This window comes from Candidatus Tisiphia endosymbiont of Ceraclea dissimilis, assembly GCF_964030735.1.
In the GTDB taxonomy this organism is placed as follows: domain Bacteria; phylum Pseudomonadota; class Alphaproteobacteria; order Rickettsiales; family Rickettsiaceae; genus Tisiphia.
The window spans coordinates 115,343-576,715 of sequence record NZ_OZ034917.1 but is presented as its reverse complement, the minus strand read 5'-3'; the positions used below and the strand labels follow the sequence as shown (position 1 = coordinate 576,715).

The 461,373-nt window shown below is 33.0% G+C and carries 422 protein-coding genes, 11 tRNA genes, 1 rRNA gene, 1 other RNA gene and 25 pseudogenes (2 of these 460 only partly in view); 258 read left to right on the top strand and 202 right to left on the bottom strand.

What is annotated here, in order from left to right:
• The 8 genes from ACQH1V_RS02810 to ACQH1V_RS02775 all read right to left on the bottom strand — a co-directional run.
• On the bottom strand, positions 1–1,216 hold the 5' portion of the coding sequence (locus ACQH1V_RS02810; protein ID WP_425360716.1) for a UDP-N-acetylmuramoyl-L-alanyl-D-glutamate--2,6-diaminopimelate ligase. It extends 269 nt beyond the left edge of the window; only the first 1,216 of its 1,485 coding nucleotides appear in the window; its start codon is at positions 1,214–1,216; the stop codon falls past the left edge of the window.
• A 227-nt stretch (positions 1,217–1,443) separates the two neighbouring features.
• A complete protein-coding gene (locus tag ACQH1V_RS02805) occupies positions 1,444–1,779 on the bottom strand; it encodes a YraN family protein (protein ID WP_425360715.1) in 336 nt (111 codons plus the stop codon).
• On the bottom strand, positions 1,776–3,233 hold the full coding sequence (locus tag ACQH1V_RS02800) for an NAD-dependent succinate-semialdehyde dehydrogenase (protein WP_341759908.1): 1,458 nt from the start codon (positions 3,231–3,233) through the stop codon (positions 1,776–1,778). Before ACQH1V_RS02800 ends, ACQH1V_RS02805 begins: the two co-directional genes overlap by 4 nt.
• A gap of 1 nt (position 3,234) precedes the next feature.
• Entirely contained in the window at positions 3,235–3,567 is a 333-nt protein-coding gene (locus ACQH1V_RS02795; RefSeq protein WP_094649772.1) for a HesB/IscA family protein, read from the bottom strand.
• A gap of 8 nt (positions 3,568–3,575) precedes the next feature.
• Complete coding sequence (gene iscU / locus ACQH1V_RS02790; protein WP_094649773.1) at positions 3,576–3,956, bottom strand: Fe-S cluster assembly scaffold IscU; 381 nt, start codon at positions 3,954–3,956, stop codon at positions 3,576–3,578.
• 355 nt (positions 3,957–4,311) lie between these two features.
• A complete protein-coding gene (locus ACQH1V_RS02785) occupies positions 4,312–4,896 on the bottom strand; it encodes an Rpn family recombination-promoting nuclease/putative transposase (RefSeq protein WP_425360867.1) in 585 nt (194 codons plus the stop codon).
• Between the two features lie 154 nt (positions 4,897–5,050).
• Entirely contained in the window at positions 5,051–5,683 is a 633-nt protein-coding gene (locus ACQH1V_RS02780) for an Rpn family recombination-promoting nuclease/putative transposase (RefSeq protein WP_425360866.1), read from the bottom strand.
• A gap of 154 nt (positions 5,684–5,837) precedes the next feature.
• A complete protein-coding gene (locus ACQH1V_RS02775; protein WP_425360714.1) occupies positions 5,838–6,830 on the bottom strand; it encodes an Rpn family recombination-promoting nuclease/putative transposase in 993 nt (330 codons plus the stop codon).
• 54 nt (positions 6,831–6,884) lie between these two features.
• Between ACQH1V_RS02775 and ACQH1V_RS02770 the strand changes: the two genes are divergently transcribed.
• Entirely contained in the window at positions 6,885–7,112 is a 228-nt protein-coding gene (locus ACQH1V_RS02770) for a palindromic element RPE1 domain-containing protein (RefSeq protein WP_425360713.1), read from the top strand.
• On the opposite strand, the gene ACQH1V_RS02765 is transcribed toward ACQH1V_RS02770, so the two are convergent.
• The 3 genes from ACQH1V_RS02765 to ACQH1V_RS02755 all read right to left on the bottom strand — a co-directional run bounded on the left by ACQH1V_RS02765 (position 7,083) and on the right by ACQH1V_RS02755 (position 9,924).
• Positions 7,083–8,339, bottom strand: coding sequence for an IscS subfamily cysteine desulfurase (locus ACQH1V_RS02765; RefSeq protein WP_425360712.1), 1,257 nt, complete (start codon positions 8,337–8,339; stop codon positions 7,083–7,085). The genes ACQH1V_RS02770 and ACQH1V_RS02765 overlap by 30 nt on opposite strands.
• Positions 8,332–9,447, bottom strand: coding sequence for a cysteine desulfurase family protein (locus ACQH1V_RS02760; protein WP_425360711.1), 1,116 nt, complete (start codon positions 9,445–9,447; stop codon positions 8,332–8,334). The genes ACQH1V_RS02765 and ACQH1V_RS02760 overlap by 8 nt, the downstream gene beginning before the upstream one ends.
• 75 nt (positions 9,448–9,522) lie before the next feature.
• Complete coding sequence (locus ACQH1V_RS02755) at positions 9,523–9,924, bottom strand: Rrf2 family transcriptional regulator (RefSeq protein ID WP_341748629.1); 402 nt, start codon at positions 9,922–9,924, stop codon at positions 9,523–9,525.
• A gap of 186 nt (positions 9,925–10,110) precedes the next feature.
• Here ACQH1V_RS02755 and ACQH1V_RS02750 point away from each other — a divergent pair, with 186 nt between their 5' ends.
• The gene (locus ACQH1V_RS02750; RefSeq protein WP_425360710.1) at positions 10,111–11,385 is read left to right on the top strand and encodes a hypothetical protein; all 1,275 of its coding nucleotides are present in this window, start codon (positions 10,111–10,113) and stop codon (positions 11,383–11,385) included.
• Between the two features lie 260 nt (positions 11,386–11,645).
• Here ACQH1V_RS02750 and ileS read toward each other — a convergent pair whose 3' ends face one another.
• Together ileS and ACQH1V_RS02740 are read right to left on the bottom strand one after the other, a co-directional pair.
• Positions 11,646–14,867 (bottom strand): isoleucine--tRNA ligase, encoded by a 3,222-nt coding sequence (ileS, locus tag ACQH1V_RS02745; protein WP_425360709.1) that lies wholly within the window; start codon positions 14,865–14,867, stop codon positions 11,646–11,648.
• Between the two features lie 25 nt (positions 14,868–14,892).
• Positions 14,893–15,522, bottom strand: a complete 630-nt coding sequence (locus ACQH1V_RS02740; RefSeq protein WP_375330167.1) for a COQ9 family protein — start codon at positions 15,520–15,522, stop codon at positions 14,893–14,895.
• Positions 15,523–15,629: 107 nt separating this feature from the next.
• Between ACQH1V_RS02740 and rpsU the strand changes: the two genes are divergently transcribed.
• The 3 genes from rpsU to ACQH1V_RS02725 all read left to right on the top strand — a co-directional run bounded on the left by rpsU (position 15,630) and on the right by ACQH1V_RS02725 (position 18,966).
• Positions 15,630–15,830: a 30S ribosomal protein S21 gene (gene rpsU / locus ACQH1V_RS02735; RefSeq protein ID WP_094649364.1), complete on the top strand. Its 201-nt coding sequence runs from the start codon at positions 15,630–15,632 to the stop codon at positions 15,828–15,830.
• Between the two features lie 326 nt (positions 15,831–16,156).
• Positions 16,157–17,347: a hypothetical protein gene (locus ACQH1V_RS02730; protein WP_425360708.1), complete on the top strand. Its 1,191-nt coding sequence runs from the start codon at positions 16,157–16,159 to the stop codon at positions 17,345–17,347.
• A 398-nt stretch (positions 17,348–17,745) separates the two neighbouring features.
• The gene (locus tag ACQH1V_RS02725; RefSeq protein ID WP_425360707.1) at positions 17,746–18,966 is read left to right on the top strand and encodes an aspartate kinase; all 1,221 of its coding nucleotides are present in this window, start codon (positions 17,746–17,748) and stop codon (positions 18,964–18,966) included.
• Between the two features lie 422 nt (positions 18,967–19,388).
• On the opposite strand, the gene ruvX is transcribed toward ACQH1V_RS02725, so the two are convergent.
• Positions 19,389–19,856 carry a Holliday junction resolvase RuvX gene (gene ruvX / locus ACQH1V_RS02720; RefSeq protein ID WP_094649362.1) on the bottom strand — a complete coding sequence of 156 codons (468 nt, stop codon included), beginning with the start codon at positions 19,854–19,856 and terminating at the stop codon, positions 19,389–19,391.
• Between the two features lie 39 nt (positions 19,857–19,895).
• Here ruvX and ACQH1V_RS02715 point away from each other — a divergent pair, with 39 nt between their 5' ends.
• Together ACQH1V_RS02715 and lpxB are read left to right on the top strand one after the other, a co-directional pair.
• On the top strand, positions 19,896–21,473 hold the full coding sequence (locus ACQH1V_RS02715) for a phosphoethanolamine transferase (RefSeq protein WP_425360706.1): 1,578 nt from the start codon (positions 19,896–19,898) through the stop codon (positions 21,471–21,473).
• Positions 21,466–22,737 carry a lipid-A-disaccharide synthase gene (gene lpxB, locus ACQH1V_RS02710; RefSeq protein ID WP_425360705.1) on the top strand — a complete coding sequence of 424 codons (1,272 nt, stop codon included), beginning with the start codon at positions 21,466–21,468 and terminating at the stop codon, positions 22,735–22,737. The genes ACQH1V_RS02715 and lpxB overlap by 8 nt, the downstream gene beginning before the upstream one ends.
• Positions 22,738–23,447: 710 nt before the next feature.
• Here lpxB and ACQH1V_RS02705 read toward each other — a convergent pair.
• Complete coding sequence (locus ACQH1V_RS02705) at positions 23,448–24,239, bottom strand: enoyl-ACP reductase FabI (protein ID WP_341749216.1); 792 nt, start codon at positions 24,237–24,239, stop codon at positions 23,448–23,450.
• Positions 24,240–24,351: 112 nt separating this feature from the next.
• On the opposite strand from ACQH1V_RS02705, the gene lnt reads away from it, so the two are divergent.
• On the top strand, positions 24,352–25,851 hold the full coding sequence (gene lnt / locus ACQH1V_RS02700; RefSeq protein ID WP_425360704.1) for an apolipoprotein N-acyltransferase: 1,500 nt from the start codon (positions 24,352–24,354) through the stop codon (positions 25,849–25,851).
• 220 nt (positions 25,852–26,071) lie between these two features.
• Entirely contained in the window at positions 26,072–26,959 is an 888-nt protein-coding gene (locus ACQH1V_RS02695) for an Rpn family recombination-promoting nuclease/putative transposase (RefSeq protein ID WP_425360703.1), read from the top strand.
• Between the two features lie 95 nt (positions 26,960–27,054).
• Here ACQH1V_RS02695 and ACQH1V_RS02690 read toward each other — a convergent pair whose 3' ends face one another.
• On the bottom strand, positions 27,055–27,741 hold the full coding sequence (locus ACQH1V_RS02690) for a methyltransferase domain-containing protein (RefSeq protein WP_425360865.1): 687 nt from the start codon (positions 27,739–27,741) through the stop codon (positions 27,055–27,057).
• Between the two features lie 123 nt (positions 27,742–27,864).
• On the bottom strand, positions 27,865–28,560 hold the full coding sequence (locus ACQH1V_RS02685) for a lytic transglycosylase domain-containing protein (protein WP_410520904.1): 696 nt from the start codon (positions 28,558–28,560) through the stop codon (positions 27,865–27,867).
• A 151-nt stretch (positions 28,561–28,711) separates the two neighbouring features.
• Between ACQH1V_RS02685 and ACQH1V_RS02680 the strand changes: the two genes are divergently transcribed.
• From ACQH1V_RS02680 to ACQH1V_RS02670, 3 genes are all read left to right on the top strand, one after another.
• Complete coding sequence (locus tag ACQH1V_RS02680; protein ID WP_094649346.1) at positions 28,712–28,963, top strand: type II toxin-antitoxin system Phd/YefM family antitoxin; 252 nt, start codon at positions 28,712–28,714, stop codon at positions 28,961–28,963.
• A 386-nt stretch (positions 28,964–29,349) separates the two neighbouring features.
• Positions 29,350–29,886: an invasion associated locus B family protein gene (locus ACQH1V_RS02675; RefSeq protein ID WP_157905674.1), complete on the top strand. Its 537-nt coding sequence runs from the start codon at positions 29,350–29,352 to the stop codon at positions 29,884–29,886.
• Positions 29,887–30,228: 342 nt separating this feature from the next.
• Positions 30,229–30,927 carry a M15 family metallopeptidase gene (locus ACQH1V_RS02670; protein ID WP_094649348.1) on the top strand — a complete coding sequence of 233 codons (699 nt, stop codon included), beginning with the start codon at positions 30,229–30,231 and terminating at the stop codon, positions 30,925–30,927.
• Between the two features lie 564 nt (positions 30,928–31,491).
• On the opposite strand, the gene ACQH1V_RS02665 is transcribed toward ACQH1V_RS02670, so the two are convergent.
• Both ACQH1V_RS02665 and ACQH1V_RS02660 read right to left on the bottom strand, forming a co-directional pair.
• Entirely contained in the window at positions 31,492–32,322 is an 831-nt protein-coding gene (locus tag ACQH1V_RS02665) for an SDR family oxidoreductase (RefSeq protein ID WP_341749208.1), read from the bottom strand.
• Between the two features lie 427 nt (positions 32,323–32,749).
• Entirely contained in the window at positions 32,750–33,754 is a 1,005-nt protein-coding gene (locus ACQH1V_RS02660; RefSeq protein WP_425360702.1) for a hypothetical protein, read from the bottom strand.
• A gap of 556 nt (positions 33,755–34,310) precedes the next feature.
• Between ACQH1V_RS02660 and ssrA the strand changes: the two genes are divergently transcribed.
• The 3 genes and pseudogenes from ssrA to ACQH1V_RS02645 all read left to right on the top strand — a co-directional run bounded on the left by ssrA (position 34,311) and on the right by ACQH1V_RS02645 (position 36,218).
• Positions 34,311–34,652: a transfer-messenger RNA gene (ssrA, locus tag ACQH1V_RS02655) on the top strand.
• Between the two features lie 128 nt (positions 34,653–34,780).
• Positions 34,781–35,263 carry a ClpXP protease specificity-enhancing factor SspB gene (locus tag ACQH1V_RS02650; protein WP_094648880.1) on the top strand — a complete coding sequence of 161 codons (483 nt, stop codon included), beginning with the start codon at positions 34,781–34,783 and terminating at the stop codon, positions 35,261–35,263.
• Between the two features lie 200 nt (positions 35,264–35,463).
• Positions 35,464–36,218 (top strand): annotated as a pseudogene (locus ACQH1V_RS02645) (IS5 family transposase).
• Positions 36,219–36,337: 119 nt separating this feature from the next.
• Here the strand turns inward: ACQH1V_RS02645 and ACQH1V_RS02640 are convergent.
• Together ACQH1V_RS02640 and ACQH1V_RS02635 are read right to left on the bottom strand one after the other, a co-directional pair.
• Complete coding sequence (locus ACQH1V_RS02640) at positions 36,338–36,856, bottom strand: IS630 family transposase (protein ID WP_425360021.1); 519 nt, start codon at positions 36,854–36,856, stop codon at positions 36,338–36,340.
• Positions 36,841–37,191, bottom strand: coding sequence for an IS630 transposase-related protein (locus ACQH1V_RS02635; protein WP_425360020.1), 351 nt, complete (start codon positions 37,189–37,191; stop codon positions 36,841–36,843). Before ACQH1V_RS02635 ends, ACQH1V_RS02640 begins: the two co-directional genes overlap by 16 nt.
• Before the next feature lie 93 nt (positions 37,192–37,284).
• Between ACQH1V_RS02635 and ACQH1V_RS02630 the strand changes: the two are divergent.
• Positions 37,285–37,386, top strand: a pseudogene (locus tag ACQH1V_RS02630) (IS5/IS1182 family transposase); the annotation flags it as partial.
• Between the two features lie 396 nt (positions 37,387–37,782).
• On the opposite strand, the gene ACQH1V_RS02625 reads toward ACQH1V_RS02630, so the two are convergent.
• Positions 37,783–37,859: transfer RNA gene (locus tag ACQH1V_RS02625), tRNA-Arg, on the bottom strand.
• Positions 37,860–38,054: 195 nt separating this feature from the next.
• Positions 38,055–38,177 carry a hypothetical protein gene (locus ACQH1V_RS02620; RefSeq protein ID WP_425360701.1) on the bottom strand — a complete coding sequence of 41 codons (123 nt, stop codon included), beginning with the start codon at positions 38,175–38,177 and terminating at the stop codon, positions 38,055–38,057.
• 191 nt (positions 38,178–38,368) lie between these two features.
• On the opposite strand from ACQH1V_RS02620, the gene ACQH1V_RS02615 reads away from it, so the two are divergent.
• Positions 38,369–38,454 (top strand) — tRNA-Leu (locus ACQH1V_RS02615).
• Between the two features lie 26 nt (positions 38,455–38,480).
• Positions 38,481–39,053 carry a NifU family protein gene (locus ACQH1V_RS02610; protein WP_425360700.1) on the top strand — a complete coding sequence of 191 codons (573 nt, stop codon included), beginning with the start codon at positions 38,481–38,483 and terminating at the stop codon, positions 39,051–39,053.
• A 312-nt stretch (positions 39,054–39,365) separates the two neighbouring features.
• Here ACQH1V_RS02610 and rlmB read toward each other — a convergent pair whose 3' ends face one another.
• Complete coding sequence (gene rlmB / locus ACQH1V_RS02605) at positions 39,366–40,097, bottom strand: 23S rRNA (guanosine(2251)-2'-O)-methyltransferase RlmB (protein WP_094648883.1); 732 nt, start codon at positions 40,095–40,097, stop codon at positions 39,366–39,368.
• A 285-nt stretch (positions 40,098–40,382) separates the two neighbouring features.
• On the opposite strand from rlmB, the gene ACQH1V_RS02600 reads away from it, so the two are divergent.
• The 14 genes from ACQH1V_RS02600 to rpsQ all read left to right on the top strand — a co-directional run bounded on the left by ACQH1V_RS02600 (position 40,383) and on the right by rpsQ (position 46,900).
• Positions 40,383–40,468, top strand: a tRNA-Tyr gene (locus tag ACQH1V_RS02600).
• Positions 40,469–40,489: 21 nt separating this feature from the next.
• Positions 40,490–40,563, top strand: a tRNA-Gly gene (locus ACQH1V_RS02595).
• A gap of 85 nt (positions 40,564–40,648) precedes the next feature.
• On the top strand, positions 40,649–41,833 hold the full coding sequence (tuf, locus tag ACQH1V_RS02590) for an elongation factor Tu (protein ID WP_341749203.1): 1,185 nt from the start codon (positions 40,649–40,651) through the stop codon (positions 41,831–41,833).
• Positions 41,834–42,001: 168 nt separating this feature from the next.
• Positions 42,002–42,325 carry a 30S ribosomal protein S10 gene (gene rpsJ, locus ACQH1V_RS02585; protein WP_094648885.1) on the top strand — a complete coding sequence of 108 codons (324 nt, stop codon included), beginning with the start codon at positions 42,002–42,004 and terminating at the stop codon, positions 42,323–42,325.
• The gene (gene rplC, locus ACQH1V_RS02580; protein ID WP_341749202.1) at positions 42,325–42,975 is read left to right on the top strand and encodes a 50S ribosomal protein L3; all 651 of its coding nucleotides are present in this window, start codon (positions 42,325–42,327) and stop codon (positions 42,973–42,975) included. The genes rpsJ and rplC overlap by 1 nt, the downstream gene beginning before the upstream one ends.
• 5 nt (positions 42,976–42,980) lie before the next feature.
• A complete protein-coding gene (rplD, locus tag ACQH1V_RS02575) occupies positions 42,981–43,604 on the top strand; it encodes a 50S ribosomal protein L4 (RefSeq protein ID WP_425360699.1) in 624 nt (207 codons plus the stop codon).
• Entirely contained in the window at positions 43,601–43,897 is a 297-nt protein-coding gene (locus tag ACQH1V_RS02570; RefSeq protein WP_425360698.1) for a 50S ribosomal protein L23, read from the top strand. Before rplD ends, ACQH1V_RS02570 begins: the two co-directional genes overlap by 4 nt.
• Position 43,898: 1 nt before the next feature.
• Positions 43,899–44,720 (top strand): 50S ribosomal protein L2, encoded by an 822-nt coding sequence (rplB, locus tag ACQH1V_RS02565; protein ID WP_094648889.1) that lies wholly within the window; start codon positions 43,899–43,901, stop codon positions 44,718–44,720.
• A 13-nt stretch (positions 44,721–44,733) separates the two neighbouring features.
• Entirely contained in the window at positions 44,734–45,012 is a 279-nt protein-coding gene (gene rpsS / locus ACQH1V_RS02560; protein WP_094648890.1) for a 30S ribosomal protein S19, read from the top strand.
• Positions 45,013–45,014: 2 nt separating this feature from the next.
• Positions 45,015–45,374, top strand: coding sequence for a 50S ribosomal protein L22 (gene rplV / locus ACQH1V_RS02555; protein ID WP_094648891.1), 360 nt, complete (start codon positions 45,015–45,017; stop codon positions 45,372–45,374).
• A gap of 3 nt (positions 45,375–45,377) precedes the next feature.
• Positions 45,378–46,034, top strand: coding sequence for a 30S ribosomal protein S3 (gene rpsC / locus ACQH1V_RS02550; RefSeq protein WP_094648892.1), 657 nt, complete (start codon positions 45,378–45,380; stop codon positions 46,032–46,034).
• A gap of 15 nt (positions 46,035–46,049) precedes the next feature.
• Positions 46,050–46,460: a 50S ribosomal protein L16 gene (rplP, locus tag ACQH1V_RS02545; RefSeq protein WP_094648893.1), complete on the top strand. Its 411-nt coding sequence runs from the start codon at positions 46,050–46,052 to the stop codon at positions 46,458–46,460.
• Positions 46,453–46,665, top strand: a complete 213-nt coding sequence (gene rpmC / locus ACQH1V_RS02540) for a 50S ribosomal protein L29 (protein WP_094648894.1) — start codon at positions 46,453–46,455, stop codon at positions 46,663–46,665. Before rplP ends, rpmC begins: the two co-directional genes overlap by 8 nt.
• A 4-nt stretch (positions 46,666–46,669) precedes the next feature.
• Positions 46,670–46,900, top strand: coding sequence for a 30S ribosomal protein S17 (gene rpsQ / locus ACQH1V_RS02535; RefSeq protein ID WP_094648895.1), 231 nt, complete (start codon positions 46,670–46,672; stop codon positions 46,898–46,900).
• A gap of 37 nt (positions 46,901–46,937) precedes the next feature.
• Here the strand turns inward: rpsQ and ACQH1V_RS02530 are convergent, their stop codons facing one another.
• Positions 46,938–47,141, bottom strand: a complete 204-nt coding sequence (locus tag ACQH1V_RS02530) for a hypothetical protein (protein WP_133062920.1) — start codon at positions 47,139–47,141, stop codon at positions 46,938–46,940.
• Between the two features lie 27 nt (positions 47,142–47,168).
• On the opposite strand from ACQH1V_RS02530, the gene rplN reads away from it, so the two are divergent.
• The 20 genes from rplN to ACQH1V_RS02430 all read left to right on the top strand — a co-directional run bounded on the left by rplN (position 47,169) and on the right by ACQH1V_RS02430 (position 59,534).
• Positions 47,169–47,537, top strand: coding sequence for a 50S ribosomal protein L14 (gene rplN / locus ACQH1V_RS02525; protein WP_094648896.1), 369 nt, complete (start codon positions 47,169–47,171; stop codon positions 47,535–47,537).
• Positions 47,537–47,866 carry a 50S ribosomal protein L24 gene (gene rplX, locus ACQH1V_RS02520; protein ID WP_094648897.1) on the top strand — a complete coding sequence of 110 codons (330 nt, stop codon included), beginning with the start codon at positions 47,537–47,539 and terminating at the stop codon, positions 47,864–47,866. Before rplN ends, rplX begins: the two co-directional genes overlap by 1 nt.
• Entirely contained in the window at positions 47,866–48,408 is a 543-nt protein-coding gene (gene rplE, locus ACQH1V_RS02515) for a 50S ribosomal protein L5 (protein ID WP_425360697.1), read from the top strand. The genes rplX and rplE overlap by 1 nt, the downstream gene beginning before the upstream one ends.
• 16 nt (positions 48,409–48,424) lie before the next feature.
• Positions 48,425–48,730, top strand: coding sequence for a 30S ribosomal protein S14 (rpsN, locus tag ACQH1V_RS02510; RefSeq protein WP_341759454.1), 306 nt, complete (start codon positions 48,425–48,427; stop codon positions 48,728–48,730).
• Positions 48,731–48,746: 16 nt separating this feature from the next.
• Positions 48,747–49,145, top strand: a complete 399-nt coding sequence (gene rpsH / locus ACQH1V_RS02505) for a 30S ribosomal protein S8 (protein WP_094648899.1) — start codon at positions 48,747–48,749, stop codon at positions 49,143–49,145.
• Positions 49,146–49,154: 9 nt separating this feature from the next.
• Positions 49,155–49,688, top strand: coding sequence for a 50S ribosomal protein L6 (gene rplF / locus ACQH1V_RS02500; RefSeq protein WP_341749199.1), 534 nt, complete (start codon positions 49,155–49,157; stop codon positions 49,686–49,688).
• Between the two features lie 23 nt (positions 49,689–49,711).
• Positions 49,712–50,068 carry a 50S ribosomal protein L18 gene (gene rplR / locus ACQH1V_RS02495; protein WP_425360696.1) on the top strand — a complete coding sequence of 119 codons (357 nt, stop codon included), beginning with the start codon at positions 49,712–49,714 and terminating at the stop codon, positions 50,066–50,068.
• Between the two features lie 15 nt (positions 50,069–50,083).
• Positions 50,084–50,626, top strand: coding sequence for a 30S ribosomal protein S5 (gene rpsE, locus ACQH1V_RS02490; RefSeq protein WP_094648902.1), 543 nt, complete (start codon positions 50,084–50,086; stop codon positions 50,624–50,626).
• Positions 50,627–50,939: 313 nt separating this feature from the next.
• Positions 50,940–51,128, top strand: coding sequence for a 50S ribosomal protein L30 (rpmD, locus tag ACQH1V_RS02485; protein ID WP_375330537.1), 189 nt, complete (start codon positions 50,940–50,942; stop codon positions 51,126–51,128).
• A gap of 10 nt (positions 51,129–51,138) precedes the next feature.
• Complete coding sequence (gene rplO / locus ACQH1V_RS02480; protein WP_425360695.1) at positions 51,139–51,594, top strand: 50S ribosomal protein L15; 456 nt, start codon at positions 51,139–51,141, stop codon at positions 51,592–51,594.
• A 3-nt stretch (positions 51,595–51,597) separates the two neighbouring features.
• The gene (gene secY / locus ACQH1V_RS02475) at positions 51,598–52,899 is read left to right on the top strand and encodes a preprotein translocase subunit SecY (RefSeq protein ID WP_425360694.1); all 1,302 of its coding nucleotides are present in this window, start codon (positions 51,598–51,600) and stop codon (positions 52,897–52,899) included.
• Between the two features lie 170 nt (positions 52,900–53,069).
• Positions 53,070–54,116: an IS110 family transposase gene (locus ACQH1V_RS02470; protein ID WP_425360001.1), complete on the top strand. Its 1,047-nt coding sequence runs from the start codon at positions 53,070–53,072 to the stop codon at positions 54,114–54,116.
• Positions 54,117–54,696: 580 nt separating this feature from the next.
• A complete protein-coding gene (locus tag ACQH1V_RS02465; RefSeq protein ID WP_094648906.1) occupies positions 54,697–55,335 on the top strand; it encodes an adenylate kinase in 639 nt (212 codons plus the stop codon).
• A 60-nt stretch (positions 55,336–55,395) separates the two neighbouring features.
• The gene (gene rpsM, locus ACQH1V_RS02460; protein ID WP_341749194.1) at positions 55,396–55,773 is read left to right on the top strand and encodes a 30S ribosomal protein S13; all 378 of its coding nucleotides are present in this window, start codon (positions 55,396–55,398) and stop codon (positions 55,771–55,773) included.
• A 12-nt stretch (positions 55,774–55,785) separates the two neighbouring features.
• Entirely contained in the window at positions 55,786–56,172 is a 387-nt protein-coding gene (gene rpsK / locus ACQH1V_RS02455) for a 30S ribosomal protein S11 (protein ID WP_094648908.1), read from the top strand.
• Positions 56,173–56,186: 14 nt separating this feature from the next.
• On the top strand, positions 56,187–57,203 hold the full coding sequence (locus tag ACQH1V_RS02450; protein ID WP_425360693.1) for a DNA-directed RNA polymerase subunit alpha: 1,017 nt from the start codon (positions 56,187–56,189) through the stop codon (positions 57,201–57,203).
• A 14-nt stretch (positions 57,204–57,217) separates the two neighbouring features.
• Positions 57,218–57,637: a 50S ribosomal protein L17 gene (rplQ, locus tag ACQH1V_RS02445; protein WP_094648910.1), complete on the top strand. Its 420-nt coding sequence runs from the start codon at positions 57,218–57,220 to the stop codon at positions 57,635–57,637.
• Between the two features lie 24 nt (positions 57,638–57,661).
• Positions 57,662–57,925, top strand: coding sequence for a 30S ribosomal protein S20 (rpsT, locus tag ACQH1V_RS02440; RefSeq protein ID WP_250310928.1), 264 nt, complete (start codon positions 57,662–57,664; stop codon positions 57,923–57,925).
• Between the two features lie 102 nt (positions 57,926–58,027).
• Positions 58,028–58,852, top strand: coding sequence for a glycosyltransferase family 2 protein (locus ACQH1V_RS02435; protein ID WP_425360692.1), 825 nt, complete (start codon positions 58,028–58,030; stop codon positions 58,850–58,852).
• Between the two features lie 106 nt (positions 58,853–58,958).
• Positions 58,959–59,534: an ankyrin repeat domain-containing protein gene (locus ACQH1V_RS02430; protein WP_425360691.1), complete on the top strand. Its 576-nt coding sequence runs from the start codon at positions 58,959–58,961 to the stop codon at positions 59,532–59,534.
• A gap of 586 nt (positions 59,535–60,120) precedes the next feature.
• Here the strand turns inward: ACQH1V_RS02430 and ACQH1V_RS02425 are convergent.
• Together ACQH1V_RS02425 and ACQH1V_RS02420 are read right to left on the bottom strand one after the other, a co-directional pair.
• Entirely contained in the window at positions 60,121–62,256 is a 2,136-nt protein-coding gene (locus ACQH1V_RS02425; RefSeq protein WP_425360690.1) for a recombinase family protein, read from the bottom strand.
• The gene (locus ACQH1V_RS02420; protein ID WP_425360492.1) at positions 62,253–62,468 is read right to left on the bottom strand and encodes a hypothetical protein; all 216 of its coding nucleotides are present in this window, start codon (positions 62,466–62,468) and stop codon (positions 62,253–62,255) included. The genes ACQH1V_RS02425 and ACQH1V_RS02420 overlap by 4 nt, the downstream gene beginning before the upstream one ends.
• A 74-nt stretch (positions 62,469–62,542) precedes the next feature.
• Between ACQH1V_RS02420 and ACQH1V_RS02415 the strand changes: the two genes are divergently transcribed.
• Positions 62,543–62,806, top strand: a complete 264-nt coding sequence (locus tag ACQH1V_RS02415; protein ID WP_425360689.1) for a hypothetical protein — start codon at positions 62,543–62,545, stop codon at positions 62,804–62,806.
• Between the two features lie 130 nt (positions 62,807–62,936).
• Here the strand turns inward: ACQH1V_RS02415 and ACQH1V_RS02410 are convergent, their stop codons facing one another.
• On the bottom strand, positions 62,937–63,188 hold the full coding sequence (locus ACQH1V_RS02410; RefSeq protein ID WP_094648915.1) for a hypothetical protein: 252 nt from the start codon (positions 63,186–63,188) through the stop codon (positions 62,937–62,939).
• Between the two features lie 380 nt (positions 63,189–63,568).
• Between ACQH1V_RS02410 and ACQH1V_RS02405 the strand changes: the two genes are divergently transcribed.
• On the top strand, positions 63,569–64,231 hold the full coding sequence (locus ACQH1V_RS02405) for a helix-turn-helix domain-containing protein (RefSeq protein ID WP_094648916.1): 663 nt from the start codon (positions 63,569–63,571) through the stop codon (positions 64,229–64,231).
• A gap of 28 nt (positions 64,232–64,259) precedes the next feature.
• Complete coding sequence (locus ACQH1V_RS02400; RefSeq protein WP_425360688.1) at positions 64,260–65,990, top strand: M24 family metallopeptidase; 1,731 nt, start codon at positions 64,260–64,262, stop codon at positions 65,988–65,990.
• A gap of 143 nt (positions 65,991–66,133) precedes the next feature.
• Here ACQH1V_RS02400 and ACQH1V_RS02395 read toward each other — a convergent pair whose 3' ends face one another.
• Positions 66,134–67,699 carry a SurA N-terminal domain-containing protein gene (locus tag ACQH1V_RS02395; RefSeq protein ID WP_425360687.1) on the bottom strand — a complete coding sequence of 522 codons (1,566 nt, stop codon included), beginning with the start codon at positions 67,697–67,699 and terminating at the stop codon, positions 66,134–66,136.
• A gap of 77 nt (positions 67,700–67,776) precedes the next feature.
• Here ACQH1V_RS02395 and ACQH1V_RS02390 point away from each other — a divergent pair, with 77 nt between their 5' ends.
• From ACQH1V_RS02390 to kdsA, 3 genes are read left to right on the top strand one after another with little or no spacing between them, the layout of a single operon-like run.
• Positions 67,777–68,511 carry a triose-phosphate isomerase gene (locus ACQH1V_RS02390; protein ID WP_094648919.1) on the top strand — a complete coding sequence of 245 codons (735 nt, stop codon included), beginning with the start codon at positions 67,777–67,779 and terminating at the stop codon, positions 68,509–68,511.
• The gene (gene secG, locus ACQH1V_RS02385; protein ID WP_094648920.1) at positions 68,508–68,813 is read left to right on the top strand and encodes a preprotein translocase subunit SecG; all 306 of its coding nucleotides are present in this window, start codon (positions 68,508–68,510) and stop codon (positions 68,811–68,813) included. Before ACQH1V_RS02390 ends, secG begins: the two co-directional genes overlap by 4 nt.
• Positions 68,814–68,835: 22 nt before the next feature.
• Entirely contained in the window at positions 68,836–69,666 is an 831-nt protein-coding gene (gene kdsA, locus ACQH1V_RS02380) for a 3-deoxy-8-phosphooctulonate synthase (protein WP_425360686.1), read from the top strand.
• 399 nt (positions 69,667–70,065) lie between these two features.
• Here the strand turns inward: kdsA and ACQH1V_RS02375 are convergent, their stop codons facing one another.
• The 5 genes from ACQH1V_RS02375 to grpE form a co-directional block, all read right to left on the bottom strand.
• Positions 70,066–71,925, bottom strand: a complete 1,860-nt coding sequence (locus tag ACQH1V_RS02375; protein WP_425360685.1) for an AAA family ATPase — start codon at positions 71,923–71,925, stop codon at positions 70,066–70,068.
• A gap of 192 nt (positions 71,926–72,117) precedes the next feature.
• Positions 72,118–72,780 carry an HdaA/DnaA family protein gene (locus tag ACQH1V_RS02370; RefSeq protein WP_425360684.1) on the bottom strand — a complete coding sequence of 221 codons (663 nt, stop codon included), beginning with the start codon at positions 72,778–72,780 and terminating at the stop codon, positions 72,118–72,120.
• 16 nt (positions 72,781–72,796) lie between these two features.
• Complete coding sequence (locus ACQH1V_RS02365; protein WP_425360683.1) at positions 72,797–73,843, bottom strand: AI-2E family transporter; 1,047 nt, start codon at positions 73,841–73,843, stop codon at positions 72,797–72,799.
• 191 nt (positions 73,844–74,034) lie between these two features.
• The gene (locus ACQH1V_RS02360) at positions 74,035–74,931 is read right to left on the bottom strand and encodes an Rpn family recombination-promoting nuclease/putative transposase (protein WP_425360682.1); all 897 of its coding nucleotides are present in this window, start codon (positions 74,929–74,931) and stop codon (positions 74,035–74,037) included.
• Positions 74,932–75,184: 253 nt separating this feature from the next.
• A complete protein-coding gene (gene grpE, locus ACQH1V_RS02355) occupies positions 75,185–75,766 on the bottom strand; it encodes a nucleotide exchange factor GrpE (protein WP_425360681.1) in 582 nt (193 codons plus the stop codon).
• A 92-nt stretch (positions 75,767–75,858) separates the two neighbouring features.
• On the opposite strand from grpE, the gene rph reads away from it, so the two are divergent.
• The 3 genes and pseudogenes from rph to ACQH1V_RS02340 all read left to right on the top strand — a co-directional run bounded on the left by rph (position 75,859) and on the right by ACQH1V_RS02340 (position 79,016).
• Positions 75,859–76,575 (top strand): ribonuclease PH, encoded by a 717-nt coding sequence (gene rph / locus ACQH1V_RS02350; protein ID WP_425360680.1) that lies wholly within the window; start codon positions 75,859–75,861, stop codon positions 76,573–76,575.
• 134 nt (positions 76,576–76,709) lie between these two features.
• Positions 76,710–77,123 (top strand): helix-turn-helix domain-containing protein, encoded by a 414-nt coding sequence (locus ACQH1V_RS02345; RefSeq protein ID WP_094648768.1) that lies wholly within the window; start codon positions 76,710–76,712, stop codon positions 77,121–77,123.
• Between the two features lie 223 nt (positions 77,124–77,346).
• Positions 77,347–79,016: pseudogene (locus ACQH1V_RS02340) on the top strand (IS1634 family transposase).
• A gap of 437 nt (positions 79,017–79,453) precedes the next feature.
• On the opposite strand, the gene trpS reads toward ACQH1V_RS02340, so the two are convergent.
• Positions 79,454–80,443: a tryptophan--tRNA ligase gene (gene trpS, locus ACQH1V_RS02335; RefSeq protein WP_094649477.1), complete on the bottom strand. Its 990-nt coding sequence runs from the start codon at positions 80,441–80,443 to the stop codon at positions 79,454–79,456.
• A gap of 113 nt (positions 80,444–80,556) precedes the next feature.
• Here trpS and ACQH1V_RS02330 point away from each other — a divergent pair, with 113 nt between their 5' ends.
• The 5 genes from ACQH1V_RS02330 to ACQH1V_RS02310 all read left to right on the top strand — a co-directional run bounded on the left by ACQH1V_RS02330 (position 80,557) and on the right by ACQH1V_RS02310 (position 84,851).
• Positions 80,557–81,303 carry a lysophospholipid acyltransferase family protein gene (locus tag ACQH1V_RS02330; RefSeq protein ID WP_425360679.1) on the top strand — a complete coding sequence of 249 codons (747 nt, stop codon included), beginning with the start codon at positions 80,557–80,559 and terminating at the stop codon, positions 81,301–81,303.
• An 80-nt stretch (positions 81,304–81,383) separates the two neighbouring features.
• Positions 81,384–81,770: a succinate dehydrogenase, cytochrome b556 subunit gene (gene sdhC, locus ACQH1V_RS02325; RefSeq protein ID WP_425360864.1), complete on the top strand. Its 387-nt coding sequence runs from the start codon at positions 81,384–81,386 to the stop codon at positions 81,768–81,770.
• A 23-nt stretch (positions 81,771–81,793) separates the two neighbouring features.
• Positions 81,794–82,174 (top strand): succinate dehydrogenase, hydrophobic membrane anchor protein, encoded by a 381-nt coding sequence (gene sdhD, locus ACQH1V_RS02320; RefSeq protein WP_094649480.1) that lies wholly within the window; start codon positions 81,794–81,796, stop codon positions 82,172–82,174.
• A gap of 218 nt (positions 82,175–82,392) precedes the next feature.
• Positions 82,393–84,186, top strand: coding sequence for a succinate dehydrogenase flavoprotein subunit (gene sdhA / locus ACQH1V_RS02315; protein ID WP_425360678.1), 1,794 nt, complete (start codon positions 82,393–82,395; stop codon positions 84,184–84,186).
• A gap of 11 nt (positions 84,187–84,197) precedes the next feature.
• The gene (locus ACQH1V_RS02310) at positions 84,198–84,851 is read left to right on the top strand and encodes a histidine phosphotransferase family protein (protein WP_425360677.1); all 654 of its coding nucleotides are present in this window, start codon (positions 84,198–84,200) and stop codon (positions 84,849–84,851) included.
• Here the strand turns inward: ACQH1V_RS02310 and ACQH1V_RS02305 are convergent.
• Positions 84,848–85,405 (bottom strand): phosphatidylglycerophosphatase A family protein, encoded by a 558-nt coding sequence (locus ACQH1V_RS02305; protein ID WP_094649483.1) that lies wholly within the window; start codon positions 85,403–85,405, stop codon positions 84,848–84,850. The two genes, ACQH1V_RS02310 and ACQH1V_RS02305, sit on opposite strands and share 4 nt — an antisense overlap.
• Before the next feature lie 609 nt (positions 85,406–86,014).
• Here ACQH1V_RS02305 and ACQH1V_RS02300 point away from each other — a divergent pair.
• Positions 86,015–86,482: a helix-turn-helix domain-containing protein gene (locus ACQH1V_RS02300; RefSeq protein ID WP_341749175.1), complete on the top strand. Its 468-nt coding sequence runs from the start codon at positions 86,015–86,017 to the stop codon at positions 86,480–86,482.
• Here ACQH1V_RS02300 and ACQH1V_RS02295 read toward each other — a convergent pair.
• Positions 86,461–86,679 (bottom strand): palindromic element RPE2 domain-containing protein, encoded by a 219-nt coding sequence (locus ACQH1V_RS02295; protein ID WP_341749174.1) that lies wholly within the window; start codon positions 86,677–86,679, stop codon positions 86,461–86,463. The two genes, ACQH1V_RS02300 and ACQH1V_RS02295, sit on opposite strands and share 22 nt — an antisense overlap.
• 241 nt (positions 86,680–86,920) lie before the next feature.
• On the opposite strand from ACQH1V_RS02295, the gene ACQH1V_RS02290 reads away from it, so the two are divergent.
• Positions 86,921–88,735 (top strand): AAA family ATPase, encoded by a 1,815-nt coding sequence (locus ACQH1V_RS02290; protein WP_425360676.1) that lies wholly within the window; start codon positions 86,921–86,923, stop codon positions 88,733–88,735.
• 301 nt (positions 88,736–89,036) lie between these two features.
• On the opposite strand, the gene gltX is transcribed toward ACQH1V_RS02290, so the two are convergent.
• The 4 genes from gltX to ACQH1V_RS02270 all read right to left on the bottom strand — a co-directional run bounded on the left by gltX (position 89,037) and on the right by ACQH1V_RS02270 (position 94,947).
• On the bottom strand, positions 89,037–90,371 hold the full coding sequence (gene gltX / locus ACQH1V_RS02285; protein WP_425360675.1) for a glutamate--tRNA ligase: 1,335 nt from the start codon (positions 90,369–90,371) through the stop codon (positions 89,037–89,039).
• A gap of 14 nt (positions 90,372–90,385) precedes the next feature.
• Positions 90,386–92,815 (bottom strand): type I DNA topoisomerase, encoded by a 2,430-nt coding sequence (gene topA, locus ACQH1V_RS02280; RefSeq protein WP_425360674.1) that lies wholly within the window; start codon positions 92,813–92,815, stop codon positions 90,386–90,388.
• 2 nt (positions 92,816–92,817) lie between these two features.
• Positions 92,818–93,957, bottom strand: coding sequence for a DNA-processing protein DprA (gene dprA, locus ACQH1V_RS02275; RefSeq protein WP_341749170.1), 1,140 nt, complete (start codon positions 93,955–93,957; stop codon positions 92,818–92,820).
• 387 nt (positions 93,958–94,344) lie between these two features.
• Positions 94,345–94,947 carry a peroxiredoxin gene (locus tag ACQH1V_RS02270; protein WP_425360673.1) on the bottom strand — a complete coding sequence of 201 codons (603 nt, stop codon included), beginning with the start codon at positions 94,945–94,947 and terminating at the stop codon, positions 94,345–94,347.
• Between the two features lie 740 nt (positions 94,948–95,687).
• On the opposite strand from ACQH1V_RS02270, the gene ACQH1V_RS02265 reads away from it, so the two are divergent.
• Entirely contained in the window at positions 95,688–100,445 is a 4,758-nt protein-coding gene (locus ACQH1V_RS02265) for an autotransporter domain-containing protein (protein ID WP_425360672.1), read from the top strand.
• A gap of 584 nt (positions 100,446–101,029) precedes the next feature.
• Here the strand turns inward: ACQH1V_RS02265 and rpe are convergent.
• The 5 genes from rpe to prfB all read right to left on the bottom strand — a co-directional run bounded on the left by rpe (position 101,030) and on the right by prfB (position 105,363).
• Positions 101,030–101,680, bottom strand: coding sequence for a ribulose-phosphate 3-epimerase (gene rpe / locus ACQH1V_RS02260; RefSeq protein ID WP_425360671.1), 651 nt, complete (start codon positions 101,678–101,680; stop codon positions 101,030–101,032).
• 344 nt (positions 101,681–102,024) lie between these two features.
• The gene (locus tag ACQH1V_RS02255) at positions 102,025–103,257 is read right to left on the bottom strand and encodes a DEAD/DEAH box helicase (protein WP_341759322.1); all 1,233 of its coding nucleotides are present in this window, start codon (positions 103,255–103,257) and stop codon (positions 102,025–102,027) included.
• A gap of 426 nt (positions 103,258–103,683) precedes the next feature.
• Complete coding sequence (locus ACQH1V_RS02250; RefSeq protein WP_094648631.1) at positions 103,684–103,893, bottom strand: cold-shock protein; 210 nt, start codon at positions 103,891–103,893, stop codon at positions 103,684–103,686.
• Positions 103,894–104,149: 256 nt separating this feature from the next.
• Positions 104,150–104,272 (bottom strand): palindromic element RPE2 domain-containing protein, encoded by a 123-nt coding sequence (locus ACQH1V_RS02245; protein ID WP_425360670.1) that lies wholly within the window; start codon positions 104,270–104,272, stop codon positions 104,150–104,152.
• Positions 104,253–105,363, bottom strand: a protein-coding gene (gene prfB / locus ACQH1V_RS02240) for a peptide chain release factor 2 (RefSeq protein ID WP_425360669.1) whose coding sequence is annotated in 2 segments (ribosomal slippage) — positions 104,253–105,293 and positions 105,295–105,363 — 1,110 coding nt in all. Because the reading frame shifts where the segments join, the coding sequence is not laid out codon by codon here. Before prfB ends, ACQH1V_RS02245 begins: the two co-directional genes overlap by 20 nt.
• A 372-nt stretch (positions 105,364–105,735) precedes the next feature.
• On the opposite strand from prfB, the gene lepA reads away from it, so the two are divergent.
• The 17 genes from lepA (at position 105,736) to ACQH1V_RS02155 (ending at position 124,968) form a co-directional block, all read left to right on the top strand.
• Positions 105,736–107,538, top strand: coding sequence for a translation elongation factor 4 (gene lepA, locus ACQH1V_RS02235; protein ID WP_094648628.1), 1,803 nt, complete (start codon positions 105,736–105,738; stop codon positions 107,536–107,538).
• Positions 107,539–107,626: 88 nt separating this feature from the next.
• A complete protein-coding gene (locus ACQH1V_RS02230) occupies positions 107,627–108,286 on the top strand; it encodes a DUF2278 family protein (protein WP_425360668.1) in 660 nt (219 codons plus the stop codon).
• Between the two features lie 293 nt (positions 108,287–108,579).
• A complete protein-coding gene (gene fumC, locus ACQH1V_RS02225) occupies positions 108,580–109,962 on the top strand; it encodes a class II fumarate hydratase (protein ID WP_341749162.1) in 1,383 nt (460 codons plus the stop codon).
• Between the two features lie 98 nt (positions 109,963–110,060).
• A complete protein-coding gene (gene ftsZ / locus ACQH1V_RS02220) occupies positions 110,061–111,428 on the top strand; it encodes a cell division protein FtsZ (RefSeq protein ID WP_425360667.1) in 1,368 nt (455 codons plus the stop codon).
• A gap of 139 nt (positions 111,429–111,567) precedes the next feature.
• Positions 111,568–112,290 (top strand): alpha/beta hydrolase, encoded by a 723-nt coding sequence (locus ACQH1V_RS02215; RefSeq protein ID WP_094648623.1) that lies wholly within the window; start codon positions 111,568–111,570, stop codon positions 112,288–112,290.
• Between the two features lie 281 nt (positions 112,291–112,571).
• A complete protein-coding gene (gene lpdA / locus ACQH1V_RS02210; RefSeq protein ID WP_425360666.1) occupies positions 112,572–113,960 on the top strand; it encodes a dihydrolipoyl dehydrogenase in 1,389 nt (462 codons plus the stop codon).
• A 332-nt stretch (positions 113,961–114,292) separates the two neighbouring features.
• Positions 114,293–114,928, top strand: coding sequence for an ATP synthase F1 subunit delta (gene atpH / locus ACQH1V_RS02205; protein WP_425360665.1), 636 nt, complete (start codon positions 114,293–114,295; stop codon positions 114,926–114,928).
• A 212-nt stretch (positions 114,929–115,140) separates the two neighbouring features.
• Positions 115,141–116,700, top strand: coding sequence for a F0F1 ATP synthase subunit alpha (atpA, locus tag ACQH1V_RS02200; RefSeq protein WP_094648620.1), 1,560 nt, complete (start codon positions 115,141–115,143; stop codon positions 116,698–116,700).
• A gap of 2 nt (positions 116,701–116,702) precedes the next feature.
• On the top strand, positions 116,703–117,590 hold the full coding sequence (gene atpG / locus ACQH1V_RS02195; RefSeq protein WP_425360664.1) for an ATP synthase F1 subunit gamma: 888 nt from the start codon (positions 116,703–116,705) through the stop codon (positions 117,588–117,590).
• Between the two features lie 246 nt (positions 117,591–117,836).
• Positions 117,837–119,270 carry a F0F1 ATP synthase subunit beta gene (gene atpD / locus ACQH1V_RS02190; RefSeq protein ID WP_425360863.1) on the top strand — a complete coding sequence of 478 codons (1,434 nt, stop codon included), beginning with the start codon at positions 117,837–117,839 and terminating at the stop codon, positions 119,268–119,270.
• Positions 119,271–119,283: 13 nt separating this feature from the next.
• Positions 119,284–119,682, top strand: coding sequence for an ATP synthase F1 subunit epsilon (gene atpC / locus ACQH1V_RS02185; protein WP_094648618.1), 399 nt, complete (start codon positions 119,284–119,286; stop codon positions 119,680–119,682).
• 290 nt (positions 119,683–119,972) lie between these two features.
• Entirely contained in the window at positions 119,973–120,380 is a 408-nt protein-coding gene (gene yajC, locus ACQH1V_RS02180) for a preprotein translocase subunit YajC (protein ID WP_094648617.1), read from the top strand.
• A 2-nt stretch (positions 120,381–120,382) separates the two neighbouring features.
• On the top strand, positions 120,383–121,936 hold the full coding sequence (gene secD, locus ACQH1V_RS02175) for a protein translocase subunit SecD (protein ID WP_425360663.1): 1,554 nt from the start codon (positions 120,383–120,385) through the stop codon (positions 121,934–121,936).
• Between the two features lie 168 nt (positions 121,937–122,104).
• Positions 122,105–123,220: a hypothetical protein gene (locus tag ACQH1V_RS02170; protein ID WP_425360662.1), complete on the top strand. Its 1,116-nt coding sequence runs from the start codon at positions 122,105–122,107 to the stop codon at positions 123,218–123,220.
• The gene (locus ACQH1V_RS02165; RefSeq protein WP_425360661.1) at positions 123,195–123,638 is read left to right on the top strand and encodes a hypothetical protein; all 444 of its coding nucleotides are present in this window, start codon (positions 123,195–123,197) and stop codon (positions 123,636–123,638) included. Before ACQH1V_RS02170 ends, ACQH1V_RS02165 begins: the two co-directional genes overlap by 26 nt.
• Before the next feature lie 749 nt (positions 123,639–124,387).
• The gene (locus ACQH1V_RS02160; RefSeq protein WP_425360660.1) at positions 124,388–124,654 is read left to right on the top strand and encodes a type II toxin-antitoxin system RelE/ParE family toxin; all 267 of its coding nucleotides are present in this window, start codon (positions 124,388–124,390) and stop codon (positions 124,652–124,654) included.
• A 23-nt stretch (positions 124,655–124,677) separates the two neighbouring features.
• Positions 124,678–124,968: a HigA family addiction module antitoxin gene (locus ACQH1V_RS02155; RefSeq protein ID WP_094649612.1), complete on the top strand. Its 291-nt coding sequence runs from the start codon at positions 124,678–124,680 to the stop codon at positions 124,966–124,968.
• A gap of 79 nt (positions 124,969–125,047) precedes the next feature.
• On the opposite strand, the pseudogene ACQH1V_RS02150 reads toward ACQH1V_RS02155, so the two are convergent.
• Positions 125,048–125,242: pseudogene (locus ACQH1V_RS02150) on the bottom strand (IS5-like element ISSoc13 family transposase); the annotation flags it as partial.
• 147 nt (positions 125,243–125,389) lie between these two features.
• Positions 125,390–128,026, bottom strand: coding sequence for a DNA polymerase I (gene polA, locus ACQH1V_RS02145; RefSeq protein ID WP_425360659.1), 2,637 nt, complete (start codon positions 128,024–128,026; stop codon positions 125,390–125,392).
• Between the two features lie 328 nt (positions 128,027–128,354).
• Here polA and ACQH1V_RS02140 point away from each other — a divergent pair, with 328 nt between their 5' ends.
• The 4 genes from ACQH1V_RS02140 to ACQH1V_RS02125 all read left to right on the top strand — a co-directional run bounded on the left by ACQH1V_RS02140 (position 128,355) and on the right by ACQH1V_RS02125 (position 130,004).
• Positions 128,355–128,633, top strand: a complete 279-nt coding sequence (locus ACQH1V_RS02140) for a CopG family ribbon-helix-helix protein (RefSeq protein ID WP_425360658.1) — start codon at positions 128,355–128,357, stop codon at positions 128,631–128,633.
• A complete protein-coding gene (locus ACQH1V_RS02135) occupies positions 128,633–128,923 on the top strand; it encodes a type II toxin-antitoxin system RelE/ParE family toxin (RefSeq protein ID WP_425360657.1) in 291 nt (96 codons plus the stop codon). The genes ACQH1V_RS02140 and ACQH1V_RS02135 overlap by 1 nt, the downstream gene beginning before the upstream one ends.
• A 421-nt stretch (positions 128,924–129,344) precedes the next feature.
• Positions 129,345–129,689, top strand: coding sequence for a type II toxin-antitoxin system RelE/ParE family toxin (locus ACQH1V_RS02130; protein ID WP_425360656.1), 345 nt, complete (start codon positions 129,345–129,347; stop codon positions 129,687–129,689).
• A 9-nt stretch (positions 129,690–129,698) separates the two neighbouring features.
• Positions 129,699–130,004 carry a helix-turn-helix domain-containing protein gene (locus tag ACQH1V_RS02125; protein ID WP_239832795.1) on the top strand — a complete coding sequence of 102 codons (306 nt, stop codon included), beginning with the start codon at positions 129,699–129,701 and terminating at the stop codon, positions 130,002–130,004.
• A 62-nt stretch (positions 130,005–130,066) separates the two neighbouring features.
• Here the strand turns inward: ACQH1V_RS02125 and ACQH1V_RS02120 are convergent, their stop codons facing one another.
• Positions 130,067–131,344, bottom strand: a complete 1,278-nt coding sequence (locus tag ACQH1V_RS02120; RefSeq protein WP_375333304.1) for an MFS transporter — start codon at positions 131,342–131,344, stop codon at positions 130,067–130,069.
• Between the two features lie 130 nt (positions 131,345–131,474).
• On the opposite strand from ACQH1V_RS02120, the gene ACQH1V_RS02115 reads away from it, so the two are divergent.
• The 3 genes from ACQH1V_RS02115 to ACQH1V_RS02105 all read left to right on the top strand — a co-directional run bounded on the left by ACQH1V_RS02115 (position 131,475) and on the right by ACQH1V_RS02105 (position 133,539).
• Positions 131,475–132,419, top strand: a complete 945-nt coding sequence (locus ACQH1V_RS02115) for an Rpn family recombination-promoting nuclease/putative transposase (protein WP_425360655.1) — start codon at positions 131,475–131,477, stop codon at positions 132,417–132,419.
• A gap of 205 nt (positions 132,420–132,624) precedes the next feature.
• Positions 132,625–133,038 (top strand): YqaA family protein, encoded by a 414-nt coding sequence (locus tag ACQH1V_RS02110; protein ID WP_425360654.1) that lies wholly within the window; start codon positions 132,625–132,627, stop codon positions 133,036–133,038.
• A gap of 102 nt (positions 133,039–133,140) precedes the next feature.
• Entirely contained in the window at positions 133,141–133,539 is a 399-nt protein-coding gene (locus tag ACQH1V_RS02105; protein ID WP_425360653.1) for an MliC family protein, read from the top strand.
• 11 nt (positions 133,540–133,550) lie between these two features.
• Here the strand turns inward: ACQH1V_RS02105 and ACQH1V_RS02100 are convergent, their stop codons facing one another.
• The 4 genes from ACQH1V_RS02100 to ssb form a co-directional block, all read right to left on the bottom strand.
• Positions 133,551–134,828: an MFS transporter gene (locus ACQH1V_RS02100; RefSeq protein WP_425360652.1), complete on the bottom strand. Its 1,278-nt coding sequence runs from the start codon at positions 134,826–134,828 to the stop codon at positions 133,551–133,553.
• A gap of 12 nt (positions 134,829–134,840) precedes the next feature.
• The gene (aspS, locus tag ACQH1V_RS02095) at positions 134,841–136,655 is read right to left on the bottom strand and encodes an aspartate--tRNA ligase (protein WP_425360651.1); all 1,815 of its coding nucleotides are present in this window, start codon (positions 136,653–136,655) and stop codon (positions 134,841–134,843) included.
• A 910-nt stretch (positions 136,656–137,565) separates the two neighbouring features.
• Positions 137,566–138,402, bottom strand: coding sequence for an alpha/beta hydrolase (locus tag ACQH1V_RS02090; protein ID WP_425360862.1), 837 nt, complete (start codon positions 138,400–138,402; stop codon positions 137,566–137,568).
• Entirely contained in the window at positions 138,386–138,829 is a 444-nt protein-coding gene (ssb, locus tag ACQH1V_RS02085) for a single-stranded DNA-binding protein (RefSeq protein ID WP_094649241.1), read from the bottom strand. Before ssb ends, ACQH1V_RS02090 begins: the two co-directional genes overlap by 17 nt.
• 106 nt (positions 138,830–138,935) lie before the next feature.
• Between ssb and uvrA the strand changes: the two genes are divergently transcribed.
• The 3 genes from uvrA to ACQH1V_RS02070 all read left to right on the top strand — a co-directional run bounded on the left by uvrA (position 138,936) and on the right by ACQH1V_RS02070 (position 143,483).
• On the top strand, positions 138,936–141,794 hold the full coding sequence (uvrA, locus tag ACQH1V_RS02080; RefSeq protein ID WP_425360861.1) for an excinuclease ABC subunit UvrA: 2,859 nt from the start codon (positions 138,936–138,938) through the stop codon (positions 141,792–141,794).
• 291 nt (positions 141,795–142,085) lie between these two features.
• Positions 142,086–142,919 carry a 7-cyano-7-deazaguanine synthase gene (locus ACQH1V_RS02075; RefSeq protein ID WP_425360650.1) on the top strand — a complete coding sequence of 278 codons (834 nt, stop codon included), beginning with the start codon at positions 142,086–142,088 and terminating at the stop codon, positions 142,917–142,919.
• Between the two features lie 15 nt (positions 142,920–142,934).
• Positions 142,935–143,483: a GNAT family N-acetyltransferase gene (locus ACQH1V_RS02070; RefSeq protein WP_425360649.1), complete on the top strand. Its 549-nt coding sequence runs from the start codon at positions 142,935–142,937 to the stop codon at positions 143,481–143,483.
• Between the two features lie 357 nt (positions 143,484–143,840).
• On the opposite strand, the gene ACQH1V_RS02065 is transcribed toward ACQH1V_RS02070, so the two are convergent.
• The 4 genes from ACQH1V_RS02065 to ACQH1V_RS02050 all read right to left on the bottom strand — a co-directional run bounded on the left by ACQH1V_RS02065 (position 143,841) and on the right by ACQH1V_RS02050 (position 146,235).
• Positions 143,841–144,149, bottom strand: a complete 309-nt coding sequence (locus ACQH1V_RS02065) for a hypothetical protein (protein ID WP_425360648.1) — start codon at positions 144,147–144,149, stop codon at positions 143,841–143,843.
• Positions 144,150–144,161: 12 nt separating this feature from the next.
• Entirely contained in the window at positions 144,162–144,650 is a 489-nt protein-coding gene (locus ACQH1V_RS02060; RefSeq protein WP_425360605.1) for a transposase, read from the bottom strand.
• A 112-nt stretch (positions 144,651–144,762) separates the two neighbouring features.
• Positions 144,763–145,305 carry a helix-turn-helix domain-containing protein gene (locus ACQH1V_RS02055; protein ID WP_425360100.1) on the bottom strand — a complete coding sequence of 181 codons (543 nt, stop codon included), beginning with the start codon at positions 145,303–145,305 and terminating at the stop codon, positions 144,763–144,765.
• Positions 145,306–145,347: 42 nt separating this feature from the next.
• Positions 145,348–146,235, bottom strand: coding sequence for a patatin-like phospholipase family protein (locus ACQH1V_RS02050; RefSeq protein WP_425360860.1), 888 nt, complete (start codon positions 146,233–146,235; stop codon positions 145,348–145,350).
• Between ACQH1V_RS02050 and ACQH1V_RS02045 the strand changes: the two genes are divergently transcribed.
• The 6 genes and pseudogenes from ACQH1V_RS02045 to ACQH1V_RS02020 form a co-directional block, all read left to right on the top strand.
• Complete coding sequence (locus ACQH1V_RS02045) at positions 146,201–146,335, top strand: hypothetical protein (protein ID WP_425360647.1); 135 nt, start codon at positions 146,201–146,203, stop codon at positions 146,333–146,335. The two genes, ACQH1V_RS02050 and ACQH1V_RS02045, sit on opposite strands and share 35 nt — an antisense overlap.
• 16 nt (positions 146,336–146,351) lie before the next feature.
• Positions 146,352–146,894: a helix-turn-helix domain-containing protein gene (locus ACQH1V_RS02040; RefSeq protein WP_425360100.1), complete on the top strand. Its 543-nt coding sequence runs from the start codon at positions 146,352–146,354 to the stop codon at positions 146,892–146,894.
• Positions 146,846–147,403 (top strand): IS630 family transposase, encoded by a 558-nt coding sequence (locus ACQH1V_RS02035; RefSeq protein WP_425360524.1) that lies wholly within the window; start codon positions 146,846–146,848, stop codon positions 147,401–147,403. The genes ACQH1V_RS02040 and ACQH1V_RS02035 overlap by 49 nt, the downstream gene beginning before the upstream one ends.
• Positions 147,404–147,663: 260 nt before the next feature.
• A complete protein-coding gene (locus tag ACQH1V_RS02030) occupies positions 147,664–147,885 on the top strand; it encodes a palindromic element RPE2 domain-containing protein (RefSeq protein ID WP_425360646.1) in 222 nt (73 codons plus the stop codon).
• Positions 147,886–148,545, top strand: a complete 660-nt coding sequence (locus ACQH1V_RS02025; RefSeq protein WP_425360645.1) for an amino acid ABC transporter permease — start codon at positions 147,886–147,888, stop codon at positions 148,543–148,545.
• Between the two features lie 11 nt (positions 148,546–148,556).
• A pseudogene (locus tag ACQH1V_RS02020) lies at positions 148,557–150,905 on the top strand (efflux RND transporter permease subunit); the annotation flags it as partial.
• A 207-nt stretch (positions 150,906–151,112) separates the two neighbouring features.
• Here ACQH1V_RS02020 and ACQH1V_RS02015 read toward each other — a convergent pair.
• Positions 151,113–151,307, bottom strand: a pseudogene (locus tag ACQH1V_RS02015) (IS481 family transposase); the annotation flags it as partial.
• A gap of 81 nt (positions 151,308–151,388) precedes the next feature.
• Here ACQH1V_RS02015 and ACQH1V_RS02010 point away from each other — a divergent pair.
• Positions 151,389–151,910: pseudogene (locus ACQH1V_RS02010) on the top strand (transposase); the annotation flags it as partial.
• Between the two features lie 18 nt (positions 151,911–151,928).
• On the opposite strand, the gene ACQH1V_RS02005 reads toward ACQH1V_RS02010, so the two are convergent.
• Positions 151,929–152,417, bottom strand: coding sequence for a transposase (locus ACQH1V_RS02005; protein WP_425360605.1), 489 nt, complete (start codon positions 152,415–152,417; stop codon positions 151,929–151,931).
• A gap of 112 nt (positions 152,418–152,529) precedes the next feature.
• The gene (locus ACQH1V_RS02000) at positions 152,530–153,072 is read right to left on the bottom strand and encodes a helix-turn-helix domain-containing protein (RefSeq protein WP_425360100.1); all 543 of its coding nucleotides are present in this window, start codon (positions 153,070–153,072) and stop codon (positions 152,530–152,532) included.
• A 69-nt stretch (positions 153,073–153,141) separates the two neighbouring features.
• On the opposite strand from ACQH1V_RS02000, the pseudogene ACQH1V_RS01995 reads away from it, so the two are divergent.
• Positions 153,142–153,851, top strand: a pseudogene (locus tag ACQH1V_RS01995) (IS256 family transposase); the annotation flags it as partial.
• A gap of 46 nt (positions 153,852–153,897) precedes the next feature.
• On the opposite strand, the pseudogene ACQH1V_RS01990 reads toward ACQH1V_RS01995, so the two are convergent.
• The 8 genes and pseudogenes from ACQH1V_RS01990 to ACQH1V_RS01955 all read right to left on the bottom strand — a co-directional run.
• A pseudogene (locus ACQH1V_RS01990) lies at positions 153,898–154,062 on the bottom strand (integrase core domain-containing protein); the annotation flags it as partial.
• Positions 154,063–154,084: 22 nt separating this feature from the next.
• A complete protein-coding gene (locus ACQH1V_RS01985) occupies positions 154,085–154,465 on the bottom strand; it encodes a transposase domain-containing protein (RefSeq protein WP_425360644.1) in 381 nt (126 codons plus the stop codon).
• A 37-nt stretch (positions 154,466–154,502) separates the two neighbouring features.
• Positions 154,503–154,853, bottom strand: coding sequence for an IS66 family insertion sequence element accessory protein TnpB (gene tnpB / locus ACQH1V_RS01980; protein WP_250311006.1), 351 nt, complete (start codon positions 154,851–154,853; stop codon positions 154,503–154,505).
• On the bottom strand, positions 154,847–155,200 hold the full coding sequence (locus ACQH1V_RS01975; protein ID WP_250311719.1) for a transposase: 354 nt from the start codon (positions 155,198–155,200) through the stop codon (positions 154,847–154,849). Before ACQH1V_RS01975 ends, tnpB begins: the two co-directional genes overlap by 7 nt.
• Before the next feature lie 79 nt (positions 155,201–155,279).
• Positions 155,280–155,768 (bottom strand): hypothetical protein, encoded by a 489-nt coding sequence (locus ACQH1V_RS01970; RefSeq protein ID WP_425360643.1) that lies wholly within the window; start codon positions 155,766–155,768, stop codon positions 155,280–155,282.
• A gap of 40 nt (positions 155,769–155,808) precedes the next feature.
• A complete protein-coding gene (locus ACQH1V_RS01965; protein WP_425360642.1) occupies positions 155,809–159,636 on the bottom strand; it encodes a hypothetical protein in 3,828 nt (1,275 codons plus the stop codon).
• 953 nt (positions 159,637–160,589) lie between these two features.
• Complete coding sequence (locus ACQH1V_RS01960; RefSeq protein ID WP_425360641.1) at positions 160,590–161,282, bottom strand: HEPN domain-containing protein; 693 nt, start codon at positions 161,280–161,282, stop codon at positions 160,590–160,592.
• A 5-nt stretch (positions 161,283–161,287) separates the two neighbouring features.
• Positions 161,288–161,476 (bottom strand): hypothetical protein, encoded by a 189-nt coding sequence (locus ACQH1V_RS01955; protein WP_425360640.1) that lies wholly within the window; start codon positions 161,474–161,476, stop codon positions 161,288–161,290.
• Between the two features lie 155 nt (positions 161,477–161,631).
• Here ACQH1V_RS01955 and ACQH1V_RS01950 point away from each other — a divergent pair, with 155 nt between their 5' ends.
• Positions 161,632–162,612, top strand: coding sequence for an IS5 family transposase (locus ACQH1V_RS01950; RefSeq protein ID WP_094649552.1), 981 nt, complete (start codon positions 161,632–161,634; stop codon positions 162,610–162,612).
• 38 nt (positions 162,613–162,650) lie between these two features.
• Here ACQH1V_RS01950 and ACQH1V_RS01945 read toward each other — a convergent pair whose 3' ends face one another.
• The 4 genes and pseudogenes from ACQH1V_RS01945 to ACQH1V_RS01930 all read right to left on the bottom strand — a co-directional run.
• Entirely contained in the window at positions 162,651–162,836 is a 186-nt protein-coding gene (locus ACQH1V_RS01945) for a hypothetical protein (RefSeq protein WP_425360639.1), read from the bottom strand.
• A gap of 479 nt (positions 162,837–163,315) precedes the next feature.
• Positions 163,316–164,479 carry an ATP-binding protein gene (locus ACQH1V_RS01940; protein WP_425360638.1) on the bottom strand — a complete coding sequence of 388 codons (1,164 nt, stop codon included), beginning with the start codon at positions 164,477–164,479 and terminating at the stop codon, positions 163,316–163,318.
• A 343-nt stretch (positions 164,480–164,822) separates the two neighbouring features.
• A complete protein-coding gene (locus tag ACQH1V_RS01935) occupies positions 164,823–165,074 on the bottom strand; it encodes a hypothetical protein (RefSeq protein ID WP_425360637.1) in 252 nt (83 codons plus the stop codon).
• A 276-nt stretch (positions 165,075–165,350) separates the two neighbouring features.
• Positions 165,351–165,477: pseudogene (locus tag ACQH1V_RS01930) on the bottom strand (IS5/IS1182 family transposase); the annotation flags it as partial.
• Positions 165,478–165,579: 102 nt separating this feature from the next.
• On the opposite strand from ACQH1V_RS01930, the pseudogene ACQH1V_RS01925 reads away from it, so the two are divergent.
• The 3 genes and pseudogenes from ACQH1V_RS01925 to ACQH1V_RS01915 all read left to right on the top strand — a co-directional run bounded on the left by ACQH1V_RS01925 (position 165,580) and on the right by ACQH1V_RS01915 (position 168,420).
• A pseudogene (locus ACQH1V_RS01925) lies at positions 165,580–166,290 on the top strand (IS6 family transposase).
• 690 nt (positions 166,291–166,980) lie between these two features.
• Entirely contained in the window at positions 166,981–167,241 is a 261-nt protein-coding gene (locus ACQH1V_RS01920; RefSeq protein ID WP_425360636.1) for a hypothetical protein, read from the top strand.
• Positions 167,242–167,250: 9 nt separating this feature from the next.
• Entirely contained in the window at positions 167,251–168,420 is a 1,170-nt protein-coding gene (locus ACQH1V_RS01915; protein ID WP_425360635.1) for a hypothetical protein, read from the top strand.
• 85 nt (positions 168,421–168,505) lie between these two features.
• Here the strand turns inward: ACQH1V_RS01915 and ACQH1V_RS01910 are convergent, their stop codons facing one another.
• Positions 168,506–168,790: a hypothetical protein gene (locus ACQH1V_RS01910; protein ID WP_425360634.1), complete on the bottom strand. Its 285-nt coding sequence runs from the start codon at positions 168,788–168,790 to the stop codon at positions 168,506–168,508.
• 555 nt (positions 168,791–169,345) lie between these two features.
• Here ACQH1V_RS01910 and ACQH1V_RS01905 point away from each other — a divergent pair.
• A pseudogene (locus ACQH1V_RS01905) lies at positions 169,346–169,761 on the top strand (IS5 family transposase); the annotation flags it as partial.
• Positions 169,762–169,789: 28 nt separating this feature from the next.
• Here ACQH1V_RS01905 and ACQH1V_RS01900 read toward each other — a convergent pair.
• The 4 genes from ACQH1V_RS01900 to ACQH1V_RS01885 all read right to left on the bottom strand — a co-directional run bounded on the left by ACQH1V_RS01900 (position 169,790) and on the right by ACQH1V_RS01885 (position 172,942).
• Entirely contained in the window at positions 169,790–171,061 is a 1,272-nt protein-coding gene (locus ACQH1V_RS01900) for an IS256 family transposase (protein WP_425360633.1), read from the bottom strand.
• 100 nt (positions 171,062–171,161) lie between these two features.
• Positions 171,162–171,452 carry a hypothetical protein gene (locus tag ACQH1V_RS01895; protein ID WP_425360632.1) on the bottom strand — a complete coding sequence of 97 codons (291 nt, stop codon included), beginning with the start codon at positions 171,450–171,452 and terminating at the stop codon, positions 171,162–171,164.
• 104 nt (positions 171,453–171,556) lie between these two features.
• Positions 171,557–172,366 carry a hypothetical protein gene (locus tag ACQH1V_RS01890; protein ID WP_425360631.1) on the bottom strand — a complete coding sequence of 270 codons (810 nt, stop codon included), beginning with the start codon at positions 172,364–172,366 and terminating at the stop codon, positions 171,557–171,559.
• Between the two features lie 147 nt (positions 172,367–172,513).
• Positions 172,514–172,942, bottom strand: a complete 429-nt coding sequence (locus ACQH1V_RS01885; RefSeq protein ID WP_425360630.1) for a transposase — start codon at positions 172,940–172,942, stop codon at positions 172,514–172,516.
• Positions 172,943–173,043: 101 nt separating this feature from the next.
• Here ACQH1V_RS01885 and ACQH1V_RS01880 point away from each other — a divergent pair, with 101 nt between their 5' ends.
• From ACQH1V_RS01880 to ACQH1V_RS01855, 6 genes are all read left to right on the top strand, one after another.
• A complete protein-coding gene (locus tag ACQH1V_RS01880) occupies positions 173,044–173,214 on the top strand; it encodes a hypothetical protein (RefSeq protein WP_425360629.1) in 171 nt (56 codons plus the stop codon).
• 209 nt (positions 173,215–173,423) lie between these two features.
• On the top strand, positions 173,424–173,987 hold the full coding sequence (locus ACQH1V_RS01875) for a recombinase family protein (RefSeq protein ID WP_425360598.1): 564 nt from the start codon (positions 173,424–173,426) through the stop codon (positions 173,985–173,987).
• A 26-nt stretch (positions 173,988–174,013) separates the two neighbouring features.
• Positions 174,014–174,889 carry an Rpn family recombination-promoting nuclease/putative transposase gene (locus ACQH1V_RS01870; RefSeq protein WP_094649551.1) on the top strand — a complete coding sequence of 292 codons (876 nt, stop codon included), beginning with the start codon at positions 174,014–174,016 and terminating at the stop codon, positions 174,887–174,889.
• A gap of 328 nt (positions 174,890–175,217) precedes the next feature.
• Positions 175,218–176,657, top strand: coding sequence for a hypothetical protein (locus ACQH1V_RS01865; RefSeq protein ID WP_425360628.1), 1,440 nt, complete (start codon positions 175,218–175,220; stop codon positions 176,655–176,657).
• On the top strand, positions 176,639–176,950 hold the full coding sequence (locus ACQH1V_RS01860; RefSeq protein ID WP_425360627.1) for a hypothetical protein: 312 nt from the start codon (positions 176,639–176,641) through the stop codon (positions 176,948–176,950). Before ACQH1V_RS01865 ends, ACQH1V_RS01860 begins: the two co-directional genes overlap by 19 nt.
• A gap of 68 nt (positions 176,951–177,018) precedes the next feature.
• Positions 177,019–177,552, top strand: coding sequence for a hypothetical protein (locus ACQH1V_RS01855; RefSeq protein ID WP_425360626.1), 534 nt, complete (start codon positions 177,019–177,021; stop codon positions 177,550–177,552).
• Between the two features lie 416 nt (positions 177,553–177,968).
• Here the strand turns inward: ACQH1V_RS01855 and ACQH1V_RS01850 are convergent.
• Positions 177,969–178,217, bottom strand: a pseudogene (locus ACQH1V_RS01850) (transposase); the annotation flags it as partial.
• Between the two features lie 77 nt (positions 178,218–178,294).
• Between ACQH1V_RS01850 and ACQH1V_RS01845 the strand changes: the two are divergent.
• The 3 genes from ACQH1V_RS01845 (at position 178,295) to ACQH1V_RS01835 (ending at position 180,270) form a co-directional block, all read left to right on the top strand.
• Complete coding sequence (locus ACQH1V_RS01845; protein WP_425360625.1) at positions 178,295–178,426, top strand: transposase; 132 nt, start codon at positions 178,295–178,297, stop codon at positions 178,424–178,426.
• A gap of 175 nt (positions 178,427–178,601) precedes the next feature.
• Positions 178,602–179,435 (top strand): IS3 family transposase, encoded by an 834-nt coding sequence (locus ACQH1V_RS01840; RefSeq protein ID WP_425360624.1) that lies wholly within the window; start codon positions 178,602–178,604, stop codon positions 179,433–179,435.
• A 145-nt stretch (positions 179,436–179,580) separates the two neighbouring features.
• A complete protein-coding gene (locus ACQH1V_RS01835) occupies positions 179,581–180,270 on the top strand; it encodes an HD domain-containing protein (RefSeq protein WP_425360623.1) in 690 nt (229 codons plus the stop codon).
• 35 nt (positions 180,271–180,305) lie between these two features.
• On the opposite strand, the gene ACQH1V_RS01830 is transcribed toward ACQH1V_RS01835, so the two are convergent.
• Both ACQH1V_RS01830 and ACQH1V_RS01825 read right to left on the bottom strand, forming a co-directional pair.
• Positions 180,306–181,415: an exo-alpha-sialidase gene (locus ACQH1V_RS01830; protein WP_425360622.1), complete on the bottom strand. Its 1,110-nt coding sequence runs from the start codon at positions 181,413–181,415 to the stop codon at positions 180,306–180,308.
• 150 nt (positions 181,416–181,565) lie between these two features.
• A complete protein-coding gene (locus tag ACQH1V_RS01825; protein ID WP_094649552.1) occupies positions 181,566–182,546 on the bottom strand; it encodes an IS5 family transposase in 981 nt (326 codons plus the stop codon).
• Between the two features lie 455 nt (positions 182,547–183,001).
• Here ACQH1V_RS01825 and ACQH1V_RS01820 point away from each other — a divergent pair, with 455 nt between their 5' ends.
• The 4 genes from ACQH1V_RS01820 to ACQH1V_RS01805 all read left to right on the top strand — a co-directional run bounded on the left by ACQH1V_RS01820 (position 183,002) and on the right by ACQH1V_RS01805 (position 186,544).
• Complete coding sequence (locus ACQH1V_RS01820; RefSeq protein ID WP_425360621.1) at positions 183,002–183,199, top strand: integrase core domain-containing protein; 198 nt, start codon at positions 183,002–183,004, stop codon at positions 183,197–183,199.
• 95 nt (positions 183,200–183,294) lie between these two features.
• Entirely contained in the window at positions 183,295–185,088 is a 1,794-nt protein-coding gene (locus ACQH1V_RS01815) for a hypothetical protein (protein ID WP_425360620.1), read from the top strand.
• 68 nt (positions 185,089–185,156) lie between these two features.
• Positions 185,157–185,690, top strand: a complete 534-nt coding sequence (locus tag ACQH1V_RS01810; protein WP_094649555.1) for a hypothetical protein — start codon at positions 185,157–185,159, stop codon at positions 185,688–185,690.
• A gap of 377 nt (positions 185,691–186,067) precedes the next feature.
• The gene (locus ACQH1V_RS01805) at positions 186,068–186,544 is read left to right on the top strand and encodes a transposase (RefSeq protein ID WP_425360619.1); all 477 of its coding nucleotides are present in this window, start codon (positions 186,068–186,070) and stop codon (positions 186,542–186,544) included.
• On the opposite strand, the gene ACQH1V_RS01800 is transcribed toward ACQH1V_RS01805, so the two are convergent.
• From ACQH1V_RS01800 to ACQH1V_RS01785, 4 genes are all read right to left on the bottom strand, one after another.
• Positions 186,487–187,758 carry an IS256 family transposase gene (locus ACQH1V_RS01800; protein ID WP_094649589.1) on the bottom strand — a complete coding sequence of 424 codons (1,272 nt, stop codon included), beginning with the start codon at positions 187,756–187,758 and terminating at the stop codon, positions 186,487–186,489. The genes ACQH1V_RS01805 and ACQH1V_RS01800 overlap by 58 nt on opposite strands.
• Before the next feature lie 351 nt (positions 187,759–188,109).
• A complete protein-coding gene (locus ACQH1V_RS01795) occupies positions 188,110–188,643 on the bottom strand; it encodes a hypothetical protein (protein WP_094649590.1) in 534 nt (177 codons plus the stop codon).
• A gap of 73 nt (positions 188,644–188,716) precedes the next feature.
• Positions 188,717–190,336: a hypothetical protein gene (locus ACQH1V_RS01790; RefSeq protein WP_425360618.1), complete on the bottom strand. Its 1,620-nt coding sequence runs from the start codon at positions 190,334–190,336 to the stop codon at positions 188,717–188,719.
• 539 nt (positions 190,337–190,875) lie between these two features.
• Positions 190,876–192,462, bottom strand: a complete 1,587-nt coding sequence (locus ACQH1V_RS01785) for a type IV secretion system DNA-binding domain-containing protein (RefSeq protein WP_094649679.1) — start codon at positions 192,460–192,462, stop codon at positions 190,876–190,878.
• Between the two features lie 89 nt (positions 192,463–192,551).
• Here ACQH1V_RS01785 and ACQH1V_RS01780 point away from each other — a divergent pair, with 89 nt between their 5' ends.
• Positions 192,552–195,620, top strand: coding sequence for an ankyrin repeat domain-containing protein (locus tag ACQH1V_RS01780; protein WP_425360617.1), 3,069 nt, complete (start codon positions 192,552–192,554; stop codon positions 195,618–195,620).
• Between the two features lie 141 nt (positions 195,621–195,761).
• Positions 195,762–196,163, top strand: a pseudogene (locus tag ACQH1V_RS01775) (helix-turn-helix domain-containing protein); the annotation flags it as partial.
• Between the two features lie 104 nt (positions 196,164–196,267).
• Here ACQH1V_RS01775 and ACQH1V_RS01770 read toward each other — a convergent pair.
• The 5 genes from ACQH1V_RS01770 to ACQH1V_RS01750 form a co-directional block, all read right to left on the bottom strand.
• Positions 196,268–196,399: a hypothetical protein gene (locus ACQH1V_RS01770; protein WP_425360616.1), complete on the bottom strand. Its 132-nt coding sequence runs from the start codon at positions 196,397–196,399 to the stop codon at positions 196,268–196,270.
• Between the two features lie 486 nt (positions 196,400–196,885).
• On the bottom strand, positions 196,886–197,848 hold the full coding sequence (locus ACQH1V_RS01765) for an Rpn family recombination-promoting nuclease/putative transposase (RefSeq protein WP_425360615.1): 963 nt from the start codon (positions 197,846–197,848) through the stop codon (positions 196,886–196,888).
• A gap of 454 nt (positions 197,849–198,302) precedes the next feature.
• Entirely contained in the window at positions 198,303–199,214 is a 912-nt protein-coding gene (locus ACQH1V_RS01760; protein WP_425360859.1) for a Tn3 family transposase, read from the bottom strand.
• A 110-nt stretch (positions 199,215–199,324) separates the two neighbouring features.
• Positions 199,325–200,143, bottom strand: a complete 819-nt coding sequence (locus ACQH1V_RS01755) for an IS3 family transposase (RefSeq protein WP_425360332.1) — start codon at positions 200,141–200,143, stop codon at positions 199,325–199,327.
• Between the two features lie 7 nt (positions 200,144–200,150).
• Positions 200,151–200,450 carry a transposase gene (locus tag ACQH1V_RS01750; protein WP_425360333.1) on the bottom strand — a complete coding sequence of 100 codons (300 nt, stop codon included), beginning with the start codon at positions 200,448–200,450 and terminating at the stop codon, positions 200,151–200,153.
• Between the two features lie 90 nt (positions 200,451–200,540).
• On the opposite strand from ACQH1V_RS01750, the gene ACQH1V_RS01745 reads away from it, so the two are divergent.
• Positions 200,541–201,566 carry an IS4 family transposase gene (locus tag ACQH1V_RS01745; protein ID WP_425360614.1) on the top strand — a complete coding sequence of 342 codons (1,026 nt, stop codon included), beginning with the start codon at positions 200,541–200,543 and terminating at the stop codon, positions 201,564–201,566.
• Between the two features lie 4 nt (positions 201,567–201,570).
• On the opposite strand, the gene ACQH1V_RS01740 is transcribed toward ACQH1V_RS01745, so the two are convergent.
• Together ACQH1V_RS01740 and ACQH1V_RS01735 are read right to left on the bottom strand one after the other, a co-directional pair.
• The gene (locus ACQH1V_RS01740) at positions 201,571–201,750 is read right to left on the bottom strand and encodes a Tn3 family transposase (protein WP_425360613.1); all 180 of its coding nucleotides are present in this window, start codon (positions 201,748–201,750) and stop codon (positions 201,571–201,573) included.
• Positions 201,747–202,088: a hypothetical protein gene (locus ACQH1V_RS01735; RefSeq protein WP_425360612.1), complete on the bottom strand. Its 342-nt coding sequence runs from the start codon at positions 202,086–202,088 to the stop codon at positions 201,747–201,749. Before ACQH1V_RS01735 ends, ACQH1V_RS01740 begins: the two co-directional genes overlap by 4 nt.
• A gap of 204 nt (positions 202,089–202,292) precedes the next feature.
• Between ACQH1V_RS01735 and ACQH1V_RS01730 the strand changes: the two genes are divergently transcribed.
• Together ACQH1V_RS01730 and ACQH1V_RS01725 are read left to right on the top strand one after the other, a co-directional pair.
• Positions 202,293–203,930, top strand: coding sequence for a hypothetical protein (locus ACQH1V_RS01730; protein WP_094649705.1), 1,638 nt, complete (start codon positions 202,293–202,295; stop codon positions 203,928–203,930).
• A gap of 39 nt (positions 203,931–203,969) precedes the next feature.
• Positions 203,970–204,473: a hypothetical protein gene (locus ACQH1V_RS01725; protein ID WP_094649706.1), complete on the top strand. Its 504-nt coding sequence runs from the start codon at positions 203,970–203,972 to the stop codon at positions 204,471–204,473.
• Positions 204,474–205,151: 678 nt separating this feature from the next.
• Here ACQH1V_RS01725 and ACQH1V_RS01720 read toward each other — a convergent pair.
• The 4 genes from ACQH1V_RS01720 to ACQH1V_RS01705 are packed head-to-tail and all read right to left on the bottom strand — an operon-like array spanning position 205,152 to position 206,174.
• Positions 205,152–205,250: a helix-turn-helix domain-containing protein gene (locus tag ACQH1V_RS01720; RefSeq protein ID WP_410525748.1), complete on the bottom strand. Its 99-nt coding sequence runs from the start codon at positions 205,248–205,250 to the stop codon at positions 205,152–205,154.
• Between the two features lie 35 nt (positions 205,251–205,285).
• Positions 205,286–205,555, bottom strand: a complete 270-nt coding sequence (locus ACQH1V_RS01715) for a recombinase family protein (protein ID WP_338050570.1) — start codon at positions 205,553–205,555, stop codon at positions 205,286–205,288.
• The gene (locus tag ACQH1V_RS01710) at positions 205,521–205,976 is read right to left on the bottom strand and encodes a recombinase family protein (RefSeq protein WP_239832740.1); all 456 of its coding nucleotides are present in this window, start codon (positions 205,974–205,976) and stop codon (positions 205,521–205,523) included. The genes ACQH1V_RS01715 and ACQH1V_RS01710 overlap by 35 nt, the downstream gene beginning before the upstream one ends.
• 18 nt (positions 205,977–205,994) lie before the next feature.
• The gene (locus ACQH1V_RS01705) at positions 205,995–206,174 is read right to left on the bottom strand and encodes a hypothetical protein (protein ID WP_425360610.1); all 180 of its coding nucleotides are present in this window, start codon (positions 206,172–206,174) and stop codon (positions 205,995–205,997) included.
• A 325-nt stretch (positions 206,175–206,499) separates the two neighbouring features.
• Between ACQH1V_RS01705 and ACQH1V_RS01700 the strand changes: the two genes are divergently transcribed.
• The 8 genes from ACQH1V_RS01700 (at position 206,500) to ACQH1V_RS01665 (ending at position 212,849) form a co-directional block, all read left to right on the top strand.
• Entirely contained in the window at positions 206,500–207,546 is a 1,047-nt protein-coding gene (locus ACQH1V_RS01700) for an IS110 family transposase (protein WP_425360611.1), read from the top strand.
• Between the two features lie 459 nt (positions 207,547–208,005).
• Positions 208,006–208,185 carry a hypothetical protein gene (locus tag ACQH1V_RS01695; protein WP_425360610.1) on the top strand — a complete coding sequence of 60 codons (180 nt, stop codon included), beginning with the start codon at positions 208,006–208,008 and terminating at the stop codon, positions 208,183–208,185.
• A gap of 811 nt (positions 208,186–208,996) precedes the next feature.
• Positions 208,997–209,794: a hypothetical protein gene (locus ACQH1V_RS01690; protein WP_094649587.1), complete on the top strand. Its 798-nt coding sequence runs from the start codon at positions 208,997–208,999 to the stop codon at positions 209,792–209,794.
• 22 nt (positions 209,795–209,816) lie between these two features.
• The gene (locus tag ACQH1V_RS01685; RefSeq protein ID WP_425360609.1) at positions 209,817–210,539 is read left to right on the top strand and encodes a hypothetical protein; all 723 of its coding nucleotides are present in this window, start codon (positions 209,817–209,819) and stop codon (positions 210,537–210,539) included.
• An 8-nt stretch (positions 210,540–210,547) separates the two neighbouring features.
• Positions 210,548–210,898: an IS630 transposase-related protein gene (locus ACQH1V_RS01680; RefSeq protein ID WP_425360020.1), complete on the top strand. Its 351-nt coding sequence runs from the start codon at positions 210,548–210,550 to the stop codon at positions 210,896–210,898.
• On the top strand, positions 210,883–211,401 hold the full coding sequence (locus tag ACQH1V_RS01675; protein WP_425360021.1) for an IS630 family transposase: 519 nt from the start codon (positions 210,883–210,885) through the stop codon (positions 211,399–211,401). Before ACQH1V_RS01680 ends, ACQH1V_RS01675 begins: the two co-directional genes overlap by 16 nt.
• A gap of 201 nt (positions 211,402–211,602) precedes the next feature.
• Positions 211,603–211,995 carry a hypothetical protein gene (locus tag ACQH1V_RS01670; protein ID WP_425360608.1) on the top strand — a complete coding sequence of 131 codons (393 nt, stop codon included), beginning with the start codon at positions 211,603–211,605 and terminating at the stop codon, positions 211,993–211,995.
• Between the two features lie 110 nt (positions 211,996–212,105).
• Positions 212,106–212,849: a hypothetical protein gene (locus tag ACQH1V_RS01665; RefSeq protein WP_425360607.1), complete on the top strand. Its 744-nt coding sequence runs from the start codon at positions 212,106–212,108 to the stop codon at positions 212,847–212,849.
• 302 nt (positions 212,850–213,151) lie between these two features.
• Here ACQH1V_RS01665 and ACQH1V_RS01660 read toward each other — a convergent pair whose 3' ends face one another.
• The 6 genes from ACQH1V_RS01660 to ACQH1V_RS01635 all read right to left on the bottom strand — a co-directional run bounded on the left by ACQH1V_RS01660 (position 213,152) and on the right by ACQH1V_RS01635 (position 217,740).
• Positions 213,152–214,423, bottom strand: coding sequence for an IS256 family transposase (locus ACQH1V_RS01660; RefSeq protein WP_094649589.1), 1,272 nt, complete (start codon positions 214,421–214,423; stop codon positions 213,152–213,154).
• Positions 214,424–214,540: 117 nt separating this feature from the next.
• Positions 214,541–215,488, bottom strand: a complete 948-nt coding sequence (locus ACQH1V_RS01655) for an Rpn family recombination-promoting nuclease/putative transposase (RefSeq protein ID WP_341748921.1) — start codon at positions 215,486–215,488, stop codon at positions 214,541–214,543.
• Positions 215,489–215,518: 30 nt separating this feature from the next.
• On the bottom strand, positions 215,519–216,112 hold the full coding sequence (locus ACQH1V_RS01650) for a recombinase family protein (protein ID WP_094648749.1): 594 nt from the start codon (positions 216,110–216,112) through the stop codon (positions 215,519–215,521).
• 158 nt (positions 216,113–216,270) lie between these two features.
• Positions 216,271–216,810: an Hsp20/alpha crystallin family protein gene (locus ACQH1V_RS01645; protein WP_094648748.1), complete on the bottom strand. Its 540-nt coding sequence runs from the start codon at positions 216,808–216,810 to the stop codon at positions 216,271–216,273.
• 40 nt (positions 216,811–216,850) lie between these two features.
• The gene (locus tag ACQH1V_RS01640; RefSeq protein ID WP_094648747.1) at positions 216,851–217,066 is read right to left on the bottom strand and encodes a hypothetical protein; all 216 of its coding nucleotides are present in this window, start codon (positions 217,064–217,066) and stop codon (positions 216,851–216,853) included.
• Between the two features lie 80 nt (positions 217,067–217,146).
• On the bottom strand, positions 217,147–217,740 hold the full coding sequence (locus ACQH1V_RS01635) for a type IV secretion system DNA-binding domain-containing protein (RefSeq protein WP_425360606.1): 594 nt from the start codon (positions 217,738–217,740) through the stop codon (positions 217,147–217,149).
• Between the two features lie 101 nt (positions 217,741–217,841).
• On the opposite strand from ACQH1V_RS01635, the gene ACQH1V_RS01630 reads away from it, so the two are divergent.
• Together ACQH1V_RS01630 and ACQH1V_RS01625 are read left to right on the top strand one after the other, a co-directional pair.
• The gene (locus ACQH1V_RS01630; protein ID WP_425360100.1) at positions 217,842–218,384 is read left to right on the top strand and encodes a helix-turn-helix domain-containing protein; all 543 of its coding nucleotides are present in this window, start codon (positions 217,842–217,844) and stop codon (positions 218,382–218,384) included.
• A gap of 112 nt (positions 218,385–218,496) precedes the next feature.
• Complete coding sequence (locus ACQH1V_RS01625; protein WP_425360605.1) at positions 218,497–218,985, top strand: transposase; 489 nt, start codon at positions 218,497–218,499, stop codon at positions 218,983–218,985.
• Here ACQH1V_RS01625 and ACQH1V_RS01620 read toward each other — a convergent pair.
• A complete protein-coding gene (locus ACQH1V_RS01620; protein ID WP_425360604.1) occupies positions 218,951–219,730 on the bottom strand; it encodes a type IV secretion system DNA-binding domain-containing protein in 780 nt (259 codons plus the stop codon). The genes ACQH1V_RS01625 and ACQH1V_RS01620 overlap by 35 nt on opposite strands.
• Between ACQH1V_RS01620 and ACQH1V_RS01615 the strand changes: the two genes are divergently transcribed.
• Positions 219,702–221,120: a type IV secretion system DNA-binding domain-containing protein gene (locus tag ACQH1V_RS01615; protein WP_425360603.1), complete on the top strand. Its 1,419-nt coding sequence runs from the start codon at positions 219,702–219,704 to the stop codon at positions 221,118–221,120. The two genes, ACQH1V_RS01620 and ACQH1V_RS01615, sit on opposite strands and share 29 nt — an antisense overlap.
• 235 nt (positions 221,121–221,355) lie before the next feature.
• Here the strand turns inward: ACQH1V_RS01615 and ACQH1V_RS01610 are convergent.
• Positions 221,356–221,469, bottom strand: a pseudogene (locus ACQH1V_RS01610) (Rpn family recombination-promoting nuclease/putative transposase); the annotation flags it as partial.
• A 151-nt stretch (positions 221,470–221,620) separates the two neighbouring features.
• Between ACQH1V_RS01610 and ACQH1V_RS01605 the strand changes: the two are divergent.
• The 3 genes from ACQH1V_RS01605 to ACQH1V_RS01595 are packed head-to-tail and all read left to right on the top strand — an operon-like array spanning position 221,621 to position 226,517.
• A complete protein-coding gene (locus ACQH1V_RS01605) occupies positions 221,621–223,885 on the top strand; it encodes an OTU domain-containing protein (RefSeq protein ID WP_425360602.1) in 2,265 nt (754 codons plus the stop codon).
• A gap of 50 nt (positions 223,886–223,935) precedes the next feature.
• Entirely contained in the window at positions 223,936–225,969 is a 2,034-nt protein-coding gene (locus tag ACQH1V_RS01600) for a hypothetical protein (RefSeq protein WP_425360601.1), read from the top strand.
• Positions 225,970–225,989: 20 nt separating this feature from the next.
• Positions 225,990–226,517, top strand: coding sequence for a hypothetical protein (locus ACQH1V_RS01595; RefSeq protein WP_425360600.1), 528 nt, complete (start codon positions 225,990–225,992; stop codon positions 226,515–226,517).
• 340 nt (positions 226,518–226,857) lie between these two features.
• Here ACQH1V_RS01595 and ACQH1V_RS01590 read toward each other — a convergent pair.
• The 4 genes and pseudogenes from ACQH1V_RS01590 to ACQH1V_RS01575 all read right to left on the bottom strand — a co-directional run bounded on the left by ACQH1V_RS01590 (position 226,858) and on the right by ACQH1V_RS01575 (position 234,813).
• A pseudogene (locus tag ACQH1V_RS01590) lies at positions 226,858–227,954 on the bottom strand (IS481 family transposase).
• Between the two features lie 210 nt (positions 227,955–228,164).
• The gene (locus ACQH1V_RS01585) at positions 228,165–229,139 is read right to left on the bottom strand and encodes an Rpn family recombination-promoting nuclease/putative transposase (protein WP_425360599.1); all 975 of its coding nucleotides are present in this window, start codon (positions 229,137–229,139) and stop codon (positions 228,165–228,167) included.
• A 26-nt stretch (positions 229,140–229,165) separates the two neighbouring features.
• Positions 229,166–229,729 carry a recombinase family protein gene (locus ACQH1V_RS01580; protein WP_425360598.1) on the bottom strand — a complete coding sequence of 188 codons (564 nt, stop codon included), beginning with the start codon at positions 229,727–229,729 and terminating at the stop codon, positions 229,166–229,168.
• 209 nt (positions 229,730–229,938) lie between these two features.
• The gene (locus tag ACQH1V_RS01575; protein WP_425360597.1) at positions 229,939–234,813 is read right to left on the bottom strand and encodes an AAA family ATPase; all 4,875 of its coding nucleotides are present in this window, start codon (positions 234,811–234,813) and stop codon (positions 229,939–229,941) included.
• A gap of 442 nt (positions 234,814–235,255) precedes the next feature.
• Here ACQH1V_RS01575 and ACQH1V_RS01570 point away from each other — a divergent pair, with 442 nt between their 5' ends.
• From ACQH1V_RS01570 to ACQH1V_RS01550, 5 genes are all read left to right on the top strand, one after another.
• On the top strand, positions 235,256–235,720 hold the full coding sequence (locus tag ACQH1V_RS01570; protein WP_425360596.1) for a conjugal transfer protein TraD: 465 nt from the start codon (positions 235,256–235,258) through the stop codon (positions 235,718–235,720).
• Between the two features lie 56 nt (positions 235,721–235,776).
• Positions 235,777–236,427, top strand: a complete 651-nt coding sequence (locus ACQH1V_RS01565; RefSeq protein WP_094649763.1) for a ParA family protein — start codon at positions 235,777–235,779, stop codon at positions 236,425–236,427.
• A gap of 62 nt (positions 236,428–236,489) precedes the next feature.
• The gene (locus ACQH1V_RS01560; protein ID WP_133062963.1) at positions 236,490–236,834 is read left to right on the top strand and encodes a hypothetical protein; all 345 of its coding nucleotides are present in this window, start codon (positions 236,490–236,492) and stop codon (positions 236,832–236,834) included.
• Between the two features lie 50 nt (positions 236,835–236,884).
• A complete protein-coding gene (locus tag ACQH1V_RS01555) occupies positions 236,885–237,391 on the top strand; it encodes a hypothetical protein (RefSeq protein WP_425360595.1) in 507 nt (168 codons plus the stop codon).
• Positions 237,392–237,605: 214 nt separating this feature from the next.
• The gene (locus ACQH1V_RS01550) at positions 237,606–240,881 is read left to right on the top strand and encodes an efflux RND transporter permease subunit (protein WP_425360594.1); all 3,276 of its coding nucleotides are present in this window, start codon (positions 237,606–237,608) and stop codon (positions 240,879–240,881) included.
• 283 nt (positions 240,882–241,164) lie between these two features.
• Here ACQH1V_RS01550 and ACQH1V_RS01545 read toward each other — a convergent pair whose 3' ends face one another.
• Together ACQH1V_RS01545 and ACQH1V_RS01540 are read right to left on the bottom strand one after the other, a co-directional pair.
• Positions 241,165–241,341: a hypothetical protein gene (locus tag ACQH1V_RS01545; protein WP_425360593.1), complete on the bottom strand. Its 177-nt coding sequence runs from the start codon at positions 241,339–241,341 to the stop codon at positions 241,165–241,167.
• A gap of 90 nt (positions 241,342–241,431) precedes the next feature.
• Positions 241,432–242,712 (bottom strand): glycosyltransferase family 4 protein, encoded by a 1,281-nt coding sequence (locus ACQH1V_RS01540; protein WP_341749135.1) that lies wholly within the window; start codon positions 242,710–242,712, stop codon positions 241,432–241,434.
• Between the two features lie 161 nt (positions 242,713–242,873).
• Here ACQH1V_RS01540 and ACQH1V_RS01535 point away from each other — a divergent pair, with 161 nt between their 5' ends.
• From ACQH1V_RS01535 to ACQH1V_RS01505, 7 genes and pseudogenes are all read left to right on the top strand, one after another.
• Complete coding sequence (locus ACQH1V_RS01535; protein ID WP_094649404.1) at positions 242,874–243,788, top strand: NAD-dependent epimerase/dehydratase family protein; 915 nt, start codon at positions 242,874–242,876, stop codon at positions 243,786–243,788.
• Positions 243,785–244,660, top strand: a pseudogene (locus ACQH1V_RS01530) (glycosyltransferase); the annotation flags it as partial. The gene ACQH1V_RS01535 and the pseudogene ACQH1V_RS01530, both read left to right, overlap by 4 nt.
• A gap of 408 nt (positions 244,661–245,068) precedes the next feature.
• A pseudogene (locus ACQH1V_RS01525) lies at positions 245,069–245,222 on the top strand (palindromic element RPE1 domain-containing protein); the annotation flags it as partial.
• A gap of 1,380 nt (positions 245,223–246,602) precedes the next feature.
• Positions 246,603–247,421, top strand: coding sequence for a YihY/virulence factor BrkB family protein (locus tag ACQH1V_RS01520; protein ID WP_341749132.1), 819 nt, complete (start codon positions 246,603–246,605; stop codon positions 247,419–247,421).
• 371 nt (positions 247,422–247,792) lie between these two features.
• Positions 247,793–248,350, top strand: coding sequence for a hypothetical protein (locus tag ACQH1V_RS01515; RefSeq protein WP_425360592.1), 558 nt, complete (start codon positions 247,793–247,795; stop codon positions 248,348–248,350).
• 95 nt (positions 248,351–248,445) lie between these two features.
• Positions 248,446–249,078, top strand: a complete 633-nt coding sequence (locus tag ACQH1V_RS01510) for a hypothetical protein (RefSeq protein ID WP_425360591.1) — start codon at positions 248,446–248,448, stop codon at positions 249,076–249,078.
• Between the two features lie 397 nt (positions 249,079–249,475).
• Positions 249,476–250,114 (top strand): queuosine precursor transporter, encoded by a 639-nt coding sequence (locus tag ACQH1V_RS01505; protein ID WP_425360590.1) that lies wholly within the window; start codon positions 249,476–249,478, stop codon positions 250,112–250,114.
• On the opposite strand, the gene ACQH1V_RS01500 is transcribed toward ACQH1V_RS01505, so the two are convergent.
• Positions 250,111–254,442, bottom strand: coding sequence for an autotransporter domain-containing protein (locus ACQH1V_RS01500; RefSeq protein ID WP_425360589.1), 4,332 nt, complete (start codon positions 254,440–254,442; stop codon positions 250,111–250,113). The genes ACQH1V_RS01505 and ACQH1V_RS01500 overlap by 4 nt on opposite strands.
• Positions 254,443–255,342: 900 nt before the next feature.
• Between ACQH1V_RS01500 and ACQH1V_RS01495 the strand changes: the two genes are divergently transcribed.
• Positions 255,343–256,332, top strand: a complete 990-nt coding sequence (locus ACQH1V_RS01495) for an IS110 family transposase (protein ID WP_425360588.1) — start codon at positions 255,343–255,345, stop codon at positions 256,330–256,332.
• A 585-nt stretch (positions 256,333–256,917) separates the two neighbouring features.
• Here ACQH1V_RS01495 and ACQH1V_RS01490 read toward each other — a convergent pair.
• Entirely contained in the window at positions 256,918–257,250 is a 333-nt protein-coding gene (locus ACQH1V_RS01490; protein ID WP_425360587.1) for a palindromic element RPE2 domain-containing protein, read from the bottom strand.
• 13 nt (positions 257,251–257,263) lie between these two features.
• On the opposite strand from ACQH1V_RS01490, the gene ACQH1V_RS01485 reads away from it, so the two are divergent.
• Positions 257,264–258,601, top strand: coding sequence for an MFS transporter (locus ACQH1V_RS01485; RefSeq protein WP_094649027.1), 1,338 nt, complete (start codon positions 257,264–257,266; stop codon positions 258,599–258,601).
• On the opposite strand, the gene ACQH1V_RS01480 is transcribed toward ACQH1V_RS01485, so the two are convergent.
• The 5 genes from ACQH1V_RS01480 to lepB all read right to left on the bottom strand — a co-directional run bounded on the left by ACQH1V_RS01480 (position 258,516) and on the right by lepB (position 262,517).
• Complete coding sequence (locus ACQH1V_RS01480) at positions 258,516–259,259, bottom strand: HD domain-containing protein (protein WP_341748717.1); 744 nt, start codon at positions 259,257–259,259, stop codon at positions 258,516–258,518. The two genes, ACQH1V_RS01485 and ACQH1V_RS01480, sit on opposite strands and share 86 nt — an antisense overlap.
• Before the next feature lie 118 nt (positions 259,260–259,377).
• Complete coding sequence (recO, locus tag ACQH1V_RS01475; protein WP_094649025.1) at positions 259,378–260,106, bottom strand: DNA repair protein RecO; 729 nt, start codon at positions 260,104–260,106, stop codon at positions 259,378–259,380.
• Between the two features lie 2 nt (positions 260,107–260,108).
• Entirely contained in the window at positions 260,109–261,002 is an 894-nt protein-coding gene (gene era / locus ACQH1V_RS01470; protein WP_425360586.1) for a GTPase Era, read from the bottom strand.
• A 16-nt stretch (positions 261,003–261,018) separates the two neighbouring features.
• A complete protein-coding gene (gene rnc, locus ACQH1V_RS01465) occupies positions 261,019–261,726 on the bottom strand; it encodes a ribonuclease III (RefSeq protein WP_094649023.1) in 708 nt (235 codons plus the stop codon).
• A complete protein-coding gene (lepB, locus tag ACQH1V_RS01460; RefSeq protein WP_425360585.1) occupies positions 261,723–262,517 on the bottom strand; it encodes a signal peptidase I in 795 nt (264 codons plus the stop codon). Before lepB ends, rnc begins: the two co-directional genes overlap by 4 nt.
• Positions 262,518–262,748: 231 nt before the next feature.
• Between lepB and ACQH1V_RS01455 the strand changes: the two genes are divergently transcribed.
• The 8 genes and pseudogenes from ACQH1V_RS01455 (at position 262,749) to ACQH1V_RS01420 (ending at position 267,017) form a co-directional block, all read left to right on the top strand.
• Positions 262,749–263,309 carry an OmpH family outer membrane protein gene (locus ACQH1V_RS01455; RefSeq protein WP_094649021.1) on the top strand — a complete coding sequence of 187 codons (561 nt, stop codon included), beginning with the start codon at positions 262,749–262,751 and terminating at the stop codon, positions 263,307–263,309.
• A gap of 13 nt (positions 263,310–263,322) precedes the next feature.
• A complete protein-coding gene (locus ACQH1V_RS01450; RefSeq protein WP_425360584.1) occupies positions 263,323–264,780 on the top strand; it encodes an NADP-dependent isocitrate dehydrogenase in 1,458 nt (485 codons plus the stop codon).
• A gap of 49 nt (positions 264,781–264,829) precedes the next feature.
• The gene (locus tag ACQH1V_RS01445) at positions 264,830–265,126 is read left to right on the top strand and encodes a Na+/H+ antiporter subunit G (RefSeq protein WP_094649016.1); all 297 of its coding nucleotides are present in this window, start codon (positions 264,830–264,832) and stop codon (positions 265,124–265,126) included.
• Positions 265,123–265,380, top strand: a pseudogene (locus ACQH1V_RS01440) (hydrogenase subunit MbhD domain-containing protein); the annotation flags it as partial. The gene ACQH1V_RS01445 and the pseudogene ACQH1V_RS01440, both read left to right, overlap by 4 nt.
• 135 nt (positions 265,381–265,515) lie before the next feature.
• Positions 265,516–265,854, top strand: coding sequence for a hydrogen gas-evolving membrane-bound hydrogenase subunit E (gene mbhE, locus ACQH1V_RS01435; protein WP_410521668.1), 339 nt, complete (start codon positions 265,516–265,518; stop codon positions 265,852–265,854).
• Positions 265,847–266,305: a Na(+)/H(+) antiporter subunit B gene (locus tag ACQH1V_RS01430; protein ID WP_425360583.1), complete on the top strand. Its 459-nt coding sequence runs from the start codon at positions 265,847–265,849 to the stop codon at positions 266,303–266,305. The genes mbhE and ACQH1V_RS01430 overlap by 8 nt, the downstream gene beginning before the upstream one ends.
• Before the next feature lie 77 nt (positions 266,306–266,382).
• Positions 266,383–266,700, top strand: coding sequence for a type II toxin-antitoxin system RelE/ParE family toxin (locus ACQH1V_RS01425; RefSeq protein WP_425360582.1), 318 nt, complete (start codon positions 266,383–266,385; stop codon positions 266,698–266,700).
• 11 nt (positions 266,701–266,711) lie between these two features.
• Positions 266,712–267,017, top strand: coding sequence for a DNA-binding protein (locus ACQH1V_RS01420; protein ID WP_341759690.1), 306 nt, complete (start codon positions 266,712–266,714; stop codon positions 267,015–267,017).
• Positions 267,018–267,162: 145 nt separating this feature from the next.
• On the opposite strand, the gene ACQH1V_RS01415 is transcribed toward ACQH1V_RS01420, so the two are convergent.
• Positions 267,163–267,465: a hypothetical protein gene (locus ACQH1V_RS01415; RefSeq protein ID WP_425360581.1), complete on the bottom strand. Its 303-nt coding sequence runs from the start codon at positions 267,463–267,465 to the stop codon at positions 267,163–267,165.
• A 240-nt stretch (positions 267,466–267,705) separates the two neighbouring features.
• On the opposite strand from ACQH1V_RS01415, the gene ACQH1V_RS01410 reads away from it, so the two are divergent.
• The 5 genes from ACQH1V_RS01410 (at position 267,706) to ACQH1V_RS01390 (ending at position 272,584) form a co-directional block, all read left to right on the top strand.
• Positions 267,706–268,353, top strand: coding sequence for a heme exporter protein CcmB (locus ACQH1V_RS01410; RefSeq protein WP_341748707.1), 648 nt, complete (start codon positions 267,706–267,708; stop codon positions 268,351–268,353).
• Positions 268,354–268,465: 112 nt separating this feature from the next.
• The gene (locus ACQH1V_RS01405) at positions 268,466–268,909 is read left to right on the top strand and encodes a DUF2670 domain-containing protein (protein ID WP_425360580.1); all 444 of its coding nucleotides are present in this window, start codon (positions 268,466–268,468) and stop codon (positions 268,907–268,909) included.
• Between the two features lie 42 nt (positions 268,910–268,951).
• Positions 268,952–271,495 carry an N-6 DNA methylase gene (locus ACQH1V_RS01400; protein ID WP_425360579.1) on the top strand — a complete coding sequence of 848 codons (2,544 nt, stop codon included), beginning with the start codon at positions 268,952–268,954 and terminating at the stop codon, positions 271,493–271,495.
• A gap of 129 nt (positions 271,496–271,624) precedes the next feature.
• Positions 271,625–271,777, top strand: a complete 153-nt coding sequence (locus ACQH1V_RS01395) for a hypothetical protein (protein WP_425360578.1) — start codon at positions 271,625–271,627, stop codon at positions 271,775–271,777.
• Between the two features lie 36 nt (positions 271,778–271,813).
• On the top strand, positions 271,814–272,584 hold the full coding sequence (locus ACQH1V_RS01390; RefSeq protein ID WP_425360577.1) for a metal ABC transporter permease: 771 nt from the start codon (positions 271,814–271,816) through the stop codon (positions 272,582–272,584).
• A 25-nt stretch (positions 272,585–272,609) separates the two neighbouring features.
• Here the strand turns inward: ACQH1V_RS01390 and ACQH1V_RS01385 are convergent, their stop codons facing one another.
• The 14 genes and pseudogenes from ACQH1V_RS01385 to ACQH1V_RS01320 all read right to left on the bottom strand — a co-directional run bounded on the left by ACQH1V_RS01385 (position 272,610) and on the right by ACQH1V_RS01320 (position 286,543).
• Positions 272,610–273,536 (bottom strand): S49 family peptidase, encoded by a 927-nt coding sequence (locus ACQH1V_RS01385; protein WP_425360576.1) that lies wholly within the window; start codon positions 273,534–273,536, stop codon positions 272,610–272,612.
• A gap of 3 nt (positions 273,537–273,539) precedes the next feature.
• A complete protein-coding gene (locus ACQH1V_RS01380; RefSeq protein WP_425360858.1) occupies positions 273,540–274,274 on the bottom strand; it encodes a TlpA disulfide reductase family protein in 735 nt (244 codons plus the stop codon).
• Positions 274,275–274,397: 123 nt separating this feature from the next.
• Positions 274,398–275,024 carry a dioxygenase gene (locus ACQH1V_RS01375; RefSeq protein WP_425360575.1) on the bottom strand — a complete coding sequence of 209 codons (627 nt, stop codon included), beginning with the start codon at positions 275,022–275,024 and terminating at the stop codon, positions 274,398–274,400.
• Positions 275,025–275,250: 226 nt separating this feature from the next.
• Positions 275,251–276,468 carry a type IV secretory system conjugative DNA transfer family protein gene (locus ACQH1V_RS01370; RefSeq protein WP_425360574.1) on the bottom strand — a complete coding sequence of 406 codons (1,218 nt, stop codon included), beginning with the start codon at positions 276,466–276,468 and terminating at the stop codon, positions 275,251–275,253.
• A 119-nt stretch (positions 276,469–276,587) separates the two neighbouring features.
• A complete protein-coding gene (locus ACQH1V_RS01365; protein ID WP_425360573.1) occupies positions 276,588–277,217 on the bottom strand; it encodes a hypothetical protein in 630 nt (209 codons plus the stop codon).
• Positions 277,207–278,250, bottom strand: coding sequence for a hypothetical protein (locus ACQH1V_RS01360; RefSeq protein ID WP_425360572.1), 1,044 nt, complete (start codon positions 278,248–278,250; stop codon positions 277,207–277,209). Before ACQH1V_RS01360 ends, ACQH1V_RS01365 begins: the two co-directional genes overlap by 11 nt.
• Positions 278,251–278,547: 297 nt before the next feature.
• Positions 278,548–279,111 carry a phospholipase D family protein gene (locus ACQH1V_RS01355; protein WP_425360571.1) on the bottom strand — a complete coding sequence of 188 codons (564 nt, stop codon included), beginning with the start codon at positions 279,109–279,111 and terminating at the stop codon, positions 278,548–278,550.
• 39 nt (positions 279,112–279,150) lie between these two features.
• Positions 279,151–280,059 carry a lipoyl synthase gene (lipA, locus tag ACQH1V_RS01350; RefSeq protein WP_341759364.1) on the bottom strand — a complete coding sequence of 303 codons (909 nt, stop codon included), beginning with the start codon at positions 280,057–280,059 and terminating at the stop codon, positions 279,151–279,153.
• A gap of 13 nt (positions 280,060–280,072) precedes the next feature.
• On the bottom strand, positions 280,073–281,068 hold the full coding sequence (locus tag ACQH1V_RS01345) for an Mrp/NBP35 family ATP-binding protein (RefSeq protein WP_341759363.1): 996 nt from the start codon (positions 281,066–281,068) through the stop codon (positions 280,073–280,075).
• 403 nt (positions 281,069–281,471) lie between these two features.
• Positions 281,472–282,005: a hypothetical protein gene (locus ACQH1V_RS01340; RefSeq protein WP_425360570.1), complete on the bottom strand. Its 534-nt coding sequence runs from the start codon at positions 282,003–282,005 to the stop codon at positions 281,472–281,474.
• A gap of 131 nt (positions 282,006–282,136) precedes the next feature.
• Positions 282,137–283,161: pseudogene (locus ACQH1V_RS01335) on the bottom strand (Rpn family recombination-promoting nuclease/putative transposase).
• Positions 283,162–283,201: 40 nt separating this feature from the next.
• Entirely contained in the window at positions 283,202–284,158 is a 957-nt protein-coding gene (locus ACQH1V_RS01330; RefSeq protein ID WP_425360569.1) for an Rpn family recombination-promoting nuclease/putative transposase, read from the bottom strand.
• A gap of 40 nt (positions 284,159–284,198) precedes the next feature.
• Positions 284,199–285,143: an Rpn family recombination-promoting nuclease/putative transposase gene (locus ACQH1V_RS01325; RefSeq protein ID WP_425360568.1), complete on the bottom strand. Its 945-nt coding sequence runs from the start codon at positions 285,141–285,143 to the stop codon at positions 284,199–284,201.
• 35 nt (positions 285,144–285,178) lie between these two features.
• The gene (locus ACQH1V_RS01320) at positions 285,179–286,543 is read right to left on the bottom strand and encodes a peptidoglycan DD-metalloendopeptidase family protein (protein WP_425360567.1); all 1,365 of its coding nucleotides are present in this window, start codon (positions 286,541–286,543) and stop codon (positions 285,179–285,181) included.
• Positions 286,544–286,835: 292 nt separating this feature from the next.
• Here ACQH1V_RS01320 and ACQH1V_RS01315 point away from each other — a divergent pair, with 292 nt between their 5' ends.
• From ACQH1V_RS01315 to cyoE, 7 genes are all read left to right on the top strand, one after another.
• The gene (locus ACQH1V_RS01315; protein WP_425360566.1) at positions 286,836–287,360 is read left to right on the top strand and encodes a DUF2155 domain-containing protein; all 525 of its coding nucleotides are present in this window, start codon (positions 286,836–286,838) and stop codon (positions 287,358–287,360) included.
• 12 nt (positions 287,361–287,372) lie between these two features.
• The gene (locus ACQH1V_RS01310) at positions 287,373–288,668 is read left to right on the top strand and encodes an O-antigen ligase family protein (protein ID WP_425360565.1); all 1,296 of its coding nucleotides are present in this window, start codon (positions 287,373–287,375) and stop codon (positions 288,666–288,668) included.
• 116 nt (positions 288,669–288,784) lie between these two features.
• Positions 288,785–289,603: a bifunctional DNA-formamidopyrimidine glycosylase/DNA-(apurinic or apyrimidinic site) lyase gene (mutM, locus tag ACQH1V_RS01305; protein WP_425360564.1), complete on the top strand. Its 819-nt coding sequence runs from the start codon at positions 288,785–288,787 to the stop codon at positions 289,601–289,603.
• Between the two features lie 148 nt (positions 289,604–289,751).
• Complete coding sequence (rpoZ, locus tag ACQH1V_RS01300) at positions 289,752–290,144, top strand: DNA-directed RNA polymerase subunit omega (protein WP_094649542.1); 393 nt, start codon at positions 289,752–289,754, stop codon at positions 290,142–290,144.
• Positions 290,141–290,542, top strand: a complete 402-nt coding sequence (gene acpS / locus ACQH1V_RS01295; RefSeq protein WP_250310675.1) for a holo-ACP synthase — start codon at positions 290,141–290,143, stop codon at positions 290,540–290,542. Before rpoZ ends, acpS begins: the two co-directional genes overlap by 4 nt.
• A gap of 58 nt (positions 290,543–290,600) precedes the next feature.
• On the top strand, positions 290,601–291,053 hold the full coding sequence (locus tag ACQH1V_RS01290; protein ID WP_094649544.1) for a DUF1772 domain-containing protein: 453 nt from the start codon (positions 290,601–290,603) through the stop codon (positions 291,051–291,053).
• Positions 291,054–291,465: 412 nt separating this feature from the next.
• Positions 291,466–292,362, top strand: a complete 897-nt coding sequence (cyoE, locus tag ACQH1V_RS01285; protein WP_425360563.1) for a heme o synthase — start codon at positions 291,466–291,468, stop codon at positions 292,360–292,362.
• Positions 292,363–292,595: 233 nt separating this feature from the next.
• Here the strand turns inward: cyoE and ACQH1V_RS01280 are convergent, their stop codons facing one another.
• Positions 292,596–292,889: a hypothetical protein gene (locus ACQH1V_RS01280; protein WP_375333475.1), complete on the bottom strand. Its 294-nt coding sequence runs from the start codon at positions 292,887–292,889 to the stop codon at positions 292,596–292,598.
• A gap of 232 nt (positions 292,890–293,121) precedes the next feature.
• Here ACQH1V_RS01280 and tolB point away from each other — a divergent pair, with 232 nt between their 5' ends.
• The 6 genes from tolB (at position 293,122) to ACQH1V_RS01250 (ending at position 299,224) form a co-directional block, all read left to right on the top strand.
• Positions 293,122–294,444 (top strand): Tol-Pal system beta propeller repeat protein TolB, encoded by a 1,323-nt coding sequence (gene tolB / locus ACQH1V_RS01275; protein WP_425360857.1) that lies wholly within the window; start codon positions 293,122–293,124, stop codon positions 294,442–294,444.
• Between the two features lie 20 nt (positions 294,445–294,464).
• Positions 294,465–294,540, top strand: a tRNA-Thr gene (locus ACQH1V_RS01270).
• 433 nt (positions 294,541–294,973) lie between these two features.
• A complete protein-coding gene (locus ACQH1V_RS01265; RefSeq protein WP_425360562.1) occupies positions 294,974–295,234 on the top strand; it encodes a monovalent cation/H+ antiporter complex subunit F in 261 nt (86 codons plus the stop codon).
• Entirely contained in the window at positions 295,234–296,397 is a 1,164-nt protein-coding gene (locus tag ACQH1V_RS01260; protein ID WP_425360561.1) for an FAD-dependent monooxygenase, read from the top strand. The genes ACQH1V_RS01265 and ACQH1V_RS01260 overlap by 1 nt, the downstream gene beginning before the upstream one ends.
• Before the next feature lie 207 nt (positions 296,398–296,604).
• Positions 296,605–298,107 (top strand): 16S ribosomal RNA (locus ACQH1V_RS01255).
• A gap of 337 nt (positions 298,108–298,444) precedes the next feature.
• Positions 298,445–299,224: a transposase gene (locus ACQH1V_RS01250; RefSeq protein ID WP_425360495.1), complete on the top strand. Its 780-nt coding sequence runs from the start codon at positions 298,445–298,447 to the stop codon at positions 299,222–299,224.
• 25 nt (positions 299,225–299,249) lie between these two features.
• On the opposite strand, the gene ACQH1V_RS01245 is transcribed toward ACQH1V_RS01250, so the two are convergent.
• Positions 299,250–300,926, bottom strand: a complete 1,677-nt coding sequence (locus tag ACQH1V_RS01245; RefSeq protein ID WP_425360494.1) for a recombinase family protein — start codon at positions 300,924–300,926, stop codon at positions 299,250–299,252.
• A gap of 208 nt (positions 300,927–301,134) precedes the next feature.
• Between ACQH1V_RS01245 and ACQH1V_RS01240 the strand changes: the two genes are divergently transcribed.
• On the top strand, positions 301,135–301,887 hold the full coding sequence (locus ACQH1V_RS01240; protein WP_425360879.1) for an IS5 family transposase: 753 nt from the start codon (positions 301,135–301,137) through the stop codon (positions 301,885–301,887).
• Here ACQH1V_RS01240 and ACQH1V_RS01235 read toward each other — a convergent pair.
• Both ACQH1V_RS01235 and ACQH1V_RS01230 read right to left on the bottom strand, forming a co-directional pair.
• Positions 301,814–302,266: a recombinase family protein gene (locus ACQH1V_RS01235; protein ID WP_425360493.1), complete on the bottom strand. Its 453-nt coding sequence runs from the start codon at positions 302,264–302,266 to the stop codon at positions 301,814–301,816. The two genes, ACQH1V_RS01240 and ACQH1V_RS01235, sit on opposite strands and share 74 nt — an antisense overlap.
• The gene (locus ACQH1V_RS01230) at positions 302,263–302,478 is read right to left on the bottom strand and encodes a hypothetical protein (RefSeq protein WP_425360492.1); all 216 of its coding nucleotides are present in this window, start codon (positions 302,476–302,478) and stop codon (positions 302,263–302,265) included. The genes ACQH1V_RS01235 and ACQH1V_RS01230 overlap by 4 nt, the downstream gene beginning before the upstream one ends.
• A 41-nt stretch (positions 302,479–302,519) precedes the next feature.
• Here ACQH1V_RS01230 and ACQH1V_RS01225 point away from each other — a divergent pair, with 41 nt between their 5' ends.
• On the top strand, positions 302,520–302,855 hold the full coding sequence (locus ACQH1V_RS01225; RefSeq protein WP_133062908.1) for a hypothetical protein: 336 nt from the start codon (positions 302,520–302,522) through the stop codon (positions 302,853–302,855).
• Positions 302,856–302,941: 86 nt separating this feature from the next.
• Positions 302,942–303,067: pseudogene (locus ACQH1V_RS01220) on the top strand (transposase); the annotation flags it as partial.
• 77 nt (positions 303,068–303,144) lie between these two features.
• Here the strand turns inward: ACQH1V_RS01220 and ACQH1V_RS01215 are convergent.
• A complete protein-coding gene (locus tag ACQH1V_RS01215) occupies positions 303,145–305,688 on the bottom strand; it encodes a hypothetical protein (RefSeq protein WP_425360560.1) in 2,544 nt (847 codons plus the stop codon).
• Between the two features lie 198 nt (positions 305,689–305,886).
• Between ACQH1V_RS01215 and ACQH1V_RS01210 the strand changes: the two genes are divergently transcribed.
• Complete coding sequence (locus tag ACQH1V_RS01210; protein ID WP_425360559.1) at positions 305,887–306,159, top strand: palindromic element RPE2 domain-containing protein; 273 nt, start codon at positions 305,887–305,889, stop codon at positions 306,157–306,159.
• Here the strand turns inward: ACQH1V_RS01210 and ACQH1V_RS01205 are convergent.
• The 3 genes from ACQH1V_RS01205 to ACQH1V_RS01195 all read right to left on the bottom strand — a co-directional run bounded on the left by ACQH1V_RS01205 (position 306,147) and on the right by ACQH1V_RS01195 (position 313,341).
• Positions 306,147–307,106: a hypothetical protein gene (locus ACQH1V_RS01205; protein WP_425360558.1), complete on the bottom strand. Its 960-nt coding sequence runs from the start codon at positions 307,104–307,106 to the stop codon at positions 306,147–306,149. The two genes, ACQH1V_RS01210 and ACQH1V_RS01205, sit on opposite strands and share 13 nt — an antisense overlap.
• Positions 307,107–307,142: 36 nt before the next feature.
• Complete coding sequence (locus tag ACQH1V_RS01200; RefSeq protein ID WP_425360557.1) at positions 307,143–311,114, bottom strand: PEP/pyruvate-binding domain-containing protein; 3,972 nt, start codon at positions 311,112–311,114, stop codon at positions 307,143–307,145.
• 403 nt (positions 311,115–311,517) lie between these two features.
• Entirely contained in the window at positions 311,518–313,341 is a 1,824-nt protein-coding gene (locus ACQH1V_RS01195) for an AAA family ATPase (protein WP_425360556.1), read from the bottom strand.
• A gap of 240 nt (positions 313,342–313,581) precedes the next feature.
• On the opposite strand from ACQH1V_RS01195, the gene ACQH1V_RS01190 reads away from it, so the two are divergent.
• The 6 genes from ACQH1V_RS01190 (at position 313,582) to ACQH1V_RS01165 (ending at position 324,611) form a co-directional block, all read left to right on the top strand.
• Entirely contained in the window at positions 313,582–313,710 is a 129-nt protein-coding gene (locus ACQH1V_RS01190) for a hypothetical protein (protein WP_425360555.1), read from the top strand.
• 224 nt (positions 313,711–313,934) lie between these two features.
• Positions 313,935–314,087: a hypothetical protein gene (locus ACQH1V_RS01185; protein ID WP_157905714.1), complete on the top strand. Its 153-nt coding sequence runs from the start codon at positions 313,935–313,937 to the stop codon at positions 314,085–314,087.
• Positions 314,088–314,772: 685 nt separating this feature from the next.
• Positions 314,773–315,867, top strand: coding sequence for an efflux RND transporter periplasmic adaptor subunit (locus ACQH1V_RS01180; protein WP_341749121.1), 1,095 nt, complete (start codon positions 314,773–314,775; stop codon positions 315,865–315,867).
• Between the two features lie 128 nt (positions 315,868–315,995).
• Positions 315,996–321,377 carry a hypothetical protein gene (locus tag ACQH1V_RS01175; protein WP_425360554.1) on the top strand — a complete coding sequence of 1,794 codons (5,382 nt, stop codon included), beginning with the start codon at positions 315,996–315,998 and terminating at the stop codon, positions 321,375–321,377.
• Between the two features lie 8 nt (positions 321,378–321,385).
• Positions 321,386–324,397, top strand: a complete 3,012-nt coding sequence (locus ACQH1V_RS01170; protein WP_425360553.1) for an efflux RND transporter permease subunit — start codon at positions 321,386–321,388, stop codon at positions 324,395–324,397.
• Positions 324,398–324,521: 124 nt separating this feature from the next.
• Positions 324,522–324,611: transfer RNA gene (locus tag ACQH1V_RS01165), tRNA-Ser, on the top strand.
• Between the two features lie 474 nt (positions 324,612–325,085).
• On the opposite strand, the gene ACQH1V_RS01160 is transcribed toward ACQH1V_RS01165, so the two are convergent.
• The 4 genes from ACQH1V_RS01160 to ACQH1V_RS01145 form a co-directional block, all read right to left on the bottom strand.
• Entirely contained in the window at positions 325,086–325,919 is an 834-nt protein-coding gene (locus ACQH1V_RS01160) for a recombinase family protein (protein WP_425360552.1), read from the bottom strand.
• Positions 325,920–325,928: 9 nt separating this feature from the next.
• Positions 325,929–326,108, bottom strand: a complete 180-nt coding sequence (locus ACQH1V_RS01155; protein ID WP_425360551.1) for a recombinase family protein — start codon at positions 326,106–326,108, stop codon at positions 325,929–325,931.
• 201 nt (positions 326,109–326,309) lie between these two features.
• Entirely contained in the window at positions 326,310–326,525 is a 216-nt protein-coding gene (locus tag ACQH1V_RS01150; protein ID WP_425360550.1) for a hypothetical protein, read from the bottom strand.
• Positions 326,526–326,927: 402 nt separating this feature from the next.
• The gene (locus tag ACQH1V_RS01145) at positions 326,928–327,158 is read right to left on the bottom strand and encodes a hypothetical protein (protein ID WP_425360549.1); all 231 of its coding nucleotides are present in this window, start codon (positions 327,156–327,158) and stop codon (positions 326,928–326,930) included.
• Positions 327,159–327,711: 553 nt separating this feature from the next.
• Between ACQH1V_RS01145 and ACQH1V_RS01140 the strand changes: the two genes are divergently transcribed.
• From ACQH1V_RS01140 to ACQH1V_RS01120, 5 genes are all read left to right on the top strand, one after another.
• The gene (locus ACQH1V_RS01140) at positions 327,712–329,958 is read left to right on the top strand and encodes an AAA family ATPase (RefSeq protein ID WP_425360548.1); all 2,247 of its coding nucleotides are present in this window, start codon (positions 327,712–327,714) and stop codon (positions 329,956–329,958) included.
• 381 nt (positions 329,959–330,339) lie between these two features.
• A complete protein-coding gene (locus ACQH1V_RS01135; protein ID WP_425360547.1) occupies positions 330,340–331,086 on the top strand; it encodes a M48 family metallopeptidase in 747 nt (248 codons plus the stop codon).
• A 1,168-nt stretch (positions 331,087–332,254) separates the two neighbouring features.
• On the top strand, positions 332,255–332,860 hold the full coding sequence (locus tag ACQH1V_RS01130) for a hypothetical protein (protein WP_425360546.1): 606 nt from the start codon (positions 332,255–332,257) through the stop codon (positions 332,858–332,860).
• A 13-nt stretch (positions 332,861–332,873) separates the two neighbouring features.
• Positions 332,874–333,158: a helix-turn-helix transcriptional regulator gene (locus ACQH1V_RS01125; RefSeq protein WP_425360545.1), complete on the top strand. Its 285-nt coding sequence runs from the start codon at positions 332,874–332,876 to the stop codon at positions 333,156–333,158.
• A gap of 135 nt (positions 333,159–333,293) precedes the next feature.
• Entirely contained in the window at positions 333,294–334,163 is an 870-nt protein-coding gene (locus ACQH1V_RS01120) for a DNA adenine methylase (protein ID WP_425360544.1), read from the top strand.
• Positions 334,164–334,350: 187 nt separating this feature from the next.
• On the opposite strand, the gene ACQH1V_RS01115 is transcribed toward ACQH1V_RS01120, so the two are convergent.
• A complete protein-coding gene (locus ACQH1V_RS01115) occupies positions 334,351–335,331 on the bottom strand; it encodes a transposase (RefSeq protein WP_425360537.1) in 981 nt (326 codons plus the stop codon).
• Positions 335,332–335,455: 124 nt separating this feature from the next.
• Here ACQH1V_RS01115 and ACQH1V_RS01110 point away from each other — a divergent pair, with 124 nt between their 5' ends.
• From ACQH1V_RS01110 to ACQH1V_RS01070, 9 genes are all read left to right on the top strand, one after another.
• A complete protein-coding gene (locus ACQH1V_RS01110) occupies positions 335,456–335,818 on the top strand; it encodes a hypothetical protein (RefSeq protein ID WP_341759821.1) in 363 nt (120 codons plus the stop codon).
• Positions 335,819–336,213: 395 nt separating this feature from the next.
• Positions 336,214–336,825, top strand: a complete 612-nt coding sequence (locus tag ACQH1V_RS01105; RefSeq protein WP_425360543.1) for a TraE/TraK family type IV conjugative transfer system protein — start codon at positions 336,214–336,216, stop codon at positions 336,823–336,825.
• 24 nt (positions 336,826–336,849) lie between these two features.
• Positions 336,850–337,053 carry a hypothetical protein gene (locus ACQH1V_RS01100; RefSeq protein ID WP_425360542.1) on the top strand — a complete coding sequence of 68 codons (204 nt, stop codon included), beginning with the start codon at positions 336,850–336,852 and terminating at the stop codon, positions 337,051–337,053.
• Between the two features lie 22 nt (positions 337,054–337,075).
• Positions 337,076–338,056, top strand: coding sequence for a transposase (locus ACQH1V_RS01095; protein ID WP_425360537.1), 981 nt, complete (start codon positions 337,076–337,078; stop codon positions 338,054–338,056).
• Positions 338,057–338,257: 201 nt separating this feature from the next.
• A complete protein-coding gene (locus ACQH1V_RS01090) occupies positions 338,258–338,773 on the top strand; it encodes a hypothetical protein (RefSeq protein ID WP_425360541.1) in 516 nt (171 codons plus the stop codon).
• Positions 338,763–340,085, top strand: coding sequence for a TraB/VirB10 family protein (locus ACQH1V_RS01085; RefSeq protein WP_425360540.1), 1,323 nt, complete (start codon positions 338,763–338,765; stop codon positions 340,083–340,085). Before ACQH1V_RS01090 ends, ACQH1V_RS01085 begins: the two co-directional genes overlap by 11 nt.
• 16 nt (positions 340,086–340,101) lie before the next feature.
• Positions 340,102–340,476, top strand: coding sequence for a hypothetical protein (locus ACQH1V_RS01080; RefSeq protein ID WP_425360539.1), 375 nt, complete (start codon positions 340,102–340,104; stop codon positions 340,474–340,476).
• A gap of 49 nt (positions 340,477–340,525) precedes the next feature.
• A complete protein-coding gene (locus ACQH1V_RS01075; protein ID WP_425360538.1) occupies positions 340,526–342,460 on the top strand; it encodes a TraC family protein in 1,935 nt (644 codons plus the stop codon).
• Positions 342,460–343,440 (top strand): transposase, encoded by a 981-nt coding sequence (locus ACQH1V_RS01070; RefSeq protein ID WP_425360537.1) that lies wholly within the window; start codon positions 342,460–342,462, stop codon positions 343,438–343,440. Before ACQH1V_RS01075 ends, ACQH1V_RS01070 begins: the two co-directional genes overlap by 1 nt.
• 153 nt (positions 343,441–343,593) lie before the next feature.
• On the opposite strand, the pseudogene ACQH1V_RS01065 reads toward ACQH1V_RS01070, so the two are convergent.
• Positions 343,594–343,728, bottom strand: a pseudogene (locus ACQH1V_RS01065) (transposase); the annotation flags it as partial.
• A 16-nt stretch (positions 343,729–343,744) separates the two neighbouring features.
• A pseudogene (locus ACQH1V_RS01060) lies at positions 343,745–344,191 on the bottom strand (IS982 family transposase); the annotation flags it as partial.
• 304 nt (positions 344,192–344,495) lie between these two features.
• Between ACQH1V_RS01060 and ACQH1V_RS01055 the strand changes: the two are divergent.
• Positions 344,496–345,299 carry a hypothetical protein gene (locus ACQH1V_RS01055; RefSeq protein ID WP_425360536.1) on the top strand — a complete coding sequence of 268 codons (804 nt, stop codon included), beginning with the start codon at positions 344,496–344,498 and terminating at the stop codon, positions 345,297–345,299.
• A 26-nt stretch (positions 345,300–345,325) separates the two neighbouring features.
• Positions 345,326–347,527, top strand: a complete 2,202-nt coding sequence (locus tag ACQH1V_RS01050) for a hypothetical protein (RefSeq protein WP_425360535.1) — start codon at positions 345,326–345,328, stop codon at positions 347,525–347,527.
• Between the two features lie 226 nt (positions 347,528–347,753).
• Here ACQH1V_RS01050 and ACQH1V_RS01045 read toward each other — a convergent pair whose 3' ends face one another.
• Positions 347,754–349,091: an IS4 family transposase gene (locus ACQH1V_RS01045; RefSeq protein WP_425360534.1), complete on the bottom strand. Its 1,338-nt coding sequence runs from the start codon at positions 349,089–349,091 to the stop codon at positions 347,754–347,756.
• A gap of 202 nt (positions 349,092–349,293) precedes the next feature.
• Between ACQH1V_RS01045 and ACQH1V_RS01040 the strand changes: the two genes are divergently transcribed.
• From ACQH1V_RS01040 to ACQH1V_RS01005, 8 genes are all read left to right on the top strand, one after another.
• Positions 349,294–349,419: a hypothetical protein gene (locus tag ACQH1V_RS01040; RefSeq protein ID WP_425360533.1), complete on the top strand. Its 126-nt coding sequence runs from the start codon at positions 349,294–349,296 to the stop codon at positions 349,417–349,419.
• Between the two features lie 23 nt (positions 349,420–349,442).
• Positions 349,443–349,808: a transposase gene (locus ACQH1V_RS01035; protein WP_425360532.1), complete on the top strand. Its 366-nt coding sequence runs from the start codon at positions 349,443–349,445 to the stop codon at positions 349,806–349,808.
• Positions 349,775–350,197, top strand: coding sequence for a hypothetical protein (locus ACQH1V_RS01030; protein ID WP_425360531.1), 423 nt, complete (start codon positions 349,775–349,777; stop codon positions 350,195–350,197). Before ACQH1V_RS01035 ends, ACQH1V_RS01030 begins: the two co-directional genes overlap by 34 nt.
• Positions 350,198–350,261: 64 nt before the next feature.
• Positions 350,262–350,435 (top strand): hypothetical protein, encoded by a 174-nt coding sequence (locus ACQH1V_RS01025; RefSeq protein ID WP_425360530.1) that lies wholly within the window; start codon positions 350,262–350,264, stop codon positions 350,433–350,435.
• Positions 350,436–350,470: 35 nt separating this feature from the next.
• Positions 350,471–351,127, top strand: coding sequence for an IS630 transposase-related protein (locus ACQH1V_RS01020; protein WP_425360529.1), 657 nt, complete (start codon positions 350,471–350,473; stop codon positions 351,125–351,127).
• A 48-nt stretch (positions 351,128–351,175) separates the two neighbouring features.
• Positions 351,176–351,442 (top strand): transposase, encoded by a 267-nt coding sequence (locus ACQH1V_RS01015; RefSeq protein ID WP_425360921.1) that lies wholly within the window; start codon positions 351,176–351,178, stop codon positions 351,440–351,442.
• 114 nt (positions 351,443–351,556) lie between these two features.
• Positions 351,557–353,374, top strand: coding sequence for an AAA family ATPase (locus tag ACQH1V_RS01010; RefSeq protein ID WP_425360528.1), 1,818 nt, complete (start codon positions 351,557–351,559; stop codon positions 353,372–353,374).
• Between the two features lie 631 nt (positions 353,375–354,005).
• Entirely contained in the window at positions 354,006–355,832 is a 1,827-nt protein-coding gene (locus ACQH1V_RS01005; protein ID WP_425360527.1) for an AAA family ATPase, read from the top strand.
• Between the two features lie 624 nt (positions 355,833–356,456).
• On the opposite strand, the gene ACQH1V_RS01000 is transcribed toward ACQH1V_RS01005, so the two are convergent.
• The 4 genes from ACQH1V_RS01000 to ACQH1V_RS00985 form a co-directional block, all read right to left on the bottom strand.
• Entirely contained in the window at positions 356,457–356,660 is a 204-nt protein-coding gene (locus tag ACQH1V_RS01000; protein ID WP_425360526.1) for a hypothetical protein, read from the bottom strand.
• Positions 356,657–356,905 (bottom strand): hypothetical protein, encoded by a 249-nt coding sequence (locus ACQH1V_RS00995; RefSeq protein WP_425360525.1) that lies wholly within the window; start codon positions 356,903–356,905, stop codon positions 356,657–356,659. The genes ACQH1V_RS01000 and ACQH1V_RS00995 overlap by 4 nt, the downstream gene beginning before the upstream one ends.
• 422 nt (positions 356,906–357,327) lie before the next feature.
• Complete coding sequence (locus ACQH1V_RS00990; RefSeq protein ID WP_425360524.1) at positions 357,328–357,885, bottom strand: IS630 family transposase; 558 nt, start codon at positions 357,883–357,885, stop codon at positions 357,328–357,330.
• A complete protein-coding gene (locus ACQH1V_RS00985) occupies positions 357,837–358,379 on the bottom strand; it encodes a helix-turn-helix domain-containing protein (RefSeq protein ID WP_425360100.1) in 543 nt (180 codons plus the stop codon). The genes ACQH1V_RS00990 and ACQH1V_RS00985 overlap by 49 nt, the downstream gene beginning before the upstream one ends.
• A 173-nt stretch (positions 358,380–358,552) precedes the next feature.
• Between ACQH1V_RS00985 and ACQH1V_RS00980 the strand changes: the two genes are divergently transcribed.
• Together ACQH1V_RS00980 and ACQH1V_RS00975 are read left to right on the top strand one after the other, a co-directional pair.
• Positions 358,553–358,840, top strand: coding sequence for an HD domain-containing protein (locus tag ACQH1V_RS00980; RefSeq protein WP_425360523.1), 288 nt, complete (start codon positions 358,553–358,555; stop codon positions 358,838–358,840).
• 7 nt (positions 358,841–358,847) lie between these two features.
• Positions 358,848–359,060, top strand: a complete 213-nt coding sequence (locus tag ACQH1V_RS00975; protein WP_425360522.1) for a hypothetical protein — start codon at positions 358,848–358,850, stop codon at positions 359,058–359,060.
• A gap of 4 nt (positions 359,061–359,064) precedes the next feature.
• Here ACQH1V_RS00975 and ACQH1V_RS00970 read toward each other — a convergent pair whose 3' ends face one another.
• Entirely contained in the window at positions 359,065–360,393 is a 1,329-nt protein-coding gene (locus tag ACQH1V_RS00970; RefSeq protein WP_425360521.1) for an MFS transporter, read from the bottom strand.
• A gap of 535 nt (positions 360,394–360,928) precedes the next feature.
• On the opposite strand from ACQH1V_RS00970, the gene ACQH1V_RS00965 reads away from it, so the two are divergent.
• Entirely contained in the window at positions 360,929–361,204 is a 276-nt protein-coding gene (locus ACQH1V_RS00965; protein WP_341749116.1) for an RC1041 family protein, read from the top strand.
• A gap of 445 nt (positions 361,205–361,649) precedes the next feature.
• Entirely contained in the window at positions 361,650–362,336 is a 687-nt protein-coding gene (locus ACQH1V_RS00960; protein WP_425360520.1) for an HD domain-containing protein, read from the top strand.
• On the opposite strand, the gene ACQH1V_RS00955 is transcribed toward ACQH1V_RS00960, so the two are convergent.
• From ACQH1V_RS00955 to ACQH1V_RS00935, 5 genes are all read right to left on the bottom strand, one after another.
• Positions 362,297–363,628: an MFS transporter gene (locus ACQH1V_RS00955; RefSeq protein ID WP_425360519.1), complete on the bottom strand. Its 1,332-nt coding sequence runs from the start codon at positions 363,626–363,628 to the stop codon at positions 362,297–362,299. The genes ACQH1V_RS00960 and ACQH1V_RS00955 overlap by 40 nt on opposite strands.
• An 8-nt stretch (positions 363,629–363,636) precedes the next feature.
• Positions 363,637–365,016 (bottom strand): MFS transporter, encoded by a 1,380-nt coding sequence (locus ACQH1V_RS00950; RefSeq protein ID WP_425360518.1) that lies wholly within the window; start codon positions 365,014–365,016, stop codon positions 363,637–363,639.
• Between the two features lie 425 nt (positions 365,017–365,441).
• Positions 365,442–366,488, bottom strand: coding sequence for an IS110 family transposase (locus ACQH1V_RS00945; protein WP_425360517.1), 1,047 nt, complete (start codon positions 366,486–366,488; stop codon positions 365,442–365,444).
• 386 nt (positions 366,489–366,874) lie between these two features.
• A complete protein-coding gene (locus ACQH1V_RS00940) occupies positions 366,875–366,934 on the bottom strand; it encodes a hypothetical protein (RefSeq protein WP_425360920.1) in 60 nt (19 codons plus the stop codon).
• A gap of 93 nt (positions 366,935–367,027) precedes the next feature.
• Positions 367,028–367,534 carry a DNA-3-methyladenine glycosylase gene (locus ACQH1V_RS00935; protein ID WP_425360516.1) on the bottom strand — a complete coding sequence of 169 codons (507 nt, stop codon included), beginning with the start codon at positions 367,532–367,534 and terminating at the stop codon, positions 367,028–367,030.
• Between the two features lie 83 nt (positions 367,535–367,617).
• Between ACQH1V_RS00935 and truA the strand changes: the two genes are divergently transcribed.
• Positions 367,618–368,454 (top strand): tRNA pseudouridine(38-40) synthase TruA, encoded by an 837-nt coding sequence (truA, locus tag ACQH1V_RS00930; RefSeq protein WP_425360515.1) that lies wholly within the window; start codon positions 367,618–367,620, stop codon positions 368,452–368,454.
• Between the two features lie 33 nt (positions 368,455–368,487).
• On the opposite strand, the gene ACQH1V_RS00925 is transcribed toward truA, so the two are convergent.
• On the bottom strand, positions 368,488–369,015 hold the full coding sequence (locus ACQH1V_RS00925) for a copper chaperone PCu(A)C (protein WP_425360514.1): 528 nt from the start codon (positions 369,013–369,015) through the stop codon (positions 368,488–368,490).
• A 197-nt stretch (positions 369,016–369,212) separates the two neighbouring features.
• A complete protein-coding gene (locus tag ACQH1V_RS00920) occupies positions 369,213–369,470 on the bottom strand; it encodes a DUF2671 domain-containing protein (RefSeq protein ID WP_250311591.1) in 258 nt (85 codons plus the stop codon).
• Between the two features lie 115 nt (positions 369,471–369,585).
• On the opposite strand from ACQH1V_RS00920, the gene ACQH1V_RS00915 reads away from it, so the two are divergent.
• Positions 369,586–371,355: an ABC transporter ATP-binding protein gene (locus tag ACQH1V_RS00915; protein WP_425360513.1), complete on the top strand. Its 1,770-nt coding sequence runs from the start codon at positions 369,586–369,588 to the stop codon at positions 371,353–371,355.
• Positions 371,356–371,571: 216 nt separating this feature from the next.
• Here ACQH1V_RS00915 and ACQH1V_RS00910 read toward each other — a convergent pair whose 3' ends face one another.
• From ACQH1V_RS00910 to ACQH1V_RS00900, 3 genes are all read right to left on the bottom strand, one after another.
• On the bottom strand, positions 371,572–372,888 hold the full coding sequence (locus ACQH1V_RS00910; RefSeq protein ID WP_425360512.1) for an NAD(P)-dependent oxidoreductase: 1,317 nt from the start codon (positions 372,886–372,888) through the stop codon (positions 371,572–371,574).
• 6 nt (positions 372,889–372,894) lie between these two features.
• On the bottom strand, positions 372,895–374,238 hold the full coding sequence (locus ACQH1V_RS00905; RefSeq protein WP_425360511.1) for a hypothetical protein: 1,344 nt from the start codon (positions 374,236–374,238) through the stop codon (positions 372,895–372,897).
• 62 nt (positions 374,239–374,300) lie between these two features.
• Entirely contained in the window at positions 374,301–375,056 is a 756-nt protein-coding gene (locus ACQH1V_RS00900; RefSeq protein ID WP_425360510.1) for a class I SAM-dependent methyltransferase, read from the bottom strand.
• A 196-nt stretch (positions 375,057–375,252) separates the two neighbouring features.
• Between ACQH1V_RS00900 and ACQH1V_RS00895 the strand changes: the two genes are divergently transcribed.
• Positions 375,253–375,876: an HD domain-containing protein gene (locus ACQH1V_RS00895; RefSeq protein WP_425360509.1), complete on the top strand. Its 624-nt coding sequence runs from the start codon at positions 375,253–375,255 to the stop codon at positions 375,874–375,876.
• Positions 375,877–376,084: 208 nt separating this feature from the next.
• On the opposite strand, the gene ACQH1V_RS00890 is transcribed toward ACQH1V_RS00895, so the two are convergent.
• The 18 genes from ACQH1V_RS00890 to ACQH1V_RS00805 all read right to left on the bottom strand — a co-directional run bounded on the left by ACQH1V_RS00890 (position 376,085) and on the right by ACQH1V_RS00805 (position 392,150).
• Positions 376,085–377,698, bottom strand: coding sequence for a glycosyltransferase family 8 protein (locus ACQH1V_RS00890; RefSeq protein ID WP_425360508.1), 1,614 nt, complete (start codon positions 377,696–377,698; stop codon positions 376,085–376,087).
• An 18-nt stretch (positions 377,699–377,716) separates the two neighbouring features.
• Positions 377,717–378,520: a phosphotransferase enzyme family protein gene (locus ACQH1V_RS00885; protein WP_425360507.1), complete on the bottom strand. Its 804-nt coding sequence runs from the start codon at positions 378,518–378,520 to the stop codon at positions 377,717–377,719.
• Positions 378,521–378,592: 72 nt separating this feature from the next.
• Complete coding sequence (gene rplT, locus ACQH1V_RS00880; RefSeq protein ID WP_094648657.1) at positions 378,593–378,946, bottom strand: 50S ribosomal protein L20; 354 nt, start codon at positions 378,944–378,946, stop codon at positions 378,593–378,595.
• Positions 378,947–378,973: 27 nt separating this feature from the next.
• Positions 378,974–379,177, bottom strand: a complete 204-nt coding sequence (gene rpmI / locus ACQH1V_RS00875; RefSeq protein ID WP_094648668.1) for a 50S ribosomal protein L35 — start codon at positions 379,175–379,177, stop codon at positions 378,974–378,976.
• Between the two features lie 361 nt (positions 379,178–379,538).
• Positions 379,539–379,934, bottom strand: coding sequence for an HI0074 family nucleotidyltransferase substrate-binding subunit (locus ACQH1V_RS00870; RefSeq protein ID WP_425360506.1), 396 nt, complete (start codon positions 379,932–379,934; stop codon positions 379,539–379,541).
• On the bottom strand, positions 379,921–380,208 hold the full coding sequence (locus ACQH1V_RS00865; protein WP_239832523.1) for a nucleotidyltransferase domain-containing protein: 288 nt from the start codon (positions 380,206–380,208) through the stop codon (positions 379,921–379,923). Before ACQH1V_RS00865 ends, ACQH1V_RS00870 begins: the two co-directional genes overlap by 14 nt.
• 124 nt (positions 380,209–380,332) lie before the next feature.
• Positions 380,333–382,162 carry an ATP-binding protein gene (locus ACQH1V_RS00860; protein WP_425360505.1) on the bottom strand — a complete coding sequence of 610 codons (1,830 nt, stop codon included), beginning with the start codon at positions 382,160–382,162 and terminating at the stop codon, positions 380,333–380,335.
• 7 nt (positions 382,163–382,169) lie between these two features.
• Positions 382,170–384,167: an acetyl-CoA carboxylase biotin carboxylase subunit gene (locus ACQH1V_RS00855; RefSeq protein ID WP_425360504.1), complete on the bottom strand. Its 1,998-nt coding sequence runs from the start codon at positions 384,165–384,167 to the stop codon at positions 382,170–382,172.
• Between the two features lie 876 nt (positions 384,168–385,043).
• Positions 385,044–385,120 (bottom strand) — tRNA-Met (locus tag ACQH1V_RS00850).
• A gap of 324 nt (positions 385,121–385,444) precedes the next feature.
• Positions 385,445–385,672 carry a 50S ribosomal protein L31 gene (rpmE, locus tag ACQH1V_RS00845; protein ID WP_425360503.1) on the bottom strand — a complete coding sequence of 76 codons (228 nt, stop codon included), beginning with the start codon at positions 385,670–385,672 and terminating at the stop codon, positions 385,445–385,447.
• Positions 385,669–385,962 (bottom strand): 50S ribosomal protein L28, encoded by a 294-nt coding sequence (gene rpmB, locus ACQH1V_RS00840; protein ID WP_341759675.1) that lies wholly within the window; start codon positions 385,960–385,962, stop codon positions 385,669–385,671. The genes rpmE and rpmB overlap by 4 nt, the downstream gene beginning before the upstream one ends.
• Positions 385,963–386,063: 101 nt before the next feature.
• Positions 386,064–386,810, bottom strand: coding sequence for a 4-hydroxy-tetrahydrodipicolinate reductase (gene dapB, locus ACQH1V_RS00835; protein WP_425360502.1), 747 nt, complete (start codon positions 386,808–386,810; stop codon positions 386,064–386,066).
• Positions 386,807–387,289: a flavin reductase family protein gene (locus tag ACQH1V_RS00830; protein ID WP_375330185.1), complete on the bottom strand. Its 483-nt coding sequence runs from the start codon at positions 387,287–387,289 to the stop codon at positions 386,807–386,809. Before ACQH1V_RS00830 ends, dapB begins: the two co-directional genes overlap by 4 nt.
• Entirely contained in the window at positions 387,277–388,008 is a 732-nt protein-coding gene (locus ACQH1V_RS00825) for an ABC transporter substrate-binding protein (RefSeq protein WP_094648650.1), read from the bottom strand. Before ACQH1V_RS00825 ends, ACQH1V_RS00830 begins: the two co-directional genes overlap by 13 nt.
• Positions 388,009–388,096: 88 nt before the next feature.
• Positions 388,097–389,467, bottom strand: a complete 1,371-nt coding sequence (mgtE, locus tag ACQH1V_RS00820) for a magnesium transporter (RefSeq protein ID WP_094648649.1) — start codon at positions 389,465–389,467, stop codon at positions 388,097–388,099.
• Between the two features lie 126 nt (positions 389,468–389,593).
• Positions 389,594–389,678, bottom strand: a tRNA-Leu gene (locus ACQH1V_RS00815).
• A gap of 361 nt (positions 389,679–390,039) precedes the next feature.
• Positions 390,040–390,627 carry a PD-(D/E)XK nuclease family protein gene (locus ACQH1V_RS00810; protein WP_341749096.1) on the bottom strand — a complete coding sequence of 196 codons (588 nt, stop codon included), beginning with the start codon at positions 390,625–390,627 and terminating at the stop codon, positions 390,040–390,042.
• A 140-nt stretch (positions 390,628–390,767) separates the two neighbouring features.
• Positions 390,768–392,150 (bottom strand): cytochrome ubiquinol oxidase subunit I, encoded by a 1,383-nt coding sequence (locus ACQH1V_RS00805; protein ID WP_425360501.1) that lies wholly within the window; start codon positions 392,148–392,150, stop codon positions 390,768–390,770.
• Between the two features lie 868 nt (positions 392,151–393,018).
• Here ACQH1V_RS00805 and gyrB point away from each other — a divergent pair.
• The 4 genes from gyrB (at position 393,019) to ACQH1V_RS00785 (ending at position 398,633) form a co-directional block, all read left to right on the top strand.
• The gene (gene gyrB, locus ACQH1V_RS00800) at positions 393,019–395,448 is read left to right on the top strand and encodes a DNA topoisomerase (ATP-hydrolyzing) subunit B (protein WP_425360500.1); all 2,430 of its coding nucleotides are present in this window, start codon (positions 393,019–393,021) and stop codon (positions 395,446–395,448) included.
• Between the two features lie 162 nt (positions 395,449–395,610).
• Positions 395,611–397,458, top strand: a complete 1,848-nt coding sequence (locus ACQH1V_RS00795; protein ID WP_425360499.1) for an AAA family ATPase — start codon at positions 395,611–395,613, stop codon at positions 397,456–397,458.
• Between the two features lie 139 nt (positions 397,459–397,597).
• Positions 397,598–397,672 (top strand) — tRNA-Cys (locus tag ACQH1V_RS00790).
• Positions 397,673–397,691: 19 nt separating this feature from the next.
• On the top strand, positions 397,692–398,633 hold the full coding sequence (locus ACQH1V_RS00785; RefSeq protein WP_094649209.1) for a site-specific tyrosine recombinase XerD: 942 nt from the start codon (positions 397,692–397,694) through the stop codon (positions 398,631–398,633).
• Positions 398,634–398,721: 88 nt separating this feature from the next.
• Here the strand turns inward: ACQH1V_RS00785 and ACQH1V_RS00780 are convergent, their stop codons facing one another.
• Positions 398,722–399,177: a hypothetical protein gene (locus tag ACQH1V_RS00780; protein ID WP_425360498.1), complete on the bottom strand. Its 456-nt coding sequence runs from the start codon at positions 399,175–399,177 to the stop codon at positions 398,722–398,724.
• Between the two features lie 401 nt (positions 399,178–399,578).
• Between ACQH1V_RS00780 and petA the strand changes: the two genes are divergently transcribed.
• The 5 genes from petA to ACQH1V_RS00755 all read left to right on the top strand — a co-directional run bounded on the left by petA (position 399,579) and on the right by ACQH1V_RS00755 (position 403,586).
• Positions 399,579–400,106 carry a ubiquinol-cytochrome c reductase iron-sulfur subunit gene (petA, locus tag ACQH1V_RS00775; RefSeq protein ID WP_094649207.1) on the top strand — a complete coding sequence of 176 codons (528 nt, stop codon included), beginning with the start codon at positions 399,579–399,581 and terminating at the stop codon, positions 400,104–400,106.
• 6 nt (positions 400,107–400,112) lie between these two features.
• Positions 400,113–401,324 (top strand): cytochrome b, encoded by a 1,212-nt coding sequence (locus tag ACQH1V_RS00770; RefSeq protein ID WP_341759693.1) that lies wholly within the window; start codon positions 400,113–400,115, stop codon positions 401,322–401,324.
• Positions 401,321–402,094: a cytochrome c1 gene (locus ACQH1V_RS00765; protein WP_425360497.1), complete on the top strand. Its 774-nt coding sequence runs from the start codon at positions 401,321–401,323 to the stop codon at positions 402,092–402,094. The genes ACQH1V_RS00770 and ACQH1V_RS00765 overlap by 4 nt, the downstream gene beginning before the upstream one ends.
• 150 nt (positions 402,095–402,244) lie before the next feature.
• Positions 402,245–402,655, top strand: a complete 411-nt coding sequence (locus ACQH1V_RS00760; protein ID WP_425360496.1) for a DNA cytosine methyltransferase — start codon at positions 402,245–402,247, stop codon at positions 402,653–402,655.
• A 151-nt stretch (positions 402,656–402,806) separates the two neighbouring features.
• Positions 402,807–403,586, top strand: a complete 780-nt coding sequence (locus ACQH1V_RS00755) for a transposase (RefSeq protein ID WP_425360495.1) — start codon at positions 402,807–402,809, stop codon at positions 403,584–403,586.
• A gap of 25 nt (positions 403,587–403,611) precedes the next feature.
• Here the strand turns inward: ACQH1V_RS00755 and ACQH1V_RS00750 are convergent, their stop codons facing one another.
• The gene (locus ACQH1V_RS00750) at positions 403,612–405,288 is read right to left on the bottom strand and encodes a recombinase family protein (RefSeq protein WP_425360494.1); all 1,677 of its coding nucleotides are present in this window, start codon (positions 405,286–405,288) and stop codon (positions 403,612–403,614) included.
• A gap of 208 nt (positions 405,289–405,496) precedes the next feature.
• On the opposite strand from ACQH1V_RS00750, the gene ACQH1V_RS00745 reads away from it, so the two are divergent.
• On the top strand, positions 405,497–406,249 hold the full coding sequence (locus ACQH1V_RS00745) for an IS5 family transposase (protein ID WP_425360912.1): 753 nt from the start codon (positions 405,497–405,499) through the stop codon (positions 406,247–406,249).
• On the opposite strand, the gene ACQH1V_RS00740 is transcribed toward ACQH1V_RS00745, so the two are convergent.
• Together ACQH1V_RS00740 and ACQH1V_RS00735 are read right to left on the bottom strand one after the other, a co-directional pair.
• The gene (locus tag ACQH1V_RS00740) at positions 406,176–406,628 is read right to left on the bottom strand and encodes a recombinase family protein (protein ID WP_425360493.1); all 453 of its coding nucleotides are present in this window, start codon (positions 406,626–406,628) and stop codon (positions 406,176–406,178) included. The genes ACQH1V_RS00745 and ACQH1V_RS00740 overlap by 74 nt on opposite strands.
• A complete protein-coding gene (locus ACQH1V_RS00735) occupies positions 406,625–406,840 on the bottom strand; it encodes a hypothetical protein (RefSeq protein ID WP_425360492.1) in 216 nt (71 codons plus the stop codon). The genes ACQH1V_RS00740 and ACQH1V_RS00735 overlap by 4 nt, the downstream gene beginning before the upstream one ends.
• A 41-nt stretch (positions 406,841–406,881) precedes the next feature.
• Between ACQH1V_RS00735 and ACQH1V_RS00730 the strand changes: the two genes are divergently transcribed.
• The 4 genes and pseudogenes from ACQH1V_RS00730 (at position 406,882) to ACQH1V_RS00715 (ending at position 409,604) form a co-directional block, all read left to right on the top strand.
• Positions 406,882–407,217, top strand: a complete 336-nt coding sequence (locus tag ACQH1V_RS00730) for a hypothetical protein (RefSeq protein WP_133062908.1) — start codon at positions 406,882–406,884, stop codon at positions 407,215–407,217.
• 46 nt (positions 407,218–407,263) lie between these two features.
• Positions 407,264–407,509 (top strand): hypothetical protein, encoded by a 246-nt coding sequence (locus ACQH1V_RS00725; RefSeq protein WP_425360919.1) that lies wholly within the window; start codon positions 407,264–407,266, stop codon positions 407,507–407,509.
• Between the two features lie 61 nt (positions 407,510–407,570).
• A pseudogene (locus tag ACQH1V_RS00720) lies at positions 407,571–407,714 on the top strand (transposase); the annotation flags it as partial.
• Between the two features lie 507 nt (positions 407,715–408,221).
• On the top strand, positions 408,222–409,604 hold the full coding sequence (locus ACQH1V_RS00715) for an MFS transporter (protein WP_425360491.1): 1,383 nt from the start codon (positions 408,222–408,224) through the stop codon (positions 409,602–409,604).
• 26 nt (positions 409,605–409,630) lie between these two features.
• Here ACQH1V_RS00715 and ACQH1V_RS00710 read toward each other — a convergent pair whose 3' ends face one another.
• Complete coding sequence (locus ACQH1V_RS00710) at positions 409,631–410,347, bottom strand: HD domain-containing protein (protein WP_425360918.1); 717 nt, start codon at positions 410,345–410,347, stop codon at positions 409,631–409,633.
• A 121-nt stretch (positions 410,348–410,468) separates the two neighbouring features.
• A pseudogene (locus ACQH1V_RS00705) lies at positions 410,469–411,096 on the bottom strand (IS5 family transposase); the annotation flags it as partial.
• Positions 411,097–411,424: 328 nt separating this feature from the next.
• Between ACQH1V_RS00705 and ACQH1V_RS00700 the strand changes: the two are divergent.
• Together ACQH1V_RS00700 and ACQH1V_RS00695 are read left to right on the top strand one after the other, a co-directional pair.
• The gene (locus ACQH1V_RS00700; protein WP_425360490.1) at positions 411,425–411,556 is read left to right on the top strand and encodes a hypothetical protein; all 132 of its coding nucleotides are present in this window, start codon (positions 411,425–411,427) and stop codon (positions 411,554–411,556) included.
• Positions 411,557–411,636: 80 nt separating this feature from the next.
• Positions 411,637–414,525, top strand: coding sequence for a hypothetical protein (locus ACQH1V_RS00695; protein ID WP_425360489.1), 2,889 nt, complete (start codon positions 411,637–411,639; stop codon positions 414,523–414,525).
• Positions 414,526–414,556: 31 nt separating this feature from the next.
• Here the strand turns inward: ACQH1V_RS00695 and ACQH1V_RS00690 are convergent, their stop codons facing one another.
• Both ACQH1V_RS00690 and ACQH1V_RS00685 read right to left on the bottom strand, forming a co-directional pair.
• On the bottom strand, positions 414,557–416,365 hold the full coding sequence (locus ACQH1V_RS00690) for an AAA family ATPase (RefSeq protein WP_425360488.1): 1,809 nt from the start codon (positions 416,363–416,365) through the stop codon (positions 414,557–414,559).
• A 451-nt stretch (positions 416,366–416,816) separates the two neighbouring features.
• Positions 416,817–418,496 carry a hypothetical protein gene (locus ACQH1V_RS00685; protein WP_425360487.1) on the bottom strand — a complete coding sequence of 560 codons (1,680 nt, stop codon included), beginning with the start codon at positions 418,494–418,496 and terminating at the stop codon, positions 416,817–416,819.
• A gap of 245 nt (positions 418,497–418,741) precedes the next feature.
• On the opposite strand from ACQH1V_RS00685, the gene ACQH1V_RS00680 reads away from it, so the two are divergent.
• From ACQH1V_RS00680 to ACQH1V_RS00670, 3 genes are all read left to right on the top strand, one after another.
• Positions 418,742–419,341 (top strand): bifunctional (p)ppGpp synthetase/guanosine-3',5'-bis(diphosphate) 3'-pyrophosphohydrolase, encoded by a 600-nt coding sequence (locus tag ACQH1V_RS00680; RefSeq protein ID WP_425360486.1) that lies wholly within the window; start codon positions 418,742–418,744, stop codon positions 419,339–419,341.
• Positions 419,342–419,571: 230 nt separating this feature from the next.
• The gene (locus ACQH1V_RS00675) at positions 419,572–420,618 is read left to right on the top strand and encodes an IS110 family transposase (RefSeq protein WP_425360001.1); all 1,047 of its coding nucleotides are present in this window, start codon (positions 419,572–419,574) and stop codon (positions 420,616–420,618) included.
• A 420-nt stretch (positions 420,619–421,038) separates the two neighbouring features.
• The gene (locus ACQH1V_RS00670) at positions 421,039–421,683 is read left to right on the top strand and encodes an HD domain-containing protein (RefSeq protein WP_425360485.1); all 645 of its coding nucleotides are present in this window, start codon (positions 421,039–421,041) and stop codon (positions 421,681–421,683) included.
• On the opposite strand, the gene ACQH1V_RS00665 is transcribed toward ACQH1V_RS00670, so the two are convergent.
• On the bottom strand, positions 421,660–423,015 hold the full coding sequence (locus ACQH1V_RS00665; RefSeq protein WP_425360484.1) for an MFS transporter: 1,356 nt from the start codon (positions 423,013–423,015) through the stop codon (positions 421,660–421,662). The two genes, ACQH1V_RS00670 and ACQH1V_RS00665, sit on opposite strands and share 24 nt — an antisense overlap.
• A 697-nt stretch (positions 423,016–423,712) precedes the next feature.
• Between ACQH1V_RS00665 and ACQH1V_RS00660 the strand changes: the two genes are divergently transcribed.
• Positions 423,713–426,610, top strand: a complete 2,898-nt coding sequence (locus ACQH1V_RS00660; protein ID WP_425360483.1) for a PD-(D/E)XK nuclease family protein — start codon at positions 423,713–423,715, stop codon at positions 426,608–426,610.
• Positions 426,611–426,672: 62 nt separating this feature from the next.
• On the opposite strand, the gene hemF is transcribed toward ACQH1V_RS00660, so the two are convergent.
• The 7 genes from hemF to ACQH1V_RS00625 all read right to left on the bottom strand — a co-directional run bounded on the left by hemF (position 426,673) and on the right by ACQH1V_RS00625 (position 436,273).
• A complete protein-coding gene (gene hemF, locus ACQH1V_RS00655) occupies positions 426,673–427,506 on the bottom strand; it encodes an oxygen-dependent coproporphyrinogen oxidase (RefSeq protein ID WP_410525752.1) in 834 nt (277 codons plus the stop codon).
• Positions 427,507–427,723: 217 nt separating this feature from the next.
• A complete protein-coding gene (locus ACQH1V_RS00650; protein ID WP_425360482.1) occupies positions 427,724–429,001 on the bottom strand; it encodes an MFS transporter in 1,278 nt (425 codons plus the stop codon).
• A gap of 442 nt (positions 429,002–429,443) precedes the next feature.
• Complete coding sequence (gene ligA, locus ACQH1V_RS00645) at positions 429,444–431,534, bottom strand: NAD-dependent DNA ligase LigA (protein WP_425360481.1); 2,091 nt, start codon at positions 431,532–431,534, stop codon at positions 429,444–429,446.
• A 315-nt stretch (positions 431,535–431,849) separates the two neighbouring features.
• On the bottom strand, positions 431,850–432,554 hold the full coding sequence (locus ACQH1V_RS00640; RefSeq protein ID WP_425360480.1) for a TraX family protein: 705 nt from the start codon (positions 432,552–432,554) through the stop codon (positions 431,850–431,852).
• Positions 432,541–434,085 carry a murein biosynthesis integral membrane protein MurJ gene (gene murJ, locus ACQH1V_RS00635; protein ID WP_425360479.1) on the bottom strand — a complete coding sequence of 515 codons (1,545 nt, stop codon included), beginning with the start codon at positions 434,083–434,085 and terminating at the stop codon, positions 432,541–432,543. The genes ACQH1V_RS00640 and murJ overlap by 14 nt, the downstream gene beginning before the upstream one ends.
• A 39-nt stretch (positions 434,086–434,124) precedes the next feature.
• The gene (gene ppa, locus ACQH1V_RS00630; RefSeq protein WP_341748730.1) at positions 434,125–434,652 is read right to left on the bottom strand and encodes an inorganic diphosphatase; all 528 of its coding nucleotides are present in this window, start codon (positions 434,650–434,652) and stop codon (positions 434,125–434,127) included.
• 4 nt (positions 434,653–434,656) lie between these two features.
• Entirely contained in the window at positions 434,657–436,273 is a 1,617-nt protein-coding gene (locus ACQH1V_RS00625) for a methyltransferase regulatory domain-containing protein (protein WP_425360478.1), read from the bottom strand.
• Positions 436,274–436,579: 306 nt separating this feature from the next.
• Between ACQH1V_RS00625 and ACQH1V_RS00620 the strand changes: the two genes are divergently transcribed.
• A tRNA-Gly gene (locus ACQH1V_RS00620) sits at positions 436,580–436,654 on the top strand.
• Between the two features lie 59 nt (positions 436,655–436,713).
• Entirely contained in the window at positions 436,714–437,241 is a 528-nt protein-coding gene (locus ACQH1V_RS00615) for a c-type cytochrome (protein ID WP_094648966.1), read from the top strand.
• A gap of 109 nt (positions 437,242–437,350) precedes the next feature.
• Here the strand turns inward: ACQH1V_RS00615 and ACQH1V_RS00610 are convergent, their stop codons facing one another.
• From ACQH1V_RS00610 to ACQH1V_RS00595, 4 genes are all read right to left on the bottom strand, one after another.
• Positions 437,351–437,776 (bottom strand): hypothetical protein, encoded by a 426-nt coding sequence (locus ACQH1V_RS00610; RefSeq protein ID WP_425360477.1) that lies wholly within the window; start codon positions 437,774–437,776, stop codon positions 437,351–437,353.
• A 32-nt stretch (positions 437,777–437,808) separates the two neighbouring features.
• Positions 437,809–439,074, bottom strand: coding sequence for an ATP-dependent Clp protease ATP-binding subunit ClpX (clpX, locus tag ACQH1V_RS00605; protein ID WP_094648964.1), 1,266 nt, complete (start codon positions 439,072–439,074; stop codon positions 437,809–437,811).
• Between the two features lie 208 nt (positions 439,075–439,282).
• On the bottom strand, positions 439,283–440,692 hold the full coding sequence (gene dnaA / locus ACQH1V_RS00600; RefSeq protein ID WP_341748734.1) for a chromosomal replication initiator protein DnaA: 1,410 nt from the start codon (positions 440,690–440,692) through the stop codon (positions 439,283–439,285).
• Positions 440,677–441,060 (bottom strand): rhodanese-like domain-containing protein, encoded by a 384-nt coding sequence (locus ACQH1V_RS00595; protein ID WP_094648962.1) that lies wholly within the window; start codon positions 441,058–441,060, stop codon positions 440,677–440,679. The genes dnaA and ACQH1V_RS00595 overlap by 16 nt, the downstream gene beginning before the upstream one ends.
• A 358-nt stretch (positions 441,061–441,418) precedes the next feature.
• On the opposite strand from ACQH1V_RS00595, the gene ACQH1V_RS00590 reads away from it, so the two are divergent.
• The 11 genes from ACQH1V_RS00590 (at position 441,419) to ACQH1V_RS00540 (ending at position 452,930) form a co-directional block, all read left to right on the top strand.
• Positions 441,419–441,694, top strand: coding sequence for a succinate dehydrogenase assembly factor 2 (locus tag ACQH1V_RS00590; RefSeq protein ID WP_425360476.1), 276 nt, complete (start codon positions 441,419–441,421; stop codon positions 441,692–441,694).
• Between the two features lie 6 nt (positions 441,695–441,700).
• On the top strand, positions 441,701–445,093 hold the full coding sequence (mfd, locus tag ACQH1V_RS00585; protein ID WP_425360475.1) for a transcription-repair coupling factor: 3,393 nt from the start codon (positions 441,701–441,703) through the stop codon (positions 445,091–445,093).
• A complete protein-coding gene (gene radA, locus ACQH1V_RS00580) occupies positions 445,090–446,424 on the top strand; it encodes a DNA repair protein RadA (RefSeq protein WP_094648959.1) in 1,335 nt (444 codons plus the stop codon). Before mfd ends, radA begins: the two co-directional genes overlap by 4 nt.
• Positions 446,425–447,145: 721 nt before the next feature.
• Complete coding sequence (locus ACQH1V_RS00575) at positions 447,146–448,192, top strand: IS110 family transposase (protein ID WP_425360001.1); 1,047 nt, start codon at positions 447,146–447,148, stop codon at positions 448,190–448,192.
• A gap of 634 nt (positions 448,193–448,826) precedes the next feature.
• A complete protein-coding gene (gene ybgF, locus ACQH1V_RS00570) occupies positions 448,827–449,582 on the top strand; it encodes a tol-pal system protein YbgF (protein ID WP_425360474.1) in 756 nt (251 codons plus the stop codon).
• Between the two features lie 29 nt (positions 449,583–449,611).
• Positions 449,612–450,265 carry a DUF2659 family protein gene (locus tag ACQH1V_RS00565; protein WP_094649571.1) on the top strand — a complete coding sequence of 218 codons (654 nt, stop codon included), beginning with the start codon at positions 449,612–449,614 and terminating at the stop codon, positions 450,263–450,265.
• Between the two features lie 14 nt (positions 450,266–450,279).
• Entirely contained in the window at positions 450,280–451,551 is a 1,272-nt protein-coding gene (locus ACQH1V_RS00560) for a PQQ-binding-like beta-propeller repeat protein (RefSeq protein WP_410520896.1), read from the top strand.
• A gap of 151 nt (positions 451,552–451,702) precedes the next feature.
• Positions 451,703–452,170 carry a 50S ribosomal protein L13 gene (gene rplM, locus ACQH1V_RS00555; RefSeq protein ID WP_094649573.1) on the top strand — a complete coding sequence of 156 codons (468 nt, stop codon included), beginning with the start codon at positions 451,703–451,705 and terminating at the stop codon, positions 452,168–452,170.
• Between the two features lie 6 nt (positions 452,171–452,176).
• Positions 452,177–452,653 (top strand): 30S ribosomal protein S9, encoded by a 477-nt coding sequence (rpsI, locus tag ACQH1V_RS00550; RefSeq protein ID WP_425360473.1) that lies wholly within the window; start codon positions 452,177–452,179, stop codon positions 452,651–452,653.
• A complete protein-coding gene (locus ACQH1V_RS00545; protein WP_425360922.1) occupies positions 452,607–452,780 on the top strand; it encodes a palindromic element RPE2 domain-containing protein in 174 nt (57 codons plus the stop codon). Before rpsI ends, ACQH1V_RS00545 begins: the two co-directional genes overlap by 47 nt.
• A gap of 73 nt (positions 452,781–452,853) precedes the next feature.
• Positions 452,854–452,930: transfer RNA gene (locus tag ACQH1V_RS00540), tRNA-Met, on the top strand.
• Positions 452,931–453,172: 242 nt separating this feature from the next.
• Here the strand turns inward: ACQH1V_RS00540 and ACQH1V_RS00535 are convergent.
• Both ACQH1V_RS00535 and ACQH1V_RS00530 read right to left on the bottom strand, forming a co-directional pair.
• Positions 453,173–453,406, bottom strand: coding sequence for a hypothetical protein (locus tag ACQH1V_RS00535; RefSeq protein ID WP_425360472.1), 234 nt, complete (start codon positions 453,404–453,406; stop codon positions 453,173–453,175).
• Between the two features lie 872 nt (positions 453,407–454,278).
• The gene (locus ACQH1V_RS00530) at positions 454,279–456,843 is read right to left on the bottom strand and encodes a tetratricopeptide repeat protein (protein WP_425360471.1); all 2,565 of its coding nucleotides are present in this window, start codon (positions 456,841–456,843) and stop codon (positions 454,279–454,281) included.
• A gap of 880 nt (positions 456,844–457,723) precedes the next feature.
• Here ACQH1V_RS00530 and gatB point away from each other — a divergent pair.
• The 3 genes from gatB to ACQH1V_RS00515 form a co-directional block, all read left to right on the top strand.
• Positions 457,724–459,172: an Asp-tRNA(Asn)/Glu-tRNA(Gln) amidotransferase subunit GatB gene (gatB, locus tag ACQH1V_RS00525; RefSeq protein ID WP_341748743.1), complete on the top strand. Its 1,449-nt coding sequence runs from the start codon at positions 457,724–457,726 to the stop codon at positions 459,170–459,172.
• Positions 459,169–460,203 (top strand): tRNA (adenosine(37)-N6)-threonylcarbamoyltransferase complex transferase subunit TsaD, encoded by a 1,035-nt coding sequence (tsaD, locus tag ACQH1V_RS00520; RefSeq protein ID WP_425360917.1) that lies wholly within the window; start codon positions 459,169–459,171, stop codon positions 460,201–460,203. The genes gatB and tsaD overlap by 4 nt, the downstream gene beginning before the upstream one ends.
• A gap of 624 nt (positions 460,204–460,827) precedes the next feature.
• On the top strand, positions 460,828–461,373 hold the 5' portion of the coding sequence (locus tag ACQH1V_RS00515; RefSeq protein ID WP_425360470.1) for an IS110 family transposase. Its footprint extends 501 nt past the window's final position; the window shows 546 of its 1,047 coding nt (coding positions 1–546); it begins with the start codon at positions 460,828–460,830; its stop codon lies beyond the right edge, outside the window.

Sequence of the window (461,373 nt, the reverse complement as noted above, 5' to 3'; positions counted from 1 at the left end):
TCTCATCAGCAATTTTCGCCGCAACTTGCCCCATTAATGGTCTTTTACTGCTATCTCTATCACCACCACAGCCAAAAATTACTTTTAATAACCCCTTATCTGATTTTATTTTTCTTAACTCCAGTAAACTTTTTTCCAAAGCATCTGGGGTATGAGCATAGTCGATAAACACATTACTATTACCTACTCTCTCTAAACGCCCTTTAACTGCTTTAACTTGCGATAACTTCGATATAACTTGTTCCAAAGGAAAGCCAGTCAAATGCACCATCATAACGGCAATCAGTAAGTTACTAGCTTGAAAACTACCAACTATATCAGTAGTAAAATTATATTTTTGCCCTTTATAGTCACAAACCTTATGTCCAGGAACCTTATGTCCAGGAATTGTACTGTCGATAATTTTCAGATCGCCATTCATACCCACTGTTAAAAACTTTATATTACGTTGTTGTAAATAATGTTTAATATAATCTAATTGTGCTATTTCTGAGTTTAACACAGCCGTTCCTGTTGGCAATAAATTATCTGTAAATAATTTTAGTTTGGCTAAAAGATAATTAGCCATATTTTGGTGATAATCAAGGTGATCTTGACTAAAACTAGTAAAGCAAGCAGCATTTACTTTTACACCACATAATCTTTGTTGATCTAAACCATGGCTAGAAGCCTCAAAAGCTACATATTTTGTGTTATTCTCAGCTAGCTTATGTAAAATATGTCTAAAAGTTATAGGGTCAAGAGTAGTGAGAGCCGGGGATTTGTCTAAAATGTCTTGAACACTTAAATCCAAACCACTGGCACATTCTACGCCAATAGTCCCAATAGAACAACTTGGTACTCCTAATAATGTATATAGTTGCCTACAATATGATACTACCGAGGTTTTACCGTTAGTACCAGTAGCAGCTATCATATATGATGGTAATAATGGGTAGAGAATATTAGCAGCTTGACTCAGTGCCAACCGTGCATCACTCACAAGATTTATATGTACATCATTGGTGGTAATATTGGGGTTGTTTAAGCTCTCAGCATCATCTGTAATAATGAATTTCACCCCTTTATTTATTACATCATCGATAAATTTATTACCATCAGAGCTTGCTCCTTTAATCGCAAAGAATATATCGCCAGCTTTAGCTAGTCTAGAGTCACAGCACAAACTGCAAGAATTCATCTGAGAGATAATTTTATTATCAAATAGTTTTTGCATAATTTCTACAATTTAAGTATAGCCTAGGAGGCTGCATCCTAGATGCCTACTTTCGCAGAGATGACAATTTACAACTCAGTGTCACCCCTGCGTAGGTAGAGGGGTTTAGATTCCCGCCTACGCGGGAATGACAAAAAACTTGATTGCCTCGTTGGCTTATACTTTCTCGCAATGACGTCTGTTAATTAGGCATCATACTAACCGGGTTAGCTATATATTTATCTCAATTACCAAGCATTCTCAATAATAATGGGTATACTGTAAGGTTTAATAATTATTAGATCAAATCTAACCTGATAATTTTGGTATTTAGGGTTAGAGCTTAAAAACATACTGGTAGCTCTTTTTATTCTCATCTGTTGATGAGTTGATAATATTCTATCATCAACGTCAGAACATCTTGCTTTTACTTCTATAAAAACAAGTTGTTTACCACGCAGAGCAATAATATCAATTTCGCCAACATAATATCTTTTACGATGATATAGAATTTGATAAAATTTAATTTTGTAAATAATAATAGCTACATACTCAGCTATTAAACCAAGGGTAATCTTTCTCATAATAAAGTTAATTGACTTGAATCTGCATAATTATGCAAGTTTACAAATTTACTATTTAAATACTCAAATATTCCCTCATCTGAACCTTCCACTCCAAACCCTGAATTTTTTCGCCCAGCAAATGCTGCCTTGCAATTAGCAGGCAGCGAATCATTAATTGATACCATACCAAAATCAAGTTTTGTTGCCATTATTTGAGCTATGGCTATATTATTGCAATATATATAAGCTTGCAAACCATATTCCGTATTATTAGCTCTATTTATAACTTCTTGTATACTGCCAAATTTATAACATGCAAGAACGGGACCAAATATTTCTGTGCTAAAAATCTCCATATTATCCTGACAATTACTAATAATTGTTGGCTCAAAAAAATTACCATGAGCTTTACCTCCACATAAGATTTCTCCACCTTTATTTTTAGCATCTTCAATCAATTTTAAAATCTTATCTATAGCTGCTTTATTAATCAACGGTCCTATAACTGATTCAGAATCAAAACCATCCCCTATTTTCAGATTAGCAAATTTTGTAGTAAGAATTTGTAAAAATTCATCATAAATTGCTTCTTCAATTAATATTCTGTTGGGCGAAGTGCAAGATTGTCCACTATTCCTTATCTTTCCTAATATAAGCTCACTGGCAGTCTTATCTAAATCAACACCACTTAATATAATAAATGGAGCATTACCGCCAAGTTCTAGAGATAAACGCTTAATAGTAGCACTAGAATTCTGATATAACATCTTTCCTACCCTCGTAGAACCAGTAAATGATAATTTACGAATTCTAAAATCATTACAAAATATTTGTCCAATATTATTGGCATCACCGGTGATAATATTTAGTACTCCAGCTGGTATCCCAGCATCATTTGCCAATTTAGCCAAAACCAATGCAGAAAAAGGTGTGAATTCCGATGGTTTAAGTATAACGCTACAACCAGCAGCTAATGCTGGAGCAACCTTTCTTGTTACCATGGCATTTGGAAAATTCCATGGAGTAATTGAACAAACCGTACCAATTGGCTCAAATTCGGTGATAATCTTGTGAGTTATTGATTTTCCAGGCTTTATTTTACCTTGAATGTTATGAATGTTACTAGCAAACCAATCAATAAAAGACGCACCATATAATACCTCAAGCTTTGCACCTTCTAATATTTTCCCCTGTTCTAAGGTAATTATATAGGCTAGTTGATCAATATTCTCTAATATTAAAGAATGCCATTTTCTTAATATAGTTATTCTTTGTTCAAAAGAAGTTTGTGACCAAATTTTAAAAGCTCTAACAGAACTGTCAATAGCACTAATAATTAAATCATTAGGCAAATTTGGTATCGACCCAACCACTTTATCATTGGCAGGATTATAAACTGATAACTGTTCTTGGCAATCTAGCCAATTTCCATCTATATAGTTTTTTTTATTAACAAAATCTAGTAATTGCATATTAAACATTAAACGACTTCCCACATCCACAACTACCTTTTTCATTCGGATTGTTAAAAGTAAAGCCAGATTTAAACTTACCTTCTACATAATCCATTTCACTTGCTAAAAGATACATTAGAGCTTTTGGGTCAATTAATATTCGTACACCTTTATCTTCTACCACCTCATCAAACTTATTTTTGATATCAGCATATTCTACATAATAAGATAGACCGGAACAACCACCAGATTTCACACCAATCCTAATACCAAAAGATGGTTTATCACGCCTGTCTATCAATCTCTTTATTTGTTGAGCTGCTGCCTCAGTCAATGACATAACATTTTTCATAATAATTACTATGAGTTTTTAGTTTTATAATCAAGTATTGCTGCTTTTATGGCATCTTCTGCCAATAAAGAACAATGGAGTTTTACTGGTGGCAAAGATAATTCCTTGGCTATCTCTGTATTTTTTATACTACCAGCCTCGTCAAGAGATTTACCCTTAACCCATTCCGTTACTAAAGAACTTGAAGCAATAGCAGAACCACAACCAAATGTTTTAAATTTTGCATCTGTAATAATTCCCTCTGCACTAACTTTAATTTGTAGCTTCATTACATCACCACAGGCAGGGGCTCCCACAAGACCTGTCCCAACATATGCATCATTTTTGTCTAATGATCCAACGTTACGCGGATTTTCGTAATGATCCAGTACTTTTAAACTATAACCCATGTTATTCCTATATTAATAATTATTCTACCTTAATACGTCTATACTCTCCTGCTTTGAAAGATTGTTTTTTTGAAAATATCAGGGACTCGCATACTAACATACGCTGCCATAGTCTAGGAGCCTGCCTCCTAGCCCATTATTTTCAAATTCAATTCTCCAAATCATTTGAGTATATATCTATAAATATAACAGATTTTTTTGACCCACTAATAGTTATTTGCATTATTTTTGCAATATTGCTTATTTTTTTATACCCTACAATTTTTTTATTATTATGAAAATAACAAAAATTTTAAGGTATTATGCTATACATAGGTGTTATTACTAAAGTAACGCCTTGCTAATAAGCACCAGTTTACTGTACTTTCAATAGTTCATTGATTCTTGTAATAGATAATCTAGTCATTCTTGCTACTTCCTCAATAGAGTTACCATTGTTTATCATCATTTTTATTAATTTAGCTTCACCCTCGGCTCTACCTTTGGCTTCTCCGATTTTAATACCATCCTGTAGCCCTATCTCTATACCTTCTTCTTTCCATACTTGAGCTATACTAGGCATAAGTTCTTCTCCTTTTTCTTTAGTTAAACTATTTTTTAATATTTTTTCTAACTCTATTTTATCACTTTGCTCAATAAAGGTCAAAGTATAGCTCAATAGATTTCTTATATGGTCATGACCTATTGTTATTTTACTCAATTTAGGCAAGAGATAAGAAATTTCTTGCCATCTTTTCAGTAATTGACGTTCGTGGATGTGTTTGAGGAAAAATAACAAAATCCCAGACCATACTTTTTCCTTAAGTTCTTCATCAGGAATATCATGTACGTTAATAAGCTGACAATCATTTGTCCAAAAGCCTCTGGCTAAATCTGGATGGCTAAATAAATTCCATATATTGAGCGATGCGTTATATTTCTTCTTGCCATTATAAAGTATTAAGGGATAAATTAATGGAAGGCTTTTATAGTCAATTGATGAGAAGTTGGGGACGTCGTCACTCGTCGCTCGCCTATTACTTATAGGCGTCGCTCCATCGTTCCTAGCCCCAAATTCTCCTGAATTGACTATAGCTAATTTAATAATTCGTTATTTACTGTACTTTCAGTAATTCATTGATTTTAGTAATAGATAGTCCAGTAATTCTTGCTACTTCTTCAATAGAGCTACCATTGTTTATCATCATTTTTATTAATTTAGCTTCACCCTCGGCTCTACCTCTAGCTTCTCCTCTAGCTTCTCCTATGGTTTCTCCTCTAGCTTTACCTCTGGCCTCTCCGATTTTGATACCATCTTGTAGTCCGATTTGAATCCCTTCTTCTTTCCATACTTGAGCTATACTAGGCATAAGTTCTTCTCCTTTTTCTTTAGTTAAACTATTTTTTAATATTTTTTCTAACTCTATTTTATCATTTTGCTCAATAAAGGTCAAAGTATAGCTCAATAGATTTCTTATGTGGTCATGACCTATTGTTATTTTACTCAATTTAGGCAAGAGATAAGAGATTTCTTGCCATCTTTTCAGTAATTGACGTTCGTGGATGTGCTTAAGGAAAAATAACAAAATCCCAGACCATATTTTTTTCTTGAGTTCTTCATCGGGGATGTCATGTACGTTAATAAGCTGACAATCATTTGTCCAAAAGCCTCTGGCTAAATCTGGATGGCTAAATAAATTCCATATATTAAGAGGTGCGTTATATTTCTTCTTGCCATTATAAAGTATTAAGGGATAAATTAATGGAAGGCTTTTATAGTCAATTGATGAGAAGTTGGTGACGTCGTCACTCGTCGCTCGCCTATTACTTATAGGCGTCGCTCCATCGCTCCTAGCACCAAATCCTCCTGAATTGACTATAGCTAATTTAATAATTCGTTATTTACTGTACTTTCAGTAATTCATTGATTTTAGTAATAGATAGTCCAGTAATTCTCGCTACTTCTTCAATAGAGCTACCATTGTTTATCATCATTTTTATTAATTTAGCTTCACCCTCGGCTCTACCTCTAGCTTCTCCTCTAGCTTCTCCTATGGCTTCTCCTCTAGCTTTACCTCTGGCCTCTCCGATTTTGATACCATCTTGGAGTCCGATTTGAATCCCTTCTTCTTTCCATACTTGAGCTATACTAGGCATAAGTTCTTCTCCTTTTTCTTTAGTTAAACTATTTTTTAATATTTTTTCTAACTCTATTTTATCATTTTGCTCAATAAAGGTCAAAGTATAGCTCAATAGATTTCTTATATGGTCATGACCTATTGTTATTTTACTCAATTTAGGCAAGAGATGAGAGATTTCTTGCCATCTTTTCAGTAATTGACGTTCGTGGATGTGCTTAAGGAAAAATAACAAAATTCCAGACCATATTTTTTTCTTGAGTTCTTCATCGGGAATGTCATGTACGTTAATAAGCTGACAATCATTTGTCCAAAAGCCTCTGGCTAAATCTGGATGGCTAAATAAATTCCATATATTGAGCGATGCGTTATATTTCTTCTTGCCATTATAAATTATTAGGGGATAAATTACTGGAAGGCTTTTAGCTTTAGGATTAGTAGTTAAATATAGATCACAAATATTAATCATATATTTAAATAACCTAAATGCCATCATTTTATCAACAGTACTTTGATGTTCCAATAGCAAAAAAATATAGCCATCCTGATCATTAAACTTAACAGAAAATAATACATCTGAAATAGTTTCAGAAAGGTCTGGCTCAATAAAACTATCTTTTTCTAATTTTAAAGATGTACTATCGATTAAAGCCAACACATCCTTCGGCAAATGAGTTGCCAAAAATTCTTTAGCAACTATGGGATTCTCCATAGATTTGCGAAAGATTTCATCATGTTTTGGCTTGTCTAGAGTCATAATAAAATTTACTTATATATTCACCTTACCCACATCTATTAGCGAGAACACGTAGTGGTCGTGGCAATCCAAAAAATCATTACTTTAGTTATTAGACCTCTTTCAAAACTCGCTTATGCTGAGGAGTTTGAAGGAGACGCGGAACGCAGAACCGCAGCGTACTCTAGCGTACGTGAGGATTCGAGTACCGCATCGACGTACAAATTACCAGCAGATTGCAGACAGCCTCCTAGATTGCCTTATGCAGGGAGTCTAGTGTATTGCCCACTTAATTTGCTTTAAATTAACACCTTCTTGAACCATCTCCCAAAGAGGACTCAGTTCTCTTAACTTGTTAATTTTTGACTTTATTAACTCTACAGCATAATCTATTTCTTCTTTAGTGGTAAATCTACCAATACCAAACCTAATCGATGTATGTGCCATTTCTTCGTCAACCCCCATAGCTCTTAACACATATGATGGCTCCAGTGAAGATGAGGTACAAGCTGAACCAGATGAAACGGCTAAATCCTTAATAGCCAATATCATTGACTCCCCTTCGACATAAGCAAAACTTAAATTTAAATTTCCCTTATATCTCTTATGCATATCACCGTTTAAATAGACATCAGCAATTTGTTTAGTAATATTATTATAAAATCTATCAAAAAGCTCTTCTACTAGTTTAGAATCTTGCGACATTTCCGATAGAGCTAATTCAGCTGCTGCCCCGAGTCCAACAATTAAAGGAGTTGGGAGAGTTCCAGAACGCATACCTCTTTCCTGTCCACCACCATTTAAAATTGGCACTAATCGTACCCTAGGTTTTTTTCTTACATATAAAGCTCCAATACCTTTGGGACCATAAATTTTATGCCCAGAAATACTTGCCAAATCAATGTTACAATCATTAACATCTATGGGGATTTTACCATATCCTTGGGCAATATCTGAGTGAAAGAATACGCCTAATTCCCGACAAATTTTGCCAATTTCTTTAATTGGCTGAATAACACCGATTTCATTATTTACCGCCATCACCGATACCAGCATAGTTTGGTCGGTTATGGCATTTCTTAATTGCTGTAAATCAATCAAGCCATTTGCCTGAATTGGCAAATATGTTACCTTAAATCCTTCATTTTCTAAATGCCGACAAGCATCTAAAACGCATTTATGTTCACTTATCACTGTTATTATGTGATTTTTCTTACTACCATAGAATTTAGCAATACCTTTTATCGCTAAATTGTTAGATTCAGTAGCACCAGAAGTAAAAACAATTTCTTTAGAATCAGCACCAATAAGCCTTGCCACTTTCTCTCTTGACATTTCTACAGCTTCTTCAGCTTCCCAACCAAAGGAATGACTCCTAGAGTGCGGATTACCAAATTTAGTAGTAAAATACGGCAACATACATTCTAGAACCCTTGGATCCATAGGGGTTGTTGATTGATAATCCATATAAATTGGTAGCGATTTACCAGTTAATTTTACTTGTTGTCTTAATTTTTCTAATTTATCCATTTGAGTATACTTCTTCAAACGCTTTAATAAATGTCACAACATCTTCAATAGTTTGTTGATAATCGAAACTGATTCTAATCGAAGACCTAGCATCTTCCTCACTAACCCCCATAGAAGATAACACATGTGACTTGCCAACTTTTCCTGATGAACAGGCAGAGCCGGAACTCACCGCTATACCCCTTAAATCAAAAGCTATCAACTTAGTTTGTGCATCAGTTTCTGGCACAATCATCAAGGTAGTATTAGGTAGTCTTTCAACATTCTTTGACACTATTTTAACATTTTTATAGTTAAGTAAATTCTGCTCCAAATATGTTTGTAATTTCTTCATTTTATTATATCTATCTGCTAGCTCATTAGTAACTATTGATGATGCAAGCCCGAACGAGGCAATTGCCAGCACATTTTCTGTACCTGAGCGAATATTCCTCTCTTGCCCTCCGCCAATCATCATCGCTTTAAGCGTATTTCCTGCCTTAACAATCAACGCACTACTACCCTGCATTCCTCCTAATTTGTGAGCTGATATAGTAGCAAAATCAACAGCTAGTTCTTTAATATTGACCGGTATTTTGCCAACTGCTTGCACGCAATCACTATGAAATACCGCTCCATATTTTTGGGCAATTTTAACTAGCTGCTGTATGTTTTGTACAACACCACTTTCATTATTAGCCAACATCACAGAGACTAGCTTTTTACTAGCTTGACTAGTTGATAATAATTGCTCTAAATGTTCAATATCAACAATGCCATCACTATCAACGCGGATAATTTTAATATTATCCCGATATTTAGTGTGATCAAAGATCGATAAATGCTCTATACTAGAAACAAAAATTTCTCCATCATAATAATTATTCATCAGCAAATTATTACTCTCTGTACCAGAGGAAGTAAAAATTACCTGATATTCCCTAGAATTTATATCAGCTCCAACAGATTTCGCAACCTGCTGCCTAGCTATTTCTACTAAACTTCGAGCATAATGCCCCTTTGTATGAATAGAAGACGGATTATAATAGGTCTCTATCATCAAATTCTCCATCAGCTCTTTAACCTTAGGATGAATGTTAGTAGTAGCATTATGATCTAAATATAACATAAATTTTCAGCCCACTAATACAAAAGTTGTAAAAAAATAATTTTTATATTAGTTAATATAGGAAGTCAAGTATACCTAAAGCATATCAGCTATCGAAATAGTATCAAAATAATCCCTTATATGCCGACTTAAACCCAACCATAAATGATGGGCGTTACATTGCACTTTATTAGGTACACAACTATTTCCAGATTTCCCTAAACATCTGGTCATTTCGATATTCTCATCTACCGCATCAATAATATTAGTAATCCTGATTTTATCTAATTTTTCATTAATGATATAACCACCTTTTCGACCTTTAGCTGATCTAACTATGTTAGCTTTCTTCAGTTTTGCAAAAATTTGCTCCAAATAATTAACCGGTATATGTTGTTTTGCTGAAATTTCAGCCAAGGTAACAGGCGTATCCGACATTTGTGATGCAATTTCTAAGATTGCCATCACCGCATATCGCCCTTTTGTAGTTAATTGCATACAAACGACTCCACCATTATAACATATATCTTATAATATCCTACTAATTTAGTCAAGTATTCTATTAACAAAAAAATCCAATTGACAGTAGCGAAATTGGTAACTAAACTTTACTTATTAGGAGGTTGTTTGCGATAATTAATAAATCAATAATCATATTATAAATTTTAAAATGGAGAGTAACCCATGTCTAAGAATCAAGATAATGCTTCTTTAATAAGTGATGAAACAACAGAAGCAGAAAGAAAAAAACATGAAGAATTTTTAGCATATTTAGAAAATGTCCGAGCAGAATTTGAGGAAAAGTCAGTAGAGGAAATCAAAGAATCTAGCATATTAGAGTTGGCTAAGTATTTTTGTAATGATTATTTGCTTATCATAAAACATCAAAAACAGAGCGAGAAATTTTCTGATCCCCAAAGCAGTGAGGAAGAACAACAGAAAGCTTATAGCTATCTAGACGAACACACTGAATCTAACATAGACAAGTTCATAACAGCTTTTGGTGAACTCAAAATTAAGACTTTAAAATTGTTAACATCATATGAAACTGCTCCTAGCGTCCCATTTACTTATTGGGCAGAAGATATAAAAAGTAGTCTGAATTCCTTACAGTCAGAAACACTTTTATCTTCCTTTGAAAAAATATCAGATGTTAATTCTTCAATTGGAGACAAGCTGTTTACTGCTGTTCTTCGTTATGAGCAATTATTAAAGTCTCCTGATTACCAAGCAATTTTGGAAAAAATTATCAACACAGAAGCAGAAACACAAAAATGCGAGGAATTTTTAGCCCCTTTAGAAGATATCCGAGCAAAGTTTGAGAAAAAGTCAGTAGAGGAAATCAAAAAATCTAGCGTATTGGAGTTGGCTCAGTATTTTTGTGCTGCTTATCAGCTGATCGAACAGTATCAAATACAGAGCAAAAATCTTTCTGGTTCCAGCAACAACAGGGAGGAGACAAAACACGCAGCGTATATATATCTACAACAACACAGCAAACCTGATACAGACAAGTTTATAACAGCCTTTGATGCACTGAAAACTAAACTCCAAGTAGTACTAAACAGTAATTATGGTAATTCTGATATTAATGAGTCTTTCAAAACTTGGATAGCAGCAACTAAAGGGTGTCTGAATAATGTACAGAAAGAAGATTTTAATGCTTTTTTTAGCGAAATACCAGAAACAGACAAATCTTCAATTGAAGAAGAAGTGTTATTTACTTTCCTTGGTTTTAAGCAATTCGTAGAACATCCTATTTACCAAGAATCTATGGAAAAGATTATCATAACAGATATTCCGAGAAAACAAGAATCTACTATTGAGATATGCGATAAAGAATTACCAGAAGAAAAAGCTGTATCTAATATAACCGAGCAGATATTGCAAATTTTGGATAATACTTTGGATATTGTACCTATAACTGGTTCTAATTTGGATGACAATGATTTAGCTTAACTGGTTAAAGAGTGGATTGCTTCGACCATTACATGGTCTCGCAATGACGTATATGCACCCCAAATGTCATTGCGAGGAGACCGTAAGGTCGACGAAGCAATCCATTTCTAATCAACTTTTACTCGATAATCAAGTTTTTTGCAGATTTGAATAAAATATAGGACAATGGTTGTCATCCCTAAGAAGGCAGGGAACTAAAAATGCCATGAGGTATAATAGATTCCGCACCGAAGCAGGAATGACAGATTCTCCGTTTAAAGTTAGCTTATGTGCTTAGAAACTCTTGACACTCTTATGCTTATCGTATTTGAATCTAATTCAATATCGGTCATATAGTCTGGCGTAAAATTGCTAGCAAATTCACTTAAGGTTTGTTCGAGAATGAATTTACTATGTTGCTGGACTATTAGCATAAAATCTGGCTTACCAATAATCTCTAGGAAAATTCTGTCATTTATAGCAAAATTAGCATCTTTTCTCGCTTGTTGAATAAAGCGTATTAAATCTCTCGCTATACCTTCTTCGTATAATTCCTGTGTTATTTCCAAATCTAGCAATATTAGCCCCTGATTATTAGCTAAAGATTTTGTACCTTTAGCATTTTTAGGTTGTAAGGCTAGAGAGAATTCATCATTATTCAGCTTCTCTCCGGCTATTATTAGATGCTCAGGAGTAAGTTGCCACTGATTCTTTTTAGAAGCTACTATGATATCTTTGACCTTATGAGGTAGACGCTTACCTAAATTAGGAAAGTTAATCGATAATTTATGATCGGCATAATTTTCTACATCATCTTTATAAATTACCTTTTTAACATTGATTTCATCTTTAATCAATTCTTCAAATTTTATTAATAGCTCATTATTGCTGCTAATGATTGTTAAGCTGCTCAATGGTTGTCTAGTCCGAATATTCTCGCTACTTCTAATGAATAAAGCATTACTACAAATATCTAATATTTGATCCATGGTGCTAACCAAATCATCATCCACTTCTATCTTATCTAGTGTAGGAAAATCTGTCAAATGAACACTAGACTTCCCACAAAACTCTTTTGCAGGAAGTCTACTCTCACCTTTCGGTTCTATCCCGGTGAGTCCCAAATAAATCTCCTCAGAAATTAATGGCAATAAACTAGATTGAGCGGACGACATTATTTTAATACAACTATATAAGGTATTATAAGCATTTTTCTTATCTTGATCTTTCTCACTTTTCCAAAAACGATTTCTACTTCTTCTAATATACCAATTATTTAATACTTCAAAAAAATCGGCAATGTTACTATAGGCTATTTGACTGTCAAAATTATCTAACCCATGCTGAATTTTTTGTACTGATATTTTTAGTTTTGATAAAATATAACGATCTAGCACATTTTGAGAATTAAAGTCTAGTTCAGCTTTGATTTGGTCAGCATTAGCATACATAGTAAAGAAATGGTAGGCATTCCAAATAGGCTTAATAAATAAACGTAAGCTCTCAAAAACCATTTTTCCGTCTTTATCGATCAATAATTCCTGACCTTTAACTATGTTTGTAGAAAGCATAGTGACTCTTAGAGCATCAGAACCATATTTATCAAATAATTCTAATGGATCAGCATAATTATTAAGACGCTTTGATAATTTTTGTCCGGTACTATCTAATATAACTCCATGGCAAATACAATTTAAAAAAGGTGGTTGGTCAAATAAGGCAGTTGACAATACCATTAAAGTATAGAACCAACCACGTGTTTGTGCTGAATATTCCACTATAAAATCAGCAGGAAAATGCTTTTCAAACCAATCTTTATTTTCAAATGGATAATGTACTTGTCCATAAGGCATAGAGCCGCTTTCAAACCAACAATCAAATACATCTTCTATTCGACGCATCATTGACTTACCGGTTGGATCGTCTGGATTTTTTCTAGTTAGCTGATCAATAAAAGGTCGATGCAAATCAACGATTGTTACCCCAAAATCTTTCTCTAGCTCTTCTATTGAACCATACACATCAATTCTAGGATAAGCCGGATCATCCGACTTCCAGACTGGGAGAGGCGTCCCCCAAAATCTATTACGGCTAATTGACCAATCTCTAGCATTTTCTAACCATTTTCCAAATAGATTATCCCTAATATGCAAGGGTATCCAGTTAATTTGCTGATTTAATTCAACCATTCTGTCTTTAAATTCGGTAACTTTCACATACCAAGAAGGAACTGCTTTGTATATAAGAGGGGTATCAGTACGCCAGCAATGCGGATAATTATGAATATATTGCTCAGTTTTAAACCAATTTCCCTGATTTTTTAGCTTAATAATAATTTGATCATTAGCATCAAATATTTGCAAACCGACAAAATCATAAATTTCTTTGGTAAATTTCCCAGCATTATCTACAGGACAAACGAGTTCTATTCCTTGCGATTGACAAAGAATTTGATCTTCCTCACCAAAACCGGGAGCCATATGTACGATACCGGTACCGTCTCCTTCGACGACAAAATCTCCAGAAAGTACTTTGAAACTACCTGGATGATTGGAAAAATAATCGAATAATGGTTGGTAAGTAAGATTCATGTTTAATAAGCACTTACCTTCAATTATATCATAATTTGTGTCAGCACTAAGCCCTAATTCTTTGTGATATTTTTCTAAAGCAAATTTTGCCAAAATATAACAAACCTGACCATTTGGCACTAAAGCATATTCAATATTTGCTCCAATGGCTAATGCCAAATTAGCCGGCAAAGTCCATGGCGTCGTAGTCCATGCCAGCATTCTATACTCATTATACTGCACAGAACCTGGCAATTTCTCATTAAGTACAAAACTTACCGTAACCGCCTTATCAGTTCTCTCTCTATATGAGTTGTCTAGCCTAGTTTCAAAATTGGATAAAGGCGTTTCACATGCCCAAGAATAAGGCATTACCCTCATTGATTCATAAAGAAGCCCTTTATTGTATAATTCTTTAAAAGCCCATAAAACAGATTCCATAAAGGCTTTATCCATAGTTTTATAGGAATTGTCAAAATCCACCCATCTTGCTTGCCTATTAACATATTTCTGCCACTGATCAGCATATTTCATCACCGATGATTGACAATGCTCGTTAAATTTATCAATACCAAAATTGATAATGGCAGTTCTACCAGAAATACCCAACTCCTTTTCTGCTTGCATCTCGGCAGGTAGTCCATGACAATCCCAACCAAAGCGTCGCTCAACTCTTTTGCCTCTACTGGTTTGATAACGTGCATAAACATCCTTGATGAACCCAGTTAGCAAATGTCCATAATGTGGGAGTCCATTGGCAAAAGGGGGTCCATCATAAAATATAAATTCGTTATTCTTATCATTTTTTACTGATGGTCTAGCATCTATAGTTTTTTGAAAAATATTATGCTTTTGCCAATAAGCTAAAATCTTTCTCTCAATTGTTGGAAAATCAACATTAGATTGAATATCTGGGTAGTGTTTTTTAGTCATTATAGTCTCGATTACAGAAAGTATATTATAAAAATAGTCGAATAATTGGTATATCGACAGGGTTTGGTAGCTTTAACATATTCTTACATTTAGAGGATATAGTTATGATATTGGATAAAGATTTAGTAATATATTTATCAGTATCTATATTATCTTCTGACTCATCTTGAATGTAATAGAGTATTGAAGTTATATAAACACTGAGTAACAGACCTCTCTTAGTATAATAATTATAATCTATAGACTTATCGCCTGCATAACGCCAAATTAAGTCACAAGTACGAAAGGCTGTTTTTGTTGCGAATATGCTGTTTGATGGTACGGCAAAATAACTACGATTCCTCAAATGTACAAGTTTAGCTATACCATCTTTTATTCTGATTTTTAAGGCTAAATCAATTCTATCCCTTATTTTAATCGGAGTTTCCTGCTGAGATAATAACTCCAGCATTTTCTGGTCTTGCCAGCTTTCAAAAAAATCAACTATTTCCCTTATCCCCTCAGGAAAAATTATATGGCAATATCCTTTAACAAAACCACATTCTGTTTCCGTATCTGCTAATAATTTATCATTCCACTCGTTAAAAACTAGCAGTTTTGCTAAAGTCTGTACAAATTGTACTTTTAAACTATGATATTTCTCTTCAATAGTCATAAATGCATCTTTTAATATTGACATATATCTTGACATATACATTTAGTATATAGATAATGTTCATATCATTCAACAATCTAATTTGCACGAAAAGGGGGTAATTAAAAGTGATACTAGTAAATGTTCATGCTGGGAATGGTGAGCAAGCAATTAAAAATTTGAAAAGAAAAATGCAAAGAGAGCTTGTTTTTCGTTCAATGAAAATGTCTCGTTTCTATGAACCTCCTTCAGTAAAACGTGTCCGTAAGGATCAAGAAACAGAAAGAAGGAAGAGAAAAGTTGCTCGTAAACAAATGATGGAAGGTTAAGCGAGCTTAATGTTCTTGGATTGCTTCGTTAGCTACGCCTCCTCGCAATGACTGTTTTTATCTCTCAACGTCACGTCATTGCGAGATCACATAGTGGTCGTGGCAATCCAAACATTAGATAAATCTGGATTGCTTCGTCGACCTAAGGTCTGGTCTCCTTGCAATGAAGCTTATATGCTTCAGTGTGGAATCTATATCCCGTACTGAAGCATGAATGACATTTTTTCTTTCTTATAAGCAAATCTAAGGTTAATATTTGAGATATTATGATTATTAGAACATATTCTTGCTACATTTTTTTTATAGGTTTAATAATATCATCTTTTATGCTCCACACCCACGCAGCTGAAACAAAGAAAGCTAATTTGTATATCATAAGCGATAAAGCTTTTGTTGGGGATCGTAGTCAATTACTAGGAGTAGCAAGAGAAAGTGAGAAGTACTTTAAAAGTAGGTCTATTACCCTAAATGTTGAGGAGTACGATAAATCGCAATTAGAAACCGTTAAGGATCAAATTAGCAATAACAAAAATCTTACTATTATAGTTTCAGTTGGTTATTACGGCATAGAATTAATAACTAAATTAAAGTCATATCCTGAACTGGCAAAGAAGATTATCGCAGTACATCTTTCTCACCAACTATTAGATAATGGTACTTTATCACACAAGCAACTTGTCCAAGAAAAACGTGATGATTTCTTTGGTGCAGACATAATAGCCTTACCTAGCCATGCATTAGATAAGCAAAATACTAAGCTTACTGGTGTGAACACTATACTCCTTAATACTAATGGGGTAGCACACAATATGCAACTATCTGATATTGAATCAGAATATGCTGCATTTAAATCTATGTTCTCTTCCTTCGATAAGCCCTCTGATAAATTTTTAGCAGTGATTTTAGCAGGGGATGTACCAGAAAATGGTACATATCATTGCTATACAGGTAAAGAAGCAAAGAAGTTAGCTGAATATGTTAGTAATCTTGTACTAAAAAACAATTATTTTGTATTAGTATCTAATGGACCACGTACAGGAAAATATGATTGTCAACATAATAAAGAACTTAGTGTACATGAAAAAGATAGTATAATGGATGTGGTAACGTCAAGTTTCCAAGAAATTCTACAAAAAAATCGTGTGCCATTTAAATTATTTGACTTCAAGAAAGGGCAACCAAGTATGTATAAGGCTATTCTTGGAGCTGTTTTATACAACAAGCATAGCTTGATTATAGTACCAGGTGAATCTACTTCTATGGTCTCAGAAACCGTAGATATGTTACCTGCTAAAACTGTTACAGTGTATTATAACTCTACAATGAATGAAACCCATAAAAGACACATAAAAAACGAGTTTAATGAAGGAAGAGTATCAATTATTGATGAGAATATGCATCTTCATTTACCTAATAATACACGAGCTAAGTATTATTCTGCTAGCGAGAATATAGCTAAGGGTATATATACTTTATGGCATACTCGTACAGTTGCTATCCCAAAGGTTATTAAATAGACCTGTCTGCTCAAATGATTTAAAGAATGGGATTTGAAAATGATGAATAAGAATCTGTTCGCCAAGCGTCTATTAGCGAGGAGTCGCTTTGCAGTGATGCGGCAATCTAAGTCTATACTAACTTGTCGATTGATTCGTTGGCTACACCTTCTTGCAATGACTGTTTTTATCTTTCAACGTCACGTCATTGCGAGATCGCATAGTGGTCGTGACAATCCAAACATTAGAATAAATCTGGATTGCTTCGTCGCCACTAAAGTGGCTTCTCGCAATGACGAAAATATTTTGCCAAACGTCATTGCGAGACCACATAGTGGTCGTGGCAATCCATATTTGTTAGATTACTTCTTTGATTCACGCCTTTTTGCAATGACCTTTTAACAACATCTCTTCAATTTATGTCCATAATAGTTCAAAAATTTGGCGGAACTTCTGTTGCTAACATTGCAAGAATAAAAGAAATTATTCCCATTATTAAGCTTGAAAAGCAGCATGGTAATCAAGTAATAATTGTAGTTTCAGCTATGGCTGGTGTTACCAATCAACTAGTTACTTTATGCAATGAGGTTTCTAGTCTTAAGACTAGTTCACAACTGGCAGAATATGATGCTGCCCTTTGTAGTGGAGAGATGGTAACAGCCTCCTTACTTGCCCTTGAGCTACAACAACAAGGCATAGATGCAAGGTCTGTGCTAGCATGGCAATTACCAATCTTAACCAATGATAATTATAGCAAAGCTTTGGTTGAGCAAATCTCTACTAGTTTATTAACAGAATGTATTAAACAAGACATCATCCCGGTAGTTGCTGGATTTCAGGGTATCAGTAATAATAATAGGTTAGCAACGCTTGGTCGAGGAGGATCCGATACTACTGCCTCGTTAATTGCAGCTGCTATGCAAGCTGATAGATGTGATATATACACTGATGTAGAAGGGGTTTTTACTGCTGATCCACGAATTGTTCCTGGAGCAAAGAAATTATCACAGATTAGTTTTGAGGAAATGCTGGAATTTGCATCTTGTGGAGCGAAAGTGTTGCATCCACGCTCCTTAGAAGCGGCTATTAGATATAACGTACCCATACGCGTTTTATCGTCGTTCTCACTACCATTATACCATGAAGATAGTGGTACACTAATAACATCTAGAGAAAAAATTATGGAAAATAAAAAAATTACCGGCATTACTTCCAACAAAAATTTATTAAAATTAGTAGTAAATTCCACTCAATTAAATTTTTCTAAGATATGCAACCTGATCACTAACCATAATATTCACCTAGAATTAATGGAAAATATCGAGGAATATCGACAATATAGCTTTATTATCCAATTATCCGATAAAAATAAATTACAGCATTTGCTAGATGATCTAAAGAATGCTAATCAGATAAATAATTTTATTATCGATAGCCAAATTTCTATAGTATCGATTATTGGTCACGGCATTAAAAATGACCATAATTTTCTTGATATGGTATTAACTGAACTGGAAAAACAAAATATATCAGTGAAAATGATACAAATTTCAGAAATTAAAATTTCTCTGCTAATAAAAGACCTTGACACTGAAAAAACTATACGTTGCTTGCATCAACTATTTGAACTAGATAAATAGTTTTAGGTAGATTTTTGTCATTGCAAGACCATGTATAGTCAATTGATGAGAAGTTGGTGACGTCGTCACTCAATGCTCGCCTATTATAGTGAATTAACTTGAATTGGCAACGGTATAAATCCGATTAGTATTTTAGCATCAGCGTCATTGCGAGGAGCTACTTTAGTAGCGACGAAGCAATCCAAAAAACGATTAAAATGGATTGCCACAACCTACTTGCGTGGTCTCGCAATGACGTATATGTACTCCATTAGTACCAACTTCTCATCAATATACTATTAGAGCTCTTGCATAACCTAAAGATAATTGAGGAATTTTTAGGAAAAACGAAGTCGAGTACCGCAGCGTACTAAGATGTACGTGAGGAACGGAGACGAGTTTTGACAACAAAATTACCAATTAGATTAGGTTATGCAAGAGGTCTATTGAAGTTTCTTAATAGAATCTAAAGTAGTCTCTAAAATCATACTTGCTGCAATTGAGTCATCTTTTTGGTTACGTTCTCGTCTTTTAACTCCTAACGATTTTAATAAGTTATTGGCAGCAAGGGAAGTAAGCCTTTCATCTTGTAGATATATAGGAAGATTTGTTGCAGAACTTAATGTTGCACTGAATTTTAATACAATTATAGTTTGCTCACTAGAGTTACCATTCATACTAATAGGCAAACCTATGACTATACCACAAATAGAATAAGTTGCGACTAAATCTAATATTGACTTAATCTTTTTTTCTTCTATCGTTTCATAAATAGTTTTTAGTGGCATAGCAATAGTCTGTTCTTGATTTGAAATAGCGATGCCTGTTTTCCGTATTCCATAATCTATGGCAATAATTGGTCTATTAGCTTGTAGAAGCTGAAAAAATTCTTGCAATACTGCTATTATCATGATACCTAAATTACAATTTATACAAAGTACGTGTTTATTATGTCAGAACTAATTCAAAAACACCTAGATAGTAAATTAATAAAACTATCTTTAGTTTTTGCCCTTATTTATTTCATATTTTTTAATTCAGTAGTTTCTTGTTACAAATTCAGCTACTACAAGATAACTTTTTTGAAAGCGATATTGGAGTTGAGTAAAGACTTTTTATATATTTACTTTACTTGCTTTATCATTTTTTTTGGTTTAACTATCCATCGGCTTGTTTTTATAATTGGAGCGATATTTTTATTTATAACAGGGGCAATTGCTAGTTATTACCTATATTTCTTTAAAATTTCTCCTACAAAAGAAATGATGGGTAGTTTTTTCTCCACTGACTTGAATGAACTATACGAAATAATCAGCATCAGGCTGATTGTATGGTTAATTTTTAGTTTGTTTAGCTGTATTTATACAATGAAACACTTCTCTATTTTAGATAGTAAACTATTTGTCACAAAATTACTATCAGCAATTTGTCTTTTAATTTCTGTTAATAATATTATTGCTCCGAAATTCAAGTTGCTAAATAGTTATTTTCCTATTCAATATCTACATAATACATATTTATACTTATCCAATAGTAACAACAAAAGCAGCATGCGTGAGAATATAAGAGAAAAATTTTCTTTTATCGATCAATCTGATCAAAATATTGTAGCTGTAGTTGTTATAGGAGAATCGGCACGATTTGATCATTTTGGTATTAATGGTTATTCCAGGGACACTACACCATATTTAAGCACTGTTGAAAATCTTTTTTCATTTAAAGCACAATCTTCATCTAATCATACATGTATCTCAGTTCCATCTCTTATGTCCCGCCATCCTGCTAAGGATATAGACAAAATTACAGGAGATACAAGTTTTTTATCAATTTTTACCATGCTTGACTTTAATACTAATTGGATTGGTACTCAAAGTTTGGTGCAATATTTTAAAAGTAAAGACCCATATACAATTTATGATCAGGCTAAGTTTAGTATGCTCCCTGGTGGTTCGGTTCTATTAACAAGGCTGGATCATGATGAGAAAATGTTACCTTATATTAAAAATATTGTAGATTCTTCTGCTACTAAAGATGTCTTAATTGTTCATACAAGTGGTAGTCATTGGAAATATTCTGCTAGATATCCTAAAGAATTCGAAAAATTTACTCCTAAATGTAATTCTACTACTATGGTAGATCAAAGCACTTGTGATCCTATACAGTTAGTTAATGATTACGATAATACTATTTTATATACTGATTTTTTTTTATATAGCGTGATAGATTTATTAAAAAATAGCAACGCTATTTTAATGTATGTTTCTGATCACGCTGAATCTTTAGGCGAGCATGGTTATTATGGTCACGGTGGTCCGATGATTCCAGAACAAACTACTGTGCCTTTCTTAGTTTGGGTATCAGATGAATTTAAAAAAAAACATCCTGACTTAGTGAATTCTATAGCCAGTCATTTAGATACTGAGATTAGTCATGACTATGTATTTCATTCGATTCTTGATTGTGTTGGTATCCGTTCGGCAGTGATTAAAAAGAACTTAAGTCTATGTAGTAAGAAGTCAAATGGTTAAGATTTATCTAATTGCTGGCGAAATATCAGGAGATTTTATAGGGAGTCGTTTGATGCAAAGCCTAAAAAATCTCTATAAATTGGAGGAAATGCAATTAGAGTTCGTTGGTATTGGCGGCGATAAGATGCAACAAGCGGGATTGCACCATAGCCTTTTCCCGATTAGTCAAATAAATCTTATGGGCTTCGTCGAAATTATACCACATATTTTTAGGCTCACTAAGTTAATTCAACAAACTATTGACGATATTATTCAACATAATCCAGATTTATTAATTACCATAGACTCACCAGGCTTTACTTATAGGGTGGCAAAGAAGGTTCGAGAAATTAGACCTAACTTAAAGATCATGCATATTGTTGCCCCATCAGTCTGGGCATACAAACCTTCTCGAGCTATGAAATACGCTAAAATTTACGATTGTTTGTTAGCTTTGCTGCCATTTGAGCCGCCATATTTCCAAAAAGTTGGGCTAGATTGTCGGTATATTGGTCATCCAATATTAGAACAGTATTTTTATGATGATAAAGATAAACAACAGTTAAAGCAGAAATTACAAATACCTATTCATTCAAAATTATTATGTGTTACTTGCGGTAGTCGTAAAGGTGAGATAATAAGGCATGCCCCTATCTTTATAGAAGCAATTAATTTATTAGCAAAGCAGTTCCCTAATATTCAAGTGATATTTGTCCTGGCCGATCCTAGTCATCAGTCTTTAATTAAAGCGTTTTTATCAGATGCAGCATTCAATTACCAGTTCTCAAGTGATCGGCTTAAGATTTTTGCTGCCTCTGACCTTGCTTTAGCAAAATCTGGTACTAATACTTTAGAAATTGCTGCTTGTAATACGCCAATGGTTGTTGCATATAAATTAAATATCGTAAGTTTTTTTCTAATAAAATTATTAATAAAAATACCTTACATTTCTTTGATTAATATTGTTGCTAATAAGGAAATTTTACCAGAATTAATTCAATTTAACTGTACTAAATCAAATATAGCAGCAAGGCTTACATCATTATTAGTTGATGAAAAAAAAACAGATGAACAACTAAGAGAAAGCCAAAAAATCTTAAGGGAGTTAGGCTTTCAAGGTTCTATAGTCAATTCAGGGGAATTGGGTAGCAGGAACGATGGAGCGATGCCTATAAGTAATAGACGAGCATTGAGCGACGACGTCACCAACTTTTCATCAATTGACTCTAATAGTTCTTCAAATGTGGCAGCCCATATTATCAAGTTAGAGTGTTTAACTCGATAATAGACCTCTTGCATAACCTAATCTAATTGGTAATTTTGTTGTCAAAACTCGTCTCCGTTCCTCACGTACATCTCAGTACGCTGCGGTACTCGACTTCGTTTTTCTTAAAAATTCCTCAATTATCTTTGGGTTATGCAAGAGGTCTAATCAAGTTTTTTGCAGAGCTTATAAATAGTAGGTTGTTCGAAGGAAATTTGAATATATCCGAGTCACAACATCTATTTTTAAACGCAAAATTTGTTATTCCCGCGTAGGCGGGAATCTAGACCCCTGCTTTCGCAGGGGTGACACTAAGTTAAGCAGGGATGACAATTTATAACGTGGAAATTACAACTCTTTTGTTTATAGTCAATTTACCTGAATTAGTGCCGAATAAGCACCCATCATGCTGTCATTGCGAGACCATTTAATGGTCGAAGTAATCCATTTTGGTTACTTTTGTGGATTGCTTCGTCGGTCTGGCGACCACAACTGTTGAAAGTTAGAAGAGGAAGAGGTTTTAGACCGAATAGTTTAAAAGTCGTATGTGGTCAACGTCATTGCGAGAAAGACCGCAGGTCGACGAAGCAATCCATAAAAGTAACCAAAGATGGATTGCCACGACCACTACGTGGTCTCGCAATGACAGAAAACCTATCTAAAACCCTCTTTACCTTCTAACTTTCAACAGTTGTGGTCTGGCGACCTCCTCGCAATGACGAAGCAATGAGTTACTCGGCTAATACAGTTCCTATTATAGTGTTAAACCCACAATCTACATAATGTATCTCACCGGTAACTCCCGATGATAAGCTACTTAGCAGGTATAAAGCAGACCCTGCAACATCACTAGGCGAAATATTTCTGCGTAACGGTGAAGTAGCCTCATGGGAAGCGAGCATAGTTTTAAAATCACTAATACCGCTAGATGCTAGAGTTTTAATAGGTCCAGCTGATATGGCATTCACTCGGATGTTATTTGACCCCATATCAGTTGCAAGATATCTTACACTGCATTCTAATGCAGCTTTAGCAAGTCCCATCACATTATAATTACGAACCACCTTTTGGGAGCCATAATAAGTTAGAGTCAGGATACTCCCTCCATCTTTCATCAAAGGTTCTGCACGCTTTGCCATAGCAGTTAGAGAATAACATGATATATTCATACTATTAAGAAAATTAGGTAATGTGGTATCTATATATCTACCTTTTAATTCATTTCGATCAGAAAAAGCTATAGAATGAACTAAAAAATCAAGCTTTCCCCATTTTTGTTCAATAAGTTTAAATAAATTATCAAGTGACTGTTCATCGGTTACGTCACATGGAGCAACAAAATTACAACCAATTTCCTCAGCAAGGGGCTTAACGCGTTTTTCAAGCATTTCTCCTTGATAGGTAAGGGCTAAGTCTGCACCATGTTCTTTGGTCATTTGAGCAATAGCCCAAGATATTGACAAATTATTAGCGACGCCTGTAATTAGTCCTTTTTTACCATCAAGTAAACCCACAATTTGCATATATTCTCCATACTTTATAATTAGACCTTGCTCAAACAATAGCATTATGTATATTTTTGTAAATAACTTTTAAAATATAACCAAAGTATAACACTAATAATAGATAGCACTAATGTTTTTATCCAAAATATTTCTACTTATTTCAGGTATGGTTAGCGGTTTAGTTTTTGCTCCAACTTTCTTCGTACCTGGGTTATTTTTCTTGGCACTACTATGTTATCAAGTACAAATTGCTAATAGTTGGCAAGAAGCCTCTATATTAGGCTTTATATTTGGTTTTGGGCATTTTTTAGTCAATATGTACTGGATTAGTATAGGGGTCACTGTTTATATTGATGAATTTTGGTGGGCGATACCATTGGCGTTATTTGGTTTACCAGTTATTCTTGCTTGTTTCATCGCTATAACCTGCGGTTTAGGGTTTTTAGCGAAGAATAATAATTTATATCAGTTTATATTTTGCCTTTATTGGGTATTTTTTGAATGGGTAAGATCATGGATATTTACCGGATTGCCGTGGAATTTACTTGGATACGCTTTTTCATTTTCCGATACTCTCATCCAGTCTTCTAGTATTATAGGAATATATGGTTTAAGTTTTATTGTAATATATATATCAACTAGTTTTTATCACCTATTTACTAAACAATATAATCTATTAAAAATATTATTAGTGAATTCATTAATAATATTTTCTCTAATAACTTCCTACGGTTTATTAAGGCTACATAACAATCCTAGCGATTTCTCAAATATAAAAGTTCGATTAGTTCAGCCAACTATTCCACAAATTGCTAAATGGGACGTTGAAGAATTTTGGAAAAATTTAAATCTTCATATTGCATTGTCTGAAAAACCAGGTGACGTAGACCTAATTATATGGTCGGAAGCTGCTATGGTAGTACCATATGACTATAAACCAATCAAAAAGAAAATATTAAAGATGCTAGAAAATAAAAAGACCATTTTAATTACTGGTGGTATAACAAATAATGGTAAACAGGGAGATGATTTTGAAATTTATACAAGTTTATACGCTTTAACAAAAGAAGGGGACAAATTATTTGAATATCATAAATCTCATTTAGTGCCATTTGGTGAGTATATGCCTCTTAAATGGATATTACCATTGAAGAAATTAACCCCTGGGTTATTAGATTATACTGAAGGAAGCAAACAATTGGTTAGTATTGACCAACCTGCTATAACCATAAAACCTCTTATTTGTTATGAAGCAATCTTTCCAAATCTCGTTCAAACGAGTAATAAACTTTCAGATGTGATTATTAACGTCACTAATGATACATGGTATGGAAACTCTTCTGGTCCATACCAACATTTACAAATTAGTCGTATGCGTAGTATAGAAAACGGTCTTCCTATGCTTAGAACAGCTAATAATGGTATATCGGCTGTAATAGACCCGGTAGGTAGAATTATTCAACAACGAACTCTCAATGAAGTAGGTTATATAGATAGTTTATTACCAAATAAGCTGAAATATGAAACTTTATACTCCCAATATGGCGATATATGTGCTTTATTAGCAATAATATTTATCCTAGTTAGCTATAGTCAATTGATGAGAAGTTGGGGACGTCGTCACTCGTAGCTCGCCTATTACTTATAGGCGTCGCTCCATCGTTCCTAGCCTCAAATTCCCCTGAATTGACTATAAATGCTCAGTACCCGACAAAAAGATTAAGGAGAGGAAAAAAGAGTGGATAACGCCTAACCAATTGTCTATTTTTCACATTATATTACTTAGTGCTTTATAGTTTTTGTGCTATACTGTTTCTTAGGTACTAATAACTACTAATAGCAGCATATATATGGATAAAATAACTCCTCGCGTGGATTTAGCTTTCAAAAAGATCTTTGGTGTAGAAGAGAATAAGGATTTGCTGATATCCTTGATTAATTCTATCGTTGGACAAGAGGATCAAGTGGCAGAGGTAACTTTGCTTAATCCATATAACCCTAAAAATTTTAAGAATGATAAACTGTCAATATTAGACGTTAAAGCCAAATCTGTTGATGGCAAAAGGTTCAATATTGAGATTCAAATTAGCGACGAAGCTGATTATGATAAGCGAGCTTTATATTACTGGGCTAAATTATATACTGAGCAATTAAAGGTAGCTCAGGACTATTCGACCTTAAGCAAAGCCATTGGTATTCATATACTTAATTTTACTTCTATTCCTAAAGTAGATAAATATCACAATGTTTTCCATATAGTCGAAAAAGATAGTGGCTTGTTATATTTCAAGGACCTCGAATTACATACTATTGAGCTTAATAAGTTTACTGATAATTCTCATGAGGAATTAGCGGATATACTGAAAAAAGTAAAAGACTCTCTAGATATGTGGTTAGCTTTTTTAACAAGACATGACCTACTTAACAAAGATAATTTGCCTAAAGAACTGGACAACATTGCCTTAAAAAAAGCTCTAACAGTGCTAAATGTTATGAACTTTACTGATGAAGAAAGAGAGGCTTATGAAGGCCATCTCAAATGGCTGCGTATCGAAGCTAATACTATCAAGAAATTTGAGGATAAAGGTAGAGCGGAAGGTAAAGAGGAAGGTAGAGAAGAAGGTAGAGCGGAAGAAAGAATATCTATGGCAAAAGAAATGCTATTAAACAATGAGTCGATGGAAAAAATTATTAAATACACTAAGTTAAGTAAATCTCAAATAGAAAATCTAAAATGACTTACGATCTTCAAACTGTTACTGCTCTAAAAATCGACAATTGGTTAGACGTTATCCTCTCCTTAATCTTCTTGTCGTGTACTGAGCTATAAATGTCAATTTAGGAGGTAACAAGTTTTTATGCTATTCTTAGTCGGAGAGGCAATGAAACTAATTATATTAATTTGTTCGGTGAAAGTCGACTTAGTATTACTTAGAATAGAAAGCATTTGCTTTGATATTAGGTTATGAGGGTTTTGCCGTAATGCCCCAGATTCTCCAATATTCTTTAGCTTTCTAATGAAATCTAAAGGACTATTATAGCTTAACTGAATATTTTCATAATCAACGATAATGTCTGTAAATCCTGCCTGTTGTAACAAAGGTGTGACGTGATCAAAATGTATAAAAGGGGAAACATGTTGGAAGTGAGGGCGATTTGTTGCTATTTCAGCTTCGATAAATTTCATTCGTAGTTCCTTTAGGCTGTTACCACCGATAAAATTAGCAATAAATAGACCATCTGGTTTTAAAATACGTTTTATTTGTGACAGAAAATTTTGTACATCATTGATCCAATGTAAACCTAGGGAAAAAGTTACTAGATCAAAACTAGCTGTTTCAAGAGGTAAATTTTCTTCATCAAGCAGCAATTTTGGATTATGCTCAAAGGATTGTAACATAGTATTAGATGCATTAGTCACTACAATTATAGCATAGTTATAGTTCTGCACTAATAGTTTTGTTAATTGACCAGTACGCCCCCCTAAATCTAGAATATGGGGAAATTTTTTATCAATAATACTCAAACGTTCAATAATATCTTCTGCTGCATGTTGAAAAAACCAACATTTAGCGATATTATGAATAACTTTTTCACGGTTAAATTTTAACTTATCACGATCAAATATAATTGTTACCTAAATCTAGCCAGCTCGTGGTAGTGCTACCATAATACCACTCTTATATTTTCTAATATTACTTACAAATGAAGATCTTCGTTTATTTGTTGAGGTCGTTGTAGCTATATTATTAGGGTAATTCCCACTATACATATTAACAGAATTTTTATACAAGTCCATATTGTTAGCAATCTTGATAACATCTTGTTTATATTTATAGCCAAGATCATGAGTAGCTGAATGGTAATAGGCGATGGCTTTGTGCCAACTACCTAACTGATCATATTTAGCTTTGAGAAATTTAGCACCATAAGCAACGTTTTGCTCAGGATCAAAAGCTTGATTTAAGGAGTTAAAAGCATCTGGATGGTGTCTTAGGTTAATTTGCATACATCCTACATCCATCTTTTCTTTGCCTTGAATAATTTGATTTTTTACAAAAGCTATCGCGTCTTTTTTAGTATTAAAATGATACCCTTTCCCCTCAACATTGACAGTCCAAGGCCAAACCACCATGATTTTATGTACAGTATGTTTTTTACCAGATTCTTTTAAAGCTATTGAGTGTAGGATATCAGGAGGAATTTGGTATATTTTTTCGAAGTAAGGAAACATCTTTGAACATTTATGTGATTCAGCAATTTCCGCATCCATATTAGCATATGAATATAAAGGAAAAAGGCAAAACAAATATAGGGCTAATATCAACCTAATGGACATAGTGTTATAAATACGTAATTTTACTTTGTCTTTGTAGCATATTAAAAATCTTTCTACAATACAAGTTATGCTTTAATACATAATATTGTCAGTTTGACTTAATATACGTAATATAGTGTACTTTTTTAGTATAAATTAATGAGAATATATTATGGCTATTTACACTAGTACTCAAGCACGAGCAAAACTATTTACCCTGATCAAAGAGACAAACGAAACACATGAACCAATCTACATAAAAGGAAAACATAACAATGCAGTCATCATATCAGAAGAAGACTACGAAGGATTACAAGAAACTCTGGCTATTTATTCTGTACCTAAATTAGTGGAATCAATACTTGAATCTAGTAACGAACCACTAGAAGAATGTATTAGCCATGAAGAATTTTGGAAGTCATGAGTTATATAGTCAATTTAGAAGAAGTTGATGCTAGGAGCGATGGAGTGACGCATAAACGTCAGTTTAAGAAAATGCGTAAGCAGGGGTCTAGATTCCCGCCTACGCGGGAATTACAACCTATGGATTGCTTCGTCGACCTTACGGTCTCCTTGCAATGACAGTTTCTCAATTGTTGTTTTTTTAAACTGACGCTTATGTGGAACAACGCCTATAAGTGATAGGTGAACATTGAGCGACGACGTCGCCAACTTCTCATCAATTGACTATAGAATTTGAAAGCATGAAATATACCCCCTTATCGACATTTTTTATCACGGATGATTGACAAACATATTAAATTCAGATATATTTTGCTCTTAAATACCAATAATAAATTAGTAAAATTTATGACAAAATGTGTTAAAAAATCATTATTTGTTACAGCCGGTCTTGCTGTAATAGGTTTAGGGTTATTTTTTGGTAATCCTATCAGAGTTGAAGCTGCGGTTAAAGAAGGGCAAGCCTTTTCAGATTGGGTAGTTAAATGCACCACAAGTGCTGATAAAAAACGGATTTGTTTTTTAAATCAGGCTCTTAATTCTACTAAAGATGATAAACAACAGGTGTTGGCTATATATCAAATAGGCTATTTTGGTAGCGGTAAGGAAAGAAATTTAAAAATGATACAAATAATTCCTCCTGACGTTTCTGTTGCTCCAGGTACGTCTATTATCAGTTCCAAAAAATTAGTTGCTCCAGGTAAGTACGTTAATTGCACAAAAGATTCTTGCCAGGCTGTTGCTGATATATCAGACACTGATCTTAAAACCATTTTATCAAGCGATGGTAATCCTATTGTAGGTTTTATGAATTCAGCCGGTCAACAGGTAAATTTGCCATTTTCCACGAAAGGTCTTGAAGAAGGTTTAAAAGCTTTAAAATAGTAATTATCTTGAAGCAATCCAAAAAAGTTATTAAAAGATTACTTCGGAGGCTCTTACGTCCCTCGCAATGACGTTATCTGTCATTGCGAGACCACATAGTGGTCGTGGCAATCCATTTTGGGTCACTTTTTAGATTGCTTCGGAGACTTACACCCCCTCGCAATGATGTTTTTATAAAAAAGATAACTGCTATGGACAACGTCACCAACTTCTCATCAATTGACTATAGCTCAAAATATAATTAATTAGTTATTGCAGGTAGACTCCTAGGACAAAAACAGCAAAAAAAAATCGTCCATTAAAGAGAAATATTTACAAAGCCGTTAATTGAGAAATATACCGATGTTAAACAAAACAACTAATTTGCCTGAAGGCTTTGAGTATCTGGATCAAATAGACCCGACTATAATACAACATATGATGTATTATAGTAATAATAATTTTATAGGAGAACAGATCAGGGGCTATAAAGCTCCTAGAGCTGTGCTAACTAAGGAAGCAGCAATTGCCCTAAAGAATGTTCAGCAAGATATAAAAAATGATAATTACTCTTTGGTAATTTATGATGCTTATAGACCCAAAAAAGCTGTGCAACATTTCGTTAGTTGGGGAGAGGATCATGTTGATCAAAAAATGAAAGAGTATTATTATCCGTATATCAATAAAACTGAAATTTTTCTGTTAGGTTATGTTGCTAAGCAATCACCTCATAGTCGTGGAAGTACGGTAGATTTAACTATTATTGAGCTTGGGAAACAATTACATACCAAGCCTAAAATGAGAAAAAGAATCACAAATGATGGTCGCTCTATACCTTATTTTGATGATAATACGGTTGACATGTATAGTTCTGTAGACCTTATGGATTCAGTATCTTGTCATGATAGTGACCTAATTGATCCACGTTACTTACAAAATCGTAATTATTTACGGGCAAAAATGAAAAAGCATAATTTTGAGGAATATTCTCCTGAATGGTGGCATTATACTTTACAAGACGAGCCTTATAAAGATCAGTATTTTGATTTTGACGTTGAATAATCAGCCCATCAATCAGCGTCATTACGCATAAACCCCATGACAATTTAAAAATTCCAGAAAAGTATAAAACGCTATTAGCGAGACCACTAAGTGGTCGTGGCAATCCACATTCATTAGATTGCTTCGTCGCTACTAAAGTAGCTCCTCGCAATGACGCTTAGCAATCAGCTTTTTTACTCATCATAAGGAAATAAATAAAAAATTGTAGGGTATGCACCTTAGGTGGCGTGGCAATCCATAAATTGTTATTTCTGTGCTTTCTTGTTATCCTTGCTCAACTTAGTGTCATCCCTTGCGAAAGAGATGTCACCCCTGCGTAAGCAGGGGTCTAGATTCCCGCCTACGCGGGAATGATAACCTATGGATTGCTTCGTGACCTTACGGTCTCCTAGTAATGACGATTTTTCAATTATTACCTTCTTAAACTGCCACTTATGAGTGACAACGTCCTCAACTTCTCATCAATTGACTATAGCTCAAAATATAATTAATTAGTTATCCTAGGTAGCCTCCTAGAATCGCAAAAGAACCAGGAAATATTATCACTAAAAATATTTACTATCCCTAATAAGCAGTAGATTCACCCCCATCAAGTAGAATATTTGAGCCATTTAGGTGTACAGACTTATCTGAAATTAAAAAAGATATTAAATTGGCTACATCGTCGGTATGCCCATATGATCTAAGAGGTATAGCCGCTGTGTCCAAAGATAGCTGTGCTTGAAAAGTGGTATTATTCAACTTAGCTTTTTCCTCAATTCTCTTTTTGTGATACTCAGTTAAAATTATACCTGGAGAGACTGCATTAACACGAATTTTACGAACAGCAAAGAATTGTACAAGGTTTTTTACTTCACCTATCCAAGCAAGCCGTAATACATTAGTATTCTGATAATTAGGCAAATAATTTTTAGAACTACTACCTGATATTATAACAATACTACCATTATTTTCGATCTTCTCTCCAAATATACGCACTACTTCAAGTGGAGCAATAAAAGTTTTTTGAAATTCTTCAGACCATTCTTGTGTACTTGGAAAACCATTTTTACGTAATGATGGTCTTGGACCAATCAGCACAACTGCTTTGAGTGATACTCCGTCTGTTTTATTTGCTGCAGCTTTAATAGTTTTAAAATCAGAAAAATCTATTTTTAGTGTTTCAACTTTTGTACTTGGATATTTTGTTTGTAACTTATTTTTGAGAGATTTTAATTTTTTCTCATTTCTGCCAGTGATTAATAAATTATATCCTTCTGATGCCAGAGATAAGCAAATTGCCTCTCCAAATGCACCAGTTGATCCAGTAACTAGCACTGCACTACTTGAACTATCAGCAATAGTATAAGTTGAAAAACAAAATATTAATGTAAAAATAGTAATAAAAATTCTCATATAGCTATTAATTATTCCTTATTAAAGGAAAAAATATACTACAAAGTAATTATGAATCAATAATTTTTCCTGGTTTTGTCGCATCTATAAAAAATGACTAAATTTCTCCTTGAAAACCGCATGGCTTCGTTATCATTTTCTATGATTTTTCATTAGCAACCTATAGGGAATTTATTTTAGCAATGGTATATTATTACGAAGTCAACTATTTACAAAGTAAATTACCTATTATAAAGGCAAATATAGTCAATTCAGGAGAATTGGGTAGCAGGAGAGACGCCTATAAGTAATAGGCAAGCGATGAGTGACGACGTCACCAACTTTTCATCAATTGACTATATAACAAATACAAAAACCTGAAGAATAAAAATTACCATAATATTTCTTCAGGTTTTTGTAATATATGGAAATTTTACTTAAAAAATTCTTACATGTTTAATGTTGCTGAATAATCTTCATCACCAAGAAACGGTACCTCAGTATGATCATTGGCAACCTTTAATTCTAAATTATATTTTTCTGCTTGTAATTCTTCTATGGCTTGTAATTCGTGTTTCTTTAATAGTTCATTTATATCCTGTAATAATTTATTGCTTATCTGATTGTGCTCCAATTTTAGTTCTTGCAAAGTGTTATTGATCTGTAAGGCTTCTGCTAGTTTCTTGGCTCCCTTATCACCTATCTGGTTGCAAAGCAAGTCTATTTTTACCACAGTTTTGTTATTTCTTAAGAAGTCTGCTAGTGCTTTCGCTCCCTTATTGCCTATCTGATTGCAGCCCAATTTTAGTTCTTTCACAGTGCTATTGTTATTTAAGGATTCCACTAGTGTCTTTATTTCCTCATCACCTATATAGCTGTGTATCAAATGTATTTCCGGCACAGTGTTAATTTGCTCTAAGGCTTTATTTAGCCATTTCTTTCCCATTTCACTTCTAGATATCTGGTTTCTAGCCAAATCTATTATCACTGCAGTCTTATCGTTCTTTAAGGCTTGAGATACTTTTAACTTTTCTTCATGGTATGAGTATTCATGCCAAAATACTTCCGTTACATCATGACTGTTCTGTAAGACTTTTATTAGTTCATTCGCCCCCTCATAGCCTATCTGGTTGTGAGACAAATATACTTCTGTCACAGCACTATTGTTCTTTAAGGCTTTTGCTAGTGCCTCAACTCCATCATTACCTATATTGTTGTGAGACAAATCTATTTCTCTTACAGCACTCTTCGGTAAGACTTTTGCTAATGCATATACTCCTTTATTACCTATGCCGGTTGACATCAAATCTATTTTTTTCACAGTGGTATTGTTCTGTAAGGCTTCTGCTAGTTCCTCGGCTCCCTTATCACCTATAACTCTGTAAAACAAATTTATTTCACTAATTTGCTCTCCGTTTTTCAAATCTTGGATAATTTTTTCAAGTGTAGCCATAATTATTTACCTCATAAATTAAAAAATGTTTAATTATTCTAAATAGTTTTTAGTAATTTAATCCAGTTTTTATCCTGGATATAATTGCTAACCTTATAGTGATATTTTATGATTTCAAAGATAAATAAAAATTAATCTTTACAGATAAACTGTATACCAAAGAGTTGAAAAATACAATATATTAAAAATCTATGCTACAGCAAAAATCCTGCCAAATTATAAGGGTAGTGAATGAAATGTAACCTTGACATCTATAGTCAATTGATGAGAAGTTGGAGGCGTTGTTGCTCAATGCCCGCCTATTACTTTATAGGAGTTGCTCCATCGCATAAGCGTCAGCAAGAAAATGAAAGTAGAAAAATAGTCATTGTGAGCCACCTTAGGTAGCGTGGCAATCCATTTTTAATCACTTTTTTGAATTGCTTCGTTGACCTAAGGTCTCTTCACAATAATGGTTTTTCAATTATTATTTTCTTAAACTAACGCCTATATACTCCATCGCTCCTAGCCCCAAATTTTCGTGAATTGACTATATCAGATAGCCCTGGTTGAAATTAGCCTTTACACTCCGTTATAATTGATGTATCATAGAATTGCTGCTTTTGCAGATATGGTAATAAACGTGATTTAGAATAGAGGTTGCGGACCCGGGGGCGGTACCCGGCGCTTCCACCAGAAAGTTGTGGTATATTTGTGAACAATGCTTTATGGGGGCGAAATAGGATCGACGTGCTTAATAAAAAAATTATTTTTACTCGGTATAATTCCGCCGGACCTTGTGTCATTGGGTTAAAAAAAAGAAACGCAAATGATAATGAACGTTTCGTAGGAAATCAAGCACTAGCTGCTTAATCCTACGCGGTTGGGGGCTTAACCGGGCAACAGAAAAAGCCCCGCTTAGTAATTTAATTAGATTAGATTGAGTATTGGCAAACCATCCTGAACTTAGTTTTAGGATGTTCAAAAATATTGAAAATCTAATTCAATAGATTTTACTATTAGTTTTATTTTATTTATTTTATAACTATGAATATCTCATATCAACAATTTCTTAACGAATGCATGTTTGAGTTTGTAAAAAAGATTCTTGCAAGAATTCGTACAGATAAGTTGCAGATGAATCAACTCTTGTATATCTCTTATAGAACTGACAATCCTGCCGTAGTATTATCTTCTAGGATAAAAGAACGTTATCCAGAAGAAATAACTATAGTAATGCAATATCAATTTGAGGATTTAACTGTAGGGGATAATGGCTTTTCCGTAACAGTTAGTTTTGATGGCATCAAAGAAACGATTAATGTACCATTTGATTCTCTGATCAGTTTTATTGATCCTAATAGTGGTTATAGCCTAAAATTTAAGCCAGAAATAATCAAATCTAATCAATTATCAGACGCAAAAAAAAGAGAAATAATTAAGAGAACTGTTGATTCTAGAAGTAAATCTAATTCAGTAGATAATATAATAGTTTTGGATAAATTTCGAAAACCTCGTAAACCCGTGTAGAATTTATGAATGTCAACGAAGCTTCTGTTTGCCTTACACCCGTTCGATTTAATATCATTCCTGCTTAACTTGGTGTTATGCTTGCTCAACTTAGTGTCATACCTGCTTTGATGCGGTATCTAGGGCGTGTCATCAATTAAGTTGACATAAATATTAGGATGAGACCAATTAGATATTGGTAAAAAATAAGAAGGTGACCAATGCGCAGATATGCTTTAAGAGATGATCAATGGGAAAGGATAAAGGATATTTTACCTGGAAAAGAAGGAGACGTAGGAGGCAAGTGCCAAAGATAATAGATTATTCGTAGAAGCTGTATTATATAGATATCGTGCTGGTATACCGTGGAGAGACTTACCAGAAAGATTTGGAGATTTTAGAGTAATTCATACAAGACATACACGTTGGAGCCAAAAAGAGGTATGGAAGAAGGTTTTTGAACTACTTGCACAAGATGCAGATAATGAATATAGTATGATTGATTCAACGATTGTTAGAGTACATCAACATAGTGCCGGAGCTAAAAAAACATAGTAGATGACCAAGCAATAGGTCGTAGTAAAGGCGGTTTATCAACTAAAATTCATGCAACTGTTGATGCTTTAGGAAATCCGACAGCTTTTCATTTAACCCCTGGTCAGTCGCATGATTTACAAGGTTCTGATGCTTTAATGGAAACTTTGACAAAAGCGGATACCGTAATTGCAGATAAGGCTTATGATGCTGAAGCAAGAATGAGGAATAAGATAAGAATTGCACTCCTGTAATTCCATCCAAGAAGAATCGTAAATTTCCTATAGAATATGATATAGAGCTTTATAAGTATCGTCATTTAATTGAAAATTTTTTTGCAAAACTTAAACAATCTCGAGGCATTGCTACGCGTTATGATAAACTAGCTCAGAATTTTCTGGGAGCAATTTATTTGGCTTCTTCTGTAATATTACTTAATTGATGACACGCCCTAGCTGAGCAAAAAATTATTAGTCAATCAGGCTATTCTTATTTATGGTAATATCTTGAGTCCATTGCCTTAATAGGGCGCGATGTGGTTCTATAGTTAAACCCATAAAATTAGGTGACAAAGAACATAGTAATAATTTCAAATAATTTGCTGGTTTCTGTTACCTTATTTTTAATCCATCGTTTCATATTAGCCCAAAACTTCTCTATGGGATTTAAGTCTGGTGAATATGGCGGTAAAAAAATAAGCTTGCAACCAACTGATTCTATTAATTCCTTTGTTTTCTTTGATTTATGGAAACTAGCATTATCCATCACTACAACTTGTCCTGCTTTTAACTCTTTAATTAAAAACTTCTCAACCCAATTATTAAATAACTCTGTATTGCACGTTCCATTAAAAACAAAAGGAGCTATTGATTGATTGTTTACCAAGCCAGCTATGATATTAGTTCTTTGATAGTGTTTCCCACTCTTCTTTCCAATCAGTAATTCTCCTGTTTTACTCCAGCCTCTATCTTGGCAAATACCTGTATCTATACCGCTTTCATCAATATGCACTATTTGCCCTTTATCATATTTATTGATCTCTTCTAAATATTCAGCTCGTCTGTCTACACTTGACTCCATGTAGGTAAAGGTTTTTTTTTATAACTAAAACCTAGCTGTTTTAATATCCTTCCAGTTTGAGACCTCGCAATTCCAAACTCTTTACCAATATCTTGTAATCTCATATTTGGATTATTTCTTACAAAATTTGCTAACTTTTGCTTATCAACTTTACTTTTAAAACCTACTCTAGCTTTTGCTAATATCGTTCCTTCCTTTCTCTTCCTTACGTTCCAGCGACTAATTGTATTTTTATGTATATCGAATATCTTGGCAGCCGCTCTTTGACTATTACCTTTTTCTATATAACTTATTACTTTTTTTCTTAAATCTTTACTATATGGGCTTGTTGACATTTTTTCTCTTATTTATACCATATAATGTCATCTAATTCAACGGGTTTAACTATAACGAGGGGCGTAATAGGTGACTATTAAGTCTACTCCCCTAAAATCAAACATTTTAGGCGTATATTTTCTAGGTTTGATAAAGCCCCAGCCACCTTTTTAGCCTTTCTAAATTTTGTTGGAGCTTTAATATGGTTACGTTAAAAATTTTGTCAACAGAACCTAACTCTTTTTCGAAAAAATGATAGCCTTCTTGTAATTCTTCTGATAGTTTATCTTTTTGATAAATCTGTAGGCGAGAAACTATTAAAGATAGAAGTTGACGAGAAGTTTTACTTAATTGCTTACCACAATTATTAGTAAGGTTTCGCCATTCAGGTGGGACGAAATTACCGACTATATTATAAAAGATAGTATCGGAATTTTCAGCTAAACCGCCGGAAAAAATTAACGATTCTGTCATATTCCCTCCCCGTGAAAAACGGTCAAAAACAGACTGTTTTGTAGGTTAAGTATGGGGAGTTTTGGTGGGAAACCAAAATAAAACCAAAATAAAAATGCTTTTGAGAAATTGAAAAATCCTGTAAGCCTTGAGAAGTCTGGCGCACCCGGAGGGAGTCGAACCCCCAACCTTATGATCCGTAGTCATATACTCTATCCAATTGAGCTACGGGTGCCTTATATCATGCCTTGTGCTGGAGTTTGGATGACATTATTGTGCTTATTTTTATAAGTGTCTAAAAAGTGAAATCTTTAAGAAAGACCACAATATATCCTTAAACTTCTATTATGTCAATATCATATAGTACTTAACACATAGGTTCGTACATTAATTTTAACATTCTGTACTTGTCTAATATGTTATTAGATGCTTATTGATCTAAATTAACATCTGTTAAGTTAATATTATAGTCAATTGATGAGAAGTTGTGGGCGTCGTTTCTCATCGCTCGCCTATTACTTATAGGCGTCGCTCCATCGTTCCTGCTACCCAATTCCCCTGAATTGACTATACTGCATTTTACATTTTGAATTTATAATTCTGGTAATTTATAAAAACACTTGCTTTTTAATGTTTTTTTTATTAGTCTGTGCAATCCTAGCATAATCTACATGAATTTGGAATAGCAAGTTACTCCAATATGTATTAGTTGTGTAAGCAATTAGGATTGAACTAACTTACCTTGCCCGCGTGATGGAATGGTAGACATAACGGACTTAAAATCCGTGGGGTGCAAGCCCTTGCCAGTTCAAGTCTGGCCGCGGGTACCATTTATTTTTTATCAAGGAAGATGTATATGTTTATTCAAACTGAAATTACTCCTAATCCTAATGCGATAAAATTTTTTCCTAATATACCCATTAGCCCTAATCAACCTTTTCATTTTAGTAATCTTGATGAGGCAAAAGGTAAAAGCAGTTTGGTAGTTCAATTATTCGGTGTAAATAACATAAAATCGGTGTTTCTTGGTAGTGACTTTATTACTATTACTAAGGAAGAAGAAAGTGATTGGCTGGTTTTAAAACCTGAAATTTTGATGATTATGATGGATCATTTTACTTCTGGTTTTACTGTGTTTGATGTGCAAAATAATATATCTATTGACAAATCTAGTGTAAATAATTTGGACGAGATGTCTGAAATCGAACAGCAGATTATAGAAATTATTGAAACACGTGTACGTCCTTCGGTTGCCATGGATGGAGGTGATATAATATATCGAGGATTTGAAAATGGGGTGGTAAAATTAGAGCTTCGCGGAGCTTGCCATGGCTGTCCTAGTTCGAGTATTACTTTAAAAAATGGTATTGAGTCAATGCTTAAGCACTTTATTCCTGAGGTGGCATCGGTTGAAGCTGTAGAAGATTAAGATATTAGTTATGCAGTATAGAGATAAGTAATTAATCAGTTATAGTCAATTGATGAGAAGTTGGTGACGTCGTCGCTCAATGCTCGTCTATTACTTATAGGCGTAGCTCCATCGTTCCTAGCACCAAATTTTCCTGAATTAACTATATCGCAGGCAGTTTCCTAGCGTCATGGCGAAAAGGCTTAAGCCAAGAAGCAATCCATTCCTGGTCATTCTTTGGATTGCTTCGTCGACCTTACGATCTCCTCGCAATGACGCTTGGTGACAAGATTTTTTATTCATCATAAAAAATAGTAGAAAAAATGTAGGGTACTATCTTATTAATGAAGTCAAGTAAAACAATATTGCCGCAGCATTTGAAACATTTAGGCTTTCTACCTTACTGGAAATTGGGATTTTAACCAGATAATCGCATTGTTCTTTAACTAGCCGCCTTATTCCTTTATCTTCAGACCCAAGTATTATTGCCATTTTATCTGAAAATATTTTATTATCTAAGGATTGGGTTGCTTTGCCATCCAGACCAATAATCCAAAACCCATGTTTCTTTAGATATTCTATTGACCGCCTTAAATTAGTTACCTTAACCATTTGTACTAGTTCCAAAGCTCCAGAAGCTGTTTTTGCTATAGTGGCATTTTCATCTGGGGCATTATCGGCGGGTAATATTATGGCTGTGATACCAAAAGAAGCCGCACTACGAATAATAGCGCCAATATTTTGTGGATCGGTTACTTGATCTAAAATAGCTACTTTACAATTGGCAGTAGTTATGTCAATATCTTCAATATGATTAGAGAAAATGCTTTTAACGTTAGCGGCTATTCCTTGATGATTATGATTTGCACCAAGAAGACGGGTTAGGGAATCTGTATTGGTAATCTCATATTGATGGTTAGATATTAAATTTTTGTTCAAATTAAAAATATCTTCTGTACAGAAAACTCTTTGAATATAACGCTTGGGGTTACTTAAAGCTGCAAGTACTGGATGTTTCCCATATAGGTAGTAGAAATCTTTGGAAATATTAGATTTATTTATCATCTTATTAGAACCTATAGTAATTTATTCTTGACACAAACTACTATTTATTATAGAAAGTTACAACTAGATAAACGTTCTAAGTTGTTGTAAATTTTAATAGAAACTATTTGTATAGGTTTTTATCTATACTTTTATTATTTATTGATTTGCATCAAATATATAAGTTTAATATTAGCTTATCTAAAAGGCTCAAGAAAATGGCAAAGAAGATTTGTTGGCACTTACAGTAAATTTATGTTGTGCTTTACTTTTAATTAGGCTATTTAATGCTTGCGTAAATTCTTTGGAGGAATGGTCGAGTGGTCAATGGCAGCGGACTGTAAATCCGCCCGCGTGAGCGTACGAAGGTTCGAATCCTTCTTCCTCCACCACAGATTGGTTAGGTGAAATACGCGGGTGTAGCTCAATGGTAGAGCTCCAGCCTTCCAAGCTGGCCACGTGGGTTCGATTCCCATCACCCGCTCCAAAATATTGGTGTTAATTGGAAATTGGATAAATTTGTTGTTTTTATTGTTAAATTTGTATAAATCTTAAATTGTGGAGAATGAATTATGGCAAAGGTAAAATTTGAGAGGGATCTGCCCCATTGTAATGTAGGTACTATAGGACACGTAGATCATGGGAAAACTTCTTTAACAGCTGCAATAACTTTAGTATTGTCAAAAGAAGGTGGTGCTAAGGCTACTAACTATGATGAAATTGATGCTGCTCCGGAAGAAAAAGAAAGGGGTATAACTATTGCTACTGCTCACGTTGAGTATAAAACTAAAAAAAGGCATTATGCTCATATTGACTGTCCTGGACACGCAGACTTTATAAAGAATATGATTAGTGGTGCAGCCCAAATGGATGCTGGAATATTGGTAGTATCTGCTTGTGATGGTCCAATGCCTCAAACAAGGGAGCATATATTGCTTGCTAAGCAAGTAGGTGTGCCTACAATGGTTGTCTTCTTGAATAAAGTTGATATGGTTGATGATCCAGAATTAGTTGATTTAGTAGAAATGGAAGTCAGAGAGCTTCTGTCAATGTATGGTTTTCCTGGAGATGATATACCAGTTATCAGGGGTTCAGCTTTGCAGGCTTTAGAAGGAAAGCCTGAAGGAGAAGCTGCAATTAAAGAATTGATGAATGCTATTGATGAATATATACCACAACCAAAGAGAGATACAGATAAACCATTCTTAATGCCAATAGAAGATGTCTTTTCTATTTCTGGAAGAGGTACAGTTGTTACTGGTAAAATTGAGAAAGGTGTAGTAAAAGTTGGTGAAGAGGTAGAAATTGTTGGTATAAGAGATACTCAAAAAACTACTTGTACTGGTGTGGAAATGTTTAAGAAACTATTGGATCAAGGTGAAGCTGGTGATAATGTTGGTATATTGCTACGTGGAACTAAAAGAGAAGATGTGTGTAGAGGACAAGTATTAGCTAAGCCTGGTAGTATAACTCCGCATACTGAATTTGAAGCTGAGGTTTATGTGCTTACCACTAAAGAAGGTGGTCGTCATACAGCGTTTACCGATAAGTATCGTCCACAGTTTTATTTTAGAACTACTGACGTGACTGGGGAGATTGCTTTAAAAGATGGTAAAACGATGGTTATGCCAGGTGATAATGCGAATCTAAATATTACCCTGATTTCTCCAATAGCTATGGAAGAAGGTGTCCGTTTTGCTATACGTGAAGGTGGTAAGACAGTAGGAGCTGGTGTAGTATCAAAGATTATAAAATAACAGAGGAGTAATCATCTTAAAATAATTTAAGATGATTACTTTTTTTTAATGGCTAGGCAAAATACGTTTAATTGAACTTGCCTCAAGTTATGTTTACAAAAAATTTGAGCAAGTCTGTTAAAGAAGCGTATTTTGGATGGTCGGGCTGTTTATAAAAAGGTTTAGTTAATGAAAAATAATCAAAAAATTAAAATTCGTCTAAAGTCATTTGATCACCGTTCGCTTGAGCAAGGTACTAGAGAGATAGTAGGGGCTGTTAAAAGAACTGGTGCAGATATAATTGGTCCAATTCCGCTTCCAAGGACAATTGAAAGATTTACCGTTAATAGGTCTCCACATGTCAATAAAAAATCAAGGGAGCAATTTGAGATTAGAATTCAGAAAAGGCTTTTAATAATAAGTTATCCAACCCCTCAGACTGTTGATGCTTTAAAGAAAGTTGATTTGCCTGCTGGTGTTGATGTTGAGATTAAGTTAGAGAGTATTGAGTGATGAGAACCGGTTTAATCGCTAAAAAAATTGGCATGAGTTCAATTTTTAATGAAAAGGGAGAGAGAACTACCGTTACTTTTCTGCAAGTTGAAGATTGTCAAGTAGTGGGACAAAAGACCCAAGAAAGGGATGGTTATAACGCCTTGGTTGTTGGGGTAAAGGATAAGAAATTATCTAAAGTAACAAAGCCAATGAGGCAAGTATTTGCTAATGCTAACGTTGCACCAAAACAAAAATTGAAGGAATTCAGAATTTCTGCTTCTTTTTTCATTGATATAGGTTCTACATTGCGAGTTGATCATTTTGTTGTTGGGCAGTTTGTAGATGTTGTAGGTACTACTATTGGTAAAGGTTTTGCTGGTAGTATGAAGAGGCACAATTTTAGAGGGCTTGAAGCTTCACATGGTGTATCTGTGTCTCATCGTTCACATGGTTCTACTGGTGGTAGACAAGACCCTGGTAAGGTATTTAAGAATAAGAAAATGGCCGGACACATGGGGAGTACAAGAGTTACTATTCAGAACTTGAAGATAGTTGATACTAATATAGAAAAAGGTATAATCATAGTTAGTGGTAATGTCCCAGGCTCGAAAGGATCTTATGTCTACATTAAGGATGCTATTAAGAAAACCATTACAGCTGCAGGATAAACTATATGAAAGCTAAATTATTAAATCTTGAAAATGAAGTTGTTGGTGAGGTTGATTTAGATCATGAAGTATTTGCCATAGACTTTGTTAGACAAGATATTATCAAGCTTGTTGTTGATTGGCAAAGAGCGAAAGCTATGGCTGGTACACATCAAACGAAGACAGTATCGCAAGTATCTGGTACTACAAAGAAACCTTTTAAGCAAAAAGGTACCGGTAATGCAAGGCAGGGGTCTTTAAGATCTGTACAAATGAGGGGCGGTGGGGTTTCTCACGGTTCAGTAGTAAGGAGTCATGCTACAAAATTACCAAAGAAAGTTAGAAAACTTGGTTTAAAACATGCATTGTCAGAAAAATTGACAGAAGGGAAATTGTTAATATTAGATTCTTTAAAATTAGATGAATCAAAAACTTCTAATCTTGCAAAATTATTAAATAATTTTCATGGTAAGAGTTATTTTATTGTTAGTGGTAATGAAGTTGATACTAATTTTTCTTTGGCAGTACAAAATATTCCTAATACTATTTCGGTACCACAAATTGGTACAAATGTTTATGATATAATACGCCATGATTATGTTTTGTTATCAAGAGAAGCTGTAGATGCTTTAGAAAAGAGGTTGAAGTGAAATCTTATAAACATTATGATCTTATTAGGAATCCTGTGATCACTGAGAAGAGCAATATTTTATCTGAACAAAATAAGTTTACTTTTCATGTTGCTGATAGTGCTGAAAAGGCTTCTATCAAGACAGCTATTGAGAAAATTTTTGAGGTTAAGGTTAAAAAAGTTAACATCATGAATGTAAAAGGTAAGAAAAAGAGATTCAAAGGTGTTAACGGTAGACAATCAGATAAAAAGAAAGCTATCGTGACACTAGAAAAAGATTATACTATTGATTTTACTGGGGGTATTAAATAAAATGGCTTTAAAAAAGTTTAATCCAGTTACTCCATCTCTTAGAGAATTAATACAGGTTGATAAATCTGATCTTTGGAAAGGTAAACCTCATAAACCTTTGACTAAAGGTTTATGTAAGACTGGTGGTAGAAATAATCTTGGTAGAACCACTTCTTGGCATAGAGGAGGGGGGCATAAAAGGCTTTATCGTATAATTGATTTTAAAAGAAATAAGCAAGATATATTCGCTACAGTTGAAAGAATAGAGTATGATCCTAATAGAACTTCTTTCATTGCTTTGATTAAATTTGATGATGGTGAGTATTCTTATATTATAGCACCACAAAAGCTTGTTGTAGGCGATAGAATAGTGTCAAGCGATAATGCTGACATAAAAGTTGGAAATTGTTTATCTTTGAAATCTATCCCTATTGGGACTACTTTGCATAATGTGGAAATGAAAATTGGCAAAGGTGGTCAGATTGCAAGATCGGCGGGGACTTCGGTTAATTTAGTAGGTAAGGATTCGGGTTATGCTCAGATCAAACTTCGGTCTGGAGAATTTAGGTTGGTGCCGTTAGATTGTAAAGCTACGGTGGGTGTTGTCTCAAATCCCGATCAAAAAAATACAAATTTGGGTAAGGCTGGAAGAAATAGATGGTTAGGTTGGAGACCGCATGTTCGTGGTGTTGCAATGAACCCAGTTGATCACCCACATGGTGGTGGAGAGGGAAAAACTTCTGGTGGTCGTCATCCGGTGACTCCATGGGGCTTCCCAACTAAGGGTAAGAAAACCCGTAAGAATAAGTCTACATCAAAGTTTATTATTAAGAGAAGAAAATAATTAGGTAGTAATTATGGCACGTTCAGTTTGGAAGGGACCTTTTGTAGATGGTTATCTGATAAAAAAAGTACAAAAATTGATTGAGTCCGGTAAATCAGAAATGATTCAGACTTGGTCTAGGAGGTCAACAATTTTACCATTTTTTGTTGGAGTAACATTTGCTGTGCATAATGGAAATAAATTTATACCTGTCACTGTTAGTGAAGAAATGGTTGGTAAAAAATTAGGTGAATTTTCTCCAACTAGAACTTTCCATGGTCATGGGGCAGATAAAAAAGTTAAGAGAAAATAAATATGGTAAAGGTGAATAAAGGTTCGACTACAGCAATTGCTAAGTCTCTTAGAGTGAGTCCAAGAAAATTGAATTTGGTTGCAACTTCTATTAGGAATATGAAAGTATCGGAAGCTATGGTTCAGCTTACCTTTTCCCCGAAAAGAATTGCTAAAGATGTAAAAAAATGTTTACAGTCTGCTGTTGCTAATGCTGAGAATAACTTTGGTTTAGATATTGATGCGTTGTTTGTTACTTCTGCAACGGTAGGTAAGGCATTGGTAATGAAAAGAATTATGCCAAGAGCTAAAGGAAGAGCAACAAGGATTAATAAATTTTTTAGTAATTTATATATTACAGTTACTGAAGTTGAGGGGAAGTAAAATATGGGGCAAAAAGTTAATCCGCATGGCTTTAGAGTTGGTCCAACATTAATTAAAGGTTGGGACTCGGTGTTATATGCTGAAAAGCAGTATAAAGTTCTTTTTATTCAAGATTTAGAGGTTAGAAATCTGATTAATAAAAACTATATGCAAGCACAAGTTAGTAGAGTGTTAATAGAAAGACCTTCTAATAAAAGTGTTATAATTAATATTTTTGCTAAAAAGCCTGGTGTTATTATAGGTAAAAGTGGTAACGACATTGATAAATTAAAAAAACATGTCCAAAAAATTACCTGTTTAGAAGAAATATATATTAACATACATGAAGTAAAGAAACCTAATATAGACGCTACTATTATTGCTCAAACGATTGCTGTACAGCTTGAAAAAAGAGTGTCTTTTAGAAAAGCTATGAAAACTGCTATCCAAGCTTGCTTTAAGCAAGGAGGGTTAGGTATAAAAGTGGCTTGTTCTGGACGTTTGGCTGGAGCTGAAATAGCGAGAACAGAGTGGTATAGAGAAGGTAGAGTGCCTTTGCATACTTTGAGAGCTGATATTGACTATGCGACTGCTGAAGCTATGACAACTTATGGAGTTATAGGTATAAAGATTTGGGTCTATAGGGGTGATCATGTGGAAAATAGAAAGAAACATAATTAATTTTGAAGTAAGATAATGTTAGCTCCAAAAAAACAAAAATTTAGAAAAGCACATAAAGGAAGAGTTTCCTCAAAGGCAAAATCTGGTACTATGCTAGCTTTTGGTTCTTTTGGCTTGAAGTCATTGGATGGCTTAAGGGTTACTGCAAGGCAAATAGAGGCTGCAAGAAAGGCAGCTGTTCGTTGTATGAAAAGGCAGGGTAGGTTATGGATTAAGATTTTTCCTGATTTGCCTGTGTCAAAGAAGCCGGCGGAAGTTAGAATGGGTAAAGGAAAAGGCTCTACTGAATTTTTTGCAGTAAGGGTATCACCTGGCAGAATTATGTTTGAAATTGAAGGGGTTACAGATGATGTAGCTACCAGGGCACTTGAGCTTGCTAGTGCCAAATTGCCTGTAAGAACAAGGATAGTGAGGCGTTATGAGTAAATTGGGGTTATCACCAAAGGAGTTGGTTGGACAAACCATGGAGGAACTCCACGAAAAAAGAATTTTGTTTAAAAAAGAGCTTTTTAATCTAAGGTTTCAAAAAACTTTAGGTGAATTAGAAAATACTAGTAGGTTTTCTTTTGTAAAAAAAACAATAGCTCGTATTAATACAGAATTAACCACAAGATCAAAAACTGGAGAATAGAGAAATGCCGAAAAGAGTGTTGCAGGGCGTTGTTGTAAGTTCAAAAACAGATAAAACTATTACGGTTAAAGTGGAGCGTAGGTTTAAGCATCCTATGTATAAAAAAATTGTAAAAGTTTCTAAGAAATACGCTGCTCATGATCCAGAAAATACGTATAAGGATGGTGATAAGGTTAGTATAGTTGAAAGTCGCCCTATATCTAAGACTAAGTCTTGGGTGGTATTAGGGGTATAAATATACCTCTTTAATGCTAGGAGGTTGCCTGCGATAATTAATTAGTTATCGCGGGCAGCCTCTTAGGGTTAGTTATTATTTTGTTGGTAAATCTGTTTTCGTATGTATTTCCGTACGTTACGGTTCTTTGCTTATGGTAATGTTTATAAATATGCTTATTAGAAAAATATTCTAGAAAATCTAAAAGAAAGGTAGTTTTTATCCTTTGACTTTGTTGTTTAGATTGTTTATCTTGTGGCATTATTAAATTCTCAAGTGGGAGTAAGTTATGATTCAGATGCAGAGCATCTTAGATGTTGCTGATAATTCTGGTGCTAAAAAAGTTATGTGTATTAAAGTGCTTGGTGGTTCACACCGCATGATAGCATACCTTGCAGATTTCTTTGTGGTCTCTGTAAAAGAAGCGTCACCAAATGGCAAAGTAAAGAAAGGTGAGATATATATGGCGTTGCTTGTTAGATCAAAGAAGGGTGTTAGAAGAGCAGATGGTAGTACAATTAAATTTGATTCCAATGCAGTAGTACTTTTGAATAAACAGGGAGAGCCGATAGGTACGAGGGTTTTTGGTCCTGTAACTAGAGAATTAAGGGCAAAAAAATTCGTTAAGATTATGTCGCTGGCAGAAGAGGTATTGTAATGGTTAAGTTAAAAATCAAGAAAGGTGATGAAGTTATTGTTATCACCGGAAAAAATAAGGGAAAAAAGGGTAAAGTGTTAAAAGTTTTCCCAGAACAGAATAGAGCCATTGTTTCAGGGGTAAATATTGCACGCAAGCATGTTAAGCCAAGTAAAGCAAGTGAAGGTGGCATAGTTTCAAAGGAATTATCAATACATATATCCAATGTTGCTCATGTAGACCCTAAGACAGGTACTGGTACAAAAATTGCTTTTAAATTTCTAGATGATGGTTCTAAAGTAAGAGTAGCTAAGAAGTCTGGTGAAATTATCAGTAAGGAAGGTAAGTAATGTTGTTCAGGTTTAAAGATTTATACGGTAAAGAGATTGTCCCAAGCTTACAAAAAAAGTTTGCTTATGATAATAAACATCAGATACCTAAGGTTATAAAAATTGTTGTTAATATGGGAGTTGGTGAAACGGTTGCTGATTCTAAAATAATTAATCATGCTGTTAATGATCTAACTTTAATTTCAGGGCAAAAGCCTTTGGTAACTGAGGCAAAGAAGTCTATTGCTACTTTTAAACTTCGTGAAGGTATGAAAGTTGGTTGCAAAGTTACTTTGCGTAAAGATAGAATGTATGATTTTCTTGAAAGGCTAGTACTTGTTGCTCTACCACGTATAAAAGAGTTTAGAGGCTTTTCAAGTAAAAGTTTTGATGGTAGAGGTAATTTTACTTTTGGGATAAAAGAGCAAATTGTTTTTCCAGAGATTAATTACGATAAGATAGATGTAATTCGTGGTATGGATATTACGATTGTTACAAGTGCTACAAATAATGAAGAGGGTAAATCATTACTTTCAGGCTTTAATTTGCCTTTTTATAATTAATTTTTGAAGAAAGAAGATGGCTAAAGTAAGTTCTATAAAAAAGAATAATAGAAGAAGAAAGATGGCACAAAGTTTGTATAATAAGCGTGCTAAGTTAAGAGACAAGATTTACGACAAAAACTTATCTTTAGAAGAGAGATTTTCGCTAGTGATGGTTCTGGCTAAGTTACCTAGGAATTCAGCTATGAATAGAGTTAGAAATAGGTGTGAACTTACTGGGCGTCCAAGAGGAGTGTACAGTAAATTTGGTTTATCACGAAATAAGCTGAGAGAGCTTGGTAGTAAGGGATTGGTTCCTGGTTTAGTTAAAGCAAGTTGGTAAAAAGTAGGTTTATCGTATGTCAATGACAGATAATATAGCAGATATGTTGACTAGAATTAGAAATGGTCAAAAAAGTAAATTGATGAGTATATCTCTACCTTCTTCAAAAATAAAATGTGCCATTTTGGATGTTTTAAAAAAGGAAGGTTATATCAAAGAGTATGTAGTTGTTAAGAATGATAATATAAGTCACATTGAGGTGGATTTAAAATATTCTGTTAATGGAAAACCTGCTATACGTGAAATAAATAGAGTTTCAAAACCAGGTAAGAGGATTTATTCTTCCATTGATAAATTAAAAGGATATTATAACAATATGGGTATTTATATTCTTTCTACTTCTAGAGGCGTGTTATCTGATAGAGAAGCACATAGCCAAAAGATTGGCGGTGAAGTAATTTGTAAAGTGTTTTAAGGTATAAAAATGTCACGTGTTGGAAAATTGCCAGTCCCTGTACCTGAAGGGGTAAAAGTTGAGCTTGATGGGTTGAAAGTCAATGTTGTCGGTCCTAAGGGAGAATTATCAAAGACTTTTGCCGGTAATATAGCAATTTCATTGCAAGATAATCAGCTTGTTGTTAAACCATTAGCAGAGACTAAAAGTGCTAGGTCGATGTGGGGTACGGCACGAAGTATAATAAATGGTATGATGAAAGGTGTTAGTGAAGGTTTTACAGAGGAGCTTGAAATAAATGGTGTTGGTTATAAGGCTTTGGTGAAAGATAAATATTTAAACTTAATGCTCGCTAAAAGTCATAATACTAAAATCGAGATACCTCAGAATATAAAAGTTACCGCTCCTAAACAGAATCAGATTATATTGCAAAGTGTTGATAAAGAAAAACTGGGTCAGTTTATATCAATTATTATAAAGCAGAGACCGCCTGAGCCATATAAGGGTAAAGGTATTAAACGTAAGGGGCAGTATGTTCAAAGAAAAGAAGGTAAGAAAAACTAAAATTTAAGGGTTAAAAGTTAAGTATGCGTAGTTCAAAGTTAAGATTTGAGACAAGAAAGGCTAGAGTACGGTCTAAGATATCAAGGGTATCAAACAGAATCAGATTGTCTATTTTTAAATCTGGAAAGCATATATATGCACAAGTTATAGATGACAAACAGTCAATTACTATTGCTTCTGCTTCAACCTTGGATAAAGAAATTAGACAGTTAAAAAAATCTAGCTGTAATGTTGGTACAGCTACAAAAGTAGGTGAGTTGATAGGAGAAAGAGCATCGCTTAAAGGAGTGCAAGAGGTTGTATTTGATAAGGGTGGTTATAAATATCACGGTGTTGTTAAGGCATTGGCTGATGCAGCAAGAAAGAAAATAAATTTCTAATTTTAGGTTTAAGAAATGGCTAAAGCTAAAAAAAATATGGGTGAAGCATTAACCGAAACTTTGGTGGATGTAAACAGAGTTACTAAAGTAGTAAAAGGTGGAAGAAAATTCTCTTTTTCTGCTTGTATTGTAGCTGGTGACAAATCTGGTAAGGTTGGTTATGGTCATGGTAAGGCGAAAGAGGTAACAGAGGCTAGAGCTAAGGCTACCCAAGAAGCAAGGAAAGATATGATTAGGGTTCCTCTTTATCAGAGTAGAACCATTCACCATGATGTTATTGGTAAAAGTGGAGCAGCAAAGGTCATTTTAAGAAGAGCTAAGGCGGGTACTGGTGTTATTGCTGGTGGTGCTATGAGGGCTATTTTTGATTCTTTAGGGGTTCATGATATTGTTGCTAAATCTTTAGGGTCTAGTAATGTATATGCAATGATTGCTGCGACTTTTGATGCGTTATCTCAACTTTCTTCTCCAAAGAATATTGCTGAAAGGAGAGGGAAGAACTTAAATGAGATATCGACTCAGTCTATAAAAGGGCAACAAGAAGTAATATCAGAATAATTTGAGCTATATTCTTTAGGGGGCTGATAAAAAGATATCGCAATTGTGGAAGACCAGTGAAATCTGGGATGAGGCGAATCAAACTGGGCTATTATTGAGCAGTCACTTAGAGTGAGTTATTTTAGTGACAGGAAGCATTATAGTTAATTCAGAAGGAGTTGGTGCTAGGAGCGATGCCTATAAGTAATAGGCGAGCGGTGAGTGATGACGTCACCAACTTTTCATCAATTGACTATAGCTATAGTTTCTTGTTAAAGTAATGTTATAAGTAATAATTGGGTTGTAGAAATCTATGAATAGTGATAAAGAAAAAATGAATGATGCAAAAGTTAAAGTTACCCAAATTGGTAGTACTATAGGTCGTAAATATGATCAAGAAGAAACCTTGATAGGCTTGGGTTTAAATAAAATGCATAAATCTGTTATTTTAAAAGATACAAGCTCTATTAGAGGGATGATCAGAAAGGTACAACATTTATTAAAAGTAGAAAATATAAATTAGAGTTTATAAAATGAAGTTAAATGAGTTATCTAACAATTTTGGTGCCAAGAGAGATAAAAAAAGGGTAGGACGCGGTATTGGGTGCGGTAAAGGCAAAACATGCGGTAGAGGTGTTAAGGGTCAAAAATCTAGATCTGGTGTAGCTATCAAGGGTTTTGAAGGCGGGCAGATGCCAATGATTAAAAGATTACCAAAGAGAGGGTTTAATTGTCCTAGTTCTAAGAAATATAATGTAGTGAATATTGCCGATATAGAATTTTTAATATCAGAAAGTTGTTTGAATTCAACGGAAGTTATCACAAAAGATAAGTTAGTTGAAGTAGGGTTAATTAAGAATAGTAAGTTGTTGGTTAAATTATTATCTGTTAGCAGCGGTGAATTTAATAGTCCCTTATCGTTTCAATTAGATGCTTATTCGGCATCTGCTAAAAAGATAATTGAGCAAGTTGGTGGTCAAATATTGTAATTTATGAGCTTAAAATCCACACAAAAATCTAATAAAGACTTAGCTAATAGAGTTATTTTTACTATTCTAGCTCTTATAATATGTAGATTTGGTTCATTTATTCCTATAGCGGGTATTGATTCGGTTGCGTTGAGCAGTGTGGCTGAACAAAACCAATCTGGTTTACTTGGTATGTTTAACATGCTATCTGGTGGTTCTCTAGGTAGGATGTCTATTTTTGCTTTAGCAATTATGCCATATATAACTGCATCAATTATTATTCAATTGATGTCAATAGCCTACAAGCCGTTAGAGAATTTAAAAAAAGAAGGCGAGGCTGGTAAAAGAAAAATCAATCAGTTATCTAGATATTTAACTGTTTTATTAGCTTCTTTTCAGGCGTATGGTGTGGCAATAAGTTTGGAACATGTTGTAACTAATGTTGGACCTGTAGTGATTATACCTGGGCTTTTTTTCAAGGTTACTACTGTTATTACCTTAGTTGTAGGTACCATGTTCTTAATGTGGCTTGGTGAACAGATTACTGGTAGAGGTATTGGTAATGGATCCTCATTGATTATATTTATAGGTATAGTATCTGGAGTACCAAGTGCTATTATAAGTATGTTTGAGTTGTCAAGAAGTGGAGGATTGTCTCCTATCGTGGTGATGGCTATTTGTTTAGGAGTTATTTTGATTATAGCCATGATAATTTTCTTTGAGAAGGCTCAAAGGAAAGTTTTGGTACAATATCCAAAAAGACAGGTTGGTAATAAGATTTATGGTGGTGATTCAACTCATATGCCTCTTAAGCTTAACACTGCTGGGGTAATACCACCAATATTTGCTAGTGCAATTTTATTGTTTCCGGTAACAATAGCTAATTTTTCTAGCAATAATTCGGAAATTATGAATTTAGTAACTTTCCATTTAGGGCATGGAAAACCTCTATATATTTTGTTGTATGTTGCGTTGATAATGTTTTTTAGCTTTTTTTATACAGCAATAGTTTTTAATTCAGAAGAAACAGCAAATAATTTGAGGAAATATGGGGCATATATTCCTGGAAAAAGACCTGGTAAAAATACTTCGGAATATTTTGATTATTTGCTAACTAGATTAACTGTCATAGGTGGTATATATCTAAGTTTTATATGTATAGTTCCTGAAATGTTAATGAATAAATATTCTGTATCTTTTGCTTTAGGGGGAACAAGTTTTTTAATTGTTGTTAATGTTGTTTTAGATACATTTGCCCAAATTCAAACTCATTTATTTAGCAATAGATATGAGGGGTTAATAAAAAAAATGAAATTAAAAAACTAAAACTTGATTTAGTGTCATATCTGCGTAAGCAGGTATCTAGATTTCGCACTGAAGCGGGAATGATGGTATGGACGAGTGAAGCGAAATATGCTTTACTTGTACGGAGTCAGCTGAAAAATAGTTTTCAGCTGCTCCAAATTAAATAATAATTTAATTAATAGGTCCATACCATGATAAATAATAGCATAAAAAATACTATAATAGGAATAGATTTAGCAAAAAATAGTATGCACTTGGTGCAAGTCGATCAAAATGGCAAAAAAATAGGTTACCAAAAAGTTACAAGAGATGAGTTAATAGCCTATTTAAGCAATCTCGATAAAAGTTCATTGGTAGCTATGGAGGCATGTGGAGGAGCTAATTATTGGTCACAGGAAATTGCTAAGCTTGGTTTGCAAGTCAAACTAATGAAAACAAAAGATGTAAAAGTTTATGCTACATCGAAACAGAAAAATGATTATAACGATGCGTTAGCAATATGCAAAGCGGCTCGTGATCCAGAATTAAAAACTGTGCTACTAAAAAGCAAGGAGGAACAAGATATAAAATTCTTGCATAAAATTAGAAGTAATACGATCAGAGATCGTGTGCAAAAAACTAATTCTACAATATCAAGTTTATGTGAATATGGCTATAATACAAAATTAAGTAAAAATAAATTTTGCAAATCATGTAGGCTGGAGGTAGAGTTAGCGTATAGTAAAGGTTATATAAATTCTGGGGTAAGGTCAATTTTACTTTTAGAATGTAAAGAAATTGAGGATTTATGTGACAAAGAAAAAACTTTAGAAAAGCTGATTATCAGCAATAATAAGCAAAGTGAGAAAGCTACTAGGTTGCAGACAATTTTTGGCATTGGAGCAATCAATGCTAGTTGTTTGAGTGTAGCCCCAATGGAAAGTTATCCAACCCCGAGGGATTTTGCTGCTTCGCTTGGTTTGGTACCAAAGCAACATAGCTCAGGAGATAAGATAGTTTTAGGAGGGATTACCAAACAAGGAGATAGATATGCCAGAACTATGTTGATTCAAGCCGCAAGGACAATAGCAATAAGAGCAAAAAGTGATAAGGAATCAAAAGATAAACTAGTGCAGTGGGCAGTGAAGAAATTTGCTGAAAATAAATCATATAATATTATATGTGTTGGTTTAGCAAATAAGTTAGCAAGGATTGCTTATGCAGTAGTCACCAATGGTAGCGAATATGTTGCAAATTAGTTTAGTTGGAAAAAAAGAAGAAACTATGTCAACTAAATAAAAATTGGTAATTGATAAATATTGTGAGTAAAGAATAGTAACAATAAAGAGAACGAAAGTTAAAGAGTTAATGAATAAGTATTCTGAATAAAATCCGTAATTATGTCGAGGCTCTAGAAGCCGTGGGAATGAGAGGTCACTCAAGGATATTTATAAGAATGCAGAAACCATTATGGCACTTGATGCCGAATATATGACCGCTTCCTTTGTGGCTCTATTTTTTTATTTTCTTTGTTGACAAATTCACTCGTCCATATATGACAATAGTAGCCTGGAATGATAAATTTTGCGTTTAAAGATAGATGTTGTGACTCGGATATATTCAAATTTTCAAATTTCCTTCGAACAACCTACTATTTATAAGCTTTGCAAAAAATTTGATTATTGAGTAATAGACTCTTTGGGTTTGTAGACTGTTTTTTGCGATTTTTAAATTGCTTTGTGAATATTTTAGAGTTTTTGTAGCTAATTCTTAAAATAATGTACTTTTATACTTAGTGGTAAGTATATATTATGTTATATATCTAAAGATGGGTTTAAAGTGATTATAGTGCTTATAGGATCTCCTGGCTCAGGGAAGGGAACTCAAGGGCAGTTATTGGCAGGAAAGTTAAATTTACCTCATGTGTCTACAGGCGATATATTTAGACAAATGGTAAAGGTCAATAATGAAGAGGGGTTGTTAATTCAACAGTATATGGCACAAGGAAAACTTGTCCCTCATCAATTGGTAAATAATGTAGTTAAAAAGTTTTTAACTCAGGATATATATAAAAATGGTTATGTTCTAGATGGTTATCCTCGTAATCTAGAGCAAGCTAGCTTTCTTAGAGAATTTGCTAGTCAAAAGATTAAAGTGGTGTTTTTTGAGATAGACGATCAAGTAATTATTAAGAGGATTTTGGGTAGATTTAGTTGTGCAAATTGTAAACAAATTTATAATAGTTACTTTATTAAGCCTAAGATTGATAATGTTTGTGATGTTTGTGGATCGGATAAGTTCATTCATCGACAAGATGATGATGAACAGACTATTAAACATAGAATAGAAGAATATAAGATAGAAACTTATCCGTTACTTAGCTATTATAGAGATAATAGTGAATTCTATGTTGTTGATGCAAGTAAGGATAAGCAAGAAGTAGAAGATGTTTTAGATAAAATGTTAGAAATTATTTGACTTTAAGGGATATTTTTATATTATTCCCTTTTGGTTGTTATCAAAATTTGGAGATTATTTGTGGCAAGAATAGCGAGTGTTAACATTCCAGCAAACAAAAGATTAGTAGTGAGTTTAACATATATTTATGGACTCGGCTCTTCTGCTGCAGGAAAAATTTGTCAGAAGACTGGGATATCTGAGAGTAAAAGGGTTAAAGACTTAACTGATCAAGAACTTATTGTTTTACGTAGTGTTATTGAAAAAGAATATAAAGTAGAAGGTGATTTAAGAAGAGAAGTAACTCTTAACATCAAGAAGAAAAAAGATATTAGAAGTTACCAAGGTCTCAGGCATATAAGAAAACTGCCTGTGCGAGGACAAAATACTCATTCTAATGCTAGAACAAGAAAAGGCAAAGCTATTGCAATTGCCGGTAAGAAAAAAGTTACAAAGTAATATGGTATAATAATGAGTCAGGCTAATACTAAGATCAAGAAAAAAAGAAAAAATATCACTCTTGGTGTTGTTCATATAAAAACAACTTTTAATAATACTATTGTGACTTTTACAGATGTGCAAGGTAATGCTATAGCGTTCTCAACAGCCGGTACACATGGTTTTAAAGGGGCTAGAAAAGCTACTCCTTATGCTGCTCAAATAACTGTTGATAAAGCCTCAGAAGCAGCAAAAGAGCATGGTCTTAAAACTGTTTCAATTAGAGTGCAAGGGGCAGGGGCGCAAAGAGAATCGGCTATGCGGGCAGTGTTTAGTCAAAATTTTATAGTTACCTCAATTTTGGATGTTTCCGCCGTTGCTCATAACGGTGTTAGATCGCCAAAGAGAAGAAGAGTATAGATAGGTAGTAAATAATGTTATTATTAAATAAAAACTGGAACTCACTGATCAAGCCGAAGATCGTGTATGACAGTCCTGATAAGAATGCTAATATAGTAAAGGTTGTAGTTGAGCCTTTAGAGAGAGGGTTTGGGCTAACAATAGGTAATGCTATGAGGAGAATTTTGCTTTCTTCTCTTCAGGGTGCTGCAATAACTTCGATAAAAATACCAGGGGTGGTGCATGAATTTTCTGCTATACCTGGTGTTAAAGAAGATTTAGTTGATGTAGTTTTAAATCTTAAGTCCTTAGTCATTAAGATGCATTCTTCCGAAAAGAAGGTTGTAAGATTAAGTGCTACTGGACCTTGTGTGGTGACTGCCGGTATGATTGGGGCAGGTCATGATGTGGAGATATTAACTCCTAATCATATGATTTGTACCTTGGCAAAAGGAGCCCAGCTTGAAATGGAACTAGTGTGTGAGACAGGAAAAGGTTATGTTCCTGCTGTGAGTAATGTTGATTCAGAAGCTGCTATTGGGGTAATCCCAATAGATGCGTTATTTAGTCCTGTAAGGAAGGTTACTTATAAAGTTGATAATACACGTGTTGGTCAGGTTACAGATTATGACAAGCTAACTATGATCGTTGAAACTAATGGTAGTATTTCTCCTGAAATGTCTATAGCCATTGCTTCTAGAATTTTGCAGGATCAGTTGCAATTATTTATTACATTTGAAGAACAAATGGAAGATAAGCAGGATAAATTAGAAGAATTATCATTTAATCCAGCCTTGTTGAAAAAAGTTGAGGAATTAGAATTATCTGTCAGATCTCAAAATTGTTTGAAAAATGATAATATAATTTATATAGGAGATCTTGTTATCAAAACGGAAGGAGAAATGCTGAGAACTCAAAATTTTGGTAGAAAATCTCTTAATGAGATCAAAGATATATTAGCCACTTTTGGCTTGAAATTTGGTATGGACGTAGCAGGCTGGCCTCCTGAAAATATTCAGGATTTATCTAAGCGTTACGAAGATCCATATTAATTTAAGGTAACAATATGCGACATAAAATTAAGGGTAGAAAACTCAACAGAACAAGTAGTCATAGGCAGGCGATGTTTGCTAATATGGCTGTGGCACTTGTGATGAATGAGCAAATAAAAACAACTTTACCTAAAGCTAAAGAGCTTAGACCTTATATTGAGGTGCTAGTAACTAAGGCTAAGAAGTCTGATTTAGCCACTAGAAGAATGGTGCTTGCTAAAATCAAAGATAAAGTGGCAACTGAAAAACTTATTAGCGTTTTAGGTAAAAGATATAGTGAACGTCCAGGTGGATATACTAGGATAATAAAGGCTGGTTCTCGCTATGGCGATATGGCTCCACTGGCTTATATTGAGTTCGTTGATAGAGATGTAAATAGTAAAGGTTGTATGACTCCACAAGCAGAAAGTCATAATCATGAAGAACAAAATTAATGAATCTGTAGGAAAATAATAAATATGGCTAATCATTCATCAGCAAAAAAGGCAATAAGACAAACAATTAAAAAAACTTTAATAAATAAGAATAGAGCGAGTAGAATTAAAACCTATTTAAAAAAAGTTTTGCAAGAAGTTGCTAGCGGTTCAAAAGAATCGGCCAGATTAGCGTTGATTGTTGCACAATCTGAAATAATGAAAGGCGTAACAAAGAATATTATCAAGTTAAATACCGCCTCACGTAAAATCAGTAAATTATCTCAAAAAATTAAAAACATGAACTAGTCTTTACCTTTACAGTTAAGTAGATTGTTATAGTCAATTCAGAAGAATTGACTATAGTTATAAGCTCTGCAAAAAACTTGATTATCGAGTATAAGGGGTCATATGCTAAAGATTTCAGCTTTTATTATCACAAAAAATGAAGCCGCTAGAGTGACAAGAGCTATCAACAGTGTTAAGGGCATTGTCGATGAGATTATTGTTGTTGATAGTGGTAGCACTGATAATACAGTACAAATTGCTAGAGATTTAGGAACCAAAGTAATTTTTAACGAATGGGGTGGTTATGTTAAACAAAAAGCTTTTGGTGAGAGTTTATGTCAGAATGATTGGATATTAAATATTGATGCTGATGAAGAGTTGTCAAAAGAATTACAGGATGAAATAGAATTTATATTTGCTTCAAATATTCAAGATAATTATTTAGCTTATCGTACTAAAAATGTTATATTGCACCGTAACGATCATAAAGTTCGTCGCTTTGCTCCTTATCATAAATTCATCAGATTATATAACCGTAAATATAGTAGTTTTTCTAATAATATGAGTACTACTACTCATGATTCGGTGTTATTTAACCCAGATATTAACCCACAAGACAAAATCTATGAGTTAAATGGTATAATTTATCATAGGTCTGGCATGTCAATTGAGCAAATGGTAGCTAAGGCAAATTTTTATTCTTCCGAGCAGGCAGAAGATTTCGTCAAACTAGGTAGGAATCCATCAAAAATAAGAATTGCTACAGAAATTATTTTTTATTTTCTAAAATCATTCTTTATAAGACGATATTGGGTATTTGGTTTTGATGGTTTTGTTGACTCTATGATTCTTGCTTTTGGACGATTTATAAGACTCGCTAAAGCAAGAGAGATTTTAAATAATAAAGAATACGCTAAAAACCAAAAAAATATAGAATTATTAAAATAAGTGCTTGCATAAGGTGAAAAACTATTGTATAACACCAATAAATAACCGTATTAAACGGTTGTTTTGGTAGAATAAAAAAGCAATCATTAATAATTAAGAGGTAAATATGCAATTATTGAAACAATTTTTTTATAAAGGATATTACGGTGGTGTATCAGCGTTATTTAAAAAGCAGGGCTTATTTCACGCTGTAAAAACAGGTAATATAGATTTAACAAATCATTTACTTACTAAAGCTAATGTAAATAATCAGGATGAAAATGGCAATACTGCATTACACTATGCTATAAAAAATAATTATTCTGGTATAGCTGAAATGTTATTAGGATGGGAGGCAAACCCAAATGTAACTAATAATAATGGTATGACACCATTAAATATGGCCTCTGCAGACAACCATCATAATTGTAGAAAAACACTGTTAGATAATGGTGCCAAAATAACAAACACAGATTTATGGTATGTACTGCGGAATAATGAGATAGGCACTATGCACGATCTATTAGCCAATAAACAAGTGCATTTGTCACCTAAGATAAGTAGTAATTTAAAAGAATTCACTAAAAATGCAGGCTCCTTACTTGAAGTAATAAAGGATTACTTGAGTGATATTACTATTGATAATTCTTTATGCGACAATGTGCATAATAATGATGTAACATTATTAGCTGATGACATATAGTCAATTCAGGGGAATTGGGTAGCAGGAACGATGGAGCGACGCCTATAAGTAATAGGCGAGCATTGAGCGACGACGTCACCAACTTCCCATCAATTGACTATAGTGAATTAACTTGAATTGGCAACGTTATAAATCCGATTAGTATTTAGCCTTAACGTCATAGTTCAGAGCCACTTTAGTAGCGACTAATACTACAGTTGTAGATTGAATGTGAGTGTTCACGGAAAAAAGGTTAAAGTATAAGATGTCATTGCGAGGAGGTTGCCAGACCGACGAAGCAATCCAGGAAAGTGATTAGAAATGGATTGCTTCGTTGACCTGACGGTCTCCTCGCAATGATTCTTGGTGATCAGGTTTTTTTATTCATCACAAAAAAATCGTGAATGCTCACATCTAAACTACAACTGTAGTACTAGAAACACAGTTTTATTCCATATCAATAAAATTAGCTCATATCAAATTAGAGAGCGGAGAATATTTATCGGTAGTATATAGAGAAATATGAGCAACGGGGCTAAAATATATCGACGAAGATGGGATATCGAAGTTTGCCAGTCATAATGCCTCTGTAATAGTTATTTGTTTATTATTCTACCTTTTTTACCCTGGAATGGTAAATCCACTGTTTCGGTTGTTCTCTTAATGAGATCAACCTTTTAATCTCTTGCTCATCGGCTGTAATTAGCCAAATCCAACGTTGTGATGAGTTGTAAACTTTCCTGACTTTTAATTGCTCTCTTTGCATCCATCTATATAAAGTTGGTTCTGGTATATTGATTTTTTGCGATAATTCACGAAAAGTAAATTCATTTTGCCTACGATTAATTTCTCCTGATAATGTTCTTTTGTTAGTAGCTGTTACACCACTACGTATAAGTAGGCTACTAACCGTGTTCTCATTAAAAATATTTAACAGCTTTGCTGGACGCCACCCTTCTTGTTGATTTAAAATATCAGCAATTTGCTGTAATGTCATATCTTGGCTTTTGAGACTGGCTACTAGTTCAAGCAGTTTACCATAATAACTAAGTTGCTCCAATTTTGCCACAGGACGAACAAGATTAGTATTAGTTTTATATCCACCAGCCCAATGTATTTCTACCAAGACTTTCTCTGTTACACCTTCTATTTTTACAACAACACATTCTATTAGTAAACGTAAAATTTCTTTGCGTTCTTCTACCGTAGTAGTTGACGATGACCATAAAGCAGGAATATCAGAAGCTAATTTATATATAGTTTGACGCTCAACATCAGACAGAATTTTTGATTGTTCAGCTAAGAATTTGGCATATTCCTGTTTTAACTTTTCTTCTGCAGATAATGATTCTTCCCACTTTTTCTCAAGAGTTCTTGTGACAAGACGATTCTCAGGTTCTGAAGAATTATATTGCCGATATGCCCTCTCAACTTCATATCGTCCTCTCTCTAATTGTTTTTGCCAATATTTTTGTAAATTATTATGTTCGGTTTCAAGGTCTGTTGCCACTCGTAAACTAACTTCCAAAGCTTCTGGCTTTAACACTTCTAATGCCTGCTTAGCAATTAGTTCATCCAAAACATTGCCAACCAATGATTGGCAAACATCTTCACCATAATCTACAGACATTCTGCTACAACTATAACGCAATTTATTACCATTATTTGTATAGCAAGTTGCCATTCGTAAACCACAGCGACCACAAACAACAAGTCCGGCTAATAGTGCATTACCATGCCTTGCTACACCAATTCCTTGTATGGAGTTAGATAATAATTGTCTGCCATTACGTTCATATTGTTGCCAACTAATATAAGCAGGAACTTTGTCTTTTAACAATACTTGCCAATCTGACATTTTAGCAACAATACGCCCCGTAGATCGTCTGCCAGGTTTTTTTCTATGTGCCTCTGTTGGTCTGCGTCCATATACATAAGCACCTGCATATATGGGATTATGTAATAGATTTCCTAAAGTATTCCTATTAGGACGATGCCAGGTTAGTTCACCTTTTTGCAAACCGCTACGCTCTCTATAAGGCATTTTTATTTTATGACTGACTAAGTATTTTAATACTGCATTAATTGTAGAAAATTTTTCAAATAACTCAAATACCATCTGAATAGTTGCCTGTGCTTGCTCATCTGGATCTTTAACAATTTCGCCAGATGGTCGTCTAACATATCCCATAGCAACTTGCATGCCTAACTCACCTCGACGTGCTTTTGCTTTCTTCCCTTGTAGCATGCGTTGCTTAATTATATGTAACTCTGCTTCAGACATTGTACCTTTAAGACCTAATAATAGTCGATCATTATAGGATACCGGATCATAAATACCATCAGTATCAGCAATAATGGTTCTAAAAAGTGCACATACTTCTAGTAATTGGTACCAATCTTTGCATGATCGTGCTAACCTCGATACTTCTATTCCTAGTACTATACCAACATGGTCTAATCCAACTTCAGCAACTAAACGCTGAAATCCAGGACGACCTTCAGCAGTTGCACCAGACCGCCCCAAATCATCATCTATTATAAGTACTTTATCAGCACTCCAGCCTAGAGCATAAGCTCTCTCTACTAAATTATACTGCAATTTAGTAGATTCACTATGCCGTTCTACTTGTTGCAGCGTTGACTGCCTTATATACACTATCGCCAGACGATCGTGGTGATAGGCTTGAATCTTGCCACTTGATAATATTCTCTGAGTTGATTGTTTCTCCTTGTCTATCATTTGCCTTCTCCATATTTATTATCGATTTTGGCAATTTTTTCAATGATAATGTTGCTAATAGAGTTATTAGGCGATGACGATTCTCTTTGGGGATTCTCTCCCATTTCATTGGTTCCAATATAGGAATGCCTTGCATGATATTTTCTTACCCAATCAACCAAGTTTAGCAATACTGATTTGTTAAGTGTCGGGGATTGTTCTAAATTTGTCAAATTAAAACTTATAGATGTTTTAATAATGGAAGATAGAGACGGCATTTAAAGGATGCAAGAGTAATGGGTTTCGAATGGAGGATAGCCATATAAAGGACAAAGTGAGATTTGAAAGTTTTATTAAATGCATATTTATAGCTTATGCGATAATTATAAAAATAGGGTCAATTGAAGAACTAAAACAACCAGTCAAAATGAAGAAAGCATTAGGGTGCAGGGCTTATTCCGTACTTCAATTAGGAATAAAATTAATTAAACAATCTTATAGTTGTTTTAAATATTCTCTTGATTCAGTTATTATAAAGCTGCTTAAATTATATGATTTGCAATCAATTTAGCATTTTTGTCCAGTAGTGTGATAAGTAATAGGCGAGCATTGAGCGATGACGTCACCAACTTCTCATCAATTGACTATATAGGCATCCTCATCGCTCCTGCTACCCAATTCCCCTAAATTGACTATATTAGCTAAAAGTTTTTTTGCAAAAAAAGTACAACTAAAAACCATATAGTAATCAAACATATCCAAAGTCCACCTCTAATGTCATACGTACGTCTGACTAGAATCTTTAGAGTAGCCTCAGTCTTTCTGGCTTCTTTTAGACAATCTGATCTCATAGCAATTATGTAACCTGATATAGCTATAATCTTACTATATAGTTGTTTTAGATCTTTGTCATATTTTGCATCGAATGTTTTTTCGTCAAGATCATTTTGCACAAAACCCCCTGATTATGATAATAGGAAAAATATTCCTATTAATTGTTGAGTAAAATAATAAATTAGGTTGCATTTTTAATAAAAAAGTTGCTAAATAAGCAATAATATATTTGATTATCAGATAAATATTGTATATATTCATAAAGCATTTCCTTTTATGATTGGGTTTTTTAGGGTTAGTAACATTTTTCTTATATTCAACTTATACATATTGACAAGTGGTTGAATTTATATATAAAATGGTTACGATTCCTAAAGTTTATCTTACTAAAAGAATTTATTAAATTTATTTGGTAAGACAAACAACTTTACTATAAGGTTTTTTTTCTGTCAAGAAAAAAACCGTTTTTCACGGATAAATTTATAAAAGATTATGTTTAATGGGTTGGTTTGAAAATATAAAGGATTTCCTTAATAAAAAAATGAAGGAGGAAGGGCTAAAGGTAGGTCAACTAGCTGAGGCTTCAGATGTTCCTGAAACTACTATGAGGAAGATGCTAGATAATCGGCGTCCTGAGATAAAAAACATACTCAAACTAGCTGATTATTTTAAATGCTCTGTCAATGAATTGTTGGGTAGAGAGGAATTTGACTCTGGAGAAAAACAACAATATGCTAAACTATCTCCTGAAGAATTAAGTGCTAATTTAAGGAGTTTTATCAATAAGGAGCTAAGCAAAAACGATTTAACTCAGTCTGAGTTAGGGAAAAAACTTGGTCTTAGTGAAGATGCATTACGTCCTTTTTTAAAAGAAGATGATACTCAAAAAATGCTATCTAGTGTTACATTGGTACTTCTTGCCGATTTTTTTAAAGTGTCTGTTGATGGGATGATTGGTAGAACTCCGAATCTCGCAAGAGAACAGCAGATAGAAAAACCTTTAGATAACATAAAAAACCTAAGTCCTGAAGTTCTAAAAGCTGCTCAACTTATCGGCAAATCTATCAAAAATGATATATCTAAGGTTCCGGCTGATGAAAAAGCTGCACCCCGCCATGTTAGCTCTGTAACTAAGAAACCGCATAGTGAAAGAAGCAGATAATTCTTTTGGGTAAATAGTAGGTTGTTTGATGCAAGAACGTAACCGTAATATTAGAGGACTATTTGCTAAGTATAAAATAGATGGCTATATAGTACCATGTAACGATCAATATCTTAATGAGTATGTTCATCAAAGTGCTAAGCGACTGCAATATATAACTAACTTTAGCGGATCAAATGGTATTGCGGTGATCTGCAAAGGTAAGGCGGTATTTTTTACAGATGGTCGTTATCTAGAACAAAGTAAACATGAACTAGATCAAGAAATTTTTAAGATTTTTGATATTAAAGATTTAGCACATTTTCCTTGGGATGACTATTTAGGTAATGATGGTATATTGGGATATGATTCGAAACTCTTTACTAATGTTAAGTTACAAACATTTGCTAAAATAAGATCCCGTTTACAGAAGATATCTGATAATTTGATAGACCAAATTTGGTATGATAAACCTGATCAGCCATCATCAAAAATATATATTCATGATGATAAATTTTCTGGTCAATCATATAGTAATAAAATTGCCATATGCCGCAATCTACTAACTAAATATTCCGCCGATGCGATGATTGTTACTTCAACAGATTCAATATGCTGGCTATTAAATCTCAGAGCAAGTGACACTCCATATTCACCATTGATGCTCGCTATAGTTCTAATCACTCAAGACCAACTATATTTATTTACTAACCCGAATAGAGCTAATCAAGAAATTATGATTGCTCGCCCTGACATAACTATTTTATCGGAAGAAAGATTTGCCGGTATATTGGGTCAGGCTAATAAGGTTCTCGTTGATGAAAATTTTGCCTCAAGTTACATTATGGATTTGCTCAATAATAAACTAGTAGAAAAAATTAACGACCCTTGTCAACTATCGAAAGCAATTAAGAATGATATTGAGATTAAACACGCAGTTAATTTTCATATTAATGACGCGGTGGCACTATGTGAATTCTTGGCATATTTGTTTGAGCTACCAAATTTACAAGATCAAACTGAGTATGATTTAGGAGAAATATTAACCGAATTTAGATCTAAGCAAGATCAATATGTTACGAATAGTTTCCCAACTATATGTGGTTTTAAGGAAAATGGTGCGATAATTCATTACCGAGCAACAAGCCATCAAGCAAAAAAAATCTTAGGTAAAGGTATATTATTAATTGATTCTGGTGGACAATATAAAGGCTGTACTACTGATGTAACCAGAACCTTTGCTATAGGTGACCCTACCGAGGAGCAAAAATTACGTTATACTCAAGTTCTTAAGGGACATATTGCTCTATCGATGATTAAGTTTCCGGTCAATATTACTACAGGAAGCCATTTAGATGTATTAGCTCGACAATTTTTGTGGAGGGATGGGCAAGATTATCCGCATGGTACAGGTCATGGGGTTGGTAGCTTTTTAAATGTCCATGAAGGACCACAAAATATTAATTTACGTAGTAACGTGATTTTACAACCAGGTATGATTGTGTCTAATGAGCCTGGTTACTATAAAATCAACGAATTTGGTATTAGAATAGAAAATTTGATGTATATCAGAAATAGCTTACAGGATGTAAATTATTTAGAGTTTGATACTCTTACCATGGTTCCTTATGCAAAGGAGTTAATAGATTATAAAATGCTAAATGAAGATGAAATACGTTATATAAAACAATATTATCAAAAAATTAAACAACAAGTTTATCCCCTACTGTCAATTAGAGGACAGCAATGGTTAGGCAATCAATTATTTTCATATATATAGTAAATTCAGCAAAAATTGGGGCTAGGAGGCTGCCTACGATAACTAATTAATTAGTTATTGCAGGCAGCCTTCTAGTGGTAAATAGAACAGTTAAAATATGTTTTTTACCTAAGCAAAAATATCTATCTTCATTATTGCATAGTTCACGACCCCATTTGTTTCATTTTGTTTTTCTTGATAGCATAGCTAATCATCTCATCAATAACATTGTTTTGTATGGTTCTTGCAATATCCTTCTCATTTTTTTTCTGAATTTCCTGGTTTTTTTTCTTATCAATTTTCCTTGATTTTATATAAGCAAAATACGCCTTATCTTTTGACTGAAAAACTGGAGTATTGGAGCCAATATTAGTCCGGAAAATTGCTGATAATAATTCTGCTGGTAGCTGATGATTATTATGAATTTCCGACCTAGAAAAAGCTGTAGATTGGCTAGTAATAATTTTCAAAAATTCTTTATTCTTAGTTGGGGTGTACTCTTTAGCAATAGTTTCTATGGTTTTTAAATTTAGACCTTTTAAATATTGGTCATCCCATAGTTTTTGCACTTGCTCTTTAACTACCGAGAATTCTTGCACTTTGCTTGGTTGAATAGACTTAATCTCAACCAATATAAAAGCTCCTTTTTCAGTTAATTCTATTGGATATGATAATTCCCCTTCTGCAAGATCGAAAATACTGTCTGCATTTTGGGCAATATCAATTTTATTAACCGCTAAATCCCGATAACTTATAGACTCTAAATTTTGTATGGGTAATTCATATTTCCCAGCAATTTCTGTTAAACTTGAGCCAGATGCAACGTCATCTTCTAGATTTTTAATCATTAATAGTTTCAATTCTTCTGCTTTTTGTTGTTGCAGTAATTCATTAACTTGTTTTTTGACCTCGCTAAACTTTTTATTAGCAAATTCTTCTTTGTTGTCCTGATAAAAATTTAATAACTCCTTATCATTATTATGAATTTTTTGGCATAACATTTCACTTGATATTTTTACATAAGACAAATTACGTTTTTCCGGTACTTCAAACAATGTTAGGTTGTTTTGGTATAAATCTTCTAACTGCGATATGGTTGGAGGAGTTATTACTAAGTCTTTAGATTGACGTCGTAGATCAATTTGTACAAGTTCTACATCTCTTGTTTCAGCTATGTAATCTACAATATTTTTGACCATTATCTTTGGTGTAGGAAATGATTCTATAAAAATACTAATTAGAAGATTCTTTAAAGTATGTTCTTTAATGTCAGACAAATAATCTTCTTCATTAATGTAAGAATTTTTTAAAAAACCTTTAAATCGCTCTATGTCAAATAGACCTTGTTCATTCTTAAAATTAGGATTTTCCTTAATTAACTCGATCACAGTATCATCAGTTAAATCTAAATTATAATAGCTAACTAAATAGTTGATAATACGGTTATTGATAAGTTTTTTAATAATAAAATTATCAATATTTAACTGTTTTATATCTTCTTCACTAAGATTTGTGCCACTTTGTCTTTGAATAGCCCGAATTTGTTCGGCTTTTTCTTTTAGAAAATCTTCTTGGCTAATATTATTTGCATCAGAAAAGGTAATCAAATCAAAATTATTGCTAGTATGTAATACATCTTTAATTCCCCATCCAACAAAGGCGAAGGCAATTACGCCAAGTAGAATACGCATTACAAAACTATCAGCAGCGTTTCTAATATTATTTAACATAAATATAAAATTTTTCTTCTTTAAGTGTTTATAATACACTAAAATAGTTCGTCCACTAATATCTGCAAGTAATTTTTATGAAAAAACTTATTATTGTTAATTGGAAAATGCATATGAGCTTAGATGAGGCATTTAAATTTTGTACTAAGCTTACAGAACAACAGTATAATAATCAGCTTATTATAGCTCCTCCTGTTCCTTATCTTGCTTATCTATCTGACAAATTCAAATTTTTAGAGTTTTGTGGACAAAATGTCAGTCGATTTGTAGGGCAGGGGAGTTACACTGGAGAATATTCTAGCTTACTATTAAAACTGAGTAAAATTAATTATTCTATTGTTGGTCATAGTGAACGAAGAAATTTCTTACAAGAATCTAATGCATTAATAAGACAAAAAGCAGAAAATTGTTTGGAGTCTCAAGTCACCCCTATTATTTGTATTGGAGAGGATTTAGCTATACGACAAAACAATAATTATAAAGATTTTTTATTAAAGCAGTTAGAGGAATCTTTACCAAATATAGTAGGTGAACAAAATTTAATAGTAGCATATGAACCAATTTGGGCTATAGGAACAGGAATTACTCCTGGACAAGAACAATTAACAGAAATATTTGATGCTCTTAATTATTATCTCAAGCAAAGGCAAGTTGCAAATAATATCAGCTTAGTATATGGTGGATCTGTAAATTTAGATAATATAGAAAAGATATTAAGTATACAGAATATTGATGGGGTTATGGTTGGCAAATCCTCACTTGATTATCAAATGCTAGTTCAAATGTTAAATTATAGGGTTTTTAAAAAATGATAAATATATTACTTTTTGTTCATATTGTGATAGCAATATTGCTAATTATTGTAATTTTGATGCAAAAGACTGGTAGTGATGGATTAAGTGGTATTGGTGGTGGTAATGGGACTATGGGTGTTGTTGCAGGTCGGACGGTGGTTAATTTCTTGACTAGAACTACGGTAGTACTTGCCACGTTATTTATGATTAACGCTGTTATTCTGGCTAATCTGTCTTCTAAGAAGAATTCGGGAATAATTAAGAAAATAGAGCAAGTTGATGATAAGCAACAAGAATCTAGCTTGCCTATTGCGAAATAGAATTTAAGGAGCCAATGTACTTATGCAAAAAATAATTGACTTACATAATATCAAAATTGGCAATGCTCTACCATTTATTTTGATTGCTGGCCCATGCCAAATAGAAACTCTAGATCATGCACTATTTATGGCAGACAAGCTTGTGACTCTTACGGCTAAACTTAACATACCATTTATTTACAAATCATCATTTGACAAAGCAAATAGAACTTCAATTAATGGTCTTCGTGGTAGTGGACTTGACAAAGGGCTAGAAATTTTGTATAAGGTAAAATCAACCTTTAATTGTCACATTCTTACCGATGTTCATACAGAGGGTCAATGTGCTAGGGTTGCTGAAATTGTTGATATAATCCAAATTCCCGCTTTTTTATGTAGACAAACAGATTTATTGCGGGTTGCCGCACTGACCAATAAGGTGGTTAATGTGAAAAAAGGACAATTTCTTGCTCCTTGGGATATGAAGAATGTCCATGCTAAGCTGGAAAGCTTTGGGGCTAAGAATATCATGCTTACCGAGCGGGGAGTATGTTTTGGTTACAACACATTAGTATCAGATATGCGTAGTTTGCCAATTATGGCAGAAACTGGGGCTCCAGTAATTTTCGATGCAACCCATTCGGTTCAGCAGCCAGGTGGTATAGGCAATAGTAGTAGTGGCGAGAGGAAATATGTTGAAATACTGGCAAGAGCAGCTGTTAGCGTTGGAGTCGCTGGTGTTTTTATGGAAGTTCATCAAGAGCCAGATAATGCTCCAAGTGATGGACCTTGTATGATTAAGCTGTCTGATTTAGAACCTATATTATCTAGATTGAAGAGATATGATGATATAACTAAAAATTTTACATTATAGTATAGTCAATTCAGGGGAATTGGGTAGCAGGAACGATGGAGCGACGCCTATAAGTAATCACACTACTGGACAAAAATGTATCAAGGGTTGAAAAGGCTAGCAAATAGAATATTTTAGAGAGAGCAAAATCATTTAGGGATATCTTTAGTATATGTCAAACACTATGATTCCAACGCTGAAAGCGGTGGCTTATCATTTGGGATAGTTATTATAAAATTGCTTAAATTATATGATTTACAATCAACTTAGCATTTTTGTCCAGTAGTGTGATAAGTAATAGGCGAGTATTGAGCGACGACGTCACCAACTTCTCCTCAATTGACTATACTATGCAATAATACAGCGATAAGTAAAGGTTTTTGCGTTGGGTGATTGGTCTATAAGACATTAAACTAAGCTTTAAGCAATCGTATCTATCTGATATTCTAGTGCCACTTCCTTGCCGCAAAAAGCCATAGCAATTTTGATAATTTTCTGAACATGAGAGTGTTCTTTTATTTTAGCCTCATATTTTTTTCTCACGATTTGATCTAACCCTTCTTTGGCAACAGATTCTAAAATATCAGGAGATTTACATATTTTATATTCAATAATAATAGCATTGTCACCTTTACCTATCTTGGGTAGTAGCACAATATCCGCCCTACCGCTACCGGTTTCTCTTTCACTGTCTATTATATAGCCAAGAGATAACGTGTTAATTAAACCTAGCATAAAGCCACTATAAAATAGCTCGGCTTTTTTCTCGCCAGTTTGATGAAAACTAGTAGCGTTTAGTAATAATTCTTGCAGCCTTTCTTTAAATTCTTCTATTTTACCTGCCGGCAGCAAACTAGCAAATGAATAATATAAAGAACTATCCATTTGTAACTTGTTGCTCACCCACTGCAATAATCTTGCATTATATATGTGTTTTACCTCTTTATTAGGAGCAGATAATTGATAAATATCCTCTTCTGACTCGATTACCATTGGGTTTAAATAACCACTAAATAGTAATAGACTAAATAGCCCTGACCGTGTGTTAATATCACTGAAACTAATTTGTCTGGTAATAGGGGAGATAATATTTTTGCCACTAGCGAGTAGCTGAATATCTTGTTGCATTCCATCTGACAATAATGCTTTATCAACAAGAGCCGTCCCCCCACTATCAAGCCAATAATGATCAAGCTTGCCTTTATGAGCCAAACATTGCATAATCGACCATGGATTATAAATGATCTCCCCACCAAAACTATAGCCATTATACCAAGCTTTAATTTTTTCAGGATTAGTTGCTGTTGGTACTTTGGTTAATAACTCATCAACTTCTGCTTGAGTAAAACCATAGAACTTAGAATATTTTTCATCAAGCAAGCTATACTCACTAACATTATTCAAATCCGAAAATAAATTAGCTTTAGCAACCCGTAATATGCCAGTTATTACGCCTTTTTCTAAATAAGGATTAGTTTTTAAACTACTGCCAAACATCCCACGGAATATTTTTAGTACATCATCAAATTCTTTTAATTTATCACCAAATTCAATGTATGAACTATTGATCGGTGTGTCATATTCATCAATTAATATGTAAACTTTTTGACCAAAATGTTTGTACAATACTTCACTCAAAACCCGTAAACTATCTTTTAAGTCTTCCTTATCAAGCTTTCCTGTAAAATATCGATTTAACTTTTCCTTTTGTGCCTCATCTAGTAATTTTTCATCTGTTGTTATATAACGCTTTAAATATCGATGGTTTGTAAACAAATTAGTTACTTGATTTTTTATTCCATTCTCAATTTCCTGGTAGTTACTGCCTTTAACATCTTTAAAATTTATAGAGATGACTGGAAATTGACCTTGATGCTCAGATATTACATCTGAGTACTGAGCTATTTTCAACTTCTTAAGTAACTTCTTTCTACCTGTTACTAGTCCTAAATCTACTTCACCCCCGATAAATAGCTTACTATTTACTCTATCCTCTTCAGGTAAAGGCTTACCTCTCTCATCCACCTCTATTTCAAAGAATTTATGGAGCATGTTCATATTCAAGCTCTTACCCCACCGCCTTGGTCTGGTGATCAATATAACCTTACCACTATCTTCCAATAATTCTTTGATCATTAAGCTTTTATCAACAAAGACATCACTATTAACTAGCAGGTCATAGAATTCATCGGTACCTACCCTCATTCTTGGTGGCTTATTGTTATCTTTAACAATATTAGTTTCTTTGGTTGATATATTATCAAAAAATTCTACTGTCATATTAAGAATATATTATAAACTTTATTAAGTAAATCATAACACAAACAAGCTAGCCTAGCTAATAAATTTACATATTCATATAATCAACAAACAACCTTTAGTATTTTCACAAAATTGTATAGTGCTATGGTATGCGAGTCCCTGATATTTTCAAAAAAACAATTCTTTAAATCATTTGAGTACCCCAACTTCCTATTTAAGTACATGTTTGATGAGAGAGATGGTAACAGCTTGCTTACGAACTAATGCATAGTGCATTATTACATCCAATAATTTGATTATTTGATCAAATTGTCGTGGTAAATTAATTAATAAATATTCAATTACACAGTCAGATACCTTAACCGACTGATCGGAAAAATATTTAAAGATTAATTTGCTCATCAATTCATCATCTGGCTGATTTATTTCTAACCTTAGAACAGAATTGATTCTTGATGATAAATCCTGTAATGCAAAATTATTAGCTAAACTTCCTGTAGTCATCAACAAATATTTACGACACTCACTTATTAAATTAAAACAATGGAGGATATTTCTTTCCTGCCAAAATTCTATATCTTCCATAATAAAAGCATTATACTTCATAACATGCTCTGCACTAAGTATATCTGAATCTTTTTTTATAAAAAATGCATTCGACAAATTTTGCCATATTTTACTAAGATATGTTTTACCAGAGGAAGGAGGTCCATAAAGCAAAATTGTAAACTCATAGGGTTTACTGCCCCAAATTCTCGACCAATTTTTTATTGAATTGTATGCGATTTGATTAGAAGGTGAATTAATAAAATTATCTAGAATATATCGATCATTACCAAATAATGGTAATATATATTGCTGGGAATCTCGCATAATTAATAGATAATCTTTAACTCTTATAAAACTTACTAGATTTATAAAAATCGATAGCAGCTAAAAACAAAACTTTTATTATACTGGCAATTGGTATAGCAAATAATATACCCAAGAAACCAAATATATTACCTAATGCAAGAACTGCAAATATTATCCAAAGGGGATGTAGACCGATCTTATCACCTATAATTTTCGGTGATAAAATATATCCTTCAACTATTGTGCCAACCAAATAAATAATGATTATATAAAATAATGTACTGACCATACCAAAAGCAAAATAACTAACAATCATGGTAAGCGAAAAGGATATTAAGATGCCAACAAATGGTATAATTATTGAAAAACCAGACAAAACCCCTAACAATAATCCTAAATCTACACCAAGAATCGACAAAGAAGCTCCGTAATATATTGATAATAATAAACAAACATTTAGCTGTCCCCTTATATAAGCAGACAGGGAAGTATTAATGGCTGATAATATTTTTAGAATTTTCTTTTTACCTTTCAAAGGTAGTAAAAGGTTTATATTTTCTGACATTGTTAACCAATCTCGTAAAAAATAAAATAATATAAGTGGTATTAATAAAATCAATACAAATAAATTGATTGTTACCATAGTAACATGCCAAATATTATTAGCAAGCCCTGTGATCAACAAAAATATACCATTAACAAAGTTACTAATAGAATTTTTTATATTATCAGCAATATCTGGAGCTATTGAATAAAATTTTGCCGTAATAACAGGTATTAATTCAGTTTGTAAATAATCTTTATAAGCTGGAATTTTACTAATTAGCAAAGTTGTTTGTTGATATATGATAGGCAGCAACACTACCATTACTATAGCAAAAATGCTAAAAAATAGAAAGGAAATTACTGAAACCACTATAGTTCTAGATAATTTATATCGTAACGACAGATTATCAATTATAGGCTGTAATATATATGATATTATTCCAGCTATAAAAAATGGCATCAATATATTAGAGATCAGAGTCAAAGTTACTATAATAGTGCCAACAACAATAACCCAAAAAATAGTTTTATCCAAGATGGTTCCTTTTCTTTTATCAATTACTGCAAATTATAGCTTTTCCTTATATCATAGTCAATTGATGAGAAATTAGTGACGTTGTTACTCGTTGCTCGCATATTACATATAGGCTTTGCTCCATCACTCCTAGGAGATTGTCTACATCAAAGATTTTTTTGAAGGCTAACTCATATTTATTTAATTAGTAATCATAACTTATCTGATAGTCCGCCATTTAGGGTTTGCAGTAGTTCAGTGATCTTAGCGACAGATAGTTTGGTTATTTTCGCTACTTCCTCAATAGAACTGCCATTTTCTATCATCATTTTTATTAATTCAGCTTTACCTTCTACTCTACCTTCTTCTTTGCCTTCCCTTCGTGCTTTCTTGAGAGTGTTAGCTTCAATACATAGCCATTTCAGGTGTTCTTCATATGAATCACGTTCTTCTTTAGTGAAATTCATCACATCCAGAACTGTCAGGGCTTTTTTTAGGCTAGCATCATTTAACTCTTTAGGTAAATTATCTTTGTTCAGCAAATCATGTCTAGTTAAAAAAGTACTCCATCTATCAAGAGAGGTTTTTACCTTCTTTACTATGTCCGTCAGCTGTTCCTTCGGATTATTAGTAAACTTATTTAGCTCAATAGTATGCAATTCTAAATCTTTAAAATATAACAAACCACTATCTTTTTCTACTATATGAAACACATTATGATATTTATTTTCATGTAAAATAGAGGTAAAGTTTAATATGTAAATACCAATGGCTTTCGATAAAGTAGCATAATCCTCTGCATTCTTTAATTGCTCAGTATATAACTTTGCCCAATAATATAGAGCTCTTTTGTCATAATCATCCGCATCAGTAATTTGCATTTCGATATTAAATCTTTTGCCATCTTTTCCTTGAGCTTTAATATCTAAAATTGACAATTTATCGCTCTTGAAATTTTTTGGATTATATGGATTGAGAAGTTGTACTTCTGTTACTTGGTCTTCTCTAGATACAATCGAATTGATCAGCGAAATAAGCAAATCCTTATTCTCTTCAACTCCGAAGATTTTTTTAAAGGCAATATCAACCCTAGGACTAATATTTGACATAAATCTAACTCTATATTTATTTTTTACAAATGGTTATATCTATAAATATAGCAGATTTTTATGCTCCACTAATAGCTGTTTTCATTATTTTTGCGATATTTTATTTTTTTATTTCCTGATTCGGTACCTTACTTTACGTATGGCATTAAAAGTCACAGGAAAAACAACCTGACACTATTAGCGAGGAACCACTTTAGTGGCGCCGAAGCAATCCAATGAATGCGTAAAGTGAGTATAGTAGCAACAAAGCAAATCACCCATTTTTCGATACTTGTACTATAGCAGGTCTAAGTAACCTATCTTTTATCTTATATCCTGATTGCATAACCGCTATGACACTATCCTGATCATATTCCTCTGATACTATCTGTGAAATTGCATGATGTATATTGTAATCAAACTTTTCCCCTAATAATGGTTCTATTGATTCTAAACCGTGTTTTTGTAGTATACTAGTCAGCTCCCCCTTAGTCATCTCTACTCCAGTAATAATATTAGCTATATCCCCTTCCATATTTTGTGGCTTATGCTCCAAAGCTCTAGAAAGATTATCATTAACACTGAGCAAATCTTTAGCAAAAGAAAAAATTGCATAATCTCTTGCCTCTTCAATTGATTTTTCTAGGCGTTTCCTAGTATTATCAGATTCGGCTATTGTCCTTAGCAACTTATCCTGCAAAATCTCAATTTGGTTTTTTAAACTAGCAATCTCTTGCAAACTATCTTGTAACATTATGGTATCATCGGAAAGCTGGTTTTCTACTTCATTTATTAGTTTCTCATCAGTGTCAGCACCAATTTCCTGATTATTATTGTTCTCTTGTTGTTTTTCCATATTTACAGCCTTTTTTCTTGCAAAAATCTACTTTCTTAACATATAGTGTAAATCTTTGTATTTTCAAGTCAATTTTAACTAAGTAATAACCTATGAGAGCTTTTGATAGAAAAAATAATCAATTACGTAACATTTCAATTGAACCTTCAGTTCTGCTTAGTGCTGATGGTTCGTGTCTTGTTAAGTTTGGCAATACCCATGTAATATGTAGTGCAACCTATGAAACAAATGTTCCGCCATTTCTACGAGGGCAAAATCAAGGTTGGATAAGTGCTGAATATGGTATGTTACCACGTTCAACTCACCAGCGTATGAAGCGTGAATCAACGCAAGGAAAGCAGTCAGGTAGGACTCAGGAGATTCAAAGGCTAATTGGCAGATCGATGCGTACGGCAATTGATCTAAAAGCCTTGGGAGAAAAACAAATCATCCTTGATTGTGATGTAATTAATGCTGATGGCGGAACTAGAACAGCAGCAATTACTGGTAGCTATATTGCACTTCATTTAGCAATTAGAGCATTAATTGCTAGGAAGATTATTAAAACTAACCCTTTAATTAGCCAAGTAGCAGCCATTTCATGTGGTATATATAAAGGGCAGCCAATAGTTGATCTTGATTATCTAGAAGATAGTAATGCTGAGGTAGATGCCAATTTTGTTTTTGCCGACAATGGAAATATAATAGAAATTCAAAGTACAGCTGAAAAAACCCCCTTTTCTGAAGAACAATTTTATGCTATGCTACAATTGGCAAGAAGTGCAACCTCTGATCTATTCAAGTTGCAAAATCAAATATTATTGAAGTAGCAAAAATTAATCTATCTAGATAAACAAAAGTTTACTATAGATAAATACTAATCGGATTAATTATTAGTTGTTTACTTTTTTATAAAAATACCTTAATATTTAGAAACATTAATTTTATAAAAAAAGCTTTATTTATGGTAAACTTACAAACCAAACTTAACTCATTAATGACTCAAAAAAATATCAATGCTATAGAGATAGAGAAAAAAACTGGATTAAGCAGAAATACTGTTTATAGCATTTTATATGGTAGTTCAAAAAATCCTAGTGCTACTAATTTACAATTAATTGCCAAAGCCTTAGATATTAATTTGGCAGCTCTTGTTGTTGATAGCGAAGTAAGCACTGAGGTGCTAACTGTTGATCAGATGAAAATTTTTAGCAAATCCACTAATTTAACCATTAATATGTTAGTTGAGAAGAATTTAAACTTTTCATTTGCTAATCTTACGGCTCTAATCAAAGAAGTATACGAATATGCTCTAAAAAAGCAGTCTGTTGATAATACATTTATAGATTGGATGATTGAGAAATATCACAAACCTTGATTTTTTCTTTGCCGATAAATTTTATCAACGATTGGTGATTATACAGCCTCCCGACTTCCGCAAAAAAATGTTGAAAGATGGGAAGAGAGGATATGGAGGAGCCATAGAGCTGAGAAATGATTTTTTCAGGCGGTCTGTTGTGCCTAGCGAGTAATTTATTGCTGACTTTGGTTTTTGTTATGATATAAATATATTATTACATATTAATTCTACAATTATCTACATGTACATACGTCGTAAAAAACACCAAATAGTCCAAGGCAATCAATACAAGTGGTTGAAGGATACCGAGATAGCAAAGGTAATGTCAAACAACGTATTGTCCGACATTTAGGGGTATTCTTCGATGATGCAGAAGAAGCCAAATTAGTTGCATTAGCAGAGGATTTAATTGTAAAGATTAAAGCTGAACGGTCAGCAGCTTCCGGTCATGGTAGCTTCTTTGCTGATGATTGCTTAGCTAACAAAAAAGGTTGCCCAGTCAAAAAGCAACTATCGGATATTATCCCTGTTAATCAAGTTAAATTAGACGAAATAGTTGAGACTGCTCGGCTTGTAGAAGGGGTGCATGAGGTAGGCGGATATGTTTACGATCAAATGGATTTCAACCAACTAATGCAACGTAAACGTGATTCTGAGATGCTTCGTGATTTGGTATTAGCCTGTATGGTAAAGCCGGATAGCAAGCGTGGTCTAGCACAATATTTAAGCGAACAATTTGACAAAAACCATGATTTAGACGCCATATATCGCATGATGGATAAATTGCAGGAGCAGATACCTAAAATTAAAGAATTATGCTTTAAAAATACCTTGGCTCTAATCCCCAACAAGCAGGTGAGTTTAGTGTTTTTTGATGTTACAACATTATATTTTGAATCAACAGAAGTCGATGAACTCCGGGCGTTTGGTTATAGTAAAGACCATCGCTTTAATACTACTCAATTAGTGCTGGCTCTTGCGACTAATGAAGATGGATTACCGCTTGGCTATGAGCTATTTAGTGGTAATACCGCCGAAGTTAAGACCCTATTGCAAGCTATTAATAGTTGGCAAAGTTTTTTAAAAGTTAAGGATGTATGCTTTATAGCTGACCGAGCAATGTTTAGTAAAGCTAATCTACAGGCTCTTGATGAGTCTGGTTATCGTTATATTGTAGCAGCAAAGTTAAAGTCACTAAAGAACGAGTTAAAGGAAAAGATTTTAGCGGAAGATAATTATGTACCTACTGTATTAGGCAATGATTTTGCATGGATTGCTGAATTTGAGCATGAGGGCAAACGTTTGATCACTAGCTATAAAGCCAAGAGAGCGAGGAATGATGCAAAAGAAAGGCAAAATATTTTGGATAAAATCAAAAAAACTATAGGAGAATCTGGAAGTACTAAAAAGCTTATTTCTAATAGTGGAGTTAAAAAATATACTTCAAGTGAGAATAATAAAAGTTATCTTGATGAAGATAAAATCCAACAAGATAGTGAATGGGATGGTTTACATGGAATAATCACCAACGATAAAAGCATTAATGCCAAAGAAGCGATTGGCAAATATGGCAGATTATGGGTAATTGAAGAACAATTTAGAATCAATAAGCATAATTTGCAAATGCGACCAATTTTTCATTGGACAAGTAAGAGAATTGAAGCACATATTGGTATGTGCTATATGAGTTTTGCTGTGCTTAAACAAATAGAATATAAAGTAGCACTTACCCAAAAAATCAGTATAACTAATATAGTTGAGTTGTTAATGGGAGTACAATCTTCAATTTTAAGGCATACAACAACAGGAGATTTGTATAGGCTACCAGGCAACATGAAAAATGATGCGAGGAAGATTTATAAAACCTTCAATCTTAAACGCTCAGATGCGGTAGAAATATATCTAAAATAAGCAAATAATGTTGTGCCTAAAAATCTACAACCCTTACAAACTAAGGTCTGCACGACTTTCTCTTAATAAAAACTGCGGAAGTAGGGGGCTTCCAGCATATAAAGTTACAAAACCTCCAGTGACTCCTAGAGTCCTATCTGTTACAAAGAAGCTAGCTCATAATAAGAATGAGAGGACTCGTTAAGTTTATGTATAGCTAACGTGTTTTTAATAAAATATAGGGCAATGGTTGTTATCCTTACGAAAGTAGGTATCTGAAAATGCCCTGAAGTATTATAGATTCCCGCCTACGCGGGAATGACAAATTTTGCGTTTAAAGATAGCTCTGCAAAAAACTTGATTATCGAGTATAAGTAATAGGCCTCGCTCCATCGCTCCTAACACCAAATCCTCCTGAATTTACTATATATAGAAATTAGTAGATCATAATTGGTTTTTTACACAACAAAGCCCATTAATTTCTTGAGTTCAATCAGAGTTTTAGCAGCGGTCATTCTAGCTTTATCCGCTCCGTTATATAATGTAGTTATCAAATAATCTTGGTTTTTCATTAACTCTGTATATTTACCATGAATGGGAGTTAGAGTCGTGATGATAATATCAGCTAGCTCCTCCTTAAATTTGGCAAAACCGGCATTTTGGTACTGATCAACTATTTTGTCAACATTAGTACCAGATAAACTGCAATAAATGTCAATTAAATTGCTAATTTCTGGTCTATTTTGAGGATCATAACTGATTTCCGCTAAATGATCTGTTTTAGCTTTTTTAATTTTTTGGTAAATTTGATCTGGGCTATCATTTAAATTAATACGAGATAAATCAGATGGATCAGATTTACTCATTTTTTTACGACCGTCTTTTAAGCTCATTATTCTTGATGAGCCTTGAATTAATGGTTCAGGTAATTTTAGGACATCCTGATTGAATTTCCTATTGATAATAGCCGCAATATCTCTGGTAAGTTCCAAATGCTGTTTTTGATCATCACCAACAGGTACTATGTCAGCATTATATAATAATATATCAGCTGCCATCAATACTGGATAAGACAATAATCCTAAGCCAGCATTTTCCTGGTCTTTTCCTGCTTTGTCTTTAAACTGAGTCATACGTTTAAGCCAACCAAGTGGGGTAACGCAATTTAATATCCAAGCAAGTTCCGTATGTTCCTTCACCATACTTTGTGCGAATATGGTAGTTTTCTCTGGCACAAGCCCTGTTGCTATATATATGGCAACAGTTTGTAATATAGAAGAGTTTAGTTCTATGGGTGAGCGATCTATAGTAATAGCATGTAAATCGGCTAAAAAGAACAAGCAATTATACTCATCCTGAATCTTAGACCAATTAACAATTGCTCCGAGATAGTTCCCTAAATGTAGATCCCCAGTCACTTGACATCCGGATAGAGCTGTTTTTTTCATTGAATTTCTCCGAATAGTTACTAATTATAGCTATGTAAAAGTAATCTTATACTATATATTTATTATATATCTGTTATATATCTATTCATTATTAACAAATGAGTTAACCAACTATGTTTTGGCGTCTAAGAGTATTAACATTTTATGCACTACTTGCTATATTTACCATTACATTCTTCCTTATATGTTACATACCCGTAACATTTTTCAATGTCAACTATTATATACGATACAGGATAGGGTTTATTTTTTCTCATGTATTTATTTGGCTGGTTAAAATCTTTTGTGGTTTAAAATACCAAGTTGTTGGTCTAGACAAATTACCTTCATCTCCTTCCATAGTATTGTCTAATCACCAATCATGCTGGGAACAAATATTTGTACAATTAATTATACCTGAACATTCTTGGGTATTAAAAAAAGAGTTATTTAATATCCCGTTATTCGGCTGGGGGTTGAAAATGGTTGAGCCAATTGCTGTAGACCGTAACGCTAATATCTCGGTTGGTCAAATTTTAAGAGAAGGACAGGAAAAGATAAAAAGTGGTTTATGGTTGGTTATCTTTCCTGAATCTACCAGATTTAAACCAGAACAAAACGCTAAATTTAAACCTAGTGCAGTAAAATTAGCTTCATTGGCAAAAGTACCGATAGTGATGATGGCACACAATGCAGGGGTATATTGGCCAAGGGGCTTTTGGGTTAAGAAACCAGGGATAATTCAAGTAAAGATAATTGATGTTATCTCGGTAGAGGAAATAGAACAATCTGATGTTAGAGACCTTACTGAAAAGATAGAACAGGTGATTAATACCGAAAAGCAAATATTATTTGAACAAACTCATAAAAATAAATTATAAGAGTATTTATCATCTATTCCTATTATGTTATATTCCATTTTAGGTCTCTCTAATATAAAATGTAATTTATGACAAAATATATGACAAAAACAAAGCAGGAAATTTATAATAGCAGACCAACTTCTCCTCATTTAACGATATATAAAAAACAGATAAGCTCTGTTTTGTCTATTTTGCATCGTATGACGGGGATAGGATTATTTTTTGCACTATCAGTATTGATATGGTGTTTTATTTTATTGTCTTTTAGCAAATTTAATCCTGAATATTTACAGTTCTTTAAATGTAGTTTATTTAAAATCCCTCTAATATTTATAAGTTTTGCCTGGTTTTACCATTTATGTAATGGGGTGCGTCACTTAATTTGGGATAGTGGGCGTTGCTTTTCAATAAGAGCTATTAACTTCACAGGCTGGTTTGTTGTAATAGCCTCAATAGTTATGACGTTAGCTTTTTGGTTGTTATAGTCAATTTAATTTATGGTCTCTATATGAATACTAATTTAAGGACAGATTTAGCAAAAGCTAAAGGAGTTGGTTCGGCAAAAAGTGGCTCTAGTCACTGGTTACATCAAAGAATCACTGCTATTATTTTGGCAATTTGCTCTATTTGGCTAATAGTTTTTATTAAATGTAATATTGGCAAGGACTTAACTCATTTTGTTGGTACTTTACAGAAACCTTACAATATTGTGCCTTTGGGCATATTGATTATTACCACCTTCTATCATGCCATGCTTGGTATGCGAGTGGTAATTGAGGATTATATTAGTTGTATCAAGCTTCGTATTGGGTTAATTATATTTTTGCAAATATTTTGTATTATAACGATTGCATTCTTAGTGGTAGCATTATTTTATGCTATACTATAGCTAAATGGATTGCTTCGTCGGCTTTCGTCTCCTCGCAATGACGCTTGGGTTTATAAATCGTCATTGCGAGGAGCCACTTTAGTGGCGACGCGGCAATCCATGAAAGTAATTGCTTAATCGTGTTTCGCTACTCCTTGCTAATAGACTGAATAATATTAGCCGGATTAGCTATAGGTTAGAATTATTTGAGTATTATTTGGAATAAAAGGAATTTATGAATGTCTACTAAATCTTATAATATTGTCCACCATCAATTTGATGTAGTGGTAGTTGGAGCTGGAGGAGCTGGTCTTAGGGCAACTTTTGGTATGGCAAAAGAGGGGTTGAGTACTGCTTGTATTAGCAAGGTTTTTCCCACTAGAAGCCATACTGTAGCGGCACAAGGTGGTATCAGTGCCTCTCTTGGTAATATGGGGCAAGATGATTGGCGTTGGCATATGTATGATACCGTAAAGGGTTCGGATTGGTTAGGTGATCAAGACGCGATTGAGTATATGTGTAAACATGCAGCTGCCGCGGTACTAGAGCTTGAACATTATGGGGTACCTTTTTCACGAACAGAAGAAGGTAAAATTTATCAGCGTCCTTTTGGTGGTATGACGACAAATTATGGCAAGGGGCAAGCTGCCCAAAGAACTTGTGCTGCAGCAGATCGTACGGGTCATGCCATATTACATACTTTATACCAACAGGCTTTAAAAAATAAAGCTCAATTTTTTATTGAATATTTTGCCATTGATTTGTTAATGAATAATGGAGAATGTGTAGGGGTAGTTGCTTGGAATCTTGATGACGGGACAATACATTGTTTTCATTCTCACTTAGTAGTATTAGCTACTGGCGGATATGGTAGAGCTTATTTTTCTGCCACAAGTGCTCATACTTGTACCGGTGATGGAGGGGGAATGGTGGCAAGAAGCTCCATTGCCTTGCAGGATATGGAATTCGTTCAATTCCATCCAACTGGTATATATGGGTCTGGCTGCTTAATTACAGAAGGTGCTAGGGGAGAAGGTGGTTATTTAGTAAATGCCAATGGTGAAAGATTTATGGAACGATATGCTCCAGCCGCTAAAGACCTTGCTTCAAGAGATGTGGTTTCAAGAGCTATTACCATGGAAATCAGAGAAAATAGAGGCGTAGGTGAGCATAAAGATCATGTATTCCTACATTTAGATCATTTGTCGCCGGAAATTCTTCACGAACGTTTACCGGGTATTTCCGAAACAGCAAAGATTTTTGCTGGGGTTAATGTTAACACCCAGCCAATACCGGTATTACCAACAGTACATTATAATATGGGGGGAATACCAACAAATTACCATGGGCAAGTTATTGATAAAGATCAGGATAATCATCATAAAATTATTCCTGGATTAATGTCGATTGGTGAGGCTGCCTGCGTTTCAGTACATGGAGCTAATCGATTAGGATCGAACTCTTTGCTTGATTTAGTGGTATTTGGTAGGGCGGCAGCAAAAAAAGCTGCTGAAATTGTTAAAGTGGGTCAACCACATAAGGTTCTACCTCAATCAATATTGGATAAAATAATTAGCAGATTTGACGGTATACGTCATGCTAAAGGAGAAATACCAGTAGCTGATCTAAGACTCAAAATGCAAAAAATTATGCAAAATCACGCAGCAGTATTCAGAACTCAAGAAGTTCTAGATCAAGGGATAGAGCTGATTGATCAGGCACGAAAGGAATATGCTGATATTCAGATCAATGATAAATCATTAATATGGAATAGTGATTTAGTTGAAGCATTAGAATTAGCTAATTTATTAGACCAAGCAGTAATTACTATGCATTCTGCTGCCAATAGAAAGGAAAGCAGAGGAGTACATTCTAGAGAAGATTATTTAGAACGTAACGACGAGGAGTGGATGAAACATACACTGGCTTGGATTGACGAACAAGGTAATGTCAAACTAGATTATAAACCGGTAACTCTTACAACCTTAACAGACGAAGTAGCGGCAATTCCGCCAGCTAAACGAGTTTATTAAAAATACAGTTTATGTTAAATTCAATAAGCCCAAGTTTAATAAGGCTGAGCCAAGCTTTAAATGAAAAAATATGTCACGATTTTGCAGGAACAATAGGTGCTATAGATAATAGTATTGGCTTAATAAAAACTATAGCTTATAAAAAAAAGGCTATTAAACTGATTCAGGATAGTACCGATAGACTTATAAGCTATTTACAGTTTTATCGTTATTTATATTCTCTGCCTTCTGAGGGTAACAAAATTTCTATTGCAGAAATTAATAGATTAGCTACTGATTTTTTAAAATCAAAAAATCATAATATTGAACTAATATTTACAAGGTTATATAGCATAGATATCAATGACCATATAGCCCAGATTATCATCTGTTTAATTGTTGTAGCATCTAATAATCTATCCAAAAATGCTATTATTAAAGTTGAGCTGGAGATACAACATGATAAATTTATTGGTATGAAAATTGTAGTAATAGCCACAAATCTCAAATTTGATCAGAATAAAACAGATATTTTGCTTGGAACAGGAGCCAACTCTTCAGATCATTCCAGTATAACTATAGAAAATGTTCACGAATATTACACTTACTACTTAATTACAGAGTATGGCTATAAGTTATTGGTCACTCCATTAATCGATTCAGTGGAGTATACTCTTATGCTTTAACCAAACCAATCTATTAGACTAAAAGTGATAGCATAATGCATAACTGAAGCAAAAACTGCTGCAGCAATATCATCTACCATAACGCCAATACCACCTTTAATATTGGCATCAAGCCAATTTATTGGCCATGGTTTGATAATATCAAAGAACCTGAACAGAGCAAAAGGTAAAGCCAATAAAAAGATAAAATTTAGTACAGGTGAACTTAAATATTTTGTAAGTCCTGAATAATTCATAAAAAAAACGGAAGGAAAGCTTAATATTAATGTTAGCATTTGACCCACTACCTCATCAATCACCACTTCTCTTGGATCCTCTCGCTTACTATAGTGTATGTATATTGAGGAAAAATATGTGCCTAATATAAATAGTAACAGGCAAATCAAAAAAGCGATAATAAAGATACTAATAAGTTCTACTTGCATGGAAAGATATAATATCCAGTAGCACAAAGGGAAAGCAGCCAGAGAGCCAAATGTACCAGGACAATATTTTATTTTACCTATATAGAAAAAAGTTACAATAAATTCTGCAAATTTGTATCTATTAAACATAATAACCCTACTTAATTTAATAGACCTCTTGCCTAACCTAAAGATAATTGAGGAATTTTTAGGAAAAACGAAGTCGAGTACCGCAGCGTACTAAGATGTACGTGAGGAACGGAGACGAGTTTTGACAACAAAATTACCAATTAGATTAGGTTATGCAACAGGTCTAATCAGTATATAGCTAATCTGATTAGTTATCCATAACAAACTTGCGTCATTGCGAAGATGCGTAATCCGACAAAGTAATCCTGTTTTGTGTCATCCCTGCGTAGGTAGGGATATATACTAGATTCCCGCCTACTCGGGAATGACAATTTACTTTTTTATGTCACCCCTGCGTAAGCAGGTATCCAGATTCCCACTTAAGCGGGAATTACAATGACTTTTGTGAATTTGGCGTAATGCTATTTGGATTAGCTATACTTGATATTTCCTTTCTCCCTTTTTTCCTTGCTTAAATTACACAACTAAAAGAGTTGTATTGTAATGCTATTGCAACTATTTTTGCCAATTATTCAAATTTATTAATATAGATGAAAAATTACTTGATTAAGCTAAGACACTAGATTATTATTAGTTGAAATAAATAGTGAAAATTAAATTATTATAACAATGAATAAATCTAATAAATCAAAAGAAAGAATAAACCTGATTATAGGTATGCGTTTAAAACAGCGTCGTATAATGATGGGTATAAGCCAACAAGAATTAAGTACAGCTATTAATCTTAGTGTAAAGCAGATACAAAGATATGAAGATGCTACTACCCCAATAGCTAGTAGTATATTGTATTTTTTTGCAAAATTATTAAATGTATCTATTGAGTATTTTCTTGATACAACTGAAATTACTGATGCATCAGATGGTTACTTATTTGAGATACAAGACAATCATAAGTTTTTGAATGATATTATTGCGGAAGATAGAGCAGAATATTTAGCCCCTTTAAAATACGATGCAGAAGAGGAAGTATCCTATCTTGTTAGAGTATTTAGCAAAATTCAAAATCCGCAAATTAGACAAAAAATAGTTGAGCTTATTGGGTCAATAGTAGCATCTCAAGGCACGAATGCAGGGTAAAAATAGATGAAATAGTAATACTCCATAATCAAGTTTTTTATAGAGCTTATAAATAGTAGGTTGTTCAAAAGAAATTTGAATATATAGTCAATTGATGGGAAGTTGGTGACGTCGTCACTCGTCGCTCGCCTATTACTTATAGGCGTCGCTCCATCGCTCCTAGCCCCAAATTCTCCTGAATTGACTATAAATTTCATTTGGGCGGAAAGATTTTTATACCGAGCCAGGTGGATAAAGCGGAGTTGCACATAACAACTACCAACGGCACTGAAATTATAACATTTTCTAAGGCTGCATAATTATATCGTACTGGGTGTTAATTCAGGTTAATTCACTATAAAAAAACAAAAAATTATAAAAATTTTGCTAATTAGCTATTAGTGGAGAATAAAAAAGTAGTATAATGGATATTATAGTTGGAAGGAATACGTGGAAACAATGATAGAAGGAAAAAATAATGTTGATGATCAACCAACCATGTTAGTTGGTACTGATGATTTTAAGAAATTATTGCTTAATAGCAACGTATTTGTTGATAAAAGCTTAATGATTAAAGAGTTATTGGCAGATAGTGGAGATGTCATCCTAATCACCAGACCAAGGCGGTGGGGTAAAAGTTTGAATATGAACATGCTACAGAAATTTTTTGAGATAGAGGTGGATGAGAGAGGTAAGCCTTTACCTGAAGAGGATAGAGTAAATAACAAGCTATTTACCGGTGGTACAGTAGATTTAGGATTTGACGAAACTAAAGAGCTAAAACCTTTGAAAATTGTGAGTGATGCAAGTAGCATGAAACGTCAAGGTCAATTTCCGGTGATTTTGCTCAATCTTAAAGATGTTAAAGGTAGTAGTTATCAGGAAATAGAACTAGGTATAAAGGATCAAATTATAGAATTATTTGCAAGTCATCATTACTTAAATCATCATGTAACAGAAGATACAGGACTATTAAATAATGCCCAAAAAGAAAAACTAAGGAGATATTTTGATGGGAAACTTGAGAGAAATGACTTAAAAGATAGTTTACGGGTTTTGAGTGAAGTATTGTACAAACATTTTGGTCAAAAAGTTTATATATTGATCGATGAATACGATACGCCGATCAATAGTTCATACATTAAGTTTGGTAACAAACCAGAAGAGTTTGAACAGGTACTTGAAATGTTTCGCGGGATGTTTGGCAGTAGTTTAAAAACTAATCCTTATTTAGAAAAAGGGGTAATAACCGGCATATTAAGGGTTGCTAAGGCTAATTTATTTTCGGATTTGAATAATGTTCGTGAATATACTCTGCTAGATGAAAAATTTGCTAAGTTTTATGGTTTCACTCAAGCAGAGGTTGATGAGTTATTAACCAAAGTACCACTTGACACAAGTCCTGAACAAATTAAAGCTTGGTATAATGGCTATAGTTTTGGCGGAGAAATCATCTATAATCCATGGTCAATTATGTTATGCCTAGATACTAGAGGTAAGCTTGATCATTATTGGCTTGATAGCGGTGGCACTGGGCTTGTTGATAAAGCATTGTTATCAGATGAAATACAAATTGATATCCAACAATTAGCTAGCGGTAAAAGTATCATCGCACCTATTACCAAACAAATCAGTTTCAGCGATATTAATACACGAAGTGGGTTATTTAGTTTGTTATTATTTAGTGGTTATTTAAACCCAACAGCTGTTGAACCTGCAAAAGATATCTACGAATTATCAGTGCCTAATAAGGAAGTAGAGTATATATATGAAACCAGGCTATTACAATGGGTGAGTAGCAAGTTACAAATGGATAGTTCTTTATATTATTCTTTTGCTAGTTTGCTGCCGGCAGGTAAAATAGAAGAATTTAAAGAGAAATTACAAGAGTTATTACTAAATGCTACTAGTTTTCATCAAACTGGCGAGAAAAAAGCCGAGTTATTTTATAGCGGCTTTATGCTAGGTTTAATTAACACTTTATCTCCTGGCTATGTCATAGATAGTGAGAGAGAAACAGGCAGTGGTAGAGCTGATATTATATTGCTACCTAAGGCTGGGAAGCAGAATAATGCTATTATTATTGAATATAAAATATGCAAATCTCCTGATACTCTAGAATCTATCGCAAAAGATGGGCTAGATCAAATCATGAGAAAAAAATATGAGACTAAAATAAAAGAACACTCTCATGTTCAGAAAATTATCAAAATTGCTATGGCTTTTTGTGGTAAAGAAGTGGCTCTAGAATACCAAATAGCTCAGGTATCTTAGGCACAATTGTTGAAAATTAGAAGAGCTATAGTCAATTGATGAGAAGTTGGAGACGTTGTTGCTCAATGCTCGCCTATTACTTATAGGCGTTAATTTAAGAAAATAAAGTAGAAAAGTCGTTTATTAGCGAGCCACCGTAAGTGGCGTGGCAATCCATTTTTAATCACTTTTCTGGATTGCTTCGTCAACCTTAAGGTTTCCTCGCAATGACGGTTTTTCAATTATTATTTTTTAAACTGACGCTTATGCACTCCATCGCTCCTAGCCCCAAATTCTTCTGAATTGACTATATTTGCATAAATCAACTTGTTAATCTTTTTATAATTTCATCTTTGCTGAGCAGAGGTAATATTACTGACATTTCTGGTCCAGATGTCATTCCTGTTATAGCAAGTCTTAAAGGTAGGAATACTTCTTTACCTTTTTTACCAGTTATTTCCATAATTCGTTTAGTCCATATGCTCCAACTATCGATGGTTATTGGTTCGTCTATTAATAAGGTAGCTGCTTGTTTTAAAAACTCTTTATCTAATCCTTCAACTTTAGAGGGGGAATAACAAATATTCCACCAATCTTTTATTTCATATAATTTTTGTAAATTACCTCTAACTGCCAACCAAAATTGCTCATTTATTTGTTCAGCTTTAATCTCTTTTAAGCGATCTTTTACTTCATCAAAACTCAAGCTAATTAGTAATTTATGATTTAAACGCTCTAGCTCTTCTGGTAAATAAGTTGTTGGACTTTTAGAAAAATTATTAATGTCAAACTCTTTTATTAGCCCAGCTAAATTTTTAAATGGTATAATAGGCGATGATGAGCCAAGCAAACTAAAGAAACTATTAATTGCCATTGGTTCTAATCCAATTTTATCCCTTAGAGCAGCAATCTCAAATCCCCCTGTTCTTTTAGATATTTTTTCATCCCGACTGATAACTAGACTAAGATGAGCAAAATTTGGTACCTTTGCCCCTAGAGTTTCAAACATTTGCACATGAATGGCAGTGTTAGTTACGTGATCCTCGCCCCGAACAATATCGGTAATGCCATAATCAATATCATCAACAACCGAACAAAGCATATAAGTCATACTGTTATCTTCTCTGATAACTATCGGATCACCAATATTCTTGCCTTCATATTTAACTTCACCCTTAATCATATCTTGCCAAATAATTGGAGTATGCGATACCAAGAATCGATAATGCGGTTTTCTTCCTTGACTAATATAGTCATTTATTTGTTGTTCAGTAAGGTTCAAAGCCGCACGATCATATATCGGAGGAAGCCCTCTAGATAGTTGTAACTTACGCTTTAATTCCAGCTCTTCCTGGGTCTCAAAACAAGGATATAATTTATTTTTTTGTAATAATAATGCTTTTATTGCTTCATACTTATCAAATCTATCAGATTGGCAAAAAGTTTGATCCCAGTTAAGTCCTAAAAATTTAAAATCCTCTTCAATGGCATGTTTATATTGTTGTTTGCTACGTTCAAGATCAGTATCATCAAACCTTAAAATAAATATGCCATTATGCTTTCTAGCATATAACCAATTTATCAGAGCTGTCCTAGTATTACCTATATGCAACATACCAGTTGGTGAGGGAGCAAATCTTGTGATAACTTTTCTCATAATTTTCTAACTGCTTATTTTGCTTTTTTCTTTTTTGTTACTTTTTTTGCAGCACCAGTCCTTGTCCTAATATTCTTTTTAGGAATTGTTGTTACCACTACTCCTGGCTTATCAGTATCTTTCTCCGGTTTATTCTTCAGCCTATTATTACTAGCCTCAATTATTTCCACAGCAGTTTCTAATGTGATGGTAAAAGGATCGTATCTTTTAGGTATTGAAATAAACCGATCAAGATATTTAAGATACGGACCATATCTACCTATACCCAGTATAATCTCTTGATGAGATTCAGGGTGCAGGCATAACTTAACCGGTAACTCAAGAAGCCTTAGAGCCAAACTAAGAGTCACGTCATTTTGTGCTACTGACGGTGGCAATGACACACGCTTTGGTTTTTCCCCCTTGGCAACTGGTTTGCTAGTCTGTACATAAAAACCATATGGACCTTTCTTTAATAAAACATCATGACCCTCTTTATCTACTCCTAATAATTTGTTCTCTTCAGCCATATCAACAATATCACTATTCTTCGAAGTAATTTGTTTTTTGAAAGTACATTCAGGATAGTTACTGCAAGCTAAAAATGCTCCAAACTTACCAAGCTTTAACCCTAATTGCCCTGTAGAACAGGATGGGCAATTTTTCGAATTGTTACTTTCTGATTTTTCTCCAAATAGGTGATAATCTAATGCTTGTTCAACATAAAGGATTATATCAGATATTTTCTTATCACTAACTATTTCTACGTTATTATTAAACCCATCCCAGAATTTTTTTAGTAAATTTTTCCATTCTATTTTACCTTCTGCCACTTCATCTAAATCATTCTCCAGATCAGCTGTAAAATCATATTCAACATATTTTTTGAAAAACCCTGTCAGAAATGTTGTCACTAAACGCCCTAATTCCTCTGGAAAGAAACGTTTTTTTTCAACAACCACATAGTTCCTATCTTGCAATACTGATATAATAGAAGCATAAGTAGAAGGACGACCAATTCCAAGTTCTTCAAGCTTCTTGACGAGACTGGCTTCAGAATATCTTGGTGGTGGTTCGGTGAAATGCTGTGCTGGATTCACTGAAGTTGTAGTTAATTTTTCTCCTTCTTGTAGTAATGGTAGAAGCCTATTTTCTTCTTCCGTTTCATCATCTAGACCCTCACGATAAATTTTGTAAAAACCATCAAAGGCAATAATTGAACCAGTTGCCCTGGCGGTGAATTCTTTATTTGCTGTATCAAGCTGAGCGACCACCAAATCAATAATAACATTTTCCATTTGGCAGGCTATCGTCCTTTTCCAAATCAAGTCATAAAGCCTATAATAATCTTTATCTAGTGTATCCTTTAATTTTTCTGGTAATAGAGTAACATCAGTTGGTCTAATAGCTTCATGAGCTTCTTGAGCATTCTTGGCTCTAGATTTATAAACTCGCTGGCTAGCTGGTAGATATTTATCACCAAAATTCTTATGTATCAACTGACGTATTTGTTCAACAGCCTCACTAGCAAGGGTAGTACCATCAGTTCTCATATAGGTGATCAAACCTATCGTTTCATTACCTATATCCATGCCTTCGTAAAGTTTTTGGGCAATTTGCATAGTTTTTTTAGCAGTAAACCCTAATTTTCGAGCTGCTTCTTGCTGTAACGAAGAAGTAATGAAAGGCGGTTGAGGCTGACGTTTTTGCTGCTTTTTTTCTAAAGATGCAATATGAAAATTCTTTGATTTTATTTCTTTGACTAGATCATTAGCTGCCGATTGATTAATAATTGAGAATTTCTCTAATTTATTACCATTGACATGAGTTAATCTCGCTAAAAACGGCTCGTTATTACTATTCAGAACATTAAGGGTAATATCCCAATATTCTTGCGATTTAAAACGTTCAATTTCATCTTCTCGCTCACAAATAAGTCGGAGTGCTACAGACTGAACTCTACCTGCTGATCTACATCCCGGTAATTTACGCCATAATATCGGTGATAAAGTAAATCCTACCAAATAATCCAATGCTCTCCTTGCTTGTTGAGCATTAACCAAATCAATATCAATATTTCTTGGGTTGTCCATTGCATGTAAAATAGCTTTTTTGGTAATCTCATCAAATGCTACTCTCTTAAAGAAATCATTAGATTTAATCAAGTTTTTTTCTTTTATTATTTCTGCAACATGCCAGGCAATTGCTTCTCCCTCTCGGTCTCGATCTGTTGCTAGATAAACCATTTCAGCTTTGGCAGCATCCTTAGTTATTGCTTCAACATATTTTTCTGCTTTATCTGATATAACATATTTCATAGAAAAATCTTCATTTGGCAGAACTGAACCATTTTTAGATGGTAAATCTCTAATATGTCCAAACGAAGCAATAACCTTAAAATCACTATCCAGATACTTATTTATCGTTTTCGCCTTTGCCGGCGATTCTACTATTACTAATTTCATATTTATTTATAAATTAAAGATATCTTGTTGCCAGGATATCTGGTTATTTTTCCAGCCAATTCTAGCTCTAATATTATCATATATATAGCCGGCAAAGGTAGCTGTGTTTGATGTAAACAATCAAAATCTATAGGAGTTGAAGATAAAAGCTCCTTAACCCTCATACGCATATCATTGGTAATTACATTATCATATTTGATATCTAACGTTCTAAACTGATTATTTTCGATTGAATCATTTGCTACATCCTTAGATTTACTGATAATTTTGCTAAAAGGTGGTAAATTAGTCTCTATGTCCTCAGTAGATTCCACCATATGAGCTCCTTCCTTGATAAGTTTATTAGTACCTTGACACCTAGGATCCAGCGGAAATCCTGGTACAGCAAATACTTCTCTATTCTGTTCTAAAGCAAACCGGGCTGTTATTAACGATCCAGATTTTAGACTTGCTTCAATCACTACTGTTCCAAGAGATATACCAGAAATTAATCGATTACGCTGTGGAAAATGTTGCCCAAGTGGTTTTGAACCTACTGGTAATTCAGCAATTATCAAGCCATTTTGTTGGATTTGCTCAAATAATCTAACATTCTCTGGGGGGTAAACATAATCAATTCCTCCAGCTATAACTCCTATTGTTTTAGAGGTATTTACTTGATGCACTGCTGTATCAACACCTCTGGCAAGTCCAGAAACCACTATATAATTTGCATCAGTCAATTCCTTAGCAATTTTAGCAGCAAAGGCACGACCATTTACTGAAGCATTTCTTGCTCCAACAATTGCTAAACATCTTTCGTGTGCTAATAACCCAATATTGCCCTTATAACTTAATATTGGCGGGCAATCAAAAATCTCTAACAATAACCTTGAATATCCTGGAGATTTATAGGTAATAATCTGAGCATTATGCTTTTGCAACAATTCAAGTTCTTTACTTGCATCGCTCTGAGAAAATACCCTTACGGGCTTAGAACGCCCACCCCTCAGAGAAAATTCTTGTATTTTGTCAATTGCAGCACTGCTATTACCAAATAGCTTTATTAAGCTCCAAAAAGTTCTTGAGCCAACATTTTCACTCCTAATCAATCTTAGGATGTCAATAGTTTCTTTTGTGTAAGATACTGGTTTAGTATCCAAAAATAGCTCCTTCAGCATCAATTGACTATATATTAGTGAATTAACTTTAATTGGCAACGTTATAAATCCGGTTAGTATTTAGCATCAGCGTCATTGCACATAAGCGTCATTGCGAGGAGCCACTTTAGTGGCAACGAAGCAATCCAAAAAAGCGATTAAAATGGATTGCTTCGTCGACCTTACGGTCTCCTCGCAATGACGGTTTCTCAATAACTGACACCTATGCGTCATTGCGAGCCACCGTAGGTGGCGTGGCAATCCATAAAAGAGTGGATTGCTTCGAAGGCTTACGCCTTCTCGCAATGACACATAGGCGTCAACTGACACTTATGCACAATTACAGCACGATGGGTGCCTATTCGGCACTAGTTCAGCAATTGACTACAGCTATAACTTTTCTGCATTAGAAGCTAAGTAATGTGACACTCCTTTATGTGAGGGAGTAATACCTTCATCACCTTTATGCCAGCCAGCTGGACATACTTCGCCATGTTTGGTGTTATAGTCTATAGCATCGATCACTCTTATTACTTCATCAATATTTCTACCAATTGGCAAATCGTTAACTAGCAAATGCCGTACTATAAATGCTTCATCAATAACAAAAGTACCACGCAGCGATATTCCTTCATCATGTAGTACATTATAACTATGTGACGCACTCTTTTTAATATCTGACACCATAGGAATCTGGATATTACCAACCCCACCTTTATTGTAAGGGGTATTTTTCCAAGCTAAATGAGAAAAATGCGAGTCAACACTTATTGCTACTAATTTTGTATTTCTCTCAGTAAATTCTCCTAACCTATTATTAAAAGCTATAATTTCTGATGGACAAACAAAAGTAAAATCAAGCGGGTAAAAAAATAATACCACTTTATGATTTTTAGCATAATTTCTAAGATTAAATTCAGATTCTATACTATTATCAGGCATAATAGCTTTAGCTGTAAAATCCGGAGCAGCTTTTCCAACGAACACTTGCATTAAAATTCTCCAATTAATAATGATTAAAAACATTTATTATGATACACAAAATTATAACCTATTACAATACCAAATCTCTAATAAGTCAACTAATAATTTAAAATACCTTGTAATATTGATATTATTCCTAGGAGCTGTAGGTATATTCATATGACAAGTCTGATGGATTGCCACGCTCACATACGTTTGCTCGCAATGACGAGTGGTAAGCTTATGTTTTCTCGCAGTGACGAGAGGTTTATACGTCATTACGAGGAGGCGTAAGCCGACTAAGCAATCCATTTTTGATTGCTTTTACAACCTATCTAAATTAGTACTGTTTCAAATATAACACAATAGATAAGGATTTATCAAAAAAAATAGTCTAAGTAGCTTGTAATTAATTAGTTTTGCATATATAGTATTCTGCGTGCTAGATATTCTAAAAGGTTTTATATAGAATAGGTATGTCATTCCTGTAAAAGGCTGTCATCTACACGAAAAATGCGTCATTTCCACAAAAATGATGTCATTCCTGGCAACGGTATGGAGCTAAAAAACCTTAGATTCCACATCGAAGCGGCAATGACATAAGATGAGGAAAAATGACCAAAGACTCGGGTAGGAAGGGTGTGATTAGAACACAAGAATGGCATAAGGTTTTGTGTCATCCCTGCGAAGGTAGGGGGTCTTGGATTCCCGTCTACGCGGGAATGACATAAAAACCGATTTAAAAAATTAACTTAAATTAGGAAAAATTTATGAATAAAGAAAGAAAAAAAAGCAATTTTTTAAGAAGTTTGCTGACTACTGCTTCTGTTGCTTCGGTAATAGTTGGGGCAAGTAGTTCAGCGTTTGGTGTTGCTAATAGACGGGTAACAGGTGATGCTGTTCTTAGTACCGGGGCAGGTTTACATCGGATGGGCGGTGCCGCCGATGTTCCATTTGTCTCAGGTTCAACTCTCCAGTATGATCATGCTGCTGCACATACACTTTTCGTTGACATGGATAATGTAACCATTAAGGTAATTGATGTTAATATGACGTCTGATCCTGCTGCGCCTGGTAATGCTCCTGGTACATTAAGGGTTGGACAAAGGGCAAATATTGGTTCTATCATTGCAACTAATAGAGATGGTGGTTCTGCTAATCATGTTCTTGAAATAGCGATGGACGATGGTGCAACTTTGAATTTAACCGGTACTGGGGGTACTGTTAAGAATCATCTTGATGTTGGTGTTAATGTTCTTAAGAACGATTATAGTCGCTTAGGTAAAATTGATTTTGCGGCAGGTGCAGCTACTGTGCATATTAATCTTACTAGTCCAAACGATATCGTTTTTGCTAAATTTGTAATAAATAATGGTCAAAATGCGACATTGGATATTACTAATACTGGGTATGTTACAACATTTAACAAAGCATCAGTTGCCACAGCTAAGACAATCAATATTAATGATGGCAGTACTCTTCAATTTGATTCTGAGTCTATGGCTGTTGGTAATATTGTATTACAGCTCCAACAACAAGGTGAGGATGTTATCAATTTTGGTGATAATGGTACAGGTAGATTATTACTTACCTCTAAGGCTGGGGGTAATGGTAGTGCTGCTAGCTTTCAAGTTGTGAATGGTTCACTTGGTGGTGCTATTGACGATTATGGTGTAATCCATTTTAACACTACATTAGAACCTGGTACTCTTAGTGCAGTTAATAAAACCGTGATAGGTCGTGATGAAAATAATAGAGCCAAGAAATTCAAAGTTACCGCTACTGCTGGTCGGGCTGCAACAATTCAAGGTAAAGTATATACTAAGGAGCTTGAATTAAACGGTGGAGCAAGTACTTTTACCGATGCAGTTTATGTTGGTAATGATGGAATCACGAATTTTACTGCTGCATCAACAGTAACTTTTGATGATGATGCTAATCTTGGTAAAGTAGACTTCCAGAATAAGGCTAATAGTACAATTACCGTGGGAGCTGGCAAAAATCTTTCTGGGAATTTTTATGGTGATGCTAATAAAAGACTCAAAAACAAAATCGGAACACTGAGTTTTAGCGGTAATAGTGAATTCGATGGTACTGTAACTGACTTGGCTTTGATTGATCATACGGCGGCTGGTACTTTGAAATTCACAAAAGCTGGTGCTAATATTGTCACTAAAATACAGGGAGCAGCTGGTGGTGGTGGTAGCATATTTGAGTTTGTTAACGATTATAAATTAATTGGTAATATTGAACGTGCTCAAACCTTAAATTTCGAAAACGCTGAAGTTGCTGGTAATATTATAAATGTTAATGAGATTAATATTGCACAGGATAAAACATTAATGGTAGGCGGTACTCATATTCAGGCTAATACTATAGTATTTGGTAATGCGAAAGGAACATTGGCTCTTAATTCAGCAGGTAACGTAACCATTGAGTCCGTGCAAATCGGTACATTTGGTGGTAATATTGATGCAACTAAAATGGCAGATAAGAAAACTTTAACGATTATTGGTAATATAGGGACTGATCCTGCTATCGATGATAGTATGCCTTTAGATAAAATATTACTGAGTGGACAAAATCTTAATTTACAGCCTGCAAATGGAAAATCGGTTAATATTGTTGGAATGGAATTTAATGAAAAAGCTTCAACAATTGGTTTAAAAACTGCTGGTGTTGATTATGCTTTGGGAGAATTAAAGAAGGCGAATAAAGCGAAAATTGAAATTTCTGAAGATGTCTCATTACTTAATACCAAAACAACCGGTGACGATAAGCTAGAGGAAATTAATTTTAAAGGAGATAAGACTTTAACTCTTAAAGGGGGTATGGATATTACTGTTGGCTCTATAACAACTCACAAGGATAATCAAGGTAAGATAGTTTTTGCTGAAACTGGTGCTTTGAAAGGAAATATAGGAACATATAGTAAGATTTTTAACACGCTTCAAGTAAATGATAGTGTTGAAGCAACTACATCTGGTAAAGCCTACGTCACAAATATAGCCTTGGGGGATAGTTCTGTATTAGTTGTAGATAATGACTATAAGGTTAAAAACTTTGCTGTTAAAACTGATGGTAGTGGAATACTAAGATTTACCAATAATGGTGCAGCAACATTCGAAACAAAGACTATTACTGCTCCTGCTGGTCGTGTTCGTACTCCTGTTGGTGTTAAGGCACTAGCGGCATTAGAGTTACAGGGTGGTAATGTTACATTAAAAGGTAATGGTTTTAAATTCAAAAAAATTGCTTTTAGCAAGGATTCAACCTTAATTTTACCTAATGATATGAAACTTAGTGGGATAGAGGTTGAAAGTACTGCAGAAAAAAGACCTACAATTCGGTTAGCAAGTGCAATAAATCAAGATGAAATTATCTCAGGTCAAAATATTGGGAGTGATGCTCATCCTGTTAATTTAGAATTTACTGCAGATACTATTTTAGATGTTAAGAGTCAAAAAGCCTTTATTGGTGTAACTACTGGAGTTAAAGAGAAAGGTACTGTTAACTATGATTTGGGTAAAGGAGTTGATGGTGTTGTTTATGGTTTCGGTAGTAAGAATTACAACTTAAAACTAGTAAATTTAAAATCAAAAGTCACAAACTATGGCGATACCTTTGCTAATAATGTTGTTGTTCATGATAATGTATATTATGCAGCTGGTGGAACAGTAGACGGGGCAATACAGCTTGGTCATACTGAAACTGACGCTGGTGGTGTTGCTTCTGTTGAATTCAGAGATAATGTTATTCTGAAAGCTGATATGACCAGTGTGGGAGCTAAAAATACCATCGCCTTTGCAGGTAATGCTGAAATTAGTAGCAAGACTTTTGGTACAGCTAAAAATGCCTTTGAGACGATTAACTTTACTGGTGATGAAACACATACTGCAACTTTGAAATCTTCTGATTTGCATGCGAAAAATATTAACTTTGGTAATGAAAATATTAAAATTGCTGCTAGCAAGGTAGCACTTCATGGTATTTCACAGAATAATGCAAATATTGATCTAGAATCTAATCAGTTGAGCTTTGAAAAATCTGGAACTTGGGGAGAAAAAACTAGTATTCATACTGACTTAACTGAAGAAGGTTCATTTGGTAATATAGTTCTTAAGGACAAAGTTACTGTTAATAGCGGTTTGGGAATTGTTGTTAGAATTTCTGACAAAGCTGACTTAGACAAGTTTAGTAACAAGAAATTTGTACTTATAGATGGTACTAATAACTTAGTTCTAGAGGGTGGTGCAGTCAATCTAGTAAAAGACGGATTAATAAAAGATCGGGCATATATAGATTGGATTATTAAAACTGAAGGTGACAAATTAGTGTTTGAGCGTAAGGTTGATATAAAAGCTGGTATTACAGAGGACATGAAAAAGGCTGGTGCTAGTGATAAATATTTAGCAAATATTGATAACTTTGTTAAGGCGAAAAAGTTTATGAATGACATAAGCTTTATTTATCCAGACCAAGAGGATCAGGATGACGAGGAAAAGCAATCAGAATGCCAGAAGAAACGTTTTGCTGCAATGGAAAAAATGGAATCAAATGACAATTCTAAAGTAACTGGTCAAGTTGCAAAGGTTGGTGAAATGTTTGGTGCTGCTCTTCGTAACAGAATGCTTAAAGCTAATGCTGCTGCAGTTTCTGCTGGTTCTGATGATACTTTAATGGGTGCATGGGCTATGCCATATTATAGTCAAGCTACTCAAAAGAAGAGCGGTGATGATGCTGGGTATGGAGTAAAATCTTTTGGTGGAGTCGTTGGTTTTGATACTTTAGTCAATGATGATCTAACAATTGGTGCTGCTGTTAGCTTTGTTAAGAGTGACATGAAGTACAAAGGTGATTACGCTGGAAAAACTGAAATAGGTACTTTCATGGGTTCTATTTATGCAGCACAATCACTTCCTCAAAATTTCTTTGTACAAGCTGTGGCTTCTTTGGGTTCAAGTAAAATTAAAGGTACTGATCCTAGAATAGTTTCTACTAAGACTCATTCTAGTGGTCAGGAAACTGCTAAAGCTGATTATGGCACTATGTCTTACGGCGGAGAGGTGTTATTTGGTTACAACGCTAAAATAGCTGACTCAGCATTACTAACTCCGATGGCTGGAGTTCGTTATACAAGGTTTAACGATGAAAGTTATAAGGAAACTGGTACAACAAATCAAAATAAGATTGTTGGTGAGAGAGGCATTAATAACATTGAGGCTATAATTGGTGCTAAAGTTTCAACCTCTATAGATACTGATGGTGTTGTAGTGACTCCTGAATTACATGCTTTTGTTTCACAAAAGTTAGGTGGTGATAAATCAGGGAAAGTTGATGTTAGATTAGAGGGTATGACTGATTCCTTTATTACTAAGTCTGAAAAAGCTGCAAAAACATCATTTAATGTTGGTTTAGGCGTTATTGCTAAAGCTGGTGTTATGGAGTATGGAGCTGGTTATGACGCAAATTTAGCTAAGAACTATGTTGCTCATCAAGGTACTTTAAAAGTTCGTGTAAACTTCTAAACTAATCATTTAAGTTTACTTATCTATTACTACAAAAAGGGCTTCCTTCTCCAAGAGGAAGCCTTTTTTGTTTATATTATTGTTCTTTATAGTTAATCAACATAAAGTTGAGCAAGTTGTTATTCCCGCCTAGGCGGGAGTCTAGTATAGATCCCTGCCTTCGCAGGGATGACACTGAGTTGAGTAGGGATGACAATTTATGGATTGCTTCGTCGACCTGCGGTCTTTCTCGCAATGACGGTTTCTCAATTATTGTTTTCTTAATTGCTGACGCTTATGCGTCATTGCGAGACCACGTAGTGGTCGTGGCAATCCATCTTTGGTTACTTTTATGGATTGCTTCGTCGACCTACGGTCTTCCTCGCAATGACGTTGACCACATATGACTTTAAACTACCTGGTCTAAAACTGCTTCCTCTTCCAACTTTCAATAGTTGTGGCGTCATTGCCAGACCACATAGTGGTCGTCGTGGCAATCCATGTTGGTCGCTTTCTGGATTGCTTCAATGCTAATAAAGTAGCTCCTTGCTAATAGACGTCTTGCAATTTTTAAATTATTCTGGGTTATGCGTAAGGTGAGATAGTTAATGTCTTAGTAAATCTATTTGTTTTTGATAATTTTTTGATTGAAAAATAAAATTACCTGATACTAAAATATCAGCTCCTGCGTTGATGCAATTTTTACCGGTAATATTATTTATTCCTCCATCTACAGAAAGTAATATAGTTTTGTTGGAATTTTTGATTTTTTCTGAAATAATTTTGATTTTCTCTAACTGATTCTCTATAAATTTTTGACCAGAAAACCCGGGATTTACAGTCATTACTAAAATCAAATCTACTTTATCAATAATATAATCTATAGAAATTGGGTTGGTGGAAGGAAGCAGTGCCACTCCGACTTTTACTCCTAAATTTTGAATAATGTCTAAAGTTCGGTCAAGATGAATAGTTGTTTCAGGATGGATAGTGATAATATCTGCCCCACTACTAGCATATTCTTTAATCGAATATTCTGGGTTATTAATCATTAAATGTATATCAAACGGCAAGGTAGTATGAGATTTTAAGGCTTTTATTATAGGAGGTCCAAATGTTAAGTTAGGTACAAAATGACCATCCATAACGTCTATATGGATCATATCAGCCCCCGCTTCTTCCAAAGAATTGATTTCTTTTTGTAAATTAGCAAAATCGGCTGATAGCAATGAAGGTGCGATCTTAATTACTTTCACTGTATTTTTATCCTTAAATAATAGACCTTATATCACATTTTCAAGATATAAGGTCTAATGAATTTTTTGATTTTTCCTTTTATAGTTATTTAGCTATAGTAAGTTTGTTATAGTCAATTAACCTGAATTAGTGCCGAACAAGCACCCATCGTGCTGTCTATTAGCGAGGAGGCGTAAACCTTCGAAGCAATTGTAAGTTGTCATTCCCGCGTAGGCGGGAATCTGGATACCTGCCTACGCAGGTATGACACAAACAGGATTGCTTCGTCGCCCACTAAAGTGGCTCTGAGCCATGACGCTGATGCTAAATACTAATCGGGTATAACATAACTGCTTTTACTAAATTAGGACGCTTGGCTATTTCTAGAGCGACCAGAATAAGGCTTTTTATCGTTATTATTACGAGGAAAATAACTTTTTCTACCATTATTGTTATTGTTGCTATTATTACCATTAAATGGTCTTCTACGATTCTTATTTCCGGTCATTTCTTCTCTTGAAGTACTCTCACCTTGGTTCATTAGGCGATCAATAGCTTTCCACCTAATATTATCTTCTGGCGAAATGAAGGATAATGCACAACCTGAAAGTCCTGCTCTACCAGTTCTACCTATTCTATGTAAATAATCTTCTGGAGACATTGGCAAATCATAATTGATAACATGCTGTGTATGTGGTATGTCTAAGCCACGAGCCGCAACATCTGTTGCCACCATAATTCTGTGACGAGAAGAGCGAAACGATGCAATTACGTGATCCCTTCTACCTTGTGTTAAATCACCATGGATAGCTTCAGCTTTGTGATCTTCAAATTTTAACATTTTTGCCAACTGATCGGCACCACGCTTAGTTTTCACAAAAATAATTATAGAACCATCACGTTGTTTTAATTGCTTTATAAGCTCAGGGAATTTCTCTTTATCAGAAACTCGCAAAGTTTCTTGTTTTATTTGAGAAGCAGCCTGAGTAGTTGAGCCAATAGTAATGCGTTTAGGGTTAATCACATATTTTTGCGATAGTGCAATAATATGTTTTGGCATAGTAGCTGAAAACATTAAAACCTGTCTTTTTTCAGGTATATATTTATTTATTTCTTCCAACTGTTCTTTCATGCCCATATCAAGCATCCTATCCATCTCATCAAGTACCACTAATTGTACTGTGTTTAATTTTAAGGTACCACGTAGTAAATGATCTATAATACGACCAGGGGTTCCAATCACCACTTTAGGATTTGCCTTTAGCTGCGTAAATTGTTTATGCATTGGTTCACCACCTATTAAAACCGCACTAGGAAGCTTAATTTGAGTAGTTACATTGGTTAAAGTAGTGCGTACTTGGCTAGCTAATTCCCGAGTTGGTACAAGTACCAAAGCCATTGATTTTGTCTGTATAAAAGAATTGACGATTGGTAGTAAATAGGCAAGGGTTTTACCTGAACCAGTTTGACTAGAAGCAAGAATATCACTACCTTGCATCGCAATCGGTATAGCCTCTCTTTGAATTTCTGTAGGAGAGGTGATGTTCATCTGTTCAAGTGATATAATCACTTCGTTTGGTAAATTAAAATTTTTCATTATTAAATCCAATGTTATTTATCGTAAATTAAAAATACTCAAATGCTTTAAGGAATTGAAAGGTTAAATGCAATTAAACTCCAAATCTTCAAAGCATTTGAGCAAACATATATTCTATACCTTAAAAAATAAATTTATGATTAAGTTCTTATGTTATAAAGCGGGTTATTAATTGTTGTATAGTAAAAGCGGTTGTAATTATAAATACAATCCTATCATAGATACTCTTTTGCTTTGAAAATCCATTTCCCCAAATCATTCGAGTATACTTAAAATAGTCCAATAAAATTACAGCTTTACTTACAGTGAACACTGAATTATAAAAGATAATGCACAGAGTGTATAAAAAGATGATACTACCCAAAATTCACTAGTTTAATAACCACTCATAAATTTTGAGTAGTTGCTTGTAGTTTTAAATAAATATTATTTTATTTGCAGATTAACAGCAGAAATTTTTCCCTTATTGTCTTCTAGATCAAAGCCTACACTTTGACCTCCATTAAGATTACGGATCCCGGCACGCTCTACAGCTGAGATGTGAACAAAAACGTCGCTCCCACCATCGTCTGGTTGAATAAAACCAAAACCTTTGGTTGTATTAAACCATTTGACCTTACCTACTTTAGTAGTCATAAAAACCTTTTAGTATAGAGTTACTTATCTGAACTTAATTCGAACTCTCCCGTAGAAATTAAACCCAATAACTGACAGGCAGAAATAAGGCTTTCATGCTATTAAAGAGTTAATTATTAAACCCAAAAAACATGGTACTCCTTTTTTTGATAATTGTCAACAAAGGATAAGAAAATATCCATAGATTTTATATTTCTCTTTGAAATATAGACATTTTAGCACGTTTCTTAATTATATATAGCCAATCTATCCTAAATTAACTATAGTCAATTGATGAGAAGTTGGTGACGTCGTCGCTCAATGCTCGCCTATTACTTATAGGCGTCGCTCCATCGTTCCTAGCACCAAATTCTCCTGAATTAACTATATATATTACCAACACTAATTGATAGGCTAGCTGAAACAAATTTTTCTAAATCTCCGTCAAGTACACCTTTAGTATCAGAAGTCTCATGATTGGTACGTAAATCCTTAACCATTTGATAAGGTTGCAATACATAAGATCTTATTTGATGTCCCCAGCCATTCTCAGTTTTTGATGCATTCTGTTCTTGAATATCCTCAGTACGTTTTTTTAACTCTAGTTCATAAAGCCTTGCTTTAAGCATTTTCATAGCCTGTGCTTTGTTCTTATGCTGTGATCTATCATTTTGGCACTGTGTTACGATATTAGTAGGTAAGTGGGTAATCCTTACGGCAGAATCAGTAGTGTTTACGTGTTGTCCCCCAGCTCCGGAAGAACGGTAAGTATCAATTCTAAGGTCTTTTTCATCTATTACAATTGCAATACTATCATCAATTTCTGGATATACCCAACTACTAGCAAAGCTAGTCATCCTTTTGCCCGCTGCATTAAAAGGCGATATCCGTACTAAACGGTGCACTCCTGATTCTGTTCGAAACCAACCATATGCTTGGTAGCCATTAATTTTAATAGTACATGATTTTATTCCTGCTTCTTCACCGTTAATAAGATGAATAACTTCGCTTTTAAAACCCTGCCTTTCCGCGAAACGCAAATACATACGCATCATAATTGATGCCCAATCATGACTCTCCGTACCGCCAGCTCCAGCATTGATTTCAAGAAAACAATTATTACTGTCAAATTCCCCAGAAAATAAGCATTCAGTCTCAAATTTTCCGGCAATAATAGATAGTTTTCTTAAATCTTCTTGAACTTGTTCTAGAACTTGTTGGTCATTTTCGACAAACGCCAATTCCTCAAGTTCTAAACATTCCGTAAGATTAGATTGAAGTTGTTTAAACGAATTAAGTTTAGTCTCTAGAAGTCTTTTTTCTTTCAGAATATTTTGAGCCTTTTCCTGATTATCCCACAAAGTTGGATCTTCTGATATATTTTCCAGCTCTACAAGCCTTTTGGTTGCGTTATCAAAATCAAAGTGACCTCCTGAGCAGCTCTAAAGACTGTTCGATTTTTTTTACATAATGTTCAATTTCAGCACGCACTATTATTTCCTACTATAAAATGGAATTTTACTATATAAAGATAAGATAAACCGACGTCATTGTGCATAAGTGTTAGTTTAAGAAGCCAATAATTGAGAAACTGTCATTGCGAGGAGACCGTAAGGTCAACGAAGCAATCCAAAAAAGTGATTAAAAATGGATTGCCACGCCACCTACGGTGGCTCGCTAATAGACGACTTTTTTACTTTATTTTCTTAAACTGATGCCTATGCGTCATTGCGAGATCACGTAAGTTAGGTCGTGGCAATCCACTATTTATTAAATTGGATCGTTTCGTTCGAGCTTTGCTACTTTTTGCAATGACCAGTCGGGTTAGCATTTTTCTAATTTTAACATTATATCGCATATACAATGAATAATCAAAAGTTTATCAGAAATTTTTCAATCATCGCTCATATTGATCATGGTAAGTCTACTTTAGCAGACAGGTTAATTGAATATTGTGGAGGATTGGTAGCTCGAGAAATGAGTCAGCAGGTACTTGACTCAATGGACATAGAAAAAGAACGGGGAATTACTATCAAAGCACAGACTGTTAGATTAGTTTATAAAGCCAAAGATGGTAATACCTATTATCTAAACCTAATGGATACTCCTGGTCATGTGGATTTTTCTTATGAGGTTAGTAGGTCACTCGCTGCTTGTGAAGGCTCGTTATTAGTGGTAGATAGTAGCCAGGGTGTTGAGGCACAAACTCTCGCAAATGTTTATCAAGCGATTGATAATAAGCATGAAATTGTTCCTGTACTCAATAAAATTGATCTACCAGCCGCTGATCCTGATAAAGTCAAACAACAAATAGAGGACGTAATTGGTATAGATGCAAGCGATGCATTATTGATTTCGGCAAAGAGTGGTATAGGAATAGAAGAAGTACTTGAAGCAATTGTTAATAGACTACCCTGTCCTGCAACTAATCAAACAGATATTTTAAAGGCATTATTGGTTGATAGTTGGTACGATTCTTACCTAGGAGTAGTAATTTTGGTTAGAGTTATCGATGGAACTTTACGCAAAAATATGCGTATTAGAATGATGGCTAGCAATTGTAGTTATAATGTTGAGAATGTTGGGTATTTTACTCCTAAGAAACATATATCAGATATTTTATATTCAGGAGAAATAGGGTTTTTTACTGCTTCAATCAAGCAAGTTGTTGACTGTAAAGTTGGTGACACAATAACTGATGAAAAAAGACCTTGTAAGGAGCCTTTGCCTGGTTTTAAGCCACATTTACCGGTAGTATTTTGTGGATTATATCCTTCAGACGCTTCACAATTTGAGCATCTAAAAGATTCTTTAGCTAAATTAAGGCTTAACGATGCTAGCTTTGAATTTGAAGCAGAAAGTTCAACTGCCTTAGGATTAGGATTTCGCTGCGGTTTCTTGGGGTTACTACATCTTGAAATAGTGCAAGAAAGACTGGAGCGTGAATTTGATCTTGATATGATAACTACTGCTCCTAGTGTGGTTTATAAGATTAATATGCGTGATGGACATCAATTAGAAATACATAATCCGGCTGACTTACCTGTTACTCAAAATATAGAATCAATGTTAGAGCCTTGGGTTAAGGCAACAATATTAGTGCCAGATGAGTTTTTAGGTAATGTTTTATCTTTGTGTACTGATAAAAGAGGAGTACAAATTGAATTAACTTATGTCGGTGGTAGGGCTATGGTAATTTACCGATTACCGTTAAATGAGATAGTATTTGATTTTTACGATAAGTTAAAAAGTTACACAAAAGGCTATGCTAGCTTTGATTGGGAAATGGATGGTTATGAGGAAAGTGATTTGGTAAAATTATCTATTTTGGTTAATAGCGAGCCAGTTGATGCTCTATCTACTATAGTACATCGATCACGATCAGAATATCGTGGTCGAGAATTGTGTAAACGCCTTAGCGATTTAATCCCAAGGCAATTATTTCAGATCGCTATTCAAGCTGCTATTGGTAGCAGAATAATCGCTAGAGAAACCGTTAAAGCAATGCGTAAAGATGTTTTATCTAAATGCTATGGTGGAGATATAACTCGTAAACGTAAATTATTGGAAAAGCAAAAAGCTGGCAAAAAACGTATGCGTAATATTGGTAATGTTGAAATTCCGCAATCGGCTTTTATAGCTGCTCTTAGAATAGGAGATGAGTGATATAGCTACCCTGATTGACTATAGTTATAAAAAGATTGACTCACCAACAAGTTAATATAATATAAATTAAAGCTTATGAGGTATTATTATGCTAAAAAACTATACATGTGTAAAAGGTACTGTGTTAGAGGATTTAGAAGATAGTACAAAACACACAATGACTCACCATAATTTTATAGTGCAAGCTAACCAACTAGACTATCAAGTAAATATAGATATTCAGTCTGATTCTAGAGCTAATGTTAAACTATACTATGTCGATCAGTTGAATAATAATGAATTGTTAACTAATTTAGCTAAACTAGGAAATGAGGGATTATTTCGCTTAGATAAGTTAAATCAAGCCTATAGACTTGATTATTTTCGCAGTGGAATTTTGCCAGTAGATTATTTAAAGAATAGTTTAGCAAAATCATGGCAAGAAATTTCATCTTTGCTAGACATGCATATTATCCGTGGTACAAAGATATGTATTTTAGGTGAGTCTTATGATGATACTGAAACAAGGGAAGTAGTACCTTATGGATTACAGCTAAAACAACAACATTCTCAACTTCCTCCTAGAGGTATACATGATATACATCTGAATCAGGGGAACTATAACCCACACAGTAAAGATAATGGCATTTATCAAGATGGGGCTATATTCATAGAAACCCCTAATAATAGTATTAAAGCCTTTTTCTTCATGTTTGATGAACAATCTTTGAATACTGATGATTCAGGTAACCCTGTTGATGATGAGTGAATTGACTAACCCGACTTGTCATTGCGAGAAGACCTTACGTTCTCAAGCCGTCATTGCGAGGAGGCGTAAACCGATGAAGCAATCCAATAATGTGTGGATTGCCGCGACCACTATGTGGTCTCGCAATGACGTATACTTCTATAACTTGTCATTGCGAGGAGCCGCTAAAAGCGGCGACGCGGCAATCCAAGAAAAAGTGAATAGAAATGGGTTGCTTCGTCGGTCTGGCGACCTCCTCGCAATGACAGTCGGATTAGTTATAAATATAATAAAAGCGAAAAAGAAAAATTTATATGAAAAATTATAGAATTGAAACCGATTCATTTGGAGAAATCAAAGTAGACGATCAATTTTACTGGGGGGCGGGAACTCAAAGGTCTCTTGAGAATTTTAAGATAGGCGAGCAAAAAATGCCTATTCAGTTGATTAAGGCACTAGCAATTTTAAAAAAATGTGCAGCAAAGGTCAATAAAGAATTAGGCGATCTTAAGCCTGAGATATCAGAAGCAATAGATCAAGCTACCTCTAGAATATTAAAAGGGGAATTTGATGATCAATTTCCTTTAGTAGTATGGCAGACTGGCTCTGGTACTCAGACTAATATGAATATCAATGAGGTAATAGCCTCTATTGGTAATGAACAATTAGTAGGCAAGAAGGGTGGTAAATCGCCAATTCATCCAAATGATCATGTAAATATGGCACAATCATCCAACGACTCGTTTCCAACTGCTATGCATATCGCAACCATACTCGCTAGTAAACAACAATTAATTCCAGCATTAACCAGCCTACATTCGGCGTTAAATACCAAAGCTACAGCTTGGAATAATATAGTTAAGATAGGACGCACTCATTTGCAGGACGCTACGCCAATAACGCTTGGGCAAGAATTTTCTGGTTATGTAACGCAAATAGCCTATGCCATAGAACGAGTTGAGGAGTCACTAAAAAGAGTATATTTTTTAGCCCAAGGTGGAACTGCAGTGGGGACTGGTATTAATTGTCGTAAAGAATTTGCTGTAAGATTCTCTGATCAAGTTGCTGCATATACCAACTATCCTTTCAAAAGTGCTGCTAATAAATTTGAAGCATTAGCTACTCATGATGCATTAGTAGAATTTTCTGGTACTCTAAATACCATAGCAGGAAGTTTAATGAAAATGGCTAATGACATTAGGCTATTAGGATCGGGACCAAGATGTGGTTTTGGTGAATTACATTTACCGGAAAATGAGCCTGGTTCTTCAATTATGCCAGGTAAGGTTAATCCAACACAAATTGAAGCATTGACTATGGTTTGCGTGCAGGTTATGGGCAATAATCTTGCAGTAGCTATAGCCGGATCAAACGGTCATCTTGAATTAAATACCTTTAAGCCGGTTATAATATATAATATTTTGCAGTCAATAGAGTTGATTTCTGCTAGCATCAATAGTTTTGTTACGCATTGTATTGAAGGTTTAGAGCCGAATATAGAACGTATTAATAAGCTGAGAGAGCAATCGCTGATGTTAGTGACAGCCTTAAATCCGCATATAGGTTATGATAATGCGGCAAAAGTTGCAAAAAAAGCCTATCAAGAAGGTATAACTTTAAGAGAAGCTGCTATAAAATTAAATTTTTTATCAGGTGAGGAGTTTGATCGCTTAGTGGTAGCAAAAAATATGGTATAATTAGACTGATGCTCTTTATGAAATATATTTTATGGTAGAAATTTTCAGATTCTTTATTATACTAAAAACAATTTATATTTAACAGGTAAAATATTATTATGGCTTTACATCTCAAAGCACCAGAAAATGTAATTCTTAAACCAATTATCACAGTATTTGGTGTTGGAGGAGCTGGTGGTAATGCAATAAATAATATGCTACTTGCCAAATTGCAAGGAGCAAACTTTGTTGTTGCCAATACTGATGCCCAATCACTCGAACATTCCTTATGCGACAACAAAATACAGTTAGGTGTTGCGATTACTAAAGGTCTTGGAGCTGGTGCGTCTCCAGAAATCGGGGCTTTAGCAGCTGAAGAATCAGCTGACGAGATTAAGGGGCATTTAGAAGGTAGCAATATGGTGTTTATCACTGCCGGTATGGGTGGAGGTACTGGTACAGGTGCTTCTCCGGTTGTGGCAAAGATTGCTAAGGAGCTAGGAATTCTTACTGTGGGGGTAGTTACTAAACCTTTTCATTTTGAAGGAAAGCATAGAATTAAAACTGCTGAACAAGGTTTACTAGAACTACAAAGATTTGTTGATACTTTGATAGTAATACCGAATCAAAATTTATTTCGTATAGCAAATGAAAATACTACCTTTGCCGATGCCTTTAAAATGGCAGATGATGTATTACATGCCGGAGTCAGAGGGGTTACTGATTTGATGATCATGCCAGGTCTGATTAACCTAGACTTTGCTGACATTAGAACAGTGATGAGCGAAATGGGTAAAGCTATGATGGGTACGGGAGAAGCATCTGGTGAGGATAGGGCGGTTAAGGCAGCTGAAGCGGCTATCTCTAATCCACTATTAGATCATAACTCAATGCGTGGTGCTAGAGGGGTGTTAATTAACATTACTGGTGGTGCGGATATGACCTTATTTGAGGTTGATAGTGCGGCTAATAGAATTAGAGAAGAAGTAGGGGATAGCGATGCTAATATTATTTTTGGTTCGACGTTTAATCAAGAATTAAATGGCGTTATTCGGGTATCGGTAGTTGCTACTGGTATTGATGCTGATCAAGTTATAAGCAACAAACCCCAACCTATTGAATCAGTAACTAGTAGTCCTACAAGTTGTGAACAAGTAGCTAATAACCATGATTTAATAGAGACAACAGTTTTAGAAGAAATTCCAGATTTTGCCCAATATACTGGTGAAAAAGCTAGTTTAGTAGATTCTGGAGTACAGCCTTTAAACTTAAACGTTCAGGCGACATCAATTAATATACCAAATCAGCCAACTATAAGTAGCAATGATGCCAAAGCATCTTTACTCAGTAGAATGTGGAATTCACTAAAATCCAATACTAATCAAAATCAAGAGCAAATCAAAAACCATATTCCTCCAATTTCTCAAAAGAGCGATGTAGACGTTGATATCCATGATATTCCAGCTTTTTTAAGGAAACCAAAATAATAGAATACATTAGTTATCTTGAAATATATCAAGTAGCGTGCTATAATTCTCACTTATTGTTCTTAGGCTATGTAACAAAATTTAAATTATTCATATAGCTTAGCGATCGATATAAATTAATATATGATAGTGTATAATTATGGCTGAAGTTTTTTTTAATGGTCCTGCTGGTCGGATTGAAGGGCTGTATACTAAATCTAGCGATTCTAAGGCTCCACTTGCTTTGGTATTACATCCACATCCACTTCACGGTGGCACTATGAATAACAAAGTGGTTTATAATGTATATAGAACACTAGTATCGAATGGATTCACAGTACTCAGAATTAATTTCCGAGGAGTTGGACGCTCTCAAGGAGAGTTTGATAATGGTATTGGGGAAATGACTGATGCGGCGACGGCACTTGATTGGTTGCAGCTTAACAATCCTACAGGTAGTATAAATTTAATAGCAGGCTTTTCTTTTGGAGCCTGGATAGCCATGCAACTTATCATGAGAAGACCAGAGATTAATAATTTTATTATGGTATCCCCACCAGTAAATAAATATGATTTTTCCTTCTTGTCTCAATGCCCTATTTCCGGTTTTGTAATACAAGGGGACAATGATAGTATTGTGTCAGAAGAATCAGTACTTGAACTGGTAGGAAAGCTGTCTAAGCAGAAACATATAACTGTCGACTATAAGCTCATCCATGGAGCCGATCATTTTTTTCGGAACAAAATTGGTGAATTTACCCAGGCAATTAGTGATTACTTACAATTAAGGTTATTAAATAATAAAGTTACTCATTTAAATAAGGACTTTCTTACTGAAGGAAAATTAGCAAAAAAATCTCTTCAAAAGGTTTTCTTAGATTAACTGCAATTAGCCACTGGTTATAAGTTATAGTCAATTAACCTGAATTAGTGCCGAATAAGCACCCATCATACTGTCATTGCGAGGAGGCATAAGCCTCCGAAGCAATCCATTTTAATAGTTTTTTGGATTGCTTCGTCGCCACTAAAGTGGCTTCTCGCAATGACGCTGAAGCTAAATACTAATAGGATTTATAACGTTGCTAATTCAAGTTAATTCACTATAATCTGGTTGGAGTAAATAAAGCATTAAAAATAGCAATGAATGAATAAGTGGAAATATTAATGGAAAATTATGATATAGCAATTATTGGCGGTGGGCCTGGTGGTTATGTTGCGGCAATTAGGGCGGCACAACTAAATAAAAAAGTTGTGTTGATTGAGAGAGAGCATTTAGGAGGGGTTTGTTTAAATTGGGGATGTATACCAACAAAAGCACTACTTAAATCAGCTGAATTATTTCAGAAAATTAAGCATGCTCAAGATTATGGTATTATAGTCAATGAACCAAGCTTTGACTTAAAAAAAATAGTACAGCGTTCTAGAGATATATCGACGCAGTTAACATCTGGCATTAAGTCCTTACTAAAGAAAAATAAGGTTACGGTAATTGATGGCACTGCTGTACTTGGAGATGGCAAAGTGGTAAATATTGATAGTAACGGTCAAAAAATTTCAATTAAAGCACAAGATATAATAATTGCTACAGGTGCAAGAGCTAGGATTTTAGATGGATTTAAACCAGATGGTAAGCAAATTATTACTTCTAAGGAGGCTATGATTTTGGATAAATTACCAAAATCTATGATTATAGTTGGATCAGGAGCGATTGGTATAGAATTTGCTTCATTTTATAACTCTTTAGGAACAAACGTCACCATAATTGAAGTACAAAATAGGATTTTACAAGCTGAAGATGAAGAAATTTCTTTAATGGCACGAAAAATTTTTGAGAAAAAGGGTATAAAAATTCATACTAATAGTAAGTTGTTAAATCATAGCCAAACACAAGATCATGTTATGATTGAAGTTGAGATAGAAGGTAAGAACCACAAAATACAAGCTGAAACTTTGCTTATGGCAGTTGGTATAGTTGGCAATACGGAAAATCTTAATTTAGAAAAAACTAATATAAAAATAGATAGAGGTCATATTGTTACCAATCAGTTTATGCAAACTGATGAACAAGGAATTTATGCAATAGGTGATGTCACATCTCCCCCGTGGCTTGCACACAAGGCAATTCATGAAGGTATTATTGCTGTAGAAACTATTGCCGGTCTTAAAGCTCATCCTCTAGAAAATCGTAATATTCCAGGTTGTACTTATTCCTCACCGCAGATTGCTAGTGTAGGGCTTACTGAAGAACAAGCGAAAAAAGCTGGTTACCAAGTGAAAATTGGCAAATTCCCATCTATCGCTAATGGGAAAGCCCTGGTTGATGGGTGTACTGAAGGGATGATTAAAACAATATTTGATACAAAAACTGGGGAATTGCTAGGGGCGCACTTGATAGGCGAAGAGGTTACCGAGCTAATTCAAGGTTATGTAATTGCTAGAACTATGGAAGGTACAGAGCTTGATTTAATCAATACCATTTTCCCTCACCCAACTTTATCGGAAATGATGAGTGAGTCAGTATTGCAGGCCTATGGTAGAGCCATTCATATTTGATTTATTTTTTTCTAAATATACTTAGTGGTAAGGATAGATTGTGTTATAAGTACTATTTGTTACTCCCGCGAAGGTTTTGTGTCATTCCCGCGTAGGCGGGAATCTAGCCCCCTGCTTACGCAGGGGTGACAAGAGAGGCGGATGACAAGAGAGCAAGAATAACAACTTGCAATTAAATTTAAATATGAGGTACAGGCAATGAGTAAGATGAATGCTGAGGATTATGAAACTTTTCCACGAAAGCGGCGAATAAATATCGTTATGCGGCATGGTGTATCATTTGGCTCGGCATTGGCTATGGCTATTTCATTTAACATCAACCACTCTGTGTTATGGGCAGTCTTACATGGTTTGTTTTCATGGCTTTATGTGGTTTATTATTGCTTGGCTTATTAGAGTTTTATGGATGTAACAGTATAATGATCAATAATAAATTAGTACAAAATTATACTTCTGCGTTATTTAATAATGCACTAGCTAATGCTTTGGAAGATAAAATATTTGAGCAGATTAAGATTATTGATCAGCTTATCAATGATAATGCACAAATCAAGGAGGCGATATTTTCTCCTATAGTGAAAAATATTGATAAATGTAAAATAATTGAATTAATTGCAAAAAACTTTAATGTTGAATCTACAGTTAAGCAGTTATTATTAATATTACTAAAACATTCACGTATGCCTATTTTATCCAATATAGTTGTATTGTACCAACAATTACTTAATAAAAGTAGAAATATTAAGATGGTAACAATCACTTCTGCTAAAATTTTGCATAGTGAAGAAAAACAATGGTTAACAAAACATTTAGAAACTGATTTTCAGCAGAAAGTTGCGATAAAATTTAGTCAGAATCAGTCAATTATTGGTGGTATTATTATACAATATGATAGCGTAGTTAGGGATTACTCTATTGATGGAATGTTAAAAAAGATAATAAAAACCTTAAAAACTACAAAGATTTAGGTTATATAGATAGTTAGAAATGGATTGCCACGACCACTATATGGTCTCGCAATGACGTTTGGTAAAATCTTTTCGTCATTGCGAGAAGCCACTTTAGTGGCGACGAAGCAATCTAGGAAAGTGATTAGAAATGGATTGCCACGACCACTATATGGTTTCGCAATGACGTTTGGATTAAAAATTATTAAATAAGATTTACGAGGTAAATAATTATGGGTTCTTCCCAAAAATTAAAGGCTGTTGAACTTGCTGAAGTACTAAAAAAAGAAATTGCTAATATTGAACAATTTAGCGATTTACAAGAAGTAGGGCAAGTTATAACAGTTGGAGATGGTATAGCTAGAGTATACGGTATCGATAATGTAGGAGCTGGTGAGGTAGTTGAGTTTGCCTCGGGGGTGAAAGGTCTTGCTCTTAATCTTGAAACAGACTCGGTAAATATCATATTGATTGGTGACGATCGCGAAGTAAAGCAAGGAGATTCGGTCAAAAGAACTGGTAAGATTATACAAGTACCAGTCGGTAAAGCATTGCTTGGTAGGGTCGTTGATGGTATGGCAAGTCCTATTGACGGTAAAGGTGAAATTATAACTGATAGCTACAGGAATATAGAAGAAAAGGCTCCGGGGATCATTTCTAGACAAAGTGTTAAAGACCCGGTGCAAACGGGTATCAAAGTGATTGATTCCCTAATTCCTATTGGTAGAGGTCAGCGGGAGTTAATTATTGGTGACAGGCAAGTAGGAAAAACGGCTATTGCCATCGATACGATTATTAACCAAAGACAAGCTCATCTTGATGGCGATGAAAAAAATAAGATTTATTGTATTTACGTAGCTATTGGTCAAAAAAGGTCGACTGTCGCACAGGTAGTAAAAAAATTGGAAGATTCAGGGGCTATGGAATATACAGTAGTTGTTGCAGCCACCGCCTCTGATCCTGTTGCGTTGCAATATGTGGCACCTTACACTGGCTGTAGTATTGGTGAGTATTTTCGTGATAATGGCATGCATGCATTAGTTATTTACGATGATTTGAGTAAACATGCTGTTGCCTATAGACAAATCTCTCTATTGCTCAGAAGACCACCAGGGCGTGAAGCATATCCGGGAGATATATTTTACCTACATTCTAGGTTACTGGAACGAGCAGCAAATATGTCGGATAAAGATGGTGGGGGTTCTCTTACGGCTTTGCCGATTATTGAGACCCAGGCAGGTGATGTTTCTGCATATATTCCAACCAATGTTATATCAATTACTGATGGACAGATTTTTTTAGAGAATGAACTATTTTATAAAGGTATCAGACCGGCGGTAAATATTGGTATATCAGTGAGTAGGGTAGGATCAGCCGCTCAAGTAAAATCTATGAAACAAGTAGCAGGAAGTGTCAAACTTGAATTAGCCCAATTTAGGGAATTAGCCGCTTTTGCTCAGTTTAGTTCAGATTTAGACAGCTCAACTAAGCAGCTTATCTCACATGGTACAAGGTTAAGTGAGATATTGAAGCAGGATCAATATGCTCCCTTCTCTGTTGAAGAACAGGTAGTAAGTCTTTATGCTGGGGTGAAAAATTATCTCGATAATATTCCTGTTGAGTTAGTAAAAGAATTTGAGCTTAAATTACTCCAAGAAATAAAGCTTAAAGAAAACGATATTTTATTATCCATTAAAAATCAGGGGCAAATCATTAAAGAAACGGAAGAAAAGTTAAAATTTTTCTTAGAAAAATTTGTACAGAACTTTCTTACTGACAATAAAGTTGGGTAGCTATGTCAGGTTTAAAACAATTAAGATCTCGTATTAAAAGTGTTAAATCAACGCAAAAAATTACTAAGGCTATGCAAATAGTCTCGGCTACCAAATTTACCAAAGCCAAAAGCCAAATTAAGGACTCAGAAGATTATATTGAGATTTTGCGGAATACAATGTCTAATGTAGCATCTAGGAATAATTTGCAAAATATGACTGAAGAAGAAAAAAAATTCTTTTCAAGTGATGTGAATATAAATAAGCCTCATTTATTGGTAGTAGTTACCTCGGAACGCGGTTTATGTGGTTCTTTCAATTTTGCAGTGTTCAAACAGGTGAAATTTGATATTGCAAATTTGGAAAATGCTGGTAAACAAGTAAGGCTTATTATTATTGGTAAAAAAGGCTACGATCTATTCAAATGGCAATATTCCCATTATATTGACAATTATTATGATTTTCCCAAATATCATAATAATAATTTGCCATTTCAGATTAAAGATAAAATAACGGAGATGGTGGATAGTGGTAAAATTAGCAGTTGTCAGATATATTTTAATAAATGTAAAAATGCTATAACCCAGATTGCCACTAAACAGCAAATATTACCAATTGAACAGCAGCTATCTTCAAGTGAGCAATACTCAAGTGAGCAGTATTTAAGCTATGAATATGAAGGCGAGGGGCTTGTTTTGAATATGATTAATCTTTATGTAACCGCACAAATTAATTATGCTCTACTACAAAGTAGAGTTAGTGAAGAAGGAGCTAGAATGACAGCGATGGATAATGCCACAAAAAATGCTGATGAGCTTATTAATAAGTTAACATTAACGCTGAATAGGTCTAGACAAGATATAATTACTCGGGATTTAATTGAAATTATTGCAGGAGCAGAAGCTATATAAATTAATTAGGTTGCTGGATGCTCATTGTGAGCGAATGGATTGCTTCGTCGGCTCACGCCTCCTCGCAATGACGTTTGGTAAATCAGTTCCGTCATTGCGAGCGAACGTATGTGAGCGTGGCAATCCATAAAGGTAATTAGAAATGGATTGCTTTGTTGTTACTAAAGTAGCTTCTCGTAATGACAATTAGGGTCTAATTTACTATAGATAGACAAATATAATGTAAGGTAAAATATGACAAAAATTATTGGCAAGACTATTGGTAAGATTGTGCAAATTATCTCAGCTGTGGTTGATGTACAGTTTATTAATGATGGTAAATTGCCGAAAATTCTTAATGCACTTGAATGCTATAATAATGGAGAAAAGGTGATATTAGAAGTATCGCAACATATCGGAGATGATATTGTTAGATGCATATCTATGAATCCAACAGAGGGGTTAGTAAGAGGTCAAGAGGTGGTAGATACAGGAGATACCATTAAGGTACCTGTTGGCACGGCAACACTTGGGCGTATAATGAACGTAATTGGTATGCCGATTGATGGAAGAGGTAACATTACTTCAACTAAATCTGCTTCAATTTACCACTCAGCTCCCAGTTTTGTTGATCAATCAACGGAAAAAAACATTTTGGTTACAGGAATTAAAGTCATTGATCTGTTAGCTCCTTATTCAAAAGGAGGAAAGATTGGGTTATTTGGTGGTGCTGGGGTAGGAAAAACAGTATTAATTATGGAGCTTATTAATAATATCGCCAAAGCTCATGGAGGATATACGGTTTTTGCTGGAGTTGGAGAAAGGACTAGAGAAGGCAATGATTTGTATCATGAAATGATTGATTCCAATGTAATTGATCTAGAAAATCCAGAAAAATCTAAAGTAGCTCTGGTTTATGGGCAAATGAACGAACCGCCCGGTGCAAGGGCTAGAGTTGCTTTAACTGGACTCACTATAGCCGAAAGTTTCAGGGATTTAGATGGCGGACAGGATGTCTTGTTTTTTGTCGATAATATTTTCCGATTCACTCAGGCTGGTTCTGAGGTATCAGTCCTTTTAGGTAGAATACCTTCGGCAGTGGGCTATCAACCAACATTAGCAACTGATATGGGTGAGTTGCAAGAACGTATTACTTCAACAAAGTTTGGATCAATTACTTCGGTACAGGCTATTTATGTGCCAGCCGATGATCTAACTGATCCTGCTCCTGCTGCCTCTTTTACTCATTTGGATGCAACGACTGTACTTAGTCGACAAATTGCTGAGCTTGGTATTTATCCGGCAGTAGATCCACTCGATAGCGGTTCACAATTGCTAAGTCCAGCAATTGTTGGAGAAAAACATTACTCAGTGGCTCGAGAGGTACAAAAAGTTTTACAGACCTATAAGTCGCTGCAAGATATAATTGCCATTTTAGGAATGGATGAGTTGTCGGAAGCAGATAAATTAACTGTTACCAGAGCCAGGAAAATACAACGATTTTTATCGCAACCTTTCCATGTTGCCGAAGTATTTACAGGTATGTCTGGAAAGTTTGTCAGTTTAGCTGATACTATTGAAGGGTTTCAAGGTTTGGTTTCTGGCAAATATGATCATTTACCAGAAGCAGCTTTTTATATGATAGGTAGTATTGATGAAGCAGTAGAGAAAGCTGAAATGCTTAAAGAGAAAATTGCATAAATGGATTGCATAAATGAACAAAATAATTAGGGTTAAAATTGTAACACCTACAAGTATTGTATTTGACCAGGAAGCTCAAGAAGTAACAATGCATGGAGAATTAGGAGAATTTGGTGTTTTACCTGGTCATGAGTTACTGATTTCTAGTTTAAAAGCTGGTTTAACAAAAATAACAGTAGGTAATTCTGTATTAAAGTATTTTGTTTATTCGGGATTAGCTGAAGTTACTAAGACCAACGTTAATATAGTAACTGAATTTGCTGTTGATACCAACAACTTACAAACCCATGAAATAGCTGAAAAGATAGTATTGTTAAAAAAAGAAATAAGCGAAGAAAAGGGTGAGACAAAGAATGATATTATAAAATTAGATATAGCTAGATACGAATCTTTACTAGCTTGTTTTGAGTAAGTATGTCATTATATAGCTAACATTACCGTCATTGCGAGGAGGGGTAAAGCCCGAAGCAATCCAAATTTATCGTTTCCCTGGATTGCTTCGTTGCCGTAAAGCGGCTCTTCGCAATGAGGTTTGGGTAAGGCGCTTCTGTCATTGCGAGCGAACGTACGTGAGCGTGGCAATCCATGAAGCTTATCATATGGATTGCTTCGTCGTGTTTACACACTCCTCGCAATGACGTAGTTTGCTAGTTAACACAACTACTTTTACTACAGTAAAAGATAAACATCAGGAGATATATTATGTTTATAGAAAATGCCTATGCAGATGACGATACAATATCAATCAAAGAAACTGTAGAAGTAGTTCCAGCAGCACCTGAATCATCTATGCAGTCAGTATTAACAAGCATGGTGCCGATGGTATTAATTTTCATTGTATTTTATTTTTTCCTAATTAGACCGCAAGAAAAACGTCGTAAGGAGAAAGAAAGTGTGGTGAGTAGCGTAAAAAAGGGCGAAGAGGTAGTAACTAATAGCGGAATCTTTGGTATAGTCAGCAAGATTAACGATACTGACAACACAATAGACCTTGAAATATCTGAAAATATACGAATCAAAGTTTTAAAATCTGCAATACTCGATATTACAAGTCGTCATAAAAAAGAAGCTATAGCTGTTAATAAAAGTAAAAAAGACAAAGGAAAATAGCTGTGCATAATATTGCTAAATGGAAAATATTCTTGTCTATTTTATGTACAATAGGAGCATTTATTTGTGCTTTACCTAATTTTACAACTATAGATTCAAAAATATTACCCAATTATAGGGTAAATCTTGGTCTTGATTTAAGAGGTGGTGCTCATCTATTGCTAGATGTCGATTTTGACGCCTATTTAAATGATGTAATGGAAGGTTTGACTGACCATTTACGAAAATATTTACGGGAAGATAAGGTAGGCTATAAAAATCTTATTGCTAAAAATCACATGGTACAGTTTGAATTAAGAAACCCAGAAGATTACAAAACAATAAAAAAGATTTTAGGTAAAATTGACCGAGAAATTACTGTAGAACAAGATAATTCTAATATTAAGCTTAGCTATGGTGACTCTAAACTTGCCGAATTAAGGCAAAAAGTAATTGCTCAATCAATCGAAATAATTAGAATGAGAGTGGATAGTACAGGTACCAAAGAGCCTAACATACAGAGGCAAGGCGATAAACATATATTGCTCCAGGTACCAGGTGAGGAAAACCCACAACAACTGAAAAATATTCTTGGTAAAACTGCAAAATTAACCTTCCATTTAGTTGACGAAAATGCCAACATACAAGAAGCAATAAATGGGCGTTTACCCTCTGGCTCAATCTTAGTTAAAGGAGAAAATTCAGATAAAAAAGAATATTATGTAGTTGTTAAGAAAAAAGTTATTGTTAGTGGTGAGCAGCTAATAACTGCTCAAGCTTCTTTTAACCAAAATACTCAACCAGCCGTTGCTTTTTCCTTTAATAATCTTGGTAGCAAATTATTTGCGGAAATAACCAAAAATAATTCTGGTAAAAGGCTTGCGATCGTGCTTGATAATAAATTATTAAGTGCTCCAGTAATTAATGAACCAATTCTTGGAGGAAGCGGTATAATTTCAGGTAATTTTACTGTTGAATCAGCCAATGAATTAGCCTTATTACTTAGAGCTGGTTCGTTACCAGCTCCTTTAAAGATAATAGAGGAACGAACCATAGGGCCAAATCTTGGGGCAGACTCAATAGAGGCAGGTAAGAAAGCAGGGATGATTGGTTTTGCCAGTGTGGTGATATTTATGATTTGGTCGTACGGAATTCTTGGAATTTTTGCCAATATAGCATTAAGTCTAGCCCTACTCTATATTCTAGCTTTATTGTCACTTTTCCAAGCGACATTAACTCTACCGGGAATTGCTGGTATAATATTAACGATTGGCATGGCGGTTGATGCCAATGTACTCATTTATGAGAGAATAAGGGAAGAGCTTAAAAAGGGTGCATCTAACCTGTATGCTATAAGGACAGGGTTTGAATCAGCTTTTGCGACAATTCTTGACTCAAACGTGACAACTTTGATAGCGGCATTTTTACTTTTTATGTTTGGTGTTGGTGCTATAAAAGGCTTCGCGGTAACACTAACTATTGGTATAATATCATCGATGTTTTCTGCGATTATTATTACTAAATTGTTAATTGATATTTGGATTAAATACCAAAATCCAAAAAATCTGGGATTGTAGTAATAACCGTCCATACATGACACCTGACTTTTTGTCATTGCCGCGTAGGCGGGAATCTAGATACCTGCTTACGCAGGTATGACAAGAGAGTAGGTATGACAAGATGAGTAGTGGTGACATATAGTATTAGTATGGATAACACAATAATTAAACTACAGGATTTACAATATGTCTAAAGCTAAACTCTTACAAAAAATGATGCTACCTATTATAGTAACAGGGATGTTTACTGGGGTAACATATGAAGGTTATAAACGCTCGTCAGAACTTTCTAAATTTGAGATAGCTGCTAAGGGATTAGGTTTCACTTCCCCAACTCAGCAAGACAGTTTGTTAAAGATTCTTCATCTAGCCGGATATTTACAACCAGAAAAATTATGGCGTGATCTAGCATGTTTTGATAAAACTGGTAATTCAGAAAAAATATTTGCTTCAATTTCTAGAAGTTTAATTAAATCTCGAGCTACTCAAGATGCTCCTGATCAATTCGATGCTAAATTATTGCGTAAAAATTTATTTAAAGCTACTAATGAATTGAGTGTACGAGATGTTGAAGATTGGTTACTATATGTTGCTCAGAATGCATTTAATCGTAAAGTTGGTCAGGAACGTAATGAACTAACCAATGAAAATTGGATGATTAAATATGCCTCTCAATATATTGATGCTGCCAAACAATTGGGGCTTATTGATGAAATACCACCCCAACATCAGGAATATGCTGAAAGCTGGATTGCTGGAGCCTCTAGAATTGGCTTATTGGCACGGATAATTTACTATAATAAAATAATAGAACAAATTAAAATTAATGGATCAGTATTAGTATTAGCCGGAGCAAGACCATTATGGGCTAATATTGATGGTATTAACCCAGAGACATACGATAAATTACTAAAAATATGGCAAGATAAGGGGGATATCAATAAATTAGATGCTTCTTTATTAGTTGGAGAAGATTCAGCTCGTACAGAGGAAGGGAAGGAATATATGGGGTCACTTGCTAAAAGTTATAATATTGTTTTAGAACTAACACAACCCTTCATTCAATATACCACAAAAGAAGAATGTCCTGCAGGTTTCTTTCCTGGAAGAGTCTATCCTAATTATGCAACTACAGATGAAACAAAGCTCACAGAAAGCCTGATGAGTGAGGATTTATTAAATAACTTCCTTAATAAGGAGCAGAGAAGCTCAGCTGAAGTAATAAATACCGAACTGGGCAACAATAACTCAAGACCTAATACCGCTACTACTGCTTATGATGCCTGCAGTTACTCTTGTTGATAAGATTTTGAGTGGGGGGCTTGGTGAGCAAAAAGATTATGTTATTTTATTTATCAGCAATAACCCTTACATTCAACGCCAAACAATTGCTACTCAAAGAGAAGTTGATAAAATATTACAAAAATATGGATTAGATAAAAAAGGTTATCATATTGAAGTCGAAGGAGTAGGTTTTAGTTCCAAACAGGATGTCCCAACTATTCATTCTGAACTGGCGTGCTTGATAGCAGAGCTATGGAAAAATCATAATCTACTAGTTTCTAATGAAGCGGGGCATTCTATCGAGCAATTATTGTTTCAAACTCGTCAAGACCTTGCAATAATACCGCCAATGCCAGAAGTCAAAGAAGAGAATGTAGGGATAATTGGTCAAATGGTTTTATGGACTCAGGATGTATGGGATCATTTATCGTACTAAATAACGCCAAAATGATAAAAGAGAGCTAGGTTCTGTTGACAAAATTTTATGTTAAGTTATCAGAGGAGAATAAATAAGTTGCAACAGTAAGAAGGAATGGTAGTTTTTAGCTGTCGAAACCAAAGAGCTACCAATATGAAGTATTACATAAAAAACCAAGCATGAGAAGCAATTTTATCATTTTTTAAGAAAAAAAGCTATACACAAGAAGAATGAGGAAAAAATAAGACAGTTTATTAGACCTCTTGCATAACCTAAAGATAATTGAGGAATTTTTAGGAAAAACGAAGTCGAGTACCGCAGCTTATTAAGATGCATATCTTTACCCATAAGTTGCAAGAGGTGGAAAAATAGTTTAATAATATCAATTAAGGAAATCATAAAGTTGGTATTGATATGAATAAATGGGTAGAAAGTGAACTAGAATATGTAGATTTGGGAGATGAGACTCGATAATCAAGTTTTTTGCAGAGCTTATAAATAGTAGAAGTAAATTGTCATTCCCGCGTAGGCGGGAATCTATAATACCTCAGAGCATTTTTAGATACCTGCCTACGCGGGAATGACAAATTTTGCGTTTAAAGATAGATGTCGTGATTCGGATATATTCAAATTTCCTTCAAACAACCTACTATTTATAAGCTCTGCAAAAAACTTGATTATTGAGTGAGAGATTAACCAGACGATAATTATCTTGATAACTATAACGTTATATGTTACAATTATGATAAGGCAATATTATTTATGATATGGTCAAAACTTTCAGCCATAAAGGTCTAAGCAATTTCTTTAATTATGGTGATACTACAAAAATACAAAGTGATCATATAAAAAAACTCAGATTGTTATTGGCTAACTTAAATGCTGCAACTAAGGTAGAAAACATGAATTTACCAGGACTCGGACTGCACAAGCTGCAAGGCAATATGAAAGACTTCTGGTCAGTTAAAATTAATGGTAATTGGCGTCTGATATTTCATTTTAGTAATGGAGATGCCTATGACGTTGATATTTAGATTATCATTAAAGCAAGGTATATATGTTCAATCCTCCACACCCAGGTAGTATATTAAAAGAGTTGTATTTAGAACCTTTAAATTTAACTGTCACTGAAGCATCTATATCGCTTGGAGTTACCCGTAAAACTTTATCATTCCTGATCAACGAAAAATCTAGTATCAGTTCTTCTATGGCTATTCGTTTATCTGCCGCATTTCCAAACACAAGCCCTGAATACTGGCTTAATCTTCAACAACAGTATGATATTTGGAATGCCAAAAAAAATATTGATGTTTCTCATATTAAAATATTACTTCACATGTCTGCTTAAATTAAAAGTAGTGAAGGAAAAGATTTGTTTGGAAAGGATTAATAAGAAATTATTTTACTAGGTTCTGTTGACAAAATTTTTAACGTAACCATATTAAAGCTCCAACAAAATTTAGAAAGGCTAAAAAGGTGGCTGGGGCTTTATCAAACCTAGAAAAAAATATACGCCTAAAATGTTTGATTTTCCCAAAGAAACATTCAATTAAATGGCGTTCTTTATAAATATGTTTATCATATTCACGTTGTACTTTACGATTAGATTTTGGTGGTATAATAACCTATCTACATCTACTTTAACATGATCCATTAAAGCTTTCCATATGCCTTTGTCAACCCATCTCTTAAATCTGAGAATTAGTATAGATACATCAAGACTATATGGATTGCTTCGTAGGCTTATGCCTCCTAGCTAATAGACAGAATTAATTGACTATAGTATGCATATTTATCCAATTATCTCCTACCTTGGTTTCGACAATGAGCGGAACCATTAATTTAGATGAATTTTCCATAGTAGTTTTAATTAGTTGTGTCGCTAATTCTACTTCATCAATGGGCGATTCAAAAAGTAATTCATCGTGGATTTGTAAGATTAGCTTGGTTTTCAATTTTAGTTGTTGAATTTTACGGTCAAGATCAATCATCGCTATTTTGATTATGTCGGCACTAGTCCCTTGGATTGGAGCGTTGATTGCTGCCCTTTCGGCAAATTGCTGTAAAGAATGTTTTTTATCATAAATTAAGGGAATAAAGCACTTTCGCCCGAAGAGATTCAGGACATAACCATGCTCTCTGGCGTAGTTTTTTGTATATTCCATATATTTTTGAATTTCTGGATATTCTTCAAAATATTTCTTTATATATTCAGCTGCTTGTGTAGAGCTAATATGTAACTGCTTTGCTAGTCCAAAAGCACTAATACCATAGATAATGCCAAAATTTATAGCTTTTGCTTTATGCCGATGTTCGGAAGTTAACTGCTCTTTAGTAATTTTAAATATATTACAAGCGGTTTTACTATGAATATCCTCACCATTAACAAAAGCTTGTTTTAAAGAAGGTATATCTGCCATGCTACTTAATATTCGCAGTTCAATCTGTGAATAGTCTGCTGAAATTAATTTATGCTTATCTTCTGCAATAAAAGCTGCTCTGATTTTATTACCTTCTTTCGAGCGAATTGGTACATTTTGTAAATTGGGTTCTTGAGAACTAAGCCTACCAGTACTAGTTGAAGTTTGTAAAAATGTTGTATGCACCCTATGAGTTATCGGATTTACTTGCATAGGTAAACTATCCGTATAGGTATTTTTTAATTTAGTAAAGTGACGCCATTTTAGCAATAAATCAGCAATAGCAAAGCCACTTTCGCTAATTTTTTCAAGAATTTCTGCACTAGTAGAATAAGATTTTGCTTTTGATGACAATTTGCCAAAGGGTAATTGCATTTTTTCAAATAAAATTTCCCCCAGTTGCTTTGGTGAAGCGATGTTAAACTTTGTTCCGGTAATAGCAAAAATATTATGTTCTAATTGAGTAATTTCACTGCCAAATTCATCCGATAATTGTTTAAGATATGGTGAATTGACCTTAACCCCAATTTTTTCCATTTTATCTATTATATAACATAAAGGTAAATCAATATCTCGATATAGTGTTAAGGCATGGTTATCTTTTAGTTCTAGCAACAGTTTTTGGTAATTATCACTAAAGCCAGTAACTACTCTCGCTAAATTGTCTAAACTATCCTGCTGTATTCCATCAAATGGATTCTTCTGAGGCTTGCCAGCAGAAATTAGATATTGCATTAGTTCAAGATCTTCACATGAATATACTTCATTATCGATAAAGAATTTTAATAATGATTTAACCTTATAGGTGATTTTCTTAATAGATTTATTCTTTAGCAATTGAAGAATATCAGCCATAAACCATTGTTCCAGGTAATTTTGACGAAAATCGTAAGCAAGTAAATCAGACATATTGCCAGAAATTTTAGCAATAAACTTAATATTGTAGCATTTACCATCAATTGATAAAATTATAGAAGGAGTTTGCCCAGGGTAATCGGATAAATGAATATTGACAATCCCATATTCTTCTGCCTTAGTTAGCATAGCATCAAGCTGTTGTTGAGAAGCAACTTCTTGAATTATAATTTGCTTAGTAGGTAAAGATTCGTTGGTAATTTGTATTTGGAATAAGTTCTCCACTCTTTTATTTAGAGATTTAAAACCATATTCTACCAGAAAATCAGATATTTGTTTGCTATCAGGTTGGGTATACTGCAATAAACTAAAATCTAAATCGATATCAACATTATAATCTAGACTAAATAATTGCCAGGAAATTAAGGCTAAATCTTTTGAGGAGCTGATGATTGCTCTCTGGCGATCGTTAGTGATTTGATCGAGTGAATTTAATAGCTCTGCTAATGAACCAAATTGTTTAATAAGTGTTGCTGCAGTTTTAGGACCAATGCTTGGCACGCCTGGTATATTATCAGACTTATCGCCGATCAACGCCATTACTTCCCTGATTTTACTTGGTTCTACACCAAATTTCTCTATCACGTCATCTTCGGAAATATATTTTGCTTTTATTGGGTCATACATTTTAGTATGCGAATTAATTAATTGCATTAAATCTTTATCAGAAGAAATAATGATAGTATTTTGTTGTAATGCAGAAGCTTTATGGGCTAAAGTGGCAATTATATCATCTGCTTCATAACCAGCTTTCTCAATCATTGGAAAATTTAGGCTATTTGCTGCAAGGCGAATAAGTGGTAATTGACTCTTTAAATCCTCTGGTATAGGGGGTCTATTTGCTTTATATTGCTGATAAATTTGATGACGAAAATTCTTACCACCAGAATCAAAAACTACAATAGCATGTTCTGGCTTAAAATCATTCAATAGCTTTAACAACATTGAAGTAAAACCATAAAGTGCTCCAACAGCTAAGCCACTCGGAGAAGTTAATGGTGGCTGAACATGGTAGGCTCTAAAGATAAATCCGTAGCCATCAATTATTAATAAAGTATTTTTATTAGTCATTTTGTTATTAGGTCAAATTGTTATATTTATGTATACTCAAATGATTTGAAGAATTGGCTCCGTAAAACTTCGGGGTATTCGCGTGCTCACGTACTTCATGTACGCTCCGCTCGCTCACCCCTTGTTTTACGTTCCAATTCTCCAAATCATTTGAGTATAGTATACAACAATTATAATCTGCACTAAGCTTTATTAGTAATAATTTTATAAATAATGAGAAGTTGGTAACGTTGTCTCTCATCGATTGACTATAACATGGATTGCAAACACAAAACAAGTAATGTATAGTATTACCTATAAATACTTAATACTATAAAGGAGAATTCGTATGAAAAGAGCTGATGAGAATATTGTAGTAAGCGTTAAAATTGCCCCGCAAATTAAGAAGAGGTTGCAAGTACTTGGTAAAATTAAGCAACGTTCAACACACTGGCTGATGAAGGAGGCAATTACTAATTATCTTAAATTAGAGGAACATGAGGAACAATTAAAACAAGAGACTATAAAGCGTTGGCAAGAAATGCAAGAAGGTAAATTTTTAGGAAATGACAAAATAACTGAGTGGCTTGATAGATGGGGAAGTGATAAAGAAGAGGAAAGACCTTAATGGAAAGATTAGTATGGTTGGAATCGGCAATTACAGATTTGGTACGGCTAAGAAAATTCATTGATAAAAATAATCCTAATGCTGCAAAGAGAGTGGCAGAAGTAATAAAGAAAGCAGTTATCGAACTTATAGAATTTCCTTTAATAGGTAAACCTGTGACTAATCTAATAGATTATAGGGATTTATATATTCGATTTGGCTTATCAGGTTACATACTACGATATCGAATATATGATGATACTATTTATGTAGTTCATATCAGACATGCTAAGGAAATAGAATTTAAATAATAAAAAAGAAATACCAATGTTCGACAGTTGTGCCATTCTAGGAAGCTACCTACGATTTATAGTCAATTGATGAGAAGTTGGTGACGTCGTCACTCTAATGCTCGCCTATTACTTATAGGCGTCAGCAAGAAAATAAAGTAGAAAAGTCGTCTATTAGCGAGCCACCGTAGGTGGCGTGGCAATCGATTTCTAATCACTTTTCTTGATTGCTTCGTGACCTTACGGTCTCCTCGCAATGACGGTTTCTCAATTATTGTTTTCTTAATTGCTGACGCTTATGCGTGTTCGTACAGATTACGCCGATGAGGCTATACCCACATAGATATTAAAATACAGCCTTGTGCGAAATCTTTGCAGAAATATTTACAGTTCCCTTACTTAGCTCTTGACATAAGTATGCCAATGGCATATCGTGTATTTTATGGATACAAAACTTATTTCAATTGTTGAACTTCCAGAATTTCAAAAATTTGCTAAGGATTACTTGAGTGAAAAAGAATGTATGGAAATTATTAACTATATAGCAGCGAATCCTAATCAGGGAAATATAATAAGAGGTACTGGTGGTATTAGAAAATTAAGATTTGCTCTAACTAACAATAAAGGTAAAATTGGAGGAATGAGAATAATTTATTTTTATCATAATGAAAATATGCCGGTCTTTTTAATAACTGGTTTTATAAAAAGCAAAATGGAGAATATTAGTCAGGATACTTGTAACGAATTAAAAAACCTGAGTAAGACTTTAATAAAATTATATAATTAGGAAAAAAATATGAGTACAAAAGAATTTAATCGAACTGAAAAAAGTATTCTAGCTGGAATGCAAGAAGCGATCCTATATTCTAAAGGTCGGCTAAAAGCAAAAAAACACAATATTTCATTACCAAATATTGATGTATATGAGGCAAGAGATCACCTCAAACTAACTCAGAAACAATTTGCTGCAGCATTTGGAATTAGCATTGCAACACTACGTAATTGGGAACAAGGGCGTAGATCACCAACTGGGGCAGCAAAGGTACTTCTTAAGATTATTCAAAAGGAACCTGAAATTGTAAAACAAGTTTTAAGAGGTTAAATTATTTGTACTAATTTCCTGGATCAACTTCGTCGGCTTGTGCCTCTTCGCAATGACGTTTGTTAGGCTGAAACAGGTTCTTCCACAAATCCCTTGATTGATATTTTATTTGACTTTTTAGACAAACAGCAAAAGCCGATAATTCCGATAAGACAACAAATGGGAACTATAGAAATTGCCACAATAAAATCATAGTGACTATAAATAGGAGTGCCAGATTCACTCAGTAAGCCGTCCCAATTATAAGAGATTAAATAACTCATAATTTTGTGAAAGAAATGCCCAAAAGACATGTTGATACAGTTGACTATCGCAACGGCAAGTCCAATAGATTTCTCCGTAACAAGGTTACTGACAATGGTAAAGATTAGAACCTGATAACAACAAAAAATTCCTAATAAAAACATTAAAGAACTACTAGTAAAGAAATTTAATGAAGGACAATATAATAGAATGATAAAAATTACTATTGTCAGTAATCCAGTGATAGTTATTATAGCATCAGATGATTTTACTAAATTAGCAATAAGAGCAAGTATTGGACCGCCAAGACACATCCCTATATAAACAAATGAGGTAGCTAAGTTACTATCCATATCATTCATTTGATAAATTTGTTTGAAAAATGGAATAGCCCATACATCAGCAAAACCTTCCAATGCTCCTACCATTAAACCACCAAAAATCCCGATTAACAGAATAGTAGGGTTTAATAAGAGTTTCAATATCGATAATTCGGAATCTAGAGTAGTAGTAGAATTGCTACTTACATCATCATTTTTTATCAATAAAATCATTAGTCCAATAATAAATCCGATGGCAGCTAAACTATTAAAAGTTACGTCATAACCAAAATGGGTGAATAATAGTTTCATTGGAGTAATAGCAAATACTGCTCCAATTAAGCCAAAAGTAAAAGAAAGCCCTAGCATTACGGAGTGGTATTTAGCTGGAAAACAGCTTCTAGTAATTTTAGCTACTGATAAAAACCCAACAGCAGAACCAGCTCCAATCATAAATCTACCAATGAGTAAATAATTGAAATTTTCGCTGGCAACAAAAGTTAAAGTACCAAGAGAAGTAACCAAGATAGATATGAATGTAACAATTCTAAAGTTAAATTTATCGAGCATTATGCCAATTGGTATTTGCATCCCTGCATAACCTAAATAATAATATCCAGCAACTGTACCAAATGCTATGGTATCAATGGCAAATTTTTGCATAATTTCTTCTCTAAGAATTCCAGTCGAAAGTCTTAATATAAATTGAAAGGCAAAAAACATGCTGGCAAGAGACCATAATAAAAATGGTTTTTTCAAGGATAGAGCTGTATTCATAAAAAATTTAAATTATAATAACGTTGTATTTTAAGGTGTTAAATTATAGTATTAAATAGTATTTTGTCAAACCTTTATAAACTAGGAGGTTGTAGGAAATAACTAAAGTAATTAATAGGGAAATGGTATTATGACTCCAGACAAACCAAAGCATGACGAAATTTTTCGCAAATCTATGGAGAATCCAATAGTTGCTAAAGAATTTTTGGCAACTCATTTGCCGAAGGATGTGTTGGCTTTAATCGATAATACATCTTTAAAATTAGAAAAAGATAGTTTTATTGAACCAGACCTTTCTGAAACTATTTCAGATGTATTATTTTCTGTTAAGTTTAATGATCAGGATGGCTATATTTTTTTGCTATTGGAACATCAAAGTACTGTTGATAAAATGATGGCGTTTAGGTTATTTAAATATATGATTAATATTTGTGATCGATATTTAACTACTAATCCTAAAGCTAAACGTCTTCCATTAATTTATCCCCTAATACTTTATAATGGCAAGAAGAAATATAACGCATCGCTCAATATATGGAATTTATTTAGCCATCCAGATTTAGCCAGAGGCTTTTGGACAAATGATTGTCAGCTTATTAACGTACATGATATCCCCGATGAGGAGCTAAAGAAAAAAGTATGGTCTGGGATTTTGTTATTTTTCCTCAAACACATCCACGAACGTCAATTACTGAAAAGATGGCAGGAAATTTCTCATCTCTTGCCTAAATTGAGTAAAATAACAATAGGTCATGACCACATAAGAAATCTATTGAGCTATACTTTGACCTTTATTGAGCAAAGTGATAAAATAGAGTTAGAAAAAATATTAAAAAATAGTTTAACTAAAGAAAAAGGAGAAGAACTTATGCCTAGTATAGCTCAAGTATGGAAAGAAGAAGGGATTCAAATCGGAGTGCAAGATGGTATTAAAATCGGAGTACAGGATGGTATTAGAATCGGAGAAGCTAAATTAATAAAAATGATGATAAATAATGGTAGCTCTATTGAAGAAATAGCGAGAATTACTGGACTATCTATTACTAAAATCAATGAATTACTGAAAGTACAGTAAACTGGCACTTATTAGCAAGGCATTACTTTAGTAGCGACTGAAGCCAAAGGTAGAGTCGAAGGTAAAACCGAAGCAATGAAAGCTATAGCAAAAACTATGCTACTTAAACATAAGGCAGAGCAAATCGAGAGAGTAAAATGACTGACCCTCGAATTGTTAGGCTCTGTCATTTTTGAATTTATAATTGCTGAGACTAGTTTGAATTATGGAGCAGTTTGAAGCCTATTCGTTATTATTTACCGATAGTTTAGTAGGTAATTTAGTTATAAGTTTAGATAGTGAACTAATTGTTCATTCTATGAAAATGTTTGGTGTTTATAATAATTTAATAATAGTGGTGGTAGCAACTATTGCTTCATTAGTTGCTACTAGTATAAATTATTTTTTTGGTATAATGTTATGGAGAATTTTTTATTTTTCTAAAAATACCCAGATTCATACTAACCAGCAATTATTATCTCAGTTTTTTTTTAAATATAACATATTGATATTATCGCTTATATTCATACCATTATGGGGAAAATTCATTCCTTTAATTGCCGGCTTTACTAAAATAAATTTTATAAGGGTTTTAGCTATTAGTGGTGTTATAAAATTATGTTATTATATAGTCAGTTGATGAGAAGTTGGTGACGTTATAAATCCGATTAGTATTTAGCCTCAGTTATAAGCTCTGCAAAAAACTTGATTATCGAGTATAACAGAAAAACAAGGTAAAATTATGAAAATAAATAAAACTAGTTTAGAACTATTTCAAAATAATCTGATAATAATTACTATTTTTTTAGTAATTATATTTATAATTCTTGTTTCTTGCAAAAGTTATAAAGATCAAGAAAATTTAATTATTCCTGGGAATGGGAATTTACAAGTTGAGAATGTAAATTATAGCTGTATAGATGGAAGGAAAATAAATATACGGTATTTGAATAAGGGAGCTAATACTTTAGCGATTATTCCAATTGCAGAAGAAAATCAAATTTTAATTTTTACTGGTAGGGTATCAGCTAGTGGAGTACTATATGGGGCAAATCAATATGAATGGCATACAAAAAATAAAACAGCTATACTCCGTAATATAAACACTGATAGTACAGTATTTTGTGATGAAATAGAATAATATAACTGAGTTTATAGCTGTATGCTAATATCAGGCTGTAATTTGATTTTTCTTTTATAATCTTTCTCAAAACGCTTTACCATCAAATAGGCTAATATCACAAAGAAAATAAGATATATCATGGGGAATAATTTAAAGTTTAGATATCTCATTAATACTAGACATACATAATTTGCACTGCCAGACATCAACATTGCCCCCATAGTATGACCAAGACTTATTGCCCGGTAGCGATCATTAACAGCAAAAGCTTTTATCATAGTACCATGGGCAAGAGCATTGAAAGGGGCAACAAAACATGCAAGCATTAAACAAGAACCTAAAGCCAAATTAACCATTTGATAATTAACCGAAATAATAAATAATAAACTAGCTACAAGTGTACCAAATAGACTGATCTTAAACACTATCATTTGATTAAATCGATCAGCAAATAAGCCAGAAATAGGCATAGCAATTGCAAAACACACAGTTATCAGAACTGAAAAAACACTCATAATGAAACTAGTTTGTGGTAGAATCATAGGCAAATATTGTTTCATAAACATAATGGATAGTTGATAAGTCACACCAAATCCACCAGCAAGAAATACTACCATCAAAATAATCCGCCACTGTTTGTTAACTAAAGTAGCTAGGCTTTGAACCCTTATTCCATTTGCTTGATTTTTCTTAAATTCCGGTGTTTCATCTAATTTACGACGGAAATATAGAGTAACTAAAGCTAAAGGTAAACTAATTAAGAAAGGAATACGCCAACCCCAATCTGGAAAAATATGGGAACTAAAAAAATTGCTTGCCCCAATTCCTAGTAATAAGCCTAAAACTCCAGTACAACGAGTTATCGCCGAAGCGGTATATCGATATTTCTCTCCTAAATGTTCGATAACGTAAATAGCTGCTCCGTCATATTCTCCAGCTACAAAAATACCTTGTATAATACGACACAAAACCAGAATTACCGTACTCCAAACCCCAATAGACGAGTAGTCTGGCAAACATCCTATAATCATAGTAGGTATCACAATTCCTATTATAGTAATAGTTAACGCCGTCTTACGCCCATAAATATCCCCTATACGTCCAAAAATTAGCGAACCAATAGGTTTTGAGAGATATGCCATCGCATAAACAGCAAAAGTATTTATTAGACTAGTTATATAATCAGTATTTGGAAAAAATTTAACAGCAATAATTCCAGCAGAAAAACCGTATAAACTATAGTCGTAATATTCAACGATTGTTCCTAGGAATGCTCCTATAATTTTATTTTTTGTTTTTTCTTTCACTTCTCATCTTATTTAAGCTCCTTCAGCTAGTAATTTATTTCTGACTGAAGGTGATAAGTTAATATTAAGCTCCTTTAAAGCTTTTTCATCAATATAATCAGGAGCATTCATCAATAAATCTTCCGCCTGTTGATTTAGTGGGAAAGCTATCACCTCTCTAATATTGGTTGAATCGGTTAATAACATAACGATTCTATCTATGCCAGGGGCTATTCCACCATGTGGCGGAGCACCAAATTTAAACGCTCTGATCATTCCGCCAAATCTTTTATCAACAATTTCTGGAGGGTATCCAGCAATCTCAAAAGCTTTATACATTATTTCCGGTTTATGATTTCTAATTGCTCCACTAGATAATTCAATACCATTACAAACAATATCATATTGATATGCTTTAATGGCAAGTAGATCATCTACTGTTTTAGCTGACTCTAATATCTCCATACCACCTTGGGGCATAGAAAATGGATTATGGCTAAAATCTATTTTTTTAGTTTGGTCATTTAATTCATAAAATGGAAAATCTATTATCCAACAAAACTCAAAACAATCTTTTTTAAGTAAAGCTAAATCATCGCCTAATTTAGTTCGAATCTTACCAGCAAGTTTAGAGGCTTTATCAACTTTATCACAGGTAAAGAAGACAGTGTCACCATTTTGTAGATTTGCTAAAGACTTTAAATTTAATAGTTGCTCCTCTGTTAAAAATTTAACAATAGGTCCTTTAACTTGTCCATCTTCTAGAAACTGGATGTAACCAAGCCCACTTGCCCCCTCGGAAATTGCAAATTCTGCCATTTTGTCAAAGAAGCTTCTCGGTAAAGTAGAAGTTTTAGGAGCTGGTACCGCTCTTACAACATAGCCATTTTTTATATTTTCTTTAAAGATAGTAAAATTAGACTCTCTAAATAATTCGGTAACATCGGCAATGATTAGCGGATTTCTAAGGTCTGGCTTATCAGTACCATATTTTAACATTGCTTCTTCATATGGAATCTGGACAAAAGGGGTATTTGATACTGTCTTATCAGAAAATTTGCTAAATATTTCATACATCACCGGTTCAATAGTATTAAATATATCTTCCTGCGTAACAAAAGACATTTCTATATCCAATTGATAAAATTCACCTGGCGATCTATCAGCTCTTGCATCCTCATCTCTAAAACAAGGAGCTATCTGAAAATAACGATCAAATCCTGATACCATAAGCAATTGTTTGAATTGCTGAGGAGCTTGCGGTAAAGCATAAAATTTCCCAGGGTGTAATCGGCTGGGTACTAAGAAGTCCCTAGCCCCTTCTGGTGAACTGGCAGTTAAGATTGGTGTTTGAAATTCAGTAAAACCACCCTGCGTCATAATCTGACGTAGATGAGCAATAATTTGCGATCTTAGCATAATGTTATTATGCAACTTTTCACGCCTAAGATCTAGGAAACGATATTTTAGCCTAGTTTCTTCGGGAGAAATTTGTTCAGAATTCACCAATAATGGTAAAGCTTCGGCATTAGACTCAATTATAAACTCACTTACCAATATTTCAATTTTACCGGTCGTTAATGAATCATTTATTGTGTCATCAAGCCTTGCTACTACTTCACCAACAATAGTTATAACCGATTCATACCTTAACCGACTAGCAGCATCCATTAAACTTGGGTCTTGATCAGTAAATACTAATTGGCTGATACCAAAATGATCCCTAAGATCAATAAATACCAAATTACCATGATCCCTTCTTCTATGTACCCAGCCAGATAATTTTACTCTTTTTCCGACATCACTCAATCGCAATTCATTACAATTATGCGTTCTATATTTATGCATTTTACTCAACATATTTATTCTGTTTCTATACCCAAGCGATCTAAGTATATAGATATATAAAATATATCCACATTAGGCAATAGGCTTTTTATTAAATTCCATCCTTCCTATATAATAATATATCATAAAAATCAACTACACTAATACTTGAAATCAAGTTTTTTTTGCAAAATGGGCTGGAATGACAAATTACAACTTAGTGTCACCCCTGCTTTGGTGCGGGGTCTAGATTCCCGCCTACTCACATAAGCGTTAGTTTAAGAAAACAATAATTGAAAAACCGTCATTGCGAGCTGATATATCCCCACGAAATTAAGCATGACAAAGCTCCGTCTTTATAATAGATGCAAGGGGTTCTACCAATGGTTTTATGGCATGCAAATAATTAAATTCAATAATAAATTTCCCAAGAGTACAATGCGAAATCATTTAATACTGTTTTTACATCCATAACCTACTATCTCCATCATCATTAAATAATGATGATATTCTATCAATTCTTGCTATTTTGCAACAATTTCGTGGGGATATATCAGATTGCGAGGAGACCTTAGGTCGACGAAGCAATCCACAAAAGTAACCAAAGATGGATTGCCACGCCACCTACGGTGGCTCGTAATGACGACTTATTTTCTTAAGCTGACGCCTATGTACCACAACTGTTGAAAGTTAGAAGAGGAAGCGGTTTTAGACCGGATAGTTTAAAAATCGTATGTGGTCAACGTCTATTAGCGAGAAAGACCTTAGGTCGACGAAGCAATCCATAAAAGTAACCAAAGATGGATTGCCACGACCTACTTGCGTGGTCTCGCAATGACAGAAAACCTATCTAAAACCCGCTTTACCTTCTAACTTTCAACAGTTGTGGCCTATGTACCTACGCGGGAATGACAAATTTTGCGTTTATAAGCTATGCAAGAGGTCTATTATATTTGCAGGTAAGATTAATTTTCAGCACATTCTGCCACACCTTATCCCAACCTTTGGTATGAGTAATATTAGGAAAAATCTTTTGCTGTATACAATTTGAAGAACTAGCTTTTATATAGCCATGCATAATACTGCTAGGTACTATTTTATCCTTGCTTCCTGAAATATGTAATTGTGGGATATTATTGATTTTTATGGCATAATCTATGGGATTTAATGATTTCTTTAATGCATATACTCTATGATGTTCACTAAAATTTTTAATATCAAGATTACCGGCTACAGTTATTATATCCTTAATATGTTTATTTCTTGCTGCCACCAAGATAGCAACACCTCCCCCACCAGAGAAACCAACTAAACTAGCTGGCTTATCATTATTTATACTATTTATTACTATGTTTGTTGATTCTATAACCTCTTCAGCCATTCTTTTGTCTGTCCAATAGACTTGATTACAATTAGGATTAAGCTCTACTGGTGTATATTGGCATGGACGAGCTATATAAACTACATTAGGTCTAGTATCAAGAGTAGCAAGCTTAAACAACATAATCTTGGAAGGAGTTGGGTTGCTAGCGACGGCATAACGTCCAATACTTCCATCACCCTCAATATAAAATACATAAGGGCTATCTTTATCCGAGATATGTTGGTAAGTTGTAATGACAAAATCCCCAGCCTTAACAAGTTTTTTCTCAAACCTGTTTATTGATGCTAGTTTTTCTGCTTCCTCAACCCTTGTTTCTATAGACGAAACACAAGAAGAAAGAGCCAGAGATAAAGAAACTATCGCAACTCTAGAAAGGTATTTCATCATCTAGATCGCTATGGTCAAAGTTAGTAACCGTATTTTTGGGTACAACAGTATCTGATGTTTGAATGCCAACACCTTTAGAATCTAACAATATAAATTGTGAGTTAAAATTCTGCAGCACTATTTCTGTCGTATATTTTTCATGCCCAAGGTTATCTACCCATTTTCTAGTTTGTAAAATACCTTCTAAGTAAACTCTAGTTCCTTTTTTGGCATAATTCTTTACAACAGATACCAAACCTTCACTAAATACTACTACTCTATGCCATTCGGTTTTTTCTTTCTTCTCTCCAGTAGTACGATCTTTCCATGTCTCAGAAGTAGCAACACTAAAACTTGCTATCTCTTTACCGTCAGCCGTATGCCTAATTTCTGGATCACGTCCTAAATTACCTATTAATATTGCTTTATTTAAACTACCAGCCACAAATCATTACCTAATTTATTTAAAAATTTATTATTGCAATAGTAATCCAAAACGACCTATAATGCTACAAGTTTTTTGAAAGTTCCTTAAAAATTTATAACAAATTATTATGCAAGAATATATTAAAGTTCGTGGTGCTAAGGAGCATAATTTAAAAAATATAAATGTTGATATTCCTAGAAATAAGTTTGTGGTAATTACTGGGCTTAGTGGTTCTGGTAAGTCTTCATTAGCCTTTGATACTATTTATGCTGAAGGGCAACGTAGATATGTTGAAAGCCTGTCTTCTTATGCTAGACAATTCTTACATCTTCAGGATAAGCCTGATGTTGAGTCAGTCTCTGGTTTGTCGCCGGCAATAGCTATTGATCAAAAAACTACATCTAAAAATCCACGCTCTACAGTGGGTACGATAACTGAGATTTATGATTATTTGAGATTACTATATGCAAGAGTAGGAGTCCCATATTCTCCAGCAACAGGTCTACCTATCAAGAATCAGACTATATCAGAGATGATAGATGCCATTCTTGCCTTTCCTAAAGCAAGTAAATTATACATTTTAGCTCCGATTGTCCGAGGACAGAAGGGTGAGTTTAGACGTGAAATTCTTGATCTTAGAAAACAGGGTTTTGGCAGATTGGTAATTAACAATGAAATTTATGAGATTGATAATCTGCCAAAATTTGACAAAAATAAAAAACATAATATTGAAGTAATTGTTGATAGGATTTCTCTAGAAGGTGATTTAGGCAATAGACTTGCAGATAGTTTGGAAATAGCTCTTAAATTGGCAGATGGTATAGTATATGTCGAGATTGTTGATTTACCAAACGGAGTAGATACCACCCTTACTAAAGGCTCGAGAATCATTTTTTCAGAAAAATATTCTTGTCCAGTTTCTGGTTTCCAGATTACTGAGATAGAACCAAGAATTTTTTCCTTTAATAGCCCATTTGGTGCTTGTCCTAAATGTGAAGGTCTTGGCAAAGAATTATTTCTTGATAAAGACTTAATTATTCCCGATAGCAGAGTTAGTATTAAGGATGGAGCTATAGCCCCCTGGGGTAAAATATCCTCAAAGTTCTTTTTAGAAACATTAAAAGCCTTAGCAACTCATTACAAATTTTCATTAGACACGCCCTTTACAGAATTATCAAATACGATACAGCAAATATTGCTCCATGGGTCTGGTGATGAAGTTATAGATTTTCAATATCATGATGGTTCTAAATCTCAGATTATTCAGCAGCCTTTTGCCGGAATAATACCTAGCTTACAAGAAAAAGAGCGTAAGACTGATTCCTCTTTAGTAAAAGAAGAATTATTAAAATACAAAGCAGAACACAAATGTACAGCTTGTGAAGGTTATAGATTAAAGACAGAGTCTCTTTGTATTAAAATTGCTGATATGCATATAGGACAAGTATCTGCCTTGAGTATTTTACAACTACAAAAATGGTTTAATCAATTAGACCAACAGCTTAATAAAAGACAAGTAGCTATTGCCGAGCGTATATTAAAGGAAATCAAGGAAAGGTTACAATTTCTTATGAATGTTGGTCTTGAATATCTTGCTTTGTCTAGAGGGTCAGGTACTTTATCTGGTGGAGAAAGCCAGCGTATTCGTTTAGCGTCACAAATTGGTTCAGGACTTAGTGGGGTGTTATATGTACTTGACGAGCCGTCAATTGGTTTACATCAGCGTGATAATGCTCGCTTAATAGAAACTCTCAAAAATCTTCGAGACCTTGGTAATACAGTGCTGGTTGTTGAGCATGATGAAGAAACAATGTATGAATCGGATCACATTATTGATGTTGGACCAGGTGCCGGTATTCATGGTGGACATATAGTAGCCCGAGGAACAATTGAGGAAATTAAACAATGTGCAAATAGCATAACTGGCAGCTATTTAAGTGGTAAACAATTTATTGAAGTACCAGCAAATACTCGAATACCCTCTTCCGGTAAGGTAATAGCCTTAACTGGAGCTGTGTCTAATAATTTACAAAATGTTAATATTACGATCCCTTTGGGTAGTTTTACAGCAATAACCGGTGTATCCGGTGGAGGAAAATCAAGCTTAATAATTCATACTTTATATAAAGCCGCTTTAAAGTTTTTAGAACCATCTTCAAAAGTCTTTCCGGGAGAATATAAATCAATTACTGGTCTTGAATATATTGATAAGGTTATTGATATCAATCAGTCGCCAATAGGTCGTACACCAAGATCAAACCCAGCAACTTATACAGGGGCATTTACCCATATTAGAGACTGGTTTGCTGAATTACCAACTGCAAAAACTCGGGGTTATAAAGTTGGTAGGTTTTCATTCAATGTTAAAGGTGGAAGATGCGAATCATGTCAAGGTGATGGTCTGATTAAAATAGAAATGCATTTTTTACCTGATATTTATGTAAAATGTGATGTGTGTAATGGCGATAGATATAACAGAGAGACTCTTGAAATTAAATATAAGGATAAGTCTATATCTGATGTTCTTAGGATGACAGTTGAAGATGCTATGAGCTTTTTTGAGAAAGTACCATTAATTTACGAAAAACTGGTTACTTTAAATGAGGTAGGACTTGGTTATATAAAAATTGGTCAATCGGCTACTACTTTGTCTGGGGGTGAAGCACAAAGGATAAAATTAGCTAAGGAATTATCAAAACGCTCAACTGGTAAAACTTTATACATACTTGATGAACCAACAACAGGTTTACACATAGATGATATTAATAAATTGCTTAAAGTATTACATAAATTAGTTGACATGGGTAATACGGTGGTAGTTATTGAGCATAACCTAGATGTTGTAAAAACAGCGGATTACGTTATAGATGTTGGTCCTGAGGGAGGGGATAAAGGTGGTAGCATAGTAGTTACTGGAACTCCGAAGGATATTGCGGCTTGCAGTGAGAGCCATACTGGAAAATATTTAAAAAATTATCTATAATTAGCTTAGTGGAAAAAAATTTTGCTATATACTCAAAGATATAGAAGTCCAATAGGTCATTACGAGAAGCCACTTAGTAGCGATGAAGCAATGCTGTTTTGTCATACCTGCGTAGGCAGGTATCCAGATTCCTGCCTACGCGGGAATGACAATGGGAAGCGGGAAGGGCAAAGGGAAGTGGGAATGATAACTTGCAAGTGCTTAGTCGAGTGATACTACGGCTCGCTAATAGGCAGAGTAGTGCTAATCGGATTAGCTATATATATTAATGATAAACGGATGCAGATTATTATGAAAAAGGCAGTAGCTTTAGTTAGTGGTGGTGCAGATTCAGCTACCGTACTAGCCATGATGGAAAAAATGAATTACGAAATTTATGCCATAAGTTTCAACTATTCTCAACGCAATAATGTTGAACTGGAGAAGGTTAAGCAATTAGTTAACAACTATAACATCAAACAGCATAAAATTGTAAATATTGATTTACGTAACTTTGGCGGATCAGCTCTTACTGACAATGCCATAGACGTACCAAAATATAAAGATCATAGTGAATTACAGAATGATCTATACTCAAAGCAGCAGATTATATACTCAAATGATTTGGAGAATTGGAACGTAAAACAAGGGGTGAGCGAGCGGAGCGTACACTTAGTACGTGAGTACGCGAATACCCCGAAGTTTTGCGAAACCAATTCTTCAAAGCAGAAGAGTATACCAGTTACTTATGTACCAGCACGTAACACCATATTTTTAAGTTATGCTTTAGGATTTAGTGAAATAATAGGAGCTTTTGATATTTTTATAGGGATGCATGCAACTGATTCCGCTAATTATCCAGATTGCCGTCTGGAATATTTAGCAGCTTTTAATAATCTGGCAAATCTGGCAACTGCTGTAGGAGTTTCAGGTAAACAAATTACCATTCATGCTCCCTTAATAAATATGTCAAAGGGAGAAATTATCAAGGCCGGTCTAGAATTAGGGGTAGATTATTCCAAAACGATTTCTTGTTATGATCCATCAGATGATGGGCTATCTTGTGGCACATGTCTTTCATGCTTAACTAGACTTAAAGCCTTTGAAGAGAATAACGTAACTGACCCCACTAATTATAAAAAATAAATTATTTTTTAACATATGCTGAACCACTCTATATATCATCAATTTCCTGTATTAGACCTAGGTAATATAGTGCTTAGGGAATTAACTAGTGATGATTCCGAAAACTATTTTACCTATATGAATAAGCCAGAAATGCTACCATTCCTGACCGAACAAAATTGTCCATCGGACACGGCTCAAGCTACTGATGAGATAAGATATTGGTTCAGCTTATTTCATAATCATCGGGGATTTTACTGGGCTATTTCCCTCAAAGATACTAATAAACTTATAGGGACTGTTGGGTTTAATAGTGTTTCTGCAATGCATCTCAAAGCAGAAATAAGTTACGATCTTGATCCGGAATTTTGGGGTAAAGGAATTATGCTGAAATCTATCAAAGCTATTTTAAGGTTTATCGAATATGCTGGAATTGTTCGCACCCAAGCAACTGTTATAACTGACAATACTCGCTCAATTAAGGTTTTGGAACGATGTAATTTTGTTAAAGAGGGATTGCTCAAAAAATATGAGATTGTGCAAGGAATACATAGAGATTATTATATTTATGCTATAGTCAATTGATGAGAAGTTGGGGCGTTGTCACTTGTCGCTCGCCTATTACTTATAGGCGTTGCTCCATCGTTCCTAGTACTACAGTTGTAGATTGAATGTGAGTGTTCACGGAAAAAAGGTTAAAGTATAAGATGTCATTGCGAGGAGGTTGCCAGACCGACGAAGCAATCAAGGAAAGTGATTAGAAATGGATTGCTTCGTTGACCTTACGGTCTCCTCGCAATGACGCTTGGTGATCAGTTTTTTTTATTCATCACAAAAAAATAGCAAAAAAATCGTGAATGCTCACATCTAAACTACAACTGTAGTACTAGCCCCAAATTCTCCTGAATTGACTATAAAATAGCTTAATGCATAACTATCAGATTAATGTTGGGAGATATAGTCGGTCTCTACCCCTTCAAGTTCCATCATTTCTTGAGCATAGGGAAATGAGATATAGTCAATTGATGAAAAGTTGCTGACGTTGGCACTCGTCGCTCCATCGTTCCTAGCCCCAAATTCCCCTGAATTGACTATAGCACCACTTCCATATCCTTCGTCATTAATTTTATCATCTACCATTGCGTTTGAATCTGCATTTAAACCTTCATCCTCTTCAAGATTAGCTTTGTAATTAGCCACTAATCTGTCACATAGATCTTGCATCAATTTAGAATTATTTGCTAATACCAAATCACTATCTAATTAACAAGATACTATCCAATTCCAAGCACATATAGATTTGACAATTGCAGGATTATTTTCATAATAATTACATGCTGTGATTAGTTGATTTTCTATAGCATTCATTGAATCAAAAGCTAGGTTATAAAAGAATTTTTCCCTCATATCATCCCATATATTTTCTTGTGGGTTTAATTGTGGGCTATATGGTGGCAAGTAAGCTAGTTTAATATTATTAGGTAATAATTCTTTATCGAGTTTATGTGCAGCAGCTCCATCGCATACTACTAAAAGAAAATTATCCTTATAACGCTTTGCCATTTCTTGTAGCATTAACATCATCCAATCTTGGTTCATTAAAGGCAAAATAAGGAAACAACTAGCACCGTCAAATGGACAAATTGCCCCATAAGTATAAGTATATTCACGAATAATTTGTTTCTTAAGTAAAGGCCTGATTCCAGCCGGAACCCAGCAACGCCTTATACCAAACCACCATCTAATTAACAATATAACTGCTCGATATCCTTTTAAGTTATACTAGTAATATTATTGGTTTGATGCTAAATTGGTATTAATGAATCTATACGACCAAAACGTGCCTCATCTTGGAAGAATATCTTTAATTCCTTGCCTTCAGTTGCTGCTGATACTCTTGCTTCTTTAACCATATCAGGCCACTTTTTTTAAAAGTTTCTACCGCATCCTTCTTTTGTTTAGGATGGTATGGTCTTGGTGCAATTTTACGCCACCCATGCCTATGAAGCAGCCTATAAGCTGTGTAACGTGCTATTTTACTACCAACCGTTTCCTCAAAAATCTTATGCACCTTGCTAATTTCTACTATCCCACCATTAACGGCATTCTGTTCTATCTTTTTAAGCATCTCACGTTCTTGCTCTTGAGTTAGATAACTTCTGTATCTCCCACCTTTCTTCCTGCTACATAGTGCCTTTAAGCCTTTTTTCCGACATTGACTATGGGTTCTGTGAACATGACTTTCTGATAATCCTGTAACTTTAGCAATCAATGATGTCGGCATTTTTTCACTCACTCTTAGATAGATTGATTGATAACGTCTAAATTCTTCTTTAGTCTTTGCTTCATTCATTAATTGTTTCACTTCTTCTACATTAACTTCTAATACCTTATACCCTCTAGACATCTTAATTAACACTATACTATCTTAAATAACACACTATAGCATCTATATTATTAAATAGATAGTGATTTGGTATAAATATTGTTCAGCGATTAGCTTTAATTTTGTTATATTACTTTCACTAGCATCATCTAAATTTTTACATTCTTTGGTAATAGGCAGCATTATTTCTGTATTTTGCCCTTCACCTGTTAAATCTAACCTAACCTCAGTTGCATCACCTTCTTCATCATTTTTCATAATCATATCAACTAAGCCATTAAGCAACCACCCTAATACTCCATCAAAATTAGCTGACGGTATCTGAGCTTTTACCTTGTCATCTACAACAAAATTGATAGAACAAATTGTGGTACGCTGTAAAATATCTGCTTGTTCATGATAAGTATGACCTTCTTTAAGTATCTGTAGCACTATAGCAGCTGGGCGATTAGCCCCAAGACCACCATCAGCCAAAGCATAAGGCGTGCCAGCAGCGTAGTCATAATCGCGTACAGCTTCACTATTAGCAACTACTGGAAAATAGGTCGGTGCTGCAGTAGTTGCAAGAAGTACATACTTTGTTCTAACATGTGTGCTATGCTTATCCTTGCTATCAAAGACCTTGATACTATCTCTTCCCTCGTTCAAATCAGCAACTGGTATAATAAGACGACAGAGAGTATCGATTAATCTATTGTCCCCTAAATGTTTTTCCAACATTTCTTCCAAAGGTTCGGGGCTATATTTGTGTTTTATTATTCCACAGTTAAAGCAACTTTTAGGGAAGATTTCAGCAGCACTATTCTCAAATAATTCTAACGCTTCTTTGGCTGAATAACGAGGCTCTTTCGACCCTTGTTCTTTAGGGAGCGTTAACAACGCAGCAATTAACCCACCAACGCTAGTACCAGAAATAATGTTAAATAATTTAGATATAGGTAGCCCTGTAATCTCTTCTATTTTTGCAAGGATAACTAATGCAGCTATTCCTTTTATACCAAATCACTATCTATTTAATAATATAGATGCTATAGTGTGTTATTTAAGATAGTATAGTGTTAATTAAGATGTCTAGAGGGTATAAGGTATTAGAAGTTAATGTAGAAGAAGTGAAACAATTAATGAATGAAGCAAAGACTAAAGAAGAATTTAGACGTTATCAATCAATCTATCTAAGAGTGAGTGAAAAAATGCCGACATCATTGATTGCTAAAGTTACAGGATTATCAGAAAGTCATGTTCACAGAACCCATAGTCAATGTCGGAAAAAAGGCTTAAAGGCACTATGTAGCAGGAAGAAAGGTGGGAGATACAGAAGTTATCTAACTCAAGAGCAAGAACGTGAGATGCTTAAAAAGATAGAACAGAATGCCGTTAATGGTGGGATAGTAGAAATTAGCAAGGTGCATAAGATTTTTGAGGAAACGGTTGGTAGTAAAATAGCACGTTACACAGCTTATAGGCTGCTTCATAGGCATGGGTGGCGTAAAATTGCACCAAGACCATACCATCCTAAACAAAAGAAGGATGCGGTAGAAACTTTTAAAAAAAGTGGCCTGATATGGTTAAAGAAGCAAGAGTATCAGCAGCAACTGAAGGCAAGGAATTAAAGATATTCTTCCAAGATGAGGCACGTTTTGGTCGTATAGATTCATTAAGGCGTTGCTGGGTTCCGGCTGGAATCAGGCCTTTACTTAAGAAACAAATTATTCGTGAATATACTTATACTTATGGGGCAGTTTGTCCATTTGACGGTGCTAGTTGTTTCCTTATTTTGCCTTTAATGAACCAAGATTGGATGATGTTAATGCTACAAGAAATGGCAAAGCGTTATAAGGATAATTTTCTTTTAGTAGTATGCGATGGAGCTGCTGCACATAAACTCGATAAAGAATTATTACCTAATAATATTAAACTAGCTTACTTGCCACCATATAGCCCACAATTAAACCCACAAGAAAATATATGGGATGATATGAGGGAAAAATTCTTTTATAACCTAGCTTTTGATTCAATGAATGCTATAGAAAATCAACTAATCACAGCATGTAATTATTATGAAAATAATCCTGCAATTGTCAAATCTATATGTGCTTGGAATTGGATAGTATCTTGTTAATTAGATAGTGATTTGGTATTACTCCACCACCTGAAATACAAAGAATTGTATTTTTTTCGTTTAATCTTTTACTCATCGTAATCTCTATAGCTTAATTTAAAATTTTTCACTAATTTTAAATTATTATAAAGTTTACATTATAGCAAATGAATTTATAATGATAAATAAAACAAATTGACAAAACTCTGCAAAAAATTTGATTATCGAGTTACAAATGTGGTACAATTAAATAATAATAATAAATAAATTGGAGTGATCTTGTGGTAGCTAAACGATTATTAGTGTCTTTAGATGAGAAAATATTAGCTATAGTCAATTCAAGAGAATTGGGTAGCAGGAGCGATGGAGCGACGTCTATAAGTAATAGACGAGCGACGAGTGACGACGTCACCAACTTCTCATCAATTGACTATAAATTAGCAGATGAACGGATAGGTAATACTAAGGAATGGATTAGTTGTACCGACAGTTGGAAATATTAGATGTTTGAGCAATTACTTGATTTCTCTTCTATATTATATATTATAGAAGGGATGGTAGTAACACTGAAATATAGCTTAGTTTCAGTGTTATTTGGATTGATTATCGGTACTTTACTAGCAATTTGTAAGGTAAGCAAAAGTCATGCCTTAAGGTTATTTGCTAATTTTTATACATCAATTTTTCGTGGTACACCACTACTTATCCAACTTAGCATAATTTATTTTGGTTTGCCTGGGGTAATTGGTATTAAGCTTGGAGTATTCGCTGCAGGTACCATAGCTTTCTCATTAAATTCAGGGGCGTATGTTTCGGAAATAATTAGAGCTGGAATGAATGCTGTTGACAAGGGGCAGATTGAAGCGGCTAAGGCGTTAGGCATACCTGAAAGATTAATGATCAAAGATATCATCTTACCGCAAGCTATAAGAAATATTTTACCTTCACTGGTTAATGAGCTTATTAACCTCATCAAAGAATCATCGATTATATCAATGATCGGTGGAATGGATTTAATGCGGAGAGCTCAGCTAGTATCACAGGAACATTATACTTATTTTACGCCTTTGTTAATAGCAGGGCTTTGTTATTATGTTATGGTAATAATTATTAGTAACTTAGCCAAAATTCTTGAGAAAAAATTAACAATTGGTATTGAATAAGATTTGTTTATATGTATTTAAGTGAAATATGCATCAAGCGTCCAGTATTTGCAACAGTTCTGAGCCTAGTAATTGTTATTTTAGGAGCTGTATTTTTTACTAAACTGCAAATTAGGGGGATTCCCGATATCTCTTTTCCTGTAATAACAGTACATGCAGATTATCCTGGGGCGGATGCTCTTTATATGGAAAAAGAAATTACCACTCGTATTGAAAAAGTTCTAAAAACTATAAAAAATCTTGATTCTATCACTTCCCAAAGTGCGACAGGTAGTAGCTATATCTTTTTAACATTTTTATCATCGGCTAATATCGAAGTATCCTTAAACGATGTTCGGTCTAAAATTGCTGCGATAAGTCGTATATTGCCAAAAGATATGCAAGCACCTCGTGTTAGTAAGCAAGATGGAAATAAGTTTGTTGATTTGATCTTAACTGTTAGTAGTGATGTATATAGTGATTTACAATTAACTAAAATTGTTCAAGAGAGTGTGAAAAGCGTTTTAGATAAGCTTGAAACAATAGGTGAAGTTAAAGTACATGGTAAAGATTATTCTATGCGGATAGAGCCAGATCCGGTAAAATTATATCAGCATAAAATGTCGGTGTTGGAAATTGAAAATGCTATAAAAAAACAAACTATTTCTTATCCGGCGGGAACTATTAAAACCGCCAGTCGTGATTTTGATATAAGATTAGATGGTTCTTTAAGTAAACCGGAACAGTTTGAACAAATTATATTAAAAGTGAACGATACTAGTATATTAAGGTTACAAGATATTGCTAAAATATATTTAGCTTCTCTAGAAGATGATGTAACTTTTAGATATAACGGCAAAAGCTCGGTAGCACTTACAGTAAAAAAACAATCAAAGGCAAACTTTCTTGATTTATCTAAAGAAGTTAGGTCGTCACTAGATAAAATTAAAAATAATCTACCTAAAAATATAACAATTGATATAGCTTATGATGCGTCAATTCCAGTTAATGCCTCAGTCAAATCAGTATTCTTCACGATCTTTGAAGCATTAATTTTAGTTATAATAGTAGTATATTTATTCCTGGCATCAGCAAAAATCACTTTGATACCACTTGTAACTATTCCTGTATCGTTGATTGGTACATTTATTTTCATGTATTATTTAGGGTTTTCTATTAACATATTTACCCTTTTAGCAATGATATTGGCTATTGGTTTGGTGGTAGATGATGCAATAGTAATGTTGGAAAATATTTTTAGATACAATGAGATGGGGCATTCTGCTATGGAATCTGCCACTCTGGCATCTAAGGAAATTGGTTTTGCTATTATAGCAATGACTATAACACTTGCCTCAGTAAACAAATTATCTAGCAGGGAGTTTAGTAGCAACTTTGCCAACCAGTTGTTACTAAAGCTCTATATTCGTGATCCTAATAAAACATTTGCCAGTACAAATCATATGATTGCTTATATGAGCAAAGCTTTTCGTTATGAGAAACACCAAGCACCGATGGTTAATCATGAAACTTTTAGATTTACTGCCAATGTTTCAAATCCTGAATCTGTAGAGATGCGACAAAAAGAAAAATACTTAAGCGAAGTAGAGTATAGCATGGATACCAGCTATAGCTCACAATTAAGAAAAAAAATAGCTGGTATGTTTGAGACAAAACTAGCTTATCAAATACTTACAGAAGGAGAATTTGATTATCATGCAACCAACGATCAAGAAATTAGTCAAGAATTAGAAATAAAAAATGATGCTTACCAAAATCTTGAATTATCTGAAGAAAACAACATAACTCAATTTGACCACATTGCAGATTATTTTACTTTTTTTGTTGATAGTTCATTAAGTTTAGATTCAAAGCATGATGTTGACCATATTGATAAATATGATGATCAATTAAGTATTAATTTTACTGAAAATAACCAAATAAAATCTGGTTTAGTGATGAGTGAAAATGATGATATCAATGATAAGATTCTAACTAGAGAATTGTCTGAATTATCATTGCAAGCTTTATCTGATGGACAATTTGCACGTATTACTTTAGCTAATACTTGTACTGTCAAATTACCAAGAGATTTGATTTTAACTAACCATCAACAGCAAAATTTAGAAAAATCTATTGTTGCAGTTTATGGTTATGTTAAAATTGTTTACCATCAATTACCAGCTACTTATACAAAATTAGGTTCATCAAGATTATCAGATGAAATCTTTTTAACAGAATTAGATCAAAATTCTGTTTGGTACAAAATAAGAAAAAAGTTAATTGCTAATTTTGGTGAACATATTGATAAAGCTTGGTTTTCTAAACTCAGAGCAGAGGAAGATGCTATCACACAAAAGCTGACTTTAATTGCTCCTACTAACTTTCTGAGGGATTGGATTAATAATAAATATGGATATGTTATTAAAGACATTGCCAAAACACTACATTACCAGTTTGTTGAACTGGTAACTAAACAATCTTTGTGCAATGTTGCATGAGAACTCAATTTGTTTATAGGATGATAGTAACTGCTATAAGTTATTTAAATTGTAGAAGTCAAGATTTGATCTTACAGACACCATAAATTAACTTATTAGATTGTCAGATAAATTTTGACTGTCAGATAAGTGTTCAAGATACAATATCTCATTATTTTTTTCAAACGCTAATTTTTTACTATCTTTAAAGGTTTGCATAGGCGTTTTACCATAACAATACTTACCAGAATGAGGACGTTCGTTATTATAATAACGTAACCAGGTATCAAGATCTTTTTGCAATTTAAAAAGTGGCTCTGTCCAAAAAACTGTGTAAATTTCAAAATAGGTTATATATAAAAATATAACAAAAAAGGAAATTACATGAATAAAAAAACTAGTGAATCAATAAATCAAGCAGTAGATTTATTAATAGATAATAATACAGATGTAAGCACGATAATAAAAGAAGGAGGTTTATTAAAAGAATTGACCAAACGCTTAATAGAGAAGGCACTACAGTCAGAAATGAATAATCATTTAGGCTATGATAAATACAGTCGTGCAGATAATGATAATGCTCGTAATGGTATCACTAGCAAGAAACTAATCTCCGAACATGGGGTTGTTGAGATAGAAGTACCAAGAGATAGGCATTGTACCTTTGAGCCAGCAATACTACCGAAAAGACAGAAACGTTTTGATGGTTTTAATGACAAAGTACTATCATTATATGCTAAAGGTATGAGTGTATCTGATATTAAGATTCAATTACAAGAATTGTACAATGTTGAAGTAAGTGAGAGTTTAATCAGTCAGGTTACCGATGATGTAATGGATGATGTAAAAGCTTGGCAAAGTAGACCATTAGAAGAGATATATCCGATAGTATTTTTTGATTGCTTATACCAAATCACTATCTAATTAACAAGATACTATCCAATTCCAAGCACATATAGATTTGACAATTGCAGGATTATTTTCATAATAATTACATGCTGTGATTAGTTGATTTTCTATAGCATTCATTGAATCAAAAGCTAGGTTATAAAAGAATTTTTCCCTCATATCATCCCATATATTTTCTTGTGGGTTTAATTGTGGGCTATATGGTGGCAAGTAAGCTAGTTTAATATTATTAGGTAATAATTCTTTATCGAGTTTATGTGCAGCAGCTCCATCGCATACTACTAAAAGAAAATTATCCTTATAACGCTTTGCCATTTCTTGTAGCATTAACATCATCCAATCTTGGTTCATTAAAGGCAAAATAAGGAAACAACTAGCACCGTCAAATGGACAAATTGCCCCATAAGTATAAGTATATTCACGAATAATTTGTTTCTTAAGTAAAGGCCTGATTCCAGCCGGAACCCAGCAACGCCTTATACCAAACCACCATCTAATTAACAATATAACTGCTCGATATCCTTTTAAGTTATACTAGTAATATTATTGGTTTGATGCTAAATTGGTATTAATGAATCTATACGACCAAAACGTGCCTCATCTTGGAAGAATATCTTTAATTCCTTGCCTTCAGTTGCTGCTGATACTCTTGCTTCTTTAACCATATCAGGCCACTTTTTTTAAAAGTTTCTACCGCATCCTTCTTTTGTTTAGGATGGTATGGTCTTGGTGCAATTTTACGCCACCCATGCCTATGAAGCAGCCTATAAGCTGTGTAACGTGCTATTTTACTACCAACCGTTTCCTCAAAAATCTTATGCACCTTGCTAATTTCTACTATCCCACCATTAACGGCATTCTGTTCTATCTTTTTAAGCATCTCACGTTCTTGCTCTTGAGTTAGATAACTTCTGTATCTCCCACCTTTCTTCCTGCTACATAGTGCCTTTAAGCCTTTTTTCCGACATTGACTATGGGTTCTGTGAACATGACTTTCTGATAATCCTGTAACTTTAGCAATCAATGATGTCGGCATTTTTTCACTCACTCTTAGATAGATTGATTGATAACGTCTAAATTCTTCTTTAGTCTTTGCTTCATTCATTAATTGTTTCACTTCTTCTACATTAACTTCTAATACCTTATACCCTCTAGACATCTTTAACACTATACTATCTTAAATAACACACTATAGCATCTATATTATTAAATAGATAGTGATTTGGTATTAGTAGTAAAAGTCAGGCAAGACAAAAGGATAATCAACAAGGCAGTATATGTTGCGTTAGGAATTGATTTATCTGGTAGAAAAGATATATTGGGGTTATGGCTTAGTGAAAATGAGGGAGCAAAATTTTGGCTTGGTAATTTTACTGAGATGAAGAATAGAGGACTAAAAGATATACTGATTGCCTGTAGTGATAATCTTACTGGTATGTCTGAGGCGATAGAAGCAGTTTATCCAAAAACTGAACATCAATTATGTATTGTACATCAGATTAGAAATAGTTTAAAATATGTATCGTATAAAGATAGGAAGCAATTAGCTGGTGATTTAAAGCCGATATATACGGCAGTAACGGAAGAACAAGCCCATTTGGCGTTAGTATCGTTTGAAGAAAAATGGAATAAACAATATCCACAAATTGCCAAATCTTGGTATAATAACTGGAATAATTTAATGATTTTTCTAGGGTATCCAGAGGCAATTAGAAAGGTAATTTATACCACTAATTCAGTTGAATCTGTTAAGTTAATAGTCAATTGCGTAAAGTAACAAATAATAAGCGTGTTTTTCCTAGTGATAATGCTGTGTTTAAAAGTTTATATTTGGCAATTGACTATATGACCAAAAAATGGACTATGCCTATCCAAAATTGGAACGAAGCTATGGCTCATTTGATGATTAAATTTGAGGATAGAATTAATAAAATTTAATGACCTAATTTTGGAATTTTACACAGTTTTTTGGACAGAGCCTAAAAAGTAAATTGTAAATCTTTTTACGCATTGCAGTATCATAAAACTCATTTTTCATGGTTTTATGAAACCTCTCACATATCCCGTTAGTTTTAGGGGAATATGCTTTTGTAACGGTGTGTTCTATTCCTTCAATACTTAAAAACAATTCAAAGGCATGATGTTCTATATTTTAAGGTGGTCCCCTTTGTCTAGACAAAGGGGACCACCTTACATTGATCAACAGGTTTTAATACCACAGCTTCTCTTGGTAAATGCTCCGGTAATTTTTGTCGTTTTGGCTTCTGCTTACTATCATCGACAGTAGCTATACTCTTATCAGAATTAACATTATCTCGCTCAGTTTTAAATCCTAAAATAAGCTCATTTTCTTCTATTTTAAGCTCTATCTCCTCTATTTGTTTATCTAGCTTTTCTGATGATTTCCCATAACGCTTTGCTTTTATTAATGCCAGCTGTTCTCTTAATGATTGATTCTCTGTAATTAGTGACTGTATATTATTATTTAATGCCGCAAGCATCTTATGCAACACTGGTATATCACTAGGTAAATTGTTTAAATCAAAAACCATAACTGTTATATATAATATATACTTTTACATCAAATTTTTATCCAGCATATTGAGGTCTATTAAACCATTTTGGATTTCGCCAGTCAATAGCTTCTATCAACATTGATAGCTGGGCTTTGGTAATTCCAACAGATTGCTTCTCGTCAACTTTAGGCCATATAAATTTACCGCTGTCAAGACATTTGTAATATAAACAAAAACCTTGTCCGTCCCACCACAATATTTTTATCCGGTCAGCCTTTTTACCCCTAAATACAAATAAGGCACTCTTGTGAAATTGATCTGACAATATTGATTGTGCTAGTATTGATAAACCGTTAATCCCCTTACGCATGTCAGTACATCCGGTACAAAGATATATCTTGCTATCATACCCTATATCTAGCATGATCTATCCAATATTTTAACTATCTCTAATAATTTACTACTACTAACATTACCTTCAATTGATAAAGAAAAATCATTAAATGTCAATTCAGCTTTTTTTAATATTATACATTTTGTCTCCTGTAATGTTGTTTTCTGTATTGATAATTCTACGAATTTGTTGCCTGAATTATTTACTGCTGCCTCTTCACCTCTTATTCTCCTTTCCCTACTACGCCATCCGTATAATGTCTCCTTTGAAATTCCATAAGACTGAGCAACTTGTGATATAACACACCCGGACACATATGACTCTGAAATTATTTGCCTCTTTTGTTCAGATGTAATATCCCTCCTACTCTTATTCATACTATTATTCCTTTGTTATTTCTACTACAGAACAATACTTCAATCTTCCTTCTTTTATAAGACCACCTTTACCATACGCTTACACATAACCTTTATTAAAGCTGTATGTAAGTTCATTTAGCTTCCTTAGTGCGTCATGGGCATTTAGTCCTGGACGAAATCCATATGAGCATTTTAAGAATATTGGCTCAAACACTGAGTTTAATATCTTACTTATTGCTGATTTGATTAACTTATCCTCAAAACAAGATATTACCAAGGGTCTCTTACTTCCATCTTCTTTTGGAATCATGGTAATTCTTGCTGGTTTAGCATTGTACTTACCCAAATGAATTTTGGTTAGTAGCGAACTTAAGTTTGCCCTTAACTCCTTGCCATATTCTTCTTTGGTAATACCGTCTATTCCTACAGCTTTTTTACCACTCTGTTCCTTATATTGTTCTTCTAGCATCTCTAAATCAATAATATGTCCAAGATTATTAAACTTTATTTGTTGATTTTGTGATGCTAACAACTTTATACGTTCAAGTTTTGTTAACCATGTATTTCTGTCTCTGAGTACAGTCATTGCACCTTTTCTTGGTACACACACAATCGTTATGGCAGACTCAAAATAAAAATAGATGATTACAACTCATCTCTCCTAATAATTCACTCTTTTCATCCACTAACCTTTTTTGATAATCATAATTCGGTGAATAGCAAATTTTATCCACTACTTGAGATACAGGGGAGCTGTTATCTTTTATTCTGTCTTGCAACGGATATGTAATATTTTGTAGTTTAGGAAAATTCCCAGGATAAAAATCCCCAGGATAAATAGTATTTTGATCATCAAAATCAATTTGACAATCTATTGACTTTTGATCAGTCACTATATCTTTATCTTCTATATAGTTATGCTTAAGCTCAAGCTTTGTAAGCCTAGTATTATTTAATGTATTAATAAGTCTTTTTGCTCCTTTAGTTGTTATTTCATTATCATTAAGATTTAAGTGTGTAATATTAGTTTTTGGTAATATAGCAACAAGTGCCTCAATATCTAAATCATCTATGCAATTGTTTTGAAGATCAAGATGTTTAACCTCAGTATCCTTTAATATATTAGCAAGTTGAATCATACCATTGTCATTTCCTATACGGTTGCATGCTAGATTAAGATGTTCAACTTCAATATACTTGAGTATAGAAGTAAGACCTCTAATATCAAAACTATCTCCTGCATTATTTTCTAGATCAAGATATTTAATTCTAATTCTAGTACTTTTTAATCTAGACTCACATTCTTCAACAGAATGAAGCTTCTGTTCGACGAATGCATTGATGTAGTTGTGTTTCATATCTATGTGGGTACTAATACTATCTTTTAGTATAGGAACAAGTGTCTCTATATCTGAACCTTTTATTTCCAAGTTTTGAAGATTATACATTTCATCCTCTATATCCTCTTCATACGTACTATATCCACTATCATATGTCTCTTTCTTCTGTTCTTTAAAAGTAATGATAATTTTAGTATTTTTTTGTATAGAAATAAGTTTCTTAATTCCTGTATCCTTTATAAGGTTATCGTCAAGAATAAGCTCTGTAATTTTAGTATCTTTTAATATAGAAGCTAACTCTATCGCTCCTAAATTTCTTATATAGTTGTTTGCAAGATTAAGCTTTATAATTTTAGTGTCTTTTAATACAGAAGCAAGTTCTATCGCTCCTGAATCTCCTATATGGTTGTTTGCAAGATTAAGATCTATAATTTGAGTGTTTTTTAGTATAGAGGCGAGCGTCTTAATTTCTTCATCACCCATATAGTTATATCCAAGATCAAGATATTTAATTTTAGTATCTTGTGGTAAAGTAAGTGTATCATTTTCAATACTTGGGATAATAGTATCTCCTATATCATTACATGATAGATTAAGATCTATAATTTGAGTATCTTTTAATATGGAAATAAGTGTTTTAGCACAATCTTCTGCTATTTGGTTGCCTTGTAGATTAAGGTGCGTAATTTTAGTGTCTCTAAGTTTAGAAAATATCTCAATCTTTGTACCCCGTATATAGTTACGTTCAAGGTTAAGGTGTGTAATATTAGTATCTTTGAGTATAGAAGCAAGCATCTCAAATTCTTCGTCATATATGTCGTTATATCCAAGATTAAGGTGTGTAATATTAATATCTTTTAGTAGAGAAATAAATGCCTCAAATATCTTATAAGATTGAATATTAGTATTAAGAGTTAAATGTGTATTATGCTCTTTCAGTAGAGAAATAAGTGTTTCAATGTCTAAATCCTTTATTTTCTTGTCTCGAAGATCAATAGTAATGGGAGCTTTTTGTAGTACAGAGGCAACTGTTTTAATTGGAATGCTCCATGAGTCTTTATTAAGATCATGAATATTTTGGTCGCCAAACAATACAGCTGTGTTGATGTAGTTCGACGTGTTATCTGATTTAATATAATCCCTGCAAGACTCTAGTTCTGCTGGTAATTTGGACAATAATGGGGTACTCGAATCCTCACATACACTAGAGTACACTGCAGTTTGAGGTGAATAGTCTCTTTCAAATCCTTGCACATAAGCAACTTTTGCAGGAAGTCTAATAGATATCTTTGGTAAATCTATTGCTGCTGACAATTTTGTCTTTGAGTCGGAGCATAAATCCTCAGCTACATCTATGTATGTTGTAATTTTACGTTCCGTATCTCCTGCCAACTCCCTAGCAGAAGTAATTTGCAAAAACTCTTCAATGCTTATTGGCACACTGCAATCATTCTGTGCATTTATACAGCTTGTCTTAGATTCTAATGATATTAACTCTGAATACCAGTCAATATCTTGATAGTGGGTGGTTACTGTTACTGTCTCTTGAGATGGCTCTGGGGGCAATAGCTTTTCTAATAGTTCTATTGATGGGTCTGGTATTATTGTTGCATTATTCTTTATTACCTCTAAGGTATTTGATTTCTTAGCGTTTTGGACACTCTGATTAACCCTATAATTATTATCCATAATATTATCAAGTGGTAGATCGGTAAGTAAGATTTCAGCATATTGTTGATTATGAGCTTGATAGTTAGTTCGTATATTTGCTAAATATTGTTCTTGAATTTGTGACGTCCTAACAGCATCTATATCTATCCTGTCATCAATATTAACTAACTGTCGAGATAATTGATTTACTTCAATGGTATTAACTGTTATAACTTCAGCAACATAATATGCAGCATGTTCTTGGTAGGAAAATCGGTAATGCAACTGTGATACCTCAATATCTTGTGTTATTAACCATGTCACCTCTGATCTTAGAGCAACTGACTCATTAGCTATTCTAACATCATTCTGTCTGATGTTGATAGTAAACGGGTTTAATATATCTAATATATATTTATTTAATAGATCATAAACACTATGTAGAGTAGCGTTAGTTCTTATTGATGGCATTTTATATTGCAAATGTGATGCACTACCAAATAGTGCAATGTGATGCATCCTTTTAGTACGTATTTGTACTTCTATCTTCTGGGAATCTTTAACTATTACCGTATGTAATGATTGATAACCACTTTTCTTAGGAAACTTAATAAAATCCTTACATCGTTTTGGAATATGTTTATAATTATTATAAATAGTATCCAATATTTTATAACATTGACCTTCTTCCTCTACTATTACTCTAATACCAATAATGTCAAATAATTCTGTTACTTTACTAGACTTCTGTACCATCTTCTTAGCAATAGAATAACAAGATTTAACTCTCCCAGATATGGTATATGCTATGTCTACAACAGATAAAATATCATGCAATGTATTAATAGTGCTAATAACTAACTGTTGTTGATTGGGATATTGTTCTGTTAAACTAGTGACTATCAATTCTTGTAACTGTGGCTGTAATATTGTTAAACAATCATCTTGTAATGCAGTTTTAATGTTCTCTATTGTTACTTCTTGAAATAATGGTACATATATCTTACTTATTTCATTGCTAATTAAATAATATTCAATATCTGATACTTTTGAGTCAAATATTATTTGATTCAGTAAATATGCAAATCTGATTAATAATATCCTTATTCCTATATTAGGTTCTAATGATAATAATAACTTGATAGTCTCCTGTATTGTATTATGGCGATATGTGTTGTGAATTTGAAAAAGCTTAGTTAATGCATTAAATATCTTAGATATTTCAGTATTAAAATGTTGAATTTTAGATGCCTTTAAGTTAGCTTTTGCAAAACTAAAGAACAGTAATGCTGCAATAGTAGAACTGGTATCAGAATATACTGAGGTAATGGTTTTTGCTATTTCTATGAATTGGTGATTATTATCTCTGTAATGCTTTATGGCAAAATTAAGTGCCTCCTTAACTTTGACTTCATCAAAATTAGGGTCATTTCTTAATGCTGCAATAATATCTTGATAGTTCATAATTTAAGTTTAAGTAACTATGAGCCTAAGAATCTGTCGGAAAATAGAAAATATCTTAAAAAATAAGAAAATTTACCGTACCCTCCTATGGCTTGTTTTATTAAATTGATCATTAATTAGGGTAAATTCGCTATTCTCCGACAGGCTCCTAGCACAAAAAAGGCATAAAATTGTAGAAATATATTTAGAGAAAACCAATCTAACATAAATCACTTGTTTCATTTCTAAAATCCACTTCATAATAGGTGCAAATTTTTTAGTTGGTTAAATAATTTAATTGTTTCATAATGATCGAAAAACAAGTAATACCAAATCACTATCTAATTAGCAACATAACTGCTCTCAGATACTTTTAAGCTTTGCTAGTTGTAAATATTATTGGTTTGATGCTGAATTGGTACAAGCATTTGCTTCAGTATTTTTAGATACTTTTATTAGACTATTATGATTCTACCATAAATCCAGTGGAAAAAGTGTGTAAATTTCAAAATAGATTATATATAAAAATACGTAATAAACATACATAAGTACCTCACACTTTGGTTATAAGATATATAGTGAAACACATTAAATTAAGTAATTAAAGAACATAGCAATAATTTCAAATAATTTGCTACTGTTAACAAAGATATAATTTAATAGCAGCAAGAACGATAAAAGAGAGGAAGAAAAGAGCATCTTTTTCATGCCAGACAGCAAGCCTCCGATTTTCTTTTATTTTCCCAAGAATTAAATAATGTGGTTTCAAAATTGCCATCTTTTAAAAACCTCATAGTTAATGATTTTTTTTGTAATTTTTTAGACAAAAGCTTTTCTTTTTCTGATAGACCCTAATAATTCAACATCGCAAAGATTGTTATAATCATTCATAACAACGAAACTACTACATGTCCCAATACCTTAAACTTATAGGTTATTGCATTTATAGACTTACTTTGTCTATTTTAAGGAACTTAAATTATCTCTTTATTAATTCTCTCCAAGCAAATTTTCTCCGTCACTGTTTTTAATTTTTTAACCCTATCAATAAGGTAAAGTAGCTGTTCTTTAGTTATTCTATAATCTTTGTTATAGCGAGCTTCAATATAACCCTGTTCAAGTAATCTAAAACATTGCCTTTGCTCAACGCTAGAATGAGGAAATATTTGCCATAATTCTTCATTGTAATTTCCAGCTATACTCCCTAACTTTCTGATATCATGTAACTTTGGCTTATAACCGGAAAAAACTAATAATATAGCATTATAAAAACTTTCAGTAGCTTGGTGAAGGTAAAAAGCTGATAAAGCATAATTTCCTCTTTTCAATGGGTATTTACAATCTATAAAAAATTCTTTCCCACTTGTATACCAGTACTCATAATCTTTTCCAGCTATTTGCCTTCTTTTTTCCCAGGGTAAGTTTTTAGCTTCTGCCAGCTGAAATTCACCACTATCATATAAAAGAATTCCTTCTTTTTTAATATCAGAAAAGAAATAATGCCCCTTCTCCAACTGACTATTTACCGTCTTGATTGATTCAATCACTAAAGTTACCCATAGATCAAAAGGACTTCTTAATGATTTTCTCTCCAAACTTTTTTCTATTTTATCTTCTATTGATAACCCAGCAAAACCTTTATATTTACCTTTCTTCATGACTAACATAATATCTAGATCACTTTGATAGCTGTAGGTAATGTGACCTTTTTATACTCATCTTGTACCCAATCGCCTCTGGCATACGAGCCAAATATAATAATCATCGCAACCTTTTTTTCTGACACATGTAGAATTTCTTTGACAATACTATCAAGTCTTTCTTGAATGATCAGGGAGCGTTCAGGTAAAACAGTTTTCATATATTTGTAATGTGGATATCTACAACGCAGATTACTACAATCGGCTTTGTTGCATGAATCGGAATTTGGAGTAAATCGAGTTTTTGAATAAATAAAAAAAGCAGTGGAAATAGTAAAGTTAAGGAGTTAAGATATCCTCTTTTTTTAAGGTAAATATGCCGAACAAACACCAATATCCTTATCGTCATAAATTTGCCCGAGCTAAATACAAAATCAGTAATTCACGTGAGTACGATCAATCATTAAAAAATCGTGGTAGTCTAATAATTTGGTTTTCAGGGGAAGCGGTAGCAAAATGGAATAATCCCGTATCCGTACATAAGAAGCGGGGCGGTCAAGCGATCTATTCCGATCTTGCTATTGAGACATGCGTGAGGCTTGGATTAGTATACAAACAGCATTTACGGCAAACCGAAGGTTTTGTAGAATCGATTATAAAACTGCTGAATCTCGAGCTCAAAACGCCTGATTATACTACTATTTCAAGAAGAACAAAAAAACTTAAAGTGTCACGGCACCGTAGGGCAAATCGTGATCCCGTAACGCTTTGCGTCGATAGTACCGGTATAAAGATTTACGGCGAGCAGGAGTGGCAGGAAGAAAAATACGCACTGAAAGCAAGGAAATCGTGGAGAAAGCTTCATATCGCTGTTGATGAAAACGGATATATTGCAAGCTCTGAATTAACGACTCACAATATTAGTGATTGTGCTACGATAGGCACATTACTTGAGGAAATTGATAGTCCAATAGATACCGTACTAGCTGACGGAGCATATGACCAACCCTCTACATACAAAGCATTAATCGCCCATCAGAATCAACATGGTAATGAAATTCCTATAAAAGCAGTAGTACCGCCAAACTTAGGGTTCAGAGCAGAAATGCCCGATGACTCTAAATTAAGATTAGACAATATTCGTCTTATGGAACAAGGACGAAAGCGATGGCAAAAACATACCAACTACGGCAGGCGAGCCAAAGCAGAAAACGCTATCTACCGTTACAAATCAATTATAGGAAACAAATTAAAATCTAGAACTTTTTTAAACCAAAAAACCGAAAGTAAAGTAGCTGCTAATATTCTTAATATCATGACAAAACTCGGCATGCCGGATACCAAAAAATTTGCCTGATTTTTGACAAAAATTAAACAACACTTTCAAAATCTGATTCATGCAACAAAGCCCTTCTTATGTACGGATACGGGATTATTCCATTTTGCTACCGCTTCCCCTGAAAACCAAATTATTAGACTACCACGATTTTTTAATGATTGATCGTACTCACGTGAATTACTGATTTTGTATTTAGCTCGGGCAAATTTATGACGATAAGGATATTGGTGTTTGTTCGGCATATTTACCTTAAAAAAAGAGGATATCTTAACTCCTTAACTTTACTATTTCCACTGCTTTTTTTATTTATTCAAAAACTCGATTTACTCCAAATTCCGATTCATGCAACAAAGCCATTTAATAGAGGAGAGAGCCAGATAAGAAAATTAGTTAAATTCATGTAAAACCTCAAGTTTAATGTGTTAATAATTTAAAACCGTATTAAACGGTTTTAAATTGCTGGGGTAATATACACTAAGTTTTCTTCTTAGGCAAGCAATTATTTTGTCATTGTCAATAACATTCTAAAATGTCCGCGTTTTGTAACATTTGAATATTTTCAAAAACGCGAGGAATATAAGAGAGTATCACCCCTTGTACACAGTAGTAACCGGGTCTACCAAGGCCTTATAGATGCTTGAGCGCAGTACTTGGAAACTGGTACGCTGCGTTCTTAGGAGAGTAGAGCTCAGTAATGGGTTCTGCTTATCCGACATTCTGGTTAAAATAAGCTATTTGACCATAAAGATTCAAGAAATTCTTGTACTGGCCAAATTGTTACACTTTGGGTTCCAAAAGTTTCTATTCTTTTTTTATCAACAGTACATATGACATTAAGTTTTGCTCTATAATCTTTCCCAAATAAAAGAAGTCCCCTTATATCTTTGGATGTTATATTTTGTCTAGTTTTAACTTCAAAAGCTTGATCCCTGAATATAAAGTCTACTTCATGCCCTTCTGAATCTCGGTAATAAAATAACTCATCTCTAGTTTCACTCATGGTTTGGTATGCTTTGAGTTCAAGAAAAATATAATGCTCAAAAGCTTTCCCAGAATCAGATGTATGAAATCCACTGAAAGTATATTTAGATAAATAGTTGGCAACTCCAGTATCAAACAAATAAAATTTTGGTATTTGTGTTACAATTTGCCTGTTTTTACGTTTGGTATAAGGGTGCAAAAAATATCCTATATACATGTCTTCTAAAATCTCGAAGTAACTTTTTACTGTTGCTTTATTAACTCCGCAATCTCTAGCAATATTAGTAAAATTAATCATCTCAGTATGGCTTAAGGTAAGTACATCCAAAAATCTAATAAACGGTTCACGTTTTCGAATGTTTGCCTCTAATTGCACTTCATTAATTAAATAGTCATATACATAAGCAGACAGTGATTTTAAGGCAAATTCGGAACCATAATGTTCTGGTATTAACCCTCTATTAAAAATCCTATTCCAATTTAATTCTTTAAGTTCTGGGTAACAAAAAGGAAACATTTGATATCTCCATGCTCTCCCTCCAAGCAAATTAGCTCCAGATGATTTTAGTTTTCTTGAGCTAGAACCACAAAGTATAAAACTTATTCCCTTTATGTTTTCTATCATCCAATGAATTTCATTAAGTACTTGAGGTATTTTTTGCACTTCATCGATGACAAAAATCATACCATTCCTTTTGTCTTCTGGAATTGCAAGAATCTCTGAGCGAATATAGTGTGGATTCAATGAATATTTAGCAAAAACTTCGCTTTGTAAAAAATCAATAAAAATTGCATTTGGAAATCTTTGATGCAAAAATGTTGTTTTGCCAGTTTTTCTTGCCCCCCAAAGGAAAGCTGATTGGTCTTGAGGTAAACTTAGGTTTAATAACCTTTTTACAGACATAATGCTATCTATATATGGAATATTTAGCTATTATAATACCTGTTTATAGATTATGTCAAGTAATAGATCCAACGATGGCCCCCTATAGGTAGAATTTTAAATTTTAGTAGTGTTATTATTCTCAAATGGATTAGAACATTTGGAAAGCAACTCTTGAAAGTTAAAACAGATGTATATTGCTTTTCGTGTAGCTAAGAGTAATTATTACTATATAAAGGATTAGTATACTAAATTTAACAATTAACGTTATCTATTAGCAAATATCCTCTGGACTTGTGCCTCTTTTTAATTGCTTTGTTGCATGAATCAGATTTTGAAAGTGTTGTTTAATTTTTGTCAAAAATCAGGCAAATTTTTTGGTATCCGGCATGCCGAGTTTTGTCATGATATTAAGAATATTAGCAGCTACTTTACTTTCGGTTTTTTGGTTTAAAAAAGTTCTAGATTTTAATTTGTTTCCTATAATTGATTTGTAACGGTAGATAGCGTTTTCTGCTTTGGCTCGCCTGCCGTAGTTGGTATGTTTTTGCCATCGCTTTCGTCCTTGTTCCATAAGACGAATATTGTCTAATCTTAATTTAGAGTCATCGGGCATTTCTGCTCTGAACCCTAACCTGGATATTGCATGAGGGTGGTATTTAAAAAAATAAAATGGCAATATCGCTTATAAGTGGTCATGGATATGTTAATTTTCACTTAAATTATGTCTAAATATGCAATTTTTCTGATTTAAGATAGAATCCTCCCTTACCCCCATTTTTTATTGTACCGGGGACAGTACCATATTAGCTTATTCTATAGCTAATTTTTTCATAACACTATCCCATATATGTTGGTAAGGATAAGATGAAGACAACAAGAATTTAATGCTCCTAGTAAGATTTTCAGCCTGAGTGATATCATTTCTTTGCCCAGCAGTTAGTGTAAACTTCAGTGGGTTACCCAATGTCAACGAGGGCATGAATTTTAGTACTAAAACCACCTTTGCTTCTACCTAACCTGGATATTGCATGATAGATAATAAGCCAATTGTTCTAGGTTCTGTCGCATCTATTGCCAGTGATCTTTAAAGCTGCTATAAAGGCTTAAAAAATATTTGAATGCCGCTTTATATTTCTCCGAAATTACTCAAGTACTTTAAAGGATTTTGTTCATCTCCCGAGATAATAATGCTCTTTGTCTATATGAAATGTAGGTTTTCTCTAAGCTACCGAGATTTAGAAGAAATGGCTAGCATTAGAGGGGCTAAAATAGATCATGCTACTCTGCAAAGATGGGTAATAAAGTTTGTGCCGCTGATAGATACGGCTATAAGGAAACGTAAAAAGCCTGTGGGTAATAGCTGGAGGATGGATGAAACATATATCAAAATAAACGGTGCTTAGGTCTATTTATATAGAGCCGTTGATTTACTAGGTAATACCATAGAGTTTTTGCTTAGGAAACACAGAGATGCTGTGGCTGCTAAAGCATTCTTCCGTAAGGCTTTTAAATATAACGGTCATCCGGAGAAGGTAACTATCGATAAAAGCGGTAGTAATATTTCTGCTCTCAAAGCCGCCAACAAAGAGCTTGCTAAAGATAAGCAAATTGAGGTACGACAAGTCAAATATCTCAATAATATTGTTGAGCAGGATCATAGATTTATTAAGAAACGAACGAAGCCAATGCTAGGCTTTAAGAGCTTTCGTTCAGCAAAAATTACTATTACCGGTATTGAAAATATTCGCATAATTCAAAAAGGACAATTAATCGGATCTAATGACAATCTTTCTACTTTCGAAAATTTTAAAATGTTAATGGCTGCATAACGTCCAAAATCTCAGTTTTGTTGCTTCAAGCAAATCTTCAATTATAGATGCGACAGAACCAGTGTATAAGCCTCTAGTACCAACTTAACTATGGTAGATTATATGAATGAGAAAAATATTTACTTATTATTACACGATTAGATATACCAAAATATAAATGCGTAAAACATGATCATCCTGCAGGGATAAAGCATTTGAGTAAGATAAATTATTGCAGGATATTTTTCTATAACAGAGAAGAAATTAACAGCAATTCCGACTCCTAGTTCGCTTTTGCCCCGTTTCTGTAATTTAACCCACAGTTAGCCAAAAGAATTATAGTTTAACCTACTATGCTGAACATGAAAAGAAATGTAGCCATGATGTGTAAAACTCTACAGGTTCTGTTGAAAAAAGTCATGATACATTTAACTCAAGTTTTGACAAAAAGATAGTAGGGCTTGTAATTTATGATATAAATGTGATTAAATAAAAAAGAGGTCATGAGTGTGTATGGTTCAAGAAATATTACAAGAGGTAATCTTAATGTTCGTTGATGGTAATGCTAATATTTGTTCATCATATCCTAAGCGTTATAAGAAAATATTGACACAGTAATTTTAAAATGATAACGTATGCTAATGCTCAAAATGAAGCTAAAAACTGAAATCTTTTATTCAGGTTATATAAATTAATTAAGAAGGTTATCTTATGAACGCACAAAAAGCAGAGGAAGTTAAAAACTATTTAGTGAATTCTATTAAAAATACTCAAACAAAAGGGCAGGTTGAGAATATGTTGGAAGGAAAGCTAGATGATATTAGAGAGATTCACAAAAAATATGGTCCAGCAAGTGAATACTTACTTGCTGCATATGATGTTGAGCATCTTGAAAGACCTGCAATAGCTTTAGCATACCAAGAATACTTGGAGGCAAAAGTAGCTGGAGATGTTTTATTTTTAGATGAGTAATACTAAATAATGTTCCCAACAAAAGACCATTCATGCTTAAATTACACAGGTAGAGTAGTTTACAATCATTATGTTCCGCAACGAACGTATTCTGTACCATATGAAGTTCATAAGAGACTGCATTGTGTAAAAACTAGTGATAAGAGAATAGATATTCAACTTGGATATGAACATAATGTTTTTAGAGTAAGTGATTACAGTGGGTTACATGGTAATGCTGATAGGTCATTCTCAATTCGAGTTCCAAAAATCTCTGATATAATAATTGCAAAAAGGTGGGTAGATAAATCTATTCTTAAGGAGATGGAGTTATTAGGTGACAATATTAGTTGTGTTACATATTCTAATACTTTTGGTTTAGGGGCTATAGCTACTTCAAATATTGAGAATCATTATTTTTCTAAAGGCAAATGCCATATTGCCTATATTCCGTCTCTACAGTCATACTCATCGATGGATTTTACTTGTTTTGACTCAATAAATAACGCTTCTCTTCAAGAGATTTTAACTGTGAAGAATAAGAATATTGATGGTATTGTTTCTTTACAGTTATCACAGATAATAAGTTTATTTTTTTGCGAAACTAGTAGAAATCCTTCAGCTTTTTTAACATTTCCTATGTGTTTAGAATTGGCTGAAAAAATATATTCCTTCTTAAGATATCATGATGAACAAAGAGCAAAAGATGCTCTTAATGAGATACATAATGCCAGTGCAAATTATCAAAGATTATCAGCAGAAGCAGGAGGAACATTACTATTTGTAGATACAACTAACTCATTAGCCTCAATATTAAAATCTGCGATTGTTAAAGATGTAATATTAAGTTTATTTTCTCTTGCTATGCAAAACGCTGTGCAAGCAAGTAGAGAAATTAGTATACATATTAATGCAATATTTCAGCAAAGAGACGTGGCAAATATAGATGAATTAAATCATAAATATGATACAAGAATAAGGGGCAGTCTTGCTGATGCTAAAAAATTTTTAAAATTAGAAAATACCCTAATCGAGCAGTATAAAAAACATGTATTACAAAATCAAGATCCAGATCAAAATATTAATTACAACATGATAGTAAAAAATTGGTTTGATATTGACATTAATATTTCTGGTGAATGTGATGTATTAGTAACTGGATTGGTTAATCCAGAACATGCTTTAGCGGATATGAGCTAATTAGTGATCTCTATTGAATTGATCATACGCATCAAGTGAAGACAAGAAAGTATGTTATACTGGTATTACGGTAGTAAATTATGAATTACAAAGGAGCTAATATATGGTATAAATTTTGCAATATTAACAAGTCCGTCCACCAGTGTGCCAAGCAAAGTGCGTAAGGAACAGTTGCTGAAAATTCAGCTGTCCAATAGCTAGAAACACCGCAAGATTCTATGCCTATCAGGCACTTTGGTACGTTAGCCATAAAAGTTAGAACCTGCTCTCTCATTAATTTTTTCTTTAATATTGTCTTACCATTTTTATCTACACCGTGAATTTGAAAAATTCTTTTTGCAATATCTATACCAATTGTGGTAACTTCCATATGGGCCTCCTTATTGTTGTTTAGGATTCATTTCCTATCCTAGAAGATTAGCATTTGCTTCTCATTCTGTATATAGGGTAGGTCCATTCCATTATCTTTAGTTTTCTTTTTAAATACGAATATAGCTCTTAAAGGGACTTTAAGGGTGTCTATAGAAGATATATATTTTTTACTTTTACTCAAACATAAAACACAAATACATGTGTTGTACAAGCCTATAATCGCGAAAATTGATGGTTTGCAAATAAATCTATTTGTAGTGGCTCGCTTTCGAAACGACATTGGCTTGCTTTCGTTGTAAAAACCGGCTCAAATTAAATGACTTTTAAAATTCAATCTGGCTCACATTATTTGACATTATAATTTTTTTTGTAATGTCATTGTAAGTTTTAGTAATAGATTGTGTGTTATAAATGATAATCCAGACTCTAAGTTTAGTTATAAGTATATTTTACACATTACACTTCATTTACCTAGGGCGTGTCATCAATTAAGTTGACATAAATATTAGGATGAGGCAAATTAGATATTGGTAAAAAAATAAGAAGGTGACCAATGCGCAGATATGCTTTAAGAGATGATCAATGGGAAAGGATAAAGGATATTTTACCTGGAAAAGAAGGAGACGTAGGAGCAAGTGCCAAAGATAATAGATTATTCGTAGAAGCTGTATTATATAGATATCGTGCTGGTATACCGTGGAGAGACTTACCAGAAAGATTTGGAGATTTTAGAGTAATTCATACAAGACATACACGTTGGAGCCAAAAAGATGTATGGAAGAAGGTTTTTGAACTACTTGCACAAGATGCAGATAATGAATATAGTATGATTGATTCAACGATTGTTAGAGTACATCAACATAGTGCCGGAGCTAAAAAAAAGTCATAGTAGATGACCAAGCAATAGGTCGTAGTAAAGGTGGTTTATCAACTAAAATTCATGCAACTGTTGATGCTTTAGGAAATCCGAGAGTCAATCATTTATTTTGTGTAAGTTCTATTTTTTACATTCCAATAAATCATATTTAAAATCACCACAAAGTATTTCAAATTGATTCAAAGCTAATGACCAATCTTTTATGGGCATAGTCCATTTTTTAGATGCATTTTGCAGAGCTAAAAATATTATTTTCTGAATTGATTTATCATCTGGAAACACCCCCTTATTTTTGATGATTTTTCTAATTTGACGGTTGACAGATTCAATGGTATTTGTTGTATAAATTACCTTTCTTATTTCCTCAGGAAAAGCAAAAAATGGGATTATCCCAGACCAATTACGTTGCCAAATATCAGAAATTACTGGATATTTTTTGTCCCATTTTGAACTAAATTGTTGAAGTTTTAGACTTGCCATTTCTTCATTATTTGCTGTATAAATTTGCTTCAAATCTGTGGTCACCTCCTTTAAATCCTTATATGAGACATACTTCACTGAATTGCGAACCATATGAACTATACATAACTGTACTATAGTCGCAGAAAATATGCTACTTATCGCTTCCGGAAAACCTTTTAGACCATCAACACAAGCAACATAAATTTGTTCTACTCCTCGATTTTTTAACTCAGTAACTACTTGCATCCAGAATTTAGTACCTTCATTTTTTCCTACCCAAATACCCAGCAACTCCTTCTTTCCTTCTATATTAACAGCAATCGCTAAATATACTGCTTTATTTATCACTACCTGGTTATCCCTAGACTTAACATGAATACAGTCTAAGTATAATATTGGATAAACCTTATCTAAACCTCGATTTTGCCACCTAGTTACTTCGTCTATTACTCCATCGGTTATTGTCGATATTAAATCACCGGAAACCTCAGTTTGATATATTTCTTCCAAATGACCTCGAATTTCACTGACTGTCATTCCTCGACCATAAAGTGAGATAACTTTATCGTCAAATCCACTGAATCTTCTCAGCCCTTTAGGTATTAATTTGGGAACAAACTCTCCTTCTCGATCTCTTGGTACTTCCAGAGTAACCTTCCTACCATCATCATCAATTATTGTCTTTTCATAGCTACCATTACGACGATTATTATCTACTTTCGGCATTTTACTATGCTTTGAATAACCTAATTCATGCTCTAGTTCACTTTCTAATATTTTTTCAACTATTTGCTTTTTTAGTTGTTGAAATAATCCTTCTTTGCCAAACAACTTAGATGGATCGGCTTTTGATAATAATTCTTCTACTAAATTATTACTTATATTATTATCTTTTAGTTCTAGTATCTTCTTTTTTATTTTTTCTGACATATTTTACCTTGTTATAAGTTGTTTTCTTACAGTACTTCTTACTGCTTACTTTTGCAACTTACACAAAGTATATTATAGACTCCGTTTCTGTAATTTAACCCTATTTATTACAAGTTTTAATGATTTTATCCATTTTATTCATTAACTCTACGCTTTCTCTTTGACTTAACAATGCATCATATTTCTTATATATTATTGAGGGATTGCCTATATTATAGGTAGTATGTGTACTAGTGCGACCACTCATTTGCTGAGAAAATAAAGTAATGGCATAATTTTCTGTACCAACTCTATGAAATGTCAAGGTATCATTTATCGTTAAATCATTTTTTATGTCACGTGAACCAGGTAAAAAATAGTGATCACCATATTTATATAAGTGACTGGACATAATACCTACTTTTACATTAGTTTGAAAAAATGAAACTTTTGTTTGTTCTTCCCTAGGTCCAGTAAAACTCGTGCGAGTTAATAAATATAAGCCAAAGTTAGCATCTAATGCGTATTTTGCTGGGATAACGGCATATGTTGGTTCACAAGTGATCCTGCTAACAAACTGCTAGCAGAAGAGCCGTAATGATTATGAGGAAACTCATCATGTTTTTGTATACTTGGCATAATTTTATGTATTCTAATTCTTCTTTGACTATCTTGATATAGACAAAATGATATGAAATTAGCAGCACTACTCTTCTTAGCTTGTGGCAAAAGATCTTTCTCTATAAAATAAAGGTCATTATATATTACTTTCACTACATCCTGTTTTTTTAAGCTCACTTTATCAAGAGCATCATATGATGATAATGCTAAAACCCTTGATAATAGTTTTTGTTCTAAATTTTTAATCTTTATGTTTCGTAAGAATTCAAGACTTGTTTGCACATTATAACTTTTTTTAAAACCTAATATATCTTCGATTAAAGTACTTTGCACTCTATTAATCAGCTTCACTTGTTGTCCTGAATTAATAAGTTTAGCACTATTTAACAATCTTACTTTTAACTCATCATAAGATATTACTTCTCTTGCCCAATTATATCTGTCAGCAATTTCCCCTTGAGGTCCAAAATCTTCACCATTAAATTGTGCAAGCTCTATATTAGCAGTAAATGGTCGATATTTATTTAAATCTTTACCCCAGACAAAATTAAAGTCTTCATTATGCACTAATGTCTTATAATCATGACTATAATTATTTGCTAATATTGAAGTTACTTGACAAAGTATTAAACAAATAATTATTAACAAATAATTAAGTTTATAGACTTTTTTATATTGCAAGTACCATGGTGTAGCTTTAATCATTATAACCCCCTAGTGTTTTATAGTCACCTTTTTGGTTAAAACCCCCAGCTTCAGCTGGGAAAGACTTCAGTCCTTGTTCTAATATTTCGAATTGCTGCAACAGATGCGACAGAACCAGGTCAAAGGGCTTACCCCTTTGACAAAGAACTAGGATTTAAGCAGATTGTTGATCTCCTGAATAGATAAACCGGTAATACGAGAGATTTCAGGGATAGAGTAATTATTTGAGAACATATTTTTTGCTACTTCATATTTCCCTTTAGCTTCTCCGATCTGCATGCCTCTAGCTTCACCTATTTGGATACCCCTAAACTCACCTTCTTCGATATATTTCTGTGCTATAGTTCTCATAATATTAACTTGTTCTTCTTCTGATAAATATTTGGCTAGTACTTGCTCTAATTCTAATTGCTGTTCTTCTTGCAACTTAGCGTCAGTATACCATAAAAACGATTCTAAGTAAATATAACCATTCTCTTTATCTATTAACACTTCTAGCTTAAACCTTCTTAAAAACTCCTCCCACAATTTAAGCATATCTCGTTGATGTATATGCTTCATGACATAGCTCATCATTAGATAGTGCTAGTGCGTTACAAAGTTTAACGCATCAATATCATATCCATGTAATTGATAGGCTAAAGCAACATTTAAATGATATTCACTCAGGCAAAGAGATGATAATAGACGGGAGATCATTTACATGTCAGTTAAAGTTACTAGATTATGCATTAAAGGTGCATGAGAATAATGAGTTTTTTCCTAGAGAACATATACAGCAAGGTCGAGATAAATTTGCTGCCCAGCAAAGAGTAATATCCAAGGAGTTCGAAGGTCCTTCTCTATAGTATAGAGTTGTTTACTAAAAGTAGTGTATTTACAGGATTTAGGTCTAGTGATGCAAGTTATTTTTTGATATCTATTTGATGTGTACTAATTTATAAGTTAGAAGATAATAGAAAAAGTACTAAATATACTGTAGATTAAATTGTAAATTGGCATATAATAGACAAGATAGTAAACGAATTGATTTAATATACGTATTTGGATAGATAAAATGAGATTATTTGGTTATGCAAGAGTATCAACTTCCGATCAATCATTAGAAATACAAAAACAGGCTCTCAAAAAAGCTGGGGTTATCGAGTCAAGAATATTTTCTGACAAAACAACAGGTAGTAATCTTGAACGAGAAGGGCTAAAATCATTAATGGTGAAAGTTGAGGAAGGTGATGCAGTGTTAATTACTAAACTGGATAGATTAGGTAGGGATACAGCAGATATGATCAGCCTGATTAATCACTTTGATAAAATGAATGTAGGGGTACGTTTCTTAGATGATGGTATTAACACGGAAGGAGCTGCTGGTAAAATGGTAGTAACCATTTTATCAGCAGTAGCACAAGCAGAACGTCTGAGGATTTTAGAGCGTACCAATGAGGGGCGACTTGAAGCAAAGCTCAAAGGCATAAAATTTGGAGCTAAACGCAGGATTGATAGAAAGCAATTGCTGCAATATCATGAACAAGGTATTATTGGAACTAGTTTAGCTAAAAAAATGAGTATCAGTAGAGCTGCTGTGTATAAGATACTCAAAGAAGAGCGATCAAATGTTGGCTAAATGATAGATAACAAGTAAGTAGCAAAATGCCAAAAAAACCTAAACATGACCAGCTTTTTAAAAGAATTATGGGCAATGAAATAGCTGCACAAGAATTTTTAGAGTATTATCTACCGAGTAATTTTAAAGAACAGTTAGATTTATCAAAAATTAAAGTAGAGAAAGAAAGTTATATTGAAGAGAGCTTGAGAAGAAAATATAGTGATATAGTTTATGCTGTAAGCACTAAAAATAAGGAGAGTGCTTTTATCTACATTTTATTAGACCATCAGTCAACAAGTGATTATTGGATGGCACTAAGGCTTTGGAAATATACGTTACTATTATGCGAAAGACATAAAAAGAATAATGATAAGCTACCACTAATCTACCCAATGATTATGTATAACGGTGTAGAGGAATATAGTGCACCAAGAAACATATGGGAATTGTTTACTGACCCTATGCAAGCTAAAGAGTTAATGGTGTCAGATTATCAATTAGTAGATTTACAGAGTATGTCGGATGATGAGATAGTTCAGCAGAAGCATTTAGGAATGATGAGCTATGTCATGAAGCATATACATCAACGAGATATGCTTAAATTGTGGGAGGAGTTTTTAAGAAGGTTTAAGCTAGAAGTGTTAATAGATAAAGAGAATGGTTATATTTACTTAGAATCGTTTTTATGGTATACTGACGCTAAGTTGCAAGAAGAACAGCAATTAGAATTAGAGCAAGTACTAGCCAAATATTTATCGGAAGAAGAACAAGGTAACATTATGCGAACTATTGCACAAAAGTATATTGATGAAGGCAAAGCTGAGATAGTTAAAAATTTACTAAAGGCTGGTTTATCTGTTGACTTTATTACTCAATCTACCGGCTTGAGTCGGTCGCAAATTGAGTCTTTGTCCAAGTAAGTGTGGAAAATTTTGAGTCTTAAGTGGATAGTATTTAAAACCAGAGGAAAAGCTTATGCAGTTTTACTGCAAGTATACGATTGATAACCGCTATCCTCTCAGAAATTAATGATGATTGGATTACTGATAAACCTTATTTACATATTAATACATAAAAAAATGAACGATAAAATGTGAATTTACAGAATTAATGTTGCTTTATCTAAATATAAATAAAATTGTAAAGTTTATTGTTTTCTAAAACTAGAAATGATAGCATGACGCTTTGAGTCTTTTTTAACATTTTTATATTGAAAGGGCAAAAACTTTAAATAATACATGTAAAATTATGGATAAAAAAAGTAAAAGGGAATCAAGTAGTATTATAAGTCAGCAGAGTATTATCTCCACTCAATCTTCAGGCTCATCGATAAATCTGCCTAGCGGCAGCAGTGCTGAAGTATTACACTCTACGCCTACAGCTTCTTCGCATATTACAAAAAAACATAAATCATATGTTTACAAGTTTTTAGAACATCTCTTTAAAATAAATATGAGTCAAGATGCTTTAGTAGATATCATAATTAATGAGGATATAAACGATAATCAAATCTTAATAGTGGGACGTCCTAAACTATTAGGAAGTGCAACAAAACAAATGCGCCATGTAACTCCGTATGCCTTCATAGAAAAAGCTATTAAAGAGAAAATTGCCACAACAAAAAACCCAGAAGAATATAAATCTTATATAAATGATATACTAGAAACTGTTAAACCTATAATAAAAAGCAAAGATGGAATATGTCTGACCCATGATCAATACTCAAAACTAGTTGCTAACGCCACATTACAAACTGAAGAACAAGAAGTATTTAAATTATCTACTACTAGCAGAGAATATTATTTAATACATGACGATATCCTTATAACACTATTTAAAAATCATAATGATTTTTCTCAAAATGAAAAAGATAAAGCCAAGTCAGATTTTAGCTCTAAATTTAGTAAGTATATTACTTATGGCATGGCATATCTTATTGAAGAAATATTAAATCCAAATGATCATAATACTATAACAATGACCTGTGAAGGAATTGCAAGAATAATACTCACTTTATTTAATCAGGATAAGTATGCTGCTTTTCCTGAAGAAGGCAATTCTTTATTAGAAGAGATTCGTGTATATGATAATAAAGATGATGCAAAAAAAGCAGCAACATTAAAATTAGAACAGCAGAAATATACTATAAAAAATCATGCTGAAATTACCAAAGGTCCTGCTCTAGATATTAAAACGAAATATGATGCATGTATTAGAATTGTTAACAATGAGGGGGCAATAGTAAAAAGAGCAGCAAAAGCATTAGATATTATAAATTCTTTAATATCTAGCAAGCGAGATACTGACGATTTAACTGAAGAAATACGCAAACAACAAGATCAGTATAACACTAAGTATGATTTTAATATTAAAATAGGAAGTGTAAAACTTACTAAATATAATACAAAAATTGATTTTAATAATAACTTACATGATATTTTCCAATTTCACGTTGCAAAGCATCTATATTCAGTGTTTGATTTTAAACCATTAGAAATAAAAATATTGACCCCTAGACAAAAAGGTGACGCTCATAATACTATTGCATATATCCTTCTGCCAGCGGAACAACAACAGCACAGTATTCAGTACAAGAAGGAAAAATATATAGAGAATTACAATATAATGCTCGAAAAGGTTATAACGATAATGCAATATTTCGTTCAAACATGGATAACAATACTATAAAAGATATATTACAAAAAAAAGTTATTAATCATATAACAATTTCTCTAATACCTTTTAAAGAATTAAAAGTAGGATGTACGATAAATGACAGTCAAGAAGGAATGAAAGAAATATTTAATACATTTCTAACATTGGTACAAAATGATTATAAAGACTCTAAAGATTGTAATGGGAAAACAATAATGTTAGATAAGCAGTGGAAAGAACAAATTGCTAATGAATATGTAAAATATAATGAATCTATTAACATAACTGGTGCATCTGAACCTATAATAGATAATTATGAGATATAATATTTAAATATATACTTAAACTCACAGTTAGTAACTTATTATTAAAAAATATTTCAGGAGAGTATTGTATGCCTAAAAGTAATTTACAAATGGTTTTAGAAGGAAGTCATTCAAGATTTCTAACCCGTAGTATTTATAACGCCCCTGAAACTATTACTAAATGGGTAGAGGAAAATCTAATTCAGGATAACCCCAATACAAATTCTCAATCAAAAATTGCATTTTATGAAGCAGAAAAATCCTTAATAACTGGATATATTATGACAAATAATTTCCAAACATTAAAAAACCTTATTAATGCCATAGATCATGAACAATTCAATAATAATCAAAAATTAAAGATAAATGAATGCAGAGTTTTAGCAAATGCCATAATAGAGGCACAAAAATACAGATGTGTACAGGAAGGTGGAAGTGCTATGCATAGTGATCTTAATAAGTTACTACGTACTAAATATCAAGAGTTAACAGACGAAACTTATAAATCTAAAATATCAGGAATAGTAAAGCAAGCCTTATCAATTGTCTGTCATGAACCATCAACAGAAGTTACTACTATAGGAGATGATGGACCAAGTGGCAGCATGGTAGATACTTTATAACATCACAACAACAGATACCTATACGGATTACAATTGTTTTTATATTATTAATAATAACGGATAAAAAACTAAAAAAATAACTTTAATTATCCGCTTTAAATTTTGTACTATTGACCATTAAGTGTAGAGGCTTGATTTCGAAAAGACATTGACTGTATCTTTTTACGTGTCCAGAAGAAATTTAACTAACAACACCTTTTTATTGCATATAATTCGCTTTAAAGATGCAAAAATCACATCCTTGGGTTGAAAATGATAAATAAAAAGTTATCTTGTTAATTGAAGATGTTGTGATTACGTCTGAACTATCACGTTTAGGACAACCAATTAAAGAAACATTAAACATTGTTGAAGAAATTACTCTTTAATGACCTAATTTTGGGAGAACGTTCGCTGAGCTGTGTCAGTATAGAATATCATAGTTTAAAATTCAACCTATCAGGGAAGAAAATATCTAGCTGGGAAACGGTTACCGCCCAATTTGGGATTGGCATATTCCACTTTGCTGTAATCTGTTTTATAGCACAAAAAACCAATTTGAACAAGGCATTTTCACTTGTAAAAGCACCTTTAGTTTTAGTATATTTTCTGACCTGACGGTGAAAACCCTCAATCGGATTGGTAGTATAAATTAGCTTTCTTACCTCAGATGAATACTTAAAATATATAATGGTCCCCATATTTTGGACACAAAAATAAGAGAAATGAGATAGAATTCTCTAGCAAACAGGGAGAGCTAGAGATGAAAAAACAAGTAAGGCAATATAGTGCTGAGGAGAAAGCCAAAATTGTCATAGAAGCAATTAAGGGAGAGTTAACAATAGCCCAGATAACCAGTAAGTATGGTGTTCATGCAACACAGATAAGTAACTAGAAAAAACAAGGACTTGAACTGTTAGTACAAGGTTTTAAGAATAAAACACAGAGTGCTGATCCAAATCAGCAGGGGTTAATCAAGAATCTATATGAGCAAATTGGTCAGTTAAGTGTTGAGTGTGACTGGCTCAAAAAAAAATCTGCATTGTTTGGAATTAAAGGTTAGGTCTAATATGATAGAGCCTAATCATAATAAGTTAACAATTGTACAACAGTGTAAGTTATTGGATATTAGTAGGTCAACCTATTACTATCAACCTGCTGGTATTAGTGAAGCTGGTATTAGTGAACAAGAGATCAAGATTATGGCAATAATTGATGAAACCTATACTACGCATCCATATTATGGTATGCGGCGGATGGCTAAATATTTACAAGCCCAAGGTTTTTCGGTAGGTCGTAAAGCTGTTAGACGTTACTACCAGATAATGGGTCTTGAAGCTGTTTATCCTAAAATAAATTTAAGCAAGAGGAATCAGGTACATAAAATATATCCTTATTTACTAAAAGGATTAGACATAGTATTGCCAAATCAGGTTTGGAGTGCAGATATAACGTATATAAGACTGAGCCAAGGGTTCGTATATTTAGTAGCTATTATTGACTGGTATAGTCGTTATATTCTAAGTTGGCGAATCTCCATTAGTTTGGAAAGTGAATTTTGTGTGACAGCCCTTGAAGACGCTATAGCAAAATATGGTATGCCAAAAATATTTAATACTGATCAAGGAGTACAATTTACCTCGGAGAATTTTGTTAGTACGCTAAAACTACATAATATCTTGATTAGTATGGATGGTAAGGGACGGGCTTTAGATAATATTTTTATTGAACGTTTTTGGCGTTCATTAAAACAGGAAAAAATTTATTGGATTATTTTAACAACAGTAAAGGAGGCAAAGACGGCAATTAACGAATATATGGACTTTTATAATAGACAAAGGATGCATCAAGCTTTGGATTATAAAACTCCAGAATTTCTATATTTTGAAAAAAATATTGTATAAAAACAACAATTTAATTTTTGAGAATTATATCTCTATTTATCTAAATTTTTGTCTAGACAAAGGGGACCACCTCAGTATTATTATTGCTTATCTGAAACTTCAGCAGAAGTATCAATAGCAGGGGAATCATCAAGTCAAGAATGATATGAAATGTTGTTACAGAGAACGGTTAATTAATAAACTTCTTATATTAAATGAGAGAGCAAAAGATAAAGTAGATATAGCATTAGTTAAAAAAGCTATATTTTTTGCTAAAAAATATCATGGTGACCAGAAGAGACAATCAGGTGAGCCATATTATTCTCATCCGATAGAAGTAGCTTATATGGTAGCTGATTATTTATTTAGAACAGATATAATAGTTACAGCAATACTGCATGATACTATAGAAGATACTGACTTGACTAAAGAAATGATAGCAGAAAAATTTGGAATAAATGTAGCAAATCAAGTACAAGATTTAACAAGGATAAAAGGTAAAGGAATAAAGATTAGTTCAGCAGAAACAGTAGAATTATTGTATAAGGAGAAAAAATATGATGTACTTCTAGTCAAGTTATTTGATCGGCTCCATAATATGCAAACTATAGGAGCTAAATCTCCTGAGAAGATTAAGAAAATTGTAATGGAAACTTTAAACTATTTTATTATTTTAGCTCCTTACTTAGGAGTATCAGGAATAGAAAAACAATTCTATAAATTATGTTGGAGGGTGCTAAATCAGAACCAATTTGTTGATAAAACATTAATAACTATTAATGGAAAACATATATCTTATACTTCACGGTTAAGTAACCTATTATATAATGATATTCAGTCAATATTTATAGTATAAAGTACTAATATTTATAATGTATTTACTTTAATTTATTAATTTTGGAGTAGTTGAAATACTTTATGTTTAAAATTAATTCTATTAAATGTATATATTACATGAATTTCTTGAGTATCGCTATTCATAATAATGGCAGGATATGAATATTCTTGGGAGATAATTTCATTATATTCTATGTCTCCTTTAGGAAATAAAGAGTTTTTTATTATAATAGGACACCAATTTAATCCATCATTAAAAGAAATAGCCATACTAAGTATATTACGCGATGTGGAACGATTTGCCACTCTATTGTATACTAATAATATATTGTTGTGAAAATTGATAGCATCAATAGCACTATCAGGGTTCAATAAATCAGTTGATTCTAGGTTACTCCAATTTATCCCTTTATTTATAGATATTGCTCTATGTATATAAAGTATAGAAAATAGTGGATTATTAATATTTCTAGGTCTAACTAACATTATAATTTTATTATCTGTATTATTATTGTTAATCAAGGTTGGTTGTATAAAGCCTCTATAACTTTTTTGGTAGATTTTTGGATTATCCGGTAAGATAGGATTACTTATATTCCATGTACATAAGTCTGAGGAACTTTCAATAAAGGAGAAGTCATCTATACAGCTTTCTCTAGAACTAGGTAAAAAAATATTATGCTGTAAAATTAATGGTTTATTACGTGTAGGTCCTAAAACTCCATGCAAAAGTTCTGGTTCTTGCCAATTAAGTCCTTGATCATCGGAGCGAGAAAGTACACCACTCCATGTTCTTGGGTAAGGTCCGATCTTACTAAAAATTAGTAACTGATTATTAAATAGTGTTAATACAGGATTTCCACAACTAATAGTTCCGTTGTTAGTTTTAAGAGGAATATGATGATCTTTAAAATATTGTGGGGAAACAATTCTTTGAGGTGAATTCCATTGATATTGTTTATTTTTCTTTAATCCTCGACATACCCAAATACTATTATTTTCCTCTAAGACACCTGGTTCAAATCGTCTTTTACCAAAAAATGTAACTATAAGTTTTTGATCATTTAAAATAAATATAGTAGCAGAGTGAACATCCTTAAGATCAGAGTTAGACAGAATAAACTCATCTATTTTAGTTTCTAATATAGGAATGTTTTTTTTCATAAAATCTGTATGATCAGGGAGTTGTTTTTATCTAAATTCTTTTAGATGTTTTGGTTAGTTTTTTCTAATTTTTCAAAATAATATAGTCCAAGAGCAAGGCTTTGTTGCATGAATCAGATTTTGAAAGTGTTGTTTAATTTTTGTCAAAAATCAGGCAAATTTTTTGGTATCCGGCATGCCGAGTTTTGTCATGATATTAAGAATATTAGCAGCTACTTTACTTTCGGTTTTTTGGTTTAAAAAAGTTCTAGATTTTAATTTGTTTCCTATAATTGATTTGTAACGGTAGATAGCGTTTTCTGCTTTGGCTCGCCTGCCGTAGTTGGTATGTTTTTGCCATCGCTTTCGTCCTTGTTCCATAAGACGAATATTGTCTAATCTTAATTTAGAGTCATCGGGCATTTCTGCTCTGAACCCTAAGTTTGGCGGTACTACTGCTTTTATAGGAATTTCATTACCATGTTGATTCTGATGGGCGATTAATGCTTTGTATGTAGAGGGTTGGTCATATGCTCCGTCAGCTAGTACGGTATCTATTGGACTATCAATTTCCTCAAGTAATGTGCCTATCGTAGCACAATCACTAATATTGTGAGTCGTTAATTCAGAGCTTGCAATATATCCGTTTTCATCAACAGCGATATGAAGCTTTCTCCACGATTTCCTTGCTTTCAGTGCGTATTTTTCTTCCTGCCACTCCTGCTCGCCGTAAATCTTTATACCGGTACTATCGACGCAAAGCGTTACGGGATCACGATTTGCCCTACGGTGCCGTGACACTTTAAGTTTTTTTGTTCTTCTTGAAATAGTAGTATAATCAGGCGTTTTGAGCTCGAGATTCAGCAGTTTTATAATCGATTCTACAAAACCTTCGGTTTGCCGTAAATGCTGTTTGTATACTAATCCAAGCCTCACGCATGTCTCAATAGCAAGATCGGAATAGATCGCTTGACCGCCCCGCTTCTTATGTACGGATACGGGATTATTCCATTTTGCTACCGCTTCCCCTGAAAACCAAATTATTAGACTACCACGATTTTTTAATGATTGATCGTACTCACGTGAATTACTGATTTTGTATTTAGCTCGGGCAAATTTATGACGATAAGGATATTGGTGTTTGTTCGGCATATTTACCTTAAAAAAAGAGGATATCTTAACTCCTTAACTTTACTATTTCCACTGCTTTTTTTATTTATTCAAAAACTCGATTTACTCCAAATTCCGATTCATGCAACAAAGCCTATATCAAAGACCAATGAACTAAAGTTGGTAAAGATATTTTTGATCAAGAATTAAAAGATAAGCATTTATTATCTTAAAATTTGTAACTCATTGGAAAAGCAAAATGATACTCTTCCAAGAAAAGTTACAACCAGTCCTAAGGAGATAAAAAACCTTTACTTTTATTTTGCTAAAATTGGTCTACAGAATGTAGCTTTATGAATAAATAGTAGTAAATATAAAAGTAACGGTTTACTTTTTCTTTTGTCATTTTTTCTCCTAATTTTTTCTTAATTAGGAAACTTATAACTCTATTTTTTTGTCCATTTTCTTCAGTCCATTATAGTATTGATAATATCATTATGGAGAGATTTTTTCGAACTCTAAAATATAATTGTATATTTATTAATGATTTTAAAGATGTTAAAGAGCTAAAGAGTGCTATTGATGATTATATCGAACACTATAATTATAGAAGATTCTATTCAAGTATTGGTTACAAAAAACCTATGAATATTTACCTAAATTCTATGCAAAATTATGAACAAATTGCAGATTGAAAAATGCAAAAATGGGAAACAAAATTATTATTTTTTTGTCTTGATTTTTCAGTCCAGTATCGTAAACTAAAATAAGTAAATAGGGCGTGAATATAATGGATAAAAAAGAACTAGAAAAAAATCAAGAAGGGTCTGATGTTTTTCCTTTTAAGTCACCAGCACAAATTAAAAAAACAGAAAAACAACAAAGTATAAGTTCTGATAAGTCTTTAGATTCGTTACCAAGTTCAGAACGTATCAGTGATTCCAGTATATTACAACATTCTACACCTCGCACTTCTTTCCATACTATAAAAAAGCATAAACCTCATATCTATAAGTTTTTAGAAAATTTGTTTAAAATCAATATGAGTCAAGATGCTCTAGTCGATATTATAATCAACGATGATATAAGTAATAATCAAACCACAATAGTAGGACGTACAAAATTATTAGGAAGTTCAACTAAGCAAATGCGTCATGTTACCCCATATACTTTCATAGAGAAAGCTATTAAAGCAACAATTGTGGCAACAGAAGGAAAGAGTGATTATATATCATACATCGATAATATAGTAGAAGCTATTAAGCCACTAATAAAAAGCAAAGAAGGCATCTGCTTAACAGCAGATCAATATTCTAAATTAAGATCCAGTATTACATTACAGGATGAAGAAGCTAAAACATTTATGTTTTCTACTATCAGTAAGGCACAAAAGAAAAATGAGTATCACTTAATATACAATGAGGCACTGATAGGTAAATTCGAAGAATGTCAAAATTTTTCAGAAGAGGAAAGAAGGAAGGCTAGAGACGACTTCAAGATTAAGTTTGAGAAATATATTAATTATGGCATTAAATATCTTACTGAAGAAATCTTGGATCCAAAAGATGTTAATACTATAACAATAACTTGTGAAGGAATTGCTAGGATAATATTAACTCTGTTTAATCAGGATCAATACGCTGCTTTTCCTGAAGAAGGAAATTCTTTACTAGAAGAAATTCGTTTATATGAAACTAAAGATGATGCACAACAAGCTGCAAAATTAAAGTTAGAAAAGCAGAGATATACTGTAAAATCTCATAATGAGATAACCAAAGAGGATATGTCAAAATATGATTCTTGTATTAGAATTGTAGATAATGAAGGATCGATAGTAAAAAAGACAGTAAAGGCACTATATATTATAAATTCGTTAATATCAAGTAAGTTTTATAATATTTTCACAATAGAGAATACTCAAGAGCAGGAACAGTATAATACTAAATATAATTTCAATATTAAAATAAACAATATTAAAATAAATGATGTAGATATTGCTAAATATAATCAGGCGATTGATTTTCACAATAATTTGCATGATGTTTTCCAACATCATGCAGCAAAATATTTATATGCAGTATTTGATTTCAAACCATTGGAAGCAAAAGTATTAGCACCTAAACAAAGAGATGATACTACTATAATTAAAGTTTACCCTTCCGCTAGCGGGGAAAGGAAATCTGAATATTCTGTTCAAGACGGTATTCAATATCGTACATCAGAAGTTAATGGTGCAAAGGGTTATAACGATGCAGCAATATTTCGTTCAGAAATGAGCAGTCAGGATACAAAAGATGTATTACAGAAAAAAATTATCAATCATATCATAATTTCACTAATGCCTTTTAAGGCAATAAAAATAGGATGTACACACAATACAAATCAAGAAGGAATTAAGAAAATACTCAACTCGTTTGTAGAGTTAGTACAAAAAGACTATAATGGTTCTAAAGATTATATTGGAAAAGAAATCAATTTGGATGATACTTGGGCAAAACAGATTACTGACGAATATGTGAGATATAGTGAGTCTATTAATTTAAGTGGTATATCTGAACCTATATCAGATAATTATGATATTTAACTAACAAATGAATGTGCTATAGTCTTTGGTACTATGGATTAAATATAACAAAGTAATAGGTAAATTATATGCATAAAAGTACTTTACAAATGGCATTAGAGGAAGCTGCTTCTAAAATTTTAGTCAGCGGGATCTGTCATAATAACACTGAGTCTATCACAAAATGGGTAGAAGAAAATTTAATTAATGATAATCCTAATACTAGTGATAACAAAAAAATTGCTTTTTATGAAGCAGAAAAATCACTGATTAAGAAGTATATTGCTGAAAATAATTTAGAGCAGTTAACTACACTTATTAATGCAATTGACAACGAAAAATTTAAAGATGATCCAAATTATCAAAAATTAAAAGTAAATGAATGTAGAGTTTTAGCAAATGCTATAATAGAAGCAAAAAGATACTTAGAAGAAGATAAAAGTATGTATAAATATCTGCATACACTACTAGATACTAAGTATAAAGAGCTAACAGATGAAGGGTATAGAAGTAAGATATCAGATAAAATCACTGAGGCTTTATCTGTTGTCCAATACTCTGATACTGAATCTTCAGAAGTGCCAACCGCAGGAGAAATACACCAATACTGTACTATTCTGTGATTTAGGGTCTATCAGAAAGATTGTGTAAGTATGATATCAGAGTTAGTCCATCTTTGATCGACATTTGCCCATTTTTGGTCATCAGTACCACAAAGTATGGCAAATTGATTCAAGGCAACTGACCAATCTTTAATTGGTATTATCTCTTATGTCTACAGCCTTTTTGACGGAGCGACTAGTTAGTTCTTCATAAATATATCAATGTTGGCATTCTTGGTATATCATACATCAAGCAAAACTTTAATAAACCTGAACAATTTGGTATTCTAAAATAAATATATATAGTCTCCCCGTCAAAAGTATAATGGTCTCCATATTTTGGACACAAAAATAGAAGAAATGAGATAGAATTCTTTAGCAAAAAAGGAGAGCTAGAGATGAAAAAACAAGTAAGGCAATATAGTGCTGAGGAGAAATCAAAAATTGTCATAGAGACAATCAAGGGCGAGCTAACAATAGCCCAAATAACTAGTAAGTATGGTGTTCATGCAACGCAGATAAGTAATTGGAAAAAACAGGGTCTTGAATTATTAGTACAAGGCTTTAAGAGTAAAACACAGAGTGCTGATCCAAATCAGCAGGAGTTAATCAAGAATCTATATGAACAAATTGAACATTGGGTTAAATTACAGAAACGGGGCAAAAGCGAACTAGGAGTAGGAATTGCTGTTAATTTCTTCTCTGTTATAGAAAAATATCCTGCAATAAGTTATCTTACTCAAATGCCTTATCCCTGCAGGATGATCATGTTTTACGCATTTATATTTTGGAGTCAATCATTTATTTTGTGTAAGTTCTATTTTTTACATTCCAATAAATCATATTTAAAATCACCACAAAGTATTTCAAATTGATTCAAAGCTAATGACCAATCTTTTATGGGCATAGTCCATTTTTTAGATGCATTTTGCAGAGCTAAAAATATTATTTTCTGAATTGATTTATCATCTGGAAACACCCCCTTATTTTTGATAATTTTTCTAATTTGACGGTTGACAGATTCAATGGTATTTGTTGTATAAATTACCTTTCTTATTTCCTCAGGAAAAGCAAAAAATGGGATTATCCCACACCAATTACGTTGCCAAATATCAGAAATTACTGGATATTTTTTGTCCCATTTTGAACTAAATTGTTGAAGTTTTAGACTTGCCATTTCTTCATTATTTGCTGTATAAATTTGCTTCAAATCTGTGGTCACCTCCTTTAAATCCTTATATGAGACATACTTCACTGAATTGCGAACCATATGAACTATACATAACTGTACTATAGTCGCAGGAAATATGCTACTTATCGCTTCCGGAAAACCTTTTAGACCATCAACACAAGCAACATAAATTTGTTCTACTCCTCGATTTTTTAACTCAGTAACTACTTGCATCCAGAATTTAGCACCTTCATTTTTTCCTACCCAAATACCCAGCAACTCCTTCTTTCCTTCTATATTAACAGCAATCGCTAAATATACTGCTTTATTTATCACTACCTGGTTATCCCTAGACTTAACATGAATACAGTCTAAGTATAATATTGGATAAACCTTATCTAAACCTCGATTTTGCCACCTAGTTACTTCGTCTATTACTCCATCGGTTATTGTCGATATTAAATCACCGGAAACCTCAGTTTGATATATTTCTTCCAAATGACCTCGAATTTCACTGACTGTCATTCCTCGACCATAAAGTGAGATAACTTTATCGTCAAATCCACTGAATCTTCTCAGCCCTTTAGGTATTAATTTGGGAACAAACTCTCCTTCTCGATCTCTTGGTACTTCCAGAGTAACCTTCCTACCATCATCATCAATTATTGTCTTTTCATAGCTACCATTACGACGATTATTATCTACTTTCAGCATTTTACTATGCTTTGAATAACCTAATTCATGCTCTAGTTCACTTTCTAATATTTTTTCAACTATTTGCTTTTTTAGTTGTTGAAATAATCCTTCTTTGCCAAACAACTTAGATGGATCGGCTTTTGATAATAATTCTTCTACTAAATTATTACTTATATTATTATCTTTTAGTTCTAATATCTTCTTTTTTATTTTTTCTGACATATTTTACCTTGTTATAAGTTGTTTTCTTACAGTACTTCTTACTGCTTACTTTTGCAACTTACACAAAGTATATTATAGACTCTATTTTTAGCTCTGCAAAATGCATCTAAAAAATGGACTATGCCCATAAAAGATTGGTCATTAGCTTTGAATCAATTTGAAATACTTTGTGGTGATTTTAAATATGATTTATTGGAATGTAAAAAATAGAACTTACACAAAATAAATGATTGACTCAATAATTACTCTATCCCTGAAATTTCTCGTATTACCGGTTTATCTATCCAGGAGATCAACAATCTGCTTAAATCCTGACACCCTCTACACAAACTTTCTAACACCCTGAGTCTATCAAATATCTGCCATACTACCACTTGCTCCATCACCCCCCATAGTTGTAACTATTTCTGATGGTGTATAAGAAATAATTGATAAAGCTTCACCTATGATCTCTGATATTTTATTTTTATAGCTTTCATCTGTTAATTCTTGATATTTAGTGTCTAGTAATTTACAAAGATCTTTGTGTATACTCTTATCTTCTTCTAAGTATTTTTTTGCTTCTATTATGGCACCTGCTAAAACTCTGCATTCATTTACCTTTAATTTTTGGTGCTTTGGATCATCTTTAAATTTTTTATTATCAATTGCATTGATAAGTGTATTTAACTTCTCAAAGTTATTTTCAGCAATATATAACTTAATTAATGATTTCTCTGCTTCGTAAAAAGCAATTTTTCGAACATCATCAATATTAGGATTTTCATTTACTAAACTTTCTTCTACCCATTCTGTTACAGATTGCATGTCGTTATTTTGAATTTTAGTGACTAAAAATTCAGAATAAGCTGCTTTTAGTGCTTTATGAGGAACATTTTTATACATACAGTTAACCTTTTATTACGTTGTTATAATTAAAATATTGTTTTAAAAGTTACATATTTATATCAGTTAGATGTTATAAATAATAATTATCTTCTATAGGTTGTGATACATTACCTAGTACGTCAGCAAAATACCTGGAACATTCATCTTGGACATGAACCATCCATGCATTATCTAATTTTATCCCTTCTGATTCATAATTTACTTTTGCTAACTCACAAAAAGCTTGAAGTATTGTGGTATTTTTACATTGAGCTTCATCATTAAATATGCATCCTATTTCTAATCCATTAAAAGGTAAAAGAGAAATAATAACATGATTAACGATTTTAGTTTTTAATATATTTTTCGTTACTTCATGACTTATTTCTGAACGAAATATTGCATTATCATTATAACCCTTCCTAGAATTATACTGTAATTCCCTGTATAGTCCTCCATCTTGTACTATATATTCTGCTTTTTTTATACCAGTAGCAGACGGATATACTGTAATTGTTCTCTCATCCCCTTTTTGTTTAGGTGCTAACACCCTTTCCTCTAAAGGTTTAAAATCAAACACGGAATATAGATGCTTTGCTATGTGGTATGGAAAAATATCTAATATATTACTTTTAATATTAATCTCTTCATTATACTTGTCTCTACATTGAAGGTTTTGATCCTTTATTTTAAAATTATATTTTTCATTATATTCTTTTTGATGATCTAAATCCTCTTTTTCTGTCTTATGGGATATTCCTGATAACTTATGATAAACTAATGAATGCATGATCTTTAATACTTTTGCTACTTTTTTGACTATTGATCCTTCATTATCAACAATTCTAATACATGAATCATATTTAGTTTTAATACGTGGCACACTTATTTCTTTAGTGATTTCTTTATGGGAATATACTTCATATCCATGTTTTAATGCTTGTTCTGCATCCTTTTTAGTTTTGTATACACGAATTTCTTCTTTTAGGGAATTTCCTTCTTCAGGGAAAGTAGCATACTTTTCTTGATTAAATAAGGTTAATATTATTCTTGCAATTCCTTCACAAACTATGGTTATGGTATTAACATCTTTTGGATCTAATATTGCTTCAGTAAGATACTGTATACCATAAGTAATATATTTCTCAAATTTAGTACTAAAGTCTGTTTTAGCTTTATTTTTTTCATCTTGTGAGAAATCATTGCAATGCTCAAATTGTTCTATAAGTGTATCATTGTATATTAAGTAATATTCATTACTGGTGGTTGACAGTTTAAATGTTTTAGATTCCTTATCTCTGGATGTAATATTAGAGCTTATTTTCGAATACTGATCTATCGTTAAACAGATACCTTCCTTATTTTTTATTATTGGTTTAATAGATTCTACTATATCATTTATATATGATATATAATCATTCTTTTCTTCTGTTGCCACAATTGTTTCTTTAATGGCTGCTTCTATAAAAGAATATGGGGTTACATGACGCATTTGTTTTGTTGTGCTCCCTAACGTTTTTGGGCGTCCTACTATTGTAGTTTGATTGTCACGTGGATTAATAGGATCATCATTGATTATAATATCAACTAATACGTCCTGACTCATATTTATTTTAAACAACTTTTCTATGAAGTTAGTAATATACCATTTTTGTCTTTTTATAATTTGTAGAGTTTTGGTTTTGGAGATTTCTTGTTGAACAGTTTCCATAGTTTACCACCTTATTTATATTTTTATCTTCATGTATTATCCTAAAAAGATTAAATCTATGATAAGGATTTATATAATCCTTAATTTGTTAGTTTTGATTGAACTTAGTTAATTAAAGCTCCTGGTAAGCCTTTAAAGATCTTAGAACCTAAGCTAGCATATTTTATTTTTGGAAAGCAACAAATTTTTATAATTTAATTTATAGTTAACCCGAACTATGTTCTCTAATAATTACCCTATCCCTGAAATCTCTCGTATTACCGGTTTATCTATTCAGGAGATCAACAATCTGCTTAAATCCTAGTTCTGTAGTCAAAGGGCTTACCCCTTTGACCTTGATCATTCTGTGGTTATTTTTTCTTGTAATTTTTCCATAAGATTGTTGTTGTCCTTAGCTTTAATAAGAGCTTGTAGCTGTTGTTGGCATAAGTGGGCTTTGTTTCGGAAGGTTGAATTATAGCTCAAGCTACTTACTTATCCATGATAGATATCTAAAAGTTAAAAGCATCTTATTGATATACTTCATCGATAAAGATAGTTCAAAGTAGATCAACTGCTTTACTCTCTAACTCCTCTTCTTTTAGTGGTGTTGGTTTTTTCTTACCTAGCTTCTTGATGTTCTTCTGCTGTTTAGATTTTTGGGGTGCAAGATGATTGAGTTCTGAATTTAATCTAGATGAATTAGATAAGTCTTGGGTATTATTAGTACTCTGATTAGACCGATTAGCACTATTATTGCTGGAGCTTATCAGTTTTTTAGGAATAAGTTCAAGATTCTTATTGGGTAGAGATATTGCTAGAATTTGTATTTTGGATAATCTAACAGCCGGCTCAGGCAATAGAGTGTAACACTCACCAACGCTTAAGTTAGCTAAATCTTCTACAGTGACAATATCTTGCTTATGATGCTGTTCGTTATAACTGACTCCATCTCTAAATTCATGAGCACCGAAGCTAGTATTCTTCTGCTGACGCATTAAAGTTTGGCTACCACACATAGAACTAATCATTTTAGCAATTGCTGGCTCAAGATTTCTAAAGAAGAAGGATGTGCCAAACTGCCCGAAGATTGCAGAACCATCATAATGACCATATTGGGAGTAAAGTTGATTTAGAGATTGCATACCAGCTAAGACGCAAGCTCCATATTTTCTACCTTCTGCCATCATAGGTGATAAAGCAGGAAGTTTACCAAGGGCTGGCAGCTCATCGATAACAATCCATACTCTGCGTTTACTATCTATTCCTATTTCCATAAGCTGTGTTAATGCAAGTTCAGTTAAACAAGATATTAGTGGTAAGGTTAATGCACGACTACTGGGTTTGGTTGCTAGAAATAACCATGCTTTGTTTCCTGTCTGAAGATTAGCAAAGTATTGTTTAATTGAAAATGCTCCATTGTCATCGGCAGGCTGTAGGTACATAAGTGGTTTGCTATTTGCTGCCAGTACCGCTACAATAGAGCCAGACGTTTGTTTGGAGTCATTTATAAGATATCTAGCGGCTTCAGTACCTCCTAGTGTGGTTTTTAGATATTCTATATCTGCATGACATGCCATATTTACTACATCTTGTACGGAGGCATTTTTTCCTCTTAAAAATTCAACGCAAGCTTTAAAGACAGTTTCGGCAGCTGTTTCCCAAAAAAGATCAGAGTGACTGCTCGATTGCTTTCTGTTAAAACCTATTAATATCTTGGAAAATCGCTCTAAATCCTCACGAGATTCACAATCTTTCCAAAAGTCCCAAGCTTTGCCTCGTTGATCGAAAGGATTAAAGATAATATCTCCGCGGTGTGGATTGTAGTACTTGGCAATCATCTCCCCAGTTTGATCAATAATAATAGCGGGTTGCTCTTTTGCTTCTACCTGAATCAGTAAATTATGCATGAGATTAGTTTTACCAGCACCTGTTGCACCAGTAATTAACACATGCCTAGTTTCCATATCTTTCACTAGCGGCATATCACCAATAGTTAGATCGCTGGCTTTACCAATTTTACGCAAGCACTTTCTAACTTCTTTGCTAGTCAATATTTTATTGCTACCATCTTTTTGCTTTTCTGCTTTGACATCTTTGCCAAATCTTGACCATAGCAGATAGATTAAAACAAAGATGCCAAACATGACTAGCACAGTAAGAGCTAATCGTATTTTAACAAACTCCCATACTGAAAGGTAAGATGCTCTATAGAATCGTGATTTAAGAATTTTGCGTGGATCAATATCTTTGGCATATAAACCTTTTTTGTCATACTCTCTATATATCAGAACGTTATAATGAATACACTAATATAACCCAATTTAATAAAACAATAACTAACCAAAATTTATTAAACGATATTGAATTAAATTTAAATAATAGTCTTAATCTCTTCTACAATAATTCATACATCAATGCTAGCCCTATTAATATAATAGACGTTCTTAAAACTCAAAAGAATTACCAATCCTTAACACCTTTAGAATTGACGAAAGAGTTACAAAATCATGGTCTATCTTTAGGACAAGCTAATTATATTACGGTTTATAGTACTCAGGGTGGAATAGGAAAAAGCAACATATTACACTATATCACTTCTAAGATAGGGTTTAATGCCTCAACTTTTGTGCATAGGCCCTCTAGCCTATCTCAAATTATTATAGATAATGATCAGAATGTACAATATATTGGAGGCCAATTTATATTATTTGATATTCCACAACAAAAATATTTAGAAGCCTTAAACAAAGAGGTGGGGATAGAGAATTATTTATTTCACCAAAGTCATAATAGAGTAATTTTATATATTACAATTTCTTTAGGTAAGTTAAGGCAAGAATTGACTAAGAAATCATTGAATATACACATTGATGTAGCTAGTGAGGGAGAGGTAGGAAATCAAATTTTGGCAGCATTTAGTTCAATTAAATTAACATGTAAAAATATTGATCCGGGAGATGTAGTAAATAATTATATAGAGTTCTCGGATAAAACTTTATATAGAAATAAATTGGAAGAAAGATATGAGTTAATACATTCAATAATAGAAGATGAAAAAGTAGAAAGTGATAATATTGCTTCTGAAGATCTAGATACTCTTTTAACTATAAGTGCAATCAATATTCCTAATAAAGAAACAGTCAAATTAATCCTTAAAGAAGGAGCAAATGCTAATTGTTTTGATCAGGATCATAATACTATATTACATCTAATAGCATTAGAGAGTGGTAGCTGTGAAATAGCTCAAGTATTACTTGAGCATGGGGCTGACCCAAATATTATTAATCATGATGGAAACACACCGTTACATATAGCAGCCAAGAATAATTACAGAGAAATGATTATGTTACTTACCAATAATGGTGCTGATGTAACAATTACTAATAAATGTGGTCACACTTACAACTCTTCAAAAGAAGATATTAACGCTACCGGTGAATTGCAAAATTTTAATAATTTCCTGTTAGAAAGAGAATTTTGTAATATTAGCTTACATTCTATTTCTACCATAAACCTTAAGGCACCAGAAAAAACTACTGCTATTATTGATGGGACAACTAAACACTCTAGCAGTTGGAATTTATTTAAAAATACTAAAACTGCTACTAAACAGTTTGTAACAGGAGCCCTCAACAAACACCATAATAAGTCAAATTTAAGTTGTGATCGAGCTTACGATAATATTACCTTAATAGAAGATATACTTAATTTATTTGAGATAGTTAAAAAAATAGTTAACTACACTATAACAAGTAATGATATTGTAAAGTTACAAGAAATTTTTGCCGCCACAAGTATTAAAAATACCAAAGAGCAATTCGTTACTCAATTAAGTTGTGTATTAAGCGACAACCAATTGCATAACTTAAATACTGTAATAATGCAAACAATGCATCAATTGTTACCTGAAGAAGATAAAATATGTTATTTGAGGTCGTCTGAGAACAAAATATTCCATAATTTATTATTACTAGAAGCAAAACGCCATAATATGGTAGTACCGTTACCAAATAATGTTACTACTACATTGAGTATGCCTACTGTTCCTGATGTAGTTTTTGATCTATATGCAACATTAAAAGATTGGTTTTATAACCAGAAAGAACGTCAATCTTCTGAAGATTTAAAAGATAGAATAGTAAAAAGTATCCAGTGGCTTTTTATCAATCCTTTAATTACTGATTGTCCTATTGATCTACAATTGTTAAACATTCCAGGAGAATACACCAAATTATTACTACAAAATAATATTCCAGACCGAATTACACACATAGATATTGATGCCATTCAAACATTAACTAACAAAGAGTTCCAGCTAATTATTAATCAGATCTTTCAAATATATATGTCTGACCTAACTAATTTAATGGTAAAAGAAATTTTTAATAAAACTGCATTAAATATTAATCAATCATCCGAAAATATACTCGCTAATGTAATATTAGCACATTTACAAATGCACTCTAATCCTTATATATTACTATCTAATAGCACACTTATATTAGATGAAATATCAAATTTTGTAAAAGCAGTATACACTCCTACAAAAAATCAAAAGCAGGATTTATTATCAATATTCCTATATAACTTTATATCTAAAATGCACTTGGAAAATCAAATAACAACAGAGGAAGATTATCAAGTAAAGCAACATATAACTAATACTGATACAGCACTGGATGAAATTTCACATATTAACAACATAATAAAAAGTAATGATTATATTCCTTTAGTAAAAATAACAAACCATAAAGATTTTATTCAGCATTTACAAAAATATTACAGCATTTTCCTGGGTAAACCTCTAATTGATAAACTACTCACCTCATATTCTCATTTAGGTGAGCAAGGAAATAAACATGTATTAGAAGAAGTACAATATAATCTAGTAGTATTAGGTAATCTGTCCGTAATTGATTGGAGTATCAAACATGAAGGGATGGATCCGATATTATTACTTGATAATGCAATACATCATTATGCGTTGCCACATTCAGATCAAGATATAAAACAACGTATGTTCTCTATAATAAAGTACATATTAACGGACGATGATATTACAGACCATTTCACTCTATCTGAAATTAAAATATTACTTGAGGATTATAGCGAGACTAAAAATACTTCGGATCCAGTATATTCTGATAATATAATACGAATATTTGCATTCATAGATCTGATAATCCACGATAGTTGGAATAAAGAAACCATTAATTTATTACACTGTAATAATGATCATATAAATAATGTAGAAGATGCATTAACCTCTTTAGGAGAACATGGATTGGATTCAGAGATATAAGTATGATTACCACAAGTAACTAATAGGACAAATGTTGATTACAATTGAAGGTATTTGCCTCAGTTGTATTAGTTGACATTTGATCTTACATTTAATAAAAATAAAGTATTAAAAATACAGATAAAAAAATGGAAGGTCACAATGAACTTAAATCAAAAAATCATAAAGCCAAAATTAGGATTACTTGAATTATCTAAGAGCCTTGGTAGCATATCGTCAGCCTGTAAAGCCATGGGATATAGTAGAGATAGTTATTATAGATTTAAAGAATTGTATGAAACTGGTGGAGAAGAAGCATTGTATGAAATTAGTCGAAGAAAGCCAATAATAGCCAATAGAGTTGATCCAGCAGTAGAAAAAGCAGTAGTAGATATGGCAATAGAATATCCAGCCTATGGTCAGCTAAGAGTATCAAATGAGCTTAAGAAGAGCGGTATACTTGTATCACCTGGAGGAGTGAGATCAATTTGGTTACGCAATGATTTAAACAATATTAGTAAAAGGCTTAAAGCATTAGAAGCAAAAATGGCTCAAGATGGCTTACCGTAACGGAACGTGCGAAAAGCGAAATGTATAGCTATATCCCTTATATTGATAGGCTTTGTAGAGGCATCTATTTTTTGCACATTTATCTTCTTATTAAAGTACTATTTCTCTATAACCCTAATAACTTTCAGTGTTAAATAAATTGATATCTTTATTTTCTTGAGCAAAAGAATAGCTCTAAATTTAATATTTTTTACAGCAAAAAGTAACGTTTTAGTTTTTGTGATTGACACACTATGGATTTTGACTTAGTTTGTCAATTGATTGTTGGATATTAGCGAGGTTTATTTGGTAAAAAGTATCCAATCTAGTAATTAAGGCATTTTTTATTTACCTGGATAAAAAGCAAGGGATTGATGATGCTTTGATACAACCTTATTCTGGTCATGAATCTAGGCAATCTCTAGAGATATATTCTAAGCTATCGATAACTGATGCTCAAAAGACGTACAATAAGGTTATAAACGACTTTCCAATATGAAAGTGAAAAACACAAAATTAAAAAGGATGCTTTTATCTATAAAAAGAGAGGTAAAATTTTAAAAGGTGATTGAGTTTAAATATTGGCTATAAAACTAATGGATATAAGGGTTTGTAGAGAATTGGCAATTTTAATTAAGATACAAAATGGGTAAAAAGTAGCTACCGTCAATAGTGTATTGCGATTAGGGATGCAGGAGTTGCATTTCGCTTTCCGCACGTTCCGTTACGGCGTGCCACTAAGATTTAAGCAGATTGTTGATCTCCTGAATAGATAAACCGGTAATACGAGAGATTTCAGGGATAGAGTAATTATTTGAGAACATATTTTTTGCTACTTCAATATTTCGTTCAGCTTTGCCTCTAGCTTCACCTCTAGCTTCACCTCTAGCTTCACCTCTAGCTTCACCTATTTGGATACCCCTAAACTCACCTTCTTCGATATATTTCTGTGCTATAGTTCTCATAATATTAACTTGTTCTTCTTCTGATAAATATTTGGCTAGTACTTGCTCTAATTCTGATTGCTGCTCTTCTGGCAACTTAGCATCAGTATACCATAAAAACGATTCTAAGTAAATATAACCATTCTCTTTATCTATTAACACTTCTAGCTTAAACCTTCTTAAAAACTCCTCCCACAATTTAAGCATATCTCGTTGATGTATATGCTTCATGACATAGCTCATCATTCCTAAATGCTTCTGCTGAACTATCTCATCATCCGACATACTCTGTAAATCTACTAATTGATAATCTGACACCATTAACTCTTTAGCTTGCATAGGGTCAGTAAACAATTCCCATATGTTTCTTGGTGCACTATATTCCTCTACACCGTTATACATAATCATTGGGTAGATTAGTGGTAGCTTATCATTATTCTTTTTATGTCTTTCGCATAATAGTAACGTATATTTCCAAAGCCTTAGTGCCATCCAATAATCACTTGTTGACTGATGGTCTAATAAAATGTAGATAAAAGCACTCTCCTTATTTTTAGTGCTTACAGCATAAACTATATCACTATATTTTCGTCTCAAGCTCTCTTCAATATAACTTTCTTTCTCTACTTTAATTTTTGATAAATCTAACTGTTCTTTAAAATTACTCGGTAGATAATACTCTAAAAATTCTTGTGCAGCTATTTCATTGCCCATAATTCTTTTAAAAAGCTGGTCATGTTTAGGTTTTTTTGGCATTTTACTAACTTAGATGATTAATTTATACTGAACCAATATTTTCTCGCTCTTCTTTAAGTATCTTATACACAGCAGCACGACTGATACTCATTTTTTTAGCTAAACTAGTGCCAATAATACCTTGTTCATGATATTGCAGCAATTGCTTTCTATTAATCCTGCGTTTAGCTCCAAATTTTATGCCTTTGAGCTTTGCTTCAAGTCGCCCCTCATTGGTACGCTCTAAAATCCTCAGACGTTCTGCTTGTGCTACTGCTGATAGGGGTTGTGACGGAGAATCTATTTTTTTTCCGAAAAAGCTATGTATTCGGTATGAGAATAAGGGATTGAGGCTCTAACTTTTAGGAATTGGTGAATATTGACAACAATTAAAAATAAGATTATCATCTAAGCACAGAGTATTCTGCTGTTTAACAAGTTTATTACTTCTAGCTCTATTAATTTAAGTAGCAAGTTATACAAAATTGAAATCAATAGTTTCTAATATTTTGTTTATGTCGATATTATAACTTTTATTTTGAAAAGTATATTGACCAAGAAAATGAATATGATGATACCAAGCAACGGGGGATATTTTCTTCATCGTTGTTAGAAATTTTTTGTTGTTGGTAAGGTTTTCGTATTTGTCAAGAAGTCCAGACAAAATAGTAGAGTTATAGTAAATAATTGCAGACGCAACTAATCTACCGCATTGATTACTAATTTCGACATCAATATCTGTCTTGCCATATAATTGTTTTTTCCCTCCAACCTTTGCAATAGCAGCACGTAATTGGTGATATGACTCAATCCTATTCTGTGATTTATGTACATCCCTTTGTAATTTAGAATCCATCATGTATTTCAAAGTATAAATACTCCGTATTAATTTATCATGTTCAAAAACAGCTTTACGTAGCTTGTTTTCTGGTGGTAGATGGCATAGTTTTTTGATCAAATTAGCTTGGTTCATCTCTTTTAATGCCAATGTGACCACAAGTTGGTCAATATTGTTCTTTTGTTCGACAATGACCTGACGATCAATTTGAGCAATGGGTTTAATCAAGAAATTTGCATATTCCTTAATATCATTTCCACAATAAAGATTTTTTAGTTGGTCATTCAAACTGGTAAATCTTGGTTTTAATTGTACGTCAAACCAATTAAGAATGGCAAAATTTGCTTTGTTTATACTGTGCATATCCCCAGTAATCACTTCTGGAGTAATTTCTGAACTGTTATTGTACCAAATATCAAATACAAAATAACTCTCATGTTCGTGTGTACCAATGAGTTCACATTGCAAAGGTATATGATTTGCAAGAATAGTATAGGCACTAACCCCTTGCCCTTCTCGTAAATACTTACGGGAATATCTAGCTTTAATATTTGGTGTATCGAGTTCAAATTTTTGCCCATCAACTATGGTGGTCCCGTTTGTCTAGACAAAAATTTAGATAATTTGAGATATAATTCTCAAAAATCAAATTGTTGTTTTTATACAATATTTCTTTCAAAATATACACATTCTGGAGTTTTATAATCTAAAGCTTGATGCATTCTTTGTCTATTATAAAAGTCCATATATTCGTTAATTGCTGTCTTTGCCTCCTTTACAATTGTTAAAATTATTCGATAAACTTTTTCCTGTTTCAGCGAACGCCAAAACCTCTCAATAAACACGTTGTCCAAAGCTCTACCCTTGCCATCCATACTTATCTGAATATTATATTGTTTTAAAATACAGATAAATTGCTCAGAGGTAAATTGCACACCTTGGTCCGTGTTAAAAATCTCTGGTACACCATATTTTTCTATAGCTTCCTCAAGAGCTTCTACACAAAAAGTGCTTTCTAAACTAATTGATACCCGCCAGCTAAGTATATAACGACTGTGCCAATCCATGATGGCTACCAAATAAACAAACCCTTGTTGCAGCCTTACGTAAGTGATATCTGAACACCATACTTGGTTCGAGTATGTTACCTCTAAGCCTTTGAGTAGATAAGGATATACCTTATGTGCCTGATTCTTTTTACTTAAATTCATTTTAGGATAAACAGCTTCAAGCCCCATTATCTGGTAGTAGCACCTTACTCTTTTACGACCTACTACAAAGCCTTTTGTTTGAAGGTATTTAGCCATTCTCCGCATACCATAATATGGATGCATGGTATATACCTCATCAATTATTGCCATGACCTTGAGATCTTGTTCACTAATTCCAATAGGTTTATAGTAATAGCTTGACCTATTTACACCAAGCAACTTACACTGTTGCACAATCGTTAGGATATTATGATTAGGCTCTATCATATTATACCTATCCTTTAAGTCCAAACAATGCAGATTTTTTTTTGAGCCAGTCACATTCAACGCTTAACTGACCAATTTGCTCATATAAACTTTTAACTAGCTTCTGCTGATTTGGATCAGTACTCTGTGCCTTACTCTTAAAACCTTGTACTAACAGTTCAAGACCTTGTTTTTTCCAGTTACTTATCTGTGTAGCATGAACCCCATACTTGCTAGTTATTTGGGCTATAGTTAATTCCCCCTTTATTGCCTCTATGACAATTTTAGTTTTTTCTTCGGCACTATACTGCTTAGCTTGTTTTTTCATCTCTAGCTCCTTATTCTTTTGCTAAAGAATTCTATCTCATTTCCTCTTATTTTTTGTCTAAATTTTGGGGACCATTATAGTTTGGTTGGTATGGTAATTAGTTTGCTGACGGGCAGTTCAATTTATCAAAAAAGTTTAGCACTTGGTATTTTAGGTGATGCTAAAGCAACGTCAAAAACTCATAGAATTTATCGTTTTTTAAAAGATTTTAATTTTGATTATATAAAGATTGGCTATTTGCTATTAAGCTTTTTTGCTTCAAAAAATTATGTCATAGCAATGGATAGAACAAGTTGGAAATTTGGTAAATCCGATATTAATATTTTATTTTTAGTAATGGTAATTGGTAAAATATCGGTGCCAATATTGTGGAAGACTCTGTCGCATGGTGGTGGGTGTTCTGCAGAATTTATGAAGGAATTTTTGCAGAAATTTATTAATAATTTTAGCGTTGAAAGAATAAAATATTTGCTTGCTGATCGAGAATTTATGAATAAAGAATGGTTAGACTTTCTGATAAATAACCATCTAAAGTTTGTTATTCCATTAAAAATGGATCATAAAATTCGTCTTACAAAAGGTTTAAGGACTTTAACCATTGAAAGAATATTTAGTGATGTTAAAGCCTTAGAGTATAGGGCTTGTAGCGGTGTATTATGGAATAGAAAGGTTAATTTTACCGCATATAGAAATGATAAGAGCGAGCTGATGGTTCTGGTGTCTTCAATTGAAATAGAGCAAGATATTTGTGCTTTATATAAATTTCGTTGGAGTGTTGAACGACTATTTTTGCACCTAAAAAGCGGTGGTTTTGATATTGAAAAAAGTCACATTGTAAAATTGGATAGATTTGAAAAATTATTAGTGATAGCTGCTATTGCTTCAGCTTTAATAGTCAAAAATGGACTAATACAAAATGCCTTAAATTCCATCCGAATAAAACGGCACAAAACCATTGAAAGACAATTGTTTTCATTATTTACCTATGGCTTTGATCATATCAAAAATGCTTTTTATCAATCTACAACAGCCATAACGCAGCTAATATCCACATTATTAATACCTCCCAAACAAGAACTTTTTTCTACCCTACTACCATCTTTACAAAAATTGTAGGGTACTATGGTAGGTTACTCTTAATGATTTCATTGTGTAGCAAACCGTCAATCACATAAGCCGCATCTCTTTCAGAACTGCTAAATACATCGGTGTAAAATAGGATTCCCCGTTCATCAATAAATCGATAGACATTAACACCTTTGCTATTACCGTGATATTTATATGAGTAATTGGCATTCAATGATTCTCTAGTTTTTTAGCATCTGATATAGCATGTTTTAAGTCTGTATTAGTATTTTCCAAAGGCACAACTTGACATAGTTTCTCGATTTTTTGATCATTAGTAAGAGCATTATCGTGTAGTATTTTTCTTACCAAATCAACCGTTGATTTGGTATTATCAAAGCCCAACAAAACAGAGTAGGTCAATTTATTTTTATCAGGAATTTTTTCTTTTACTACATTGTTTAGTTTCCTGTCGGCATTATTTAACTGCTGTTGCACATTTCTTAGTAACATATCAACAAGCGTATCTTGCCAAATTTTGTAATAATGGTCAATAAATGCAACAAGATACAAATACCTCTTATTTGGCTCTACAATATCGGTGATTTGTGTTACTTTTGCTTTAACTATCCACCCAGCATAATATTTGGTCGCATCTACTGATAAAAATTACTTGAATTTGTGGTAGGAATAATATAACTTACTTTAGTTAATAAGTTATTTAATAATATTGAAGCTTATAAAAATTAGTCAAGTATATGAAATGAAAGGAAGATAATGGATAATTTACACCAAGAGTTAAATAATTTAAAAATAACTCAGGTTAAAAAATCAAAAATTTATGACTTTTTAAATTCTATAACAATGGTAGATATTAGTGACAAAATTCTTATAGATGTAATACCCAATGAACAAGAAGGTACCAAAATAGTAACATTAGGGCGTCCCCCTGTTTTGGGTAGTTCAAAAAAACAAATGCGGCATGTGACTCCATACACTTTTGTAGATCATTTAGTAAAAACAAAAATTTCAGGTTTAAAGGTTTCACAATCAGACAGTTTGCAAGATCTTGCAAAACCTTTGAAGATATTTGTATCAGATCAACTAGGATTAAGTTTAGGTGATACGGATTATCAAAGCCTACAACAACAATTAAAAACTAATAAAGATGTTTATCATATCAAAATAAAAAATACAAAAAGAGCAGGATATAAATATTTAATAGATGACGAAAAAGTAGTCAAAACTATACGAGATAAAAAATTCTTTAGTCAAGTTAAAATAAAGGACTTTGAGACTAATTATACGAAAAACATCCAAAAGTTTATTGACTATTCTGTAGATATCTTACAACAAGCAATTAAAGATGAAAATACTATCTGTATTTCTTGTGAAGCTATAGGCAGACTTACGCTCACAATATTTAACCAAAGAATTTACACAGCTTTTCCTGAAGAGGGAAATACTGTACCTTATGAAATTCGTTTATATGATACTGTAGCCGGAGCCAAAGATCCTAAAAACTCAAATTTTCAAGTTCTAACACAGGATGAGGTAGTAGAGCTACAAGATATATATACAAAGAATCCTAAAATAAGAATTGTTAATAACGAAGGTGATAAAATTAAAAAAGTTATCAGTGCCCTAGAAGTAATTAATACCATTATTACATTATGTAATCGTGATGTAAATGAATCAATTATTGAGACTCAGATAAATGAATATAAGAAATATGATTCAATAATCAAGATTAAAAAAGAATCCCCATTGTTATTAGAGAAATATAATCAAGAATTCACTACAGATGATATAGATGAACTTGTAACTCAAGGAGAAATTCTAGAGAGAGACCCCCTTTATTATCATATAGCAAAACATTTATATTATGCCTTTGATTTCAAGTCCTTGGAAGATAAAGTACTTGTACCAAAAAATTTATCAGATCGTAATATAACTCATGTAATCAAGGTATTTCCTTCAGCAGAAGGAGACATGCAAACAACTTACTGTATTAAAGATGGTGATAAATATAGAGAAGATCAAATGAACAGTGCAGTAGGTTATAATAAGAAAGCTGTATTCCGCACAGAGGAACTAGATCAATTGCTACTTATAAAAAAAGTCATAGATCATGTTTATATATCTGTACTACTGTTTTCTTCATTTATAGTTGGATTTAAAAATAGTGATGTAAATTATCCTAAAGCTATATTAGACGCTTTCTCTGAATTAATAGCACTAGATTACTCCATGGATGAAGATTCCAAAAATGATTTCTTAAACAATATTGATGTAGAATCAAATCAAATAAAAATCTTTCAAGATCTTAGTGCGGCAAATACTTCATTATTTACTACCAGTGGAGAAGTAGAATCAGCAGCATTATACGGAGAGGATATTGATTTTTTTAATTAATAAGTAACTATTTATATAATAACTTTAACGAGATTTATCATGAAAAAAAAATTCGAATATATATCTGCAAAGGAAGGGTTTATTCACTTTTTGTTCGAGTCAACAAATACAGGTACGTTAGATAAAATTACAAGTTGGGTACAGAAACACTTAATTGATAAAAATCCTGATATTAGTAAAGAAGAAAAAAGTGCTTTTTTTGAAGCAGAAAAAGGAGTATTAGAAGGGTTCCTTAGAAAAGGTGAAATACGTAAATTTCAAGATTTACTCGAAGTATTTAATGACTTTACTAAAGATAATAGTAATTTTAAAAAATTAGAATTTAAAGTATTTACTGATGCCCTTAAAGGGAGTAAAGAATTTGTTGTAAAACATGGTGAATATCATGATACTATAAAAAGTATACTAGACTCATTTGGTACTATACATGAAGAAAATCAGGAGTTAACAACTAGATTTGAAGAAGTAATTTCTTTACTGGGTGAATTAAGTTCAAGTAGTCACTTATTAGATTTAGATGAGGGAAGTAGTACATCTGGATAATGCATACAGCATTAAGATGATCTAACTTCAATGTGTATGATTAATACGACATAATTACAATTAATAAAAGCTAAAGGTACATATAAACTGATAAAAATTGTACCCAGGTAGGTTAGTGTGACAGGGAAAGTCATCTGATAAAATTTCGAGTTTTGTCATACTACTCACTATTCCAGAAACATGTGTTTTTGATATCCCAAAATAAAGTTTCTCCTGAAATATTTAAAAAATTGCTTAAAAGTGAAATCATTATCTATGTTAGATCAAGGGCTTCAGTATACAAAGTAACCAAATACACATACCTAGAAATCTGTGTAACGTGTACAATTAAATTGCGTTATTTGTGCATAATTATTTTGCACTATTACAGAATAAATTAGAATTATGGTGATTAGGTAATTTGCAGAAATTGGCTAGGTTGACAACGATTTAATATGCCCTAAATTAGCCCAAGTAAGAATTTTCCTGACTTCGGAAAATAGTTAAAGATAAGTGTATAGAAAAAGCAGGAGAAAAAAGGTTTTGTTAATTAGAGGGCGTTTGTTGTGCCTCCATATATTTTTATTATTGACATACAATATTTTAATAGGGGATGTAACGGATAACCTCTTTTTTTTCCGAAAAAGCTATGTATCCGGTATAAGAATAAGGGATTAAGGCTCTTGATTTGAAGAACACTTAATCATTAGATATAGATACATACCTATAAAAAGTAGCTCTCGAAATACTTAACATTTTACAGATATTATTGATGCTCATATTATGATTCTTATGCATTTTTTTTGCAGTTAACACTTTAGGGTCGGAACCAATTATTTTCTTCCTCCTTTTTTTCCTCTAATTCTTGCTGCATTTAAGCCAGCTTTTGTTCTTTCTTGTATTAATTTTCTTTCGAATTGTGCAAGTGAAGAAAAAATATTGAATACTAACTCTCCTGATGCAGTAGTAGTATCAATATCTCCGTCACACAATGATTTAAAACTTACACCTCTAGTTTTTAAATCCTCTATTAGGAGTTCTGACGTAGAACCCCAGATTTTTTTGATTTCAAGAAATTGAGATTTTTGCTTCTCGTTTTTCAATATATTCTTTAAGTGATAAATATTTGCCATATTCAAGATGGGTAGAAATAATTTTATGTAATGGCACGCCAAGTCTATACAAATGAAAGATTTTTTCTTGATCGTTATCGTACATTGATTTTTGTAATGTTCCTTTAGGTTTACCAAGTTTAATGCCTTTTGCTACCCTAGCACGCAGACCTTCTTTGGTCCGTTCTGAGATAAAATCACGTTCCAGTTCTGCTGTCATAGAGAATACGGTGATTAAAACTTTGTTGGTAACATTATTTTTGTCTTTGGGATTTAAGTTTAGGTTTTGCTTGATGAGAACAAGCCTCGACTGTTTCTCTTGTGTAATTGTTTCAACAATATTCAAGGTTTCTTTGATTGAACGTCCCAAACGTGATAATTCAGATGCGATTACAATATCTTTAGGTGACAATTTTTCCAATAAGGGGTTCTAGGGGGTAATCCCAGAAATTTTTGATTTGAGAGAAAGCAGAGTTTTTGTCAAAATATAAAAATTTTTATGGTTATAATTTTGGATATTGACAATTGGAGAAAAAGATATGGTTTCTAAGTTAAGGTTCTTTTTATCATTTATAAAATGAAAATCATATTCCTCATACCAATTTAGCATCAAACCAATAATATTACTAGTATAACTTAAAAGGATATCGAGCAGTTATATTGTTAATTAGATGGTGGTTTGGTATTACAGCTTTTTTTTCTACCTATAAGTAGTCGCTCCGTCAAAAAGGCTATAGACATAAGAGATAATACATGTTCGCGGTCAAAAATCATATCAAAATCCATAAGATTTTTACCTTATATAGATTCCTGCCTACGCAGGAATGATGGTATGGACGAGTGAAGCGAAATATGCTTTACTTGTACGGAGTCAGCTGAAAAATAGTTTTCAGCTGCTCCAAATTAAATAATAATTTAATTAATAGGTCCATACCATGATAAATAATAGCATAAAAAATACTATAATAGGAATATATTTAGCAAAAAATAGTATGCACTTGGTGCAAGTCGATCAAAATGGCAAAAAAATAGGTTATCAAAAAGTTACAAGAGATGAGTTAATAGCCTATTTAAGCAATCTCGATAAAAGTTCATTGGTAGCTATGGAAGCATGTGGAGGAGCTAATTATTGGTCACAGGAAATTGCTAAGCTTGGTTTGCAAGTCAAACTAATGAAAACAAAAGATGTAAAAGTTTATGCTACATCGAAACAGAAAAATGATTATAACGATGCGTTAGCAATATGCAAAGCGGCTCGTGATCCAGAATTAAAAACTGTGCTGCCAAAAAGCAAAGAGGAACAAGATATAAAATTTTTGCATAAAATTAGAAGTAATACGATCAGAGATCGTGTGCAAAAAACTAATTCTACAATATCAAGTTTATGTGAATATGGCTATAATACAAAATTAAGTAAAAATAAATTTTGCAAATCATGTAGGCTGGAGGTAGAGTTAGCGTATAGTAAAGGTTATATAAATTCTGGGATACGGTCAATTTTATTTTTAGAATGTAAAGAAATTGAGGATTTATGTGACAAAGAGAAAACTTTAGAAAAGCTGATTATCAGCAATAATAAGCAAAGTGAGAAAGCTACTAGGTTGCAGACAATTTTTGGCATTGGAGCAATCAATGCTAGTTGTTTGAGTGTAGCCCCAATGGAAAGTTATCCAACCCCGAGGGATTTTGCTGCTTCGCTTGGTTTGGTACCAAAGCAACATAGCTCAGGAGATAAGATAGTTTTAGGAGGGATTACCAAACAAGGAGATAGATATGCCAGAACTATGTTGATTCAAGCCGCAAGGACAATAGCAATAAGAGCAAAAAGTGATAAGGAATCAAAAGATAAACTAGTGCAGTGGGCAGTGAAGAAATTTGCTGAAAATAAATCATATAATATTATATGTATTGGTTTAGCAAATAAGTTAGCAAGGATTGCTTATGCAGTAGTCACAAATGGTAGCGAATATGTTGCAAATTAGTTTAGTTGAGAAAAAAGAAGAAACTATGTCAACTAAATAAAAATTGGTAATTGATAAATATTGCGAGTAAAGAATAGCAACAATAAAGAGAACGAAAGTTAAAGAGTTAATGAATAAGTATTCTGAATAAAATCCGTAATTATGTCGAGGCTCTAGAAGCCGTGGGAATGAGAGGTCACTCAAGGATATTTATAAGAATGCAGAAACCATTATGGCACTCGATGCCGAATATATGACCGCTTCCTTTGTGGCTCTATTTTTTTATTTTCTTTGTTGACAAATTCACTCGTCCATATATGACAGCTTTTGTGTTTAAATATAGTAGATGTTATATTATAGACTTTTGACGGAGCGACTACTTATAGGTAGAAAAAAAAGCTGTAATACCAAACCACCATCTAATTAACAATATAACTGCTCGATATCCTTTTAAGTTATACTAGTAATATTATTGGTTTGATGCTAAATTGGTATGAGGAATATGATTTTCATTTTATAAATGATAAAAAGAACCTTAACTTAGAAACCATATCTTTTTCTCCAATTGTCAATATCCAAAATTATAACCATAAAAATTTTTATATTTTGACAAAAACTCTGCTTTCTCTCAAATCAAAAATTTCTGGGATTACCCCCTAGAACCCCAAAGAGGAAAAAGTTAACGTCTGAAAAAGATAAACAGCATAAAATTTATAGTTATTTGCTTGATAAATATTGGTCCAATCTAGGTACAAGTAAGACTGTAGGTGTACCTAACGCTAACGAGGTTTGGAGCGGAGATATCAGTGTGCCGTGCCAAGCGGCTTGAGAGATGAAGGTAGGTCCTTCGCAGTCGATTTACAGGAATAGGCTGCAAACCACTGTATGCGGCAATTGTTTAAGGGCATTGTCGTGAGCGATGCAGAAAAGGCATCCTTGAGGTGTCAGGTATAGACTTAAGAAGACGAACAACAGTGAACCACCGTTCAAGTGTCGAAAGCGCTTCAGATGATGTCAAAACCAAGGAGGTGATGTTGCTTTGGGATAAATTTAGCGGGAACCTGTTTACTGGCTAGGTGGCATCCGGCATAGAGGTGGCGTGAGCTTAAGTCAAGGCTTTCAAGTTGAACACGGGAACCTGTGCAACGATGTTAAAGGAAAGGCACAAGCGGAATGAAGATTACATTTACAATATAGTAAATAGTTAATAACTATAAATTAAATTGCAAAAATTTGTTGCTTTCCAAAAATAAAATATGATAGCATAGATTCTAAGGTCTTTAAAGGCTTACTAAGATCTTTTATTAACTACGTTCAACCAAATCAACTAACAATCAAGGATTATATAAATCCTTATCATAGTACCCCTTGAAGCTAAAAAATCGAAAAGGGTTATTACTATATAATATTAAATCAACCAAAAAGGCATGCTAGGTTCAATAATCTAGCTTCTAAAAAAAGAGGGAAAATAATGAAAAACCACAATAAGGCTAAAGAGTTTTATCAGAATACAGTAGAACCAGAAGTTAAAAAAAATTTTATGGAACTAATACAAGAGGAAATTATTAGCGCCAACTCAACAAATACTTCATTACAAAAACTAATGGAAAACCTTGGTAAAAACTTTGGAGATAAGACCATAGAAGAAGCAATTGGTATTTTAGAAACTATATATGAATCCTTAGGGTTAAAAGATGTACAAGATCTTATTTGTAGCTTAGAAAACATTCGTGCAGAATGGACCATCGTCAATAGAGATGATTTATTTGATGAAGCATTTAATAGTATGTATAGAACCGCAAAACAAAAAGATAACACAGATTTACTAAACTACTTAAAAAGTTATAACACATATATCAAAAGCCATGCAAAAGCTAAACAATTATATGAGGAAACAGATCCTGAAAAAGACTTCTTAACTATGGTGGTTAATAAAATTCATGATGCTCCTGGTAAATATACATTAAAAGGACTAATGTCAAGCCTTGGAGCAAGATTTGCTCATGAGGAAACAAAAGAAGCAATTAGTCTATTAGAAGCTATATATGAGGCTTTAGATCAAGAAAAAGATTTTATTGATCAACATGAATTAAATTTAGAAAATAAAAATAAGCTTCTGGATGAGACTAATAAATTAAGTAAAGATATGTTATTTGATGAATCTTTTGATAGCATGTATCAGATAGCACTACGTCATTACAATCAAGATATGTTAGATGTATTAAAAGAATATTACCCTTGTACTGAAATAATTGGAGATACATTATAAAACTAATTTTAGAGAGGTTAAAATGGTAAGAGTTATTAGTCAAATAGGTGACAGTACAGACGGAGAAGATTATGAGGAATTACAAAAATTGTCTAAAAAACCTAATATTATTGAAAAGCTTAACAAATATAATACAGGCTATAATATTTCATGTATTTTAAAAGAGATAGGAAATCAACTTTTACATAGTACTTCAGTTAGAACCGAATATAAAAAAATTAAAGATAATTTGATCCCTTCAAACAATAAAAGCGAATTTAAACGTTTAGATTCTCAATTTGGACGTGGTTTTGGTTTAATTATTAATTACTATGAGTCAATTCATAAAAAAATATCAGAAGATGCAGCAAGTACTTATTTTCAAATAAACCAAAAATTAATTAGCAAGGCTTGCGCTCAAGAACATGAATACCAAACTTTACAAAATGACGCAGAAAGAGGAGTATATTATTTAGAAAAAAAGGTAGATATACATAACACATTTAAAAACATACGTAAACTTCACAAGTCAATAGAGTTACATGCACAAAATTCAAGGAAAGAAATAGAACCATTTTTTAAATTAGAAAACAAAGATGATGCTAGCATATTTCTGGCAAAAATACGAGCTAGTCAAAAAATAGATAGAGACCTAGGGAAAAATCATTTATGTGACTTTAATCATGGTACGGGTAAGATTATATCTTCTACTTCTATTACTATAGTTAAACCCGTTGAATTAGATGACATTATATGGTATAAATAAGAGAAAAAATGTCAACAAGCCCATATAGTAAAGATTTAAGAAAAAAAGTAATAAGTTATATAGAAAAAGGTAATAGTCAAAGAGCGGCTGCCAAGATATTCGATATACATAAAAATACAATTAGTCGCTGGAACGTAAGGAAGAGAAAGGAAGGAACGATATTAGCAAAAGCTAGAGTAGGTTTTAAAAGTAAAGTTGATAAGCAAAAGTTAGCAAATTTTGTAAGAAATAATCCAAATATGAGATTACAAGATATTGGTAAAGAGTTTGGAATTGCGAGGTCTCAAACTGGAAGGATATTAAAACAGCTAGGTTTTAGTTATAAAAAAAAACCTTTACCTACATGGAGTCAAGTGTAGACAGACGAGCTGAATATTTAGAAGAGATCAATAAATATGATAAAGGGCAAATAGTGCATATTGATGAAAGCGGTATAGATACAGGTATTTGCCAAGATAGAGGCTGGAGTAAAACAGGAGAATTACTGATTGGAAAGAAGAGTGGGAAACACTATCAAAGAACTAATATCATAGCTGGCTTGGTAAACAATCAATCAATAGCTCCTTTTGTTTTTAATGGAACGTGCAATACAGAGTTATTTAATAATTGGGTTGAGAAGTTTTTAATTAAAGAGTTAAAAGCAGGACAAGTTGTAGTGATGGATAATGCTAGTTTCCATAAATCAAAGAAAACAAAGGAATTAATAGAATCAGTTGGTTGCAAGCTTATTTTTTTACCGCCATATTCACCAGACTTAAATCCCATAGAGAAGTTTTGGGCTAATATGAAACGATGGATTAAAAATAAGGTAACAGAAACCAGCAAATTATTTGAAATTATTACTATGTTCTTTGTCACCTAATTTTATGGGTTTAACTATAAAAAAACTACTCAACAAAATGAAACCTTAGAGGTTTGTAAAAGAGGGGCATTTAAACACCTCAAAACAAATGAGGGCACTTATAAGACTATTGGAGAAGAATGGAATAAACTTATAGAAAAACAATCTATCAATGAAAAAGAATTAAAAAAATTCTTTCAATCATCTCTGAAAGGAAGAATAATGCATAGTTTTGTAAAAGACAAGCAATTAGAAGCTGATTTAATAGAGCAATTTAAAGCAGATATAGAGTTAATATTTGGAATAGAAGTCAAAAGAAATTCAGCATCTCTTCTAACCAATGCTATGTTTTTTGATTTGGTAGATAAAGGAATATATAAACTAAAACAAATTGCTAGTAAAATGCCAATGGCTATGGAAGGTGCTGTAAATGCTTCTGTTATAATTGATAAAGATATGGGTAAATCAACATATGATTATAGAGAAAATCCAAGAGGTTCTAAAGAAGCAAAGCAGCTACTAAAAAATGATACTGAAATTCTGCAAGATTGGTTGAGTCTAAAGCTAGACATTCACAATAAACTAGACCCCCTAATGATGCAATTTCTAGATTAGGTATAAATAGTATTATTCGGACTCTAACTAACCTAAAATTAGGATCTATTGTTACTGATCAGTGTGATCAAAATAAGTTAATTCATGATGAAGAAAAAATACCTTTTAAATTGAGTAACTGTAGTGGTATTTTACAATGGGATTGGGATACAGCTAAAGGACAGTTTAAAGCTAATAAGATTCAGGTACAAGAAGTTTCAGCTAAAGTATTTTATGATTTAATAAAAGATTGGTATGGAATAGAGTTATCCTGCTTAAATAAAGATGATTTTATATTACTTAAGGCAGCAGCTGAACCAAAAGATCCAACACTAGATAGAGATGACTATCAAGGTAGTTTTAAGATTCCTGCTTCAGATACAGCAAGTGAAGGAGCAGTATCTAAAATAAAACCATTAGAATATAAACAAAAACATGTGCTAAATTATAGCAAAATTACAACTTCACTAGATAAAATGAGCTCTAATAAAACATTATCTGTTAAAGTTGATGAAGTAATCAGTCAAGCATTACACGAACACTTAAAATCAAAAGAATTAATGAGCTCTCTTGGAAAACTATTTGGTCCTACTGACAATAATAAATCTTCTGAAGAAATAATGAGTTTTTTAAAAACTATACGCTCGGGTTTAATAGGAAATGAAGAAAGGATATGTAGTAATAGATTGCATCTAAAAGATCCAAATAAACATTTTATGAAAGGTAACGTTTTAAGCATAGATGATTTATTCAATGGGATACTTGATAGAGTAAATGATGCAGCTATACAGAATGACAGGAAAGATATATTAGCAACTTTACAACAGTATTCTTATGACTCACAAGAACAGGTGAACATTATAGGTGATGCATGAATAATATAAAAGAATTAAAATCATGTTAAAATAGACATTTGTCTAATTATGGGTTAAATTACAGAAACGGGGCAAAAGCGAACTAGGAGTCGGAATTGCTGTTAATTTCTTCTCTGTTATAGAAAAATATCCTGCAATAATTTATCTTACTCAAATGCCTTATCCCTGCAGGATGATCATGTTTTACGCATTTATATTTTGGTATATCTAATCGTATAATAAGCATTATACGTTGCAAACAACCTTAAGTCATCGAATTACCGAAAAAGTTTTGAGAGTCAATCATTTATTTTGTGTAAGTTCTATTTTTTACATTCCAATAAATCATATTTAAAATCACCACAAAGTATTTCAAATTGATTCAAAGCTAATGACCAATCTTTTATGGGCATAGTCCATTTTTTAGATGCATTTTGCAGAGCTAAAAATATTATTTTCTGAATTGATTTATCATCTGGAAACACCCCCTTATTTTTGATAATTTTTCTAATTTGACGGTTGACAGATTCAATGGTATTTGTTGTATAAATTACCTTTCTTATTTCCTCAGGAAAAGCAAAAAATGGGATTATCCCACACCAATTACGTTGCCAAATATCAGAAATTACTGGATATTTTTTGTCCCATTTTGAACTAAATTGTTGAAGTTTTAGACTTGCCATTTCTTCATTATTTGCTGTATAAATTTGCTTCAAATCTGTGGTCACCTCCTTTAAATCCTTATATGAGACATACTTCACTGAATTGCGAACCATATGAACTATACATAACTGTACTATAGTCGCAGGAAATATGCTACTTATCGCTTCCGGAAAACCTTTTAGACCATCAACACAAGCAACATAAATTTGTTCTACTCCTCGATTTTTTAACTCAGTAACTACTTGCATCCAGAATTTAGCACCTTCATTTTTTCCTACCCAAATACCCAGCAACTCCTTCTTTCCTTCTATATTAACAGCAATCGCTAAATATACTGCTTTATTTATCACTACCTGGTTATCCCTAGACTTAACATGAATACAGTCTAAGTATAATATTGGATAAACCTTATCTAAACCTCGATTTTGCCACCTAGTTACTTCGTCTATTACTCCATCGGTTATTGTCGATATTAAATCACCGGAAACCTCAGTTTGATATATTTCTTCCAAATGACCTCGAATTTCACTGACTGTCATTCCTCGACCATAAAGTGAGATAACTTTATCGTCAAATCCACTGAATCTTCTCAGCCCTTTAGGTATTAATTTGGGAACAAACTCTCCTTCTCGATCTCTTGGTACTTCCAGAGTAACCTTCCTACCATCATCATCAATTATTGTCTTTTCATAGCTACCATTACGACGATTATTATCTACTTTCAGCATTTTACTATGCTTTGAATAACCTAATTCATGCTCTAGTTCACTTTCTAATATTTTTTCAACTATTTGCTTTTTTAGTTGTTGAAATAATCCTTCTTTGCCAAACAACTTAGATGGATCGGCTTTTGATAATAATTCTTCTACTAAATTATTACTTATATTATTATCTTTTAGTTCTAGTATCTTCTTTTTTATTTTTTCTGACATATTTTACCTTGTTATAAGTTGTTTTCTTACAGTACTTCTTACTGCTTACTTTTGCAACTTACACAAAGTATATTATAGACTCAGTTTTGAATGGTCTCCTCACTGAACGTTCTCCACTTATTTGGATAAAGACTCAATTTGCGATAGACTCAAGCCGGTGGATTGAGTAATAAAGTCAACAGATAAACCAGCCTTTAGTAAATTTTTAGCTATAGAGATTGCTTTTTGTTTTTCACCCTCAGCTTTACCCTCAGCTTTACCTTCAGCTTTACCTATATGGATACCTCTGGCTTCACCTTCTTCGATATATTTTTGTGCAACAGTTCTCATAATAACACCTTGTTCTTCTTCTGATAAATATTTGGTTAGTACTTGCTCTAATTCTGATTGCTTTGCCTCAGGAAGCTTAGCGTCAGTGTACCATAAAAACGATTTTATGTAAATATAGCCTTTTTCCTTATCTACTAATATCTCTAATTTAAATCTCTGCAGAAATTCTTCCCAAAGCTTTATCATATCTCGTTGATGGATATGTTTTAGCATATATTCTAACATCCCAATATGCTTCTTCTTCACTATTTCATCATCAGACATGCTTTGTAAATCGACCAATTGATAATCTTCTGTCATCACTTTCTTGGCTATAACTGCATCGGTAAATAAACTCCATAAATTCCTAGGGGCAGTATAAACTTCTTTACCATTATAAATTACTAAATTATATACTAATGGTAATTTCTTTCTTCCTTTCTTATGCCTTTCGCATAATAACAATGTGTATTTCCATAATCGTAGAGCTGTCCAATAATCAACGCTCGACTGAGCCTCAATCAACACATACACAAAAGCCTTACCCTGATTCTTGGTAGCAACTCCATACACTATATCACTATATTTCTTGTTTAAAGATTCTTCTATGTAACTTTCTTTTTCTACTGTTATTTTTGATAAATCTACTAAACTCTTAAAATCATTAGGCAAATAATATTCCAAAAATTCTTGGGCTGCTACAGGATCAGCCATTATTGTTTTGACTAATGAATCATGCTTTAACTTTTTTGTCATTTTACTAACTTATTAATCTATCAGATTTGCTCATGTTTTAAACGCTCGGTCATTTTTCTGTAACAATTTTTTAATATCAGATATTGTTTTTTTACTGACAAACAATTCCTTGCTAATCCAACTATAAGTTTTACCAGCTTGCAGAAAAATCTTTATTTTTTCTATTTTGCCTAAAGTTGTTTTGTTGCTACTACCAACTCTTCTACCAAATTTTACTCCATTAAGCTTAGCCTTAGCAATTCCTGCTTTAGTTCTGCTATTAATCATGCTACGTTCTAATTCAGCAAATACTCCAGCTATTTGGAAAAATGCTCTCCCCATAGGCGAAGTAGTATCTACTTTATCTCCTGAATCAAGGGACACAAGCTCAACAGATTTGTTATTTAGTAGTTCGATTAGCTCAATTAGTCCTTTTAGAGATCTAGCAATCCGATCAATCTTATAAACTATAACAATATCACTTGGTCGCAATGATTCAATCATAATCATTAGCTCAGTGCGATTATTATCTTTGCCACTAGCTGACTCGCTAAATATCTTTTGGCATCCCGCCTCAATTAATGCTTGTTGTTGTAATTCTAAGTCCTGATTATTACTGCTTACTCTTGCATATCCAATTTTCATAATAACTCTGGTACAATTTTATTTAAAAAATAATATTGTACCACAATAGTACAAACAAGTCTAATATTTCTTATAATTGTACCACTTGTTAGTAGGCTTGGTGTAGTACAATAATACTCTAGTTTGGTTGTACTATAGTACAATTCGATTTATCATGATTAATTAATAGGTATTTCCTTAACGTTAGCTTCTTTTGTTGCAATACGAGGTAATATGATTGTTAAGATGCCATTTTTTAAATTAGAAGAGATAGTTTTTTGATCGATGTCATTATTTAACTCTATAGTGTAATTAAACTGCCTATTCTTGCGGGCATAATCTTTAATATTATCTTTTTTATTAACATCTGATTCGTTACTACCATTCACAACAAGACGATTGCCTTTTAAGTTAATTTTAATCTGACTTTTATCATAACCTGGTATCTCCATAATCACAACATATCGCTTGTCCTCTGTAATAATCTTAGTACCTATAGAGTCTCCATCATATACATACATACTGCCATTGAGCAAGTTGTGCCAATAGCGATCAAAAGAAGAAAAATGTCTATCTATTACTCTGCTAGGACTTTGTATATATAGCGTACGATTATCTAACTCTATATCATCTTTCTGATTAGGATTAGCTAAAGAGCTATTTATCGACAATATGATCGACGCAATAGTCAGACTATATAATTTAACTTTATTTAACATATTATTACCCACGTTAATTGATTATTATAATACTGTTACATTATTTGGTAAATATTATAGGGTCTCTAGTTTGGTGCAGATAAGCAGCCATTTGTGGATCAGGAGAGCTTATCCTAACACATCTAATCTTATCGTTAGCATATAACACTTCCATATAACCTTTTGTTATTAGCTCGTCCTGCACTTTTTCTGCTTTTTTGACAGAAACCCCTAACATCTTTGCCATCTTTTTATATCTTATAACAACTGGTTGCATATTAAAATTTATTTATATTGTATATCTATGTTACAGCCCAAGTTTTTTAACTGAACATCCATGACATAATACAGCTTTTTTTATCTATTTAAAATAAATTCATCATTTTTTATCTCTGTATTAAATTCTGATTCATCATTATTAGTTGCAATATTGTCTGAGTCTAGATTATTGCATTGTTGGTGTATCTTATCTACCATTTTAGACTCTGCTACAACTTCAACAAACCACTTATTTTTATCAGCCGCCGTAGCTTGCGGCACTTGTATCTTTGCAAGTCTAGCAGATATTTCTGGTAAAATAACATAGCATTGACCAATGCTGAGACAGCTAAAGTCTTCATAAGAAACAAGAGGTGATTTTTCATGCCTTTCATTATAACTAACACCGTCCCTAAACTCATTAGCCCCGAAACTAGTATTTTTCTGCTGGCTAATTGTAGTAACAGAACCACAAAGTTTACTATATAGCTCTCCCATTCTTGGGTCATCACTGGCAAAGGCGAACTTGGTCTTAAACAAACCAATTAAATTCGATGCATCAGCATTACCATAATATTGGTATAATTGACTAGTCGATTGTAGTCCAGACAATACACAAGTACCATATTTCCTTCCTTCTTGCATCAATTGTGGCAAGCCTGGTAATTTCCCGAGACTAGGCAGTTCATCCATGACGATCCATAATTTGTGACGTGCATTGATACCAAATCACTATCTATTTAATAATATAGATGCTATAGTGTGTTATTTAAGATAGTATAGTGTTAATTAAGATGTCTAGAGGGTATAAGGTATTAGAAGTTAATGTAGAAGAAGTGAAACAATTAATGAATGAAGCAAAGACTAAAGAAGAATTTAGACGTTATCAATCAATCTATCTAAGAGTGAGTGAAAAAATGCCGACATCATTGATTGCTAAAGTTACAGGATTATCAGAAAGTCATGTTCACAGAACCCATAGTCAATGTCGGAAAAAAGGCTTAAAGGCACTATGTAGCAGGAAGAAAGGTGGGAGATACAGAAGTTATCTAACTCAAGAGCAAGAACGTGAGATGCTTAAAAAGATAGAACAGAATGCCGTTAATGGTGGGATAGTAGAAATTAGCAAGGTGCATAAGATTTTTGAGGAAACGGTTGGTAGTAAAATAGCACGTTACACAGCTTATAGGCTGCTTCATAGGCATGGGTGGCGTAAAATTGCACCAAGACCATACCATCCTAAACAAAAGAAGGATGCGGTAGAAACTTTTAAAAAAAGTGGCCTGATATGGTTAAAGAAGCAAGAGTATCAGCAGCAACTGAAGGCAAGGAATTAAAGATATTCTTCCAAGATGAGGCACGTTTTGGTCGTATAGATTCATTAATACCAATTTAGCATCAAACCAATAATATTACTAGTATAACTTAAAAGGATATCGAGCAGTTATATTGTTAATTAGATGGTGGTTTGGTATAAGGCGTTGCTGGGTTCCGGCTGGAATCAGGCCTTTACTTAAGAAACAAATTATTCGTGAATATACTTATACTTATGGGGCAATTTGTCCATTTGACGGTGCTAGTTGTTTCCTTATTTTGCCTTTAATGAACCAAGATTGGATGATGTTAATGCTACAAGAAATGGCAAAGCGTTATAAGGATAATTTTCTTTTAGTAGTATGCGATGGAGCTGCTGCACATAAACTCGATAAAGAATTATTACCTAATAATATTAAACTAGCTTACTTGCCACCATATAGCCCACAATTAAACCCACAAGAAAATATATGGGATGATATGAGGGAAAAATTCTTTTATAACCTAGCTTTTGATTCAATGAATGCTATAGAAAATCAACTAATCACAGCATGTAATTATTATGAAAATAATCCTGCAATTGTCAAATCTATATGTGCTTGGAATTGGATAGTATCTTGTTAATTAGATAGTGATTTGGTATGATTCTACTGCGACGCATACGAGATATCAAGAGTTCTAATAGCGATGCGTTTAATGGAATGGTTAATTCTCTAGCTGATGGGTCAGTAGCTAAAAAAAGCCAGTTACCACTGCCTGAGTTAATCTTGTTAATATAATCCTCTATTGAAAATGCTCCCATCTTGTTATTGTCTGTTAAAAACCTCAGTGGCTTAATATTAGCCATCAACACTGACATTATTGAAGAAGCTGTTTTAGCGTTATCTTTGGTAAAATATTTTGCGGCATCTGTACCTTTTAATATTGTGTACATTTCTCCAGTTTCAGTTTGGCACAGCATTTTATATAATTTGATTATTGAATATTGCTGATGCTGTTGTAAAACTTCAGTGCAAGCAACAAAAATACTTGCTGCACTTTCTTCCCAAAAATCATTAGCTCCTCGATTATTTTTTCTGCTATTAAAGCCCATTAAGATATCAGCAAATTTTTCTAGATCTTTTTTTCCAGCACAATCATGCCAAAAGTCCCAGTAATGACTACGATTATCTAATGGATTAAAGATAATATCTCCGCGGCTTGGATCATAGTATTTAGCAATCATTTCTCCAGTATTATCAATAATAATAGCAGCTTCTCCTCTTGATTCTACCTGAGGTAATAGATTATGCATTAAATTAGTTTTGCCAGAACCAATAGAACCTGACACTAAGAGATTCATGGTTTCCATATCTTTTACTAACGGCATATCACCAATAGTTAGATCGCTGGCTTTACCAATTTTACGCAAGCACTTTCTAACTATTCAGGTAGAAGCAAAAGAGCAACCCGCTATTATTATTGATCAAACTGGGGAGATGATTTCCAAGTACTACAATCCACACCGCGGAGATATTATCTTTAATCCTTTCGATCAACGAGGCAAAGCTTGGGACTTTTGGAAAGATTGTGAATCTCATGAGGATTTAGAGCGATTTTCCAAGATATTAATAGGTTTTAACAGAAAGCAATCGAGCAGTCACTCTGATCTTTTTTGGGAAACAGCTGCCGAAACTGTCTTTAAAGCTTGCGTTGAATTTTTAAGAGGAAAAAATGCCTCCGTACAAGATGTAGTAAATATGGCATGTCATGCAGATATAGAATATCTAAAAACCACACTAGGAGGTACTGAAGCCGCTAGATATCTTATAAATGACTCCAAACAAACGTCTGGCTCTATTGTAGCGGTACTGGCAGCAAATAGCAAACCACTTATGTACCTACAGCCTGCCGATGACAATGGAGCATTTTCAATTAAACAATACTTTGCTAATCTTCAGACAGGAAACAAAGCATGGTTATTTCTAGCAACCAAACCCAGTAGTCGTGCATTAACCTTACCACTAATATCTTGTTTAACTGAACTTGCATTAACACAGCTTATGGAAATAGGAATAGATAGTAAACGCAGAGTATGGATTGTTATCGATGAGCTGCCAGCCCTTGGTAAACTTCCTGCTTTATCACCTATGATGGCAGAAGGTAGAAAATATGGAGCTTGCGTCTTAGCTGGTATGCAATCTCTAAATCAACTTTACTCCCAATATGGTCATTATGATGGTTCTGCAATCTTCGGGCAGTTTGGCACATCCTTCTTCTTTAGAAATCTTGAGCCAGCAATTGCTAAAATGATTAGTTCTATGTGTGGTAGCCAAACTTTAATGCGTCAGCAGAAGAATACTAGCTTCGGTGCTCATGAATTTAGAGATGGAGTCAGTTATAACGAACAGCATCATAAGCAAGATCTTGTCACTGTAGAAGATTTAGCTAACTTAAGCGTTGGTGAGTGTTACACTCTATTGCCTGAGCCGGCTGTTAGATTATCCAAAATACAAATTCTAGCAATATCTCTACCCAATAAGAATCTTGAACTTATTCCTAAAAAACTGATAAGCTCCAGCAATAATAGTGCTAATCGGTCTAATCAGAGTACTAATAATACCCAAGACTTATCTAATTCATCTAGATTAAATTCAGAACTCAATCATCTTGCACCCCAAAAATCTAAACAGCAGAAGAACATCAAGAAGCTAGGCAAGAAAAAACCAACGCCACTAAAAGAAGAGGAGTTAGAGAGTAAAGCAGCTGATCTCCTTTGAACTATCTTTTTGGCGAAGTAAATCAATAAGATGCTTTTAACTTTTGGATATCTATCATGGATAAGTCAAGTAGCTTGAGCTATAATTAAACCTTCCGAAACAAAGCCCACTTATGCCAACAACAGCTACAAGCTTTTATTAGAGCTAAGGACAACAACAATCTTATGGAAAAATTACAAGAAAAAATAACCACAGAATGATCAAGGTCAAAGGGGTAAGCCCTTTGACTACAGAACTAGGATTTAAGCAGATTGTTGATCTCCTGAATAGATAAACCGGTAATACGAGAAATTTTAGGGATAGGGTAATTATTAGAGAACATATTTTTTGCTACTTTTTCGGTTCTGTCAGATTCTTTGTGATACTAATTTACAAAATTGGACAAATGGAGAAATTTTACTTACACATAATAAGAAACTTATTGTATTACCTAAAAAATTATTATAACGTAAATTGTAATTATTATTTTGATATAAACACTACAATATCAGTTATGTTTTATGACAAAGAAAAGACCTCAATCAGGTTCCACAGGGGAAAGTCCTGAGGCAAAAAAGCAAGATAGCAAAGCTACTCCTCCTCGTCAAGGAATTCAGGAACGACAAGGGGCAGATGATGCAAATAAAGTGCAAATTAAAGTATATGATACGATAGGTTATGGTAATTGTTTTTTTCATGCCGTATTTGGTAATAGAACTAATGCTGATCATTATAAAACTGATTATGCTCGGGATATGCGAAAAGAGTGGTATAATTTCTTGAAGCAATTTCATTCTCTAGAAGATCAAAATATGCCTGATGAATTGCGGGAGCGGTTAGAGAAGATTTTCTCGTCTCAAGACTTATTGAACAAGTATCAAAATGCCTCTCCAATTAATAAATCAACTATTTACCGTAAATATCTGCAAGATATACAACATAATAGCTATTATGTCATGTTTGAGGAAATACCTATTTTAGCTTCTTTAGCAAAGATTCAGATTGTACTAAATGTAGGTAACACACTAGACATTATTAATCCTAGTCTAGAATTATCAGGTAACTATAATACAAATCAGACATTGTGGGGTAACAAAAAAGAAGCAATTATATATCATCAAGGAATACACTTTTCTCATGCCGAGATATCCAATGGTGATCAAGCATATGATACCAAAGAGATTCAAGGAATGGAAGTACATGTTATTAAGGAATCGGAGCAATCTAATTCAGGTTTTGATATAAATGCAGAATCGGAACTAAAATGTCATGTTGATGCTCTATTAAGTAAGTTATTTGGAAGAGAGATTAGTGATAATAAGTATGCAAATATTACGATTAATGATCCGTATGGTAATTCTCAAATAACAGTATGTCGTCCTCAAATTATTGGTAAGTCCGTTGAAAAAATGCATGATGTTACATCATACATGTTTATTAGGAAAGCTCTTAAGAGCCAAATAAAAGATGTATTAGATGGTAAGGCTTATATACTAAATAATTTTAGAGATTATATACTAGCTATATCAAAGCAAATACAAGGTGTATGTTTAACACAGGATGAGTATAATGATGTAAAGAAGAAGATATTATTATCAAAGGATGACGAAGAGTTTTTTGATTTAAGTATCATTACAAAAAAAGATAATTCAGAGATAATACGATATTTGATTACTAATACAAGCGTCATTAAGAAGTTAAATGAACTTACCACAAAGGATGTCGAAGCGATAGGTTCAGAGTATAATGAATCTGCAGCAAAAGAAAATTATGTAACTCAACTTCAAAGATATATTAAATATGTGTTCAATAACCTAAAGCAAATGATGCTTGATAGTCTGGATACTTGTGAACTCACTGCGAAATTTATAGTATCAATCTTTGATCCAGAAGGATATCTTATTGAGGAGAATAATATTTTATTCAAGCAAATACTCTTATATAAAACGGTAAAGGAGGCAAGAGGTGCATATGGTCTACCAGACAAACTACCTAATAAGGGTACTGTCAAATACATTAATGACGCAGAGTATGAAAAAATAATAGGTGAGACTAAAGGTCCATATATTAGAATTATTGACAATAAGGAAACGATAGTTGAGAAGTCGGTACGAGCACTAGATATCATAGAGCAATTAATTAATCATAGCTTGTATCAGAATAATAATGATAAAACTAATTTGCTATCAGAGTATAATGATAATTATAATCGTAACATCAGAGAATTAATAAATGAACATGACGAAAGTGAACCTGAGTTTGCATTACAACATTATAATCAAGATTTATCACACGAGAATTTATATAAAGTATTTCACTATCATGCCGCCAAAGCTTTATATTTTATATGTGATTTTCAATCATTAGGACAAGGTAACCGTATATTAGTATCTACACAAGAAGAAGGAGAGAAAACAGAAGTGGTTAGAGTCCATCCTTCTGCTACAGCGAAAGGAATAGAACTATACTATATTATAGATAAATCTAATATTCAACCGGAGAAATTAATAACACAAGTTGTTGCTCATATTTCTATACTGTTATCTCCTTTTACATCATTACGTTCTCATGTTTCACTTATAAATGATGAGGAAACATTGTCGCCAATACAAAAAATATTTAGTGCATTTTGTGAATTATTAAAAGAAGACTATAACTTACCAAATATATTAGGACAACAATGGTTTAATACAATACAAGAACAATTTGATGCAAAAATCATAAATAGCTTAAATACAGCAGATTTATTAGGTAATACTGATGTACAGTATGATTTGGATTTTTGATGTCAAGACTAACAATAGTCAATTAATTATCACAGTACAAGAGAGGTGTTATGCCGTATAATACAGCAGTCGTAGAGGGTATTATTAGCTTTATATCTAAAGCATTAAATAAGAATGAACAGCAAAGTATTACCGATTGGATAAACAAGAATATATTAATTATATCATCAAGACTAGATATTAAGCAATCTTTTGTTAAGGCTCAGAAGATAATATTTACTGAATATATTACGAAAGGCAATATTGCGAACATTAAATCATTACTAGATACAATTAATGTTTGTCAAAATGAAAAATTAAAAAGATTGGTATGTGAAATATTATCAGATGTGTGTCTTGAGCAAAAAAAATTTTTATCTACAAATACAAAGGTATATCAAGAATTGACTAAAATATTAGATTTTCAATATGACAGTATCCAAGATACTGATTTGCAGAGAAGTGTAGTAGGAAAAATAATAAAAGTAAGTGAGATTGTACAAGAAGCAAACACTTGTAAGACAGAAGATATACAAGTCTTAAAAAAACAAAAATGGTATATTAACAACTTTATAGAAAAGTTGTTTAAAATAGACATGAGTCAAGATGTATTAGTAGATATTGTAATTAATGATGATCCTAATAACCCGTGGAATAATCAAACTACCATAGTAGGTCGTCCTAAAGTGTTAGGAAGCTCAACAAAACAAATGCGTCATGTGACACCATATTCTTTTATAGAACATGCTATTACGGCAATGATCATGCAATTAAAAGATGATGCTAGAGATAAAACATATATAAATAATATAATGGAAGCTATTAAACCACTACTTAAAAATAAAAAAGGTATCTGTTTAACAGCAAATCAGTATTCTAAAGTAAGTTCTGATATTGTATTGCTAGATGAGGAATATGAAAGATTTAAATTATCGACCACCAGTAATGAATATCACTTAATATACAATGATGTACTTATAGAACGATTCAAAAATTTTGATGATTTCTCACAAGCTGAAAAAGATAAAGCGGAAAAGGATTTTAGTACTAAATTTGAAAAATATGTCACTTATGGTATAAAATATCTTACTGAAGAAATATTGGATCTAAAAGATGTTAACACTGTAACAATAGTGTGTGAAGGAATTGCAAGGATAATATTAACATTATTTAATCAAGAAAAATATGCTGCTTTTCCTGAAGAAGGAAATTCATTAAAAGAGGAAATTCGTGTATATCAAAGTAGAAATGATGCAGAAAAACCACAAAATAAGGAATATGATATATATTCTCATGCAGAAATAACTGCAAAGCTGAATGATCAGACATGGAGATCACAACATGATCAATGTATTAGAATTGTAGATAATGAAGGATCAATAGTCAAAAAGACAGCAAAGGTATTAAAGATCATAGACTTGCTAGTTACACATAAGTTAACATCGGTATCACATAAAACAGAAAAAGAAGATTTAGAACATCAAAAAGAATATAACGAGAAATATAATTTTAAAGTAAATGAGCAAAATCTTAAGTGTCAAGACAAGTATAATGAAGATATTAATATTAACAGCAATTTAATGGATGTTTTTCAATATCATATAGCAAAACATTTATATTCTGTTTTTGATTTTAAACCGTTAGAGCAAAATGTATTAGTGCCTAAGCAAAAAGAAGATGATATAATTACAGTATATCCTTCTGCTCATGGTATAAAAACAGCAGAATATGCGGTACACAGTGGAGAGGAGTATAGAGCGTCACAATATAATTCTAGGAAAGGCTATAATGATGATGCAATATTTCGTGTGGAGATGAGTAATGACGATACTATAAATGTATTAAAAGACAAGGTTGTCAATCATGTTATTATTTCTCTTTTACCTTTTAAGGAGCTGGAAATTGGATGTGTATTCGATGAAGCACAATGTGAAAGAGCTACAATACTTCAAGCATTTTGTGAATTAGTAAAAGTAAGGTATGCAACAGAAAGTATGATACAATTAGATGATCAATGGATAGATGAAGTACAAACTGAATGTTCAAGATACTTTATGGATGTATTAGGTGAATCTAAAGTGTTAGAAGAAAATTATGATTTTTAACGATTAATGAGGTTAATTATATGTATAAAAATGTTCCCCATAGTACTCTAAAAACAGGGTATGTAGAATTTTTAGCTTCTAAAGTTCAAAGAAATGATATGCAATCTGTAACAGAATGGGTAGAAGAAAGTTTAATAAATGATAATCCTAATGTTGATAATACTCGAAAACTTGCTTTTTATGAGGCGGAGAAAATAGTACTATCCGGGTATATTGATCGTGGTCTTAATGAGAAATTTGATAAACTTCTTAGTGCAATTGATAATGAAAAGTTTGATAGAGAATTTAAGGAACATCAAAATTATCCTAAACTTAAGGCAAATGAATGTCGTGTCCTTGCAGGTGCTATAATAGAATCAAAAAAAGCCTTAGGAGAAGATAATACTATGCATAAAAAGTTAGGTGAGTTACTCAGTAGTAAATATCAAGCACTAAAAGATTTAAATTATGATATTAGTAAAATTACCACAATAGATACTGCTTTTCAAATTGTTCATTATGAAGCCAGTACACTAGGGTCTACCAGTGATAGTACTGATCATTTGTAGCACTCAACCACTACCGGTGTCGGTAAGTTGGTGTAAGGCACTAGAAAGTATCTCCGCCAAAAATACTTAAAATCCAAAGGGTGTCAGGAAGTTTGTGTAAGTTAAAAAATAGTTAAGAATAAAATTAATTAAAACAACTTACATGAGGCTAATATGAAGAATAAGAGTAAAGTATCAGGGGTTCTAGGGGGTAATCCCAGAAATTTTTGATTTGAGAGAAAGCAGAGTTTTTGTCAAAATATAAAAATTTTTATGGTTATAATTTTGGATATTGACAATTGGAGAAAAAGATATGGTTTCTAAGTTAAGGTGTAGAAGTCAAGATTTGATCTTACAGACACTATAAATTTTGCACCTGAATGTCAGTTAAGTTTTGAGTGTCAGAGGAATATTCAAGATACAAGATTTCATTATTCTTTTCAACAGCTAATTTCTTACTATCTTGAAAAGTTTGCATAGGAGTTTTCCCATAACAATATTTTCCTGAATGTGGTCGCTCATTATTGAAATGCTCTAACCAAATATCAAGATCTAATTGTAAATCGTCAAGTTCAGTATAAATCTTTTTACGCATAGCTGTATCAAAGAATTCTTGTTTCATGGTTTTATTAAAACTCTCACACATACCATTTGTTTGGGGAGAATATGCCTTAGTTGTAGTATGTTCTATACCTTCTATGCTAAGAAATAACTCAAAAGCGTGATGCTCTATATTTCCCTTATATTCTGACCCACGATCTGTAAGAATACGAAGTATTGGTATCCCTTGGGTCTCGTACCATGGTAACACGCGGTCATTAAGCATATCAGCAGCAGTAATTGCTGTTTTATCAGTATATAGTTTAGCATCCGCTACTCTAGTATAGCTATCAATAAATACCTGAGAATAAACCTTACCTATACCTTTGAAATTACCTACATAGTACGTATCCTGACATCCTAGATAACCTGGATGCTGCGTTTCAATTTCTCCATGTGCTTCTTTTTCATTACGACGCTTCTCTAGCACTTGTAACTGAGCCTCAGTAAGAACAATACCATCCTGAGCCATCTTTGCTTCTAATGCTTTAAGCCTTTTATTGATATTATTCAAATCATTACGTAACCAAATTGATCTCACTCCTCCAGGTGATACAAGTATTCCGCTCTTCTTAAGCTCATTTGATACTCTTAGCTGACCGTATGCTGGATATTCTATTGCCATATCCATTACTCTGCCTTCTCTATCGATGGATCAACTCTATTCGCTATTATTGGCTTTCTTCGACTAATTTCATACAATGCCTCTTCTCCACCAGTTTCATACAGTTCTTTAAATCTGTAATAACTATCTCTACTATATCCCATCGCTTTACATGCTGATGATATGCTACCAAGGCTCTTAGCTAATTCAAGTAATCCTAATTTCTGCTTTATTATTTTTTGATTTAAATTCATTGTGACCTTCCATTTTTTTATCTGTATTTTTTATACGTTATTTTTATTAAATGTAAGATCAAATGTCAACTACTGCACGTAAGTAAGCAAATTTTAGTAAGATTAAATCTTGACTAGTACAGTTAAATCTCTAGCTGTAATCGTACCTCTGTTCCCATAACCAACATCCCTAGCCAGTTAGGTCAAAGGGCTTACCCCTTTGACAAAGAACTAGGATTTAAGCAGATTGTTGATCTCCTGAATAGATAAACCGGTAATACGAGATATTTCAGGGATAGAGTAATTATTAGAGAACATATTTTTTGCTACTTCAATATTTTGTTCAGCTTTACCTTCAGCTTTACCTTCAGCTTTACCTTCAGCTTTACCTTCAGCTTTACCTTCAGCTTTACCTATTTGGATACCTCTAAACTCACCTTCTTCGATATATTTTTGTGCAATAGTTCTCATGATATTACCTGTCTCTTCTTCTGATAAATATTTGGCTAGTATTTGCTCTAATTCTATCTGCCTCTCCTCTGAAAGCTTAGCATCAGTGTACCATAAAAACGATTTTATGTAAATATACCCTTGTTTCTTATCTACTAAAATCTCTAACTTAAATGTTTCTAAAAACTTCTCCCATAATGCAACCATGTCACGCTGATGAATGTGCTTCATCACATATTCCATCATCCCTAAATGTTTCTTCTGTACTATCTCATCATCCGACATGCTCTGTAAATCTACTAACTGATAATCTGACACCATTAATTCTTTAGCTTGCACTGGATCAACAAATAAATCCCATAAGTTCCTTGGAGCATTATAAACTTCTGTGCCATTATACATTATCATGCTGTAGATTAATGGTAGCTTATCTTTATTCTTCTTATGTCGTTCACAGAGTAGTAGAGCATATCTCCATAAACGCAGTGCCATCCAATAATCCACTGTTGATTGATGGTCTAACAAAATGTAGACAAAGGCACTATCATTACTTTTAGTTTTGACAGAGTACACTATATCACTAAATTTCTCTTGCAACGTTTCTTCAATATAACTTTCCTTTTCTATAGTTATCTTTGACAAATCTACCTGTTCTTTAAAAGCACTTGGTAAATAATACTCTAAGAATTCTTGTGCAGCTATTTCATTGCCCATAATTCTTTTAAAAAGCTGGTCATGTTTAGGTTTTTTTGGCATTTTGCTACTTACTTGTTATCTATCATTTAGCCAACATTTGATCGCTCTTCTTTGAGTATCTTATACACAGCAGCTCTACTGATACTCATTTTTTTAGCTAAACTAGTTCCAATAATACCTTGTTCATGATATTGCAGCAATTGCTTTCTATCAATCCTGCGTTTAGCTCCAAATTTTATGCCTTTGAGCTTTGCTTCAAGTCGCCCCTCATTGGTACGCTCTAAAATCCTCAGACGTTCTGCTTGTGCTACTGCTGATAAAATGGTTACTACCATTTTACCAGCAGCTCCTTCCGTGTTAATACCATCATCTAAGAAACGTACCCCTACATTCATTTTATCAAAGTGATTAATCAGGCTGATCATATCTGCTGTATCCCTACCTAATCTATCCAGTTTAGTAATTAACACTGCATCACCTTCCTCAACTTTCACCATTAATGATTTTAGCCCTTCTCGTTCAAGATTACTACCTGTTGTTTTGTCAGAAAATATTCTTGACTCGATAACCCCAGCTTTTTTGAGAGCCTGTTTTTGTATTTCTAATGATTGATCGGAAGTTGATACTCTTGCATAACCAAATAATCTCATTTTATCTATCCAAATACGTATATTAAATCAATTCGTTTACTATCTTGTCTATTATATGCCAATTTACAATTTAATCTACAGTATATTTAGTACTTTTTCTATTATCTTCTAACTTATAAATTAGTACACATCAAATAGATATCAAAAAGTAACTTGCATCACTAGACCTAAATCCTGTAAATACACTACTTTTAGTAAACAACTCTATACTATAGAGAAGGACCTTCGAACTCCTTGGATATTACTCTTTGCTGGGCAGCAAATTTATCTCGACCTTGCTGTATATGTTCTCTAGGAAAAAACTCATTATTCTCATGCACCTTTAATGCATAATCTAGTAACTTTAACTGACATGTAAATGATCTCCCGTCTATTATCATCTCTTTGCCTGAGTGAATATCATTTAAATGTTGCTTTAGCCTATCAATTACATGGATATGATATTGATGCGTTAAACTTTGTAACGCACTAGCACTATCTGTAGAATGCTTAATTGTATTAGTTATCTTTCTAGGCTGCATTGCAGTTCTATCAATATACGATCCTAATTTATTCAACTGTTCAAATACATTGTTTTTCTCATTACAATAAGCGTGCTTTATAGACTTTAACAGACTAACACCATTATAATCATACTCCTTATAATCATGTTCATACTCCTTACAATTAACTTGTAAACTAGCTAGATATTTCTGCTCATTTTCTAAGGCTTTGAACGCTTGCTCCGGTGTGTTGGCTCTTTGCTTAGCTTTTACTAATTCTCCAAGCTGAGCAAAAGTATAATATTTATCTCTTACACTTGTCAGGCTTTGCTTCATCTCCTCATAACTTTTTCCTACTAATGATACTGCTAGCTCTTGCCTTTCAAGTTTTGCTCCATACCTATTAGCTTCATTCACCAAATCCTTATATTCATCAACAAAATTATCTGCAAATTCTACTGATTTGCGTGTACTATCAAGTTTGCTACTACCCTTTACATTACTACTCCTATAAGCATCTATTATTTTTTCTTCATTAATCTTAAATTGTTGAATGTAACTAATATTAGCATGCTCTTGCTTACTTAATTTCTCTCCTTCATTGCTACTACCAAAATATTGCTCCAACGTAACGGCTGCATGCTTTGTTAATGCTCTACTAAATGCTTTTTGAATCTCCTCCTCTCCTAAACCTTTGTCCTTTAATATATCGTTAAAGTCTCCTACTTTACTTGGTCTCACTATTTCAACAAATCCTCCTTTACTTAGTAATTCGTTCTTGGCTACTTCGATTGTCTTATTCGTTACTGCATCTATTCCATCATTATCAGCTGCTATAATTATTTTCTCACCTGATACTGCATGATAATTCTTGATATTACTTATGCCTAACGAACAAACTATTTTTATTTGTTTATCTTGATGAGCGGAATCATTACCTAAAGCTTGTTTGACCGATAAAGCAGTTTCTAGACCTTCTGCAATAATGGTGACGCTTCTTCTATTTCTAATATCAGTATTGCTATTAGTATTAGTACTGTTACTATGACTATTGAACTCACTATTTATATCACCATTGCTGAAACTGCCTACATCAACAAAAGACCCTGCTATTTTTCCAAACGATCTCTTTACAATATCAACATCAGCTTTATTATTTGTTTTGCTATCCAGTAATATTTGCTGACCACCAGTAATATCCCCTTTTGCGTTTCTTGCAAAAGCTACCAAGGCAGGCACTTTACGTTTAACAGATTTCTCATAAACATTAGTCGTTCTAATATCTTGACTTAGACTATTACGACTTATTCCATCATCATTTAACCTATCGTAACTTAGTTCATCCTCCTTTACCAAATCAATATCAATCTTTCTTGTTTGTACTAAATACTGTCCAGCTGTAGAACTTAACTCTATCTCTTTGCTTTTAGTATATAATTCTTCCGCTTTGCGTATCTTGACTATCTCCTCAGAATTCTCCTTATCAACTCGCTTACAATGTTCTACATATCTATCTGATATCACATGATCATTTACCACCTGTAAGTTAGATCTCATCTTGTTAGGAGTAATCCCTAATCTATCTTGTAAATAACTCACTGATTCTTTAAAATCATAATTCTTCTCACGCTGTACAAGATCAAACAAATCTCCTCCCTTACCTTCGCTAAAGTCATACCAAGTACCCGCTTTATTGCCGCTAATCTTTACTGCCAATGACCCATTATTACCGTACTTTAAGGTTGACCCCTTCGATAGTTTTCTATTCGGATTTCCTAATAAATCTACAACTACTGACTCTGCTTGCATGGATAGCTCTCTTCTAAGATTATCTACCTCAGTGCTATAACGCTCTCTATTCTCCTCCCATTTATTCTCCTGACCTCTCTTATAATCAATATTTGCGTAAAATCTATCCTTTGATGAACCTTTTCTGCTCATTGCTATTATGTTTCCATCTTTATCACCCTCTAACATGCCTATATCATTAATACCAGGATTAGATACACTAGACGTTACATCATCCACCACAATACTTGTATTAGCAACATGACCAATTTCTCCTAATTTTTTTCCTGTAGCAATTTGACTACTATACAGGTTACCTCCTACTACCAGCTTCTCTTCTCTTGTCTCTACTTCAGCATCCATATGTTGATTTTCTTCATATACCCTATCAAGCACCTCTTCTACACTTACTACACTCTTACTAGGCTCTCTATAATGGTAATACTCCTCTTGTGGTAAATATTTATCCATTAGCTTGGTTATATTATTTGCAGCAAAATCATAAATCCCTACCAATGACCTACTCAAACCATTCATATTATTTAAGATATCTATATCTTCTAAGCTATGATTAGCTTCCTCCTTTGTTAAGTAATTTAAGCTACTACCACTATCTATCGTCTTAGACATTTGTCTAATTAAACTTTCTTTTCCTGAAGTGGCTACCTTATTAACATACAAATTTAACTCACTGATATTTCTTGATAATGCAACGTAGCTGTTCCTTAAACCAGAAAAACCATTGTGGTAGACATATACATCTTTTATCGATGCACCTTGTCCCTTAAATACAGTTACAGCATAGCCATGTTTAAAACTATGAAATTCTGATGGATTGAATTCCACCATTCTATACTCACTGCTGCTTTTCCTATCCTTACTGTCTTTTATATAGTTTGGATTCGTTAGCGATATAATGAATCTATTCGTTTCAGCGTATAATATCACTCCAAGTTCACCATTGACTACACCAAGCTCCTTGTTGGTACTACTCATCACTATACGATCTCCGATCATGTAGTGATTACCTCCTACTTCTATCTCTTGACCCTTTAGCTTACCCTCTAGCTTTAAATATTGACGTACTCCATGATTTAAGGCTGCTACGTCTTTGTTTCTTACCGCTAATATTATTTTATCATCAATAGCGTAACTGCTCTTATGCCAATCGGCAACTAAACTTTGCATTGACTGAATTGCATCAGAACTCCACTTAATCCTTTGCTCTTCTTCTAATATACTCACAGCTCTTCTAACATCTCCATTAGACAATGCCATAGCCGTCTGCTTGCCCCAATCGCTGTCCTGACGTTTTATATCTAATATTGTACTACTACCATATTTGTTCGCTAACACCTCAAACATTCCTCCTCGCTGTACGCTAGTCAGCTGACGCTCATCTCCTGACAAAATTACTGTGCATTTGCGAGTAGCTGCTACCCGCAGTAACTCACTAAAATCATCATTTCCTATCATTCCCGCTTCATCTACTACTACTACACTATTCTTTGGCAAAGCAAATCTTCCATTAGCTAATTTAAACAGCATCCCCTTAATCGTATCAGTATTCCTAAAACCATCAGAAACTAATGCCTCTTTAGCTTTATGGGTTGGAGCAACTCCTATCGCATGTACCTTTAATTCTTGTGCAATTGCAGCAATCTGACGTAATACATGGCTTTTCCCTACACCTGCCCTACCCCGCACTATTTGTAGAGCTGATTTTGAGGTTAGTATATTGGTTAAGGCAATATGCTGTTCTTCTGTTAGCTTGCCCTCTACTGCTACGATTGATTCAATTGTACGTTTAGATATATCTTGATTACTCGTAAACACATTCTGGCTACTCGCTACATAACTGCTAAGACGCAATATCTTCTGCTCTTCTACTCTAACCGCAGACGTAGTATAATACTCAGTACAACTACCATCTTCTCTGTATAACGCTATTACTGATTTATCTACTAAAGCATCTGATACTAACTTTTCTCTTCTTTCCACATCTGGTACGTATTTCACTGCTCTCATTAAGTCACCTTTAGTAAAGACACTCATATGACGCGTTACCTTCTCTAACACTCTAGCTCCGCAATCTAAATGCTCTATTTCAGCTTGCTTCCTTTCTTCATTCCTTTCCGCTGCTTGGTTTAAAACACTCCTCATACGTACTGGTCCAATGTGTTCTTGGGTTATAGTACCTATGCTATCCACTCGATTTGATAAACCTAATTCCTTAAAATAGCCATTGATAATGTCCCTTACCTTCTCATGAATCATCTGCTCTTCTGCAATACCAAATGGATTCTTACCACCTCGGACTTGAATATCTAAATCTCTTGCTTTCTCTCCTAACTTACTACCGCATTCAGCAAATCTCCTTTTTGTCACTAATATATGTGCATGCCAATTCCTCTCTCCATTATGTGGCTTATGAATATCTAATTGTACTCCTAACCCTTCTTTTACCCACTCCATCTTGTCAATAATAATATGTGTTATATTAATTCTATCTTGTAGAGTTAACTCTTTATCATCAGGCAGAGCTATTACAATATCTTTCAGCAGAGAACTATTTTTTCTAATCTCAGTCCTTTCTACTTCATTCATTAGTTCTTTTGTATCTTTAAACTTTTTATCTACCCAATCAGCTAATAAAATCTCATGATAAACATTATCTCCTTTATTTTGAAAGTTATAAGTTACATTAGTATTAATATCTTTAATCTTACTCCTTGCATTATGTGCTCCTTTGAGACAAGCATTACCACCGCTCGCTCTTCCTACTAATTCTACTCTCGCAAACTGTATCGCCATTGCTTAATAACTAATTCATATACATTATATACCTATATAATAACTGAGATGATTCTAAAAGCAAGCAAACTTTAGTTTGCCTATTGCGTTTATAACTATTCTAACGAGTGAGTTCTAGAACCTTATGGCAACACAAAAGAAAAATTAGGCAATATACTAAAGGAATTATTAGAACAATGTGGTCTAATGTAGTTATTATTATCTATATCAATGTAACCATCAGCAATTAATGCTATTCTTACTTTTACTATATTTAATAGTATGCTTATACCTGACGGAAATTAGAAATAAGAAAAAGAAAAGAAGTAAAATAATTTAATTATTTTACTTTAATTGCTCTGAACTATAAATTTTAATTTCAGAATAAGTTATTCTTGCTTCATACTAAGTTATTTAGTAATTTGTTCTATAATAATTTCTAATATTAAATGGTCTAAACTATATGCATACGGTAACAGAACAAAAACTTCGATTAGAGCAAAAGAAAAATAGATTAATTGCTGAAGAAACTAAACTGAAACTTAAAGAACGTAAAGCTCGTACTCGTCATTTAATAGAACTTGGTGGGTTAATTGTGAAAGCTGACCTTGATAACTTACCTACCAATACCTTATATGGCTCTCTACTTTCTTTAAAAGATTCATTAACATCACAATCTGATATTCAAGATCAATGGACTAAAACTGGCAAAGCAGCCTTTGACCAAGAACAACAACAAAAAACTGCTGTCATTCTAAAGTTAGAAGAAAAACCCTCCCTAGAAATTCGAGCTCATATCAGAAGTCACACCCTCAAATGGAATCACCTACGAAAAGAGTGGTATGGTTATGTCCTTGATTTACAAGATTTGAAAGATGGACTGGGAGATTTGAAATATGAGCTGCAGCTCATACAAGATACTATATAGCAATACATAATTATAATTATATTGTACTTTTTACTAAAGTATGGTACTGTACATACATGTACTATACAATATTAGCTAATATGACTCATATAATATCTATTACTCAAACAAAAGGTGGAGCTACAAAAACAACAAGTAGTATAAACATACTAGGAGCATTATTAGAAAAAGGTAGAAAAGCCATATTGTGTGATATGGATAAAGATAAACCAGATGCAATATTTTGGGCTGATTTAGGTAGTACTTTAAGTGACTTCGTAATCCCTCTATATGACGATAATCCCAAACCAAAATTAGAGATTTTAAGTAAAAAATATGATTTTATTATTATAGATACCCCCCCTAATATGCAAGCAGCTGCACTCAAAGCTACAATACTATCAGATTTTATTATTATCCCTTGTTCAGTTTCAGAATTAGATAAAAATGCTTTAACTCAAGCCGCTTCTGCTGCAATGATGGCAAATAAACCTTATGCTTTCTTAGCCTCTAGAACAACAAAGCATACTAACTCCACTAAAGACTTATTAGATCAATTATCAGACACGGGGTTTTATTTTAAAACTAATATTACTAATAGTGTAGATATGATCGAATGTCAAAAATATGGTCAATGGGTAGGAAATTATAAGCCAAATTGCAAAAATCATATACAATATCAAGCATTAATCAAAGAATTAATAACAAAGTTAGATAATACAAAATAGTATTGTGCTATGATGACATGTACAACATGGTACAATACATTATTTTAATAAAAATTATATTTATGAGTAATAGAGGAAAAATTTCTACTTCACGAATAGCAGAAAAATTAAAATTAGCACAAAGCGAGATTAATACTTCAAACAAAGAAGTAGATATCTCTAATCACCCTATTTTATTTGTAAATGGTAACCTTAATAGGAAAAATTGTAATTATATAGCTAAAAATTTTTCATTATTAGAACCAATTGAAAAAGAAATAAAGAAGTATTGCAAAGGACTTAATTTAACCATATTAAATTATTTAATTTTCCGCGGAATAGAATCTATTAAAAAAGAGGAAAAATTTTTATCTATAGAATATTCAGATATTGAAAATCAATACAAGAAGGACAGTAATGCAGATTAAGTCTGATATTACAAAAATCAATTATAAAAAAATAAAATATAAATTACAGAATGATTTTAAATACATTTCAACTCAGAACTGCTCGATCTGTTCTTAACATTGGAGTAAGAGAGATAGGAAGCATTATAAACGTTAATAGAACTACAATATCTGTATGGGAAAATCAAAGAAATTTTGTATCAATAAAGAATTCTCAAGATAATAATACTCTTATAAAATTTTTCAAAGAAAATGGTATAATCTTTCCTAGTGAAAAATCTATAGCATTAGATATAAATACATCTAATAAATTAAATCTTCTCTCTAGATTTCAAATACGTGTTGCTAGGGTTGCAATGCATTTAACTCAACAAGAGTTAGCTACACTTCTTGAAATACCATTATTATTATTAAACTACTTAGAAAAACAACACAATAATGTGTATATAAGTAGTACACCCAAAACAATCAACGAGTTTGTATTACGCAGCTTTTTTGAAAAGAATGGAATATGTTTTCCTAAAGATTTTTGTGTTCATTTAGAAAAAGATCCAAGGGAGTTGATAAATAACTATTGACTCTTAGTGTCATCATGATATTAATAAATATTCTTTTTACAAATAAAAAAAGGTGCTAAGAACTAAAAAGAACTCAACACCCAAAAAATAACTATATATTTTTATGAAGTATAAGATAAAGCTACCACGCTACATTTCTTATAGCGTTAATATTACTTCTTTTTTTAGATAAAAGCAAGTTTTTTAGTTCTTAGCTCCATAAAAGGAGCATACAATGCAATTATCCCTAGATAACGAAGTAATCAGCACTCAGTTATTTCAAAACAATTACCATTTGCCTACTAACCTATCCCAATATACCCCTAATTTCACCTCATTACATACTCTAGTAACTGAGAATAAACCCTACACCCCAATTACTACCTGCGTACTGCAACACATTCTTACAACCACACATCTCTGTGATCTTGAAAAACTATATTATATGTTAGCCGATAGTTTAAGCATCATTAATCACAATAAAGGTAAGAAACGTAGTGTAACTATTTCTGCAATAAAATGGGCTGAGAAGCTTAATTGTTCTGTATCTGAAATATTTTCGATGCAAAAAAGCTTAGAACAAAAAGGTTACTTTAAGATTGATCGAATAAAAGATAAAGATGGTAAGAATAAGAAAAATACTATTACACCTACTTTGCCTGATTCTATCTTTAATTCTTTAGTTAAAACGCCCAACAGATTTAATATTGGAACTTATTCTACTGATACTTCTTTATATTCTAACTTTACTTCTACCGATTACTTACCTAATCTAGAAAATAAAATAACTTATCTTGATAGAACTAAGATGTTTATTAAACTTAACTACGATCTACTTTTACTCATTACTTCTTCTAGCTACTTAACTAAATTTGCAAAAATTCTATGGTTAGATTTTTATGCTATAGGATATAGATATTATCTGAAACATAGAAATTGTGATAATAATACTACAGAGACTAGTCAATATTATGCTAAGAATACTGAAGAACTATTTGAAATGCTTATGTTCACATCTGACAACATCAAGACAGATGATTATGTTAATTACGTCGCTCCACCTAATAGTTATTCTTTAACTACTACTTACAAAGAACTACAAGATAAATACTCCTGTAGTAAGCAAGCCATTTCTAAAACTCTCAAAGAGTTAGAGACGAAAGGATTTATTACTAGAAAACGTTTCTTTGTAAAAAATGATGATGAAGATAGTAATCTGCATGATAAGTCTGTGTGGCGTATTACTGTTACCTTACCAGATATGATACAACAACATTTACAAAATGAAGTGAAAGATCGTGCAAAACCAGCATCAGAAAGCGTTGTTGCAAATTCTGACCCATATGTCATCAATTCTAGTCAATATATAAATAAATACTTTATATCAAATACTAAAGATTTAGATAATATAGATAGCGAAAAAAGTTTTTTTGAAAAAACTAATGATTTTTTACCTGAAACTTCATCTGAATTATCTGAATTTTATAAAAATTCTTTAGAAGAAGAGCGGGTAGAAAAAATAGAGGAGATAGAAGAAATATCAGAAATAGTAAAGGAGGAACAAGAAAAAATACTACTACTGAATCAACTGAGCGAGCAAAGCGATGAAGAAGAGCAAATCAATGTTGCAATAGAAAATGGCTTGGTAAATACAACATCAGAAATATCTGTTACAAACGCAAGTATTGTTCATCACAAGAAATCATCAAGCCAAGCTAAATCACTACCCAACAACAAACCATCAACTCAAGCTACATCGTTAAAATCCTTCTATCCTCTTAGCAAAGAGCAAGTTGATAAAATATTCTTACCAATAGGTTTTATTGATGGATTTATGGGCAAGTTATTCATTGAATTTGCTTGGACCTTAGCATTCTGTGTGTTAGTTTCTGGTTTTGTTGCTTTAACTTTGACGCCAATGATGGCAAGTCGCATGATTGGCAAAAATGATCAACCTTCCTTAGGGTTTTTAATTAAATTTGACCAGTTTATTAAATTAGTCCAAAGCAAGTATTTGGTCTATTTAAATCTTGCTTTTGATCATAAAAAGCAATTCTCACTTATTATTGCCCTATCTTTAGTGGCGCTGGTCGTTAGTTTTATCTTTGTCCCAAAGGTGTTTATCCCTCAGGAAGATGATGGTTTAGTGCAGATTTCCTTCTCTAGTCCTCAAGGCTCTAATAGTGAACAATCAGAAAAAGCAGTAATAGAAGTTGAGAAAATACTTAGTTCTTACAAAGATATATTAGGTTATTTGATGATGACGTATCCAGAAGGTAGTCATGGTTTTGTGCCTCTTAAAGACTGGAAGGTAAGGTCAATGTCACAAACAACTATAATAAACTTACTTAATAAGCAATTTCAACAAATAACTGGAATATCGGCTTTTGCAAGACCACACCGTTCATTAATTAGTGGTAATGCTGGACATGCTGTGGAATTTACTTTGCAATCCTCGCTTGAATATGAGCAATTAGTTCAAATATCAGAGAAATTCGTGGAGGCTATGAAGAAAAAACCAGCTTTTATGAATATGAATGTTTATAGTAATGTAGATTTCTCTCCGATCATTGACGTAATTGTTAACCGAGATAAAGCTTACCTTTATGGTGTGAGTTTAGAAAATATAGGGTTAACATTGCAATATTTGCTAGCAGGAAAGCAGCTTGGTGATTTTAGAATGGGCAATGAATTGTATGATATAACTATGCAGTATAATTTAAAACATCGTAGTAATATCGATCACTTTAGTAAGATACTGATACCAACCAATAAACCAACTAATAATTTATTACCATTAAATGTCGTGGCTAATATAGTTGAGAAAGTATCTATCAAATTTTATAATCATTATAATAATGCTAGATCAGTAACCATCTCGGCAGATTTAGCCCCAAACCAAAAAATTACCGATGCAATAAAGCAAGTGAATAACATAGCTAATGAATTATTGGATAATAATACCACTATTCTAGAATATATTGGCGAAATTAAGCAAAAGGCTGAATCAGAAGGTACTATGACTACTACGTTCTTATTTGCTTTATTGTTTATTTACTTAGTGCTTTCAGCACAATTTGAAAGTTTTACTGATCCGATATTAATCCTTATTGCTGTACCATTTTCATTTACTGGTGGCGTATTAGCACTCTGGATATTTGGTAATACGTTTAATATGTATAGTGGTATTGGCTTGCTCACTTTAATTGGTTTGATCACAAAAAATTCTATTATGATCGTAGAATTTACTAATAACTTAAGAAGCCAAGGATTAAATATTAGAGAAGCTGTAACTAAAGCTTCTAGCTTAAGGCTTAGACCAATTCTAATGACTACTTTAGCAACCATTTTTGGGGCAGTATCATTAGTTATCGCCTCAGGAGCAGGAGCCGAAGCTCAAAAGTCTATTGGTTTAGTAATAGTGGGTGGTATGACTATTGGTACTCTATTTACTATATTTGTTATTCCAGTTTTATATCAAAGTTTTAAAAGGGAGATTAAATATAGCTAACCCAATTAGTGTTACAGCAAATTCACAGATGTTCATTGTGAGGGCATAGGCGTCAGTTTAAGAAAATAAAGTAGAAAACAAGTTTTTTGCAGAGCTTATAAATAGTAGGTTGCTTGAAGAAAATTTGAATATATCCGAGTCACGACATCTATCTTTAAACGCAAAATTTGTCATTCCTGCTTCGGTGCGGAATCTATAATACCTCATGGCATTTTTAGATACCTGCTTTCGCAGGGATGACAACCATGATCCTATATTTTATTCAAATCTGCAAAAAACTTGATTATCGAGTATATACAGCTATATTATTTTGTTCAAATATATCAAGTATCTCTAGAACATTGGGATTTGTAATATTCAAAATTTTTACAGTTTTAAGTATCATCTTAGAATTTTGTATTTCAGCGTACATTAATGATTCAGGAATTCTAAATGATCGAGTATCTTGTTGTTTTGCCATAATTATAATCTTTTTAGTTAAAATATAGGTTATTGTCACGTTCACATTCATTCGCTTGCAATAACGTAATTTTGCTATAAAGCCTAAGGGTTAGCCATAAAAATTAACCATCTTCTCAGAGATTAATTGGTTATCATATTTTTCTAAAATATCTTGTCGAATTTGCACACCAAGATGTTTTCGTAACGAAGGTCTAGTGATTAGCAGCTCCATAGCTATTGCTAAATCTTCTATATTTTGAGGTTTGACTAATAACCCATTTATTTTGTCTTGTATTAATTCTCTGCCACCTGGAGCGTTAGTAGTAATAATCGCTCTACCATATGCCCCAGCCTCTAAAAGGGAGCGGCTTAGTCCTTCACGATAGGAGGGTAATACGGCGATGTGGGCTTTTTTCCATATTTCTTCTATATCTTTCTGATATCCAAGATATTTGATATATCCTAGATTTTGGTAGTCTTCCAATATGGATTGTGCTATTGATTGTTTATTATTTTGTTCAGGCTGACCAACTAACCAGAATTCAGCATCGATATTTTTCTGTTTTAATATTTTTGCGGCATATATAAATTCATATACACCTTTGTCAATAAGCATTCTAGCTACTAAGGCAACTACTATTTTATTACCTAACGGTTCTGGTAGGAGAGGGAATTTCTTGGTTTCTATACCGACACTACATTGTTTAATGACTAAATTTGGTGGAGCAATATGGCTAACCTGATTAGTACCTATCCATAGCAAACTGGGGTCATTGCGAGAAGGCATGAGCCGACGAAGCAATCCATTCCTGACCATTTTGGGATTGCCGCGTCGCCGCAAAGCGGCTCCTCGCAATGACGTTTGTGAATTTGCTGTAATGCTAATAGAGTTTGCTATACCTAATTTCACCACTAAAGCTAAATCATCATCATTTTGTACAACAAATAACATACTTTTATAATAGCTTATTAGGGATAATATTTTAACTATGATCTTCCTAAGGCATTTTAGTAAAAATTTATTGCTGATAAACAATAAACCCATACCAACAAAAGTGTTAATGATTTGTGGTGTATTGCACAGAAAAGCACTGATACTTCCATAAAAAATTGGTTTTATAGTGAAATTATGTAATATATCAGGTTTTTCCTTATTTAATATTCTGATTAGCTTGATTAATAATAGTAAATCAGTAAAAAGGTTAATACTTCCACGCTTTATTGAAATTGGAATTACTGGTAAATTATGCTGTTCTATTTTATCTTTAAATTCACTAATATCTGTTAGTACTTTAACTTCATATCCTTTAATTTTAGCAGTCAAAGCAATTGGCAGAAGATGGTTATAAAAGTGCCAATCTGTATTTGTAAAAATAATGATTTTTTTCATTTATTTTTCTTTATAATAACTCTATAACATAAAATCATACTCAAATGATTTGGGAAATGGGGACAATAACCAAAGGGTGAGTACGCGAATTACCTACAGTCTTGCGGAGCAAACTCTTCAAATCATTTTAGTATAATTGAATTAAACTTATTATATAGTATATGTCAAGATATTTAGTCACTGGTGGAGCTGGTTTCATTGGTTCGCACCTTGTTAAATTATTAACCAAAGAAGGACACCAAGTTGTCATATTGGATGATCTTTCAACTGGTACCTTTAATAGTTCACTTGATAAAAATATTGAGTTTATTCAAGGAAATATTTTAGATCAAGATATTGTGAAGAAAGTATTTAGAAATATCGAGGGTTGTTTTCATCTTGCAGCAGTGGCAAGTGTGCAGGAATCAATTAATAATTGGCACTATAGCCATCAAGTAAATTTAACAGGAACCATTAATATCTTCCTTCAGGCAAGTAAACAAAATATTCCTGTGGTATATGCGTCATCTGCTGCTGTTTACGGCAAGATCAGTGATTTTCCTCTACAAGAAAATGGCAAAGTGAGTCCACTTTCTCCTTATGCGGCGGATAAATATGCCTGCGAGCTACAAGCTAAGGCTTTTGGCGAGGTTAAATCTCTTAAAAGTTGTGGTTTACGCTTTTTTAATGTTTATGGTACAGGACAACCTAAAAATTCTGATTATTCTGGTGTAATATCAATATTTAGAGAACAAGTGAAAGATGGTAAAGAGTTGGTGATTTTTGGTGATGGAAATCAAAGTCGGGACTTTATACATGTTTCAGATGTAACAAATATGTGTGTTAGAGCCTTATCTATGGTGGCATCATCGGCACCAGTACTAAATGTTTGCACAGGACGTGCCTATTCTATAAATGAACTTATTCAATTAATTGATAAAATCGCTGTTATCAAAGGAATAAAATATCTACCACCTCAAGTTGGTAGTATAAATACTTCTGTTGGCAGCCCAGAATTGGCTCAGCAGATGTTAAATTATAAAGCAACATATGAGTTAGCAACTGGATTATTAGAGTTATTTAGCGTAAATTTATGAATTCCAAAGAAACCCTGATTTTAGTAGCGGATATTAGGGGGTGGGCTTTTGATAACGTTGCTTCGTTTGTTCAATCTTTGTTAAATGATCAATATGATTGTCATATAATTTATAGTTGTGATTATAAAACATCGGAGGAGTTTTTAATTAATTTAAACCAATATAATTCTATTAAATTAATACATTTTTTTCATCGCGGGTATTTAACGCACTTACTGCAAATTATAGCAGATAATGGTATTAACACTAATAGTAATATTGAAAAATTATTAAATATTGCCATTACCATTAGCATACCTGATCATTTATTTATTGAAAATGAATCTGACATACTAAAAAATCTACCAACTTTCCGATTTATTGACAACTACTACACTAGCTCTAAAAGATTGTATGATATTTATGCAAATATCCCAGAATATCCAAAACCGTGGCAAGTAATTTATGATAATGTATTAATTCCAGATTCACAAATTCCCCTTGATCCTAAAATTGGTTTAGCCTCTAGTCAGCTAGTTATCACATGGATTGGTAATAGTGCTTGGGAAAGTTGGTATAGTACTATTGACGATTACAAAGGTCTAAAAACAGTAATTATGCCAGCCCTAGAACAGCTTGAGCATGAGAAAATTCATATCAAAAAATGTATAATAGATAAAAATAAGCGACTACACTCAAAACAAGAAGTTTGGGATACTCTAAAAGAAACAGACATTTTGCTAATAGCCTCAGTGCAAGAAGGAACACCGTTGACGCTTATTGAAGCGATGGCATTTGGTTGTGCAATTATTACTACTGACGTGGGGATTGTCCGGGAGGTGCTACCTGATATACAACATCAGTTTATAATCAATAGAAATCATTCGTATCTTACGGAGGCAATAAAAAAATTAGATGTTGACCGAGATTTACTAGCAAAAATTAAACAGCAAAATTTTCTTGCTTATCAAAAAATCTTTGCCGATAAAGCCCATTTGCAAAATTTATGGCTTTCGTTTATAGATATTTCAGTAAAAAATCATAACAAAAAACAAAATTTACAAATAAAGCAACAAATTTTAAGAGATATCAACCTTGTTAATAAGGGCGAAGCTCCATCGATAATTGATAAAATCCGTTCTATTCGTTTGTTAAAAAAGATAGCACAACCTCTTCTAAGATATTATTGGGTTAGATTGCTTGCTAGACGAATAATTACAATGCTTTATTCTTGTTCTTCAGAAAATGATTATGATAATTTTAAAAATTTTATAATCAAATACCAAGGACAGCAAAAGGATATTAGACCTCTTACAAAACTCGCTTATGCTGAGGAATTTGTAGGAGACACGGAACGCAGAACCGAAGCGTACTCTAGTGTATGTGAGGATTCGAGTACCGCATCATTGTCCAAATTACCAGCAGAAGTAGAGTTTTACAAGAGGTCTATTGACGATATCTACGTAATATATTCTAGTACTTTTCCTGGAGTCGCTAACTCCACTAAAGAATTATTTGACCAAATAATTCCTTTTCCTATAGGCAAAGCAAATATTTTGCTAAATTATATTAATGCATATTTACCCAACAAAATTATCACTAAAATAGCTCAGTTAATTATCAAAACAGGCATTAAAAAATTAGTTATATCGGGTGGGCTTGATGTTCATGCTCAATTAGTAGAAAAGTTGCATCAGCTTAAGGCTGATAATTATTTAGATATTTACTTTTTATGGCATGGTTCTCCTGCCCAATGGGTAGATTCTCATCATTGCCAAGATTTTTATAAATGGTTAAATTTATATAAACAAAATAAGATTAAGGCTATTATCACCCTGAAGAAAGGTCTAGAACAATTTTTGATAGCTAATGGTATTCAATCTTATTTATTACAAAACTTCATACCATCAATGCCTGAAAAAAAGGTGATAGCTATAGAGAATAGTAAATTTACAATTGGTATATGGAGTGCTTCTAGCATATGGATAAAAAATCTCTATCCTCAATTTGCCGCAATAAGTATGTTGAAAGATAAGGTTTCTTGTTACACTAATTGCCATTTTAATGACAATAAACATGCTTGTTGGATGATGCAGGATGTAGAGCTTAAAGTTTTTCCAGAGCAATTACCACATCAAGAACTAATAAAACTTATTGCCAATACTAATTTAACTTTATACATTACTAATTCAGAATGTTCACCTATGATAGTTTTAGAGAGTCTAAGTTTAGGAGTGCCTTGCTTAGTTGGTCCTACAGCAGATATTTATGATGATCAATTTTTACGTGATATGTTAACTGTTAATCGCGTTGATTGTCCGCTGACCATATTTAAAGCAATAGAAAAGGTTCAACAAAATATTGATATGATACGTTCCAAACTACCGGAGTTTATTAGAAAATATAATAAAAATGCTCTTGCTTTAAAAAACTATTTGCTAACAGTCATAAATAATGATCATAATAGGTGAGGGGAGTAATAAGTTGTCATTCCCGCTTCGGTGCGGAATCTAGACCCCTCTACCTACGCAGGGGTGACACCACAACTGTTGAAAGTTAGAAGGTAAAGCAGGTTTTAGATAGGTTTTCTGTCATTGCGAGACCACGCAAGTAGGTCGTGGCAATCCATCTTTGGTTACTTTTATGGATTGCTTCGTCGACCTAAGGTCTTTCTCGCTAATAGACGTTGACCACATACGATTTTTAAACTATCCGGTTTAAACCCGCTTCCTCTTCTAACTTTCAACAGTTGTGGGGATGACACTAAGGCGAGCAGGGGTAACATTAAGGTGAGTGTTATTATTTTAACTATATAAAGCAAAATAAAGTCAGTTGATGAAAAGAATTATAAGATGCCTATATCAGGCAATTTTAAAAACAATTGAACATGATGGTGTTGAACATTCAGGGTATATGTCATTTATGATACTCATGGCATTTTTTCCTTTTTTAGTTTTTTTATTAGCATTAACAAGTTTTATTGGTGCCTCAGAACTCGGGCAGAACTTTATAACTATCTTTCTTGAGAGTATGCCAGAACTGGCTACTGACTCAATAAAAACTAGGATAAATGAACTTAGTAAAACTCCACCTCAAAGTCTAATGACCGTAGCGATAGTAGGAAGTATATGGACCGCATCATCTTTTGTTGAATGTTTAAGAACAATCTTAAATAGGGTATATGAAATAAAATCACCCCCTCCATACATAAGACGAAGATTACTTAGCATAGTACAGTTCTTAGTAATCAGCATATTCGTTACTTTTGCTATGTTCATTCTAATTATAGTGCCAATAATATTGACAAAACTGCCGATGATTTTACAAATAATGGAAGAACATATGCTAGCTCTAACTATTTTACGATATGTTATAATTTTTTGTTCATTATTTATTACCTCATCATCATTATATTATATCGTCCCTAATATAACATTAAATTTTACAGAGGTATTTCCTGGAGCTTTATTAACAGTAATTTTATGGGTGATAAGTGGATATTTATTATCTACTTGGATAAGAAGTTATAACCAATTAAGCATAATATATGGTTCACTTGGTGGTATAATAATAACCCTAATGTTCTTTTATATTATTAACATGATTTTTATATATGGTGCAGAATTTAATTATTTGCTAAAAAAACATCACTGAATTGTTAAATAAAAGTAAATCTTTGTTTACTTTTGTGAAATTTTTGTTGCGTCCTAGCTAAAATAGTAGTACAAGCCGTTTTGTTAGGATATGTGAAGGATATCTAAGTAAAAGCTTGAACGATGGGATAATGGTTGCATCTTTGTTATTCGCGTTCGTCCCTTTGTTATTTGTGCTTCGGTGTAGAATCTAAGACCCCGCACCAAAGCAGGGGTGACATTGATTACTTTGTCATTCCCGCGTAGGCGGGAATCTGGATACCTGCTTACGCAGGTATGACACTAAGTCGAGCAGGGATGCTCATCATTATTCTGATCTATTCAAATTTCCTTCACATAGCCTAGTGATTTTAACTAAAAAAGATTATAATTATGGCAAAACAAAAACATACAGCAACTCGAGATCACTATATCGGCAGTAATCCCAATTTAATGCGCCTCACTGAAATAAACAACACTAAGACGATACTTGCAGCTGTAAACAATAAAAAGATTGCTGAAGATATTTGGTCAATATGCAATATATTTGGTGTATCTCAGGAAATACAATGTAAACTTGCATCTACTAAGGGGGGTTTTGATGAAAAGGTAATTGAGGATTTATTTAAGAAGGAGCTTAAATCATCCAAGAACAATGACAAGGATGCAATCAAAAATTGTTTGCAGGTGTTGTATTATTGTTCTACTAATAAACTTGCAAAATTTAACGATATATGCACAACACTTAACGAAGCTAAATCTGTAGATAGTAACTTATCTGTATATACTAACTTTGGAAAAAAATGTACTATAACTAAAGCTTTGGAAAAATTAGATAGCTTGGAGCATACGTATCTATCACCCAATTCAAATACTAGTGATGTAGTTGATGAAAATGCTGTAGTCGCATTAGGAGAATTTTCAAATATGGATGTGAACACAATAAACTAAAAACTGTCATTGCTAGGAGGTAGCAATTGTGGATTGCCACGCTCACGGGCGTTCGCTCGCAATGACCTATATTTTAACTAAAATAGATTATAATTATGAAAAGAAAAAAAGTTTATACACAATATAAATCAGATGAAAATCCCCCCGTCCCGGTTAGGTTTTTTTTAAAGACGTTGCCCACTGAAATAGGCAACTCTATTACGATACTTGCAGCTATAAGAGATAAAGACCCTGTCGCCATAGGTTCCCTGTTTAATAATGTGTCTCAGACACTGCAATTCGACCTTTATCAGCTCGTTAAATCTAATGAGTTTACTAATAAGAAAGTTGAAGCTTTATTTAAGCAGGAGCTTAACTCATCCAGAATAAATGTTGATAAGGCAGCAATCAATAATTATAAGTCTATAGTAGTTAAGCTCTTGAAGAATCCAAATATTAGTATTAACAAAATATTTGATTGTTTTAAAAAAGCTAATGTACCTGTACTATGTATTAATTTTGAAAAATATGATACTATCGATACAGCTCTAATAGCATTACAGAAGTTGCAGTATGAGTACTCGCCAGTCCTTACAGTTACTGGGAATGACTACTCAAATATGCTGAGTGAGTTAACGCCAACTCAGCTTGCTACAAATCTAAAGTATTTAGATAGTCTTGATGATTCATCAGGAAAACATAATGTTGATGTATCAGGAAAGCATATTGACTATGATTCAGAGGTGTAATAGACTCTTAATCCGATTAATATTTATCTATACTGTTTGTGTTATTCCTGCGTAGTATGTAATATCTACGTAAGTAGGTATCTAGTACTACAGTTGTAGATTGAATGTGAGTGTTCACGGAAAAAAGGTTAAAGTATAAGATGTCATTGCGAGGAGGTTGCCAGACCGACGAAGCAATCCAGGAAAGTGATTAAAAATGGATTGCTTCGTTGACCTTACGGTCTCCTCGCAATGACGCTTGGTGATCAGGTTTTTTTATTCATCACAAAAAAATCGTGAATGCTCACATCTAAACTACAACTGTAGTACTAGATTCTCGCCTATGCGGGAATTACAATAGTGGGAAGAAATGACAATTTACAACTCAATATTAAGAACTTATTAGGGCTATCTATATATGCAGTTACAAGAAAAAATTTATGTTTTTTTATGTGCTTTATTTGTTGTGCTAATAGTAGTTAGTAACTTAGCATATCAGAAATTTGTTTATTTACCTATTTTCTCTATTTATACCTTTGAACTATCGGTTGGGGCGATTTTTTATCCGGTCACTTTTCTAATAACTAACTTAATATCCGAGTTTTATGGTAAAGAGAAAGCACAATTTTGCGTTAGATTGGCAACTAGTATAAATATTTTGGTATTATGTATTATCAGTTTCATGGGTTATCTACAAGCTACTACCTGGTCAAAAATTGACAATAATACTTTTGACTCGGTATTTGGGGCATATAGCGTATCACTATTTGGTTCAATAACAGCTAGTTATACAGCTCAGATGATAGATATAAGGCTTTATTTACTAATTCGCAAACTTACTAACAATAAATACCTTTTTCTAAGAAATTTGAGTAGTGCCATATCGTTATTTATTGATACATCGATTGTAGTTATTTTTGTTACAGTTATTGGGGTTGTACCTTATGAACAAATGATATCTTTAATATTTAACAGCTATTTATTCAAACTGTTTTTCACCATAGCAACTACCCCAATATTTTACTATGTGGTGTACTTTATTAGGAGTCGGAATTAAAACGATACTCTCAATTTTATCGAACCTTGATGGCTAGAGTATTTATTATTAGAAGCTAAATAATCATATACTGCCATAATTTCTGTCACTCCACGTTTTATAGTAATAGTCCCACCAACTTTGTAGTTATATTTAGCCGGTTTTTCAAGTAGCAATACTTCTTCTCTTTTGTTGGAACCTGACGCTATCTGCATACGAACCTTCTGTTGCCTATTATGCAAAAATTTCTCACCTTCCATGTGCAATCCAGGAATCACCTGGGTAGTATCACTAATCTTTATTGGTATAACTGCTTCAAATCCTATAATTCCAGAAGCTCTTCTGTCATTAGTAGCAGCGACCGATAGACTCTGTGCTTCAAATCTTTCATTATATCCAGCAATATTGTATCCTCCATATTTTAACCCAATATTTGGGGTGATTAGTACTTTACCAAATTGTGACTTGTGAGCAACTACTATCTTACTACTATATGAAGTATTATCAAATTTAGCCTTAGCTATCTGGTTTTGCACTGGTATTTTTGCAGAAACATTACCAAGGGCAAAGGAAAAAACACCTTGTAGTATTAATTTATCAGACAAATTAGTTTGACCATATATAGATATTACATGGGCGTGGGCAGCAACTTTGTCAGTACGATTTTTGTATTTAAAGTTAGAAATGACATAGTTATAAGCTCCTCCTATAATGCTACCACCTTGCAGTTCTATATCACCCCCAATAGTTGCAGCCCTAGTTCTGCCGGTATATCTACTTAATATGTTACCCCCCTCATACTTAGCCACACCAATCGTACCACTAACCCAGACATTTTTAGACACAATATTATCTTCATCACCAGAAGCAAGAGCTGCAAGATCAAGTTGGTGGAATCTTGATTGAACAGACTGTTCTATAAAATCAAAAACTGATGCTACTGAATTTATTGTTGCTGAAGTTACTTGTTTTTGTACCTCTACTGTTTGTTGTTCTAATGCTTTTACCTGTTCTTGCAATATTAATGCATCACTGTTATTGCGGGAGGCAATATCGTTGTCAGCTGATATATTTGGCTTTAATACTGGACTCGATGGTGTTTCTGATTTTGAGTCTTGGTTGTTGTCAAGTTCTGATTTTGAATTTGGTTTTTGCTCTTCTTTTTCTTTTAATTCTGAATTTTGATCTGAGTCTTTGTTGTTGTTAAGTTCTGAGTCTAAATTTGAGTCTGAGTTTTCTAGTGTTGAATTTGACTGTGTACTTGATGAATTAGCTAAAGAACTTGTTCTTAATTTTGAAGATCGTGTTGCTCCTGATAGTGTTGAAGTTGACGTTGATGTTGGCACTGATACTGGGCTTAACGTTTGCGATGTTGCAGATTCTTCATCATTAAAAAGTACAGTAAGTCCATAGTCTTCTTCCTCTTCTAAATTTTGCGATGTTGCAGATTCTTTATCCTTAAAAAGTACAGTAAGTCCATAGTCTTCTTCCCCTTCTAAATCTAAATTTGTTTTTGGTGGTTTCGGCTGCATTGCTAGTGGTGCTGGCTGCACTACTAGTGGTTCCGGCTGCATTTCTAGTGGTGCTGGCTGCATTTCTAGTGGTGCTGGCTGCATTTCTAGTGGTGCTGGCTGCATTTCTAGTGGTGCTGGCTGCATTTCTAGTGGTGCTGGCTGCATTTCTAGTGGTGCTGGCTGCACTACTAGTGGTTCCGGCTGCATTTCTGGTGGTTTCGGCTGCATTGCTAGTGGTGCTGGCTGCATTTGTAGTGGTTCCGGCTGCATTTCTGGTGGTTTCGGCTTCATTGCTGGCGGTTCCGGCTGCATTTCTGGTGGTTTCGGCTTCACTGCTGGCGGTTCCGGTTGCACTTCTACTGATTTAGCAATATTCTTCTTGTTGAGTCTCTTTTGCCTTTTACTTACTACTTCCTGCCACTCTCCTCCATTTTCATCTGACACTATGCTTTGTTCAATTTTGTCTTGAGCAAATGCATAATCAGGAATTTTATTAGTTTCAAGAGTTAATGGTTGTTGGGTAAATGTCTTAGGAACAATAGACTGTTGATCAATTATTCCATTATTTTGCTTCACTACTAACTCTGTATGTACTTCTAGTGATTTAGCAATATTCTTCTTGTTGAGTCTCTTTTGCCTTTTATTTACTACTTCCTGCCACTCTCCTTCATTTCCATCTAACACTGTGCTTGATTTCATATTATTTTGAGCAAATGTATAATCAGGAATTTTATTACCTTCAGGAGCTAATGGTTCTTGAGATATTGACTTCGGAACAACAGACTGTTGCTCAATTGCTCTATTATTTTGCTCAGCTCGTGCCTGCTGTCTCCTCTCCTTATTCATTTGTTTTACCATATCCAACAACTGCTTCTTATCTGCTGTTATTTTAGCTTCTTCTTTCTTCCTTTGTTCTTGTTTTTTCATTGCTTGTTTAAACTCATTATCTTTATGCCTTTGCTTTAATTTCTTCAATTTATTCCGGTGATTGGTGGTATTGGACATCGTTGCTGTTGTTGGCAATGTCAATTGGGTTGCCCCTGAGCTTGATGCTTCTAAATCAGGAAAATCAGTAATACTAAGATTTTTGAATTCAGAAATTAATCCTTGTTCTTCATCCTCGCAAGGTTGTATTTTTTGAAGCTGATTATCTGTACTCAGTAAATCTGTATTCTTTAAGCCATTATTATCGAATAATGGTTTTAATTCTCTACTTATATTAGATGGATTGTTTTGTTTATTAGAAGTACTCGTTATATCCTTAATAGGAGATTTAAGGACAGGATCACGACCATCTCTATAATCTCTAAATGTATCTGATTTAGAATTATTAGAAGGTGATAGTACAAGATTTGCTGGAACTTCAGTAGGTGTTGATGTAGCGTATTTAGCAAGATTAGTAGTTGGAGAACCACCAAGATTAGTGCCGCTACTTTGATGTGAGGGCAATGGACTAGTTGCATCCCATTGTTTTACTTCTGTACTAGATGTTGCTGTAACAGTACCTAATACATCCTCTTTTGATGATTCACTTACCATTGTGTTAGGATTCTGTGCTATTATTTCCATTTGCTTTTTTTCTTCTAATGATTGATTTCCTTTTTGAGATGGAAGTCTTACTCTATACACTTTCCGTCGAGCAATTGTAGGTAACTCTGGCGTTGATTCCTTAGATTCTTGGGTTAATAATGACGGGCTTCTATTCTCATCTGCTCCAAATGCAAAATATCTAGATTGATTTCGATTTGAAATACCGAAACCTGTAAGTGGTGGAGTATTCTCTTTAGAGAGAATGTTTTCTAAATCAATTTCTTTATTAGTAAATGATGCATTAGTATTTATAATATTGCTACTAGCAAGAATTTCCGATGATGAGTTAGATTTATCAGAATCTTTAAGTGGTGGAGTGTTCTCTTTAGAGAGAATATGTTTTGAGTCAGTTTTTCTATTAAGAAACGATGCATTAGTATTTACAATATTGCTACTAGTAAGAATTCCCGATGATGATTTAGATTTACTGAAACCTTTAAATGGTGGAATATTTTCTGAGTCAGTTTTTCTATTAGGAAATGATGCATTAGTATTTATAATATTGCTACTAGTAAGAATTTCCGATGATGATTTAGATTTACCCAAACCTGTAAGTGGTTGAATGTTTTCTAAATCAATTTCTTTATCAGTAAATGATGCATTAGTATTTATAATATTGCTACTAGCAAGAATTTCCGATGATGAGTTAGATTTATCAGAATCTTTAAGTGGTGGAGTGTTCTCTTTAGAGAGAATATGTTTTGAGTCAGTTTTTCTATTAAGAAACGATGCATTAGTATTTACAATATTGCTACTAGTAAGAATTCCCGATGATGATTTAGATTTACTGAAACCTTTAAATGGTGGAATATTTTCTGAGTCAGTTTTTCTATTAGGAAATGATGCATTAGTATTTATAATATTGCTACTAGTAAGAATTTCCGATGATGAGTTAGATTTATCAGAATCTTTAAGTGGTTGAATGTTTTCTAAATCAAATTCTTCATCAGTAAATGATGCATTAGTATTATTGCTACTAGCAAGAATTTCCGATGATGAGTTAGATTTGTCAGAATCTTTAAGTGGTGGAGTATTCTCTTTGGAGAAGATGTTTTCTAAATCAATTTCTTTATCAGTAAATGATGTATTAGTATTTACAATATTGCTATTAGTAAGAATTTTCGGTGATAATCTAGATTCATCAAATTTTGCATGTGGTGAAATACCACCTTCGGCTTTACATGTACTGATTAATACTAGTTGTGTTAACCCAATATTGAATAATATGCTTATTCTTAAACTCATATATAACCCCCATATATTGAATGGCTTTGTTGATAATAGTATAATTTGCCCTAATTTTTACTGAATCACTCCACTTGTAAATTGAATGTTATTGGATTAATAACACTTTAAATAATTATCCGATTTTGGTTTACTATATATTTTATGCCCACCAATCCAGTTAATTTATATAAAAATCTTCATACTATTATTAATAATTTACATGAATATTTTAATATTATTATTAAGAGTATAATAATAATTTTTAAATGTCTATTACTTATTTTTAATAAAATCAGAATTGCCTGGAAATAATTAACAATTGAATAATCATATTCAAAAAATATGATTTACATTTCCATCTATAGCTAATCCTAGAAGATTTTAACCGGATAATGTTTGTCATTCTCGCTTCTCTTTGTCATTCCCGCGTAGGCGGGAATCTAGATCATAGTACCCTACAATTTTTTATTTATTTCCTTATGATGAGTAAAAAAGCTGATTGCTAAGAGTCATTGCGAGGAGCTACTTTAGTAGCGACGAAGCAATCCATGAGAATTAGTATAGATACATCAAGACTATATGGATTGCTTCGTAGGCTCACGCCTCCTCGCAATGACGTTTTTATGTTGCTTAATACTTATAGAATAAAAATTGTAGCTATGAATCTAGATACCTGCATACGCAGGTATGACACTAAGTCGAGTAGGGGTACACTAAATCGAACAGGGAGGATAATGGTTGTCATCCCTGCGAAAGCAGGTATCTAAAAATGCCATGAGGTATAATAGATTCCGCACCGAAGCGGGAATGATGGTATGGACGAGTGAAGCGAAATATGCTTTACTTGTACGGAGTCAGCTGAAAAATAGTTTTCAGCTGCTCCAAATTAAATAATAATTTAATTAATAGGTCCATACCATGATAAATAATAGCATAAAAAATACTATAATAGGAATAGATTTAGCAAAAAATAGTATGCACTTGGTGCAAGTCGATCAAAATGGCAAAAAAATAGGTTACCAAAAAGTTACAAGAGATGAGTTAATAGCCTATTTAAGCAATCTCGATAAAAGTTCATTGGTAGCTATGGAGGCATGTGGAGGAGCTAATTATTGGTCACAGGAAATTGCTAAGCTTGGTTTGCAAGTCAAACTAATGAAAACAAAAGATGTAAAAGTTTATGCTACATCGAAACAGAAAAATGATTATAACGATGCGTTAGTAATATGCAAAGCGGCTCGTGATCCAGAATTAAAAACTGTGCTACTAAAAAGCAAGGAGGAACAAGATATAAAATTCTTGCATAAAATTAGAAGTAATACGATCAGAGATCGTGTGCAAAAAACTAATTCTACAATATCAAGTTTATGTGAATATGGCTATAATACAAAATTAAGTAAAAATAAATTTTGCAAATCATGTAGGCTGGAGGTAGAGTTAGCGTATAGTAAAGGTTATATAAATTCTGGGATAAGGTCAATTTTACTTTTAGAATGTAAAGAAATTGAGGATTTATGTAACAAAGAAAAAACTTTAGAAAAGCTGATTATCAGCAATAATAAGCAAAGTGAGAAAGCTACTAGGTTGCAGACAATTTTTGGCATTGGAGCAATCAATGCTAGTTGTTTGAGTGTAGCCCCAATGGAAAGTTATCCAACCCCGAGGGATTTTGCTGCTTCGCTTGGTTTGGTACCAAAGCAACATAGCTCAGGAGATAAGATAGTTTTAGGAGGGATTACCAAACAAGGAGATAGATATGCCAGAACTATGTTGATTCAAGCCGCAAGGACAATAGCAATAAGAGCAAAAAGTGATAAGGAATCAAAAGATAAACTAGTGCAGTGGGCAGTGAAGAAATTTGCTGAAAATAAATCATATAATATTATTATGTGTTGGTTTAGCAAATAAGTTAGCAAGGATTGCTTATGCAGTAGTCACCAATGGTAGCGAATATGTTGCAAATTAGTTTAGTTGGAAAAAAAGAAGAAACTATGTCAACTAAATAAAAATTGGTAATTGATAAATATTGTGAGTAAAGAATAGTAACAATAAAGAGAACGAAAGTTAAAGAGTTAATGAATAAGTATTCTGAATAAAATCCGTAATTATGTCGAGGCTCTAGAAGCCGTGGGAATGAGAGGTCACTCAAGGATATTTATAAGAATGCAGAAACCATTATGGCACTCGATGCCGAATATATGACCGCTTCCTTTGTGGCTCTATTTTTTTTATTTTCTTTGTTGACAAATTCACTCGTCCATATATGACAAATTTTGCGTTTAAAGATAGATGTTGTGACTCGGATATATTCAAATTTCCTTCAAACAACCTACTATTTATAAGCTCTGCAAAAAACTTGATTATTGAGTAAAAGAGATATTGCTAAAATATCACATGAGATTAAGGAATTATTAACCATTAAAATGCTATTCCATGCCAGGGAATTATTAAATATTGTTTTTATTAAGAAAAAATAAAAAATTAATTGACTATTTAGTGTAGGTTATATTTAATTAAAATTGTAACTATTGCTAACGAAATTTTGCTAATAAAGTGTAAACATGGTGAAAACATAATAATATGCCTGATGATTTTGATGGCGATAAATGGAATAAGAAGTATGGTGCGGATTCTGCTCAATTTGACAATCCTATAGTCAATTGATGAGAAGTTGGGGATGTTGTCGCTCGTCGCTCGCCTATTACTTATAGGCGTCGCTCCATCGCTCCTAGCCCCAAATTCTCCTGAATTGACTGTATATAATAGGAAATTATGTTTAACAAAATAATCACTGGAGAAATATGAACTATCAGAAATCAATAACAAAACTGGTTCAACTATGAGTGGGCTTGTTCAAGAAAATACCAGGATTATTCCTGATAGGCAGACTAGCCTTACCAGAGAGCAAAAAGAAGCTGTGGGGTTGCTTTCAATAGGAACATTTTTAGAATATTTTGATTTGATGCTTTATGTGCATTTAGCAGTATTATTAAACGAGTTGTTTTTCCCTAAATATGAGTCTTTTGCCGCATCTATGTTAACGGCTTTTGCATTTTGTTCTACTTTTATTTTTCGTCCAATTGGTGCATTAATTTTTGGCTATATTGGGGATAGAGCAGGGCGGAAAGCAACGGTTATTATTACCACCATTATGATGGCAATTTCATGCGTCATAATGGCAAATGTTCCAACTTATGCTCAAATTGGTATTACCGCTTCTATAATAATTACGGTTTGTCGTGTACTACAAGGTATGTCATCAGTAGGAGAATTAGTAGGAGCAGAACTTTATTTAACAGAGACTATAAAACCTCCTATACAATATCCAACAGTAGCTTTTGTTGCCGTTGCTTCTGTTATCGGAACAACAGCTGCACTTGGAGTCGCTTCTCTCGTTACATCATATGGCTTGAATTGGCGTCTTGCTTTTTGGATAGGAGCAATAATTGCTTTAGTTGGTGGGGTTTCCAGAACGACTCTCAGAGAAACACCTGATTTTGTTGATGCAAAACTTAGACTAAAAAAGAAATGTGAGAAAGCTAATATTGATATCAAGGAACTTGCTAATAATCCCATTGTTAATGAAAAAGTTAATAAAAAATCAGTGCTATACTTATTTATAGTAAATTGCGTTTGGCCAGTATGTTTTTATTTCTCTTATGTACATTGTGGCAGTCTCCTAAAAAGTTCTTTTGGCTATAGTGCGGAACAAGTAATACATCAGAATTTTATTCTATCAATGATACAGTTGGCTGGCAAATTATTTGTGAGTTATTTAAGTTATAAGATATATCCAATGAAAATTCTAAAAGTGCAATTAGTGGTATTTTCTATTTTTGTGCTATTTTCCCCTTATATTTTGAATAATATAACTGAGGCTTTTTACTTATTTTTATTTCAAATTTTTCTTGTACTGTTTGCTATTGATATTGGACCAGCTGTTCCAATATTTTTCAAATATTTCCCAGTTTTTAAACGTTATACTTATAATAGTATGATATATGCTGTATCACGGGCTTTGATGTATGTTATTACTTCTTTTGGAATTTTATTTTTAACAAAATATTTTGGTCATTGGGGGTTGTTAATTATTATGATTCCAATAAGTGTAGGATTTGCTTTTGGTTTACGTCATTTTCAAAAATTAGAGAAGGAAGCTGGTATTTATGTTGAATAATTGTTGTAGGTTCTAACGGAGATTCAGTACCTAACAAATGTTTGTAACATAAATTAGTTAATGTATTTTCTAGCTGTTTTGTTCCACAATACATACTAATGCTTATAAAATTTTTAAAAGTCTCTTCTACAATTTTCTTAATCTTCTCAGGCGATTTTACACCAATAGTTTGCATATTATGCAGCCGGTCAAATAGTTTGATCAATAAGACATCATATTTTTTCTGTTGAAATAATATATCCAATGTTTCTGCTGCACTGATTTTTCCATAAGATTTAACCCTGGTTAAACCTTCCACTTGCCTAGCGATTTGCTTGTTAAAGATCATAGTGATCATGTCTTCGGTAAGAGTTGTATCCTCAATAGTATCATGCAGTAAGCTGGTAATGATCATATCAGTCCTGAAGTATTTTGGTACCTTTAATGCTGTATGTTCAGCAACCATATATGCTACCTCTATCGGATGGGAGTAATATGGATCGCCGGATTGTCGCATTTGCGAACCATGATATTTCTTGGCGTAATAGATACCTTTTATAATTTCATTAATATTTACTGGTATAGTTACTTGCTGATTTAGCTCGGATAGTTTATTTAGTAGCCTCTTAGTATATTGGCAATCTGTATATTTTATTTCCCAATTATTAATATCTTCCATTTAAATATCCACTACATTGCTTTAACAATAAAATAAATAATAACTAAAAATAAAAATTTTTGCAATAGTTTATTAGATATTAGTTTTAAACAATGGTAATTTTTATACTTTGTTACATTTAAGTTACGTTCCTATTGTTTGAATTTAGTATACATTGTATAAAATTATCTCGTGCATATAATTGTTGCTGTTTGGTACAGAAATATCGATTAAAAAAATAGCTAGTCAACTCAAAAGCTTGTTTTTTATCATTATTAGTAATTTCACACTTAGTGGAGGTTAAGAATTGTGGTAAGATTAGAAGCCTGTCTTGATATTTCAGCCCTGCTGATAAACAGACAGCTTTTCCAGATTTTGGTGAGACATATTTCAGATTTTCTTGGCTACCTGTTACTGTACATTTATCCAACTCAAGACCATATCCCGATTCTTGGAGTATGGCTAATTCAAACCTAGTATACTCTTCAAAAATAAAATTATTTGCTAGGTTGTTTAAATATTTTGCAAAAATTGGGAAAAAATTATTGTGATTTTCTCTTTCATGAAAGGCTATTTTAATAAGGCTAATAATTGAATTAAAGGCATATAGTTTAATTTTATTAGTTATTAAAAGACCAGCGTAAGATTTTATTAACTCGCATTTAGCCATTCCTATATGCTCGTGTAATCTAGCTTGCCAAAAAAAATCAACAATATTACCTTGCTGATTTATAGTGCCAGATTTTCTAGATGTTTCTCGTATTACCCCAGAATATAAGCCATGATTTTTAGTAAAAACTGTAATAATAGCCGAATTTTCTTTTAATGGTTTTTTGCCAATTATTATTCCTATATCTTTAAAATTCATATTCAAGTCTGTTGTAATCGCATATGGCTATATGAGTTTGGGTCATCTTGCCAAAGTTCACGTACTTTTACAAAAAGAAAAAGATGAATTTTACAATCAAAAGATATCTGCATTTCTATTCTTGCCTTAGAACCTATTTCTTTAATTTTACAACCATTTTTTCCTAGAATAATAGTCTTATAAGAATCTCTTGAAACAACTATTACTTGATGAATTTTGATAGATTTATCGTTATTTTCCTGCCACATTTCAGTTTGGACGGTTAAATTGTAAGGTAATTCTTGGTGGAGATTCAAAAATAATTGTTCCCTAGTTATCTCAGCTGCTAAAAATCGCATAGGCAGATTAGTAACATCGTCCTCTTCGTATAGCCAAGGCGATTCTTTAGCGTGGCTTTGGATATAATTGAGTAATTTATTGACATTTTTACCGGATAAAACGGATAGTTTTAATATATAACTATCTACGAACTGAGAATTTAGAGTATTTTCTATTTCTTCTAGATATTCAGAAGGAATATCAATTTTGTTTAATAAGAATATTAAATTTATTTTAAGAGTTTGCAATTTTTTGAGTATTTGCAAAGTAAATTGATCAATAGGTTTCGTACTATCTATGATCAATAATACTAAATCTACACCATGTAAGCTTGACCATGCACACCGTACCATTGCTTTTTCCAGCTGTTTCTTTGGTTCAAATATACCCGGTGTATCTAGTATTATCAGCTGTGTATCTTTTATGGTAACTATTCCGGTTATAATAGAGCGGGTAGTTTGAACTTTAGGAGTAACTATCGATATTTTTTGTCCAATAAGTTTGTTTAATAATGATGATTTACCAGCATTTGGTTTTCCAATGATAGATATGGATATTGTCTTTTGAAATATTTCCATGGACTAGCCTTACAACTTATAAATTGTTGAGGTAATTCATTAATTTACGAGCAGCGACTTTTTCTGCTTCCTTAACTGAATGACCAGTACCAGTTTGTTGATATTCATCCATCTGCACTAATACAGTGAAGATGGCGGCATGAGGGGATCCTTCTCTTTTAATCACTTGATATACCGGCTTTTCACTTCCCTTTTTTTGGGCTAATTCCTGAAGAGTACTTTTAGGATCATAATCAGCTAAATCAATAATATCTATAAATTCATACCATAAATCATATATTATTTTTTTTACGGTATCAATATTACTATCAAGATAAATGGCAGCAATTAATGCCTCCATAGTATTTTCGATATTATTAGGATTTTGTCTTCCTCCTAATAGCTCTTCGCCGTAAGTCATAATAATATAGTCTGACAAATTGATCTTGGCAGCTACCTTACAAAGTAATTCTTTACAGACTAGATAAGCTCTAATTTTTGCTAATTTGCCCTCATTATAAGTAGAGAAATTTTTAAATAAAATTTCAGTAATAGCGAAATTAATTATTGTGTCACCAAGTAATTCTAAACGTTCATAATTCTTTTGTATTCCATGCTTTAGGGTATTTTGCTTTAAAGAAGGATGGCTTAACGCTTCCAGTAAAAAATTTTTATCATTAAAGCTATATCCTATATCCTGCTCAAGCTTTTCAGGGGCAGAGAGGGTTAATTCTTTTGTACTCATTCTTGTATTTTATCTGCATAAAGAGAGGTAAATAGCCTGTTAAATCTAATAGATGCCAGCCAAGTACCAACACGGAGTATTTGGTTAATTATCCCAATATCACTGTGCCATAATTGTTCTTTTGTCGAAAAAATAATAAATTGTCCTTTGGCAATAAAGTTTTGAAATGGTACAAATCCTAGATCTATCCTACTATCATTCGATTCATCTCTGTTATCGCCAAGAAAGAAATATTTCCCTTCTGGTACATAAAAGATTTCTGTATTACCATATTGATTTTTTAATAAATGATTATCTTGTTTTAATTTATAAGAAAAATAATTTATGCCGTTAGGTAATATTTCCTTATATTTTATATAATTTCTGCCTTGTTCACTTGTATATGTCTCAACTTCAGTACGATCTATAGCTTTATCATTTATATATACTACATCATTGATTAATTGTATTTTATCTCCAGGTAGCCCAATTAACCTTTTTATATATCGAATATCCATATTATTGGGTGGGCGAAAAACTATTATATCTCCTCTTTGTGGCGGCGATGCCAATATTCTACCATTAAAAATATTAGGATAGAAAGGAAAAGAATAATTGCTATATCCATAAGAATATTTTGTTGCAAAAATATAATCATGCTCCAGCACTGTTGCTTTCATTGAACCTGTTGGCACAAAAAAAAGCTCCATTACAAAAAACCTTATCATCAGTGCCAAAAATATTACAAAGATAAAAGATGAGAATTCTTGTATTGGGGTTTTTTTGTTAGTAGCCTTACATGTTATTTTCATATGTAATAATTATTTATAATGAGTAACCTCGGATAATAATAATCCATTACCATGTTGAAATCTAGTAATATTTTGGTATAGTCAATTGATGAGAAGTTGACTATACCTCAAACTTTTTTTAGATTCCGCACCGAAGCGGGAATGACAATGGGAAGCGAGAATGATAAATTGTCATGGCAAGGAACCACTTTTTGGTGGCGAAGCGGTTTATAGAATTAGTAAATTAAAGATATGAAACATTATATTTGGTTAACAATCATAAGTTGTTTAGTAATTAACTACTGCTCAACTATTTATGCGTCTGATACTAACGTTGATAATAGATTTGACGCAAAAATTGCTATTGTAGACGTACAATCAGTTTTAGAACATTCTGCAGCAATCCAGTCTATAAGAAAGACTGTAGAGCAGATAGGTAAACAAATTCGACAAGATTTATCAAAAAAGGATATAGAACTTAAAAAAATAGATAATTTATTAATGGAAAAACGTAATTCTGTAAGTGAGTCAGCTTTTGAGCAAGAAGTTAATGCTTTTAATAAAAAAGTAAATATAGCACAAAAAGAAATACAAGATAGGAAAGCCCGCCTTGAACAGTCTCATGCTGAAGGCATAGGTAAGGTACAAGAAACAATCATAAAAATTATAAATGATTTAGCCGAAAAGCATAATCTTGATTTGGTTATACCTAATACTCAAATTTTATTTGCTAAAAATACCTTAAATATTACCCAAGAAGTAATAGCGGAGCTAAATAATCAATTAAAACATGTTATAATTAAATACGAATAATTTTGAGGCTATAATGAAAGAATTCACGCCTATTACAGTGGCTTATGGTGATGGTATAGGTCCAGAAATCATGCAAGCGGTATTATATATTTTAAAGGAAGCTTCTGCTAGAATACGTATAGAAGTAGTGGAAGTAGGAGAAAAATTATACCAGAAGCATTATACTTCAGGGATAGCACAAGATACTTGGCAATCATTGGCAAGAACTAAGATACTTCTAAAGGCACCTATTACCACCCCTCTAGGTGGTGGGTATAAAAGCCTAAATGTAACTCTTAGAAAAGCCCTATCTCTTTATGCTAATGTTCGCCCTGCTATTTCTTATGCTCCTTTTGTTAAAACACTACATCCACATCTAAACGTAGTGATAGTACGGGAAAATGTTGAAGATTTATATGCAGGAATTGAATATCGCCAAACTCACAATGTTTATGAGTCTCTTAAGCTAATCAGCCGAGTTGGTAGCGAAAGAATTATTAGATATGCCTTTGAGTATGCAATAAAAAATAATCGTAAAAAGGTCACATGTTTCAGTAAAGATAATATTATGAAAATGTCTGACGGGATTTTTCATAAGGTTTTTGAGGAAATTGCTAATGAATATAAGCAGATTCAAGGTGACTATTATCTTATAGATATCGGCACTGCCAGGCTAGCAGCCCAGCCAGAATTATTTGATGTCATTGTAACTTCAAATCTGTATGGTGATATTATATCTGATGTATCTGCAGAAATTTCTGGTTCAGTAGGACTCGCTGGCTCTGCTAATATAGGGCAGAATTATGCTTTATTTGAAGCTGTACATGGTTCTGCCCCAGATATTGCTGGTCGTAATATAGCTAATCCTTCTGGTTTGCTTAACGCCGCAATTATGATGCTAGTTCACATCGGACAACATGATATTGCTGCATTAGTAGAGAATGCCTGGAAAAAAACTATTGAGGATGGGGTTCATACTGGAGATATCTACAATGACAAAATATCTAGCAAAAAAGTTGGTACTACGGAATTTGCCGATGAAGTAGTGAAAAGACTAGGTACTGAACCTTCTACCCTCAAAGTAGCCGCATATTCCTCAGTAGTTGCTCAACAACAAACTATTGAATATATATATTCGATTAATAGTAAAGAAGTTAAAGAATTGGTAGGTAGTGATGTATTCATACAGATGGTGGCATTGACTGCCCATGAGGTAGCAGAAAAAATTCAAACTATCAGTTTAGGTGACTTAGAATTAAAAACCGTATCTTCCATGGGACTTAAATTATGGTCCAGAGATGAGAGATTTGAATTATTATCTGATCATTGGTGTTGTCGCTTTATGGCAAAGAAGGATGGAGAAAGAATAACCCATTTATCTATAGCCCATTTACTTGAACTACTTAGCCAGGCAGAAATAGATTTTATTAAAATTGAGAATCTTTTTGAATTTGATGGGAAAGCAGGGTATTCACTTGCTCAAGGAGAATAGCTAACCATAGCACCCTGGTTAGTTATAAATTTAATTTTTGAGGATAGTTATGATATTTATTATTGGTTATGGATTAACCCTACTTGGAATTATAGCAATATTTTCTGGCATTGTTGGACTTTTTCGATTTCCTGACTTTTATACAAAAATTCATGCTGCCAGTGTAATTGAATGTTGTGGAGTACCTTTATCACTTGTTGGGCTTGCTTTTTTACAACATGATTTTACTAGCTCTTTTAAATTGCTTTTTGCGGCTATATTGATTTTAATATTAAATCCGGTATCTACTCATGCAATTGGTAAGGCTTCCCTATTAAGCCCAAATAACCAAAAAGGATTAAAATGATTGATCGCTTATTTGTTATACCAGACATAATAAATTTCCAACTAGCTAGCTGGTTGCTTGTGGGAATCTTGATATTACTTGTTGTCGTATCAATTAAGCTGATATTTTGTAACTCTTTATTAGAAACAGTGATAATAAACTCTATGTTTAGCTTACTTATTGGTTTATCTTATCTACTGATGGATGCTCCCGACGTGGCAATGACTGAAGTAGCTCTGGGAGCCTGTTTATCTAGCTGTGTATTTTTAGGGTTTCTAAGCAAACTGTCAGCCGTACAGAAAAGTAATAGACCTCCTGCAAAACTCGCTTATGCTGAGGAATTTGAAGGAGACGCGGAACGCAGAACCGCAGCGTACTTAAGTGTATGTGAGGATTCGAGTACCGCATCATTGTCCAAATTACCAGCAGAAGTAGAGTTAGGCAAGAGGTCTAATCTTAAACCAACACGAGTAATAAGTTCAGCAATTATATGCATAATTTTTATAGTAGTATTAACCTTCGCAGGGATTGATTTATTAGAATATGGAGCGATAGATTCTCCATTGCAAAACCATCTAACCAAATATTATATTGAACATACTAAAAGTGACATTGGTATTCCATCTTTTGTTGCAGCCCTATTAGCTAGCTATAGAGGGTATGATACTCTTGGAGAAACTGCCGTCATTTTAATTGCTGGAATATCGGTATTATTACTATTCTCACAAAAAATTACTAAAGATGCTTAAAATAATACTGAGAAATTTTATTATTATAAAACATTCTACTCTTTTTATCTTACCCTATATATTTTTATACGGTCTATATATTCAAATTAATGGTGATGCATCACCAGGGGGCGGATTTCAGGCTGGTACTATATTTGCTTCTACGATAATTGGTTTTGATTTAGTTTATGGTCAATTTAAATTACGGCAATATTTCTCTACTGATTTACTAGTTGGTATGGCTACTATCGGAGTATTGATCTATGCCCTAACCGGTATGGTATCAATATTATTTGACGATAATTATTTAAATTATTATTCTTTGGCAGATGATAAATTGCTAGCTCAACATATTGGTATTTTTACCATTGAGATTGGTGTTGGACTTTGTGTTGCATCGGTTATGTGTTTGATATATTCTATTATTACTGCAAGTAATATTATTAAAAGTGAGCAGATTAAAAATCATTAGACAAGAAGCCTTCTCTGTGCGACAATAAAGTTGTGTATACTAGGAGGTTGCCTACGATAACGGAAGTAATTAATCTAATGCTAAAAATTAAAGACATACATTTTTTTGTAACAAAGAATGGAAAATGCTATATTAAAGAATGGTTACAGAAACTAGATATTCAAATACGAGGACGAATCAATAATAGGCTAGTTAGATTGGAATACGGTGTATATGGAGACTATAAGCATATTAAGGACAATCTATATGAATTAAGGTTCTTCTTCGGAAGAGGATATAGAATATATTTTCTTGAAAAGGATAATAAAATAATTCTTTTATTAAATGCAGGCGATAAAGGCACGCAAAGTAGGGACATCAAAAAAGCACAAGAAATAATAGATATACTTAATTAGAGAATGATTATATGGAAAAATTTACCAATTACTTAAGAGAACAATTAGAAAATAAGGCAGAAGTTACGGAGTATGTGAATGCTGCTTTAGAACAATATTTTCTAGATCGTAATAAGGAATTATTTTTGTCTACTTTAAAAGAAGCTATTATTGCAAGTGGGGGGATAACGAAAATGTCTAAAGATACTCATATAAATAGACAACATATATATAAGATATTATCTAGTAAAGGAAATCCTAGTTTTGATAATATTGGCTCCTTATTAACTGCTTTAGGACTCCAGTTAAAAGTTGAGAGTCAGCCGCATCATTTATAGTCACTTACAAAAATGTAGCTAACTGGCTCAACATATTGGTATTTTTACCATTGAGATTGGTGTTGGACTTTGTGTTGCATCGGTTATGTGTTTGATATATTCTATTATTACTGTTGAAACATAATAAGATAGTGAACAGAATTCTTTATAGTGCATTTTCGGCCATTAATGGAACATCTACATCATTATTTTGATTAGTTGGTATATCACCATTTATTACACCGCCATTTATAAGTTGTAAGGGAACTTCTGCTAACTGATCCAGCCCTGCTTCAGTATTAAAATAACGATCCGGCATCATACATTTTAGCACCTTATGTATGCCTAAACAAACAAGTAATCCAGTTGCTACTACCACGACGCTCCCGAACCCTTTAGTAAAATAGCCCCATTTACTATTCAAGAAACTATTATCCTTTGACAAACCATCACCTGTATTATTGAGCATAGTTATATCTCCATTATTTGTTATAGTCATTTCATTTCAGAAGAATTGGGTAGTAGGAGTGACGAGTGACAATGTCCCCAACTTTTCATCAATTTACTATATATTTAAAAATTTTTCCAAAGTCTTAAGTTGCAGTCATTATTATGTTTGTTATAATTAACCAGAATAATAGCTCCATTAGAAAACATATGCAGACAGAGCCAAGACCACTCTTAATTCAATCAATTCTACTATAGTTATATGCATAAACTAATACAGCTGATCAAATGGGAATATTTAATTCAAAATCGTATTAATAATCTTAGTAAATATCTATTTATATTCTTTTTATTTTGTATTTTCAGTACTGCTTTAATTAATGACCAAACAGATATTAAAAAATTTGGAATTATTTTTTCAGTAATTGTTTTACCGATAGCTCTAATTGGCTTTTCTAGTCTAATATTTCAGCAAGATGTTGAGGACGGAAGTTTAGAGTTACTATTATCTAGCTTCAATGAGAGTGAAATTATTGCCGCTAAATTAATTACCATAATTGTTAGTTCCCTCACCAGTGCTTTATTAAATATGCCAATAATTTATATTATCTTCGATCTTGACATGCTAACAGTAAGCTATCTTTTGATCAATCTAATTCTATTATTAATTTTGTCCAGTAGCCTATTAGTTTTAATTGGAGCTGTTCAAAGCTATTTTAGGTCAAATACTAATCTATTAGCAATATTAATCATGCCGCTACTAATACCCAACATCATACTTAGCGGTCTTGTTTTACAAAATTTTGATAATATCAATCTAATTTTTGTTATGATTGGTATCAATATGGTCCTTGTACCAATAATATTTTATCTCTCATCCTATCTAATTAAGAATATTTACAACATTTAATTTTAATTATACACTATACTGACCCTTGCACTAATAAAAAAATTGTTATTTTTTTACAATTCATGTAATTTCTACTCGTAGATTTTTTAACTATTTTTCGGTAATTATATATATGTGGCAAGCTTTAAGAAGACTAATAGCAGCTAACCCTATGGGAATGTTTTTATGGACTATCATAGCCAAATGGTACGTTATGATAGCTGTTGCTTCTCTGGTAATATTATTTTGGGTAGCTAAAGGACTCGAACAAATTGGACTTATCAGCTATATAACAACTGCTACCACTGAAATTCTTGATACGTCAAAATCAATTGCTCAACATTGTACTCCAAAATTAGGTCCCAACTTTGAAAATTTAACCAATTTTTGGAAATGTTTAGGAGATCCACCAAAATATGAGGTTAGAGAAGAAACCGGTGAGAAAGCTTTAGAAGAGGGATTAAAGAAGTTATTGCCTAAAGATGGAACTGTGCCGGAAATGCTCCCTTATCGCAATCCTTATGACTCTCCTGACAATTCTAACGATAGTGATGGTAAATCAACTGATGGCAAATGAGAATAATATAAGTATAAGTTAGGGTAATCAATAAAAATTAGTATGTTAAAGGATGGATACATTAATGACTTTGCAACAAACAAAGCTGTAGATTTAAAAAAGCCTGAAGAAAAAGTACGACAAGAATATGAAAAGATATTGTATGACGACTATTTTTATGACAAAGAGCAATTAGATATTGAAGTTTCAATACAAATGGGTAGTGCTGTAAAAAAAGCAGATATTGTAATATATAAAAATAAATCAAAAAATAGAAATCAATATAGCGATATACTTGGTATTGTTGAGGTTAAAAAGAAAAGTAGAAAAGACGGTTTAGAACAACTGACGAGTTATATGCAAGCTACTTCTGCTTTGTTCGGAGTTTGGACTAATGGAGAAGAAATTGAATATTTATATAAAAATTCTAAAGGAGAAGTAAAGAAAGATTGTCTATTTAACATACCGAAAAAAGGAGAAACGATAGAAGCAATAGGTAATATAACAAAAGATAAATTAAAACCTGTTAAAAATCTAAAACCTGTTTTTAGGCGTATACTAAATACTTTATATTCTAATACAAATATTAGTAGGAAAGAAAAGCTTGGAAGCGAAATGATTAAACTAATCTTTTGTAAGATTATTGATGAGAAATATGAACTTGATAGTTTGCCAAATTTTAGAATAACAACAGAAGAAATGGAGACAATAAATAATGATAAAAGTGAAAATGAAGAAATTAAGATAGCACAATATGGTAAAGTTAAAAAACGAATACAAAAATTGTTTATAAAAGTAAAAGAAGAATTAGAAGATGATGGAATTTTTATTACAAATGAAGAAATAACACTTGATGCAAAATCAATTGTTTATGTAGTTGGAGAACTAGAGCAAATCGCATTACTAAAAACTGAAAAAGATATAGTAGGGGAGGCTTTTGAAACTTTTGCAGAAAGTAAATTAGTTGGTGAAAAAGGTGAATTTTTTACACCTAGAGAAATTGTAAAGCTTGCAGTGCAAATTTTGGATCCATCCCCAAATCAGACCATTATAGACCCTGCTTGTGGTAGTGGTGGTTTTTTAATATATGCACTTGAACATGTTTGGAAAAAAATGGATCATGATCGAACATATAAAAATTCAACAGATATAAATAGGTTAAAAAAGCAAATAGCCGAAAAGTGTTTTTATGGATTAGAGAAAGAAATAGATTTAGTTAAGATATGCAAAGCATATATGACAATTATAGGTGATGGTAAGAGTAAAATTGTTCAAGAAAATACATTGCATCCAATTCATGAATTCCAGGTAAAAACAAAAGAATTAATTACAACTCAAAAAGACGGTGAAATTGAACTAAACACTTTTGATTTTGTTGTTACAAATCCTCCATTTGGTAGCAAAATCAAGGTTCTAAAAGAAGACTGTAAATATTTTGAACTAGGGCATCAATATAAAAAAGAAGGTAATTCTTTTATAAGAACTAATAAAGTAAAAGAAACTGAACCTCAAGAGTTATTTATAGAAAGATATTTGCAATTATTAAAAGATGGAGGTAAACTTGCAATAGTCTTACCAGAGACTTACCTTCATGCCCCTTCTAAAAAACACGTTCTAGATTTTTTAGTTAAAGAAAATAATATTATTGCAGTTATAGACCTACCTCATAATACTTTTAGACCTTATTGTAATGCGAAAACTTGTTTATTAGTATTAGAAAAAGGCAAAAGACAAAATAGTGATATTATCATGGCTGTTGCAGAAGAAATGGGGCATGATCATACTGGAAGATTAATTTATAGGTACGATAGTACAAATGAGGTATTTACAAAAGAAATTTGGGACGATACAGAAACCATAAGAAATGAGTTGTTATCTAAAAAATTCAATAAAAATACCTTTATAACTTCAAGTTCTGATATCACCAATAACGTTTATGTACCACGCTATTACTGGAAAAAAAAAGAAGAAGAAATAAAAGAGATAGCTAATAATCAAAAATTTAAACTTATTACAATTAACGAATTATTAAAGCAAAATATTTTACAAGCATTTAACGGACACGGTTCACCGCCAAGCGAGTATAAAGGGACTGGAACAGTCCCTTATGTTAGAGTGGCTGATATAATTAATTGGGAAATTTACAAGAACCCAACTGCATTAGTACCAGAACATATATATCATAAAATCAAAGGTAAGAATGGTTTGTCTTTACAACAAGAGGATGTAGTCTTTGTTCGTAGAGGAAGTTATAGGATAGGGTCTGTTGCAATGATTTCAAAATTTGATACGAATGTTTTATTGACTAATGAAATTACAACTTTTAGAATTATTAATCAACATAACATTTACAATATTACATCGTATTATTTTCTATTTGCTATGTCTCATTCAATTACACAAAAACAGCTATATAACAAAATATTCATAGACACAACTCTACCAAATATAGGAGATAGATGGAAGGAACTTTTAATACCTATTCCATTAGATAGAAATAAAACTTTAGAGATTTCAAATAAGATTAAAGATACATTTACTCAAAAATGGCAAGCTTTGGACAAACTATCTTTTTTAAGGGATGAGTTTGGTGATATTGTAACATAGTTGAATCCATGAGAATTAGTATAGATACATCAAGACTATATGGGTTGCTTCGTTGTGCAGTTTCTGCACTCCTCGCAATGACTGACGGGTTATAGATGCCTACGTCATTGCGAGCGAACGTACGTAAGCGTGGCAATCCAGAAGCCTATAGTCAATTCAGGAGAATTGGGTAGTAGAAACGATAGAGCGACGCCTATAAAAGTAATAGGTGAGCAACGAGTGCAACGTTTCCAAATTCTCCTGAATTGGCTATATATAACCATAAAAATAATTAAGCACTAAGTGCTATTCTCAATTTATTTATTAAAAATCGTATAAATGACTCTAATAATATTAACTATAATTCTAATTAGTTTAATTTTTGCTCCTCTTGGTTGTCTAAGTTTATGGAAAAAATATATTTATTTTGGTGATGGTTTGTCTCATGCTAGTTTACTGGCTGGGAGTATTAGCCTTATAATCCATTTGCCTGTTGTTTATTCGGGATTAATTGTCGCTATTATCTTTGCTATCTTAGTATTTACCTTAAAAAATAGATCAGGTGGTAGTAATGTGGTAATCTTGGTATCAAATTTTATGTTATCTTTGGCTTTGGTAATAAGTTATATGTATCCACTACAGATTAAGATTACTAGCCTATTATTTGGCGATATTTTATCTAGCTCCTTAAATGATATATTAATTTTATCAGTCATATTTCTGTTAGTTATTTTTTTCATTTGCTATTTCTACCGTCAGATTATTCTAATTGTAATTAATAGAGATATTGCTCAAATTAAAGGGATAAAAGTAAGAACCATTGAATTGGCATTTTTGTTACTTTTATCTTTATCAGTATTCTCGACTATTAAAATTGTTGGAGCACTACTTGTCACTAGTATTTTGTTGATTCCAACCATGACGGCTAGGATGATTTCTAGTAACCCTGCTCAAATGATTATCAATTCAGTTATCGTGGCTTTAATTGTAAATTTCCTTGGTTTAATAGCATCATTATATCTTGATGTACCAATTACCCCAATAATTACTGTAATAAATACTATGGTTTATTGTTTATTCTATATAATTTCACGAGCAACTAAAGTATAGCATAAAAATTGTAGGGTTAGTTATATTACCGTATATTAAATCTATCATAGGTAATTTTATTATCTATCGATTCAATCAAGCTATCAGAAAATTCTTGCACGAAATCATGCCTTACCATACCAAGCTTTCTCTTAATCCATGATTGTTTATTAGCTACATATTTAATAGTGACATCCCCGTATTTCTTTTTTATAAAACTATACATATCATCTATACCATCAATTAAACCAAAATCAACAGCAGTTTGTCCAGACCAGAATTCTCCATTAAATAAAATATCATCTTCTTGAGTTAACTTACTGACTCGACGTTCTTTAACATAATCTATAAAATGTTGATGAATCTGTTTTTGTAGATGCTTAATAATTTTAATATCTTCCTTTTGCACTGGTTGAAATGGATCAAGGATAGATTTATTTTTACCTTCTGCATAGACTCTCCTTTCTATACCAAGCTTATCGATAGCAGCGGGGAACCCAAAACCAGTCGAAATAACTCCTATACTACCAATAATTGAACTCCTAGACGCATATATTTGGTCGCCAATGCAGGCAAGCCAATATCCACCAGATGCTGCTACATCTTCTACAAAACTATAAATGGGTATTTTCTTTTCCTGAGCTAACAACCTTATACGTTTACTAATCAGCTCAGATTGCACAGGTGAACCACCTGGAGAATTTATACTTAAACATAGAGCCTCAAGATTTTTGATTTCAAAAGCCTTGTCAATTAACTCATGTAGTGACTCAATAGTTAGCCCTGATTTTATTGAGCTTACTTTACCGATAACTCCACTAAGGCGAAGAACCGCAACTACTGGCTTTGATGCCCCAGAACCTATTATAGGTAACAAGGAAAATAATTGTTCTAACTTACCTACTTGACGTTTAGCAATTACCTGTTCAAATTTCGTGTCGGCAATTGAATTTTTATTATGTGCTTTACGCATTGGTTACTCCTTTTTTGTTTCTTCAGAAGCATTATGATCTTCTTTTATGTTTTGTTGTACTTCTAGTTTTTTATCTTTCTGTTCTTTAGGTGCTAACTGTTTATTAATCGGTTGATTAATCGTTTGTTCACGGTAACTATTCTTAGGTTCTGGATGATTTCCAGGAATGTTTGACAAAATAATATTCCGAATTTCTGTATCGTACCAATTAATAATACCAACAAAACTTGCTAACATTTTTCCATCTGGACTAATTAGAATAGCAGTTGGTATACCAACTATTGAAAGAGCTTTAAATAATTGATTCCTAAAATCATGATAGATTGGTAAATATCTTATATCATAATTTTTATAATATTTTTGTATAACCTCTATGCCTTGGTAGTCTTGTGATACAGGAATTATGGCGAATGGCAGCTTTCTAAAATCTTTTTGCAATATATCTAAATCTGGCATTTCCTTAACACAAGACGCACACCATGTTGCCCAAAATACCAATAATATCGTTTTTCCTTCAAAATTATCAAGAGAATATTTTCCACCTTTATCATCGAAAAAAAATACCGTATCTGGAACGGGAGATGAATCAAGCATTTTTACGCCTGACTTGCTATAATCTAATGCAAAACTATTAGTGATGCACAATAAGTATGCTACAATCAAAAAAAACAGTTTACTATATTTTTTAATATACCTATAAACAATAGAATTATTGCCAACTAATTTATTAATTATCATGAAAAACAATATTTTTTTACCTCTAATATTATTAAGCTGCTTAATTTTAACTTCTTGTGGACTAAAAAAGCCATTAGAAAAGCCCATTGTAGAAGATTGTTGCGGATGTAAATAATCCAACCTTTAATATCTTTTGAATGTTCGTCCTGGCATCACAACCTTAAACTCATAAGTTTTGATGCCACTATGAACACTAGTCAGAACATGGCTAACTTCTCCGCAATTATCTAAATCAACCATTGAGTTAGATAAATATAACTTAGTTTGTAATTGCCCAAGATCCAAATGCTCAACTCTAATGTTTACATTAGCAGTTTCACGACCAATTTTACTAGGGTATATAGTAACAAAATAGAACTCTCCTTTATTATTGGTAGTAGCCGTACCAGACCCGGTAAAACTTGATTTACTTACAAGATTTAGCATTTTTTTATTGATACGAGTACGAAGTGGTATATAGGGATATTTTCCATCACTTCCAACTTGCCATAAATATATTTTTGCATCTGATACTGGAAAGCAATGCTGGTCTAACAATATACCCTTCACTATAATTTTTGTACCACGATAGACCGATTGTTGACCTGTGCTTCTAAGTAAGTTATTGGATGATTGAAACTCTAGCGGTTCATAATCATTTATTGTACTCTTAGTAATCTTACAGCAATTAAGCCTATTAGGATAATAGTTAGGTTCACTTGCTATAGCAATAGTAGAACACAAACAGATTAGAAATAATAACTTTTTCATGTTTTGCCACTTATGTTTAATTAATTATCATAGACAGCCTTCTAGGTGATACAACTGTCGAAAGTTAGAAAATGACGCTTTAGAGTTCATAGTGACTAGAAATGAATTGCCACGACCTACTTGCGTGATCCGCAATGACGTTTGGGATAGTAAGAGCCTGTTTGTCTTTACCACAAAGTGGCTCCCGCTAATGACGGCATAATGCCAACCAGGTTAGCTCTACAAATCACCACAACACCGCTGGAGCAATAATTTTTTTCTTTATTTCCTCGTCATCATAATAGAAAACTTTTTTTAAAATTACAGGTTGTTCTTTGTCCATTAAAATAATTTGAGAATCTACTGGCAAACTCATGACTTGCTCCCAGGATAGCAGTTCTGTATTTTTTTCCCGATCTTGGCATATTTCAGATATAAGATTTGCCGTTTTATAATTATTAGCCCCAAATGCTATTTTACACGGACAGTCTGATATAATATTTTCAGTTTCATTTTCACCATAAACTTCCTCTATTTTGCCAATATTTGACGATATCAAGAATAGTTTAATTTTGTAACCACGAAAATAAGGTAAACATGATGTAAACATTTCCAATTTGCCAACTGAATAAAACTCATCCATCAATAAGCATACTCCTACGTTTTTCTCAGTATGACCAAGATTTTGGGCGGTATTTATCAACCTATCTGCCATATGGTTGTAGAATAATTGCAATACTGGTTGCAGCCTCTTAATGTCTGCAGGGTTTACTCCGACATAAAGAGTCATTTTGCTTACTTTTAAATCGGCAATATCGAAGTCTGATTTTGAAGTAGCATAATCAATGAATGGGTTAGTCCATGGATATAGATAATGACTTAGCTCCTTGATTATAGCATTTTGTTCTTTAGTAGTTTTGCTCAAAAAAGACGAGATTATTTCAAGACCATACTCATGAATTGTAACTTTCGCCTTATCAATTCCATCTGATAGTTCTTGAGCTAAATTCCTTTGTAACATTCTTGCTATTTCACCTAACGATCTTGTTTTGGTAGTATCGTTGCAAAGATATAGAACCAATCCAGTAAATAAGCTTTTGCTACTAGCATTATCTTTGATCAATAAATCAGCAATCTTTTGAATGTCATTGATTATTTCTCTGGAATCCGAATTAATATAATCCAGCGGATTATATCTATGAGTTTTGTCTTTACCCGAGAGCGGATTGAAGACAAAAATCTTATGTCCAATCGATGCTCTGTATCCACTTGTAAGTTGGTAATTCTCGAGCTTTATATCATGAACAACACATGACTCGGAATAAGTTAACAAAGTAGGAAGGACAAAGCATACCCCTTTACCAGAGCCATGTGGTGCTAGTAATAAAATAGGTTGATAACCTTCGGCATATAGAGGTTTGCCATTTTCATGGTTACCTAAAAATATTGCATTTTCAGAGGACATTTTGTAAACCGGAATTAAAGATTGCAAGTAAGTAAAAATATCATACGAATTTTATTCGTCCACCCAAATATTTTAGGATATAAACTCGGAGGACAAAAAGCAATCATAATCATGATCTATCACGATTTAATGATTTGATCTTCCTTATTTTTTATAGTTTTGACTGCTGATATTGGAGTTATTTTTTTTATATTACTATTATCATTCTTTACTTGATAATCTTTGCGGAGTTTTTGTAATTCAGTTATAATATTCTTGTCATTTAATATATTTTTAAATTTTTGTTCTCTCTTGTTAAAAAAGATTTTTGGCAATGCGCCCTTTATAATATCACCTATTTCTGCAATTTTCTGTTTCCAATCTAATTTTTTATCAGCAATTTTAGCGGACTTTCTAACTATCGATCCGGCAACTTCTGTAATATCATAATACTTTCCATTTTTTGTAATCATAGGAGATAATATCGCTATTACATCCTTTTTCATTTCATTCTGATGAGCCGTAGTAATAACTTCCTTACCTTCCATCTGTGTTTTAAAATATTTTGCTAATTGTTCTTTAGCTGATTCAAAATATTCTTTCTCTAGAATATTAACTGCTAAATTGTTGCCACGTCTATTAGCAATTTCCAAAGGAGTATCACCGTTAAAGTCTTTTTTGGTTAAAAGCTCACGTCCTACAGGATATTTTTTTCTTTTTACCTTCTGTATAACAACCACTTGACATAATGCCTTTTTGTTAGTAATCATTAGGCGTCATAGACTCTCCAATTGGATATATCTCATTAAATCCATTTTGTACTAAGAAATCAATAGTCTCCTGGGGAAAATGTATGTTAAATATATTTTGATTATGGTCAAAATAAAGTTTGCTTAAATAATCATGCAACCTTGCTAGAGTTTCGACAGTACCACTACTGTTTCCTTGGTCTTTTAAAATACCTACAGATGAATTAATCTTTTCCACTAAATCATTTACAATTTTCCTTTCTATACTGGATTTACCTACTGGCTTTAATAAATCAGGATCATCTGAAATTGCGTCAATAACGCTGAACAATTGCCATATATTGTCTGAACCTAATGAAAGCTTTTGTTGTGCCTGATCACGAAATTTTTGATATTCAGAGTGATTAGACCTATAATATACCATACATGCTATGAGAGGCAGATCGCCCTTTTGTAAAGATATATGATTTTGACTTAGATTTTCTACTAGCGTTTGGGCTATTATAGCTGCTGTACAACCAATTTCTGAATTACCTGAATTACCAGACAATAGATTTATCATTGCACTTAATTCCTCATCTTTTATTGGAACAGCTGTGAAAAAGTTACTACGAGAGAAAGTACTAAGTTGCATAGAACTATTTACAGACATGCACTCTAGTTGCACATCTTGCACTTCTTGCGAATGATGACTATCCATTAAAATCAACATTCCTAAATTTGAACCATATTTAGGAACAATATCTTCTCTTGATTCATTTTTAAAGTAATTTAATAAATCTTCATTCTTGTGAATATATTCTAAAGCAGGATTATTATTGCTAAGACCTAGCACTTTTATTAACTCACAATTAGGAGTTGTTAGAGAACGATCACTTAAACATGCAGCTATTATTATTTTTGTAAAATGTTCTGGTACTTTCCTAGTATCTACAGTTACATTAACAACCTCTTCATTTTCCAAATAATTTATGATATTTTTATTTTGTTCGAGCCTTTGTACCATTTCATCATTTATTATAGCATCATATTGTATGTCTAGGTTATATTTCATAATCGTTCTCTTAGTCTATATTGTTTTTATTTGGTGGATATTTATGGTCAATGATCATTATTGATCTATAGATTCCATTATTAATGTCTTCTTATAGTTTATAATTTTAGTATGTCAAAATATTTCTGTTACAAACACTTATTTTTTTTCTACTTTACTGATGGAGATGGTTTACTATAGTCAATTGATGAGAAGTTGGTGACGTCGTCACTCGTCGCTCGCCTATTACTTATAGGCGTCGCTCCTGCTACCCAATTCCCCTGAATTGACTATAAAAGACGCCATTGACAGAGCCTATTAATTCTTTGCTCGACGACTAAGCCAACTTTGCAGATAAGTTTCTGCAATATCGCTATTCTCTATTAATAAAACGTTTTCAGCATTTCTATTATCAGCTGCGTTAGTAAAATTAAAGCTACCGGTAATCACCTTGCTTTTATCAATAATCATAATTTTGTTGTGAGCTATACCTGGTACTTTATCTATTGATACATCAATACCAGCTCGTTTTAATTCATGCATTTTAGAATATCTATCATGTAAGTTACTACGATCTAATAATATCCTTACTTCAACACCGTTTTGTTTCGCCTTAATTAATTTATCAACTATCTTTTGCGAAGTTAAGCCAAATGCTTGAATATAGATACTATCCTTAGCCTTAGATATTTCTTCTGCTATTAATGAGCCACAACCGGATGGAGGGGTAAAGCAGACATTCAAATTATCAGTTTCAGTATGAAAACTATGCCAAGAAGCTGTATCATTTATTTCATTATAGCCTACTCCGGTAGCAATACCGAGTAAAAATGATATTATCACTGATAATTTTGTATTATGCTTTTTAGATATTTTTTTCATTTTCTATAATGTTTACAGTAATTTTTGGATTTGATAGACTTATGCGGGAAGTCTAATATTATCCTTCAATTTTTGAAAATCCTCACCAGCATGATAAGAAGAACGAGTTAATGGACTGGCAGAAACCATTGAGAATCCTTTAACTTTGGCAACTCTTTCAAAATATTTAAATTCTTCTGGAGAAACATATCTATCAACTATAGCATGATTTTTGGTTGGTTGTAAATATTGCCCGATAGTTAAAAAATCAACTTTAGCTTCTCTTAAATCGTCCATTACTTGCATAATTTCATCGTTCGACTCTCCAAGACCAACCATCATACCTGATTTAGTAAAAATTTCAGGGTCTAATTTTTTTACATTATGCAAAAGACTTAGTGAATTGTAGTACCTAGCTCCTGGTCTAATAGTTTTGTATAAAGAAGGCACTGTTTCTACGTTATGATTATAAACGTCAGGTTTTGCTGATGCTATTATGTCAGCGGCTCCTTCTTTCTTAAGGAAATCGGGTGTTAAAACTTCAATTGTGGTACTAGGTGAAGCTAATCTTATTTCTTTGATACAATTGGCAAAATGTTCAGCTCCACCATCATCTAAATCATCTCGATCAACTGAAGTAATTACCACATGTTCAAGTCCTAATTTCATCACAGCTTGAGCTAATCTTTGTGGTTCATGCGGATCGAGTAAATCAGGGCGACCAGTTTTAACATTACAAAAACGGCAAGCACGAGTACAAACAGAGCCTAAAATCATAACTGTAGCGTGTTTTTTTGCCCAACATTCTCCGATATTAGGGCAGGCTGCTTCTTGACAGACTGTGTTTAATTTTAAATTTTCAATTATCTTTCTTGTCTCATGATATTGATACGAATTTGGTGCTTTAACCTTTATCCAATCAGGTCTTTTTATAGCTGGCACTTCTTCTATTTTGATTATGTTTGACATATAATCCTACTTATTAAACAAATTGTTTTATTGGTAGTTTAATTATATCGGTAAGACTAATACTATTGTCACAATTATAGGATAATTTTGGTTCAATAGGAATCTTACAGATTAAGGGTATATTATATTCTTTGGCAAAATTTTCTCCACTATTGCCACTAAATATCTCGATTTTCTTTCCTGAACTTGCTTCAACTAAATAGCTCATATTTTCTATAATACCTAAAATTGGTAAATTAAATTTTTTGTATAAATCAATCGACCTAACTACATCTATTGCCGCCATCTTTTGCGGAGTAGTTACTATTATTACTCCATCTAAGTGATAATTCTCTAAAATGCTTAAGTGAATATCACCAGTACCGGGTGGCATGTCAATAATTAAATAATCTAACTCCTGCCAATGAGTGAGAGATAATAGCTGGTAAATGGTTTTGCTAGCCATTGGACCACGCCACACAATAGCAGAATTATTCTGAATAAGAAATCCAATAGAAATAATTTCAATCCCCCGCGATTTTAAAGGGGTCATTTTATTATACACTATTTCTGGCACATCACTAATACCAAATATTTGTGGAATTGATGGTCCATAAATATCAGCATCTACTATTCCTACCTTATATCCTTCCAGATTTAGCTGCTCGGCTATCAATGCGGTTATAGTAGACTTGCCAACTCCCCCTTTACCAGATGCCACCAATATTACCTTTTTTACTCCATCAATGAAATGCCTAATTTTTGGACTAGTTGATTTTTTAGATAAATTTTTGCTACTAGTTAAAACTATAGTGATTTTGCCAATATTAGCTATTTCATTTAATTTATTGATAGCTTTAATTTTTATTTCATCAACTTCCTTAGGATCCTTGCCAAAAATATCAATTGCAAATCCAATATTTTTATCCTTAATTACAATATTAGATATAATATCGATTAATTTCGTATTGTCACTAAAGGTAATACTGGAAATTTTATTTAGTATTTGTTGCTGGTTTATATCAATCATCTTTTTTACAATAGGTTATTTTTTTGGTAGCTATAGTCAATGAGAAGTTGGTGACGTCTAGCACCCAATCCTTTTGAATTGACTATACTCTTATCCTTAGATAATTTTAGTATATACTAATTATGATATGCACTAAGTATTTTATGAAAAATATTTTTATTATTTTTATTCAGGTATTTTCTATATACTTAGTTAGAAAAGGAAGCAGTTTTAGAAGTCATTGTGGTAGCTTAAAAGTTGTAAAAAATAACCAATGTCATTAGACCTCTTGCATAACCTAATCTAATTGGTAATTTTGTTGTCAAAACTCGTCTCCGTTCCTCATGTACATCTTCGTCCGCTGCGGTATTCAACTTCGTTTTTCCTAAAAATTCCTCAGTTATCTTTAGGTTATGCAAGAGGTCTAATAGTATATGCATTTAATTTTCGATTCCATCTTTTGCCTTAAGGTTTTCTTATAACGTCTCACCGGACTAGTTTCATTTTTTCTTACATAAAAATATTCATCATCTTCAGGCATTCTAATGCCAATAGGTATATAATCTGGGTTAATACATGGGGTTTGACTAAAACAGTTAACACGCGGAGTGTCATGAATAGTTTGAGTTAAATCTGGACGCCATTTATTTAACGGTTCTTCACTAGATATTGAAAAAACAATTTCTCGTTTTTTCTTGTTATTAAACTTCTTTATAAGTCTGTCTATATCTTTTTTATCTTCCTTAAATAAAGGAAATTTAATAGGAGCAGGTATTCTTATTGTTTTGTTCATTTCGTTTTCATTAACTTTAGTTGGATTATCTTCTGCATACCCTGTTGTTGTATTAATCGATAAAACTAATACGATTAAGTTAGTTAATTGCTTAAACATAATTTTGATACCTATAGAGTTCTTAGTTGTTTGTAAATTATAGCTAACTTGATTAGCATTAAACACCGTGGCAATTAAAAAATTTCAGAAAAGTACAAGACGTTTTTTACCTAGACCACACAACTAGGTCGTGGCAATCCACATTCATTAGATTGCTTCGTTGCTACTAAAGTAATGCCTTGCTAATAAGTGCCAGTTTACTGTACTTTCAATAATTCATTGATTCTTGTAATAGATAATCTAGTCATTCTTGCTACTTCCTCAATAGAGTTACCATTGTTTATCATCATTTTTATTAATTTAGCTTCACCCTCGGCTCTACCTCTAGCTTCTCCGATTTGAATCCCTTCTTCTTTCCATACTTGAGCTATACTAGGCATAAGTTCTTCTCCTTTTTCTTTAGTTAAACTATTTTTTAATATTTTTTCTAACTCTATTTTATCATTTTGCTCAATAAAGGTCAAAGTATAGCTCAATAGATTTCTTATATGGTCATGGTCTATTGTTATTTTACTCAATTTAGGCAAGAGATGAGAGATTTCTTGCCATCTTTTCAGTAATTGACGTTCGTGGATGTGTTTGAGGAAAAATAACAAAATCCCAGACCATATTTTTTTCTTGAGTTCTTCATCGGGGATGTCATGTACGTTAATAAGCTGACAATCATTTGTCCAGAAGCCTCTGGCTAAATCTGGATGGCTAAATAAATTTCATATATTGAGCGATGCGTTATATTTCTTCTTGCCATTATAAAGTATTAAGGGATAAATTAATGGAAGGCTTTTATAGTCAATTGATGAGAAGTTGGTGACGTCGTCACTCGTCGCTCGCCTATTACTTATAGGCGTCGCTCCATCGTTCCTAGCCCCAAATTCTCCTGAATTGACTATAGCTTTAGGATTAGTAGTTAAATATAGATCACAAATATTAATCATATATTTAAATAACCTAAATGCCATCATTTTATCAACAGTACTTTGATGTTCCAATAGCAAAAAAATATAGCCATCTTGATCATTAAACTTAACAGAAAATAATACATCAGAAATAGTTTCAGAAAGGTCTGCTCAATAAAACTATCTTTTTCTAATTTTAAAGATGTACTATCGATTAAAGCCAGCACATCTTTAGGCAAATGAGTTGCCAAAAACTCTTTAGCAACTATGGGATTCTCCATAGATTTGCGAAAGATTTCGTCATGTTTTGGCTTGTCTGAAGTCATAATAAAATTTGCTTATATAGCTAATCTAATAATTCATTACTTATTGTACTTTCAGTAATTCATTGATTCTTGTAATAGATAATCTAGTCATTCTTGCTACTTCCTCAATAGAGTTACCATTGTTTATCATCATTTTTATTAATTTAGCTTCACCCTCGGCTCTACCCTCGGCTCTACCCTCGGCTCTACCCTCGGCTCTACCTCTAGATTCTCCGATTTGAATCCCTTCTTCTTTCCATACTTGAGCTATACTAGGCATAAGTTCTTCTCCTTTTTCTTTAGTTAAACTATTTTTTAATATTTTTTCTAACTCTATTTTATCATTTTGCTCAATAAAGGTCAAAGTATAGCTCAATAGATTTCTTATATGGTCATAGCCTATTGTTATTTTACTCAATTTAGGCAAGAGATAAGAGATTTCTTGCCATCTTTTCAGTAATTGACGTTCGTGGATGTGCTTGAGGAAAAATAACAAAATCCCAGACCATATTTTTTTCTTGAGTTCTTCATCGGGGATGTCATGTACGTTAATAAGCTGACAATCATTTGTCCAAAAGCCTCTGGCTAAATCTGGATGGCTAAATAAATTCCATATATTAAGAGGTGCGTTATATTTCTTCTTGCCATTATAAATTATTAGGGGATAAATTACTGGAAGGCATTTAGCTTTAGGATTAGTAGCTAAATATCGATCACAAATATTAATCATATATTTAAATAACCTAAACGCCATCATTTTATCAACAGTACTTTGATGTTCCAATAGCAAAAAAATATAGCCATCTTGATCATTAAACTTAACAGAAAATAATACATCAGAAATAGTTTCAGAAAGGTCTGGCTCAATAAAACTATCTTTTTCTAATTTTAAAGATGTGCTATCGATTAAAGCCAGTACATCTTTAGGCAAATGAGTTGCCAAAAACTCTTTAGCAACTATAGGATTCTCCATAGATTTGCGAAAGATTTCGTCATGTTTTGGCTTGTCTAGAGTCATAATAAAATTTGCTTATATAGCTAATCTAATAATTCATTACTTATTGTACTTTCAGTAATTCATTGATTCTTGTAATAGATAATCTAGTCATTCTTGCTACTTCCTCAATAGAGTTACCATTGTTTATCATCATTTTTATTAATTTAGCTTCACCCTCGGCTCTACCCTCGGCTCTACCCTCGGCTCTACCTCTAGATTCTCCGATTTGAATCCCTTCTTCTTTCCATACTTGAGCTATACTAGGCATAAGTTCTTCTCCTTTTTCTTTAGTTAAACTATTTTTTAATATTTTTTCTAACTCTATTTTATCACTTTGCTCAATAAAGGTCAAAGTATAGCTCAATAGATTTCTTATGTGGTCATGGCCTATTGTTATTTTACTCAATTTAGGCAAGAGATGAGAAATTTCCTGCCATCTTTTCAGTAATTGACGTTCGTGGATGTGTTTGAGGAAAAATAACAAAATTCCAGACCATACTTTTTTCTTGAGTTCTTCATCGGGGATGTCATGTACGTTAATAAGCTGATAATCATTTGTCCAAAAGCCTCTGGCTAAATCTGGATGGCTAAATAAATTCCATATATTGAGCGATGCGTTATATTTCTTCTTGCCATTATAAATTATTAGGGGATAAATTACTGGAAGGCGTTTAGCTTTAGGATTAGTAGTTAAATATCGATCACAAATATTAATCATATATTTAAATAACCTAAATGCCATCATTTTATCAACAGTACTTTGATGTTCCAATAACAAAAAAATATAGCCATCCTGATCATTAAACTTAACAGAAAATAATACATCTGAAATAGTTTCAGAAAGGTCTGGCTCAATAAAACTATCTTTTTCTAATTTTAAAGATGTGCTATCGATTAAAGCCAACACATCTTTCGGCAAATGAGTTGCCAAAAACTCTTTAGCAACTATAGGATTCTCCATAGATTTGCGAAAGATTTCGTCATGTTTTGGCTTGTCTGAAGTCATAATAACTTAAATTATAGAGCTTCTTTGATAAAATTTTAAAGAAATTTCGTTGCTGAATTTTCAGTAATTTCTGATTTACTATCAAGTTCACTACTTAAAGACCTTATACTATTTTTAAATTGCTTAAATTGTGCCAATTGCTTGCCGCTAAGTTCTATACCAGGGGTAGATTTAACATGCATAGGGTTTACGTTTTTACCACTTATTTTAACTTCATAATGTAAATGTGCTCCAGTAGTCCTACCAGTACTACCGACATATGCAATTACTTGCCCTTGTTTCACTATACTTCCTGGTTTAAGGTTTTTAGCAAAATTAGAAGCGTGGGCATAAGCAGTTGATAAATTCTGACTATGTTTAATTTGTATGAATTTCCCGTAACCAGATTTCCAGCCTATCTCAGTTATCACCCCATTACCTGCCGCATAAATTGCCGTACCAGTTGGAGCTGCAAAATCAACTCCTTTATGCATTTTGGTATAACCTAAAGTAGGATGATGTCTATTACCATAATGTGAGGAAACTCTAACTAATTTGATAGGGGTTCTAAGCAAACTTCTTTTAACACTTTTACCATCTTCGGAAAAGAAATCATGATTATTTGCTGTATTATTTGGAGAATATCGAAAAATATTATACTCCTTACCGGATAAATTAAGTGATACATATAGAACCTTACCATGATGGGAAAATTTACCATCTTTGGTAACAAATTTCTCAGTGATAACAGTTACCGTGTCACCATTTTTAATTTGACGTTGAAAATCAATTTGATAACTATACGAATTAATCATTTCACTTATACTATTACTTGATAACCCTAAAGATTTTAAAGCTGACATAAAGTTTGAATTAATAACTACCGACGATTTGGTTAGGAGCTTATTGAAAACTTTGGTTACGTCTTTCGCAAGAAGGTCTTCACCTTCTCTAATAATTTCTAGAGATTTGATTTTATCATACGCTATAGTTAGTTTTTTCAATGTACGTGACTCGGAAGCAAGGTCTTGATCATCTTGTTCGATAAGTTTTGTTTCATAATCAAAAACCAGTTGTTGCCCTATCTTTAAAGATGATCCAATATTTTTGTCTCTTGCTATTTTTATAATTTGGGTTATTTCTTTACTTGGAATTTGTTGATGCAAAAGTATTGCTTTTAATGTATCACCTTTTTTGACTGTAACAATTTGGGATATTTCATCCGATAGTTCTTTTAAGGGGTCAACTATTTCTGGTTCCGCTATGGTAATTGACATAGTATCATTAACGAATTTATTGATCGATGAAGATACAAAAGTAGCAAAGCCCATAAAAATAAATATAGACAAGTACGAAAAACCAGTCCTAAATTTAGATTTAATTTGTGGATTGGTTAATATAAGTTGGATAATAGCTTGCATTAAGTCTTACTCAAATGTATTAGGTTCTTAGGTGATTAAGGAAAAATTTATCCATAATCTGGTTTGGGATGGATAGTTTCCTTCAAATTCCTCAACATAAGTGACTTCTAAAAGAAGTCTTGATATAGCCAACTTCTCATCAATTGACTCTAATTATATATTAGTTACTCTACCAATATGGAGTATAGAAAAATAAATTACAATAAAAAAATGTAAATTTTTACATATACAATTTTATTACAAGGTAGTATAACTACCACTCCAATATAACTCAAAGAATTATTATTTCCGAATGCTACAAAAATTGATGAAACGTCTTATATTTACTAGTATAATCGGTTTTTTATGCGTTCTCTCTCCTTATGGACAAGCCGAAGACGTCGTTCAAGATGTAGAATTCTTCGATACTACCGATGAAGATAGTAACGAGTTAGAAATTAAAGCCTTAGAAATTAAAGACCGTCAAGTTAACGACAATAATTTATCCAATATACCAAATAATGCTGAAAATTCAGAATTAAAAATTTGCCAGCAGGGCAAAATTATTGCTTTAAATAAAATTACCGCAACATCAAAGGAAATGTTATTAAAGCTTAATGAACCACAATATTTTGGTAACATTCAAATTAAATTGCATAAATGTATAAAAAATCTTGATTCTTACAATGGAGATAATTACATGCTATTAACCATTACAGAACATAAGATTGATGAAGACCCTATGTTAATTTTCCAAGGATGGCTTATCTCATCAAGCATTTCAGTTTCCACCTTTGAGCATCCAATTTATGAAATTTTTGCTAAAGATTGTTTATAAGGATATTTAAGAATGATACAATCCATGATTTACGTGTTAGTAATGTTATTTCCAGCAGTTGGATTAATTTCCGGTTTCTCTGCAGCAGTAATAGTTCCTATTTGGTTATTAACTATATTAACCACTTTAAGAGGTAAAATTTTTGTTAATTTGCAATATGCTGCTGTTAAAAAAACTTTGCTATCCAATTGGAAATTGGAGTTACTATTTTGTCTTTGGTGTCTTGTAACAAATTTTTATTCACATAACTATCCTTCCTCTTTAGTTAATTATCTACAAGTTTCTTTAGTTATTCTAATAGGGTTTATCGTAAATAGCAATATTGATAAATTACCGATCAATGCAACCAAAATAAAAATATATTTTATTATAGGAATAGTGGCAGCAATTGCTCTATTCTTTATAGAATATCTATCTCATGGTATTATAACAAGAACCTTTCGTACTATTTTTCAGCCAAATTCTTCCGGTCAGTTCTTTTTATTCCTTCTTGATCGGGGCTGTTCTTTATTGTCAGTTCTTTCCTGGTTACTCATTGCTATACTGATACTATATCATAAATATCTATTGGCACTAATATATTATCTGTTAATTTTTTATTTATTATTTATCTCAGATAGTTTGGCAAGCTTTTTAGCATTTACCGTAGGTGGGTTAGTATTTTTAACAAATAGGCTGTTAGCAACCAAAGCATTGCAATCTATTTTTTTGAAATTATTTACCTTGGCTATGCTCATCGGTTCGATAATGATGCCGATAATTAGCTATAAAATACAACCATATTATGCATTAGAGAACTATGCTAAATTTCTACCTGATACTGCTAAGCATCGGGTGTTTATTTGGCACTTTGTTGCCAAGCAAATTATCAAGAAACCAATTTTGGGCTATGGATTTGCTTCGTCAAGAAATTTTAAAGTTGATAAAGAACAAATGGTTAGCTATCATCAATGGACTTGGTCACCATTACCTCTACACCCACATAATAATATAATGCAAATTTTATTTGAAACGGGCTTAATAGGTTTGATACTATTTTTATCTTTAATTTATAAATATATTCAAAAAATTAGTAATATAAGCTTAGTGCAGTCCTCTAAATATGATAAGATGAATCTAGCAAGTAAGGAAATAGATATAGATACGTTAAATTATAAGTCTGTTGCCTATGCTTGCTTTATAAATTATTATATAATAGGTATGATCTCATTTAATATTTGGCAAGTATGGTGGGTTTGCAGTGCCTTTGGGGCGATTATTTTGCTTAAATTACTATTACGTCGATCAGTGACAAATATAGTCAATTGATGAGAATTAGGTAGTAGGATCGATGACAGCCATTGTCAAATATTTTATTTCGACTATTAGTGCTAAGTTGTTTATGTGATATACATAATAAATTAAAATAGTAATAAAATGTAAAAATGCCAGAACTTCCTGAGGTTGAAACATTAAGACGCTGCCTAGAACAACGAATAATAGGGGCTACCATTAATAAGCTGGATAAAAGGCGGGATAATATACGTTATAGACTGAGCGAGCAGTTAGAGTCAGATGTAAAATCAGCAAAAATTATCGCCCTAAGGCGTAGGGCAAAATATTTGCTAATTGATCTAGATAATTATTACTCGATTATTGTCCATCTTGGTATGACTGGCAGGTTAACACTACAACTTAGCGATTATCAGATACAAAAGCATGATCATATTATTCTCTTTTTGGGGAGTTGTAAAAAATTAGTTTTTAATGATTCACGACGTTTCGGTATGATTTATACCGGGCAAACAAAGCTCCTTGAAGAAACATTTTTAGCAAATTTAGGCGTAGAACCTTTGTCAGAGGATATGTCGTATGAGTATCTAGAAATGAAATTGCTGAATCGCTCTGTTCCGATAAAAAACCTGCTAATGGATAATAGGATTATTGTCGGTGTTGGGAATATATATGCCTCTGAAAGTCTTTTTGTGGCTAGAATACATCCAGGTAGACTGGGTAGTAGTTTATCAAATAACGAAATAAGTAATTTGTTGTTAGCCGTCAAACATGTTTTAACAAAAGCCATATCAGCAGGCGGGACAACTCTCAAGGATTTTGTTAGCGGTGATAGTAAACCTGGTTATTTCCAACAAGAATTACAGGTCTATGCCCGAGAAAATCAGAAATGTTTGAACTGCCAGGGAATAATAAGGAAAATAAAGCAATCCGGTAGGGCTAGTTTTTATTGTGCCACTTGCCAAAAATAAGCTTCTTCACAATGACGAGATATATATGATCTGTAAATGCCATGCGTAAGGTGAGTAAATAAATAAAAATTCTATCCTTGAAATCTACTTAGTTACTTAGTATACTTAGTACAATTAGTTGGATTTTATAAAATAAAAAGAGAGGGTTATGGCTAGGATAACGATTGAAGATTGCATTGGGAAAATTCATGATAGGTTTGAGTTGGTAGCTCTATCGTCTCAAAGAGCAAATGATATAAATTCTGGCAGTAAGATGACTATTAATAACGTTAAAGGTGATAAGGCAACTGTGCTGGCATTACGTGAAATAGCGGCTGGTTATGTAACAGTTTGTTCTTTAAAATCTCAGTTACTAAAACGCCTTCGAACAAAAAATAGAGTCGATCCTATTGATGAAGAAAATCCCGATGCTTCTCTTGATGCTGTTGCAGAAGATTTTGACTATTTACCAAGTGGTGCAGATATCAGTATTACTGAAGATTATTCTGATTTAGATGATCAAGTATTTGATGATAATATAAGTGATAATGAACAAAAATGATTCTTGGCATTGGTACAGATATAGTACAAATTCCAAGAATAGAGAGGATATTAAACCTATATGGTCAACGTTTTATAGATAAAATTCTTTCTAAAAAGGAAGTACAAAAGCTAAGTTCTCTAAGTAAAGATCAACATGGTTGTTTCTTGGCAAGAAGGTTTGCAGCAAAAGAAGCAATTAGCAAAGCCCTTGGCGTTGGGATTGGCAGAAATTTACAATTTAAAAATATCTCTGTATTAAATGATGATTTAGGAAAGCCATTTGTATCGATTTATCATCATGAAAATCAGAGCAAATTTGGACAAAATTCTGGACAAAATTTTGAACAAATTAAAATTCATTTGTCTATTTCAGATGATTACCCAACTTCCGTAGCGTTTGCAATCGCTACATCTTAGGTATATAGAGGTCTGGAAGTTGTTTTAATTAAATAAAAATACTAAAAAAGGGGGTATCATGCCAAAAATTATAGAGCTAGTAGCATTAATAGCAATAAGTATCTTTGCCGGTGGTTGTATTGTTATTGGTTTAGTATTAGTACCATTTTGGCAAAGTATGAATCCTACCGATTTTTTGTCATATTTTTCCAGTTGGTCTTTTACAATTGGTGCTACAATGTTAACTATTGGACTAATAGCTCAATGCTCTGTAATATTGGCATTAATGCAAAATAAAATTGGCAAGAGACGTAACTTATGGTGTACATCTGCAGTATCGCTAGGTATGACATTTGTGTTATTTTTTGTATATTTTGTCAAAGCAAATGCAGGATTTGCTCATAGTACAATTGATCCTTTGCAAGTAGTTTATGAATTAAAACTATGGGAATTGATGCATTGGCTACGCGTAGGACTTATTTTGCTTTCAACCTTATTAGCTATTATAGCATTAGTTGATAAAAGTGAATAAAAGCAATAATAATTAGGTAGCAGGAGTGATGGAGTGCATAAGCGTCAGTTTAAGAAAATAAAGTAGAAAAGTAGTCATTGCGAGACCACGCAAGTAGGTCGTGGCAATCCATAAAAGTAACCAAAGATGGATTGCCACGACCTACTTGCGTGGTCTCGCAATGACTACTTTTCTACTTTATTTTCTTAAACTGACGCTTATGCGATGGAGCGACGCCTATGAAGTAATAGGTGAGTATTGAGCGACGACGTTACCAATTTCTCATCAATTGACTATAATTTTGTTCACAGAGTATCAAGGTTGTTATGAGTAAAATATTAATCCCCCCCTTCAGTTTAGAGTCCGGTATAGTCAATTCAGGGGAATTTGGTGCTAGGAACGATGGGGCGACGCCTATAAGTAATGGGCGAGCATGAGTAAGGACGTCACCAACTTCTCATCAATTGACTATAATAGCTCGGTTATGGACTATATTATGCTGATGAAACCTAGAGTGATGGCACTTGTAGTATTTACCAGCTTTTCTGGTCTATGGCTTGCTTCAGGCGTAATTCATCCATTTATAGCGTGTATTGCTATGCTCTGTATTACGCTTGGAGCTGGTAGTAGTGCAGCTATTAATATGTGGTATGATAGAGATATTGATGCCATAATGAAACGTACGCAAAATAGACCTCTAGTTACCGGGGTTATAGAACCACAGGACGCTTTAGCTTTTGGTGTGGTTGTTGCCTTCTTTTCAGTTTTTCTGATGGGTCTTTGTGTTAATCTGCTATCGGCTTTATTGTTATTAATAACCATATTATATTATGTCTTCATTTATACTATGTGGCTAAAACGTTCAACCATGCAAAATATAGTTATTGGTGGGGTGGCGGGTGCATTACCGCCTATGATTGGTTGGGCAACGGTGACTAATGAGATTTCTCTTGGCTCTTTTTCTTTATTTATGATTATTTTAACTTGGACACCACCGCATTCTTGGGCATTGGCAATTTTTCGTTCAGAAGACTACAAAAATTGTGATGTTCCGATGATGCCGGTAGTAAAGGGAGATTATTATACTAAGAAGCAAATTCTTGCCTATAGTATAATTATGTTTATTACTACATTTATGCCATTTTGCTTAGGAATAAGTAATCATTTATATTTGCTTACGGCATTTATATTAGGTCTAATTTTTCTATATTATGCTGTTTCTTTGTTTCGTGATAAAGATAATAAACAGGCTAAGAAATTATTTGCCTATTCAATATTTTATCTTTTCAGTATTTTTTTAACATTGGATTTCTTTCGAAATTATAGCTAATCTGACTAATTGATTGTCGGAGATAATTAATTAAGTGCTGTTTTATACTCCAATAACTAAATATTCTTTTGGCAGTTAGAAAGAATAGAAGATAAGTTAATTTAATGTCCAGTTACAACTTGTCTGGATATATTTTTGTAGGAATTCAGCGAATTAATTTAATATCTGCATTATTTAATTGTAGTTGAGTCCAAACCCTATCAGCAGTGTATATGGGTATGAGTAATGCGGTATTATTCACGCTTTGCCTCTAAACGTCTCATGGCTATTAGCTCATCAACAAGGGAAACATTTTGATTAGTGGCATTAATATGGTTTCTCACCTTTGTTTGTAGTTTGGATAAAGCTTGATTAGGAGTGGTAATATAAATTGTCTCATCCTTCATATGTAATATAATGTCATCTCCTGCCATTAGATTAAGATTGTGACGAAAGATTGATGGAATAATGACTCTGCCACCATCCCCTAATTTTGTACGTATAACTTCCATAATATCCATGCTAGCAATTTGTGCATAATATAACATTTTATGCCACATATGTTGATTGTATCTTGATCATTTATGAATGTCAAATATTAGTATTCTTGCTGTCGATAACAAGGTATAAGCATCTCTTCATTATTTTTACAAAATTTATTATTTTTTACATTCTAATACTTAGTGTTTTACAATTTATCTGCTATAGTGTAGCTAATAAAATATAGCTAGTAAAAAAATTGATATAATTTGTTAAAAAATGATCTAGGTGGGATTAGTGATCAAGTATTTATTTGTTATACTATTAGTAGTTGCTAACTTTAATAGCTATGCAATAGAAACTATAGTTATAGAGCGTGGACATGTTGATCCAATGCCGATAGCCATCAATAAATTTGATGCAGATAATAGTGGCAATAGTGTAATTGGTGCTGATATAATTAGCGTAGTATCTAATGACCTAAAAAGTTCTGGTATGTTTCGTCCTATTTCTACTGCTTCTTTTATAGAACAGACTCTAGGAATAAAACATAAGCCTCTTTTTGCTGCTTGGCGACAAATTAATGCTAATCTGCTAATTAATGGTGAAGTTATCAAACTATCTTCTGGCAAGCTAAAGGTTAGTTTTATATTATGGGATGTAAGTTTAGAAAAAGATCTTATAGGTGAGGTTTTTGAAGTGTCAGCAAATTTATGGCGTAGGGTGGCACATAAAATAGCTGATAAAATTTATGAAAAAATTACTGGAGATTCAGGTTACTTTGATACGAGAATAGTGTATGTGTCAGAGAGTGGACCTTATCTAAAGCGAGTAAAGAAAATAGCTATGATGGATCATGATGGTGCTAATCACAAATATCTGTCAGATGGTAAAAATCTAGTTCTTACTCCAAGATTTTCGCCGCAAGCAGATAAAATTATGTATTTATCGTATGCACGAAAGCAAAAACCACATGTTTACATTCGTGATCTTAAAACGGGTAAAGAAAAATTGGTTGGTAATTTCCCTGGTATGTCCTTTGCTCCAAGATTTTCACCCCAGGGGGATAAGGCTATAATGTCAATGGCAAGAAATGGAGCTACCCATATTTTTGAAACTGATTTGAATAGTATGGTGACTAAACAATTGACCAATGGTATTGGTATTAATACTTCTCCTAGCTATTCACCGGATGGTAGTAAAATAGTTTTTAACTCTGATCGAAGTGGATCAAAGCAATTATATATTATGAATTCTGATGGTTCAAATGTTGAACGTATAAGTTTTGGCGGGGGAAATTATTATGCACCAAGTTGGTCACCTAGAGGGGATTATATAGCTTTTACTAAGATTTCTAGAGAGGGGTTTACCATTGGGGTGATGAAAGCTCTTGCTAATGGTGAGGAAAATAGTGAAAGAATTATAACTAGCGGGTATCTGGTTGAAAGTCCTTGCTGGTCAACCAATGGTAGGATAATTATGTTTGCTAAAGGTTGGCCTCCTAGAAACAAAGTAGCTGGGAGAAATCGTATATATTCCATTGATTTAACCGGTTATAATGAAAGAGAAATTATCACCCCTCAAGATGCTTCTGACCCAGAATGGTCAAAAATGTTAAACTAACGCAAGTTTATAAACATCTCGCCGGTATAGCTCAGTTGGCAGAGCGACGCATTCGTAACGCGTAGGTCGGAGGTTCGATTCCCTCTATCGGCACCATAAATATAGAAATACTTTATAGTCAATGTCTATTAGCGAGGAGGATCGTAGGTTGACGAAGCAATTGTAAGTTGTTACTCCCGCTTCCTCTTGTCATTCCCGCGTAGGCACATAAGCGTCAGTTTAAGAAAACAATAATTGAGAAACCGTCATTGCGAGGAGACCGTAAGGTCGACGAAGCAATCCAAAAATTATAATAAATCTGGATTGCTTCGTCGTGCGGTTTCCGCACTCCTCGCAATGACGTTTGAGGCGTATACACGTCATTGCGAGCGAATGTATGTGAGTGTAGCAATCTATTTTAATCATTTTTCTGGATTGCATCAATGCCACTAAAGTAGCTCTGAGCCATGACGTTTGAGGTCGTACATGTCATTGCGAGCGAACATATGTGAGCGTGGCAATCCATTTTTAATTAATTTAAATTAGGTCTATGATAAATCTTTATTTAATCATTAATATTTTATTTGTTGCTTTAATGATTTATTTATTGCTTAAAAATGGAAATATTTTTGTAAAACTCTTAGTGCTGAATAGTTTAACTAGTATAATGACTTTATTCATTTGTTTCCTTGGGTCATTTAAAATGAATAATTGTTATTTAGATATTGCTCTGATTTATTTTCTGTTAAGCTTTATAGCAAGCGGAGCATATTTAAAGTATTTTATTGGTCAGTCTAATAATGTAATGTAATGAAAAAAGAAATAGTAATATTAGGTTGTGGTTTAAGTGGTATGCTTACGGCATTATCATTTGCCAGGAAGAATATTAAAACTACGATCCTTGAGTGTCAATCAATAAACTCTAGCAGCTTTTGTGCTGATATCAGGACTACAGCCTTAACTCCTGCTTCTTCACGATTCCTAGAAGCTATTCGTTTGTGGTCTGAGATTGAACAGGTAGCTGGCAAAATGCTGGAAATTTATGTTGTGGATAATAAGGCACCAGAAATGTTGTGTTTGCCAAATATCAAAGGTAATGATGCATTAGGTTATATAGTAAAAAACAGTGAATTTAAGCAAATATTACTAGAAAATGTTAAAAAAAACTCATTAATCAACATAATTGATCAGTGTGGTTATCAAAAGATCGATAGTAAAGCTGATCATTCGATCATCTATTTAGATAATCAGAAAACTATAAATAGTGACTTATTGATTGTTTGTGATGGGCATAATTCTAAAGCCCGTCAATATTATTTCTTCAATAAAATAGAAAAATCATATAATCAAACTGCCTTGACATTTAATATTAGGCATAAGAAAAATCATGAAAATTGTGCTATTGAACATTTTATGCCATCTGGTCCTTTTGCCATTTTGCCTCTCAAGGATCAAAAAACCTCATCGATAGTATGGACTACCAGCCAAGAGCAGGCGGCGTTATTGACCAGTTTGCCGAGTGAAGAGTTTGAGTATTTGGTAAGTAGAAATTGTGGCAATTCTCTAGGAGCTATTGCGGTGGATAGTGATATTAGTTCTTTTCCTTTAAAAGCTCGTGTAACTAGTAAATATTTTCATAATAAAATAGTAGTAGTGGCAGATAGTGCACACGTAATTCATCCGCTAGCTGGTCAAGGCTTAAATCAGGGCATCAAAGATATTGAGACTTTAACTGGGTTAGTTGCAAGTAGTGGTACAAATGCAGCGGTACTAGAACGATATCAAAAATTAAGACAAAATGATAATTGTAATATGTATATGATTACTGAGAGTCTAAATAGTATTTTCTCAAATCATTCAAAACCCTTATGGTACCTAAGACGTTTAGGGCTTAAAGCTATTGATAATATAGATCCGATTAAGAATTTATTAAAACAATATGCTATGGGTAAAAGGTTTAATCTTAAAAATTAGAATGTTATTGTAAAAAAAATCAAAATAGCAGTTGACAGCATAGTAGATTTTGCATATGATTACCACACGAAAAGATGATTACTCATCAACTCGTAAGCTGTTTTTAAAAGTAAATAATCAGATATAGGTAGTGACAGCAAAATGTACTTATCACTTAAAGTGATAAATTAAACCTGTCAATTTTTTGAATAAAAAGTAGACAGAATCAAACTTGAGAGTTTGATCCTGGCTCAGAACGAACGCTTTCGGTATGCTTAACACATGCAAGTTGAACGGATTAATTTAGGGCTTGCTCTAAATTAGTTAGTAGCAGACGGGTGAGTAACACGTGGGAATCTGCCCATCAGTACGGAATAACATTTAGAAATAAATGCTAATACCGTATATTCTCTTCGGAGGAAAGATTTATCGCTGATGGATGAGCCCGCGTCAGATTAGGTAGTTGGTAGGGTAATGGCCTACCAAGCCAACGATCTGTAGCTGGTCTGAGAGGATGATCAGCCACACTGGGACTGAGACACGGCCCAGACTCCTACGGGAGGCAGCAGTGGGGAATATTGGACAATGGGCGAAAGCCTGATCCAGCAATACCGAGTGGGTGACGAAGGCCTTAGGGTTGTAAAGCCCTTTTCAGCAGGGAAGATAATGACGGTACCTGACCAAGAAAGCCCCGGCTAACTCCGTGCCAGCAGCCGCGGTAAGACGGAGGGGGCTAGCGTTGTTCGGAATTACTGGGCGTAAAGAGTGCGTAGGCGGTTTAGTAAGTTGGAAGTGAAAGCCCGAGGCTTAACCTCGGAACTGCTTTCAAAACTACTAATCTAGAGTGTAGTAGGGGATGATGGAATTCCTAGTGTAGAGGTGAAATTCTTAGATATTAGGAGGAACACCGGTGGCGAAGGCGGTCATCTAGGCTACAACTGACGCTGATGCACGAAAGCGTGGGGAGCAAACAGGATTAGATACCCTGGTAGTCCACGCCGTAAACGATGAGTGCTAGATATCGGGAGAAATTCTTTCGGTTTCGTAGCTAACGCATTAAGCACTCCGCCTGGGGAGTACGGTCGCAAGATTAAAACTCAAAGGAATTGACGGGGGTTCGCACAAGCGGTGGAGCATGCGGTTTAATTCGATGTTACGCGAAAAACCTTACCAACCCTTGACATGGTGGTCGCGGGAAGCAGAGATGCATCCCTTCAGTTCGGCTGGACCACACACAGGTGTTGCATGGCTGTCGTCAGCTCGTGTCGTGAGATGTTGGGTTAAGTCCCGCAACGAGCGCAACCCTCATTCTTATTTGCCAGCGGGTAATGCCGGGAACTATAAGGAAACTGCCGGTGATAAGCCGGAGGAAGGTGGGGACGATGTCAAGTCATCATGGCCCTTATGGGTTGGGCTACACGCGTGCTACAATGGTATCCACAGAGGGAAGCAATACGGTAACGTGGAGCAAATCCCTAAAAGATATCTCAGTTCGGATTGTTCTCTGCAACTCGAGAACATGAAGTTGGAATCGCTAGTAATCGCGGATCAGCATGCCGCGGTGAATACGTTTTCGGGCCTTGTACACACTGCCCGTCACGCCATGGGAGTTGGTTTTACCTGAAGGTGGTGAGCTAACGTAAGAGGCAGCCAACCACGGTAAAATTAGCGACTGGGGTGAAGTCGTAACAAGGTAGCCGTAGGGGAACCTGCGGCTGGATTACCTCCTTTAAAGACTTAATATAGCAAGTATTACTTTTGTAATATTTGCCTAAGTTCGACTTTCGCTGTCACTACCTTTAACTGATTGTTTATCAAATTTTTAAAAACAGCTCTTTCTTTGATTGTCATTCCGTTGCTATCAAGTTATAGCTCTGCCTAACTTGCTAAGGAAAAACATTATCTCCTATAGTTTCTTACTACTTACCTTACACATGGCATTTAAAAGTCATATAGAAAATAGCTTGTGTCCTTGCGATCCATAGTACCCTACAATTTTTGTAATAAATACTCTGCAAAGGTATTGTATATGGAAGGTTGAAGTAGTATAAGAGTGTATTTTCTGACTATGCACAATATACTACTTCAGTCACTGATACTAAACTTTTCTTGGAAAAAATCAAGGCTAGAATGTCTTTCTGGAATGATTATGAGTCTAATTGAGAATTGCTCCGTTAGCGGTAAAAACATGGCACTTGGAATTAAGAGTGAAGCTAAACATAGCTCTAGAATTCAAAGAATATATAGGCTGTTTAGGGATCAAATATTTAATTATGACCAAATTGCTAAGTTTATTTTGAATATTTTTGCTAATGACAAATACATTATTGCTCTGGATAGAACTTGCTGGAAATTTGGCACAAGTGATATTAATATATTATTTTTGGTTATAGTTTTCGGAAAAATTTCTGTGCCTATTTATTGGTATCCATTAGATCACGGGGGTGCTTGTTCTAGCTGGTTGATGGAGGAAATTTTAGAGCGATTTATCAATAATTTTGGAGTTCATAAAATTAAATATTTATTGGCTGATCGCGAATTTATGAGTAAAGAATGGCTTAATTTTCTAACTAGCAAACAAATTAAATTTGCGATTCCTCTTAGAAAAGATATGCTGATTCGAATTATCAATGCTTTGCAAATTAAACCAGTGGGAAAAAGTTTTAATAATGTAAAACCCCTTGAATACCTTGAAATTAAAGGCATGTTATGGGGACATGTAGTTACATTATCTGCATATAGAAATGATAAAAGCGAACTAATGGTTGTTGCAGCTAGTGGTGATATTGATGTAAAAATTTTTGCTTTATATAAATTTCGCTGGTCAATTGAAGTTTGCCAGTCATAATGCCTCTGTAATAGTTATTTGTTTATTATTCTACCTTTTTTACCCTGGAATGGTAAATCCACTGTTTCGGTTGTTCTCTTAATGAGATCAACCTTTTAATCTCTTGCTCATCGGCTGTAATTAGCCAAATCCAACGTTGTGATGAGTTGTAAACTTTCCTGACTTTTAATTGCTCTCTTTGCATCCATCTATATAAAGTTGGTTCTGGTATATTGATTTTTTGCGATAATTCACGAAAAGTAAATTCATTTTGCCTACGATTAATTTCTCCTGATAATGTTCTTTTGTTAGTAGCTGTTACACCACTACGTATAAGTAGGCTACTAACCGTGTTCTCATTAAAAATATTTAACAGCTTTGCTGGACGCCACCCTTCTTGTTGATTTAAAATATCAGCAATTTGCTGTAATGTCATATCTTGGCTTTTGAGACTGGCTACTAGTTCAAGCAGTTTACCATAATAACTAAGTTGCTCCAATTTTGCCACAGGACGAACAAGATTAGTATTAGTTTTATATCCACCAGCCCAATGTATTTCTACCAAGACTTTCTCTGTTACACCTTCTATTTTTACAACAACACATTCTATTAGTAAACGTAAAATTTCTTTGCGTTCTTCTACCGTAGTAGTTGACGATGACCATAAAGCAGGAATATCAGAAGCTAATTTATATATAGTTTGACGCTCAACATCAGACAGAATTTTTGATTGTTCAGCTAAGAATTTGGCATATTCCTGTTTTAACTTTTCTTCTGCAGATAATGATTCTTCCCACTTTTTCTCAAGAGTTCTTGTGACAAGACGATTCTCAGGTTCTGAAGAATTATATTGCCGATATGCCCTCTCAACTTCATATCGTCCTCTCTCTAATTGTTTTTGCCAATATTTTTGTAAATTATTATGTTCGGTTTCAAGGTCTGTTGCCACTCGTAAACTAACTTCCAAAGCTTCTGGCTTTAACACTTCTAATGCCTGCTTAGCAATTAGTTCATCCAAAACATTGCCAACCAATGATTGGCAAACATCTTCACCATAATCTACAGACATTCTGCTACAACTATAACGCAATTTATTACCATTATTTGTATAGCAAGTTGCCATTCGTAAACCACAGCGACCACAAACAACAAGTCCGGCTAATAGTGCATTACCATGCCTTGCTACACCAATTCCTTGTATGGAGTTAGATAATAATTGTCTGCCATTACGTTCATATTGTTGCCAACTAATATAAGCAGGAACTTTGTCTTTTAACAATACTTGCCAATCTGACATTTTAGCAACAATACGCCCCGTAGATCGTCTGCCAGGTTTTTTTCTATGTGCCTCTGTTGGTCTGCGTCCATATACATAAGCACCTGCATATATGGGATTATGTAATAGATTTCCTAAAGTATTCCTATTAGGACGATGCCAGGTTAGTTCACCTTTTTGCAAACCGCTACGCTCTCTATAAGGCATTTTTATTTTATGACTGACTAAGTATTTTAATACTGCATTAATTGTAGAAAATTTTTCAAATAACTCAAATACCATCTGAATAGTTGCCTGTGCTTGCTCATCTGGATCTTTAACAATTTCGCCAGATGGTCGTCTAACATATCCCATAGCAACTTGCATGCCTAACTCACCTCGACGTGCTTTTGCTTTCTTCCCTTGTAGCATGCGTTGCTTAATTATATGTAACTCTGCTTCAGACATTGTACCTTTAAGACCTAATAATAGTCGATCATTATAGGATACCGGATCATAAATACCATCAGTATCAGCAATAATGGTTCTAAAAAGTGCACATACTTCTAGGTTCTGTTGACAAAATTTTATGTTAAGTTATCAGAGTAGAATAAAGAAGTTGCAATAGTAAGAAGAAATGGTAGTTTCTAGTTATCGAAACCAAGAAACTACCGATATGAAGTATTACATAGAAGACCAAGCATGGGAAGCAATTTTATCATTTTTTAAGAAAAAAAAAGCTATACACAACAAGAATGAGGAAAAAATAAGACAGTTTATTGAAGCAATATGGTTTATTGCTAGAACAGGTTGTCAATGGCGTCTTCTGCCTGATTATTATGGTTGTTGGTACAGTGTTTATCGCAGATTTAAGAGATGGGTTGACAAAGGTATATGGGAAGCTTTAATGGATCATGTTAAAGTAGATGTAGATATGGAATCAATGATGATTGATGCAACTATTGTAAGAGCACATGCTTGCTCATCTGGATATATTAAAGGTAATCAAGAGGAAGCAGCTTTAGGTAGAAGCAAAGGTGGTTTTAGTACTAAAATTCATGCCCTCGTTGATGCATTGGGTAACCCACTGAAGTTTATACTAACTGCTGGGCAAAGAAATGATATCACTCAGGCTGAAAATCTTACTAAAGATGTTCAGAATACGACGGTGATAGGTGATAAAGGATATGATAGTAGTGCGTTTGTAGAAAGCTTAGAAAATAAGGGGTGCGAGGTTGTTATCCCACCAAAATCTAATCGTAAAGTACAACGTGAATATGATAAACATATTTATAAAGAACGCCATTTAATTGAATGTTTCTTTGGTAAAATCAAACATTTTAGGCGTATATTTTCTAGGTTTGATAAAGCCCCAGCCACCTTTTTAGCCTTTCTAAATTTTGTTGGAGCTTTAATATGGTTACGTTAAAAATTTTGTCAACAGAACCTAGTAATTGGTACCAATCTTTGCATGATCGTGCTAACCTCGATACTTCTATTCCTAGTACTATACCAACATGGTCTAATCCAACTTCAGCAACTAAACGCTGAAATCCAGGACGACCTTCAGCAGTTGCACCAGACCGCCCCAAATCATCATCTATTATAAGTACTTTATCAGCACTCCAGCCTAGAGCATAAGCTCTCTCTACTAAATTATACTGCAATTTAGTAGATTCACTATGCCGTTCTACTTGTTGCAGCGTTGACTGCCTTATATACACTATCGCCAGACGATCGTGGTGATAGGCTTGAATCTTGCCACTTGATAATATTCTCTGAGTTGATTGTTTCTCCTTGTCTATCATTTGCCTTCTCCATATTTATTATCGATTTTGGCAATTTTTTCAATGATAATGTTGCTAATAGAGTTATTAGGCGATGACGATTCTCTTTGGGGATTCTCTCCCATTTCATTGGTTCCAATATAGGAATGCCTTGCATGATATTTTCTTACCCAATCAACCAAGTTTAGCAATACTGATTTGTTAAGTGTCGGGGATTGTTCTAAATTTGTCAAATTAAAACTTATAGATGTTTTAATAATGGAAGATAGAACGGTTGTTTAAACATCTCAAAAGCGGTGGCTTTGATATTGAAAAAAGTCACATAACAAACCCAGATAGATTCGTGAAATTAGTTACAGTTTGTGCTATTGCATCGGCTTTAATAATAAAAAATGGGCTAATACAAAACGAGATAAAACCCATAAGAATTAGAACTCAGAAAACTTATCCAAAACAATTAGTGTCATTTTTTACATACGGATTGGATCATTTAAGGAACTGCTTGAAACAGGCAAGTAACAAGGCAAAAGCGGTATTAAAAAGAATTTTGGAGTATGACTCAATTACCGATTTTGATCCCTACTTCCCTACATTGTTACAAAAATTGTAGGGTACTATGGCTGTCGCCATATTGCTATTATTAAATTTATTCATTATCTATCATTATAACTTATATTAACCTCTATGTTAAGTGCTATAATAATTGATTTTGACGCCACTGATGATGAAATTCACAGCAATCAAGAGGGGAAGTTTTATCATGGATATTATCGTTATAATTGCTTTCTGCCTTTATATGTTTTTTGTGGAAAAAAGCTGTTAGTAAGCTATACTCAAATGATTTGAAGAATTGGAGCGAAAAACAAGGGGTAAGCGAGCTTAGCGTGCAACTAGTCACACTACGCCCTGCCTTGATACGAAGATTTATGCTTATTTCTTTGCGAAATGTCCTGAGCCATTGATGAACACTCAGAGAACTTACTATCATGTCCCCCTAATTCTTTCAACGCTTTTCTAAACAATGCCATTTTTATATTAATATCGCTTGACTTTCCCCTAATAACAGTAGACACAATCGAAGCAGCAGCCTTGATTACATTAACAATTTTTTGCCAAGTTGAAGGCATTTTTGTATCTTGTATTTTTATGCAGTCATCAGCTAATTCTTTGAATCCTTGATCAACACCCTTTATATCGCCTTGCTGATGTTTCTCTTTTATTGAGTTAATTTTGTTTTGCAGAGATTTTCCCCTTTCGTTTCCAATCACTTCAGACAAAGGCTCTTGATTAGCAACTACTGTCTCTACAATATTGATTGTTGATGCAATAGTATTAATACTATTTTGTTGGGTTAAATTATTTGCTATCAGAGTTGCTTTTTGACGTAACTCTTTAGATAATTGGGAATTAAAACCTGGCGTAACAGATTGCACAATAGTAGGTTTTAACGGTGCTATAGGCTGGTTATCTAGTGTTACATCCTGTTGCTTAGCAGTCTGTAGTTGTATAACCTCCTGCTTTAGTAACTGAGTTATCTTGCCTTGAACTTCCTTGCCTTCAAGGGATTGCAATTCAGCGTCTGTTAATTTTCTTAGGAAACCTATATCATCTACCACAGCTTTAATAGAAGGTTTGTTTTCCATAAAAGCCTTCTTCAGCATTGTTTCTAATTCTTCTTTTCTATAAGATTGTTCAAGAATTTTCTGCAGCTCTGTTTTTTGAAATTTACTCTCAAGGGTTGTTTTTAGTTTTGTTTTATAAAGTTGCTTAGTCAGCACCGCTTCTTTAGCTTCTTGATTCGTTATATTATTACTAAGTAGCTCTAATTCTTGGGTATACAGAGAGCGTTGCTCTCTCGGAATGTTATTCCTAAAAATATCTTCCATTTCACTTTTACCACTGCGGGTTCTACTTAATACCTCTTCATTATAATTGTCAATAAAAATTTCTGCTAGTTGGTTGATATCAAACTTTTTAATAATAATTGTTATCCCTTGCTTCTTGTCTCCGTTTTTAATTGCGCTTAATTCTTTATCAGTAAAGTTATCAGTAATAATTTTTGGAAATAATTCTTCACTCCTGCATTTAGTAATAAATGTGTCTGCTAATTCTTCATGAGTAAAGTTATTAGTAATAATTTTTGCTAGTGCTTTGTTATCAAAATTGCCGCTAGTAAGTAGTTTTATTTCTGGAATATCGTTAAACTTATTCAAAGATTCCTTTAAGCTTTGTTTAACCTTCTCATTAAGGTACTTAACTTGTACGCCAAAGTCATCAACAAAAATTTTTGCTAATTCTGATTTAGAATAACTACCATCACGAATTTTCTTTATTGTTTCTACATCACTGCTATTAGTAAAAAATTCTTTTAAATCTAGTTTCTTGTTAATATCACCAAGAGGAATTTGTTCTAATCCTACTTTCTGCTCATTCTGTTCCATGACCGCACATGTAGCATTAAACCTAGATGATGCCATACGAGATAGCGGAATTTCTTCTGCTGCATGAGTTAATGCCTTATGAACATCAAAATTTTCTTTTATTAAGTCATCCGCAAAAAACATTAATCCATCTAAACATCCAGCCAAATTACCCTCTACCTGGTAGACACCATGCCGAAAATCTATATTCTGTTCATCAATCTTTATATTTTGATGTTGTCCCTTAATAGCCGAGTGGATACCTTTGATAAATCCTTTATATTTCTCTTGGTATTCTGGTTTAGCATCTGAATTATTCTTAAATGATGTTTGATCAAGAACGGTTGTCTTATATTGACCATCCGTATCTTTGTATATTACTACTCCTACACTATGAGCTGAGCTGCTAGTACCTGTTGTAAAGCTTCCCAAAAATATCTCCTTAGATTCTCCGTTAACACTAATTTGTTTAATATCATACATATCACTATTATTAAAAATACCTGTGATACCATTTGCTTGATTATATCCTAATACCATAGCATTAGTTGTTTGGTTCTCAAGCCAGACTAAATATTTGTTATCATCTTTTACACATACAGCATATTTCTGGTTGTCAATATTTACAATAACAGGATCAATCTGTGAAACATTTGGTTTATTTGACCGATCAATTTTGTCATTATTTAACACAGTCCTACTAATTGGAGATTTAATATCTGTTCCAGCATACTGAGTATCATTACGACTAGGCTCTGTAATAGCCGGATTATTTACTGCTAAATCTTGTTGCTTGTCAAATAAGCCATTCAGTTTTGCACGTAAATTTTCTAATTCATTGGAAGGAACATTACCATATTTTAATATTGTTTTAAAACATTCCTCCTTTTCATCAGAATTGATAGTATCAAAAAATTTAGTTAACGCACTTTTTAAGGAGCTTTTAGCTCGTTCATCTTCTTCAGTAAACAGAGAATAATTTTTTACTATCTGCACTGCTTTTGAAATTCTATCATTACTCATAAATATACTCCCTATTTGGTTCATTGTAACGGAACGCGTGAAAAATACAATACATAACTTATATCCATCAGGGCTGCCTCATATAAAAATATGTTGTAAAATATTAAGTAGTTGATTATTATCCCATCCCGCAGCTTTTCGAAGCCGCTTAATAGAATCCCTTTTTTGTTTGGCTTTTTGTAATAAATTTAATGCCATATGCTTAACAATAGCTATATTATGCGGAGCATTACCTTTTCTAATATAGTCAATTCAGGAGAATTTGGGGCTAGGAGCGATGGAGCGACGCCTATAAGTAATAGGCGAGCGATGAGTGACGACGTCACCAACTTCTCATCAATTGACTATATCCGGTCTAAAACCACTTCCTCTTCTAACTTTCAACAGTTGTGGGGCATAGTCCATTTTTTAGATGCATTTTGTAGGGCTAAAAATATTATTTTCTGGAGTCAATCATTTTATCTTCTCTGAGCCATAGGGCTAGATGGTCTTGATGACACTTTAACAAAGCCCTCCTTTTTTATGGGCAGATTACTTACTGTAGCCACATGAGAAGCTAATGCTGTGGCTGCTGCTTGTAGCTCAGGATTTTGTGCTACATTCGATAATTTAATACGCTCCAGTGGCGTTTTTAATGCAGGATTATCTTTAGCCAATTGTTCTAAAGTCGTTACTAGATACTTTTTTGTTTCCTCAGGGCTGTTGTCTGCTCCTTTGTTAGTAACCTGTCTAGAGATAGCTAATTTGTCAACAAAATCATTAATTGCTTTATTAAACTCCGGGCTGTTATCAGGATATTCCCTTGTTATAGCTTCTACGCATTTTTTTATTTGCTGCTTATCGGCTTTGGTAGGATTAGCTTCATATGTATCTGCTAATTTTTTTCCTTCTTCTAGACCACAATGTTTTAGGAGGGTGAAAGCAACTCCTCTAGCGTAATTTCTTTGTGCCTCATATGATATCAGATATTGTATTTTCCCTAACTCTGTATCCTTTAGATCATCAAATGTAGCACGCTGTTCCTCATACATGTTTAATACAGTTGGTGACATCAAAAGCTTTATTTTATCTGATTCTAAATTTTCTAATTGATCAAATGTTGCATACTTCTCCTTAAATATTTTTACCGCACTATCTGATGTTAGTGCTATAATGTCATCTGGTTGTAATTTTGCTAGCTGAATAAATTTAATACCAGCTGCATACAATTCTGTCGCATTATCTGATGTTAGATATCTAATTTTATCGTCTGTTTTTTCAAAGTCTTGTTGTTCAAGTAATTTTGATGCTAAAACAAATTTATTAGAAGAATTAAGATTTTGTAACCAATTTTCTGAATTATTTATCAATATCTCATTAAGAGTGGTATGGAGAGTATTTTTATCTTGTAACTTAAAAAGCTCCTCTATAAAAAACAATTGTGTGTTTTGATCTAGAACGCTTACTAAATCTTTTTAGCCTTGGATTAATATATCTTTGAATAAGTTTAAAGATTTATCATCTGCACTATTTTGCAATGCAAAGAGTTTATCTATAAAAATCTCTTTATTATAAGGGGATTTACTTTTTAAGAACTCCCATGTTGAACTATTAAGTGTTTCTTGGTTATCTAAGATGTTATCTATATAAAGATTTGGTAATTTTTCAGCTAACGATCCCAAATTACCTATAACAGCCCTAACTAGTTCATTTTTATTGCAAAACTGAAACAATGTTGTAAGTCTTTCAAGGTTACTATCACCCAATAACTCAAATTGACCAAACTGCTCTGGTTCCATTAGTATAATCTTTGCCATATTAGCAACTTTATTTAATTCTGCATTAGAGAATTTGCTCAATAAATCTAACCTATCAACTAATAGCTCTTGTTTTACCTCAGAGGCTTGGGGTTTATTTTCTACAGAAAGTTTATAGCTAATATCTATAGATTTATTTATCATATCTATTAATGATTCAATTTGTTCTTCTTTAATTTTGATTTCATATTCAAATATTCCCTTTTCTTTATCATGACGTGGTGGTATTACAAATTCTATCCCTGCTTTAGTAAATTGAAGGTAAGTATCTAGCGTAATATTATCCCACCTATTCTGTTCATTAAAACCGAGCATAGTAAATTTAACAAATGCTCCATCTTTAACATTATATTTAATACTGGCTATACAGGAATGGGCACGTAGTGGAATATTTTTTTCTATTATTAAAGTCTGATTTTTTAAACTAATCATAGTAGAAAGATTTGATATTCTGTCAGAATAATAAGGATTACTTGAATCTAGAAGCTCATTATTAAAAGCTATATCCAAATTTTTAACCAAATTAGGCAGTTGTTGGTACAGAATTTTATTTGTCTCTGTTGCCAGATCGGTAATAACAACAATCATATTTTGGTGTATTAAGGTCAATATATCTTCTAAAGTATCAGGAATGGTTCTATCTCCTGTAATATTTATCGTTGCTCGGTTTACAGAAAAATAAGGAGAGGGATTGAATTGATTTTTGGTTAATATTTGCTTACCTTGTACTTGAAATGATCTAATTATCTCTTCCAATGAGTTTTGTGCTAACTCATCGCCCTTAAACTTCCCTTCAGCCACCCAGACTTTCATCAAATCATAAAACTCACCGACCATATCTTTGAAATGGGCTACTTGTAGATCATTGCCATTCTTGTCTTTGGCATTGTCTGGATAAAGGGTTGAGCGCTCAAGCGATTTGGTACTTTTATCAAGAATATCAGTTAATTGATTAACTTGCTCTAATATCAAGATTTTTTCTAGATTACTTGCTTGAGAATTCCATTTTAACTGTCGGTTAAGGTTGCTAATATTTTCCTGTAATCCCTTAAATAATTCAGAGAATTTGGCTGGGTCACTCCATTGCGGAATTTGGGCTTGCATACTATCAATCGTTGCTTTAGCTTTCTGGATTTTGCTAAGATCAATATCTTTAAAATCTTGTTCTAATTTATTTAGTGTCTGTAGTGAATGCTCAGGTTTATTATCTGCGGTGAAAATTAAATTAAGCCATTGTTGATGCACTCCCAGCGATACTAGTTGATTTACTAATTTTCCTAATCTTTCAGCTGGCAACTCGTTTAATTTATTATCGTCTGTTCTTGCCGTACAAATCTTTCCACAAAATTGCAGCCATTCTTGCTGCTTTTCTTTACTGAGGAAATAATCTGCAAGCTTTATGCTTTCAGTTAGGTAAGCTTTTTGCTTGTCGGTTGCTGTTCCATCTGGCAAAAATTTATTGATTAGCTCCTCAGCTTGCTTAGCATATTTATTTTGTTTTAAACTAATTGCCAAGGAATCAGCTAAAATATTCTTGCCGCCAACCCCAATAATCATACCGGTAAATTTCTTCTGAACATTAAAATATTCTAGATAAGCTTGCTCTCGCTGTTGTTGAGTATGGCTAGATAGATGCTGCATTTTATCAAGCAGTACCGACAATTCAGCTCCGGCTATCATAGTTTGTTTAAATAGATCAGCCGAGATTGTCCCTTTCTTATAGCTATCAGTTACAGCTCTTAAATTATAGCCTAGTGCCTCTTTAGCTTGATCATTACTCTCACCTATTTTAGGTAACGATAATGCGGCAATATTATCTCGTAATTTTTCAGCATTGTCTTGAGATGGCGCTTCAACATTTTGTGGTAATCTAAAATTCATAGCTTGGTAAGCCAGCGATAATAATTGATCGGCACTAAGCTTATTGCCAGCTTGTGCCTCGTTTGCTAATTTCCCAATACTAGGGTTTTTATCTAAAGTTACTGGATTTTTACTTAGATTTTCTTTAGAAAAACTATAATTAATCGGTGTTACATAGCCAGACAAGCTTGAAGCATATATGCCTTTGGCAACAATTCCTTTATCATATAATGCTTTCTCAATATTTATTTGATCAAGCTCTCGAAACTTTGCTTCTGATAATTGGTAGACACTACTATGTTGTGGATCGATAATTAAATGATTATTTTTCTTCAATAATTCCTGCACTGCCACAATATCACTCACTTGCATTACCGGTATAGCACTAGCATTAAACACTCCAGCCTCATGCGAAGTATCAGGCGATGGTTGTTGCACTATAACCCCTACTATCTTATCATGGTTCTTATTATATTGAGTCAGAGCTTCTTCAATGGTATTACAGATTATTACTTGATTTGGCTCGGTAATAACTACCACCTTATTGATTTCTGGAGTAATCACCTGCAAACCTTGTATGGTAGTCATATTAGCTTTATTATCAGCCAAAAATTGTGGAGAAATAGCGGATGGTTCAAGCCCTTTTCTTGACCCTTCTGGAATTGCCCGAGCTTGTACTATATTAATTTGATGATCATCAGGATTATAAACAAATTCTATATCCATCCTCTTGCCATATTTCCCTACCAAATACTGGGCAAACTGATGGGCGTAATAAGCCGCATCACTAGCAATTGATGGTTGGTATTTCAGCTCAGCTGGATTCTCTTGTCGCTGTAAAATAATTTTCTTATTATTTTCATCTAACTTTGGCTGCAAACGAAAATCTTTAGCAGCAATTTCAGAATATACTACCCCTTGGGTACTAATATAAAAATTATCTACCCGTCCTTTACTATTAACGACATATTCACCATGACCGGGAGCTACTTGCAATCTGCTTGCCCCGTCTTTACTATAGATCACCCCTGATACAGGTACTTTATTTTGCCTATCTGCAGACTGACTAACATCCATGCCCTCACCAATCATTTGTTGAATTAACCCTGGCATTACTGGAAAGTCAGTAATGTGCTGATCACGAGCTATCAAACGTTGTGCCAAAGATTTAGGACCGACATATGAAGCAGCAACTCGACCAAGTGCCTGAGATATCTCGCGAATATTAGCCTTGCAAGGCAGACTCTCATTGCCACCAGGATTAGCCATATCCGCCTTATCCTCATGAACCCCTGTACTACGTATCATTAATAATTGCTCAGGCTGAATCTTATTTTTTTCTAAGAACTTGTTAAATAACCCCGGTTCTAGCTCATGTTGATTAAAACAATTAATAATACACTCTTGTAATTTTTTTAAACATTCAATACTAGCTTCACTTAAAGTGTCTAGATTGGACTGAGCTTTGTAAGTATCAGCAAATTCCTGGAAGAGGTTTACCCATTCCGGAGCATGTGTATCTAAATGCTGTTTTATTATATCACCATTTATTGGCTCAAATGTTGGCACTTGAACCTTGATAATATTATCCCCTAATTGACTATCTTGGTTTGTCGCAAGTAATTCATTAAATTCCTTAACAACCTCCCGCAAATTGAGTAAATTTGCTGCTTTATAACCAAATGATTTAGCATCATCCTCAATCTTCTCCGAGTAACGCGATGTTCCACCTGCAACATCTACAACCTCATTATTCTCTTCTCCTGCCACAATCCCTCAATTGCTATTTTTTAATTATTATAACATATTTTTTACCCTCACTAATATAAATTCTCAGAATATTAAAGGAAAGACAATATGAATTAACTGAATTAATTAAGAGTTATGACAAAGTAGATGATAAGCTTTCTAAAAAGCTTGCAGAGCTTATAAGTATCAGCCAAAACGCCTATGAAACTTTTAAAGGTTCGACAATTGTTGAAAAAAGGGAATTATTAAATTTTATATTTTCGAACCTAACACTCGAGGGCTGTAAACTGCATTACGTTCTGGATTTTCCATTCACAGAATTGCAAAAAGTAGCAAATTGTGCCGAATGGCGGGGCGTAGTGAACAATTTCCGAACCCAGTCAGATACCCAATTGCTTATTATACAAGTGCTTACGCTCTATTATTAGAGCTTCGTTACCTCATATTGCAACTCCATATTTTTTCCACAAAATGCCATCGAAATTTTTAATATTTGTTTTACATGTGAATGCTCTTTTATTTTACTATCATATTTTTTATTAATAATTTGTTGTAAACCAGATTTAGCTATATCTGCTAGCTCTTCTGAGGATTTAGCGATTTTATACTCGATAATCATCGCTTTATCACCTTTGCCAATTTTTGGAATCATCATAACGTCGGCTCTGCCATCCCCTGATTCTTGTTCACTTGATATTATATAATTAGGAGCTAACATATTAACAAAGCCGAGCATAAAGCCACTATAAAATAATTCGGCTTTTTTCTCTCCTGTTTGATGAAAACTAGTAGAATTAACTAACAATTCCTGCAGACGCTCTTTAAACGCCTCTATTTTACCATCTGGTAATAGAGTAACAAAAGAATAATAGCCAGAATTATCAATTTTTATTTGTTTAGTAACCCATTGTAGCATTCTCTTTTCATAAATATATTTCACCTCGTAGTTAGGAGCAGATAAATCATAAATATCTCTTTCTGGCATCTTGGTAGTTGTGTTTAGGTAGCCACTAAATAATAATAAGCTAAATAACCCTTCTGGTTGGTTGATATCAGCAAAATTTATATGTTTAGTAATAGAAGAAGTAATAGTTTTACCTGCAGCTAAAGCCTGAATATCTGTTTGCATCTCATCTGAGAGTAGTATATGATCAATCCAATCAGTTCCACCACTATCAATCCAATAATGATCAAGCTTGCCTTTACTTGCCAAACATTGCATAATCGACCATGGATTATAAATGACTTCTCCGCCAAAATTATAGCCATTATACCAATTTTTAATTTCTTCTGGCTTTGTAGTGGTTGGTACTTTAGTTAATAATTCATCAACTTCTGCTTGAGTAAACCCGTAACTGCTAGAAAATCTTTCATCTAGTAAACTACATTCAGTTAAATTATTCAAATCTGAAAACAAATTAGCCTTAGCAACACGCAATATGCCGGTAATGATGCCTTTTTGTAATGAATCATTGGTTTTAAGACTATTACCAAATATTGCCCGGAATAGTTTAAGTACCTGTTTAAATTCTTCTTTATGACCAAATTCCATGTAGGAACTATTAATTGGCGTATCATATTCGTCAATTAGTATGTAAACTTTCTGATTAAAATGTTTATAAAGTAAGTCGCTTAGAAATTTCAAACTATTCTCAAGTTCTACTTTGTTAAATTCTCCAGAAAAATATCTAGTTAATTGTTTCTTTTGTGCATCATTTAATAAATTTTCCTTATCTGTTAAATAAGTCTCCAAATAACGATAATTACTAAATAACTGTATTACTTGATAATTGATTTTACTTTCAATTTCCTCATAACTACTACCCCTAATCCCCTTAAAACTTATAATAATAACTGGAAATTGACCTTGATAGTCTAGAAGAATATCTGGATACTTAGATATTTTAAGTGGTTTAAGCAACTTTTTTCTACCACTTGCTAATCCCAAATCCACCTCTCCACCAGCAAATAGTTTATAGTTCACTCTTTGTTCTTGTGGTATAGGATTGCCATGTTGATCTACCTCTATCTCAAAAAATCTCCGCACCATATCCATATTTAAGCTCTTCCCCCATCGCCTTGGACGGGTGATTAAGGTGACATCTCCAGCATCAACCAATAGTTCTTTGATCATTAAACTCTTATCAACAAATACGTTGCTATTAAGCAATAATTTCTTAAAATCATCAGTACCAACTAGCATGGTTGGTTGATCATCAACATTATTTTTGTTTGTTTCTTCTATCATTGTTTTCATCTGTTCCTTTCGACTATAATATCACTATACTACTTTTTTATTGTCCACTAATAGCTAATTAGCAAAATTTTTATAATTTTTTGTTTTTTTATAGTGAATTAACCTGAATTAACACCCAGTACGATATAATTATGCAGCCTTAGAAAATGTTATAATTTCAGTGCCGTTGGTAGTTGTTATGTGCAACTCTGCTTTATCCACCTGACTCGGTGTAAAAATCTTTCTGCCCAAATGAAATTTATAGTCAATTTAGAGGAATTTGGGGCTAGGAGCGATGGAGCGACGCCTATAAGTAATAGCCGAGTGACTGTAACAACGTCACCAACTTCTTATCAATTGACTATATCACATACAAATTAAGAATAATGAAAATAAGGTTAATTTATGTACAGCACACTCCACCCCTTGTTTATCGTCCCCATTCTTCAAGTTATTTGAGTATATCTCTTATATTATTTAATAAATAGAAACATTGGTTAACTCCTATTCATTTGACAACATATAAATTTTTGTGAGTTTCTTGACATTTATTAATTATTTTGTGATAATCTATATTAAAGCTATTTATAGTCAATTCAGGAGAATTGGGTAGCAGGAGCGATGGAGCGACGAAGTCACCAACTTCTCACCAATTGACTAAAGTTAAATTAACGCAGTGTGCAAGTTTATTTTGTTGTTCCATCAAAATGCCTAAAGGCAAAGAGAGAATGCATCTTCATGGTCAAAAATCATGCTAAAATCCATAAATTTTTCTAAATTTTCAAATTTAACCACAGAGCAAAGCTTGTCATCCCTACGAAAGCAGGGATATATAAATAATACTCAAAAAGTCATTAGATATAGTCAATTGACGAGAAATTTGTAATGTTGTCACTCGTCGCTCGCCTATTACTTATAAGAATCACTCCGCTTTTGCTGCCCAATTTTCCTGAGTTGATTATAATTTAACTTGACAATGAGTTTTTAATGTGTATATTGCATACAAACCGGATAAAACGGATGACTTTGAATAAAAATGCTCAGATTAGTTATCTCCTAGAAGTCTGCCTACGATAACTAATTAATTATATTTTGAGCTATTTTTCGGCGAGAATATATATGATTTTTGCAGGAATAGTGTAGCTATTTCAAAAAAATTATGTTTATTCGCAGCCAAAGAGAGCCAAATATAGAATTACTTTAGTTATAGTCAATTGATGAGAAGTTGGGGACGTTGTAACTCGTCGCTCGCCTATTACTTATAGGCGTCGCTCCATTGCTCCTAGCCCCAAATTCTCCTAAGTTGACTATATTGCCGGCAGACTCCTATGGAGAAGAAAATGCTACCCCTTATAAATCAAGGGATGTTTAATCAAATAACATAGAGTTATAAGAAACTAATTTATAAAGGTTATTTTCTCAAGACTCTCAAGGTAGGTAGATATGGCGTTAATGAGTCGAAGAAAAGTTATATATGGGATATTATTTGTTATAACAGCGATTGTTGTGGTGATAGTTTTTATCAAAAAAGCAAATGATAAACAAATCCCCGCTCAGCAAGTTGATAATCAAGCGACCATGGTTCCTGTTGAGGTGGTTAAGGCTCAATATTCAGAAGAAACAAATGATATATTGGTTACAACAGGCAAAACCTTGCCATATGAAACACATGCAGTTAAAGTCAATGTAACAGGGAGAATTAAAGAGCTTGATTTGCCGATAGGTAGTTATGTCAATAAAGGTGATATTTTAGCAGTATTAGATACCACGCAAATTGACTACCTGATTGAACTGGCAAATGAAGAGTATCGTCTTAAAGAGAAAAAAGCTAATGCGATGAAACAGCTATCAGATAAGAATCTCATTAGCTATACAGAATATGTAAACCATCGCATAGAATATCTTGATGCTAAACATAAATATTATACATTACTTGATGACAAGACCAATCATTATATTGTTGCTCCGTTAAGTGGCATTGTTGAACGAAAACTTGTTGCTGACGGAGAGCTTGTTACACAAAAGGATAAAATTGCCGTTCTTTACGATATTCATATTATCAAGGTTGCATTTGAGCTCGATGAGAGCGACTATCAGAAATTTAAAAGTTCTCCGGATAGCTATGTTAACATCTATATTCCTGCTTTAGATTTAGCCCTTAAACTAAGCGATTTTAAAACTTCAGAAATTGCTCAAGAGAAGAATCACTCAGTCTATATTGAGGCGTTTATTCCAAATGATGACAATTCAATCACGCCTGGCTTATTTGTTAATGTAAATGTTGTTTTCAATAGCAATAAGCAACGGATAAAATTACCAAACTCAGCTATCTTTTTTGAATCCTATTATTTTGTCTACGTTATTGAAAATAATATAGCTAAAAAAGTAAAGGTTGAAATAGGTGATAGTGATAGTCAAAGTGTAGAGGTAGTTAGTGGCATCAAACCAAATGACCAAGTGGTTATTTCAGGAAAAAAGGGATTGGGTGATGGGGCTAAGGTTCTGATTGAAGATGAGACAACTAGGTCAGAATTATAATATAAGAATAATGAAAATAGCTATTAGTGGATCATAAAAATCTGCTATATTATAGAATACTTAGTAATAGGGTAATGTTAACTTCCCCTTATTTATATTGAAAACTAAAACAAATATTAATTAGATAAATGAAAAAACTATACTTTTTTATAATACTATTATTCTGTAGTTCTGTTCATGCTGGTGAGGTTGATAATCCAGCTCAACTTAGGAGAATGAATGTAATACAAGCTGGGGAAATACAGACACTAAACAAGAAAAAACAGGCTCTTGAGCAAGAACTGAATGAGAAAAAGGCAGAGCTAGAAGATTCCAAAAATAATAATAACGATAATAATAGCTCGAGTAATTCAAATTCTTCATCAAGTACTGGGCAAAGAGCTGCTCCTAGTAATAATCCTACCCCGGAACAATATACTGGTAGTAATAAGCGTATTACTCAAGAGGATACAAACCCTCAAAGGGATTTTAAAAAACATGTAAATGAAGATGAAAATCTTGATATTACTACAAAAGAGCAAAATACTAAAACTAATCAATCACCAAGTCAGGTAACTGAGAATTCTAGTCAACAAGCAATAATTTTAGATGATAATAAGCAACCAGACAGCCAAATTGTTCAAAGGGAAGAAGTAAATTTAGAACGGCAAGCACCTTCAGAAAATACTGTGAAATTGCATGAGGAGGATATCAAAGCAGCTGAAGAAAAATTAGCAAAGTTACTAAGCAACATAAATGATTTGGATGATAAATACACGAAGAAAAGACTAGAACTTGAGAAACTAGAAAAATTAGAATCCCAATTATCTAAGCAACCTGAGATAAAAACTAATTCATTTAGTCAGCAGGCTCAACAAAATAGAGGTGGTTCACAAGATGATTCAAAGGTAAAAAAGGAATTGCTTGCTAATAATTCACAACAACAGATGGCAGGTTTTGTTCAAAAAGAACCAGAATTAAAGAATGCACAGGCTGAGGTTAAAGCAGCTGAAGCTATAATACCAAAGGAGGACAAGGTATTAGCAAAGGCTACTGAAAAAACACAACAACAGACAAAAGTTTTGCCTCGACAACAAAATGCTGCAGATCAAGCTGCAAAAGATGAGGTAGATAACGCTGCACAAGTTAAGAGAGCAGCTTTGGATAAAGAAAAAGCTGCAGCGGTTAAGCAAGAACAACAACGGAAAGCAGATTTGGCTGCAAAAGACGCAGATTTACATAAGGCTAATGATATAATACGGCAACAGACAGCAGACTTGGATATACAAGCATCAGCTTTGAATAAAGCGGTTCAAGATAAGGATCAGGCAAAGAAGAGTTTAGCGGCGGCTAATGAAACAGTACGGCAACAGACAGCAGATTTGGCTAAAGCGAATAAAGAGAAAGATGAAGCGGTTAAAGCTGCAGCAGATGCACAGACTGTGATAGCAAAGAAAAATGAGGAATTAGACGCTTTGAATAAAAAACAAGATGCTGTACAGGCTGCGATGAAAGAGAAAGACAAGGAATTAGAAGATTCTAAGAAGGCTAATAAAGCCTTAGAAGATAAGATAACAGATTTGAATAAAAAACAAGATGATGCACAGGCTGCGATGAAAGAGAAAGACAAGGAATTAGAAGATACTAAACTACTTGCCAAAACTGAACAAGATAATTTGCAAAAAGTTCAGGCTAAGCTGGATAAAGCGGAGCAAGTTGTACAACAACAGGCAGCAGCTTTGACTACACAAGCATCAGCTTTGAATAAAGCGGTTCAAGATAAGGATCAGGCAAAGAAGAGTTTAGCGGCGGCTAATGAAATAGTACGACAACAGACAGCAGATTTGGCTAACCAACGAGTAGCTTTGGATGCAAGAACAACAAAGTTGGCTACAGCGGAGCAAGTTGTACAACAACAGGCAGCAGCTTTGACTGCAGCGGTTCAAGAAAAGGAGCAGACGGAGAAGAACTTAGCAGCGGCTAATGAGACAACACGGCAACAGAAAGAAGACTTGGATATACAAGCATCAGCTTTGAATAAAGCGGTTCAAGATAAGGATCAGGCAAAGAAGAGTTTAGCGGCGGCTAATGAAACAGTACGGCAACAGACAGCAGATTTGGCTAAAGCGAATAAAGAGAAAGATGAAGCGGTTAAAGCTGCAGCAGATGCACAGACTGTGATAGCAAAGAAAAATGAGGAATTAGACGCTTTGAATAAAAAACAAGATGCTGTACAGGCTGCGATGAAAGAGAAAGACAAGGAATTAGAAGATACTAAACTACTTGCCAAAACTGAACAAGATAATTTGCAAAAAGTTCAGGCTAAGCTGGATAAAGCGGAGCAAGATGTACAACAACAGACAGCAGCTTTGACTACACAAGCAGCAGATTTGGCTGCAGCGGTTCAAGAAAAGGAGCAGACGGAGAAGAACTTAGCAGCGGCTAATGAGACAACACGGCAACAGAAAGAAGACTTGGATATACAAGCATCAGCTTTGAATAAAGCGGTTCAAGATAAGGATCAGGCAAAGAAGAGTTTAGCGGCGGCTAATGAAACAGTACGGCAACAGACAGCAGATTTGGCTAAAGCGAATAAAGAGAAAGATGAAGCGGTTAAAACTGCAGCAGATGCACAGACTGTGATAGCAAAGAAAAATGAGGAATTAGACGCTTTGAATAAAAAACAAGATGCTGTACAGGCTGCGATGAAAGAGAAAGACAAGGAATTAGAAGATACTAAACTACTTGCCAAAACTGAACAAGATAATTTGCAAAAAGTTCAGGCTAAGCTGGATAAAGCGGAGCAAGATGTACAACAACAGACAGCAGCTTTGACTACACAAGCAGCAGCTTTGGCTAAAGCGGAGCAAGAGAAAGATGCAGCGGTTAAGGCTGCAGCAGATGCACAGACTTCGATGGCAAAGAAAAATGAGGAATTAGACGCTTTGAATAAAAAACAAGATGCTGTACAGGCTGCGATGGCAGAGAAAGATAAGGAATTAGAAGCTACTAAACAACTTGCACAAACTGAGCAAGATAAGTTGGATAATTTGCAAAAAACTCAGACTGAAGTTCAGGCTAAGTTGGCTACAGCGGAGCAAGTTGTACAACAACAAGCAGCAGAGTTGGCTAAACAAGCAGCAGCTTTGGCTAAAGCGGAGCAAGAGAAAGATGCAGCGGTTAAGGCTGCAGCAGATGCACAGACTTCGATGGCAAAGAAAAATGAGGAATTAGAAGCTACTAAACAACTTGCACAAACTGAGCAAGATAAGTTGGATAATTTGCAAAAAACTCAGACTGAAGTTCAGGCTAAGTTGGCTACAGCGGAGCAAGTTGTACAACAACAAGCAGCAGAGTTGGATAAACAAGCAGCAGCTTTGGCTAAAGCGGAGCAAGAGAAAGCTGAAGCGGTTGAGAAAGAACAACAACAGAAAGAAGAGTTGGCTATACAAGCAGCAGCTTTGGCTACAGCGAAGCAAGAGAAAGCTGAGGCGATTAAAGAGACGAAAGATTTTGCAGCAGCTGCGGCTACAGCACAAGGACATGTACAGAGTCTAGCGAGACAGTTAGATGAAGCGGCTCAAGAGAAGGACAAACTGGGGAGAAAGTTAGCAGAGGCTAATGATAAAGAACAACAACGGAGAGAAGAGTTGGTTGCACAAAACGAAGAGTTACAGTCGGTACGGGAGCAGTTGACTGCAACGGAGGAAGAGAATGCTGAAGTTGTTCAAGCTATGCAAACCGCAAGACAACATTTAGACGATTTGATTGGAAAAGAAGAAGAGTTAAAGGGTATTAAAGAGAGTTTTGCTGTATTGGAGCAAGCTTACGAAGATGCGATAGCAAAACAAAAAGGTGATGCACAAAATAAGTTACAGGCGGATAATACAAACGACCAAACTGATCTTGCCAATCAACGCGATAAATTAGCTAAAGATTTAAAGGCAACAAAGGATAAGTTAAACAATGCACGAGCTAAGATAGCACATAATAATCCACAATTAAAACCAAATTCGGTAAAGAAGAAAAGAGTTAACGTTTCACTTCCGTCTAGTGGAGCAAGTAATACACCTTTAAATCAGAAGCAAAATGCTGCAACTATAGACCCTCAGGCAAAAAATTTATTGGCTGGGGCTAATAAGAAGCTTGAGGATGCTAGGCAAGAGGCTAGAACAATAGAGAGCCAAGCAGATATAATAAAAAAAGAGGCTGATAAGAAACTTGAGAGAGCTAGGCAAGATGCTAGAATGAAAGAGAGCCAAGCAGATGGAATAAAAAAAGAGGGTGAAAAGAAGGTTGTGAGTGCTAGGCAAGATGCTAAAATGAAAGAGAGGCGAGCAGATGGAATAAAAAAAGAGGGTGAAAAGAAGGTTGTGAGTGCTAGGCAAGATGCTAGAATGAAAGAGAGCCAAGCAGATGGAATAAAAAAAGAGGGTGAAAAGAAGGTTGTGAGTGCTAGGCAAGATGCTAGAATAAAAGAGAGCCAAGCAGATGGAATAAAAAAAGAGGGTGAAAAGAAGGTTGTGAGTGCTAGGCAAGATGCTAGAATGAAAGAGAGGCGAGCAGATGGAATAAAAAAAGAGGGTGAAAAGAAGGTTGAGAGTGCTAGGCAAGATGCTAGAATGAAAGAGAGCCAAGCAGATGGAATAAAAAAAGAGGGTGAAAAGAAGGTTGTGAGTGCTAGGCAAGATGCTAGAATGAAAGAGAGGCAAGCAGATGGAATAAAAAAAGAGGGTGAAAAAAAGGTTGAGAGTGCTAGGCAAGATGCTAGAATGAAAGAGAGGCAAGCAGATGGAATAAAAAAAGAGGGTGAAAAGAAGGTTGTGAGTGCTAGGCAAGATGCTAGAATGAAAGAGAGCCAAGCAGATGGAATAAAAAAAGAGGCTGATAAGAAACTTGAGAGTGCTAGGCAAGATGCTAGAATGAAAGGGGGCAAAACAACTAAGGGGACAAAAGAGATGATGACCCCAAATGTTCATCAAAGAGAACTTGCAAAAACCCTGAAAACGCAAGAGGCTTTAAAGTCAAGCTCAGGAAATCAAGTGGCTAAGAGTGAACAAGTGACTGGAGAAGTAAGTGACTACTCTCCATTGGTCAAGACTCCAAGCAGACTACCGGTAAGACAGGGAAAGGAACTAGCAGTTAATGATAAAGGTCGATTAATAATACAAGAACAAGATCAACATCAACATCAAAAATTACTTAAACCAAAAAATGAAGTTGTGGAGTTAAAGCAAGAAGGCGGGGTACAACCGTTCAATAATCTAAAAACTATAGATGAAACTGTACCCCCTGATACCAAGAGTTCAATTAAAACAGAACCAACTGCGGAAATTGCAGAGCTAAAGAAATTGAAATTTGAGGTAATCAGTCCAGAGATAGTGGTAGGAGCTGCTGTTACTAAAATCGAAAAAAAAGGAGGGGCAAATACCAAGCATAAATCCAGCGTTATGGAAAGAAAAATACCAATAGTAGTACCTAAAGCAGTAGAGTTTAAAAAAACTGGATTGAAGAAAGTTGGGCAACAATAAATGGATATATGATAAAAAAATTGTTGGAACATAGCAGTATTTTTGTGGTGATCAATATTGTGGTGGTGCTGCTTGGGATATACGCATATTTGCAGCTGAAAATTCAACTTTTACCCAATATCCCTGCTTCAAATATTTACATTTCGATCATCAACCCGAACGTCAGACCGGATTTGATAGAGAAATACATTACTAAACCTTTTGAAGAGGTTTTTTCACATGTTGATGGTCTTGAGTCGATTCTTGCTGTTAGTCAGCTAGGAGAAAGTAAAATAACGTTAAGTATTGCCAAAAAAGTTCCGATAGAACAAGCAATTAACCAAGTTAGAGATTTGATACTAAAAAATAAGGCTCTCTTGCCAGAGGGAGCTAAAGACCCGATAATCTCGACTGAAAGCTTTTCTGCTTTACCAATGATGTATATTGCTGTGGGGTCTAATAATAATTTGTTAGTTACCGCTGAGGATATTGAAACAATCAAGAAAAAGCTTAAATATGTTGATGGTGTAGCCAATTCATCTGGTTTTGGTGTGACAGAAAAAGTGGTTAATATCGATATTGATCCGGAAAAAATTGCAAAATATTATATTCCTTTAGATAGTGTCCTTGCTTCGTTAACACTACAAAATACTGATTTTTCTGGTGGTAAATTATCAAATCAATATAAAACAGAGTATATATCTTTTGATACGACAATCAATAAGTTGAGTGATTTTGGCGATATCAATTTGGAAAGTAATAATGTTGCTATAAAATTAAAAAATATTGCTAGCATTACGCTATCAGATAAAGAGGCACTTAGTTTTGCCTATTTTGGCACGAATAAAATTGTTTTATTAGGTATTTTTGCTAAGTCAGATGCCAATCCAGTTGATGTATCAAAAAATGTAAAACATTTCCTAGAATATTACGAAAAAGCTAATCCACACTTTACCTTTCAGGTTGTTATTGATGATAGCCAAGATATTTTACAAGCTTTTCAAGAAGTGAAAAAAACTTTGATTGAATCGGTATTGTTGGTGTCAGTAATTGTTTTACTGCTAATGGGATCAGTGCGATATTCAATTATTGCAATCTGTGCAATTCCAGTCTCAATGGCTGCTTGTTTGGTTATGCTATATTTGTGTGGTTTTACACTCAACTCGATAACGATGTTGGCAATGGTCTTGGCTATAGGGTTGGTGGTTGACGACTCTATCGTAGTGATTGAGAATGCTGAACATTACTATCAGAAAAATAAAAATGCTTTAACTAGTATATTGCAAGCAATTTATGGTCTCTTTTTATCTGTTTTAATATTGATGCTTACGCTAGTAGTAATATATATCCCTATTTTGTTTATTAAAGGAGAGGTAGGAAAAATTTTACAGGAATTTTCTCTATCAATCATTGCTTGTTTAGTGATGTCCTTTATCGTGGCGTTTACTTTAACACCTATATTGTTCTTAAAACTAGCAAATAATACGCATGAAAGCAAATTTGCTCAAATTGTTAATAAGACGCTGGATATGATTACGGACAAATATAAAAGTTCTTTATTTTTTATTATACGCTATGCCAGAGTATTTTTATTCTTAGTAACTATAGTTGTAGCAGCTGGTACATATGTTGCATCAAACTCTATGAAAATAGAAATTGAGCCATTTGAAAAAAAAGATATGATTATACTTACCAACATCTTTATGCCTAATACCAGTTTAAGTTATATCCATCGTTATATGGAGAAAATTACTAAAATAGTCAATAGTAGTGATAATATTAAATATACCCTAAATATTGAAGAATCGCCACGTTCAACAATTTGGATAATATTAAAAGATAAAACTAAAGCGGTGCAAACCTTGCATGAAATTGAAGCTAAACTCGCAAGAATAGCAGTAGGTGGAGATGTTTCAGTGAAGTTTGCCCAGGGGAAAAATACTGGTTCAGCAAAGGGTAACGTTGAGTTGAGCTTTTATGTCAATAACCATTCATCTATGGAGAAGGCTTGGCAGGATGTTCATTTTATACAGGCTAATTCACAGAATTTATTTACTAGTGTTATAGCTATTGCGACTTCACTTGTGCAAGATTATAAAATTTGGTGTAATCAAGATAAATTATTCAAATATGGCTTAAGTCAGAAAGATATATCAAATACTTTAGATATTCTGTTTAATGCTAGAAAGATAGGAAACTTTAAGCATTATGATAATACTTATGATGTTGTTGCTAAATCAGACCCTAAATTTGGTAAAATGCTAAGTAATATACAAAATATGTTTATTACAACACAGAAAAATGGAGAAAACCTTATTCAGCTTAAGGATATATGCGATATTGATAGGGTAAATACAGTTAATCAAATTATGCGTTATAATGAGCAGTATTCCATTGAAGTAATTGCCACTGCTAAACATGGCGTTAAATTGCAAGATGCAGTGCATTCTATTGATCAGTTAAATAGTAAATTGCCAAGTGATAGTGATATTAGCTATAGTGAACAAACGAAAATGCTTATTGATTCAACATCATCATTTACATTACTAATTTTAGTATCTGTATTTGGACTCTACTTATTAATGTTTGCACGCTTTAACGATTTAATGCTATCATTTATTATTCTAATTGGAGGAATTCCAGCTGCTTTAAGTATAGCTTTATTGAGTTTATATTTTACTCAAGGGGGGTTAAATATCTATACTCAAATATCACTTATCACATTAGCGGGATTAATGACTAAGCATAGTGTATTGTTATGTAGTGCAATGCATCAAGGGAAAGGAGGGATAAAATCAATAGTAACAGGAGCCACATCAAGAATCAGGGCAATTTTAATTACTTCTCTGGCTATGAGTATTGGCTTGCTGTCACTTTTCTTTGATAGTGGGAATTATGCCAATAGTCGCTTCCAAATGGCTATGGTTCTAGTAACAGGCATTGCTGTTGGATCGATATTAACACTTTATGTAACCCCTTTACTTTATATTAGTTTTTATCGTATTCGTTACCAACAACAGCTGTCGAAAGTTAGAAGGTAGAGCGGGTTTTAGGTAAGCATCTGGTGAGAGTGGTTTATCAATTGGCATAAGTTTGTAGTAATATTATTTGAGAATAAAATAATTATAGAAATACAAACAATTTAATGCTATAGTCACATGACTTGGAGAGGTGGCCGAGAGGCTGAAGGCGACGGTTTGCTAAACCGTTATACGGGTAACCGTATCGAGGGTTCGAATCCCTCTCTCTCCGCCATTCGGTACGAGTTGTCGTTTTTTCAAAAATATCGAACGGGAAACGTAGAGAGGTCTCAAGTTTTTTGCCCCTAAGCTCCAGGTTCTGAAATACGAATTTTATCATTTTGCGTTTTTGGGGCATTTCAGAACCTTTGAAGGTTTCATAGGCTTCAGAAGCTAGAGTTATCAAGGTTGAGGCGGCATCGGTAAATTTGTCATCTGCTTCTTCATAAATTTTTAACAAACGCACAATTTCATATTGACGATCTTTTAATTGTTGTTTTTTTGCTTGAAATTCTTCTGTACTCAGTTCACCATTAAGTCGTAAATCTATTAATGAGTTCAATCTTTTTTCGTTTTCAGTATGTTCTTTTTTAAAACTAGCTGTCGCTTTATCATGTTCATCTTTTTTTAGCTCATTAGTGTTTTTAAGGTGTTCTAGCGTGTCTTTTAATAGCTCGGGGTCTCTTATACCTATTTTCTTAAAAACCTCTTATACCTTCGCTAAAACCTCATCTTCCCTAACATATATTTTTTTGTTTGGATTTTTTGGATCCCATGCTACCAAATAAACCCATTGATCTACCTTACCATTAGAATATGTTTTACTATGAATTTCCGATGTCACTATCTTGCCTGTTGTTGCACAAGTAATTAACCCTCTAAATAGGAAATCTTTACCTCCATATTTGAAAGGCTTTTTATTCCAACCTAAACGTACTTCTTTACATGCCATAAATGTTTCTCTTGTAATAATTGGTGGATAATTATGCAGCCACATCTCTCCTTTTACTAACATTTCACCGTAATAAAATGGCTGCTGCATTAAACGGTGTAATACTGTTTTATTTAGGTAATAATTCTTTTTACTCCTTAACCCTAACTCTTTTGCCATGTTCACTATGCTTCCAAGAGTATATTCTCCTGTAGCATATTCTTCAAATAATTTTTTTATAATAAAAGCTCTAGATGAATCTAGAATTACTGTACTATTGCCATGTGCATCTCTGCTATTTAGATAACCAATAGGAGCAGGACCTATCCATTCTCCTTTACGTAATTTATGATCTAAACTCCTTTTGACATTATCACTTAAACTATCAACATAAGATTGAGCCATTAATACGTTCATCCCCCATACCAATTTTTCATGAGATTGAGAATCTTTTGTTAATATATAACCTTCTGTTCTAAAATGTAATTCTATTTTACCATCTTTTATTGGTCCTTCCAATAATGAAATTTCTGAAATTCGTCTTTGAACGCGATCAACTTTATCAGCTACAATAGCAATGGTTTCTCTATGGCTTTTAGCAAATTTGATCATCTCTTTAAATTATTTGCGATCACCTCTGCTTGAAGATTCGATAATTTCAAAAGTTTTGATAACTTCAAGATTTTTACGTTGGCAATATTCTACTAATCTATATTTTTGAGCTTCAATTGAATGCCCCTCTTCTTGCTCCCTTGTTGAAACACGAACTAAAATTATAGCATTTGTTGCTTTGTCTGTCATATATTCTTCCTATTATAATATTAGTTTAATTGCTTAAAACAATCTCCATCATGGATAAACCGTATAATTAGATCAGTCAAGTAAAGTATGTGCTTAATTGTCTCATTGTAGTGAGTCATTGCAGGTAAATGTAACATTTTTAGCCTATACAAATTTTCCAAGAGATTTTGAGGCTTATCTTCTGGCAAATCAGATTATTACTTATTTTTCTTGTTCTTTTTTCTGTTTCATTTTGTAGTCAATAATTATTTGATAAAAACCAATTAAATTCTTAGCTGAGTCATGAAGTTCCTCGTCACTCAATTGGTTGTTAGACATAGTTTTTAGTTTGTTAACTATTGACAGGTAAGTTTCTTTGGAAGAGCGTTTATCCTTATCTATTTCCTTTACTATCTTCTGTATATCGGCTTTGCTCATAATATCCTCATCTTATTAAATGTTATTTTATATTCAGGAGTTTTAGACTTTGTAAAATTATGCTAAATTTTTTATTTTTTAAGCAAAAATTAAATTATAAAGTGCTATATGCTATAATTTTAAAACCTTAATATGCAATCAAGTTACCCTCAAGTTATATAGTCAATTAACCTGAATTAGTGCCGAACAAGCACCCATCGGGCGAGACATAGCCGACGAAGTAATCCATTTAATCGTTTTTTTGGATTGCTTCGTCGCCACTAAAGTGGCTCCTCGCAATGACGCTGAGGCTAAATAATAATCGGATTTATAACGTTGCCAATTCAAGTTAATTCACTATAATATTTAATGGGATAAGCATTTTTGACTTTTTACTAAATGCGAAACTCCCGATATTCTTATTCATTTCTTTTTTGAGAGTGGTGGTTGTTCAAATATTCCAGCATCATAGCCATAAAAATCATTAGGTGTCACAGCTCCTTGGGTTATTTTAAAAATATTCATCATAATTTTCCTTTTTGGGATAGTACCTTCATATAAATATTTATGAATATGGGCTTGGCTAATATTAAATAATTTCGCTACTTCACCAGAATTTTTTTTATTCCACTGCATCCATATCTCAAGTCTCATAAAAATATACCTTACACCTTTAGCTTAACTACAGGTGATAAATTGTAACTTACTATATTATGGTTAATAAGAATTTTTCTTAGCTATAACTTTATCTTTAACGTTATTATATGGTTTTGACTGTAATAAAAATTTTGAAGCTTGTGTAAGGAACTTACCAGCAGTAATTTTTTATTACAGTTATTTTTGATTGAAACTAGGGGCGGAATCTACGCAAATTCGGAATAAGTACTAGAAAAGCAGACATATAGGCACTATAAGAAATCATTATGTGTGAATTCACAGAAATGTAATTTATACATATCCTTGTAGTACTTATATCTAAAGCGTTTTTACTAATCCTTATCCCAAATTCACGTAATCTACAAAAACTTACTCACAGTTAAATAGTATTGTGATAGGTAAAATTATAAGTAATTTTCATATATACCACTTTTATATTTCTAAATAATTAGCTTAATAATGAATGAAAATAATATTTTACACACAATTGGTTGGTTAGCGAAATAAATGCTGGAGTGAACAATATAGGTAGAGAAATTTAAAGAAAATCATGTTACAACAATCACAAGATTATTTAAAAACTTACTTTTACGTAGTATTTGGCTATTTAGAAGGTTTTGTACCATTTCGCTCTTTTTCTGAAAAAGGTAATAGCAATAGGAGACCACCAAGTAATATTTGGGTCAAGGCTGATGATCATATAGTAGAAGAGGCATTAAAATTTGCTAAGCTAACTAATCAACGAAGCACAGCCTTTTATGTTATTCCAGGTACTGTTGGTAAAGTAGGGGTAGCTTGCAGTCAAGATGTTATGCAAATGCAAACTCTGCTTATTGATATTGATGAAGGAGATACTGACCACAAATTAGCAGAGTTAACAGCTACTATAGGTGAGCCAACTATGGTGGTGGAATCTGGAGGTATTACTGAATTAGGTCATGCCAAACTGCATATTTATTGGCGACTGGATAAAGCGGTAATGGGTAATAATTTGCAGCAATTACTAAAACTTAGGCAACAAATCGCTAAAATATTTGGTGGCGATAGTCATTTTAAGTCTGCACATCAACCAATTAGAGTAGCTGGTTCAATTTACCATAAATTTGGCAAAAATAGTGTAGTTAAGATTAGGACGTATAGTCCAGTAGAATATTCGATAGAAGAGCTAATAACCAGAGTAGAAGCAATAAGCCCCTACAAACATTTTCATGAAGTAAGCAATAATACAAAAACTAATAACACCAACAAGCTATTGCCTATTGAAAAAGTCCTTACCAATAAAGTTTATCAGGGAGGTAATGGAGAGCAGACCAGGTTTAATCATTTAAGTCGAGTAATTGGCTACTGGCTGCGGCGGTGCCATGATGGGTTAATTAGCAAGGACAGGGCGATTGAAGAAATTTATGGATATAACCTAACTAATGTAGTGCCTCCCTGGTCTGTAGAGAAGATACAGCAAAGCGTTAATGGTTTATGGAAGGTGCATTTGCAAAAATATGGTGAACCACAAAAAACATCTTTTCCAGATTCTAGAAGTCTAGATAATGACCAATTGCCAATAATTACCAGTTTTTCATTAGAGTCTCTTTTATCAGATAAAACTGCCTTACCTAAAGATATAATTGCTCCACGTATTTTAACACCAGGTGGCATATTAGTTTTTGGTGGTACTCCTAAAGTTGGTAAAAGCGACTTCTTGCTGTCATTATTTGTTCATATGGCAGCTGGTCAAGAATTTATTGGTTTTATACCACCAAAACCACTGAAAATTCTCTATTTTCAAGTAGAAGTTGGTTACCATTATTTACGTGAAAGACTACAAAACATACAATTATCAGAAGAGATAATTAATCTAGCTAAAGATAATCTATATATCTCAAGCAACTTAAAGTTAAGTTTGAATGAAAAAACTATAGAAGAACTGGCTAGACATATTAAACAGACTTTGCCAGATAAACCAGACATCATTGCTATTGATCCTATAAGAAATGTCTTTGATGGAGGTAGAAGTGGCTCCACAGAAAACGACAATGATGCTATGCTATTTTTTTTGCAAAAAAGGATTGAGTTACTGCGAGATCAAGTAAACCCAGATGCTGGGATTATACTGGTACATCACACTCGAAAAATCACTAGAATGCAGTTTGAAGAAGATCCATTCCAAGCATTTAGTGGGGCTAGCAGTTTGCGTGGTTATTACAGTGCAGGTATTTTGTTATACAAGCCTGATGTGGAAAATAACAACCGTAAATTGATCTTTGAACTACGTAATGGTCCAGAAATTCAAACTAAAATTGTCTGCAAAAAAAATGGATTATGGATAGAGCAACCTATTGCAAATGACAGAAGAATAGCATTTAAAAAAAGTGGCTTATTATTTGATAGAGAACGACAGAGAAGAATTGAAGTGATCATTAATTTGCTTGAGTCTGAAGCTATTAAAGGCAAGTTTTATTTAATGAAGCAGTTTGGTGAGAAATTTCGTAATACTCATGATTTAGGAAATAAAAGAGCTATTTGTGATGATTGTTCTGCAGCTGCTACTAAAGGACTTATTAAATTTTTTGATAACCCAGAAGATTATGGATTAGACCTTGTTAAAGAAGGTAGGGCAAATTTTGGTTTTATGTGTACGCAAAGAATGAAAATGTATCTAGGCAGCTCTGTAGATGCCAATATTGGAACAATTGCTCCAAATTATAAAACAATATTACCTACACATTATAAGCGTGACGGTGATGGTAAAAAAGAGGAAGTAGTTGATCCTGAAATTTGGAGCATAGATTTTGAGCAGTGAGTAAAACTAATGAAGATAATGTAACACGGTAAACTGCAAATTTTTTAAATGCAGTAAATTAAAACTGTGAAATTTAAAAATGCAGTAAAAAAGCACTGTCCTTTTGAAATTCTTGTAAGTCCTATCAGAGATCAGGATATGAAGCAAGATTAAAAAAGCAGTTAAATTAATATAACAAACTACTTGTATTATACAGACTAGATGCTATGCTAATCCAATTAAGGTTATTATTAGTATAATATATTAGTGATTTTTCATACAAATCACGTTGGTATGTCTTAATGTTAGTTAAACTCATTTTATAATCGTAATATCTTAGCTAAAATTGATATCATTGATTGCGAAATTTGGTCTTTATTATTACTAGCCTAACAAATAACTATGAAGAATGATCAAAGATTAATGAATAACTTCTTTACTTTAGAGCAATCGGATCCTCATATTAAAGTGCCTATAATTTACAGCAGTAATTCTAAGAAGTATATTTCTATAAAAATAAATCACGATGGAGTAAAGGTAATATTACCTTTACTATTACAAGATGTAGATGATAGATATAAACCAGGTATTAGAAGTATTGTGCATAAATTTCTTCTAGAAAGAGAACCATGGATTAGAAAAAGTTTAAATAAATTTGTAAAACCAGAAATTATTATAGATACTCTATCTGTACCCATATTTGGCGAAACATATTCATTACATAATATTGAAGCTAATTATGATAAAATCGAGATTAACCAAAACAGTATCCAAATATATTCCCAAAATAATCAATATCAAAATATATTAATAAAGTTTTTAAAAGATACTTTATTATCAGAAGCCTATAAATTAGCTATTATATTTAGGGAAAAACATAATTTATATTTTACTGGAGTTAAACTGATTGATAATAGGAATAACTGGGGTAGTTGTAATTACTTAGGTGAACTATCATTTAACTGGCGGTTAGTTTTTGCACCCAAAAACATTTTGGAATATTTAGTAGTTCATGAAATGTGCCATTTAGTAGAAAAAAATCATAGTAAACGTTTTTGGAATCTTGTAATGCAGGACTACCCAGATTATAAATCAGCTATACTATGGCTTAAGCAAAATGGAGATAGGTTGAATCAATATTTTAGATAAAATGCGTGATTCGTATATCTCATTATAACAAAAATTATGCTAAGCTAAAATTAAAAAAGCAGTACGCTTTAAAATAATAATGTGCTTTTGAAATCCCTATAAACCCTGTTATGAATCAGGATTTAAGACAAAACCAAAAAAGCAGTACACTTTTAAATGAAAATGCTCTTTTGAAATCCCCGCAAACCCTATTATGAATTAGGATATGAAGCAAGCTCAAAAAAGCAGAACTCTGCTTTTTTAATACGTTTTTGGAACCCCTGCAAATCCTATTATGAATCGAGATACGAGGCAACATTAAAAAAGCAGTACGCTTTTAAATAATAATGTGCTTTTGAAATCCCTGCCAACCCTGTTATGGCTCAGGATTTGAGGTAAAATCAAAAAAGCAGTACGCTTTTAAATGAAAATGCTCTTTTGAAATCTCCGCAAACCATATTATGAATCAGGATTTGAGGTAAAATCAAAAAAGCAGTACACTTTTAAATAATAATGTGCTTTTGAAATCCCCGCCAACCCTGTTATGGCTCAGGATTTAAGACAAAATCAAAAAAGCAGTACGCTTTTAAATAATAATGTGCTTTTGAAATCCCTGCTAACCCTGTTATGGCTCAGGATTTAAGACAAAATCAAAAAAGCAGTACGCTTTTAAATGAAAATGCTCTTTTGAAATCCCCGCAAACCATATTATGTATCAGGATAAGAGGCAAGCTCAAAAAAGCAGAGCTCTGCTTTTTTAATACGCTTTTGGAATCCCTGCAAATCCTATTACAAATCAGGATTTGAGGTAAAATCAAAAAAGCAGTACGCTTTTAAATAAAATGCGTTTTTGACCCCTCAACAAAGCTCATATCACAGCACTTTAAAGAGGTATCAAAAAAGCAGAATTTTGCATATATATAAATATATATAATAGCAGACTATAAAAGTCTGCTGTTGATATATTTATGCATTTTTGCTTGCAATGATTTTTCCGAGCTAACAAACTACAGTACCAAACTCAGCAGGTTGAATATAATTACTAGAAGTAAGAATTTTTACCTAAGTTCCAGTATGATCCTGATGGTAAGCTCTAACTGACAGTAATTTTTAATTGCTAGCTATTGCAATTTAGAAGCTTTAGGGTACAATAAAAGATGCAGTAGTAAAGGCAATTAAGGTAAAAAATATGAATCAAAAAAATATTTTAAACAAAGATAAAGAACAAACTAAGCAAACGATTGACGGTCGAATAACGAGCGAGTCAGCAATAGATCAGTGTTCAATTGATGATTCTGTTTTTACTGCATTAGTTGCAAATGAAATATTTGCAGAGTTAACAGCTCAATTGGCTGCCTGCTTAAACCTACCAATTCAAGAATTTGGCTATCGCCAATTTTTAAACAATGGAGCAACGATGGGCTTTTGCACAAGAAATATCAAAAACACCCAAAGCAAAAATCTAGGCTACGAATACGAAACTTTGAGAAGATTCTATAATCAGGAAGCATGTAACAGCTTTATCATCTACCAAAGAACAAAAGATAAAATTGAAGGTTTTTACTTTTTGTCTTCAAGCAATAATTCAGAGATTATTAGCTATTACATTAATCACCTTGAATCTTTTGAACAGTTTATTAACATTGTCAGTCTTTATGTTAGTATAGTTATGAGTAGCATAAGATGCAATAATTCATACTGTGAAACTTTACAGCACAATGATTTATACGTAAAAATTTTTAGTCAAAATAGCTTGGACGAATTATTTCCTGCAAAGCTTTCAAGCAGTAACTAAAAATGGTTCCATTATGAAAATAACTAAACTTAACATAAAGTATCTAGGCAAATCTTTCATTCTTACCCAAAGAGCTATGGAATGTCTTATACTTGCAGCTCTTGGGTTTCCTAAAAAGCACATAGCAAGTAGATTAGGCATATCGTACAGAACTGCAGAAAAACATATAACAAATGCTAAAAATAAAATTGGCATTTATAATCATAGACAATTAATTGATTTTTTATTTTCTAGTGAAATATTTAAGCACCCTACTACTGCTACTATTGCAAGCAACATCAATCAATATAAAAATTAATTATTTTAAATTGCTCATTCCTTAATTTTCTATAACATGAGGTTTATTAGCAAGAATAATAGGTGAAAATGCCAACTATTCGTTTTTAATTAATCTCTTATGCTTTTCTAGAGAATAATTAAAGAATGAACTAACATGATGCAACAACAAACTTTTATAAATGACAATACAAGCACAGCGATTGATAAAATAACTACTATTAACCCTACTAACCCAATTATTAGACCATTTTTTCAATGGGTAGGAGGCAAAAGAAAAATAGTTGATAAACTGATAGAACGCATTCCGCTAGGTTTAAATAATTATTATGAGCCTTTTCTTGGTGGTGGAGCACTGTTTTTCCAAGTAAAAAATAGATTCAATAAATGTTTTCTATCTGACATTAATCTTGAGCTTGTCACCAGCTATAATGCTGTCAAAAAGTATCCAGCAAAAATTATAGAGTTATGTGAATCATATCGGTTAAAACATAGTAAAGAATATTATAACCAAGTTAGAGATAATAATATTAATAGCAATGATCCTACTGAAATTACTGCAAGATTTTTATATTTAAATCGATATTCTTTTAGGGGAATATACCGAGTGAATAAACATGATCAAGTTCGAATGTCTTGCTCTACCAGAAACTATGCTACTTTTGGTAATTTTACTACTATACTTAACCAATGTAGCCGTACTTTACAAGATACGACAATTTACGCAGGAGATTTTTCTTTTATAGAACCGCAAGCGAATGATCTTGTTTACTTTGATCCACCATATCATAAATCAGGTGAAGTTTTTTATACCAGATTACCATTTAGCGAAGATGATCAAGTAAGACTTAATAAATTTGCTATGGAATTATCTAATAAAGGAATCAAGCTTATGATTTCTAACAGTGATACTAGCTTTATTAGGGAATTATATAAAGATTTTAACATTAGTACTATTACAATCAAATATCCGATATCAAATTACCGAAGAACATCTAATGAAGTGTTAATAACAAATTATGTGTGATAATAAATACCGAACAGTAATGGTGACATATAGGGACCGTTGAAAGATAAAAAATTGGTCTAATTTCAAAAAAAGAAAAAATCTTTTGTCTAAAAAATTACAAAAAAAATCATCGACTCTGATGTTTTTAAAAGATTGCAATTTTTTTTCATAAATTTTAGCTTTTTGTTCTGCCAGATACTTAATTTTACATAGCCAGAACGGTTAAGCGTTTCAAATTAAAACATATTGCATTCATAAATTCAGTAAATTGATTTTTTGCAATACCTATATATCTCAGTCGCTTATTTTCTTGTGAAAACACCCTCTCAAATGGAGACCTAATAAAAGTATAATATCGATCAAGAGCAAAATTCTTCTCTTTCATGTTATTTTTCTTAATGGCACATAGATGAATTCCTCTACCAGCAGCAACGACCTTTGCTGTTGCAACACAATAACCTTTATCAGCATATACCGCTCCGCTAGTTGGTAAAACATGGGCTAAACCTTTTGCATCTGTAACGTTAGCAGGAGTTACAGCAACTTTATTAATCAATCCAGATTGAATATCCACGCTAACATGTTTCTTGTAACCATACCAAAACTTATTGCCACCTTTGCAACCAATCCTAGCTTGTTTATCATATGCAATTTTCGGCAGAGATTCATTGTTCAACTTCTCATATTTTTGCCTTCTAGCTTCATCTCGCTCTTCCCACAAGCTAGCTTTAGAAATTAAATGGCTTGCGTCAACGAAAGTAAATACTTCACTCATATAACCTTTTGAACGTAGTTGTTCTCTGAATAATCTAAAAATCTTAGATAACATATTTGTACCTATCTTGGCTCGAACTTTACTAAAAACACTATAGTCAGGTGTAGTTTCAGTAAGCTCAAAATCACAGAACCACTTAGCTGCATTGCTATCGTTTAAATATCTTTCTAGTTCACGATCTGATAAGTCTTCCATAAACTGTAACAGTAAGCATTTAAAAAGTCGCAAAATGCCATAACCTTTATAATTAGCTCTGGATTCAATAGTTTTTAATTCTTTAGCTGCTACTTCAAAATCAAATAATTCTTTAAATTTACGATATTGATGATTTGCGTTAACTAATTGATTTAGACATACCATCGTCATTTGATTCGAAGACATTCTACAACTCTCTTTTTTCTTTTTTTTCATTATACCATACCTATCTCTTCTTTCAACAGTCCCATAATTTATCATCTTAAGCTTAGTTATGACGCTACAACGGAGAAAGTAGTAAGAAAAAGCAATAGCAAATAATTAACAAAAGAGGAAGATTATGGTGGATTCGAAGAAAATACCAAACACAACTAACAAAATAACTAGCAAACAAAAAGATCAGCATTGTCTAGATAATAACTGGGGCGATACTCTCTCATATTTCAGCTATGGAATAATTATCATTTTACTTAGCACTATTGCCTCTGAAAGTTTAGCGGTAGATTTAGGTAGATTTGGCAAAGGTGTCGTCGAACCACTGGTAAAATTTGTAACGGATTACTGGGTTTATGGAGCTGGGCTTGGTGGTATTTTCACAACTATTCTATCTGAAGGTGATGGTCGCGTTCGAGTAGTTCGTGGCGGTACAGTTTTTGTCGGTAGTAGTGCTATTTGTATGGGTATACTAGCTGCTATAGCTTAAATCAAGGATAAATTGTTACAATATTTGATTTTTAACTTTTTTACTTACGAGATTCAATTATGGAAAGAGTACGCTTTAATAATTGCTTAAACAAACCAGTGAGATTTTGGAACATATCTATTGGGTCAATAGTAGGGGGTATTAGCTTTGGGTTAATCATTTTATGTTTTAAAGGAGTGTTATGGTCTTTTTTGGCGAGTAGCATTGGTTTTACGATAGGTGGTTGATTTATGGATAAATGGTGGATTGGCATAATCCAGCGTTGGCTCTATTGGCATCTGCCATTTGGTAGGCTGGTTATATCAGCCAATTTACCAGAGTCTCACATAAGGTTGTTTATGTAGTAATACTAAATATTAAATGTAAATAGACATGGAATAACTAGGGATTAAAGAATGGAAAAGATAATAGCTATAGGTAACATCCAACAAGTAGCAAAACAGCGGAATTTGTTTTTAATATTAACGATGCTACTTTGCGTTAGTTGCTTAGGGTTATCAATTAAATTATTGACGAGCAATGAAAAAGTAATTTTGGTACCAAGTCTTAGTCAAGAAATATGGACTAGTAATAGTGGAGTTTCCAAAGGATATCTGGAAGAAACAAGCCTAATGTACCTACCAATGCTCCTTGATTTAAATTCAGAAATAATAGATTACAAAGCAGCTATCATCTTTAAATATATTTCACAAAGTGATCCTACTTATATGAAAAATATCCAAAACTATTTTGCCGATAGCAAAGAAACATACAAAAAATTTGCCTTATCAACATACTTTTCCATCAAGAATTTAGAAGTTGATAGTAAGAATTTGCAAGTAATAGCAGCTGGCATGCTAACCTCAAGATTTGGCGATAAAGGTTTTGAGGTCATTCCTACTTCTTATCAATTATCTTATGAGTGGCTAGGTGGACAGCTTAGACTGAAAGAATTTGTAAGAATCAATGAAAATCAAGAAGCAGAGATAGTACGGCACAACAGAGAAAATGATAAAGAGAAAAAATAAAGGATCAGAAAACTAGAGAATAACATGATGAGCAAAATAATGACCAAAATAACACTAATGATTGCCATGATATTAACGAGTAGTGGAGTACTTGCAGCACAAGAATTTGAATATATACCAGGAAGAAAAATCAAGGCTAAAATAAGTGCAAGTAACGTTAACAGAATAGAATTTGGAAAAATAGCTATAGCACAAATTATTGGTGATGAAAGTAAATGGGACTGTTGAAAGAAGAGATAGGTATGGTATAATGAAAAAAAAGAAAAAAGAGAGTTGTAGAATGTCTTCGAATCAAATGACGATGGTATGTCTAAATCAATTAGTTAACGCAAATCATCAATATCGTAAATTTAAAGAATTATTTGATTTTGAAGTAGCAGCTAAAGAATTAAAAACTATTGAATCCAGAGCTAATTATAAAGGTTATGGCATTTTGCGACTTTTTAAATGCTTACTGTTACAGTTTATGGAAGACTTATCAGATCGTGAACTAGAAAGATATTTAAACGATAGCAATGCAGCTAAGTGGTTCTGTGATTTTGAGCTTACTGAAACTACACCTGACTATAGTGTTTTTAGTAAAGTTCGAGCCAAGATAGGTACAAATATGTTATCTAAGATTTTTAGATTATTCAGAGAACAACTACGTTCAAAAGGTTATATGAGTGAAGTATTTACTTTCGTTGACGCAAGCCATTTAATTTCTAAAGCTAGCTTGTGGGAAGAGCGAGATGAAGCTAGAAGGCAAAAATATGAGAAGTTGAACAATGAATCTCTGCCGAAAATTGCATATGATAAACAAGCTAGGATTGGTTGCAAAGGTGGCAATAAGTTTTGGTATGGTTACAAGAAACATGTTAGCGTGGATATTCAATCTGGATTGATTAATAAAGTTGCTGTAACTCCTGCTAACGTTACAGATGCAAAAGGTTTAGCCCATGTTTTACCAACTAGCGGAGCGGTATATGCTGATAAAGGTTATTGTGTTGCAACAGCAAAGGTCGTTGCTGCTGGTAGAGGAATTCATCTATGTGCCATTAAGAAAAATAACATGAAAGAGAAGAATTTTGCTCTTGATCGATATTATACTTTTATTAGGTCTCCATTTGAGAGGGTGTTTTCACAAGAAAATAAGCGACTGAGATATATAGGTATTGCAAAAAATCAATTTACTGAATTTATGAATGCAATATGTTTTAATTTGAAACGCTTAACCGTTCTGGCTATGTAAAATTAAGTATCTGGCAGAACAAAAAGCTAAAATTTATGAAAAAAAATTGCAATCTTTTAAAAACATCAGAGTCGATGATTTTTTTTGTAATTTTTTAGACAAAAGATTTTTTCTTTTTTTGAAATTAGACCAATTTTTTATCTTTCAACGGTCCCTATATATAAGATTATAGCTGATGATAAAGCACAAAATATTTTTTTGTTGCCGAAAGTTCTAGCTCCTGAAATTTTTGAACTAGCCTTAGTTAATTCTTCTGGGAACGTTGCTGATTTAATACTTAAAGCAGAAGATATAGAAGGGCAAATTATCAAAATCTCCATGGATAATTTTTATAATAAATCATCTAACATCTTCTCCTCATCTCTTAACAATAAATGGTTAGTACAATCCCAAGAACAAGAAATTGCAAGGATGATAAGGAATATGCTCTTGGATAAAGAAGATAAATATTATGTAATGAGAGTAAAGAGAAAAATTAACCGTTTGCAAAATATCGGACTATCCATAGAGCAAGATAGGATTTATCGTTTTGGTAAACTTATTGGAGCAAGGTTAAACGTCACCAACAAAAAATCTAAAAAACTAATTCATCTTAAAGAAGCATACTTTAATAATCTATTTAATTTTTGTTTAGCTACCACTATTGAAAAAACCATACTTCCTCCTAAAGCTAAAGGATTTGTCTGGATAGTAGCAAAGGAGCAAGATGATGATTGATATGACCATATTTGCTAAACTTAAGGAAAAAATACCATTTCTAAGGAATAATAAACTACCAGAAGGCAAGCAGCCTAAAACTTCAAGTGAAGAGCTATTAGACGGGAAAGGAGAAATTACTCCTAATCAGGCTATTAGATATAAACAGTATAATTTATTATTACTGATTTTTGGCAGTAGCATTATTGCTGTACTTGTTCTAATCAGCATAATGCAGGGAAAGAATAAGCACAAAGCAATTATTAATGATAATCCTAAACCAAAAGTAGAGGTGGCAAGTGAAGCGTTAGACCCAGAGAAAATGTGGCGTAACCACTTTGAGGACTTACTGAATGACAATAAACGTAAATTTGATGAACGTTTACAAGGAGCAGAAACAAACTTTATCGAAAAAGAACAAAAACTACAAGAGGAGATAAAATTGGAACTAGCTAAAATGCAGGTTCAGCTAAATTTTGCTAAAAGTGAGCTAATAAGTGCGACAGAAGAGCTAAAAAGAATGCAGCAAATTCACCAAGAAGCAGAGCAAGATGTCAAAGATTTAACTAATGATGCAAATATTAGTACCGTAGACTTAAACAGCCAAATAGAATTTGATAAACCAAAAGATTCCAAGATTTACATCCCAGAGACTTCTTATGTTAGTGGTTATTTATTAGGCGGTCTTGCTGTATCTACTGCATTAAATACTCCTGATGAAAATGCTAGTCCTGTAGTAATTAGACTAACGGCAAGAGGCAATTTACCGAAGAACTTTAATCTTGATATCACTACCTGCCGCATTTTAGGAAGTAGCTACGGTGACTTATCAAGTGAAAGAGCAACTATTCGCCTAGAGAAAATGGTTTGCATTGACCCAACTACAGAACTAATAACCACCAGTAATATAGCAGGTCTTGTGCATGGATCAGATGGCATGAATGGTATTAAAGGTAGAATAGTATCCACCAGTAGTAAACATATAAAAAATGCTATGATCGGTGGAGTGATTAGCGGACTTAGCCAAAGTAGCAAAGGTCAGGAAAGCATGGCTATAACAAGTCTTGGAGCAGTTGCCACCCAAAAGAAAGGTTTTAAGGATATAGTAACAAATGGTGCTTTATCAGGTGCATCTAATGCTGCTGAGAAAGTAGCTGATTATTACTTAAGAATGGCAGAAAGTATGTCACCTGTTCTTACTATACCTGGTGGAGTAAAGGTAGATGTTATCTTCACCAAAGGTTTTTTTGTTGGGGAATTAACTACCCATAAAAAAATTAAGCAAGAAAGGAGACAAGGAAATCTAATAAACAAGAAATACCAAGAAGAGTAATAACAGGAGAAGCATAATGACAGACAAAATAGTAATAACTGAAAGAGTAACAATGGAAAGAAAAGTAATACAGCGAATTTACTCAAAAATCCTACTTGTTACCATGTTATTTAGTTTATCTGCCTGTGGTGTTTATGGTTCATCATTTACTTGTAAAGATGCAAGTGGTTTGGATTGCCTGCCTTTGAGCATAGTTGATCAAAAAATCAATAATGGAGAAATTGCTGAAGTTGAATTAAAGGAAAGGGCAAAATGTAAAGGAAGGAACTGCTACGTTAAAAGTCTTACAAAGAAACCTGATATTAAACCTAATAAAGTTCATAAAATAAAGTTACAGCAAGAAACCAAGCAGAGAATACTTAAAAATGGCAATTTGTTATATATCAAATAACTCTATGTCAAAAATAAAACATTATAGATAAGATAAAAAAGACAATTATATGAAGATAGTTAATTTTTTACAAGATATAGGAAATATTTGCGGTCTTACAGTTCCTGCAGAAGTAAATTACGATAGTAATAAGCTAATGCAAGAACATATCAATGATAATACCAAAGGAGCAAAATCTTTAGCTCCATATTTAAGCTATCGATATTTTGATCCTAAATGCAATATTTTCTTTAATGAAAATAACGTAGTAGGGTTCATGTTAGAAATAGCTCCGATAGTTGGAACAGACATTAATTTAGAAAAAAACTTAAGCCTATTTTTTAACAATGAATTACCAGAAAATTGTTATTTACAATTTTTACTAATTGCTAGCCATAACATAGAGCAAAAGCTAAAATTATGGAGTAATGCTAGAAGTAATTCTAATCAGATGTTACAGCAATTAACAGAATTTCGTAAGGAATATGTTAGTAAATGTGCCAAAGATTTTGCCAATCCACATGGCAGAATGGCTAAAGATTTCCGGATATATGTTTCTTTTAGTAAAAAAAATGACAATAGTAATAGTGTAAAATCTATTGAAGAAATAGTAGCTTTTCAAAGCAAATTAGTGAAAAAGCTGCAATCAATAAAACTATCTCCTCGTATATGTGATGCTGAAAATTTAATGTTTGTAGCAGCTGATATAGCTCAAATGCAAGTGCAAGACAGATTAAGTCGTAAATATGATCCAATCAATCCGTTAGCTAGTCAAATACTGACACCACTTTCAAGAACTATGGTGCAGGAAGATTGTCTAATTCATCTGGATAGTACTTATAGCGATAGTAGATTAAAGAACAACAAATTATCAACTAACAAATTAGTTTCTAAATGTTTTTACCCAGTTGTTCTGCCAGAACAGTGGTCGTTACTTGAGATGATTAATTTACTTGGTTCAACAAATGATTATGGCTTACCAGCAAGGCTAATAATTAGCTACACAGTGGCAAATAATGTAAGTAAAACGCAAAGCTCAAAAATTCTAGCAAGAGGACATAGAAGCATCCATGCTGCTGAGCAATGGTATACAAGACATGATACTAATTTAAAAAAAGAAGCTCTAGAGTGGCGGGAGATAATTGCTAAATCTAAAAATGGTGAACAATTTTTAACAGAATCTCTGCAAATAATGATTACTGCTCCTGAAAGCGAAATAGAAATAGCACAAGAATGCTTAACGAGTCTATACAATGCGAATGACTTCCAATTACAAATTAACAAAAACCTACAATTACCAGCAATGTTATCCATATTACCAATGCAGCAGCTGGTTAGTTGGAACTTTTTGCAGCATTTCCAATTGGTTAAAATTGCTCAAGCTAAGGAAGTAATAGCTAAACTACCAATACATGGAGAATGGAAGGGAGTTATGCAAAGTGGAGTACTATTACTAGGACGTAGAGGAGAGCTATTTAACTGGAATCCATTTGTCCGAATCAATGCTGGTAATTACAACGTATCGGTTATGGCACCATCTGGTTCTGGTAAGTCAGTATTTTTGCAGGAGTTAGCTACCTCAATGCTAGCACAAAATCTTTCAGTATTTATTTTAGATATAGGGGGTAGTTATCAAAATATTTGTGAGTTAATTGGTGGTGAAACAATTAGATTCAATCAGCATAATAATGTTTCTTTAAATCCTTTTGCTCAAATAGCAGGTAGCGGCAACAAACATGCTAAAGCTCTCTCTATGATTGGAGGAAATTGTCATCTGGTAGAAATAGGCTCAGTTACTGGGTTATCCTTAGAACAAATTGAAATGCTAACCGCTAGTACTAAACCTCAATCTCAAGAGCAAAATCATAATATTGCCAAAGATCAATGGCAAACAACACAAGATGATGATCAAGATTTAGCCTTAGATCAAAAAATAGAAATATTACAGATAGAAAATCATTTTGTTACTAAGGGACTGTTGAAAGAAGAGATAGGTATGGTATAATGAAAAAAAAGAAAAAAGAGAGTTGTAGAATGTCTTCGAATCAAATGACGATGGTATGTCTAAATCAATTAGTTAACGCAAATCATCAATATCGTAAATTTAAAGAATTATTTGATTTTGAAGTAGCAGCTAAAGAATTAAAAACTATTGAATCCAGAGCTAATTATAAAGGTTATGGCATTTTGCGACTTTTTAAATGCTTACTGTTACAGTTTATGGAAGACTTATCAGATCGTGAACTAGAAAGATATTTAAACGATAGCAATGCAGCTAAGTGGTTCTGTGATTTTGAGCTTACTGAAACTACACCTGACTATAGTGTTTTTAGTAAAGTTCGAGCCAAGATAGGTACAAATATGTTATCTAAGATTTTTAGATTATTCAGAGAACAACTACGTTCAAAAGGTTATATGAGTGAAGTATTTACTTTCGTTGACGCAAGCCATTTAATTTCTAAAGCTAGCTTGTGGGAAGAGCGAGATGAAGCTAGAAGGCAAAAATATGAGAAGTTGAACAATGAATCTCTGCCGAAAATTGCATATGATAAACAAGCTAGGATTGGTTGCAAAGGTGGCAATAAGTTTTGGTATGGTTACAAGAAACATGTTAGCGTGGATATTCAATCTGGATTGATTAATAAAGTTGCTGTAACTCCTGCTAACGTTACAGATGCAAAAGGTTTAGCCCATGTTTTACCAACTAGCGGAGCGGTATATGCTGATAAAGGTTATTGTGTTGCAACAGCAAAGGTCGTTGCTGCTGGTAGAGGAATTCATCTATGTGCCATTAAGAAAAATAACATGAAAGAGAAGAATTTTGCTCTTGATCGATATTATACTTTTATTAGGTCTCCATTTGAGAGGGTGTTTTCACAAGAAAATAAGCGACTGAGATATATAGGTATTGCAAAAAATCAATTTACTGAATTTATGAATGCAATATGTTTTAATTTGAAACGCTTAACCGTTCTGGCTATGTAAAATTAAGTATCTGGCAGAACAAAAAGCTAAAATTTATGAAAAAAAATTGCAATCTTTTAAAAACATCAGAGTCGATGATTTTTTTTGTAATTTTTTAGACAAAAGATTTTTTCTTTTTTTGAAATTAGACCAATTTTTTATCTTTCAACGGTCCCCTTTTATAAAACCCACAATGGTTGAAATAGAATGTTTGGGAGGAATGGATATTAACATATGCACGTGATCTGGCATTAGATACCCCTCCTCTATCTTACATTCTTTTTGTTGTGCTAAACTATGGGATACATCTTTTAACTCTTTCGCGTCAGTTCGGGATAAGGATGTTGCAAACATGTAGATTAACATCAAGTTTTGTTGAAGGTTTATTTTTCTTTAATGAATATGCAACAAGAGTAGATAATATATGAACAAAGGCATTTATCGGAGACCTATGTCTAGTATGTTCAAGAGCCATTTTATTTTTTAGATAATCAAAAACTGTTTCAATTAAGTTACGCTTTCGAAGTAAGATTTTTTCTTTTAAATCCATTAATTTATTTTCCATATTTTTCTTAATTCCATGAATCATTTTCAAGCCTTTCTCATATAAATTTAAGAACAAATTTTGCTTGATATATCCTTTATCAGCCACCATAATTCCAGTTAATCCTTTTGTTAATTCTGGCACTGGAACCCTATCATCTACGTTACCTTTTGTCACTTTTAACACCATAAACTCCCCTTTATTGTTGATTATCAAATGTAATTTAAAACTACTCTTGTTGCTTACTCTATGAAACCTACCAAACCTGCTATATCAAAAAATTATCTAATCCAGAATTGAGGTTATTAAGTCGCATGTTAATAAAAATTATTTCAAAGTAAAGAATATATGTTATTGCAAACATATAAAAAAAATAGTAACTTTATATTTGAGGTTTATTGCATTGTTATAGTTTTTGTAGAAGTGAAACTTTTAAATATATCTTAGTTGTTATGACAAAAACAAGTGCTAAAATTTGTTCAGGTAAACCTCTGTAATATTAAATTAACATTCTTGAGTGATGGAGGAATATATGAAAAACCATAAAAAAGCTAAAGAGTTCTGTGAGAAAGGAATTTACATGGAAGAAGGAGCTAAAGCAAGATTAATTGATGAACTAAGGAATGAAATTACAAACGCAAGATCATTAAAAGAGGTTATGCAAAAACTTGGTGAAGAGTATGGAAATAAGGAATCAAAAATGGCAATTGGTATTTTAGAAACTATGTATGAACTCTTAGGATTAAAGGATTTCCAAGACCATATTTATGATTTAGAAAAATTTTGTCTAGAATGGATGCTCACTAACAGAAATGATTTATTTGATGAAGCTTTCAATAGTATGCATAAAACAGCAGAACAGAAGAATAACGAAGACCTATTAAAGCACTTGGCAACTTATAATGAATATATAAAAAATCATATCCAAGCTAAGGAATTATATGAAGAAATAGATCCATACAAAGAGTATTTGATTATGGTAACTGATAAAATCCATAAAGCACCTGGTAATTATACATTAAAAGGATTGATGGAAGATCTTGGTGCAAGATTTGCTCATAATGAGCCTGCAGAGGCAATTAGTATTTTAGAAGCTATATATGAAGCTTTAAGTATAGAAAAAGATTTTATTGAACAAAATCAATTAAACTTAAAAGATAAAAATAAATCTTTAGATGAGGACAATAAATTAAGTATAGATGCTTTATTTTCTGAAGCTTTTTATAGTATGCATGAAATTGCAGAACGTCATCATGATCAGAAATTGTTACAAAAGCTAGAGGAGTGTTATCCTACAGAGGAAATACCTGCTATTGGTGAAGTTTACAACATGTAAGTTTAATTTTATTTAGGAGGGTTAAGATGCCAAGAGTTATTAGTCAAATAGGAGATAGTACCGATGGAGAAGATTATGAACTTGATGAAAATAACCCAAGTTCTAAAAAACATAAAGTTATTGAAAAGATGAATGAATATAATTATAACTATCAATATAAATATAGAGATGTATCTAATAAACTTGTAGATGGTTATGTAAACATTAATGTATCTTGTATATTAAAAGAAATGGGAAATCAACTTTTACAGAGTGAGAAAGTTAGAACTGAGTACAGAGAAAATATTAAATCCAAGTTTATTTCCAAAAACAGGAAAAAATATGAAGATTTGGATAACAAACTTGGGCGTGGATGGGGTCTAATTGTTAAATATTATGATCCAACTAATAATACAGTATTATCAGAAGGTGCAAGTGATTATTTTAAAATGAATGAAGAACACATTAATAAGAACTGTAAGAATGATACTGGTTATAATAATTTGGTAAGAACTAATGCAGATAGTGCAATTAAAGGAAACTACTATTTGAAGAAAACAATGAATATTCAAAACTCGTTTAAAAACATATATAAGCTCCATAAGGAAATAAATATCCAAAAACAAAGGCAAAATACAGAACTATTTGTATTTGATACTAATACTTCTCATAATATAACAGATGCTAGCTCATTCTTAGCAAGAATAAAAGCTAGTAAAAAGTTAGATAAAGACTTAGGAAAAAATCATTTGTATGATTATAAACATGGTACAAAGAGGCTTATATCTAATTCTATTACTAAGAAAACTACACAACAAAATGAAACTTTAGAGGTTAGTAAAGGAGGGGCATTTATACACTTTAAGACAAATGAAGGTGCTTATGATACTATTGGGCAAGAGTTGAAAAGACTTATAGATGACCAGTTTATTTATAAAAGTAAACTGAAAGAATTTTTTCTATCATCTTTGAGAGGAAAAATATGTTTTGAAATTGTCAAGAACAAGACAACAGAAACTGATTTAATAGATCAGCTCAAAACAGATGTAGAGTTAATATTTGGAATAGAAGTAAAAAGAAATCCAGCTGTACTTCTAACCAATGCAATGTTTTTTGATTTAGTAGACAAAGGAATATATAAAATAGAGGAAATTGCCGACAAGATGCCAATGGCCATGAAAGGAGCTGTAGTTGCCTCTGTTATAATTGATAAAAGTATGGGTAAATCAATATATGATTATAGGGAAAAGCCAACAGGGTACAAAGAAGTAAAAGAATTAGTAGAAAAAGATGAGTCTATTTTACAAGATTGGTTAAAGTGGAAGTTAGCAATTAATAAAAAAATAGAACAAAAAGATGCTGGTAATAATTTCTCAAAGTTAGGTCTCAATGATGTTATAGAAAAGCTTAAAAATTTAAAGCTTGAAGATAAAAGTTTAGATTTTATTAAGACTGATAAGTGTAGTAATAAAGCAAAAATTAAGGATACAGAAATACCTTTTGAACTAGATACTTGTAAAGGTACATTTAGATTAGAATGGAATACAACTAATGTTAAATATAACGTTAAGGTATGTCAAATACAACAAATTTCAGCTAAAGTTTTTTATGATCTAATAAAAGATTGGTATGGAATAGAGTTATCCTGTTTAAATAAAGATGATTTTATATTACTTAAAGCAGCAGCGGAACCAAAAGATCCAGAGCTAGATCGTAGCTCTCAAGGTGACTTCAAGGTTTTGGCTGTAGATGAAGGAACGGCAGTATCTGAAATAGAGTTGTTAAAATATAAACAAAAATATAGCAAACTTAAAACTTCACTAGATAAAATGGACTCTAATAAAGTGATAACTGATAAACTCCCTAAAGTTACTGAAAAGATTAATAAAGCACTACAAGATTATGATTATTTGACATCAAAACAATTAATTGACTCCCTTGGAAAACTATTTGGGGCTACTAATAAGAATAAATCTCCTGACGAAATAATGAGTTGTTTAAAAGCTATACACTCAGGTTTAGAATCCTCAGAAGAAACTATACGTACTAAATTAAATCTAAAGGATCCCAATAAACATTTTGGTAAAGGTAAAGTATTAAGCATAGATGATTTATTTTATGAAATACTTGGTAGAATAAATGATGCAGCCACAGAGAATAACAGGGAAGATATACTGACTACTTTACAAGAGTATTCCTATGCTCCACAAGAACAAATGAACATTGTAGGTGATATAGGAATATTATAAAAGAAACAATGCTTTTATTCCAGAATATGTTCAATTAACAAATCTTCTTAGTTAACTAAAAGATAATTGAAGTATTACATGTATCGGCTAGCAATCATAAATGCAAATTTCAGCAATCGAGGAATATTTTTGGCTAAGATTAATTGCAACTATAAAATAAATTAGACTAACATTAAGTGAGAATATAATTTTCTTGGGGTCTATCAGAAAGATCATACGCATCAAGTTAAGCCATAATTGTTAATAATTTTAGTGTATTTAAGGAAGATAATCTAGTTTTACGATATTTATCTTTCAAAGAAAATTTCCCCCAATCTACAATTAATTTCTTAAGGAACTGCTTTAAATCATTAAGACGTCCAGTAATAGACAGGAATAATTCTCTTGCCCTTTTCTGTAGTTCAATAAATGCTTTGGTTAAACTAATTTCTCTATCATTTGCTAATTTTACACAATTCGATAATCCATGAAAAATAAGAACACTACATAATTTACCATATAATTCACACAAAACTCTTGCAGGTTTACTTCTCCCTTTAAGATTTTCAATTTTTACATGACTTTTATATAATTTAAATAATAATTCAATTTGCCATCTTGCTCGATAAATTATCATTATATGCTCAGCATTAACCATATCCTCTGATATATTAGTGATAAATATTGACCAATCTAGTAATCTCTGATTTCTTGAAGAAGATTTATATTTATGAGACTTAGCTAATAAATTAGCCTTCCTTCTTCTACCAATAGCCTGTTCATCAGTCAATTTATGACATATAATCCGTAGCTTAACTTTTGCTTGTTTACCTAAAAGTACATCTTTTGATAAAAAGAATTTATTATCTAATAAGTTTAATAAATCAATTCTTTCCTTAGTGGTAGGGTCATATATATTAGTATCTGCTTTATAACGACTAATAAAATATGCACCAAGTTCGATAATTTGAATAAATGAAGCTGGGACAAAATAACCTAAATCAGATATTAATAAGTCCTTAGTAGATATGTTTGATAAATGTTCTCTATATCCTTGATCAGCCCTTATACCTTCTGTTATATCGACTCTATCTAACGATTGATTTAAATAATCAAATACTACCTGTAATTTAAGAGAAGCTTGCACTGTACTACTACGCCCCTTATAGCAAGCACCGCAACCTTTATACATATCTGCCATATTGGTAGGTAGAATAATATGGCTACTATCCAATAATTTAACGCTATTAAATTGCTGCAAAATGTTGCAATCAAGCGGCATAGTATTTCTAAATAATTTCAAGCATTGTTCATACATTGACTGCATAAATTTTACTGCTACCTCAGTAAACCTAAAGTCTAAGCCTTGAGCAGAAATATCTATAGTTTCTTCACTTAAAAAGTTACGCATCCCATCAAGACTACAATTACTATCGCTCATATTACCAAACACCATAGCTTTTAGAAAAGCTGAACCAGTTATTTTGCGTTGTCTCTTAATAAATCCTGTTGTAATGGATAAATTATTGGCTGTCTCTCCAAAAAACTCTTGGCATAGTTTTGCTAAGTTTACTATTTTCTCCATAGTACAAATTCTCACAATTTAATTGTTAACCTTGCAAAAATTTATACCATATATTAGCTTCTTTTTAATTCATAATTTACTACCGTAATACCAGTACAACCTACTTGCTTTTCTTAACTTGATGCGTATGGTCATAACGATTGTGTAAGTTGAAAAAAGTAGTAAAAATAAGAATAGTAAAAAATACTTACACGAGGTTAATATGAAGAAGAAAATAAAAACAACAAATCCATCTGTAGAAAAAGTAGTGTCAGAACTTTTGTCACAAAGCAATCCATCAGAAATTTTTGGCAAAGATGGTATATTCCAAGAGTTAAAAAACAACTAGTTAATAAGATTCTAGAAAAAGAGATGGAATCTTATATTGGATATGAGAAGCATTCCAAGGATGAGAAAGAATCTGAAAACAGACGTAATGGTAGTTATGAAAAGACTATAATAGATGAAGATGGTCGGAATATAACAGTAGATGTTCCAAGAGATAGAGAAGGAGAATTTGAACCCCTATTAATTCCTAAGGGAGTTCGACAATTTAGAGGGTTTGATGAGAAGGTAATATCTCTGTATGCAAGAGGTATGACCACAAGGGAGATACAAGGACATTTAGAGGAAATCTATTCTACCAAAGTATCTGCAGAGTTAATATCTAAAGTAACTGATGGAGTTTTGGAGGATATTATAAGTTGGCAGAATCGTCTATTAAAGAGGCTTTATTAAATAGCGATATTAAAAATCAAAATGAAAAAACATTAGAAGAATTAAAGTTTATAGCAGATACTCTTATTAAAAATTTATTGGAAGTACAAGAAGATAGTAGGCAATGGGAAGAATTTCTAACAATGTTAGTGCAGAGTTTTCCTGAAGAGCAATCTGTTGGATATTGCCGTACATTAGCTAGCTATTATTTGGTTGAACAAAAATTTGGTCTTGCCAAAATACATGCAGAACAAATTTTAAAATTTGATAAGGAAGATACAACAGCACAAGATATTGTAAATATGTTTGTCAAAAAAGAGGGAAGTATAGCAGTCAGTGCAGAATTAAATGAAAATAGTGTAGAAATGCTTGGAAACAAAAATGACTGTTTATTTGATATTGATAATTAACAATCTTTAGTAATTTTTGGAGAAAAAGTATGGGATTTGAAATATCACTTAAGTTCTATAATACATGGATGTTTTTTTGGATCAAGAAGTTTCCGTGGAATATCACATTATAATGGTAATACACATTTTAGGGATTATCAAAAGAGTAGTATCAAAGATAGAGTTGAATTTGACTGTGGTGTTTACGACTACCAAGAATCAAAAGATGATAATGGAGTATTTACAACGAGATATATAGCCAAGTCCTAATAAATAGGATATAATGATGTCATTATGACATATTCAATAGATTTTCGAAAGAAAGTATTTAAGATAAAAGAAAAAGAAGGATTAAGTTTTGCAGAAACATCAAAACGTTTTGGTATAGGGAAGACAACATTAGTTCGTTGGACAAACAGACTAGAACCTAGGACAACTCGTAATAAACCTGCCAGCAAAATAGATATGGAAGTATTAAAACAAGATATTAAAGAATATCCTGATGCTTACAACTATGAGAGGGCAAAGAGGTTGGGAGTAAGTAAGACTGGGATTTGGAATGCTCTTAAACGCTTAAATGTTACTTATAAAAAAACTATAAATCATCCCAAAGCCAAAGAAAAAGAGAGATTGATTTTTCAGAATAAAATTAGTGAGTATAGAAAAGATGGGAAACCTATTGTATATTTAGATGAAAGTGGTTTTGCTCATGATATGCCTCGTACTCATGGTTATGCTGTAAAAGGAGAAAGATGTTTTGGTCAGCAAGATTGGGGGGCTAAAGGACGGACTAATGCTATAGGTGCATTACTAGGAAATACACTAGACCTCTTCGGAAACTCGCTTATGCTGAGGAATTTGAAGGAGACGCGGAACGCAGAACCGCAGCGTACTCTAATGTACGTGAGGATTCGAGTACCGCATCGACGTACAAATTACCAGCAGAAGTAGAGTTTCCGAAGAGGTCTACTATTAACAGTTAGTCTTTTTGAACATAATATTGACACTCAAACTTTTTCGAGTTGGTTAAAAAAAGATTTAATGCCAAAATTACCTGATGGTAGTGTGATAGTTTTAGATAATGCTAGTTTTCATAAGAACAAAGATATGCAGGATGATGTAATAAAAGCTGGCTATATCCTTGAATATTTACCAGCATATAGTCCTGATTTAAATCTAATTGAGCATAAATGGGCTCAAGCAAAATCTATTCGTAGAAAATACCACTGTAATATAGATCAGCTCTTTAAAGACTTTTGTCTATAACCGTTTTATATAGAATTAGCTATATTATAATTTTATAGCAAAAATTTTACTAATTAGCTATTAGTGGAGAATAAAAAAGGAGTATAATGATAGATATTAGAAAAGTAAGATTATATGACAGAAGAACAAACCAGTAATAATATTAATTACCAACCAACTATGTTTGTTGGTACCGATGACTTCAAGACATTATTACTAAATAGCGATGTATTTGTTGATAAGAGTCTAATGATCAAAGAATTATTAGAAGATAGTGGAGCAGTCACCCTAATCACCCGTCCAAGACGGTGGGGGAAGAGCTTAAATATGGATATGGTTAGGAGATTTCTGGAAATAGAAGTGAATGCACAAGGTAAGACTTTCCCGCAAGAACAAAGGGTGAATTATAAGTTGTTTAGCGGAGGAGAAGTGGATTTAGGATTTGATGAGACTAAAAAACTAAAGCCATTAAAAATTTCTAGTGTAGTAAAAGCTATGAAACGTCAAGGTCAATTCCCAGTTATTCTCATAAGTTTTAAGGGCGTTAGGGGAAGTAGTTATGAGGAAATTGAAAGTAAAATCAGCTATCAAGTAATAAAGTTATTTAGTAATTATCGTTATTTGGAAACTTATTTAACAGATAAGGAAAATTTATTAAATGATGCTCAAAAGAAACAATTAACTAGATATTTTACTGGAAAGTTTAACAAAGTAGAGCTTGAAAATAGTTTAAAATTTTTAAGCGATTTACTTTATAAACATTTTAATCAAAAAGTTTACATACTAATTGACGAGTATGATACGCCAATTAATAGTGCATATATGAAATTTGGCAATAATATAGAAGAGTTTGAGGAAGTACTATCTCTATTCCGTGCAATATTTGGCAATAGTCTTAAGGGCAATGATTCGTTACAAAAAGGCATCATTACCGGTATATTACGAATTGCTAAGGCTAATTTACTTTCAGATTTGAATAATTTAACTGAGTGTAGTCTATTAGATGAGAATTTTACAGACATCTATGGCTTTACTCAAGCAGAAGTTGATGAATTATTAAGCATCGTACCAACTAAAACTAATCGAGAAGAAATTAAAAATTGGTATAATGGGTATAATTTTGGTGGAGAAATCATTTATAATCCTTGGTCAATTATGAGATGTTTAGCTCAGAAGGGCAAGCTTGATCACTATTGGATTGATAGTGGTGGAACTGATTGGATTGATCATATACTGCTCTCAGATGAGATGCAGCAAGATATCCAGGCTTTAGCTGCAGGTAAAACTATTACTTCTTCTATTACTAAACATATAAGTTTTGCTGATATCAACCAACCAGAAGGGCTATTTAGCTTACTGTTATTTAGTGGTTATCTAAATCCTGCGACCAAGATACCAGAAAGAGACATTTATGATCTATCTGTTCCTAATTATGAAGTAAAATATATTTATGAAAAGAGAATGCTGCAATGGGTTACTAAACAAATAGAAATTGATAATTCGGGCTATTATTCTTTCGTTACTTTATTACCAGATGGTAAAATAGAGGAGTTTAAAGAGCGTTTGCAAGAATTATTGCAAAATTCTACTAGTTTTCATCAAACAGGAGCAAAGAAAGCAGAACTGTTTTATAGTGGCTTTATGCTCGGCTTTATTAACATGCTAGGACCTAATTATATAATATCGAGCGAACAAGAATCAGGTGATGGGCGACCAGATATTGTAATGATCCCAAAAATTGGCAAAGGTGATAAAGCGATGATTATCGAGTATAAAATCGCTAAATCCTCAGAAGACTTAGGCTCTATAGCTAAATCTGGTCTGCAACAAATTATTGACAGGAGATATGACGCTAAAATAAAAGAACATCAACATATTAAAAATATCATCAAAATTTCTATGGCATTTTCTGGAAAAAATATGGAGTTAGAATATGAAATAACGAAGCTCTAATAATAGAGCGTAAGCGTTTGAATTACGAGTAATTTAGTGTCTGACTGGGTTCGGAAATTGTTCACTACGCCCCGCCAAGACTTATCACCCTTCCAGGGTTTTCTAATTTTATAAAGCAATCCATATGCTCCCTATATGCTCCTTACGAATTGGAAAATAAGGAGTATATTTGCCTTCAACCCCTCTTTAGTACTGGTGTTCAGCTGGAGGGATTATGCAACAAATAGTCAACTCTTCCTCCACCCCTACGATATTGGTGCTAATAATACTGACAATAATACTATTGTCTATAATTTTGTGCCACCTGAGTGGTTTGATCTTAGAACTAGTTGTGGTGTTATTTTAGTATATTTTTAATCGAAAAACAATGTAAATTTTGTAGGAATACGCATTATTCTAGCGAAATAATGTGCGACTAATTTCGAAAAATCTGCATAGTTTTGTAGAAAAAATAGGCTCAAAATAAACCAATAAAAATTTTGTAGATCGCAGCCTAATATATTGTCACTATGTTTCAGTTTATTTTTTATAAAAAAAACAAAAAATTATAAAAATTTTGCTAATTACCTCTTAGTGGATAATAAAATAAGGAGTATAATGATATTATAGTTAGAAGGAAACAATAAAAACAATGATAGAAGAAAAAAATAAAAATAATGTTAATGATCAGCTAAGTATATTTGTTGGTACCGATGACTTCAAGACATTATTATTAAATAGTGATATATTTGTTGATAAAAGTTTGATGATCAAAGAATTACTGAAAAGTAGTGGTGCAGTTACCCTAATCACCCGTCCAAGACGGTGGGGGAAGAGCTTGAATATGGATATGGTTCGTAAATTTCTGGAAATAGAAGTAAATGCACAAGGTCAGCCTCTGCCACAAGAACAAAGGGTGAATTATAAGCTGTTTGTTGGTGGAGAGGTGGATTTGGGGCTAGCAAGTGGTAGAAAAAAGTTGTTTAAACCACTTAAAATATCTGAGTATCCAGATATTCTTTTAGACTATCAAGGTCAATTTCCAGTTATTCTAATAACTTTCAAGAATATTAAAGGTAGTAGTTATCAGGAAATTGAAAATAAAATCCGATATAAACTAACTGAATTATTTAGGACTTATCATTACTTAAAGCAATATCTAGAAAAAGATCATAATACCCTAGATGATGGTGAAAAAAATCAATTAACTAGATATTTTACTGGAGAATTTAATAAAGTAGAGCTTGAGAATAGTTTAAAATTTCTAAGCGATTTACTTTATAAACATTTTAATCAAAAAGTTTACATACTAATTGACGAGTATGATACGCCAATTAATAGTGCCTATATGAAATTTGGCAATAATCTAGAAGAGTTTGAGGAAGTATTAGCTCTATTTCGTGAAATATTCGGCAATAGCCTCAAAGGTAATGATTCATTACAAAAAGGTGTCATTACCGGCATATTGCGTATTGCTAAGGCTAATTTGCTTTCAGATTTGAATAATTTAACTGAATGTAGTCTATTAGACAAAAAATTTGCTCGCAGTTATGGGTTTACTCAAGTAGAAGTTGATGAATTATTAACCAAAGTTCCACTTGAAACTGATCCAGAAGAAATTAAAAATTGGTATAATGGTTATAATTTTGGCGGAGAAATCATTTATAATCCATGGTCAATTATGCAATGTTTATCAAGACAAGGTGAGCTTGATCATTACTGGATTGACAGTGGAGGAACTCAGCTGGTTGATAAAGCATTACTGTCTGATGAGATGCAAGAAGACTTACGGAATTTAGTTACTAGTAAAACTATTACTTTACCCATCATGAAACAAATAAGTTTTGCTGACATCAATAAACCAGTTGGGTTATTTAGCTTACTGCTATTTAGTGGTTATTTAAACCCTACTGCTAAAAACCCAGAAAAAAACATTTATGAATTATCGGTACCTAATGAGGAAATAAAATATATCTATGAAGCACGAATGCTCAGATGGTTAGCTGATCAATTAGAAACTGACGATTCTAGATATTATTCTCTTATCAATTTATTACCATCTGGAAAAATAGAAGAGTTTGCATCTAGGTTGCAAGAATTATTGCAAAATGCTACAAGTTTTCATCAGGTAGGAGAGAAGAAGGCTGAACTATTTTATAGTGGTTTTATACTTGGTTTGATTAATACTTTAACCACAGATTATGTCATAGACAGTGAGCGAGAATCATGCGATGGTCGCCCAGATTTGGTAATGATCCCGAAAGTGGGTAAAAGTGATAAAGCGATGGTTATTGAGTATAAAATCGCTAAATCCTCAGAATATCTGGCTGATATATCCAAACTTGGCTTACAACAAATTATTAATAGAAAATATGATAGTAAAATAAAAGAGTACTCACATGTAAAACAAATATTAAAAATTTCCATGGCATTTTGTGGAAAAAATATGGAGTTGCAATATGAGGTAACGAAGCTCTAATAATAGAGTGTCATGACTTGGATAATAAGCAATTTAGTGTCTGACTGGGTTCGGAAATTGTTCACTACGCCCCGCCATTCGGCACAATTTGCTACTTTTTGCAATTCTGTGAATGGAAAATCCAGAACGTAATGCAGTTTACAGCCCTCGAGTGTTAGGTTCGAAAACATAAAATTTAATAATTCCCTTTTTTCAACAATTGTCGAACCTTTAAAAGTTTCATAGGCTTCAGAAGCTAGAGTTATCAAGGTTGAGACGGTATCAGTAAATTTGTCATCTGCTTCATCATAAATGAGTCTGTCATAACGATTGTGTAAGTTAAAAAAAGTAGTAAAAATAAGGTAATAGAAACCAGCAAGTTATTTGAAATTATTACTATGTTCTTTGTCACCTAATTTTATGGGTTTAACTATAATATTTCAGGATTTTTTATTTGTAAGGTTTTTAATACTTCTTTAATTTGCTTTAGTATTTCATCTTCCCTGCCCTCAATAGCTTTTCTAGGCTCTTCTGGACTCCAAGCTCTTAAAATTTCATTCCTGATTAATTTTTTATTGCAAAAGATACCGTAATGTTCTAACGTTTGTTATTCCAACTGTTATTCTAACCAGCTTCTTAATAAAGTCAATCTTTAGTTGTCGGTTCTTTTTCTTCATCTATTCTAAGTCGAATCTCGATAAATCTTTGGCAAAACCTTATAAAATTTCTTGCTAACTTTCTTGATTCTTCTTCACTTATCTCTTGATCATGTGAACTACGAATGGTTGATGCTAAATTATTAAATATTTCTTCTGCTGTTCTTTTACCTTTACTCATATTTTTTCTCATGTTTTTATCACTTTATATTTTAATTGTTCTAATAGTTTTTTTTCCAAGACGTCTGTACTAATTCCATAAAAATCATTAGGAGTAACAACTCCATGAGTTGCTAAAAAAATTCTTTCCATCACTTTGGGTCTTGGGATACTGTCTTCGTAGAGATATTTGTAAATGTTAGCTGATGAGACTTGAAATAATTTATCAACCTTACCGGTTTGTAAATTATTTACTTTCATCCAAATTGATAGTTTCATAATAACCTTTAAATAAAAATTAATTGTAATGTAAATAGATATATAGGAACGATTTTTAGCCTGATGTCTAGTATTTAATGTTATTTATAAAACTATTAACTTGTGTGAAATAATCACTTTTAGTAACCTAAGATTGTAATTGTTATTTACTAACACATCAAAATTCTAGTTGTAACAATATCACGATCTTATTGAGAAAACAAAAGACGGGGTTGTAACTTAAATAGAATAAAGTATAAAAATTACTATTTTTTTAAACCAATATATAATAAACTGTTGCAAGAATTTTTATTTTTAGTTAATATTTACTTTATTATTAAAGTAATGTAGTGGTATTTAAATGGAAGATATTAATGATTGGCAAATAAAATACGAAAATTGTAAATATGCGGATAGGTTACTAATACCAAATCACTATCTAATTAACAAGATACTATCCAATTCCAAGCACATATAGATTTGACAATTGCAGGATTATTTTCATAATAATTACATGCTGTGATTAGTTGATTTTCTATAGCATTCATTGAATCAAAAGCTAGGTTATAAAAGAATTTTTCCCTCATATCATCCCATATATTTTCTTGTGGGTTTAATTGTGGGCTATATGGTGGCAAGTAAGCTAGTTTAATATTATTAGGTAATAATTCTTTATCGAGTTTATGTGCAGCAGCTCCATCGCATACTACTAAAAGAAAATTATCCTTATAACGCTTTGCCATTTCTTGTAGCATTAACATCATCCAATCTTGGTTCATTAAAGGCAAAATAAGGAAACAACTAGCACCGTCAAATGGACAAACTGCCCCATAAGTATAAGTATATTCACGAATAATTTGTTTCTTAAGTAAAGGCCTGATTCCAGCCGGAACCCAGCAACGCCTTAATGAATCTATACGACCAAAACGTGCCTCATCTTGGAAGAATATCTTTAATTCCTTGCCTTCAGTTGCTGCTGATACTCTTGCTTCTTTAACCATATCAGGCCACTTTTTTTAAAAGTTTCTACCGCATCCTTCTTTTGTTTAGGATGGTATGGTCTTGGTGCAATTTTACGCCACCCATGCCTATGAAGCAGCCTATAAGCTGTGTAACGTGCTATTTTACTACCAACCGTTTCCTCAAAAATCTTATGCACCTTGCTAATTTCTACTATCCCACCATTAACGGCATTCTGTTCTATCTTTTTAAGCATCTCACGTTCTTGCTCTTGAGTTAGATAACTTCTGTATCTCCCACCTTTCTTCCTGCTACATAGTGCCTTTAAGCCTTTTTTTCGACATTGACTATGGGTTCTGTGAACATGACTTTCTGATAATCCTGTAACTTTAGCAATCAATGATGTCGGCATTTTTTCACTCACTCTTAGATAGATTGATTGATAACGTCTAAATTCTTCTTTAGTCTTTGCTTCATTCATTAATTGTTTCACTTCTTCTACATTAACTTCTAATACCTTATACCCTCTAGACATCTTAATTAACACTATACTATCTTAAATAACACACTATAGCATCTATATTATTAAATAGATAGTGATTTGGTATAAGTAAATTATTTGAGCTAAACCAGCAAGTAACTATACCTGTAAATATTAATGAGATTACAAAAGCTATCTATTACGCCAAAAAGTATCATGGTAGCCAAATGCGACAATCCGGCGATCCATATTATTCTCATCCAATAGAGGGGGCGTATATGGTTGCTGAATATACCGCATTAGAAATGCCAAAATATTACAGAACTGATATGATCATTACCAGTTTACTACATGATACTATTGAAGATACAGCTTTTACCGAAGAGATGATTGGTAGAGCTTTTGGTGAGCAAGTTGCTAGTCAAGTGATGGATATCACAAGAATAAAAGAGGATGGGCATAAGATTAGTTCAGCAAAAATATTAGAAATTTTGTATAAACAAAAAAAAATGTGATATATTGGTGATTAAGGTATTTGATAGACTTCATAATACACAAACCATAGGAGCAAAATCTCCTGAAAAGATTAAGAATATAGTTGGTGAAACAGCACAGAGTTTTTTAGCGATATGCACTTATCTTGGCTATATAAAATTGGAGAATTATTTGTATAAATTATTCTATAACTCTATATGTAGAGAACATAATACCAACGAACTAGAAATTACTTATTAAATTATTAAACATTGCGTAACTTCTCCAACATTGCAAAATGACGCAGACCAAATCCATATGCCACAAGGAAAGGCACAAATAATATTACTATGCCCCAATTACCAAAATGCTCTATTAAATAAACTAATCCAAAAGAAGTAACAATAAACATTATCGCCCGTACTACAGCAAATGAGATACTGACACATCTAAAACGTTTAAATACAGGAAACTGCTTATAAAATATTGGAGTTGCTGGAAATACTCTTGGTCCAAATATCACTATAAAGAACTGCAATAATAATAAATAAAAAGGAGATGGGATATTAGTCAATAAATATGGTAAGAATATAATAGTACTAGAAAAAATCACTAATCGTGTCTTTGAAATTTTTAGTGGAGATATCTTATAACTTAAATAATTATATGCAATACCAATAAGTAAACATGCTGTTGCAATAATCAAGTTATGAGCAATAATTTGCTGAGAATTATAATTTAGGGTAGTTCTAAGTATAGCACTACAATGCACATATAGCAAATAAAAACAAATTGGTCCAGTAGACTCAATTGATAAATAAGCTAATATAGTTTTTATATTAACTTTTTCATTTAACATTTCTTGATTAGTAATATCTTTTTTTTCTAGACCAAAAGTTTTAAGTTTATTTATCAGCCTTCTGGTTGCATCAGCAAATTCTGGAGTTTCTCTAAGACGCGTCCTTGCAATAGCTCCCACTATGGCAATCACTGCACCAAATAAAAAAGCATATCGCCAGCTAAAGCTATATGCAGTAACAAGCGTTGCAACACCTAAAGCAAATACTGCTCCTAGATCAGCAAATATTGAAATACAACCAACAACAGGATATTGCAGTGGTGGTTTGGTCATTTCCGTTAAATATAATTCAGCCCCTACTACTTCTCCTAAGGATGACATACCTTGGACTATCCGACAAATAGTGATTAATACCGAAGCGGTAATCCCAATTTGGGCATAAGTAGGCAAAATAAACATCATCAAACAAGAACATGCCATCATGAAAGTTGTAATAACTACCGTAGATTTACGACCTACTTTATCGCCTATCCAACCAAATAGCAAAGCCCCAATTGGTCGAAAAACAAAAGTAGCACAGAAAGCAAAAGCCGACAGCAGAGTTGCAGTGTGCGGATCAGTCTTTGGAAAAAACAACTCATTCAACAATACTGCCATATGGACATATAGCATTAAGTCAAAATATTCAAGGAATGTGCCAATTGACAACAGTCCAACAGCTTCTTTTTGTTCTCTGGTAAGGCTAGTCTGGCGATCAGGGATAATCCTGGTATTTTCTTGAACAATTTCACTCATAATTGACATGGTTTTGTTGTTGACCTCTGATAGCTCATAATTTCTCCAGTGATTAATTTCTGTATTCTGTGTTAATATTATTTAGTATATAACATTTTATCGCTGCACTAAGTGATATAAGAAAAATAATTTTTACCCATAATTTGTCATTTCCGCCTACTTATTATCATACCTGCGTAAGCGGGAATCTGGATACCTGCATACGTAGATATGACACAAAACAGGATTGCTTCGCTCTAACTTCTTGCCTCCTAGCATAACACCGATTATTTTTTGCAACTTTTAAACTGCCATGATGGACTCTAAAACCGCTTCTTTCTGTAACTTTCAACAGTTGTGGTGTTTTTTCTCACGAATATTTTTTATAAGTTTAAATTTTGTTAGTAATAGTTACAATTTTAATTAAATATAACCTACATTAAATAGTCAACTAATTTTTTATTAAAAAAATAATGAATTCAATTTAAATTAATATATAATTTTTTATAGTTTAATCGCTAAGCCGTTGTAAATAATATTTAATAAAAGGTATAAAATGCTAGAAAACAACTCAGATCAAGATAATTCAGTTCAAGAAGATATATGGCGTAATGAATTAGGGGAAACATATGAGGAGCAAGAGGATCGTTTAGATCGTGAAGAATCTATTAGAAAACGCAATGCGATTATATTTGTTTTTATTCCGATGTTAATAGGGTTTTTAATATTTACTCATTTTTTTCTTAATTACATAGAAGAAAAGAACAAACTGGCGAGACAACAACAATCAACTATCATTAATAGTAGTCAAGATACAAAGAAAGAAAATTAGGAGAGAAGTACAGTTATAATAAATTATATAAATGGTATTATTAGCCCAGATATTGCATGATAAATTATTACAAGGGGTTCAGAGGTGAATATTGGCACCTTTATACAATATCTGGGTTAGATTTTATAATTTATACAAAGTTGGCAAGATTAGTAAGAAATTAGCTATTGAAAAAAAATATATAACTAACAATCAGGGGCAAATTTATAGTGTCTGTAAGATCAAATCTTGACTTCTACAAAATTTCTAGTTGTAACAATATCACGATCGTAACATGGCATTAAAGTTTTATAGCAACTTGAGAAAACAAAAGATGGGGTTGTAACTTAAATGTAACAAAGTATAAAAATTACTATTTTTTTAAACCAATATATAATAAACTGTTGCAATAATTTTTATTTTTAGTTAAAATATACTTTATTATTAAAGTAATGTAGGTATTTAAATGGAAGATATTAGTGATTGGCAAGTAAAATACGAAAATTGTAAATATGCTGATAGGTTACTAAGTAAATTATCTGAGCTAAACCAGCAAGTAACTATACCTGTAAATATTAATGAGATTACAAAAGGTATCTATTACGCCAAGAAATATCATGGTAGCCAAATGCGACAATCCGGTGATCCTTATTATTCTCACCCGATAGAGGTGGCGTATATGGTTGCTGAATATACAGCATTAGAAATGCCAAAATATTACAGAACTGATATGATCATTACCAGTTTACTACATGATACTATTGAAGATACAACTTTTACCGAAGAGATGATTGCTGTGATCTTTAGCAAGCAAATCGCTAGGCAAGTGGAAGATTTGACTAGAATTAAATCCTATGGGAAGATTAGTGCTGCAGAAATATTGAATATATTATTTCAACAAAAGAAATATGATGTATTATTGATTAAGCTATTTGATAGACTGCATAATATGCAAACTATAAGAGCTAAATCTCCTGAAAAAGTAAGAAAAATCATAGTAGAGACTCTTAGTAGGTTTATGAGCCTTAGCATGTACTTCAATACACCAAAAATTGAACAAAATTTTGCAAAATTATGTTCTGAAGTAATACATAGTTATTATAAAACTAATAACTATGATTCACAGTTACGGTTCTCTAACCTTGCAAAGTAAAATACCCCAAATCCATAGCTTATTACTATAGGTAACATAATACATAATATTCCTAGTTGCCCCATATACTTTGTACAATATATGAAACCAAAAGAGGTAACAATAGAGATTGTGGCATGTGCTAAGGCGTATACAACACTACTACACGTAAATCGTTTAAAAACAGGAAAATATTTATAAAAAATTGCACTAGCTGGAGATGAGTCAGGTGCAAATAATATAATCAATATTTGTATTATCAATAAATGTATAGGGGTGCTGACTTTATCAAGAAAATAAGGGCAAAATATTATAAAAGTAAAGAAAATTACCCACCTGACTTTAATAATTTTTAAAGGAGATATCCTATAACTTAGATACGATAATAACAACATGGTGAATAGTTGTATTATCGAAATAAAAAAGTTATGATAAAGAACATCTTCAACACTATAAAAAAAAGAATTCTTGAGTATATTACCACAATAAAAATACACAAAATATGTTGGCACTGGACCAGCACATTGAATTAAAAAATAAAATAATACCGTTTTTTTTTGCACTTTCTCTTCTAAAATTATATCACCTTTTAATATTTTTTCATCAATATAGTGCTGATCAAAAAATGCTTTTAATCGTAATTTTGCATTAGCAAATTCTGGGGTTTCTCTTAACTTAGTTCTAGCAACTGTACCTATAGTGGCAATTATTATTCCAAAGGCAAAAAGATAACGCCAATTAAATCCATAATTGGTAATTAAGAACCCTAAGCCTAATGCAACCATTGACCCTAAGGAAGCACAAACCGCAATTACCATTACCACAGGATATTGTATTGGTGGTTTGGTTATTTCCATTAAATATAGTTCTGCTCCTACCCTTTCACCTAAGGAAGATATACCTTGTATTGCACGGCATATACAAATAATCCATGAAGCCGTAATACCAATTTGTTCATAAGTCGGTAAGGTAGCCATAATAAAACACGAGGTTGCCATCATAAAGGTTGTAATAGTGATAGTTACTTTTCGACCAATATTATCTCCTATCCAACCAAACAATAATGCTCCGAATGGTCTAAAAACAAAAGTGATACTATATGCAATTGCAACAAAAAAAGAGGCAGATTCTGGGTCATTTTTAGGGAAAAATAGGTTATTGAGAAAAACTGCCATATGGACATATAGCATTAAGTCAAAATATTCTAGGAAAGTTCCTATTGAAAGTAACCCAACAGCTTCTTTTTGTTCTTTTGTAAGGCTAGTCTGGCGATCAGGGATAATTCTGGCATTTTCTTGAACAACTTTACTCATAACTAACTCTAATAATTGTTTTCTTCGGAATAAGTAGCCGTATTTCTAAAAGCAATAGGTAAATCACCATACTTTTTTGCCAATCTATCAAAATAAAATAATCCGTAGGCAAAACCGATAATTATTGGAATCATAACAACCAATAATCCCCAATGACCAAAATAGTCAGTAATGTAAGCAAACCCAAAAGCAATGATTATATACATCAAAGCCCGAGATACAGCACGTACCATACCAACACAAGTAAAACGTTTAAAGACTGGAAAGTTTTTATAAAAAATGGGAGCAGATGTACCTAAGCACTCCTCCAATAAAACTATAACGAATTGGATCAACAATAATTGATAAGGGGAATTAATATTATTCAATAAATATGGACAAAATAAGATAAAAATAGCAGATATGATCAGTATAATTTTTACGGTTACTAATGGATATACTTTAAAACTTAAATAAGATAATGTTAATAAAGTTATAAGTTCCATTAGACAAACCATAAAATTATGCTGAATAATTTCAGCTATGCTATAACCAAAGTTAGTTTTTAAAATATTAGCACAATATATATAAAGGAAATAAAAACATATCGGTCCAGCACATTGTAATAAAAAGAAAGCTAGAATAGTTTTTTTATCAACTTTTTCTTGCCACATCGGGTTATCCTTTAAGCCAGATGTATCAGTATTAGTTTTTTTAAAAATTTTTTTTATTCGACGTTTGGCATCAGCAAATTCTGGGGTTTCTCGCAACTTTGTCCTTGCCACAGACCCAATCAATGCCACTGTTGCCCCCAGCCAAAATGCCAGACGCCAGTTAAAACCATACGAAGTTACAAGTGAGGCAACCCCTAAAGCCACTAACTCTCCTAAAGAACTAAAAGCCCATATCAATGACACACTTGCGTATTGGATTGGTGGCTTAAGCGTTTCGGTTAAATAAAGCTCTACTCCTGTCATCTCTCCCATAGAAGATATACCCTGCATAGCCCGGCAAATGGTTACTATCCAGGTAGCTGTCACCCCTATCTGAGCATAGGTAGGTAAATTAGCCATAACAAGGCACGAAAACGCCATCATAAAAGTTGTGATGATTACGGTAGATTTACGCCCAATATTATCACCCAACCAACCAAATATTACTGCCCCAATCGGTCGAAAAACAAAGGTAGCACAAAAAGCAAAAGTCATCATTAAAGAGGTTGAGCGAGCATCAGTTGGCTCAAAAAATAACTCATTAAGCAGCCCTGCCATATGGACATATAGCATCAGATCAAAATACTCAAGAAAGGTACCTACTGAGAGTAACCCGATGGCTTCTTTTTGTTCTTTTGTAAGGCTAGTCTGGCGATCAGGGATAATTCTGGCATTTTCTTGAACAACTTTACTCATAGTTGCTCTGATTTTGTTGTTGACTTATGATAGCTCATATTTTTTCAATATTTTGTGTTAATATATTTAGTATATAGTATTTTATCGCTGCACTAAGTGATATAAGAAAAATAATTTTTATTCTGTCATATATGGACGAGTGAATTTGTCAAGAAAGAAAATAAAAAAATAGAGCCACAAAGGAAGCGGTCATATATTCGGCATCAAGTGCCATAATGGTTTCTGCATTCTTATAAATATCCTTGAGTGACCTCTCATTCCCACGGCTTCTAGAGCCTCGACATAATTACGGATTTTATTCAGAATACTTATTCATTAACTCTTTAACTTTCGTTCTCTTTATTGTTACTATTCTTTACTCACAATATTTATCAATTACCAATTTTTATTTAGTTGACATAGTTTCTTCTTTTTTTCCAACTAAACTAATTTGCAACATATTCGCTACCATTGGTGACTACTGCATAAGCAATCCTTGCTAACTTATTTGCTAAACCAACACATATAATATTATATGATTTATTTTCAGCAAATTTCTTCACTGCCCACTGCACTAGTTTATCTTTTGATTCCTTATCACTTTTTGCTCTTATTGCTATTGTCCTTGCGGCTTGAATCAACATAGTTCTGGCATATCTATCTCCTTGTTTGGTAATCCCTCCTAAAACTATCTTATCTCCTGAGCTATGTTGCTTTGGTACCAAACCAAGCGAAGCAGCAAAATCCCTCGGGGTTGGATAACTTTCCATTGGGGCTACACTCAAACAACTAGCATTGATTGCTCCAATGCCAAAAATTGTCTGCAACCTAGTAGCTTTCTCACTTTGCTTATTATTGCTGATAATCAGCTTTTCTAAAGTTTTTTCTTTGTCACATAAATCCTCAATTTCTTTACATTCTAAAAGTAAAATTGACCTTACCCCAGAATTTATATAACCTTTACTATACGCTAACTCTACCTCCAGCCTACATGATTTGCAAAATTTATTTTTACTTAATTTTGTATTATAGCCATATTCACATAAACTTGATATTGTAGAATTAGTTTTTTGCACACGATCTCTGATCGTATTACTTCTAATTTTATGCAAGAATTTTATATCTTGTTCCTCCTTGCTTTTTAGTAGCACAGTTTTTAATTCTGGATCACGAGCCGCTTTGCATATTACTAACGCATCGTTATAATCATTTTTCTGTTTCGATGTAGCATAAACTTTTACATCTTTTGTTTTCATTAGTTTGACTTGCAAACCAAGCTTAGCAATTTCCTGTGACCAATAATTAGCTCCTCCACATGCCTCCATAGCTACCAATGAACTTTTATCGAGATTGCTTAAATAGGCTATTAACTCATCTCTTGTAACTTTTTGGTAACCTATTTTTTTGCCATTTTGATCGACTTGCACCAAGTGCATACTATTTTTTGCTAAATCTATTCCTATTATAGTATTTTTTATGCTATTATTTATCATGGTATGGACCTATTAATTAAATTATTATTTAATTTGGAGCAGCTGAAAACTATTTTTCAGCTGACTCCGTACAAGTAAAGCATATTTCGCTTCACTCGTCCATACCATCATTCCAGCATCTAATTTGTCATTTCCGCTTCGGTGCGGAATCTAGATACCTGCCTACGCAGGTATGACATTTTACACAAGGGGGACAAAACAGGATTGCTTCGTTGGCTTACGCCTTCTCGCAATAACATTTTTACCCATATTCTGTCATTCACTCATCTAAAGAATTAAATATAACCTGCATTGAATAGTCAACTAATTTTTTATTAAAATATATTTATTGTTCTTAATAAAAACAATGTTCAATAATTCACTGGCATTAGATATGGTTTTGATGGTTAATACCCCTTAATTTCGTGTGGTATTTTAGCAATATCTCTTTTATTTCCTTCGGGGATGATTACTGTAGTAATATTTTCTCTATAGCTAATTTTCGTGATTCTTTCATTGCAAGCTCTCTGAAGCTTTACATATAAAATTTAATGACCTAATTATCGTACTAAATAACGCCAAAGTTTGTCGGTACCTTTGCTAATGCCAATTCTAGGGGTAGTAATAAATTGAGGAGTATCACCTACGTCAATAACACAAAAGGATTGATTACTAGTCATATCTTGACCATTTTGGGTTTTATTAATTCCAAGGGTACGACATAATTTACCAGGCCCATCAAGTAAAACTGCTGAAGGTTTGTATTGATATACTCCTCTAATTAATACAGCAGCTGGAAACCCTGGTTTTTCTGTCACTATATTTAAACAATAATACATACCATAAATTAAATATACATAGGCATTACCTGCAGAACCATACATAAGCTTTGTACGAGGTGTTATCCCCCTGACTGCATGGCAAGCAGGATCATCTTCTCCAACATAAGCTTCTGTTTCAATAATTCGTGCCTCTATATTACCAAAACACAGAACCTTGCCCAGTAGTTCCTGTGATACAATAAGCGTATCTCTTTCATAGAATGATTTTGGAACTATTGTAGACATCTTAGCCTTTGCAAAAAAGAAGAAGACCCATTATAACATATTCTTATGTAGATTATGAACCAAAAAGAGGCAATCATTTGAGTATGCATGATAATGATATTAAAGATCATGATAATTCATCAATTTTGCAGATCGATAAGAATTTAGATTTTTATCGATATAAAATTACTATTGAATATTTAGGAACTGCTTTTGTTGGCTGGCAGAAGCAGAAAGGTGCTTTATCTATTCAACAAACACTGGAAGATGGTATCCATAAATTTACTGGTGAAATAGTAACGGTTCATGGAGCTGGCAGGACTGATGCAGGGGTTCATGCTTTAGGGCAAGTAGCACATTTCGATTTAGTGAAATATATGTGTCCTTATAAAGTTATGCAGGCTATCAACTATTTTGTGAGATCTTACAATATAGCGGTAGTTGATTGTGTTCTAGTAGACAAAGATTTTCATGCAAGATTTTCTGCTTTAGAACGTCATTATGTCTATAGAATTATCAATAGACCTAGCCAAGTTATAATAGATTTAAATCGTGCTTGGTGGATAAAACAACCTCTTGACGTTGAAGCAATGAGACGCGGGGCTTCCTACCTCATAGGACATCATGATTTTAGCTCATTTAGAGGTAAATTTTGCCAAGCAAAGTCACCTATAAAAACCTTATCCGAATTAATTATTATCCAAAAAAATGAAGAAATAAAAATATATTTTTCTGCTCGATCTTTTTTACATAATATGGTTCGAAATATTGTTGGTAGTTTAGTATTAGTTGGACGAAATATATGGCAGGAAGATGATATCCAAAGAGTTCTGAATGCTAAAAAAAGAGAAATAGCCGGAGCAAAGGCTCCGGCATGTGGGCTGTATTTCCTTAGAGTTGACTATAATGACTTATCACTACTTCAAAAATTGTTTAAATAACTTTTAAAGTAGTGGCTAATGCAAAATAATTATTTATTGGGTCTTTACTTCTACTTGTACAACTTTCTTAATGTTGTTATCGAAATATAAAAGTAAATCAAATTTATCACCAACTTTTAGTGTAGTTTTTAAATCCAAAAGCATAATATGCATACCGCCTGGCTGTAAAATAGCACTAGTTTTCGCTGGAATGACTAGCTTATCTAGTTGTACCATTTTGCTAACACCTTTTTCGTCAACAAAACTTTTATGTAATTCAACCTTGTTAGCGACCTCGGAAGAAACATTTACTAAATTATAATTTGTATCAGAATTATTAACTATTTCAAGATATATTGCAGAATTATTACGTTTGCCAATAGTAGTTGATATGGAAGGTCTTGCCCAAGCGTTTCGTGTGTCAATGGAAGTAGCTAATGTCGCCGTATTATCCGGATTACTGTTGTTTGGAGCGGCGGCAAAGCATACTGACAGGCTAAAACATAGGATGGTAGCAATGATGGCTATTATATTCTTCAGTATCATATTATCCTCATAAATTAAGTTACTCGAGTCATTCATTAGACCTCTTGCATAACCTAAAGATAATTGAGGAATTTTTAGGAAAAACGAAGTCGAATACCGCAGTGTACTAAGATGTACGTGAGGAACGGAGACGAGTTTTGACAACAAAATTACCAATTAGATTAGGTTATGCAACAGATCTATTATAGTATACACTATATTATACATACACTAAGTATATTTAGTATATAATTCTAATTTTGGTTTATTTTAATAAATTTTTGTTTAACAGGATCCCAATTATAGTGAACATTTACTGTTTTAATTTCCGTAACTGTAATGTCTCCATTAGATAACTGTGCAACATCAAAACCTTTTTGGATAGATTCAGTAATTAGAGTCGTTGATTGACAAATATATCTAACATTAAAAAAAGGATTATTATCAGTATCTAATGAATTGGTAGCTTTCTTAGTTAGGCTATTCAAAATAGGTATGTTTTTTTCTTTCATTCTAGATAACTTCAGATATTCTGTACTGTTTTATAGCAGTTTTGTAGTAAAGTGGCAAGGTTTGTTATTAGGTTAATTTTAGTATAATTAGTTTTTTTATAATGAGGTGTGTGTAGTGCTAGAAAATATTGATTTTTCAAACTCGTCAATAAGGCTATTTTTCTATTTCTTAAAGAAAAGAAAAATTAAACTAATCGTTTTAGGTTTGTTATGCATAATGTTGGGAACGATACCTACTATTGATGGTGTATTGCTCCAAAAGATTATAAATTTGCTAGAGTCTTTCTCTGATGAAGAAGCTAAATATCTACCTTCCTCTATGATGTATTGGGCAATAATATATGCAGTTTGGTGGATGGGTGTCAATGTTATATGGCGGGTTTATGATTATGTTTATCTAAAAACAATACCCTATATCAAAGGACAGATACTAGATGAGATGTATAATTATACTCAGTATCATAATCATAAATTTTTTCAAGAAAACCTGGCTGGTTATATTACCAATCGTATTACTGAAGCTTCTAGGTCTTTTGAAATGGTTCTATCGTTATTTGGTGAAAAAATTATATATAAGTTAGCTGTAATTGTCTTCTCTCTAGTAGCCATGTACTCGGTTCATCAAATATTTTTCACTATATTCCTGATATTTATTTGTCTTTTTATAGGAATTACTGTTATTTTTTCAAGTACAGTAAATAAATATTCAGTAAATTATGCCCGAAGTAAATCAATAGTTGCCGGTAAGATTGTGGATTTGATATCCAATATTAGTACAGTACGGATGTTTACTTCTCATAGATTTGAACGTCAAAATCTAGAAGCAAGAATAGATAATGCGATAGTCAATGAACAAATTATGCAGTTTTTCATGTGGAAGCTACGTAACGTACTAGGAATAATCTGTGCTATAATGATTTTTATCATGATTTATTATTTGGCACAGCTTCGTAGTCAAATGCAAATAACTATAGGAGATTGTGTCTTGATACTTACTTTGTGTATGGCTGTTACTACTGAAATTTGGGATTTAACGCAAGAAATAGGGGATATGTTTGAAGAATTTGGTTCTTTTCATCAAACTTTATCATTGATGAAACCTCATATTATAAAAGATATTGACAATCCCCATCTTCTAAGGGTTGCAAAAGGTGAGATAGCATTTAAAAATGTTAGTTTTAAATATTACCATAATAATAATTTATTTGAGAATAAATCTATTACAATTTTGAGTCAACAAAAGGTCGGATTAGTAGGATTTTCTGGCTCAGGAAAAACAACTTTTATCAATCTTATTACACGGTTGCATGATATAGACCAAGGAGAAATTTTAATTGATGGGCAAAATATTAGATATGTAACTCAAGACTCTTTGCGAGATAATATTAGCATAATACCACAAGAACCAATCCTATTTCATAGGACAATTATCGATAATATTAGATATGGAAAAAAAGATGCTAGCTTAGAAGAAGTAATAGAGGCGGCAAGAGCAGCTCATATACATCAAGTTATTGCCGCCATGCCGGAAGGGTACCAAAGCTTATGTGGTGAAAGGGGTAATAATTTGTCAGGTGGTCAAAGACAGAGAATAGTAATCGCCCGGGCAATATTAAAGAATGCTCCTATATTAATCCTTGATGAAGCAACAAGCAGTTTAGATAGTGAAACTGAGAGCTTAATACAAGATTCTCTATCTTACTTAATGCAAAATAAAACTGTATTAGTTATAGCTCATAGATTATCGACTTTGTTGAATATGGATAGACTTCTAGTTTTTGATGCGGGTAGTATAGTCGAAGATGGATCGCATGAGGAACTATTAAAAAACAGTAAACTGTACAAAAAGTTATGGAAATCACAAGCGAAAGGTTTGATAATTTAAATTTCTAACTCACCTTACGCATACCCCCATAAGCGTTAGTTTAAGAAAACAATAATTGAGAAACCGTCATTGCGAGGAGACCGTAAGGTCGACGAAGCAATCCAGAAAAATGATTAGAAATGGGTTGCCACGCCACCTACGGTGGCTCGCAATGACGCTAAGCTATTTTCATGACCTTTTTAAATGCCATGCGTAAGGTGAGTTTCTAAAATAATCTTAAGTTACATTAAATAAACTTTCTGGGAAAATAATAGGTTTCTTCGTAGAACACCCGATAGAATTATTTTTGATCCATTCTTCGTCCAAAAAGTTCATAACTAACGACTCATCCGATATCTGGCTTAGTCTATTTATCATTAATTCTTGTACTATTAACTTCTGTATTTTAGGATCTAGCATATATTGTTTAGATTCCAGCTTAGGTTCTTGAATTAATTGAAATATAGCTTGTATAATCCCACCTAATAACAATCCACGAGTAAGTTGTATATCTTGAGCTGGCACAGATTCACCAGAATTATCTAGATTTATCGGATATCCACCTCTATATATTTTAATTATACCATTATCTAAAGGTAAACATAGATTACTTAGTACATCTGAGATCATATTGGGATAATTATTTTGAATGATTTTAAGTAACGATTGAAACTCAATATCTTGTGATGAGCAGCTGATTAAATTTTTGATTCCTTGTATCTCATTTATATTAATAGAAATACTAATATCTTCACCCGTACAACCAAAAATATAATCTGCTTCCTGAAATAGCAATTGAGTACTATTAACAACCTTAACGGAATTTATGAAATTACATTTTTCTTTGATCTTATCGTAAACTATTACTTTATGATTAAACGATAAAAGTTTCTGAACAACAGCCCTTCCTATTACTCCAAGTCCGACTACTCCTGACGTAAGCCCACTACTACGTAGTGACAAGAATTTATCAAGTTTGATTTCAACAGCTCTTGCAATCATTGGAGATTCTAATAATTGTTTTGCAGCAGAAAAAGCAACATTAACTACGGGTACAGTAATGTTAGTTTTTTTAATGTGAGCTATACCTGAAGATGTTTGTTCTACAGCAAAAACTGTATAATTGTCACTTAAAGATTTTGGAATATTTGTTATACACTTACTACCGTCATCAAGGATAATAATATTATTAGATTTTGTATTGATTAAGGTATTGCTAACCTTATTCCACATATTAGCTATATCTTTATTAAAGCAATCATTGAAATTACCCAATTGCTGGGGTTGGGTACAATGATAGTGTATTACTCCTAATTTTATAATTTGCTCTACCACCTCTGGACAAGTTGAATATATTTTACCCATTATATGAATGTTGCTTGGCTTGGCACCGAGCATGATAAGAGATTTTATTAGGTCAATTGTTGTAAATAGAAGATGTTGTATACAAACAAATGTTACATCTGTTAAATTGATATCCTTACAAACCTTTAACCTATCTACTATAGTTTGCAAGACTGGTAATATTTTTTGTTTATGCTCAGTATTACTCATAACGCCTTAGGTTAAGTTTGTAGTATATATAGCGATACAACCATTGAAGAAGCTAGATGAAGAACAGAATAATCTTTTATCTTCATTAGAAGCAGATTCTAGAAATCTAGAATCTGTTTCTGGTATAGTTCTGTTAGGTAATATTTGACCAAATGGATCATTATTAGAATGAAACAGCTCAAAATTTATATTTTTAAGTGAATTAGTATTCAAAGTATCAATCTGATGGATAATATTTATTAATATATCTAATAATTTTTTTATTTCTCTTTGATCTTCAATTATACTGGGAGGATTTTTTAAATAGGGTGAACTATCACGTAAACTAGGATAGCTAAGGGAATAATAAACTCTACTTTCTTTTGTAAGCTTTGTTGGTTGCATAATAGTTGGTATATAATCTTTTAAACGATAATCATCCTTATATACTTGTTGTATTAAACTCATTGGTAATGCTGTATCATTCATAGTTGGTTTAAATGCGATACCTAAATCTTTAGCAATCAAAATCAAATGTTTTATAGTATCAATTAAGTAGGGTCTTGGTTTTAAATTACGTTTACTAATGGCATGTATAAAAAATGACCATAACAAACTGAATTCCGTAAAATCCTCTAATAACTGAAATTGTTGCCAACATTTACTAACTAAGTATTTATATAATTCAATATATGCATGATTATTTTTATCTAAAAACCACCCACTTGAGAAGACTAAGACTGTATTATACCAAGATTTTGTATTGCAGTTATATTTGTGAATATCTACAAATGTTTGCCAATGATCTGTAATATTACAAGGAACATGAATATCTTTACCGAATTTTTTTTTGATTCTAGTATGACTGATCATGTCAGAAATGCTTGGAATCATAAATGTCGAACGTGCTCCAGCTGATATATTCCAAATAGGAGTATTTAACGAAGAGTGTTGGGATCCTAGACCGAATAGATTCATTAATTCAAATAAACCAAACATTTCCCCTATGTTAAGAAAGTTAAGTGAGATTACTCTATTTTGCGCTTCAACAAAGACTTCACTAGCCTTATCAATAATAAGGGATAAGGGGATTTGGCTATACCCTAGATTTGTTTTTAAAATTGGTGGAATACACTTATCTTCTATAGAGATTGTTTTACCATCTAAAGTTGGTAAGTAAAATTCTCCTTTATCAACAATAAATGCACCATAAGGATAGTACATTTTGAATAAAGGATATTCCGCATCTTTATTAATATTATCGCATTTCTCTGCTAATGTAGGATTGCACCTATGTACCACATCTCTAACTTCTCTCCATTTTACTTGCTCAATATTTAATTGAACATATTGATCAAGAGTATTAAACATATTCATTACTTAAATAAGATATTGTAAAGATTTTTAACATAGTAATTTTAATACCAATGTTACTAATCATTTAATTTTTCTGCTGTTATAAGTAGAAGTATATTAGACTTTTTTATAATATTTAATTCCTCATCTGTAAAAACCTGTAAAGCAACTTTATCTAAAAATAAATCATACTTTTTTATATTTTTAAAGCCTACTTCTGTCATTAGTGATTTTAAAGTATCAAAATCTCTCTGATAAGACGTTACCACACAATCATTTGTGATACTTATTTCTATTGGACAACCATCACTATATTGATTGTTGTACAAAGGTCTTGTAGGAAGTTTTAATATACTAAAAACCTCTGGGTAAAATGAAGCACTTAAAATATCTAAAGTACATATTAAAACCTTTCCACCTTTTTTTAAGCATTTATAACAATTTGTAATAAATGCTTTAAGTTTCTCTAAAGTATCTATGTATAAAATTACAAAAATATTGAAAACAATATCATATTCACCTTGACCTACTATCTCAGGGCTGGCAGAATCAGAGAAATCTAATACATGTAGCCCAATATTATTATTTTGTACGTATTGTTTACATAATTCTATTTGATAATAAGAAAGATCACATCCTACTAATTTTAGTGGACATTCTTTGGAAAAAATCTCTAAGTACCTACCAAATCCACATCCTACCTCTAATAGAGCCTTATCTTTTGCACTACCTATTAAATTTTTGATATGTGGATTAACAACATAATTGTTAAACCTATATTCCTTTGTTTCACTGTACGAGTTAGCAATGTTGCTCAATTTCCAAATGTCCATAATACTATTTTATAGATTTGATAATAAGTACTTATTATCATTTTAAATGCAATACAATGCAACGATTTATTAAGCATTTTACCCTCCTATAAATGCCGGTAAAAATAGCAAGCTTTTTTTGCCACTGAATTTCTATCTTACGAAATGGTTTTTTATATGTTTTATTTACAATAGTAATAAATAAAAATAAAATTGTATGAAAGAGGCTAATTGTTGGAAATCACAATTCGAAACTTGTTGCTATTCAAATAAGTTACTAGATAAACTATTACTGTTAAATGACAAGACAGATACGATAGATATTCTCAAAGTAAAAAAAGCTATTTACTACGCCAAAGAGTACCATGGTAAGCAAAAGCGAGATTCAGGGGAACCTTTTTATTCTCATCCAATTGAAGTTGCTTGTATTTTTACTAACTATACTTCACGGGAGAATATAAAATTTTTTAGAACAGATTTACTGGTTACATGTGTACTACACGATACGATTGAAGATACAGAGATTACTGAAAAAATAATTGCCAATAATTTTGGTAAGTTAGTTGCCAGTCAAGTTCAGGACTTAACTAGAATAAAAATGGATCGAAAAATTAGCTCAAAGGAAATGGTAGAGTCGTTATGGCTTCAAGGTAAATATGACATATTGCTTATTAAATTGTGTGATCGAATCCATAATATGCAAACAATTGAAATTAAACCACCTGAAAAAATAAAGAAAATAATACAAGAGACTAAGTATAGTTTTTTACCACTAGCTAAATATTTTGGCTCGACAATTGAAAATGAGCTACGCCAATTATGTTTAAAGCCAAAATTGTAATAGACCTCTTGCATAACCTAAAGATAATTGAGGAATTTTTAGGAAAAACGAAGTCGAGTACCGCAGCGTACTAAGATGTACGTGAGGAACGGAGACGAGTTTTGACAACAAAATTACCAATTATATTAGGTTATGCAAGGTCTAATGGAAGAAAACAAATTCTTCCTACTCTCCTACAGTCATTCATGAAAAGTTAGTGACGGGGAAACTATTTAGGTGAGTATGGCGTCCCCCAAGGCGTTAATTCTCTATAACGCCAATATTCTTTGTAAATATCGTCTAATTGTTCTATCTGTGCTTTTTCCACACCCCCAGCCCAAGGTTTTGTTCCTGAATAATGTAAAATAAATTTTGTATAATAATTTGTATTGGTTGTGCTTGATCTATAACTAGGGGTATGATTCCATTTATGTGAAATATGGTTAATTCTATCGTTAAAAGCTATATTTATTATATCTTGTTCAAACATTGAAAGAGAACATACAGTATTGTTTAATGAATTTATTAAACAATCTTCCGCTTTATTATTTCTCATATTTTCTAAATTAAACCACATAACACCGGCATTTATATAAAAATACGGTAAAGCATGATTACACCCAAGTTCGTTATGACCAGGATTACCGGCATCATAGCTACCTGCCACAAAATAATCCGTCATATCAATAGTTTTAAAATAGCTTAAATCTTTTAAAACTATTAAATCAGCATCCAGCGATAATACCAAGGTTAAATTCGGCAAAATTTTACTAAAAAATGGTCTATAGCTTATTAAAAGAGGCCAGTCACAATTTTTAAATTTACTTTTTATTAATTCTATCGGCAGTAAATTATTATCAACATTTATAAAATTTATTTTGTAAGGCTTTATATCCTGCATAGATGACAGTTTTTTTTGCGATTCTATAGATATAGGGTCTTCCTGATCCATAATAAAATAAAAATCATAGAAGCTATCTAAGTCTGAATTTAACAAAGCTGATGCAATGGTAGTTGCAGCATGTACTGCATACTTATCATTTATAACAAGAGCAATATTAGTAACATTATTAGCCTCTATTCCGCTTAAATTCAAGGCTAGTTGATAGTTAGCAACGGCTGTCTTAAGGTCTATGTTCGCTTTCTCTAAAACAGAAGATCGACCTAATATATTAATCATGCTAAGCCTATAAAAAGCTTTAGCTGATAATTCAGGAATATTTAATGCTATCAGCTTATTAAGAAAAGCTACTTCATCTTGCATATAACCACTAAAATATTTTAGTAAATCTTCTTCTTTTAGGTCTTTAATAAAAGAAAAAATTTGTTCTTTATGATCTTTAATAATAATATGAGCTAAATTAAGGGCATATTCTGATTTATATAATAAATCTAAAGAATAGCTGCTGTTTTTTATGCCCCTATATAATTCAGCTTTTTCCTTTTTTAAAAGTTGTAAACGTGATAAACAATAGTAACCTTTGGCAATTGATACCCTATCTACCGCTTCTTCAATTTGGAAAAGACAAACCTTTTCAATGTAGTTTTTTCTTTCATCAGTTAAAAAACTATTGTTTAGATCATTAACCACCATATCAAATTCAAAACGATTTTTTCTTAAATTTGAGTAAATACGAGAGTAAGCATAATCACTTACTCTTTCAACAACTGATATTTTCTCATTTTGAATATTATCATTATTTTGCAGTGACACTAAGTCATTTGAAAATTTTTTTATTTTTATTTTTCTTTTATCATAAGAATAACCTCCTAATATAAATAATATTATTATTAACAAAGCTAATGCATATTTATATTTTTGTAATATTAATTTTTTATTCACTATTTTTCTCAATTTTATTTAAGTACTAAGACCATATTCAATATAGGATTGATTAGATTTAATGTATTCAATATCTGCTAAATACAGAAGATGATGGTTATCTTGTATATTTGCTGCAAATGTTTCGTTACCTTCTGCTGCTTGACTAAACATAAAACTTACTAATACTTGTAGTCTTTCGATAATCAAGTCTATCATCCCATTTTTATCTTTTTCAGCTAAACCATAAGCTTGGCAGAATAAACATGCTCTTATAATTTGCTCATCTATAGAACCAAATCCATCTTTATTATTGGGATTTGTCAGTGGAACCCATCGGTAAAGGGCATAAGCAACATCCCATAAGCGTGACCCTGGGTGACAAGTGTCAAAATCAATTATTCCAACTGCTTGTTCTCCATTCAAAACAACATTATAAGGAGCAAAATCACCATGACATATTACTTCTTTTGGGTGTCGAGATGGCAGCTGCCAGCATTTTTCATCGGAAACAACTTTAATTAAGAAATTTTGTGATGCATCATGATATTTACGTAGAAGACTAGCAGCAGATGTAAGGGCTTTTATCGATGCAGCATTATTGCTGAGGGGATAGTTACTTACCTCTCCTTTTAAAAAGCTAACTATTTCTCGTCCTGAATTATCAAATCCCACAGGCTTGGGAGCCGAAAGAAAACCTTCACTACGAATATGATCTAGAAGATTGTGAACTTGTTTAGTCCAGAACCCAGCGGGACGGTAAATATAATCGCCAATATTAACTATTTGCTCTTCACGTCTTAGGTGTTGCGAATATTTTTTTTTAATGTGGATAGTACTCACAACAACCTAGATATTTTGATGACAAAACTACCCTAAATATAAGAACTTAGCTAAGTCTAAAGAAATATATTATTACAACTGAGCCTTAGCTTTAGCCACTATATCTGCAAAACCTTGCGGGTTGTTAACTGCCAATTCAGCTAGCACCTTACGATCAATATCTATTGCAGCTTTTTTAAGCCCACCCATAAATTGGGAATATACTAAATCATGCTCACGCACTGCTGCATTAATTCTTTGTATCCAAAGCCCTCTAAAATCACGTTTACGATTTCTACGATCCCTATAAGCATATTGTAGAGCTTTTTCAACTTTCTCAATTGCTACCTTAAAGCAATTATTAGACCGCCCTCTATAACCTTTAGCAAGTTTGAGAATTTTTTTATGGCGATTTTTTGAAATTTTTCCTGATTTTACGCGTGACATATCTCACCTATTTCCTTAGTTAAATTGTTAAATTCCATATGGAAGGAAGAATTTTTTTAAATTCTTTGCATCTTGAGTACAGAGAATCGTTGTTCCTCTAAGGTTACGAAGTTGAGCTTTTGTCCGACGTCTCATGAAGTGTTTTTTACCAGCTTGAGTGGCACAAACTTTACCAGTAGCGGTAAGTTTAAAGCGTTTTTTTACAGCTGATTTGGTTTTTAATTTAGGCATTATAGTTCCTTTATTTGGTATTTTAAGGCTGTATAGCAAAACTAGGCATACCAAAGCCATATTGCTATATGGTGAAATATAATATTTTTTATGAATTATTGCAAGTTAATTTTTATATTATAGTCAATTTAGGAGAAGTTGGTAACATCGTCACTCTTAGGCGTCAGTTTAAAAAAATAAAGTAGAAAAATCGTCATTGCGAGCCACCATAGGTGGCGTAGCAATCCATTTCTATTCACTTTTCTGGATTGCTTCGTGACCTTACGGTCTCCTCGCAATGACGGTTTCTCAATTATTGTTTTCTTAAACTAACGCTTATGCGTCACTCCATCACTCCTGCTATCCAATTTTCCTGAATTAACTATACATTGAGAAAATTTAGCCTATCGAATGTACTTCTTAATATGGGAATGTAGGATTTAATATTATTATAAATTTTATCTGCTAGCTGCTCATCATAAGTATGCGAAGTGATATTTCTATCTAGAAGCATTTTTAGCCATTCTTGTTCATGATCAATCAGATGTCCTTTAAAAGCCTCTCTTAAAACATCTTTAGGATATTGTACTTCTACTCCTTTGCTCTCAAGAATCGCCCTTAATAATTTCCAAAATAATTCTATTGTAAATTCAAATCTTTGAATGCTAGCGTCTATGTTACTTCGATCTTCTTGCTGAGGTTTAGATGCAATATCCTCTAAAGAGGTTAAAGCTCTACTTAATTTTGAGAACCCTAACTCTATTTTAGGATTTTTCATATAATTTCACTCCTTCTCGTATTATAGATAATTTTAAGTCTGATGAATCATCCAATTCATCAAATCTTACACAATCTATTTTTAAAAGTGTATCAGCATTATCAATAATTTCTTGCAACTTTAACCAATCCTTAATGGTAGCATTAGGGCATATTATAGCTAAATCAATATCTGCTCTATCCTGATTATCGTTCCTTGCTCTAGAACCAAATAGCCAAATTTCTTCAACCACATTCTGTGATATTAAATCATTATAAAATTTATAGTCTTGCACTTTCACTTATTTATCCATTCGAGATATATTTTAATTTTCCTAATGACTCCACATTCTGAGTAGTTTTACTATTTGCCTATTCTCATCAATTGACTATAATGCTGTACATAAGTGAGCGACTTATTTATGCAATAGGTCTATTAACCTTTAATTTTAATTCATCAAGGTTAAATGTTATATTGATAATGGCACCACCTTCTAATCTGTTTGCTAACTCTAATGTTGCACAATGATCTTGTGCTATTTTTTTGATAATAGCCAGCCCTAGACCAGTTCCTTTAGATCTAGTTGTTATATAAGCTTCCGTAACCCTATCAATTAAATTTGCTTGGAAACCTACCCCATTATCATCTACTGTAATAATAATCTGATGGTCAGATTTAGTTATAGAAACAGTAATAACACCTTCTTGCAACTTAGTAAGCCCTATAGATTCTTCAGCATTTTTTAATAAATTAACCATAATTTGATTAATTTGAGTTGTGTCACAAATAAAATCTATATACTGATCAGTTGTAATAAACTTATATAATATTTTGTCATTAATTAATTTTCGTGATTCAACCATATTTTTTACAAGAATTACTAAATCACAATCCGTAAATACTGGGGCTGGTAATCTTGCAAAATTAACAAATTCAGAGACAATCTTCTTAATATCTTCAGTGTGACGTACTATCATATTTATGTATTTGTTAAATTCTGCTTTATCTTCAACTTGATTACTGAATTTCCTCAATAATCTTTCAGAAGCAAGATGAATAGGTGTTAAAGGATTCTTAATCTCATGTGCGACTTTCCTGGCAACATCAGACCAAGCAAGTGCACGCTGAGCTATAACTAAATCTCTTTGTTGACGATCAATTTGTTTAATCATCCTATTAAAGGCTGAGGATAAAACGCTTATTTCATCTTTATTAATAACGTCTTCTGGTACCTGGATAGTTAGATCGCCATTTTTAACTTTTTCAGCAGCACTCACTAACTTTCGAATAGGGCTTACTATTTTTATAGCAAAAATCATCCCCCAACTTATTGCAGCTAACAGTAATAATAAAGCAATAAAAATAAATACTATAGAGAATTTGATCTGCATACTGGATATATGCTTTTTAAGACGATAATACTCTTCAGCTGCTCCATTAGTTTTATTAATATGATCGGTAATTTTAGCATCAATCAATCTACCTACCAACAAATATACATCATTCTGCTCTTTAAGTTTTATAAGCATACGAATCTTTGCTGGATCAGATTTTATCTCAACAATCTCTCCTATTTCGGCTCTTTTCATTAAATGAGATGGAATAGTAGCAAATGAAATTGCAAAACTTAAAAAGGTGTTAGCAATAACAGTATTAGTAGGCTTATGTAAAACTATAACTTCGTCAAGAGAACGCATCTCAGCTTCAGAATTTAATGTCTCATTAAATAAAATGGGATTATGTATTAAGTCATAATACATTTCACTTAAATCATAAGCAACAGATAACGCTGTTTCTCGCAATTGCAGTTTATGCTCATTGATATAAGATTCTGCTACTATTATCGATTGATCAAGTACAGCAGAAATCTTTTTATCGAACCAAGACTGAATACCAAAGTTAAAAAAATATGCTGAAAATACTGAAACAATAATCGTTGGAATTGTAGCAACCAAACTAAAGGTAATGATGATACGATTTTGCAATTTTGAAGATTTCTCACCATCTCCTTTATCAACAAAATCTCGTAAAAATTTACGAGCTAATAAAATACCTAAAAATAATAAGATAGTAAGATCTACTAATATCAGCCCTATAACTCTACTTGGGTCTGGACCAAGAGACTTTGGCTCAATCGAAATCACGTAATAAGTTGAGCAAGCCAATATGACGGCTATAATTATTAGGATAAATACTAATTTACCGCTATCACAATATTTTTTAAGATTTTGGTAAAAGTGATTCAACATTTTCAACCTAAACGAACTCTAGTAATACTTGACCACTAACCACCAGATCCTTTTCATTAACTAGGATTTTAGCAATTTTCCCATTACGCTCAGCAACAAGTATATTTTCCATTTTCATAGCAGTTAAAACCATAATCTCTTGACCAACAATTACCTCACTACCTTCCTGCACTTTAATTGCAATAATTTGTCCTGCAAGCGGAGCTTGCATCTCTGTTTGCTCTTCTTGGATATTTTTGGTAATCATCAACGCTTCTAGTTCAGACATCCTTGGAGAACGGACATAAGCTTTAACAGTAATGCCTGAATGCGATAACATATAACCTGTTACGATATTTTGAATTTTTATATTGGCTTTTCTACCATTTACAATACAGGAAAAAAGCCTACTACCTAAGTTCCAATTACTGCGTATGTAGATTCTATCATTTTCTTGTCTTATGTTATAACCGTAATCTACTGAGGTAATTAAAATTGGAAATAGTTTGTCATCAATTGACACAACCCATCGAGTGCCAATTTTATTAGTTTGATCGATTATTTGACCAGAAATTAATGAGGCACGTTTTTGCTCGGTAATATAAACAAAAATGGCCGTAGCGAGGAATATTTTAGTAATTTCAGAAGTTAAACTTGCTCCAGAAAAACCATCTGGATATTCTTCTTCTATAAACGCGGTATTTATATCACCTGCTATAAAGCGAGGATGGGATATTACCGCTTCCAAAAAACTAATATTATGAGAAATGCCTTGTATTATGTAAGAACTTAAAGCAGAACGCATAACTTCAATAGCTTGCTTTCTAGTTTCTCCATAAGTACAAAGTTTGGCAATCATTGGATCATAAAACATACTGACTTCTCCTCCAAGCCCTAAACCAGTATCCACACGAATATTAGCATTTTTTGGCGGTTCTGAATATTCAGTAATTCTACCACTAGATGGCAAAAATCCACGCATTGGATTTTCTGCACAAATTCTCGATTCAAATGCATGCCCCTTTAATTTTATATCTTCTTGGGAAAATGATAATTTTTCACCAGCCGCTATTTTTATCATCTCTTCTACTATATCAATACCAGTTATCAGCTCAGTTACTGGATGCTCAACTTGTAGTCTAGTATTCATTTCAAGAAAATAAAAATTCTTATCTAAATCAACTATAAATTCAACTGTACCGGCAGAGTAATAACCTACTTTACTAGATAAAGCTATGGTTTCTTTATACATTTTCTGCCGTATTTCCTCGGTAATAAAAGAACTTGGAGCTTCTTCAATCACTTTTTGATGATAGCGTTGAATTGAACATTCTCGCTCACCGAGGCAAACACTATTACCATACTGATCAGCTAATAATTGTATTTCAATATGCCTTGGAGATTTTATTAATTTCTCAATGAATAACCTACCATCACTGAAATTATTTACTGCCTCAAGCTTAGCTGATTCAAAGGCATTAGCCATTTCTTCAGAGTTTTTTACCACTCTCATGCCACGCCCACCACCGCCAGCTGTTGCCTTGACTATAACAGGGAAACCTATTCCTTCTGCAATTTCTATTGCCTGATTTATATTGCTAATAGTACCAATATAACCAGGAACTGTACTAACTCCGGCTTCCAAAGCGATTTTTTTTGCTTCAATTTTATCGCCCATTTTCTTAATGGCAGAAGCATTTGGACCTATTAAGGTAACTCCTTCCCTTTTTAAAATATTCGCAAAATTGGAATTTTCCGATAGAAACCCATATCCCGGATGTACTGCCCCAGCCCCGCTCGCTCTAATAGCATTTATAATATTTTTAATTGACAAATAGCTCTCAGTAGCAGGGGAATTACCAATATAATAAGCCTCATCAGCATATTGTACATGCATTGAGTGTGTATCGGCTTCAGAATATACAGCAACTGATTTAATACCCATCTTTTTTAGTGTTCGCATTATTCTTAAAGCTATTTCACCACGATTGGCGATTAAAATTTTATCAAATAATGGTTTGGTCATAAAATCTCGTGCTTAAATATAATATTAGACATTATAACAGATGTTTTGCTCCTCACTAATAGATAATTAAAGAAAATTTTACTAATTTTTATATATAGTCAATTGATGAGAAGTTGGTGACGTCGTCACTCGTCGCTCCTAGCACCAAATCCTCCTGAATTGACTATAAGTCGTCATTGCGAGCCACCGTAGGCATAGTACTCTACAATTTTTTATTTAGTTCCTTATGATGAGTAAAAAAGCTGACTACTAAGCGTCATTGCGAGGAGGCGTAAACCGATGAAGCAATCCAATAATGTGTGGATTGCCGCGACCACTATGTGGTCTCGCAATGACGTATACTTCTATAACTCGTCATTGCGAGGAGCTACTTTAGTAGCGACGAAGCAATCCATGAGAATTAGTATAGATACATCAAGACTATATGGATTGCTTCGTAGGCTCACGCCTTCTCGCAATGACGTTTTTATGCTGTTTAATACTTATAGAATAAAAATTGTAGGGCTATGCACCGTAGGTGGCGTGGTAATCTATTTTTAATCACTTTTCTGGATTGCTTCGTGACCTTACGGTCTCCTCGCAATGACGGTTTTTCAGTTATTGTTTTCTTAAACTGATGCTTATGTTAGTATGCGGGAATCTAAGCCCCCTGCTTTCGCAGGGGTGACACTGAGGTAAGCAGATATGACACTTAAGCTATTCAAAAAACTTGATCATCGGGTAATATGTATATTGTTAGTATCTCAAAAAAGGAACTTCTTGCTATTCTTCGCTCGTCTCTACAAAAATTGTACGAACTATAACAGACATTGCTAAGTCTTTTTTGATAAGATATTTGTGGATAATGTTTAGTAAAGACAACAATATTGTTGTGGTTGGTTGCGGGGGTTGGATTTGAACCAACGACCTTCAGGTTATGAGCCTGACGAGCTACCAGACTGCTCCACCCCACGATAATATGCATAGTCAATTGATAAAAAACTGGTGACGTCGTCGCTCCACATAGTTAAGAAAATAAAGTAGAAAAGTCGTCTATTAGCGAGCCACCGTAGGTGGCGTGGCAATCCATTTTTAATCACTTTTTTGGATTGCTTCGTTGACCTTACGGTCTCCTCGCAATGACGGTCTTTTAATTATTGTTTTCTTAAACTAACGCTTATGCGTCGCTTCATCGTTCCTAGTCCCAAATTCTCCTGAATTGACTGTAAAATACAGCCTAAAAATCTAAAGATTATCCTGCTTGTTAGCAAAAAATTTCCAAAACAAGCAAAACTTGGTTAAACCTTCTTGCCAAAACTAAGCCCAGCAAATTTTTTGTTAAAGTCACTAACATTTTTGTTAGATTGGTTAACAATATTTCCAGATTCTTTAGTCCATGCCGGATGTTTCCTGTAATCAACATCCATCAAAATCTCTTCTGCATGACCACCGGAATTTGTCTCAAAAACATCATTACTAATGATAATTTTGAACTTTTTATATTTCGGATGTATTCCAGCTTTCATAATACAGCACCAACTTTTTTCTCAGCTATCTTTTTTTTAATCACTTGGGCTTTGTCCGAAAGTATATCACTTGATATTTTAAGCATATATTCATCAAAACCACCTACCTTCTCGACAGAACGTAGACATTTAGCATTTACCGAAAGCTTGTATTCCTGCCCAGTAAGCTCACTTGCAAACCTTACCACTCTTAGATTCGGCTCAAAGCGTCTTCTAGTTTTTCTTTGCGAGTGCGACACTTTATTACCGTGTAAAACACCAACTCCACTAAGCTCACATCTACGAGACATCGTGACTCCTATAATTATTCATCAATATTACATAATTATACTACTATTAAGGCTTTATGTCAATATCTACAGCTGTAAATAATACAAATATTTGTTAATTGTTAAAACTTTTGAAGAGATGGCAACATATCGCTCATTGAATAAAGAGCCGGTGGTTTATCAGATATCCAGATTGCCGCCTGAATTGCCCCATCAGCAAAGGACTCTCTTGACCCATGATGTTTCAGAGTAATGGTTTGGTTATCTCCTAAAAATAATACTTCGTGTTCTCCATGCAAACGCCCACCTCTAATAGAAGTAATGCCAATTTCACCAGCCTGTCTTTGTCCTTTTACAGTACGATCAAAGATCGCACATTGATTAAAATCTAAATTTCTAACTTTTGCCACAGCCTTACCTAACATTATCGCCGTACCAGACGGAGCATCCTTTTTCATACGATGGTGACAATCTAAAATCTCTATATCGTAAGTATTATCTAGAATTTCTGCCGCCTTTTTCGCTAGCATCGCTAGTAAATTTGCCCCTAAACTCATATTAGCTGAATAAAATATTGCTAGACTTTTGGAAACTTCATGTAAACGATCAAGTTGATAGTTAGTCAGACCAGTAGTACCAATAACTAATTTGTTGTTGTACATAATGGCATAATCAAGCAGTTTGTCCAATATCTCGCTACTAGAAAAGTCAATAATCACCTCAGAATTTTGACAAAATTCAGCAAAATCCCTTATGCTATTTTTTCTAGAAAATGTAGCAGAAAGCGTACAGCTATTTAATCCATGCATTTTTTTAATTATCATCTGCCCCATTTTACCGGTAGCACCACAAATACCTATAGAAATCATTTTAACTCTCTATATTGCCTTAAACAATGCACCAATGGTTTTAAATTACTTTTTACCATAGTACTTATCACTTTACCAACCAATATAACATGATCCCCCACTTCATATTGACTAAATTTGTTGCACTCAATATGGCAAACTGCTCCTTCAATCAAAGGGCAATTAGTAATTTGTCCTAAATTATATGAAATACCAGCAAATTTATCAGTATTAAACTTAGAAAAATGTCTAGAAATATCCTCTTGATTTTCAGCTAGAACACTAACAGCAAAATACTCACTACCAGTAAAAGCACTCATACTAAAGGATTTTTTATTAATACAAAACAATACCAATGGCGGTAACAAGGAAACCGAGGTAAAAGAGTCTGCCGTAAAACCAAATAGCTTGTTATTGTATAAAGTAGTAATAATAGTAACACCCGTAGGCAAAGTGCTAAGAGCTTGTTTAAATTGTTCAGAATCCACTATTGCAGCCATTTTTTAGTAATGCGACTAATTGTACCATCTTTTTTTAATTCACTAATAGCTTTATCAATATTTTCAACAAGTTTAGAATCTTTTGGCATAGCGATAGCAAGCTCAGATGAGAATTCTGTTAAACTAAAACTAGCAAGATCAGGATTATTCTCAATAAATTTCTTAGATTGCGATTCCTCTAATACTACCACATCTACAACTTTCGATTTCAATTCTTCGACTAGCATTAAATTATTTGACAAATAATTTGTTCTAATATTAAACTGTTTGGCTAAATCCTGAACTATCACTGCCCATGTTGTACCAAGTTGCACACCAACAATTTTATTATCCAAATCTCCAACATTTTTTAAATCATCTGCTGTTCTATATAATACTGATACGTTAGTTGTTACATAAGGGGCTGAAAAGCTAATGTGTTTCTTACGTTCTTCAGTCACTGTTAATCCAGCAATTACTATATCAACATTTTCACTAGCTAAGGATGCAAGTAAGCCATTAAAATCAAAATTTTTAATTATAACTTTCTTCTCTAATTTTTCTCCTATAGCATTAATAATATCAATGTCAAGTCCCACTATTTGCCCATTTTGAATAAATTCGTAAGGGGGATTATCTGCGGAAGTCGCAACTATTAAGTTCTTTTCCTGAGGCTTGTTATCACAACCAACTATCAAAAAAGAACATATAATAAGGAAGAAAAGCTTTATTAATTTCATAAAATTAAATAACTATTTTAATTATTACTATATTATCGCACTTCTTGCACTCATATACAACAGACTTTTTAAAATTAATAACATGATTCTATACCAAAAAGGTATAAGCTAAAGTTAAGAAGGTAAAGAATGCAAATGAATCGGTTATGGTGGTCAGAAATACACCCGAACCAGTGGCGGGATCAATATTTAAATAATGTAGAGTAATTGGTATTGCCGAACCAAAAAGACCAGCAATTAAGAAAGTTAGGATAACAGCTACGGAAAAAATTAAGCTAATCTGTGGATCAGAAAGCATTACTAAGATTAACAATGCCCCAACTAATGCTAATATAGAACCATTAAATCCACATACAACTACTTCCTTAAGGATTACTTTCAGTACGTTACTATGGTGAATATCTTTGTTGGCAAGGGCTCTAACTGTTACAGTCATGGCTTGGGTTCCAGCATTTCCTCCCATAGAAGCAACAATAGGCATGATAGCTGCTAGTGCTATAAATTTAGCAATGGTCATACTGAATTGGTTAATGATTATCGACGTCATACAGGCGGTAATTAGATGGAGAAATAACCAAAGAAATCTATGCCTTACAGTATAAAATAGATTGTAGAATGTATCTTGGGTATGGACGCCCCCAAGTGACATTATATCTTTTTCTGTTTGCTGTTCAATGATATAGAGCATATTGTCTATTGAAATGGTACCTATTAGCTTACCGCTTTTATTGACCACTGGTACAATTGTTAAAGCATATTGTTTGAAAATAAAGCTTAATTCACTTAAGTTGGTAAAGAGATCGGTAATTTTAAACTCAGGGTTCATAAGCTCTTTTACTAATTCATCCCCCTTATGCTTAAGTAAAGTGCTTAGGAGTATACTACCTATAGGGCGATATTTACTATCTATCACAATAGCAGCATGAAAATCTTGGGCTATATGTTGTTCTCTAATAAAATCTATAGCTCTAGCTACTGTCCAATCCTCCTGAAATGATACAAAATGTCTTTCAATTACTCTACCAACAGTATTTTCTGGATAAGTACACCCTTCGATAATTTGTTGTCTTTTTTCTACTTTGAGGTTATCTAAGATCATTTCTTTGGTTATATCATCAAGATCTTCTATAACTTCAACAGCGTCTTCTATAGCAAGTTGATTAATTAAATGTACAGTTTTTTCTATACCCAAAATTTGGATTATTAGGGGTTTTCTACTTACACTAAGCTGCACTAAAGTCTCAGGTTTTAGTGTATCCTGTAATAATGGAAGAATTATTTTATATGTTTTCTGATTTATATTATCTAAAAAATCTGCAAGATCTGCATAATGGAGATTAGCCATAATCTTCACGGCTTTACCAACCTCATCATTATTCAGGAGATTATTAATTTGTTCAAATGTTGCATCAAATTGGTTTTGATGGATCGGTAACATATTTTTTGGTAGATTCTGCATAACTCCTCGTTAGCACAAATTTTTGTCGGCTTACGCCCTCTGCAATTGACGGGCAATGGCAACTGGGTTATAGTCAATTGATGAGAAGTTGGCGATGTCGTCGCTCGCCTATGAATTGACTATAATTGGTGCGGTCGAGAAGACTTGAACTTCCACTCTGTTAAGAACAGCCCCCTCAAGGCTGCGCGTCTACCAATTTCGCCACGACCGCATTAATATAATTGCTTTAGTTATTGCAGGCAACCTCCTAGGAATAAGGATAGTACCTAATTCAATCACTTTTACTACAGTTTGGATTTTGCCTATATATAGCAAATTATTCTATTAATATCAACATATATAGCTAACCTGATTAGTATTTATTCATACAAACTTGCGTCATTGCAAGGAGTGCGTAAACCGCACAACGAAGCAATCCATATAGTCTTGATGTATCTATACTAATTCTTATGGATTGCTTCGTCGTTGCTAAAGCAACTTCTCGCAATGACGCTTAGCAGTAAGCTTTTTTACTCATCATAAGGAAATAAATAAAAAATTGTAGGGTATGAACTCCATCTTTGCTATATGTCTTACATAATAGCCATAAAACTGGCATCTTCTAGCCATAAAATTTTGCAAATAATTTGATTGTCAGGATACAACTTGGCTACTAGATGTCGGTAAAAATTCAATTGATCAATATAAGACTCCTTAACTAGTTGACAATTTTTAGGTGGATTAGCATCGGATTTATAATCAATAATGGTTAACTTTCCCCTATCGATGGCAAGTAAATCAATCCTTCCTATCTTAACATCATCATTTAGACTTATCCCTATCGGTACTTCAGTTTTTAGCTCTTGAGAAATAAGTGCCATAAATTCTAAATTATTCAGTAACTTGTCAATATTTTTGTGAATTTTCTCTTGTAACATTGTTGGTAATTTATCAATAAATGGGTGGGTGTTCATACTAGAAAAATCATTAATCTTTACGGCATCTTCTAGAATCTTATGAAATATTCTACCATATTCCAAATGATCATTAACTATAAGAGGAGAATTGACCGAATAATTTTGTTTGGTATCTTTGGTGATTTTCTTAATAAGAAAAAGATTTGGTAGCCATTTAATGTCATTCTCGCATGGGTGCATTGGTGTCCTGATGAATTTATCCATATAAGCCCCTACCTCTCATTGTTTTAGTCTCTTCTACCCATTCTGACCTATAGTCAATTCAGGAAAATTTGGGACTAGGAGCATTGAGCAACAACGTTCCCAACTTCTCATCAATTAACTATAGCTCAAAATATAACTAATTAGTTATCGTAGACAGTATCCTCTATTGGATTTCCTAAACTGTGGAAACCATATGTCTCTTCTTTTGTTATTATAGTAGGTCCTTTCTTTATTAAATCTATAATATAATAAGTGGCACTGCCAAATATAAAAACATAAACTATCACAAAGGCAATTAATGAAGTAAAGATATATTGCCCTAGTACTGGTGAAGATGCTTCAGATGTTCTGATTATATTATATACTATATAAGGTTGTCTACCAATTTCCGTAACAAACCATCCGGACAACACGGCTACAAAGCCAGTTGGCGTCATCAACATACACCAATATTGGAACCATTTAGTATCAAACAATCTTTTACGTAAATATAAGACTACGGCAATCACCCCAGTAATTATCATCAACATACCGATTCCTACCATTATTCGGAAACATAAAAATACTATTAATACTGGGGGGCGATTTTCTTTTGACCATTCTTTTAGCCCTTGTACTTCTCCATCTAAGCTATGGGTCAGTATTAAACTAGCAATTTTTGGAATATCTATCGTATATTTTGTTGTTTCTTCTTGAGCTGATGGCCAGCCAAAGACCCTAAGGGCAGCACCTTTTTCTGTATCCCAAATACCTTCCATAGCAGCAATTTTTGCAGGCTGATGTTCTAGGGTATTTAACCCGTGTTGGTCGCCAATAAAAAGCTGTATTGGAGCAACAAATACTGCCATCAACATTGCCATACCAAACATGATTTTAGCATGGGCAACAAATTTTCTCTGTACAAGATACCAAGCAGCGACGCCACCAATAACAAAGGCTGTAGTTAAGTATGATGCAACAATCATATGACAGAAACGATATGGAAATGAAGGATTAAAAATAATTTCTAACCAATTTGTTGGATATAAAATATTATCGGCTCGTACTTCATAACCAGTAGGAGTTTGCATCCAGCTATTAGCTGACAGAATCCAAAAGGCAGAGATAATTGTACCAATTGCCACGATTAAAGTAGCAGCAAAATGCATTTTCTTACTAACTTTATTCCAACCAAACAACATCACTCCAAGAAAAGACGATTCCAAAAAGAAGGCAGCAAGCACTTCAAAACCGAGAAGTGGTCCAAGTACATTACCTACCTTATCAGAGAAACCTGACCAATTAGTACCAATTTGGTAAGATAGAACAACGCCGGATACTACCCCCATACCAAAGGTAATAGCAAAAATCTTAATCCAAAATTTATATATTTCTTGGTAAATATTATTGCCAGTTTTGAGCCATAACCCTTCTACTACAGCCAGCCAGCTAGCAAGACCAATTGTGAAGGACGGGAAAATTATATGGAAGCTTACAGTAAAAGCAAATTGTATACGAGATAGTAGATTAGGATCAAATTCCATATTATAAATTAGTTGATTTTGTTGCTATTTTTATCTTTCATTCTAACATATACTATTTGTATAGTATACTCAAATAATTTGAAAAATGAGGACAATAAATAATAGGTAAGCGAGTTTTAGGCAAGAGATATAGTCAATCAACCTGAATTAGTGCCGAATAAGCACCCATTGTGCTGTCTATTAGCGAGGAAGCGTAAGCCTCCGAAGCAATCCTTTTAATAATTTTTGGGATTGCTTTGTCGCCACTAAAGTGGCTTCTCGCAATGACGTTTTTACCCTATCATTCCCACATAGGCGGGCTAGACCCCACAACTGTTGAAAGTTAGAATAGGAAGCGGGTTTAGACCGGATAGTTTAAAAGTCGTATGTGGTCAACGTCTATTAGCGAGAAAGACCGTAGGTCGACGAAGCAATCCACAAAAGTAACCAAAGATGGATTGCCACGACCTACTTGCGTGGTCTCGCTAATAGCAGAAAACCTATCTAAAACCCGCTTTACCTTCTAACTTTCAACAGTTGTGGATACCGCACCGAAGCATGGATAACACAAAAATCGATATCTATGAGTCCCCTCGCGAATAGACATCTGTAAATTTGGCATAATGCTATAAGGTTAGTTCTAAGTTAATTCAAGAGAATTTTGGGCTAGGAACGATGGAGCGACGCCTATAAGTAATAGGCGAGCATTGAGCGACGACGTCATCAACTTCTCATCAATTGACTATATAAGATAATTTAACGTTAGACTGAATAATAAACAATAAATATTTTTAGTAAAATAATATTTGTTAATAAACTACTTGAAAAATATACACTTGCTGTAATTTTGCTGTATAGTTATCTTTTATCTTTATTATTTATGTAGGATATGTCAAATAATCAACAAAAATCAATAGCAGAATTAGAATATGGGGCTGACTCCATCAAAGTTTTAAAAGGTCTTGAAGCAGTTAAGAAAAGACCTGGTATGTATATTGGTGATACTGACGATGGTTCAGGATTACATCATATGATTTACGAGGTTGTTGATAATGCCATCGATGAAGCCTTAGCTGGTCACTGTGATCTAATTAAAGTAATCCTAAATGCCAACGGCTCTGTAACAGTGCGTGATAATGGACGTGGGATACCTGTTGATATCCACGAAGAAGAAGGTATATCAGCAGCTGAGGTTATTATGACCCAATTGCATGCTGGAGGTAAGTTTGACCAAAACTCTTATAAAATATCTGGTGGGTTGCATGGTGTTGGTGTATCTGTGGTAAATGCCCTATCAGAGTGGTTAGAGCTTAGAATTTGGCGAGATAATAAGGAATATTTTATAAAATTTAGAGATGGAGCTACTGAAACATCACTCACACTAAAAGGGGAGTCAGTAGAAAAAAGCGGTACAGAGATTACTTTTTTCCCATCTATTACCACTTTTAGCATGATAGAGTTTAATTTTGCTACTGTAGAGCATAGACTTAGAGAATTAGCATTTTTAAATTCTGGGGTTAGGATATTATTAAAGGATCACCGTTTTGCTGAACAGCAAGAAGTAGAATTTTGCTTTACTGGTGGTGTAGAAGCTTATGTCAAATATATAGACAAAGCCAAGACTTCATTACATAAATGTATATCACTCAATACTAATAATCAGGCAACAGGGATTACTTTTGAATTGGCAATGAATTGGAATGATTCATATCATGAAAATATTTTATGTTTTACTAATAATATAAGACAACGTGATGGTGGTACGCATCTTATTGCCTTTAAAGCAGCTCTTACCAGAGTTATCACAACTTATACCGAGAATATTGGACTCAATAAAAAAAGTAAAGTAAACTTCACAGGGGATGACACTAGAGAAGGATTGTCATGTATTTTATCAGTAAAAGTACCTGACCCAAAATTTTCATCACAAACTAAAGATAAATTAGTTAGTTCTGAAGTCCGTCCTATCGTAGAAAATGCTGTATATACTAAGATTTTAGAATGGTTTGAAGAGCATCCTAGTGACGCAAAAATAATTATTAATAAAATTATTGAAGCGGCAACTGCTAGAGAAGCAGCCAAAAGAGCAAGGGAATTAACTCGTCGAAAATCAGCCCTGGAAATTTCAAACTTGCCTGGAAAACTTGCTGATTGTCAAGAAAAAGACCCGGCTCTTTCGGAGTTGTTTATTGTTGAAGGAGATTCGGCTGGCGGTACAGCAAAGCAGGGTAGAGACAGAAAGTTCCAAGCAATTTTACCATTACGAGGTAAAATCCTGAATGTTGAAAGAGCTAGATTTGATAAAATGTTAAATTCTGAGCAAGTAGGAACGTTAATAACAGCTCTTGGGACAGCTATTGGTAATGAAGATTTTTCTTTGGATAAACTAAGATATCATAAAATAATTATTATGACTGACGCTGATGTTGATGGTTCGCATATCAGAACTTTATTGCTTACTTTCTTCTACCGACATATGCGGCAATTAATTGATAAAGGATATTTATATATAGCTCAGCCGCCTTTATATAAGGTAAAAAAAGGCAATAACGATTTTTATTTGAAAAATGAACAAGCTTTGCAAGATTATTTAGTAAAAAATACTATTAGTGATGCAACAATTATGTTGTATAATGGACGAGAGATCAGTGGTTCTGATCTTGAGGAGATAATCAAGAAAGCTATCCGGTTCGTTACATTACTTGATCAAGTTGGCAAAAAATTTAATCGACAAATTGCAGAATGTTTAGCTATCAAAGACTTGTTAGGTAATCAAATATTTGCGGCAGATAAGACAAATGAAATAAACCAGGCTTTGAATATTTTAAATCTTGGTGATATATCACCTGATAAAACAGATTGGCAATTTGTAGTTAGCACCAATAAAATAGAATTTTTCCGCTTTGTTCGGGGACAAAAAGAAAGTAAAATTTTATCAAAAGAACAGCTTGAATCTTTTGAATTTATTCAGCTAGCCAAATCATTTACTCCGCTTGCAGATTTATTTATTGAGCCAACAAAGTTATTAATTAAAAACCAGGAACATATTATTACACTGCCTAGTATGCTGATGAATTATATATTGGAAAGCGGAAAAAAAGGTATAGCTATTCAGCGTTTCAAAGGTCTTGGAGAAATGAATTCTGATCAGTTAGGAGAGACAACATTAGACCCTCAAAGAAGAACTTTATTGCAAGTTAAAGTACATGAACAAGATAGTGCTGAAGTAATTTTTTCAACATTAATGGGAGATATTGTTGAACCTAGAAGACAATTTATTCAAGCAAATGCCTTGAATGTAATTAATTTAGATGTTTAAAATTTAAATCTTCTCCTGAATTGGTTCACTATTATAGTTTAAATTAATGTGCAACAATTTAAAAACCCTGCATGCGATGTAATTTATTTTCTGTAATCTACTAGCTAGGCTAGCTTGTTTGTGCTATTATTTACTTAATAAAGTTTATAATATATTTCTAATATGACAGTAGAATTTTTCGATAATATATCAACCAAAGAAACTAATATTGTTAAAGATAACAATAAACCACCGAGAATGAGGATAGGTACCGATAATTTTGAGACGTTATTGCTAAATAGTGATGTATTTGTTGATAAAAGCCTAATGATCAAAGAATTATTGGAAGATAGTGGAGAAGTAATCCTGATCACTAGACCAAGGCGTTGGGGTAAGAGCTTGAATATGAACATGCTCCAGAAATTTTTTGAGATAGAGGTGGATCAAAATGGCGTTCCTTTACCTATAGAAGATAGAGTAAATAACAAGCTATTTACCGGTGGAGAAATCGATTTAGGCATTAAGGGAAAAAGAACTTTAGAGCCTTTAAAGATTAACGGTAATGAATATGCCATGATTCAACAAGGTCAATTTCCGGTGATTTTGCTCAATCTTAAAGATGTTAAAGGCAGTAACTACCAGGAAATTGAGAATGGAATAAAAAATCAAGTAACTAATTTATTTGCAAACCATCGATATTTAAAGCGTTATATAACAACAGATGAAAATTTACTAGATGAGGCACAAAAGGAAAAGTTAAATCGATATTTTACAGGAAAGCTTGATAAGGAAGACTTAAAAGATAGTTTACGGGTTTTGAGTGAAGTATTGTACAAACATTTTGGTCAAAAAGTTTATATATTGATCGATGAATATGACACACCGATCAATAGTTCGTATATTGAATTTGGTGATAAATTAAAAGAATTTGATGATGTACTAAAAATATTCCGCGGGATGTTTGGCAGTAGTTTAAAAACTAATCCTTATTTAGAAAAAGGCGTAATAACTGGCATATTACGGGTTGCTAAAGCTAATTTATTTTCGGATTTGAATAATGTTAGTGAATATAGCTTGCTTGATGAAAAATATTCTAAGTTCTATGGTTTTACTCAAGCAGAAGTTGATGAGTTATTAACCAAAGTACCAACAGCAACTAATCCTGAAAAAATTAAAGCTTGGTATAATGGCTATAGTTTTGGTGGGGAGATCATTTATAATCCATGGTCGATTATGCAATGTTTGGCTCATAAAGGCAAGCTTGATCATTATTGGCTTGATAGTGGGGGGACGGCTCTTGTTGATAAAGCATTATTGTCAGATGGAATGCAACAAGATATTCAGCTACTCGCTAGTGGCAAAAATATTATCTCCCCTATTACCAGACAAATTAGTTTCAGTGATATTAACACACGGTCAGGGCTATTTAGTCTATTACTATTTAGTGGTTATTTAAGCCCAATGGTAATCGAGTCAGAAGAGGATATTTATCAATTATCCGCTCCTAATAAAGAGGTAAAACACATATATAATGCAAGATTATTGCAGTGGGTGAGCAACAAGTTACAAATGGATAGTTCTTTATATTATTCATTTGCTAGTTTGCTGCCGGCAGGTAAAATAGAAGAATTTAAAGAAAGGCTGCAAGAATTATTACTAAATGCTACTAGTTTTCATCAAACTGGCGAAAAAAAAGCCGAGCTATTTTATAGTGGCTTTATGCTAGGTTTAATTAACACGTTATCTCTTGGCTATATAATAGACAGTGAAAGAGAAACCGGTAGCGGTAGGGCGGACATTGTGCTACTACCCAAGATAGGTAAAGGTGACAATGCTATTATTATTGAATATAAAATATGTAAATCTCCTGATATTTTAGAATCTGTTGCCAAAGAAGGGTTAGATCAAATCGTGAGAAAAAAATATGAGGCTAAAATAAAAGAGTACTCCCATGTTCAGAAAATTATCAAAATTGCTATGGCTTTTTGCGGTAAAGAAGTGGCTCTAGAATATCAGATTGATAAAATTTAATTGCCTTTTCCTCTAATATTGATTATAGTCAATTCAGGAGAATTTGGGGCTAGAAACGATGGAGCGATGCCTATAAGTAATAGGCGAGTGACGACGTTACCAATTTCTCATCAATTGACTATAGTATTTACAATCTTTGGGCTAGGTAGCAAAGTGGTAATGCCGTGGACTGCAAATCCTCAATGCGTCGGTTCGATTCCGACCCTGGCCTCCACAAAAAATATACTAATATGATGGGGTTTATTGAGCAATTCCTAGAAATGATGATAGCTGAGCGTGGAGTAGCTAATAATTCGAAGCTTAGCTACCAATGTGATCTGTTAGATTTTCAAAAATTTTTATTACAAAATAAATTATCAGAACTAAATATTAAAGCTGAAAATATTAGAGATTGGGTAGAATATTTAGCAGAAAATGGCTTGCAAGCAAGATCGATCAATCGGAAGATATCAACTATAAAAAACTATTATGAATTTTTAATTAGTGAAAAACATACCAATTATAACCCTACTTTGATGGTAGATTTACCAAAATACCAAACTAAACTTCCTGCTACATTATCGATTGATCAAATCAAAACTTTACTTTTATATTGCGAACAAGATAAAGATACTGATTCCATACGCCTAAAAGCAATGATTCATTTATTGTATGCAAGTGGATTACGCGTTTCTGAGCTTGTCAGTATCAAGCTAACTGATATTTTAGCAAATCAAATGTTGCAAGATAAAATGTCGCAAAATATTAAAAAGATATTTTCTATAACTGGTAAGGGCAATAAAGAAAGAATGGTGATCATTAATGAACAGGCTGCCCTCAGTTTGCTAGATTATTTAACTATTCGCAGTAACTTTATCAGCAAAAAACATTTAAAAAGTCAAATTTACTTATTTTGCTCTTCTGCCGCTAGTGGTCATATGACTAGACAGAATTTTGCAATTCTGTTAAAACAAGCAGCTATTAAGGCTGGGTTAAATCCAGATAATATCTCACCTCACACTTTACGTCACAGTTTTGCTAGCCATTTGCTAGAAGGTGGTGCGGATCTTAGGGTGATTCAAGAACTGCTTGGACATGCTGATATTAGCACTACCCAAATATATACCCATATCCAAACAAAGCATTTAAAACTTGCCTTAGATCGCCATCCGCTAAAATCAGCTATAATCAAATGACTTATATATTTCCAAAATTTTTATAACTAAGTATACTGCTCCCATTTGTCTAGGAGGCAGTATACAGGTTTAGCTATAAGGTTAATAATCATATACATGCAGATGCATTTGATACATCGCCAGAAGGTTTTACATCTTCCGGGAAGAGCTGTTGAAAAAGTTCTTCCTTATCGTTCTCATTATCTACAAAACTATTCCAAATTTGCCATTTTTCATCTTCATTTAATTTATCTTCTGCACTTATTGGTGGGGTATCAGCACCAGCAATGGCTGAACAGGCATTTTCAGGGGCGTCATTAACATCTGGATAGAGCGTTACTATTTCAGGGGTGTTAAACTCTGGATAGAGTAGCACAAAAATTGAAGCAGCATGAGTAGTATCTTTACATTGCTTAAAAATCAACTCTCTTTCCTCGTCATTTGCTTTTTGGATTACGTCCATATATAACTCTGGTAAGTCTTCTGGATTAAACCCATTTGCTAAAATTTTAGTAATATTTGAGATATGGTGTAACTCATCTCCTTTTGCTCCTAGTCCTTTCATATGCAATGCACCTAGTAGGAATTTTACTTTATCATTATACGTTGCAGGTACATCAGGATTTGTGGCTTTATTTAAATAATCATTTTTTAATATATTCCTCGGGTCAGAAAGTGCGGCATGAACTTCTAAGAAAGAATAATTTTGTGGAAACTCTAAAACTTGTACTAAATCTTAAGGTAATACCAGTGATCTTAGGAAGAGCATAAATAATTCCTTTAATTATTTGTTGAGATTTTAGTAATTAGTTAACAAAAATTAGCTAATCGTAACAAACGGTACTATATTTGTTTTTTTGGGAGTGTCAAGTATTCTTATATTAAATTGCTGAAGAGATGCTTGATATTTTATTACTTTTATAGTAACATATTACGTAGATATCTATAAATTATACTGATCAGTTTATGTCAAATACTAATTGTTATGATAAGGCAACTCGTAGAGATTTTATAACCTTAACTGCTAGCAGTATGGTTGTGGTTGGAGCAGCATGTGCTACCTATCCTCTTGTTAGTTCATTTAACCCTTCAGCAGATGTTCTTGCCCTATCTTCAATAGAAGTGGATTTATCTCATATCCAACCAGGGCAAACTGTTACTGTTAAATGGCAAGGCAAGCCGGTTTTTATTACTAATAGAACTCCAGAAAAAATCGCTGAAGCAAGAAATGTAAATCTCGCCGAGCTAATGGATCCTGAGCTTGACCAAGATAGAGTTAAATCTGGGCATGATAAATGGTTGGTGACTATAGGCATTTGCACCCATTTGGGTTGCGTACCACTTGCAAACCAAGGCGATTATGACGGTTGGTTTTGCCCATGCCATGGCTCTCAGTATGATTCATCTGGTCGAGTACGCAAAGGACCAGCTCCTTTAAATTTGGCTGTTCCACCATATGAATTTATTTCCGATACAAAAATTAAAATCGGATAATTATTTATGAATGAAAGTAATTATCCTGAAGAATCCAATCCAAACAAATCCAATCCGATCATAGAATGGATCGACTACCGACTCCCTATTTTCTCGTTCTTTAAACATCTAGGCGAATACCGAACACCCAAAAATTTGAGTTACCTATGGAACTTAGGGTCAATAGCTGGTATTGCCTTAGTAATTCAGATAATCACTGGCATTATTTTGGCTATGCATTATACCCCTCACGTCGATTACGCCTTCGAGAGTGTTGAAAAAATTATGCGTAACGTCAATTATGGCTGGCTAATACGTTATATACACTCAGTTGGGGCATCAATGTTTTTTGTTGTCGTTTATTTACATATCTGTAGAGGGTTATATTATGGCTCGTACAAAAAACCTAGAGAGTTATTATGGCATATAGGCATAATAATTTTTCTTATCATGATGGCTACTGCCTTTATGGGATATGTGCTGCCTTGGGGACAAATGAGCTACTGGGGAGCAACTGTAATCACCAATTTATTTTCAGCTATACCTGTCATTGGCAAATCGATAGTTACCTGGCTTTGGGGAGGTTTTTCAGTTGATAACCCTACACTTAACAGATTCTTTGCTTTACATTATTTATTGCCTTTTATTATAGTAGCTTTAGTCTTACTTCATTTAGTAGCCCTACATGTTCATGGTTCAAATAACCCCAAGGGTATCGATGTTAAATCCCCTAAAGATACTATTCCTTTCCATCCATATTATACTGTAAAAGATTTTGTTGGATTTGGTGTTTATTTTCTAATATTTGCTTTTTTTGTCTTTTTCAAACCAAATTATTTAGGACATCCTGACAATTACGTACCAGCTAATCCTTTGGTTACGCCAACTCATATAGTTCCAGAATGGTATTTTTTGCCATTTTATGCTATTTTACGGGCAGTACCGTCAAAGCTAGGTGGGGTAATATTAATGTTTTCTAGTATTTTGTTATTATTTATTTTACCTTGGCTTGATAGCTCAAAAGTTAGAAGTGCCAATTATCGACCAATGTTCCGTATAGCTTTTTGGCTGTTCATAGCTGATTGTTTGGTACTTGGATATCTTGGAGGAAAACCAGCCGAAGACCCTTATATTACCTTAAGTAGATTTGCTGCTACTTACTATTTCTTTCATTTTTTCGTTGCAGTACCACTAATTAGCAAGTATGAGAAAACTTTGCCATTACCGGATTCTATATGAAAGATAATAAAATTACCTCTTATATCAAATTTTACCTGTGTTTGTTAATTTTGTTAGTATCCAATACTATCACTGCCAACGAAGCATTACCTACAAAAAAGATTGCTTGGTCATTTGACGGAATTTTTGCTAGCGTTGATAGAAAAGCTGCCCAACGTGGCTTTCAAGTCTATAAAGAAGTATGTAGTGTGTGTCATGGTCTTTATAATTTATATTATCGTAATCTTAAAGATATAGGATTTTCAGATGAAGAAATTAAAGAAATAGCCAAAAATTATACGGTGCAAGATGGCCCCAATGATGCAGGAGAAATGTTTGAAAGACCAGCTCTACCATCTGATCCATTTGTTCGCCCCTATCCTAACGAACAAGCAGCAAGAGCAGCCAATAACGGGGCAGACCCACCTGATTTATCATTGATCATTAAAGCAAGACCTGATGGGGCAAATTATGTATATTCTATACTTACTGGTTATACTAATCCTCCTGAGAATTTTAAATTAATGCCAGGATTAAGTTACAATCCATACTTTCCGCATAGTCAAATTGCCATGCCAGCTCCACTAACAGATGGACAAGTACAATATATAGACGGAACAAATTCATCGGTAGAACAAATGGCTATGGATGTTACCGTATTTTTACAATGGGCTGCTGAACCTGAAATGGAAAACCGTAAATCTATGGGTTTGAAGGTAATGATATTTTTAGTAATTTTTACAATTTTCTTTTATATTTCTAAAAATAGAATTTGGCAAAATGTCAAGTAACTTAATTACAAACCAGCAATTATAAATTCAAAATGTAAATGACAGTAATATTGTTCTAATTACAACTTATAGATATCAATTTGGAGTAATATTTTTTTATCATTGTATAATGTTTATCCTATGCCAATATATAATTAATGTGTCTCCTATATGTACAAATTTATAGATTTATTTTGTGATATTGGTGGTTTTCGTATAGCTCTTGAAGAAAAAGGGATGGAGTGTGTTTTTTCATCAGATATTGATAAAGATGTGCAAGAAACTTATAAAAGGAATTTTGGAGAAAAGCCCATGGGTGATATTTCTGAGATTTCTGAGCAAAAAATACCAAAACATGATATTTTATGTGCCGGTTTTCCTTGTCAACCTTTTAGTATCTCGGGTAAACAAAATGGTCTACATGATATAAATGGTAAATTATTTTATGAAATAATTAGAATTGAACAATATCATAAACCATTAATATTATTGCTTGAGAATGTTAAAAATATTATGAATATTGATAATGGTAATGTTATTAAAACGATAGATATAAAACTTGATGAAATAGGATATAAGTAGCCTACAATTTTTATTCTATAAGTATTAAGCAACATAAAAACGTCATTGCGAGGAGGCGTGAGCCATAGTACCCTACAATTTTTGTAATAAATACTCTGCAAAGGTATTGTATATGGAAGGTTGAAGTAGTATAAGAGTGTATTTTCTGACTATGCACAATATACTACTTCAGTCACTGATACTAAACTTTTCTTGGAAAAAATCAAGGCTAGAATGTCTTTCTGGAATGATTATGAGTCTAATTGAGAATTGCTCCGTTAGCGGTAAAAACATGGCACTTGGAATTAAGAGTGAAGCTAAACATAGCTCTAGAATTCAAAGAATATATAGGCTGTTTAGGGATCAAATATTTAATTATGACCAAATTGCTAAGTTTATTTTGAATATTTTTGCTAATGACAAATACATTATTGCTCTGGATAGAACTTGCTGGAAATTTGGCACAAGTGATATTAATATATTATTTTTGGTTATAGTTTTCGGAAAAATTTCTGTGCCTATTTATTGGTATCCATTAGATCACGGGGGTGCTTGTTCTAGCTGGTTGATGGAGGAAATTTTAGAGCGATTTATCAATAATTTTGGAGTTCATAAAATTAAATATTTATTGGCTGATCGCGAATTTATGAGTAAAGAATGGCTTAATTTTCTAACTAGCAAACAAATTAAATTTGCGATTCCTCTTAGAAAAGATATGCTGATTCGAATTATCAATGCTTTGCAAATTAAACCAGTGGGAAAAAGTTTTAATAATGTAAAACCCCTTGAATACCTTGAAATTAAAGGCATGTTATGGGGACATGTAGTTACATTATCTGCATATAGAAATGATAAAAGCGAACTAATGGTTGTTGCAGCTAGTGGTGATATTGATGTAAAAATTTTTGCTTTATATAAATTTCGCTGGTCAATTGAAGTTTGCCAGTCATAATGCCTCTGTAATAGTTATTTGTTTATTATTCTACCTTTTTTACCCTGGAATGGTAAATCCACTGTTTCGGTTGTTCTCTTAATGAGATCAACCTTTTAATCTCTTGCTCATCGGCTGTAATTAGCCAAATCCAACGTTGTGATGAGTTGTAAACTTTCCTGACTTTTAATTGCTCTCTTTGCATCCATCTATATAAAGTTGGTTCTGGTATATTGATTTTTTGCGATAATTCACGAAAAGTAAATTCATTTTGCCTACGATTAATTTCTCCTGATAATGTTCTTTTGTTAGTAGCTGTTACACCACTACGTATAAGTAGGCTACTAACCGTGTTCTCATTAAAAATATTTAACAGCTTTGCTGGACGCCACCCTTCTTGTTGATTTAAAATATCAGCAATTTGCTGTAATGTCATATCTTGGCTTTTGAGACTGGCTACTAGTTCAAGCAGTTTACCATAATAACTAAGTTGCTCCAATTTTGCCACAGGACGAACAAGATTAGTATTAGTTTTATATCCACCAGCCCAATGTATTTCTACCAAGACTTTCTCTGTTACACCTTCTATTTTTACAACAACACATTCTATTAGTAAACGTAAAATTTCTTTGCGTTCTTCTACCGTAGTAGTTGACGATGACCATAAAGCAGGAATATCAGAAGCTAATTTATATATAGTTTGACGCTCAACATCAGACAGAATTTTTGATTGTTCAGCTAAGAATTTGGCATATTCCTGTTTTAACTTTTCTTCTGCAGATAATGATTCTTCCCACTTTTTCTCAAGAGTTCTTGTGACAAGACGATTCTCAGGTTCTGAAGAATTATATTGCCGATATGCCCTCTCAACTTCATATCGTCCTCTCTCTAATTGTTTTTGCCAATATTTTTGTAAATTATTATGTTCGGTTTCAAGGTCTGTTGCCACTCGTAAACTAACTTCCAAAGCTTCTGGCTTTAACACTTCTAATGCCTGCTTAGCAATTAGTTCATCCAAAACATTGCCAACCAATGATTGGCAAACATCTTCACCATAATCTACAGACATTCTGCTACAACTATAACGCAATTTATTACCATTATTTGTATAGCAAGTTGCCATTCGTAAACCACAGCGACCACAAACAACAAGTCCGGCTAATAGTGCATTACCATGCCTTGCTACACCAATTCCTTGTATGGAGTTAGATAATAATTGTCTGCCATTACGTTCATATTGTTGCCAACTAATATAAGCAGGAACTTTGTCTTTTAACAATACTTGCCAATCTGACATTTTAGCAACAATACGCCCCGTAGATCGTCTGCCAGGTTTTTTTCTATGTGCCTCTGTTGGTCTGCGTCCATATACATAAGCACCTGCATATATGGGATTATGTAATAGATTTCCTAAAGTATTCCTATTAGGACGATGCCAGGTTAGTTCACCTTTTTGCAAACCGCTACGCTCTCTATAAGGCATTTTTATTTTATGACTGACTAAGTATTTTAATACTGCATTAATTGTAGAAAATTTTTCAAATAACTCAAATACCATCTGAATAGTTGCCTGTGCTTGCTCATCTGGATCTTTAACAATTTCGCCAGATGGTCGTCTAACATATCCCATAGCAACTTGCATGCCTAACTCACCTCGACGTGCTTTTGCTTTCTTCCCTTGTAGCATGCGTTGCTTAATTATATGTAACTCTGCTTCAGACATTGTACCTTTAAGACCTAATAATAGTCGATCATTATAGGATACCGGATCATAAATACCATCAGTATCAGCAATAATGGTTCTAAAAAGTGCACATACTTCTAGGTTCTGTTGACAAAATTTTATGTTAAGTTATCAGAGTAGAATAAAGAAGTTGCAATAGTAAGAAGAAATGGTAGTTTCTAGTTATCGAAACCAAGAAACTACCGATATGAAGTATTACATAGAAGACCAAGCATGGGAAGCAATTTTATCATTTTTTAAGAAAAAAAAAGCTATACACAACAAGAATGAGGAAAAAATAAGACAGTTTATTGAAGCAATATGGTTTATTGCTAGAACAGGTTGTCAATGGCGTCTTCTGGCTGATTATTATGGTTGTTGGTACAGTGTTTATCGCAGATTTAAGAGATGGGTTGACAAAGGTATATGGGAAGCTTTAATGGATCATGTTAAAGTAGATGTAGATATGGAATCAATGATGATTGATGCAACTATTGTAAGAGCACATGCTTGCTCATCTGGATATATTAAAGGTAATCAAGAGGAAGCAGCTTTAGGTAGAAGCAAAGGTGGTTTTAGTACTAAAATTCATGCCCTCGTTGATGCATTGGGTAACCCACTGAAGTTTATACTAACTGCTGGGCAAAGAAATGATATCACTCAGGCTGAAAATCTTACTAAAGATGTTCAGAATACGACGGTGATAGGTGATAAAGGATATGATAGTAGTGCGTTTGTAGAAAGCTTAGAAAATAAGGGGTGCGAGGTTGTTATCCCACCAAAATCTAATCGTAAAGTACAACGTGAATATGATAAACATATTTATAAAGAACGCCATTTAATTGAATGTTTCTTTGGTAAAATCAAACATTTTAGGCGTATATTTTCTAGGTTTGATAAAGCCCCAGCCACCTTTTTAGCCTTTCTAAATTTTGTTGGAGCTTTAATATGGTTACGTTAAAAATTTTGTCAACAGAACCTAGTAATTGGTACCAATCTTTGCATGATCGTGCTAACCTCGATACTTCTATTCCTAGTACTATACCAACATGGTCTAATCCAACTTCAGCAACTAAACGCTGAAATCCAGGACGACCTTCAGCAGTTGCACCAGACCGCCCCAAATCATCATCTATTATAAGTACTTTATCAGCACTCCAGCCTAGAGCATAAGCTCTCTCTACTAAATTATACTGCAATTTAGTAGATTCACTATGCCGTTCTACTTGTTGCAGCGTTGACTGCCTTATATACACTATCGCCAGACGATCGTGGTGATAGGCTTGAATCTTGCCACTTGATAATATTCTCTGAGTTGATTGTTTCTCCTTGTCTATCATTTGCCTTCTCCATATTTATTATCGATTTTGGCAATTTTTTCAATGATAATGTTGCTAATAGAGTTATTAGGCGATGACGATTCTCTTTGGGGATTCTCTCCCATTTCATTGGTTCCAATATAGGAATGCCTTGCATGATATTTTCTTACCCAATCAACCAAGTTTAGCAATACTGATTTGTTAAGTGTCGGGGATTGTTCTAAATTTGTCAAATTAAAACTTATAGATGTTTTAATAATGGAAGATAGAACGGTTGTTTAAACATCTCAAAAGCGGTGGCTTTGATATTGAAAAAAGTCATATAACAAACCCAGATAGATTCGTGAAATTAGTTACAGTTTGTGCTATTGCATCGGCTTTAATAATAAAAAATGGGCTAATACAAAACGAGATAAAACCCATAAGAATTAGAACTCAGAAAACTTATCCAAAACAATTAGTGTCATTTTTTACATACGGATTGGATCATTTAAGGAACTGCTTGAAACAGGCAAGTAACAAGGCAAAAGCGGTATTAAAAAGAATTTTGGAGTATGACTCAATTACCGATTTTGATCCCTACTTCCCTACATTGTTACAAAAATTGTAGGGTACTATGGGCGACAGCATACAGTTAAGATTTACGTTCTAGAGTTATAGAACATTATGAGAAATATAAGAAAATAGCTCTTACATGCGAGACCTTCAAAATTAGTCGATCAATAATCTATGACTGGATTAGATTAAAGAAAGAAACTGGAGATATAAAGGCAAAGGAGGGATACCAGAAAGGGTATGGTCATAAAATACCTGGTTTATTGGCGTTTCGTCGTTTAGTAGAAGAAGGCAGCTCGTTAACACTTACAGAAATAGCAAGAGAACTAGGGCGTGTCATCAATTAAGTTGACATAAATATTAGGATGAGGCCAATTAGATATTGGTAAAAAAATAAGAAGGTGACCAATGCACAGATATGCTTTAAGAGATAATCAATGGGAAAGGATAAAGGATATTTTACCTGGAAAAGAAGGAGACGTAGGAGCAAGTGCCAAAGATAATAGATTATTCGTAGAAGCTGTATTATATAGATATCGTGCTGGTATACCGTGCATAACTGTTGAAAGTTGGAAGAGGAAGCAGTTTTAGACCAGGTAGTTTAAAGTCATATGTGGTCAACGTCATTGCGAGGAATGTAGAGTGAAATTTGTACTTTTGCAACGTTACTATCCCCGTTACTGGGTTGTACTCTTAAAATTTTAGTATTCATAAGCTTTTTTCCTCTAATTTTAATTTATATTTAAAAAATCATATTTTTATTAAATTAACATAAAATCTAGTTGACTATTTAATACGAGTTATATTTAATTAAAATTGTAACTATTAAGGTTAAAGACGTCATTGTGAGGAGGCGTAAGCCGACGAAGCAATCCAATAAGCGTGGATTGCCACGACCACTATGTGGTCTCGCAATGACGCCAGAATAAAATTTATTTTTCTTATATCACTTAGTGCAGCGATAAAATGTTATATACTAAATATATTAACACAAAATATAAAAATTAATCACTGGAGAAATATGAGCTATCAGAAGTCAACAACAACACCAGGTCAATTATGAGTGAAGTTGTTCAAGAAAATACCAGGATTATCCCTAATCAGCAGACTAACCTTACCAAAGAACAAAAAGAATCCGTTGGGCTGCTATCAATTGGCACATTCCTCGAATATTTTGACCTGCTGCTATATGTCCATATGGCAGGAGTTCTTAATGAATTATTTTTTGAACCGTCTGATCCTAAGACCGCCTCTTTAATGATATCTTTTTCTTTTTGTTCCACTTATGTTTTTCGACCTATTGGGGCAGCAATATTCGGTTGGTTAGGCGATACTATAGGACGCAAATCAACAGTAATCATGACAACTTTTATGATGGCTACCTCATGTCTTGTCATGGCTAATCTACCTACTTATGCTCAGATAGGGGTGACAGCTACTTGGATATTAACTATCTGCCGTGTTATTCAAGGTATTTCTTCTATGAATGAAATAATAGGGGCAGAGCTTTATTTAACGGAAACGCTTAAGCCACCAATCCAATATGCAACTGTAGGATCATTAGGAGCTTTTGCTGCCTTAGGAGGGTTAGGGGCTTTAGGTATTGCCTCACTTGTCACGATGCATGGTTTTAACTGGCGTTTGGCATTTTGGCTGGGTGCAGCAGTGGCATTGATTGGCACTGCTGCCAGAACAAAGCTACGAGAAACACCAGAATTTGCTGATGCCAAACGTCGAATTAAAAAAGTTTTTGAAAAAACTAATATTGATACAGCTAGCTTAATAAACCATCCTATTTGCCAAGAGAGAGTTAATAAAAAAACCGTAATTGCGTTTTTTTTATTACAATGTTTTGGACCAATATGTTTTTATTTTCTTTATATATATTGTGCTAATATTTTAAAAACTAACTTTGGTTATACCATGGCTGAAATTATTCATCATAATTTTATTGTCTGTCTAATCGAGCTTTTAACCGCATTAATATTATGTTATTTAAGTTTAAAAATATATCCATTATTAATCATAAAAATTATGCTCATAATATGTTCTATTTTTATCATATTTTGTCCGTATTTATTGAATCATCTTAATGCTCCTTATCAGTTATTTTTAATGCAATTTGTTATGATTTTATTAGTTGTATCCGTAAATCCCGCTGGTTCCATTTTTTATAAAAACTTTCCGGTCTTTAAACGTTTTACCTGTGCTAGCATTACAGCTGCTATATCTCGGGCTTTGATGTATATAATAACTGCTTTTGGTTTTATCTACCTTACTGACCATTTTGGTCATTGGGGATTATGGTTTATTATGGTTCCGATAATTATTGGTTTTACTTACGGACTATTTTATTTTGAAAAGTTGACAAAAGAGTGTGGTGGTTATCCTATAAGTCATAGGGACATAGCTGTTTATAAGGAAGAGGAAGTAGCTAATTAGCCGCAAAAAACAATTATTTGAGTCAATTATATCTTCTGCATACGGGCTATTGCATTTTGAAGAATTGGTAAAAGCGTCTGGGGATTATTCTTAAACTCATTGGTACTTGGTTGGTTAGTCGAAAAGCTTTGACATAATTTTATTAATTGTTGCTCGGCTTGGGGCGCTTCTAAGTATGTAGAAATAATTAAAAAGTACTTTATTGTCTCATTAATGATCTTTATTGCCTTTTCTGGTGATTTAGCTCCTATGGTTTGTAAGTTATGAATTCGATCAAATAATTTAATCAATACTATATCATATTTTTTTTGGTGAAATAATAGTTCTAATGTTTCTGCTGAGCTGATCTTTTCATGAGTTTTAACCCTAGTCAAGTCTAGCACTTGGTTGGCAATTTGTTTGCTAAAAACTTGAGAGATAATATTTTCGGTTAATTCCGTATCTTCAAGAGCATCATGCAGTAAACTGGTAATGATCATATCAGTCCTGAAGTATTTGGGCATTTCTAATCCTGTATATTCGGCAACCATGTGTGCTACCTCTATCGGATGGGAGTAATAGGGAGTCCCGGATAGTCGCATTTGGCTACCATGATATTTTTTGGTATAATAGATAGCCCTCTTAACCTCATTCATATTTACTGGTTGCATTACTTGTTGGTTTAGCTCTTCTAATCTATTGATTAACTTAGTAGCATATTTACAATCTGCATATTTTGACGACCATTTAGTACTATCTGTCATAAAAATCTTCCTTATCATTATATCATATCTAGATATTATACCATAAATTGAATCATCGCTAAGCATTTATTACATGTTTCTTAAAATAATATATTTTTAATTGCCAAACTAGGGCGTGTCATCAATTAAGTAATATTACAGAAGAAGCCAAATAAATTACTCCCAGAAAATTCTGAGCTAGTTTATCATAACGCGTAGCAATGCCTCGAGATTGTTTAAGTTTTGCAAAGAAATTTTCAATTAAATGACGATACTTATAAAGCTCTATATCATATTCTATAGGAAATTTACGATTCTTCTTGGATGGAATTACAGGAGTGCAATTCTTATCTTTTATCTTATTCCTCATTCTTGCCTCAGCATCATAAGCCTTATCTGCAATTACGGTATCCGCTTTTGTCAAAGTTTCCATTAAAGCATCAGAGCCTTGTAAATCATGCGACTGACCAGGGGTTAAATAAAAAGCTGCCGGATTTCTTAAAGCATCAACAGTTGCATGAATTTTAGTTGATAAACCGCCTTTACTACGACCTATTGCTGGTCATCTACTATGGCTTTTTTTTAGCTCCGGCACTATGTTGATGTACTCTAACAATCGTTGAATCAATCATACTATATTCATTATCTGCATCTTGTGTAAGTAGTTCAAAAACCTTCTTCCATACCTCTTTTTGGCTCCAACGTGTATGTCTTGTATGAATTACTCTAAAATCTCCAAATCTTTCTGGTAAGTCTCTCCACGGTATACCACAACTGTTGAAAGTTAGAAGGTGGAGCGGATTTTAGATAGCTTTTTCGTCATTGCGAGACCACGTAGTGGTCGTGGCAATCCATTTTTGGTTAATTTTGTGGATTGCTTCGTCGACCTACGGTCTTCCTCGCAATGACGTTTTATGCTGTTTAATACTTATAGACTCACCAGGGGTTAAATGAAAAGCTGTAGGATTTCCTAAAGCATCAACAGTTGCATGAATTTTAGTAGGTTGTTTGAAGGGAATTTGAATATATCCGAGTCACAACATTTACCTTTAAATGTAAAATTTGTCATTCCCGCGTAGGCGGGAATCTGGTTGTTCTATGAATTTATTGTGTAATTTATTTAAATATGGTAAGATAGTAAGCTTTGTCGTTACATTCTCAAGCTGCTATATCAATTCAGGAGAATTGAGTAGTAGGAGCGATGGAGCAACGCCTATAAGTAATAGGTGAGCGGACGACGTTACCAACCTCTCATCAATTGACTCTAAATTAAATAGTATCATTAATCCTTGGTTATTAAGTTTATTTATATGCCCAAAAAATATAAACCCCCTCAAAAAACTTCTAAAAAAACTGTTGTAACTACTAGCTTATCAATTAGCAGCTCAGCAACTACTAGCTCAGCAGATAATAGTAGTATTGCACAAAACCACTCTGAGCGATTAAAAGAAATTTTATGTACACCTATAAAGGGGCGTGATAATTTTACTATAGGAGATTTTATAGTGGAACGTATTTTATGTTCCCTTGGTGCAGATGATATAACTAATAAACAAAAAATAAAATATGTAGAGCTTATCGAGCAATTTTTGTTGGGTTTTATTAAAAAAACAGATGGGACTGCAAAAACAAACGAAACTACAGGAATCTTTAAATTATGTAAGACGACATTATATAATTTTATACTCACTCGTGAGCATTTAAAGAAATGCAAAAAAGGCGAAGAAGATGAAGAAGGTATTATCGAATATTTATTGAAGAGTATTTGGGCTGAGGATTTATTTAATCCCAATAGATTAAAGGATGGATTAACATTATTAGATTGGGTTGAATCTTTACATGAGACATTAAACAATAAACCAGACATAAATAAAAATAAAAAATTAATTAAATGGCTAAAAGAAAAAGGGGCTAAAAAAGCTTCAGAAATACTAAAGCAAGATTTCAATAAAGAATGCTACGATAAAAATATAAAGGAATTAAAGCAAAAATTAGAAGAACATTCCTCTATATCCACAGAAAAAATAGGAGGATGTTCAGTTGTATCCAAAAAAGAAAAGAAGTCAGCAGAGCTTTTAGGGACGTCAGTAGAACTTTTAGAATGTTTCTATGTTATCTTAAATAACAGAGTAGATGAAATTTCTAGATGCATGAAATTATTTTTTCTACGTCATGGGAATAAAGAGTACGATATTTGGGTTATGGATGCATTTCTAAAGAAATGTTATGATAAGACAAATCCTGATTATATAAAAATAATAGAGTCTATTATAGAGTATATACCATTAGATTCATTAAAGATGTTTCACTATGAAGAGTTAATAAATATATATGAAAAGAGGTTCGGGAGAGGATTAACAGCCCAAGAGGAAAAATTATTAGATGAGTATACTCGTGAACTAGTTAAATTAAGCTTGGCTGATGAGAATAATGTACTCAACGAGGGAAAACACGAGGCTTTAAGGCTACGCCTTAACTATTGTAAGTATAAGGCAGATTTTAAAGAGATAATTGAATTATCATTAAAATTAATCGAATATGCTAATGGTGTTGAGATAGAGGAAGATTTTTATAGTCTACTAATAGCTTTACATAATATAGAGAGTAGTACATTTAAAGATGGGATAGTTAATAATTTAGTTAATAAATCTGAATTATCTGGCGAAGCTAAAGAAATATTCATGAATTTGTTTTTATATCCTAGTTTTGATCGAGAGTTTGTCCTAAGGATAAAGGACCATCTAGAAATAATTAAGCAAGCTTTTTCAAAACAAAGCAAAGAAATCCAGGTAACTATTAAAAAGTTTTTAGATGGATTCCTCATGCAAACAGGGGAGTGTAGTGTTAGCACGATCAAAGAGATAGTTGATGACCAGAACTTTGAGAGTGGCGGGTCTGAGGTTGCCTTGAGGGTTTTAAGTTGTTTAAAATATTGGTCTAAAAATGAGATAGAACAAATAAATTATCAAAAAGTTTTAGATAAGCTTTTAAAAAAGGATAATTTAGGAAAAGATTTTATAACTATCATAAAAGTGGCGGATTTATATTTAACGATTGAAGATTTAGCTCAAACTAAACATTATTTAGATTTGGCAGAAAAATCGTTAAAATTCTATAAAGCCTCTCAATATGAAATAAGCCCTAAAATTTACCTTAATGAGGTTAAATTAGGGTTAGTGTTAAAGGCATTTGCGGAGAATAATAAAGAATTTTTAAAAGAAAATTTGAGTTATATAAAAGAAACCTACAGTGCATGTAATGCCATAAAGCAAGAGTTTTTAAGTGATTTTCAAACAATAATGGATATATGTCAGTATCATCTATTATTAATAGAGTCTGCAACAACCCCAAACTTACAAAACGAGATTAAAAGCGTTATTAATAAAATCGCTGAAGATGATGAAGTTACTTTTTCTTTAGAAATTATAAATCAAACTGTTAGTAAAGAACAACAAATCGTTACTTCTATGAGCGATGATGTTGATTCGTCTAATTCTTATTCAGAAGAATATAGCTCTGAAAAAAAGTTTGAAACTGAGGCAAGTAATATTGCTGATATTAAAGAAAATTCCTTATATAAAGAAAATTTTGTTACAAAATGTTTAAACCATTGGACAATTATACATCAATATTATCAAAATCTTAAAAAAAATGCTCGATTTTCTCAAGATAAGACTTCTGATTATCATCAAGAAAAACATCAACTTTGGAATATTCCTAACAAGGGAGAATATACAACAGAGAATAAAAATATTGTAAATATTGGTAGTAAGAAACACCATAATATTTATGCTATAATTGATCCTGATTTGTTAGGTTCATTAGATATCTTTAAACAGAAAGCATTTATTACTGCTTTAGAGAAAGGTATTGCAAAAGATTCTAATCATAATGGAGTTAAAATATTAGGAAAATATTTACCAGAGCTTAAAATAAATAAAGATAGTAGGTTATTGGCAGAAAAAATTTATAAAAACAAGGATGGGGCTGTTTTAATGGTATTTGGTCAAGAATGTAATCATACTGCTGTAAAGAAGGAGTTTCAGCTTAATACCATTAAGGTTATACCAGTTTCTGGTGCTGCCTATACACAGGAAAAGGATGATATTTTAAAGCCCAATATCTTTCCAGAAGATTATTTTACTAATACAGAAGATTATCCTGATGATGAAGTAGAATGCACTGGAGAGGAATCATAAAAGTTACTATCCAAGTAACTAAGCTCTATTATTAGAACTTAGTTACCTCATATTCTAACTCCATATTTTTTCCACAAAATGCCATAGAAATTTTTAATATTTGTTTTACATGTGAGTACTCTTTTATTTTACTATCATATTTTTTATTAATAATTTGTTGTAAACCAGATTTAGCTATATCTGCTAGCTCTTCTGAGGATTTAGCGATTTTATACTCGATAATCATCGCTTTATCACCTTTACCAATTTTTGGAATCATTACAACGTCAGCTCTGCCATCCCCTGATTCTTGTTCACTCGATATTATATAATTAGAACCTAGCATATTAATAAAGCCGAGCATAAAGCCACTATAAAATAATTCAGCTTTTTTCTTTCCTGTTTGATGAAAACTAGTAGAATTAAGTAACAATTCCTGCAGACGCTCCTTAAACTCCTCTATTCTACCATCTGGTAATAAAGTAACGAAAGAATAATAGCCAGAATTATCAATATCTAATTGTTTACTAACCCATTGCACCATTCTTTTTTGGTAGATATATTTTACCTCATAATTAGGGATAGATAGTTCGTAAATATCTTGTTCTGACATCTTGGCTGCAGGATTTAGATAACCACTAAATAATAATAAGCTAAATAACCCTTCTGGTTTGTTAATATCAGCAAAATTTATATGTTTAGTAATAGAAGAAGTAATCGTTTTACCTGCAACTAAAGCCTGGATATTTTGTTGCATCTCGTCTGAGAGCAGTACATGATCAATCCAATCAGTCCCACCACTATCAATCCAATAGTGATCAAGCTTGCCTTTACTTGCCAAACATTGCATAATCGACCATGGATTATAAATGATTTCTCCGCCAAAATTATAGCCATTATACCAATTTTTAATTTCTTCTGGCTTTGTAGTGGTTGGTACTTTAGTTAATAATTCATCAACTTCTGCTTGAGTAAACCCGTAACTGTTAGAAAATCTTTCATCTAGTAAACTACATTCAGTTAAATTATTCAAATCTGAAAACAAATTAGCCTTAGCAACACGCAATATGCCGGTAATAACACCTTTTTGTAATGAATCATTGGTTTTAAGACTATTGCCAAATATTGCCCGGAATAGTTTAAGTACCTGATTAAACTCTTCTTTATGACCAAATTCCATGTAGGAGCTATTAATTGGTGTATCATATTCGTCGATTAATATATAGACCTTTTGATTAAAATGTTTATAAAGTAAGTCGCTTAGAAATTTTAAACTATTCTCAAGTTCTACTTTGTTAAACTTTCCAGAAAAATATCTAGTTAATTGCTCTTTTTCCGCTTCTTCCAATAAATATTCTTTCTCACTTACATAACGTTTTAAATAACGATAATTACTAAATAACTTAGTTATTTGATAGCTGATTTTACTTTCAATCTCCTCATAACTACTGCCCCTAACGCCCTTGAAACTTATAATAATAACTGGAAATTGACCTTGACGTTTCATAGAGTTTGCTACATTAGCAATTTTCAATGGCTTTAGTTCTTTAGTCTCATCAAAGCCTAAATCCACTTCTCCTCCGCTAAACAGCTTATGATTAACTCCTTGTTCTTGCGGCAATTGTATCCCATACTTATCCACTTCTATTTCTAGAAATCTCCGCACCATATCCATATTCAGACTTTTACCCCAACGCCTTGGGCGGGTGATCAAGGTGACTTTACCACTATCTTCTAACAATTCCTTGATCATTAGACTCTTATCAACAAATATGTCGCTATTAATCAACAAATCGTAGAAGTCATCGGTACCAACAAACATTCTTGGTTGGTAATTAATATTATTTTTTTCTTCTATCATTGTTTTCACCTGTTCCTTCCAACTATAATATCCATTATACTACTTTTTTATTGTCCACTAATAGCTAATTAGCAAAATTTTTATAATTTTTTGTTTTTTTATAGTGAATTAACACTCACAACTTTTGGGAGTTAAAAATACAAAATATTACAATCATTAATTATACATCCTTAAATCTTTATTTATATTGGGCAGGGGGCTATGTTTAACATTAGACCTCTCGCCTAACCTAATCTAATTGGTAATTTTATTGTTAAAACTCGTCTCCGTTCCTCACGTACATCTTAGTACGCTGCGGTACTCGACTTCGTTTTTCCTAAAAATTCCTCAATTATCTTTAGGTTATGCAAGAGGTCTATTATCTCTAATAAATACAAAAACCTGAATAACAACAATTAGCTTAATATTTCCTCAGGTTTTTGTAATATATAAAAAGAATTTTTTTGCAACCTTAAATGTTTTCTACTGGATAAACATTAGCACCAAGAGGTATAACTTCCACATCTTTAGGCAAAGCATCGACGGTACTTATAACAGCTAATTCCTGATCATGTTCATTCACAATCTTTGTTTCTGAGTTATGTTCTGTCTCATTTGTTGGTTTTTCTTGTATTGAGGGCTTTCCCTTGAATTCTTCTGCTTGTAATACGTTTTTCTTTAATAGTTTATTTATATTCTCTAGTAAATCATCTCCTATTTTGTTGTCCCACAAATTCATTATTGTCAAAGTGTTATTGTGTTGTAAGGCTTGTACTAGTGCCTTAGCTCCCTTATTGCTTATCTGGTTGTTCCACAAATGTATTTCTGTCACAGTGCTATTGCTCTTTAAGGCATCAGCTAGTGCTTTAGCTCCCTCATCGCTTATTTGGTTGCCCCACAAATGCACTTCTGTTATAGTACTATTGTTTTTTAAGGCTTGTGCTAGTGCCTTAGCTCCCTCATCGCCTATCTGGTTTCCGCCCAGAACTATATGCGTTACAGTTTTATTGTTCTCTAAGGCTTGAGATACTGCCTTAGTTCCCTCATCGCCTATCTGGTTGCTGTTCAAATTTATTTTTGTTACAGTGCTATTGTTCGCTAAAGTATCTGCTAATTCTTTCGCTCCTTTATCACCTATGCAATTTTCATTCAAATTTATGTCCGTTACAGTTTTGTTATTCTTTAAGGCTTGAGCTAGTGATTTCACTCCATCATCGCCTATCTTGTTGTATTTTAAATTTATTTTTGTTACAGTACTATTGTTCTCTAGGGTTTGAGCTAGTGATTTCACTCCATCATCGCCTATTTTATTGTCCTTCAAATCTATGTGCGTTACAGTATCATTGCTCTCTAAGGCTTGAGCTAGTTCCTTAGCTCCCTCATCGCCTATATAGTTGTTCTTCAAATATATGTGTGTCACAGTGCTATTGCTCTTTAAGGCATCAGCTAGTTCCTTAGCTCCCTCATCGCTTATCTTGTTACTTTCCAAATATAGGTGTGTTACAGTTTTATTGTTCTTTAAGGTTTGAGCTAGTTCCTTAGCTCCCTCACCACCTATATCGTTGTAACTCAAATTTATTTGCGTTACAGTGCTATTGTTCTCTAAGGCTTGGGCTAGTAGCTTTGCTTCCTTATCGCCTATCTTGTTGTGACTCAAGTCTATATGTGTCACAGTGCTATTGCTCGTTAAGGTTTGTGCTATTGTCTTAGTTCCCTCACCACCTATCTTGTTCCAGCTCAAATCTATTTTCATTACAGTGCTATTACTTGCTAAGGCTTGAGCCAGTGCCTTAGCTCCATCATTGCCTATCTTGTTCCAGCTCAAATCTATTTTCATTACAGTGCTATTATTCGCTAAGGCTTGAGCTAGTGCCTTAGCTCCCTCATCGCCTATGTTGTTGCTATCCAAATTTACTGTTGTTATAGATTTATTGTTTGTTAAGATGTGTGCTAGTGCCTTAGTTCCCTCATCGCCTATATTGTGACAACTCAAATTTATTGTTGTCACAGTGTTATTGTGTTTTAAGGCTTGGGCTAGTAGATTCGCTTCCTCGTCATCTATCTGATTAATACCAAAGCACCAAGTCAAATCTATTTCCTTAATATCTTTTTTAGCTTTCAAGTCTTCAATAATTTTTTTTAGTGTATTCATAACATTTACCTCATGTGAAAAAATAAATTAGAACATTCTTTTTAAAATATAAAACAGTATTAGTGTTTCTATTCTTAGTATAATACGCTCATATTTATAAGTATATCTAATTTTCTACATTATTTAGCTTGGGAGTTTTTTATGATAAATTTTTATTGATTTATTAACTAATTAGTTTCTGATAATTGACAAATTAATTACTACTTGTTAACATATCAAAGATTCCTTTTCATGTGATATTAATTATGCAAGATACCACTACTAACGATTTACACAAGATTATAGCTAATATTAGGGATAATCTGCGTAAAAATTATATAGAAGCTGAAATACGTTACAGATTAAAAGATCCTTATTCTGCTTTAAAGAAGATGCTAAGGAAGGGTATTACTGTGAAAGAATTGACTGACCTAATTGGTTTTAGGATTATAGTTAATAAGCAATATGAATGTTATAAATTATTGACTATTCTTTACAAGATATATCCTGTTAATATGGCGAAGAGCAAAGACTATATTGCTAACCCTAAGGATAATGGTTACCGTTCTTTGCATATCGTAGTTATAGCAGATACCTATGACTGTAACATAGAAATACAAATACGGACTAACAGGATGCATAATATGGCAGAATCTTGTAGCGCTAACCATAAGAACTATAAAAAGATACAGGAAGAAAAACTAAGAGAGTTATTATATGAGGAGAAACTTAATACAGCTGCTATTAATACTGAGATAAATAAGGCATATGATATTTTTAACCAATTTAATTGGACTATATCAGAGCTTGTTGCTTATGAGCAGATAATTGAAAATCTTTGGCATAAATTCCAAAAGAATTTTTAAAATTCGATAATCAAGTTTTTTTGCAGATTTGAATAAAATATAGGATCATGGTTGTCATCCCTGCGAAAGCAGGGATCTAAAAATCCCCTGAGGTATTATAGATTCCCGCCTACGCGGGAATGATGGTATGGACGAGTGAAGCGAAATATGCTTTACTTGTACGGAGTCAGCTGAAAAATAGTTTTCAGCTGCTCCAAATTAAATAATAATTTAATTAATAGGTCCATACCATGATAAATAATAGCATAAAAAATACTATAATAGGAATAGATTTAGCAAAAAATAGTATGCACTTGGTGCAAGTCGATCAAAATGGCAAAAAAATAGGTTACCAAAAAGTTACAAGAGATGAGTTAATAGCCTATTTAAGCAATCTCGATAAAAGTTCATTGGTAGCTATGGAGGCATGTGGAGGAGCTAATTATTGGTCACAGGAAATTGCTAAGCTTGGTTTGCAAGTCAAACTAATGAAAACAAAAGATGTAAAAGTTTATGCTACATCGAAACAGAAAAATGATTATAACGATGCGTTAGCAATATGCAAAGCGGCTCGTGATCCAGAATTAAAAACTGTGCTACTAAAAAGCAAGGAGGAACAAGATATAAAATTCTTGCATAAAATTAGAAGTAATACGATCAGAGATCGTGTGCAAAAAACTAATTCTACAATATCAAGTTTATGTGAATATGGCTATAATACAAAATTAAGTAAAAATAAATTTTGCAAATCATGTAGGCTGGAGGTAGAGTTAGCGTATAGTAAAGGTTATATAAATTCTGGGGTAAGGTCAATTTTACTTTTAGAATGTAAAGAAATTGAGGATTTATGTGACAAAGAAAAAACTTTAGAAAAGCTGATTATCAGCAATAATAAGCAAAGTGAGAAAGCTACTAGGTTGCAGACAATTTTTGGCATTGGAGCAATCAATGCTAGTTGTTTGAGTGTAGCCCCAATGGAAAGTTATCCAACCCCGAGGGATTTTGCTGCTTCGCTTGGTTTGGTACCAAAGCAACATAGCTCAGGAGATAAGATAGTTTTAGGAGGGATTACCAAACAAGGAGATAGATATGCCAGAACTATGTTGATTCAAGCCGCAAGGACAATAGCAATAAGAGCAAAAAGTGATAAGGAATCAAAAGATAAACTAGTGCAGTGGGCAGTGAAGAAATTTGCTGAAAATAAATCATATAATATTATATGTGTTGGTTTAGCAAATAAGTTAGCAAGGATTGCTTATGCAGTAGTCACCAATGGTAGCGAATATGTTGCAAATTAGTTTAGTTGGAAAAAAAGAAGAAACTATGTCAACTAAATAAAAATTGGTAATTGATAAATATTGTGAGTAAAGAATAGTAACAATAAAGAGAACGAAAGTTAAAGAGTTAATGAATAAGTATTCTGAATAAAATCCGTAATTATGTCGAGGCTCTAGAAGCCGTGGGAATGAGAGGTCACTCAAGGATATTTATAAGAATGCAGAAACCATTATGGCACTTGATGCCGAATATATGACCGCTTCCTTTGTGGCTCTATTTTTTTATTTTCTTTGTTGACAAATTCACTCGTCCATATATGACAAATTTTGCGTTTAAAGATAGCTCTGCAAAAAACTTGATTATCGAGAAAAAGATATCCAAAATTTATTGGCAATATTAGTTTAATTTAATGTACAATTAAACTAATTAGAGAGGTATTTATGGAAGATATTGGCAATTGGCAGTCAAAGTTTGAGTGTTGTGACTATTCTGATAAGTTACTTAATAAATTGATTTTACTAAACAACAAGGTACCTTATCCAGTAGATATCAGAGAAATTATCAAAGCTATCTACTATACTAAGAAATATCATGGTAGTCAAAGGCGGCAATCCGGTGAACCTTATTACTCTCATCCAATAGAAGTAGCATACATGGTTGCCCAGTACACAGCCCAAGAAATTCCCACATTATTTAAAACTGAGATGATCGTTACCAGTTTATTGCACGACACGATCGAAGATACAGCCCTTACCGAAGAGATGATAGCTCGAATTTTTGGGAGTATTGTTGCTAACCAAGTTGAAGGTTTAACAAGGATTAAGCCTTATGGCAAGATTAGTGCCAAAGAAACTTTAGATTTGTTATTCCAACAAGAACGATATGATGTGATATTAATTAAATTATTTGATCGTATTCATAATTTACAAACACTAAGGGCTAAGTCATCAGAAAAGGCACTGAAAATAGTTAAAGAGACTGTAGGATATTTTATAACTCTTTGTGTCCAATTGGAAATACCAATAGCCGAGCGACAATTAACAAAGCTATGTTACCAAAATTTATCTACTAACGGCTCCATCTAACTCTAACTTATGAAGTTTCTTGTATTGATAATTTTTAGCTGGTTTTGCCAGCTTTTCAAAATGAGATAATCCATAAGCAAAAGCGATCATTGTCGGAATCATAATAAACCATATTCCCCAATTGCCAAAACACTCAATAAGATAGACAAAACCAAAAGAGCTAATAACATACATCAAAGCACGAGATACAGCAAATGTCATGCTAGCACAGGTAAAACGTTTAAATACAGGAAAGCTTTTTAAAAAAATGGGAGTAGCAGGGCTTATGCATTTCTTCCATAAGACTATAAAGAATTGAATGAAAAATAACTGATAAGGCGAATTAAGATTATTTAATAAATACGGACAAAATATCATAAAAATAGAAAATATTATCAGTATAATTCTCATGATTAATAATGGAGATACTTTTAAACTTAAATAACATAATACTAATGTGGTTAACAATTCCATAAAACAGACAAGAAAATTATGCTGAATAACTTTAGATAGTGTGTAACCAAAGGTGGTTTTTAAAATATTAGCACAATATATATAAATAAGATAAACGCATACTGGTAAAGCACATTGTAATAAAAAGAAAGCTAGTACGGTTTTTTTATTAACTCTTTCTTGCCAAATAGGACGGTCTTGTAAAATAGTTATATCGGTATTAGTTCTTTTAAAAATTTTTCTTATTCGACGTTTAGCATCGGCAAATTCTGGTGCTTCTCTAAGTTTGGTTCTGGCAACAGATCCAACAAAGGCAATTATTGCCCCAATCCAAAATGCTGTACGCCAGTTAAAAATATGCAAAGTAACAAGTAAGACCGTTCCTAAAGCCGCTAATGTTCCTAGGACAGCAAAAGCTCCCATCAACCCTACACTTGCATATTGTACCGGGGGTTTAAGCATTTCAGTTAGATAAAGTTCTGCCCCTACTATTTCGCCCATAGAAGAAATACCTTGCACAGCCCGGCAAATAATCGCTACCCAAGTCGCTACATTTCCTATTTGTTCGTAAGTAGGCAGATTAGCCATAACAACACAAGAACAAGCCATTGTAAGGGTTGTGATGATAACTGTGGTCTTACGCCCTATATTATCACCTATCCATCCAAATATTAAAGCCCCTAATGGTCTAAGTAAGTAAGTTGAGCAAAAAGTAGCTGCATAACACAAAGCAGTAGTGTGTGGATCAGTTTCGGAAAAAAATAAGGGGTTAAGAAATACTGCCATGTGAACATAAACCATCAAATCAAAATATTCAAGGAAGGTTCCTATTGATAGTAACCCCAAAGCTTCTTTTTGTTCTATGTTTAAACTTGTTTGTTGTTGAGGGTAGCCTATCATTTTTCTTACCATCAATAGCTTGGTTATTAATGATAACAAAAAAAAATAATATTAAAAGTGAAATACTAAATTTTAATTAACAATTTCACATAAAGATTAACAAAGCTTAAACAGTCTGGGGAAATTTTTTATATTACAAAAACTTAAATAAATATTAAGTTACTATTAAAAAATAAAAAAATAACCAATATCGCAAAAATAATGAAAACAGCTATTAGTGGAGCAAAAAAATCTGTTATATTTATAGATATAGCCTAATTTGGAATAATACCAGTTCTCGAAATTAATTTAGGTTGAGAAATTTGTAGGAGACACGGAACGCAGCACCGGAGCGTACTCAAGTGTACGTGAGGATGCGAGTATCACAACTGTTGAAAGTTAGAAGGTAAAGCGGGTTTTAGATAGGTTTTCTGTCATTGCGAGACCACGCAAGTAGGTCGTGGCAATCCATCTTTGGTTACTTTTATGGATTGCTTCGTCGACCTAAGGTCTTTCTCGCTAATAGACGTTGACCACATACGATTTTTAAACTATCAGGTCTAAAACCGCTTCCTCTTCTAACTTTCAACAGTTGTGATGCGAGTACCGGATCGACGCACAAATTACCAACATAAATTAATTTCGGGAATTGGTATAACTTGTTATATCAAATCCAGGTTATATATAGCATTTATATAATATAACTAATAAGGAATTAATGAATCTCTATAGAATTAACCCGTCATTATCGTTTTTAGATATATTAGCTGATTTTATTTTAGATAATTTCAGTGAGAAGAATTCTATTAGCAATCTTAAGGTTATATTGCCTAGTGGTTTCGATTGTTGGAATTTACAAAATATTTTGATTAACAAACAGCATATTGCGATTTTGCCAAATATTATTCCTTGGTCTAATATTATGGCTGAAGGTGAAGAAATTTTTGCTATCGCATCAGAAAATTTACAGCCAATAAAGTTTTTGCAAGAAAAAGTTATCCTGGCAGAAATCATTCATAATTATCATGATTTACAATTCAGTATAACCCAATCTTTGCAATTTTGTTCAACAATATCTGAGTTATTTTACCAGCTAGCTGGTAATAATTTATCGATAGATTCGGTAAATGAAATAGAAAAAATCAATCCATCGCAACATTGGAGTGTTATTTATCAATTTCTTAAATACGTCCATTCTGAATGGCAAGAGAAGATAAAATTGTTAGGAAAGCAAGATCGGCTAAATTATCAGGTCACTATGATGGATGCAGAGATAGCAAGGCTGAAAAGAGCTGATACTAGTTTGATAATAGCCGGTATAGTAGGGCATAATCCCATATCATGGAATTTTTTAAAGAATGTTGCTAATTTACCGGATGGTTTTATAATTTTACCGCCTATTAGTATGTGTCATTCCCGCGTAGGCGGGAATCTAGATATAGTCAATTTAGGAGAACTTGACTATAGCTATAATCCTGAAGAAGATTGCTTATATAACTTTAAAAAATTACTGACAATTCTCAATAAAAATTTATTAGATTCCCAACTTTTGGGTGATCAGCAGTCAGATCATTTGCTTTTCGATCGGATAATTTGTAACAATATATACTCGGATGATCTGGAGAATTGGAACGTAAAACAAGGGGTGAGTGGGCTAGGCGTAGATGAACTACGTGAGCACGCGAATGCCCCGAAGTTTTGCGGAGCCAATTCTTCAAAGCATTCGAGTATACCTGATGAGCCTAAACGATTAGCCGTAGATCATATAAAATATTATGAGCTTGAAGATATTTTTCAAGAGGCAAAGCAAATAAGTCTGATTTGCCAACAATCTAGTGATAAGAAAATAGCTATTATTGTCAATAATCAAACAACCAAGAATTTTTATTGTAATTTTTTGACCAAATATTCCCTAGAATTCCAAGATTTGCTAGGTAATAATTTATCAGAAACGTTAATTAGCTCTCTAATAATTGCCATTAGTGAAATATTATGTAATGATTTTGATATAAAAAAGTTATTTTTACTATTAAAGCATCCTTTGATTAATCATAAATTAGTTCAAAGATTAGAGATTTTAACGAGTGGTAAAAACCGCTTTATCCGGCAATCTAGCCAAATGCTGTTTTTAGTAGAAAAAACCAATGATAATGAATTAATAGAATGGTCTAAGAAGCTAATAAACTTACTTTATAGCAATAGTGGCAATAATTTTGCTAAAATATTAAAATCCTCGATTAGCATTGCTGAAAAACTTTACCGAGATATTTGGCATGAGCAGTCAGCTGCTGAATTATCAAATTTTTTATCGGAGTTAATAAATACTAATTGTAATTTAACCTTAGATAATAAAAAAGATTTTCCAAAGTTACTGAAGGGTTTAATGTCTAATTGTAAGTATTTTGCTCATAATAATTATTCTAAAAATATAATTATTGGTAAAGCAGAAGATTTAATATTACTTAAATTTGATTTAGTAATTTTAACTGACTTTAATCAAGGATGCTGGTCATCATCCTCATCTATCAGGCAATGGATTAATGAGCAAACGTTAAAAAAATTACATATGGTTGTTGGAACTTCTATCGATCAATATTATTTTTATTTATTTCTGCATAATGCCCAAGTAATAATTACTAGATCAAAAAGACAGGATGGTAAATCTGGTTTGTTACCATCGAATTTGTTACTAAAATTGCAACTTATTGCACAACAAAGTTTGATTTCAGAAAATTATTTAACATATTTATCAGAAAGTGACTTAGTGGATGTACAAAATAATGTTAATATTAATATGGTTGAGTCAATTAATCGTAGTAATCATGTGTATAGCCCCATTTTTCCTGATACAATATCAGTTACTGATACAGAAATGTTAATACGGAATCCTTATAGTTTTTACGCTAAGAAGATTTTGAATGTCAGGAGTAGAGATAGGGTAGGGCAGGAGCCTAAAATATCTGAATTTGGTAGTTTTGTTCATAAGGTTTTAGAGCAATATTCGAAAAATTATAACAAGTTAGAGAATAACAAAATTGGCTTAATATTGGATATTAGTAATAATCTGTTACAAGATGTTATCTTACCAACCTATACGCAAAAAATTTGGCAAATAAAATTTATGCCTATTGCTGAGTCTTTTGTTGAATTTGATGAACAACGTAGAAATGGTTGTAAATATATTTATTCTGAAACTAGAGGAGCAATTTCATTAAATATTGCTGGGCAAGAATTAACAATAATTGGAGTGGCTGATAGAATTGAGATAGATGAGTTTGGGGCAGCGAGCATTATCGATTATAAAACCGGTAGCTTACCGAGTAGAAAAGATATAGAAACTGGGTTATCCCCGCAGTTAATAATTGAGGCGTTAATGTTACAAGAAGGTGGTTTTGGTATGCAAATCCATAACGTTAAACAGGTTGTTTACGTAAAAATTTCTAGCTCAAAACCAATAATCCAAACTTTAGAGATAGAACTCACTAAAGAAGAGTTGGCTAGGCATAAACAAGGTATGATACGATTACTAGAATATTATATAACGAATAAAAGCTTTTCGTATGATATTGATTTACTAAAACACGATGACTATGCCTACTTGGCTAGGAGAGATTAGGTTGCCGTGAACCTCCCTCTTTTAAATCTCCACATTAAGGAGGGATGTTTACGCAACCCAGTCTACCAACGTACTTCTGGGGGTAGGGACATTAATATTGCCTCAACATTACCATCTGTCATTAAGCCAAATAATGTACCACGATCATATAGTAAGTTAAACTCAACATATCTACCTCGACGTACTAATTGATAATCTCTTTGTTCCTTGCTCCAGGGTAGAAGCATTTTTGTTCTAACAATTTCAGGATATACTGTTAGAAATGCTTGTCCTACGTCTTTAGTAAAAGAAAAATCATTATTAAAATTTCCGGTATTTAAATAATCATAAAATATACCTCCTACTCCCCTTGGTTCATTCCGATGTTTTAAGTAAAAATATTCATCGCATTGTTTTGTAAATTTATGATAATAATTTGGATCATGTTTATTACAAGCTTGTTTAAAAGCAGTATGAAATTTTGCTGTCTCATTCTTATCAGGATAAAATGGTGTTAGGTCGCCACCACCGCCAAACCAACGATTAGCAGTTTCAATATAGCGGGTGTTGAAATGCACTGCTGGTACTAATGGAGAAGTAAGGTGAGCAACGATAGAAATACCAGTAGCAAAAAATTGCCTACTATTTTCTGTACCTGGTATATTTTTACTAAATTCTGTAGATAATTCTCCAAAAACTGTAGAAATATTTACCCCAACTTTCTCAAATAAGTTGCCACGCATTATAGACATTACTCCACCACCACCGCTTTTTCTATCCCAGGGTGTTCGTATGAATTTTGCTGGTTCTAAACCTTTCGCCTTACTATATTCAAGCTCAATTTCTTCTAATTTGCTACATACTTGATCGCGTAAATCACTAAACCATGTTATCGTTTTTTCTTTATCAGTTGTCATAATTTTTCCAATTTATTTACATTATACCCCAAAATTTTCTTCCACTAATACTTTTATAAAAAATAATTTTTTTATATAGCTAACCTATTAATGTTTTAGATATTCCAGGCGTTATTGCGAGGAGCTACTTTAGTAGCATTGATGCAATCCAGGAAAGTGGTTAGAATGGATTGCTTCGTCGACCTAGGGTCTCCTCGCAATGACGTTTATACAATTTTTAAATATCTCTCTTGTAGTTATTAGCCTTAATTAATCGTCTTATTTCATTCCTCATAAAATAAATGATAACTAAAAATATACTATAAATAGTTATAATATAAAAGGCAGGAGCATAAAACAAGCCTGTTTCTTCAACAAGCCAACGCGAAATAACAGTAGAAGTGGCACCAAACATGGCAATACCCAAATTGTAACTAAAAGCTACCCCAGAAAATTTTTGTTCAGGAGAAAATAATACTATAATGACGCTATAGGCTGTTCCAGCTATTGCCCCACCAAGAATGCCCAAGATAGTCAGAGCAAAAATTTGTTGCCATATGGACGGTAATGACATAGATAATATAGTAGGTAAAATTAGTATTAAGACCGCTATACTTACTAAAACTAGCACTTTAAATTTTCCTATAATATCAGTTAATCCACCAAATAATGGCATAGATATCATTGATATAAAGTTGGCATATAATAAATAAATAAGAGCAGTTGTATTATCAAAATGCATAACATTGCGGTAATACACATTGATATAAGTTTTTATTAAATATATGATACTACTAGCAACTGCTCCAATACAAAATGTTAAAAACATTGCCTTCCAAGCTGTCCTGACTACGTTGATAAAAGGAGCTTTTAAAGTTTTTTTCTGTTCAGCTAACATTTTAAAAATGGGAGTCTCTGATATACGAAGGCGTAAATAAAAGCCAACCAACCCCAGAACTCCACCTAATAAAAATGCGAAACGCCAGGCAAAATCAAGATGATAAAAATATTGCTCAATAATAATTCCGACAAAAGCAGCAATTAATGTACCAGCAATATTTGAACCATTCACTAAACCAGCCGTAAAACCCGGACGTAAATTTTGATGATGCTCTAGAATAAAAATAGCCGCTCCAGCACCTTCACCACTAATACACAAACCTTGTAAGAGACGCATTATAATCAATATTATAGGTGCACAAATTCCTATACTAGAATAAGAAGGGATTAACCCTATAGTGAATGTGGGTATAGTCATACCAAGCATAGAAATAATCAAGGATATCCGCCTACCATATTTATCTGCAATATAACCAAAAAATATACCGCCTATTGGTCTAGTAACAAACCCCACCGCGAATACACAAAGACTTAACATTATTTGTATAAATTCTGAACTTTCAGAAAAAAACGTACGACCAATCATTAGTGAAAATATGGAGTATACTGTGAAATCGTAATATTCTAGTATATTTCCTAAAATTGCTGATAAAAAAACGGACTTAGGTTTACTCATCTAGATCTTATCAAATTAATTTAATTAAATCGGATTATAGACAACTTAACCAACTTATAAAGCGTAAAATAATTTTATTTTCTTATGATGATTTTTTTCCTAAAAAGTATCATTGCAGAAAGCTGCTTTAGTGGCGACTATCGAAAATTAGAAGGGGAAGTGGGTTTTAGACCGGATAGTTTAAAAGTTGTATGTGGTCAATGTTTATTAGCAAGGAAAATTTTAGGTTGACGAAATAACCCAGGAAAATAATTAGAAATAGATTGCTTCGACCATTACACGGTCTCGCAATACAGATGACGTCATTGCTAGAAGGCATAAGCCGACGAAGCAATCCAATAAGTGTGGATTGCCGCGACCACTATGTGGTCTCGCAATGACAGATGATGTCATTGCGAGAAGGCATAAGCCGACGAAGCAATCCATGTTTGCTCTTTTTATACTATAGAGTAGGGCGTAAGAGTACTAATTTTTGCCACTCATCTTCATCAATAATGTTAATCCCCAGCTCTTTAGCTTTCTTGAGTTTACTACCAGCATCGCTACCTGCCACTACTAAATCAGTGGTAGACGAAACGCTACTGGCTACTTTAGCTCCTAATTTTTCTGCCTGAGATTTGGCTTCTGCTCTTGAGAGAGTTAGTAATGATCCAGTAAATACCACAATCTTGCCAGATAATGCAGTTTTAGTTGTTTGTTGATTATGGTCTTGAATATTTAGAATTTTACTCAGTTGCTGAATAGTTTGTAAATTTTCTTTAATATCAAAAAAGTCGATAATATCTAGCAAAATCTTATCGCCTATTCCTTCCAGATCATTTAACCTTTGGTAAATTGGCTGTTCACCTTTTAACAAAGATTCCATAGCTGTTATGAAATTATTATAATTCTGAAATTCTCGAGCAAGTAATTTGGCGGTTTGTTCACCAATATGTCTGATTCCTAGGGAATAAATGAATCTATTTAGGGAAACGGTTTTGGCTTTGTCAATATTGGCAAATAGGTTTTCTACAGATTTTCGCCCCCATCCTACCATATTTTCAAGCTTGACTAAGTTTTTTTCATTATTATTTTGTAAATAAAAAATATCCACAGGATTTTCGATTAAAGATTTTTCCAGCAAAAATTCTATTTGCTTTTTCCCCAAACCATCTATATCTAAAGCATTTTTAGATGTAAAATGGCAAATTCGTTCATAATTTTGAGCAGGACAATTTAAACCATTATCGCAACGAATAATTATAGTTTCTTGATTATAATGTAACTGAGAGCCACAAGATGGGCAAAGCTTCGGCATATCGATTTTTGACGATTCACTAGAACGTTTAGTAAAATCTACAGCAGTAATTTGCGGTATGACATCACCGGCTCTCTGCAAAAATACATAATCATTGATTCGTATGTCTTTTCTGATAATTTCCTGATAATTATGTAAGGTAGCTCGTGATACCCTAACTCCACCAATAGAAAGCGGCTCTAACTCAGCAACTGGAGTTAATACACCGGTTCTACCTACTTGTAGAGTAATGTTAATTAGTTTAGTTTGACCAATAATCGCCGGAAATTTATGAGCAATAGCAAATCTTGGACTCCTTGCAATAAAGCCCATTCTTTGCTGCAAAGCAAAATCATTTAGCTTATATACAACACCATCAATTTCATAAGGTAATTCTTCTCTAGATGAATTCAAATATTCATAGAAAGATTTCATCTCATCTTCAGAACAAGCTAATTTCCCTATATTATTGACGATAAACCCTAACTCTTTTAACTTATCTAATAAAATATCTTGAGAATCAGCTATTTTGCTACTGCTACTCCCCACAGCATAGACAAAATATTGTAGGGGTCTAGTTGCCGTAACGTTTGAATCTAACTGTCTTAATGACCCAGCAGCCGCGTTACGCGGATTGGCAAATTTATCTTTTTTGGATAATTCTTGAGCTTGATTTAATAATAGAAAATCCTGCTTATTAATGTAAACCTCTCCTCTTACTTCTAAAATTGCTGATGTCGCAACTATTGCATGAGGAAAATTCTTGATAGTCTTGATATTTTCCGTTATATCTTCCCCAATCAAGCCATCACCCCTTGTTGCAGCCCTTGTAAGTATCCCATTCTCATAGGTAGCAGAAAAAGACAAACCATCTATTTTAGGTTCGCAAAAAATAGCCGGAAAACCATCAAGTCGTAGAAAATTCTTTATTCTATTGATAAATTCTGATACATCTTCACTATCAAAGGCATTACTAAGCGAAAACATCGGATGGATATGTGTTACTTTCGAAAATTTCTCTGCTACAGAACTACCAATTTGTTTAGTTGGGCTATTTTCTAGTATCAGATGAGGAAATTTTTTTTCAAGTTCAAGATTTAAATTAAATAATTGATCATACTCAGCATCAGAAATCAGGGGAGCATCCTCTTGGTGATAGGCTTTATTATATTCTTCTATCTTATTTGCTAGTTGTTTTAATAAATCTTTTGCCTCTAATTCAGAAAGCTGTTCAATATTAGTGGGAATATCTTGCATATAGTAGTTGTTTAAATTGATTTATATATATAGTCAATTGATGAGAAGTTGGTGATGTCGTCGCTCCTAGCCCAAAATTCTCCTGAATTGAATATAATTTATGGATTGCTTCGTCGGCTTACGCCCTCTCGCAATGACCTTTGGAGTACATATGAGTCATTGTGAGCGAATGTATGTGAGCGTGGCAATCCATCATTTCCACCCACTATTGTCATTCTCGCGTCCCTTGTCATTCCCGCGTAGGCGGGAATCTAGTATAGATACATGCTTTCGTAGGGATGACACTAAGTTGATCAGGTATATGCATAAGGTGATTTAATTATATAAGTAGAGTTTAAAAAATAAAAACTGTAAAATTGTTAGATGTATAGCATAGATATATAAAGCATTATGACTGATAATCCGTAAATTTACAGCAATTTTCTGCTCAAAATTTCTTGCGATCATAAATATATATCCTAAAACCCCGAATATAATGACTATAAATACGTAAATATACGAAAACTGAAAAATAGATATGGTATGCATTATGGACAAAATTATAGATATTGCAATGGTAAGCCTGAGATTACCTAGATCATGCTTAGCAATATAGCCAAGTAGCATGATAGCCATAGATAAGGTTCCGTAATCAATAAGGAACCAACTACAGAACCAAAGAGAGCCAAGGAAAACAACATGACAATAGCCTTTATAGAAAAAATTATTTAAGCTATTACGAAAATAATAAAGATAGCATTGTCCTAAAAAAATAGGGATAAGTATATTAGTTACAGTAAATTCCCTAAATAATATGGTAGTAAAAATATATAGCAGAACTCCAACTACCAAAATTCTAATTTTTGGTTTTGTATGAAAATTATAGCCAGCAAAAAAGCAAAAAATCGGCATAGTAGTACGACCAATAACTCGCATTATTTCGTACTCAGGAAAAAAATATAACCCCAAATGATCTATTACCATAGTTATCATGGCTATAGTCTTCAAAAAATCTTGATAATTAGACTCAGTTTTCATCATTAATACATTTCTTTGGATAAAGCTTAAAACAAAAAACCATTAGAAAAAACGTTGCTATTCCAACTATAATTGTTGCTGCTAGCATAAAAGCTTTTACTAATAAGAATTCGGCATAATAATATTGGGCATAATAATGTTTAATTACCCAAATTACTAGTGTCATTATTATGCAGCTTAATAAAATCTTGCCACAAAATGTGTATAATTTTGCATCAATAAAAGAAAGACCATATTTCTTTGTGTGTACGTATAACAACCAAACATTATACCAAGCGGTAATAGAACAGGCAAGAGCTATACCAAGATGACCAAATTGCCTCATCATAACAATATTTAATATAGTATTCACTGTAAGGGAATATAAGGTTATTTTTAAAGGAGTTTTCGTATCATGATTAGCATAAAAAATCGGCATTAAAATTTTGGCTAGTATAAAAGCTGGTAAACCAAGGGAAAAAGCAGAAATAGCCTCAGCAGTTTTAATGGTATCAGCATAAGTAAAAGCCCCCCGCTGATATATTATATGAATGATTGGTTCTGATAGCACGATAATACCAAAGGTAGCTGGTAAAGATAATAACAGCCCAATTTTAATAGCATTATTCTGGATATTTGCCGCTTTCTTTAAATCATTCATTTGATAGGTTTTCGATAATTCTGGTAATAATATAGTACCAAAAGTTACCCCTATTATTGATAAAGGAAATTGGTATATTCTATCTGCATAAGATAATATTGAAATCGCCCCTTCGATGAAGCTAGCTATTGATTGCGAGATAAATAAGCTAAGCTGCTGAAATCCTGAGCTAACAACCGCCGATCCCATATTGGACAAAAACTTTTTGACATCTCTATTATATGGATCAAAAACTAGTGGAAACGATAAACCAACTCTAATGACACAATAAAACATAAAAATGATTTGTAATAAGCCAGCAATCACCAGAGATAAACTAATCGATATAGGGGCAGATATACGTTCTTGTAACGCTACCGTTGTAATAATCACAAGAATATTTAAAATAATCGGAGAAAAAGCAAAAGCTGCGAACCTCTTTACTGAATTTAGAATACCCCCAAGCATCGCCGCTATCGAAATAAAAACCAAATATGGCATAGTGATACGGCACAGAGCAATTGTTAAATTAAATTTCTCTGGATATTCATGAAAACCAGGAGCAATAATAAACATTAAGGAAGGCATCATAAGTTGCATTAGTACTACTACCATTACTAAAGTAATTAGTAAAATAGTAAATATAACGCCGGTGAAATGGCGTGCCGCCTCACGAGATTCTATGATTTTTGTATTAAAAATAGGGACAAAAACGACTGATAAAGCCCCCTCGCCAAAAATACGCCTAAATAGGTTGGGTAATTTAAAAGCAACATTAACACTATCAGCAACACTACCAGCTCCAAATAATGAAGCGACAAATAATTCTCTAGCAAGACCAGATATACGAGAAATTAAGGTAAATAAAGCTATTATAATTCCAGAACGAAATAATGTATATCCCTCGCCTTTCATTTGTTATTCCAATTTTGAGTATATGCAACTATATCAAAGCTAACTCTTTGCCCTTGATATACCTGTATCAATTAACCCTTTAGCTTTTTGAGCGTTTTCCCAGCCAATTACCTTCACCCATTTACCTTTTTCTATATCTTTATAATGTTCAAAGAAATGTACTATTCGTTGTCTTAACATTGGGCAAAGATCATCTAAATCTTTTATTGAATCAAAAGTAATATCTAGCTTAGAGCTAGGCACAGCAATAATTTTTTCATCCAATCCAGATTCATCTTCCATCATTAAAACTCCAATGGGGCGTGATCTAATTACGCAACCAGGTACAACAGGATAATGTGCTATGACCAATACATCTACTGGGTCACCATCTTCTGACAGAGTATGTGGGATAAATCCATAATTACCAGGGTAAAACATGGCAGTTTGCATGAATCTATCAACAAATAGTGTCCCTGATTTTTTATCCATCTCGTATTTTACCGGATTACTTTGCATTGGAATCTCGATAATTACATTTATCTCTTCAGAATTATTAGCTAGGGTAGTAATTTTTTCAACTAACATTATTTTATCCAATTAATAAATAATTCATTTTGCATTTTTGTAAGCAAACATTTACACAATGGGTAATATATGGCTTTATAAGCTGTTCGTCACTTACTATACCATTTTTATCAGACGCCACTAATAGTCCAGAAGCAAATTTTTCAAATATTTTTTCTTCAATCTGCTGGATAGAATTTGTACCATCTAATAATTCAATAATATATTTTTCATGTAACTGCAATGGAACAAAATGGTTAATCCGATTTGTCACAAACAAATTAGTTTCGCCTAATTTTTGAGCCTGATATCTTACAAAGTCACTTACTTTTGGTTTTGACGAAATATTATATATTGAAATAGGTTTTGTTGCAAATATTTGTACATATCCTTGTAGCACCAGTTGGATAATTACAGAATCTAATTCTTCTTTAAAATCTTTAAGCTGCAATTTTTCTAACTTTTTCATAGCCAATGTAGTAATTTGATCTAAAGTCAAAGGATTACCAATATTATCAGCATAGGTATAGAAAACTGCTTTCATTATAGGGGAAGACGTTGAAATATCAGGAGATTCTGAATTGCTACAGTAAAACCCCAATTCTACTGCATTACTAATATCTGCTTCATTTTCCGGTGTGGCTGGTCTGATATCAAGAGTAGTATGAAAGTCTGATAATTTACTTGGTTCAATTGCCCTATTGAGCCTGACATTATCGTGACATAGCAAAGTAGTTCTAAATTTACGATTACTAATAAAGTCCATATATTGTTCAGTTCTTACAATATCATTTATCGATTGTAATTTTTCTGCAGTCTTTTCCGGCAAATTACCGACAAACATTGCAGCAAGTGAAGAGTCTCCAAGATAATTTAAATTATGCTTTCTAGCGTTACTTATAAATTCTTGGAAGTAAAAAGCTATATTTTCTTCTCCAAGATATTCATGTAACAAATATGAATTAGATAAATTTTTAAGAGCGTTAGTTTCATGGTGTAAAAACTTAGAATAATGAGTCTCTTTTTCTTTTAGAGAATCACTAACAAAATCTAATAATAATTTAGCTTGTTGTAGTTTATCATGCTTATCAGTAAAGATAGCACTATGAAACATCATCATATCTCTAATAGTTTTTTGCATATTCCAGCCTGGTAGAGTATTATAGCTGATAAAGGCAATACCGTTAGGACTTAATAATTTACTAGATATGGCAAAAATCTTTTCACGAACCTCGTCCGGTACCCAAGAGATTACCCCATGACAGATTATATAATCAAATTTACCAAATGATTCATCAAGATCCAATATCGATAAGTGTTTTAGCTCAATATTCTTTAGACCTAAACTATTTACTACTTTTAGTCCATTATCAATTTGTGTTTTTGACAAATCAATACCTAAAGAATAAGATTGTGGGTAACTTTCAGCAAAATTGATCATATTACCGCCTTCACCGCAACCAATATCAAGTATCCTAGCATTCTCTACCATAGGAGGTTGCATGCCAAATACTAGACCTATAGTTCTTAAATGCTCCGGTCTTGTATAAGTAAAAGGAAAGCTTTCGTAAGGAAAATCATCATAGTTAATATTATTTGTTTGCTTCTCTGCTAAACTATTAGGATTGCTTTTTTGACCCATAATTTGTTCCAACTAAATTAATATTAAAATAATGATTCTTAGTTGATTTAGTGCTTTTAAGCAAGATGTTTTTATATTATTTTAGGATAGATAATTAATTAGTTGTCTTCATGGAGTAATGCTAATCGGGTTAGCTATAGGTTTTGTAAATAAAATTTAAAATTAAATTTTTTTTGATGCTATTTCTTCTTGATATTTTTATAGTATCTCCTATATTTAGGGTTTGTTTTTTGTGCAAGTGAGCCTTTTTACATCAATTTGGGATAAGAATAATTGTTTTTATTCACAATTTGCAGTGTGTTAAAAGCGGGTGTAGCTCAGGGGTAGAGCGCTACCTTGCCAAGGTCGAAGTCGAGGGTTCGAATCCCTTCACCCGCTCCAGTACAAAAATTGTCCTAATTAGTAATACATATTCTCTCTACGGAGACGACACTAATAATATGTCTGGAATAGAGTTAAATAAAATTGCTGCTTCTATTTTATTAGCCAGTTTAATTGCAATGATGGTAGGGTTTATAACAGATATTCTGTATAAGCCAGTTTTACATCCTGAATCTCGAGGCTACAAAGTAGAAGTAACAGAAGATTCGCCTAATGGATCTGATGCGAACGCGATTGCGGAAGCACCAGTGAATATAGAGGAATTGATGAAAACTGCTAATGCTGAGGCTGGAAGGGAAATAGCAAAAAAATGCTTAATGTGCCATTCCTTTGACAATAGTAAAGCTAATAAGGTTGGACCATATTTATGGAATATCGTTGGGACGGAAAAAGCTAAAGCAGAGAATTATAAATATTCAACTGCTCTATCTAGCAAAGGTGGGATATGGGATGAAGAAAGTTTATTTCATTTCCTGCATAAGCCTAACCAATATATACCAGGTACAAAAATGTCTTTTGCTGGTTTAAATAAACCTCAAGATATCGCTAATGTTATAATGTTTTTAAAGACATTTGTGCATGACTAGTAGACTGGTCGGAAATAACTAAAGTAATTCTTAGTCATTGATAAGAAGTTGGTGACTATCGTCTGAGCTGTGCCATCTATCAATCCCTAAAAGTAAGTATCAGACTATATTACTCTGTATGATGTTCTTCAGACCCATTACCCAATAAATGGGAAGAATTGTCATCGAAAGATGACGCCCCCTCGGAAGATATCTTTTTAAGCTCATTTAATGGATAAATGCCATTACTGGTTAAATCAAATTCTGCTGCCATTTTAGCTTTAGCTTCTGCTATCATTTTAGTTTTTGCTAGTTTAGTTTCTTCTGCTATTTTAGTTTTTGCTAGTTTAAATTCAGCTTCTACTGCCATTTTAGCTTTTGCTATTTCATCTTTTGCTGCCATTTTAGCTTCTACAAATTCAGCTTCTGCTATTCTTTTAGCTTCTGCTGTTCTTTGAACTTCTGCTATTTTAGCTTTTGCTGTTCTTTGAACTTCTGCTATTTTAGCTTTTGCTATTTCAACTTCTGTAGTAATAAATTCTTTATTGTGAAACATATAAATATTCTATTAATTGTTACTAAGTTATTCTAACCCGCTATACGTTTTTTAGTAGCTTTTACATAATTTTTTGGAGTGACTATCGGCTGAGCTTTGCCATCTATCACATCTTTTGAAATATGTACGTGCATTTTTTTCAAATTGGTAACATTATACATACTGTCAAGTAGAAGTGTTTCGATTATAGAACGGAGTCCCCTAGCACCGGTTTTTCGTGTTAGTGCTTTTTCGGCTATTGCTTCTAAAGCATCATTATCAATTGATAGTTCGACATCGTCTAACTCAAATAATTTATGATATTGTTTGATAACAGCATTCTTTGGTTGGGTTAGAATTGCCACTAAGGATGCTTTATCTAAGTCATCTAAAGTTGCTACTACTGGAAGCCTACCAATAAATTCGGGAATTAATCCAAATTTTACTAAATCTTCAATTTCTAATGATTTTAGTGTTTCACTGTGGTTTCTTTCTTGTTTTGACTGGACATTTGCTGCAAAACCAATTGAACTTTGAGCGGTACGAGCATTAATGATAGTATCTATTCCCATGAAAGCCCCGCCACATATAAATAAAATATTGGAAGTATCTACTTGCACAAAATCTTGTTGTGGGTGTTTTCTACCGCCTTGTGGTGGTACAGATGCAACAGTTCCTTCCATGATTTTAAGTAACGCTTGTTGAACTCCTTCTCCTGAGACGTCTCTTGTTATAGAAGGGTTTTCGGATTTTCTAGCGATTTTATCTACTTCATCTATATAAACAATGCCTCGTTGGGCTTTAGCTATATTAAAATCAGCTGCTTGTAATAATCTTAGCAAGATATTTTCAACGTCTTCACCAACATAACCAGCTTCGGTTAAAGAAGTGGCGTCTGCCATAGTAAAAGGTACATCAAGAATTTTTGCTAAGGTTTGTGCCAAAAGAGTTTTTCCTGAGCCAGTAGAGCCAATAACCAGGATATTTGATTTATTTAATTCGACATCATTATTACCTGATTCGATATATTCTAATCGTTTATAGTGATTATATACCGCGACTGATAAGACTTTTTTTGCTTGATCCTGACCAATTACGTAATCATTAAGAGTAGAAAAAATCTTTTGTGGTGTTGGGATTGAAGATGAAATTTTCTTAAGTGCTACTTTAGTTTCTTCTTTTATAATATCAAGACAAAGTTCAATACATTCATTACAAATGAATACTGTTGGTCCAGCAATTAATTTTATTACTTCATATTGATTTTTACCACAAAAAGAACAGTTTAATTCTTTTCTTTCGACTTCACCACTTGTCATAATTCTGCTTCTTTAATTTGTGATTTTAATATTATCTTATGTAAGTATAAATATAGATAAGTTATTTAGCTAAGTCTAATATATTTTCAAAATTACCTATATATTATAAAAAAGGATTTTCTTTAGGTTATAGTCAACTCAGGAGAATTGGGTAGCAGGAGCGATAAGCAACGCCTATAAGCACCTCAATGACATTGTTGTAAAAAGTTTAATTTTGCAATATCTTCATTAATAGACTAAGTTCTTCTCGGAATTCTATATCAATCTCACATAATTCTTCTACCTTTTTGATAGCATGCATTATTGTAGTATGATCTTTTTTGCCAAATTTCTTACCGATATCAGTCAGGCTTTTTGGCGTTAATGTTTTACTCAAATACATAGCTACTTGTCTTGGTCTAGCTATTGAGCGAATACGCCTAGGAGAAGACATATCAGAAAATTTAATATTATAACGATCAGCTACTTTTCTTTGAATATCCTCAATGGTGATAATTTTCTCATTGGAACGTAGCAAATCACGCAAGATATTTTGGGTGTTTTCTAAAGTTATTTCCCTACCAACTAAGGTAGAATGAGCGATAACTTTATTAAGAGCTCCCTCTAACTCTCTGACATTTGATGTTATTTTAGCTGCTAAAAATTCCACAACATTTTTAGGTATATGGATATTCATTTGTTCAAGTTTAGATTCTAAGATTCCTAATCTTAGTTCATAAGTAGTACTGTGGACATCGGCAACCAATCCCCAGCCAAGTCTGGATTTAATTCGATCTTCGATATTATCTAAATCTGACGGGGAACGGTCACACGATATAACCATTTGACGATTATTATCAATCAAAGCATTGAAAGTATGAAAAAACTCTTCTTGGGTGCTATCTTTACCTGATATAAATTGAATATCATCGATCATTAATACGTCAACTGAACGAAATTCTTCTTTAAAAGACATAACATCTTTATTACGGAGTGCCTTGATGAATTGATACATAAACTTTTCTGCCGACATGTAAATTACCTTACGAGTCGGATTATTATGTTTTATATACCAAGCAATGGCATGCATTAAGTGGGTTTTGCCAAGACCGACCCCTCCATATAAAAATAAAGGGTTAGATTCAGCTACGGCTCCTTCCGACTCAGCAACTGCTCTAGATGCTGCATAGGCTAATTCATTTGGTCCACCCACCACAAAATTTTCAAAAGTAAATCGTAAGTCTAAGGCTGAAAAAATGCCTTCGGAATTGGTATCCATTCCTTCTTTTATTGATGGAACTTTTGCTAAATATTCAGGTATATTTTGGTTTTGCTCTGATAATTCTTTAGTAATGATCTCAATGGATTTGATATCTTTGTCATAAGATTGCCAAGATTGCAATATAGCCCTTGCATACCTAGATTCCACCCAATCTCGAATAAAATTTGTTGGGGTAGAAAGTATAACAGTATTAGTAGCAGCTTCTAAAAAGTTAATCTTACTGAACCAGCTTTTATATAAGGCATCGCCGTAATGTTTATTAAGGTCAGAGCAAACTTGTTGCCAAATATCTCTATGATAAGTCACTTCCTTTGCTATAGTCAATTGATTATGGTTAGTATTCACAGAATTTGCCATGGTAAATTATTTTGTTTCCAACCAGCTCCATTAGTTCCTCCTTCAAAACCATCAATTATATTATAGCACTCTTTATAACCTAGAGTACTAGCAAATTGTGCGGCTTCATAGGATCTACCCCCGGAGCGACAAAGGAATAATAGTGTATGTTTATTACTGATTTTCGACATCAACTGGTTCTTAAATTCGTTATTTAGTGACATATTAGGCAATAAACGCCAACTAATAAAAATTATTTTATCTTTATCAAGCTTTGGAATGCCTACTTGTTGCCATTCTTCACCAGTCCTAACATCAATTATCATGTTGTTATTATCTATTTCTAGCAACTTATAAGCTTTTAAGGAAGATATATTTTTAATGCTCATAAAGTTTAGCGTTTCTTTGATATATTAAATTAACCTAAATTAGTGTCGAATAAGCACCAATTGTGCCGTCATTGCGAGGAGGCGTAAGCCTCCGAAGCAATCCATTTAATCGTTTTTTTTGGATTGCTTCGTCGCCCACTAAAGTGGCTCCTCGCAATGACGCTGATGCTAAATACCAATCGGATTTATAACGTTACCAATTCAAGTTAATTCACTATAATATTAAATATTATTGGATAAAGAAGATTTGGAGCAATTAAGTTCTAGCACCATTTTTACAGTTTACATTTTATTTTATATTTGGTAATTGTCAAACTATCTGAATTATATTATGATGTTTTTTTGTAATATTGTAAATATGGATTATTTTAACAAAACATCTTTAACCAAAAAATTGTTATATCAAAGCAAAAATCGTGGTTGCAAAGAAATTGGCTTAATATTGGGTAAATTTGCTGAAAAATTTCTTGCTAACATGGATGCAGCTAATTTAGCAGATTTTGCTTTAATACTTAACCAAAATGACATAGATATTTATGATTGGATTACCAGTAAAACTGCTCCTCCTTGTCACTTAAACTCAAAAGTAATGTTACAAATACTTAGTTTTGATATTAACAACATAGAAGCTTAGTAAATAATGATACAACAACCACTTCCGCTCAGTGCAAAAAGTTTTTTTGCTAGTGAGTATTTATCAAATAAACATTTATCAAATAAACGTACCAAGAATATTTTACTTATCTTTGCCAGTGAAGATGATGCAATCAATAGCCATAAACAATTATTATTTATGGCACAAAATATTAAAACTAGCAACATATTATATTTTCCTAGTCTTGATACTATACCATATGATCGTATTTCGCCAAATCAAAATATTTTATCAGAAAGAGCGAATATATTGAGTTACTTGGCAAGTAATAACGATACAAAATTGGTAGTGACTAGTGCTATAAATTTACTAACAAAATTACCTCCTCCAGAGTTATTGGTTAAGTCTTTTTTAAGATTACATAATAAAATGCAGCTCTCAGCCGATAAATTAGCGGAATTCTTGGTACATAATAGTTTTACTAGGAGTAGCAGTAGTATTGATAGTGGTGAATTTTCGGTAAGAGGAGAGATAGTAGATATAGTCTTGCCTGGTTCTAAAGCTTATCGTATTAATTTTAGTTGGGATCACATAGAGTCAATAAAAGAATTTGATATTGATAGTCAGATTTCTACTAATAATTGCACAGAGCTAATACTTAATTCTGCTAGTGAGGTGATATTAAATCCAGAAACAATAAAGAATTTTAGAGATAATTATTTAAAAGTTTTTGGAGTTAATTATGTCAATACCCCTTTATATGAATCAGTGATTGAGGGGAAAAAATTCCAAGGATATGAACATTTATCTCCTTTATTTTATAATTCTTTCAGTAGCCTAATTAATTACTTGGATGATCCTGTTATTATTTACGATAATTTATCGTTGCAATCAATTATTGAGCAGGAAAATAATTATACGGATCTTTACAGATCGCGGATTGAGTCTAACAAAATAAAATTAAATACCTTTTATCCTGCATTGCCTCCCGAACAAGTTTATTTTACCAGCCAGGAAATACAAAAGTTCTTGGAACAGGATAATAATATTTTAATTACACCAGAAGATTCGTCTTATGCCCATTCATTAGAAAAAATTACGGTAACTAGTTTTATGGAGGATAAGACAGTTTTTAATAAGCTATTCGAAATTATAGAAAATAATAAAAATAAAATACCGATTATTTTTTGTCATTCTAAAAGTAATTTAGAAAGATTTAAAAGCCTAATAGATAGTTACTCACGAAAATATATCGAGATAGACAATTTACAACAAGCAAAAATTGCAGTTATAAATCTTGCCTATGTTCAACTTAGCCAAGGGTTTTATAGTGATAAATATTTGTTTATTGCCGCTCATGATATTCTAGGAAAAAGTGCGGTGAATTTTCGTCAGCAAGGTGCTAAACGTAAGCTCAAAAACATTTTAATGGAATTAGATAATTTAACTGAAGGAGAGCTAATTGTTCATAAGGATCATGGTATTGGTCAGTTTCTTAACGTTGAAACACTAGATGTTAAAGGCAAAGCTCATGATTTCCTAAAAATTCTATATGAAAATAATGATAAATTATATATTCCTGTTGAAAATATAGAACTAATTAAAAAATATGGCAGTGGTGAAGCACAGCTTGCCAAATTGGGTAGTAGTGCATGGCAAAGAAGTAAAGCCAAGCTTAAAAACCGTATTACAGAAATTGCTGAACAATTATTAAAGATAGCTGCGAAGAGAAAGTTAACTGTAGCAAATCCAATAGAATTTGATCATACAGAGTATGAGCAATTTTGTCATAGATTTAAATATACTGAAACTGAAGATCAATTAAATGCCATAAACGACATTAAAAAAGATTTTGACTCTGGTATTTTAATGGATAGATTAATTTGCGGAGATGTTGGTTTTGGGAAAACCGAAGTAGCTATACGAGCAACCTTTATGGTAGCAAAATCAATTACGATGACTTCTCAAGTAGCGATCATCGTACCAACTACTATTCTAGGTAAGCAGCATTATTTAAGGTTTGTTAAAAGATTTAAAGATTTTGGTTTAAATATAGTACAATTATCCAGTCTGGTTAGCAATAAAGATGCTAAAATTATTAAAGAACAAATCAAAAATGGTACAGCTAATATAATAATTGGCACGCATGCTTTATTAAGTAAAAATATAGAATTTAATAATCTCCGATTATTAATAATTGATGAAGAACAACATTTTGGTGTTGCTCAAAAAGAATATTTAAAGAGTCTCAGAGCTACAATGCATGTTCTATCTCTTTCAGCAACACCAATTCCTCGTACAATGCAAATGTCAATGGTTGGTCTTAAAGATCTTAGCATCATTGCCACCCCGCCAATGGATAGGTTAGAAGTTCGAACAACAGTGATGCCATTTGACCAAGTAATTATCAGAGATGCTTTACTTAGAGAACGTTTCCGTGGTGGTAGAAGCTTCTATGTGGTACCTAGAATTAAGGATATTCCAGATATAGAAAGATATTTACAAATAATTGTGCCAGAATTAAAATATAAAGTTGCTCATGGTCAGATGCCAGCTGGTAAAATAGATGAGATTATGGGTGAATTTTGTGATGGTAAATTTGATATACTAGTTTCTACTACAATAATTGAATCCGGTATAGATATTGCCGAAGCTAATACGATGATTATTCATAAATCTGATACTCTTGGTCTAAGTCAGTTATATCAGCTCAGGGGGAGGATAGGGCGAAGTAAATTCAGAGGTTATGCCTATCTAACCTTAGCAAATTATAAAAAGATGACTGCCCATTCAATAAAACGTCTAGAAATAATGCAGAGTAGCCGCACTCTTGGTTCCGGGTTTACTATTGCTAGCCATGATATGGATTTACGTGGTTTTGGTAATTTAGTAGGGGAGGAACAATCAGGCCAGATTAAAGAAGTAGGGGTAGAGCTTTATCAGGAAATGTTAGATGAACAAATAGCAATTTTTAAGGGTGAAGTTACTGAAAATCCAAAATCTTTTGTTCCGACAATTAATTTGGGGTTACCTGTTTTCATTCCCGATAATTATATTGCAGATTCTTCTCTTAAACTAAGTTTGTATAGACGAATTGGCAATTTAACTGACAATACAGATATTGAAAATTTTAAGGATGAAATGGTTGATCGTTTTGGTCCTATTCCATTAGAGTTTAATAATCTACTTGATATAGTGAAAATAAAACATAAATGCAGTAAACTTAATATTGAAAATTTAGACTCTGGTGAACGAGGATTTGTTTTAAAATTTTACAAAGAAGCGGATATAGTTGGTAAGGTTATGAATTTTGTTATAAAACATCCTCAGCAAACCAAAATAAAACCGGATACTAAATTAATATTTAGCAAAATATTGGTAGGAAAGGATATTATAGAAGAAACAAATAGTTTGTTAGAACAATTATTAGCAGCGTGAGCAAAATTAAAAAACAATATATATGTACAAATTGTGGTAATAGTACGTCAAAATGGACAGGGCAATGTTTTGATTGTGGCTTATGGGGAGGGATTGAAGAAGAGATAATTAGTCAAACGCAAGTTAAGTTAGGTAATAAACAAGAAATACAAAAGCTGGATGGGGTGGTAGTGGATTCGTTACGTATCCCTACGCCTATAAAGGAATTAAATAGGGTGTTGGGAGGCGGGTTGGTATGCTCTTCTGCAATTTTAATTGGCGGTGACCCTGGAATTGGGAAATCAACTTTATTATTACACTTAGTGGCAACCTCCTCTTGTGTTACAATGAAGTGCTGTCTGTATGTAACTGGAGAGGAATCTATTGACCAAATAAAACTCCGAGCTTTAAGACTAGGACTTACTAATAAAACAACCTCCATCTTAGCCGCCACTAGCATTGAAGATATTATCTCAACTATTGATGCCGATAAGAACAATATTGATTTGGTAGTGATTGATTCAATTCAAACGATGGTAACTCGTACATTATCATCGCCCCCTGGTACTATTTCCCAGATTCGTGCCTGTGCTAATGAATTAGTTAACTATGCTAAACATAATAATATTATTATTTTGCTTAGTTGTCATGTGACAAAAGATGGGCAATTAGCTGGTCCTAAGTTACTTGAGCATCTCGTTGATACCGTACTATATTTTGAGGGTGATCATAATAGTCATTTTCGGATTTTACGGTCTATTAAAAATAGGTTTGGTGGAGTAGGAGAAATTGGTGTTTTTGAAATGACTGCTAGCGGTCTTATTGAAGTCTCTAGCCCTTCTGAACTATTTCTGATGAAAAGAGACAAAAACGTTAGCGGTACAACAGTATTTGCTGGAATCGAAGGATCAAGACCTTTATTAATCGAAATTCAAGCATTAATTGCTCCGTCAAATATACCAATGCCAAGACGTTCGGTTGTAGGCTGGGATTTGAATAGGCTAGCAATGATAATAGCTGTATTAAATGTACGATTTGGTCTTAATTTATCTTCTCATGAGGTATATTTGAGCGTTGCTGGTGGGCTTAAAATTTCAGACCCAGCTTCAGACTTAGCTGTTGCAGCTGCTTTAATTTCTGCTGCAAAAAATAAAGCTGTGCCAGAACATAGTATTTTCTTTGGAGAAATTGGTTTATCTGGCGAAATAAGGAAAGTAACTGCAGCAGAAGTCAGAATAAAAGAAGCGACAAAATTAGGATTCAATAAATTAATTTGCTCCAAACTTGAAAAACTGAGTAGTAACCTAATTTGTCCAATTGGTAATCTAAAGGAATTAAAAGAGTTAATATAATTAAAATTCAGAGTAGGGGAGATGTCTATGGTTAATTTAGATATAGTTAATTCACTCATCTTACGCATAAACCCCATGACAATTCAAAAATTCCAGAAAAGTGTAAGAGGTCATTGCGAGCGAACGTAGGTGGTTGTGGGCCATAACAATTTTTATTCTATAAGTATTAAACAGCATAAAAACGTCATTGCGAGAAGGCGTGAGCCTACGAAGCAATCCATATAGTCTTGATGTATCTATACTAATTCTCATGGATTGCTTCGTCGCTACTAAAGTAGCTCCTCGCAATGACGTTTTTACCCTGTCATTCCCTTGTAGGCGGGAATCTAGACCCCTGCTTTCGCAGGGGTGACGCTAAATCGAGCAGGGATGACAATTTATGCATTGCTTCATCGATCTACGGTCTTTCTCGCAATGACGACAGTTTATTATGGCTAAATGCTATTCGGGTTGCTCTAAATTTTCACTTTCCCAACAAATAAAAAAATAACCAATATCACAAAAATAATGAAAACAGCTATTAGTGGAGCATAAAAATCTGCTATACTTGTATAGTTAGCTAGGAGGTGTCCCTACGTAGGCAGGAGCCTAGATTCCCGCCTACGCGGGAATGATGGTATGGACGAGTGAAGCGAAATATGCTTTACTTGTACGGAGTCAGCTGAAAAATAGTTTTCAGCTGCTCCAAATTAAATAATAATTTAATTAATAGGTCCATACCATGATAAATAATAGCATAAAAAATACTATAATAGGAATAGATTTAGCAAAAAATAGTATGCACTTGGTGCAAGTCGATCAAAATGGCAAAAAAATAGGTTACCAAAAAGTTACAAGAGATGAGTTAATAGCCTATTTAAGCAATCTCGATAAAAGTTCATTGGTAGCTATGGAGGCATGTGGAGGAGCTAATTATTGGTCACAGGAAATTGCTAAGCTTGGTTTGCAAGTCAAACTAATGAAAACAAAAGATGTAAAAGTTTATGCTACATCGAAACAGAAAAATGATTATAACGATGCGTTAGCAATATGCAAAGCGGCTCGTGATCCAGAATTAAAAACTGTGCTACTAAAAAGCAAGGAGGAACAAGATATAAAATTCTTGCATAAAATTAGAAGTAATACGATCAGAGATCGTGTGCAAAAAACTAATTCTACAATATCAAGTTTATGTGAATATGGCTATAATACAAAATTAAGTAAAAATAAATTTTGCAAATCATGTAGGCTGGAGGTAGAGTTAGCGTATAGTAAAGGTTATATAAATTCTGGGGTAAGGTCAATTTTACTTTTAGAATGTAAAGAAATTGAGGATTTATGTGACAAAGAAAAAACTTTAGAAAAGCTGATTATCAGCAATAATAAGCAAAGTGAGAAAGCTACTAGGTTGCAGACAATTTTTGGCATTGGAGCAATCAATGCTAGTTGTTTGAGTGTAGCCCCAATGGAAAGTTATCCAACCCCGAGGGATTTTGCTGCTTCGCTTGGTTTGGTACCAAAGCAACATAGCTCAGGAGATAAGATAGTTTTAGGAGGGATTACCAAACAAGGAGATAGATATGCCAGAACTATGTTGATTCAAGCCGCAAGGACAATAGCAATAAGAGCAAAAAGTGATAAGGAATCAAAAGATAAACTAGTGCAGTGGGCAGTGAAGAAATTTGCTGAAAATAAATCATATAATATTATATGTGTTGGTTTAGCAAATAAGTTAGCAAGGATTGCTTATGCAGTAGTCACCAATGGTAGCGAATATGTTGCAAATTAGTTTAGTTGGAAAAAAAGAAGAAACTATGTCAACTAAATAAAAATTGGTAATTGATAAATATTGTGAGTAAAGAATAGTAACAATAAAGAGAACGAAAGTTAAAGAGTTAATGAATAAGTATTCTGAATAAAATCCGTAATTATGTCGAGGCTCTAGAAGCCGTGGGAATGAGAGGTCACTCAAGGATATTTATAAGAATGCAGAAACCATTATGGCACTTGATGCCGAATATATGACCGCTTCCTTTGTGGCTCTATTTTTTTATTTTCTTTCTTGACAAATTCACTCGTCCATATATGACAATAGTGGACGGGAATTATGCCTATGCGTCATTGCGAGGAGGCATAAGCCGACGAAGCAATCCAATAAGTGTGGATTGCCGCGACCACTATGTTGTCTTGCAATGACACTTGCGTTGAAAAATAGTTACACCTTCTCGCAATGACGGCTTGAGGACGTAAGGTTATGTTGCTTCATTGACCTACGGTCTTTCTCGCAATGACAGCAGTTTATTATGAAGAAATGCTAACTGAGTTAACTATAAAAAATCAAGTTGAACTGAAAAGTTATAGATTACTATAAAATTTCTAGTATACTCAGCTGGTTTTATAACTTTTAAATAAAATATTAACGTATGAAAATAATTTCTATATATTTATTGATTATTTTGATTGCTACGCAAGTATTGGCTGAGAATCAAATTACTAGAAAAAATTTGAAATTTGATACCTCTAATGATTATACGGAAAGATTAGATGGTTTAGAAAAAGAAAATCAACATTTACTTGGCAGAATTGAAATAATTGAGCATACTATTGGTAAATTAGAGAAAATTTTAAACTCGACAAAACAAGAGGTAACAAATTCCCAAGATAGTAGCGATACATCAAAAAATTCAGTAGATGATTCTGTGGCTAATGATGTCTTTGATATACCATCTACTAAAAAAGTGGAGAAAGAAGTTGTTGCTACTGATGTTGTAAAACCTATTTCGGGAGTGACAGCAGATAAACAACTTTATGATTTAGCACTTGCCGCTTTAAAAGATAATAAATTAACAGAGGCTGAAGAAAAATTTGCAAATTTCTTAAAAAATTACTCTAAGAGTCCTTTGTTAAGTAATGCTTATTTTTGGTATGGTGAATCTTTTTTTAGACGTAAGATGTTTGATAAAGCCGCAATAAATTATTTAAAAGGTTATAAACAATCGCCAAAAGGGATCAAAGCTTCTGACTCATTGCTAAAATTAGCATTATCTCTTGGAGAGCTTAAAAAAGGACAAGAGGCATGTTCTATTCTTGATAAACTTGAAGCAGAGTTTCCAAATAGACCAGCGACCTCAATAAAAAGAGCTAAGGAGGCAAGAATTAAATTTGCTTGTAAACATTAGGATATATGAATAATAATTGGTAAATAATCATGACTGACATTTTGCAAGAAGTTTTAAGTGATAAAAATGAAGAAAAAAAACTTTATTACTTTAAAAAAATTCTTCCTATCACTATAATCCTTACACTTATAGTAATATTATTTATGTTAATAAATAATTGGCGTGATAGAAAGGCAATAGAGAATAACCAAAAGACAGGTGATATTTTAGCTAAATCTATAGCCCTTATTAATGATAACAAAGAGCTTGCTATAAAGTCTTTGGATAATTTAATGACAACAAGTACTAATAAAGTAAGTGGTTTAGCTGCTATCGAGCAAGCTAGTATCAAAATACACCAAGGAGATTTTATTGAAGCAAGAACTTTATTAAAAAAAGTTATCGATAACAACAATTATGATGAATTAACAAATGCCTATGCCCATCTAGTTTGGTTGAGTTTAATGATAGATGAACCAAATTCATCTGATGTAAACACTAATGAAATCGAGAAATATTTAAATTATTTTGATGATGAAAATAAACCATTTTTTGGGACAGCAAATATTATCAAAGCAATTTGGTATATTAATAACAACTCAAAAGATTTAGCCGAAGATACTTTAAAAAAGTTGATATCACTAGAAAGTACAACTCAAACAGTTAAAGAGCAGGCTAAAGCTTTACTTGCAAATTTACAATAATAAAGGTCTAGATTATGGCAAAACAACTTGTGACAAAACAACGATTAATTATTTTTTTACTACCTTTAATGTTAACTTCTTGTGATCTAATAAGTAAAAAAACAAAAAATATTGTAGAATTAACTCCTAGATTATCTGTAGAAACTAATGAAGCAATTCAAGTGGATTCTGCTAAAACCGATATATTTAGCCCTGAGATGCTTCAGAATAATGAATATACTGTTACAAAACACAAAATAATAGCCGAGCCAATTTTTAAGAAAGCTGTTGTCTATACCATCGATAACAAAGGTAATGTTTCTGCCTTTTCTATGAAAGACAAAGCTATTATTTGGTCATATAATATAAGCACCAACAAAAATGATCATTATGTTGGTGGCGGAATATTATACCATAATGATAAACTATACGTTACCTATGGTTCAAGATTCTTGGTAGTTTTAGATAGTAAATCAGGTCATGAAATAATCAGAAAAGAACTACCTGATATTACCAGAATAAAACCGATATTAATTAATAATCATACTATTGTAGTTCAAACAGTAACTAATCAAATATTAGCGATTAATACTGAGAGATTAAATTTTGTTTGGCAACATGAAGGTATAATTGAAATTTTATCATCAAGTTATCATGTGGCTCCAATAGTACAAAATGGTTATGTGATAGTAAACTATAATTCAGGACAAATTCTTGCTTTAGAATCTAATAGTGGTAAAATTTTATGGACTAACGATTTATCTAGCCAGCAAGAAATAGGTTTACCAAATTTTGAGGCAGCTTTTATATTATGCAAACCTGTTGTCAATAACTCTCACCTATATATAGCTAATAGTGCCGGCAAGATAATAAAGCTAGATATTATAACCGGTAATATCCTATGGCAAATTAAAGCTTATGATGTACAATCAATGTCTTTAGCTGGCAATAGTTTATTTGTAACAAATAATGCTGGACAAGTAGCTGCTATAAGCACTGAATTTGGTAAAGTTAAGTTTGTAGCAGATTTAAACGATGGAAAAGATATCAAAAAAGTTAAAGCTTCATCATTTTTAGCCCCGATAATTGCTAAAACAACGGGGGAAAAAGAGGGAGAAGAAAAAGATTGGAATTTAAATATTATCTCTGCTAAAGGTGAATTATATACTTTCCAATCAGATATTAATGGTAATTTAAGCACCACTCCGGTAATTAGTAAAATTACTAAAAATATTGAATATTATGGCAAAACCTGCTGTGGTACTATGTATTTTACTACTGATAAAAAAATTATACTAGTAGATTAGTCAAGAGGCTATATTATGGTATAATTTATTGTAATTTGTCTTGACAAAATACTGGTTATAATGCTATTTAATATAGCTCACTACTTGGATAGTGAAAACAGCAATTTTTTGCTATTTTCAAGTATAATTGTAATTAATAAAGATATATAACGTGAAAACTTATTCTGCAAAACCATCACAAATTCAAAAGAAGTGGTGGGTTATAGATGCTAAAGACCTTGTATTAGGTAGGCTTGCTAGTGAGGTGGCTAAAATCTTACGCGGTAAGCATAAACCTTCCTTCACTCCTCATTTAGATTGTGGGGACTATGTAGTAATAATTAATGCCAAACATATTTGCTTGACAGGTAAAAAATCAGCTCTTAAAGATGGTAAAATTTATTATCGTCATACTGGTTTCCCGGGTGGAATAAAAGATACAACTGCCGGAAAAATCCTGGCTGGTAAGCACCCTGAACGAGTCATTAAACTCTCTGTAAAAAGAATGATCACAAGAAATGTTCTGGGATCAAAACAAATGAGTAATCTATATGTTTACGCAGAGAATGAACACCCGCATAAAGCTCAACAACCAGAATTTTATGATTTTGCAAGCAAAAATACCAAGAATAAAAAATAGTGAATTATGACAACATTGAAGCTTCAAAGTGAAAACACTAAGAATAGTCCAGTTCAGAGTAAGTTAGTTAAGCAAAAACCATCTGCAGAAAACAGTGATAACAAGGTTTACGGTACAGGCAGAAGGAAAAATGCGATTGCTAGAGTTTGGTTAAAAAGTGGTAGTGGTAAAGTAATTGTTAACAAAAAAAATGTTGAGCAATATTTTACTCGTGAATCTCATACCAAATCTCTCTTACAACCATTCGTTGTAACCAAAACTTCTGGACAATATGATATAATATGTACTGTCAAAGGTGGCGGAAAATCAGGACAAATGGGGGCTGTATTACATGGCGTTGCTAGAGCTCTTGATAAAATTGCCCCAGAATTTCACAGTATTCTACGCAAATCTGGCTTCTTAACAAGAGATTCAAGAGTTGTAGAGCGGAAAAAATATGGTAAGCATAAAGCTAGAAAAAGTACTCAGTTCTCTAAACGTTAAAGATATAGTCAGTTCAGGAGGATTGGGTAGCAGGAGTGATGGAGCGACGCCTATAAGTAATAGGCGAGCATTGAGCGACGACGTCCCCAACTTCTCATCAATTGACTATACTAGGCATACATTTTAAAAATCGTATGTGGTTAACGTCATTGCGAGGAAGACAGGGGCTTACTTTTTTGTATTGAAGCTCTTTCCATCATGGCGGGGTAGCTCAGTTGGTTAGAGCGGCGGAATCATAATCCGCATGTCGGGGGTTCAAATCCCTCCCTCGCTACCAGACAAAATTCTTCTGAATTAGCTATAGTATTTATTCAGATTAGCCATATTTTTATTTCACAGCTATTTTGAATAAAATATAAGACAATGATTGTCACCCCTATGTAGAATGTCATCCCTGCTTACCTTAATGTCACCCCTGCTTCGGTTAGGGGTCTAGATTCCCGCCTACTCACATAAGCTTTAGTTTAAGAAAACAATAACTGAAAAACCGTCATTGCGAGCTGATGTATCCCCACGAAATTAAGCACGACAAAGCTCCGTCTTTATAATAGATGCCAGGGATTCTACCAATGGTTTTATGGCATGCAAATAATTAAATTCAATAATAAATTTCCCAAGGGTAAAATACGAATAAATCTTTTTATCTTTTACTGTCAAGTCTTCTGCAACATTAAGTAACGCATTTAAACGATTATTATGTATAAAAGGACAATGTTCTTTTATTACTTCATTTAATACTGTTTTTACATCCATAACCTACTATCTCCATCATCATTAAATAATGATGATATTCTATCAATTCTTGCTATTTTGCAACAATTTCGTGGGGATATATCAGCTCGCAATGAGGCATAGGCATCATTCCCGTCCACTATTGTCATTCTCGCGTAGGCGGGAATCTAGTACTACAGTTGTAGTTTAGATGTGAGCATTCACGATTTTTTTGTGATGAATAAAAAAACCTGATCACCAAGCGTCATTGCGAGGAGACCGTAAGGTCAACGAAGCAATCCATTTCTAATCACTTTCCTGGATTGCTTCGTCGGTCTGGCAACCTCCTCGCAATGACATCTTATACTTTAACCTTTTTTCCGTGAACACTCACATTCAATCTACAACTGTAGTACTAGGCTCCTGCCTACGTAGGGGTACCTCATAGCTAACTATACAAGTATAGCAGATTTTTATGCTCCACTAATAGCTGTTTTCATTATTTTTGTGATATTGGTTATTTTTTTATTTGTTGGGAAAGTGAGAATTTAGAGCAACCCGAATAGCATTTAGCCATAATAAATTGTCGTCATTGCGAGAAAGACCGTAGATCGATGAAGCAATGCATAAATTGTTATCCCTGCTCGATTTAGCGTCACCCCTGCGAAAGCAGGGGGCTAGATTCCCACCTACGCGGGAATGACAAGGAGTCAGGAATATATCCCGCACCAAAGCAGGGATGACACAAAACAGGATTGCTTCACCGGCTTACGCTTTCTCAGCAATTGACTATAATGCTATTCTGGTTAGCTATAGACTATAAGTCAGTAGCACCAACTAATGATTTTAAAACTTAAACCATTAGTTGATACCGCCCGGCTTTAGGTAGCTTTAGAGAGTGATATAGCTGTTTTTTATATATAATCTATAGAATGTTCAAGCTCTCCAGCTATCTTCATGATCTCCGTATCCCTCTGTGCTTCATCTGGCAAATTTAGGGCTGCTAAATATTTTTGCAATTGTGGATTGTAGGAAGCGTCACAAGATTTTAGTGATTTTATTTGTGTTTCAATAGTTGACAATAAATATTTATTGTGAGAAAGAAAATAAGCTTTCATAGAACACAGTACAGTTTCTACATAAAGAAACCCTTTTTCCATTACATTAGTGCCAAGATCTAAGAATTTTTGATCAAAATTTAGATCAACAGAATTATTATTGCTTTGTTTAGATAAGTAGTGATACGATACTATAGGCTTTCCTGAATATTTACTTAACATCTCTAGAGATTCCATATCAACATCTTTATATATCTTAGGATCCGTCGTAACAGCTTTCTTACAATCTTCTGTAGCTTCAGTATTCTTTCCTAAAGAAGAATAAATTTTAGCTCTAGCTACATAAACCTCAGCTTTCTGTTTGTTGTTGAGTGCTTGGAGTTCAGCCTGTGCTAAAGCTTTCAAAGCAAGATCGGTATCGGTATTTTCTAACCTTTGTGCTATTTCTTTTAATAACTGATAATTCTCTAGAGAAGGTGTACTTTTTAACTTATATGATTGTTCACAAGTTTCAATACTCTTGGTATAGAGTCCTTCAGCACGATAGACCTTAGCTAAGCAATCCAAAACTTTACGATCCTTAATGCTCATATATGCATTAAGGTCTATAGCCATAATTTTATCGCAAATTTCTTGAGCTTTTTTCAAGTTATTTGAAGATAAATAGCTAGAAACTAAACACACCATAGCTGGTACATCATCAGAAGTGAGGGTAACTTTATCGTAAATTTCTTCAGCTTTTTCCTGCTGATTTAAATCGAAATATCTAAGAGCCAAAAACTTCAAAATGGTGCTATCTTTAATATTTTGATCTATATTAGGATTAGTCCTAATAGCTTTATTACAAAGAACTATAGCTTGATTTTTAGGATCTTCTTCGTTTGAATTAAGCAAATCTGTTACCTCTCGTACTAGCTTTTCAGCGGCAATAGTATTGAGATTAGTATCTGTCGTTACAGTTGTAGTATCTTTTGTAGGCACAGTTGTAGTATCTGTAGTTACAGCTGTATTATTTGTCGTTGCAGCTGCAATATCTGTAGTTACAGCTGCAGTATTTGTAGTTACAGCTGTAGCATCTGTAGTTATAGTTGTAGTATCTTTTGAAGGCTCAGCTGTAGTATCTTTTGAAATATAGCTAGAAAGATTAGGGTATATATTGGATGTAGTTGTAGTATTTGTAAGCTCAGCTTTAAGCTCGGCTTTAAGCTCGGCTTTAAGCTCGGCTTTAAGCTTAGCTGTAAGCTCAGCTGTAAGCTTAGCTGTAAGCTCAGCTGTAGTATCTTGAGTATAGTTAGAAAGATCAGGGGACATTTTATTAGTATATGGAGGTGGGGCACTGGCTTGAGGGACAGTATCTTGAGTTGAAGCTAACTTAAGCTTCCGGTTAGCTTCAATTTCTGCTAAATTACGTTCGTATGCCAATTTAGCTGCATCTCTCTCTTCTGCTGTTTCGGCATTAACTGTAGCAATCTGTAATTCGTCTCCCTTTCTCTTAAGTTCTTCTTCCTTTTTCCTATATTCTTCTTCCTTTCTTTGTTTCTCTTCTAGAGCTTTTTGTGCACCCTTGCTTGCAGGCACAGCTGCAGCTGCTTTTTCAGCAGTAGGTGTGTTGTACCTTGCGGCAATGTTAGTAGCTGTTTTTGCATTTTCGTAATCATTAATTTCTTCAAACTTTTTTGATAATTCTGTTAATATATTAAACAGCCCACTATGTTTTCCAGGGGCAAATTTTCCGAGTAGTATTGACTCATACTCTGTAAAGACTTTTTCGTATGCAGCTTCTTTTGCTGCTGGATCCTTCAAAGAATTACCTTCTGCTATACAAATTTTAATGTATGTCTCAACTATTTTAGGACTGAGGGAATGAGTTTGCAAATACTTTATCTTCTCAAAAGAATCGTTATATTTCCCCTTATTAATGAGCTGTTCCACTTCTTTTATGGCATTATCTAACAAAGCTGTGTGTAGTATATTAATATTATTTTCTGTTGCTCCTTTATTTTCTGCTGTATCTTTAGGTTTAGGTGGAAGTTTAGATAATATCTGTTCTATTCCTACTATAAACTCATCTGTGCTATGGCTGTTGTTTTTTCGCATATTTGATAAGTATGTATCTAGTGATTTTTTCTCATTTGCCCGAATAGCAATAATAGCTAGAGATTTGTTTAACTCAAACAAAAATGCATTTTTCTCATTATCTGATGAAAATTGGGTAGTTTTTTGTGCAGTTTTACTTAAGTCATTATATTTCTTCAGGATTCTAGGATATTCCGATTTGTTTAGAGGGGTATTAATTATATTTATATTACCCTCATCTTGAAAAAAAGTAAGTTCGGTATTTAATAATTTTATTTTGGCTGTTAAAGAAGCTGAGTCTACACTATCATTTTGAAGGGGGGTCTCATTTTGGGTCTTAGACATAATATCCTCTCATATATTCATTATAATTATTATTTAGTAACAGACTCTTGCATAACTTATTTAATTATAAAGTAATTTTGTTGTTAAAATTAAGCAGAGAATAGTACTAAATATTTTATTAGTGGAAGTTCTTTGCCTAATTTTTTCTTCAAATTTCTTTCTCACAAATTAGCTATACTAAAGAACCTATAATTTAAATTAAGACAGATTTATACTTAATAATCAAGTAATATTAAACACTTTTTCTTAAAATATAGACAATAATTAGTAACCTTTCTGTAATTTATGATATTTTTACAAGCTCTAGAATTCTTCAACTATAGTCAATTTAGGAGAATTGGAGGCTAGGAGCTATGGAGTAACGCCTATAAGTAATAGGCAAGCATTAAGCGACAACGTCACCAATTTCTTATCAATTGACTATAAAATTTCTTAATATTTCTATAGTGTATATCAAAAATTTCTTCCACTAAGCGAAAAAGTAATTAAATTTCAATATTTTTGTGAATTGCTTAATTGTTCTTTAGAAAATAAAAAATTATAAAAAACTACAATTTTTATTGAAAATATGATAAACACTTATGTGCAGTTAATCCGATTAGCATTGTACCAAATTTACATACGCCATTGCGAGCAAACATACGTGAGCGTGGCAATCCATGTAGCTTGTTGTATGGATTGCATCAATGCTGTTAAAGTAGCTCCTCGCAATGACAATTATAGGTGTACATGTACATACGTCATTGCGAGGAAGCGTAGCTGACAAAGCAATCCACATGACAAGCTGCATGGATTGCCGCGCTCACATATGTTCGCTCGCAATGACGGCTAATGATGTTAGGTAAAAGTTATATATTTAGTAAACTTAAAGAGATTTTAAATGGCTTATATTATTGGTAATACAGGTAAATGGCAATATGTGATAGGCGTCGAGATACATGCCCAAATTTCTTCAAAATCCAAACTTTTCTCTGGTAGTTCTAACGAATTTGCCGCTCCTCCTAATTCACAAGTATCTTTGATTGATGCAGCAATGCCTGGAATGTTACCAATGTTAAATGAATATTGTGTTCATCAGGCAATTAAAACTGGTCTTGGACTTAATGCGAAAATTAATCTTAATTCAAGATTTGATCGTAAAAATTACTTTTATCCTGATCTACCGCAGGGTTATCAAATTTCCCAATTTTATCATCCAATTGTCCAAGAGGGCTATTTGGATATAGTAACTGAACAGAGAACAACCAAAAGAATTAGAATTAATCGTTTGCATTTAGAACAAGATGCTGGTAAGTCCATTCATGATCAATCAGCTCATTATAGCTTCATTGATTTAAACCGTTCTGGTGTAGGATTAATGGAGATTGTTACTGAGCCAGACCTTGATTCGCCGGAAGATGCAGCAGAATTTGTTCGTAAACTCAGGACTTTGTTGAGATATATAGGAAGTTGTGATGGTGATATGGAAAAAGGCTCATTACGTTGTGATGCTAATATTTCGGTTAGGCTTCCTGGGGCTCCACTTGGCACAAGGTGTGAGATCAAGAATATCAATTCGATTCGTAATATCATGCGAGCAATAGAGTTTGAAGCAAATAGGCAAGTAAATTTAATTGAAGATGGGCAGACAATAATACAGGAAACTAGATTATTTGATGGAGATACTGGAGAGACTAGAACGATGCGTCTAAAAGAAGAAGCTCATGATTATCGATATTTCCCTGACCCAGATTTATTGCCAATAGTTATATCTGAGGAGCTAATAGAACAATTAGCTCAAGAGCTACCAGAATTACCGGATGCAAAAATTCAAAGATATATGACAGAGTATAGTTTAAATGCTTATGATGCTGAAGTTTTGGTAATTGATGAACAGGTGGCAGGTTATTTTGAAGCAGCAGTTAGCTTATGTAATCCAAAGATACTTGCTAATTGGATTATTAGTGAGTTATTTGGTCAGCTTAATAAAAATTCCATTAGCTTAAGTGACTGTAAAATTACCCCAAAAATGCTTGCTCAAATGGTAAAGCTAATAGAAGATGGGGTGATTTCCGGCAAAATTGCCAAAGTAGTTTTTGAAACTATGTTTGAAACTGGACAAGAACCGGAAAAAATTATTGAAGAAAAAGACTTAGTGCAAATGTCAGATAGTGGTATACTATCTGCTATAATTGACGGAATATTGTTGGAAAACCCTGACTCTGTTGATTCTTATAGAAGTGGTAAAGATAAATTATTTGGTTTTTTCGTTGGACAGGTAATGAAAAAAACTGAAGGAAAGGCAAATCCTAACCTAGTGAATGTTTTATTAAAGGAGAAATTGCAATAATTAAAATATTAGGTATTGAATCAAGTTGTGATGATACTGGCGTAGCAATAGTTACCTCAGATAAAGAGATTTTATCAAATATTGTTATTTCCCAATACCAAGAGCATAAGGCTTTTCAAGGGGTGGTACCGGAAATCGCTGCTAGGTCACATTTGCAAAATTTAGAAAAAGCAGTTAGGTATGTTTTAGATGAAACTCATCTGGAACTATCTAATATAGATGGAATCGCCGCTACTTCCGGTCCTGGCTTAATAGGTGGAGTAATAGTTGGCTCAATGTTTGGCAGAATAGTTGCTAGCGTCTTAAAAAAGCCGTTTATTGCAGTTAACCATTTAGAGGGGCATTTACTTACTGCTAGATTAACTAATAAGGCGGAATACCCATATTTATTTCTATTAGTTTCAGGTGGGCATTGTCAATTTGTTGCAGTCCAAGCATTGGGTAAATATAAAATTTTAGGACGGACTATCGATGATTCGGTAGGGGAGTGCTTTGATAAAGTAGCTAAAATGCTAAATTTGCCTTTTCCTGGAGGCGTAGAAATTGAGAAAAGAGCAAAATTTGGCAATCCATCTAAGTATGTTTTACCAAAACCCATTATTCATCAAGCTGGCTGTGACATGTCGTTTTCAGGTTTAAAGACGGCAGTACGCATATTAATATCTAAATTACAGCCTATAGGTGAACAAGAAATTAATGATATAGCCGCCAGTTTTCAATATGTAGTTGGAGAAATCTTGTCAGTAAAAATGCTTAATAGCTTTAAAATGTATGAGGAATTTATCAGTAAGTCGGCATTACCACAAAAAACCTGCGTACTTGCTGGTGGAGTTGCCGCTAATGGTTATTTAAAAACTATACTTAAGCATCAAGTGGAAAAACAAGGATATGTACTTTTAGTACCACCAGCACATTTATGCACCGATAATGCGGCTATGATTGCTTATGCTGGGCTAGAACGGCTGCAAAATAATCTTACTAACTCACTCGATTTCTGCCCTAGAGCAAAATGGAGCTTAGAGGATTTATAGCTAACCTAATTAGTGTTAAGCCAAATTCAGAGAGCATTGCGAGGAGTCGCTTTAGTGGCATTGAGGCAATGCTGTTTTGTGTCATCCCTGCGAAGGTTATCATCCCACAACTGTTGAAAGTTAGAAGAGGAAGAGGTTTTAGACCGAATAGTTTAAAAGTCGTATGTGGTCAACGTCTATTAGCGAGAAAGACCGCAGGTCGACGAAGCAATCCATAAAAGTAACCAAAGATGGATTGCCACGACCTACTTGCGTGGTCTCGCAATGACAGAAAACCTATCTAAAACCCGCTTTACCTTCTAACTTTCAACAGTTGTGGTTATCATCCCCACGTCTAATTTGTCATTCCAGCTTCGGTGCGGAATCTATAATACCTCAGGCTTTTTGGGCATTTCACTCGATAATTAAGTTTTTTGCAGATTTGAATAAAATATAGGACAATGGTTGTCATTCCTGCGAAAGTAGGTATCTAAAAATACCCTGAGGTATTATAGATTCCGCACCAAAGCGGGAATGATGGTATGGACGAGTGAAGCGAAATATGCTTTACTTGTACGGAGTCAGCTGAAAAATAGTTTTCAGCTGCTCCAAATTAAATAATAATTTAATTAATAGGTCCATACCATGATAAATAATAGCATAAAAAATACTATAATAGGAATAGATTTAGCAAAAAATAGTATGCACTTGGTGCAAGTCGATCAAAATGGCAAAAAAATAGGTTACCAAAAAGTTACAAGAGATGAGTTAATAGCCTATTTAAGCAATCTCGATAAAAGTTCATTGGTAGCTATGGAAGCATGTGGAGGAGCTAATTATTGGTCACAGGAAATTGCTAAGCTTGGTTTGCAAGTCAAACTAATGAAAACAAAAGATGTAAAAGTTTATGCTACATCGAAACAGAAAAATGATTATAACGATGCGTTAGCAATATGCAAAGCGGCTCGTGATCCAGAATTAAAAACTGTGCTACTAAAAAGCAAGGAGGAACAAGATATAAAATTCTTGCATAAAATTAGAAGTAATACGATCAGAGATCGTGTGCAAAAAACTAATTCTACAATATCAAGTTTATGTGAATATGGCTATAATACAAAATTAAGTAAAAATAAATTTTGCAAATCATGTAGGCTGGAGGTAGAGTTAGCGTATAGTAAAGGTTATATAAAT

What these genes read in the sequence shown, in the direction of transcription:
- ACQH1V_RS02805 (WP_425360715.1), bottom strand. Translation starts at nt 1,779, where the DNA reads ATGAGAAAGATTACCCTTGGTTTAATAGCTGAGTATGTAGCTATTATT.
- ACQH1V_RS02800 (WP_341759908.1), bottom strand. Translation starts at nt 3,233, where the DNA reads ATGCAATTACTAGATTTTGTTAATAAAAAAAACTATATAGATGGAAAT.
- ACQH1V_RS02795 (WP_094649772.1), bottom strand. Translation starts at nt 3,567, where the DNA reads ATGAAAAATGTTATGTCATTGACTGAGGCAGCAGCTCAACAAATAAAG.
- iscU (WP_094649773.1), bottom strand. Translation starts at nt 3,956, where the DNA reads ATGGGTTATAGTTTAAAAGTACTGGATCATTACGAAAATCCGCGTAAC.
- ACQH1V_RS02775 (WP_425360714.1), bottom strand. Translation starts at nt 6,830, where the DNA reads ATGACTCTAGACAAGCCAAAACATGATGAAATCTTTCGCAAATCTATG.
- ACQH1V_RS02765 (WP_425360712.1), bottom strand. Translation starts at nt 8,339, where the DNA reads ATGGATAAATTAGAAAAATTAAGACAACAAGTAAAATTAACTGGTAAA.
- ACQH1V_RS02760 (WP_425360711.1), bottom strand. Translation starts at nt 9,447, where the DNA reads ATGTTATATTTAGATCATAATGCTACTACTAACATTCATCCTAAGGTT.
- ACQH1V_RS02755 (WP_341748629.1), bottom strand. Translation starts at nt 9,924, where the DNA reads ATGCAATTAACTACAAAAGGGCGATATGCGGTGATGGCAATCTTAGAA.
- ACQH1V_RS02750 (WP_425360710.1), top strand. Translation starts at nt 10,111, where the DNA reads ATGTCTAAGAATCAAGATAATGCTTCTTTAATAAGTGATGAAACAACA.
- ileS (WP_425360709.1), bottom strand. Translation starts at nt 14,867, where the DNA reads ATGACTAAAAAACACTACCCAGATATTCAATCTAATGTTGATTTTCCA.
- ACQH1V_RS02740 (WP_375330167.1), bottom strand. Translation starts at nt 15,522, where the DNA reads ATGACTATTGAAGAGAAATATCATAGTTTAAAAGTACAATTTGTACAG.
- ACQH1V_RS02730 (WP_425360708.1), top strand. Translation starts at nt 16,157, where the DNA reads ATGCTCCACACCCACGCAGCTGAAACAAAGAAAGCTAATTTGTATATC.
- ACQH1V_RS02725 (WP_425360707.1), top strand. Translation starts at nt 17,746, where the DNA reads ATGTCCATAATAGTTCAAAAATTTGGCGGAACTTCTGTTGCTAACATT.
- ruvX (WP_094649362.1), bottom strand. Translation starts at nt 19,856, where the DNA reads ATGATAATAGCAGTATTGCAAGAATTTTTTCAGCTTCTACAAGCTAAT.
- ACQH1V_RS02715 (WP_425360706.1), top strand. Translation starts at nt 19,896, where the DNA reads ATGTCAGAACTAATTCAAAAACACCTAGATAGTAAATTAATAAAACTA.
- lpxB (WP_425360705.1), top strand. Translation starts at nt 21,466, where the DNA reads ATGGTTAAGATTTATCTAATTGCTGGCGAAATATCAGGAGATTTTATA.
- ACQH1V_RS02705 (WP_341749216.1), bottom strand. Translation starts at nt 24,239, where the DNA reads ATGCAAATTGTGGGTTTACTTGATGGTAAAAAAGGACTAATTACAGGC.
- lnt (WP_425360704.1), top strand. Translation starts at nt 24,352, where the DNA reads ATGTTTTTATCCAAAATATTTCTACTTATTTCAGGTATGGTTAGCGGT.
- ACQH1V_RS02695 (WP_425360703.1), top strand. Translation starts at nt 26,072, where the DNA reads ATGGATAAAATAACTCCTCGCGTGGATTTAGCTTTCAAAAAGATCTTT.
- ACQH1V_RS02685 (WP_410520904.1), bottom strand. Translation starts at nt 28,560, where the DNA reads ATGTCCATTAGGTTGATATTAGCCCTATATTTGTTTTGCCTTTTTCCT.
- ACQH1V_RS02680 (WP_094649346.1), top strand. Translation starts at nt 28,712, where the DNA reads ATGGCTATTTACACTAGTACTCAAGCACGAGCAAAACTATTTACCCTG.
- ACQH1V_RS02675 (WP_157905674.1), top strand. Translation starts at nt 29,350, where the DNA reads ATGACAAAATGTGTTAAAAAATCATTATTTGTTACAGCCGGTCTTGCT.
- ACQH1V_RS02670 (WP_094649348.1), top strand. Translation starts at nt 30,229, where the DNA reads ATGTTAAACAAAACAACTAATTTGCCTGAAGGCTTTGAGTATCTGGAT.
- ACQH1V_RS02665 (WP_341749208.1), bottom strand. Translation starts at nt 32,322, where the DNA reads ATGAGAATTTTTATTACTATTTTTACATTAATATTTTGTTTTTCAACT.
- ACQH1V_RS02660 (WP_425360702.1), bottom strand. Translation starts at nt 33,754, where the DNA reads ATGGCTACACTTGAAAAAATTATCCAAGATTTGAAAAACGGAGAGCAA.
- ACQH1V_RS02650 (WP_094648880.1), top strand. Translation starts at nt 34,781, where the DNA reads ATGAATATCTCATATCAACAATTTCTTAACGAATGCATGTTTGAGTTT.
- ACQH1V_RS02640 (WP_425360021.1), bottom strand. Translation starts at nt 36,856, where the DNA reads ATGGAGTCAAGTGTAGACAGACGAGCTGAATATTTAGAAGAGATCAAT.
- ACQH1V_RS02635 (WP_425360020.1), bottom strand. Translation starts at nt 37,191, where the DNA reads ATGTCAACAAGCCCATATAGTAAAGATTTAAGAAAAAAAGTAATAAGT.
- ACQH1V_RS02610 (WP_425360700.1), top strand. Translation starts at nt 38,481, where the DNA reads ATGTTTATTCAAACTGAAATTACTCCTAATCCTAATGCGATAAAATTT.
- rlmB (WP_094648883.1), bottom strand. Translation starts at nt 40,097, where the DNA reads ATGATAAATAAATCTAATATTTCCAAAGATTTCTACTACCTATATGGG.
- tuf (WP_341749203.1), top strand. Translation starts at nt 40,649, where the DNA reads ATGGCAAAGGTAAAATTTGAGAGGGATCTGCCCCATTGTAATGTAGGT.
- rpsJ (WP_094648885.1), top strand. Translation starts at nt 42,002, where the DNA reads ATGAAAAATAATCAAAAAATTAAAATTCGTCTAAAGTCATTTGATCAC.
- rplC (WP_341749202.1), top strand. Translation starts at nt 42,325, where the DNA reads ATGAGAACCGGTTTAATCGCTAAAAAAATTGGCATGAGTTCAATTTTT.
- rplD (WP_425360699.1), top strand. Translation starts at nt 42,981, where the DNA reads ATGAAAGCTAAATTATTAAATCTTGAAAATGAAGTTGTTGGTGAGGTT.
- rplB (WP_094648889.1), top strand. Translation starts at nt 43,899, where the DNA reads ATGGCTTTAAAAAAGTTTAATCCAGTTACTCCATCTCTTAGAGAATTA.
- rpsS (WP_094648890.1), top strand. Translation starts at nt 44,734, where the DNA reads ATGGCACGTTCAGTTTGGAAGGGACCTTTTGTAGATGGTTATCTGATA.
- rplV (WP_094648891.1), top strand. Translation starts at nt 45,015, where the DNA reads ATGGTAAAGGTGAATAAAGGTTCGACTACAGCAATTGCTAAGTCTCTT.
- rpsC (WP_094648892.1), top strand. Translation starts at nt 45,378, where the DNA reads ATGGGGCAAAAAGTTAATCCGCATGGCTTTAGAGTTGGTCCAACATTA.
- rplP (WP_094648893.1), top strand. Translation starts at nt 46,050, where the DNA reads ATGTTAGCTCCAAAAAAACAAAAATTTAGAAAAGCACATAAAGGAAGA.
- rpmC (WP_094648894.1), top strand. Translation starts at nt 46,453, where the DNA reads ATGAGTAAATTGGGGTTATCACCAAAGGAGTTGGTTGGACAAACCATG.
- rpsQ (WP_094648895.1), top strand. Translation starts at nt 46,670, where the DNA reads ATGCCGAAAAGAGTGTTGCAGGGCGTTGTTGTAAGTTCAAAAACAGAT.
- ACQH1V_RS02530 (WP_133062920.1), bottom strand. Translation starts at nt 47,141, where the DNA reads ATGCCACAAGATAAACAATCTAAACAACAAAGTCAAAGGATAAAAACT.
- rplN (WP_094648896.1), top strand. Translation starts at nt 47,169, where the DNA reads ATGATTCAGATGCAGAGCATCTTAGATGTTGCTGATAATTCTGGTGCT.
- rplX (WP_094648897.1), top strand. Translation starts at nt 47,537, where the DNA reads ATGGTTAAGTTAAAAATCAAGAAAGGTGATGAAGTTATTGTTATCACC.
- rplE (WP_425360697.1), top strand. Translation starts at nt 47,866, where the DNA reads ATGTTGTTCAGGTTTAAAGATTTATACGGTAAAGAGATTGTCCCAAGC.
- rpsN (WP_341759454.1), top strand. Translation starts at nt 48,425, where the DNA reads ATGGCTAAAGTAAGTTCTATAAAAAAGAATAATAGAAGAAGAAAGATG.
- rpsH (WP_094648899.1), top strand. Translation starts at nt 48,747, where the DNA reads ATGTCAATGACAGATAATATAGCAGATATGTTGACTAGAATTAGAAAT.
- rplF (WP_341749199.1), top strand. Translation starts at nt 49,155, where the DNA reads ATGTCACGTGTTGGAAAATTGCCAGTCCCTGTACCTGAAGGGGTAAAA.
- rplR (WP_425360696.1), top strand. Translation starts at nt 49,712, where the DNA reads ATGCGTAGTTCAAAGTTAAGATTTGAGACAAGAAAGGCTAGAGTACGG.
- rpsE (WP_094648902.1), top strand. Translation starts at nt 50,084, where the DNA reads ATGGCTAAAGCTAAAAAAAATATGGGTGAAGCATTAACCGAAACTTTG.
- rpmD (WP_375330537.1), top strand. Translation starts at nt 50,940, where the DNA reads ATGAATGATGCAAAAGTTAAAGTTACCCAAATTGGTAGTACTATAGGT.
- rplO (WP_425360695.1), top strand. Translation starts at nt 51,139, where the DNA reads ATGAAGTTAAATGAGTTATCTAACAATTTTGGTGCCAAGAGAGATAAA.
- secY (WP_425360694.1), top strand. Translation starts at nt 51,598, where the DNA reads ATGAGCTTAAAATCCACACAAAAATCTAATAAAGACTTAGCTAATAGA.
- ACQH1V_RS02470 (WP_425360001.1), top strand. Translation starts at nt 53,070, where the DNA reads ATGATAAATAATAGCATAAAAAATACTATAATAGGAATAGATTTAGCA.
- rpsK (WP_094648908.1), top strand. Translation starts at nt 55,786, where the DNA reads ATGAGTCAGGCTAATACTAAGATCAAGAAAAAAAGAAAAAATATCACT.
- ACQH1V_RS02450 (WP_425360693.1), top strand. Translation starts at nt 56,187, where the DNA reads ATGTTATTATTAAATAAAAACTGGAACTCACTGATCAAGCCGAAGATC.
- rplQ (WP_094648910.1), top strand. Translation starts at nt 57,218, where the DNA reads ATGCGACATAAAATTAAGGGTAGAAAACTCAACAGAACAAGTAGTCAT.
- rpsT (WP_250310928.1), top strand. Translation starts at nt 57,662, where the DNA reads ATGGCTAATCATTCATCAGCAAAAAAGGCAATAAGACAAACAATTAAA.
- ACQH1V_RS02435 (WP_425360692.1), top strand. Translation starts at nt 58,028, where the DNA reads ATGCTAAAGATTTCAGCTTTTATTATCACAAAAAATGAAGCCGCTAGA.
- ACQH1V_RS02430 (WP_425360691.1), top strand. Translation starts at nt 58,959, where the DNA reads ATGCAATTATTGAAACAATTTTTTTATAAAGGATATTACGGTGGTGTA.
- ACQH1V_RS02425 (WP_425360690.1), bottom strand. Translation starts at nt 62,256, where the DNA reads ATGATAGACAAGGAGAAACAATCAACTCAGAGAATATTATCAAGTGGC.
- ACQH1V_RS02415 (WP_425360689.1), top strand. Translation starts at nt 62,543, where the DNA reads ATGGAGGATAGCCATATAAAGGACAAAGTGAGATTTGAAAGTTTTATT.
- ACQH1V_RS02405 (WP_094648916.1), top strand. Translation starts at nt 63,569, where the DNA reads ATGGGTTGGTTTGAAAATATAAAGGATTTCCTTAATAAAAAAATGAAG.
- ACQH1V_RS02400 (WP_425360688.1), top strand. Translation starts at nt 64,260, where the DNA reads ATGCAAGAACGTAACCGTAATATTAGAGGACTATTTGCTAAGTATAAA.
- ACQH1V_RS02395 (WP_425360687.1), bottom strand. Translation starts at nt 67,699, where the DNA reads ATGTTAAATAATATTAGAAACGCTGCTGATAGTTTTGTAATGCGTATT.
- ACQH1V_RS02390 (WP_094648919.1), top strand. Translation starts at nt 67,777, where the DNA reads ATGAAAAAACTTATTATTGTTAATTGGAAAATGCATATGAGCTTAGAT.
- secG (WP_094648920.1), top strand. Translation starts at nt 68,508, where the DNA reads ATGATAAATATATTACTTTTTGTTCATATTGTGATAGCAATATTGCTA.
- kdsA (WP_425360686.1), top strand. Translation starts at nt 68,836, where the DNA reads ATGCAAAAAATAATTGACTTACATAATATCAAAATTGGCAATGCTCTA.
- ACQH1V_RS02375 (WP_425360685.1), bottom strand. Translation starts at nt 71,925, where the DNA reads ATGACAGTAGAATTTTTTGATAATATATCAACCAAAGAAACTAATATT.
- ACQH1V_RS02370 (WP_425360684.1), bottom strand. Translation starts at nt 72,780, where the DNA reads ATGCGAGATTCCCAGCAATATATATTACCATTATTTGGTAATGATCGA.
- ACQH1V_RS02360 (WP_425360682.1), bottom strand. Translation starts at nt 74,931, where the DNA reads ATGTCAAATATTAGTCCTAGGGTTGATATTGCCTTTAAAAAAATCTTC.
- grpE (WP_425360681.1), bottom strand. Translation starts at nt 75,766, where the DNA reads ATGGAAAAACAACAAGAGAACAATAATAATCAGGAAATTGGTGCTGAC.
- rph (WP_425360680.1), top strand. Translation starts at nt 75,859, where the DNA reads ATGAGAGCTTTTGATAGAAAAAATAATCAATTACGTAACATTTCAATT.
- ACQH1V_RS02345 (WP_094648768.1), top strand. Translation starts at nt 76,710, where the DNA reads ATGGTAAACTTACAAACCAAACTTAACTCATTAATGACTCAAAAAAAT.
- trpS (WP_094649477.1), bottom strand. Translation starts at nt 80,443, where the DNA reads ATGAAAAAAACAGCTCTATCCGGATGTCAAGTGACTGGGGATCTACAT.
- ACQH1V_RS02330 (WP_425360679.1), top strand. Translation starts at nt 80,557, where the DNA reads ATGTTTTGGCGTCTAAGAGTATTAACATTTTATGCACTACTTGCTATA.
- sdhC (WP_425360864.1), top strand. Translation starts at nt 81,384, where the DNA reads ATGACAAAAACAAAGCAGGAAATTTATAATAGCAGACCAACTTCTCCT.
- sdhD (WP_094649480.1), top strand. Translation starts at nt 81,794, where the DNA reads ATGAATACTAATTTAAGGACAGATTTAGCAAAAGCTAAAGGAGTTGGT.
- sdhA (WP_425360678.1), top strand. Translation starts at nt 82,393, where the DNA reads ATGTCTACTAAATCTTATAATATTGTCCACCATCAATTTGATGTAGTG.
- ACQH1V_RS02310 (WP_425360677.1), top strand. Translation starts at nt 84,198, where the DNA reads ATGTTAAATTCAATAAGCCCAAGTTTAATAAGGCTGAGCCAAGCTTTA.
- ACQH1V_RS02305 (WP_094649483.1), bottom strand. Translation starts at nt 85,405, where the DNA reads ATGTTTAATAGATACAAATTTGCAGAATTTATTGTAACTTTTTTCTAT.
- ACQH1V_RS02300 (WP_341749175.1), top strand. Translation starts at nt 86,015, where the DNA reads ATGAATAAATCTAATAAATCAAAAGAAAGAATAAACCTGATTATAGGT.
- ACQH1V_RS02295 (WP_341749174.1), bottom strand. Translation starts at nt 86,679, where the DNA reads ATGAAATTTATAGTCAATTCAGGAGAATTTGGGGCTAGGAGCGATGGA.
- ACQH1V_RS02290 (WP_425360676.1), top strand. Translation starts at nt 86,921, where the DNA reads ATGATAGAAGGAAAAAATAATGTTGATGATCAACCAACCATGTTAGTT.
- gltX (WP_425360675.1), bottom strand. Translation starts at nt 90,371, where the DNA reads ATGAGAAAAGTTATCACAAGATTTGCTCCCTCACCAACTGGTATGTTG.
- topA (WP_425360674.1), bottom strand. Translation starts at nt 92,815, where the DNA reads ATGAAATTAGTAATAGTAGAATCGCCGGCAAAGGCGAAAACGATAAAT.
- ACQH1V_RS02270 (WP_425360673.1), bottom strand. Translation starts at nt 94,947, where the DNA reads ATGCAAGTGTTCGTTGGAAAAGCTGCTCCGGATTTTACAGCTAAAGCT.
- ACQH1V_RS02265 (WP_425360672.1), top strand. Translation starts at nt 95,688, where the DNA reads ATGAATAAAGAAAGAAAAAAAAGCAATTTTTTAAGAAGTTTGCTGACT.
- ACQH1V_RS02255 (WP_341759322.1), bottom strand. Translation starts at nt 103,257, where the DNA reads ATGAAAAATTTTAATTTACCAAACGAAGTGATTATATCACTTGAACAG.
- ACQH1V_RS02250 (WP_094648631.1), bottom strand. Translation starts at nt 103,893, where the DNA reads ATGACTACTAAAGTAGGTAAGGTCAAATGGTTTAATACAACCAAAGGT.
- lepA (WP_094648628.1), top strand. Translation starts at nt 105,736, where the DNA reads ATGAATAATCAAAAGTTTATCAGAAATTTTTCAATCATCGCTCATATT.
- ACQH1V_RS02230 (WP_425360668.1), top strand. Translation starts at nt 107,627, where the DNA reads ATGCTAAAAAACTATACATGTGTAAAAGGTACTGTGTTAGAGGATTTA.
- fumC (WP_341749162.1), top strand. Translation starts at nt 108,580, where the DNA reads ATGAAAAATTATAGAATTGAAACCGATTCATTTGGAGAAATCAAAGTA.
- ftsZ (WP_425360667.1), top strand. Translation starts at nt 110,061, where the DNA reads ATGGCTTTACATCTCAAAGCACCAGAAAATGTAATTCTTAAACCAATT.
- ACQH1V_RS02215 (WP_094648623.1), top strand. Translation starts at nt 111,568, where the DNA reads ATGGCTGAAGTTTTTTTTAATGGTCCTGCTGGTCGGATTGAAGGGCTG.
- lpdA (WP_425360666.1), top strand. Translation starts at nt 112,572, where the DNA reads ATGGAAAATTATGATATAGCAATTATTGGCGGTGGGCCTGGTGGTTAT.
- atpH (WP_425360665.1), top strand. Translation starts at nt 114,293, where the DNA reads ATGGGCAGTCTTACATGGTTTGTTTTCATGGCTTTATGTGGTTTATTA.
- atpA (WP_094648620.1), top strand. Translation starts at nt 115,141, where the DNA reads ATGGGTTCTTCCCAAAAATTAAAGGCTGTTGAACTTGCTGAAGTACTA.
- atpG (WP_425360664.1), top strand. Translation starts at nt 116,703, where the DNA reads ATGTCAGGTTTAAAACAATTAAGATCTCGTATTAAAAGTGTTAAATCA.
- atpC (WP_094648618.1), top strand. Translation starts at nt 119,284, where the DNA reads ATGAACAAAATAATTAGGGTTAAAATTGTAACACCTACAAGTATTGTA.
- yajC (WP_094648617.1), top strand. Translation starts at nt 119,973, where the DNA reads ATGTTTATAGAAAATGCCTATGCAGATGACGATACAATATCAATCAAA.
- ACQH1V_RS02170 (WP_425360662.1), top strand. Translation starts at nt 122,105, where the DNA reads ATGTCTAAAGCTAAACTCTTACAAAAAATGATGCTACCTATTATAGTA.
- ACQH1V_RS02165 (WP_425360661.1), top strand. Translation starts at nt 123,195, where the DNA reads ATGATGCCTGCAGTTACTCTTGTTGATAAGATTTTGAGTGGGGGGCTT.
- ACQH1V_RS02160 (WP_425360660.1), top strand. Translation starts at nt 124,388, where the DNA reads ATGGTCAAAACTTTCAGCCATAAAGGTCTAAGCAATTTCTTTAATTAT.
- ACQH1V_RS02155 (WP_094649612.1), top strand. Translation starts at nt 124,678, where the DNA reads ATGTTCAATCCTCCACACCCAGGTAGTATATTAAAAGAGTTGTATTTA.
- polA (WP_425360659.1), bottom strand. Translation starts at nt 128,026, where the DNA reads ATGACTAATAAAAATACTTTATTAATAATTGATGGCTACGGATTTATC.
- ACQH1V_RS02140 (WP_425360658.1), top strand. Translation starts at nt 128,355, where the DNA reads ATGAAAAGAGCTGATGAGAATATTGTAGTAAGCGTTAAAATTGCCCCG.
- ACQH1V_RS02135 (WP_425360657.1), top strand. Translation starts at nt 128,633, where the DNA reads ATGGAAAGATTAGTATGGTTGGAATCGGCAATTACAGATTTGGTACGG.
- ACQH1V_RS02130 (WP_425360656.1), top strand. Translation starts at nt 129,345, where the DNA reads ATGGATACAAAACTTATTTCAATTGTTGAACTTCCAGAATTTCAAAAA.
- ACQH1V_RS02125 (WP_239832795.1), top strand. Translation starts at nt 129,699, where the DNA reads ATGAGTACAAAAGAATTTAATCGAACTGAAAAAAGTATTCTAGCTGGA.
- ACQH1V_RS02120 (WP_375333304.1), bottom strand. Translation starts at nt 131,344, where the DNA reads ATGAATACAGCTCTATCCTTGAAAAAACCATTTTTATTATGGTCTCTT.
- ACQH1V_RS02115 (WP_425360655.1), top strand. Translation starts at nt 131,475, where the DNA reads ATGACTCCAGACAAACCAAAGCATGACGAAATTTTTCGCAAATCTATG.
- ACQH1V_RS02110 (WP_425360654.1), top strand. Translation starts at nt 132,625, where the DNA reads ATGGAGCAGTTTGAAGCCTATTCGTTATTATTTACCGATAGTTTAGTA.
- ACQH1V_RS02105 (WP_425360653.1), top strand. Translation starts at nt 133,141, where the DNA reads ATGAAAATAAATAAAACTAGTTTAGAACTATTTCAAAATAATCTGATA.
- aspS (WP_425360651.1), bottom strand. Translation starts at nt 136,655, where the DNA reads ATGCATAAATATAGAACGCATAATTGTAATGAATTGCGATTGAGTGAT.
- ACQH1V_RS02090 (WP_425360862.1), bottom strand. Translation starts at nt 138,402, where the DNA reads ATGAAATACCTTTCTAGAGTTGCGATAGTTTCTTTATCTCTGGCTCTT.
- ACQH1V_RS02075 (WP_425360650.1), top strand. Translation starts at nt 142,086, where the DNA reads ATGAAAAAGGCAGTAGCTTTAGTTAGTGGTGGTGCAGATTCAGCTACC.
- ACQH1V_RS02070 (WP_425360649.1), top strand. Translation starts at nt 142,935, where the DNA reads ATGCTGAACCACTCTATATATCATCAATTTCCTGTATTAGACCTAGGT.
- ACQH1V_RS02055 (WP_425360100.1), bottom strand. Translation starts at nt 145,305, where the DNA reads ATGTCTAGAGGGTATAAGGTATTAGAAGTTAATGTAGAAGAAGTGAAA.
- ACQH1V_RS02045 (WP_425360647.1), top strand. Translation starts at nt 146,201, where the DNA reads ATGTTAAATAATTTAGATATAGGTAGCCCTGTAATCTCTTCTATTTTT.
- ACQH1V_RS02040 (WP_425360100.1), top strand. Translation starts at nt 146,352, where the DNA reads ATGTCTAGAGGGTATAAGGTATTAGAAGTTAATGTAGAAGAAGTGAAA.
- ACQH1V_RS02035 (WP_425360524.1), top strand. Translation starts at nt 146,846, where the DNA reads ATGGTTAAAGAAGCAAGAGTATCAGCAGCAACTGAAGGCAAGGAATTA.
- ACQH1V_RS02025 (WP_425360645.1), top strand. Translation starts at nt 147,886, where the DNA reads ATGTTTGAGCAATTACTTGATTTCTCTTCTATATTATATATTATAGAA.
- ACQH1V_RS02000 (WP_425360100.1), bottom strand. Translation starts at nt 153,072, where the DNA reads ATGTCTAGAGGGTATAAGGTATTAGAAGTTAATGTAGAAGAAGTGAAA.
- ACQH1V_RS01985 (WP_425360644.1), bottom strand. Translation starts at nt 154,465, where the DNA reads ATGGTTTTTGATTTAAACAATTTACCTAGTGATATACCAGTGTTGCAT.
- tnpB (WP_250311006.1), bottom strand. Translation starts at nt 154,853, where the DNA reads ATGCTAGATATAGGGTATGATAGCAAGATATATCTTTGTACCGGATGT.
- ACQH1V_RS01975 (WP_250311719.1), bottom strand. Translation starts at nt 155,200, where the DNA reads ATGAATAAGAGTAGGAGGGATATTACATCTGAACAAAAGAGGCAAATA.
- ACQH1V_RS01970 (WP_425360643.1), bottom strand. Translation starts at nt 155,768, where the DNA reads ATGACTGTACTCAGAGACAGAAATACATGGTTAACAAAACTTGAACGT.
- ACQH1V_RS01965 (WP_425360642.1), bottom strand. Translation starts at nt 159,636, where the DNA reads ATGAACTATCAAGATATTATTGCAGCATTAAGAAATGACCCTAATTTT.
- ACQH1V_RS01960 (WP_425360641.1), bottom strand. Translation starts at nt 161,282, where the DNA reads ATGTTAGTCATGAAGAAAGGTAAATATAAAGGTTTTGCTGGGTTATCA.
- ACQH1V_RS01955 (WP_425360640.1), bottom strand. Translation starts at nt 161,476, where the DNA reads ATGAAAACTGTTTTACCTGAACGCTCCCTGATCATTCAAGAAAGACTT.
- ACQH1V_RS01950 (WP_094649552.1), top strand. Translation starts at nt 161,632, where the DNA reads ATGCCGAACAAACACCAATATCCTTATCGTCATAAATTTGCCCGAGCT.
- ACQH1V_RS01945 (WP_425360639.1), bottom strand. Translation starts at nt 162,836, where the DNA reads ATGCCGAACAAACACCAATATCCTTATCGTCATAAATTTGCCCGAGCT.
- ACQH1V_RS01940 (WP_425360638.1), bottom strand. Translation starts at nt 164,479, where the DNA reads ATGTCTGTAAAAAGGTTATTAAACCTAAGTTTACCTCAAGACCAATCA.
- ACQH1V_RS01935 (WP_425360637.1), bottom strand. Translation starts at nt 165,074, where the DNA reads ATGCCCGATGACTCTAAATTAAGATTAGACAATATTCGTCTTATGGAA.
- ACQH1V_RS01920 (WP_425360636.1), top strand. Translation starts at nt 166,981, where the DNA reads ATGAACGCACAAAAAGCAGAGGAAGTTAAAAACTATTTAGTGAATTCT.
- ACQH1V_RS01915 (WP_425360635.1), top strand. Translation starts at nt 167,251, where the DNA reads ATGTTCCCAACAAAAGACCATTCATGCTTAAATTACACAGGTAGAGTA.
- ACQH1V_RS01910 (WP_425360634.1), bottom strand. Translation starts at nt 168,790, where the DNA reads ATGGAAGTTACCACAATTGGTATAGATATTGCAAAAAGAATTTTTCAA.
- ACQH1V_RS01900 (WP_425360633.1), bottom strand. Translation starts at nt 171,061, where the DNA reads ATGTCAGAAAAAATAAAAAAGAAGATACTAGAACTAAAAGATAATAAT.
- ACQH1V_RS01895 (WP_425360632.1), bottom strand. Translation starts at nt 171,452, where the DNA reads ATGTCCAGTCACTTATATAAATATGGTGATCACTATTTTTTACCTGGT.
- ACQH1V_RS01890 (WP_425360631.1), bottom strand. Translation starts at nt 172,366, where the DNA reads ATGATTAAAGCTACACCATGGTACTTGCAATATAAAAAAGTCTATAAA.
- ACQH1V_RS01885 (WP_425360630.1), bottom strand. Translation starts at nt 172,942, where the DNA reads ATGATGAGCTATGTCATGAAGCATATACATCAACGAGATATGCTTAAA.
- ACQH1V_RS01880 (WP_425360629.1), top strand. Translation starts at nt 173,044, where the DNA reads ATGATAATAGACGGGAGATCATTTACATGTCAGTTAAAGTTACTAGAT.
- ACQH1V_RS01875 (WP_425360598.1), top strand. Translation starts at nt 173,424, where the DNA reads ATGAGATTATTTGGTTATGCAAGAGTATCAACTTCCGATCAATCATTA.
- ACQH1V_RS01870 (WP_094649551.1), top strand. Translation starts at nt 174,014, where the DNA reads ATGCCAAAAAAACCTAAACATGACCAGCTTTTTAAAAGAATTATGGGC.
- ACQH1V_RS01865 (WP_425360628.1), top strand. Translation starts at nt 175,218, where the DNA reads ATGGATAAAAAAAGTAAAAGGGAATCAAGTAGTATTATAAGTCAGCAG.
- ACQH1V_RS01860 (WP_425360627.1), top strand. Translation starts at nt 176,639, where the DNA reads ATGGATAACAATACTATAAAAGATATATTACAAAAAAAAGTTATTAAT.
- ACQH1V_RS01855 (WP_425360626.1), top strand. Translation starts at nt 177,019, where the DNA reads ATGCCTAAAAGTAATTTACAAATGGTTTTAGAAGGAAGTCATTCAAGA.
- ACQH1V_RS01845 (WP_425360625.1), top strand. Translation starts at nt 178,295, where the DNA reads ATGAAAAAACAAGTAAGGCAATATAGTGCTGAGGAGAAAGCCAAAATT.
- ACQH1V_RS01840 (WP_425360624.1), top strand. Translation starts at nt 178,602, where the DNA reads ATGATAGAGCCTAATCATAATAAGTTAACAATTGTACAACAGTGTAAG.
- ACQH1V_RS01835 (WP_425360623.1), top strand. Translation starts at nt 179,581, where the DNA reads ATGAAATGTTGTTACAGAGAACGGTTAATTAATAAACTTCTTATATTA.
- ACQH1V_RS01830 (WP_425360622.1), bottom strand. Translation starts at nt 181,415, where the DNA reads ATGAAAAAAAACATTCCTATATTAGAAACTAAAATAGATGAGTTTATT.
- ACQH1V_RS01825 (WP_094649552.1), bottom strand. Translation starts at nt 182,546, where the DNA reads ATGCCGAACAAACACCAATATCCTTATCGTCATAAATTTGCCCGAGCT.
- ACQH1V_RS01820 (WP_425360621.1), top strand. Translation starts at nt 183,002, where the DNA reads ATGGAGAGATTTTTTCGAACTCTAAAATATAATTGTATATTTATTAAT.
- ACQH1V_RS01815 (WP_425360620.1), top strand. Translation starts at nt 183,295, where the DNA reads ATGGATAAAAAAGAACTAGAAAAAAATCAAGAAGGGTCTGATGTTTTT.
- ACQH1V_RS01810 (WP_094649555.1), top strand. Translation starts at nt 185,157, where the DNA reads ATGCATAAAAGTACTTTACAAATGGCATTAGAGGAAGCTGCTTCTAAA.
- ACQH1V_RS01805 (WP_425360619.1), top strand. Translation starts at nt 186,068, where the DNA reads ATGAAAAAACAAGTAAGGCAATATAGTGCTGAGGAGAAATCAAAAATT.
- ACQH1V_RS01800 (WP_094649589.1), bottom strand. Translation starts at nt 187,758, where the DNA reads ATGTCAGAAAAAATAAAAAAGAAGATATTAGAACTAAAAGATAATAAT.
- ACQH1V_RS01795 (WP_094649590.1), bottom strand. Translation starts at nt 188,643, where the DNA reads ATGTATAAAAATGTTCCTCATAAAGCACTAAAAGCAGCTTATTCTGAA.
- ACQH1V_RS01790 (WP_425360618.1), bottom strand. Translation starts at nt 190,336, where the DNA reads ATGGAAACTGTTCAACAAGAAATCTCCAAAACCAAAACTCTACAAATT.
- ACQH1V_RS01785 (WP_094649679.1), bottom strand. Translation starts at nt 192,462, where the DNA reads ATGTTTGGCATCTTTGTTTTAATCTATCTGCTATGGTCAAGATTTGGC.
- ACQH1V_RS01765 (WP_425360615.1), bottom strand. Translation starts at nt 197,848, where the DNA reads ATGCCAAAAAAACCTAAACATGACCAGCTTTTTAAAAGAATTATGGGC.
- ACQH1V_RS01755 (WP_425360332.1), bottom strand. Translation starts at nt 200,143, where the DNA reads ATGATAGAGCCTAATCATAATATCCTAACGATTGTGCAACAGTGTAAG.
- ACQH1V_RS01750 (WP_425360333.1), bottom strand. Translation starts at nt 200,450, where the DNA reads ATGAAAAAACAAGCTAAGCAGTATAGTGCCGAAGAAAAAACTAAAATT.
- ACQH1V_RS01745 (WP_425360614.1), top strand. Translation starts at nt 200,541, where the DNA reads ATGGTAATTAGTTTGCTGACGGGCAGTTCAATTTATCAAAAAAGTTTA.
- ACQH1V_RS01730 (WP_094649705.1), top strand. Translation starts at nt 202,293, where the DNA reads ATGGATAATTTACACCAAGAGTTAAATAATTTAAAAATAACTCAGGTT.
- ACQH1V_RS01725 (WP_094649706.1), top strand. Translation starts at nt 203,970, where the DNA reads ATGAAAAAAAAATTCGAATATATATCTGCAAAGGAAGGGTTTATTCAC.
- ACQH1V_RS01720 (WP_410525748.1), bottom strand. Translation starts at nt 205,250, where the DNA reads ATGCATAAGAATCATAATATGAGCATCAATAATATCTGTAAAATGTTA.
- ACQH1V_RS01705 (WP_425360610.1), bottom strand. Translation starts at nt 206,174, where the DNA reads ATGCTAAATTGGTATGAGGAATATGATTTTCATTTTATAAATGATAAA.
- ACQH1V_RS01700 (WP_425360611.1), top strand. Translation starts at nt 206,500, where the DNA reads ATGATAAATAATAGCATAAAAAATACTATAATAGGAATATATTTAGCA.
- ACQH1V_RS01695 (WP_425360610.1), top strand. Translation starts at nt 208,006, where the DNA reads ATGCTAAATTGGTATGAGGAATATGATTTTCATTTTATAAATGATAAA.
- ACQH1V_RS01690 (WP_094649587.1), top strand. Translation starts at nt 208,997, where the DNA reads ATGAAAAACCACAATAAGGCTAAAGAGTTTTATCAGAATACAGTAGAA.
- ACQH1V_RS01685 (WP_425360609.1), top strand. Translation starts at nt 209,817, where the DNA reads ATGGTAAGAGTTATTAGTCAAATAGGTGACAGTACAGACGGAGAAGAT.
- ACQH1V_RS01680 (WP_425360020.1), top strand. Translation starts at nt 210,548, where the DNA reads ATGTCAACAAGCCCATATAGTAAAGATTTAAGAAAAAAAGTAATAAGT.
- ACQH1V_RS01675 (WP_425360021.1), top strand. Translation starts at nt 210,883, where the DNA reads ATGGAGTCAAGTGTAGACAGACGAGCTGAATATTTAGAAGAGATCAAT.
- ACQH1V_RS01670 (WP_425360608.1), top strand. Translation starts at nt 211,603, where the DNA reads ATGCATAGTTTTGTAAAAGACAAGCAATTAGAAGCTGATTTAATAGAG.
- ACQH1V_RS01660 (WP_094649589.1), bottom strand. Translation starts at nt 214,423, where the DNA reads ATGTCAGAAAAAATAAAAAAGAAGATACTAGAACTAAAAGATAATAAT.
- ACQH1V_RS01655 (WP_341748921.1), bottom strand. Translation starts at nt 215,488, where the DNA reads ATGACAAAAAAGTTAAAGCATGATTCATTAGTCAAAACAATAATGGCT.
- ACQH1V_RS01650 (WP_094648749.1), bottom strand. Translation starts at nt 216,112, where the DNA reads ATGAAAATTGGATATGCAAGAGTAAGCAGTAATAATCAGGACTTAGAA.
- ACQH1V_RS01645 (WP_094648748.1), bottom strand. Translation starts at nt 216,810, where the DNA reads ATGTTAAATAAAGTTAAATTATATAGTCTGACTATTGCGTCGATCATA.
- ACQH1V_RS01640 (WP_094648747.1), bottom strand. Translation starts at nt 217,066, where the DNA reads ATGCAACCAGTTGTTATAAGATATAAAAAGATGGCAAAGATGTTAGGG.
- ACQH1V_RS01635 (WP_425360606.1), bottom strand. Translation starts at nt 217,740, where the DNA reads ATGGATGAACTGCCTAGTCTCGGGAAATTACCAGGCTTGCCACAATTG.
- ACQH1V_RS01630 (WP_425360100.1), top strand. Translation starts at nt 217,842, where the DNA reads ATGTCTAGAGGGTATAAGGTATTAGAAGTTAATGTAGAAGAAGTGAAA.
- ACQH1V_RS01615 (WP_425360603.1), top strand. Translation starts at nt 219,702, where the DNA reads ATGGTTTCCATATCTTTTACTAACGGCATATCACCAATAGTTAGATCG.
- ACQH1V_RS01620 (WP_425360604.1), bottom strand. Translation starts at nt 219,730, where the DNA reads ATGCCGTTAGTAAAAGATATGGAAACCATGAATCTCTTAGTGTCAGGT.
- ACQH1V_RS01605 (WP_425360602.1), top strand. Translation starts at nt 221,621, where the DNA reads ATGACAAAGAAAAGACCTCAATCAGGTTCCACAGGGGAAAGTCCTGAG.
- ACQH1V_RS01600 (WP_425360601.1), top strand. Translation starts at nt 223,936, where the DNA reads ATGCCGTATAATACAGCAGTCGTAGAGGGTATTATTAGCTTTATATCT.
- ACQH1V_RS01595 (WP_425360600.1), top strand. Translation starts at nt 225,990, where the DNA reads ATGTATAAAAATGTTCCCCATAGTACTCTAAAAACAGGGTATGTAGAA.
- ACQH1V_RS01585 (WP_425360599.1), bottom strand. Translation starts at nt 229,139, where the DNA reads ATGCCAAAAAAACCTAAACATGACCAGCTTTTTAAAAGAATTATGGGC.
- ACQH1V_RS01580 (WP_425360598.1), bottom strand. Translation starts at nt 229,729, where the DNA reads ATGAGATTATTTGGTTATGCAAGAGTATCAACTTCCGATCAATCATTA.
- ACQH1V_RS01575 (WP_425360597.1), bottom strand. Translation starts at nt 234,813, where the DNA reads ATGGCGATACAGTTTGCGAGAGTAGAATTAGTAGGAAGAGCGAGCGGT.
- ACQH1V_RS01570 (WP_425360596.1), top strand. Translation starts at nt 235,256, where the DNA reads ATGCATACGGTAACAGAACAAAAACTTCGATTAGAGCAAAAGAAAAAT.
- ACQH1V_RS01565 (WP_094649763.1), top strand. Translation starts at nt 235,777, where the DNA reads ATGTACTATACAATATTAGCTAATATGACTCATATAATATCTATTACT.
- ACQH1V_RS01560 (WP_133062963.1), top strand. Translation starts at nt 236,490, where the DNA reads ATGAGTAATAGAGGAAAAATTTCTACTTCACGAATAGCAGAAAAATTA.
- ACQH1V_RS01555 (WP_425360595.1), top strand. Translation starts at nt 236,885, where the DNA reads ATGATTTTAAATACATTTCAACTCAGAACTGCTCGATCTGTTCTTAAC.
- ACQH1V_RS01550 (WP_425360594.1), top strand. Translation starts at nt 237,606, where the DNA reads ATGCAATTATCCCTAGATAACGAAGTAATCAGCACTCAGTTATTTCAA.
- ACQH1V_RS01545 (WP_425360593.1), bottom strand. Translation starts at nt 241,341, where the DNA reads ATGGCAAAACAACAAGATACTCGATCATTTAGAATTCCTGAATCATTA.
- ACQH1V_RS01540 (WP_341749135.1), bottom strand. Translation starts at nt 242,712, where the DNA reads ATGAAAAAAATCATTATTTTTACAAATACAGATTGGCACTTTTATAAC.
- ACQH1V_RS01535 (WP_094649404.1), top strand. Translation starts at nt 242,874, where the DNA reads ATGTCAAGATATTTAGTCACTGGTGGAGCTGGTTTCATTGGTTCGCAC.
- ACQH1V_RS01520 (WP_341749132.1), top strand. Translation starts at nt 246,603, where the DNA reads ATGAAAAGAATTATAAGATGCCTATATCAGGCAATTTTAAAAACAATT.
- ACQH1V_RS01515 (WP_425360592.1), top strand. Translation starts at nt 247,793, where the DNA reads ATGGCAAAACAAAAACATACAGCAACTCGAGATCACTATATCGGCAGT.
- ACQH1V_RS01510 (WP_425360591.1), top strand. Translation starts at nt 248,446, where the DNA reads ATGAAAAGAAAAAAAGTTTATACACAATATAAATCAGATGAAAATCCC.
- ACQH1V_RS01505 (WP_425360590.1), top strand. Translation starts at nt 249,476, where the DNA reads ATGCAGTTACAAGAAAAAATTTATGTTTTTTTATGTGCTTTATTTGTT.
- ACQH1V_RS01500 (WP_425360589.1), bottom strand. Translation starts at nt 254,442, where the DNA reads ATGAGTTTAAGAATAAGCATATTATTCAATATTGGGTTAACACAACTA.
- ACQH1V_RS01495 (WP_425360588.1), top strand. Translation starts at nt 255,343, where the DNA reads ATGATAAATAATAGCATAAAAAATACTATAATAGGAATAGATTTAGCA.
- ACQH1V_RS01485 (WP_094649027.1), top strand. Translation starts at nt 257,264, where the DNA reads ATGAGTGGGCTTGTTCAAGAAAATACCAGGATTATTCCTGATAGGCAG.
- ACQH1V_RS01480 (WP_341748717.1), bottom strand. Translation starts at nt 259,259, where the DNA reads ATGGAAGATATTAATAATTGGGAAATAAAATATACAGATTGCCAATAT.
- recO (WP_094649025.1), bottom strand. Translation starts at nt 260,106, where the DNA reads ATGAATTTTAAAGATATAGGAATAATAATTGGCAAAAAACCATTAAAA.
- era (WP_425360586.1), bottom strand. Translation starts at nt 261,002, where the DNA reads ATGGAAATATTTCAAAAGACAATATCCATATCTATCATTGGAAAACCA.
- rnc (WP_094649023.1), bottom strand. Translation starts at nt 261,726, where the DNA reads ATGAGTACAAAAGAATTAACCCTCTCTGCCCCTGAAAAGCTTGAGCAG.
- lepB (WP_425360585.1), bottom strand. Translation starts at nt 262,517, where the DNA reads ATGAAAATAACATGTAAGGCTACTAACAAAAAAACCCCAATACAAGAA.
- ACQH1V_RS01455 (WP_094649021.1), top strand. Translation starts at nt 262,749, where the DNA reads ATGAAACATTATATTTGGTTAACAATCATAAGTTGTTTAGTAATTAAC.
- ACQH1V_RS01450 (WP_425360584.1), top strand. Translation starts at nt 263,323, where the DNA reads ATGAAAGAATTCACGCCTATTACAGTGGCTTATGGTGATGGTATAGGT.
- ACQH1V_RS01445 (WP_094649016.1), top strand. Translation starts at nt 264,830, where the DNA reads ATGATATTTATTATTGGTTATGGATTAACCCTACTTGGAATTATAGCA.
- ACQH1V_RS01430 (WP_425360583.1), top strand. Translation starts at nt 265,847, where the DNA reads ATGCTTAAAATAATACTGAGAAATTTTATTATTATAAAACATTCTACT.
- ACQH1V_RS01425 (WP_425360582.1), top strand. Translation starts at nt 266,383, where the DNA reads ATGCTAAAAATTAAAGACATACATTTTTTTGTAACAAAGAATGGAAAA.
- ACQH1V_RS01420 (WP_341759690.1), top strand. Translation starts at nt 266,712, where the DNA reads ATGGAAAAATTTACCAATTACTTAAGAGAACAATTAGAAAATAAGGCA.
- ACQH1V_RS01415 (WP_425360581.1), bottom strand. Translation starts at nt 267,465, where the DNA reads ATGCTCAATAATACAGGTGATGGTTTGTCAAAGGATAATAGTTTCTTG.
- ACQH1V_RS01410 (WP_341748707.1), top strand. Translation starts at nt 267,706, where the DNA reads ATGCATAAACTAATACAGCTGATCAAATGGGAATATTTAATTCAAAAT.
- ACQH1V_RS01405 (WP_425360580.1), top strand. Translation starts at nt 268,466, where the DNA reads ATGTGGCAAGCTTTAAGAAGACTAATAGCAGCTAACCCTATGGGAATG.
- ACQH1V_RS01400 (WP_425360579.1), top strand. Translation starts at nt 268,952, where the DNA reads ATGTTAAAGGATGGATACATTAATGACTTTGCAACAAACAAAGCTGTA.
- ACQH1V_RS01390 (WP_425360577.1), top strand. Translation starts at nt 271,814, where the DNA reads ATGACTCTAATAATATTAACTATAATTCTAATTAGTTTAATTTTTGCT.
- ACQH1V_RS01385 (WP_425360576.1), bottom strand. Translation starts at nt 273,536, where the DNA reads ATGCGTAAAGCACATAATAAAAATTCAATTGCCGACACGAAATTTGAA.
- ACQH1V_RS01380 (WP_425360858.1), bottom strand. Translation starts at nt 274,274, where the DNA reads ATGATAATTAATAAATTAGTTGGCAATAATTCTATTGTTTATAGGTAT.
- ACQH1V_RS01375 (WP_425360575.1), bottom strand. Translation starts at nt 275,024, where the DNA reads ATGAAAAAGTTATTATTTCTAATCTGTTTGTGTTCTACTATTGCTATA.
- ACQH1V_RS01370 (WP_425360574.1), bottom strand. Translation starts at nt 276,468, where the DNA reads ATGTCCTCTGAAAATGCAATATTTTTAGGTAACCATGAAAATGGCAAA.
- ACQH1V_RS01365 (WP_425360573.1), bottom strand. Translation starts at nt 277,217, where the DNA reads ATGATTACTAACAAAAAGGCATTATGTCAAGTGGTTGTTATACAGAAG.
- ACQH1V_RS01360 (WP_425360572.1), bottom strand. Translation starts at nt 278,250, where the DNA reads ATGAAATATAACCTAGACATACAATATGATGCTATAATAAATGATGAA.
- ACQH1V_RS01355 (WP_425360571.1), bottom strand. Translation starts at nt 279,111, where the DNA reads ATGAAAAAAATATCTAAAAAGCATAATACAAAATTATCAGTGATAATA.
- lipA (WP_341759364.1), bottom strand. Translation starts at nt 280,059, where the DNA reads ATGTCAAACATAATCAAAATAGAAGAAGTGCCAGCTATAAAAAGACCT.
- ACQH1V_RS01345 (WP_341759363.1), bottom strand. Translation starts at nt 281,068, where the DNA reads ATGATTGATATAAACCAGCAACAAATACTAAATAAAATTTCCAGTATT.
- ACQH1V_RS01330 (WP_425360569.1), bottom strand. Translation starts at nt 284,158, where the DNA reads ATGACTCTAGACAAGCCAAAACATGACGAAATCTTTCGCAAATCTATG.
- ACQH1V_RS01325 (WP_425360568.1), bottom strand. Translation starts at nt 285,143, where the DNA reads ATGACTTCAGACAAGCCAAAACATGACGAAATCTTTCGCAAATCTATG.
- ACQH1V_RS01320 (WP_425360567.1), bottom strand. Translation starts at nt 286,543, where the DNA reads ATGCAAGCTATTATCCAACTTATATTAACCAATCCACAAATTAAATCT.
- ACQH1V_RS01315 (WP_425360566.1), top strand. Translation starts at nt 286,836, where the DNA reads ATGCTACAAAAATTGATGAAACGTCTTATATTTACTAGTATAATCGGT.
- ACQH1V_RS01310 (WP_425360565.1), top strand. Translation starts at nt 287,373, where the DNA reads ATGATACAATCCATGATTTACGTGTTAGTAATGTTATTTCCAGCAGTT.
- mutM (WP_425360564.1), top strand. Translation starts at nt 288,785, where the DNA reads ATGCCAGAACTTCCTGAGGTTGAAACATTAAGACGCTGCCTAGAACAA.
- rpoZ (WP_094649542.1), top strand. Translation starts at nt 289,752, where the DNA reads ATGGCTAGGATAACGATTGAAGATTGCATTGGGAAAATTCATGATAGG.
- acpS (WP_250310675.1), top strand. Translation starts at nt 290,141, where the DNA reads ATGATTCTTGGCATTGGTACAGATATAGTACAAATTCCAAGAATAGAG.
- ACQH1V_RS01290 (WP_094649544.1), top strand. Translation starts at nt 290,601, where the DNA reads ATGCCAAAAATTATAGAGCTAGTAGCATTAATAGCAATAAGTATCTTT.
- cyoE (WP_425360563.1), top strand. Translation starts at nt 291,466, where the DNA reads ATGAGTAAGGACGTCACCAACTTCTCATCAATTGACTATAATAGCTCG.
- ACQH1V_RS01280 (WP_375333475.1), bottom strand. Translation starts at nt 292,889, where the DNA reads ATGTTATATTATGCACAAATTGCTAGCATGGATATTATGGAAGTTATA.
- ACQH1V_RS01265 (WP_425360562.1), top strand. Translation starts at nt 294,974, where the DNA reads ATGATAAATCTTTATTTAATCATTAATATTTTATTTGTTGCTTTAATG.
- ACQH1V_RS01260 (WP_425360561.1), top strand. Translation starts at nt 295,234, where the DNA reads ATGAAAAAAGAAATAGTAATATTAGGTTGTGGTTTAAGTGGTATGCTT.
- ACQH1V_RS01250 (WP_425360495.1), top strand. Translation starts at nt 298,445, where the DNA reads ATGCACAATATACTACTTCAGTCACTGATACTAAACTTTTCTTGGAAA.
- ACQH1V_RS01245 (WP_425360494.1), bottom strand. Translation starts at nt 300,926, where the DNA reads ATGTCTGAAGCAGAGTTACATATAATTAAGCAACGCATGCTACAAGGG.
- ACQH1V_RS01240 (WP_425360879.1), top strand. Translation starts at nt 301,135, where the DNA reads ATGAAGTATTACATAGAAGACCAAGCATGGGAAGCAATTTTATCATTT.
- ACQH1V_RS01235 (WP_425360493.1), bottom strand. Translation starts at nt 302,266, where the DNA reads ATGATAGACAAGGAGAAACAATCAACTCAGAGAATATTATCAAGTGGC.
- ACQH1V_RS01215 (WP_425360560.1), bottom strand. Translation starts at nt 305,688, where the DNA reads ATGAGTAATGATAGAATTTCAAAAGCAGTGCAGATAGTAAAAAATTAT.
- ACQH1V_RS01210 (WP_425360559.1), top strand. Translation starts at nt 305,887, where the DNA reads ATGCTTAACAATAGCTATATTATGCGGAGCATTACCTTTTCTAATATA.
- ACQH1V_RS01195 (WP_425360556.1), bottom strand. Translation starts at nt 313,341, where the DNA reads ATGATAGAAGAAACAAACAAAAATAATGTTGATGATCAACCAACCATG.
- ACQH1V_RS01190 (WP_425360555.1), top strand. Translation starts at nt 313,582, where the DNA reads ATGAAATTTATAGTCAATTTAGAGGAATTTGGGGCTAGGAGCGATGGA.
- ACQH1V_RS01180 (WP_341749121.1), top strand. Translation starts at nt 314,773, where the DNA reads ATGGCGTTAATGAGTCGAAGAAAAGTTATATATGGGATATTATTTGTT.
- ACQH1V_RS01175 (WP_425360554.1), top strand. Translation starts at nt 315,996, where the DNA reads ATGAAAAAACTATACTTTTTTATAATACTATTATTCTGTAGTTCTGTT.
- ACQH1V_RS01170 (WP_425360553.1), top strand. Translation starts at nt 321,386, where the DNA reads ATGATAAAAAAATTGTTGGAACATAGCAGTATTTTTGTGGTGATCAAT.
- ACQH1V_RS01160 (WP_425360552.1), bottom strand. Translation starts at nt 325,919, where the DNA reads ATGATCAAATTTGCTAAAAGCCATAGAGAAACCATTGCTATTGTAGCT.
- ACQH1V_RS01155 (WP_425360551.1), bottom strand. Translation starts at nt 326,108, where the DNA reads ATGACAGACAAAGCAACAAATGCTATAATTTTAGTTCGTGTTTCAACA.
- ACQH1V_RS01150 (WP_425360550.1), bottom strand. Translation starts at nt 326,525, where the DNA reads ATGAGCAAAGCCGATATACAGAAGATAGTAAAGGAAATAGATAAGGAT.
- ACQH1V_RS01145 (WP_425360549.1), bottom strand. Translation starts at nt 327,158, where the DNA reads ATGAGACTTGAGATATGGATGCAGTGGAATAAAAAAAATTCTGGTGAA.
- ACQH1V_RS01140 (WP_425360548.1), top strand. Translation starts at nt 327,712, where the DNA reads ATGTTACAACAATCACAAGATTATTTAAAAACTTACTTTTACGTAGTA.
- ACQH1V_RS01135 (WP_425360547.1), top strand. Translation starts at nt 330,340, where the DNA reads ATGAAGAATGATCAAAGATTAATGAATAACTTCTTTACTTTAGAGCAA.
- ACQH1V_RS01130 (WP_425360546.1), top strand. Translation starts at nt 332,255, where the DNA reads ATGAATCAAAAAAATATTTTAAACAAAGATAAAGAACAAACTAAGCAA.
- ACQH1V_RS01125 (WP_425360545.1), top strand. Translation starts at nt 332,874, where the DNA reads ATGAAAATAACTAAACTTAACATAAAGTATCTAGGCAAATCTTTCATT.
- ACQH1V_RS01120 (WP_425360544.1), top strand. Translation starts at nt 333,294, where the DNA reads ATGATGCAACAACAAACTTTTATAAATGACAATACAAGCACAGCGATT.
- ACQH1V_RS01115 (WP_425360537.1), bottom strand. Translation starts at nt 335,331, where the DNA reads ATGAAAAAAAAGAAAAAAGAGAGTTGTAGAATGTCTTCGAATCAAATG.
- ACQH1V_RS01110 (WP_341759821.1), top strand. Translation starts at nt 335,456, where the DNA reads ATGGTGGATTCGAAGAAAATACCAAACACAACTAACAAAATAACTAGC.
- ACQH1V_RS01105 (WP_425360543.1), top strand. Translation starts at nt 336,214, where the DNA reads ATGGAAAAGATAATAGCTATAGGTAACATCCAACAAGTAGCAAAACAG.
- ACQH1V_RS01100 (WP_425360542.1), top strand. Translation starts at nt 336,850, where the DNA reads ATGATGAGCAAAATAATGACCAAAATAACACTAATGATTGCCATGATA.
- ACQH1V_RS01095 (WP_425360537.1), top strand. Translation starts at nt 337,076, where the DNA reads ATGAAAAAAAAGAAAAAAGAGAGTTGTAGAATGTCTTCGAATCAAATG.
- ACQH1V_RS01085 (WP_425360540.1), top strand. Translation starts at nt 338,763, where the DNA reads ATGATGATTGATATGACCATATTTGCTAAACTTAAGGAAAAAATACCA.
- ACQH1V_RS01080 (WP_425360539.1), top strand. Translation starts at nt 340,102, where the DNA reads ATGACAGACAAAATAGTAATAACTGAAAGAGTAACAATGGAAAGAAAA.
- ACQH1V_RS01075 (WP_425360538.1), top strand. Translation starts at nt 340,526, where the DNA reads ATGAAGATAGTTAATTTTTTACAAGATATAGGAAATATTTGCGGTCTT.
- ACQH1V_RS01070 (WP_425360537.1), top strand. Translation starts at nt 342,460, where the DNA reads ATGAAAAAAAAGAAAAAAGAGAGTTGTAGAATGTCTTCGAATCAAATG.
- ACQH1V_RS01055 (WP_425360536.1), top strand. Translation starts at nt 344,496, where the DNA reads ATGAAAAACCATAAAAAAGCTAAAGAGTTCTGTGAGAAAGGAATTTAC.
- ACQH1V_RS01050 (WP_425360535.1), top strand. Translation starts at nt 345,326, where the DNA reads ATGCCAAGAGTTATTAGTCAAATAGGAGATAGTACCGATGGAGAAGAT.
- ACQH1V_RS01045 (WP_425360534.1), bottom strand. Translation starts at nt 349,091, where the DNA reads ATGGAGAAAATAGTAAACTTAGCAAAACTATGCCAAGAGTTTTTTGGA.
- ACQH1V_RS01040 (WP_425360533.1), top strand. Translation starts at nt 349,294, where the DNA reads ATGAAGAAGAAAATAAAAACAACAAATCCATCTGTAGAAAAAGTAGTG.
- ACQH1V_RS01035 (WP_425360532.1), top strand. Translation starts at nt 349,443, where the DNA reads ATGGAATCTTATATTGGATATGAGAAGCATTCCAAGGATGAGAAAGAA.
- ACQH1V_RS01025 (WP_425360530.1), top strand. Translation starts at nt 350,262, where the DNA reads ATGGATGTTTTTTTGGATCAAGAAGTTTCCGTGGAATATCACATTATA.
- ACQH1V_RS01020 (WP_425360529.1), top strand. Translation starts at nt 350,471, where the DNA reads ATGACATATTCAATAGATTTTCGAAAGAAAGTATTTAAGATAAAAGAA.
- ACQH1V_RS01010 (WP_425360528.1), top strand. Translation starts at nt 351,557, where the DNA reads ATGACAGAAGAACAAACCAGTAATAATATTAATTACCAACCAACTATG.
- ACQH1V_RS01005 (WP_425360527.1), top strand. Translation starts at nt 354,006, where the DNA reads ATGATAGAAGAAAAAAATAAAAATAATGTTAATGATCAGCTAAGTATA.
- ACQH1V_RS01000 (WP_425360526.1), bottom strand. Translation starts at nt 356,660, where the DNA reads ATGAGAAAAAATATGAGTAAAGGTAAAAGAACAGCAGAAGAAATATTT.
- ACQH1V_RS00995 (WP_425360525.1), bottom strand. Translation starts at nt 356,905, where the DNA reads ATGAAACTATCAATTTGGATGAAAGTAAATAATTTACAAACCGGTAAG.
- ACQH1V_RS00990 (WP_425360524.1), bottom strand. Translation starts at nt 357,885, where the DNA reads ATGGTTAAAGAAGCAAGAGTATCAGCAGCAACTGAAGGCAAGGAATTA.
- ACQH1V_RS00985 (WP_425360100.1), bottom strand. Translation starts at nt 358,379, where the DNA reads ATGTCTAGAGGGTATAAGGTATTAGAAGTTAATGTAGAAGAAGTGAAA.
- ACQH1V_RS00980 (WP_425360523.1), top strand. Translation starts at nt 358,553, where the DNA reads ATGCGACAATCCGGCGATCCATATTATTCTCATCCAATAGAGGGGGCG.
- ACQH1V_RS00970 (WP_425360521.1), bottom strand. Translation starts at nt 360,393, where the DNA reads ATGAGTGAAATTGTTCAAGAAAATACCAGGATTATCCCTGATCGCCAG.
- ACQH1V_RS00965 (WP_341749116.1), top strand. Translation starts at nt 360,929, where the DNA reads ATGCTAGAAAACAACTCAGATCAAGATAATTCAGTTCAAGAAGATATA.
- ACQH1V_RS00960 (WP_425360520.1), top strand. Translation starts at nt 361,650, where the DNA reads ATGGAAGATATTAGTGATTGGCAAGTAAAATACGAAAATTGTAAATAT.
- ACQH1V_RS00955 (WP_425360519.1), bottom strand. Translation starts at nt 363,628, where the DNA reads ATGAGTAAAGTTGTTCAAGAAAATGCCAGAATTATCCCTGATCGCCAG.
- ACQH1V_RS00950 (WP_425360518.1), bottom strand. Translation starts at nt 365,016, where the DNA reads ATGAGTAAAGTTGTTCAAGAAAATGCCAGAATTATCCCTGATCGCCAG.
- ACQH1V_RS00945 (WP_425360517.1), bottom strand. Translation starts at nt 366,488, where the DNA reads ATGATAAATAATAGCATAAAAAATACTATAATAGGAATAGATTTAGCA.
- ACQH1V_RS00935 (WP_425360516.1), bottom strand. Translation starts at nt 367,534, where the DNA reads ATGTCTACAATAGTTCCAAAATCATTCTATGAAAGAGATACGCTTATT.
- truA (WP_425360515.1), top strand. Translation starts at nt 367,618, where the DNA reads ATGCATGATAATGATATTAAAGATCATGATAATTCATCAATTTTGCAG.
- ACQH1V_RS00925 (WP_425360514.1), bottom strand. Translation starts at nt 369,015, where the DNA reads ATGAATGACTCGAGTAACTTAATTTATGAGGATAATATGATACTGAAG.
- ACQH1V_RS00920 (WP_250311591.1), bottom strand. Translation starts at nt 369,470, where the DNA reads ATGAAAGAAAAAAACATACCTATTTTGAATAGCCTAACTAAGAAAGCT.
- ACQH1V_RS00910 (WP_425360512.1), bottom strand. Translation starts at nt 372,888, where the DNA reads ATGAGTAATACTGAGCATAAACAAAAAATATTACCAGTCTTGCAAACT.
- ACQH1V_RS00905 (WP_425360511.1), bottom strand. Translation starts at nt 374,238, where the DNA reads ATGTTTAATACTCTTGATCAATATGTTCAATTAAATATTGAGCAAGTA.
- ACQH1V_RS00900 (WP_425360510.1), bottom strand. Translation starts at nt 375,056, where the DNA reads ATGGACATTTGGAAATTGAGCAACATTGCTAACTCGTACAGTGAAACA.
- ACQH1V_RS00895 (WP_425360509.1), top strand. Translation starts at nt 375,253, where the DNA reads ATGAAAGAGGCTAATTGTTGGAAATCACAATTCGAAACTTGTTGCTAT.
- rplT (WP_094648657.1), bottom strand. Translation starts at nt 378,946, where the DNA reads ATGTCACGCGTAAAATCAGGAAAAATTTCAAAAAATCGCCATAAAAAA.
- rpmI (WP_094648668.1), bottom strand. Translation starts at nt 379,177, where the DNA reads ATGCCTAAATTAAAAACCAAATCAGCTGTAAAAAAACGCTTTAAACTT.
- ACQH1V_RS00870 (WP_425360506.1), bottom strand. Translation starts at nt 379,934, where the DNA reads ATGAAAAATCCTAAAATAGAGTTAGGGTTCTCAAAATTAAGTAGAGCT.
- ACQH1V_RS00860 (WP_425360505.1), bottom strand. Translation starts at nt 382,162, where the DNA reads ATGTTGAATCACTTTTACCAAAATCTTAAAAAATATTGTGATAGCGGT.
- ACQH1V_RS00855 (WP_425360504.1), bottom strand. Translation starts at nt 384,167, where the DNA reads ATGACCAAACCATTATTTGATAAAATTTTAATCGCCAATCGTGGTGAA.
- rpmE (WP_425360503.1), bottom strand. Translation starts at nt 385,672, where the DNA reads ATGAAAGCTGGAATACATCCGAAATATAAAAAGTTCAAAATTATCATT.
- rpmB (WP_341759675.1), bottom strand. Translation starts at nt 385,962, where the DNA reads ATGTCTCGTAGATGTGAGCTTAGTGGAGTTGGTGTTTTACACGGTAAT.
- dapB (WP_425360502.1), bottom strand. Translation starts at nt 386,810, where the DNA reads ATGATTTCTATAGGTATTTGTGGTGCTACCGGTAAAATGGGGCAGATG.
- ACQH1V_RS00830 (WP_375330185.1), bottom strand. Translation starts at nt 387,289, where the DNA reads ATGGCTGCAATAGTGGATTCTGAACAATTTAAACAAGCTCTTAGCACT.
- ACQH1V_RS00825 (WP_094648650.1), bottom strand. Translation starts at nt 388,008, where the DNA reads ATGAAATTAATAAAGCTTTTCTTCCTTATTATATGTTCTTTTTTGATA.
- mgtE (WP_094648649.1), bottom strand. Translation starts at nt 389,467, where the DNA reads ATGCAGAATCTACCAAAAAATATGTTACCGATCCATCAAAACCAATTT.
- ACQH1V_RS00810 (WP_341749096.1), bottom strand. Translation starts at nt 390,627, where the DNA reads ATGGATAAATTCATCAGGACACCAATGCACCCATGCGAGAATGACATT.
- ACQH1V_RS00805 (WP_425360501.1), bottom strand. Translation starts at nt 392,150, where the DNA reads ATGGAATTTGATCCTAATCTACTATCTCGTATACAATTTGCTTTTACT.
- gyrB (WP_425360500.1), top strand. Translation starts at nt 393,019, where the DNA reads ATGTCAAATAATCAACAAAAATCAATAGCAGAATTAGAATATGGGGCT.
- ACQH1V_RS00795 (WP_425360499.1), top strand. Translation starts at nt 395,611, where the DNA reads ATGACAGTAGAATTTTTCGATAATATATCAACCAAAGAAACTAATATT.
- ACQH1V_RS00785 (WP_094649209.1), top strand. Translation starts at nt 397,692, where the DNA reads ATGGGGTTTATTGAGCAATTCCTAGAAATGATGATAGCTGAGCGTGGA.
- ACQH1V_RS00780 (WP_425360498.1), bottom strand. Translation starts at nt 399,177, where the DNA reads ATGAAAGGACTAGGAGCAAAAGGAGATGAGTTACACCATATCTCAAAT.
- petA (WP_094649207.1), top strand. Translation starts at nt 399,579, where the DNA reads ATGTCAAATACTAATTGTTATGATAAGGCAACTCGTAGAGATTTTATA.
- ACQH1V_RS00770 (WP_341759693.1), top strand. Translation starts at nt 400,113, where the DNA reads ATGAATGAAAGTAATTATCCTGAAGAATCCAATCCAAACAAATCCAAT.
- ACQH1V_RS00765 (WP_425360497.1), top strand. Translation starts at nt 401,321, where the DNA reads ATGAAAGATAATAAAATTACCTCTTATATCAAATTTTACCTGTGTTTG.
- ACQH1V_RS00760 (WP_425360496.1), top strand. Translation starts at nt 402,245, where the DNA reads ATGTACAAATTTATAGATTTATTTTGTGATATTGGTGGTTTTCGTATA.
- ACQH1V_RS00755 (WP_425360495.1), top strand. Translation starts at nt 402,807, where the DNA reads ATGCACAATATACTACTTCAGTCACTGATACTAAACTTTTCTTGGAAA.
- ACQH1V_RS00750 (WP_425360494.1), bottom strand. Translation starts at nt 405,288, where the DNA reads ATGTCTGAAGCAGAGTTACATATAATTAAGCAACGCATGCTACAAGGG.
- ACQH1V_RS00745 (WP_425360912.1), top strand. Translation starts at nt 405,497, where the DNA reads ATGAAGTATTACATAGAAGACCAAGCATGGGAAGCAATTTTATCATTT.
- ACQH1V_RS00740 (WP_425360493.1), bottom strand. Translation starts at nt 406,628, where the DNA reads ATGATAGACAAGGAGAAACAATCAACTCAGAGAATATTATCAAGTGGC.
- ACQH1V_RS00715 (WP_425360491.1), top strand. Translation starts at nt 408,222, where the DNA reads ATGAGTGAAGTTGTTCAAGAAAATACCAGGATTATCCCTAATCAGCAG.
- ACQH1V_RS00710 (WP_425360918.1), bottom strand. Translation starts at nt 410,347, where the DNA reads ATGACAGATAGTACTAAATGGTCGTCAAAATATGCAGATTGTAAATAT.
- ACQH1V_RS00700 (WP_425360490.1), top strand. Translation starts at nt 411,425, where the DNA reads ATGAATTTATTGTGTAATTTATTTAAATATGGTAAGATAGTAAGCTTT.
- ACQH1V_RS00695 (WP_425360489.1), top strand. Translation starts at nt 411,637, where the DNA reads ATGCCCAAAAAATATAAACCCCCTCAAAAAACTTCTAAAAAAACTGTT.
- ACQH1V_RS00690 (WP_425360488.1), bottom strand. Translation starts at nt 416,365, where the DNA reads ATGATAGAAGAAAAAAATAATATTAATTACCAACCAAGAATGTTTGTT.
- ACQH1V_RS00685 (WP_425360487.1), bottom strand. Translation starts at nt 418,496, where the DNA reads ATGAATACACTAAAAAAAATTATTGAAGACTTGAAAGCTAAAAAAGAT.
- ACQH1V_RS00680 (WP_425360486.1), top strand. Translation starts at nt 418,742, where the DNA reads ATGCAAGATACCACTACTAACGATTTACACAAGATTATAGCTAATATT.
- ACQH1V_RS00675 (WP_425360001.1), top strand. Translation starts at nt 419,572, where the DNA reads ATGATAAATAATAGCATAAAAAATACTATAATAGGAATAGATTTAGCA.
- ACQH1V_RS00670 (WP_425360485.1), top strand. Translation starts at nt 421,039, where the DNA reads ATGGAAGATATTGGCAATTGGCAGTCAAAGTTTGAGTGTTGTGACTAT.
- ACQH1V_RS00665 (WP_425360484.1), bottom strand. Translation starts at nt 423,015, where the DNA reads ATGATAGGCTACCCTCAACAACAAACAAGTTTAAACATAGAACAAAAA.
- ACQH1V_RS00660 (WP_425360483.1), top strand. Translation starts at nt 423,713, where the DNA reads ATGAATCTCTATAGAATTAACCCGTCATTATCGTTTTTAGATATATTA.
- hemF (WP_410525752.1), bottom strand. Translation starts at nt 427,506, where the DNA reads ATGACAACTGATAAAGAAAAAACGATAACATGGTTTAGTGATTTACGC.
- ACQH1V_RS00650 (WP_425360482.1), bottom strand. Translation starts at nt 429,001, where the DNA reads ATGAGTAAACCTAAGTCCGTTTTTTTATCAGCAATTTTAGGAAATATA.
- ligA (WP_425360481.1), bottom strand. Translation starts at nt 431,534, where the DNA reads ATGCAAGATATTCCCACTAATATTGAACAGCTTTCTGAATTAGAGGCA.
- ACQH1V_RS00640 (WP_425360480.1), bottom strand. Translation starts at nt 432,554, where the DNA reads ATGATGAAAACTGAGTCTAATTATCAAGATTTTTTGAAGACTATAGCC.
- murJ (WP_425360479.1), bottom strand. Translation starts at nt 434,085, where the DNA reads ATGAAAGGCGAGGGATATACATTATTTCGTTCTGGAATTATAATAGCT.
- ppa (WP_341748730.1), bottom strand. Translation starts at nt 434,652, where the DNA reads ATGTTAGTTGAAAAAATTACTACCCTAGCTAATAATTCTGAAGAGATA.
- ACQH1V_RS00625 (WP_425360478.1), bottom strand. Translation starts at nt 436,273, where the DNA reads ATGGGTCAAAAAAGCAATCCTAATAGTTTAGCAGAGAAGCAAACAAAT.
- ACQH1V_RS00615 (WP_094648966.1), top strand. Translation starts at nt 436,714, where the DNA reads ATGTCTGGAATAGAGTTAAATAAAATTGCTGCTTCTATTTTATTAGCC.
- ACQH1V_RS00610 (WP_425360477.1), bottom strand. Translation starts at nt 437,776, where the DNA reads ATGTTTCACAATAAAGAATTTATTACTACAGAAGTTGAAATAGCAAAA.
- clpX (WP_094648964.1), bottom strand. Translation starts at nt 439,074, where the DNA reads ATGACAAGTGGTGAAGTCGAAAGAAAAGAATTAAACTGTTCTTTTTGT.
- dnaA (WP_341748734.1), bottom strand. Translation starts at nt 440,692, where the DNA reads ATGGCAAATTCTGTGAATACTAACCATAATCAATTGACTATAGCAAAG.
- ACQH1V_RS00595 (WP_094648962.1), bottom strand. Translation starts at nt 441,060, where the DNA reads ATGAGCATTAAAAATATATCTTCCTTAAAAGCTTATAAGTTGCTAGAA.
- ACQH1V_RS00590 (WP_425360476.1), top strand. Translation starts at nt 441,419, where the DNA reads ATGGATTATTTTAACAAAACATCTTTAACCAAAAAATTGTTATATCAA.
- mfd (WP_425360475.1), top strand. Translation starts at nt 441,701, where the DNA reads ATGATACAACAACCACTTCCGCTCAGTGCAAAAAGTTTTTTTGCTAGT.
- ACQH1V_RS00575 (WP_425360001.1), top strand. Translation starts at nt 447,146, where the DNA reads ATGATAAATAATAGCATAAAAAATACTATAATAGGAATAGATTTAGCA.
- ybgF (WP_425360474.1), top strand. Translation starts at nt 448,827, where the DNA reads ATGAAAATAATTTCTATATATTTATTGATTATTTTGATTGCTACGCAA.
- ACQH1V_RS00565 (WP_094649571.1), top strand. Translation starts at nt 449,612, where the DNA reads ATGACTGACATTTTGCAAGAAGTTTTAAGTGATAAAAATGAAGAAAAA.
- ACQH1V_RS00560 (WP_410520896.1), top strand. Translation starts at nt 450,280, where the DNA reads ATGGCAAAACAACTTGTGACAAAACAACGATTAATTATTTTTTTACTA.
- rpsI (WP_425360473.1), top strand. Translation starts at nt 452,177, where the DNA reads ATGACAACATTGAAGCTTCAAAGTGAAAACACTAAGAATAGTCCAGTT.
- ACQH1V_RS00545 (WP_425360922.1), top strand. Translation starts at nt 452,607, where the DNA reads ATGGTAAGCATAAAGCTAGAAAAAGTACTCAGTTCTCTAAACGTTAAA.
- ACQH1V_RS00535 (WP_425360472.1), bottom strand. Translation starts at nt 453,406, where the DNA reads ATGGATGTAAAAACAGTATTAAATGAAGTAATAAAAGAACATTGTCCT.
- ACQH1V_RS00530 (WP_425360471.1), bottom strand. Translation starts at nt 456,843, where the DNA reads ATGTCTAAGACCCAAAATGAGACCCCCCTTCAAAATGATAGTGTAGAC.
- gatB (WP_341748743.1), top strand. Translation starts at nt 457,724, where the DNA reads ATGGCTTATATTATTGGTAATACAGGTAAATGGCAATATGTGATAGGC.